The sequence below is a fragment of the Flavobacterium sp. WC2421 genome, assembly GCF_040822115.1.
Classification (GTDB): domain Bacteria; phylum Bacteroidota; class Bacteroidia; order Flavobacteriales; family Flavobacteriaceae; genus Flavobacterium.
In genome coordinates, this window is sequence record NZ_CP162004.1 from 1326442 (window position 1) to 1787814 (window position 461373).

Sequence of the window (461373 nt, forward strand, 5' to 3'; positions counted from 1 at the left end):
TAAGCGCTTGTTTGCTTTTATCACTAGTTTCCTTTGCTCAAGAAGGTACTTCATCGCCTTATTCTTTTTATGGAATTGGAGATGTAAGATTTAGAGGGACGGCAGAAAGTCGTTCTATGGGTGGTGTATCTGTTGAGCAAGACAGTATCCATATTAATTTAGAGAATCCTGCCAGTTTTGCTAATTTAAAGCTGACTACTTTTGCTCTTGGCGGGACTTATGCAACAAATAAATTAAAATCGGATTCAAAATCTGAAAGTGCAAAACGTACTACGTTGGATTATTTAGCCGTTGGATTGCCTTTAGGCAAAGTAGGTGTTGGATTTGGTTTAATTCCTTATTCATCTGTTGGTTATAAAATAGAGTCGCTTTCAGCAGATGTTAATGCTAATAATAGAAGATATAGCGGTACTGGGGGATTAAATAAAGCTTTTTTAGGGGTTGGATATAAAGTGACTTCTGGTTTTAGTTTGGGAGCAGATGTAAATTATAATTTTGGTAAAATTTCTACAAGTAGCTTAGAATTTATCACAGGTGTTCCAGTTGGAACTCGTGAACTGAATACAGCTGATTTGTCTGGAGTGAATTTTAATATTGGTGCGATGTATCAAACTAATTTAACAAAAAAACTTACTTTGTTTACTAGTTTGAATTATTCATTAGAAAGTTCACTGAATTCTAAAAACACGAGAAATATCTCTACGGTAATTTACAATTCAGGATTTGATGTGGCGGTTGTAGATGTTTTAGATCAGCAAAACAGTAAAGTCACAATGAAGTTCCCAAGTAAAATATCTTTAAGTGCAGGAATTGGAGAGTCAAAAAAATGGCTTATTGGAGGTAAAATAGCGTATCAAAAAAATCCAGGAGAGGCTAATGATTATAATGCTTCAAGTAATGTTGGATATGGGAAATATGGAAGTGTAAGTTTAGGTGGGTACTTTATTCCAAACTACAATTCATTTTCTAGTTATCCAAAAAGAATAGTGTATAGAGGAGGTATTAGATACGAAAAAACAGGTCTAGTTGTTAATGGTGAATCTATAAATGATATGGGAGTAACGGCAGGACTTGGTTTTCCAATAACAGGAGTTTTCTCTAATGTAAACCTTGGGGTTGAACTAGGTAAAAAGGGTACTACTACTGCAGGTTTAGTTCAAGAAAATTATTTGAAATTTAGTTTAGGTTTTTCATTGAATGACAAATGGTTTGTTAAGTCTAAATTTAATTAATTACTACAAACACACCTTTTTTATAAACTCAGCTAACTTGTTACGTTTATTAAATGACTTTACTAAAAAAATATAGCATGTTTCCAGTAGTCACAGTTTTAGCTGTGACTCTGTTTTTTGGTTGTGAAAGTAATTTTAAAGAAGTTCAAAAAATAAATTTTACTGAATTCACTCCAAGTAGCGATGCTGACAATGTGAATTTAAAATATACAGATTCAGGTCTTATAAAATTGATTTTAATAAGTCCTAAAATGTTAGATTTTGGAAGTGTTAATTTTCCTTTTACTGAATTTCCAAAAGGGGTGGATGTTACTTTATTTGATAACAAAGCTAAAAAAACCCGGATAACATCTAAGTATGCGGTTTCATATAGTCTCACGGGTATAATTGATTTGCAAGGAAAAGTTAAGATTGCTTCTCAAGAAGGGCAAACGTTAGAGACGGAGCAATTGTACTACGATCAGAAAAACGAGTGGTTTTTTACTGAAAAAAAGTTTAAATTTACAGATGTTAAAGGGTCTTCTAATGGACAAGGAATTGACTTTAGTAAAGATTTTAAAGTTATAAACTCACAAAGAATTACCGGCGAATTCGATTCAGCCGAATAAATTTCAAATTATAATATTATGGGTTACTTAAAATACACGCCTTACATTTATCTTATTTTTGCATTGTACTTTATGTATGAAGGGATTGTAAAGTGGAATGATACTGAAACTGGACCTTGGTTAAGTTTTATGATAGCCGGACTGGCTATTTTTATGTTTTTCTTCAGGAGGAAATTCGCAAAAAAATTGGGAGACCGTAATAATAAATTATAATCCATGGAAATTAGTATTATAATAATATGCTTAATACTATGTGCCTTTTTTTCTGGGATGGAAATAGCATTCATTTCTTCCAATAAGATTTATCTGGAAATAGAAAAAAAGCAAAATAATTTCCTTTCAAAAATCCTTACTAAACTTACTGAAAAACCTTCTAAGTTTATTGCTGCCATGCTTATTGGTAATAATATTGCATTAGTAGTGTATGGTTTTTTCATGGGGGATTTGTTAATGCGTTGGGTAGATTCTTTTAAATTTCATTTTTCAGATTTATCAAATTTATTTTTGCAAACCCTATTATCAACCTTAATTGTTTTGATAACGGCTGAATTTATGCCAAAGGTTTTCTTTCAGATTTATGCTAATGTGCTTATAAAATTCTTTGCAATACCTGCTTATTTTTTTTATCAGTTATTCTATTTCATTTCTACTTTTTTCATTTGGGTTTCTGATTTTATTCTAAAAAAATTCTTTAGAACTGATGGTGATCAAGTGCAGCTTTATTTTAGTAAAGTGGAGTTAGGGAACTACATCACGGAACAAATGAGTACGGTGGAGGATAATGATGAAGTCGATTCAGAGATTCAAATGTTTCAAAATGCATTGGAGTTTTCAGGCGTAAAAGCTAGAGATGTAATGAGTCCTAGAACGGAGATTGTTGCAATAGATTTGTTTGACTCTATAGAAGAACTCAAAGAGTTGTTTATAGAAACAGGTTATTCTAAAATTGTGGTTTATGAGAATTCCCTCGATGAAATTGTGGGTTATGTTCATTCATTTGATTTATTTAAAAAACCTAAAAGTATCAAATCAGTAGTCATTTCAGTCGAATTTGTTCCAGAGACAATATATATAAAGGATGTCATGAATTTGCTTACTAAAAAAAGAAAAAGTGTCGCTGTTGTGCTAGATGAATATGGAGGGACATCAGGTATTATCACGATAGAAGATATTGTGGAAGAACTTTTTGGTGAAATTGAAGATGAGCACGATTCGGATGAGGAATTAATCGAAAAAGAACTTGGAGATGATAGCTACCTTTTTTCAGCACGATTTGATGTAGAGTATTTAAACCAAACTTATAAATTGAACATTCCTGAAAGTGATTCTTATGGAACTTTAGGCGGTTTTATTGTTGATTTCACAAAAGAAATTCCTCTAAAAGGAGAGGTAATTACCATTGGAAACTATCATTTTGTGATAGAAGAAGCTACAAATAAGAAAATTGAATTGGTTAATATGACCGTAAAAGAGTGATTTGTTTTGTAAAAATATTTTTTTTGTAAAATAAAACGCTACTAGTATAATTATTAATTAGATAATTGTATTTTCGCAAACTGAATATAAAATTAACAACAATAAAAATGGCAGTTTTATCAAAAATTAGACAACGTTCCGCTTTAATGATTGCAGTTATCGCATTGGCTTTATTTGCATTTATCATAGGTGATTTATTTAAAAGTGGTAGTTTCAACAGTACATCAAAAGATGTAGGAAGTATCAATGGAAAAGATATTTCATTTGAAGATTTTAGAATTAAAGTAAGTAATGTTGAAAAAAGTGGTCAAGGTATCACTTCTACAGCAGCAGCTAATAAAGTATGGGATCAAGAAGTTTCTGTTGCTTTATTGACATCTGAATTTGATAAATTAGGATTAAGAGTAGGAGAAAAACACTTATTAGAAGTTTTAAAAGCAGATCCAAATATTGGTAAAAACCCAATGTTTTTAAATGCTGCAGGTATGTTTGATTTGGCCAAATTTAAAGAATATTTCAAGTCAAATCCTTCTCAAGCACAATATTTAAAAGACAGAGAGAAAGATGCAGAACTGAATGCGAAGTATCAAATTTATAATACATTGATTAAATCAGCTATCTACACAACTGAAAGTGAAGGGAAATTGAGATATGAAATGGAAGCTAATAAAGTGAATTTTGCTTTTGTAGCTGGTTTATATTCAACTATCAAAGACAGTGATGTTAAAGTTACTGATGCTGATATTGTGGAATACATGAAGAAAAACGAGAAAAAATTTAAGGCTGATGAGTCTCGTGAAGTAGAATATGTTTTAATTGAAGATAAAGCTTCGAAAGAAGATGAGGCTGAAGTTAAGTCTAAAATCAATGCATTATTGTCAGGAAGTGTGGTTTACAATCAAGCTACTGGTAAAAACGATACATTATCAGGATTCAAATCGGCTAAAAACACTATTGAGTTTGTGAATTCAAATTCAGATGTTCCTTATGATTCTACTTATATTGCTAAAAAAGATTTGCCAGCTATTGATGCAGATCAATTGTATAACCTTGCTCCGGGAGAAGTATATGGTCCTTATGTTTTTGGAAAGTACTATTGTATTTCAAAATCAATGGGTAAAAAATTAGGTGTAAATGCAAAAGCGAGTCACATTTTAATTAGCTATGAAGGGACACAAGTTCCTAATCAAAAAGAGAAAAGAACGAAAGAAGAAGCAAAAGCGAAAGCAGAAGCAATCTTAGCACAAGTAAATGCTAATCCAGATAGTTTCTTGATGTTGGCTTTTACAAATTCTGATGATTCATCAGCACAACAAGGTGGTGATTTAGGATATTTTGGTCCAAACCAAATGGTAAAACCATTCAATGACTTTGTTTTCAATAATGGTATTGGTAAAGTAGGTTTGGTTGAAACTCCTTTTGGATTTCATATTATCAAAATTACAGATAAGCAAGACGGAATCCGTTTAGCGACTGTAGCTCAAAAAATTGAAGCGTCAGAAGCTACTTCTGATAAAGTATTTACACAAGCGACCAAATTTGAAATGGATGCTACTGATAAGGGGTTTACAAAAGTTGCTAAAGATATGGCTCTAACAGTTGCAGCTCCTGTTACTGTAAGCGTGATGGATGAAAATTTTGGACCTTTAGGAAATCAAAGAGCTATTGTAAGATGGGCTTTTGAAGATGGTACTAAAGTTGGTGCAGTAAAACGTTTTGAAGTACCTAATTTAGGTCATGTTATTGCAACGGTTAAAAATATTGACAATTCAGGATTAGTTCCAGTTACTCAAGCAAGATCTTATGTTGAGTCTATTCTTAAAAATAAGAAAAAAGCGGAGTTGATAAAAGCGAAGATGACAGGAAGTTCACTTGAAGCTATTGCAAAAGCAGCTGGTTCAACTGTTCAACAAGCTTCTGATGTTACATTGCAAAACCCAGTTTTAACTGGTGGAGTTGGTCAAGAGCCTAAGGTTGTTGGTACTGCATTTGCTTTAGCAGCAAATAAATTATCGGCTCCTATAGAAGGAAATACAGGAGTTTATGTTGTGAAAAATATAAGTACTGTTAAAGCGCCAGTTTTAAAAGATCATGCTACGTATGTTGCACAAATGAAAGCACAATCTGCAGGAGATGTAAACAGAGTTTTACCTGCTTTGAAAGATAATGCTGAAATTAAAGACAATAGAAAGCAATTCAATTACTAATAAATAGTTAGTTATTATTTCATAAAAAAAACTCGATACTAAGTATCGAGTTTTTTTATGCATTGAATTTAAGAGTTTTTATTTTGATATAATTAATAGTTATTTCAATATCATTTCGTCGTAAGTAAGGATCGTATTGAATCCTTTAGAATTAAAATACGTTTTTGGGTTCACCTCTGAAACAACCATTACAAAATCTCCGCCCCAAGCTCCTAGGCTTTTTACTTGTCCGTTGAAATCAGAAAATAAGCTTTCCTTTACAGTACTTGTTTCTAAAACATAACTCATTTCAGCTTCATGTTTTTCTAATGCGTGTCCAAAAGAGGTAACTGCTTTAGCTTGTAAAACTTCAGTTGTTAGTTTATTAATCGTAATTATACTTTTTTCTATATCCTCCGTTTTGTTATTTTGATAATTGGCAATAGCCGTTTTGCTATTTTGTTTTTTATTGAGATAAATAAAATAAATGGTATCCGTAAAATCAGGTCGGAATTTTATATTTTCAACTTTAGGTTTTCCTTTTTGTAGCTGATATGTAATAGGACTGTCATTTTGTGCGCAGGCGATGTCGTAGCCACTACCTCCAAAACTTGTTTTAAGCAGTTCAAAAGCGTCAATTTGTAGCCATTGGGCAATGTTGTTAATAAGAGTAGAAGAGGTTCCTAATCCCCATTTTTTTGGAAAACTCAGTTCAGTAGTAATTTGATACCCTTTAGATGTATTTATAAATGCAGGTTGCATTTTATATGCTTCATTTAGTATGGTAATTAAAGTACTTTTTACAGATGGTGTTGCAGCAATTATAGGATTTATAATTTCCGAAAAAGGAATGGTGTCTTGAAACCAGATTGTTCCATCTTCGTTGTAGCTTTTCCAGGAAAATTCTTGATTTTCTCCTTCTTCAACATTTAGATTCTGGCCAAATTTTGTAGGTAATGCAAATGCTTTTGCACCATCTAAAACAAGGTATTCTCCCGTTATCAATAATTTTCCGTTGCTGTAAAATGTTTTCTTCATTTATGCTGAATTTAGTTCAGTGTTTTTTTATAGCCCCGATAGCAGCGATATCCTTTACTTGATTTTTTTAATCAAGTAAAGATTAAGCGTATAGCGGGAATAGCTCCTGAAAATTATTTTCGTAATGTTTCTATATAATCAACCACTGCGCTGTGTGAAATGGCGTGGTGTTTAAAATGCTTTCTAATAGTGATTCGTTCATTTTCATTAGCATCAAATTGATTTAAAATATTATTTAAATGCATTTTCATATGACCATCTTGTATGCCTGTTGTAGTCAAGGAGCGCAAGGCGGCAAAGTTTTGTGCCAATCCAGCAACGGCTACAAACTGCATTAGTTCTTGTGCTGAAGGGTTTTCCAGCATTTCTAATGATAGTTTGACTAATGGATGAAGTGAAGTTAGTCCGCCTACAGTTCCTAATGCAAGTGGGACTTCTAGCCAAAAAGTAAAAATACCGTTCTCCACTTTAGCATGAGATAAACTGGAATATTGACCAGATTTTGCTGCATAAGCATGTATTCCCGCTTCCACAGCTCTAAAATCGTTTCCTGTTGCCAGTACAACGGCATCAATTCCGTTCATGATTCCTTTATTATGGGTAACAGCACGATAGGGTTCTACTTCGGCAATTTGAACCGCTTGTACAAATCGTTCTGCAAAAGCTTGAGGGTTTTCTATATGTTTTTCTTCTAGATCTTCAATTGGGCATGAAACTTCGGCACGAACGATACAGTTGGGTACATAGTTAGAAAGGATACTCATGATCACCTGAATGTCTTTCTCTGTTTCTGTAAACAATTCGTAGGTTATAGCTTCTTCTTTTAAGGTTTTAGCAAATTGCTCTAAACAAGAATTGATGAAGTTGGCTCCCATACTGTCTTTTGTGTCAAAAGTCGCGTGAAGTTGAAAGTAATTATCAAGTAAATTAGTTTTGTCATTTAGTTGAATGTCAAGAATTCCACCACCTCTTTTTTGCATGTTTTTGGTGATGGTTTCGGTATCTGAGAAAAATTTAGATTTCACTTGCGCAAAAAACAAGGTTAATTTAGATTCGTCTCCTTTATAGATAAAGTGAACTTGTCCATTCTTTTCATTATTAATAATAGTTGCTTTGAAGCCGCCACGAGTGGACCAAAATTTAGCTGATTTTGATGCTGCAGCAACTACCGAACTTTCTTCAATTGCCATTGGGATGGTGCTGTATTTTCCGTTGATTAAGAAATTAGGGGCAACTCCAAGTGGGATATAAAAATTGGTTATGGTGTTTTCTATGAATTCATCATGTAATTTCTGTATTTTTTCATCCGTATTCCAATAATTTTTCAGCAATTCGATTGCTTCTGACGGAGTTGAAAAGTATTCTTTGGCAATCCAGTTTATTTTTTCTTGTTTGGATAATTTAGAAAATCCTGCAACGGCGTTATTCATTCTCAATAGATTATAATATAATTAGCTACAAAGATACGTTTTTAGCCCTTTTGTTACTCATTAAATTATCTGCATTAAAGTTGTGTTTTGGACTTTATTTTTAACATTTAACATATCATATGTGAGATAATTGTAAAATTTTCACTAAAATTGGACTCTTTTTTACATATAAAGCAATAGTATGAAATCTAAACAATTTTCGATCTTATTTTTATTTTTGTGTTTCACTGTTTTTGGACAACAAAAAATAAATGTTACTGAAATTTATAACGGAACTTTTCGTGCCAAAGGAATGGACGAATTGCAATCTATGAAAAATTCAAATCAATATACCGTTTTGAATTTGGATCACGCAAACAGAAGCATGCAAATTGATTTGTATGATTTTGCTAGCTTGAAAAAAACAGCAACTTTAATTGATACTAAAGATCACGCAGATTTGCCAATGATCGACAGTTATACTTTTGATGCTTCGGAAAAAATGATTTTGTTAGCCTGTAACACGAATCAAATTTTTCGTCATTCTTTTACAGCGGATTATTATTTATATAATACGACTAACAAAGAATTGACTAAGTTGTTTGATTTTCAAATTCAAGAGCCATCATTCTCTCCTGATGGTAATAAAATAGCTTATGCAAAAGACAACAATCTTTTTGTCTATGAATTGGCAACAAAGAAAACGACTCAAATTACTACCGATGGTAAGAAAAACGCCATTATAAATGGAATTACGGACTGGGTTTATGAGGAAGAATTTGCTTTTGTAAAAGCATTTGACTGGAGTAAAGACAGTAAAAAACTAGCTTATATCCGTTTTGATGAAAGTGAAGTTCCTGAATTCTCGATGTCCATCTTTGGAAAAGAGTTGTATCCTACTATTGAAACGTTTAAATATCCAAAACCAGGTGAAAAAAATTCAGTAGTGTCGTTACATGTATATGATGCTACTTTAAATGCAACTAAAGAAATCAATCTAGGAAAATACAATGATTTTTATATTGCTCGCATGCAATGGACAAATGATGCTAATGTATTATCGGCTCAGGTTTTAAATCGTCACCAAGATAATTTAGATTTATTATTTGTTGATGGAACAACGGGAACGACTAAAGTGGTTTTGAATGAAAAAGACAAAGCATACGTTGATGTTACTGATAATCTAACTTTCTTGAAAGATAATAGCTTTATTTGGACTAGTGAAAAAGATGGCTTCAACCATATTTATGTTTATGATAAAAATGGAAAGTTGAAAAACCAAGTGACCAAAGGGAATTGGGAAGTGACTTCTTATTATGGTTTTGATGAAAAAACAAGTACTATTTTTTATCAGTCTACAGAGAATGGTTCAATCAATAGAGCAGTGTACAGTATTGCTTTAAATGGGAAAAATAAAAAAGTTTTGTCGAATGAAGTAGGGACAAATGATGCGACATTGAGTCCTAATTTTCAATATTATATCAATACATTCTCTAGTGCAACACAACCTACAAGATATACGTTAAACGACGCCAAGTCTGGTAAACAGTTGCAGGTTATAGAAGATAATAAAGCATTGGCTTCAAGATTGGAAAAATATGATTTGCCTAGCAAAGAGTTTTTTGTTCTTAAAACGGAAAAAGGGAATGAGTTGAATGCTTGGATAATGAAACCAAAAGATTTTGATGCTACAAAGAAGTATCCTGTTTTTATGATTCAATATTCTGGTCCAGGTTCACAACAGGTTGTAAACGGATGGGGAAGCTCTAATGAATATTGGTTTATGATGTTGACTCAACAAGGATATATTGTTGCTTGTGTTGACGGAAGAGGTACTGGCTTCAAAGGTGCCGCTTTCAAAAAAGTAACTCAGTTACAGTTAGGTAAATATGAGGTTGAAGATCAAATTGATGCCGCTAAAGTAATAGGGAATTACAATTATGTAGATAAATCTAGAATTGGAATATTTGGATGGTCTTATGGTGGATTTATGGCTTCTAACTGTCTTTTTAAAGGGAATGATACTTTTAAAATGGCAATTGCAGTTGCACCAGTAACAAACTGGAGATTTTATGATAGTATATACACCGAAAGATATTTGCAAACTCCACAAGAAAATGCAAGTGGATACGATGATAATTCACCAATTAATTATGTGGATAGACTAAAAGGGAAGTTTCTTTTAATTCACGGAAGCGGAGATGATAATGTACACGTTCAAAATTCTATGCAAATGATGGAAGCTTTAATTCAAGCGAACAAACAATTTGATTCACAAATTTATCCAGATAAAAACCACGGGATTTACGGTGGAATGACTAGAATACAGTTATTCAATAAAATGACTAACTTTATCAAAGAAAATCTATAATCTGTAAATGAATACGATAAGTCCAACTTTAGAAGAGATTCAAAACTTTGAAGGCAAGTACCCAAAACAATTGTGGTATTTGTTTATGGTAGAGATGTGGGAACGGTTTTGTTTTTATGGAATGCGGGGAGTTTTGACCTTCTTTATGGTCGATCAACTTTTTTTAAAAGATGATGCTGCCAATTTACAATATGGAGCCATTCAGGCTTTTGTGTATGCATTTACTTTTATTGGTGGTATTTTTGCCGATAAGATTTTAGGATTTAGAAAGTCTTTGTTCTTTGGAGGTATTATTATGATATTAGGCAATTTGCTTATTGCTTATTCTCCTCAAGAGTTATTTTATTATGGGATTGCTTTTTCAATTATTGGGACTGGGTTTTTTAAACCAAATATTTCTTCCATGGTCGGAGAATTATATCATGAGAGTGATCATCGTAGAGATGCTGGTTATGGAATGTTTTATGCAGGAATAAATATAGGAGGACTTTTAGGAGGTGCTTTGTGTATTTATTTAGGTAAATATTATTCTTGGAGACTGTGTTTTTTATCTGCTGCGGTAGTAATGATTCTGGGTCTTTTTACCTTTTTATTTACTAAAAAACATCTTGGTCCCATTGGAAATTCTCCTTTATTCCTTTTGGATGCATCCAAAAGGAAAATGCAAGAAATTGCTGTATATATTGGTTCGTTAGTATGCATACCCTTCATATTTATAATGGTAAAAAACACGGATTATACAGACTACTTTATGTATACCATTGGTGTTATTGCTCTTTTATACTTTGCTTTTGAAGTTATTAATTTAAAGCAAATTACCCTACAAAAAAAGCTTTTAGCTGCTTTCCTATTTGTGTTTTTCTATTTTTTGTTTAATGCAATTTTTGAACAAAGTGGCGGTTCTCTTTCTCTTTTTGCAAAAGATAATCTTAATGACAGCTTGTTATTCTTTAAGATTGACCCAAATGTGGTCAATAATAGTTCGAATTCATTATTTGTAATTATATTTAGCCCTTTAGTAGGGCTGTTGTGGTTGTGGTTAGCCAAAAAGAAAATAGAACCTAATACGGTAATTAAGTTTGGAATCGGTTTTTTGTTTCTAGGATTGTCATTCTATATCTTTTATTACACTCGCTTTTTTGCTGATGTAAACGGGATCACATCATTGAACGTATTTACATTTGCTTACTTAATCACAACATTAGGAGAACTATGCTTAGGACCGATAGGAATGTCAATAATTACAAAACTTTCTCCTAAACGACTTTTTGGAATGATGATGGGATTGTGGTTTTTGGCTAGTGCTTTTGGGCAGTTTGCAGCGGGTAAATTAGGTGCGGAAATGTCTAGAGGAAATAATGGAGCAACTTTAGTAACAAAGCTTCAGTCCTATACCGAAGGATATTATGAATTAGCCATATATTCTATTATAGCGGGAGTCATCTTAATTTTCTCGGCTCCAATTATTAAAAAATTAATGCAAGAAGTTAAATAAAAAAAATAGTAATCTAAAAATAAATTATGTCAAACACCACTACAGTAGATCATTCTAAATCGACCTTATTCGGACATCCAATTGGGTTGTTTATATTGTTTTTCACCGAAATGTGGGAGCGTTTTTCCTATTATGGAATGAGAGCTTTGCTGGTTTTGTATATGACAACAGAAACATTGGGAGATGCAAGAGGACCAGGTTTAGGATGGACTAGTCAAGAAGCGTTGGCTTTATACGGTTGGTACACAATGTTAGTCTATGTGATGTCTATTCCAGGAGGAATGATTGCTGATAAATTATTGGGACAAAAGAAAGCCGTTTTATTAGGTGCAGTAATCCTTTGTATTGGACATGGTGTTTTGGTACTAACAGATACATGGGCTTTTTATACAGGGTTAGGTTTGGTAATCTTAGGAGTTGGGTTGTTAAAACCTAATATATCAACTATGGTAGGTGGGTTATATGCTCAAGGAGACATAAGAAGAGATAAAGGATTTAGTATTTTCTATATTGGGATTAATACAGGTTCACTACTAGCAACTATGGTAATTGGATTTGTTGTTGCTCAATGGGGATGGCATGCTGGTTTTGGATTAGCAGGAATTGCGATGGTATTGGGATTAGTTGTTTACTTATGGGGTCAAAAATACTTAACGCATGTGGGAAATCTTGAGGTTCAAGAGACTGCTGTAGTTGACGAAAGTTCATATGGTTTACTTTTTAAAAATTTATTGAAATCAAAAACACAATTGTTTATTACAGGAATTCTTACTGTAGTTTCTGTTTTTGGATGGTATAGTTTAGGTTGGGGGTTTGGATTGTTGTTTGTTTTTTTAACAGTAATCGCTGCTTTAATGATGATGATTTACAAAGAATTAGATTCGCAAAAAGATAAAGATCGTTTTTTAGTTTTACTTCTTTCCTTTATTATGGTGATTATTTTCTGGGGTGCTTATGAGCAAGCTGGAGGATTAATGAACTTATATGCTGATTCAAAAACAGATAGAATGCTTTTAGGAATGCAGGTTCCTACGGTTATGTTCCAAAGTTTAAATGCAGGGTTTATCATTATATTTGCAGCTATTGTAGCATCTTATTGGGCTAAACGTAAATTAAAAGGAAAAGAAGCTTCTTCAATTTTCAAAATGGCAATTGGTATTGTAATCATGGGATTTGGATTTTTATTCATGGTTTTTGCTACCATGGAATTTGAAAAAGTAGGTTCGTCAAGTATGTTATGGTTGGTTATGGCTTATTTATTTCATACCATCGGGGAATTATGTATTTCTCCAGTGGCTTTATCATTTATAACCAAACTATCGCCTGTTAAATATGCTTCATTAATGATGGGTGTCTATTTTGCAGCGACTGGGCTAGGAAATAAAGTGGCTGGTATCATTGGTGAATCAGCAAGTGAATTAGGAGAATACGCTGTGTTTTTAGGAATCTTAGTTTTTACTATTATAATTGGTGCGTTGTTTTTAATGTTATTAAAACCATTAAAACGATTAACTCATGGGGCAGAGGATAACGAAAAATAATTTATAATTTAAACACCTAAATAAAACGAACACCATGAGTCAAAATACTAAAGATGAGTTTTTCGAAAATAATGTTTTAGGACATCCGGCAGGGCTGTTTGTGTTATTTTTTACTGAAATGTGGGAGCGTTTTTCTTATTATGGAATGCGTGCTTTATTGGTTTTGTTTTTAACTACATCTCTTATTAAAGGAGGATGGGCTTGGAGTGTTGAAGATGCTTTGGGTTTATACGGTACCTATACAATGTCTGTTTATTTTACGCCTGTTATTGGTGGTTTTTTGGCTGATAAATATTTAGGGTATAGATGGGCAGTTATTTTAGGTGCGTTGGCAATGACTTTGGGTCATGCTTCTATGGCAGTCGAGACACCTTTATTTTTATATATTGGTATTGGATGTCTAATTATAGGTAATGGTTTATTTAAACCAAATATGACTTCTATAATCTCAAATGCTTATGATGGGCACGAAGAAAAAAAAGATGGTGCTTTCTCTTTATATTATATGGGAGTTAATGCTGGTGCTTTTTTAGGAATCATGCTTTGTGGTTATATAGGAGAAAAAATATCTTGGAGTTGGGGATTTGGTTTAGCGGGTATATTTATGTTTTTCGGAATGTTGCAATTCTATTTTACCCAAAATATTTTTGGCGATATTGGTTTAAAACCAACAGCTGCTTCTAAACAAGAATCAAAAGATAAAGCAGCGAAAGAGAATACAACACCAAAAGTCATTCGAGACAGAATTATTGCTGTAATCATTTTTTCTATTTTTACTGTTTTCTTTTGGGCAGCATTTGAACAAGCTGGAGGGTCAATGACCATTTTTGCTGAAAAATTTACCCAAAGAGAATTATTTGGAAGCAATGCTTCCATTTTTAAAATTGCGGATACCTTATTGACGATTATACCGTTATTGATTATAACTTATGTATTGATTAAATTGTTTTCTAAAACGTTTAAGAAATACTCTACGGGAAATCTTATACTTTCTTTAAGTTTTGTAATCATTTGGGGAATCGTACTTTGGAAAGTAATGAGAGAATATAATTCGCCAGAAACAGAAGTACCAGCCACTTGGTTCGGAATTTTAAACTCCTTATTTATTGTTGTTTTTGCCCCTATTTTTTCTAAATGGTGGGAAAGTAAATACAATCTTTCTGGACCGATGAAATTTGGTTTAGGACTTACTTTACTAGGGTTGGGATTCGGGTTTTTAGCATATGGAAGTATGGGTATTGATACTGATTCTGTTGTTAGGGTAAGTATGTTTTGGTTGATAGCAGCGTATTTGTTTCATACATTAGGTGAATTATGTATTTCTCCTGTAGGATTGTCTTATGTTAGTAAGTTGGTTCCTGCAAGTTGGATTGGAATTATGTTTGGAGTTTACTACTTGTTTATTGGTATGGGAAATAAATTAGCAGGTTCCATGGGAGGTATGATTGAAACCATTACAGCGCAATATAGCTTAACTACTTTTTTCCTTATTTTTACAATTGTTCCTGTAGGAGCAGGGTTATTGATGGTGCTATTGTCTCCATTAATGAAAAAATTAATGCACGGAGTAAAGTAGGCGACATTTTGTGGTATTATTTTTGCTTAAATTTGTAGAAAATAAATCAGTTATGAAAAATATATATTTAATTGCAGTATTCTTTATAGGAATTGTTGCTACACAAGCACAAGATTTGAAATGGCATACAGATGTTAAAGAAGCTATTGCTATTGGAAATAAAGAACACAAACCTTTACTATTGTTTTTTACGGGTAGTGATTGGTGTGGATGGTGTATCCGTTTGCAAAAAGAAGTTTTGTTAACTCCTGAATTTGCAAAATGGGCCAAAGAAAACGTTGTTTTAGTTGAATTAGATTATCCAAGAAGAACACCTCAGACTCCTGAAATAAAGAAACAAAATAATGATTTACAACAAGCTTTTGCTATTCAAGGATTTCCTACTATTCATTTTGCTAACGGTATTGACAAAGATGGTAAAGTGAACTTTGAAGGTTTAGGAAGTACTGGATATGTTCCTGGAGGCCCTACTGCTTGGCTTGCAGTAGCAGATGGAATCATTAAAAAAAAATAAGTTCAATTTAGTTTAAAAAATCCCTTTTCGGCAGTAGCGTGGAAAGGGATTTTTTGCTTTAAGCAACTTTCTTTCCAGTTATTTTGAATTTTTTTATAGTTTGATCCATCTGCCACTATAATTTTTGGTTTTAGAATGGCTAACATTCGATCTATATTGATTTTTGGTGATTGAATAAGAATAACTATATCAGGTCTTATGTCTTTTGGGTACAATCCTAAACTGTCTAGTATTAGAATTTTATTTCTGTGAAAATAAGCTAGGTTTTTTAGCTTTTCATTGTTTTTTACATCACTAAAGTTACCTACTAAGTAAGACTTAAGTATAGTGTTGTTTTTGGGTTTTATTTTAGTGTCATTTGTAAATAGTGTTGCCTTTTCTCCATGGCGTTCTACAATTATTGTTTTTCTTTTTTGGTTAAAAACAATCCATTCGTTTTGATTTTGAACGTCCCATTTTGTTTTTATATATGAAACTTGAAAAGCAATGATTGAAATTAGTACAAGGATTAATTTGTTGAAATTTGGTTTTTTGAACCAAATAATACTTGCAATTATTAGAAGGTAAGAACTTAATAAGAAATAAAAATTAAGTGGAATGTCATGAATTACAAATTCTTCAAATGAAGCGATGGTGGTGATTATTTTATTTAAATAATAGATACTCCATTCTAATGGTTTTACTAATAATAAAGGAACATAATCAAAAGCAGCCAATATCATGACCAAAACCCCTACTACCATGATGAAACTCAATAAGGGCATAATTATTAGATTTGTTATAAAAAATAAGCCAGGAAATTGATGAAAGTAATAGATGCTCAAAGGCAAGGTTCCAATTTGTGCAGCAAATGAAACGGTAAGTGCTCCCCAAATATATTTATGTAACTTTTGCTTTGGCAACCATAAGGAGGCTAATAGGGGTTGAAACCAGATAATAAAAAACAACGCGACATAACTCAGTTGAAAACCGACATCAAATAAAAAGGAAGGTTGAAAAAGAAGTATCAGTAATATAGAAACTAGTAAAGTATGATAGATATTAACGGATCTTCTTAAATGATATCCAATGGCTACAAAGGAAAACATGGTTACAGATCGTACAATCGATGGGGACAAACCTGCAATTAGGGCAAAAATCCATAAGCATGTTATGATAATTACTAATTTTAATAAAGCACCTTTTTTTGTATTTGGAATTGGTTTAAGGATAAAAGTTAGGAATAGCAAAATAAAACCAACATGAAGTCCTGATACCGACAAAATATGGATTGCGCCTGCATATTGGTATTCTTGTATAATTTGGGGTGAGATGTCTTGTCTCTGCCCCATTATTAAGGCAATAGCTACACTGAGTTCTTTTTTGTGGAAATTATTTTTTTCTAAATTGTGAATTATGCTATTTCTCAATTTGGATATGTAGTACCAAATGTCTTTTTTAAAAACAGAGCCAATAGTTATGGCTTCGGTATCAGCATAAAGTTGGGCATAAATCTGTTTTTGCTCTAAATAGTTACCGTAATCAAACTGATTGGGATTGTCAGGATTTTTGTTTCGAATTAAAACGCCTTTAATTTGAAGGCAAGATCCCGTTTCAAATGTGTGGTTCAAACTGTCTTTAGGTAGGTTTACTATTATTTTACCCGAGTTTTTTTCGGAGCCTATTTGATTTATTATTGCAATGTAACGGTCGTTAAAATTGGTTTTTTTTAATTGCTCTCGGATGATAAGTGTTATCAGTTGTGGCTTTTCAAAAGCAGAAACGTTATGAATATAATTGTTTTTTTGATACGAATCGGTATGGACTGTCTGAGTAATTGTTCCTAAGCATACTACGAATAAGTAAGTGCATATTCCGAAATAAATCGTTCTTTTATGAGTGAAGTAGCTAACAATAAAAAGGGAAAAGGAAAGAAAGAGCAATCCAAGAAGATAATTTATATCTGGTTTGGCATAAAATGCAACTAGTATTCCTAGAATAAATCCAAAAGTAATTCGGGCCAAAGGGAATTGCAGTACTTTCATAGTTCTAAAGTACAGCTTTTTAACAAGAAATAAATTATTTTTTTTTATTCTAAAATTCGATTGATCTGAGCAAATGTTTTTTGGTAGTAAGGTTGTTTTGTTGAAGAGATAATTACTCCTTTGGAAGTAGAGGCATGAACAAATTTCACTTCGTCATCAGTCACTTCTGTAATGATTCCCACATGATTAATTTGGGATCTGTTGTTGGTTCTAAAAAATATTAAATCTCCTTTATGTGCTTTGTCAGTGTTTTTTCCTAAATCGGTTCCTGTTTTAGATTGCTCAAAAGAAGTTCGAGGGAGTGTAATATTATAGTGTTCAAAAGTAGCAAACACTAATCCAGAACAATCAAAACCAGATCTGGTTGTTCCTGCAGTTTTGTATTTCACACCAATATTATCTGTTGCTGATTCTACTATATTGTCAATAAGTTGGTTCGTTTTTCTAGTCGACAAACTGTTGTTGTCTTTGCCTTTCGTTGTTACAATTTTCGAAGAAGTTTTACATGAAGTAAATAAAACAATCAGGAGAAGAAAGCAGAGTACTTGTTTCAAAATTAGTTTTTTAAGGTTAAGTTTATAAAATGGCTTTTAAATCCTTAATGATTAACCCAGCGGTTTTTTCACTAGCTCCAATTCCACCTAATTTTTTTTCTAACGAGTCATATTTTTCCAAAAGTTGTTTTCGGTAATTGGTTTCTAGAATTTTTGTCAATTCTTTTTTAATATTTTTAGTTGTAAAGTTTTCTTGAATCAATTCAGTTACCACTTCTTCATCCATTATTAGGTTGACTAGCGAAATGTATTTTAGTGTAATAATGCGCTTAGCAATCTGGTATGAAGCCCAACTTCCTTTGTAGCATACTACTTCGGGAACTTTAAATAACGCAGTTTCTAGTGTTGCTGTTCCTGAAGTGACTAATGCTGCTGTGGCATTCTTCAATAAATCATAGGTTTTATTCGAGATGAATTTTATGTTTTCATTCTGTATGAATTGCTTGTAAAAAGAATAATCTTGACTGGGTGCGCCTGCAATTACAAATTGGTAATCTGGAAAATCATCAACAATGCTTAACATTCCCGAAAGCATTTTAGTAATTTCTTGTTTACGGCTACCTGGCAGTAATGCTATTATTGGTTTTTCACTCAATTGATTCTCCCTTTTAAAAACTGCAGAGTCTATAGCAGGGTGATTATGAATGGCGTCAATTAATGGATGTCCCACATAAGTGACTTTATAATTGTATTTTTCGTAGAATGGTTTTACAAAAGGCAATACCACATACATATGATCAATTGTTTTTTTTATGGTTTCGACTCTGCCTGGTCTAGATGCCCAAACTTGCGGACTTATATAGTAAAAGGTGTTGTATCCTGCTGGTTTTGCCCACTTTGCAATTCGGAGATTAAATCCTGAATTGTCAATAAATATTAAGGCATCTGGTTTGTAATCTTGAATATCTTCTTTACAAAGCTTAATGAATTCTAAGATAGAAGAGAGGTTTTTTATAATCTCTGCAAAGCCCATAAAAGAACGTTCTTTGTAATGAGAAACTAATTCGGCTCCGGCTTGTTGCATTAAATCACCACCCCAACATCTTATTTGAGCGCTAGTATCTTGTTTGAATAGTTCTTTTATCAAATTCGACCCATGCAAATCTCCTGATGCTTCTCCGGCTAGAATGTAGTATTTCATTTTTATGATTTGAGTTTAATAAAAACTTCAGTATTCAAAATTAGGTATAGAATAGGGATCAATCAAATAAATTGTTTCTTATTTTATAGGAACACGGTAATTATTGTTAAAATAATAACAGACAAAACGACACCTCTAGCCATTACCTCTTTGTTTGATTTTAATAAAATGGCAAATAGGATTAAGTCCAAAATGGAACCGAGTGTAACAAGTTTACCCAAAGAGCCTTGCGATTTCATAATTTGTACACCCGAAATAAAATTATATTGAGTTGCAAAAACAATAAATAAGTAACAACCAAGTAAGGAAGCTAAAAGACCAAGTAGGAACCCAATAAATAAGTCTGTTTTATTCATTCCAATTCCAGGTGTTAAGTTCTTGTGTTGCATGGTGAGCAGTTAAGTCAAATTGTACCGGAACTACTGAGATATATCCGTTTCCTAACGCCCATTCATCAGTATCTTCACCTTTGTCTTGGTTCACAAATTCTCCAGCAAGCCAGTAATAATCTCTTCCTTGCGGTGTTTGTCTTTTGTCGAATTTTTCAACCCAAAGTGCTTTTGCTTGACGGCAAATTTTTATCCCTTTGATGTTTTCTTTTTTTAATTTGGGAAAATTTACATTCAATACAACGTCTTTTGGCAATCCTTTTTCTAAAACCTCTGTTGTTATTTTTTTTACAAATGGTTTAATAGTTTCGAAATCAGCATTCCAATCATAATCTAAGAGTGAGAACCCAATGGCTGGAATGCCTTCAATTCCTGCTTCGACAGCAGCACTCATTGTACCTGAATAAATAACATTAATGGATGAATTTGACCCGTGATTAATTCCAGAAACACACAAATCAGGCTTTCTTTTTAATATTTCATTTACAGCTAACTTCACACAATCCACTGGAGTACCAGAGCAACTATATTCCGTAATTCGATCTGTGTCCTTTGAAATTTTATTTAGATATAATGTATTGTTGATTGTAATAGCATGTCCCATTGCACTTTGTGGCTTGTCAGGTGCGACAATTACAACTTCGCCAATTTCTGACATAACGTCAATTAATGCTCGGATACCTGGTGCCGAAACACCATCGTCATTTGTAATTAAAATTAAGGGTTTAACTTGAGTCATGATTTTATATTTTTAGTCTTCAAAATGGAATGAAAATTGGGGTCTATTTTATCAAACAAAGTAAAACAAAAAATAGTGATTGGCGAAGATATAAAGAGAAAACAAAAATCATTTTTTATATCTTTAACAAAAAATTATGGCGTGTCTATTATTGTTGGCACAGTTTTTACCGTAACTTAGTTTAAAAATTTTGGATGAATACTATTCTTAACTTTATGAAAAGAAATTATAAAATACTCCTTGCAATTGTTTTCCTTTCGGCTACATTATTTGCTTTTAAAATTAAATCTTCTAACGAGAATGATCCTGATAAAGATAAATTACTTTTAGAATTATTAACTTTTGTTATTGAAAAAGGACACTATAACCCTGCGGCAATTGATGATACATTCTCAAAAGGAATCTATAAAGATTATATTCAAGCTTTAGATCCCTCAAAACGATTTTTTCTTCAATCAGACATCGATGAATTTTCAAAGTATGAAACTGAATTAGATGATGAATTGATCAATAAGGATTTAACGTTCTTTAATTTGACGTATGATCGCTTGATGAAGCGAATGGAGGAAAGTAAAAAATTATACAAAGATATTCTTGCAGTGCCATTTGATTATTCAGTTGATGAAAGCTTTAACACGGATTATGTAAAAGCACCTTATGCTAAAAATAATGCTGAATTAAAGGATAGATGGCGCAAACAAATTAAATTATCTACACTATCTTCTTTGACAGACCGTCTTAGAATTCAAGAGAATAAAAGTAAAGGAATTACGGCATCAGCTGATTCTGATAGTTTAGTTGGCTTAAAATCTGGAGATAAAATTGACGATGATTTTTATAAAAAAAACAATACATCTGCTGATACAGGTAAGGTGAAAACGGTTGCTGAATTAGAAAAAGAAACTCGTGAAAGTGCTAAGAAATCACTTGATGAATATTTTGGTTTCATGAATGATTTGGATAGGAATGATTGGTTCTCTGTTTATGTTAATTCAATTACGGCTCGTTTTGATCCACATACTAATTATTTTGCTCCAGAAGAAAAAGAGCGTTTTGATGTTAGTATTAGTGGGAAGTTAGAAGGCATAGGTGCTCGTTTACAAAAGAAAAACGACTTTACAGAGATTTCTGAGTTAATTTCTGGTGGTCCAGCATGGAGAGGCAAACAATTAGAATCAGGAGATTTAGTAATGAAAGTAGCACAGGGAAATGCTGAGCCAGTAGATGTGGTAGGAATGCGTCTTGATGATGTTGTAAAAAAAATAAAAGGGCCAAAGGGAACTGAAGTTCGTCTTACCGTAAAAAAAGTGGATGGAACAATTAAAGTTATTTCTATAATTAGAGATATTGTAGAAATTGAGGAGACATACGCCAAGTCAAGTGTTGTAGAGAAAAACGGATTGAAATATGGTGTAATCTATTTGCCTAAGTTTTATATCGATTTTGAAAATAAAGACGGTAGAGATGCAGGTAAAGATATCGCTCTTGAAGTAGAACGACTTAAAAAAGCAGGAGTGAATGGAATCGTTTTGGATGTACGTGATGATGGTGGTGGATCTTTATCAACTGTTGTTGATATTGCTGGATTATTCATTGAGCAAGGTCCAATTGTACAAATTAAATCTGCTGGAAGAAAAAAAGAGGTTTTATTCGATAGAGATAGTAAAATAGAATGGGACGGTCCTTTAGTGATAATGGTCAATAGTTTTTCAGCTTCAGCTTCAGAAATTTTAGCGGCAGCTATTCAAGACTACAAAAGAGGAATTATTATTGGTAGTAAACAGACCTACGGTAAAGGAACAGTACAAAATGTGATTGATTTAAATCAGTTTGTACGTAATAGTTCAGTAGGAGATTTAGGTGCGTTAAAAACAACTACTCAAAAATTTTATAGAATTAATGGAGGTTCAACTCAGTTGGACGGCGTGAGTAGTGATGTAGTTATGCCAGATCGATATGCTTATTTAAAAATGGGTGAACGCGATGTTGATAATGCAATGCCATGGGATAAAATAGATCCAGCTACTTATACTGTTTGGAATAAAACAGAGAACTTTAATAAGGCTATTTTAAATAGTAAGACAAGAATTGAGAAAAACCCTCAGTTTAAATTAATTGAAGAAAATGCAAAATGGATTGATAGCAGAAGTGAAGATAACACCTATAGTTTGAATATAGATAAGTTTAAAATTGCTCAAAATGATATAGAGGAGAAGTCTAAAAAATACAGACCTATTTCGCAATACAAAAATACATTGCACTTTTCTTCGTTACCTTATGAAGTAGCTCAAATGGATAAAGACAGTATTTTGAAAGAGAAAAGAGATCGTTGGCATGAAGGATTATCTAAAGATATTTATGTAGAAGAAGCTTTGAATGTTTTGGATGATTTGCAATCTAAGCCTATCGTGAAGAAAAATATGTCAGAAAAATTAAAAAAAGAAAAACTGGCTAAATCCTAAAAAAAACTTTCATTTATATAGATCGGGGTCCAACTTTAAACATAAAGTTGGACCCTTTTTTAATATGTTTCAATACTTATTATTTATTCTTATGTTTATAGAAATTATTTAAGAACATGGGAAAACACATTTTTAAAGCAGTACTATTTATTTTAATTGGTGGTTTTGTTTCTTGTAAGATGGATAATAAAGAGGTAGATTCATTTTCTTTAGAACAAGTAAATAGCCCAAAAGAGATGGTTACTACTGCTTCAACGGAAAAGTTAACAAGTAGAACTGTTCTCGATTACTTACCTACATCTACAACTCACCAAGTCATTAAACATTCTTATTTCACACTCTCATATAATGAAGAAGCGGAGCAGGCTGAATGGTTGGCCTATCAGTTAAAGAAGGATTATGTGAAGAATAACAATTTTAAACGACCTTTCTTTATAGTTGATCCAAAAGTTAAAACAGGTTCTGCAGATTGGAGAAACTATAAGAAAAGTGGATATGACAAAGGGCATCTTTGTCCAGCAGGAGATATGGAGTTTGAAGAAAATGCGTATAATGATACTTTTTTCACTTCGAATATTTCTCCTCAAGACCATGAATTCAATGCAGGAATTTGGAATAGATTAGAGCAAAAAGTACGCTATTGGGCATCACGATATGACGGTGTTTATGTGGTTACGGGAGGAATTCTTAATAAAACTAGCAAGACTATTGGAACCCAAAAAGTAGTTGTTCCAGAATATTTTTATAAAATAATTTTAGATGATTCCAATGGTAATTATAAAATGATTGCTTTTTTAATTCCTAATAAAGGTAGTGATAAGCCATTATATACTTATGTAGTTTCAGTTGATAGTATTGAAAAGTTAACGGGCATAGATTTTTTCCCTAAACTAGATGATGAATTAGAATCAAGTCTAGAAAAACGAACTGATTATAAATCGTGGATTTTCAATTAACTCTACACTATATTTTACCATTCATTGACTTTGTTTGCATCCATCTTTAAAAAGATAAAAAGCAAAATAGTGAATCCCCAAAGACCAGAGCCTCCATATGAAAAGAAAGGTAAAGGCACCCCAATTGTTGGGAAAATGCCAATAACCATGGCGATGTTGACAAAGAAATGTATAAATAGAATTCCTGCTACACAATAACCATAAACTCTACTGAATTTCGTTTTTTGTCTTTCAGCAAGATAAATTACTCTTAGAAATAAACTCACGAATAGCGCAATTACTACTAGAGAGCCTGCAAAGCCCCATTCTTCTCCTACAGTGGTAAATATGTAATCAGTATGTTGTTCTGGTACAAAACCACCTTTTGTTTGCGTTCCTTCTAGAAAACCCTTTCCTAACCATCCTCCAGAGCCTATAGCAATTTCTGATTGATTCGTATTATATCCAATTCCCTTTAAGTCGACAGTTTTTCCCAATAAAATGTTGAAACGATCGCGGTGATGCTGTTTGAATACATTTTGAAACACATAATTTACGGATAAAACAAAGCCAGAAATGACTGAAAAAAGAATTGCACTTAAGACTATGTTTCTATCGCCAAGCCTTGATTTAAAATGAACGATTAAAATAACTAATAATGCTAATAGAATAACATATTGAGGTTCTAAGACAAGCGTTAATACAAATAAAAGGATAGTAACAAAACCAGTCCATACGTACCATGATGGAAGTCCTTCACGATATAAAACAATTATAAAAATACTATAAATAAGGGCACTTCCCGGATCGGGCTGTGGTAATATTAGAAGTACTGGAAGAAAAACAATTGCAAGTGCTTGTATTTGCCTGTTTACATCTTTTAGATTAATTTGTGAATCACTTAAATATTTTGCAATCGCTAGTGAAGTAGCTGCTTTCGCAAATTCAGAAGGTTGGATAGTGAAACTTCCGATGGCATACCAGCATCTTTGTCCTGCTATTGTTTTTCCAAAAAGGAAAAGCCCTGCCAAAGTAAGTAAAGCAAATCCAAAAATAATACTGGCATATTTTTCGTAAAACTTTCCGTCGATGGCCAGTATTATGAATATTAAAGGAATCGTTAGTAAGATAAAAACAAGCTGTTTTTGGTAAGTATCTTCAATAGAGGATAGAGATGATGAATAGATGTTTAACCATCCCATTATCACTAATACGCTATAAATGATGACACATGTCCAGTCAAGATTTTTCTTTATACTTTGGTTTTTCATTTGAAACGAATCGCTTATTAATTTTGATTTGTTGAGTCTATCTGAACAGTTGAATTTGTCGTTACCTTTAATTTAGATATTGAATCTTTAGGTGTTGTTTCAATGGCACTAGCTTCTTTCATTCCACCTAGTTTTGCATAGCGGTCTTTTAAGCTTCTTTCTAGTATTCTCTTTTCTAAATCGGTTCTTGTTATTTTTTTTCTTAGGTACTTTTCAATCATTAAACTCGCAATGGGACCTGCAATCGTAGCTCCGTACCCACCATTTTCGACAAGGATCGCAATTGCAATCTTAGGGTTGTCTTTTGGTGCAAAGGCAACAAAAATAGAATGATCTTCTAGTTTTACTCTTTTCCCATCAATTTTGGCATAATTTTCAGCTGTTCCTGTTTTACCACAAATGTCAATACCAGGTACATTAAGTCCTCTTGCAGTTCCTAAATTGTATACGTCAAACAAGCCACTTATCATTGGTTTGAAATATTTTTTGTCAATGGTGGTCTGATGTTTTACTTTGAATTTAGGATCTATATTTGTTCCTTTTATTTTTTTTATAATGTGAGGAGTATAGTAGTATCCTTCGTTTGCTACGGTAGCCATCATATTAGCTAATTGTATTGGTGTCATTAAAACTTCCCCTTGTCCAATAGAGTTTGAAATAATCGTTGTACTTCTCCATCCACCATTAGGGTAAATTTTCTTATATGTTTTAGAATCGGGAACATTTCCTCTTTTTCCAGTAGGTAAGTCGTATCCCATAAAATCACCCAATCCAAAACTTTTCACGTGATCGCTCCATACATCAACTGCATAGGCTGGTTTTACAAATTTGTTTATGGTACGCATATACACATTTGCAAAATAAGTATTACAAGAGTTATAGATTCCATTATGTAAATTATGAGGGCCAAAACCATGACATTTCATAAAACGACCTCGTGCATAACTAAAACCATGATGGCACATAAAAGAAGTTTGTTCATCAATAACACCTTCTTGCAGTCCAATCAATCCAGTCAGGATTTTAAATGGTGATCCTGGAGGATATTCCGCTAGTAATCCTCTATCATATAGCGGTTTTGCTATCGAGTCTCTATATAGTAAGGTGTAATTTTTAGAACGTTGTCTACCAACTAAAATAGAAGGGTCATAAGATGGAGCAGTTACTAGTGCTAATATTTCACCTGTACTAGGTTCAATAGCTACAATTCCACCTCTTTTATTTATCATTAGCTGTTCTCCATATCTTTGAAGTTCAGCGTCTAAAGTTAAATTGATATCCTCTCCTTGAACGGCAATCGTATCGTATTTTCCGTCTTTGTAAGAGCCTATTTCACGATTGTATTTGTCTTTCTGAAAGTATTTCACCCCTTTAATTCCGCGCAAAATGTTTTCATAGCTTTCTTCTACTCCTTGTTTTCCTATTAAGTCACCGCTGTTATAATATGGGTTTTTTGCTATTAATTTGTCATTAACCTGTGTGATAAAACCAAAAACATTTGCTCCAAAATCGACTTCATAGTCGCGTAGAGAACGTTTTTGAAAATAGAAACCTTCAAATTTTCGTATTTTCTCTTGAAAAGCAGCAAATTCACTTTTGTTTAACTGAGGTAAGAAAACAGAAGGCAAGCGTGGGCTGTAAATTTTAGCTTTTGCAATTTTTTTAATATAATCTTCTTTGGTGATATTTAGTAGTTGACAGAACTCTAAAGTATCGATATTCTTTAATTCTCTAGGAATTACCATGATATCGTATGACGCTTGATTTGCCACTAATAGTTTTCCATTTCTGTCGTAGATATAACCTCTTTCAGGGTAATCGTATTTTATCTTAATCGCATTATTATCGGATTTTAATTTGAAAGTATCATTGATAACTTGCAAATAAAAGATTCGAATCACTAGCAATGATGCTGCAACAATAATTAAAGAAGGCAGCAATAATTTTCTCATCGTTTGTTAGGCTTAATAAGGTAAATGATAATAATACAACTAATTATGGTAAAAACCGCACTCAAAAGTGTTCGGATTAATATGTCCAAAAAGAAACTGACTTGAAAAGCTTCTAATAAGAACATTGTTATATGATGAATAATAACAGAAAGGAATATAAACGAAAATCTTTCGGGTGTTAAAACATCATTAATTTTTATGGTCTGGTATTCATAACTCACTCCAAATGAAAATTTAAAAATGGATGGTCTCATGTATGCTAGGACTAAACAAGCAGTTGCGTGAACTCCGCCTGAATTTAGAAAAAGATCCATTGTCAAACCCAATAAAAAGCTAGCAAAAAGTAAGCCAGATTTGTTCCCGTTCACGGGGTATAATATTATAAATAAGATATACGGAAGTGGAATTATAAACCCCAGAAAATTCATATTGTTAAATATAATTATTTGGATGGCTAATAATAAAATAAACCGAGAAACATTGACTAACAAAGTGCTATTCATTTTTCGTTGTTTTTTCTAGGTTATTAAGTTCATCTCTATCTTTGCTTTTTATGATATAAACATGACCTAAATTAGTCATGTCGTTAAAAAGTTTAATATCTAAAGTATAATAATTGGTTTGATTATCAATATAAATTTTGTTAATCGTACCAATATTAATGTTTTCTGGAAAGATTACTGATTGTCCACCAGTAACTATCGTGTCTCCTTTTCTTACAGATGCAAGTCTAGGAACGTCTATCAATTGAACGTAACCTGTACTTTTTCCATTCCAAACTAAAGATCCAAAATGATTTGATTTTTTGATTTTAGCATTGATTTGAGACTTTACATTCAAAATGCTTATAACTGTAGAATAGCTTGGAGAAGTATTATCAATTATCCCTACTATTCCAAGGTTGTTAACGACTCCCATATCTGATTTAACTCCTTGAAGAGAGCCAGAGTTTAAGGTCAGGAAATTTTCATGAACATTATATGAGTTGTGTATTACTTTTGATACAATGATATCTTCAGGCAAGGTTGTTTTTTGATTTTCAAAATTTTTGATGGCAGAAGAGTCTACGGTTTTAAATAATAGACTTTTTAGTCTTGCATTCTCAATTGCTAATGCATCGTTTTGTGTTCTCAAATTGAAGTATTCACTTACATCATTGATTTTCTCATAAACACCCCCGCTTAAAAAATTAGCGGAACTTATTATTTTGCTTTTGTGATAAGAATGAGATTGTATCGTTAACGAAAACGAAAGGCATAATAACAGCAAAAACAGTATTCTATTACTGTTTTTAAATATAAAATTAAATATTTGCTGCATTTCTAAGTTTGTTATTTTGTTTCAAGATGTAATTTCATTAAACTTTAAAAATTATTTTCAGAGTTTAATGAAATTGTGCATCTAAGAAAGGTCTTATTTAATTAAGATACTTTTAAATTTTGTAATGTTTTTAAGTGCCATTCCTGTTCCACGAACTACTGCTCTTAAAGGGTCTTCTGCAATATAAACAGGTAAGTCTGTTTTTTGAGAAATTCTTTTATCTAGACCTCTTAACATTGATCCACCACCAGCAAGGTATATACCTGTGTTGTAAATGTCGGCAGCTAATTCTGGAGGGGTTTGTGATAGAGTTTCCATTACAGCGTCTTCAATTCTTTGAATTGATTTGTCTAATGCTTTTGCTATCTCTCTATAGGAAACTTCTACTTGTTTTGGTTTACCTGTAAGTAAATCTCTTCCTTGAACAGACATGTCTTCTGGAGGAGTTTCTAAATCTTCTATAGCAGCACCAATTTGGATTTTTATTTTCTCAGCAGTACTTTCTCCAACAAAAAGGTTGTGTTGTGTACGCATATAATATACGATGTCATTTGTGAAAACATCACCAGCAATTTTTACTGATTTGTCACACACGATTCCGCCTAACGCAATTACAGCAATTTCAGTAGTTCCACCACCTATATCTACAATCATGTTTCCTTTTGGTTGCATAATGTCGATTCCAATACCGATTGCCGCAGCCATAGGTTCATGGATTAGGTACACTTCTTTACCATTTACTCTTTCACAAGATTCCTTAACGGCTCTCATCTCCACTTCGGTAATTCCTGATGGAATACAAACCACCATCCTAAGCGCAGGAGTAAACATTCTTTTTTTCAATGCTGGTATGCTTTTTATAAACATACTAATCATTTTTTCTGAAGCATCAAAGTCGGCAATTACACCATCTTTCAAAGGCCTTATTGTCTTAATGTTTTCATGTGTTTTACCCTGCATCAAGTTGGCTTCTTTACCAACAGCGATTATTTTACCAGAAATTCTATCTCTGGCAACAATTGATGGGCTGTCTATTACAACTTTATCATTGTGTATGATTAAAGTGTTTGCGGTTCCAAGGTCTATCGCGATATCCTCGGTCATGAAATCAAAAAATCCCATAAGTTTTTCAGGGGTTTAAAAGTTAAAAATTAGGAGCATACAAAGTTAGACAAATTAATGTTTAAAATGACGTGTTCCTGTAAATACCATTGCAACTTTATTTTCATTACAATAGTTGATGCTTAATTCGTCTTTTATCGATCCTCCAGGTTGAATTACGGCTGTTATACCCGCTTTTTTTGCAATTTCCACACAGTCTGGGAATGGAAAAAAAGCATCGCTTGCCATTGAAGCGCCGTGTAAATCAAATCCAAATGTTTTTGCTTTTTCAATTGCTTGTAACAAAGCGTCTACTCTTGAGGTTTGTCCTGTTCCAGAAGAAATAAGTGTTCCGTTTTTAGCAAAAACGATCGTGTTAGATTTAGTATTTTTACAAACTTTAGATGCAAAAATTAAATCCTGAATTTCTTGTTCAGTAGGACTTGTTAGGGTAACGGTTTTTAAATCGTCTTTATTGTCTGTGATATTATTTCTTTCTTGAATAAGCAATCCGTTTAAACAAGTTCTCACTTGTTTTGCTGGTAAAGCGACTTCATTTTGAACTAATATAATTCTGTTTTTCTTTTCTTGTAAAATGCTAATTGCATCTGCATCATATTCAGGTGCGATAACAACTTCGCAAAATAATTTATTAATTTCGGTAGCAGTTGCTACATCAATTTTTGTATTTGCAATTAATACTCCACCAAAAGCGGATGTTGGGTCACAAGCCAGTGCAGCGTTGTACGCTTCGCTAATTGTATTTCTAGATGCTAATCCACAAGCATTATTGTGTTTTAATATTGCAAAAGTAGGACCGTCAGTTTTGAATTCATTAATTAAATTTACTGCAGCATCAACGTCAAGTAAATTATTGTATGATAATTCTTTACCGTGTGTTTTATTGAACATGGCGTCAAAATCACCAAAGAAATATCCTTTTTGATGTGGGTTTTCACCGTATCTTAAAACTTGACCATTAGAAATACTTTCTTTATAAATAGTTTCGTCAGTATTGAAATAATTAAATATTGCAGTATCGTAGTGTGAAGAAACGTGAAATGCTTTTGTTGCTAATAATTTTCTATCGGCAAGAGTAGTTGCTCCATTTTGTTTTGTAATTAAATCCAAGAGAGAACTATATTCATCTACAGAAGCTACAATGACAGTATCCTTAAAGTTTTTTGCAGCAGCACGAATTAAAGAGATTCCACCAATATCGATTTTTTCAATAATGTCAGATTCACTTGCTCCAGAGGCTACTGTTTTTTCAAAAGGGTATAAATCAACAATTACTAAGTCAATTTGCGGAATATTAAATTCTTCCATTTGTTGCACATCACTTGGATTGTCTTGACGATTTAAAATTCCACCAAAAACTTTTGGATGCAATGTTTTTACTCTTCCACCTAGAATTGAAGGGTATGATGTAACATCTTCAACTGGGATAACGGGGATTCCTAAGTTTTTTATAAAATCTTCAGTTCCTCCTGTTGAATAAAGTGTAACATTTTGACTATTTAGTAGTCTTACAATTGGTTCAAGGCCTTCTTTTGAAAAGACTGAAATTAACGCAGATTGAATTGTTTTTGTTGTGTTCATGTGTAGTTATAATTATAAAGTGCAAAAATAGTTTTTTAATGTGAAAATTGGACTATTTGAAAAAGAGATAATTTAGAAATTATACTGTTATTTTTATAAATGATGAAATAATGATGCTGAATTACAATGAATATTTATTTCATTAGGTTTTTGAATTTAATTTATAGAATTTTACTTTAATAGAAAATGTATTTTTATGCTAGTTTATCTACGATTATTGAAAGAGAGTTTTGGTTTTGCAATAAATGCATTAACAAACAATAAGTTAAGAACACTTCTTTCTTTGCTTGGTGTTACTATCGGGATTTTATCCATAATTGCAGTTCTGGCTGCAGTTGATTCTTTAGATAGAAAAATAACAAAGGATTTAAGTAGTTTAGATAAAAACACTATTTATTTAATGCGTTTTTCTTTTGGGCCCTCTGATATACCGCAATGGAAAAGAGAGCAGTTTCCCAATGTTAAATTTGATGAATATACCAATTTGAAAGAGTCGTTAAATAATACGGATCAAGTAGGGTATCAATTATTTGTAAAGCGCGAATCTATAAAATATGAATCGAAACTAGTGAGCGATGTAAATGTTGTTCCTGTATCTAGTGAGTTTATCGATATTCAAGGTCTTGAGTTTGAAGATGGTCGTTTTTATAATGAATCAGAGTCTAATTCTGGGACAGCTGTTATCGTTTTAGGCTATGAAATTGCTCAGGGACTTTTCGAAAATTCTAATGCTATTGGGAAAAATATTCGTTTATATGGGCAAAGGTTTACTGTTATTGGAGTATTGAAGAAACAAGGAGCGGGATTGTTTGGGGATAGTAATGATACATCTGTGTTTTTACCCGTTAATTTTTTAAGACGTTTGTATGGAGATAATAATGATGCAATGACTCCAGTTATTTTGTTGAAGCCTAATAAAGGGGTTGATATGGATGCTTATAAAGCGGAAGTGAGTTATAAATTAAGAAGTATGAGGGGATTGAAAGCAGGTGAAATTGATAATTTTTTCATCAATGTGTTATCTGGTTTTACAGATCTTATTGATGGTATTATTGGGCAGATGAATGTTGTGGGCTGGATAATAAGTGGTTTTTCATTACTTGTTGGTGGTTTTGGAATCGCTAATATTATGTTTGTTTCTGTAAAAGAGCGAACAAATTTAATTGGAATTCAAAAGTCTTTAGGTGCTAAAAATAGATTTATATTGTTTCAATTTTTATTTGAGGCAGTTATATTGTCTGTTATTGGTGGTGTAATTGGTTTGGTTTTAGTGTGGATTATTTCTGTTATTTTGACGAAAGTGTTGGACTTTGAATTTGTTCTAAGTATGGGGAATATTATGTTAGGAACTGGACTGGCTGCCTTAATAGGATTGATTTCCGGAATTCTTCCTGCTATTACAGCGTCAAAATTAGATCCTGTTGAAGCGATTCGAACTGGGATGTAGACTTAGGTTTTTAATAATAATAATAATAAATAAAAACAAAAAAATCCCATCTGTACAGATGGGATTTTTTGTTTTAGAAGTTTTAAAACTATCTTATAGTATTGTTTTGAATTAAATCAATGTACAAGTTAATCTTGTCTTTCAATTCTTTTCTGGCTGTTATAAAGTCTAGGAAACCATGTTCAAGTAGAAATTCAGCCGTTTGAAAACCTTCTGGTAAATCTTTACCAGTTGTGTCTCTTACAACACGTGGTCCTGCAAATCCAATTAAAGCTCCAGGTTCAGAGATGTTAATGTCTCCTAGCATAGCATAAGAAGCGGTTGTCCCTCCTGTAGTTGGGTCCGTACATAATGAGATGTAAGGAAGTTTAGCGTCTGCCAGTTGTGCTAGTTTAACAGAAGTTTTTGCTAATTGCATTAAGGAATAAGCAGCTTCCATCATTCTTGCACCACCCGATTTTGAAATCATAATAAATGGAAGTTTATTTTTGATAGCGTGATCAATCCCTCTTGAAATTTTTTCTCCAACTACTGCACCCATAGATCCGCCAATAAAAGCAAAATCCATACAGCAAATAACAACATCTTTTCCTTTTGATTTACCAACTCCAGTACGCACTGCATCTTTAAGTTTGGTTTTTTCCATAACATCTTTTAATCGATCTGCATATTTTTTTGTATCAACAAAATGCAAAGGATCTTTGGAAGTTAAGTTTTTATCTAATTCAACAAACTCATTGTTGTCAAACAAGATTTCGAAATAGGTAGCACTACCAATTCTAACATGAAAACCATCCTCAGGACTAACAAACAAGTTGCGTTCTAGCTCATCGGCATCAATAATTTTTCCTGTTGGAGATTTGTACCAAAGTCCTTTTGGGACATCCATTTTGTCTTCGGTAGCAGTAGTAATTCCTTTTTCTTTTCTTTTAAACCAAGCCATTTCTTAAGTGTTCAGTGTTCAGTAATCAAGTAATCAGTCAAGTCAATGTTTGTAGTCAGTTTTAGTACTCAGTAACCTATTACTGAATACTAAAAACTGAGTACGGAATACTTTTTATAGCGTATTCACATTGTTTAAGTCAGCAAATGCTTGTTCTAATCTTGCATTGAACGTCATTTCGCTTTCACGCATCCATTTTCTTGGATCGTAGTATTTTTTATTTGGTACATCAGAACCTTCTGGGTTTCCAATTTGGGTTTTTAAATAATCAATATTTTTAACCATATAATCACGAATACCTTCTGTAAATGCAAATTGCAAATCAGTATCGATATTCATTTTTATTACACCGTAGCTAATTCCTTCTCTTATTTCTTCTAAAGTAGAACCTGAACCACCGTGGAAAACGAAGTCAACTGGGTTGTTTCCAGTGTTGAATTTCTTTTGAACGAAATCTTGAGAATTTTTTAAGATTTTCGGAGTCAATTTTACGTTACCTGGTTTGTAAACACCATGTACATTTCCAAAAGCTGCCGCAATTGTAAACTTAGGACTTACTTTTGATAATTCTTCGTAAGCATAAGCAACTTCTTCTGGTTGAGTATAAAGTTTTGAGCTATCAACATCTGAGTTGTCAACACCATCTTCTTCACCACCTGTAATTCCAAGTTCGATTTCTAGTGTCATTCCCATTTTGCTCATTCTCTCTAGGTATCCTTTGCAAATTTCGATGTTTTCTTCGATAGGCTCTTCAGATAAATCGATCATATGAGAACTGAATAAAGGCTTTCCAGTTGTAGCAAAATGTTTTTCAGATGCATCTAATAATCCGTCAATCCAAGGTAATAATTTCTTAGCACAGTGATCCGTATGTAAAATTACTGTTGCTCCATAAGCTTCAGCCAAGGTATGAATGTGTAATGCTCCAGCAATTCCACCAGCGATAGCTGCTTTTTCACCTGCATTTGAAAGTCCTTTTCCAGCATTAAATTGAGCTCCTCCGTTTGAAAACTGGATGATTACTGGAGCATTTAATTTTGCTGCAGTCTCAAGAACGCCATTTATTGTGTTTGAACCAGTAACATTTACTGCAGGTAGAGCAAAGCCTTTTTCTTTTGCATAATTGAAAATTTCTTGAACTTGATCTCCTGTAGCTACGCCCGGTTTGATGTTATGTGCCATTGTAATTTTTTTTAGTTGTTTTTTTAGTTTTTAGTTTAAGACTGCAAAAATAAGAATTAATTAGCATTAGAAGGGGTAATTTATTCCAAAATTTAAAACAGAGTGTCCAAAATTGTACTCACGAAACCATTTTTTGCCAGTTTCATTAGCTGGATTGTAGGTTTTAAAACCGAAATCAAATCGAATTACGAAGAAACTTAAATCATATCTTAATCCAAACCCTGAGCCTAATGCAAGATCTTTCAGACTTTTAAAACCATTAAAAACTGATTTTTCATCAGTCACATTATCGTATATATTCCAAATATTTCCAGCATCAGCAAATAATGCTCCTTTAAAATCGCCTAATATTTTAAATCTAAACTCACTGCTTAAAGCAATTTTCATGTTTGCTTCATTAAAGTCATTAGTGGCTCCACTTCTACCTGGACCCAAACTATAGGGTTGCCATGCTCTATTATCATTTGAACCTCCTGAGAAATAACTTCGTGAAAAAGGGACGTTATCTGAATTTCCAAATGGGATTGCTATACCAAAAAAGGTTCTGACTGCGAAGACTTTTTCTTTGCTCAGATCCCAATGTTTTATGTAGTCAAATTCTGTTTTTATATATTCTGAATATTCTAAATTGAAAAGTTCAAAATTATTATTTTCGTTTTTAGGTTGATTTGCTGCTTTTGAAATAAGTGATAAAAGAGAACCTGCTGATTCGATTTTTGTTTTGAAAAGATAGAAAGTATTGTCTTGTAAGTCTGTTTTAGTCGTTTTACTAAAGGTGAAGCTTGTTGCTAATATAAAATCATTTTCGGTTAGTCTCACTCTTCTTTCTTCAATGCTTTTTACCGATTTAAAGGCATCATCTGACGGTGTTAATACGGTACTCTCATTTAATACATTCTTTATAAATCCAGAAGTTCCCGATTCGATAATTAAATCGCCATTATCAACATAAGATGCTTCTGTATTATAAATTTTACCAATTTCATTTAATGCATTGTAGGAGGAACCATATACATTGAAATAGTTTTCTGGATTTAGATTTCGAACAAACTGTACATTAAATAGATCAAAACGGGCAGTGTTGTTTTTTTTAGGTGTCCAATTATAAGAAAATGAACCTGTGAAATTTTCTTTATCTAATCCAATATTTGTTTGTCTGGCAAATCCTACGGCCATAAGTGTTGAAGGAATCATGCTCTTTGGGATGATTTTTTCAGTAGAGAATGGCATGAAAATTCTTGGAAAATTTAATTTTAAATCTACTCCATATTCTGATACATTAAAGAGTTGATTGTTTGGGTTTGCAAGGTCTTTTGATGATCCTATATTTCCACGACCAGAAATTTCAAGAGTTTCGGCACCATTAAATACATTACGTATTGATAGTGAAGGGCTGAACGAGATACCTATATCTTGAATGTTGGAATGTGTTACATCCACTGATGCGCCAAAACTATATTTTTTTCGAGGAGTCAAATATATTTTAGCTATCAAGGAACTGTATGTTGTGTCTCTTTTATCTACTTCATATTGAATGCTAGGGTAATTGAAAATTTTAAGATTATTTAAATAACGTGTAGTTAAAACCGTTTTGTTGTCAGCAAAAAGAGATCCTTTTGTTATGAAAATTGCATCCGTAATTGCATGTGGTTTGTATCTTAGTTTTTTATGACTGTATAAATTGAAGTTTTTGTAAGTGGTGCTATCCGTGATTTTTTGATTATTATTGTTAGGTGCGTAATCAGTGTATATATTAACATCACTAATGGTATACATTTTAAAAGGCTCCGTTTTTGTTGAGTCGTTTTCTTGATAAGAATAGTTGTTAATAATTAAATTAACGTTAGCCTGGTTTACTTTTTTAATGGTATCTATATCAAAAGTCACATAGGTAGGTTGGAAATAATAAACCCCATTATTTCTAAAGTGTGTTGTAATACGATTTTTTTCATTTTCAAAATCGATTGTTTTATACTGTTTGCCTGATTTTATTATCGTGTTGGATTTAGCAGTTTCGTATAAAGAGTCTAGAGCGGGAGTAGATATAGATGTCTTTAAGGAATCTAATAAGTAGGGTGAGCCCGTAGTAATGTTGTATTCTATTTTTCCTCTTTTTGGCTTTATAGAGTCTAATTTGGATAATGCTTTTACATTAAAAAAACCATTGTTAAAATAATAATATTTTAAACGCAATACTGATTTATCAGTTTTAGATTGATCAATTATGACAGGCGGTTCACCTGTTTTTTTTAAAAAATCATGAATACCATGATACCAGAATGATTTACCAAGTCTGTCCACCTGTTTCGCGGATAGCCATTTAGATTTTCGTTCGTATTTTCCTGGGTTATTTGTAAATTTAGCTTGATATGTTGAATCAGGGTTTAAATTCGCTAAATTGTATAGATTCAATCGCAAACGAAATCCTAATAATGTACTGTTTGGTTTTTGATATAGTTGTGTAAATACATTTTCTTCCTTGATGGATTTCCCGTTTACTATGATTTGATTTTTAGTAAGGAGCTTTTTTCCATCAGGAACTCTTTTTTCAGCATTACAAGCGCATATAAATATTGCAATTAGAATAAATGCTGTTATTTTTGTAGAGATTTTTTTCAAGTGTTCTAAAATATTTAATTCAAAAGTACATATTTTTATGGTTAGTAAAAACCAAATAAAACTTATAACTAGTTTACAGCAAAAAAAGTATAGAATAGTAAATCAATTATTTTTTGCCGAAGGGGTAAAAGTGATTCAGGAATTGTTGCAATCTGATTTTGAACTAGACCATTTGTACACTACTCAAAATGATTTTGAGGATGTTTTGATAAACAAGAAAACGTTAATTCATGAAAATGATTTAAAAAAAATTAGTGCTTTATCAACAGCTAATAGCTGTTTGGCTGTTTTTAAAATGCCTGCAGAAAAAGATATTGTTGAATCAGGTTTGATTATAGCCTTGGATAGTATTCGGGATCCTGGAAACCTGGGAACCATTTTGAGATTGTGTGATTGGTTCGGAATTCATCAAATAGTGTGTTCAAAGGAAACGGTGGATATTTATAATCCCAAAGTAGTGCAAGCTACAATGGGGTCGATAACCAGAGTAAATGTAAGGTATATTGATTTAAATGACTTTCTCTCTCAGACAAAATTGCCTGTTTTTGGTACTTTTATGGATGGAGTTAATATTTATAAAGAATCCTTGCCTCAAGAAGGAATCATCGTAATGGGGAATGAAGCTAACGGTATCTCTGATGAACTTGAAGAAATAATCCAAAACAGACTCTCTATTCCTCGTTTTGGAGATCTTAGAAAAACGGAAAGTTTAAATGTTGCAACAGCGACTGCAATTATTTTAAGCGAATTTAGAAGATAATTAGTTTTTTTGGAATCACTTAATAGTATTTCAATTAATGAAAAGAAAAATTAATTAATACGGCTCTGCTTTTTATGGATTGAATATTTCCTGTCCAAGGACTGTTAGGATCATTATCGCGAATCAACTCGTCATTTATACCAAATGAACCTCGAATGGAAGGAGAGAATATGAAATATTCCGAAAATATATCAATACCAAATCCTATTTCGTAGCTCGTGGTCCAAGGTTTTACTCTAAATCTTTGTTCTTTATTATCGTCTATTGATTTCGAATTACTTGATAAATTCAAAGTGGAAGCTACTCCACCTACTAAATAGGGGCGCACATTTCCAGTTCTCAATGAAGAGAATTTTAATAATAGTGGGAAATGAATGTAAGTGCTGTTTACTTCTCTTAGTGCGTCTAGTTTTGTTGTGAAGCCAGGATAATATAAATCTCTCTTTGTGTAATATAATCCAGGTTCAAATCGTAAGTTTATATACTCCTGTAACTTTAGATCTCCTATTATCCCTACATTAAACCCTGTTGTTCTTTTTACAAGAATGTCAGGGCCTACGGTTTTATAGTCTATTTTGAAGTCAAATGAATTAAACCCTAAATAATATCCATAGTATACTCGTGCTTTTTGAAAATTCTCCAAATTTATTATTGGGTCTTTTCCAAACATGCTTTTTTTAAACTGAGAGTTGCCCTTAATAGATAAAGCAAGTAAAATTAAGAGAGCAATTTTTTTCATATAGATGCTAAATAACAATCAATATTATTTTTTAGAAGCGGAATAAATTGTAGCTACTCCAAAAGTTTGTGGCATAGCTACTACATCTATAAACCCAACTTTTCTTAAAATATTGTTCAAAGCCTCTCCATATGGAAATGCCGCTGCTGATTCAGATAAATAACCATAGGCAACATCATCTTTTGAAAATAACTTTCCAATAAGTGGTAGTATGTTTTTACTATAAAAATTGTAGCCTTGTTTGTAAGGAGTTTTATCTGGAACTGATGTTTCTAAAATAACAAAAACACCATTAGGTTTTAATACTCTTAGGATTTCAACAAGTCCTTTTTCAAGAGTTTCAAAATTTCTAACGCCAAAAGCGACTGTTATTGCATCAAAAAAGTTGTCGTCAAAGGGCATTTTTTCTGAATCTCCTAATACCATTTCAATTGTATTAGAAAGTTTTTTATCGGCTATTTTTTTTACGCCAACTTCTAGCATTCCAGCAGAAATATCTAGTCCTATTATTTTTGTTGCTTTTGTTTGAGCCATTAAAATAGCTAAGTCTCCTGTTCCTGTTGCAATGTCTAAAATTACATTTGGATTTGCCTTAGATACTATATCTAAAACTTTTTTACGCCATTTAACATCTATTCCAAAGGAAATAACACGATTCAAATTATCGTAATTACCAGAGATTGTATCAAACATTTTTGCAACTTGTTCTTTTTTGCCTAGAGAAGAGTCTTTATATGGAGTTATGTTTTTTGACATTTTTTATTTTTTTACAAATATAATACAATCTATTTTGAACTGTAATTGACTATTCTAAAATATATAAAAGTTTTAGGACAGTTTTTTGTTTCGTTTTGCCGCAATCATGAGAATCCATTATTAATAAAAAAAATGAAATATCACTAAAAGTGGGTATTGTGGCGTCCATTAATATTGCCGAATTTTACAAAATAAAAGTATGATATTATTCAATGATTAAAAGGGAATTAATGATCCAAATCAAGTGGTTACTTCTTGCGCTAGTAATTTCACTTGTTCTTGTGAGCTGTTTTGATGGTGCTGTTTTAAAAAACAGTAATGTATTTTTAGCGCAACATACGTTCTTAGGATTAAATTTGTTTTTGGAAATTTTAATTTTCTTTGTCTTTAGTACCTTCGTGGTATTTGGTATTAAAGGCTTTTTTGAGATGTATTCTCAGAAAACAGCAAATGTTATCACCTTCATTTCTGGAGTGTTGTTGACATTTGTGATTTTTTTATTATGTTATCAAATTATGTTTCAAGAGTAAATCATTTTTTCCCAATCATTGAGTTTAATAAAAACACCCCAGTAAAATGGGGTGTTTTTTTTTATTTTCTAATGTAAGTTTGATAAGTAAAATCAAAAAGATGCTTTTCGTCTTTTTGTTGAAACTCAGAATTTATTATCTGCCATTGTTCCTTGTTTATTATTGGGAAAAAGGCATCGGCTTCAAAAGTATGGTGAACCAATGTCAGTTCTATTTTATCTGAAAAGGGAATTCCTAAATCATATATTTCTCCTCCTCCAATTATATATGTGTTCTCCTCTTTTGGGCAAATTTCAATTGCTTTTTCCATGCTGTTAACTACAATACATCCCTCTGGGGCATAGTTTTCTTGACGGGTTATTACAACATGTGTTCTGTTAGGAAGTGGCTTTGGGAAGCTTTCAAATGTTTTTCTTCCCATAATGATATGATGTCCCGAAGTAAGGTTTTTAAATCTTTTGAAATCATTAGGTAAATGCCAAACTAATTCATTGTTTTTTCCAAGGGCATTATTTTCAGCGGCTGCCGCAATCATTATAATCATTTTCTATTGTGCTAGTTTAGAGGGTTCTTCGGTTATTTGTGATTGTAATTCTTCTATTTTTTTTTGCTGTAAAGCAACAAGACGATCTATTTGGTCTCGTTCCCAGTTCTTATTCATAAAGCGATCGGTAATGTATACTTTAATAAAGTGTAAAAGAAATAAGAAAAACCAAATCGTAATTATCCAGATATACCAGTTTGAATTAATTCCAAAATTTAAAATTTTAGTAGAAACGAATAGAAATAAACTAGCTAAAAACAAAACAACAAAATGAAAATACAGCCTTTTTTTTTGTTTTAATCTTTTCCTGGCATATTCATATAATTCATGTTGTTCCCTTTCCATAAGTTGAATTTTAGTTTATAAAGATAAAATTTTAAATTTAAAGTCACTATTCAGCTAAGGTAATATTTATTAAGAAAACGTTTTCTCTTTTTTTTTATGTAATTTAACATTTGAATGATTAGAAAATTGTTTATAATTTAACATTCTTTAGACTATACTCTTAAAAGTTCGTGCCGATTGTTAAAAGTTCAAATGAATTTGTTTTCTTTGTCGCATAATATTAAAAATGAAATAGTTATGTCTGTTAAGAAACAATTTATAAAAACGAAACCAGTTTGTAAAGTTACTTTTTCGGTAGAAGCAAAAGAGGCAAGTAATGCTTCAGTTGTTGGAGATTTTAACAATTGGTGTCCAGAAGAAGGTGCATTAAGTAAGTTGAAAAATGGTACTTTTAAAGGAGTCTTTAATGTGGATAAAGGCGCTTCTTATGAGTTTAAATATGTAATTGACGGTGTTTTCGTTAATGATGATGAAGCTGATTCTTTCAAATGGAATGAATTTGCTGGAGCTGAAAATAGTGTTTTAGAGGTGTAGGCTTCTAAAACATTTTTTTTATACGGCAACACTTCCTTTTATTAGAGCGTGTGGTTCGTAGCCTTCTAATGTAAAATCATCATAACCAAATTGGAAGATGTCTTTTATAGCAGGGTTTAAAATCATTTTTGGTAATTGTTTTGGTTCGCGAGACAATTGTAGTTCTAATTGTTCAAAATGATTGTTGTAAATGTGCGCGTCTCCAAAAGTATGGATAAATTCTCCAGCTTCTAAATCGCAAACTTGAGCAATCATCATGGTAAGCAATGCGTAGGAAGCTATGTTAAAAGGAACTCCTAGAAATATATCTGCACTTCTTTGATACAATTGGCAAGAAAGTTTGCCGTTTGATACATAAAATTGAAAAAATGCATGGCAGGGAGGAAGTGCGGCCTTATTGTTGGCTACATTTTCGTCAAATGTTTTTGATGTATCTGGTAGAACAGATGGATTCCATGCTGAAACGATCATTCTTCGGCTATTTGGATTGGTCTTTAGTTCAGTAATTAGATCTTTTATTTGATCTATTTCTTCACTATTCCAATTGCGCCATTGATGCCCATAAACAGGGCCTAAATCACCATTTTCATCAGCCCAAGCATCCCAAATTTTAACACCGTTTTCTTGTAAATATTTTATATTGGTATCCCCTTTTAAGAACCAAAGTAGTTCATAAATGATTGATTTTAAATGTAGCTTTTTTGTAGTAACCATTGGGAACCCTTCACTTAAATCAAAACGCATTTGGTGACCAAATACACTTTTTGTACCAGTTCCAGTTCGGTCTCCTTTTTGACAACCGTTTTCCATTACGTGTTGTACTAAATCTAAATATTGCTTCATTTTTTTATACTTTGTGCTGAAGTTTATTTGCTTTAAATATATAGCCTATTGCTTATCTTAATTACGATTCTCTTTTTGAAATTTCGTCTCTAATTTTTGCTGCTTTTTCATAATCTTCGTGAGCAACAGCTTGTTCTAGTAGTTCACTTAATTCTTGTAGACTGTGTTTAATATAGGCTCTGTTTGATTGACTGCTTTCTTCTTCTTGTCCAAAAGTTTCAGGATTTGAAAGAATGTCATCAATTTCTTGCGAATCTTTGTCAGCTTCTTGTGGGTTTGCTTTTAAGTATATACCCGCCTTGTCAAGAATATTTTTATAAGTATAAATGGGCGCATTAAAACGCAATGCTAGAGCAATAGCATCGGATGTTCTAGCATCAATTATTTCTTCTATTTTGTCTCTTTCGCAAATAATACTCGAATAAAAAACGCCGTCAACTAGTTTGTGTATGATAACTTGTTTCACCACGATATCAAATCTCTCAGCAAAATTTTTAAACAAATCGTGTGTTAATGGACGTGGTGGTTTGATTTCTTTTTCTAGTGCAATTGCTATTGATTGCGCTTCGAAAGCTCCTATTACGATAGGTAACTTTCTCTCACCATCAACTTCATTCAAAATTAAAGCATATGCTCCATTTTGTGTTTGGCTGTATGAAATTCCTTTGATGGATAATTTTACTAAGCTCATAATTGCTGAAATGAATAGTACAAAGTACTTATTTAGAGATTGGGAATTGTTGTTAAATTCAGTGCAATTTTAATAAAAAAAAAGGACACAAAAAAACTGCCTGTTTACAAAGATACAATTATCTTGTTTCAGGCAGCTTATTTATTTAACAATATAGTATTATTAAGAGTGTTGTAATTTGAATGCTTTTAGTTTTTCTATCAATCTGGGTACGATGTCAAATGCGTCTCCTACAACTCCATAATCAGCAACTTTAAAGAAAGGTGCATCTGGGTCGCTATTGATAACAACTTTTACTTTTGAAGAGCTAATTCCTGCAATATGCTGTATAGCTCCTGAAATTCCAATTGCTATATACAGGTTCGTTGCAACTGGTTTACCTGTTTGCCCTACGTGTTCACTGTGAGGTCTCCAACCTAAATCAGAAACTGGTTTTGAACATGCTGTAGCGGCTCCTAGAACTGATGCTAATTCTTCAATCATTCCCCAATTTTCAGGTCCTTTTAATCCGCGACCTGCAGATACTACAATGTCTGCATCTGCAATAGATACTTTTCCAGATACTTTTTCTACTGATTCTACTTTTACACCAAAATCATTTTCTCCAATTGTTGGGTTGAAATCTTCTTCAGTTAATGTGGAAGCATTTTCAAAAATCCCGTAGGAGTTTTTAGCAAGTCCTAATACTTTTACATCCGTTGTGATTTCTGTTGTGTTGAATGCTTTGTTTGAAAAAGCATTTCTTTTTACTTGAAATGGAGCAGTGCTTACTGGAAGTCCAACTACATTTGAAGCATAACCAGCTTCTAAAGCTACTGCTACAAGTGAAGATAAGTAAATGCTGTCAGTTGTTGAAGATAGTAGAACTACTTTAGCATTTTCTTTTTGTGCTGCTTGTTTAATAACATCAGCGTAAGCTTTGGCTGTAAAACCACTCAACTTATCATTGCTAACTTTTAATACTTTGTCCACTCCGTATTTTGCTAATTCTGAAACGTCTCCTGCGTTAACGGTTACAGCGGTTACAGTTGTTCCTAATGTTTCTGCTACTTTTTTTGCATAAGAAGCCAATTCAAAAGCTACTTTTTTGAATTTTCCTTCTGCTGATTCTGCATATATTAATATTGACATGATTTTTTATTTTAAATGTTGAATTATAAATTTTAAATGTATTTGAGAATGTTAATTCACAATTTAAAATTCATAATTTAAAATTATATTACTTTCGCTTCGTTGTGTAGTAAATCGATTAACTCATCTAAATTATCTGCAGAAACTAATTTTACTGCTGATTTAGCGGCTGGTTTTTCAAACTTTACTGCCTTTGTGTTTATTGGAGCATCAACAGGTTCTACAACTGCTAAAGCTTTTGATCTCGCGGTCATAATTCCTCTCATGTTTGGAATGCGTAAGTCTTTTTCTTCAACTAATCCTTTTTGACCACCAATAATTAATGGTAAACTAGTTGAGACAGTTTCTTTACCTCCATCAATTTCACGAACTGCTTTTACATTTGTACTATCAACTGTAATATCTGTACATGAATTAAGGAAGTTATAGCCTAAAATTCCTGCAATCATTCCAGGAACCATTCCTCCATTATAATCTAGTGATTCTTTTCCTGCTATAACTAAGTCATAACCTCCAGTTTTGATTACTTCGGCTAGTTGTTTAGCAACAAAAAAACCATCAGTTGGATTGGCGTTGATTCGAATTGCTTCGTTTGCACCAATAGCTAACGCTTTTCTTAACGTAGGCTCCGTCTCTGGACCTCCAACATTGACAACAGTTACTGTAGCTCCTTGTTTTTCTTGGAACCAAATAGCTCTAGTTAAACCAAATTCATCATTTGGATTGATTACATATTGTACGCCATTGGTGTCAAATTCTGAGTCGCCATTGACGAAATTAATTTTCGAAGTAGTATCAGGAACATGGCTGATGCAAACTAATATTTTCATGGTTGTATGTTTTATTTTCTTAATTTCTGTTACAAATTTAAAATAATAATTCGAATAATATACTATGCATGCATAATATTTTCAATTAACTATTACGATTTCGGAACTAGAAAATGAAATGAGTATATATTTGGGTTCTTTATTAATCAGGATGATATAACAAATTACTGAAAATAACATATCATTATTTTGTTGTAATTTTGCATTAAATGATTTTAAATATTTATTTTTGCTTTTCGAAAATTACACTGATACAATATCAAATATGAGAACGATACAATTTAGAGAGGCCATTTGCGAAGCAATGAGCGAAGAAATGCGTCATGATGAGTCTATTTACTTAATGGGTGAAGAAGTTGCTGAATATAATGGTGCTTACAAGGCATCTAAAGGAATGTTAGCCGAATTTGGAGAGAAAAGAGTTATTGATACTCCTATTGCAGAGCTTGGTTTTACAGGGATTGCAGTGGGTTCGGCAATGAATGGTTGTAGACCAATTGTAGAATATATGACTTTCAATTTTTGTTTAGTTGGTATAGATCAAATTATTAATAATGCTGCCAAAATGCGTCAAATGACAGGTGGACAATTCAATGTTCCTATCGTTTTTCGTGGTCCTACAGCTTCTGCTGGACAATTAGGAGCAACACACTCGCAAGCTTTAGAAAATTGGTTTGCTAATACTCCTGGTCTTAAAGTAGTAGTTCCATCTACTGTTTATGATGCAAAAGGATTATTAAAAGCGGCGATTCGTGATAATGACCCAGTTATTTTCATGGAGTCAGAGCAAATGTATGGTGACAAAGGCGAGGTTCCTGAAGGAGAGTATACGATTCCACTAGGAGTTGCCGATATTAAACGTGCAGGAACTGATGTAACTATCGTTTCTTTTGGTAAGATTATTAAAGAAGCACATATAGCTGCTGAAGAATTAGCTAAAGAAGGAATTTCTTGTGAAATCGTAGATTTAAGAACGGTTCGTCCGTTAGATTATGAAACGGTTTTAACTTCGGTACGAAAAACAAATAGATTAGTTGTACTTGAAGAAGCTTGGCCTTTTGCAAGTGTTGCTTCTGAGATTACTTATGTAGTTCAAGAACGTGCTTTTGATTTTCTTGATGCACCAATTCAAAGAATTACTACTGCAGATACACCAGCGCCATATTCTCCAGTTTTATTGAAAGAGTGGTTGCCAAATGCTGACGATGTAATTAAAGCAGTTAAAAAAGTAATGTATAAAAAATAATACATTTACAAATAATATAAAGGCTTCATCATGCGTTAGTGTGATGAAGTTTTTTTTTTAAAGTTGAATTATGAAGAAGAATATACTATTGTTTTTGTTGTTATTAACAAATGTCATAATAGGGCAAACTAAAGTTAGTGGGATTGTTGTTGATAAATCAAATCAACCAGTTCCTTTTGCAAATGTAATTTTTAAGGATTCTAATACTGGTGTTTTGTCAAATGAGGACGGGCGTTTCTATATCGAGTCTGCTCAAAACTATACGGCATTAATTGTTACTTCAGTAGGGTATTCGGATAAAGAAATTTCTTTGTCAAAATTAATTAACTATGATTTTAAAGTACAAATAAACGAAGCCGAAAGTTTAAAAGAGGTTGTTATTTTTACGGGAAAGACATCTAAAAAAAACAACCCCGCTCTTGATATTCTTCGAAAAATTTGGGAGAGAAAACGTAAAAATGGTCTTTCTCAATTTGATCAATATCAAATGGAGAAATATGAAAAAGTAGAATTTGACATGAACACAATTGATAGTGCGTTTATGAAGAATAAACTTTTCAAAGGAATGGAGTTTATTTTTAATCACATAGATACTTCAAACGTTACAGGGAAAACGTATCTGCCCATTTTTATAAATGAGTCCTTATATGATGTTTATGGAAATAATAAAATTAATAAGGTTAAAGAGAAAATAAAAGCAAATAAAAACTCTGGATTTAGTAACAACCAACAAATTTTATCATTTGTAAAAGATTTGTATTCTGATTATGATATTTACAATAATCACCTTACTTTTTTTGATAAGAGTTTTACAAGTCCATTATCTAAAACAGGAATAGATACCTATAATTATATCCTAAGAGATAGCGCGTATATTGATAAAAAATGGTGCTATAATATTTTATTTTATCCGAGACGGAAAAACGAATTGACTTTCAAGGGGGACTTTTGGGTTAGTGATACCACATTTGCAATTAAAAAAATTAATATGGCAGTGACAAAAAGTGCCAATATTAACTGGGTGAAAGATATTTATATCGAACAAGAATTTGAAGTGCAAAACGACTCTATTTTTCTCTTAACTCGAGATTATATGATGTCGGATTTTGCCTTGAATAAAAAAGACGAATCAAAGGGGGTCTATGGTAAGCGAACTACATTGTATCAAAATCATAAATTTAATATAGAAAAACCTACTACTTTTTATAAAGATGAGGTAAATTATATTGATAATGAAGTTTACAATAAATCAGATGAATTCTGGGAAGAAAACAGGTTTGAAAATCTGAATAAAGATGAAAAAGGGGTTTATAAAATGCTGGATACCTTGCAAACCGTCAAGAAGTTTAAGCAAATTTATAGTTTAGTTCAGGTACTTGGGAGCGGTTATATACCCATAGGTCATTTTGATTATGGTCCAATTTTTTCTTCTTTTGGTTACAATGAAGTAGAAGGAGTGCGTTTGAGAGCAGGAGGAAGGACTTATTTTGGACCTAATGATGCTTGGAGATTACAAGGGTATACTGCTTATGGTTTTGATGACAATAAATTCAAGTATGGCCTGTCTGGGAAATGGATGGTGGATAAGAAAAAGAGAATCATAATTTCTGGGGGTAATAGAAGGGATATTGAACAAATTGGAGCAAGTTTAACCACAACAAATGATGTTTTGGGTAGAAGTTTTGCTTCGTCATCTGTTTTTTCATCAGGAAGTAATGGTAAATTGACTAATATAAACCTGACAAATGTGGGTGTCGAAATGGAACCCATTAAAAATCTTACGTTCCAAGCTGGTTTTTCATATAGAACATTAGAGTCTGCATCTCCTACTTTTAGTTTGGATTATTTTACAGATGCAACAAATACATCCATTAAAAGTGATGTAAAACAATCCGAAGTTAATTTTCAGGTTGAATATACACCTAATAGGAAAACAATTGGTTATGGAGTAGAACGTTCTAATGTTGATAGTCCATTTAGTCGTTTTTATGTCAATTACAGTCATGGTTTTAAAGGTTTGTTGAATAGTGATTTTAAGTACGAAAAAATTCAATTGTATTATAAGCAACCTATAATTATAGGACCACTAGGTCGTTCAAATGTGATTATGGAAGTGGGTAAAACTTTTGGTACTATTCCACTTGGTTTGATGAGTGTGATTCCAGGAAATCAAACTTATTTTACAATTGAAAATACGTTTAGCAATCTTAATTTTTATGAGTTTGTAACAGATCAATATGCTACATTACAATGGGAACATAACTTTGGAGGACGAATTTTCTCTAGAATTCCATTTATGAGAAAACTCAACTGGAGAGAAATAATAGGGGCAAAAGGTGTTTATGGAACCATTTCAGATGCCAATAGAGCCATTAACGCTTCGGGTTTAAATTATGTAGCTCCAGAAAATGTGTATTGGGAATATAGTGCTGGAATCGGTAATATCTTCAAAGTATTTAGAATCGATTTTGCTTGGAGAGGAAGTTATTTAAATACACCAGATACACAGCGTTTTTCAGTGAAAGGATCTTTTGGTTTCTATTTTTAATTTATGCTGAACTTGTTTCAGTATCTGGAGCTATATCCAGCTATTCGTTTCAATCTTTTCTTTTTTAAAGAAAAAAAGAAAAGGATTTTCACTGCTATCTGGGCTAAAAAAAAAGAGTTCAAAGGCGATGGTAATATTTTTTTTAATTGTAACATTATTATTTAAAGAAAACACTTTTGTCCTTTCTCGTTGATAAATTGTAAAGCTTTTGTCTCATTGTGTTTTAAGATAAATAATTCTTGTAATAAATGTGTTTTTACCTTACTTTTGCTCACGCATAGATATAGAATTTAAGACAATATAATAAAATGACTGCAGATAAAATAACAACTTTCGATGTGTTAATCGAAATTCCAAGAGGAAGTAGAAATAAATACGAGTATGATTTCGAAATAAAAAGAATGCGTTTTGATAGAATGTTATTCTCTTCAATGATGTATCCAGCTGATTATGGTTTCATTCCTGAAACTTTAGCTTTAGATGGAGATCCACTTGATGTATTGGTTTTAGTAAATGAACCCACTTTTCCAGGATGTGTAATGGAAGTAAAGCCAATTGGTGTTTTCCACATGGCAGATGATAAAGGACCAGATGAAAAAGTAATTTGCGTACCAGTTTCAGATCCAATTTGGAATTCATTAAATGACTTGTCTGATATGAATCCACACTTACTAAAAGAAATTGAACATTTCTTTCAAGTATACAAAGATCTTGAAAACAAAACAGTTGATGTTGGTGGCTGGGGAGATGTAGGTGAAGCGTATGACATCATAAAAAAATGTACAGATCGTTTTAATCAAATCGAAAACAAACCAGAGGGATTATTTAGTATTAAATAATTTTATCCTATAAATTTTACAAAAAAAGCAATATTCTATAAAGAGTATTGCTTTTTTTATTTAAATTCGTTTCCTATACTATTGATTATTAACCAAAAACCAAAACGAATTTATGAATACAATTATGATTTACTTGCCAATAGTAATGGCATTTGTTGGACTTCTGTTTATGTGGGTTAAAAGAGCTTGGGTGTTAAAACAAGATCCTGGAGATGGAAAAATGAAAGAGATTTCAGATCACATCTACGAAGGAGCATTAGCATTTCTTAAAGCAGAATATAGGTTATTAACATTTTTCGTAATAGGAGCAAGTATTGCATTGGCAGGGGTTTCTTATTTCGTGCCGACTACAAATATATTAATCGTAGTAGCTTTTGTTTTTGGAGCGTTTTTTTCTGCCCTCGCGGGGAATATGGGAATGAAAATAGCAACTAAAACAAATGTAAGAACAACACAAGCTGCTCGTACCAGTTTGCCACAAGCTTTAAAAGTTTCTTTTGGTGGTGGGACTGTAATGGGATTAGGTGTAGCGGGGTTGGCCGTTTTAGGGTTAACTTCTTTCTTTATTTTCTTTTTTCATTACTTCATGAATGGGGTTTGGACTTCTAATGAAGACATGACAATTGTTCTAGAGACATTGGCAGGGTTCTCACTTGGTGCTGAATCTATCGCTTTGTTTGCTCGTGTAGGAGGTGGTATTTATACTAAAGCAGCCGATGTTGGCGCTGATTTAGTAGGTAAAGTAGAAGCAGGTATTCCTGAAGATGATCCTCGTAATCCAGCAACTATTGCTGATAATGTGGGCGATAATGTGGGTGATGTAGCAGGTATGGGGGCCGATTTATTTGGTTCTTACGTAGCTACCGTTTTAGCGGCTATGGTACTAGGTAATTATGTTATCAAAGATATGGGTGGGAAGATCGAGGATGTCTTTGGAGGAATCGGTCCTATATTATTACCGATGGCTATTGCTGGTTTCGGAATATTGTTTTCCATCATCGGAACGATGCTGGTAAAAATTACTGATGTGAATGCTAAAGAAGCTCAAGTTCAAAAAGCGTTAAACATCGGGAACTGGGTTTCTATTGGTCTTACTACCATTGCTTGTTATTTTTTAGTGCAATATATGTTACCTACAACAATGAAAATGGAATTTTTTGGTGAAGGAATACAGGATATCTCTTCAATGCGCGTATTCTACGCTACTATCGTAGGTTTAGTAGTTGGGGCAACAATTTCATCAGTAACGGAGTATTATACAGGATTGGGGACAAAACCAGTAATGGCAATTGTACAAAAATCAAGTACTGGAGCTGGAACTAATGTTATTGCAGGATTAGCAACAGGAATGATTTCTACTTTTCCAACAGTTTTATTATTCGCAGCCGCCATTTGGACTTCATATGCTTTTGCAGGATTTTACGGTGTGGCTCTAGCAGCTTCGGCAATGATGGCCACTACAGCGATGCAATTAGCAATTGATGCTTTTGGACCAATATCTGATAATGCTGGTGGAATTGCTGAAATGAGCGAATTGCCAAAAGAAGTACGTACTAGAACAGATATTTTAGACTCTGTAGGGAATACTACAGCGGCAACTGGTAAAGGTTTTGCTATAGCTTCTGCAGCATTGACTTCATTGGCTTTATTTGCAGCATATGTAACATTTACGGGGATTGATGGGATTAATATTTTTAAAGCACCTGTTTTGGCCATGTTATTTGTAGGAGGAATGATACCAGTAGTTTTCTCCGCATTAGCGATGAACTCAGTGGGAAAAGCTGCTATGGATATGGTGTATGAAGTGCGTCGTCAGTTTAAAGAAATTCCTGGAATTATGGAAGGAACTGGCAAACCTGAATATGCAAAATGTGTTGATATTTCTACAAAAGCCGCATTACGTGAAATGATGTTGCCGGGAATCTTGACCATTGGTTTTCCGATTGCAATTGTAATACTTGGTAAGTTAGTTTATGGCGATAATAACCAATTGATTGCGGAAATGCTTGGAGGTTATATGGCTGGAGTTACCGTTTCTGGTGTGCTTTGGGCTGTTTTTCAAAATAATGCAGGTGGCGCTTGGGATAACGCTAAGAAGTCTTTTGAGGCAGGTGTTATGATTAATGGAGAAATGACGTATAAAGGATCTGAAGCGCATAAAGCTGCAGTCACTGGAGATACTGTTGGAGATCCATTTAAAGATACATCAGGACCATCTATGAATATTTTAATTAAACTTACTTGTTTGATAGGATTAGTTATGGCACCAATTTTAGGTAATGGTAGTCATACTATTTCTGATTCTAAGGCTAGTTGTTGTATGACAACTGGGTCATGTACTTCGATGTCTAAAGAAGAGTGTATTGCAAAAGGATGTACAAATCCATCTTGTGAACACATGATGTCAGGGAATAAAATGATGCATGAAGAAGTCTCTAAACAAATAATGATTGAAAAAACAAGTGTAAACGGAACTGTTGTAGGAACAGTAACTACAACTGTTAATGGGAAAGTAGATACCCAAGTTTTTGAAGGTACGGATGCTGAGGTTCAGGCAAAAATTGATGCTTTGAAGTAATGCTTTTTACTTATAACGAAAAATGCCTCATGAAAGTGAGGCATTTTTCGTTTTATATTTTAATTGAGTTATGGTTTCTTTTTCCTAGCAATAGAGTCGGGGAAAGAACTAAAACAATCCGTTTATTTCAGTATCTATGCGGTGTATGATGCCTCCTAAATCTTCTGGATTGTCGACAAAATTAATATTATCAACGTCTATAATAAGTAACTTCCCTCTATCATAAGTATGAATCCATGCTTCATAGCGTTCGTTCAAACGGCTTAAATAATCAATAGAAATTGTGGATTCGTATTCGCGGCCACGTTTGTGAATTTGACCAACTAAGTTAGGAATGGAACTTCTTAAATAAATCAATAAATCGGGTGCTTTAACTGTTGATTCCATTAGTTCAAAGAGAGAACTGTAATTCTGGAAATCACGATTTGTCATTAATCCCATCGAATAAAGATTGGGAGCAAAGATATGTGCGTCCTCATAAATGGTTCTGTCCTGAATAATTTTTTTACCACTTTCACGAATTTGCATTACTTGACGGAAACGACTATTCAAGAAATAAATTTGTAAATTAAAGGACCAACGTTCCATTTGATGATAGAAGTCATCCAAATATGGATTGTCAACAACATCTTCAAAATGGGGTTCCCATTTAAAGTGTTTCGCTAATAAACGTGTTAAAGTTGTTTTTCCAGATCCAATGTTTCCTGCTACTGCTATGTGCATTATGGTATTGTGATTTTATAATTTGTAATTCCCTCTGATGTAAAAATAGATAAAATTTGGTCTTTGTAGCTGAAATTTTTAAAGGTTTTTTCTAAAATTTCAATTTCATATTTTTCATTTTTGTCAATATCTTCAATACTAAGGATTGAATTCTTAGAAATGAGGTATTGATTTTCGGTGATGATTTTTATTTGATCAAAATCAATGGTTTTTATCTTTGTAGTTATTTTGCCAAAACGGTCACATGAATACCAATTGTGTTTTTTATCGACCCAATAAAATGTTGTAAGATTGGATTGGTAGTATTTTATACTTTCAGGAAACGAAGTTGAGATAGATTTATATTCGTTTTTTAAATAATCATATAAACCTATTTGCTGATTCAAACTATTGTACACCCACAATTGGTTTTGGGAAGCTATTCCTACTGCATTTGCAACTATTGGAGTTGGGTTTTCTGAAAAGTTTATTTTTTGAATTTCATTCAATTGATTGTCTAAAATGATAACTGAATTGAAGTTTTCGTAGAATAAAATAATTTTCAAAGGATTTTGAATGTCCACTTTTGTGATTTTGCCTAAAGCAATATTTTTATAGTCTAACGATTCACCGTCTTTAGTTTTGGTGAACACATTATTTTTAATGGTGTAATGAAAACCAAATTGGTCATAACCTATAAATTCATCAGCATCGATTGCAATGTAATTTAACTTTGAAGCAAATAGCATTTTGTTCTGTCCAAAAACAGTAGCGATCGAGCTAAAAAAAAATAATACAATCAAGTTTTTCATAATGCAGGCAAATTACAAAAAAAGCATTATACTATTTTTTTTATTTTATAAGAATATAACTGGTGCAAAATGAAAAACCCAGCTTAAGAGCTGGGTTTTTTGTATAACTGAATTTAAATTAATTACAATCCAAAAGCCGTTTTAACTTGGTCAACAAAGTCTAATTTTTCCCATGTGAACAACTCAACTTCAACAGTTTTTGTTAATCCTCCTGGAGCAGAAAAAGTTTTCGTTACCGTTTCAGGTGTACGTCCCATATGTCCGTAAGCAGCTGTTTCACTGTAGATAGGATTTCTTAATTTTAAGCGTTGTTCAATAAAGTAAGGACGCATATCAAAGATAGCTTCTACTTTTTTAGCAATTTCACCGTCAGTCAAGTTCAATTTTGATGTTCCGTAGGTCTCAATAAAGATTCCCATAGGTTTAGCAACACCAATAGCGTACGATACTTGTACTAAAATTTCACTAGCAACACCAGCAGCAACCAAGTTTTTAGCGATATGACGAGTTGCATAAGCAGCACTTCTATCTACTTTACTAGGGTCTTTACCTGAGAATGCACCTCCACCATGAGCACCTTTTCCGCCGTAAGTATCCACAATGATTTTTCTACCAGTCAAACCAGTATCTCCATGAGGTCCACCTATTACAAATTTACCTGTTGGGTTAATGTGGTAGTGAATCGCATCGTTAAATAAATGAGCGCTTTTTGGGTTTTTTGCAATGATTCTAGGAATCAAGATTTCCACAATGTCTTTCTTGATTTTAGCAAGCATAATCGCTTCTTCGTCAAAATCATCATGTTGAGTTGATATAACAATCGCGTCAATACGAGTTGGGATGTTATCATCACTATATTCAAGTGTTACTTGAGATTTAGCGTCAGGACGTAAATAAGTGATTGCTGTATTTTCACGTCTTAATAGGGCTAATTCTTGTAATAATTTATGAGATAAATCAAGTGCCAATGGCATATAATTCTCTGTTTCGTTTGTAGCGTAACCAAACATCATTCCTTGATCACCCGCTCCTTGTTCTTCTGGATTAGAACGGTCAACACCTTGATTAATATCTGCTGATTGTTCGTGAATTGCCGAAAGAATACCACAAGAATTGGCTTCAAACATATATTCGCTTTTGGTGTAACCGATCTTTCTGATTACTTCACGAGCAATGTTTTGTACATCTAAATAGGTATTTGATTTTACCTCACCTGCTAAAATTACTTGACCTGTAGTCACTAAAGTTTCACAAGCTACTTTTGAATCAGCGTCAAATGCTAAAAAGTTATCAATTAATGCGTCTGAAATTTGATCTGCAATTTTGTCTGGATGTCCTTCGCTCACAGATTCTGACGTAAATAAATAAGCCATAATAATTTTTATTTTAAAATTAAGCGAGGAAAAATAATTGCAAATATCGAGCTAAAGGAGAGTTTCTGCTTTAGCATTTTTTCTACTGAAAAATTTTCAGTATTCATAATGAATTCGTTTCATTATGAAGAGGTTGCAATCAGTTCAAATTTTTCCTCTTGTATTTGGGTGCAAATGTATGAAACCATTTTGAATTGCAAATTAAACTTAACTATTTTTTAAATTAAAAATCAAATTAAATAGTACAACTGGTTTGAGGTCGTGATTTTTAAAAAAGTAGCAGGAGTGCCAGTTTAAAACGAAAAAGTAATTGATTTCATAACATTATCAGTGTTATTTGTTAATAGTATCTCTGTTTTTCATTTTAAAGATGAAAATATCGTTAAATAGTTGTGAATTATTTGGAAGATACAGAATTAAATAAGATATTTGTTTCAGTAAAAAATACCAAAGATGAATTTTAATATTTGTAAACAATTTGTAGTCCTATCGAAGAAATTCGGGAGCTAGTTATTGCTTTAAATTATATATAATATAATATAGCAAAAGCCTCCCAAGACAATTGGGAGGCTTTTTTAATTTATACAAATAGTACGATTCATAAAAATAAATAAATGAAAATATTTTCAAATAAAAAGATTCAGATAGTTGTCGCAATGTTTTGCGATAAGGTCTGTTGATTCCAAAAGTATAAGTTTTATATAACTTGAATCCTTTTGGTATTTTGTCCAAAAGGATTTTTTTTATTCTGGTATCTAAATTTTTTTAAAATAATAAAGAGAAAACAAACTAACTTAAATATAATTATCATGAGTACAACTAACAAATTTTCAAGAACATTGGGGTTTCTAAGGAATTTAAGAGGCAAAAAAAATACGGACAACGGACTAGTTGTTGATGAATTAGTGAATCCAAGATTGGGAATGGAAATACCAGACTCAAAAAAATCTAAAAAAGCAGTCAATTCATTACAACTTTTAATGTATTCAAAAGAAAATGATACACTTTTCATTTAATTGGAAGTTGTTCAACATCCCTTTTGTACGCGAGTAATTTCTGAATAGTTATATTCAGCGATGCCTTGCGTTTTTTTGTTAAATATATTTTTAGCTAAAAATCAGAATGTTTAAAATTTGTTTGTTTAAAAAATTAGTAGTTAATTTGCATCATTAAGTTCACTAACGTATTGAAATGTTATAAAGAAAGGACGAGGGATTAGACCCGATGAAGCCTTAGCAACCCTTTGAGAAATCGAAGAAGGTGCTGCATTCTACCACTCCCAAAAGTGGAAAGATAACAACAAGAAATTCTCTAGTAATTCCCTAGTTTTTTCTTTCTAATATTTCCAAATACAAATCAAAATCAATAAAAGATTTGACATTGGAAAATAAACCAACACATATTACTTTACAAAATTTCACCACCCATAATGGTGCATTATACGCTAGCCTCAACTTAAGTTATCAAGTTTTTGGTGCTCCGCTGCATACAGCTCCCATTATTTTAATAAACCATGCCTTGACCGGAAATTCACAAGTTATTGGTGAATCAGGTTGGTGGAATGATATCGTGGGTGTCGATAAAACAATTGATACTAGAAAATATACTATTGTCTCTTTTGATGTACCAGGTAACGGATTCAATTCGGCTACCATAGAGAATTACAGAGATTTTATCGCCAGAGATATTGCTAGGATTTTCATCGAAGGACTTCGGTTTTTGAAAATTGATAGTTTATTTGCTCTCATTGGCGGTTCTGTGGGTGGTGGAATTGCTTGGGAAATTTTAGCTTTGGAACCTAAATTGGCACAAAACTTTATTCCTATTGCTACTGATTGGAAAGCGACAGACTGGTTGATTGCTAATTGTTATTTGCAAGAGCAAATCCTTAATAATTCTAAAAAACCAATTGAAGACGCGCGTATTCACGCCATGTTGTGCTACCGAACACCTGAATCTTTCAAAGAAAAATTTAATAGGGATATCAATGTGCAACTCGAAACATTTCAAGTAGAAAGTTGGTTGAATTACCACGGAGAAAAACTAGAAAAAAGGTTTCAACTATCTGCTTATAAAATGATGAATCAATTGTTGAAAACGATTGATATTACTCGGAATCATGAGTCTTTAGAATCGATTATTTCAAAAGTAGATGCCAATATATACATTGTAGGAATCAATTCGGATTTGTTTTTTACAGCAAAAGAAAATCGAGAAACCTATAATGAAATTAAAAAATTTAAAAATAATGTATTCTATAGTGAGATTGACTCACAACACGGGCACGATGCCTTCTTGATGGAATACGAACAATTAGACAATTTATTAGAAGTTGTTTTTAAAAATAAAAAGCAGATGAAAATAGTAAAATTTGGTGGAAAATCTTTGGCTAACGGCGAAGGAATCAATACAGTTTTGGATATTATTGAAAGTAAAGTAAAGCAAGAAGAAAAAATTGCTGTTGTAGTTTCGGCACGTGGCAAAGCAACAGATGAGCTTGATGATATTTTAACCATCGCTGCCAAAAACGGAAACTATAAGCCTTTACTAGAAAGTTTTAAAACCTATCAAAAAGACGGTTTTGACGCAGTAGATTTCTCGGCTGAATTTGATAAACTAGACAAACTATTTGAAGGGGTAAGTTTAATTGGCGATTATAGCCCTAAAATCAAAGACCAAGTTTTAGCGCAAGGTGAAGTGCTTTCGGCAAAATTACTTGTGTTTTTATTGAATCAAAAAAACATTCCTGCAAAGCTGGCTGATACAAGAGAGTTGATTGTAACCGACTCTAATTTTGGTGATGCACAACCATTAGACGCTCTTTCTAAAAAGAATATTATCCAAGTTTTTAAAGAAAATAAAGATTTCGTTCTAGTACTTACTGGTTTTATTGGTTCTAATGGGAAACAAGAAACAACCACTTTGGGTAGAAACGGAAGTAATTATACTGCTTCATTAATTGCTAATTATATTAATGCCGAGGAATTACAAAATTTCACGCATGTTGATGGGATTTATACTGCTAATCCAGAATTGGTTTTAGACGCAAAGAAGATTGAATCGTTGTCGTATAACGAAGCGAATGAAATGGCTAATTTTGGCGCTAACATTTTACATGCGAAAACAATTATTCCGTTATTAGAAAAAAATATTCCACTTCGAATTCTGAATACGTTTAATCATGAAAATAAAGGAACGTTAATTACTTCTAACTCTAATGCTGCAGGAATTAAAACATTGTCTGTTTTAGAAAATGTGTCTTTGGTAAATTTAGAAGGAAGAGGATTACTAGGAAAAACGGGTGTTGATGCGCGTATTTTTAGAGTGATGGGTGATAATGATATTAGTGTAAGTATTATTTCGCAAGGTTCTTCTGAAAGAGGAATTGGTCTTGTGGTTGCTGCTGATAAAGCGACAAAAGCCATGATCGAATTAGAAAAAGAATTCGAAAATGATTTTTATTCTAAGGATGTCAATAAAATCACGGTGACTGATAATGTATCGGTGATTTCGATTATTGGTCAGGATCTAAGTACGTTTCACAAGCCTTATACGGCTTTGATAAAAAATAAAATTGTTCCTATTTTATTCAACAATACTGTTACAGGTAAGAATGTCAGTTTAGTGGTTAAAAAATCAGAACTAAACAAAGCATTGAACGTAATTCATGGAGAGATTTTTGGAGTGGCCAAGAAAATCAATATTGCCATTTTTGGTCATGGATTAGTAGGGGGAACTTTGATAAATCAAATTTTAGAATCGGCCAAAGTCATCGAAAAAAGAAAAGACGTTAAGCTAAATGTGTTTGCTATTGCTAATTCTAGAAATGTCCTTTTGAATAAAAATGGAGTTTCGGCTAACTGGAAAAATGAAATTCAAACTAACGGTGCTTCATATACGATTGATGATGTAATTGCTTACGCAAATGAGCACCATCTAGAGAATTTGATTGCCGTTGATAATACAGCTAGTGCAACGTTTGTAGAGAACTATATTCCGCTTGCCGAAAATAGTTTTGATTTAATCTCTTCTAATAAAGTGGCCAACACATTGAGTTATGGTTTTTATAAAGAACTGAGAAAAGTATTGGCTGATAATCAAAAGAATTATTTGTATGAAACCAATGTTGGTGCAGGTTTACCGTTAATTGACACGATAAAATTATTGCATCTTTCAGGGGAGAATATAACTAAAATCAAAGGAGTTTTCTCAGGAACATTAAGTTATTTATTCAATAATTTCTCGGCTAAGGATGTTCCTTTTAGCGAAATATTGAAAGAGGCAATTGATAATGGTTTTACTGAACCAGACCCAAGAGAGGATTTGTGTGGGAATGACGTAGGAAGGAAATTGTTGATTTTGGCAAGAGAATTGGACTTACAAAATGAATTTGAAGAAATTGATATTCAGAATTTAATTCCGGAGCATTTACGTGAAGGAAGTGCCGCTGATTTCTTGACTAAACTGAAAGAATTTGATCCTATTTACGATAAAATAAAAACAGACCAAAAGCCAAATCATGTCTTGAGATACATTGGAGAATTATCAGGAGATTTGCAGCATGACAAAGGGATTTTGGAAGTAAAATTAGTTTCCGTACCTTCGGATACCGCTTTAGGAGGATTGAAAGGTTCTGATTCTTTCTTCGAAATTTACACCGAATCCTATGGAGATCGTCCAATCGTGATACAAGGAGCAGGAGCAGGTTCAGCAGTTACTGCCAGAGGAGTTTTTGGAGATATATTAAGACTATCGGATAAAGGGTAATGATTTAAGATTGTAGAGTAACTATTTTTGATTTCAGATTTAAAAAAATAATAAAATCCGCGTTTGCAAATCCGTTTCATCCGCGTTCAAATAAATGCATAACTATGAAAATCACATTAAATAGAGTAAATGATAATTTCCATTTCGAATTAAAAAACGAACGTGGGCATATTGTAAACGTAGATAGCCGTCCAGAATTTGGTGGCGATGATGAAGGACCAAGTCCGATGGAATTAGTATTAATGGGAGTTGCAGGATGTAGCGCCATCGATATGATTTCGATTCTAAAAAAACAAAGACAAGAAATTACTTCTTTCAAAGCTGAGGTTGAGGGAGAGCGCGTGCAAGTAGGAGAAGCAAAACCTTTTAAAGATATTCACTTGGTTTTTTATTTAGAAGGAAACATAAAAGAAGATAAAGCAGCCAAGGCAGCACAATTATCTTTCGATAAATATTGTTCCGTTTCTAAAACATTAGAACCTACAGCAACAATTCACTATAAAGTGGTATTGAATGATATCGAATTAGCTAAAATTTAAAAATACAAATTATTCGTTTATAGATGGAGTGTTGTAATACTAGTTTCCAGCAACTTTAAACTTTAAACTTTAAACAAAAGATAATGAGCGAACAAGAATACGGTTTTGAAACACAAGCCATACGTAACCAATTAGAAAGAACACAATATTTAGAACATTCAGTTCCTTTGTACTTAACATCAAGTTTTGTATTTGAAGATGCCGAAGACATGCGTGCTTCTTTTGCTGAAGAGAAAGATAGAAATATTTATAGCCGTTACAGTAATCCTAATACTAACGAATTCATAAACAAAGTTTGTAAAATGGAGGGTGCTGAAGCTGGATTTGCTTTTGCATCTGGAATGGCAGCGGTTTATTCTACTTTTGCAGCTTTGTTGCAATCAGGAGATCATATTGTGTCTTCTAGTAGTGTTTTTGGAGCAACACATTCTTTGTTTGTAAATTATTTTCCAAAGTGGAATATTGAAACAACGTATTTTGATATCAATAAACCTGAAACAATTGAGAGTTGTATAAAACCCAATACAAAGATTCTTTTTGCTGAATCACCAACCAATCCCGCAGTTGATATTATAGATTTGGAACTGTTAGGGGCTATTGCTAAAAAGCACAATTTGATTTTGATTATTGACAACTGTTTTGCAACTCCATATATTCAGCAATCTATAAAATGGGGAGCGCATTTGGTGGTGCATTCTGCAACTAAATTAATGGATGGACAAGGTAGAGTTTTAGGTGGAGTAACAGTTGGTGATGCGGAATTGATTCAAAAAATCTATTTATTTTCACGACTTACCGGTCCTTCGTTATCACCATTTAATGCTTGGGTATTATCAAAAAGTTTAGAAACATTGGCGATTCGTTTAGATAGACATTGCGAAAACGCATTGAAAGTAGCAGAGTTTTTAGAACAGCATCCTAATATAAATAGAGTAAAATATCCATTTTTAAAATCGCATCCACAATATGAAATTGCTCAAAAACAGATGAAGTTGGGTGGAAACATTGTGGCTTTTGAAATAAAAGGCGGACTAGAAGCAGGACGAGCGTTTTTGGATAAAATAAAACTATGTTCGCTTTCGCCAAATTTAGGAGATACAAGAACAATCGTGACGCATCCGGCATCAACAACGCATACCAAATTATCTGTTGAGGAAAGATTAGCAGTAAGTATTACTGATGGATTAGTGCGTGTTTCAGTAGGATTAGAAACCGTAGCCGATGTTATTGCCGATTTAGAGCAAGCACTTTCGTAACGATTATTGAATGTAGAGTAACGATTTTTGATTTCAGATTTTCTGTAAATCAAAAATCGTTTTTTTTATGTGATTTGTATTAAAAATAACATATTTTTGTTTTTATTCAAGTGTTAACTGATTATTTAAATCAAAAATCGCTATTCTTCACTAAAGAATCAAAACTCTTTAACATGCTTTCAAAGAAAACAAAATACGGAATTAAAGCTTTGACTTTTTTGGCCCGCCAAGAAGATCAAACTCCTGTTGCTATTGCTGATATTGCAAAAAGCGAAAACATTTCGATAAAATTTTTAGAAAGTATTTTGTTGCTTTTGCGTCATTCAGGTTTTTTGGGTGCCAAAAAAGGAAAAGGGGGCGGTTATTATTTAATCAAAGATCCGAAAGAGATCAATATGGCTAAAGTGTACCGTATTCTCGAAGGGCCAATCGCTTTATTGCCTTGTGCTAGTCATAATTTTTATGAAAAATGTGATGACTGTACTGATGAAGCTGCTTGTGCAGTGCGTAAATTAATGACAGAAGTGAGGGATAATACACTGAAGATACTCGAAAACAATTCCTTGGCTGACATTGCTTTTTAAGTAATATACAATCAAAAAAAGACCATTTAATTGTGTTCAAGCAATGAAATGGTCTTTTTTTACTCTTTTATTTTATTAAACTCTCGCTTAATCTAAAAAACTAGTTTGTATCCAACGAAGAATAACATTATTGCTATAGCATTTCTAAGGAATAAATCGGGTACTTTCCCACTCAGCATACTTCCTATATAAATTCCAGGAAGAGAACCTATTAACAATTGACCTAATAATCCAAGATCTAAATTACCCATTGTTGCATGTCCTAAACCTGCTACAAGCGTTAAAGGGACTGCGTGCGCAATCTCGGTACCAACCAATTTAGGTGTTGCTAAAATTGGGTATAGAAAAAATAAAGTGACTGTCCCTAGTGCTCCAGCACCTATTGAAGTCAGCGTTACTGTTGCCCCTAGCAATACACCAATGGCAACGGTTAGTGCATTTTGAGTTTTACTTTCACTGTGAAACTTGTCACCAGAATGTTTTTGAGAAAAAACTAAAAGTTTCTTTTTAAACAAAACGGCTACAGAGGTTAATAGTAATGCCCAACCTAAGCTGTATTTGATTACTGCATTTAGTGCTGTAATGTCTGTTTTTATGCTATGTAGTATCCATAGAGTTAGTAATGCCGCGGGAACACTACCTAGAGAAAGCCAACCTGTAATTGTCCAATTGATATTTTTTTTCTTATGGTGAACATAAACTCCACCCATTTTAGTAAAAGCAGCATATAATAAATCAGTCCCTACAGCTGTTGTTGGAGGGATACCAAACCATAATAAAATGGGCGTCATCAAAGAACCGCCTCCTACACCTGTCAGTCCAACAATGAAACCGACGGTTAAACCTGCAACTACTAATCCTATTTGAAAATCCATAAAAAAAAATATTTTGGACAAAAATAACAACTATTTTATAATTATCCTATAGGCAAGATAGACTAATGAGAAAAATATTTGTACCAAATTAAAATTAAGCACAAAAAACGAAAAAAATATTTTGTTATTTAGAAATAAGTACTACTTTTGCATAGTAATCTACTAAACCGATAGGGTAATAGATTTTTTAATTAAAAAAAGTGAAATGAGTGCATCAATAGTACATACGCTAATAGAAAAAACAAAAGACTTCTCGATTGAGGAAACTTTTAGCTTTTTGGCTAATGAATATAAAGATAAGGTGGTTTTTTCAACTTCTTTTGGGCAAGAAGACCAAGTTATAACCGCTTTAATTGCAAATAGCGATGTAGCTATTAATATCTTTACTTTAGATACTGGGCGTTTGTTTCAAGAAACTTACGATGTTTTTCATAAAACATTAAAGAAATATAAAAAACACATTGAAGTTTATTTTCCTGAAGCGTCAGATGTTCAAAATCTTTTAAATGCAAAAGGACCAAATAGCTTCTACGAGTCGGTTGAAAATAGAAAAGAGTGTTGTTTTATTCGAAAAGTAGCGCCATTAACTAAAGCTTTAAAAGGAAATTCAGTTTGGATAACTGGTTTAAGAGCGGAACAATCTGAAAACAGAAATGATTTGCAATTTTTTGAATATGACGCCAATTTCAATATTATAAAATTTAATCCTTTGTTAAAATGGACTTTAGAAGAAGTTCAAAAATATATAGACGATAATAATGTACCACAAAATGCTTTACATAAAAAAGGATTTGTAAGCATAGGTTGTGCTCCTTGTACTAGAGCAATTGCAGAAGGAGAAGACATAAGAGCCGGAAGATGGTGGTGGGAATCAAGTCATAAAGAGTGTGGTTTGCACCAAGGGTAAATTAAAGAGAATAGAAAAAAGAATAAAGAGAAAAAAAATTATAAATAGTCGATTGGTTTTATTTGGAGGGAGCAACAACCTGAAACTTTAAACCTGAAACTTTTAAACTAAAAGTATGAGTTCAATATTAAAAACAAACGCATTAGAAAGCGAAGCAATATACATTTTCAGAGAAGTTATTTCTCAATTTGATAAGCCGGTATTGCTTTTTTCTGGAGGAAAAGATTCAATCACACTGGTAAGATTAGCACAAAAAGCATTCTTTCCCGCCAAAATTCCTTTTCCACTATTGCACGTAGATACAGGACATAATTTTCCTGAAACTATTGAATTTAGAGATCGATTGGTTAAAGAATTAGGATTGGAATTAATCGTTCGTAATGTGCAAGATGCTATCGATGAAGGAAAAGTAGTAGAAGAAACTGGTAAATATTCGAGTAGAAACAGTCTGCAAACAACAACTTTACTTGATGCAATTGACGAATTCAAGTTTGATGCTTGTATTGGTGGTGCGCGTAGAGATGAAGAAAAAGCAAGAGCTAAAGAACGTATTTTTTCTGTTCGTGATGATTTTGGTCAATGGGATGAAAAAAACCAACGTCCTGAATTGTTTGATTTATTGAATGGTAAAATTGAAAATGGACAAAACGTACGTGTTTTTCCTATTTCAAACTGGACTGAATTGGATGTATGGAGTTATATCGAACAAGAACAAATCGAGATTCCATCGATTTACTTTTCACACAAACGTAAAGTTTTCTTGAGAGACGGAATGATTTGGTCACACTCTCCTTTTGTTTATCAAGAAGAAAACGAAGAAATTGAAGAGCGAATTGTTCGTTTTAGAACAGTTGGAGATATGAGTTGTACTGCAGCAGTTGATTCGTATGCAGCGACAATTTCTGAAGTGGTAGGTGAAATCAGATTGTCTACTATTTCTGAACGAGGAGCTAGAATTGATGATAAACGTTCAGAAGCAGCGATGGAGAAAAGAAAACAACAAGGATACTTTTAGGATTATTTTAAATGTTGAATTTTAAATGTTGAATGAAAAGACACTCATTTTAAAATTCAAGTAACGATTACCATTTAAAATTCAAAATTTATAATTTAAAATAATAGAAACTGATGGAAGTTTTAAAAATAGCAACAGCAGGAAGTGTAGATGACGGAAAGAGTACATTAATCGGGAGGTTATTATATGATACGCAATCCTTAACTACAGATAAATTAGAAGCAATAGAAAAAAGCAGCAAGCAAAAAGGATATGATTATTTAGATTTTTCTTTGGCTACTGATGGTTTAGTTGCTGAGAGAGAACAAGGAATTACAATTGATGTGGCGCATATTTATTTTTCTACGGCTAAAAAAAGTTACATCATTGCAGATACTCCAGGTCACGTAGAATACACGCGTAACATGGTTACTGGAGCTTCAACTTCACAAGTTTCAATCATTTTGATTGATGCTCGTAAAGGAGTGATTGAGCAAACCTACCGTCACTTTTTTATCAATAATTTATTGAGAGTAAAAGAAGTAATTGTTGCTGTTAATAAAATGGACTTAGTAGATTATTCGGAAGAAGTATACAATAAAATTAAAGCCGACTTTCAAGCATTAAATGCTAAAAGTACTTTTAAAGAGCAAAACGTAAGTTATATTCCGTTGAGCGCTTTAACAGGAGATAATGTGGTGGAATCATTAGGCGGAATGCCTTGGTATGAAGGACAAACTATTCTAGAACACCTGGAGGCTTTAGAGCCTGCAGATGTTTATGAAAAAGGAAAAGCACGTTTCCCTGTGCAAACCGTTATCAGACCAAAAACCGAAGAGTACCACGATTTTAGAGGGTATGCTGGTAAGCTTTATGGTAACAATATCAAAGTAGGAGATGCCGTAACAGTATTACCTTCTTTAACAGAATCTAAAGTAACAAACATTCACTTTTTTGATCAACAATTTGACGAAGCTTCAGTTGGTTCTTCAATTACAATCGAATTAGAAAACGATATCAATGTAACTAGAGGAGATATGATTGTAAAATCATCTGAATTGCCTAAAGTAGAAAAAGATATTAATACAACAGTTTGTTGGATGGACAGTAAAAAACTAGTTCCAGGAGCAAAATATTTTATACAACACAATACGAACCGAGTTCTAGCTAAAATTGACAGCGTGAAAAACGTAATTGCAACTGATTTTTCAGGAACCACAGCAGCGTCTCAATTAGCGATTAACGAAATAGGAGAAGTAAACATCAAGTTAAGCAAAGCAATATATTTTGATGCTTACAATGATAACAAATCAAATGGTGCTTTTATCTTAATTGATGCAGCAACAAATACAACTGCGGGAGTTGGATTTATCCGTTAGTTTTTGGCTTTAGCCAATAAAAAAATCCAGATTTAAGAATTACAGTACTTAGCTAATAAGCCAACACAGATGGAAAGTTTTAGAACCGAAATAGAGAATCCGATTGTTCAAAAAGAAATAATCGATTTAGAAAGAAAAATTGCATTATTCAAAGACGGTAAAATTGATGACGAACGTTTTCGCAGTCTTCGTTTAGCACGTGGTGTTTACGGTCAACGTCAAGAAGGGGTGCAAATGATTCGTATCAAATTACCTTATGGTAAAGTGAGCAGCGAACAGTTGGAGCGTATTACAAAGGTTTCAGATGAATATTCTACTGGACGTTTGCATATTACAACCCGTCAAGATATTCAAATTCACTATGTGAGTTTAGATAGAACTCCGGAACTTTGGGCACAATTGGCAATAGACGATATTACACTTCGTGAGGCTTGTGGTAATACAGTGAGAAATATTACGGCTAGTGAATTAGCGGGAGTAGATGTTGACGAACCGTTTGATGTTTCGCCTTATGCACACGCCATGTTTCAGTTTTTCTTGAGAAATCCTGTTTGTCAAGAGATGGGGCGTAAATTCAAAATGTCATTTTCGTCTTCTGATAAAGATACAGCACTAAGTTACCTACATGATTTGGGTTTTATTCCAAAAATTGTTAATGGTGAGCGCGGATTCAAAGTAATGTTAGGTGGAGGACTAGGTTCTCAACCAAGTCATGCGGAGCTATTATCAGAATTTATTCCTGTAAACCAAATTATCCCAACAACAGAAGGGGTTTTAAGAGTTTTTGATCGTTATGGCGAAAGAGCCAAACGTTTAAAAGCACGTATGAAATTCTTAATCAAAGATTTGGGGCGTGACGAATTTTTGAGATTGGTAGACGAAGAGAAAAAAGCATTGTCTTACCAAACAGTTGAAATTGACACCACTGATTTTGATGGTGCTATTCCAGCCACTTTATTAGAAGTGCCAAAAGTTACTATCGAAGATACAGCTGCATTTGAAGCGTGGAAAAAATCTAACGTTATTGCCCAAAAACAATCGGGATATGTAGCTATTGGAATCAAGGTACTTTTAGGAGATTTTTATACGGATAAAGCGAGAATTTTAGCCAATTTAATTAAAAATTACGGAGCTAATGAACTGCGTTTTTCACTAAGACAAAACATTGTTCTTCGAAATATAAAAGAAGAAAACTTAGGGTTCTTCTACCAAGAATTAGCCAAATTAGATTTTGTAGCTTTAGGCTATGACACTATTGGTGATATTACAGCTTGTCCTGGGACTGATACTTGTAATTTAGGTATTGCAAGCAGTACAGGAATTGCCGAAGAATTAGAAAGAGTGTTGAAATTAGAATTCCCTCAATATAAAGACAACAGAGAAATTACTATAAAAATTAGTGGTTGTATGAATGCTTGTGGGCAACACAACATGTCGCAAATTGGTTTTCAAGGAATGTCTATCAACTCTGGTAAACTAGTGGCGCCAGCGTTGCAAGTGTTACTTGGAGGTGGGATTTTAGGTGATGGAAAAGGTCGTTTTTCGGATAAAGTAATTAAGATTCCAAGTCGTAGAGGACCTGATGCATTGCGTTATATCTTAAATGATTTCGAAGCAAATGCGAACGGATTGTCGTTTTTAGATTATTACGATGCAAAAGGGGAAAAATATTTTTATGAGTTCCTTAAACCATTAGCAGATGTTACCAATCTAACAGACGAAGATTTTATCGACTGGGGAAATGCAGATAATTATGTAAAAGCGGTTGGAGTAGGAGAATGTGCTGGAGTTGTAATTGACTTAGTAGCTACTTTAATCTTGGAAGCCAAAGATAAATTGACTTTCGCTCAAGAAGCTTTTGAAGACAAAAAATGGGCTGATGCGATTTACTTGGCATATGCAGGATTTGTAAATGGAGCAAAAGCATTGTTATTGGCTGAAAACCAAAAAACAAATCACCATGCAGGAATCATCAATTTGTTTGATACTGTTTTTGTTGAAACAAACAAAATTATTTTAGATTCTAGTTTTAAAGACTTGGTGTATCAAATCAATCAAAATGAACCATCTGAAGTGTTTGCACAAAAATACATTCAAGAAGCAATTGCTTTTTTTGAAAATATTGAAACATACAGAGCCAAAGATTTAGCAAATGCATAATACCATAAAACCCATAGTAACTTTAGTAGGTGCAGGTCCGGGAGATCCAGATTTGTTGACCATAAAAGGTGCGAAAGCATTGGCTGAAGCTAATGTGGTTTTATACGATGCTTTGGCTAATGAAGAATTATTAAGTTATGCTCCAAAGAGGGCTTTAAAAATATTTGTCGGAAAAAGGAAAGGATGTCACGCTTACACACAAGACCAAATCAACCAACTAATTGTAGATAATGCCTTGACTTATGGTCATGTCGTTCGTCTTAAAGGAGGAGATCCTTTCATTTTCGGCAGAGGAAGTGAAGAAATAGAGTATGTAGAAAGCTTTGGAATTCCTACATTTGTTGTTCCTGGAATTTCATCGGCTATCGCAGTTCCAGCATATCAAGGTATTTCGTTGACAAAAAGAGGAGTTTCGGAGAGTTTTTGGGTAATAACAGGAACGACTTCGGCTCGACAATTATCAACTGATGTGGCCTTGGCAGCTCAATCTTCAGCTACTGTAGTAGTGCTGATGGGAATGAGCAAATTAGAAGAAATTGTTGCTATTTTCCAAAAAGAATCCAAAGGTGAAACACCTGTAGCGATCATTCAAAACGGTACGACTCCAGAGGAAAAAATAGGAATTGGAACAATAAGCACGATTCAAAAAATTGTTGTTGAACAAAAATTAAGTTCTCCAGCCATTATTGTAATAGGTGCGGTAGTAGGTGATAGTAAGAAAAGGAAAGGGTTTTACAAAGAGTTAAAATCCAATCATAACAAACTATTAGTTTATGGAAAGGAATGAATTATATCCCGTATTTTTAAAACTACACAATCTTAGTGTCTTGATTGTTGGTGGAGGAAATGTAGGACTAGAGAAGTTGAGTTTTTTGTTAAAATCAAGTCCAAATGCTAATGTTGAGGTGGTAGCACCACGATTTTTACCTGAATTGGTAACATTGGCAGATAAGCACGAAACGGTTACATTGACCGATAAGAAGTTCAAGAAAAAAATGCTCAAAAAACGGCATATTGTTATTGCTTGTACGGATGATCTTGAAGTGAATAGAAGGATTTACAATTTGTCTAGGGAAAGGTATCTCATTTGTAATATTGCCGATACGCCTGATTTATGTGATTATTATTTGGGAGGAATAGTGACCAAAGGAAATGTGAAAATTGCTATTTCAACCAATGGAAAATCACCAACAACAGCCAAAAGATTACGAGAATTTTTTGAAGAGGTTATTCCAGAAGACATCAATAAAATGGTCGAAAATCTAAACGAATATCGCAAAACCTTAAAAGGAGATTTCGAAGAGAAAGTTCAGAAGATGAATGAAATTACAGAATCGTTAAAGAATAAAGAATAGAACCGAGATAATACAGTCAACATTAAAGAACAAAGAATCCTAATGATATTTATCATTTATTTTTGAGATATTCATTCGTTCCTTTGTGAAAAGAATAATAAGTAAGAACAAGTATAACAAAAGAAACTCTACCCAGTCTCCCCCTCCTTGGGAAGGGGGCTGGGGGGAGGAATAAAAGTATTGAACATGATTGAAACAGATATCCTTATAATAGGAGCCGGTCCAACTGGTTTATTTGCCGTTTTTGAAGCAGGATTATTAAAATTAAAATGCCATATATTAGATGCTTTACCACAACCAGGTGGTCAATTATCAGAATTATATCCTAAAAAACCTATTTATGATATTCCAGGATTTCCTGATGTATTAGCAGGAGATTTAGTAGATAATCTAATGGAGCAAATCAAGCAATTCGAACCTGGGTTTACTCTTGGTGAACGTGCTGAAACAATTGAAAAACAAGAAGACGGAAGTTTTATTGTAACTTCAAATGAAGGAACTGAGTTTCATGCAAAAGTAATTGCAATTGCAGGTGGTTTAGGAAGTTTCGAACCTAGAAAGCCGCTTATTGATGGAATTGATTTCTATGAAAATAAAGGGATTAAATATTTTATAAAAGATCCTGAAGAGTTTAGAAACAAAAGAGTAGTAATTGCTGGTGGAGGAGATTCAGCATTGGACTGGAGTATTTTCCTTACAGATGTAGCTTCAGAGGTGACATTGATTCACCGTCGTAACGAATTTCGTGGTGCATTAGATTCTGTTGAAAAAGTACAAGAATTAAAAGATGCCGGAAAAATTCGTATGATTACCCCTGCTGAGGTCGTAGGAATAAACGGAGCAGAACATATTGAATCAATTGACATTGATGAAAATGGAGCGCATCGTAAAATTGAAACAGATTTCTTTATTCCTCTTTTTGGTCTTACACCAAAATTAGGTCCTATAGGACATTGGGGATTAGAAATTGAAAAAAATGCAATCAAAGTAAACAATGCTTTAGATTATCAAACTAATATTCCGGGTATTTTTGCCATTGGAGATGTGAATACCTATCCAGGTAAATTAAAATTAATTCTTTGTGGTTTCCATGAAGCAACATTAATGTGCCAGGCAGCGTACCAAATTATCAATCCAGGGAAACGATATGTGTTGAAATATACTACAGTTTCTGGTGTTGACGGTTTTGACGGAACTCGTAAAGAGGCGCCAAAAGCAGTGGTAAAAGCTATAGTATAACAATTTATCACATTCAAGTTAAAAAATATAGCGCTAATACTTGCAAGTATTAGCGCTATGTCTTTACTTTGCACCGTTCCTATATTTATTGAAAGTTATCACGAAAGGCGGAGGGAAAGACCCGATGAAACCTTAGCAACCCTTTATCTTTAAAGAAGGTGCTACATTCTACTTTATGCTGAACTTGTTTCAGCATCCAAGATAGATAACACAAGAATACTTTTACAGTATTTCTCAAACCTTTTCTTGACAACATATCGATATTTTTTTAGAGCGAATGATTGGTGCTTTTTTACCATCATCCTTCCTGCTTTCCGTTTCAATCTTTTATCCTGAATTTAGTTCAGGATCCTGAACTAAATTCAGGATAAAAAGGATTTTCACTGCAATCAGGGCTAAAAAGAAACAATAGTGAACTTTTGTAATTAATAATCAAAAGTATAAATCACAACAAATCATTGTGGTTTACAAGAAATAAAAAGTTATGTCAAGTATTCAAGAAGCCATTAAAAAAAACATACTCATCCTCGATGGAGCTATGGGAACCATGTTGCAGCGCTACAATTTCTCCGAAGAAGATTTTCGTGGAGAGCGTTTCAAAGATTTCCCACATTCTCTAAAAGGGAACAACGATTTACTATCACTCACACAACCACAAGCCATAAAAGCGGTGCATGCTGCTTATTTTGAAGCTGGAGCTGATATTGTTGAAACCAATACCTTCTCAGGAACGACTATCGGTATGGCCGATTATCATCTGGAAGATATTGTATATGAGTTGAACTATGAATCGGCAAAAATTGCACGTGAAGTAGCCGATGAATGGACAGCTAAAAATCCAGACAAACCTCGTTTTGTAGCGGGTTCAATAGGACCAACAAACAGAACAGCAAGTATGTCACCAGATGTAAACGATCCAGGATATAGAGCCGTAACTTTTGATGATTTGCGCATTGCGTACAAGCAACAAGTAGAAGCATTAATTGACGGAGGAAGTGATTTATTACTCGTTGAAACTATTTTTGATACACTAAATGCCAAAGCAGCCCTTTTTGCGATCGAAGAAGTAAAAGACGAACGCAATATCGATATTCCCATCATGGTTTCAGGAACGATTACCGATGCTTCAGGAAGAACACTTTCTGGGCAAACAGTAGAAGCTTTCTTAGTTTCGGTTTCGCATATTCCATTATTGAGTGTAGGATTCAATTGTGCCCTTGGAGCTGATTTGTTGAAACCATACTTGCAGACTTTATCACAAAATACTTCTTTCAATGTATCAGCGCATCCTAATGCAGGATTACCAAATGCCTTTGGAGAATACGATGAAACGCCACAAGAGATGCAAGCGCAAATTAAAACCTACTTAGACGATAATTTAGTAAACATTATAGGCGGTTGTTGCGGAACAACACCAGAACACATCAAGTTAATTGCTGATATCGCCAAGGATTATAAACCAAGAGTTTCGACGGCAACAATGTAAACGGGGATAGAGACGCAATTTATCGCGTCTAAAACTGCTACATTATAAGTAAATAGCTTTTCCTGCAAGGTTTTTTTAACCTTGTAGGAATAAATTGAGAAAGTGAATCGAGAAATAAACCTACAAGGTTAAAAAAACCTTGCAGGATTGTAGGACGAGAGAATTCGTTTCTCGTAATGATAGGGGCATTGCCCGCGTGAGGGATAGCAGTGAAAAGCCCACAGACAAATGAAGCGAAAGCGGAATTAGTCGAGGACTTGTAACGAATAGCCCGACCCTTGTGGTCACGCCCAAAATAAGAAGAATTAAAAAGTTAAACCTACATGGTTTTAGAAACCTTGCAGGACAAATAAAAATAAAAAATGGCACAAGAAACTAGAAAAAACCTTGTATTATCGGGATTAGAGCCTTTAATCATTACGCCTGATAGCGTATTTGTGAATATTGGAGAACGTACCAATGTAACAGGTTCTAGAAAATTCCTTCGATTAATCAAAGAAGAAAAATACGAAGAAGCACTAAGTATTGCTAAGGAACAAGTAGAAGGTGGTGCGCAAATCATCGATATTAATATGGATGAAGGAATGCTGGATGGTGAATATGCCATGACAAAATTCCTAAATTTAATTGCTGCCGAACCCGATATTTCTCGTGTGCCTATTATGATTGATAGCTCAAAATGGGATATTATCGAAGCAGGTCTAAAAGTAGTACAAGGAAAAAGTGTGGTAAATTCTATTTCTTTGAAAGAAGGAGAAGAGCAATTTATTCACCATGCAAAACTAATTAAGCGCTATGGTGCTGCAGCAATTATCATGGCTTTTGATGAAACAGGGCAAGCGGATAATTACGAACGCCGAGTTGAAATTTGCCAACGTTCCTATGATATTTTGGTGAATAAAGTGGGTTTTCCGGCTCAGGATATTATTTTTGATTTAAATATATTTCCAGTTGCAACTGGAATGGAAGAACACCGCTTGAATGCGTTGGACTTCTTTAGAGGGACTAAATGGGTTCGCGAAAATTTACCGCATGCACACATTAGTGGAGGGGTAAGTAATGTGTCGTTTTCTTTTAGAGGAAATGATACTGTTCGTGAAGCGATGCACTCCGTTTTCTTGTATCATGCCATTCAAAACGGAATGACGATGGGTATTGTAAATCCAGAAATGCTTTCAATTTATGATGAGATTCCAAAAGATTTATTAGAACATGTTGAAGATGTAATTTTGAATAGACGTGATGATGCTACAGAGCGTTTATTGGATTTTGCCGAGAATGTAAAAGGAGATGTAAAAAGTAATGAAAAGGCTGTTCAAGAATGGCGTTCAGGAACTGTTCAAGAAAGAATTACACACTCACTTGTAAAAGGGGTGGATCAATTTATAGAGGAAGATGTTGAAGAAGCTCGATTAGCAGCTACAAAACCAATTGAAGTTATCGAAATCAATTTGATGGCGGGAATGAATGTGGTAGGAGATTTATTTGGTTCTGGTAAAATGTTTTTACCACAAGTAGTTAAATCAGCTCGTGTGATGAAAAAAGCAGTGGCTTATCTATTGCCTTTTATTGAAGCAGAGAAAGATGGTGTTTCCAGTTTTGCAGGCCGTATTTTAATGGCAACTGTAAAAGGAGACGTACATGATATTGGAAAAAATATTGTTTCAGTGGTGCTTGCTTGTAATAACTATGAAATTATTGATCTTGGTGTAATGGTGGCTCCCGAAAAAATTATCGCGGCGGCTATTGAACACAATGTAGATATTATTGGACTAAGCGGATTGATTACGCCTTCACTTGATGAAATGGTTTATTTGGCTAAAGAATTAGACAAAAGAAATATAAAAATACCAGTAATGATTGGGGGAGCAACAACTTCACGAGCGCATACTGCTGTAAAAATTGCACCTCAATATAGAGAAACAGTAATTCACGTCAATGACGCTTCCAGAGCTGTAACGGTGGCTGGAAATTTATTGAATAGTGAAAAGAAAATATACGCAAGTGATATACGAGCGGAGTACGATGCATTTAGAGAAACGTTTTTGAATCGTTCACGAGACAAAAATTTCTTGACTATTGAGCAAGCCCGTAAAAATAAATTGCAATTGGATTGGGATAATTTTACGCCTGTGAAACCAAATATAATAGGCGAGCAAGTGATCGAAGTTGATTTAGAAATTCTAGTTCCATATATCGACTGGACGCCGTTTTTTAGAACATGGGAATTGTTTGGTAAATATCCAGCGATTTTGACCGACAATGTTGTGGGTGAGCAAGCCACTTCGGTTTTTGCGGATGCACAAGAAATGTTAGCCATTATTTTGAAAAAAAAGAAATTGACTGCTAAAGGAATCTACGGAATTTTCCCTGCAAATCAAATCAACGATGATGATATTGAATTGACAGACGAAAACGGAAAACCATTTCAAACGTTCTTGACGTTGCGCCAACAATCTCAAAAAACAAAAGGAGCACCAAATATCGCTTTAGCTGATTTTATTGCTCCAAAAGACAATGGGAAGGTAGATTATATGGGTGCTTTTTGTGTGACTACCGGTTTTGGTGTTGATGAATGGGCTGCAGAATTTGAAAAAGATTTAGACGATTATAATTCGATTATGGTGAAAGCATTAGCAGACCGTTTTGCAGAAGCTTTTGCCGAATACCTACACGAAAAAATACGTAAAGAAGTTTGGGGATACGCATCAGATGAGAACATGAGTACCGAAGCGATGATTGCCGAAGATTACAAAGGGATTCGTCCTGCACCAGGTTATCCTGCTTGTCCTGACCATTTAGAAAAACCTACGATTTGGAAATTGCTAAATGTAGAAAAAGAAATAGGAGTGACTTTAACAGAGAGTATGGCGATGTGGCCAGCATCTTCCGTTTCAGGATATTATTTTGGAAATCCAGAAAGTAAGTATTTCGGACTTGGAAAAATAAAAGAAGACCAAGTTATTGATTATGCTAAACGTAGAAGTATTTCTACCGATATGGCAATGAAATGGTTGAATCCTAATATCGCAGATTAAAAAACTTGTTTAAAGTTTAATGTTTCAAGTTACTCAAGAGAACTTTAAACATTAAACTTTAAACCTGAAACAAAAAATAAAATGAAAGTAACTGAACATATAGAAAATGCCAAAGGAGAAACATTATTCTCTTTCGAAATCATTCCGCCTCAAAAAGGAAAAGGGATTCAAGAATTATACGATAATATTGATCCGTTAATGGAGTTTAAGCCCCCATTTATAGATGTAACGACTTCTCGTGAAGAGTATATTTATGTGGATAAAGGCAATGGTTTATTAGATAAAAAACTAACGAGAATGCGTCCTGGAACTTTGGGTATTTGTGCTTCGATTAAGCATAAATATACAGTTGATACTGTACCACACGTACTTTGTGGTGGTTTCACCAAAGAGGAAACCGAGTATTTATTGGTGGATTGTCATTATTTAGGAATTAATAATGTAATGGCATTACGTGGCGATGCAATGAAAGACGAACAGTCTTTTGTTCCAAAAGCTGGTGGAAATAATTATGCTGTTGACTTAGTATCTCAAATTCATCAATTGAATGAAGGGAAGTACTTACATGACGTAATGCATGTTGATAACAAAGCTGATTTTTGTATCGGTGTTGCGGGTTATCCAGAGAAGCATTTGGAATCTCCCTCTTTAATTTCTGATTTAAAAAGACTGAAAGAAAAGGTTGATGCAGGTGCTGATTATGTGGTAACACAAATGTTTTTTGACAATTCAAAATATTTTGAATTTGTTGCTAAAGCAAGAGAAATGGGAATCACAGTGCCGATTATTCCAGGAATTAAACCTATTGCAGTGCAAAGACATTTACAAATTTTACCTCAAATTTTCCGTATCGATTTACCCGAAGATTTAATTCATGCAATTGATCAGTGTAAAAATAATACGGAGATTAAACAAGTGGGAATAGAATGGGCAATTCAACAATCATTGGAATTAAAAGCGGCGGGTGTTCCTGTATTGCATTATTATTCTATGGGAAAATCAGAAAATATTAGACAAATAGCCTCTAAGGTTTTTTAATTATAAAATAAAATCGATGTCGTTCTACTAGTCCTGACAGGTTTTATATACCTGTCGGGACTTTTTTTTTAATTTAAATTAACTAAGCAAATGAACCCAATACTCCAACAAGACTTAAATGAAGTTAAAAATATTCTTGAAAAAGTAAAGCAACAAGGAATTGATTTTTTAAACTCAATTGATACCGTACCTACTTCAAATAAAAATAAGATAACAACAGATCGAAATCTTAATGATGTTGGGTTAGGTTCTTTGTCAACTTTGGAAGAATTTAATGAACGGTTAGCACCATTGATGGTTTCACAAACGGGCCCGAGGTATTGGGGATTTGTAACCGGAGGAGCAACTCCAGCTTCTATTGTTGGGGATTGGTTGGCTACCATTTATGATCAAAATACACAAGCTACTAATGCACAAGGAGGTGTTTCTGCGTTGATAGAAATAGAAACAATTAATCTGTTGTTGCAGTTATTAGATTTACCGAAAAATTATCTTGGAGGATTTGTAACCGGCGCGACTATGTCTAATTTCACTTGTTTAGCAGTAGCGAGACAATGGTTTGGTAGTCAATTAGGAAAAGATTTTGCTAAAAACGGAATTTCGGAACCCATTCATGTTCTGTCTGCAACGCCACATTCCTCTTCAGTAAAATGTTTGGCAATGTTAGGAATGGGTAGTCAAAATTTCACAAAGATAAAAACAATTGAAGGAAATCGTGAAGCGATTGATATTGCCGATTTAGAAAAAAATATTGAAAGCTTAAATGGGAAACCTTTTATTTTAATATCTAGTGCAGGAACCGTAAATACAGCTGATTTTGATGATTTCAATGCTATTACTAAACTGAAAAGTAAATACAATTTCTGGTGGCATATCGACGCAGCTTTTGGAGGTTTTGCTGCTTGTTCGCCTAGATACGGTCATTTGGTTAGTGGTTGGGAAAATGCGGATAGCATTACAGTTGATTGTCATAAATGGTTGAATGTACCTTATGAAAGTGCTTTCTATTTGGTAAAGGAAGAACATAAAAATCTTCAAATTGAATCTTTTCAAAATTCTAATGCACCCTATTTAGGGAATCCGCTGGACAATTTTAACTACCTCAATTTTTTACCCGAAAACTCTAGACGTTTAAAAGCGTTGCCAGTTTGGTTTTCATTATTGGCATATGGAAAACAAGGCTATCAAGATATAATAGAAAATAGCGTTGCGATGGCATTGCGGTTTGATGCTTTTATTAGTGAAAACGAAAACTTTGAATTATTAGCACCAACGCGTTTGAATAACGTTTGTTTTACTTTGGCGGGAGACCATAACCAAGAAAAAGTAAATCAATTTTTGACACATCTAAATGAAAAAGGAAAAGTATTTATGACACCAACAGTTTATCAAAACCGAAAAGGGCTTCGGGCTTCTTTTGTAAATTGGAGAACTAATGAAAATGATATCCAAATTGTGATGAACGAAATGAAGGAAAGTCTGTTGTCAATTTAAGAATTAAAGTGGTCAAATGAGAAGTTATTCTGGAGCTTGCTTACGAGTTTTTAAATTCTTATATTTGATTATCAGCTCTTAATGATTTTAGTATGAGATATTTTAATTATTCCCTTCTTGCAGTTGCGATACTAATTATTTCTTGTAAAAATAATGATGTTGCGCAAGAACAAGGTGACCCAAGGTTAGTTGTGCCTTTCACTCAACAAACAAATACGGGGCTTCAAAGCCAGTCAACATCAGTTGCGACCCAAAATCATAACTTGTTTCATGAAAATAATAATGGAATAGCAAGTTCAGTTGCAGCAGGAATTAATCCAGCACATGGACAACCCAATCACCGTTGTGATATTGCTGTTGGAGCACCATTGAATTCGTCAGTAAATGAAAGTATTGCGGTACAACCTACAAATGGACAATCTACTCCAATGGGGCCCACACAAAATAGTCCAGCCAAAACGGTCACTGCAAAAGGGATGAATCCACCACATGGAGAGAAAAATCATCGTTGCGATATTGCTGTTGGTGCTCCGTTAAATTCGTCTTCAACAACCGCAAAAGCAACAAACTCAACTCAATCTTCACAAGAATATACAGTTCAGCAACCAGTGCCCACTTTATTGTCAACTGCTACCGCCGATACGGAAACACCTCCAGGTATAAATCCTGCACACGGAAAAGAGGGACATCGTTGTGATGTAGCGGTTGGAGATCCTTTGCCAAAATCATAAATCATATTTAGTATCTTTAAAAAAGCTCGTTTAAAATAATTTTAAGCGAGCTTTTTTTTATCTGGTAACTTGATTCCTTTTGCTAACTTATTTTGTAATCTCTCTAAAAATAGCTTCTAGATTTTATTCTATTTATAGCACTTAAACTGAATAGTCTTGTTTGTAATTTTTTACTGCAATAATCAGAAAAGTGTGAAAATGGGATTGCGGTTAGTTTAATGATGATTATAAAAGCAATCATTTGATTAGTACAAAATTTAGAGTTTTATAGTTATATTTATAAATCAATAATTTAAAAGTCTAATAGATGAGATTCAATCTTTATTTTCTTTTGTTTTTTGTATTTATTTTTAATGTTGGATTTTCACAACAAAGTGGTTTGACAATTCCTCTTTGGGAAAATGGAGCTCCTGGTTTTGAAAACCGTAAAAACGAACCAGAACAGGCTAAAGACTGGTGGGTAAGAAACATTCATAATCCATCTATAACAGCTTATTTACCTAAGAAACCTAATGGAATGGCTGTTCTTATTTGTCCTGGAGGAGGTCATGAAAATTTAGTATTCAATTCAGAGGGGAAAGATGCTGCTGAGTATTTAAATAGTTTGGGTGTTACTGCTTTTGTTTTAAAATATCGTTTAGCAAGAGAGAAAGATTCACCGTACAAACTAGAAATTCATGTGAAGCAAGATGTGGAAAGAGCCATGAGATTAATAAGAAGTAAGGCTGATGACTTCAAAATTGATTCAAATCGTATTGGTGTCATGGGGTTTTCGGCAGGAGGAGAAGTAGTAGCATTGGTCGCATACACTTCAAATAATGGTATTGAAAATTCCTCTGATTTGATTGACAAACAAGATGCACAACCTAATTTTCAAATATTAATTTATCCTGGCCCTTTGTTTATACCAAAAGAAATAAAACCAGATGCGCCTATCGCTTTTTTATTGGCAGCAAATGATGACCTGTGTTGCTCCTCTCCTATAGTTGACTTACTTAATAAATACCGTCAAGCAAATGTATCCGTAGAAATGCATTTGTATTCAAAAGGATCACATGCTTTCAATATGGGAAAAAGGGCTACGACTAATGCTTTGAAAACATGGCCACAAAGATTAACAGATTGGTTTGAAGAAAATAATTATTTTGCGGAGTATTGATGTTTCTTTCCAGCAAGACCATTAATCAATAATTTTTTGATATGATAAACTTTCCAATCATAATGGGGATTACCTCTGGAGCTGCTTTTCTACTGGGATTTTTACTTATTGCGCGTCCTCAGAAAAGTAATTTAATTGCAAATAAATATTTGGGATTGTTTATTATGACGCTCGGATTAGCAATGCTTGAAATACCTATGTCTTATCAAAAAATCTATCTAAGACATCCTAATGTATTTGAATTAATTGGCTTGGTCAGGTTTCTAACTGCTCCTTTCCTTTATATTAGTATTTTATACTTTACTTCATTACAGAAAAAAATTGACAAGAAAAATGTATGGCATTTTTTACCCTTTTTGATTTTTTTGCTTTTCAGATTCCCGTTTTTTATTACAGGTAAAAATATTGAATTCAGTTATGTTTTTGGCAAAATTATATTTTTTATTCTGCAAACAGCATTACCGCTCCAAGCAATAATTTATTGGTATTTATCTTTTAGCAAATTGCAAAAACACATAAAATACATACGTCAATTTTCATCGTCAACGGAGAAAAGTGATCTTTCTTGGCTCAAATATTTTTTATTGGTTTTGATGCTAATTGTAATTGTTTGGTTCAATCTTATTTTTTTCGACTTAAAAAGTTTAATTAAGCTTACGCCTTTACTCTATTTTGTAGCTGTATTTTTGTTAGCTTATTTTTCTTTACAGCAAAAAGAAGTTTTTGATTTTAATAAAAACGATTTAAATGAACTTTCGACAATTAGAGAGTATAAAAAAGATAATCCTAAAAGAGTTTCAGAAAAACGATTGAATGAATTAAATGAAAAATTGCGGATACTTATGAATTTTGAAAAAGTGTACTTAGAGAATGATTTAAGTTTACCAAAATTAGCCAACAGTATGAATGCTAGTTGTAATGAAACCTCATTTGTGATTAACGAATTATACGGCGATAACTTTTATAATTTTATAAATAAATACCGAATAGAAGAGGCGAAAATTTTGTTGTTGTCTGAAAAATACAAGCTACTAAATGTTTTAGGGATTGCTTATGAATCGGGATTTAATTCCAAAACCACTTTTAATACTACTTTTAAAAAGTATGTGGGGATTTCTCCAACGGCATTTGTGAAAGCAAATTTAGTTTTAGAAAAAAAGTAGTTTAAATAGGTTCGAACGGGTACATCGGAACAGTTGATATTTGATTAATAACCAAATTTGTGGACTATTAATTCAAATATAAAACGATATGTTAGAACAATCAACTTCATTATCAAAAAAAATCAGCACTTCTTTAACCCTTGGTATAGTGTTTTCGGCTTTTGTCTTAATGCTGGGTAACGGCGGGAATATTTCTTGGTTTCCTCCAATAATAGTTTTTTCCTTAGTTGGGATTTCTTTATTGGTTACGCTACTATTTCCGTTTATATGGCATTATTTAGAACAAAAGCAAAAAGTGGAATCGGATAAGATATATGGTTTTACGTATAGTACTATCCGATATTGTCTTGCTTTTAATATTGCCAGTTTTGGGTGGAAAAAATTTTACGGACTTCAATTTATAGTTCCTACTGAAATTGCAAGTTTACCTATCAATAAGCTATCAGGTGAATGGCTGACTTGGTTTTATTTTGGACATTCACAGACTTTTGGAATTATAGTAGCAGTGATCCAAATTGGGAGTGGTTATTTATTATTGTTTCGAAGAACTGTATTGCTTGGATCCATAATTTTATTTGCACTACTAGCTAATTTGACTTTAATTAATGTTTTTTATCAAATGAATGTAGGTGCATTATTGCAATCTGTAGTGTTAACGATTGGAGTTTTGTTCTTGATTTCGTTAGATTATAAGAGTCTAGTTGACTTTTTTCTAAAAACAAAATCCAATTTACCCTCGTTAAGTTTTAATAGTGTTTTTGTAAAAAATATAGTTCGGCTGTCGGCAATTGTGTTATCATTGTTGTTTACAATCTATTTGAAATCATTGATAAATTAAAAAAAAAGCTCGTTTAAAATTATTTTAAACGAGCTTTTTTTATCGGGTAACTTGATTCCTAATACTAACTTATTTTGTAATCTCTCTAAATATAGCTTCTAGATTTTTATTTTTCTGATTCAATTGTAATGTTTTTAAACCATTTGCTGTAGCAAAATCAAAAACTATAGGGCGCATGTCTTTGTCCGTTTTAAAAGTCAGTTCCCAAATCATGTCATGAGTATTTTTATAAGAAGATATGTTTTCGATTTTAGCAATCACTTGTTCTTCGATTTTATAATCAAATTCTACTTCGATTACTTGTTCCTTATCTTCAGAAATTAAGTTGTCCAGTTTTTTGTCGGTTACAATCTTACCATTATTGATGATAATGACACGATCACAAAGTGCTTCCACTTCTTGCATAATATGTGTAGAAAGGAAAACCGTTTTATCTTTCCCTACGTTTTTAATCACATTACGAATTTCGATTAATTGATTCGGATCTAAACCTGTTGTAGGTTCATCAAGAATTAAAACATCAGGATTGTGTAATAAAGCATTGGCAAGGCCAACACGTTGACGGAATCCTTTGGATAACTGTCCTATTTTTTTATGACTTTCAGTGCTTAAACCAGTTAGTTGAATTACTTCTTCGATTCGGGATTTAGCAACTTTATAGACTTCGGCATTAAAGGCAAGATATTCTCTAACATACAAATCCAAGTATAAGGGATTGTGTTCTGGTAAATAACCTATAGAAAGCTGCACTGCTTTTTGATTTGAGTTTACATAGTTCCCATTCACTTGCGCAGTACCTTCATCGGCATTGATATAGGTCGTCAATATTTTCATTAAAGTTGATTTTCCAGCACCATTAGGACCAAGAAAACCTACAATTTCTCCTTTGTTAATAGAAAATGAAACGTTGTCAAGTGCTTTTTGGGCACCATAACTTTTAGAGATATTATTTACTGCTATTGACATGATGAATTATTTGTAGCAAAAGTAAAAAGAAAAAGATTGATTTATTGTTTTTATTAGACAATATCAAAAAGGGATTACTACTTAATCTTTAATTATTGGTATTTGAGAAATAGAATGATATATTTATAAAAAATTATAAAAAGCAAATCTAAAAATGGAAGAAAGTAAGAGTTTGTTTAAAACCTATAGTGGTATTATATGGTTATTATGTGGTATAACTGCAGGAAGTATATTAGGTTTGGTTTTTGGGAAAGATGTAGAAGTGATTAAGCCACTTGGCGATATATTTCTAAATTTACTTTTTACGGCTATTATTCCTTTGATTTTCTTTACGATAGCGTCGTCAATTGCCAGTTTAGAAAAATCAGAAAAATTAGGAAAGTTATTTGTAGTCGTTATTGGAGTATTTTTAAGTACGGTATTGGTATCGGCTATAATTATGATAATAGGTGTTTTGCTTTTTCCAATTCATCAAGATATTATCATTTCCAAAATTCCATTGGAGAGTATGCAAACCACTAGTCCTGGATCACAAATCACTCAATTACTGACTGCCAATGATTTTTATGAATTGCTTTCTAGAAAAAGCATGTTGGCTTTAATCATTTTCTCCTTTTTAATAGGATTTGCCAGTTTACGTTCGGGAGAGAAAGGAGAAAGTTTTAGAGGGTTCCTAAATTCAGGAAACGAGGTAATGAAACAATTACTACACTTGATTATGAAAACGGCACCGGTAGGTTTGGGTGCTTATTTTGCGTATCAAGTAGGTATTTTTGGACCGCAGTTATTTGGAGCCTATGCTAAGCCATTAGGACTTTATTATGCAGTATGTGGATTCTACTTTGTGGTGTTCTTTAGTTTGTATGCTTTCCTTGCAGGAGGAAATAACGGATTGAAAGTGTTTTGGAGTAATAATATTGCACCTTCCTTAACAGCTTTGGGAACTTGCAGTAGTATTGCAACAATTCCAGCAAATCTGGAGGCAACAGAGAAAATGAATGTTCCTTCACATATCCGTAATATTGCAATTCCATTAGGAGCTCCTTTGCATAAAGATGGATCAAGTATGTCATCTATTATAAAAATTGCTGTAATTTTTGCCATGTTCGGTAAAGATTTTACAGATCCCAATACCTTACTTTTAGCATTAGGGATTACGGTTATCGTTTCGGTAGTTGAAGGAGGAATTCCTAATGGTGGATATATTGGGGAGATTCTAGCAATCACTATTTATGGTTTTCCAATGGAACAAGCTTTACCTGCAGCCATGATTGTAGGAACATTAGTTGATCCCATGGCTACTTTGCTAAATGCGAATGGAGATGTAGTCTCGGCGATGTTAATCACGCGTATTTCAGAAGGAAAAGAATGGCTTTCAGTAAAATTAGCTCGCTAAACTGATTTATTAGTCATAAATTTAACCCAAAGCACTTTTCAAATATTTAAAAAGCAATGGATTAAAACCTATTTTTTTAAGTATTTGGTAATCAAAAGTCGCTTTCACAAAGAATTCGTTTTTTGTTAGATAAAATCATATTTTTTTATGTGTTTGTATTGAATATGTTTATACATTTGCATTGATAACATTGAAAAAAAACATCAAAATGTCAACTAATAACCGTTTTTATTTTAGCAACACTTATTTCTTCTTTTATAGGAAGTAAGGATTGTGCTATGGTTATTTGAAATAAAAGAAACAAATAAAAATAATATACAATCCTGATGAAAATCAGGATTTTTTTTTGGAATAAATGGGAACAAAAATTGCAATTCAAGGGATACTAGGTTCTTTTCACCATCAAGTGGCACAAGAATATTTTGAGCAAAATATAGCAGTAGACGAGTGTCTGTCATTTGAAGAATTAGTGGACAGCCTATTGTCAGGAAAATCGGAACAGGCAGTTATGGCCATTGAAAATTCAATCGCGGGGCCTATTATTCCTAATTATGCGTTGATTGATAAGAATAATTTGCACATCATTGGAGAACATTATTTAAGTATTCATCAAAATTTGATGGCGCTTAAGGGACAAAAATTGGAAGATATTGTTGAAGTACATTCTCATCCAATGGCATTATTACAGTGTATGGATTTTTTAAAAAAATATCCTAATATAAAATTAGTTGAAGATAAAGATACAGCCGAAACAGCTCGTAGAATTCAGGAGAAACAATTAAAAGGAATCGCTGCAATTGCCAGTAAAACGGCTTCGATTATGTATGATTTAGAAATTCTGGCACCAGAAATTCAAACGATTAAAAATAACATGACTCGTTTTGTTATAATTAAAAAAGAGAATGCATTTGTAGCAAAGGAAGATATTAACAGAGCGTCTTTGAAATTTGAATTGGATCATAAAAGAGGGAGTTTAGCAGCTGTACTTAATGTAATGAGTGATTGCAAAATGAATTTGACCAAAATTCAATCCTTGCCAAAAATTGAAACTCCTTGGAAATATTCCTTTTTTGTGGATGTAACTTTTGAAAAATATGCAGATTACGAAAAAGCAAAATCGTTATTAGAAATAATGGCAGAGTATTTTAAAGTTTTGGGCGAATATAAAAATACAAAGCCATAATTAGTCAAAAGTTATAAACGCATCAAGGTCAAAAGAATTTAAAAAATAGTAATGATTACAACAGCAAAAAGATTAGATATCATTGAAGAATACTATTTCTCCTCTAAATTGAGAGAAGTAAGACAATTGGCATCCGAAGGGAATCCAATAATAAATATGGGAATTGGAAGTCCGGATTTGCAACCTTCACAAGAAGTTATTGATGCAGTGGTTCTTGCCGTGAAAGAGGAAAATGCTCATGGTTATCAAAGTTATCAAGGATTACCGGAATTGAGAAATGGAATGGTTGATTTTTATAAAAACAACTATAATGTGGATTTGAATCCCAATACTGAAGTTTTGCCTTTGATGGGTTCTAAGGAAGGTATTATGCATATTTCATTGGCTTTCTTAAATGAAGGAGATCAAGTATTAATACCAAATCCAGGATATCCTACTTATACTTCAGTAACTAATTTAGTGGGTGCTGTTCCCGTTTATTATGATTTAAAAGAAAGTACAAATTGGGAACCTGATTTTGACGCTTTAGAAAAATTGGATTTATCTAAAGTTAAAATTATGTGGATTGGTTATCCACATATGCCAACAGGAGCGAGAGGAAGTTTGGAGTTATTTGAAAAGTTAGTGGCTTTCGCCAAAAAACATACTATTTTATTAATCAATGATAATCCATATAGTTTTGTTTTGAATGATAAGCCAATGAGTTTGTTACAAGTGGAAGGCGCGAAGGACGTAGCATTAGAGCTAAATTCTTTAAGTAAAACGTTCAATATGGCAGGATGGAGAGTAGGAATGGTTCTGGGGAATGCAGCTTGTATTGATGCTGTTTTGAAAGTAAAAAGCAACATGGACAGCGGTATGTTTTTTGGAATTCAAAAAGGGGCTATAGCTGCTTTAAAAAGTGATAAAGCGTGGTTTGATTCGATGAATGAAATTTACAAGAAACGTCGTGTTTTGACAGAACAATTAGCGGAGAAATTAAACTGTAAAGTATATAAGGAAGGTGTTGGATTGTTTGTTTGGGCCAAATTGCCAGAAGGAATAACTTCAGCTGAAAAATTTATAGACCAAATCTTACATGAGAAACATCTCTTTATAGCACCAGGAACAATTTTTGGAAGTAACGGAGAAGGATATATTCGTTTTGCATTATGTGTAGGGGAAGAAAAAGTACAGGAAGCAATTGATAGATTTAATTAAATGAAAGTTTATATAATAGGAATAGGATTAATAGGAGGATCGATGGCGTTAGACATTAAAACCATAGATCCATCAGCCACTATTTATGGTATCGATCATAACGAAAGTCATGTGAAACAAGCATTGGATTTAGGGGTTATTGATGAAGCCGCTCAATTGGAAGATCTATCGAATGCTGATTTTGTAATTGTATCGGTTCCAGTAGATGTTGCCTTAACGCTATTGCCTAAGGTATTGGATGCTGTAGGTGAGAATTCTATTGTTTTTGAAGTGGGTTCTACCAAAGCGCCAATTTGTGAAGCAATTGCTAACCATTCAAGAAGAAGAAATTTTATTGCAACTCATCCTATTGCAGGAACCGAGTTTTCAGGGCCATCGGCAGCAATACATGATTTGTTCAATGGGAAGACTAATATAATTTGTGAAGTAGAACGTACTGCTTTTAAATTGCAGGAGAAAGCATTAGCCCTTTTTAAAGCAATGGGAATGAGAATACGTTATATGGATCCAAAATCACATGACAAACATATTGCTTATGTGTCGCATTTGTCTCACATTAGTGCTTTTATGCTTGGAAAAACAGTAATAAACAAAGAAAAAGACGAGCAGGATATATTTGATATGGCGGGTTCTGGTTTTGAAAGTACAGTGCGTTTGGCAAAAAGTTCGCCTGCTATGTGGACCCCAATTTTCAAACAAAATAAGTTGGAAGTGGTGGAAGCTTTAGAAGGATATATAGCCAACTTGACTCAATTTAAAGATTTATTGGTAAAGGATGAATACAATGCCATTTTTGATGAAATGGAAAGTGTAAATAAAATAAAAGAAATATTGAATGGAATGAATGTAAAAAAATAATTTTTGCAAAGATTAAATAAAGAAGAACAACACAAAAAAAAATAATAAAATAAATAATTAGAAAAGATGGAAAACAAGAAAGAAATGAGAAATTGGTTGAATGAATTTAATTTAACTCATCCATTTGTAATTGCAGGACCTTGTAGTGCTGAAACTGAAGATCAAGTATTAAAAATTGCTCATGAATTGAAAGATTCAGATGTAAGTGTTTTTAGAGCAGGTATATGGAAACCAAGAACACGTCCAGGAGGATTTGAAGGTGTGGGAGAAATTGGTTTGAAATGGTTGCAAAAAGCAAAAGCAGAGACAGGTTTATTGATGGGAACTGAAGTAGCAACAGCGGCACACTGTAAATTAGCTTTGGAGCATGATATTGATGTTTTGTGGGTAGGTGCTCGTACAACTGCAAACCCGTTTGCAGTTCAAGAAATTGCTGATACATTGAAAGGAACGGATAAAATTGTATTGATCAAAAACCCAGTGAATCCAGATATGGCTTTGTGGTTAGGTGGTGTAGAGCGTTTATATGCTGCTGGAATTAAAAATCTTGGAGTAATTCACAGAGGATTTTCTACTTACGAAAAAACAAAATACAGAAACATTCCAGAATGGCAAATTGCTATTGAATTGCAAAATAAATTCCCTGATTTACCATTAATCATTGATCCATCTCATATCACTGGTAACCGAGATATGATTCTTGAAGTAACTCAAGAAGCATTGGATTTAAATTATGACGGTATGATCATTGAAACTCATATTGATCCAGACAATGCTTGGAGTGATGCTGCACAACAAGTAACGCCAGACGCTTTGAAACAAATTTTCAAAGATTTGAGAGTAAGAAAAGTAAGTGGAGACACGGATGAGTATGCTAATAAAATGACAAAATTAAGAGCAAACATTGATGTTCTTGATGCTAATTTATTAGAGTTATTAGGAAAAAGAATGAAAGTGGCTGACGAAATTGGTCAAGTGAAAAAAGACTCAAATGTGGCTGTTTTACAAAACACACGTTGGAACGAAATTCTTGGAAAAATGATTCTTGAAGGGGAGAAAAAAGGCCTTTCAGAAGAATTTATTCTTAGAATGTTCAAAGCAATTCACCAAGAAAGTATTGGTCATCAAGACAAAATATTGAATGCATAAATATTATTAGTATTTTATAATAGTAATCTCCACAGCTTTTAAATTAAAGTTGTGGGGATTTTTTATTTGTAGACACTAATAAAAACTTCAAACTTTAAACTTCAAACTTGAAACAAAATTTTACCTTTGCAACATGACAGGACTCGTATATAAATCTACAGGAAGTTGGTATACTGTAAAATCAGAACAAGGTGATTTTATAGAATGCCGTATGAAAGGGAAATTTCGCATAAAAGGAATTAAAAGCACTAATCCAATTGCTGTGGGTGATGTTGTGGATTATGAACTCGAAGAATCATCGGACACAGTTACTGGAACCATTCATAATATTCATGAAAGAAAGAATTATATTGTACGTAAATCAGTCAACTTATCACATCAGATGCATATTATTGCGTCAAATATTGATCGTGTTTTTTTATTAGTTACGGTAAATAATCCTCCAACGACTTTTAATTTTATTGATCGTTTTCTAGTAACTGCAGAAGCATATGGGATTGAAACTATTTTGGTTTTTAATAAGATAGACACACTTGACGAACCAACACTTGACGAACAGTTGTATATGCAACATGTATATCAAGAAGTGGGGTATAAGTGCCTTAGGGTTTCTTCTACCGAAATGAAAGGAATCGATGCCTTGAAAGAAATGATGATTGGTAAAGTGAGTATGTTTTCAGGACATTCGGGTGTTGGGAAATCAACGTTGGTGAATGCTATGGAACCGTCTTTGCACTTAAAAACTAAAACAATTTCAGACGCCAGTAAACAAGGGCAACATACAACTACATTTGCAGAAATGTATGATTTATCTTTTGGCGCAAGCATTATAGACACTCCAGGAATTAAAGGTTTTGGAATGGTAGATATGGAAAAAGCCGAGATTAGTGGTTATTTCCCTGAATTTTTCAAATTAAAAGATCAGTGTAAATTTAATAATTGTTTGCATAAAGACGAACCAAAATGTGCTGTAAAAGAAGCCTTAGAAAAAGATGAAATTGCATGGTCGAGATACAATAGTTACCTTAAAATTTTAGAAGGTGATGACGAGCATTATCGTACCGATATTTATAATGAAGATAGAATGGAAAGCGATGAATCTAGGAAATAATCTTTGCTAAAAGCAGTTTAAAAAAGTAAAATAATTTATAATTCACCATTAATTTGAAAGTAGTCCTTCAAAGAGTTTCTTCCGCCTCTGTTACAGTAGATCATAAAGTAATAGCCGATATCCAAAAAGGGCTGTTGATTTTGGTAGGTATTGAGGATGCCGATGTGCAAGAGGATTTAACTTGGTTAGTAGGTAAGATTGCAAAAATCAGAATTTTTGATGATGAAAACCACGTCATGAATCACTCGATTCAAGATATTAAAGGCGAAGTAATTGTCGTGAGTCAATTTACACTGCATGCCGCAACTAAAAAAGGCAATCGCCCTTCTTATATTAAAGCAGCAAAACCAGAAGTTGCTATTCCGCTATATGAAAGCTTTATTGAAAAATTAGAGTTGGAGCTAGGAAAGAAAATCCAAACCGGAATCTTTGGTGCCGACATGAAAGTGAGTCTTTTAAATGACGGACCAGTTACCATAATCATAGATAGTAAAAATAGAGAGTAGAACTTGTTTATTGTCAGAATTATTCTATTTTTGATAGCCACGAATACTTAAAATTCCCAAAACATAAAGTAAAAGCTCCCTTAGAGGTTTTTGTTACACTATGTAGTCCTTCTTATTTGGTAATTATTCAAACTCTCAAAACCTACTATGAAAATAAAAATGCTATTGGTATCCCTAGTTGTTTTTACAACTTTTACCGTACAATCCCAAAAAAATGATTATTCGGCATTACTTATTGCTGATAGTTTAAAAGAAAATGCCAATGCTGTTGTTCGTTTGAATCAAATAGATATTGTTATCGCTTCCCAACGAGATATGACTATCAATTCAACTAGAGTAATTACGGTTTTAAATGAGAAAGGGCTGTCGGAGATTGATGCTGTAGAGAATTACGATAAAAAAACAACTGTCAAAGATATTCAGGCAACCATTTATGATGCAGCAGGCAAAGAAATAAAAAAAATAAAAAGGAAAGATTTTAAAGATAACAGTGCTGCAGGTGGAAGCACTTTATTCTCTGATAGCCGTTATATTTATTTAGATTATACACCTACACAATACCCCTTTACAGTTGTGTATGAAAGTAAACTGGAAACGTCTACGACGGCCTTTATTCCGCAATGGTACCCTATTTCCAATTTTTTTGTAAGTGTAGAGAAAAGTGTTTTGAATGTGACTTATCCAGATAATCTGGGTTTTAAAAAAATGGAATTTAATTTTGCGAATTTCAACATTCAAAAAACGATAGACACTTCAACTCAATTGTCTTATACAGCCATAAATATTCCAGTGCAAAAGCAAGAAGATTACAGCCCGTCCTATAGTTCTCTTTTTCCAAAAGTCATGATGGGTTTGGAACTTTTTCATTTAGAAGATGTTGATGGAAGAGCCAAGACTTGGAAAGAATTTGGACAATGGTATTATGATGATATTTTATCAGGAACAACTAGTCTACCTGAAGGTACAAAAGAAAAGATGAAAACATTAATAGGAGATGAAACAGATCCAATAAAGAAAGCACAATTGATTTATGATTATGTTCAAAAAAAATCTAGGTATGTTAGTATTCAAGTAGGAATTGGAGGTTGGAAACCAATGTTTGCCAATGATGTTGATCGTTTAGGATATGGAGATTGTAAGGCTTTGACTAATTATACAAAAGCACTTTTAGAAACAGTTGGCGTGCCGTCCTATAATACCGTTTTATATGGAGATAGTCATAAGAAAGATATTGAATCACAATTTGTGTCTATGCAAGGAAATCATATGATTTTAGCCATCCCAAATGGAGATTATTATACTTGGCTCGAATGTACAAGTCAAGATGCCCCTTTTGGGTTTCAAGGAACTTTTACTGACGATAGAGATGTACTTGTTATAAAACCAGATGGAGGGGAAATAGTACATACTCAAAAATACATCGATAAATACAATAGCCAAATCAGTTCAGGAAATTATTCTTTGGCTGCTAATGGTGATTTGGCAGGTAAAATTGAAATAGTATCCAAAGGGTCGCAATACAGTCAAAAAGAACCAATAGAAAATCTTCAGCCAACAGAAAAAGAACAACATTATAAAGAGTATTGGAACACCATTAATAATTTAAAAATCAACAACTTATCTTTTTTAAATGATAAGTCAAGTGTCAGTTTTGCTGAAAAGGTTGAAATAAGTGCAGCAAACTATGGTAATTTATTGTCAGGTAAAATGATGTTTGCCATAAATGCTTATAACCAATACACGACAAGTGTAAAAAGGATAAGAAACAGAAAAAACCCATTTGAAATTCAAAGAGGTTTTGCTGATATTGACCAAATAACCGTTGCTTTACCTAAGGAGTTTGCTATTGAATTCTTGCCTACTAATTTTGAATTGAAAAATAAATTTGGGGAATATAAAACAGAATTTATTAAAAAAGATGACAGTACTATAGTGTATAAACGCAGTTTGTCTATTAAAAAGGGATTTTATTCTAATACAGAATATGATGAATACCGCCTCTTCATAGATCAAGTCTCTAGAAACGACAACGCCAAAATTATATTAACCAAAATCTAACCTAATGAAATCTAACCTATTCACTCTTTTATTATTTATGGCTTCTTTTTCTTCTAGCTTATATGCACAAGAATTCAAGCTAGGTAAAGTTTCTATTGCGGAACTTCAAGAAAAAAATCATCCAAAAGATACTGCTGCAGTTGCTGCAATTTTATACAAAAAAGGAGAAACTAATTTTGAATATACAAATGACGCTGGTTTTACCGTAGTTACTACTGTTGATGTTCGTATTAAAATCTATAAAAAAGAAGGTTATGATTGGGCAAATCAACAGGTAATATTTAGAATGGGAAGCTCTTTTAAAGAAAAAGTCACTTTTTCAGATGCAATTACTTATAATTTGGTTGATGGAAAAATAGAAAAGACAAAACTAAAAAGTGAAGGTGAATTTGAAGAAGTAGTTGATAGATATTGGAGTAAAAAGAAAATTACGATGCCTAATGTAAAAGTAGGTTCAGTAATAGAATACCAATATACTATTAAATCTCCAAACGTAGGTTCCCTTAGAGATTGGTATTTTCAGTCAAGAATACCAGTGAATTATTCTGAATATAAAACTTATATACCAGAATATTATACTTATTCAACCCATTTTAAAGGGTTTGTAACTCCAACAATTACTTCTGACAAAAAGAACAAAGAAATAGTTATGGTTGACAAGGAAATAATTATTGGGCAAGGAACCAAATTTTCGGAAAGAAAGACTTTTTATCAAGAAACGAATACAAACTATGTGGCTAAGAATCTTGCTGCTGTGAATGAAGAGGTTTATGTCAATAATGTCGATAATTATATTAGTAGTGTGTCGTTAGAATTGTCAATGATTAAATCTCCAAACAAACCTGTAGAAATGTTATCTACAGATTGGAAATCGGTTGTAAAGACCATCTATGATTATGAAGATTTTGGCCCTGAATTAAATAAAACAGGCTATTTTGAGGATGATTTAAAGGGTGTTATTGCTGGTTTAACAACTACTGATGAGAAAGTGTCAGCCATTTTTAATTTTTTAAAAACAAAGGTAAAATGGAACGATTATTACGGGTATTCTTGTAATGATGGAGTGAAAAAAGCCTATAAAGATAAAACAGGAAATATAGCTGAAATTAACTTGATGCTTACCGCTATGTTGCGCTATGCGAATTTAACTGCTAACCCAGTTTTAGTAAGTACCCGTTCTAATGGAATTGCTATGTTTCCCAATAGAACTGCTTTCAATTATGTTATAGCTGCTGTTGAAACTCCTACTGGGGTTATATTGCTTGATGCTTCAGATAAATTCTCAACACCAAACGTTTTGCCATTTAGAGCGTTGAACTGGATTGGCAGGTTGGTTAGAAAAGATGGAACATCAGATGAAGTGAATCTAATGCCTAACTCATTGTCTAATACGACAGTGATGATGAATTATTCTATTGATGCTAATGGACTTATAACAGGAAAACTAAGAAAACAACAAACAGATTATAATGCAATGGTTTTTAGGGACAATGTTAATAGCGTTACTGAAGATGCTTATTTAGAAAAATTAGAGAACAATAACAATAGTATTGAGATAAAGGAATATTCTAGAAATAATGAAGCAAATCTTGGATTGCCAATAATGGAAACCTATGCCTTTTCGGGATCTAATTTGAGTGAGCGTATTGGAGGAAAAATTTATGTAAAACCCTTGTTGTTTTTTACTGATCTAAAAAATCCTTTTAAACAAGAAGTAAGAGAATATCCTATTGATTATGGATTTCCTTTTTTAGAAAAATATACAATAAATATTAATATTCCTGAGGGATATAAAGTAGAACAGCTTCCAGCTCCAACTGTGATTACAATGGAAGATAACCTAGGAAGTTTTAAATTTATGACCACTTCATCTGATAATTCAATTCAGTTAGCAATTACGCATCAAATAAATGAAGCAATCGTTTCTTCAGAATATTATTCCATGCTTAAATCCTATTATCAAGGGATGATTGATAAACAAAGTGAAAAAATAATATTAACAAAAATCTAATTACAAATGCATCTAAAAAAAACTTTCTTGCTTGTTTTATTTGTTTTTCTATTTTCTAAAACAAATGCCCAAAATTTCGAATTAGGAAAAGTATCTATTGAAGAACTACAAGAAAAAGCACATCCAAAAGACAATGATGCTGTTGCTGCGGTATTATTTAAAAAAGGAAAAACTAGTTATGATTATTCCAAAAGTAACGGATTTGTAATGACTACTGAGGTGCAAACACGAATTAAGATTTACAAGAAAGAAGGATATGATTGGGCTAATCAAAAAGTAAGATACTATATAGGCAATAGTTCCAAAGAAAATGTCACCTTTTCAGATGCGATTACCTATAATCTTGTCGATGGAAAAATCGAAAAAACAAAACTGAGTAAAGACGGTGAATTTGATGAGGTTGTAAATCGATATTGGGGCCAAAAAAAAATATCTATGCCCAATGTGCAAGAAGGTTCAGTAATTGAATTTGAATATACTATAAAAACGCCTTATGTAGGCAGTCCAAAAGACTGGAGTTTTCAAGCGAGTATTCCAGTCAATTACTCGGAGTATCGTACTTTTATTCCTGAATATTATACTTTTAATGTTAATTATAAAGGATTTATATTTCCAAAAGTAACAGCTGAAAAAAAGGCAAAAGCAGTTCTTTTTTCTACAATGGAAAGAGATGAAGGTGCTGGATTAATGAAAGGACAAGCCAGTAATTACAGTCAAAGTAAATTATCGTACGAAGAAACGAGAACCACTTATTTAGCTGAAAACTTGCCTGCAATGAAAGAGGAAGCGTATGTTAATAATATTGAAAATTATACGTCTAGTTTAATTCAAGAACTTTCTCTTATTAAATATCCAAATCAACCACTGAAATCGTTATCCACCGATTGGAAAGCAGTGGCCAAAACAATTTATGATTATGATGATTTTGGTTTAGAATTGGAAAAAACGGGTTACTTTGAAAATGATGTAAATGCTGTAATCGCAGGTCTAAATACACCAGAAGAAAAAGTGGCAGCCATTTTTAATTTTGTTAAGGCTAACGTAAAATGGAATAATTATTATGGATATTCTTGTAATGACGGAGTTAAAAAAGCCTACAAAGATAAAACGGGGAATATTGCCGAAATTAACCTAATGTTAACCGCTATGTTGCGTTATGCTGGATTAACTGCTAATCCAGTATTGTTGAGTACACGTTCTAACGGAGTTGCGATCTTTCCAAATAGAACTGCTTTTGATTATGTAATAGCAGCAATAGAAACACCTAGTGGATTAGTTTTACTGGATGCTACCGAAAAATTTTCATTGCCAAATGTGCTTCCTCTAAGAGATTTAAACTGGTTTGGTCGCTTAATTAGAAAAGATGGTACATCAACAGAAGTAAGCCTAACTCCAACAACGCTTTCGAGGGAAACGGTGAATATGAATGCTGTTGTAAGTAAAGAGGGTTTTATATCAGGGAAGTTAAGAAAACAATTTACGGATCAAGAAGCATTATCGTTCCGACAAAAAAATGCAGCAACGAAAGAAGATACTTATTTAGAAGAATTAGAGAGTGATAACAATAGTATTGAAGTCAATGAATATACAAGAGAAAATGATTTAGACTTATCAAAACCTATCGTAGAATCGTATGCATTTAAAGACACTAAGGATTTTGAGAGAATCAATGATAAAATTTATATTACTCCGTCCTTATTTTTAGGAGTCAAAGAGAATCCTTTTAAACAAGAATCAAGAGAATACCCTGTTGATTTTGGTTTTCCTGTTCAAAGTAAATACAATATTACGCTTGAAATTCCGGAAGGATATGTGGTAGAAACCATTCCTACAGGCTTGAATATTGCCGGTGTTGACGGAATAGGAACTTTTAAGTATGTTATTGCCAATACAGGAAATAAAGTGCAAATTATTATGACATCTGAGATTAGTAAAGCTATTGTTGCAGCCGATTATTATCAAGCATTAAAAGAGTTTTTTCAAAAAATACTTGACAAACAAAACGAAAAAATTATTTTAAAAAAAGTATAATTAAATGAAGTATTGCAAAGTTGGAATTGTTTTAGTTGTTTTTCTTCTCTTTTCAAAAAGCAGTGCCCAGAATTTAGAATATGGTAAAGTAACAAACCAGGAGTTGCAAGTGAAAGTGCATCCTCTAGATTCAACTGCAGCAGCTGCAATTATTTTTAAAAAAGCGAGGACCTATTTTGTGTATGAACGAGGAAATGGCTTTTATCTATACCATGATTTTAATATTAGATTTAAAGTGTACAAAAAAGAAGGTTTAAAATGGGCCGACTTTAGCGTCATTTATCTCAATAAGAGAGAGGGGTTTGAGGAAGAAATTGTTAAGTTTTCAAATTGTGTTACTTATAATTTAGAAAATGGAGAATTAAAAGAAACACCGCTCAGAACGGAGGGTAATTTGAAAACTAATATTAATAAATATTGGAATCAGACATTAATTACCATGCCAAACGTAAAAGTGGGTTCCATATTTCAAATCAATTATACTGTGAAATCTAGAAATAATGTGCGGTTTCCCGTATTTAATTTCCAGTATGAAATCCCTGTTAATTATGCAGAATATCAAACGGATATTCCAGAAGTATTCATCTATAAAACACTTTTAACGGGGTATAATAAAGTAGAAGCCACTTCAAAGATTGTAAAAGAAACGGAATCATTTTCTCATAAATACAATCAGCAATCTGATTTTCCGTATAAATATCAATTGGCAAGCTATAAAGCAGAGAATATTCCTGCCTTAAAAGAGGAGGCTTATATTGATAATATAAAAAATTACAGATCTTCCATACAGCATGAATTAGAAACTACTCGGTTTCCGTTTGATGGAGTAGTTGACTATTCAATGACTTGGGATGGAGTAGCTAAGAATATTTTTGATTACAATAGTTTCGGGAGAGAACTCAATAAAGACAATTATTTGGATGCATATGTAAAAGCACTCAATTCCAATGTTACTACTGAAATAGATAAGCTGGAAACCATTTTCAAATTTGTTCAAGCTAAAATGAATTTTGATGGAGATTACAGTATTTTGACAGATAAAGGAGTTAAAAAAGCATATAAGGATGGTACTGGAAATACCGCCGAAATAAATCTCATTTTAATTGCAATGCTTAAAAGTGCTGGAATCAAAACTGATCCAGTATTAATAAGTACAATACAGCATGGAGTTCCAGTTTACCCAAATAGGACCGTTTTTAATTCAGTTATTGCAGCAGCAGAAATTGATGGAAAACAAATTTTAATGGATGCTTCCAATAAATATTCTTCAGTTGGTATTTTGCCATTAGAAGATTTAAACTGGACGGGTCGTTTAATAAAGGAAGAGGGAGATTCCCAAGAGATAAATTTAGTACCAGATAAAAATTCCAATGAAAATGTAAATATTGTAGTTGCTTTAGATGCTCAAGGGAAAATGGTTGGACAAACTAGAATTCGCAAAACAGACTATGTAGCTCAAAGGTTTAGAGAGAGTACCGCTTTATTGACTGATGATAAATATCTTGAAAAATTAGAATCTGATTTAGGTGGAATTCTAATTGATGATTATAAACAAGTTAACGATGATACTAACTCATCTACTGTCATAGAAAGTTTTAAATTCACATCAAACAAACATTGCGAAATCATAGCGGGTAAAATATACATAAATCCTTTGTTGTTTTTTAATACTACTCAAAATCCATTTGTGTTGGAAAAAAGACAAATGCCTGTTTATTTTGGATATCCAAAAACGGACAAGTATAATATCAACATTGAAATCCCAAAAGGATATAAAGTAGTTTCTGTTCCGCAGCCCATAAAAATTTCAACAGCTAATTCAGTTGGGTCTTATTCAATAAATATAGCATATGACAATGATAAAATACAAATTGTAATTGTAAAAGAAATAAACTTAGCTGTTGTTCCTCCTGATTTATATGATGCTTTAAAAGATTTCTTTCAAAAAATGATGGAGAAGCAGAATGAAAAAATTGTTTTAACAAAAATCTAATAACAGATGTCTTTAAAAAAAATAGTGTTTATTTTTTTATTTATTTTTTCTTTTTCGAAAAGTGACGCCCAGAATTTTGAATACGGTAAGGCCTCTCAAGAGGAATTGCAACAGAAAGTGCATCCACTAGATTCAACAGCAGCTGCCGCAATTATATTTAAGAAAGGTAGGACGTTTTATACTTATAGAAGAAATAATGGATTTATCTTAAATCATGAATATACTTTTAGAATAAAAATTTATAAGAAAGAGGGTTTAAGCTGGGCTACTTTTCAAGTTCCCTATTATGTAGGGTATGAAAAATACAATGATGATGTAGTTAAATTTTCAAATTGTGCAACTTATAATCTGGAAAATGACATTGTAGTTAAAACAAAGCTTAAAGGAGAAGGGGTTTTTAAGAATGAGATAAATAAGAATTGGGCTGAGGCATCAATTTTGTTGCCAAATGTAAAGGTAGGCTCAGTGATAGAGATCAAATATTTGCTTAAATCAGAAAATTTAGTAAAATTTCCTGTTTATAATTTTCAATATGATATTCCGGTAAATTACGCGGAATACGATACGGAAATTCCAGAATATTTTGTATACAAGCCAATTCTTACAGGATATACATCAATAAAATCAGAGGCTAAATATGCGCAAGGAAGTCAAAATTTTGAAGATGAGCATGGACAATCGGGAGGTTTTCGTTATAGCCAAATAAACAGCAAGTATAGTGTTGAAAATATGCCTGCATTGAAAGAAGAGGCTTTTGTTGACAATATTATAAACTATAAAACAGCGTTGTATCATGAGTTGGAAAGTACTCGTTTTCCTAATGAAAAAGTAAAGGACTATTCGATGACTTGGGAAGGAGTGACAAAAACCATTTTTAAAGATAATGATTTTGGAAAGCAACTGGAGGAGCGAGATTTTTTAATGCAAGACATTAAATTGATTCTTAAAGATGTTGAGGAAAAGAATAAACTAAATGTGATTTTTGAATTTGTAAAAAACAAAATGAATTGGAATAACGAATATGGTTATTTTACTAATAGAGGAGTGAAAAAAGCCTATTTGGAAAAAACGGGTAATTGTGCCGAAATCAATTTCATTTTAATAGACATGCTTAAATTAGCAGGAATAAAAGCAAATCCTGTTTTAATAAGCACGGTAGATCACGGAGTTCCTGTTTATCCGAACCGAACAGTTTATAATTATGTAGTTGCTGCAGTTGAAAGGGAGGGAAAACAAGTTTTATTAGACGCTACTCAAAAATACACCACCCAAAATATTTTGCCTCTAAATGCTTTAAATTGGAACGGGCGACTGATTAGAGCAGACGGTACATCGGAAGAAATTATTTTGGCACCCACTTTTCAATCGAATATCAATTATACCGCTTTAGCAAATATTGATTCCCAAGGAAAAATTTCAGGAAAATTAAGAATTCAAAAAACAAATTATGAGGCATATAGTTTTAGAGAAAAAAACAATGCTATCAACACCGATACCTATCTTGAAAAATTAGAAAATGAATTGGGTGGAGCACGCATTACTGATTACAAAATAGAAAATAGAGAAACAGATTTAATGAATCCTATTACTGAAACATTTACTTTTGTGTCCAACAATCATTATGAAAGAATAGGAGGAAAGTTGTTTATTAATCCGTTATTGTTTTTTGCTTATCAAAAGAATCCTTTTGTTATGGAAAAAAGGCAAATGCCAATCTATTTTGGATTTCCAAAACAAATGCGGTACAATTTGACCTTGGAAATTCCAGAAGGATATGAAGTCGAATCATTACCAACAGCTATAAAATTAACTACTGAGGATAATACGGCCGTTTTTAGTATTCTTTCGGCTAGTTCAGGAGATAAAATTCAAATTTCTATAATTAGGGAAATTAATAAAAGTGTTATTTCTCCAAGTTACTATAACACGATAAAAGATTTTTTTCAAAAAATGATTGTTGCACAAAACGAAAAAATTGTTTTAAAAAAAATATAAAATGGACTTGAAAAATTCGCAATTAGACGTAGACAACTGGATCAAAGAACATGGAGTTCGTTATTTTAATGAACTGACTAATATGGCACAATTAACCGAAGAGGTTGGAGAAGTAGCTCGTATTATTGCCCGTCGTTACGGAGAACAATCAGAAAAAGAAAGCGATAAAAACAAAGACTTAGGGGAAGAATTAGCTGATGTCGTTTTTGTAGTTTTATGTTTGGCAAACCAAACAGGAATTGATTTACAAGCGGCTTTCGATAAGAAAATGGATTTGAAATCGGTTCGTGATAAGGATCGTCATAAAAACAACGATAAACTTAAATAATGTGATTTATAAATTATGAATTATAATTGAGGAGTAGTAAATTGCGCCCGAAAGTTTTTGAGTTCAAAGCTACAGCCACAACTCATAATTCATAACTCATAATTAAAACCATGAATTTACTGTTACAAACTACCCACTCTAATTTACAAGCGCAAATTGCTGTTACCGGATCAAAAAGTGAAACCAATAGACTTTTGTTATTGAAAGCACTTTTTCCTAATATAACATTAGCAAATACATCCAACTCTGACGATAGTGAGGTGATGGAGAAAGCATTGAAAGGAAAGGAAGAAATTGTAGACATTCATCATGCAGGAACAGCAATGCGTTTTCTTACTGCTTTCTTTGCAGTAAACGAAGGACGTGAAGTGGTGTTGACTGGTTCACAACGTATGACAGAGCGTCCTATAAAAGTGTTGGTGGAAGCATTGGAACAATTAGGAGCAAAAATCACTTACGAAAAAGAAGTAGGATATCCACCTATTCGAATCAAAGGACAAAAAATTACCGCTTCAAAAGTAAATATTCCAGCTAACGTAAGTAGCCAATACATTTCGGCTTTAATGTTGGTTGCACCAAAATTAGAAAACGGAATCGAAATAAATTTAGTTGGTGAGATCACATCAGTACCTTATATCAAAATGACTTTGGCTTTGCTAAATGATTTAGACGTAAAAACAAGTTTTGAAGGAAATGTAATTAAAGTTTTTCCAAAAGCAACAGTAGAGCCAAAAGTAATGACAGTAGAATCCGATTGGAGTTCAGCTTCGTACTTTTTCAGTTTGGTGGCCTTGGCCGATAAGGCTTCAATATCATTGAGTAGTTACAAGGAAAATAGTTTACAAGGAGATTCCGCTTTGGTTGAAATCTATAAACAAATGGGTGTTATTTCTCGATTCGAAAATAATACGTTAACATTGACAAAAGACACCAACTTTAAACCGGAGACTTTAAACTTAGAGTTAAACAACACACCCGATATTGCACAAACTATCGTGGTTACTTGTCTAGGACTAGGAATTGGTTGTCATTTAACAGGACTGCATACCTTGAAAATTAAAGAAACAGATAGACTGGAAGCGTTACGCATTGAGTTGACAAAACTAGGTGCTACTATTTCGGTGACGAATGATAGTTTGACATTAATCGCATCTACAAATATCTATCATAATATTAAAATCGCCACTTATAATGACCATAGAATGGCAATGGCATTTGCACCATTAGCATTAAAAGTGCCAATAATAATTGAAAATGCCGAAGTAGTTTCTAAATCCTACCCTGATTTCTGGGAAGATATGAAAAAACTAGATTTTATTATTTCCTAAGTTTTTCAATATTTATCAATGTTTATGGCATCTAACCCTTTATGGTTTTAAACTGTAATGTGGTTTGCTTAAAATAAACAGCAAAACACTTGACAACGCCTATCTCACAGTCGTATATTTGCATCCGCTTAGTTATTTGATTTTCAATTAACTTTTTGTCACCCTATGCTCGGTCCTAGGGTTCAACTTAAACAAAAAAATAAAGATGAAATTATCACATTTTCAATTTGATTTACCAAAAGAACTTCTTGCAGAATTTCCCGCAGAGAATAGAGACGAGGCTCGTCTAATGGTTATTGATCGTAAAAAACAAACAATCGAACATAAAATGTTTAAAGACGTTATCGATTATTTTGATGATGGTGATGTTTTGATTTTGAATAATACTAAAGTTTTTCCAGCACGTTTGTACGGAAATAAAGAAAAAACGGGTGCTAGAATTGAAGTTTTCTTATTAAGAGAACTAAATGCAGAACAACGTTTATGGGATGTTTTAGTAGATCCAGCTCGTAAAATCAGAATCGGAAATAAATTATATTTTGGTGATGATGACTCATTAGTTGCTGAGGTAATTGACAATACTACTTCTCGTGGTAGAACATTGCGTTTTCTTTACGATGGTTCTTACGAAGAATTCAGAAAAAAATTAACGGAACTTGGAGAAACTCCAATCCCAAAATATATTTCTAGAGACGTAACTCCTGAAGATGCGGAACGTTACCAAACTATATACGCTAAAGAAGAAGGAGCTGTTGCAGCACCTACTGCAGGATTGCACTTCTCTAAGCATTTATTGAAAAAATTAGAAATTAAAGGAATTAAATTTGCTGAGGTGACACTTCACGTAGGTTTAGGAACTTTTAATCCAGTTGAGGTAGAAGATTTATCTAAACATAAAATGGATTCTGAGGAATTAAAAATTACTCAAGAAGCGTGTGATATTGTAAATGATGCTAAAGCTAAGAAAAAACGTATTTGTACTGTAGGTACTACTTCTATGCGTGCAGTTGAAAGCTCAGTTTCTTCACATGGAACGCTAAATCCTTTTGATGGTTGGACAAATAAATTCGTTTTTCCTCCTCATGATTTTAGTTTAGCAACGTGTATGATTACTAATTTCCATACACCAAAATCTACTTTATTAATGATGGTTTCTGCATTTTGCGGACACGATTTAATGAAAAAAGCATATGAAGAAGCAATCAAAGAAAAATATAAATTCTATTCTTACGGTGATGCCATGTTGATCATCTAATAAGAAATAAAGGTTAATTCACTAAATCTCGTCAGCAATGGCGAGATTTTTTTTTTGGGCGTGCCCCAAGGGTCGGGCTATTCGCTACAATCTTATTTAGTATTTCGCTATCGCTCCATAATAAATAAGGATTTTCACTTCACACGAGCGATAGCGAACTGGCGAAGCAATCCCTCACGCAACAATGCATTTAGAATGAATTAGTCTACTTGATACACTAGTTTTACAGTAATGGTCGCGGTTTTGTTTTTGGAACTCGTATTAAAGGAGCCGCCATAAGAAAAATCTTCTGATGAATTTTGGCCAATAATTTGAAAAACACCCATATCTGATTTTTTTAAATTTCCAAGACTGGCATCTGCATTTTCGGCAATGCTCTTTGCTCTTGTACTAGCGTCTTTCGTTGCTTCAGCAATCATCTTGATTTTTAATTCTGCAAGTTTTGTATAATAATATTCGGGAGCACTAGAGTAAAATTCAACTCCGGAATTAATTAACTCAGTAGATTGTCTTGATATTTCTTCAATTTTATTCACATCCTTAGATTGGATATTTACACTTTGAGTTAAAGTAAAACCAGTAAAAATCTGTTGTCTGGTCGTGCCATTTTCATTATAAGTAGTTTCAAAATCTTTGTTGAAATTCACTGCCGAAAACACCATTTCAGTAGTTTGGATGCCCTTTCTTGTAAGATATGTTTTTATTTTTTCTCTATCATTATCAAGACTGGCGTAAGCGTCTTTCAACGTACTGCTTTTTTTAGAAAAAGAACCATTCCAAACAATTAAATCAGACACAAAATCTTTTTTACCTAGTCCTGTAACACTAATAATATCATTATTTTTATTTCGATTCTGAAAAGCATTCGAAAATAAATAGGCAGAAATCACCATTGCAATGGATAGAATAAGGACGTTCAAATTATTTTTAAGCATATTTTTATTTTTAGGCGCTATCAAATATAGTTAAATATTGAACTGGTTTATAAATATTTATAGAAGCTTTTGTGTTTTGGTAATTAGTTATAGGAATATATTAAGAGGGTCCATTTTGTAGCAGAATAAATAAAACCTAATTTTACGACACAAATAAGATACATACCATGACTTTCGAAAATACTAAAGAATTTGCACGAAAATTAGATGCGCAAGATGCCTTAAATAAATACAGAGAAGAGTTTATTTTTCCAAAAGTAAACGGAAAAAATGTAATTTATTTCACTGGGAACTCTTTAGGACTACAACCCAAAAGTGCTAAGGCCTATGTTGATGAAGTTATGGATGATTGGGCAAATCTAGCTGTCGAAGGGCATTTTTATGCCGAGAAACCGTGGTGGGATTATCAAGAACGTTTTGCTGAACCATTAAGCAAAATTGTGGGAGCTTTGCCATCTGAAGTAACGGTTATGAATACGTTGACCGTAAATCTTCATTTATTGATGGTTTCTTTTTACCGTCCTACAAAAACCAGATATAAAATCATTTGTGAAGAAAAAGCTTTTCCTTCAGATCAATATATGTTTCAATCTCAAGTTCATTTTCACGGGTATAAACCAGAGGAAGCTATAGTCGAAATTAAACGTCGAGAAGGAGAACACAATATTCGCATTGAAGATGTATTAGCCAAAATTGATGAAGTAGGAGAGGAGCTGGCTTTGGTTTTAATAGGAGGAGTAAATTATTATACGGGGCAAGTTTTTGACATGAAAACAATAACGGCTGCAGGTCACAAAGTAGGTGCAACTGTAGGTTGGGATTTGGCTCATGCAGCTGGGAATATTAAACTGGAATTACATGATTGGAATGTGGACTTTGCTGCTTGGTGCAGTTATAAATATATGAATTCAGGCCCAGGAAATGCATCGGGTTGTTTTGTGCATGAAAAGCACCATAACAATCCAGATTTACCAAGATTTGCAGGTTGGTGGGGACATAATAAGGAAAGACGTTTTAAAATGGAACCTGTTTTTGACCCCGTTCATGGTGCAGATGGTTGGCAAATAAGTAATTTACCAGTCCTTTCTTTGGCTCCTTATTTAGCTTCTGTCGAAATGTTTGATGAAATAGGGATGGACGCTTTAATTGAGAAAAGAGATAGAATAACTTCTTATTTGGAATTTATTCTACATGAAATAGATAAAGAAGTAGATAGTACTTTCGAAATTATTACTCCAATAAACGTATCTGAAAGAGGATGTCAATTGTCAGTTCTTCTTCATGGTGAAGGACGCACATTGTTTGATTATCTAATGAAAAATGGGGTAATTACGGATTGGAGAGAGCCCAATGTAATTCGTCTAGCGCCGGTTCCTTTGTATTGTTCCTTTGAGGACATGTACAATTTTGGGCAAATTTTGAAAGCTGGAATTCTAAGATAGATTTAGAGTTCTGATAATTTTATAAATTTTGCTCGGAATTATATAAGTTATTATAGGTGGTTAAACCGTTTCTTTGTAATGTATTAATAAATAAAATTAAAAATCATGAAAGCTTTATACATACTAGTATTATCAGTTGTGCTATTTTCTTGTAAAAATCAAGTAAAAATGGATGCTCAAGCAACTAAGGAAGAAACAATCGATTCAATGAAAGTAGCAATAGAGAAACAAAAAGTGATTGATTCGATGCAAGTTGAAATGGCTAAAGTAGAATCTCAAAAAGAAGTTGTTGTCGTAAATCAGCCAGCAACATCTAGTTCTACAACTTCCACTACCACGACTACCACTCAGAAGAAAGGGTGGAGTAGTACTGCCAAAGGCGCTGTTATTGGAGCGGGTGTAGGTGCTGCAACTGGAGCTATTATTAGTAAGAAAAAAGTTCAGGGAGCTATAATTGGTGGTATTGCTGGTGCTGGTGTAGGTGCAGGTACTGGAGCAATTATAGATGGAAGTAAAAAATAAATAAAGTTGTTTATAAAAAAAGTGGTTTAGGTCATATGATCTAAACCACTTTTTTGTGCTGTTTTTTTAAATCTATTTTAAAAATGATTGAGTAGGTGTGTCTTTTCTAGCATATTGGAATCGGTCAATTAATTTGGGTAAGCAATATCCATCTAAGCCATTTAGCGCTACAACATTTCCTTTGTCGATTTGTAACCATCCATCATCATGTCTCAAGTTTTCTTCAAAAAATAAATCCTCAATGGATGCAATGACATGTATAGTGTCATTTTCTTTAATATAATATTCATTTACATATTTGCAATACAATTGAATGGGACTTCCTTTTGCAAAGGGTACTTTTATATTATCCTTGTATTCTTCTTCCAAATTAGTCTTTTCAAATTCTGAAACTCCAGTGTCATAATTGGCAGATGTATGATGCGCATCAGCAATCATCGATTCGGTCACGTGATTTACAGTAAAATAGCCAGTCTCTTTAATGTTTTTATAAGTATCTCTTGGAACTGTTGTAGGTCGAACGATGAATCCAATCAAGGCAGGGTCACTGCCTAGATGAGTAACACTACTAAAAATAGCAATATTTGATTTTCCATAGATAGATTTTGTTGCAATTAAATTAGCCGATTTATATCCAGTACACGAATTAATTAAATTCAATCGTTCTACTCGTCCCATTTTGGATAGATCTAATATTGATAATTGTTTCATTTTAAGTTTTTACACAAAGATACTTTTTGTTTATTGTTTTCTATAATAAATTAAACAAATTAATTATGTTTTTGTGTTTGCTTCCTCTTTATTGAGATAAAATTTCATCTCGTTTAATAGCGAAATCGTTTATATTTGTCAGTATAATTTCTGTAAATATGAAAATAGTCAAAAAAACGTTGCTCTTTGTTGTGTCATTAGTAGTTATTCTTTCCACTGCGATACTTGCCTATGGAATCTATCTAAGGCCAAAATATGATGGAAAAATAGAATTAAAAAATATTCAGAAAGAAACGACCGTCTATTTTGATGACTTTGGCGTACCTCATATTTATGCTTCAAATTCTAAGGATGCGATGGTTGCCCTAGGTTATGTGCATGCTCAAGATAGATTATGGCAAATGGAATTAATGCGACGCATAGCTCCTGGACGCTTGTCTGAGATTTTCGGAAAAGTAGCCTTAAAGAATGATAAATTTTTTGCAGGGCTCGGTATAGAAGAAGCTTCGGAAAAGGCGATTGCTAATTTAGATAAAAATAGCCCAAGTTATCAATTGACTATGGCCTACCTTGATGGAATCAATCAATATCTTGAAGAAGGAAAGACCCCAATTGAGTTTCAGTTGGTGGGAGTTAAAAAGGAAAAGTTTACAATAAAAGACGTTTATAATATTTTTGGCTATATGTCTTTTAGTTTTGCGATGGCTCAAAAAACGGATCCTTTGATGACTGATATCAAGAATAAATATGGAATGAATTATTTGAAAGATTTTGGTCTAGACGATTCGTTTAACACCGTAAAAATTAAAAATGCAAAAGAAAAGCCAGAGGAATATACCGCTATTTCTAAATCTATTACAGCATTGTTAGATCAATCTCCTATTCCTCCTTTTATAGGAAGTAACAGTTGGGTTATTGGCGGAAAGAAGACCAAAAGTGGCAAAGTTATTTTTGCAAATGATCCGCATATTGGATTCTCACAGCCAGGAACTTGGTATGAAGCGCATATTGTAACGCCAGAATTTGAATTGTATGGATGTTATCTTGCTGGAACCCCATATCCCTTATTGGGACATAATAGAGATTATACATATGGCTTAACTATGTTTGAAAATGATGATATCGATTTGTATCAAGAAGAAAATAATCCTACCGATGGAAATAAATATAAAACACCAGAAGGGTTTTCGGATTATAAAACTAGAAAAAAAACAATAAAAGTTAAAGACAGCGCAGATGTTGTTTTGAATGTAAAAGTGACTAGACATGGTCCTGTCATGAATGATTTAATTGATGGTCTAGATGTTAAAAAGCCAGTGGCAATGTCGTGGATTTATACACAACAGCCTATTCATATTCTCGATGCCGTATACATGCTTTCTCATGCTAAAAGTAAAGCCGACTTTCAAAAAGGGGTATCGCTAATTGCTGCCCCAGGATTAAATGTAATGTATGGTGATGCAAAAGGGAATGTAGCTTGGTGGGCAACGGGGAAATTATACAAGCACAATCAGGGAGTCGACACTCATTTTATTTTAGATGGTGCTTCAGGTAAAGACGATATAACAGATTATTTAGATTTCTCCAAAAATCCATCAGCAGAAAATCCAGACTGGAATTACGTTTATTCGGCCAATAATCAACCAGAAGCTATAGATGGTTTTTTGTATCCAGGATATTATCTCCCTGAAGATCGAGCCAAAAGAATAACCCATTTATTGGATCCTAAATCCGATTGGGACAAAGAAGCAGTGAGTAAAATGATAACTGATAATACTTCTTCAGTTGCTCCTGAAGTTGTGAGTAACCTAATAGCAAATCTTGACCTAAAATCCCTTTCTAATAATGAGCAAGCTGCGGTTACAGTTTTGAAAACTTGGAAAGGAACGAGTAATTTGAATGATGTTGCACCTACAATTTACAATAAATGGATTTATTTGTATCTAAAAAATACTTTTGAAGACGAACTTGGAGCTACTGGTTTTAAGCAGTTTTTGTCGACACACATAATGAAACAAATGATTGCGAAGCAGCTTCTCAATGCTACTTCACCATGGTGGGATAACATTTCGACTAAAAACAAAATGGAAAGTAGGGAAGAAATCATATCAAATTCTTTTAAAGAAGCTGTTGCTACTTTAGAGAAACAGCTAGGGAATTCAGTTGCTGATTGGACCTGGAATAAAGTACATGTTGTAGAATATGAGCATCCTTTGGGTAAAATAGCCGCTTTAAGAAAAATATTTAATGTAGGTCCATTTGAAGTTTCAGGTTCAAACGAGGTGATCAACAATCAAATGTTTGATTATTCAAATGAAGAAAAATATACAATTAAGGGAGGTCCGTCAACAAGAAGAATTGTCGATTTTTCGGATATAGAAAATAGTTGGAGTATTTTACCTACAGGTCAGTCTGGAAATCCATTAAGCTCTCATTATAGTGACCAAGCCGAGATGTATAATCAAGGAAAATTCAGGAAAATGAAATTAAATAAAGAGGAAATTGTTAAAACTTCAACAAAATTAATTTTTATGCCAAGTAAAAACTGAGTTTTTTAAACTCCTTAAAATAATAAATCAGTAATTTTGCCTAACTTTTTATAAAAAATAATGCAAACTCCAAAAAGAATAGCAGTAGTCGGGTCTGGCTTAGTCGGATCTTTATTAGCTATCTACTTACGCAAAGCAGGTCATATTGTTCATATTTATGATAGAAGTCCTGATATTAGACAAATACAATTTTCTGGACGTTCTATAAATTTAGCGATGTCTAATCGAGGTTGGAAAGCCTTAGATGGAGTTGGTGTCGGTCAAGCAGTACGAGAGATTGCAATCCCAATGGATAAGCGTGCTATTCATTTAGTTGATAAACTTAATTTTCAAAATTACGGACAAGAGGGAGAAGCTATTTATTCTATTTCTAGAGGAATTTTGAATAGAAAGATGATTGATCTTGCTGAAGAGGCTGGCGCAGTGTTTTTCTTTGATCAAAAAATTTGGGATGTAACTTTGAAAGAAGCTACGTTACATATTGGAGAAACGGAAAGAGGAATTTGGGAAGAAAAAAAATACGATATGGTTTTTGGTGCCGATGGTGCTTTTTCAAGAATTCGTCATCGCATGCAACGTCAAAGTATGTTTAATTACTCACAAGAGTTTTTAAATATGGGGTATAAAGAATTAAATATTCCTGCAAATCCCGATGGGACTCATAAATTAGATAAGAATTCATTTCATATTTGGCCTCGTGGGGAGTATATGTTAATTGCTTTGCCTAATCTTGACGGGAGCTTTACGTGTACTTTGTTTATGCCTTTTGAGGGAGAAAACTCTTTTGATTCTTTAAAAGAACAAAAAGATGTGGAATTCTTTTTTGAGAAAAACTTCCCAGATTCAATTGAAGTAATTCCAAAGTTGGCTGAAGATTTTTTCAAGAATCCAACAAGTACGTTGGTAACTATGAAATGTTTTCCTTGGACGTATCAAGATAAAGTGGCTTTGATAGGAGACGCTTGCCATGCAATTGTTCCTTTTTATGGGCAAGGCATGAATGCGGGTTTTGAAGATATTTCAGTATTGTATGAAATGATTCAAAAATATGGAGACGATTGGGAGACTATTTTTTCTGAATACCAAGATTCTCGTAAACCGAATGCAGACGCTATCGCTGAGCTTTCTTACCGCAATTTCATGGAAATGAGTTCTAAAACGGCTGATGATAATTTTCTTTTACAAAAGAAAATAGAAAAGTTGTTTTCAGATAAACACCCTGACAAATGGATTCCTTTATATAGTAGAGTAACTTTTAGTGACCGTCCATACACGGAGGCATTAGCTATTGGGGATTTACAAAATGAAATTATGCAAAAAGTGTTGAAAACCGAGAATATTGAAAAAATCTGGGATAGTAAACTAATTGAAGACAAGATATTAGAATTACTTAAGTAAAGTTTCTAAAACAGAATAGACTGTAAATTAAAATTCCTGCTTATTTTTATAAATATAAGCAGGAATTTTTTTTATTCTTCTCGATGTACTTTAGTAAAGTCAAATGCAGGTTTGCAAATGGCAATGTACTCACATTCTTCCTCAAATGGATTGGAATACTGGACACGGGTGTTTTTTTCTATGTGAATAGATTGACCAACTGCTAGGATTACAGTTTCGTTGTCAATAATAAATTGTTTTTTTCCTCTTATTATATAGGTGTATTCGTCAAATTCAGGAGTTTGAAATGGTTCGCTCCATTTAGGAGGGGCAATCATATGAGCAATGGATAGCTCTTGATTGCTCGTGGAAGCTAGGCCGTGATGTTCTTCAATTAATTTTCCGTCAGTTGTTGGGACTACAAATGGAGCGTTTTGAATGAAATATTTTTTCATCTTGTGTTTTATAAAACAACCCTTTCCAATTTTTAAAATGAGAAAGGGTTATTGATTAATTGTAAAATTTTATTTTATGATCAAATCCAGTTTTATTTCTTCATAATTTTCGAAAGAACGCCAAAAAAACCTCTAATGAAAGTGGCGCTAGTTAGGACTTTTAAAACCGACTTACCTACTACTTCAGTAGTGCTAGGTCCAGATTTAGTTTTTGTTTCTACCGTTTTTTGTTCTTCTTTTTCTTTCTCTTGTTCTACAGCTATTTTTTCTGCTGCTAAAATTTTGTCGTTAAGTATTTCGTAAGCACTTTCGCGATCAATAAGCTCACTATATTTTTTAACTAGTTTTGATTTGCTGTTGATTTCCTGAATTTCACTTTCAGTAAGGACGTCCATTCTACTCATTGGGGCTCTAAGCATTGTTGCTACTAGTGGAGTAGGGATTCCTTTTTCGTTCAATGCAGTTACAAGTGCTTCTCCAATTCCCAAACTAGTTAAAACTTCACTTGTGTTGTAGTAATCGGAACTAGGGTAGTTATCAGCAGTTTGTTTTATGGATTGCCTGTCTTTTGCTGTAAAAGCTCTTAAAGCATGTTGTATTTTTAGACCTAGTTGTGCTAATATACCACTTGGAACATCCATTGGATTTTGAGTTATGAAATAAATTCCAATACCTTTTGAACGAATCAATTTTACAATAGTTTCTATTTGTTCTAACAAGGCCTTACTGGCTTCATTAAAAATTAAATGAGCTTCATCAATGAAAATAACCAACTCTGGTCTGTCAGAATCTCCTTTTTCTGGCATCTGTTGGTATATTTCAGCAAGTAAACTCAACATGAAAGTAGAGAATAATTTAGGTTTGTCTTGAATATCTGTTAACCGAAGGATGTTGACATATCCTTTTCCGTTTTCGTCAATTCGCATAAGATCATCAATTTCAAATGATTTTTCACCAAAAAATAGTTCTGCGCCTTGCTGTTCAAGTTCAATTATTTTTCTAAGAATGATTCCAGTAGTGGAGGTTGAAATCTTTCCGTAGCTTTTTGTAATTTCTTCTTTTCCTTCTTCAGTTATATAGTTAATTACCTTTTTAATGTCTTTAAGGTCTAATAAAGGCATTTTGTTATCATCACAGTATTTAAAAATAACGGATACAACTCCTGACTGCGTGTCATTTAAATCTAGTATTCTTGAAAATAATACAGGTCCAAATTCGGAAACGGTTGCTCTTAGTCGCACCCCATTTTGTTCTGATAGCGTAAGCAGCTCAACTGGGAATTTGGATATCTGGTAAGGAATTCCTATTTTAGCATGACGCTCTGTGATAAATGATTTTTCTTCACCCTCTTTAGCAATTCCGCTAAAGTCTCCTTTAATGTCCATCATTAAGATTGGAACACCAAAAGAAGAAAGCTGTTCGGATAAAACTTGAATAGTTTTAGTTTTTCCTGTTCCTGTAGCTCCAGCGATTAAGCCATGTCTATTCAGAGTTTTTAGTGGTATTTTTACATAAGTATTAGCTAAAGCTTGTCCGTCAAGTATAGCGCCACCAAGAATAATGCTTTCACCTTTAGAGGTATACCCTTCGTTTATATATTTTGTAAAGTTATCTGTATTATTCATAATGTTATCTGAAATTAATTATCTGCAATATATTATTATTATTTGAAATTTAATAATTTAAGTGTTTACTGTAATATTATTACTTTTTTGTTGCTAATAATTAAAAAAAGCATTTTTAATCGATTTCAATATTTTGTTGGGTTTTTCTTTGTTTTTGTCATAAAATAATATGTATTTTTTTTTAAAATACCGATTTCGTGGAATCATATTGATAAAAAGGCAAAGAAAAAAATGGGCTAAGTTAATTTTGTTTAAAATTAATTCGAATAAAATTAAAAAAAGTTTTTTTATTTGAACTAAACATATAAATTTGCGGGACTACAAGTTTATTATAACTAAAAATAAATTATTTAAAACTATTAAAATTAAAAAAAATGGCAAACGTTAAAAAAGAAAGCAGTTCAAACGGAGGAGGAATGGTTTCGGGTATCATTATTGTATTATGTGTTTTTGTTGGTGTTTTGATCTGGAAATTTATCATGGGATCTCCAACAAATTTTGAAGGTGGAAACCCAGAAACTGGTCACCCAATAAATACTTTAGGTCAAGTTTACAAAGGAGGATTTATAGTACCAGTATTGTTAGGAATGTTATTAATGGTTATCGTATTTTCAATTGAAAGATTTTTCGTGATTTCTAAAGCTGCTGGAAAAGGTAACTTAGATGCTTTTATGAAAAAAGTACAAGGAAGTATCAAAGAAGGTCATATTGATGACGCTATTGCTTCTTGTGACAAACAACAAGGTTCTGTTGCAAATGCAATTAAATCTGCTTTGGTAAAATACCAAGATGTTAAAAAAGAAGGATTCAACAGCGAAGAAGCTTCTGAAACTATCCATAAAGAAATCGAAGAGGTTACTTCACTTGAAATGCCAATGTTAGAGAAAAATATGACTATTATTTCATCTTTAGTTTCTTTAGGAACACTTGGTGGATTATTAGGAACTGTATCGGGGATGATTAAAGCGTTTGGTGCATTAGCTTCTGCTGGTACTCCGGATCAAGCTGCTCTTGCAACAGGAATCTCTGAAGCACTTATTAATACTGCAACAGGTATCTCTACTTCTATCTTAGCTATTGTTGCTTACAACTTCTTTACTGCAAAAATTGATGATTTAACTTATTCTATTGATGAGGCAGGTACTACAATTGTAAATACTTACAGAAGATTCAGAGGAAGTTTGAAACAATAATAATTTTTGATATAATTGATATCAGAATAAAAAATAAAAAGAATGGCTAAAATAAAAATGAAAAAAAAGTCAACATCGACTGATATGACTGCCATGTGTGATGTTGCGTTCCTTTTGCTTACGTTCTTTATTTTGACAGCTACTGCTAAAATTCCTGAAGCGTTACCAGTTGATACACCTTCATCTACTGTTCAGACTAAAATACCTGAAACTGATTTGGCTACGTTGACTGTTGGTAAAGGAAAAGTGTTTTTTGACCTAAAAGGAAGAGAAGTTCGTGTTAGAACTTTGGAATTAATGGGTGAAAAATACAATGTTACTTTTACTGATGAAGATAAAAAAATGTTTTCTTTAATGGAAGGTTTTGGTGTGCCAATTACTAACTTGAAGCAAATCATTGAAATGAAGTCAGCAGATAGAAGTAAAGCGGGTCAGCCTGGTGTGCCTATGGATTCTCTTGATAATCAATTGAAAGATTGGATTTACAATGCACGTATAGCAAATATAGAGGTGAATGACAAAGAGTTGCAAATTGCTATAAAAGGCGATGCAAAAGAAGAGTATCCAGCTATTAGAAAAGTAATGGATATTTGTCAAGATCAAAAAATCAATAGCTTTAGTTTAGTTACTGGTTTGAGAACAGAAGATTTTTAATTAAAAAAAAGACACTAAAATGGCTGAATTAAATACCGACGGCGGTGGAGGCGGAAAAGGTGGCAAAGTAAGAAGTAAAAAACAAAACTCAAAAGTAGATTTAACTGCTATGGTGGATTTGGCTTTCTTATTAATCACATTCTTTATGCTTACCACTACGTTGTCTAAACCTCAATCGATGAGTTTGGGGTTGCCAGATAAAGATGAAGATCCTACTAAAAATAAAGATATCAAAGTGGATGAAAATCGTACGATGACTCTTTTGTTAGGAGCAGATAATAAACTTATAAGATATGTGGGTTTATTAGCTACACCTGTTGAAGGTGGAGCTCCTAAAGATTTTTCTTATGGTAAAGATGGTATCCGTAAGGAACTAATTGCTAGAAACAGAATGGTATTAGAATATTCTGCTGCTAAGGGGAAACCTAAAGATGGTATTATTGTAATTATCAAACCAAGTAAAAAATCAACATATAAAAATGTTGTTGATATACTTGATGAAATGGCAATTGTTAAAGTAGGTGATAATGGTTCGTATGCTATTGTTAATGATTTTACGCCTGAAGAAACAAAATTGTTAGAAGGAAAATAAGAGCAATCTTGTTTTCTTAATAACCTAATAATTAAGAAAGATGAAATTAGATATATTAAAAAACCAATGGGTTGATATCGTATTCGAAGGACGTAATAAAACTTACGGTGCTTATGAATTAAGAAAGTCAAATACAAAAACTACTACTAGAGCACTTATCCTTGGTGCGATATTTTTTAGTTTAGCTGTAGCTGCTCCTCTTATCATAGACTTAATCCCTAAAGGTGATGACTCAGAAATGGATAGAGATGTAAAAATCACTACTATAAAGTTACCACCTAAGAAAAAAGAAGAGCCTAAATTGAATGTTCCACCACCTCCACCACCACCACCGAAAGTGGATCAAGTGAAGTTTGTGAAACCAGTTGTTGCAAAAGCAGAAGAAGTGACAGAAGAGCCACCTAAAATTGCTGAAATTAAAGATAAAAAAATTGGTGCTGAAACAGTAAAAGGCGATCCAGATGCAGTTTTAACTGTAGCTCCAGTAGGTCCTGGACCAACTAAGATTGTTGAAGAAGATAACCAAATTTACAACACTGCAGGTATTGAGGTTAAACCGGAATTTCCGGGGGGTATGGATAAATTTTACACTTACGTTGGTAAAAATTATCGTGCACCTGAAGAAGAAGGTCTTAAAGGAAAAGTGTATGTTACTTTTGTAGTAGAAAAAGATGGTTCATTAACTGATATCAAAGTATTAAGAGATATAGGTTACGGAACAGGAAAAGAAGCTATCAGAGTTTTACAAAAATGTCCGAGATGGAATCCAGGTGTTCAAAATGGAAAACCGGTTAGAGTATTATACTCTTTGCCGATTACTATTCAAACAGCGGATTAATGTTGGATAAAATATATAGAAATATTCAGAAGAAATCGCTAAATGAGCGATTTCTTCTCGTTATAGGGATTTTGTTTTTTCTTCTTTATTTCATCTTAGGATTATTTATTATATTTATGAAGAATTTTCCAATTGTGATGCCAATGAATTATAGAATTGCATTTGGAGCTCTTTTAATAGTATATGCCTTTATAAGGTTTGTGCGAATAATTAATGATAATAAAGATTAAAATGAAAAAGACAGCTAAACTTTCAAGTATTTTTGTTTGTTTGTTTGTATTGGTTTTTTTAGGTTGTAAACAATCTGAAAATTCTAACAAGAATAAAGAAACTATTCTAAAAGGTTCTACTTCTATTCTTGTCGATGAGACTTTAAAACCGATCATTGAAGAACAAATTGAAGTATTTCAAAGTGAATATAATGCTAAAATTACCTTGATTGCGAAATCTGAAAATGAGGTTATAAAATCTTTTTTAAAAGATAGTACAAGAATTGTAGTGTTATCTCGAACATTAAATAAAGAAGAAGAGAAATATTTTGAATCTGTAAAAATTAAACCTAAAACAACTATTATTGGTACAGATGCAATTGCATTTGTTTCAAATAAAAGCAATAATGACACTTTAATTGCGTTGCAAGATGTAGTTTCTTTTATGCAAGGTAAATCTCAACAGAAGATCAAAGGGTTGGTTTTTGATAATCTGAACTCTAGTACCCTTCATTATTTGAAAGATGTTGCAGGTTTAACTACAAATCCTTCAAAGGGAATTTATTCTTTTAAAACGAATGAAGAAGTCTTGAAGTACGTTTCTGAAAATGAAGGAATGTTAGGTGTAGTTGGTTTAAACTGGTTGTACCGACCTTCATCAACTGTTACTGAGTATTTACAAAAACTTAATGTTTTAAGTGTAAAAGGGCTCAATGAGAAGACATATGTTTCGCCAACTCAAAATAATTTGGCGGAAGGGACTTATCCTTTGGCACGTGATTTGTATATAATAAATTGTCAGGGATACTCTGGATTAGGAATGGGCTTTGCTTCATTTATGGCGGGAGATATTGGGCAACGTATAATTTTAAAGTCTGGGTTATTACCAATTCGTACTCCTGGAAGAAAAATTATAATTACAACTAAATCAAAATAAAGGAAAAATGAAAATGTATATGAATAAATCAAATAAAGTTAAAATGAACAAATTTAAAATTTTAAGTGTTGCCTTTCTGGCTTCAGTTACGGTAAGTCATGCTCAAGATATTGATCAAGCAAAGAAAGAAATTGATGCCGAAAAATACCAAAACGCGAAAACAACTTTAAAATCTATAATTAAATCGGATCCTTCTGAAGGTGAAGCTTTCTTTCTTTTAGGGAATGTTTATCTTTATCAAAACGTTGCTGACTCTGCTAAGATTACATATCAAAACGGATTAGCGGCTAAAGATCATGCTCATTTAAATAATATTGGTCTTGGTCAGATTGATCTTGATAATGGTAATGTAGTTGCTGCAAAAACTAAATTTGCTGCTGCTATTAACGAAAAAAGGAAAAAAGATTTTGCAGAATATGTTTATGTTGCAAGAGCATACATGAATTCGGAAAAACCAGATTATAAAGCGGCACTTGCTACTTTAGAATTAGCGAAAGAAAAGAGTGGTCAAGAACCACAAGTTCTTTTAGCTTTTGGAGATGCATATTATGGAGATAAAAATCAAAATGCAGCTTATTCAGCGTACCGTAATGCTTTTCAAGCTGACAATAGTTTAATTAGAGCAAAAATGCAACTTGGTGTTTTATTAAAAGGGGCTAAGGCTTATACTGAAGCAGTAGCTGCTTATCAAGCTGTTGTAGGTACTAATCCTAATTATGGTCCAGTTTACAGAGAATTAGCTGAAACATATTATTATTGGGGACTTAATGTTCCTGGAAGACAAGAACAATATTTTAAAGAAGCCCTAGGGTATTATGAAAAATACATGGACCTTACTGACTATTCATTAGCTTCTCGTATGCGTCATGCTGATTTCTTGATTCTGACTAAAGATTATAAAGCTTTAGAAGTTGAAGCTAATAAAATGAAAGAATTGGATAAAGTAAATCCTAGAATCTATCGTTATTTAGGATATTCTGCTTATCAAAACGGAAACTATGATTTGGCTATTAAATCATTGGGAGAATTTACTGCTAGTGCTACTAACAGAGTGATTTCACTTGATTATTTATACTTAGGGTTGGCTAATATTAAGAAAGCAATCAGTGCTGATGGTGTTACTGTTGATCAAGCTCTTTTTGAAAAAGGTATAGCAAGTGTAAAAAAAGGTGTTGAGATGGATAATGCTGTAACTAGTGAACTTGGAGAAGTAGGTAAAGGTCTTTACGAGCAAAAATTGTATAAAGAAGCTGCTGCAGTTTTAGAAATTGCAACTTCAAACCCTGCATCAAATGGTTATTTATATGACAATTACTATTTAGGAAATGCAATTTATTTTGACAATACTAAACCAGGAATTGTTAAAGATACTATCGCATTGAAAAAGGCTGATATTGCTTTTGGAAATGTTATTACTGCATCACCTGATACTCAAGATGTTTATCTTTCTCGTGCAAGAACAAATAGTTTATTAGAGAATGATGAAGCAATGATTATGTATTACCAACAGTATATTGATATTGTAACTAAAAAAGGGGAAACTGAATTGGCAAAACCATCAGTGAAATCTAAATTAATTGAATGTTATAACTCAATGGCAGCAGGATATGCTAACTTTGATAAAGTTAAAGCTAAAGAGTTTTTCGGAAAAACTTTAGCTATTGATCCTGAAAATGCATACGCTACTCAATCTTTGAAATTACTGAAATAATTAATTTTAAATAATAATATTTTAAACCCGATAGTTAACGCTATCGGGTTTTTTATTTTGTGTAACGAGCTCTTTAGTTTTTAGTAATTATACTATTTTACAAAACCATTTTCATATTATAAATTAACTCCTTTTCAAATTAGTTATCTTTGCACTTTAAATTACAAAAATGTTATCAAAAGAAATACAATTAGAAGTAAATAAAGGGGCAATGCTTCCGTTAATGGAGGAGTTTTATACCATTCAAGGAGAAGGTTTTCATACGGGTACCGCGGCGTACTTTGTAAGAATAGGTGGTTGTGATGTGGGATGTCACTGGTGTGACGTGAAAGAGAGTTGGAATGCTGAATTGCATCCTCCAACTGCTGTCGATAGGATAGTTGAAAATGCTAGTAAATATGCAGAAACTGTTGTTGTAACTGGTGGAGAGCCTTTAATGTGGGATATGAGTTTACTAACGGAAAAGTTAAAAGAGAATAATCGAAAAGTTCATATTGAAACTTCGGGTGCATATCCTTTGACAGGAACTTGGGACTGGATTTGTCTTTCACCGAAAAAGAATAAGTTGCCAACTCAAACCGTTTATGATAACGCGCATGAATTGAAAGTTATCATATATAATAAACATGATTTCATTTTTGCAGAAGAACAAGCGGAGTTGGTAAATGGTAACGCAATTTTATTTCTTCAGCCTGAATGGAGTAAAAAAGAAGAAATGACTCCCCTTATTGTTGACTATGTGATGAACAATCCAAAATGGAGAGTTTCATTACAAACACATAAATATTTAAATATTCCTTAATATAAACTAATTATTATGAAAAAAGTACTATTTGCTTTAGCTCTATTTTCTATTTTCCAATTGGGTTTTGCCCAACAAGCTGCTTCGAAAGCAGATGTAATGAAATTAATAAACTTGAGTGGTAGTGATGCTTCCATGAAAGTGGCTAAAGAACAAATTCTAAAAATGATACCTACTGACAAACAAGGTGAGTTTTTAAAAGAATTTGATGCGACATTACCAAGTTTATATGATTCTTTGGCTAATATCTATATTGAAATGTATAGTGAAAAAGACATCAAAGAAATGATTGCATTTTATGAAAGCCCTATTGGGAAAAAGATAAACGGAAACATGGGGGATTTTACAAAGAAAATGATGGGTGCCTCAAAAGAATGGGGAGGAAGTTTACAAGGAATTATGATGAAATATATGAAACAATAGTTAGTCGTTTTATAAAGTTAAAAAGCCAAACAATGATTTTCATTGTTTGGCTTTTTTATTAGTCCCAATTATTTCTTTTCTTTAATTCAGTGATATGTGCTAAGTGGTGATCCCCGTGCCAAGCATAAGTGCCTATTATTTCTCGTAATTGAAAACTAGCGCCATGTTCTGGGTGAATAAATGATTTTTCTAAATCTATATTAGATAAATTCTTCATGATAAAAGCCAGTCTAAAATGCAATCCTTCTAATAGTGATAAGGTAGGTTCAATAGGCATTGTTAAACTGTCATCAAGTGCTGACCATAAATCTTCATGGTAATATTTTATTGTAGGGGTATCTTCTGTCAGTGTCCATTTTATTCGTATATAACAATTCATATGACTTTCGGCACAATGATGAATCACTTGTCTTATAGTCCAACCCTCTTTGCGATAAGGAGTATCAAGTTGTTCTTCTGTTAAATGTTCTACTTCTCTTTTTAGTCTTTCTGGGAATGTTGCTATTTCGGCTATTTTATTTGATATGTATTCACTTGAATATGATTCAGGGGTGACAAATTTTCCAATAGGATACTTTAATTTTTCTAATTCTATTTCTTCCATCAGTTTTTCGTTATAAAATTAATTTATTAAGTAAGTTTTGCTAGATAATCATAATGCTCTCCTTCAAGGATTAATTCGGACTTTAAATTATTGGCGAAAGCGGCATTTTGTAATGTATTATAATCAATATACATCCAGTTAAATGGTTTTTCCTTTTCACCTTTATAAGCAATGTTAAAAATAACTTCTCCATAGTAGTTATTATTCGATGGAATCCATTTTCCTCCATCTTCGTCGTCATCGAACATGTAAATGATATCCGAACTGTCTAATAGAATTTGACCCCCAGGATTCAAAAGGGCTTTGAGTTGTAATAGGAATTTTGGAATATTAGTAAGTTTGCCACACATTCCAGCTCCATTCATTAGTAGTAAAATAGTGTCAAACTTTTCATTTTCTAAGGTCATAACATCCTGCATGCGCGCGTCTTTTATACCACGCAATGAACAAGCTTTAATAGCATTTGGTGAAATGTCAATTGCAGTTACTTCTAAGCCACGTTCGTTTTGTAGGTATAAACTGTGACTTCCTGCTCCACAACCCACGTCAAGAATTTTACCGTTGGCAAGTTGTAGTGCGTGTTGTTCCATTTTTGGCATTTCATTATAGGAACGGAATAAGTAAGCTACACTCATCTCATCTTCTTCGGATATAGTTGTTTCTGTTATTAAATCCTCAGGTGAATTATTTGTTTGATAATCAAGGATGGCTTTGCCAAAAAGGTCTTTCATCTTTTTTGTTTAAAATTTCAGGTTTCAGGTTGCAAGTTTGTTACTTTTGTGTTCCCAACTTTAAAATTTAAACTTGAAACATATTTTAAACAATCTTCCTAAAGAAGCCAAAGATAAGCATATTGAAAACAAAAAGTATTTCGATAAGCTTAAAAAGAAAACGCCTAAAAACTTAGATTATGTAATGCAAGACATTCATGATGCAGAGTTCAAGAAAACGGATTGTTTAAAATGTGCTAATTGTTGCAAAACTACAGGCCCTCTTTTTACTTCGGCAGATATTGAGCGTGTGTCAAAATATCTAAAACAAAAACCACAACAGTTTATTGAGCAATATTTGCGTATTGATGAAGATCAGGATTATGTATTGCAAAGTGTTCCTTGTACTTTTTTAGATACGGATAATACTTGTTTTATCTATGATGTACGTCCTAAAGCTTGCAGAGAATTTCCGCATACAGATAGGAAGAAGTTCCAGCAGATAACGGATTTAACATTAAAGAATGTAACGATTTGTCCTGCGGCATTTAATATTGTGGAAGAAATGAAGAAGAAATTGCCTTTATAAGTTTTGCTTTTTGAAGTCTAATTAGTAAATCAAATATTTTTCTCTCATTTCTTTAAAGTTTAGTAATCCTTCTTTCCAGCTTGCTCTTATTTCTACTTCAGGAATATTATTTTCTATTTGTGCCTGCAGTTTTTTTGTTCCAGCTAATTTGGTGAAAAAGGAATTAAAGAATTTTGATTTATCGTCTGTGTTTTTATAAGCCTTAATTATCCATTTTAATTCTAGTTGGTTTACTTTGGCAATAGCCGATAAATCTTCACCATAACATATTATACCATTGTAAATCGGATTTTGGGCTCCGATATTTGGTTTTGGAATAAAACTAAAATTAGATTTTGGTAGAAATGGGGATCCATAAATTTGGAATTGTTGCACAGTTCCTCTTCCTACGCTTACATTTGTCCCTTCAAAAAGACATAAACTTGCATATAAATTCACCGCTTGATCATTCGGAAGATTTGGAGAAGGTTTTACAGGTAAACTATATGATAAATTGTGATTGTAATTTAAACAAGGAATAACAGTCAATTTGCATTGAACTCTATTTTTCAACCATTTCTCACCATTTATCATTTGGGCATATTCACCAATGGTCATTCCATGCAATAATGGAACAGGGTGCATTCCTACAAAACTGGTGAATTCTTTCTCTAAAATAGGCCCGTCAACTATTCCGCCATTTGGGTTGGGTCTGTCTAGAATAAGAAGTGGAATATTATTTTCTGCACATGCTTCCATAATATAGTGTAAAGAAGAGATGTAAGTGTAAAAACGAGCACCTACATCTTGCAAATCAAAAACCATAATGTCGATACTGGCTAACTGTTCCGTTTTTGGTTTTTTATTATCACCGTAAAGGGAGATAATTGAAAGCCCAGTTTTAGAATCTTTTCCATCCACTATATGTTGACCGGCGTCAGCGGTACCTCGAAATCCATGTTCTGGAGCAAAAATATTTTGCACATCGATATTCTTGGATAGTAAAAAATCTACTAAGTGAATTTTATTAGATAAAATACCTGATTGATTGGTAACGATGCCAACTTTTTTGTTTTTTAACATAGGCAAATAGAGTTCAAAATTATCTGCACCCGTTTTAATGCTTAATAGGTTGTCCGCTTTATTTTGTAATATATTCATTTTTGGATATACTGCAGTTGCAATAGTATCTTGAGTCCAGTCCCAATTTGAAGTTTTCTTTTTATCTATGGCACTAGAGCACGCACATAAAAGAATAAACGGAATGATTGTAAACGATATTTTTTTTAGAAATAAAAGCATATTTACTGAAGTAGAATAAATTAGTGTCAATTAGTGTAATTCGTGTTTTAGCTGTATTTTTGAATCCAAATCAGAAACTCATCAAATTGAATTTAGAATATTTTATTGCCAAAAGACTCATCACTGCTAAAGATTATAAAAGTAGTATATCTGCCCCAATTATAAAAATTGCAATTTCGGCTATCGCAATTGGTATGATTATGATGATTATTTCTGTGGCGACTGGTATTGGATTACAACAAAAAATTCGAGAAAAGATATCAGCCTTCAATGGTCACATTATTATTTCAAATTTTGATAGCAATCAGTCGGAGGTTACTTTAGTCCCCATTTCTAAAAAGCAAGATTTTTATCCAAATTTCACTTCAGTTCCAGGAGTGAGTCATATTCAAGCTATCGCTAGTAAAGCAGGAATTATTAGAACAGAAACCGCTTTTGAAGGAATTGTATTCAAAGGGGTAGGTCCGGATTATAAATGGGACAACATAAAGGAGTACCTCGTTGCGGGTAAACTGCCTGATTTTTCTAAGAACCTGAATGAGGATGTTGTTATTTCTCAATTTCTGGCTAATAGACTTCATTTAAAAGTAGGGGATGCTTTTAATACGTTCTTCATGAAAGAAGGTCAGAATAAACTACCCAATATTCGTCGATTTAAAATTATAGGAATTTTTAACTCTGGTTTTCAGGAATTCGATGCGACCTATATAATAGGTGATATTCGCCACATGCAACGCATTAATAAGTGGACTGCGGATCAAGTGGGTGCATTTGAGGTCTTTGTTTCTGACTTTGATAATATAAAAACAGTAGGAGATCAAGTGTATCAACAAACAGGCTCCACTCTTGACACCAAAACAATAATTGAAAAGTACAGCTATATATTTGAATGGTTGCAATTATTTGATTTCAATATCATCGTTATATTAGTAGTCATGATAATTGTAGCAACTATTAATATGGTTGTAGCACTTTTGGTTCTAATTCTTGAACGCACGCAAATGATCGGAATCTTAAAAGCACTTGGGGCTAATAATTGGTCGGTTCGCAAAATATTCCTATATAATGCTTCTTATCTTATTCTACGTGGATTGTTTTGGGGGAACTTAATTGGAATCGCAATTTTATTGATTCAGAAGTATTTTGGGATAATCAAACTTAATCCAGAGAATTATTATGTAGACCAAGCTCCTGTTTACCTTAATTTTGGGTACATAGCATTACTAAACCTACTCACAATTAGTGTTTGTTTCTTGGTATTATTAATTCCTTCCTATATAATAACCAAAATCTCTCCTGTAAAAGCCATTCGTTTCGATTAAAATATTGGTTTGTCATTAAATAGAGTAATTATTTCAGGAGCTTTTTCCTGCTATTCACTTCAATCTTACCTGGCGAACACCGCCAGATAAGGATTTTCGTTACTATCAGGGCTAGGGATGTTAGATTAAAAGAGTGCTTTTTGTTTATATATTAGTATATAGTATTGGTAGGTTCTATTTAATAATGATGGAAAATGGATCAGTAATTCCATTTCTATTTAAATCTTCTCTAATTTTTAAAAATAATTAAATTTCAAAAACCACATTTTCAACAACTTAAAAACAAAGTTACGAAAAGGTTAAAAAAAAGACATTAAAAGTATTGAATAACGGTATAAAGGTGGTAGTTTTGCACCCGCAACAACGCAGACGTTCTTTAAAATACTGGCAAGCAAATGAAATTAATTAGAAAATTTATTTTCTAAAAAAGTTTCTAAAAAGCTTGTGAGGTTTAAAAGTAATATCTACTTTTGCACCCGCTTCGAGCGACACGTTAAGTGTTGCTACGAGTGGAAAACAAGATAAGACACGTTCCTAGACATATTGAATTGACAGCCGTTTTTGAGAGAGATTTCAAAGACAAAAGAATAAGAGTAATAGAATCGAGAGATTTGAAAAAACCACTAGACCTTCAGTCAAAAATAAATAGAGAATCATTTATGGTTCTCGCATAATATACGATGAAGAGTTTGATCCTGGCTCAGGATGAACGCTAGCGGCAGGCTTAACACATGCAAGTCGAGGGGTATAGTTCTTCGGAATTAGAGACCGGCGCACGGGTGCGTAACGCGTATGCAATCTACCTTTCACAAAGGGATAGCCCAGAGAAATTTGGATTAATACCTCATAGTATAATTGAATGGCATCATTTAATTATTAAAGATTTATCGGTGAAAGATGAGCATGCGTCCCATTAGCTAGTTGGTATGGTAACGGCATACCAAGGCTACGATGGGTAGGGGTCCTGAGAGGGAGATCCCCCACACTGGTACTGAGACACGGACCAGACTCCTACGGGAGGCAGCAGTGAGGAATATTGGACAATGGGCGCAAGCCTGATCCAGCCATGCCGCGTGCAGGATGACGGTCCTATGGATTGTAAACTGCTTTTATACGAGAAGAAACACTCCTTCGTGAAGGAGCTTGACGGTATCGTAAGAATAAGGATCGGCTAACTCCGTGCCAGCAGCCGCGGTAATACGGAGGATCCAAGCGTTATCCGGAATCATTGGGTTTAAAGGGTCCGTAGGCGGTTTAGTAAGTCAGTGGTGAAAGCCCATCGCTCAACGGTGGAACGGCCATTGATACTGCTAGACTTGAATTATTAGGAAGTAACTAGAATATGTAGTGTAGCGGTGAAATGCTTAGAGATTACATGGAATACCAATTGCGAAGGCAGGTTACTACTAATATATTGACGCTGATGGACGAAAGCGTGGGTAGCGAACAGGATTAGATACCCTGGTAGTCCACGCCGTAAACGATGGATACTAGCTGTTGGGAGCAATCTCAGTGGCTAAGCGAAAGTGATAAGTATCCCACCTGGGGAGTACGAACGCAAGTTTGAAACTCAAAGGAATTGACGGGGGCCCGCACAAGCGGTGGAGCATGTGGTTTAATTCGATGATACGCGAGGAACCTTACCAAGGCTTAAATGTAGATTGACCGGTTTGGAAACAGACTTTTCGCAAGACAATTTACAAGGTGCTGCATGGTTGTCGTCAGCTCGTGCCGTGAGGTGTCAGGTTAAGTCCTATAACGAGCGCAACCCCTGTTGTTAGTTGCCAGCGAGTCATGTCGGGAACTCTAACGAGACTGCCAGTGCAAACTGTGAGGAAGGTGGGGATGACGTCAAATCATCACGGCCCTTACGCCTTGGGCTACACACGTGCTACAATGGCCGGTACAGAGAGCAGCCACTGGGCGACCAGGAGCGAATCTACAAAACCGGTCACAGTTCGGATCGGAGTCTGCAACTCGACTCCGTGAAGCTGGAATCGCTAGTAATCGGATATCAGCCATGATCCGGTGAATACGTTCCCGGGCCTTGTACACACCGCCCGTCAAGCCATGGAAGCTGGGGGTGCCTGAAGTCGGTGACCGCAAGGAGCTGCCTAGGGTAAAACTGGTAACTAGGGCTAAGTCGTAACAAGGTAGCCGTACCGGAAGGTGCGGCTGGAACACCTCCTTTCTAGAGCCTTAGTGTTAGCTTATTTATAAGCACGGTAGGGAAAGAGACGAAAAGAGAAAGTGGAAACAAAGATTGAGAATTTATTACTCTTGCTGTTAGTTCAAATAATACAATTTAAGAATAAGAGTGTCTCGTAGCTCAGCTGGTTAGAGTACTACACTGATAATGTAGGGGTCGACAGTTCGAGTCTGTCCGAGACAACTATTAAACTTAAATAGATTCTGAAATAAATTCAGAATAAAAGGAAATTTTAGAAGTATGAGTATGAATTATACATTAATTCAAAATTCACCATTCATAATTTAAAATTTGAAACGGGGGATTAGCTCAGCTGGCTAGAGCGCCTGCCTTGCACGCAGGAGGTCAACGGTTCGACTCCGTTATTCTCCACAAATCAAAAGTTGATACGTTGATTTGTTAAATCGGTTAAACGATTAAACGAAAAAACGATTAAACTAGCGATAAAAGTTCATTGACATATTGAGATAAGAAAAATATAAAAAGTAGAAAGCGTTTTTTACTATTTATAGTAGAAAACAAACAAAAACGGTCTTAATTAATTTTAAGATTGGTACAATAAGCAAAATAAGGGCGTATGGGGGATGCCTTGGCTCTCAGAGGCGATGAAAGGCGTGATAAGCTGCGAAAAGCTACGGGGACGGGCACACACCGATTGATCCGTAGATACCTGAATGGGGCAACCCACTAGATTGAAGATCTAGTACACCGATAGGTGGGCAAACCCGCTGAACTGAAACATCTAAGTAGGCGGAGGAGAAGAAAACAAAAGTGATTCCGTAAGTAGTGGCGAGCGAACGCGGATTAGCCCAAACCAATGTTGTTACGGCAATGTTGGGGTTGTAGGACCACGATATTCAATGTAAAACGAACTAGAATCTACTGGAAAGTAGAACCAAAGAGGGTGATAGTCCTGTATAGGTAAGTGATATAATTGATAGTGGTATCCTGAGTAGGGCGGGACACGAGAAATCCTGTCTGAATTTGGCGGGACCATCCGCTAAGGCTAAATACTCCTGAGAGACCGATAGTGAACCAGTACCGTGAGGGAAAGGTGAAAAGAACCGTGAATAACGGAGTGAAATAGATCCTGAAACCATACGCTTACAAGCGGTCGGAGCCCTTTCGTGGGGTGACGGCGTGCCTTTTGCATAATGAGCCTACGAGTTAACGTTGCTGGCAAGGATAAGTGGTTAAGCCACGGATCCGTAGCGAAAGCGAGTCTGAATAGGGCGCTTTAGTCAGTAGTGTTAGACGCGAAACCGTGTGATCTACCCATGGACAGGTTGAAGCTGTGGTAACACATAGTGGAGGACCGAACCCGTTGACGTTGAAAAGTCTTGGGATGATCTGTGGGTAGGGGTGAAAGGCCAATCAAACTCGGAAATAGCTCGTACTCCCCGAAATGCATTTAGGTGCAGCGTTAGTTATAAAGTTATATAGAGGTAGAGCTACTGATTGGATGCGGGGGCTTCACCGCCTACCAATTCCTGACAAACTCCGAATGCTATATAATGTTCACTAACAGTGAGGGCTTGGGTGCTAAGGTCCAAGTCCGAGAGGGAAAGAACCCAGACCATCAGCTAAGGTCCCCAAATATATACTAAGTTGAAAGAACGAGGTTTGTCTGCATAGACAGCTAGGATGTTGGCTTGGAAGCAGCCATTCATTTAAAGAGTGCGTAACAGCTCACTAGTCGAGCGGACGAGCATGGATAATAATCGGGCATAAGTATATTACCGAAGCTATGGATTTACAATTTATTGTAAGTGGTAGGGGAGCATTCTCACAGGGTAGAAGGTGTATCGTAAGGTATGCTGGACCGGTGAGAAAAGAAAATGTAGGCATAAGTAACGATAATGCGGGCGAGAAACCCGCACACCGAAAGACTAAGGTTTCCACAGCTATGCTAATCAGCTGTGGGTTAGTCGGGACCTAAGGCGAACCCGAAAGGGACAGTCGATGGACAACGGGTTAATATTCCCGTACTACTGTTAACTGTGATGGGGTGACGGAGTGATGAAAGTGCCGCGAACTGACGGAATAGTTCGTTGAAGTACCTACCTATAAGACCCGCAGGCAAATCCACGGGTTTTGGGGAAATACGATAGTACTCGGCGTCTTCGGACAAAGAGATAGTGCACCTAAGGGCTTCCAAGAAAAACCTCTAAACTTCAGGTTAATAGTACCCGTACCGCAAACCGACACAGGTAGTCGAGATGAGAATTCTAAGGTGCTCGAGAGATTCATGGCTAAGGAATTAGGCAAAATAGACCCGTAACTTCGGGAGAAGGGTCGCCAGCAGCAATGCTGGCCGCAGTGAAGAGGTCCAGGCGACTGTTTATCAAAAACACAGGGCTCTGCAAAATCGTAAGATGAAGTATAGGGCCTGACACCTGCCCGGTGCTGGAAGGTTAAGTGGAGATGTTATGGGTAACCAGAAGCATTGAAATGAAGCCCCAGTAAACGGCGGCCGTAACTATAACGGTCCTAAGGTAGCGAAATTCCTTGTCGGGTAAGTTCCGACCTGCACGAATGGTGTAACGATCTGGACACTGTCTCAGCCATGAGCTCGGTGAAATTGTAGTAACGGTGAAGATGCCGTTTACCCGCAGTGGGACGAAAAGACCCTGTGCACCTTTACTATAGCTTAGTATTGACCTTGGATAAATGATGTGTAGGATAGGTTGGAGACTGTGAAGTGGCGTCGCTAGGCGTTGTGGAGTCATTGTTGAAATACAACCCTTTGTTTATCTGAGGCCTAACCCCGTTTTGCGGGGGACATTGCTTGGTGGGTAGTTTGACTGGGGTGGTCGCCTCCAAAAGAGTAACGGAGGCTTCTAAAGGTTCCCTCAGTACGCTTGGTAACCGTGCGTAGAGTGCAATGGCATAAGGGAGCTTGACTGAGAGACATACAGGTCGATCAGGTACGAAAGTAGAGCATAGTGATCCGGTGGTTCCGCATGGAAGGGCCATCGCTCAAAGGATAAAAGGTACGCCGGGGATAACAGGCTGATCTCCCCCAAGAGCTCATATCGACGGGGGGGTTTGGCACCTCGATGTCGGCTCGTCACATCCTGGGGCTGGAGAAGGTCCCAAGGGTTGGGCTGTTCGCCCATTAAAGTGGCACGCGAGCTGGGTTCAGAACGTCGTGAGACAGTTCGGTCTCTATCTACTGTGGGCGCAAGAAATTTGAGTGGATCTGATTCTAGTACGAGAGGACCGAATTGGACAAACCTCTAGTGTATCTGTTGTCACGCCAGTGGCATGGCAGAGTAGCTACGTTTGGAAGGGATAAGCGCTGAAAGCATATAAGCGCGAAACCCACCACAAGATGAGATTTCTTTTAAGGATCGTGGGAGATGACCACGTTGATAGGCTATAGATGTAAAGGCAGTAATGTCATAGTCGAGTAGTACTAATAATCCGTAAGCTTATGTACACCTTTCCAGCCTCGCAAGAGGCTGGGGAAACTTTCTAATTCCTAGATTCGTTCAGGAACTAATATTTTTTTCTTTATCTCAGTATGTTAAGATATTGTTCAATAGATTTTTATCATAAGATAAACAATCATTGAAAAATTGCCCAAAGCAATTATAACTTCTTAAGGTGGTTATTGCGGCGGGGCTCACCTCTTCCCATCCCGAACAGAGTAGTTAAGCCCGCCTGCGCAGATGGTACTGCAGTTATGTGGGAGAGTATGTCGTCGCCTTTCTTTAAAAACCCTATTCATTTATTTGGATAGGGTTTTTTGTTTTATTCTAGTTTTTCTATTAAATATTGGTAGAGTATGAATACTTTTTAGATATTATATTAATAATGTTAATTTTATATTAAATATATTTGTGCATAAACAAAATAAAACAATACATTTATGTTTTATTTTCTTACTCTTTTTTTAAAAATTATAGTATGTTATACTAACAACAAAATTTATTATATGAAAAATAAATTACTTTTATTTTTACTGTTTTTGACATTTTCAGGAAATCAGATTCTTGCAAAAAAGCCCAATGAAAATCTATTTGGGACTAATCTTACTATAGCATTTTATAAAAATCTTAGTTTTACGGATACAATTAAAAAGAGTAAAAAATCTTTAAAATCGGCAAGACTTAATGCTTTCTTAGCACCTCCTTCAGTAATTGCGGGAAGTTCTTGCGGTGATGGTGTAAGTTTTGTCCAAGTTAATGTATACGCAAATGGTTCTAGTACAGATGAACAAATTGAGTGGTATGCAAGTCAAAATGCTACTACTCCTTTATATACTGGCTTTGTTTATAGTCCCAGTATTAAAACTACTAGAACCTTTTATGTACAAAGTAAATCTAAATCGACAAATGATGTAAGTATTAGGGTTCCTGTTGTCGCATCAGTATATTTATCTCCAGCTTCTGTTAGTATTTCTGTTTCTCCTAGTAATAGCCCTACAAACTTATTATGTCCTAACACACCTGTAACTTTTACAGCGAATGGGGGCGGGGATTTGTTTGAATTTTCGGTAGAAGGAGTTATTGTACAAGCTATGTCAGCTAGCAGAACTTATACAACAAGTTCACTTATGAACGGACAAACAGTAAGTGTTCGTTCAAGATATGCAAAGAACATAGATGGGTCAATGACTGAGTCTGCTTGGGGAACTGGTCCAATTGAAGATAATGTATTAACAGCACCTTTATCTGTAAGTGCTACTAAAGCATATGTAAATTCATTGAAAATTAGTCCAGAAGAAAATAACTTAGTAGTTGGTCTTGCAGGTAAAGTGGATAAAAACAGTAGTCTTTTGTTATTTTTAGATTCGAAATCAGGTGGTTTTAATATGTCTAATTATGGTGACGTTCTAACTGGTGCCACTGTTAAGGGTTTTAATTATTTTAATAATAATCCTAGTACATTTGATTCTTACTTTCAAGCTGATTATTGTTTAATTATTTCAACTGATGCAACAGAGTCAAATTATTTTGCTGATATTGTTGAATTAAAATCAGGAGAATCTGTTAGAACATCGCTTGGGAGCGCTACCCCAAGTACACCTGGCTCTTTTTTTGGGGTTAATAAAAATAATACTGGAGCTACTGATTATAATTTAGGTTTCGAGGTAGAAATTTTAAAATCATTAATTGGTTACACTTCTGGTGATATTAAATTTTTTGGTTTTACAATGAAAGATACGGATGAGACAAGTTATAGTGTAACTAACTCTTTTTTAAGTCCTGAAATTTCGAGTAATTTAGATTATGGTAATTTAGGAATAGATTATAATCTAAGAGATCCTAATCCAGTTGTTTTTTCATCAGCAGGATTAATACCATGTTATAGTAATGATTTTTATACAATAAATTTATTTGAACCACCAGTAACTTCAAGTTTAGTGCAGCCTACCTGTTCTAATCCATTGGGAACAATAACTATAGGAAGTCAAAATGGTGCTGAATATAGTATTGACGGAACTACTTATCAAGCTTCTAATACTTTTTCGGGTTTAAACCCAAATAGTTATACATTATATATTAGAAAGGCATCTGACGGTTCTTGCAGTATTAGTTCAATATCTCCTGTTGTAATTAACCCTGCACCTCCTGTCCCTTTAGTTCCTACAGCAGCAAATGTAGTTCAACCAACCTGTGCATCTCCATCTGGGACAATTGTTATAACGGCTCAATTCGGTGCTGAGTATAGTTTAGATGGTATTATTTTTAGAAATACAAATTCATTTTCAGGCTTACCAGAAAATAGCTATACATTGTATGTTCGAAATATGGATGATACAACTTGTATGACAATGTCTGCAACAACAACAATAATAAATGCAGTACCATTGCCACCTGTTGTTCCTACAACTGCCAGTGTTGTTCAGCCTACATGTGGGACACCATCAGGAACTATAACAATAACTTCCCAATCAGGAGTAGAATATAGTTTGGATGGAACTACTTATCAAGCATCTAATTTATTTTCAGGCTTAGCAGCTAATGACTATACATTATATGTTAGGAATTCTGGAGATGCCACTTGTGTAACCATGTCCGCTTCTACAACTACTATTGATGAAGCACCATTACCTCCTGTTACTCCTGCTACGGCTAGTATAACTCAACCAACATGTGCGATACCATCAGGAACTATAACAATAACTGCACAAGCAGGAATCGAATATAGCTTGGATGGAATAAGTTATCAAGGTTCGAATTCTTTCTCAGGTTTAGCGCCAAATGATTATACATTATATGTAAGAAATACGGGAGATACAAGTTGTATTACTCCGTCACCATCAGTAATAACAATAAACGCTATACCAACTCCACCAGTTGAACCTACATTAGCTAGTGTAACTCAACCTACATGTGGAACGCCTTCAGGAACTATTGTAATAACAACACAAACAGGAGTAGAGTATAGTTTAGATGGAAGTACTTATCAAGTATCAAATTCCTTTCCAGGCTTAACACCAAATAATTATACATTGTATGTTAGAAATACAGGTGATACAACTTGTATGACTATGTCTTCTTCTACAACAACAGTGAATGCAGTACCATTGCCGCCAGTTGTTCCTGCAACTGCCAGTGTTGTTCAGCCTACATGTGCCACACCATCAGGAACTATAACAATAACTTCCCAATCAGGAGTAGAATATAGTTTGGACGGAACTACTTATCAAGCATCTAATTCATTTTCAGGTCTAGCACCAAATGATTATACATTATATGTTAGAAATATAGCGGATATTACTTGTGTGACAATGTCAGCAACTAAAACAACAATAAATGTGGCTCCATTACCACCAGTTGTTCCAGTAACAGCGAGTATAACCCAACCAACATGTGCGATACCTTCAGGAACAATTTCAATAACGGCGCAAGGAGGAATTGAATATAGTTTGGATGGAGTGACTTACCAAGGATCAAATTTATTTTCAGGTTTAGCACCAAATAATTATACATTGTTTGTTAGAAATACAGGCGATACGAGTTGTATTACTATGGCTCAATCAGCAATAACTATAAATGCGATACCAACTCCACCAGTAGTGCCTTCTACTTCTAGTGTAGTTCAGCCAACCTGCGGAACTCCTACCGGGACAATTGTTATATCAGCACAAACTGGAGTTGAATATAGTTTAGACGGAAGTACTTATCAAGCATCAAATTCCTTTCCAGGCTTAACACCAAATAATTATACATTGTATGTTAGAAATACAGGTGATACAACTTGTATGACTATGTCTTCTTCTACAACAACAGTAAATGCTGTGCCAATGCCGCCAGTTGTTCCTACAACTGCCAGTGTTGTTCAGCCTACATGTGCCACTCCATCAGGAACTATAACAATAACTTCCCAATCAGGAGTAGAATATAGTTTAGAAGGAACAACTTATCAGTCGTCGAATTCATTCTCTGGACTTGCACCGAATAGTTACACATTATACGTTAGAAATTTATCAGATATTACTTGTGTGACAATGTCAGCGTCTACAACAACAATAAATGCGACTCCATTACCACCAGTTGTACCAGCAACAGCGAGTATAACCCAACCAACATGTGCGATACCTTCAGGAACAATTTCAATAACGGCACAAGCAGGAATTGAATATAGTTTGGATGGAGTGACTTACCAAGGATCAAATACATTTTCAGGTTTAGCACCAAATAATTATACATTGTTTGTTAGAAATACAGGCGATACGAGTTGTATTACTATGTTTCCATCAGCAATAACTATAAATGCGATACCAACTCCGCCAGTAGTACCAACTACTTCTAGTGTAATTCAACCCACATGTGGAACACCTTCAGGTACTATTGCAATAACTACACAAACAGGGGTTGAATACAGTTTAGATGGTATTACTTTTCAAACATCAAATTCATTTTCAAGCTTAGCGCCTAATAATTATACATTATATGTTAGAAATATAGGAGACACAACTTGTATGAATATGTCTTCTTCTACAACAACAGTGAATGCTATACCATTGCCCCCAGTTATTCCTACATCAGCAAGTGTTGTTCAGCCTACATGTTCAACACCATCAGGAACCATAACAATAACTTCGCAATCAGGAGTTGAATATAGCCTAGATGGGGTTATTTATCAAGGATCAAATTCGTTTTCAGGCTTAGCGACAAATAGTTATACACTATATGTTAGGAATATAACTGATATTACTTGTGTAACGCTGTCTTCTACAAATGTAATTATTAACCCAATACAGGTTATTGTCGTTCCAACCACTGCTAGTGTAATTCAACCAACGTGTGCAGTACCTTCTGGGACTATTTCTATTACTACACAAACTGGAGCAGAATATAGTTTAGATGGAATAACATATCAGGTTTCAAATTCCTTTTCGGGATTAATTCCAAACGACTATACATTATATGTAAGAAGTGTATCTGATAATAGTTGTGCAAATGTTTCATCAACACCAACAACAATTAATCCAGTACCTACACCTCCTATAATTCCAACATTGGCAAGTGTAGTTCAGCCAATTTGTGAAGTTCCATCTGGAAGTATTGTAATTGCAACGCAAACAGGTGTAGAATATAGTTTAAATGGGGTGACTTTCCAGGCTTCAAATTCTTTTTCAGGGTTGGTGCCAAATGATTACACCTTATATGTAAGAAATATTGCTGATAACACTTGCTCTGTTCAGAGTATTTTAAAAGTTACGATTGATCCACTTCCTCCTTTACCTTTGGTGCCAACTGTAGAAGGGATTATTCAGCCAACTTGTTTAGTTCCAACGGGAACAATTAGAATTACTGCACAAGATGATGTACAATACAGTATAGGTAATGGTTATCAAGACAGTCCTATATTTGTAAATTTATTACCTGGTACTTATCCAATAAGTGTAAGATTTACAAGTAGTGTTTTTTGCATAAACACAGGAACAGTGCAAACTATTAATCCAGTTCCCCCACAAATTCAATTTGAAGTTATAGGTAATTGCGATGATAAAGATTATGTTTTGACAGCAAGTCCTCTTGCTAGTTCTTATAATCCTAATGAGGTTAATTATCAATGGAAAGACAATACAGGATTAGCAGTGGGAACAAATTCTAATATATTAAATGTTTCGAGTTTAATAGCATCTACTTCAAGTGATGTAGCCTTTCCACTGACTTATACTTTGACAATTACATCAGTTCCTAACGGTTGTGAAACTACTAATAGTGTATTAATTGAAACTATTTATTGTAATATACAAAAAGGAATTTCACCTGATGGAAATGGATCTAATGACAATTTTGATTTGAGATTATTAGGTGTTAAAAAGCTCGAAATATTTGATAGATATGGAATCAAAGTATATAACCAATCTAACTATACTAATCAATGGAAAGGTCAGTCGGATAAAGGGAATGAGCTTCCAAGTGCTACATATTATTACGTTATTGAGTTTAATAATGGTAAGACAAAAACAGGTTGGATTTATCTAATCAGAGAAAAACAATAATTTAATAAATATATTGTTGGTTTTTTTATCAACAAAATGAAAAATAAACAGATATGAATAAAATATTTTTAACTTCTCTTTTGGTTCTTTTTGCCTGTATTGATATATCGGCACAGCAAAATCCACATTATACTCAATATATGTATAATATGAATGTTATTAATCCTGCATATGCAGGTTCGAAAGAAAGTATTTCTTTTGGTGCTTTATATAGAAAGCAATGGGTAAATATAGAGGATGCACCTACTTCTTTTACTTTTTCAGGGCATGCTCCTGCAGGTAATAATGTAGGTTTAGGTCTGTCTTTTATTTCAGATAAAATAGGCCCTGTTACTGAACAAAATGTGTATGGAGATTTCTCTTATACTTTAAAATTAAATGACACTCATAGATTGGCTTTTGGTTTAAAAACAGGTGTTTCTTTTCATAAAGTGGCGCTTAGAGATATTCAATCTTCTCTACCTGACCCATCTGAAGGTATTTTTGGGGAAGACATAAATGACGCTTCATTAAATTTAGGGGCTGGTCTTTTTTACTACACGGATAAATACTACGTTTCCTTTTCAATTCCTAATATGATGAAGTCAGCACATTTAGATTATAATGGGCGTGAGTACGGTTCTGATGTTTCTCATTATTTCTTAACAGCGGGATATGTGTTTGATATTAATTATGATTTGAAATTTAAGCCTTCTTTTATGTTGAAATCAGCATTTGATGTAAAACCTTCATTAGATCTTTCTGCAAATTTTTTATATATGGAGAAAATAGAGTTAGGAGCGAGCTATAGACTAGAAGATAGCTTTGGTGCTATGGTTAATTTTGCTATCACACCTGAGCTAAGAATAGGATATGCTTATGACCATATAATTTCTGATTTAAAGGTGACTGCACCTTCTTCTCATGAATTTATAATTTTATATGATTTATTTACGCCAAAAAAGGTTTCACGTTCACCTAGATTTTTCTAATACAAAATTTTAATTAATGAAAAGATATACAACAATTTTGTTTTTTGTACTAAATAGTATTAGTATTTTCTCACAAAATAATCAAACAAAATCTGCAGATAAATTATTTGACAGATACGAATATGTAAAAGCAGCGGATGCTTATAATATGTTAGTTCAAAACGGAAATTCAGATTCTTATGTTTTTAAGCAACTAGGGGAATGTTATTATAATATGAATAACACTTCTGAATCTGAAAATTGGTATGAAAAAGCTTTACAGACGAAGCAAGATGCGGATACATATTATAAATATGCACAAGTATTGAAATCCAATAGTAAGTATGATTTATCAGATAAACAAATGAAAATATTTGTTGGAATGGAACCCAATGACCCTAGATCTAAGGAGTTTGTTAATAATTCTGATTATTTATCTAAAATTTCTAGCAAAGAAAAATTGTTTGACTTAAAGAAGTTAAATATTAATTCTGAAAAATCTGATTTTGGAGCTATTCAATATAACGATGTATTATATTTTGCCAGTTCTAGAAATGAAAGCAGAAAAATTTATGGATGGAATAACGAGCCTTTCTTAGATCTTTACAGGTCAAATTATAATGAAAAAGAGGCTACTTATTCGGAACCTGTTCCAATTTCAGAATTGAATTCTGTTTACCATGAAGGTCCTTTGACTATGACTCAAGACGGTAAAACTGTTTATTTCTCTAGCGAAAGTTTCAACGAAAAATTGTTTGATAAAAATAAAAGTAAAAGAATTAAGTTTGGTCAAGTAAATTTATATAAAGCCACTGATAGTAATGGAAAATGGTCAAATATAACTCCTTTACCTTTTAACAGTAAAAACTATTCGGTTAGTAATCCATCAATAACAAAAGATGGGGAAACACTTTATTTTGCATCTAACATGCCTGGTACTTTTGGTGGATTGGATATTTGGAAAGTTAAAGTTAAAGCTGATGGAGGTTTTGGAGATCCTGAAAATTTGGGTGCTAATGTAAATACTTCTCAAGATGAAAGTTTTCCTTTTATTACAGATGAAAGTATTCTGTATTTTTCATCAAAAGGACTGTCAGGTCTTGGTGGTTTTGATATTTTTTCAATAGATTTAAATAAAAATGAAGTTGCCAGTAATATTGGTAAACCTGTAAACTCTGAAAAAGATGATTTTGCTTTTACTTTTAATAAAAAAAATAAGATAGGTTATGTTTCAAGTAATCGTAATGGTAAAGACCAAATTTACTCTTCGATACCTGTTGTTGAAAATGGAAAAATACATGCCATTGTTAGTAATTCTGTAACGGGTTCTGTTATAACTAATGCGAGAGTGGTTGTTTCTGATATAGATAAAAAGGTTTTGGATAAACAATTAACAAACGAAAATGGAACTGTGATGTATAGTGCTAAAAATGATAAATCATATTTTGTTGAAATTAGTAAAGATGGTTTTATTTCAAAAACATTTCCTATTGCAGTTAGTAATGGAGGTGAATATAATGTTGATGCTAAATTAGACCCTATTAATGTTGTTGTTACGGATACAGAATTTATCTTTAATCCAATATATTTTAAATTTGATAAAAGTGATATTACAACACTTGGTGCGGATGAACTTGATAAGTTGGTTTATATAATGTCTCAGAATAAGGATTTGGTCATTGTAGCTAAATCACATACTGACTCTAGAGGTAGAGATGATTATAATATGGATCTTTCAGAAAGAAGAGCCAATGCGACTGTTCAATATATAATTTCTAAAGGAATAAGTGCAGATAAAATATCAGGAAAAGGTTACGGGGAATCTGAATTAAAAATAAATTGCGTAAAATGTACCGAAGAGGAACATGCTTTAAACAGACGTTCGGAATTTATCATTGTAAAGAAGTAATTTTACTTCCTGTTAAAATAAAAAAGCGAATCCTAATTTAGAATTCGCTTTTTTATTTTAACCATGTACTGTTTCATTTTTTCCGTAATTTATGATAATGGAAGCTTCAAATTCAATCCATTCTTTCCATCGTTTATCAACATCAACATTGTCAGCATATTTTTTTGCAAAAGCTAAAAATGTGGTGTAGTGTCCAGCTTCACTAATCATTAAATCACGATAAAATGCAGCTAGTTCTTGATCTTTTATGTTTTCAGAAAGTACTTTGAATCTTTCGCAGCTTCTTGCTTCAATCATCGCTGAAAATAGTAAACGCTCACACAGTGCATCATTGCGACTTCCGTCCTTTTTCAAGAATTTAAAAAGCTCATTAACGTAGCTGTCTTTGCGTTCACGACCAAAAGTAAGTCCTCTTTCTTTTATAAGATCGTGGACCATTTTGAAATGTTCTATTTCTTCTTTTGCTATGATCATTAGTTCAGTTACTAATTCTTCTTTTTCCGAGTTTTGGGTTATTAGACTTATCGCATTAGAAGCTGCTTTTTGTTCACACCATGCATGGTCCGTCAATATTTCTTCAATATTTGATTCAACTATATTTACCCAACGGGGATCGGTTGCTAATTTTAATCCTAACATTTATTTGTGTTTTAAAGTTGTAAAATTAGTGTTTTCTTTCTTATTTATTGTCGAAATCATGGTAATGCGGTCTAAATACCATTATTTTGTATTTGTAATGATATAAGTTATGAATGTGATTGAAAAGCTATTAATAATTGGTTTTGTTTGGCCAGAGCCTAATTCTTCTGCTGCTGGTGCTAGAATGATGCAATTGATTTCCTTTTTTAAAGAAGAAGGTTATGAGATTACTTTTGCAAGTCCAGCACTGGATAGTGATTTTATGGTCGATCTTAATTTGTTGGGAGTTGAAAAAAAAGGTATTTCTTTAAATTGTGCTAGTTTTGATATTTTTGTAAAAGAGCTAAATCCTACGATTGTTTTATTTGATCGTTTTATGATGGAGGAACAGTTTGGTTGGCGAGTAGCCGAAAGCTGTCCTAATGCATTACGACTTTTGGATACCGAAGACTTACATTGTTTGCGAGTAGCACGTCAAAAAGCCTTTAAGGAACAACGTTTATTTGAGCTATCGGATTTGTTTTATGAAGATGTTGCCAAGCGTGAAATAGCTAGTATTTTACGTTGTGATCTTTCTTTAATGATTTCTGAATTTGAAATAGATCTATTAAATGCGATTTTTAAAATAGATGGAAGTTTGTTGTATTATTTGCCACTTTTGCTAAATGTAAATGAGATTCCAAACTTACTTGAATTGCCTTCTTTTGAGGAGCGAAAGGATTTTGTTTTTATTGGTAATTTTTATCATGAACCCAATTGGAATGCTGTGCAATATTTGAAAGAATCTATTTGGCCGTCGATTAAAAAGCAATTGCCAGAAGCTGTTTTGAATATTTATGGAGCTTATCCTTCTCAAAAAGTGGTACAATTAAATAATGATAAAGAAGGTTTTTTGATAAAAGGACGTGCTGAGAATGCATGCGATGTAGTTAAAGAGTCACGTGTAGTTTTAGCTCCGTTGCGTTTTGGTGCAGGAATAAAAGGAAAATTATTAGAAGCGATGCAATTTGGAACTCCTAGTGTAACCACGTCTATTGGTGCTGAATCTATGCGAGCTAATTTAGATTGGAATGGTTTTGTAGAGGATAATTCGGAGTTTTTTGCAAATAAAGCAATAGAGTTATACCAAGATAGAAATAAGTGGATTCAAGCTCAAAGAAATGGAATTGAGATTATTAAAAATCGTTATTTAAGAAGCTTATTTGAAGATGATTTCAAAGAATTAATCCAAAGCGTTAAGGCGAATTTAGTTCAACATAGAATGAATAATTTTATGGGTGAGCTGTTGCATCATCATACTTTGAAAAGTACGAAATACATGTCAAAGTGGATAGAGGAGAAGAATAAGTTTTAAATGATGGAATGCATAAGTGATGGAAGCGACATCCTTTTATAGAATGTAATAAAAGATATAGTGTACAGCCCGACCTTGCTGTAACGAAAGTGGAAGCAAGGATATGCTCAAATAAAAAACCCGTCAAGTTTTACACAAGACGGGTTTTTTTATACAGAATCAGTAATTATGCAAGCATGGTTACTGGGTTTTCAATGTATTGTTTTAATGTTTGTAAGAACTGTGCTCCAGTTGCTCCATCGATAGTACGGTGGTCACAAGCAAGAGATAACATCATGGTGTTGCCTACAACAATTTGTCCATTTTTCACCACTGGTTTCTCAACGATTGCTCCTACAGATAAGATAGCTGAGTTTGGTTGGTTGATAATTGAATTAAATTCAGTGATACCAAACATTCCAAGATTAGAAACTGTGAAAGTACTTCCTTCCATTTCTGAAGGTAGTAGTTTTTTGTTTTTTGCTCTTCCAGCAAGATCTCTTACACTTCCACCAATTTGAGACAAACTCATAGCATCAGTGAATTTTAATACAGGAACAACTAATCCGTCTTCAACAGCTACTGCAACACCTATGTTTACATGGTGGTTGATGGTAATTGCATCTTCTTTCCACTGTGAATTAATTTTCAAGTGTTTTTTAAGAGCCATTGCACAAGCTTTAATCACCATGTCATTGAAAGATACTTTAGTATCCGGAACACTATTGATAATTGCTCTTGATTTCATTGCTTCGTCCATAGTTACTTCTATGGTTAAGTTGTAATGTGGTGCAGTGAATAAAGATTCCGCTAGACGTTTTGCAATGATTTTACGCATTTGCGAATTCTTGATTTCCTCAGTAAATACTTCTCCAGCAGGAACAAAAACTTTTGGTGCCGGTGCAGCAGCAGTTTCGGTTTTAGCAGGTGCAGGTGCAGCAGCTTGTGGCGCTGCAGCAGCAGGTGAGTAGTTTTCGATATCGCTTTTCACAATACGCCCGTTTTCACCAGAACCTTTAACTTGTGTCAATTGAATTCCTTTGTCGCTAGCAATTTTCTTTGCTAACGGCGATGCTAAAATACGTTTTCCATCAGTAGAAGCTTCTTGTGCTGTTGGCTCTGCCGGTGTAGCAGATGCTGATGCAACCTCTTCAGTTGTTGCTGGTTTAGCTCCTCCAACTGTGAAGTTTTCTGCAATACCTGTAATATCTGTTCCCGCAGGTCCTATAATAGCTAATAAGCTGTCAATTGGTGCTGCATTTCCCTCTTCAATTCCTATGTATAATAAAGTTCCTTCGTTGAAAGATTCAAATTCCATTGTTGCTTTGTCGGTTTCGATTTCAGCAAGAATATCACCTTCAGCAACTGTATCACCTACTTTTTTCAACCAAGTAGCTACAGTTCCTTCCGTCATCGTATCACTTAAACGAGGCATAGTTACCACTATAACACCTTTAGGTAAAGCAGCCGGAGCAGCTGTTTCTTTTACTTCAGTTTTAGTTTCAGAAGTTGTTTCTTTCTTTGTAGTATCTTCTTTAGGAGTTTCAGATTTTCCTGCCAAAATTGCAGAAATATCTTCCCCTTCATTTCCTATTATTGCTAATAATGAATCTACAGGCGCTGTTTCACCAGCTTGAATTCCTATATGCAAAAGAGTTCCTTCGTTGAAAGACTCAAATTCCATTGTTGCTTTGTCAGTTTCAATTTCTGCAAGGATATCGCCTTCGCTAATTTTGTCACCTACTTTTTTAAGCCAAGTTGCTACCGTTCCTTCCGTCATAGTATCACTCAAACGAGGCATTGTAATTATTGTTGCCATAATTGATTTTATAGTTTATGAGGTATAAATGGATAATCTTCTTGTGCGTATACTACGTCGTATAATTGTTGAATTGGAGGATATTCCGATTCTTCAGCAAAATCAACACATTCTTGAACTAAGTCTTTAACTCTTTGGTCGATTGCGTCAATTTCTTCTTCTGTAGCATATTTTTGATCTTTAATTACATCTAGAACTTGTGTAATTGGATCAATTTTTTTGTATTCTTCTACTTCTTCTTTTGATCTATATAGTTGAGCATCCGACATAGAGTGTCCTCTATAACGATATGTTTTCATTTCTAAGAAAGTTGGTCCATCACCACGACGCGCTCTATCAATAGCTTCTGTCATCGCTTCAGCAACTTTTACTGGATTCATTCCGTCAACTGGTCCACAAGGCATTTCATACCCTAAACCTAGTTTCCAAATATCAGTGTGGTTAGCCGTTCTTTCAACAGAAGTTCCCATTGCATAACCGTTATTTTCTACAATAAAAACTACAGGTAGTTTCCATAACATAGCCATGTTGAAAGCTTCGTGCAAAGATCCTTGACGTGCTGCTCCATCACCAAAATAGGTCATTGTTACACCGCCAGTTTCAAAGTATTTATCTGCAAAAGCCAATCCAGCTCCTACAGGAATTTGTCCACCTACGATTCCATGACCACCATAAAAACGGTGCTCTTTTGAGAAAATATGCATAGAACCACCCATTCCTTTTGATGTTCCCGTAACTTTTCCTAAAAGCTCAGCCATTACTCTTCTTGGATCTACACCCATTCCAATTGGTTGAACGTGATTTCTATATGCAGTAATCATTTTGTCTTTTGTCAAGTCCATTGCATGCAATGCACCTGCTAGTACTGCTTCTTGACCATTATATAAGTGTAGAAAACCTCTAACTTTTTGTTGTATGTATAATGCTGCAAGCTTGTCTTCAAACTTTCTCCAAAGCAGCATGTCTTCGTACCACTTTAAATATACTTCTTTTGTAACTTCTTTCATCTCAATTGTTCTTTTGCTAAAGTTTTATTGTGTTATCAACTAGTACCTATAACGCAAAATAGTTTCCTCCCACAAATTTGCGAATTGCAAAAATAGGACATTCCAACTAAGAACTAAAATTAAAAAGCTAATTTTTAGCAATTTTACAACACGTTTTTGTTAAATAATAACGGGAGCAGGTTTTTTAGTGATTCTGATTTATAGACTTCGCCAGTTTCTCCCATGAAATAAATTTCTATTTGCGACTCTTGACGGATTTCATATTCAGCAATTGATTGTCTACACGCGCCGCAAGGAGGTATTGGTTCTGTTGTTTTATTGGTGTCTGAAGCAGCTGTAATCGCCATTTTTGTGATTTTTGCATTTGGGTATATTGCTCCGGCTTGAAAAATAGCTACTCGCTCTGCGCATAGTCCAGATGGATAAGCAGCATTTTCTTGATTAGAGCCCAATACTATTTTTCCATTATCTAATAATAAAGCCGTACCGACTCTAAATTTTGAATATGGTGCATATGCATTTTTCCGTGTTGAAATGGCTTGCTCCATAAGATTTTGTACTTCAATTGGTAATTCAAGTGTTGAATTATAAACAGAGAAATGGCTTGTAATAGTTATTTCTTTCATATTTTATAGGAAAAAAAGTCCAAAGTTCAGGGGTTGAAATTTGGACTTTTAATTTAAATTTTTATTATAAATTAATATTCATCGTATTTGTCTCCAAAGTTGAATGTAAGAGAGAAACGAAGGGTGTTTTCTAAAGGGTTTTTTACTTTTGAAGCTGAGAATAAATAAGACACATCTACTTTAACTACATTGTATTTAAATCCGGCTCCAAGCGAGAAAAATTTTCTAGCTCCTTTAAGTGGACTTTCATGAAAATAACCTAGTCTCATTGCAAATGAATCTTGGTATAAGTATTCAGCTCCAACTGCATATGTAACTTCTTTAACTTCTTCACTAAATCCGTCTGGTGCATCTCCGAATGATTTAAAAACTCCAGAAACCCAACCAATAGAGCGGTAATTGTCATTATTTTGAGCTCTTTCTTCAGCTGTAATAGTTCCGTCTCCATTTAGATCTGGATTTTGAGGGGTTGGAACCAATAGTTTACTAAATTCAAGATTCAGTGCTACCTTGTTGTAATCGTCAAGTATGAAATCAAATCCAGTTCCTACCTTTAAGTTAGCAGGTAAAAAGTTAGTGCTAATTTCGTCATTGTCATAACTTATTTTTGGTCCTAAGTTTTGAATATTAAAACCTGCTCTCCATCTTCCGTTAAAGTCATTATAGGCAATTTCTTCTGATTGATAAAAACCCGCAACATCAATTGCGAAAGAATTTGCTGCAGAGGCATCACCGTTGTCTGAAACTACTTTTAGATTAGAATGAATGTATCTTCCTGCTACAGCCATAGAAAATTTCTCGCTTAATTTTAAGGAATAAGAACCATCTAGTGCAAACTCATTTGGTGATACAATTCTGGGAACTTCATTTGGGTCTCCAGTTTCTCTTAATTCGATATTACCAAACCCAAAATAACGTAAACTTCCAGCAAAAGCACTTCTTTCGCTTATTTTATTATAATAGGTTAATTGTCCTAATGAAATATCATTGGCTAAATCAGTAAGGTAGGGTGTGTAACTTATAGAAAAGCCTTGTTTATCAATTGCAAAAGCATATTTTGCAGGATTCCATTGTTGTGAAAAAGCATCTGCTGAAGTGGCTACACCAACATCAGCCATACCAGCAGCTCTAGCATCTGCAGATACTAATAAAAAGGGAACTGCAGTTGTTATTACTCTATCTTGTGCTTTTGCAAAAGAAAAAGTGAGTATACTAGTTGTTATAAGTATTATTTTTCTCATTTTGATGTTAAAATTCATTAAACAAATATACTATATTATTAAAGTATCACAAGCTTTTCGATCTTTTCAGCTTTTTTATTTGTTGTGCTAGACTTGACAGTGAGCTTGTAGATATAAACGCCTTTGCCTATTTTATTTCCAAAATCATCTCTTCCGTCCCAAGTGATTTCTTTAGATAAAAAACCTTCTGTTGTTATGATTTGGTTTTTTGTCCAAACTACCTTTCCAGTTATTGTGAAAACTTGAATTTGAACTGTTAGTGGTTCGTAAGGTCTGTTGTGAGTAAACCAAAATTCAGTATAATTGACAAATGGATTTGGATAATTTAAAACATGTGTCAAAGTTATTGTTTCGTCTCCTACTACTAAAAATTGAATTTCGGTAGTTGTTGGATTATTGTAAACATCCCATGCTTTAAATACAATAGTATGCAATCCGACCGAAATGTCATGTAATGGGAATCGTAAACTTCCATTTGTAAAATCATCAATATTTGTTTGGTAATAATCATTTAGTATATATGGGTTGCTTATGTCTCCATCCAAAATAGCTATAATGTCGTGTCCAATTCCGCTTGCAGTATTAATTCCATTTTCATCTTCGAGAAAAGCAAGTAAAAAAGGAGATGAGTTTGTAATGCCTCCTGAAACAAATGTCTCGTCATTCATATATAACTTAACTTTTGGGCTAATATTGTCCTCGGCTGCATTTTCATTTATACCTCCTATTTTAATATTCGTGTCGTAGCCAGTTTCATTCTCTAAAACCTGCTCTTTTTTAGCGTAAAAACTTATTTTTCCATTGTCAAGAGGGATTCTAATGTCTCTTGGGACAACAAAATTAAATTCAAATATTCCGTTTTTAACAGAAGCATTTCCTCTAAATATGGTTTCTCCGAGTGTATTGAAATTTATTGGTGGGCTGTTTCCGTCGTTGTTATACGTTGTTCTTGGGATTGTCTTATCAAAAATAGTAGATGAAATTTCGCCGTTATAATTTGTCAGCGTAACATCATTTTCATCAGTTATTTCGCCAGTTACTTTCATGTGAGCTAATGATTTAAATGCATCCGTGGTTTGAGTTGTTGGGATATCATTTATTTTTGTAAGCTTTACTTTCGGTTTTGGAATAGCTAAAAACAATGCGGGATCTCCAATATAAAAAACGACATTAGTAGATGAATTCGGATTGCTATTTTTTGATATTCGTAAAGCCTCTGCAATTGAGGTGTATTCATTAGAACCAAAAGACAATAAGTTTTGAGATAAAGTGTCGTTGAAATTTTCTGCGCTAAATTGACCAATAGCGCGAATAGTAGTAATCATGGCAATAGCACCGCCTTTCGGGTTCCAATAGGTGTATTCTCCTGCTGTTGGTCTGGTGGGATTGTCAAAACGGGAAAACTCGCAAGTAATAGTAATGAATAATGGATATTTGTATTGATTGTTTAGGTTTTGGCTATCTGATTTTTCCCAAATTCGTTCAGCCGATAATCCATCCTCGCCACCGTGTCCCAAGTAGTTGAAGATTAGTGCTCCTTTTTCGAATGCATTAAAAAAGTCTGTCCTCGCTTTTGGATATCTAAAACCTCCAGCCGATGCTTCTTGGATATAAGAATCTAATATTATTTTATTGATATTAAAAAAAGGTTTTTGTGCCGTGATTCTGTCGGCCAAATTATTTTGTCTGCTTTGTAGGCTGGAATCAGATATTTGATCGGAGTCGTCACAAATCATCACGAAATTGTTTCTCCAGTTTCCGTATGATTTGATGTCATGGTATTCAATTACTTTATTAACCATATCCTCTGCTTGTGAAGGGTTGTTTACAAGCATTCGGCCAACCGCAATGTCAATTCCACCAAAATAGGAAATAATGTTTCCTTCGTTATCATCCATTAAACCATAAAAATCATCTGAGGCAAATGAAGATTCTCCAATAGTGTTGCTGTTTAAAGCATGATAAATAGGGACTATATTTGTATTGTTTATGGTTTTGTTTTTATAATCATAGGAAGCGTCTCCAAAAAGGTTTACATATTTGATCCTTTTTTCATCTGTAGAAGCATTGTCATATATGTATTTTATGCAGTTTCGTATTGCTGCAATATCTTGTTTTCCAGATGAAAATTCTTGATAAATAGACTCTGTAGTAATGACTTTTACATTTAATTTGGAATAATTCCGATGGAAATCAGCGAGTTTTTCTGCTTGATTTTTCAACTCATTTGGAGTTATTATAACGTAGTCAATATCTTGAAAGGCTCCTTGGTTGTTATTGAAAATTGTGCCTTTTATATTTTGGTTAGTTATTTTAGATTTAGTCTCTTTTAAGGGAGTGTAGTAGTCTAAAGCATCGATAGCGACGTATTTCTTGGTTTCTCCTAGATTTCCTTTAAATGAAAATAAATCTTGATTGTTATTTTCTACTTTGGTTATATTACTGGTGTTAGTAATATCCCATATTTGAGAAATTCCATTTGCATTAGCAAAATTGTAATTGACAATGCCTATTTCTCCATTAGAAGAGTTATATTGAAAATTGAATTGCTTGCCATATCCTTGGAGTTTTCTTTTTGCCAAAAGCCCAATGTAATCCAAAAAACCTTTGGATCCAGGAACACCATTGTTGTTGTATGTTAGTTTTATTTTTACATTTTCAGCACTGTTGAAAGTGGCATTGCTGGGTAAGTTGCCAACATAAAATTCAGTGTCAGAATTGGTGTTTATGGCAGGAAAAGTGATTTGTCCGATGGATTGACTGTTAGCGCTAACTTGAAATGATGTTGGGGTATAAGCGGCCGAAGCGGTTACGGCTTTAATTTTTATTGGGGTTGTTAAATCAATATTAGGAAAGTTGAATTCAAATTCTTGTTCTTGATTGATGTCAAATGACTCTCCAAACCATTGTCTTCCAAGGTGGGCAATATTGACTAAATCTGTTTCATGATATTGATAATCGTCAAATGTGTTTAGATTCAATGTACTGTTGCCTAAAGGTTGAGTCATTTGGCCCATTCTTTTACCATTGTCTCCAGAAGAGGTGATGTAATAGTACGACTTTGTATCGTAAAGGTTTATATTAGTTTGACTTTCTTCATTCCAAGTGTCAACTCCTTGAGCATAAAATAAGATATAATCATTAGTGTCAAATGTGCCGTCATCTTCACCAATAATTTGAATAGTATTTTCAATTAAATCATCTGGGTAATCAATATTATTTGATAAAGGAAGCATTTTTCCTCCATTGCCATATATTTTAATTTTTTTAGGATCAATTCCATTAGCTGGAAACCCTAATTCTTGTAAAAAACTTTTTGAAATTTTATAAACACCTGATTTTTCAATATAAAAACGATACCAATCGCCAGAGGACAAAACGGAATTGTAAATAAGTTTCGTGGTTTTGTTAGATTGATTAATTTTTGATGTTGAGTTATTGATGGTGTAAGAAAAAGATTTTATCCTTTTGTATCCATAAGAGTCCTTTATAATGGGAGAGAGGGTCAGGAAAGATTCTAAAACACCTCGGCTTTTGAAATTTTGTATAGTTGGGGCTATTACTTTTGGTGTGTTTTCTAGCTTTAAGTCGCCAAGTTGCTCTGCTGAAACAGATTCGTAATTTATATTTGAGATTAAAACATCATTTTTATCATAAGAATAAGGTGCTTTTAGCTTTAAAGTGTAAAAAAGAATCTTTTTGTCAGTATCATAATGAAATTGATTTCCAGTAAAGATTGGAATGTTGATTTTAGTATTTCCAATTGGCATCTCCGTTTTATCAAGCCATTCGATGGTGATGTTATCTGCGGTTTGGGCATTTAAAATGGAAGAAATTAAGGATAATGTAATCAGAAGTAGCTTTCGCATTATTTATTAAATTGTATTAATAATAAATTAATTGGAATGAGTAAAAATATAGCTTTTAGTGTTAAAATAAATAATAAATAGTATAAATTTGCGTTTGATTTGTATGAAATAGTTTAATATGGTTGAACTGCGCAAAATTTTTTAAAATGGTGTTGCAGGTTAATCGTTAATTATTATATTGCATCACTTAAATTATTACCTTTAAAAGAGTATGAAAGTAAACAAAATTATGGCATTTCGATTGATGTTATCGTTGATAATGATAGTAGGTTTTGCTAGTTGTAGTAAAAAATCTAGTTCAAAAAATGCATCAAGAGCTACCGGTTGGAATGTAGATAGCAAGAAAGCTTCTAGTAGTAAAAAACAAGAAGCGGGACCTGGTTTGGTTTTTGTTGAAGGAGGAACTTTTACAATGGGTAAAGTGGAAGATGATGTTATGCATGATTGGAACAACACACCAACACAACAACATGTTCAATCCTTTTATATGGATGAAACAGAAGTTACAAACTTTATGTACTTGGAGTACTTAGATTGGTTGAAAAATGTTTTTCCTCCAACAGAAGAGAACTATAAATATATATATGAAGGAGCTTCACCAGATACTTTAGTGTGGAGAAATAGATTGGGTTATAATGAAACCATGACTAATAACTACTTGAGACATCCTGCGTATGCAAGTTATCCTGTAGTTGGGGTAAATTGGATTCAAGCTGTTGAATTTAGTAAATGGAGAACCGATCGTGTAAATGAAGCAATTTTAGAAAAGAATGGTTATTTAAAAAAGAATGCAAAATCGCAAGATGTTACAGCTGAAGCTTCTTTTAGTACAGAAACGTATTTAAAAGCTCCAACAATGACATATGGTGGTAATGAGGAAATTGTTTTAAAATCTAAAGCCGGTAGAAAAAGCCCTAAAGCAGGTAAAGACGGTAAGGTTGTTGAAGCTAAAAATGTTTATGCACAACGTTCTTCAGGAATACTTTTACCTGAATATAGACTTCCAACTGAAGCAGAATGGGAATATGCTGCAGCTGCAGATGTAGGTCAAAGAGAATATAATATCTATAAAGGGCAAAAGAAATATCCATGGTCTGGTAGTTATACCCGTTCTGGAAAAAGACAAAGTAAAGGGGATCAATTAGCCAATTTCAAGCAAGGAAATGGAGATTACGGTGGAATTGCAGGATGGTCTGATGATGGTGCTGATATCACTAATGCTGTTAAAAAATATCCAGCTAATGATTTTGGATTGTATGATATGGCAGGAAATGTAGCCGAATGGGTTGCCGATGTTTACAGACCAATTATTGATAATGAGTCAAATGATTTTAACTACTTTAGAGGAAATCGTTACACTAAAAACAAAATTGGAGAAGATGGGAAAGTAGAAATTGTTACTCTAGAGACTATGAAAAAAGATACTCTTAGTAATGGTAAAATTATTGTAAGAAGTTTTCCGGGTCAAATTGCACAAGTGCCAGTTGATGAAAACGAAACGTACTTGAGACAAAATTTTGATAAGAGTAATAATATTAATTATAGAGATGGTGATAAGCAATCTTCAAAATATTATAACTTTGGTGAATCAGAGTCAGATACTGATAAAGCAAAATCGGATAAGAATATGTATAATTCTCCTAAACATAATGTTACTACAGACAGTTTAGGTATGATGGTTAGAAAATACGATAAGTCTAGTAAAAGAACTACTTTGATAAACGATGAAGTACGAGTTTACAAAGGAGGTTCTTGGAGAGATAGAGCGTATTGGTTAGACCCAGCTCAAAGAAGGTATTTTCCACAGGATATGGCAACTGACTATATTGGATTTAGATGTGCTATGTCTAGAGTAGGACCTAAGGCAGAAAAAAGAAAATCAGCTAGAAATTAATTTTTTTATATAATTATAAAAGTAAAAAGCCCTTTGATTAGGGCTTTTGCTTTTTTTAATCCTTTTTATATGGATATCCAATACATTCATAGTTTATTTTTAAAATGTAAATCGGTTTCAATTGACACACGTAAGATTGGTGTTAATTCTTTTTTTGTAGCCATAAAAGGGGAGCGATTTGATGCGAATACTTTTGCTAGCGAAGCTTTAGAAAAAGGAGCTTCTTATGTGCTTATTGATGATAAGTCTTATTATATTGATGAGCGAACAGTACTTGTTGATGATAGTTTAGTGGCTTTACAAGAATTAGCTAAATTTCATAGGGGCTATTTAAAGTTACCTATTATAGCTCTTACTGGTAGCAACGGAAAGACTACTACAAAAGAGTTAATTCAAGTTGTGCTTTCAAAAAGATACAATACAAAAGCCACTGTAGGGAATTTCAACAATCATATTGGAGTGCCTTTAACTTTATTGTCATTTACTTCAGAAACTGAAATTGGAATCGTTGAAATGGGAGCTAATCATAAAAAAGAAATTGAATTTTTATGTGAATTAGCTAAACCTGATTACGGATATATTACTAATTTTGGGAAAGCACATCTGGAAGGATTTGGAGGTGTTGCGGGCGTAATTGAAGGGAAAAGTGAAATGTATCAATACTTAGCAAAAAACGATAAATTAGCTTTTATAAATCTGGAAGATCCAATTCAAGTTGAAAAATCAAAGTTGCTAAAATCCTTTTCTTTTGGTCTAAATAAAGAAAATGCTGATGTATGTATTGCAGAAGTTAAAGCAAATCCTTTTGTGGAAATTGAATTTTCGAACATTATAATTCAGTCTCATTTGATAGGGCTTTACAATGCTAATAATTTGAATGCAGCACTTGCAATAGGAAAGTTCTTTGGAGTCGAAAATATAGCTATAAAACAAGCGCTAGAGAGTTATATTCCTGAAAACAATAGATCTCAACTCTTGTTAAAAGAGACTAACGAAATTATTTTGGATGCATATAATGCAAATCCAAGTAGTATGGCTGTGGCTATTTCTAATTTTTTACAATTGGAAAAGCCAAATAAAATAATGATTTTGGGAGATATGTTTGAACTGGGCAATGAAAGTGCAAAAGAGCATAAGGAATTAGTGGACTCCCTACTAGAAGAAAACTCTATTCAATGTTTTTTTATCGGTTCTGCATTTTACGACACTAGAATAGATAAAAGTAATTTTTATTTTTATGACTCATTTGATACTTTTTCAAATTATTTAAAAACAACCAAAATTATAGACAGCACCCTCCTTATAAAAGGTTCAAGAGGAATGGCATTAGAAAGGACATTGGATTTTATATAGTAAAAAACTATTACTCATCTTTTAAAAAAGGATATTATGTACGTCATAATATCCTTTTTATTTTATATACTCATTAAGAAACCTATTAAATTTTCTTTTTTATTAAGTTCTAATTTTTTCCTTAAACGGTATCTGGCTAATTCAACACCTCCATTAGAAATATTCATGATTTCGGCAATTTCCTTGGTTGACATATTCATCAGTAAATAAGTTGATAAATCTAATTCTCGCGGTGAAATTGTCGGGTATTTTTCTTTTAATCTTTTTAGAAAATCAAAATGTACATTTTTAATGTGTTTCTCTAAATCTTTCCAGCTTTTATCTGCATTTACTTCTTTTGTAATACTTCTGTTCAATTTTGTAAATTGAGATTTTGTCGATTCATCTAATGTATCAATATTTATGTCTTTTAGTTTATGAATTATCCCGTTTAAAATTTTGTTTTTCTTCACAACCTGTAAAGAGTTGTTTACTAGCTCTTTATCTTTTGCTAAGATCTTAATTTGAAGTTTGTCATTTTTTAATTTTTCAATCTCTTTTTCTAGGTCAAATTGTTCTTGACGTATTTTCGTTTCTTTTTCAAGGTATAATCGCCTTTGTTCGATGGTTTCGTAATATTTGTTTTTACGAATTTTCATTTGAACCCTTTTACGAATATAATAGATTGCTATAATAATAAGTAGAAGGTATCCTAAATAGGCTAGATAATGTCTATACCATGGTGGCAAAATAGAAAAATTAATAATGGCTACTTCAGATTGTATTCCAAAACTATTTCTCGACTTTAATTTCATGGTGTAATCACCTTCTCTTAAATTGGTATATTCTTTTATTGAAATAGTCGACCAATTGCTCCATTTGCTGTCAAATCCGGCTAATTGATAGGAATATTCTACGCTTTCAATGTTGTCGTATGTAGGGGATGAAAAAGTAAATCGGACATGGTTAGAAGAGTATGGAATTTCGTAATTCTCTATTGTTTTATTACCATTTCCTAATACCAAAGTATCTCTCGAAAAAGAAAAACTACGTATAAATACGTTTGGTTTGATTTTTAAATTATTAGTAATATTGGGATCGTAGTGCGCTAAACCAGAGGTTAGTCCAATAAAAACATTTGAAGGATCTATTGTTGTAACCGATAGGTAATTATTTACAAGGTTCCCTGTCATATTCGAAAACTCTGCTACTTTATTTTGATAATGCCCTTTTTTATTCAGCTTCAACATACCCAGTGACTCATTAAATACGTACCAAATGTTGCCATATTTATCTTCGGTTATTGAATTGATGTTTGGAATATTTTTGAAAATGGAACTTACAGATTTGTTTTCAGTAAAGGATTTTTGTTGATTTGAGTATTGGTAAAAATGATTATTCGTTTGAAAGAATATGTTATTTTTTAAATGATGAATACTTCCTATTCCTTTTATTTTTTTAGATAGGTTTTCGAATGTTTTTATGTTTTCAAAATTCTTTAAATCTTGAGATAAAGTCATTTTATATAAAACAGCATCCTTTTTTAGCCATAAATTCGTGGCATCTATTTCAAAAGTGTTCGCTGATTTTTCAAAACCTTCGATTTTGTTTCTAAATTGCCATCCACTTGCTGTGTTTTCAAATATGGCAAAACCATTGTATTTTGCTCCTATTATAAAGTTTGTTTTATTTGGAATTACTTTAAAACCAAAATAACCTTTATTGTCTAATGTTTTAATTGCTTTATTTCCGGAAATTAATAATGCACCTCTGTTATGGGCGCATAGTAACTGATCATTAATTATTTGTAAGTTCCAAGCTTGACCAGTTGTGCCTTCTACTAGTTTAAATGAATCTTCTCTAATTGTATTTTCCCAAGATTGATAAAATACACCTTGGTTTGTAGCTACATATAATTTATTTTGGAATAGTGCTGAAGCATAAACAGTACTTAATCCATAACTGAACCCGAGATAAGTAATTGGAGAGCTTTCGTTTATAAAAGTAATTCCATTGTCTAGGCCAAGCCATAAGTTGTTTTTACTGTCAATAAATGAAGTTAGAACAGTGTTGTTTTGTAGGCCTTTAGTATGATTAATATGTTGTATGATCTTCCCGTTTAGGTCACATACTATAATTCCATCTAGTACGGAATTTAGTTGTATATAATTGTCTTTTATTTTTACTCCACCAAGAGAGCTATTTTTTTTAATAAAGGAATTTGCTTGCGTATTCCAAGGGGCCATTTTTCCATTTTGATATATAAAAAGCCCTTTAGTTAAAGTTGTGATTAGTAATTGGTTGTTTGGCAAAGAGAACATTCCCCAAATTTCAGTATTATTGATATCTGTAGTGCCTTTTAAGGGGGTTAAAACACCATTTTTGTATTCTACTATTCCAAGAGAAGATTCTTGAAGGTATAAGTGGTCGTTTACTAGGAATGAAAATTGGAATCTATTAGGAGCTTCAATTATTTTAAGTTGATTGTTCTTATAACTATAGATTCTTCCAAAGGATTGAAAGATAATTGCTTTATTAACGATGTGTATTTTCCAAATGAAATCAATTAACTTGACTTGCTTTTTATTTATCAATTTTGATATAGAAACGTATTCCATTTTTCCTTTTGAATTAGGTTTGAAATAACCAAACTCATTATATCCCCCTACATATACTTTACCAGAGTTATCTATTTTTAAAGATCTGATAGCAGTGGAATTTGGTAAAATGTATTTTCTCCACGATGTTCCATCAAATTGGTAAAGCCCATTGTTATTGGCAAAATATAAATTGCCGTTTTTATCTTGATCAATATTCCAGTTTTGCGTTCCTCCTTTGTAATCGGTTCTTTTATAATTGCGTATATCTGGCAGTCCAATATTTTTTACCTGTGCAAAAATTATCGTTGTGAAAAATAAAAACAAAGCAAAAAAAACGTAGAATTTTGAAGATTTCATAATTATTGTATTGGCTCGTTATAAGTTGTAATGACAGCTGTAAAGTCTTAGTTTTTGTAATGTGAAACGAGATTATTAGCTAAAATACCTCAATTTTAATAATTGTAGGGTTTATTTAATGATTTAACTTTTTGATAACAGCTATTGTTATTTTGTAAACTCTTGTTAATTAAAGTTTTAATTTTTATTTGATGTGTTTTTGTTTAGTTAGTTATTTGGCTTTGATGTGTTTTTGTAGTGATTAATAAATATTAATAAAAAAAAAATAACCCTACTATTGTTTCAAATTACTAAATAATTAACCAAAATTTATAGAAAAATGAAATTAACAAAATTACTTATTTTTTGTTTTTCATCTCTATTATTCTCGATTTACGCACAAGCGCAAGACATTGTGGTAAACGGAATAGTAAATGATGAAAGTGGTATGCCAATTCCTGGGGCATCGATTTTATTAAAGGGATCTTCAAAATCAGCCTCTTCAGATTTTGATGGAAAGTTTCAAATGCAAGTGCCTTCAGATGGTATTTTAGCTATTAGTTATATTGGCTATGGAACTGTTCAAGAATCAATAAAAGGGCGTTCTCAAGTGGTTATAAAATTAACATCACAATCTCAAGATTTGAATGAAGTTGTTGTTGTAGGTTATGGTACTCAAAAGAAGAGTGTTGTAACAGGAGCTATTTCAAGCATTAAAGCTTCTGACTTAGAAGATTTGCCAATTACAAGAGTTGAGCAATCATTACAAGGTAGAGTTTCTGGTTTGACAATAGCCGCAAACTCTGGACAACCTGGTTCTTCTGCAACTATTCGAGTTCGTGGTATTACTACATTCGGAAACAATGAGCCACTTTGGGTTGTTGATGGAGTAGTGGTTGACGCTGGTGGTATAGGTTATTTGAATCAATCTGACATTGCCTCAATAGAGGTGTTGAAAGATGCTGCTTCACAAGCTATTTATGGTGCAAGAGCAGCGACGGGTGTTATTCTTGTGACAACAAAAAAAGGGAAATCTGGAAAAATCAGTGTCAATTATAATGGTTACACTGGAATATCGGCTCCTGCTAGAAAATTAGACTTATTAAATGCTACTCAATATGCCACTTTGATGAATGAGGCTTCAGTAGCAGGTGGTGGAGATATTAAATTTTCAAACCCAGCATCATTTGGTGTAGGTTCCGATTGGCAATCAGCGATTTTTAATAATAATGCAAAACGTGTTGGACATGAATTAAGTTTAAGTGGTGGAAATGAAGTATCAACATTCTATTTGTCTTTTGGTCTTTTGGATCAAGAAGGAATTGTCGCTACTGATATCTCCAACTATATCAGAAAAAATATTAGGTTAAACTCCACACATAAAATCACTAAGAAAATTACTTTTGGTCAAACATTGGGATATTCTAGAGAGAAAAATGTAGGGTTAGGAAATACTAATAGTGAATTTGGAGGACCTTTAAGTTCTGCAATCAATTTAGATCCATTGACACCAATTGTGGAAAGAGATCCAGTTCTTGCAAATCAATCTCCTTACACAAATACAGGTGCAATTAGAGATGCTAATGGTAATCCTTATGGTATTTCCTCTTTTGTGGGTCAAGAAATGTCTAATCCATTGGCGTATATTCAAACAAGATTAGGGAATTATGGTTGGTCTGACAATTTTGTTGGTAATGCTTATTTAGAAGTTGAGCCAATAAGTGGCTTAAAATTTAGAACTACTCTTGGGGGAAAATTAGCTTATTGGGGTAGTGAAAGCTTTACTCCAATATCTTATTTGAATGCTTCAAATATTGTAGCCAAAAATAATATATCAAGAAGTACAAATACTGGCTTTGGTTGGAATATAGAAAATATAGCTTCTTATTCTAAACTTATCAATAGTCATAATTTCAGTATTTTAGTTGGTCAGGGTGCTTATGTTGATAATATTACTAGTGGGAGCGGTGTAACGTATTATAATATTCCTGTTACTAGCTATAAAGATGCTTCATTTAATTATAGTGTTCCAAAAGATCAGATTGACTCTTACGCGTATACTGGATCAGAACATGTTGTAACATCGTTGTTCTCTAGATTAAATTATGATTATAAAGAAAAATATTTGGTAACGGGTATTATTCGTAGAGATGGTTCTTCGCGATTTGGATCAAATAATAGATACGGAACTTTTCCTTCATTCTCATTAGGTTGGGTAGCTTCAAAAGAAGATTTTTGGAAGGAAAACAATGTAGTTAATCAACTGAAATTTAGAGGTGGTTATGGCGTTACAGGTAATGATGCTATTGGTGATTTTAGATATTTAGCTACAATTGGAGGTGGAAGAAATTACACTATTGGGAATTCGGGTTCTGTAACTATAGGTAATAGTCCGAATGCTCCTTCTAACCCTGATTTGAAATGGGAAGAGACAAGTCAAACTAACATAGGATTTGATGCTACATTATTTCAAAATTTTAATCTTTCGTTAGATTTATATGATAAAAAGACAACAGGTATTTTGCAAGATGTTTTGATACCTGGTTATGTGGGTTCTACAGGAAATCCTGTTGGGAATGTAGCTGATATGCAAAATAAAGGTATTGATTTAGAGTTGGGGTTCCGTAAAAAAATTGGTCAAGTAAATATGTCCGTTAATGCGAATGTTTCCTATTTAGATAATAAAGTTACTTATTTAGGGAACGGTATTGATTTCTTATCTGGTGGGCAAACTATTCAGTCAAGTACTTACCCTATTACAAGAGTTCAAGTGGGGCAACCATATAATGCTTTCTATGGTTTTAAAACGGCAGGGATATTCCAAAATCAAACAGAGATTAATGAATATACTAATGCAGATGGTGGATTAATTCAACCTAATGCTGTACCTGGAGATTTCCGTTGGAAAGACGTAAATGGTGATGGAAAGATCACATCAGATGACAGAGAGTTCCTAGGTAGTCCAATTCCTAAATATACTTTTGGTTTTACTATTAATTTAGATTATAAAAATTTCGATTTATTAGTTTTTGCCCAAGGAGCAAGTGGGAACAAAATTTTTCAAGGTTTACGTAGGTTAGATATTGGGAATGCCAATTTTCAAACATCAGCTTTAGGACGTTGGACAGGAGAAGGAACTTCAAATACTTTTCCAAGATTGACTACAAATGACACGAATAAAAACTTTAATAATCCTTCTGATTTTTATCTTGAAGATGGTGATTATTTAAGATTTAAAACAATTCAGTTAGGGTATTCTTTGCCAAGCGACGCTATTAGTAAAGCAGGTTTAAGCAAAACTAGAATTTATTTAACTGCCGAAAATTTATTCACTTTCACAAAATATTCAGGATATGACCCTGAAATTGGTGGAGGAGTAATGGGAATTGATAGAGGATTTTATCCGCAAGCAAGAACATTCATGTTAGGTGTTAATTTACAATTTTAATAAAAGATATTATTATGAAACTTAAAAATATAAAATTTTCACTTATTGCTTCTGTTGTACTTTTTACAGCAACATCATGCAGTGAGGAATTTTTAAATGTGGAACCAAAAGGGACAGCATTAGAAGACAACTATTATACTAACGAAACAGAAGCTTATTCAGGTCTGGTTTCCGTATATGACGTTTTAGGGAAACAGTCAAAAGGATTTGAGAATATGATTTGTATGTTAAATGCAGGATCAGATGACTTTTATGCTGGTGGTGGTGGTGCAACTGATGGTACCGGAATTCAATCTTTTTCAGATTATTCGATAAGCCCAGTTACAATTCCTGCTAGTTTTTGGAATGATTTTTATCAAGGTATTTTTAGAGCAAATATTCTACTTGAAAAATTGCCTAATGTGCCGATGAATGATGCAACTAAAGCAAGATTTACTGCTGAAACTAAGGCTTTGCGCGGTTATTATTATTTTGAATTAGTGCGAACTTTTAAGAATGTCCCATTAATTACTGAACCAATAGCTACTAGTGAAATATATAATGTTTTACAAGCTAGTTCAGATGATGTTTATGCTCAAATTGAAAAAGATTTGACAGAAGCATTACCTAATTTGCCTAATACAATAAGTGATGTAGCAAATGAAGGAGGACGTTTTTCTAAAGGTTCAGTTCAAGCTTTATTAGGAAAAGTATATTTATATGAAGGGAAAAATACTCAAGCAGCTGCTGCATTTGCTTCAGTTAATGGAACACCAGGGGGCACGAGTATGTATGGTTATAAATTGCTAAATAAATTTGCAGATTTGTGGACTATAAATAACAAGTTTAATTCAGAGGCAATTATTGAAATTACCCATACAGATAAAAGTAATGCAGATTGGGGTAATTGGGGATCAGGATCAGATGAAGGAAACAGTGTTAATGTAATGGTTGGGCCAAGGAGTTTTTCTAGACCTTCTAATTCTACGGCTCCGGATTATGCTTCGGGCTGGAGTTTCAATACAGTGACTCAAAATTTGTATGATGCCTTAAAATCAGACCCTCGTTTTGATGCAACCATTGTTGATATGAAAGCATTAAAAGCGGCAGGACAGGCGGATTATTCTCCTGGATATAAAGACACAGGTTACTTTTTGAAAAAATTTATGCCATTAACATCAGATGTTTCTACAGGTGGAGGCGCTTCAGTTTTAAATTATAAGCAAAATGTATATGCAATCCGTTTGGCTGATACGTATTTGATGGAAGCGGAAGCACTTGGTGCAACTGGAGCAAGAGCACAAGCTTTATTAGATGCGGTTAGAGCAAGAGTAGGCTTGGGCTCTGTGCCTGTTTCTATGGATGCTGTTTTAGCCGAGAGAAGATTAGAACTCGCAGGAGAAGGTCATCGTTGGTTTGACCTAGTAAGAACAGGAAAAGCAGCTGCCGCATTAGCGAGTAAAGGATTTACAACTGGTAAAAATGAAATTTGGCCTATTCCTTTGAAAGAATTGGAAAATACTAAAATTGTTCAAAATCCTAATTACAACTAATATTAAAAATGAATAAGATGAAATTAAAAATAGTTTTAAATAGAGGCGTTTACCTAATGTTTGCTTTGGCTACATTATGTTCACTAAATAGTTGTCAACCTGATGCAGTTGGTGTCGGTAATGGTCTTACTGATGCTAATGTGGATGCTTCCTTTACAGTCACGCCTGTAGAAGGAGCTTCAAATAAATTTACGTTAAGTGCTCAGAAAGCAAATGTAATTGCTTCAAAATGGGATATTGGGGAAGGTACTTTTTCAGGCAAAATGATTGAAACCGTATTTTTTCCGGATGCTGGGACCTATACGGTAACACATACTGCAATTGGTAAAGGTGGAGCTATGAATGCAACCACTAAGGATATTGTAGTTGCAACTTCTGACCCAGTCGCGGGGAATATTATTCAAGGCGGAAAATTTCAAAGCGCAACAGATCATGATAAATGGACTATTTTAAAAATTAGTGATTCGGGAACGAGTTGGTCATTTAATGAAGGAAGTGCTACCGTAAAAGGTGGGGGATGGAATCAGCAAGGAATTTATCAAGCAGTCCAAGTACAAGCCAACAAAGATTATAAAATTGACATGAAAGTATTTGGTAGTGGAGCTATAAATACATGGTTTGAAGTATATGTTTCCAAAACACCACCAGTTCAAAACACAGATTATAGTGCAGATGGAAGAAGAATGGGATTGAGTACTTGGGACGGATGCGCAACAGCTGTATTTTCAGGTAAATTATCAACTGTAGGTTGTGTTGGATCTGGAAATACGGTTCGTTTTACTGAAGCGGGAACCGTTTATTTATTAATTAAATGTGGTGGTGAAAACATTGGTACTACTGGAATTTCAATAACTAACGTTGAAATGCGAGGCAGTAATTAAAGGGAAGTTAGGTTAGGTTTGAATTTTAAGTTGGTGAAATAGCCCATTCTCATTTGATTATGGGCTATTTTTTTAAAACTAAAATAAAACATTACGTTTATTTGTAACTTAGAGTCTTTATTTTGAGACTTTTATTATCAAATAATTATTAATTAAAAAATAACAATAAATGAAAAATTATAGCTTGAAAGTCATTGCTTTATTCTGTTCTTTTACTGCTTTTGCACAACAGCATTCGCTTAAAAAAGAACAGCAAGGATTTATCACTAATGGAAAAAAAATAACGGTATATACTACTGCAGATAGTACGGATTTAAGGTTAACTCCCACAGATAATTTAGTTTTTATGCCTGCGGGACAACCTTTTGAAACAGAAATTTCAGTTTTTGTGGAACCATCTAAAACTTTTCAAAAATTCATGGGAATTGGAGGCGCAATAACTGATGCTAGTGCTGAAGTTTATGCTAAATTATCCAAAGATAAACAGCAGGAACTCATGAATGCATATTATGATAAAGACAAAGGAATTGGTTATTCTTTGTTACGAACAACAATTCACAGTTCTGATTTTAGTAGTGGAAGTTATACTTATATCAAGGAAGGGGATACTGCTTTGAAGACTTTCTCTATTGAGCACGACAGACAATTTCGTATTCCCATGCTAAAAGAAGCAATCAAAACGGCTGGAGGGAAATTATTGACCTATGTTTCTCCTTGGAGTCCACCAGCTTTTATGAAAAGCACAAATAATATGCTAAAAGGGGGCATTTTGTTGCCAGAGTTTTATCAAGCATGGGCTAGTTATTATGCTAAATTTATTAAGGCATATGAAAAAGAAGGCATGCCTATTTGGGGGCTTACCATACAAAACGAGCCAATGGCGGTCCAAACGTGGGAGTCTTGTGTATATACAGCTGAAGCTGAGCGCGATTTCTTGAAAAACTTTCTGGGACCAATAATGGCAAAAGAGGGCCTTGGTAATAAAAAAATTGTGGTTTGGGACCACAATCGTGATTTAATGAATCAAAGAGCAAATACTATTTTTTCTGATCCTGAAGCTTCAAAATATGCTTGGGGTATGGGTTTTCATTGGTATGAAACTTGGGCAGGTGGAGCGCAAATGTTTGATAATGTACGCAAAGTACATGAAGCATATCCAGATAAAAAATTACTTTTTACTGAAGGGTGCATTGAAAAATTCGATGCTAAAAAATATCAATTTTGGCCTAATGCAGAGCGTTATGGCATTTCTATGATTAATGATTTTAATAATGGAACTGTAGGATGGACGGACTGGAATATCTTATTGGATCAAAATGGTGGTCCTAATCATGTTGGAAATTTCTGTTTTGCACCGATTCATGCGGATACTAATACAGGAGAATTAATCTATACTCCTTCCTATTATTACATCGGACATTTTTCAAAATTTATTCGTCCTGATGCCAAAAGAGTAAGTACAGCAGTTAGCAGAAGCAGTTTGTTAAGTACTTCTTTTTTGAATACAGATGGTAAAATGGTCACTATTGTAATGAATCAAAGTGACAAAAAAGTCACCTATAATTTATTTGTAGCTTCAGAGAAAACAGTAGTGCAAATCCCAGCTCATGCTATTCAAACATTAGTCTACTAAAAAACAACAATATGAATCAGTATTTAAAAAGAGTACTTAAGATTACCTTTTTTATAACGGCAATAGTTCTGCAAGTAAAATGTTCTTCATCAAGTGATAGTGGTTCAGAGCCAGCACCGCCAACACCAGTACCTCCTGTGACAGTGGTTAATGAAGTTGATTTTTGGTTGACTAAAGGAGATCAAAGCGTAAAACTTCAAAAACAAACAGGTGTCTTGGGGTTTGGAACTTCGGCTAACGGTTATGCTAGTATAGAAGTAAATGAAGCCCAAAAATACCAAACAGTTGATGGCTTTGGTTATACTTTAACTGGGGGTAGTGCAGATGTCATTAATCAACTGACTTCTTCAAAGAAAAATGACCTTTTACAGGAATTATTCGGATCTGGTGAAAGTGCAATTGGGGTCAGTTATATCAGGATAAGTATTGGCGCATCGGATATGAATGCTACTCCATTTACCTATAATGATTTACCAACTGGGGATTCTGATTTGGCTTTAGCAAAATTCAGCTTGGATCCTGACAGAAATGGAGTTATTGCTTTATTGAAAGAAATACTATTGATTAACCCAAAGATTAAGATTGTAGCAACACCGTGGTCAGCGCCTCTTTGGATGAAAGATAAAGACAGTTTTATGGGAGGACACTTGCAAACAAAATATTATGAAGTTTATGCACAATATTTTGTGAAATACATTCAACAAATGAAAGGGGAAGGAATTACAATCGATGCGATTACTCCTCAAAATGAACCTTTGCATGGAGGGAACAATCCAAGTATGGAGATGACAGCAATAGAACAAACTAATTTCATTAAAACAAATTTGGGACCCGCTTTTAAAACAGCAAACATCACTACAAAAATTATTGCTTATGATCATAATTGTGATAATATACAATATGCTAACACCGTATTAAGCGATGTTGATGCAGCTGCTTTTGTAAATGGAACTGCTTTTCATTTATATGCTGGAGATATTAGTGCACTTTCTATGGTTTACGATGCTTTTCCAACTAAAAGCATTTATTTTACGGAACAATTTACGGCTTCTACGGGTGATTTTAAAGGAGATTTAAAATGGCATTTAAAAAATATAATCATTGGTTCTATGCGAAATTGGAGTAGAAATGCATTAGAGTGGAACCTAGCAAATTCAGGTTCTTTTGGCCCACACACCTCTGGGGGTTGTTCGACTTGTAAAGGTGCCATAACCGTTAATTCTAGTGAAAGTTTGGAACGTAATGTTGCTTATTATATTATTGCTCACGCTTCTAAATTTGTTCCGGCTGGTTCTATAAGAATCGGAAGTAATGTTAGTGGTGATTTAAATAATGTGGCTTTTATAACTCCCGAAGGGAAAAAGGTTCTAATTGTTGAGAATGACGGTACTGTTAACACCTTATTTAATATTAAGTTCAATGGAAAATGGATAACAACTTCCCTAGATGCAGGTTCAGTGGGAACCTATGCATGGTAATGAAATTTTAAAACACATTAAACTCAAAATTAGTATATGAAAAAAGGAGCTTTAATAATTACAGTATTGTTCTCAATTGCGTCTTTTAGTCAAGGGTTTTTACATACTAACGGGCAAAATATTGTTGATGGGAATGAGCAGAATCTAATTCTAAGAGGTCTAGGTTTAGGTGGTTGGATGGTTCAAGAAGGCTATATGCTCAAGACCGATCAATTTGCAGGACCACAGTATGTTATAAAACAAAAAATCACTGATTTAATTGGTGAAAAGAGTACCGAAGATTTCTATAAAGCATATAAAGAAAACGGAATTACAAAGAGAGATATTGATTCTCTTGCGACTTGGGGATTTAATTCAGTTCGATTGCCCATGCATTATAACTTGTATACTTTACCTGTTGAAGAAGAAAAAAGTGCAGGAGAGAATACATGGCTTGAGGAAGGTTTTACAATGACTGATCATCTACTAGAATGGTGTGCGGCAAATAAAATGTATTTAATTTTAGATCTTCACGCCGCTCCTGGAGGGCAAGGGAGAGACGCTAATATATCCGATTATGATACGTCTAAGCCGTCTTTGTGGGAAAGCGAAGCCAATCGAAATAAAATGATTGCCTTTTGGAAAAAAGTGGCGGTACGCTATAAAGATAATCCGTGGATTGGTGGGTATGATATTATAAATGAACCCAACTGGAATTTTACGGGAACCAATAATAATGGATGTGATGAAACTTCAAATGGGCCTTTAAGAGCACTTCAAGTTAATATTACGAAGGCAATACGAGAAGTAGATACGAATCACTTAATTATTATTGAAGGCAATTGCTGGGGCAACAATTACAATGGAATTTTTCCGCTTTGGGATGATAACATGGCTATGAGTTTTCATAAATATTGGAACCACAATACACAAGGTGCGATTCAGAAAATGTTGGATTATAGAACGCAATACAATGTTCCAATATGGTTGGGAGAAAGTGGTGAAAATTCTAATGTTTGGTTCAAAGATGCTATTTCTTTAGTAGAATCCAATAATATAGGTTGGGCTTTTTGGCCAATGAAAAAAATAGAAAATATCGCAGGAATTACCTCAGTTAAAAAGAATCCTGATTATGAGATTTTACTTCAATATTGGAAAAATGGCGGAATGAAACCCAGTCCAGATTTTGCTAAAATAGCACTGATGCAGTTAGCGGAAAATTTTAAAATGGAAAATGTGACCGTCAAGCCAGATGTCGTTGATGCGATGTTTAGACAAGTGCAAACGAATGAAACAAAGGCCTATAAAAAACATAATTTACTAGGAAAAATCTTTGCGACCGAATACGATTTGGGTACCAATGGATTTGCTTATTTTGATAAGGATGTAGTAAATTATAAAGTGGATACGGGAACTTTTGAAGAGTGGAATAAAGGAAATTCAATGCGTAATGACGGAGTTGATATTTTACCATGTACGGATGCAATTTCAAATGGATTCCAAGTTTCATTTATAGAAAATGAGGAGTGGTTGCAATTTACATTAGATTCAAAATCAAAAAAAACGTATGATGTTGCAATTCGATACGCAAGTTCAAAAGCAGATGGGAAGCTACATTTTGAAATGGAAAATGGAATGAAATCATCGGGTATAAAACTTCCAAGAACGGGTGGTGATGCGGTATGGAAAACGGTTGTTTTGCATGGATTAGATTTAAATAAAGGAATAAATAAAATCAAAGTAGCTTTTGACAAAGGAGGTTTTAATCTTAATTATTTTGAATTTATAAAAAGTAAAAAATAACTATTTACACTAAGGTCAATCAATAGAAATCAACATCTTTAAAATATTATTTATAATGAAAAAAATTGCTTATAAAATAACATTGTTATCTTTTGTTTTGCTATTCGCATTTCTGTCTTGTAGCGACAATGGAGGAACTTCAAATGAAGTGCCTGTAGTTGTGCCGTCAAATTTATCGGTTAAAGCTACAGTTGTTGGTACATCTACTGCAAATCCTAATGGAGATGGGGGTGGCGTAGTGAATTTTAAAATCACGGCGAATAACGCGGTTTCTTATAAAATATTGGTTGATGGAAAAACGATTGAACAAACCTCTGGAGATTATTCATATACTTTCAAAACGGCAGGAACTAATACATTTACGGTTTATGTGTCAGCATATAATGGAGTAAATTTTATTAGTTCTTCGGTTGTGGTGGTGGTTAATGTAGCTTTAAATTTAATTTGGTCAGATGAGTTTAATGTAGATGGAGCTCCTGATGTCTCTAAATGGAATTTGCAAACTTGGGATCCGGGTTATGTTAATAACGAACTTCAATCTTACACCACCCGTGCAAAGAATATAAAAGTGGAAGACGGCCTTTTGAAAATTACAGCACTTAGAGAAGATTATGGTAAAGGGAAGTTTACTTCTGGAAGAATAGAAAGCAATGGAAAATTTGAATTTACTTATGGTACAATTGTGATAAGAGCAAAAGTACCTACTGGAGTTGGTACATGGCCAGCTGTCTGGATGCTAGGTAGTAATATTGGTAGTGTAGGATGGCCAGCTTGTGGAGAGTTAGATATTTTAGAATCTGTGGGAAAAAATTTAAATCAAAATCACTCTTCGTTGCATTCACCAGGAAGATCAGGAAATACGCCTGATACAGGAATTATAAAAGTTCCTAATAGTAATACAGAATTTCATATTTATAAAGCAAGTTGGACTGCTACCGATATTAAGTTTTATGTTGATGATGTCTTGTATTATACTTTTCAAAATTCGGATAAATTTCCATTCAATAAAAACTTTTATCTAATAGTAAATTTAGCTATGGGAGGCGTTTGGGGAGGTGATGTTGATCCAAATTTCACATCTTCTACTTTTGAAATTGATTATGTTAGGGTTTATAATTAGGGTTTTATTGTTTATTATTGCCCATATTTTGGCTGCTGTTTTGTAATTCGAACAATCTTATCTATAATATAATTTGATAAAATGAAAAATTTAAAAAATATCTTTTTTCTTCTGATTTTTGGTCCAATGTGCACGGTTTTACCAGCGCAATCATTAAAGATTATGACGTACAATATCCGATTGGATGTAAGTAGTGATGGAGAAAATGATTGGACTCATCGTAAAGATTTTTTTACATCACAAATTCAATTCTATGAGCCGGATGTTTTTGGAGTTCAAGAAGCTACCCCCAATCAAGTTGTTGATATCTCAAATGTACTTTTGAAATATAATAATGTAGGCATGGGAAGAGAAGGGGTTGGAAAAGGAGAGTCTTCCAATATTTATTTTAAAAAAGATAAATTCACAATACTGGATTCTAGTACTTTTTGGCTTTCAGATACACCCAATGAAATTTCAATGGGTTGGGATGCGGCTTGTAATAGAGTTTGTACATATGCTCTTTTTAAGGATAACAAAACGAAACAGTTTTTTTGGGTTTTCAACACACATCTGGACCATATTGGTGAAGTGGCTCGAACCAAGGGAATTGAGCTAATTCTTTCTAAAATTGCGGCGCTAAATACTAAGAAATATCCTGTAATTTTCATGGGGGATTTTAATACAGAACCTAATGAGGATCGAATAATCAAGTTGCAAAAAGTAATGGATGATACTAAGGACCTTTCACAGAATAAACCTTTTGGACCTGAAGGAACTTTCAATGGTTTTAAACATAATGAGCCAGTAACTAAAAGAATTGATTACATTTTTATATCAAAAAATAATAATTTAAATGTAATGAAATATGCTGTTTTGAGTGACTCCAAGGATTTGAAATACCCATCAGATCATTTGCCGGTTTTAGTAGAACTTAACTTTAAAAAATAATATGAAAAGAAGATTAAAAACGATACAGCTTTTGTTATTGTTGCCTATAATTGCCCTTCAATACAATTGTAGCCCTTCAAGGAAGACAATGGAAACCACTAATGAAGTTTCTTTTTGGATGACTAAAAGTGATCAATCAGTGCTATTGCAAAAACAAGAAAAAAACTTGGTATTCAATACTATTGCTAATTCGAATCCAACAATTGATGTTGATGACTCTCAAAAATTCCAAACGATTGATGGTTTTGGCTTTAGTTTAACAGGAGGAAGTGTGACGGCTATCAATAAATTAGAAAAATCAAAAAAAGCGGCCCTTTTACAAGAATTATTTGGTACTAAAGAGGATGCAATTGGGATTAGCTATTTGCGAATTAGCATTGGAGCGTCCGATTTGAATGAGGCTGTTTTTTCGTATGATGATATGCCTAAAGGGGAAACCGATTTGAAGTTGGAGCATTTTAATTTTGGTTCAGACGCAAATGATTTGATTCCACTTCTAAAAGAAATTATAGCAATAAATCCATCGATTAAAATTATGGGATCGCCATGGTCTCCACCTGTTTGGATGAAGGACAATGGAAATACAAAAGGAGGCAGTTTACTTCCTCAATATTATGAGGTATATGCGGAGTATTTTGTAAAATACATTCAACGTATGAGTGAAAAAGGAATTACTATTGATGCTATCACACCTCAAAACGAACCCTTGCACCCGGGGAATAATCCAAGTTTGTTAATGACTGCTTTAATGCAAGCTGATTTTATAAAAAATAACTTAGGTCCTGCTTTCAAAAAAGCCAATTTAAAAACAAAAATTGTAATTTATGACCATAATTGTAATAAACCAGAATATCCTTTGACCATTTTGAATGATCCTGAAGCATTGCCATTTGTTACAGGTTCAGCTTTTCATTTGTACGAAGGAGACATCAGTGCGCTGTCAACAGTGCACAACGCTTTTCCTAATAAAGAGGTATATTTCACAGAACAATACACAGGTTCGGGGAGCAGTTTTGAATCGGATTTAAGATGGAGTGAAAAAAACGTGGTGATTGGTTCCATGCGAAATTGGAGTAAAAATGCGCTATCTTGGGGCTTAGCCAATGATGAATTCTATAGACCTTTTACACCAGGTGGTTGTAGCACTTGTAAAGGAGCGTTGATGATTGATAAAAAAGGAGTAATTAAAAGAGAAGTGGGGTACTATATTATTGCTCATGCTTCTAAGTTTATTCCTGATGGTTCAACTCGAATTGCTAGTAATTTAATTGATCATCTGACTAATGTAGCTTTTAGAACTTCTGGAGGAAAAACTGTTTTATTAGTGCTGAATGATGGAGAAAATAATGAAACTTTTAATATTAAATACAATAATAAATGGGTTACTACGACTTTAAATTCTGGAGCGGTAGCAACTTATATTTGGTAATAAATAAAAAAATAATGATGAGATTTAAGATTTTTTGCACACTGTTTTTGAGTTGTTTTATTATCAATAATGCTATATCACAAGAGGTTAAAACGATAACTTATTTCAAAAACGACACCATAAAACTGGATTTGGATTTATATTTGCCTCAAAAGAAAACCAATCAAAAAACACCCTTAATACTCTTTGCTTTTGGGGGTGGATTTTCTGGAGGGGATCGTACTAGCGGAAAAGAGTTTTGTAAACTACTAGCTCAAAATGGGTATGCGGCAGCAAGTATTTCTTATACTTTATATATGAAAGATAAAAACTTTAGTTGTGATGGTATTTTGACCGAAAAAATTAAAGCCATTCAAATTGGAGTGAGTGATATGTGGCAAGCTACTTCGTATTTGATAAAAAATGCGGATAATTATAATATTGATGCTTCTAAAGTATTTATAAGTGGAATAAGTGCAGGTGCCGAAATTGGTTTTCAGGCTAGTTATTGGGATTATAAATTAATGAATTTATATGAAAATAATTTACCAGATAATTTTAAATACGCTGGATTTATGGGAGGTTCAGGTGCCATTATGGATTTGAATTTGATTACAGAAAAAAACTGTATTCCAATGCTTTTGGCTCATGGTAGTGCTGACGGAACAGTTCCCTATGGAACAGCTGCGCACCATACTTGTCCAACTAATTCCTCTGGATGGTTGATGTTGTTTGGTTCATATTCAGTATATAATTATGCATCACAATTTAATAAAGGAATTGAATTAATTACTTTTTGTGGTGGAGGGCATGAGTTTTCAGGCTATTTATTTGAGAAAGAACCGCACTATGTTTTAGAATTTTTAAAAGAGGTTTTAGCAGGAAACAAATTTCAAAACCATATTGTAAAACCTTCATCTAAAGCAGAAAAGTCTAAATATTTGTTTTGTAATTAAGTTTATAACTAAATACTATTATTAAAGTACAATTAAAAAAAAATGAAAAAAAGAACCACTTTAATCTTGTTGATGATTTCTTTTATAGGGATTGCACAACAATCAATTGATCAAAAAGTAAATGCATTGCTAAAGCAAATGACATTGGAGGAAAAAATTGGGCAACTCAATCAATATACTGGTAATAACCAGGCAACCGGACCTATAACGATTAATCTAAATAAGGAAACAGAAATTAAGCAGGGTTTAATAGGTTCGATGTTGAATGTTTTAGGAACTCAATATACGCGACAATATCAAGAATTGGCGATGCAATCCCGTCTTAAAATCCCTTTGTTATTTGGACAGGATGTTATTCATGGATACAAAACTACGTTTCCAATTCCTTTGGCCGAAGCGGCTAGTTGGGACTTAGATGCTATGGAACTTTCGGCAAGAATTGCAGCAACTGAAGCGGCTGCAAGCGGAATCCATTGGACATTTGCTCCAATGGTTGATATTGCTCGTGACCCACGCTGGGGACGTGTAATGGAAGGCGCTGGCGAGGATACGTATCTTGGTTCAAGAATTGCTGCTGCCAGAGTTAAAGGTTTTCAAGGGAAGCTAGGGGATGTGAATTCAGTTATGGCTTGTGTAAAACATTTTGCTGCTTATGGCGCAGCTGTTGGAGGGAGAGATTATAATTCGGTTGATTTGAGTGAGAGAATGTTATGGGAAACCTACTTGCCTCCATTTAAAGCAGCGTTAGATGCTGGTGCAGCAACTTTTATGAATTCATTTAATGATCTTAATGGGATTCCAGCTACTGGTAATAAATATTTACAAAGAGATATTTTAAAAGGAAAATGGAATTTTCAAGGTTTTGTTGTTTCTGACTGGGGTTCTATTGGAGAAATGGTCAATCACGGTTACGTAAAAGATAATAAGGAAGCCGCATTGGCTGCAATTACTGCAGGAAGTGATATGGATATGGAAAGTAATGCTTACCGCTATCATTTAGCTGAATTGGTGAAAGAAAACAAAGTGCCAATTGCTTTGATTAACGATGCAGTAAAAAGAATTTTGCGTAAAAAATTCGAATTGGGTTTATTTGATGATCCATATAAATACTGTAATCCTGAAAGGGAGCAAGCAGCATTAAATAATCCAGAACATAGAAAGGCAGCAAGAGAAGTTGCGGCAAAAAGTATCGTTTTATTAAAAAATGACAATGCTATTTTACCACTTTCAAAATCGATTAAGACGATTGCTTTCATAGGCCCATTAGTTAAAGAACACAAACAGAATATGGGATTTTGGGCTGTTGAATTGCCTGATTTGGATTATGATAAACAAGTAGTTTCTCAATGGGAAGGATTGCAAAATAAAGTTAGTAAAAACACTCAGTTGCTTTACGCCAAAGGATGCGAGACAACTGGAGATACTAAAGAAGGCTTTGCTGAAGCAGTTGCGGTAGCCAATCAAGCGGATGTTGTTGTTTTAAGTGTTGGTGAAAGTTGGAATATGAGCGGAGAAGCTAAAAGCCGTAGTAATATTCATTTGCCAGGAGTTCAAGAAGAACTAATAAAAGTCATTCAGGCAACTGGAAAGCCAGTTGTAGTTTTAATCAATGCTGGAAGACCACTGATTTTTAATGATACTGCTGATACTGTCCCTGCTATTCTTTATACATGGTGGTTAGGTACTGAAGCAGGAAATGCGATTGCTGATGTTTTATTTGGAGACTACAATCCTTCGGGAAAATTACCAATGTCTTTTCCAAGAGAAGAGGGACAAATTCCAATTTACTACAATCATTTTAATACAGGAAGGCCAGCTCCAAATGATACAGCAACAAATTATGTTTCGGCTTATACTGATTTGAAAAATAGTCCTAGATTTCCGTTTGGGTATGGATTGAGTTATACCACTTTTGAGTATTCTGATTTGAAATTATCTCAGAATAAAATAAAAAGCAATGAAACAATTGAAGTTTCGGTAACCATAACTAATTCAGGAAAAATAGCTGGAGAAGAAGTAGTTCAATTGTATTTAAGAGATAAAGTGGGTTCAGTGGTAAGACCAATTATTGAACTGAAAGATTTTCAAAAATTAAAATTAAATGCGGGAGAAAGTAAAACAATCCAGTTTCATATTGACAAAGAGAAATTGTCTTTTTACAATGCAGCATTACATTGGATAACTGAACCTGGTGATTTTGATTTGATGATTGGTTCGTCTTCGGCAGATATCCGTTTGAGAGATAGTTTTGAATTAACGAATTGATTTTAGAATAAAATGAGCAATTTAAAAAATGCATTGTTGTTATTTATAATGCCATTTATGGTTTTTGCACAAACTAAAAAAGATACTATAAGGGTATTTTATTTGGGCGGCCAGTCCAATATGCAGGGTTTTGGTTATGTGAAAGAGCTTCCAGATTCTTTAAATAAATCAAATAAAAATGTTTTTATTTATCAAGGAAACCCTGTTGGGGATAATGATGTAGCTGGAGGTTTGGGAAAATGGGATTTTTTAAAGCCAGGTCATGGAACAGGATTTGCATCAGATGGAAAGAACAATATGCTTTCGGATCGATTTGGTATTGAGCTTTCGTTTGCCAAAAAACTACAAGAATTATATCCATATCAAAAACTTGCAATTATAAAATATGCTAGAAATGGATCTTCTATTGATAGTAGTGGGACTGCTTATTTTGGTTCTTGGGAACCTGATTTTAGAAGCGGAAAAGGAATCAATCAATACGATTATTTTCTCAAAACAGTTAATAACGCTATGGCCATGAAAGATATAAACGGTGATGGAGTCGAAGATATTTTGATTCCAAGCGGTATCATCTGGATGCAAGGAGAAAGTGATGCCGATAAATCGGAACTAATTGCCAATCAATATTATTCGAATTTAAAAAGGTTGATGGAGTTGATGCGAGCCGCTTTTAGAAATAATGATTTGCCTATAGTAATTGGAAAAATATCGGATTCTGGTGATGATGTCGATGGAAAAATTTGGGCTTATGGCGAATTAGTTCAATATGGACAAGAAAAATTTGCAGCAATGGAACCCCATGTAAGCATTGTACGAACTACAAGTACTTATAAATATACAGACAAATACCACTACAAAAGTGATGGATATATTGATTTAGGAAAAGAATTTGCAAAATCAATTTTCCTTTTGAATAAATAAGAAAACATCTAATTGTAAAGGAGCAACTTTAATTTGAAAAATATTTTAAAACAGAAAAGCCGATAGTTTCTAATAGAAAACTATCGGCTTTTTAAGTAAGGCGTATAACTTATTTTAATATTTTGTTTTTTAGCCACAACCTTGTTGGTTCATCATAAAGCTTTAGACAGGCATAAGCAACAATAATACTTGTAACCAAAGTTAATATGCTGTAAGGATACGCTTCGCTAATTTTAATTTTTGTGTCAGCAACCCATCCAGTGTAAATATAAATAAAGGCATAATGCGTGATGTAAATTGGATAGGATATATCACCCAAAAATTTGCAAATACGAGCTGCATTTTTACCTTTTATTTCACCACTAGCTCCTAAATAAACAATTAAGGGAAATAGAATAATGATACTTAAAGAGTCATAAAGGCCATTTTGCCATAAGTTTTCACCACCCCCAATTCGTGGCATTGCTAAAACAAAAACAATTAACAGACTAGACCAGAAGAACGCATTTTTAATAGTTGTAATTTTCACTAGTCGGTGCAGTAAAATCCCACCAAAGAAGGGAAACATTAAGCGGGAGAGTCCTATATGAATTTGTGTAGAATCAATTGCCCAGCCACCAATAACATCACCAGTTTCACTAGTAACTGCAAGGTGAATTAATGCACATCCAGATAGGAATACAAGTATGGAAAGTGCTGTTTTTGAAAATTTCCTTACAAAAAGGGCATAAAGAATATTACCTATATATTCATAAAATAAGGACCAGCCTGGGCCATTAAGAGGATGCATTTCGGTCCAACCTCTTATGTCTAAAGAAGGAGGGACTGGTATTAATGTAAACCCTATAATCATAACTAGAATCATTTTCCAAATAGGCACCTCATGAATTGTTGGCCACAAAATAGAATCTTGAAAATAAAAACAAATGGCCCCGATAATCATTCCCATAATGACCATAGGTTGAAGTCTCACCAGTCTACGTTTGAAAAAATCACCAATAGACATTTTTTCCCAACGATCATCATAAGCATAGCTAATAACAAATCCAGAAAGTAAGAAGAAAAAATCTACAGCAAGGTAGCCATGATTTATTATTTGATCCAGATGGCTTGTAGCGTGTGCTTCAAAAATATGAAATGCAACAACCATAATAGCTGCTACACCTCGTAAACCGTCTAGAATGGGGTAGTGGGGTTTTGAATGTAATGCGTTTGTTTTCATCGGTTTATTAATGTGGTTTTTTTAAAATGGTTAGTTTTGTAGTTGTTGTGTAATTTTGACGCAATGTACACGTTTTTTTTATTTGCATTCCTTTTTTTGATAATTTTTCTGTTTTCAGAATGATGCTTTTAGTTAATTTTGTAAGAATTATATTTATTATAATTTAAAATAATCCCATATTCTTAAATATTTACAGTATTTGAGCTTATTTAATAGATTGTGAACTTTGAAAATAATACTTTCTTCTATTTTCTTAAATAAAAAAAACTAAATTGCGAAGATCGAAGAGATGAAAGTGTAATTATCAGAAAAAGAGTTTAATGTTAAAAAATATTTTAGATAACAAGGAAAGATACCAACCAGGCTTATCAATTGATTGTGTCATTTTTGGGTTTCATGATAACCAGCTTAAAGTGTTGCTAATAAAAACCAAGTATAGTAACAAATGGTCTTTGCCAGGAGGATTTGTCCCTGTAGATCAAGATATTGATCAGGCTGCAGTAACAGTTTTACACGATAGGACTGGATTGGAAGGTATATTTTTGAGGCAGTTTTCAACTTTTGGAAAAGTCAAAAGGAATAATTCGGATTTTAGTCAAGAGGTTTTAAATTTTCATTCTATTCCAATAGAAGAAGGGGAATGGTATTCTAACCGTTTTGTAACTGTAGGCTATTATGCTTTAGTTGATTTTTTTAAAACAATGCCCAATCCAGAAGGGAAAAACGGAATTGTAGAATGGATTGATCATAATGCTGTTCCTGATTTGATTATTGATCATAAAGAAATTTTAGATAAAGCATTAGAAACACTGCGGGTAGAATTGAATTTAATGCCAGTAGGGTATAATTTACTTCCTGAAAAATTCACGATTCCAGAATTGCAAAAATTGTATGAAACTATCCTTGGTAGAACGCTTGATAGAAGGAATTTTCTTCGTAAAATAACTGCGATAGGAATTTTGATAAAATTAGATGAAAAGAAAAGTAATGTTGCTCATAAAGCGCCCAATTTATATAGTTTTGATAAACATAAATATGAAGAAGTGGTTAAAAATGGACTGACTCAAGGCTGGTAATTTTGTAACAATTTAGTTCTAAGGAAAGAATTTACTAACTATTTTATTAGGTCATTTTTCTTTATTTTTGAGACACATCTCTTTTTATTTAATAATAAATATTTATAATTTAAAAATCATGCAACAGGCTGAAAAGTTATCAAAATTGAATTTTTTTTTGAAAGAAGTGAAAATTAATGACACTAATTTTCATCTTAGATTGGGAGCAAATTTTCCAATTATAAATGATTTATTTCAAAAACTATATTCGGATAGCCCCAATAAAGAGGAAGCGTTTCAATTGCTAATGCAGTCTTTAGTTAAAAATTTTGAAAATCGATCTGATTTTCAAAAGAAACGAGATTTGAACCGTGTATCTAATCCCAATTGGTATTCAAGTGAAAAAATCGTTGGAATGATGTTATATGTTGATCTTTTCAATATTGATTTCAATGGGCTAAAAGCAAAAATCCCTTATTTTCTTGATTTGGGTATTAATACGGTGCATTTAATGCCTTTTTTGGATGTTCCAGAATTTGAAAATGACGGTGGATACGCTGTGCGAAATTATCGCGAAGTGAATCCTAAGTTTGGTTCTATGGATGATTTTGAAGCTTTGGTTACTGAGTTTCAAAAAAACGATATGAATCTAGTCATGGATTTAGTGCTGAATCATTGTGCTGATGAACATGAATGGGCTATAGAAGGCCGTAAAGGGAATCCAAAATATAAAGATTTTTTCTATTTCTTTCCAGATAGAACTTTGCCTAACGCTTATGAAAAGTCGATGGTTGAGATTTTTCCAGATACCGCTCCAGGAAACTTTACTTATTTGCCTGAAAATGATAAATGGGTGATGACTTTGTTTTATGGCTACCAATGGGATTTGAATTATAAGAATCCAATGGTTTTGGCTGAAATGATTGATATTATGTTGTTTTGGGCCAATAAAGGTATCGATATTTTTCGTTTTGATGCAGTTGCATTTATGTGGAAGGAAATTGGTAAATTCAACCAAAATTTACCCGAAGGACATTTATTATTGCAACTTTTTAAATTGTGTGGGCAAATTGTTTCCCCAGGTGTAGCTTATATAGCTGAAGCGATTGTAGCTCCAGATGAGATTATAAAATATTTTGGACAAGGATTATCACAAGGGGATGAATGTGATATCGCTTATAACGCTAATTTCATGGCTTTAAGTTGGGAAGCAATGGCTACTCGCAATACAAATTTGCTTAAAAAATCAATGAGAGCGGTTCCTACAAAACCTAGAAATACAACTTGGATCAATTATGCAAGATGTCACGATGATATAGGATTTGGTTTTGATGATAAATTAGTGACTGAATTAGGGCTTAATAGCCTACAGCACCGATTGTATATCTTGAAACATTATTGTGATGGATTTAATGGGAGTTTTGCTTTAGGGCAGCGATTTATGATTGAGCATGAAACGGGTAATGCTCGAATTTCGGGATCCATGGCTGCTTTATGTGGTTTAGAAAAAGCATTAATTGAAAATAATGTGAAAGAAATTCAAATTGCCATAAAGAGAATTAATTTGCAACATGCCGTTATTTTGTCTTTAGGAGGATTACCAATGATTTATAGTGGTGATGAGGTAGGTTTGCCTAATAATTATGATTATTTAAATGATGAAAGTAAAAAGTATGATAATCGCTGGCTCCATCGTTCTAAAATGAATTGGAGTTTGGTCGAAAATATAGAAGATTCTCCATCGGCACAAGCTCAGGTCTACAAACAGTTAAAGCAATTAATTAGAATTAGGAAACAAACTCCAGCTTTCGCAGATAACAATGATTTGCAATATATCGATTATGAAAACAGTCATTTGTTAATATATAAAAAAACAGATTCTCAAGGGAAAGAAGTATATGTTATCTCGAATTTCTCAGACTATGATACTTTTTTTAATAGTAACGTGTTTGAAAATTTAAAAAGCACAAAATTATTTAATTTACTTACTGGAGAGGATTTTGATATTCAAGAAATTAATTTCATCAGTGCGTATGATATTTTGTGGCTGAAAAAATAAGTTAAATTAAACCTGTAAAAAAACTCCATTATTTCTAATGGAGTTTTTTGTGATCGATGATCGGTTACAATCGAACACTTGATAGTAATATTGGCACTTTTCGATATTTATAATAGTAATTATGCTTTGAGGATTTACAGTTATCTTGGTATCGAATAAAAATGGTAAGCATTGGAATGGAAAGCGTAAACTTCAGCCCGCTTACATGGGAGTATCTCAGCATTCACCTTGCTTTTCGAATGAAATATTTTAATAGTGAAATAGTTAATTTGAATTTATTTTTTTGAATTGCAACGGACTAAGACCGACTTCTTTTTTAAAAAGTCTTGAAAAATAAGACATATTATCAAATCCAAGAGAATAAGCAATTTCAGACACTGTTTTGTCGTCAATTATCAGAAGGTTTTTTGCTTCAGATATTAAAAATAAATGAATATGCTCTAAAGCCGTTTTTCCGCTTTCCTGTTTAAGTAAATCGCTTAGATAGCGCGGACTTAAATGCAATAGTTCTGCAAGTTGATTAACCGATGGAAGACCCTTATCGAGTTGTCCGTTATTTACATATTGAGCAAGAATTTCATTAAATTTAGTTACCGTTTTACCGGAAATTTCAAAGCGGTTTATAAATTGACGCTTGTAAAATCGCTGTGCATATTTTAATAATGTACTAATATTAGAAAGTATAATTTCTCGACTATATTCGTCTTGGTTATTATAATATTCGTTTTCTATTTTATGAAAAATATCCCAGGCTATTTTTTCTTCCTGAGGAGAAAGATGTAGCGCTTCGTTAGTTTCATAATCAAAATAATTATAAGTAGAGAGTTCGTTGCGAAGCGGTTTACCATTAATAAAATCTTCATGAAAGAAAATTAGAAATCCATCTTCGTCGAATTCAAGGTTTTTCATTTCTATAACCTGTCTTGGTTTTACAAACATCATAGAACCACGTTCATGATCATATTTTGTACGTCCATACATGACAACTCCGGCTTTTAGTTTTTTGAACCCAATCATATAAAAATCACTTGTAAATTCGCGGTCACCTAAAGAACACTTGTCTTTACAACGATAAATACTTATTAACGGATGTTCTGGTTTTGAAAAACCATTTTCACGATGCAATTCTGCCAGATTTTTATAATGTTTCATCTTTTCAGTATTTAAGACAGTACAATCTACAGAATTTAATCTGATAGATTGTACTAATTTTAATTTTTAATGACCGTGTGCATTTGCAGAAACTTCTTTCCATTCTTCAAATTCAGCAAGACGTTCCGCATAAACCTTTTTAACGGCAGGATAAGCTACTTTTCCTAAAAGGAAATGTAAAGGTGGTTTTTCACTATCTATCAATGCCAAAACTGCTGTGGCTGTTGTTTCGGGATTTCCCCAGCCATCTGGAACTGGTGCTTCAAAGAAAGCTTTTTTAAGTGGAGCATAAGTTTCAGTAGGTTCAGTCTGAAAAGCTGAAGCACCGGACCAATCTGTTGCAAAACCATTTGGTTCTATTAAACTCACTTTAACCCCAAATTCTGTAAGTTCAGTAGCCAATGTTTCAGTCAGACCGTTAACGGCATATTTTGATGCGTTGTAAAGTCCTAAAACCGGTAAAGTTACCAATCCTAAAAAGCTTGAAACCTGAATTACGTGACCACTTTTTTGCTCACGAAAAATAGGCGTTATAGCTTGGGTAACCCAAAGTACACCAAAAAAGTTAGTCTCCATTTGAGCACGCGCTTGTTCTTCTGTTGTTTCTTCAATTGCACCAAACAATCCAAAACCTGCGTTGTTTATAACTACATCTATACGATTAAAATGATCTTTTGCTTTTTGTACTGCTGTAAAGCATGCTGCACGATCATTAACATCGAGTTGAATAGGAAAAATGGCATCGCCAAATTCAGCTACAAGTTCTTTTAGATTTTCTAAATTTCTTGCAGTTGCTGCTACTTTATCGCCACGTTGTAAGAGAGCTTTTGCCCAAATTTTACCAAAACCTCTTGAGGCTCCTGTAATCAAAATTATTTTTGACATGATTAATTATATTAAAATTATATCAACAAAGTTACATAGACTGTGCATGAAGGATTTTCACAAAAGTGGGAATTACTGGTACATTTTAACGGAGTTAAAAGTCTAATTCGATATGCTGCGTGTACTCTTGAATTTGATAAATAAGCAATTTCAAAATCGCTTAAAACTGGTCTTCTCAATATGTTTCCAGATCTGGATTCTGGAATATGGGAGGTTTCTGCCAGAATTTTGTTCGAATGATAATTGGTTTCTTTTTGGATAATTTCCTTAGTCAAATTCAGCATATGGCTGTGCTACTTCTGGAAGAAAGATTCCAGTGTTTCGCATGTTTTCTGAAATCGTAAGAAATAAGTCGTATTAAAAAGCTCAAAAACCAGCTTGGGCTTCGAAAATAGAATCGATTATTAATGATGAAAACTGGGGAAATTTGTATTTGAACAAACTAGCAAATGAGTTAGGCTTGTATCTTGTTTATTTATCAAGAAAATTTCCAGAGTATTTTAATGTGGACTTCGCAGATTATATTCGTGAAAAAAAGCTAGAACAAGGGAAGTTTATTTCATTAAAATAAATCGATTACTAATTCAGCTATTTCACATCAATGCGGATTTTCGGATGAAAGCCATTTTTCGAGATATTTATAGCAAAGTTCAAAATGACGCCAAAGCAATTCCAAAAAACAGTTCAAAAAGATAAGAATATGCCATTAGGTTTGCAATCTGCTATTTTAAGTTTTTTAAATTCTATATTTTTGTTTTCACATAAAACGATATCAGTATGTATAATTTCAAAAATGATTATTCAGAAGGTGCTCATCCTTCTATTTTAAATACGCTTTTAGCAACTAATATGGTGCAACAAATAGGTTATGGAGAAGATGATTATTCAGCTCAAGCAAAAACTATTTTAAGAAATAAAATGAGTAATGCTAATGCAATTATCTATTTTGTGTCTGGAGGGACGCAAACTAATCTTCTTGTTATTACTACCTTGCTACGATCACATGAAGCGGTTATTAGTGCAAAAACTGGGCATATTTATGCTAATGAAACTGGAGCTATAGAGGCAACAGGGCATAGAGTAATTACTGTTGAGACACAAGATGGGAAACTTAGACCATTAGATATTAAAAAAGTGTTGCAAGATCATTTATTAAGACCACACGTTGTAAAACCAAAAATGGTTTATATCTCTAATTCAACCGAAATAGGTACGATTTATAATAAAGAAGAATTGCAAGAGCTATCTGAATGTTGCAGATCAGAAGAGTTGCATCTTTTTTTAGACGGGGCAAGATTAGGACATGCACTAATGGCTGAAAACAATGATTTGACTTTGTCTGATATTTCAGCACTTACCGATGTGTTTTATATTGGGGGAACAAAAAATGGAGCTTTGCTTGGTGAAGCAATTGTGTTTAATACTGTAAAACTAGCAACAGATTTTGATTATTTATTGAAACAAAAAGGGGCGCTATTGGCAAAAGGAAGAGTGCTGGGGATACAGTTTCTGGAGTTATTCAAAGAGGACTTGTATTTTACTTTAGCAAAATATGCTAATGCTATGGCAATGAAAATTGCAGATGCAATTAAAGATAAAGGATATTCTTTTTTAACAAATTCTACTACAAACCAAATATTTCCTATTTTACCCAAAAATATAATTGAAAAATTAAGTCAAAAATATGCGTTTTATGTGTGGAAAGATATTGATGAAAATACATCTGCTATACGTTTAATTACATCATGGGCAACAGACGAGAATAAAGTGAATGAGTTGATTGATGATTTAAAGAAACTATAAATTTAAACTCAATAGTAGGGAATGATTTTGGTGAATTGCTCAAAAAATTTCTAAACATAAAAAAAACCTCTAAAATCAAAAGACTTTAGAGGTTTCAAAGTTATGGTGGGCGATGAGGGGTTCGAACCCCCGACCCCCTCGGTGTAAACGAGGTGCTCTGAACCAGCTGAGCTAATCGCCCTAACACAATTTGTAAATTTTACATTTCCTTATTGCGAGTGCAAATATAGACTAGTTTTTCGCTTACGCAAAACATTTATATGAATATTTTTTTATTTTTTTTATTTGATTTATATCTTGTTGAATTTTAATTTGTTGGGATTTTAAAAACGAAATAAAAAAACTCCATTTGATCAAAGATAAGTGGAGTTTTAAAAATTTCTAGGAATTATTTGGAAAGTGTAGGCTCATTATGGTACAAATAATCGCCATGTATTCCAGTAAAGGCCTTGTTTAATTCAGCAAAGAATGCTTTTCGATCTTCTTCTTTTGGCCATGCGAGTTGAATTAACTCATTTTGTTTGTCGTTAGCTTTTTCTAAATCAGATAAGGAATCGTATAAATAGGCTTCCAAGAAGTCTCTGCTATCAGATCCCCAGGAATGACGATGTGGGTAGTATGCTTTTATATAGGGGTTGTTCAGTGTTATTTTTTCGTTGAATTCTTTTAACCCTTTTCCCTGTCCATTCAATGACATTTGAGATTTTCTAATATATACAATCATGGGTTCTTTGGAAGTAGTTTTAAGGTCTTTGCTTCCAGCAGCTACTGTAGTGTATATTTCATCTGAATGCATTGGGCCATAATAACTAGTGTATTTGTCAAAAAAGGCCTTTCTTGCTTTCTCATCAGGCCATCCTTTTTTAATCAAGTCATTTGATACGTCATTGGCTTTTTCTATATCTTCCCATGTTTTGAATACTGAGACGAGTAAAACTTCGGAGCTATTTTCAGTATAATAATGGTTTAATAGTTCGGAACCTATTATTAAATCATTCTTACTAGTTACTTTGTCAAAGTACTCCTGTTCTGTTTGCTTCCAATCTTTTCGGTCAGTATCTAAGTTTCGATGCAATGTGGTTACCGTAACGAATACTGGTTTTGGGTCTTCTTGAGCATGTAGTTTGATACTCAATAGGAGCGTTAAAATTAACATTCCTAATACTAAATTTCTGCTTTTTTTCATGATAATTTTGTATTAAATGATTAATTACTAAAAACGAGTATTAAATTTAACACATTAACAGTCAGAAACTTATCTTTTTTTAAAATATTTTTTAACACAAAAATAGCTTTGTAATCTATATCCCTTTGTTTAAAGGTAATTCGGCAACTACAAAAGTGCTTCCGCCGATATAAATAAAATCATTTTTTGTAGCATTATTCCTAACGGATGCGTATGCATCTGATACAGAGCGGTATGTATTTCCTGTTAGATTGAATTTTTTAGCTGTAGTTTGTAAGATTTCGGCATCTAATCCACGGGGAATGTTGGGTTTACAAAAGTAGTAAATAGCGTCAATTGGGAATAAAGGTAGAATTTCATTCAAATCCTTGTCATTTACTAAACCAAGGACAATATGTAATTTCTCAAATGTTTCTTTTTCTATTTGATGTAGTACAATAGATAAACCTTCTTTATTGTGAGCGGTATCACAAATGATTTTAGGGGAACTTCCTAATTGTTGCCATCTGCCTTGAAGTCCAGTATTTTTAACAACGTTCAATAATCCGTTTTCAATATTAACTTGGGTAAGACTAAATTCATTTTGCGTATTTAGAATACTGATCGTTTGAAGAACTGTTTTTTTATTGAATTCTTGATAGTCACCAATTAAATCAGATGGGAATGTTTTTGAAATTAAGTCCGAAGCAAAATAAATTTCAGAATTACATTCTGTAGCCTTTTTAATAAAGACTTCTTTTGTTTCAGGAGTATATTCTCCAATAACCACTGGAATTTCAGGTTTGATAATTCCTGCTTTTTCAAAGGCTACTGCTTCTAGCGTATTTCCTAAAAACTGCGTGTGATCTAATCCTATATTGGTAATTACGGATAGTAATGGGGTAATGATATTGGTTGCGTCGAGTCTTCCGCCCATTCCTACTTCGATAATGGCAATATCTACTTTTTCTTTCGAAAAATAATCAAATGCAAGACCAACACTCATTTCAAAAAAGCTGATTTCATTGGACTCAAAAAATGATTTATTTGTATTGATAAATTCGCAGACGAATTCTTCTGAAATATCTATTCCATTAATTTTTATGCGTTCTCTAAAATCTTTTAAGTGCGGGGAGGTGTATAGCCCTACTTTGTAACCAGCCTCTTGTAAGATGGAGGAAAGCATGTGTGAAGTAGATCCTTTTCCATTAGTGCCTGCTACATGAATACATTTTAAATTTTTATGCGGATTAGCAAGATGATTAATCAGGAGGTGTGTGTTTGTTAGATCTTTTTTATAGGCCGATGCACCCTGAAGTTGATACATAGGAAGTTGATTGAACATCCATTCTGTAGTTTCTTGATAATTCATTTTATTGCAAAGTTTAGAAAATTGAGTTCAATTTTCAAATAAATATTATTCTCCTAATTTGAAGTTCACAGTGATGAAACCTATTTGTGTTTCGGGAGCATTTGAGTCAGGTTGCCATTTGTATTTTCTAGCTGTCGCTAATGCGGGTTCTACAAGACAAGGGTTTGTGTTTGTTGTTCCTTTGGTATATTTTGCAGCAACGACATTTCCGTTTCGATTAACAGTTATTTGAACGACAACTGTTCCAAATTCATTACATTTTTGTACTTCTTTACCTCTAGAACTAATACTTCTTCCATTTAAACCCCATCCGCTACCATTTCCTGTTCCTGTTCCAGAACCGTAGTAGCTGTTGGCATAAGGATCTCCGTTTAAGCTTCCTTTGTCGCCTGCTACATTGTCATTTCCTTCTCCTCCTTTGGCTTTTCCATCGGATTTAGGGCCGTTTATTAAACTAGATAGGGCATCTGAAGTACTTTTTGAGGGTTTTGGATTTTCTTTTGGTTTTGGTTTTACCTCTTCGGTTGCAACTTGTTTAGTGGGTTGCGCTTTTTTAACCTGTTTGATAACAACTGCTTCTTCAATATCTTGAGCTAGTATTTCGTCTTCACTAGATGCAGCCTGCTTGGCAGCTGTAGGTTGTGGTGCTGATTGAATGGCTTCGGTAGGTTGAATGTCTCCAGACCCAAACTCTGAGGTTCCAAAATTGATTGCTATTCCATTTTCTGGTGGTGGATCTAAAGAGGTTAGTCCTAAATAAAAAAACAAGATGAACATTAACACAAAAAGAACTGATGTGATAACGAATGACTTTTTTTCTTCTTCTGTTTCTAAATATTTCATGTAGAATAGATCTGTTTTTTTTTTGAAATGCAAATAAAATTATTTTGGCCTAACAGCCAAAACTACTTTGATTTGGTTTCTGTTTGCAATATCCAAAACGTTTACGGCTTTTTCGATTGGCACTCCTTCTTCAGCTCTTAGAATAATAGCTTTGGTTTTATCAGCAGAAAATAATGCTAATAATTTTGATTCTAATTCAGTTTCGGAAACAGGTTCTTTATCAATAAAAAACTCTAATTTTTTATTGATACTTACGGCAATATTTTTATTACTATCCGTTTTTCCTTTTGCTTTTGGTAGTACTAAATCTAAAGCATTAGTGGTTACCATGGTGGATGTTAGCATAAAGAAAATAAGTAATAAGAACACAATATCAGTCATAGATGACATATTGAATTCGGCACTTACTTTATTTCGTCCTCTTAAATTCATAAGTAGATTTTATTTTTTTTATTAAAATGCTTAGTTTTAAGCAGGATCGTTTAATAAATCCAAAAAGTCAACCGCATTTGCCTCCATTTGGTGAACAATTTTATCCGTTTTTACTACTAGGTGGTTGTACCCTACAAAAGCAATAATTCCAACAACTAAACCAACTACAGTTGTTGTCATGGCAGTATAGATACCTTCAGAAAGTGCACCAACTTCAATTTGACCTCCAGCTGTTGCCATTTTATGAAATGCTTGAATCATACCTACAACGGTTCCTAAGAAACCAGTCATTGGACCTGCTCCAGAAATAGTTGCTAGCATACTTACGTTTTTTTCAAGCTTGTAAATTTCTAGTTTTCCGGCGTTTTCTATTGCAGTATTGATGTCATCAAGAGGTTTTCCAATTCTTGAAATTCCTTTTTCAATTAATCGTGCAACAGGAGATTTAGAATGGGCACAAGCTATTTTAGCATTGTCAATGCGACCATTTTTAATATTTTCTTTAACTTGACCCATGAAATTCACATCGATTTTTGATGCTGCATTGATAGCCATTAAGCGTTCGAAATAAAGGTATAGCGCTACAAAAAACATTAGGAATAAAGAGGTCATAATGATCTGACCAGCTAATCCTCCGCTAGTTATTAATTCAATTATAGATAAAGTTTTTTCTACAGGAACCGTTTCGGCTAAACTTTCACGAGCAACAGATAAGGTATCTGCTTGTAACAATATGTTCATAAAATTTTCTTTATTATGGAAACGCTAATATATTATAAAAATTGTTATTTTTTAGGATAAAAATGGTAAACAAATATTAATTGTTTTTGCTGCTTATTTTAGTTTAAATGTAAAAAGTCCGTTTGATAGATTCGGTTTAAAACGGATCTGTCAAACGGACTTAAAATGAATTAATATTGCCTTTTTAATCTATTAAATTACACTAATTGTTTTAAAGCAATTTCAAATGCAGTAGCACTAATGTTTGTTTTAGAATTGTTTAAAGCATGCGCTTTTACAATGGCATTTTTTATAATTTCTGATGTGTCTTGAAAAATAGCTTCATCAGTCATTTGTACTTTCTTTTCCATGAAATATGCAAAAACTCTAGCCATTCCGCAATTTGAAATGAAATCAGGAATCAAACTTACTTTATGGTCTACATCTTCCATAATTGGGCCGAAAAATATTTCTTTATCAGCAAATGGAACGTTAGCACCACAAGAAATCACTTCTAGTCCACTAGCAATTAAACTGTCAATTTGAGATTGAGCAACTAAGCGAGAAGCAGCACATGGTGTGAAAATTTCAGCACCAATTGTCCATATTTTTTGATTTATTTCCTCAAAAGGGATCATGTTTTTAGCTACTAATTTATTCCCGTCTTTATTAAGGAATAATTCTTTTATTTCTTCAAATGAGAATCCTTCTTCATTGATTAACCCACCATCTCTATCGATAATACCAATTACTTTGGCGCCCATTTCGGCCAAATAGAATGCAGCAGCTGAACCTACATTTCCAAAACCTTGAACAATTGCTTTCTTTCCTTTTACATCACCACCATAGGTAGTATAATAATGACGAACGGCTTCGGCAACACCAAAACCAGTAATCATATCCGCAATCGTATATTTTCTTGCCACATCAGGGGAGAATTTCGGGTTTTCAATTACTTTAACGACTCCTTGACGTAGTTGACCTATTCTATTTATTTTATCAGCTTCGGTAGGTTTAAAGTGACCATTAAAAACACCTTCTTGTGGATGCCAAACACCACATTCTTCCGTCATTGGAATAACTTCGTGAATTTCATCAACATTTAAATCACCACCGGTTCCATAATAACTTTTTAATAAAGGAGAAACGGCTTTGTACCAGCGTTGTAAAACGCCTTTTTTTCTTGGGTCATTTGGGTCAAAATTAATACCAGATTTGGCACCACCAATTGCTGGGCCAGAAACTGTAAATTTTACTTCCATCGTTTTTGCTAACGACAAAACTTCATTTATATCCAATCCTTTTCTCATTCTTGTTCCACCACCAGCAGCACCACCACGCAACGAGTTAATCACAGTCCAGCCTTCTGCATCTGTTTCAGTGTCTTTCCAATTGAATACAATTACAGGTTCTTTATTTTCAAATTTCTTCAGTAAATCTTTCATTTTGTTGCGATATGTTTAATTTGTACAAATATAAAAAATAGAATAATGCGAATTATGTATTTGTGTATTTATTTTGCATAGTAATTTTTTCCAGAACTATGGTCCTTTTTTGCTCCCGTTACACTTGATAATACGTTGATTTCATTACGTAATTTCAATACGCCCAAGAAAGCAAAGATCAGTGCTTCTTTAAATTCTAGAATTTTAGCATTGGGAATTATTATTGTTATATCAGGTAAATGATGATGTATGCGCTCTATTAGAAAATCATTATAAGCTCCGCCGCCAGTTATGAAAAGACTTCCTTTTTTAGTTGGTAACGCTAAAGCAATTTGTAGCGCTACATGTTCTGTGAAAGTATGTAATTTGTCTTCTATAGTAATAGTGAAACTTTCAATCAAGGGTAAAACAGTTTCTTTTACAAATTCAAAACCTAAGGATTTAGGATGTTTTTTTTGATAAAAATCCAATTCATTTAGTTGCTTTAAAAGCGCTTCATTGGTATTTCCGGATCTTGATATTTCCCCTTTATCATCGTAATTGAATCCCAATTGATTGGCGTAGTAATTTAATACGGTGTTAACCGGTGAAATATCAAAAGCAATACGTTGATTATTTTCTTCGAATGAAATATTAGAAAATCCACCTAAATTCATACAATAATCGTATTCTGAAAATAAAATACGATCCCCAATAGGAACTAATGGAGCACCTTGACCGCCTAGTTGAACATCTTGGACTCTAAAATCACAAACAACAGTCTGATTAATTAAAGAAGCAATTTCAGGTAAATTTCCTATTTGTAAGGTGAAGCCTTTTTGAGGTTGATGTAAAATAGTGTGTCCATGGGAACAGACAGCATCAAGATTTTCAATTTTATTTATTTTTATAAAATTTGAAATAATAGTAGCGAGAAGGGTAGTGTAATCTTGATTTAATTTTTCTAATTTATTTGTCGAATAATCTACTGCTGATTTTAAAGAATTGATCCAATTTGTGTCATAAGAAATAGTTTCAGATTCTAGGATTTTAAAATTCCATTTGTTATTTTCGACAGTGAAGATTATGTGTGATAAATCGACTCCATCTAGAGAAGTGCCTGACATGACACCTATAATATTATACTTTTCTTTTAACATTGGCTTAATTTACGAAATCGTTTGAAATATGATTTATAATAATTACTTTTGGCAACAAATTTAACAACATTTAATTTACAATAAAAATATGGATTTTAATCTTACCGAAGAGCATTTAATGATTCAACAAGCGGCAAAAGATTTTGCTAATACTGAATTGTTGGGTGGAGTTGTAGAAAGAGACGAGCATTCAAAGTTTCCGACTGAACAAGTGAAAATGATGGCCGATTTAGGTTTTATGGGAATGATGGTAGATCCAAAATATGGAGGATCAGGATTAGATAGTATTTCTTATGTTTTGGCAATTACCGAAATTGCAAAAGTCGATGCTTCAGCTGCGGTTATCATGTCAGTAAATAATTCATTGGTTTGTGCGGGTATTGAAAAATATTGTAATGAAGAACAAAAAATGAAATATTTAGTGCCTTTAGCTAAAGGGGAGGTAATTGGTGCTTTTTGTTTATCGGAGCCAGAAGCAGGTTCTGATGCGACTTCTCAAAAAACAACAGCAATAGATAAAGGAGATTATTATTTACTTAACGGTACAAAAAACTGGATTACTAATGGATCTTCGGCATCAACTTATATTGTAATTGCCCAAACTGATATTGAAAAAGGACACAAAGGGATCAATGCTTTCATTGTTGAAAAAGGATGGGCTGGTTTTGATATTGGTCCAAAGGAAAAGAAAATGGGAATTCGTGGATCTGATACTCATTCATTACTATTTAATGATGTAAAAGTTCCAAAAGAAAATAGAATAGGGGATGATGGATTTGGATTTAATTTTGCCATGTCCGTATTGAATGGTGGTCGAATTGGTATCGCCTCTCAAGCATTAGGAATTGCAACAGGAGCTTATGAATTAGCATTAAAATATTCGCAAGAGCGTAAAGCTTTTGGAAAAGAAATTTTCAAACACCAAGCAATTGCTTTCAAATTAGCAGATATGGCAACTCAAATTATGGCTGCTAAATTGTTAGTTCTTAAAGCGGCATCTGAGAAAGATGAAGGTAAGGATATTTCACAATCTGGAGCTATGGCTAAATTATTTGCTTCACAAACCGCTATGGATACTACAATTGAAGCAGTACAAATTCACGGTGGAAATGGTTACGTATCCGAATATCATGTAGAACGTATGATGCGCGATGCTAAAATTACGCAAATCTATGAAGGGACATCTGAAATACAACGAATTGTAATTTCAAGAACGTTAGTTTCCTAAATTTTATAAAATATTTTTTTTTAACCATTAAGGGGTAAGTAGTTGAGATGTAAATCATCTTAATGGTCTTATTTCTTAGTGGTTTTTTAATTCTAAAAAAGTGTACATTTACCCAAAAGTTTCCTTTTATGTACGATGATTTAAAATATTGGTACTTGCGCGATCATAAATTATTCCGGACTTTAAGTTTTGGACAAATCAAGCAATTGTGTATTATTACGGGGTTTAAAAAGGCTCAAAAAGGAGAGGTTATTTATTTCAGTTCTTCAGATGTGCCTCGAATTTTTCTTTTGAAAAAAGGGAACATAAAAATAGTGGCAGTAGACGAAGAGGGAAATGAAACCATAAAAGACATTATTCAAAAAGGCGATTTGTTTGGGGAACTAACTTTAGAATCCGACAATCAAGCCAATGAGTATGCCAAAGTATTATCTGATGATGTAGCTATTTGCAGTTTTCTACTATCGGATTTTGAAGATCTATTATTGAGCAATCCTAGTTTGGCTTTATCCTATACTAAATTTGTAGGTTTGAAAATGAAGCGAATAAAAAATAGCTACTCAAATTTGATTTCTAAAGATGCCAAAACCAGACTACTATTGTTTTTAAAAGACTGGGGTGAAAGCGAAGGAAAAAGAACGGGTAACCGAATTGTGATTGAAAATTATTTGACTCAAAACGATATTGCACAAATCATTTGTACTTCAAGACAAACCGCTACTCAGTTATTGAATGAAATGGAAACGAACGGTATAATTGCCTACAACAGAAAAGAAATAATTATTACGGATATAAATAATTTGTAGTTATTTTTATTGAATTGCAAACTAGGCGACAATTGCTTCTTAAATTACATAGTAGTTTTGTATTAATAAAATGAAACACTATGAAAAAATTATTTAGCCTTGCTTTATTTGCAATAGTATCGCTTGTAAATGCCCAAAATGAATTGCCTAAAACGGCAACAGATATTTCACCTTTGTTAATTGGTGAGAAAATTCCAGATGTTATCTTGAAATCAGTCGATAATCAAGATGTTAATTTAGCCTCCCTATTTAGTAATAAAAAAACTGTTTTAGTTTTTTATCGTGGTGGATGGTGTCCATATTGTAATCTACATTTATCCGCTTTAGGTGAAGCCGAAGCAGCATTAATAGCTTTAGGATACCAAATAATAGCAATTAGTCCAGATTCTCCAACAAGTTTGAAAGCTACTGTAGAAAAAGATAAAGTAAATTACCTTTTATTATCTGACAGTAATGGAATGCTTGCAAAAACGATGGGAATTGCTTTTGAAGCTCCAGAAAATTACAAATCTATGTTGGCTAAAAGTTCTGATGGTGTAAATAGTAGTTTTTTGCCCGTTCCCTCTGTTTTTATTTTGAATGTAAATAAGGAAATCGAATTTGAATTTATTACTCCAGATTTTAAACATAGAATTACAAATGATCTTTTGATTGCAGCTGCTAAATCTTTAAAAGAATAGAAATGAAAAATTATTTTTTTGTTTTGATACTGGTTACTGTTTCTACTTTTGGCTACGCCCAAGGTTGTAGTGATGCAGGAATATGTTCAATAGGACATGGTTTTCAAAGTGACGAAAAAGAATTAAAAAATAGTGTAGGAATTGCTTCTGTTTTTGGTGCTGGTGAGGCTGATGTAACCTATTTTTCTCCATTTATTTCCTATACTAGAAAAATAAATGAAAACTGGGCGCTGAGTAGTAAGGTGACATTTTCTAGTGCCAATGGTGCATTTGGAACTTCAACTTCATTAGGAGATGCATTTCTGTCAGGGAATTATACCTTTGAAACAAAGAATAATAAACAATGGAGTACATTATTCGGTTTTAAAATTCCTTTCACAAATTCCGATTTTAAAATTGATGGAAAGTCACTGCCATTAGATTATCAATCAAGTCTAGGAACGTATGATTTATTTATTGGAGGGAATTTTAAATATAATAATTGGGATTTTAATTCAGCTATTCAAATCCCAGTAATAAATAATAATAAAAACTCTTATTTTAAAGAGTTTTCAGGCACTAATGATTTTCCGTCTACAAATAGGTTTGAACGTAGGTCAGATGCATTGTTTCGAACAACTTATACGCTAAAAACTGCCAATAAAAAATTTATCTTTAAACCGAATGTTTTATTTATTTATCATCTAGGAGAGGATAGTTATGAGACTATTCAGGGAGATAGAGAAAAAATAAAAGGGTCAGATGGTTTAACTATTAACGGGAATTTATTAACCACATATGTAATAAATAATCATAATAGTATAGAGCTCTCAATGGCAACTCCATTTGTAATTAGGGATATCCGTCCAGATGGTTTGACAAGGGCTTACGTTGTTAGTATTCAGTATAATATAATATTTTAATTGATTTGTAAGATGAAAAATCGTATTTTAATTGCCGCAATATTTTGTTTGATTTCTTTATTATCATTTGCACAAAATGAAAGTAAAAGACTAACACAATTTAATCTAGAAAAGAAAGTAGCTATTCAAGGCTACGATCCTGTTGCTTATTTTAAACAAGGTAAAGCAGTAAAAGGGAAAAAAGAATTGGGATCTATTTATGAAGGAGTGAATTATTATTTCTCATCAGTAGAAAACAAAGATGCTTTTGCAAAAAGCCCAATGACTTACGAACCACAATATGGAGGTTGGTGTGCATTTGCAATGGGAGATTCTGGTGAAAAAGTCGAAATTGACCCCGCAACATTTAAAATTGTTGAAGGTAAATTATACTTGTTTTATAATGCCTATTTTAACAATACATTGAAAAGCTGGAATAAAGATCAATCCAATTTAAAGGCAAAAGCCGATACAAACTGGAAAAAGTTTTTTAAATAAAAATAAAATTATGAAATCACCACTGATAACTTGGTTATTGCGCCTTATTGTTGCAGTAATTCTAATTCAAACTTTGTATTTTAAATTTACTGGTGCCGAAGAAAGTGTTTATATTTTCTCTACTTTAGGGATGGAACCTTATGGAAGAATAGGCTCAGGGATTGCCGAATTGATAGCGTCGATTTTAATTGTGTATCCAAAAACAACTTGGATCGGGGCATTAATAGGTATGGGAGTAATGATAGGTGCTATAGCATCTCATTTATTTGTTTTGGGTATAGAAGTGCAAAATGACGGGGGAACTCTTTTTATTTTGGCTCTAATTACCTTTATTTGTTGTTCTCTTTTGGTTTATCAAAATAAGAATACAATACTCAATTTGTTAAAATTAAAATTGTAATATGCTGATACCTTCTATAAATACGAGCTTGAATGAATTGGTAGATTTGCTTGTTCAACTCCCAGATTCTGAATATGCTAAGCCTTGTGTTTCGCTAAGTGATTCTACTATTGGCGAACATACGAGGCACATAATCGAGATGTTTCAGTGTCTTGAGAATAATTATAATTTGGGGATAGTGAATTATGATAAAAGACCACGGAACAAATTAATTCAAACCGATACTGATTTTGCCATATCTCAAATTAAAATGGTCCAAAATTCATTGGAAAAAGAAAATAAAAAGTTAGAATTACAGCAAATAATTGATAGTGAAGAGCTTCGTATTGAGAGTAATTATTTCAGAGAATTGCTTTATAATTTGGAACATTGTATCCATCATCAGGCTTTAATAAAAGTGGCGATTTTACAAATTGATACTATTGAAGTAGATGTCAATTTTGGAGTGGCACGTTCAACAATTGAATATAGAAATCAATGTGCACAGTAAGTTTTGTAAAAGTGGATAACAAAGTCATCATTACCTCCAATCGCGATGAAAAGGTGATAAGGCCCAGTGCAATTAAGCCCAAAAATTACATAGTAAAAGGCAAAAATGTCATTTATCCAAAAGACCCAAAAGCGGGAGGGACTTGGTACGCAGTGGATGACGATGGGACTATTTTGGTTTTATTGAATGGTGCCAATGAAAAACATATCCCAAAGCTTCCCTATAGAAGAAGCCGTGGTTTAATTGTTTTAGATATCATAAGCGAAGTATCCCCAAAGGATTTCTGGAATGAGATTGATTTAGATAACATTGAACCTTTTACTTTAGTTTTATTTCAAAATGGGGCGCTTTTTCAATTAAGATGGAACGGTTTAAAAAAAGAGGAGGTTGTTTTAAATGCAGATGATAGACACATCTGGTCTTCGGCTACTTTGTATCCCGATGAAATTAGAAAAGAAAGAGCAGATTTGTTTTATACCTTCTTGGAGGAGAATGGGGCAATTTCAGAAAAAGAAATGTACCAGTATCATCGCTATACAGATAAAGACAATCATCAAAATGGGTTGGTTATCAATCGAAATAATGAAATGAAAACGCTAAGTATTACGCAAGCCATAACTGAACAAAATAAGGTCGCTATTCGTCATTATGATTTAATATCCCAAAAAGAATCGTGCACTTCATTTATTATAATTTAAAAATACCCTAAGTGATATTTAACAGAAATTCTAAATTACTACTACACAAGATAACCCATTGGGAATATTGGCCTTTCCAATTGGTCTATATTCCTATTTATTTTCAATGGGCCTTTTACGCTATAAAAGCAAAATCAATTTTTTTCTTTAATGCGTCTAATCCCACGATAAAAAATGGAGGATTTATTATGGAATCTAAAAAAGCGATTTATGATTTAATCCCTCAAAAATATTATCCCAAAACGGAATTAATTAGAGAAGGGACTTCATTAGAATCAATAGAAAATACAATTAAATCCTCGGGGATAAAATATCCTTTGATCGCTAAACCTGATATTGGTTTGCGTGGTTCAGGAGTTAAGAAAATTGAAACTATTACTGATTTAAAGCAATATGCCTCCAAAGCCAATTTTGATTATGTAATCCAAGACTTAATTCCGTTTCAAAATGAAGTGGGGATTTTCTATGTACGATACCCCAATCAAAAATCAGGAAAAATTACAGGAATTGTTTCCAAAGAATTTTTAATTATTACAGGAAACGGTATTGCAACAATCGAAGAGTTAATAAAGGAAAATCCGCGTTATGAATTGCAATTAAAAGTACTACAGCAGGAATACGGTAATCGTTTATTAACCGTTTTAGCTGTTGGGGAAAAAATAAATCTTGTTCCCTACGGCAATCATGCCAGAGGGGCTAAGTTTATTGATGGGAGTGACTGGATAACTCCAAAATTGGAAACCGTTATTAATGAAATGTGTTTGCAAATACCAGGCTTTTATTTTGGGAGATTGGATGTCATGTATAATACGATTGAAGAATTGGAAAACGGAAAAAACTTTTCGATAGTGGAATTAAATGGAGCTGCTAGTGAACCAACTCACATTTATGATCCCAAACATTCTTTGTTTTTTGCTTGGAAAGAATTGTCACGACACATTAGCTATATGTTTGAAATTAGTGTTGCCAACAATAAAAAAGGCGTGCCATATCTGGCTCACAAAGAAGGTATGAAAGAATACAGATTGCATCTAGAACAGAGCAATAAAATTGTCAATTTTTAACAGCAATGAAAATAATAAAGAATATTCTTGTGGGGTTTGTTGTGAGCTTTTTGGGTTCTATTCCACTGGGATATTTGAATTTTATAGGCTTTGAAATTTACACTGAATTTGGAATAAATAATTTACTTTTATATTTATTGGGGGTTATTGTTATTGAATCTCTGGTTATTTATTTCACTTTAATTTTTGCTGCTAAATTAGCCAATAATAAAAAATTAATGAAGGTAATTGACATCTTTGGTGTTTTCTTTTTATTGCTTTTGGCCTATTCCTTCTACTCTCATTCTACTCAATCTGTTTCGAATCAACATTATTTAGAAAAATACATTATCTATTCTCCTGTTGTAATCGGTTTATTTTTAAGTAGCATTAACTTTTTGCAACTTCCCTTTTGGACGGGTTGGAATTTGTATTTGATAAATGGAAAATATATTCATGTGAATGGAAAATGGAAGTTTTTTTACATTCTAGGAACGCTAATAGGAACTTTTTTAGGAATGCTAGCTTTGGTTTTTTTCTTGAATACAATATCTCAAAACGCAGATAGCTTCTCTAAATACTTAATGCCTGTTATAATTCCAATGCTCTTTATCGTTATGGCTTGTTTACAAAGCTATAAAGTTTTTAAAAAATATATTAGATAGTTTATTTGATTGATATTTTATTCCTTCTATAAGATAGCTTTTTTCATGTCGTAAGTCATAATGAAGTAGTCATTACTATTGAATTGAAAATCGCCAATAACAGTCCATTGTAATTTTTCACTATGGGCTTTTAAGGAAGGGATATTCTTTTTATTGATAAATGTCAAAGCCAATGGATATCTTTCCACAATATGGCTTCTCATGAATTCAAAAAGAGGTCTGATTAATCCTTTGCCACGATAGTCCGCATGAATGCATATAGGACCGTATTGAAAACTATTGGTTGTAGTAATGGGATTAAAATCTTGAAAAGTAAGATTTGGAAATAAGGAACTCATGTAGTTAAAAATAGGCCATTGGTTAAAAAAAGCCCAGCTTTCTGCAAAAATATAAGCGATGACTTTTTGATTGTCTTTGGCAATAAATAAACCTTTATTTTCTATGACTTGAGTCAACTGAGCAATTGTAAATGGCGTTGTCACAAAACCAAATTCTTTTTCGGCTTCTGTTAAATTAGAAACTAAATATAATTCTTGTAATGATAAAACACCGTCGATGTCTTGAAGTGACGCAATTTCTAATGGGATGTTTTCGGTCATTTTAAAGGAATTTAGTAGCGTTATTTTTTTTGCAAAAATAAAAATAATTTGAGATTTTTTTATATTTAGATTAAAAATAATCGCTTGTTTTAAATAGTACTTTTTAATGGATTTGTTTATTTTTGCTAAATGAAAAATATTATTGTAACAGGTACAAGTAGAGGAATAGGGTATGAGTTGGCTTTGTTATTTGCAAATGCAGGACATCAAGTATTGGCTCTCTCTAGAAAAACCCCACGTATCCTTATAGAACATAAAAACATAAGCTGTCTATCAGTTGATTTATCAAATGAATCAGATTTAGATAGTGTAAAAGATTTTCTTTCTAGTTCATGGAAAAAAGTAGACGCTATTGTTCATAATGCGGGAAGTTTGTTATTGAAACCTTTTTCAGAAACAACTCAAGATGATTTTGAAGCTGTTTATAAAGTCAATGTTTTTGGGGTTGCAAATTTAACTCGTATTTGTTTGCCATATTTACAAAAAGGGAGTCATGTAGTAACAATAAGTTCTATGGGTGGAATTCAAGGAAGCCTAAAGTTTGCTGGACTAGCGGCATATAGCTCTAGTAAAGGAGCGGTTATAACGCTTTCTGAATTACTTGCTGAGGAATATAAAGAAAGAGGAATTTCGTTTAATGTTTTGGCCTTGGGTTCAGTTCAAACAGAAATGTTGGCTGAAGCTTTTCCAGGATATCAAGCTCCGATATCTGCAAGTGAAATGGCGGACTATATTTTCAATTTTACATTGACTGGAAATAAATATTACAACGGGAAAGTACTAGAAGTTTCTTCTACAAACCCATAAATTAACAACTATTTTGAGCGAAACTCTAGCTAGATATATTCCTGAACATGCTGTAAAACCAGTTTTTGAATTGATTGTTGCGAATCAAGTACATCTTAAGATTGTAAATGAGCGACAAACTCGTCATGGTGATTATAGAAAAGGATTAAATGGTAAACATGAGATTACTGTTAATTCTAGCTTGAATAAATATAAGTTCCTAATTACATTAATACATGAAATAGGACATTTGGTGGCCTTTGAAAAGTTTGGTCGAAATATAAAACCTCATGGTCAAGAATGGAAATATTCGTTTCAACAACTCATGGTTCCTTTTATTCGTCCTGAGATTTTTCCAAGTCATTTATTACCGTTAATAGCTAGACATTTTAAAAATCCAACTGCTAGTAGTGATACAGATGCTAATTTGTCTTTAGCATTAAAGCAATTTGATAAACAAAATGATAAAAATTATATTTTTGAAATTCCATATGGCAGTGTTTTTAGAATTCAAAATGGAAAGATTTTTAAGAAAATTGCAATAAGAACTAAAAGGTTTGAATGTTTAGAAATTAACTCTGGAAAATTGTATCTTTTTAATCCAAATGCTGAGGTAGAGTTATTACCTAGTTAATAATAAAAAACGGACTTTGGTTTTTAAATCAAAGTCCGTTTTTTATTAAAATGGTATTTTTATTTATTCCTTCAAATACGCTTCTCTTACTTTTTTGAATAAATTAGAAGAGTAGACAAAATCAACTACTGCTTGATTATCTGTTCTAAAAATTTCTTCTTTTGTTCCTTCCCAAGCTTTTAATCCATTTTTAAGAAATAAGATGCGTTCTCCGATTTCCATCACTGAATTCATATCATGTGTATTTATAACGGTAGTGATATTGTATTCCTCCGTTATCTCTTTAATCAAATTATCTATTAATATAGCAGTGTTTGGATCCAATCCAGAGTTTGGTTCATCACAAAACAAGTATTTAGGGTTGTTTACAATGGCACGGGCAATAGCCACACGCTTTTGCATTCCTCCAGATATTTCTGATGGGAGTTTCTTATGAGCGTCAGTAAGATTGACTCTTTTTAAAACAAAATCTACACGTTCTTGGATTTTAGTTCCGTTGTCTCTAGTAAACATTTTCAAAGGGAAACCCACATTTTCAGCAACAGTCATGGAATCAAATAAAGCACTGCCTTGGAAAACCATTCCAATTTCGGTTCTTAACTCTCTTTTTTCATCTGCTTCGAGTTCCGAATATATTCTACCATCAAAACAAATTTTCCCAGATTCCGGCTGATGGATACCAAGTAAACTTTTTAACAAAACCGTTTTTCCAGAACCACTTTGACCTATAATTAAATTGGTTTTACCAGTTTCAAAAACAGTTGATATTCCTTTAAGAATTTTGACACCACCAAATGATTTTTCTATGTTTTTTACTTCTATCATTACGTTAAGAGTAATTGTGTTAAAATATAATTCATCAAAATAATGGTTACTGATGTCCAAACAAATGATACTGTACTTGCCTTTCCTACTTCAAGTGCTCCACCTTTCATATAATAACCATGAAAAGAAGGAATAGTTGCCAATAGCAATGCAAAAATAAAGGTCTTTATAAAAGCATAAGCAATATGAAAGGGTATGAATTCTCGTTGTATACCATCTATAAAATCAGCACTACTACCAAAACCACCATAAACACTAGCAATATAACCACCAAGTATTCCTAGAAACATAGCAATCCCAATAAGGAACGGATATAATAATAAAGCCATTAACTTAGGGAAAACTAAATAGTTTAATGAGTTTACGCCCATCACTTCAAGTGCATCTATTTGTTCCGTTACTCTCATGGTCCCAATACTCGATGTGATAAATGATCCCATTTTTCCTGCCATTACCACAGAGATAAACGTGGGTGCAAATTCTAAAATAATAGATTGACGAGTAGCGAACCCTATTAAGTACTTTGGTATTAAAGGGTTGGTCAAGTTTAATGCTGTTTGTATAGCAACAACTCCACCAACAAAAAATGAAATAAAGGCAACAATACCAAGAGAACCAATGATTAAATCATCTATTTCCTTAAATATAAGTTTTTTCATTACAGACCATTTGGTTTGTTTATTGAAAATCTCCCCTAACATTAAGAAATATTTCCCTACTTGTGATAAATATCGAATGAGCATCATAGTTTTAAAATATAGTCAAAAATAGTTATAAGTTATGAGTTATGTGTTATGAGTTCAGGTTTTTTAGAATAGAGCAATTAACCAATTAATTTCTCTTTCATTTTCATTAAACGATACTTTCGAATAAATCGTGCTTGTTCTTTTGTAACCATTAAAGGAGTTTTTGCTGATTTTGCTTTCCAAAAACCGCTTAGATAGTCGATAAATAGGAGGGGCTTCTTTTTCATCATTGCCAGTTTTGCTGATGCAATTGCAGTAATGATAAAACCGTAGCCTAAAGTGTAAAACGCTTCCCCTTGTTTGTAACGAGCCGTTTTACTATAATTAGCGCCAGTAGGTTTTAAATGTTTTACATGTAAAGTAGCATCAGTGACTACTTTCCAATTATAGAATTTACAAAGTAATTCATCAACCGTATCCCAACCCATTTGTGCTTTTAGTCCACCTATTTGTTTGAATGTTTCTTTTCTGTATGCTTTTAACGCACCACGAATATGATCTTTATCTGTTAAATTTTCTAGAATCCATTCTCCATTTTTCTCAATATAACAAAAGCCTCCAGCCATACCAATAGTGGAGTCTGATTGAAAATGCTTGACAATTGTTTCAAAATAATTATTTGGAAAAATTAGATCGGCATCCGCTTTCATCATAATATCATACTGATCATCTAGTGATTCTAAACCAGCGTTGAATGCTTGGATAACTTTGCTTCCTGGTAAATGAATTGCGCTTGACTCTTTGTTGACTAATGTGATAAACGGATGTTCTTTGGCGAAAGCCAAAACAATCTCTGCCGTTTTATCAGTTGAGTTATCATTAACAATCACTACTTTTTTTGGCAATAGTGTTTGAGAAATCAAGGATTCCAATGTTAAAGTAATAAGAGCCTCTTCGTTGTGTGCGGGAATAACTACGTAGTAATTCATTATTTTATCTTTTCGGCATAAACAATATAATACCTATTAGTGAAATAGCGCAATAAAGGGCGGATTCCAAGTTTCTTTACTGGATTAGTCCATTTTTGTCTGTCGATGATTTTCCAGCCTGTTTTTTCTAATAACCAATCGAGTTGCCAATCTTCAAATTCGTGGTAATGTCTGTCCCACATATCCGTTTTACTTTGGTATGCTGGAGAAAACCACAATCGCATTGGGATCGAAATAAAAAGTTTGTCTGATTTTATTTCACTTAAAATGGTAAACGGATTCAATAAATGTTCGAAGATTTCAAATGCAGTAACTACATCTTGTTTTTCTTTTGAAAATATAGATTGATCAAGATCTAAATCTTCACCAGTAGTGTTTCTTACAGTATAGCCATCTTGTTTCATGATTTTTGAAAAAGGATTTTCAACGCCTAAATCTAGAATGCTTTCTGTAGTTGAAATGTGTTTGTTTAAAAATTCTAAAGTATGTTTGAATCTTTTATTAGGAAACGTTTTTTCGTACATTTTTGTTATAGTTTATCCAAAGTGCAAATGTACAAAGATATATTTCTTCTATTGCAGATTTCAACTCAGTTTGTTTCATGTTGAATCATTTATAAATAGAAAGGCCACTATTATATGAGAATAGTGGCCTTTTATAAATATGTTTCGAAATATTAATATCTATAAATAAAGGCATTTACATTCATTCCAGCTCCAACAGAAGCAAAAAGAAGAATATCTCCTTTATTGATTTTTTGATCTTTTATTTCACCTCTAATTAATAAGTCAAATAAAGTAGGCACAGTAGCTACACTACTATTTCCTAATTCATGAATACTCATAGGCATTATGTCTTGGGGTACTGGTCTGTCATGAAGTTTGTAAAAACGTTGTATGATCGCTTCGTCCATTTTTTCATTGGCTTGATGAATAAGAATTTTCTTTACATCATCAATTCCAAGACCACTTTTATCCAAACAGCTTTTCATTGCAGCTGGAACAGTAGTTAGGGCAAATTCATAAATCTTACGACCATGCATTTTTATGTATCGCGTGTCAGGATCTAGTTCCGTATTGTAGGATGGTCCAAAAAATAAATAATTAGCTTCGTCCATAGCATAAGTTCCACTTTCATAAGAAAGTAATCCAGTTTCATCGTCTGAAGCTTCTATTATCGAGGCACCAGCACCATCCGAATAGATCATCGAATCTCTATCATGGTCGTCTACAACTCTAGATAATGTTTCAGACCCGATAACTAAACAACGTTTGGCCATGCCAGATTTAATAAAAGCATTAGCTTGTAATACGCCTTCAATCCATCCAGGACATCCAAAAAGAATATCGTAGGCGACACATTTAGGGTTTTTTATTTGTAATTTATTTTTCACTCGTGTTGCTAAACTAGGTAACATATCCGATTGAGATGTGCCACTTTTTACATCACCAAAATTGTGTGCGAAAATAATATAATCAATCGTTTCTGGGTCTATTCCTGCATTAGTTATCGCTTTTTGAGAAGCAAAGAAGGCAAGATCTGATGAGGTATACTGATCTTCGGCATATCGTCTATGCTCAATTCCTGTAATCCCTTTAAATTTATTAATTATAATTTCATTTGGTTTCCCAAATGGTGTTCCGTCTTCATTTAAAAAAATATGATTACCAAAATCGGTATTGCTTACTTTCTTTTCAGGAATATAACTTCCTATTCCAGTTATTTTTATTTTCATGGTTTTATTTTTCCAAAAATTTAGGCTAATTTAAAGATAAAAAAATAATTACAGCTATATTATTTACTATGCACGCATATAATTATAGGATATTAATTATTTGGCTAATTTACTGATGATTTTTTAATAAATATCCGAAAACGATGTAGTTTTTACAATGCTATTTGTGATTTTCCGATTAGAATTTTTTTTCAGGAGTTTTTTTCTAATTAAATGTTTCTAAAATAAGTAGTTGTAAAAGGAATAAAAAAAATGCCTCGAAATTTGACTGTCTCCAAAAAAGTTAGACATTATTTGGGAATAGGAAACATGAAATATGCTTTTATTTCGCAACAATGCAGCTACAAAAAAAATACAAAATGGATGTTTTTATTGCTATGAAGGAGCAGTTTTATGGCTAAATCTCTTTGGATGGATTGCAGTTGGATTGCTATTTTATTTTTTATAATAGTAAAAGGAGTACTGTGTGTGAGTTTAGATTTTAAAAGATAAAAATGGTTGCCTTTCCATTTTTTGCATGTATCTGCAACATATGTTTTATACCGTGCTTCAAATATTCTATTAATAAAATAGCTTTAAAACTATATTTACAACTAGTTATTTATTAATGTGTTGATAAAAAAATAGGGTGTCTTCTCCTTAATAATTTTAGTTCTTTTTCCTTTAGTATCTAAAATTGAATGTATAATATGGTAGTACATTATTAAAGAGATGGTCTTATTATGATAGCGCTAAACAAGTACTTCGTTGATTAGTCCTTTACCTACGTCGCATCAGGTGTTTTTTTTTGCATTTAATAAACAACATTAAAATCTTAAACTTATATAATTATAAAAATAATGAGGAAACCAACTTACGTAGCGTTATTCTTTTCGCTTACTATTTCATTTTTTGGTCACGCACAATCTAAAAAATATTTAGATAAAAGTAAAACAATAGAAGAACGCATTTCTTTGTTAATAAAAGAAATGACGCTGGAGGAGAAAGTAGGACAAATGAATCAATATAATGGCTCATGGGATTTTACAGGACCAAAACCAGAGGTTGGCTCGGAAGAAGAAAAGTACAACCATTTAAAGAAAGGCTGGGTTGGTTCGATGCTTAGTGTACGTGGAGTGAAAGAAGTTCGCGCAGTACAGAAAATTGCCGTAGAAGAGTCGCGCCTAGGTATTCCGTTGATTTTTGGGTTTGACGTCATTCATGGATACAAAACAATTAGCCCAATTCCGCTTGCTGAAGCTGCTAGTTGGGACTTAGAAGCTATTAAAAAATCAGCTGCTGTCGCCGCAGACGAAGCTTCGGCATCTGGTTTAAATTGGACATTTGGTCCTAATGTCGATGTTTCAAATGAAGCCCGATGGGGTAGAGTAATGGAAGGAGCAGGTGAAGACCCATATTTAGGAAGTAAGATCGCCGAAGCTAGAGTAAAAGGTTTTCAAGGTGAAAAATTAGATGCGCCTAATACCATTGCCGCCTGTGCTAAACATTTTGCAGGATACGGTTTTGTTGAAGCAGGTAAAGAGTATAATGGAGTAGATATGAGCAATTCTAAATTATACAATACGGTTTTACCTCCTTTTGAAGCAGCAGTTAAAGCGGGTGTGCGTACTTTTATGAATTCATTTAATACCTTGAATGGAATTCCTGCAACAGGAAATAGTTTTTTACAAAGAGATATATTAAAGGGAAATTGGAAGTTCAGTGGGTTTGTGGTTTCTGATTGGGCTTCAATAGGCGAAATGATTACTCATGGGTATGCTAAAGATGGTGCCGATGCATCAGCTAAGGCAGCTATTGCAGGATCAGATATGGATATGGAGTCACATCTGTATGTAAAAGAATTAGTAGGATTAGTAAAAAAGGGTACTGTAAAAGAAAGTGTAGTTGATGATGCAGTTCGCCGTATACTTCGAGTAAAATTTGAGTTGGGTCTGTTTGATGATCCCTATAAATATTGTGATGAATTCCGTGAAAAAGCAACAATAGGGAACAAAGCAAACAATGATGCGGTACTAGACATGGCCAAGAAATCGATTGTTTTATTAAAAAATGAAGGAAGTCTATTGCCATTAAAAAAATCTGGATTAAAAATTGCGATAATAGGAGCCTTGGCTAATGATAAAAATAGTCCGTTAGGAAGTTGGAGAATTGCTGCCGATGATGATACTGCTGTTTCTGTTTTAGAGGGAATGCAACAGTACAAAAACAATAAATTAGTGTATGAAAAAGGAACCGATGTGTCGGTCGGAAAACAACTCTTTGTACAGGAAGTGCAAATAAATTCAACTGATTTCTCTGGATTTGAAGCGGCCAAAAAAGCAGCAATAGAGTCAGATGTAGTGGTTATGGTTCTTGGAGAAGTTGGTTTTCAAAGCGGGGAAGGTCGCAGTAGGACTGAGCTGGGTTTGCCAGGGAATCAGCAACAATTACTAGAAGAGATTTACAAAGTAAATAAGAAAGTAGTTTTGGTTTTAAATAATGGGCGTCCTTTAGCATTGCCTTGGGCTTCGGCTACTATTCCTGCTATTGTTGAGGCATGGCAGTTAGGTACACAAACTGGAAATGCGGTAGCTCAAGTGTTGTATGGGGATTATAATCCAAGTGGTAAATTGCCTATGTCGTTTCCTAGAAATGTAGGGCAATGTCCTATTTATTACAATAGTTATTCAACGGGAAGACCTATAGATAAAGATAGTAATGTTTTTTGGTCACATTATATTGATGTCGAAAAAACACCTTTATATCCTTTTGGTTTTGGATTAAGTTATACTAATTTTAAGTATGCCAATCTAAAAATTAGTAACACAACTCCTAAAAAAGGGGAGCAAGTAAAAGTTTCAGTTGAAGTGTCAAATATGGGACAATATGATGGTAAAGAGGTAGTGCAATTGTATGTAAATGATGCCGTGGCAAGTATAGCGCGACCAGTAAAAGAATTAAAAGGGTTTGAATTGATAGTGTTAAATAAGGGGGAAACAAAAACAATTGAGTTTAATTTGACCGATAAAGAATTAGGGTTTTATAATAATGCAGGAGAATTTTTAGTTGAAAGTGGTTTGTTTAATATCATGGTTGGTGGAAATTCGATTGAAGGATTGAGTTCGAGCTTTGAATTGAAGTAGTCTGTTCAAGGAATCGGCTCAAAGCCATTTCTATTTAAGGATTAGATTGTATTATGCAGTGTTTTTTGTGCCATCTGCTGTTGTAATACACTAAGATATCCTTGGATGGAAATGGTTTTTTTGGGTGTTATTTTTTTTAAAAGAAGGTATAATGGGGTAGTGATTTAGTATAAAAAAAGCAGTCATTGCCAGGCAATAGCAGAACAGTGTTTTGAAATTGTTTTTAAATAATGAATAATAAATGAGTTGCGGTAGGCAACATTAAAACTTACAATTTATATTTGAAATATATTAGGATTAATAACTATACTATAATGGCAATACATAAATTACAATGGCAGTTATTCTTTTGGTTAGTGTTTTCGAATGTTTTGTTTGCTCAAAATAAATTCGAAAACTACCAGTTTAGAATAATTAAAGAAGGAACTTCAAAACGTGCAGTGTCTTCAATAGTCCAAGATAATTATGGATTTACGTGGATTGGTACAAATGGAGCAGGTTTGTATCGTTACGACGGAGTGAACTATATAGGCTATGAATACAATCTAAAAAAATCAGGATCTGTAAATAGTAATGTTATTTATGCAACTTATGTTGATGACAAAAATAATCTCTGGATAGGTACAGATGAGGGGTTGTGTTTGTACAATCGGGATAGTGATCAATTTACTAAAATTAAGATTGAAGATGTTGTTGCCAAAGGGTATGCCGAGCCTATAACTGTAAAATGTATCATTCAAGATAATCAAGGTAATTTGATACTGGGAACCTATGGTTACGGTTTAATACTGTTGAACAAAAAAACATTAAAAGCCAAAAAAATAGAATCGAGGCTTATTAATTTGAAGGACTTTCAAATTAAAGATTTTGCTAAAAATAAAAAAGGGGTTGTCTTTTTTGGATCAAATTTCGGAATGTTCTATTTCGATTCAAACTATCAAATTAAGCCAATTTTTAAAGATAAGTTCAAGAAAATACCGGTAACAGAATCGATTGAATCAATGGTAGTTGATAAAAATGATTTCATATGGATAGGAACAACATCGGATGGTTTATTTAAAATAAAAATTGACAATGATACGTATCAATTTCAAAATTTTCCAATCACAAAACACAAGGTACTTTCGATTATAAAAAACAGTCAAAATATTATTGTTTGTGGAACTGAGAATGATGGGTTAATAACTGTAGATAATTCAGGCGCGATTATTAAAAAGTATTTGCATAGTAAATATGATAATTATAGTTTAAAATCAAATTCCGTCTGGTCTTTATATGAGGATAAGGAAAGCCGCATTTGGATAGGGTACTACAATAAAGGAGTGGGCGTATTTGATAAGCCTAACACTAAGTTTAATACGGTTGAGTCGTTATTAAATAATGATAATTCCTTACAAACTAGCTCGGTTACCGCTGTCGCAAAAGATAAATTGGGGAATTTATTAATAAGTACAGAAGGAGGAGGAATTGATGTTTTTGATCCAGAAAAAAAGAGTTTTGTTCATGTAAACAGCATTAATCAAAGTTATTATGCAGGATTAACGGCTAATGATATTCAGACTATTTTTATAGATAGCAAACAAAATATTTGGCTTGGGAGTTGGAATCAGGGGATTTTTTTCCTGAAGTTTGGTACAAAGAAATTTGTAAATTACAGTACATCGAATACAAAAGGATTACTATCGAATCGCATATTTAGCTTTACAGAGGATTCCAAGGGAAGAATCTGGATCGGTTCATTTGTCAAAGGGTTGCACTATTTTGATTCTGTTCAAAATAAATTTTTTCATTGCAATTTTGAAAACGTATTTAAAGACGACGCTAGTCTAGCCTATGTTCGAAAAGTTTTTGTGGATTCTGATGATGTTTTGTGGGTGGGAACTATCCTAGGATTGTATCAAGTAAAAATAAACGATGGAGGTTCGTATACTGTCATTTCGATGAAAAATCAAATGATTAAAAACTTCAAAAAACACAACAGTATTCAAACTATTTTATCGATTTACGAGTCAAACGACAAGACCATTTGGATAGGTACTGATGGAGGTGGCTTGTTTAGCTATGACAAAAAGAAAAGGCAGTTCTTTAATTATAATGATTTTCCTGATTTTAAGGAAAAATCGATTCGCTCCATCGTAACTGATGCTAATGATTGTTTGTGGGTTAGTGGTGGATTAGGTCTCTCAAAACTTGATTTTAAAAATAAAACGAGTGTTAATTTTACTATGGATGATGGGTTATTAGTAAATGAATTCAACAACAATGCTGTATTTAAAGATGGCTACGGCATGTTGTATTTTGGGAGCTATGAGGGACTGATTTATTTCAATCCCAATCAAATAAAGAAAACCCAAAAAGAGCCGTCGTTATATTTTAGCGACTTTAAGTTATTCAATAAATCAGTGGTTCCTGGTGCCGAATCCTCACCATTAAAAAAAGTAATATACCAGACAAAATCCTTAACACTCGATCATTCACAATCAGTATTCACCATCGAATATGTAGGGATAAATTACAATTATCCAGGTAAAAATGAATACGCTTATTATTTAGAAGGTTTTGAAAAAGACTGGAACTATGTGGGCAATAATAGAACAGCAACATATACTAATCTTGAGGCTGGAGAATATACTTTTAAAGTAAAAGCGGCAAATAAAGCGGGCATATGGAGTTCCAAGCCTGTAATGCTGCATATTCGTGTTTTACCACCTTGGTGGAGATCGTATTTGGCCTATTTTTTATACATCGGGCTTCTTGTTTTTGTGTTATTGTATTTAAATGGAATTTATCAGAACAAATTTAAGGCAAAACAAGCTATTGTTTTGGAAAGAGAAAAAGCAATTCAGTTAGAGAAATTAAATAATAAAAAATTACAGTTTTTCACTAATATTTCACATGAATTTAGAACACCACTTACCCTAATAATAAACCCATTAGAAGATATTCTTAAAAATAAAAATGAAGACATATCTAAGGAAGTTTTTGACAAGCTCAAAACAATTCATAAGAGTTCAGATCGACTTTCAAGGTTAATTAATGAGTTAATGGACTTTAATAAGTTACAGTTTAATAAAATCATTTTACAGGTCAAGAAAATCGAAGTAATCAGTTTCACAAAAGAAATCATTAGCTATTTTGATGAAGAAGCACGAAATAGAAAAATCAAAATTATTTTCGAATCGCCATTAGAAAAACTTAATGATTGGCTAGATCCTAAAATGTTAGAGAAAATTATTTTTAATATTATTTCGAATGCCTTTAAATTTACTCCTGACAACGGTCTAATAACTGTTGCCATTGAAAAAGTCGAAAAGGCACTTTTAATTGATGGAAATGTAGTGCCAAGTTTTTCGATAGTTGTTACAGACACTGGAGCAGGTATTGCTAAGAAGGATTTAAAAAGAATTTTTGATCGCTTTTATCAAGTTAATAATTTGAATAAAGTGTACTACGGTAGCACGGGAATAGGACTAGAAGTTGTTAAAGAATTTGTAGAACTCCATCAAGGAATAATAGAGGTGGATAGCAAGCAGGACGAAGGAACAAAATTTACCGTAACGTTCCCAATTGGCAAACATTTTTATGATCAAGCAGAGGTAAGCAACGAAGCATTTCATTTAGATTCCATAAAAAGCAAGAATTTTATAGCGCCCGAAGGTGTTGAATTCCAAACTGCCGAGACACCCGAAGGAGACAAAGCTTTTACTGTTTTAATTGTCGAAGATAATTCAGGGCTTCGTAATTACTTAAAACAAGAATTGAGAAAACAATACAAAGTGATTGTGGCCGAAAACGGAAAAAAAGGATATGATTTAGCTCTACAGAAGTTGCCGGATTTAATTATTACGGATGTGATAATGCCTGTTATGGATGGATTGGAATTGTGTAAAAACATCAAGGGAAACTTGAAAACTAGTCACATACCGTTATTAATGCTTTCTGCAAAAGCGATGGTGAAAGACAGGCTAGAAGGTATCGATTCTGGTGCTGATATTTATTTAAGTAAGCCCTTTGATTTAGATATTTTAAAGTCGAGTTTGGCTCAATTGATCTCTAGTAGACAAATTATGTTTAATAAATTTTATACAGGGATAACGAATCAAGGAAAAGAGCATACAACCACATTGGACAATGAATTTATCCAAAAAACATTAAGTTATATTAATGAAAACATTAGTGACTCGCAATTGAGTGTTGAGCTTCTATCTTCTAAAGTATTTTTAAGTAGGAGTCAATTGTATCGAAAAATTAAAGCATTAACAGGTGTTACTGTAAGTGAGTTTATTCGAAATGTACGACTTGAAAAAGCACGAGTATTGATTGAACAAGGGAATAATAACATGAACGAAATTAGCTTTAAAGTAGGGTTTACGTCCCCGTCCTATTTTGCGAAGTGTTATAAAAATAAGTACGGCCACCTGCCTAGACAAGGAATGGGTAATAAAGACTAAATACTTTATATAAATCAGATTGTTAAGTTTGATTAAAATCGAATGGGTAAAAAGTAATTTTTATCCATTCGATTTTTTGTTTATGATAAAAATATAAATATCGAATATAATGTATAGGGAATTTTTTTTAAACCTTCATTAACTTGATTTATTGTTTTATAAGCAAAATGAGATAAGAAAATTTTTTTACTGAAACAAAAATAATGGTTTTGATTGCTACTCTATTTCGTTTTTAAAGAAGGTTTATATTGAGTCAATTCTCCTGTTTTTACTTAGATTATTTTGCACTATCTATTTTTATAAACGTTATTTTTTAATATAAGATTAAAAAACAGCACTGTTTTTTATCATAAAAACACATTGCAAAGCGTAATCATAGAATCTTAAAATCCATTGTTTGCTGGTTTTAGCGCATTTGTGCATCAAATATCTTATAAGATGCAACATCTGTTTTATGATACCGCTCCCTGTCCCTCTATTTTAGATAAGAAAATTTCAGCATAATCATCTCGCTATAAATTACCATTTGTAATGAAATAGCCAGATAGGTTTTTGATGCAGTTTTTAACTAACCAATTTAAAATATTAATCAATTCCAAACCAACAATTTTTATGAAGAAAAGAACATTAAAAAGGCTATTGTTACTAATTATGTTTATGTCGGGAAGTCATTTCTTTGCACAAACGGTTAAAGGTAAAGTTACATCAGGAGGTCTACCACTCCCAGGTGTTAGTGTCATAGTCGAAGGGACAAAAAAGGGTACAAGTACAGATTTTGAAGGTGCGTTTGTTTTAAATAATGTATCGGCTAAATCAAAGCTAACTTTTAGCTATATCGGTTTTAAAACAACTACTCAAACTGCAGTAAACAATATGCAGATTGTTATGATTGAAGATTCTCAAAATCTTAATGAGGTTGTGGTAGTAGGTTATGGTACTTCAAAAAGGAAAGACATTACTGGAGCAATTTCATCTGTAAAAGCCTCAGAACTGCAAGATAAACCATTTACTTCTATTGATCAAGCCCTTATAGGAAAAGCGGCTGGTGTCAATGTAACTCAAAATTCAGGAACACCTGGAGGAGGGATTTCAGTTCAAATTAGAGGGATAACTTCAATCAATGGAAACGAACCTTTGTATGTGATTGATGGAACTCCGATTTTTGCGGATAAGAATAATGATTCATTTTCATTTAGCGCGTTAGGAGGAGGAAATGGGCAAACGAAAAACTCGGCATTATCAAGTTTGAATATTTCGGATATTGAGTCAATCGATATTCTAAAAGATGCATCGGCAACTGCCATTTATGGTGCAAATGGTGCCAATGGAGTTGTGTTGATTACCACAAAAAGCGGTAAAAAAGGGAAATCAATCGTGAGTTATGAAACCTATGTAGGTATGCAACAAGCAACCAAATTTGTATCTGTTTTGGATTTGCCTCAATACGCAAAATACCAAGCAAAAGTATATCAATTAAATGGAGAAGCTGTTCCGTTTCAATACCAAAGCCCAGATTTATTAGGGAAGGGAACAAACTGGCAGGATGAACTTTTTAGAAATGCTACGATTTACAATCATCAACTTTCAGTTTCTGGTGAAAAGGATGGGACAAGATATTATACTTCTTTGAATTATTTTGATCAAGAAGGGATTGTATTGAATTCTGATTTCAATAGATTATCCTTGCGTTTGAATGTGGATTCCAAAGTGAAATCTTGGTTAAAAATAGGAAATAATATGTCATTAAGTAAATCAACCCAAAGGGTGGTAAGAAATGATGACAGAGGAGGACTGGTAATGAATACTTTGAGACAATCACCAGAGTTACCTGTTCGATATGCTGATGGTTCTTTTGCAGGTCCTACAGGCAATTTAGGGTCATCTGCCAATGAGGCAAGCAACCCAATCGCATTAGCTGAATTTAATAACGCAACCACACAACGCTATAAAATTAACGGAAACTTGTTTTCAGACATTAATCTAGTAAAGGGTTTGGTTTTTAGATCAGAATTGGGTTACGACTTGAATTTTGGTAAAAATAGTTCGTTTGCACCGAGCTATACTTTAGGAAATGTTACGGAACTTTTGAATAGATCCTACAAACAACAAGATCAAAGTTTTTATTGGAATGTAAAAAATTATTTTACCTACAATAAATCGATCAATGAAAAACACAATTTTACAGTATTACTTGGACAAGAATCCCAAGAAAGTAGATACGAATATTTAAGTGGTTTTAGATCGGGTCAATTTTTAACTAGCAATTTTAATAACCTGGATATTGGGGATATTGATACCGCTCTAAATGGGAACGGATCGGGGAGATGGTCTATGAGTTCTTATATTTCTAGATTTAATTATGGGTTTTCGGACAAGTATTCTTTCTCAGCTTCTTTAAGAGCCGATGCTTCTTCCAATTTTGGACCAAATAATAAATGGGGGTATTTTCCTGCGTTTTCTGGAGCATGGACAGTAAGTAATGAAGATTTCTTGGCTAATAATAAATACATCAATTATTTAAAATTGAGAGCTGGTTATGGTGCTGTAGGAAATCAAAATATTCCAGCTAATAGATACCAAACCATTTTGTCTTTAATCGCCTCGCCTTTTGGAGGTACTTCCCCTACGATTGACAATTTGGGAAATCCTGATATTAAATGGGAATCACTTAAGTCATTAAACTTGGGTATTGAGGTTGGGATTTTTAATGATGCAGTAAAACTGGATGTTGATTATTACATCAAAACCTCATCAAACTTCTTGACCAAACAAATCAATGATGAATCGAACCAAAGTGCACAAAATTTTTATTTAAATACAGGTGAGATTAAAACCAAAGGAATCGATATTTCGATCAATACTAGAAATTTTTCTACACCTAATTTTAAATGGGATACTTCTATTATATTTTCAAAGTATAATAATGAGTTGACTCGTTTTCAAGGGGTTGGTAAATCATTGTTGGGAAAAGTACAATTTGACTTATATACCATTAGCAGAACTACAGAAGGACAACCAGTAGGTCAATTTTATGGATATGTCACAGATGGACTTTATAAAAACGCAGCCGAACTAGCAGCAGGGCCAATTCAAGAAACTGGTACAGCGGTAGGTGATATTCGTTTTAAAGATTTGAATCAAGATGGGAAAATTGACTCTAAAGATCAAGCACCTATAGGTAGTGCAATTCCTGATTTTACGTATGCTGTGACCAATAATTTTAAATATAAAAACTTTAATTTATCAATAGTGCTTCAAGGAAGTCAAGGAAACGAAATTTACAATTTTACACGTCATTATACCGATGGAATCTATCCAGGATTTGGAGATAGATATTCTAATGTGAGTACAAGGGTATTAAATGCGTTTGAAGTAGGTGTAAATGAAAACACAAATGAACCAAGAATTACTTTTACTGATCCAAATGGAAATGGTAGAATTTCGGATCGTTTTGTTGAAGATGGATCGTATTTGAGAATTCAAAATATTTCTTTGGGATATGACTTGCCAGTTAAGGTATTAGCCAGTTCGTTCTTCACAAAAGCTAAAGTATATGTAAATGTTCAAAATTTGCACACGTTTACAAAGTACTCAGGATTTGATCCAGCACTAGGTAATTTAGATCAAAATGTAACTTTAAGTGGTATTGATTTAGGAAGATATCCTGTGCCTAGAACTACATCTATAGGGGTGAATTTAGAATTTTAATTTTTAATTAAGGATAGCTATTTCATTTTTAGCTAGCTCAAAAAGAGAGTAAGACACTTAGAACAAATGTTATGAAAAAAATAATAAAACCTTTTTCGATTATGCTGCTAATTGCAGTATTATCCTTGTTTTCCTGTTCAGATGAATTTCTGAACGCACCCTCAGAAAATCAGCTAACGCCAGCTGATTTACCAGCAGGTATAACCCCTTTTGATGGAATCGCCGAGAGTATGTATTTCAAACCTTGGTTTACATTTAATGACAAATTCTTAATCGCGATAGGAGATATGTATGCTGGAAATGCCTTTACTTTTGATGGTGCCTATCAACAATTTAAAGATGCTCAAGTAACCTCCCAAAATCCAATTTTAACCGAAGGATATACGTCTTTATTTTCTGTTGTAGATCAAGCCAATAGTTTAATGCGCTTGGTCGAAGAAAGAAAGAGTGAATTACCTGAGGCTTCTTATAAAAACTCTATAGCCATATCAAGATTTATGAGAGCCAATGCTTATTTTTACCTAGTTAGAACTTTTGGAGCAGTACCTATTGTTGCCAAAGCGGGTTCGGCAGCCCAGCCCAAAAGAAATCTTATAGCCGATGTTTATAAATTCATCAAATTAGACCTGCAATATGCAATTGATAACTTACCTGAAGCATCTGTAAAAAAAGGATACGTTAATAAAACAGTGGCTAAAGGAATTATGGCCAAAGTACATTTGACCTTAAAGGAATACTCAGAATGTGTGGCATTGACCCAAGAAGTGATGAGCAGTCAATATTCGTTAATTCAAGATTACGGTAAATTGTTCAGTAGTCCAGAATCCAATAATAGTGCTGAGAGTATGTTTGCTTTACAATGGAAAGCTATTGCCACGCAATGGGGAACGCAAAACACCAATCAAGCGTACATTGTTCCTGGCGGAACAGGAATAACTGGTGGTGCTGATGGATGGGGTGTTTATTTACCTTCGATTTCTTTGCAAAAAGGGTTTGAAGCAAATGACAAAAGAAAAATACAAACCATTATGACTGATGGCGATTTCTACCCAGAATTGTTAATTAATGCAGGAGGATTTAAATACAAAAAAATCTACTCGGCTACGGGAGCTAACTTTAGAAAGTACATTGTAGGATCAGCTGCCGAAAGAAATGATGTGTTTTTTATGAGAACATCGCAAAACACCATTATCCTTCGTTATTCGGATATTTTATTAATGCATGCCGAAGCTAAGTTAGCTGGTGCATCTTCAACTACAGATGCTTCTGCATTGAGAGCATTTAATGAAGTGAGAACCAGAGCTGGTTTACCTACCAAAACCGTTTTGACGAGAGATGAATTATTTAAAGAAAGAAGAATCGAGTTCGCGCTGGAAGGGCAATATTTCTTTGACCTGAAACGCAGAGGACTTAGTGAGGCTATTTCAGTCATTTCTCAGCAAGAAGTTGGTTTTTATTCTGATGATGCAAGAACGGCTTTGGTGTCAAGTTTGATTACTCCTGGAAGTAATTATTTTGAACTTCCCTTGCCACAGTCTGCAATTGATACCAATCCTTCTTTATTAGAACCAGCTGTACCGTACAATTTTAATTAAATCTTAGACTATGAAAAATAAAATAAAAAATAGCATCCTATTCCTTTTGACCTTGTTTTGCCTTATAGCTTGTCAAAATGAAGATATAGTGCCGATGCAAGTAGATGCAATAGTTGCAGAACCGGGTGATTTATTAAACCAGTCGTTCCCTCTTAAAAAAGTAAGAGTCGAAGGACAATCATTAGCTGGCTTAAAGCAAATTATCCTTGACAATAAAATTGATGTGAGTTTTAATCCGACGTATAATTCGGATAAGTCTTTCATTTTTACTATTCCGTTTGATGTAAAAAAAGGCAGTCGATTTGGTAAGCAAACCATAACTTTTATTACAGCAAGTGGTTCTGTTACAAAAGATTTTGAAATTTTACAACCGCTTCCTACTATTAGTGGTCTTACGCCAGAAACACCTTTAGTTGGGAAAACAGCTGAGGTAACTGGAGATTGGTTTTATGATGTGAGTAGTGTTACTTTTAAAGGTAATCCTATTGGTTTTACGGTAAGTTCACCTACCTCATTGTTTATTAATATTCCTGCTAGTGCAACTTCAGCGGGTGATTTAGTAATTACAACTCCTAGTGGTTCTGTTACTCGTTTTATGGAGGTAAGTTTAGGATTTACTATTGTCAATGTAACGGATTTTGACGGTGGCGGAACGAGACCAGGTTCAGGGTGGTTTTCATATGGTGATGTAGCTTCGTTTAACGCAGCTACAACTGGTGGTCCTACTGGAAATTATGCACAATATTCATGGACTGGTGCTACTACAAACGGGTACAATGGTTGCAGCGGTGGAGAAGGCGCAACCTTTTTTGCAGCAAACCCAAGTTATACTGATGCGACTAAAGCCTATATTGATATCGATGTAAGTGCTAATGTTGCTAATGCACACTTTGCCATTCAATTGAACACTATTGACGGTAAAGATTATGGATATAATTTTAAAGTAGCTACTACAGATTGGGCGACAAAATCAATTTTAATAGCTGACTTTAAAGACAATTACGGTTATGGTGGTAATGCTACTGGAACAGATTTAGATGTTTCTAAAATCAAAGAAATTAAAATTGCAATTGTTCAAGGTGATACTCCCAATCCTACAATTATTAAGTTTGATAATATCAAAATTAAATACAAGATCTAAATCAAGAAACTGTATTGAGAAAGAAAACCAAAAAGGTTGTTATTAATTAACAACCTTTTTATAAAATAATAATTATGAAAAATAAATTTTTACTAATCTGTACTATGATTTTATTCTCTTTGAATTCTTGTTCAAAAGAGAATGGGGGGGATACCGTTGCAATTTCTTTAGGCTCACCATTGGCAAACGCAGCTTCAGATATTACAGATACGAGTTTTAAAGCAAGATGGAATTTTGTTTCGACTGCAAACACCTATCTTTTGGATGTTTCGTTGACAGCTGACTTCTCAAGTTTTTTGCCGGATTATAATGCAAAATCAATAGCCGATTTGAATATAGTGGTCAATGGCTTGAATGGAGGGACAAAATATTACTACCGAGTGAAAGCAAAGAATAACTCTCAAACGTCCGATTATTCAAACGTAGTCACAGTGGTAACAACAGGTACAAGTAATATACCTGAAGACCCTACTTTTCTAAAAGTAAAAGCAAATAAACTACCTAATCCGTTTTTTGTGGGTGTGGCTGTAAAAGCAAACCAATTAACAAATGGAAGTGCGTATGATGTCGTGCTTAAAAATGAATTTAGCAGTATCACTGCCGAATATGAAATGAAAATGAATCCCATTTCGATAGGAAGTGGACAATATAATTGGGCTGCTGCCGATAAAATTGTAGCCTATGGGAATACAAATGGAATTAATGTTCATGGTCATGCGCTAGTGTGGCATAACGCAGTACCAGATTGGTTGAAAAATTATACAGGAACTGATGCCGCTTTTGCATTAGAAGTAAAAAAATACATAACTGATGTAGTTACCCATTATGCAGGCAAAGTAAAATCGTGGGATGTGGTCAACGAAGCTGTGGATGATAGTAATGGCGGAATGAGAAGTACAATTTTCCTTACTCGAATGGGACCAAACTATGTAAATGACTGTTTTAAGTGGGCACGTGAAGCGGCAACAGCAGCAGGAGATAAAAATCTTTTATTATTCTATAATGAATATGCAACACCCGATAATCTTCCGAAGCAAAATAAAATGTATGCTATTGTTGATGATTTGAAAGCTAGTAATCTAATTGATGGATTAGGCTTTCAAATGCACAATACGTATCTTAATCCCACTAAAGCTCAAATAGAGGCCGATATTAATAAAGCGGTTTCCAAAGGGTTGAAAATTCATATTTCTGAATTTGATTTGCAAGTAAACCCAGCTAATGATATTAGCACTTTTACGAATGAAAGAAGATTAATTCAAAAAGACAAATACAAAGAAATAGTCAAAATTTATAATGCGCTTCCTTCAGTAAATAAATATGCTTTTACAGTTTGGGGATTCAAAGACAATGAATCTTGGATACCTTACAGTACCGATTTGAATCATGTTGGGAATGATTGGCCATTGCTTTTTGACTCTAATTTTAAAATTAAAAGTGCCCATACAGGTTTCTTAGAAGGCTTAGACTAGCACACCATAACTAAGTCTGATTTATAAAGTAATAAAATGTAATTGAGATGATGAATAAAAAAACAATGCTATCAATATTCTTATTGGTAGCAATTGTCTCTTGTCAAACACAAAGGCAATTAGCATTTCATAAGGATTCTACTAAATCATTTGAAGAGCGAGCTCAATTTATAGTGTCGCAAATGACTCTAGCCGAAAAAGTATCTCAAATGACTTATGAATCTTCTGCTATCGGACGATTAGGGATTCCTGAGATGAATTGGTGGAATGAATGCCTTCATGGAGTGGCTCGCGCGGGTACGGCAACTGTTTTTCCACAAGGAATAGGGATGAGTGCGATGTGGGATCGCAAACAAATGTTTAAAATTTCTACTGCAATATCAGATGAAGCTAGAGCCAAGCATCAAGAATTTACTTCAAGAAATAAAAGAGGAATTTACCAAGGATTAACGTTCTGGACTCCCAATATCAATATTTTTAGGGACCCACGTTGGGGACGTGGTATGGAAACTTACGGTGAAGATCCTTATTTAACTGGGGAGTTAGCAGTACAGTTTGTAAAAGGGTTGCAAGGTGATGATCCTAAATATTATAAATTGATTGCTACGGCAAAGCATTTTGTAGTACATAGTGGACCAGAAAGTGAGCGACATAGTTTCAATGCGGAGCCAAATGATTTTGATATGATCAATACCTACAGTCCACAATTTGAAAAAGTCGTGAAAGAGGCCAAGGTCTATTCGGTCATGTGTGCTTACAACAGTTACAAAGGATTGCCTTGTTGTGGCAATAAAGCTTTGAGCGATTTGTTGCGCAACGATTGGGGTTTCAAAGGCTATATTGTTTCTGATTGTTGGGCGGTAAAAGATTTCTATGACAAAGGAGCACATGAAGTGGTAGCCACCAGAGAAGAAGCTTCGGCAATGGCAGTAAAAGCAGGAACCGATTTGAATTGTGGGGACTCTTATCCGTCATTAGTAAAAGCGATACAACAAAAATTAATCACCGAAGCAGAGCTAAATATTTCTGTTGAAAGATTGATTGTAGCTCGAATGAAACTGGGTCTTTTTGCTCCAAAAGGAGATGTGAAATTTGAAAAAATTCCGTTTAGTGTAGTAGATTCTGAGGTGCATAGATTATTAGCGCTGGAATCGGCTAGAAAGTCATTGGTGCTTTTGAAAAACGAAAATAACATTTTACCTCTAAACAAAAATCTAAAAAAAATAGCTGTTATTGGTCCAAATGCGAATGAATTAGATGTTTTACTCGGAAATTATAATGGGTTTCCATCAAACGGAATTACACCTTTCAAAGGAATTCAAAATAAATTACCAAATACTCAGGTGCAATTTGCTCAAGGATGTAGTCTTGCGGATGGTTTACCAAACTTAAAAACCGTTCCATCAGCTGTTTTGTTTGCGGATGTAAGTTGTAAAACAGCGGGTCTTAATGCCGAGTATTTTTCGAACTTAGAGTTCTCTGGAACACCTTTGCATAAGCGAATAGATCCAGAAATTGACTTTATTTGGAAAATTACAGCCCCTTTTAAAGACTTGAGTTATGATAAATATGCTGCCAGATGGACAGGATATTTGTCGGTTCCTGAATCTGGGAAATATGCGTTGGGTGGTGAAGCTTTTTCTAGTATGAAATTGTATCTTGATGACAAACTGGTGGTGGAACGAGAGGATGTTCATGAACCAAAAAAAATCTATGAATTCGTCGAATTAGAAGCCAAGAAAGTGTACAAAATTAAACTGGAATACAAACAAAACAATACGGAACATGCTATTATGCGTTTCTTGTGGGATACACCAAACAATGATCTTGAAAAGGAAGCTTTGGCCGTGGCCAAAGAGTCTGATGTGGTTGTTTTATGTATGGGTTTAAGTCCAATGCTGGAAGGCGAAGAAATGAAAGTGCAGGTGCCTGGTTTTTCAGGTGGGGATCGTTTGGATATTAAACTACCCGATACGCAAACGCGATTAATGAAAAAGCTACAGGAATTACGGAAACCAATGGTGTTGGTGATGCTCAACGGAAGCGCAGTGGGAATTAATTGGGAGAATGATAATATTCCTGCTATTATTGAAAGTTGGTATCCTGGACAAGCAGGAGGTACTGCAATTGCCGATGTTATTTTTGGAGATTACAACCCTGCGGGACGTTTGCCATTGACTTTTTATAAAGATATAAAGGATATTCCTGCTTTTAACGATTACAGCATGAAAGGGAAAACATACCGTTATTTTAAAGGTGCTCCTTTGTATGATTTCGGGTTTGGATTGAGTTATTCGACTTTTAAATATACAAATCTGGATATTAAAAATGAAGTGATTACGGGAGAAGCAGTCACGATAAATGTTGATGTGACAAACAGCGGTAAATTAGATGGCGATGAGGTCGTGCAAGTGTATTTTACAAATCCTAAAGCCGATGAAAGAGAAACTATAAGAACTTTGATTGGTTTTGACCGTATTTTTCTAAAAGCTTCAGAAACTAAAAAAGTATCTTTTACCATTCAGCCTAAGCAGTTAGCACAGTTTACAAATGCAGGTTTAAAATTGAATTCTGGCGAAATTCTGTTTTCGGTAGGAGGAATGCAACCCAATGCACAGCGTGAAAAAGAAGGCAAAGTAATGCTAAAAAAAATAAATTTAGTAGGAACTACAGTGGTGTATTAGACCCAAAAGTAGTCGCAAAATAAAACCCCAAATGCTTTATAATAGCATTTGGGGTTTGTTATTTTAATTCCTTTTTTCAAAGGGATCAGTACATATTACATATACGCTTCGATTGGCGCACAACTACAAACTAAATTTCTATCCCCATAGGTTTCATCTACACGACGAACACTTGGCCAAAATTTATTCTCCGCTACATATTCTAAAGGATATGCTGCTTTTTCTCTTGAATAAGGTAATACCCATGTGTCAGCAGTAAGCATTGCTAAAGTATGTGGTGCGTTTTTCAATACATTGTTTGGTTCTTCGACAGAAGATTCTTCAATTTCTTTACGAATGGCTATCATAGCGTCACAAAAACGATCCAATTCTCCTACATCTTCTGATTCTGTTGGTTCAATCATTAACGTTCCAGCCACTGGGAAAGAAACAGTTGGAGCATGAAAACCATAATCCATTAAACGTTTTGCAATATCAGATACTTCGATACCTTTTACTTTGAAACCTCTGCAGTCTAGAATCATTTCGTGAGCTGCTCTTCCTTTTTCACCAGAATATAAGATAGGGTAGTGCTCTTCTAAACGCGCTTTCATGTAGTTAGCGTTCAGGATAGCATATTTAGTTGCATTAGTAATTCCTTCAGCACCTAACATACAAATGTATCCATAAGAGATCAAGCAAACTAAAGCTGATCCATAAGGCGCTCCAGATATAGCAGTAATTCCTTTTTCACCACCTACTTTTACTAATGGGTTTGTTGGTAAAAACGGGACTAATTTTTCGTTTACACAAATAGGTCCTACACCTGGTCCACCACCTCCGTGAGGAATTGCGAATGTTTTATGCAAGTTCAAGTGACAAACGTCAGCGCCAATAGTAGCTGGATTTGTTAAACCTACTTGAGCATTCATATTAGCACCATCCATGTAAACTAGTCCACCGTTATCGTGAATAATTTGAGTGATTTCTCTAATAGCACTTTCAAAAACACCGTGAGTAGATGGATATGTTACCATTAAACAAGACAATTCATCTTTGTATTGAATCGCTTTTTCTCTAACATCTTCTACATCAATATTACCATTTTCCATTGTTTTGGTCACGATAATTTTCATTCCAGCCATTGCTGCCGATGCAGGGTTTGTTCCGTGAGCCGACGCAGGAATCAAACAAATAGTTCTTTTCTCATCGCCTCTTGATTGGTGGTACGCGCGAATAGTCATTAAACCGGCATATTCGCCTTGGGCTCCAGAGTTAGGTTGTAATGTAGTTCCTGCAAAACCAGTAATCACATTTAATTGATGCTCTAATTTTTTAAGCATTTTAGTGTACCCTTCAACTTGATCTAAAGGTGCAAATGGATGGATAGTATTCCAATACGGCATACTTAATGGTAACATTTCAGCAGCTGCATTCAATTTCATAGTACAAGAACCCAAAGCGATCATCGAATGATTTAATGATAAATCTTTACGTTCTAATTTTTTGATATAACGCATCATAATCGTTTCCGAATGGTATTTGTTGAATACCTCATGCGTTAAGAATTCCGATGTTCTGTTTAAAAGCATCGGATAATTGTTCTCTAAAACATATTCCGAAACTTCAAAAGCTTCTTTTCCTACTGCTTCAGCAAAAATGGCAATTACTTGATTAATATCAGATGATAAAATGGTCTCATTTACTGAGATAGAAATCGTTTCATTATCGATATAATAGAAGTTTACCTCATTCTTTTCGGCAATAGTTTTTACTTTTTGAGCATCTGCTTTTACTACTATAGTATCAAAAAAAGCTGTGTTGGTTTGAAAAACACCTAATTGATTTAAAGCCTCAGCTAAAGTTGCAGCAGCAGAATGGACTTTATTAGCAATGTATTTTAATCCTTTTGGACCGTGATATACTGCAAACATTCCAGCCATAACTGATAATAATACTTGAGCAGTACAAATGTTTGAAGTTGCTTTCTCACGCTTAATATGTTGTTCACGTGTTTGCAATGCCATACGTAAAGCGCGGTTCCCATTAGCATCTTGCGAAACTCCAATGATTCTTCCTGGCATAGAACGTTTGTACTCTTCTTTTGTTGCAAAATAAGCAGCATGTGGTCCACCATAACCCATTGGTATTCCAAAACGTTGTGTTGTTCCTACTACTACTGCAGCTCCCATTTCACCTGGAGGCGTTAGCTTTACTAGTGATAAAATATCGGCAGCAACCGCTACTTTTATTTCGTTATCATTTGCTTTTTTGATGAAGTCAGCATAATCATATACTTGACCGTATTTTCCTGGATATTGTAAAATAGCTCCAAAAAACTCTTCTGAGAAATCAAATTCTTGGTGATTTCCTATCACTAATTCTACACCAATGGGAGCAGAACGCGTTTGTAAAACGGATAATGTTTGTGGTAAAATCTCTTCAGAAACGAAGAATTTACATACATTATTTTTCTTTTGATCTCTTAATCGAACATCGTATAACAAAGCCATGGCTTCAGCTGCAGCGGTACTTTCATCAAGTAAAGAGGCGTTTGCAATTTCCATTCCCGTTAATTCAATAACCATGGTTTGAAAATTCAAAATAGCTTCAAGACGACCTTGAGCAATTTCGGCTTGGTATGGTGTGTAAGCGGTATACCATCCTGGGTTTTCAAAAATATTTCTTTGAATTGCTGGAGGGACAATGGTAGGGTGGTACCCTAAACCAATATAGGATGTATACACTTTGTTAGTACGACCTAATAACCGAATGTGATTTGCATATTCATATTCAGTCATAATATGCTCCAATTCCAACGGTTTCTTTAATCGAATGTCAGTAGGAATAGTTTCGAATATTAACTGATCTAAAGTTTCAACACCTATGGTTTCTAACATTTTTGGTAAATCGTTTTCCCTTGGGCCTAAGTGTCTTAAAGCAAATGAGTCTGTTTTCATGTATATATGGTAATGTTGTGTTTTTTTAGTGGTGCAAAAATAAGTATTATAAACAATCTAATTCGGGTTTTAACATTCAATTTTTATCAATTTTTCAACTAAATGTGGTATTTGCTTACAATTGATTAATTTTGTTTAATGATTAGCTTTAAACAACTATTGGATTTTTATATCAGAAGCAGTATTCACGTTGCACTTTCTGTATACGCATTGGTGCGAATGACGCATTTTATGTTCAACATATCGACGGATGATCCCATGGCTTATTTTGCTTTTTTTGGGACAATCGTAGGATATAATTTTGTAAAATATGATGCTTTGGCAAGAGCCAAAAAACACACGATGCGCAAGGAGCTTAAGTTAATTGCGGTTTTGAGTTTTTTTTCTTTGATTGCTGTTGGGTATTTTTTCTTTAAATTACAACTGATTACCCAAATGGTTTCTATTGGTGTCCTTGCTTTAACATTGCTTTATACACTTCCATTTTTCCCCAATAGAAAAAATGCTAGAAACTGGGCAGGAGTAAAAATTTATATTGTGGCTTTGTGTTGGGTAGGAGTGACGCTGGTTTTACCCTTAGTGAATGCACATATTGCACTTGGACTTGACTTTTATCTAAAATGTATTCAACGTTTTATATTGGTTTTTGTGCTGATTCTTATTTTTGAGATATTGGATTTGGCAAATGACGATCCACATCTAAAAACGGTACCACAACAAATAGGTGTGAAGCGAACAAAAATGGTAGGTTTGTTGCTATTGCTTCCTTTTTATTTTTTAGAGTTTTTAAAAAATAATTTTATTGAAGAACAATTGATTGTTAATGGAATTCTAGTTCTCGCTCTTTCATTATTTTTGGCTTTCGCCAATGAAACCCGATCTAAATATTACACTTCTTTTTGGGTGGAAAGCATTCCGATTTTTTGGTGGCTGATGGTGGTTTTCTTTTAAAAACAGTAGTTTTGGTGAATAGAGATCAATAATTTTCCCAGTTTGAAATAAAAAGACCGAAGCTCTCACTTCGGTCTTAATCGGTAATTTATATCAATCCAGCTCTTTTCAATAAAGCATCAGGACTTGGTTCGTGTCCTCTAAAACGTTTGTATAAAATCATTGGGTGTTCGGTGCCACCTTTTGATAGGATATTGTCTTTGAATTTATCAGCCACTTCTTTGTTGAAAATTCCTTTTTCTTGAAAATATTCAAAAGCATCTGCGTCGAGAACTTCGGCCCATTTGTAGCTGTAGTACCCTGATGAGTATCCGCCTTGAAAGATGTGTGAAAAAGAAGTGCTCATGGCATTTTCTGCTACTTCAGGATACAATTGCGTATCGGCAAATTGTTCTGTTTCGAATGCTTTTAAATCAGTAATTGATGTAGGGTCTTGTCCATGCCATCCCATATCTAATAGTCCAAAACTCAATTGTCGCATCGTTGCCATCCCTTCTTGGAAACTGGCACTTTCTTTAATTTTAGTAACATATTCCATCGGAATCATTTCACCAGTTTGATAATGAGTAGCGAATAAAGCTAAAGCTTCCGACTCATAACACCAGTTTTCCATGATTTGACTTGGAAGCTCTACAAAGTCCCAATATACTGATGTTCCAGATAAACTTGGATAAGTAGTATTGGCTAACATTCCATGTAATCCATGGCCAAATTCATGAAACAAAGTGGTCACTTCATTAAAAGTTAATAAAGAAGGTTTTGTTTCAGTAGGTTTTGTGAAATTACAAACATTAGAAATATGTGGTCTTTCGTTTACGCCATCTTTAATAAATTGGGTTTTGAATGAAGTCATCCAAGCACCATTTCGTTTTCCTTTTCGAGGGAAAAAATCAGCGTAGAAAATAGCAACTAACTCCTTATTAGCATCAGTAACTTCATAAGTCACCACTTCGTCATGATATTTATCGATATCAAATATTTCAGTAAAAGTAAGTCCATATAATTTTCCAGCAATGGTAAAAGCACCCTTTAAAACTTTTTCTAGTTGAAAATACGGTTTTAGTTTTTCATCATCCAAATTAAATAATTCTTGTTTTAATTTTTCCGAATAATATGGTCCATCCCATTTTTCTAGTTGTTCAAGTCCGTCTAGTTTTTTGGCGAAAGCAGATAATTCAGCAAATTCTTTTAAAGCGGCAGGTTTGGCTTTTGCCAATAAATCATGAGAGAATGATTTTACTTTTTCAGGACTTTCGGCCATACGCTCTTCCAATACAAAATGAGCATGTGTTGCATACCCTAAAAGTTGTGCTCTGTCAAAACGCAATTTGGCAATTTTAAGTACATTTTCCTGATTGTCAAATTCGTTGTTTTGAAAACCTTTGGCGCCAAAAGCGATTGCCATTTTCTTTCTAAGTTCACGTTTATCTGAATAAGTGACAAACGGAACATAACTTGGGTAATCTAAGGTAAAAATCCATCCATCACTATCTTGGCTCTTGGCTAGTGAACGAGCAGCTTCTATAGTTCCTTCAGGTAAGCCGGATAAGTCGCTTTCATCTATAATATGCAATTGAAACCCTTGTGTTTCTGCTAAAACATTTTCACCAAACTTAAGGCTTGTTTTAGACAGTTCTTTGTCTATTTCTCGAAGCAAGATCTTTTTGTCTTCAGGTAAATTGGCGCCATTTCTAGAGAAACCTTTGTATTTTTTGTCTAGTAATGTAGACTGTTCTGGGTTAAGGTTCAAGTTATCCTTTTGTTCGTAAATAGCTTTTACTTTTGCAAATAAATCAGCATTAAGAGTGATGTCATTGCCAAAATCAGAGAGTAAAGGAGAAACTTCTTGAGCGATTTTTTGCATTTCATCATTGGTTTCCGCCGAATTCAAATTGAAGAAAATACTGGAAAGACGATCTAGCGTATATCCACTAAAATCTAATGCCTCTATAGTATTTTGAAAAGTAGGTGTGTCATTGTTTTGGACAATAGCGTCAATTTCGGCTTTTGCCAATGCGATTCCTTCTAGAAAAGCGGGTAGATAATCTTCATTCTTTATTTTAGAAAAAGGAGCAGTATCGTATTTAGTATTGAATTTTGAAGTTAAGACTTTCATTGTATTATAATTAGTTTTCATTATTTGAAACGAAATATTTTGAACTACAAATGTAGCGATTTATAGAAAAAGGAGCGGTTAAAATTGGATTGATTTGCGCTATACCTCCTTAAAGTATTTGTGTTATAGTTATGTTATTTATTTCGTTAGAAGCGATAAAAAGCTTAAATTGTACAATTAGATTAGATTTTGAATAAGCTAATCATTAACAATTGCAAATAATATACAATAAATGAATTACCAAATTATAATAAAGCGTATCGATACTGTAAATGAAGTGGAAGGGTATTGGTCTGATGAAGATTTTATTCAATTACTAGAAAAATTCAATTTTCCAGATGCGGCTACTGCAGAAAAAAAGAATTTACCAGAATTACTAGAAATGGCCATATCTGATTATGAGCCTAACGAAGCGGCTGAAATAGTGCTTACTTACAAGTTGTCTGAAGAATTAAATGAAGGGCAAATAGAGCAAATTTCTCATAATATGTTAATTGATAAAGTATGTGAAGAGTATCCCGAAATTCATTTGCAAGGGACCTTGTTTCATATCAATCAATTGCTTTTTAAAGCGTATAATGGAAAGTTTCCTAATGCCAAAGCTTCAGTTGTTCATTTTTCAATGACGCTAGTTGATGGAGAAGTGAAAGAATTGACAGCCGAAAATGTACTGAAATTATTGAATAATGGATTGTCTGATCGGAATTTGATAAAAAGATTGTTTGACGATCAAATGTCTAAGAACATTCCTTTCCCAGAAGCGGAAGGTATTATTTGGGAATTGAATACAGAAGATAATGTAAACTACAGTTTAGTAACTTCTGAGAACTGGATTAATAATGAAGATATAACCGCTTCAGAATTTGAAGGTATTCTAGAGGAAATAGAAGAGGAGGTATAAACTCTAACAATTTTTTTAAAACAACAAAGGCTTCCGTAATGGGAAGCCTTTGTTGCTATTAGGAGCTGTTATTTTTTAAGTAAACTTTCGGATGCTATGATTACGGCATCTTTTAATCCTGTTTTATATTGGATTACTTTTTCTAAAATAGCAGCATCATGACTTCCAATAATTTGAGCAGCTAGTATTCCTGCGTTTTTTGCACCGTTAAGTGCAACAGTTGCTACGGGAACGCCACCTGGCATTTGTAAAATAGAAAGAATGCTGTCCCAGCCATCAATAGAATTACTTGATTTTACAGGAACCCCAATTACAGGTAATGGAGACATTGAAGCAACCATTCCAGGTAAATGTGCGGCACCACCAGCACCAGCAATAATTACTGAAATACCACGAGTATGTGCATTTTTACTAAAATCAAAAAGTTTCTCAGGTGTTCTATGTGCCGAAACGATATCGACTTCTGTTTCTATTTCAAATCCTTTTAAGATTTCAATGGCTTCTTGCATTACGGGCATATCTGAGATACTTCCCATGATTATAGCTACTTTCATTTTTTTATTATTTAAAGATTTAAAGATTTAAGTATTTAAAGATTTCTATTGAAGCTTGTTTTCGAGGCAAACCAATTTTTTTAATCTTTTAATTTTTCAATCTTTTAATATATTATGCGATTACTCTTATTGTATTCTTCACGTTTTCAGCAATTCTTCTGGCTTCATTCATGTTTTGGTTTACGATAGTGACATGTCCCATTTTTCTAAAAGGACGGGTTTGTTTTTTACCGTAAATATGTGGGGTAACTCCGTTCCATCCTAAAATAGTGTCAATGTTTTCGTAAACAACATTTCCAGAAAATCCTTCTTCGCCAACTAAGTTAACCATAACTCCAGCTACTTTACTATCTGTATTTCCTAAAGGAAGATTGAGTATGGCACGAATGTGGTTTTCAAACTGAGAAGTAAAACTAGCTTCAATAGAATAGTGTCCAGAATTGTGTGGTCTTGGTGCTACTTCATTCACTAGTATTTCATCGTCTTCTGTTTGGAACATTTCAACTGCTAATAATCCAACATGATTGAATTTTTCAGAAACGTTTAAAGCTATAGTTCTAGCATTAGCAGCCACTTTGTCGTCAATTCGAGCAGGGCAAATTACGTATTCTACCTGATTGGCTTCCGGATGAAATTCCATTTCAACTACAGGATACGTTTTAATTTCACCAGAAGGACTGCGACAAACAATAACAGCTAATTCGTTTTTGAAAGGCACCATTTCTTCGGCAATGCATTCTACATTAGGCAGGTGATCTAAATCAGCTATTTGACGAATGACTTTTACTCCATTTCCATCATAACCAAACTCAGTACATTTCCATACAAATGGCAATTTTATTTTAGAATCTAAAATTTTAACTACTAGGGCTTTTAAATTGTCAAATCGCTTGAACGGGGCGGTTGGGATATTATGCTCAGCATAAAATGCTTTTTGAATTCCTTTGTTTTGAATTAATTGTAGCGTTTTAGGCGAAGGGTATACTTTTAATCCTTCATTCTCTAGTTTTATTAAAGCTTCTAGATTAACAAGTTCAATTTCAAAAGTAAGCACATCTACTTTTTTTCCAAAATTATAAACGGTTTCAAAATCCATTAAATCACCCTGAAAAAAATGATCACAAGCTATTCGGCTTGGCGCTTCTTCACTTGGATCTAAGACATAGGTTTGTATGTCAAATTTACGGGTATCGAATAGCATCATTTTACCCAATTGTCCACCACCTAGAATTCCCAATTTAAAATCAGAAGAAAAATAATTCATTGTATTGTTATTTGTTGCGTGCAAAGATACTTTTAAATGAGTAAAATAAAAAAGATACATTTTAATATTGTTAAATAGTTGTTTGACTATTGGCTTCTATCTTCTAATAATTATTTTTTTTGATAATGAACCCTTATCGGTTTCGATTTTTAAAAAGTAGAATCCAGAGGGGATATTTTGAACATTAATTGAATACTGATTCCCTATTTGTGGATTGTTAAATTTAGCAATTAGTTTTCCGTCTAATGAAAATAAGGATGCTGAATAAATTTCATTCTTGTTATGTAGATTAATAGTGATTAATTCTGAGGCAGGGTTAGGATATACTATTGCCTCAGCTGGTTTTTCAAATACATTTATTGATAAAGTACTATTAGTATAACAAGAAGGGGTAACGACATATTGGGATTTTATCAAATTGGCAATTTTATTATTTGAAAAACCAGTATTATTGGTGTAATTATAAAAGCTTAAATCCAATGTTTGATTGCTTGTTCCAAACCAATCTTGAAGAATAGTACTAAATACTCTTCTATAATCATGTTGCACGGTTTTAATTTGGTATCCGTTGGCTGCAACTGCCTCTGAGAGATTCACATTTGTTCCCGAAATACCTGGGGTTATTGAATTGCCAAAAACAAATACAGGTGCAATTTCTCCATGATCAGTTCCTAAACTTGCGTTTTCACCCGCTTTTCTTCCAAATTCAGAAAAGGTAACCGAAACTACATCATTTCCTAAATTTTGATTATTTAAATCAATAATAAAAGCATTGACTGCTTCTGATAATTGAGTTAAGAGTGCTGCATGTGCTCCTAAATGTGTGGTGTCATTTGCTGCAACCTGTAAGTTATGAGTGTCAAATCCTCCTAGTTTAACTAAATAAACTTTAGTTTGAAGGCCTCCAGAAATAAATCGGGCTACAGTTTTTAGTTGATTTGCCAATGTTGTATTTGGGTAGGGTATTGAATTTGAACCTGTATTAAAGGAGTTGGATATAGTCTGAGCATAAGTATTTGTAGCAGCATCATTATTAATGATGAATTGAATTAAATCACCGTATTCTGATTTTGGAATCGCAGTAGGAGGACTTCCTCCTAATCCATTTACAACTGAATAGAATCCAGATGGAGATTGTCCCGTAATATTTAAGGACATGTTGTGTTCTACTTCACCATAGAAACCTAAAGAATTGTCGCTGTTCCCGAGCTGAATCCCTAAGGGGAAATTTGATGTTAGAAAATTAGAATAGTAATGTTCTAAAAAACGACCAATCCAACCGCTTGTTAAAGAGTTGTTTGCTGTTGTTCCATCACCACCTGTTAGCCATAAGTCAGTTGATTTAAAATGGGATTTATTTTGAAATGGATAGCCAACACCTTGAATGACTCTCATGAATCCACTGTCGTACAAGGATTTGAAGCCAGTCAATGAAGGGTGCAAACCAACTTGATCCGTAAGCGCTAATGTGGAGTCCAAATTAATGATCCCATTTGGAGCGCCAATATTATTGAGTTTGATGTTAGGGCGCAGCGAAGCATAAGTATCATACTGGTTAATGGGTATAATTGTGTTTAAACCATCGTTGGCGCCAGATAATTGAATTAAAACGATTTTTTTAGAGATCACATCAGGACAGGTAGTCATTCCAGCTGATTTGAAAAGGGCGAAAACTTCGGAGGGAAATAATGACAATACACTAGCCGTAGAAGTTATTTGGATAAAATTTCTTCTTCTCATGTTTTTAGTTTTTAGGTTTTTTTAATTCAGAAAAAAGGCTAAAACATTTGAGATTCGGGAGCTCTTAATATTTTAATTACTAATAGTTTTAATCGGGATTCTACTACAGTATTGTTATTTGTGCTTATGTAATTATTCCAAGAGTCAGTCCAGTAATAGGAAGCAAGACCCTGCAATAAAAATGAATTCATAAAATAAGAAGTACGTTCTGTATTTGCTTCTTGAGCAAAAAGGGCATTGGATAATTCGGAAGTTAATATATAAGCGTCAGAAGGATTTGAGATAATTCCACTATTTTTTATGACTTCAGAAATAGAGATTTTAGCAGCGATTGTACTGTTGTTGCCTATTCTATTTAATCCATCAAGTAGTGATTCTCCTAATCTGTATTTTGCAATTAGGGTAGATCCAGAAATCCATTTTTTGTCATATTCGGGTGACTGATAATAAGCAAGATGTCCCGCAACTGTATCGGGTTCAAATAACTTCATATTAGAGTTTAGTGAAAAGGTACCGTTTACAAAGTTCCAAAACACTTGGAAATAATCAAATGGCTCTGCTGTAGGGTTTGGTATTGTTGCCTGAAGATACGTACAGGTTTCTGACAATTGTTGAATTGGAGATTTGATCATTGCCCCAATAGTTTCGTCTGTTGGATCGGTATCATCTAAATCATAAAAATGTAGGCTAATGAGTAATTTTCGTATTATTGGAACAATTTCATATCCGTTATTGTAAAGCTCTTGTGATAAAGGAATTATAATATCATTTTCTGTTTCGATACTAATATTGCTTTTTACAAAATAAGTATAGAGTTTTCTACAAATATTTTTAGCTGTTTCTTGTTGATTAAAGATCATTTCAACAAAGCTATTTAATTCGTTATCCATTGACATGCTGTCTGTTGCAGATGTTATTGTGGTGTTGTTAAATGCACTACTAAAAATTTTGGCACTGGTATTATGGTCGGAAAACACATTGTATCCTTTAGGGATATTTGTTTCGGAATCTATAACGGATCTATTCGACTGTCTTTTAAAACCCGTTAGAACTCTTGCGGCTTGAACGATGTCGGATTCAGTGTAATTGGTATAATTACCTACTGCTATTTGAGGGCCTCTTCCTATTGTAAATAATTCCAAAAACTCTCGGGCGTAGTTTTCATTTGGAGAAGATTTGACATTATAAGTATTGCTCAAAAAGTAAAGCATAGAATTATTAAGTGTCATCTTTTTGGCTAATGTTTTATAATTACCATAGGAATAGAATAATAACAATCGGAGATAGTCATAAAACTCCGTAGCAGACCCAAAAACTTCTGGATGTTTTATTACTGTAAAACGGGTCGATAAGAAATGGCAAAGTTTGAATTTTAAAGTTGGACTTTTAATAGAGTTAAACCACCACCAGCCAGATAAAATAGGAGATTGTCTATATTGATCGCTGGGGTTGTAAATTAAATTAATATTTTCTGTCCAGTACCCTACAGGTGCAGAGGTTGGTAATGGGTCATAAGGTAATGGTAATGTAAGAGGAGAGTCGATTAATAACAAGTCTAACGCTTGATTAGGAGTTAATGTGGCATATTGATCAATTAAGGTTTTTGTATATACAAATGTGGCTCTTCGCAACAAATGTTTTGCGTTTTTTATACCTAAAATAGCTGTATTTGGATTTAATGAAGCCATAGTTTTATGATTTTAAACATCCTCTATTAAAGATAAGAATAAATAAAATTTGTTAAATTTTTTTTCGTTTATCTGTTTATTTTTAACGTTTAAATGCTTGTTTTTCAAATGATTGTGTTTTTTTAACAGGTATTTTTTTTGTTATTTTATGTATTTAGGTCTATTTGTTATTTGTCGGTTTTAGATTCGTATCACAAATTAATCTTCATTTTCCTATTGTCAATTTCGAATTCTGTATCTTTGCAAATTATTTAAAACATATAAATAATGATTCAACTTCACGATAAACAATTTGTTCCATTTATTTCTGCCAAAGAAATTGAGTTTGCAATTGCAAAAATGGTAGCACAAATAGAAGATGATTTTGCAGATGAAATTCCTGTCTTTATAGGAGTTCTAAATGGCTCTTTTATGGTAGTTTCTGATTTTATGAAAAGCTATAAAAAACCATGCGAACTAAGCTTTATTAAAATGGCTTCTTACGAGGGAACTACATCAACGGATGAGGTAAAACAGTTAATAGGATTAAATCAGGACTTGTCAGGGCGTTCAGTTGTTATAATAGAAGATATTGTTGATACTGGAAATACTATAGTAGAGCTGAAAGAATTATTCAAAAAGCAAAACGTAAAGCATTTCAAAATCGCAACTTTATTTTTCAAACCTGAAGCGTATAAAAAAGATATCAAAGTTGACTATGTTGGAATTAGAATTCCAAATAAATTTATAGTTGGTTTTGGTTTAGATTATGATGGACTAGGAAGAAACTTACCAGAAGTATATAAATTAAAAGAATAACCACTCAATACACACTATGATTAATATCGTTTTATTTGGGAAACCAGGAGCAGGAAAAGGAACTCAAGCCGAGTTTTTAAAAGAAAAATACAAGTTAACTCATATTTCCACTGGAGATGTATTTCGTTTCAATTTGAAAAATGATACAGAACTAGGAAAACAAGCAAGAGTCTACATGGATGCTGGAGATCTAGTGCCAGATGAATTGACAACAAAAATGCTAATTGATGAGGTAAATAAACATCCGGATACTAATGGAATTTTATTTGACGGATATCCTAGAACAATATCTCAAGCCGAAGCATTAGATGCTTTTCTTACGACAATTAACTCTAGTGTTGCTGCCACAATTGCTCTTGAAGCCGATGATGAAATCCTGATTCAACGTTTATTAGAAAGAGGAAAAACAAGTGGTAGAATTGACGATCAAGACGAAGACAAAATCAGAAATCGGTACCAAGAATACAATGAGAAAACTGCGCCATTAATGGGGTATTACGATAAACAAGGAAAATTTTATGCCGTAAACGGTATTGGGACAATCCAAGAAATTACAGAGCGTTTAAGTACGGTTATAGATAATTTATAGGAGCAATTCCAGCTGTACGTTGCAAGTGCTTGCTTATAAAACAATTTTTCTAAAATAAAAAAGGAGCTTCCTTTGGTCGCTCTTTTATATCAAGAAAAATAAAGTTTTACAAGCGGCGCACTTTTCACTACCATCTGGGCTAGAAAAAACATGGAAATACTAATAATATTTTTTTTAATACTATTAAATGGAGTTTTCTCCATGTCTGAAATTGCATTGATTTCAGCAAGAAAAAATAGATTAGAATCTGCTGCCAAAAAAGGGAACAAAAGTGCTAAGATAGCATTAGAGTTGGCCAATTCACCTAATAAGTTTTTATCCACTGTTCAAATAGGGATTACGTTAATAGGTATCTTAACAGGTATTTATAGTGGGGATAAAATCACTTTGAATGTCGAGACTTTTGTTAATGGTTTTGAAATTTTAAAACCGTATTCCCATACCATTGCGGTAGGAATAGTTGTAGTGGTTTTGACCTTTTTCTCATTAGTTTTGGGAGAATTATTGCCAAAAAGAATTGGTATGAATCATCCTGTATCCATTGCTAAAGCAGTCGCAATGCCTATGAAAATGGTTTCAATTGTAACGGCACCATTTATTTGGTTATTAACACATGCCACTGAGTTTTTACTGAAGGTTTTGCAAATAAAACCCAATGCTGATGGTAAAGTAACCGAAGAAGAGATAAAAGCTTTTATAAAAGAAGGTACCGAAGGCGGAGAAGTGCAAGAAATTGAACAAGATATTGTTGAGCGTGTTTTTCATATTGGAGATAGAAAGATAAACTCATTGATGACGCATAGAAAATCAGTGGTTTTCTTGCAACAAGATGCAAATAAGAGTCAGATTAAGGAATACATAATAAAAGATTTGCATTCTATTTATCCAGTTTATGGTGCCGATTATGATGATATTGTAGGGGTTGTAAATTTGAAAAGCATTTTTGCGCGGATAGATAATGAAACGATTCATCTTTCTGAAATAATGACTGATGCGCCATTCATGATGGAGCATACTACAGCTTATAAAGCATTAGAGAAATTTAAAAAATCAGGAATTCATTATTCTTTTGTGGCTGATGAATATGGTGTTTTTCAAGGAGTCATTACGTTAAATGATATTTTGGAAGCATTAGTGGGTGATGCGTCTGATTTTTACAAAGAAGATTTTCAATTGATAGAAAGAGAAGATGGTTCGTGGTTAGTGGATGGCCATTATTCACTGCATGATTTTCTTACCTATTTTGAATTGGACGATTTGATAAATGATTATGATGTGACAACCGTTAGCGGATTAATTATGACAGAGCTTTCACATATACCAAAACAAGGTGAAAAACTAGTTTGGCATCGATTTGAGTTGGAAGTTATTGATATGGATGGTATAAAGATTGATAAAGTAATGGTGAAATCATTATGAAAATAAAATAGATTGCCCTATTTTAAAGCATAAGATATGTGCTGAATAGGGTAACTCAACATTGAATACTAAAAAAAAATGACAGAGGATTTGAAATTAAAAGGAGGACAGCCGATGGCTGTCAGGTATTTTAGATCAATGTCGAAGTAAAAGAAAAGAGTTATGACTGAAGGGAACTTCGTAGATTACGTAAAAATATTTGTTTCTTCCGGTAAAGGAGGAAAGGGGTCTACGCACTTGCATAGAGAGAAATTTATTGAAAAAGGAGGACCTGATGGAGGTGATGGTGGACGTGGTGGACACGTGTTTTTAGTTGGGAACAAAGGACTTTGGACTTTGTTTCATCTTAAATTTGCAAGACATATCAAAGCCGGTAACGGTGGAGATGGTAGTGGTGATAGAAGTACTGGAGCTGATGGAGATGATAAATTTATCGAAGTGCCATTAGGAACTGTTGTAAAAGACAAAGAAACAGGTGAGATCTTATTTGAAATTACTGAGGATGGAGAGAAACAAGTGTTGTCTAGAGGAGGTAAAGGAGGTTTAGGAAACTGGCATTTTAGAAGTTCTACAAATCAAACACCAAGATATTCTCAACCTGGATTACCTGGTGTTGAAATGGATGTTATTCTAGAACTTAAAGTTTTGGCCGATGTAGGTTTGGTAGGTTTTCCTAATGCAGGAAAATCAACATTATTGTCTGTATTGACATCTGCAAAACCTAAGATTGCTGATTATCCTTTTACCACTTTAAAACCAAATCTTGGAATTGTGGCTTACAGAGATTTTCAATCTTTTGTAATTGCTGATATTCCTGGAATTATTGAAGGTGCTGCTGAAGGAAAAGGATTAGGACATTATTTCTTACGTCATATTGAACGTAACTCTACTTTGTTGTTCTTAGTTCCTGTGGATACCCCAGACATTAAAGGAGAGTACGATATTCTTGTAAACGAATTGACAAAATACAATCCTGAAATGCTAGATAAAGAGCGTTTGTTAGTAATATCAAAATGTGATATGCTGGATGACGAATTAAAAGCAGAGCTTAAAACTGAGTTGGATGTCGCATTTAAAGATGTTCCTTATATGTTCATTTCGTCTGTTGCGCAACAAGGATTGACGGAGTTGAAAGATAAGCTATGGAAAATGTTGAATGACTAATTAGTCCATTTTTATAAATAAAAAACCACTATGAAGTTATTGCTTTATAGTGGTTTTTTTTATTTTAATCTTTTTTAATTCATCTTAAAAACGGAATCTATAACCCAAGCTGGGCCAATAAGTAAAAACTGTAAATCCTTGATGAAAGATGGTTTTTTGCCTTCTATTTTGTGTCCGTAAAATTGTCCTATCCAGCCAATAGTGAATACGGCAATAGAAAACCATAATAAAGGAAATGTTTGTGAAATAATATAATTACCAACTAAACAAAGAGCTGTAAATAGTAACATTTTTAATCCCATTGCCATTGATAATCTAAAATAGAAAAGCAATACAAAGATTAAAACAACAAAAGCCCAATTGGCAAAAACGGGATGTAATGAACCTAGAGGTTCGAGGATTTGATTTGGTATACTCATAAACAGTCCAACTACTGAAAAAAAGATTAAAGGCACACAGAGGTAATGAATTTTTTTATTAGTCACGTTTTTATGACTTACACTGTACTCTTCAAACCATTGATCTAATGTTTTCATGTTTTGTTTTTTACTATTGGTAGCTAATGTAATAAAAAAACATAAAATTGCTGCTATTGGCTCATTTTATTAAAAAGGAAGTAATTAGTTGACAGTATTGTGATTACGACAACATTTTTTTGGATGAGGGATAGTAGCGAAAATCCTTTATTGAGGTTTTTTTACCTCAATAAAGATTGTAGCATATAGCCCGACCCGCTTTTTTTTTTGCGGGACAGCCCATAATAATAATAATAATAATAATAATAATAATAATAATAATAATAATAATTTAGTCTTTGTAAGTGTCAAATAAGTATTCGAGGGTTTCGGGGATATTATTGGCCTGCATTTTTGGATAGATAAGATCTAAATCAATCCAGTTTTCTATAATCGTATTAAAATCATCCCCCACTTCATAGACAACGGGAACCCCCAGTTTTTTTAAAGCAGCAGCATTGCACTCTTGTTCGTAATGATTACGAATAGGTATGGAAAGTACTTTTTTACCAAGATACAAAGCTTCGGAAGGAGTTTCAAATCCGCCACCAGTAATGATTCCCTCACAAGTAATAAGGCTTTTATTGAATTTTTTTTGATTTACAGGGAAATAGGTAATGTTGCCTATTTTGTGTATTTGTTCCACTGTATTAAGGAACCAGTGAAATTGAATCCCAGGAATGCTATTAAAGGCTTTTTCTAAGCAATCTTTATCAAAGGAAGGTAAATACACTGTAATGTGCTTTAAATTGGTTGGTTCTGATGCTATGATTTCATCTTTAATGATTGGTGGAAGGATGAAAGAATCATATTTTTCAAAATGCAAGCCAATGTTTTTTCGAGATGGAGCGTAGTGTTTTAAGATCATTTCTCCCATTAGGCTCTTTTTTTCTGGTCTTGGAGTATGTGTCGAAATGAAGCTAGCTTGATGTCCTAATTGTACCGAGTTAACATTTTGCATTTTACAGGCCAAAGAGGTTATAGAATCAAAATCATTTATAATTATATCATAGTCTTTTAAAGGCAGTGATTCAGCATCTTTGTAAATTTGTCTGGGTTTAATATTTTTTACAATATCCCAATAATTTAATCCACCACATTTGCTGTAATGTAAACTACAGCCTTTGCTTTTGTATTTTACAGGTAGCTTAATATCGAGGCTGGCATTGTTTCCGCTTAAAAAGAAATCTATAGTTCCGTATTTTTGTAAATAAGGATAAAGTTGCATTGCTCTACTGATGTGTCCATTACCAGTAGCTTGTATTGCATAAAATATTTTCATAAATCCTAATTTATATAAAGAGACAAGAATGATTTTGTTTTTAGTTTTTCTATTTTAAATTGTTAAAACAAAAGTAATTGGACTATGTTATGATAAGGTTTTTTAAACTTTTCTAATACATTATGATTTTAATCACATTCTCTATGTTTTTACTTTTTTATCTAAGTTAAAAATATTTTTATTCCTTTAAAATTTCCTTATTTTTGAAAAATGAAATACATTTTAAACTTCATTTTATTTTTCCCACTCGTAGTATTGTCTCAATCTAATTTTGATAAAGGACAAAGTTTATTTGAGGCAGGGAAATTGGATCAGGCCGAAATTGTTTTTGAAAGTATTTTAAAAACGGATCCAACAAATTTAAAAACAATTGAATATTTAGGAGATATAGCAGGTCAGAATAAATCCTGGGATAAAGCTATAGAACTGTATGAAAAATTAAAGGGGTTAAAGCCATCTGAAGCCAATTTTCAATATAAATACGGCGGTGCTTTAGCTATGAAAGCTTTGAGCGTTAATAAATTTAGGGCTTTAGGGATGGTAGATGAAATCAAAGAATCTTTTGAAAAAGCGATAGCACTTAATCCGAGGCATATTGAATCCAGATGGGCATTAATTGAATTGTACATTCAGTTGCCTGGAATTGTAGGGGGAAGTGAAACAAAAGCAATACAATATTCAAATGAATTATATAAACTTTCAGCTGTTGATGGACTTTTGTCTAAAGGGCATATAGATGAGTATTTTAAGAGATACGTTAAGGCAGAGCAGCAATATAAAAAAGCAATTGCAGTTGGGAATTCTGTAAAAAGTTACCAAATGCTGGCTAATTTGTACAAAAACAAAATGAAAGAACCTGCAAAGGCAGAGGCAGTTTTGTTAATTATAAAAAATTTAAATTCAACACCTAAGAAAAATATATGAGAACTCATTTTATCGCTATCGGTGGTAGCGCCATGCACAATTTGGCTTTAGCATTACATAATAAAGGATACCAAGTGTCGGGTAGTGATGATGCTATTTTTGAACCATCAAAATCACGTTTAGATAAAAAAGGAATTTTACCAGCTGAATTGGGTTGGTTTCCTGAAAAAGTCACTCCAGATGTCGAAGCAGTAATTCTAGGAATGCATGCTAAGGCAGACAATCCTGAATTATTAAAAGCGCAAGAATTAGGATTGAAAATTTATTCATATCCAGAGTTTTTATACGAACAGTCTAAAAATAAAACCCGAGTTGTAATTGGCGGTTCTCATGGTAAAACGACCATTACTTCGATGATTCTTCATGTAATGCATTATCATGATATTGCTGTAGATTATATGGTGGGAGCACAATTAGAAGGGTTTGATACCATGGTTCATCTTACGGAAGAGAATGATTTTATTGTTCTTGAAGGAGATGAATACTTGTCGTCACCAATTGACAGACGACCAAAATTTCATTTGTATCAACCTAATATCGCTTTGATTTCTGGAATAGCTTGGGACCACATTAATGTTTTTCCAACCTATGAAAATTATGTAGAACAGTTCGAAATTTTTATTGGTAAAATTACAAATGGGGGGATTCTAGTGTACAATGAAGAAGATCCTGAAGTAAAAAGGGTAGCGGAAGAAGCTACCAATCCAATCCGTAAACTGCCATATACTACTCCAAATTATAAAGTTGAAAATGGAATTACATTATTAGAAACTCCAGAAGGAGATATGCCTATCGAAGTTTTTGGTGGACATAATTTAAATAATTTGGCTGGTGCCAAATGGATTTGTCAAAACATGGGTGTTGATGAAGCTGATTTTTATGAAGCAATTGCCAGTTTTAAAGGAGCTTCAAAACGATTGGAAAAAATTGCCGAAAGTATAACGAGTGTTGCTTATAAAGATTTTGCGCATTCTCCAAGTAAGGTAGCTGCAACTACCAAAGCGGTAAAAGAGCAATATCCAGACAGAACTTTGGTGGCTTGTTTAGAATTGCACACCTATAGCAGCTTAAACGCTGAGTTTTTGAAAGAATATGAAGGGGCTCTTGAACATGCTGATGTAGCGGTGGTGTTTTATTCGCCTGATGCAGTTAAAATTAAGCAATTAGAGGAAGTTACATATGAGCAAATTGCAAATGCTTTTAATAGAAAAGACTTAATTATATATACGAATCCTATTGAGTTTAAAGAGTATTTGTTTGGCTTAAATTTTGATAATTCTGCTTTGCTGTTGATGAGTTCTGGTAATTATGGCGGATTGAATTTTGATGAAGTCAAAAAAATAATAGAATAATCATTTGAATGGAAGATCAAATTAAAATCATAAAAACGACTAGTGAAAATAAAGATTTTATTTCATTGGTAGGAGATTTAGACAAGAGTTTGTGGGAAACCTATCCAGAGTTGAAATCCAATTATTGGGGCAATAACATTATTGAATTAAATCGGAATGTAGTAATCGTTTATAATGATGATGTGGCAGTTGCCTGTTCTTGCTTCAAGAAATATGATAAAAATACAATCGAAATAAAACGTATGTTTGTTTCTCCTGAAATACGTGGGAAAAGATTGGCACAAAGAATGTTACAGGAATTAGAATCTTGGGCAAAGGAGTTGGGTTTTTCTTTTTCGGTTTTGGAAACCTTGTATAAACAAGAAGCGGCTATTGGTATGTATCAAAAAGCAGGTTATTTTATTATAGATAATTACCCACCTTATGAAGGTTTGGGGAATAGTATTTGTATGAAAAAAAGCATTTAAATTCCACTGTAAATGTGGATTTAAAAGGGAATTCATAAGTATTTGTATCAATTTAAATCTTTAAATGTGGAGCAAAATAATTTTCCGATTACCCATTGGTCCGAAGACGACAAACCTCGTGAAAAGTTGATGCTGAAAGGCAAAAGCGTATTAAGCGATGCAGAGTTGATTGCTATTTTAATTGGTTCTGGTAGTAGAAACGAATCGGCGGTGGAGTTAAGCAAGCGTATTTTAAAGAGTGTAAATAACAACTTGAATGCGTTAGGGAAATTGTCTATTTCACAATTGATAACATTTAAAGGAATTGGAGAGGCAAAGGCCATTTCTATTATTGCAGCTCTTGAATTAGGGCGACGAAGAAGAACTGAAGATGCGTTAGAGTTAGTAAAAATAACTTCTAGTAAAGCGATTTTTGAATTAATGCAGCCTATAATAGGAGAATTGCCACATGAGGAATTTTGGATTGTTTATTTAAATAATTCGAATAAAGTGATTTCAAAAGCACAATTGAGTAAAGGTGGGATAACTGGAACTTTGGTGGATGTGAGGCTGGTTTTTAAAAACGCATTGGAACTAGGAGCAACTGGTTTAATTTTATGTCACAATCATCCTTCGGGAACGTTAATTCCTAGTGATGCTGACAAGCAAATAACCAAGAAATTGAAGTTAGCGGGTGTTAGTCTTGAGATTATAGTTTTAGATCATTTAATTGTTACTGAAACAAGTTATTTTAGTTTTGTAGACGAAGGAATATTTTAAAAAATAAAAGAATAAAATGAAAATAGATAATATAAAAGATGTGTTTTTTGATTTAGATCATACGCTTTGGGATTTTGATAAGAATTCTGAAATTACTTTTGAGAACATATTTAATAGAAATCACCCAACTGTTGCCATAAAATCGTTTATTGAGAAATATGTACCTATTAATCAGGCTTGTTGGAAACTCTATCAATATGATAAAATAACGCATCAGGAATTGCGTTACAATAGATTAAAGCAATCTTTTGATGCATTGAACTATACTATTTCAGATAGAGAAATTGATATTATAGCTGATGAATATATTGAATATTTACCGGATAATAATCACCTTTTTGATGGAACATTTGAAATTTTGGATTATTTAAATGAAAAGTACAACCTTCATATTATTACGAATGGTTTTGCAGATGTTCAGTATAGAAAAATCAGTAATTCAAAATTAACGAATTACTTTGATACGGTTACTAATTCTGAAATGGCAGGAGTGAAGAAACCAAATCCCATTATTTTTGAATATGCATTAGATTTGGCCAAAGCCAAAAAAGAACATAGTATTATGATTGGGGATTCCTTAGATGCTGATGTTCAAGGAGCGTTAGATAGTGGATTAGATGCTATTTTTTTTAGTGAAGCTGTTTTTCCAGTTGAAAAGCATATAAAACAAATTAATCATTTATTAGAAATTAAAAATTATTTATAAATTATGAAAAAAGTATTGCTTTTACTGGTTATGTTAGTTTCTTTTTTGGGATTTTCTCAGTCGATTACAAATTATAAATATGTAATCATCCCTTTAAAATTTGATTTTTTGAAAAGTGAAAACCAATATCGTTTAGCGACATTATCAAAGTTTAACCTTAATAAAGCTGGCTTTGAAGCTTTCTATGATAATGAACCTTTACCTAGCGATAATATTCAACGATGTGACTTAATGTCATTTGACGTTATTAAAGAAAAGTCATTTCTGACTACAAAAATGCATGTGGTTTTTAAAGATTGTTATGGTAAAATTATTTACCAATCAGAGACAGGAGTGAGTAAAGAAAAAGATTATCAACTAGCCTATACTGAAGCCTTAAACAAGGCATTTGTGTCAGTTTACGCATTGAATTATAAGTATGTTGGTTCTAATAAAATAGTAGAAAGTAAAGTAAATACTATTAGTGCTAATTCGGATATAGTAACTGTGAAAGAAGTTATAAAGGTGGAGGAGAAATTAGTTCCTGTTCCTAAAAAAGAATTAATTGAAGATGCAGGGTTTTTATATGCACAACCTGTTGTTAATGGGTTTCAATTAGTCGATACCACTCCAAAAGTGGTAATGAAAGTTTATAAAACCTCTAATGCTAGTTGTTTTATTGCTGAAAAAGATTCCAACAATGGCGTGTTAGTTTCTAAAGACGGGCAATGGTATTTTGAATATTATAAAAACGACAAATTATTTTCAGAAAAAATAGCAGTTAAGTTTTAGTCGTAACTGTTTGAATAAAAAAAGCAGATTATTCTCTTGGGATAATCTGCTTTTTTATTTAATAACCGTATTTGTTTTTCCATCGGTTTTTTAAGAATTCCCGAGTAGTATTTTCTCTTGAATTGTTTCCAGGAACATAGATTGCTTTGTTGCTTAGCTCTTGGGGTAGAAACTCTTGCTCTGCAAAATTATTGGCGTAATCATGAGAATATTTGTAATCGTCTCCATAACCTAGCTCTTTCATTAATTTTGTAGGAGCATTTCGCAAATGTATAGGAACTGATAAATCACCAGTCTGCTTCACTAATTGTTGTGCAGTTCCAATAGCTAAATAAGAAGCATTGCTTTTGGGTGAAGTTGCTAAATAAATGGCACATTGACTTAAAATAATTCTACTCTCAGGATAGCCTATAGTCGCTACAGCCTGGAAAGTATTATTAGCCATAATAAAAGCAGTTGGATTTGCATTTCCTATATCTTCACTAGAAAGAATTAACATTCTTCGCGCTATAAATTTCACATCTTCACCACCTTCAATCATTCTAGCTAGCCAATAAACAGCTCCGTTTGGATCGCTTCCTCTTATCGATTTTATAAAAGCAGAAACTATATCGTAATGTTGTTCGCCGCTTTTGTCATACAAAACGGTGTTTTGTTGCACAAGTTCGAATACCCTTTCGTTAGTGATTATAATTTTGTCTTCAGCGGATGCATTTACGACAAGTTCAAAAATATTCAATAGCTTACGTCCATCGCCTCCAGAAAGACGCAATAAAGCCTCTGTTTCTTTTAAAGTGATGTCTTTTGTAGCTAAAAATGAATCCGTCTTTAAGGCACGTTGTAGTAATGCTTCTAAATCGCCCTTTGTAAAAGCATTCAAAATGTATACTTGGCAGCGTGATAATAGTGCGGGAATTACTTCAAAACTTGGATTTTCTGTTGTTGCACCTATAAGGGTAATCCATCCTTTTTCAACTGCAGCTAATAAAGAGTCTTGTTGTGATTTGCTAAACCGATGGATTTCATCAATGAACAGAATTGGATTTTTAGCGGTAAAAAGTCCGCCACTTTGCTTCGCTTTTTCTATTACATCTCGTATGTCCTTTACACCAGAGTTGATTGCACTTAAGATGTAAAAGGGGCGTTTGGATTCTTGTGCTATGATTTGCGCTAATGTGGTTTTACCCGTTCCTGGAGGTCCCCAAAGTAGGAGTGAAGGGATAATTCCTTTTGCTATTTGTTGCGTTAAGGAGCCACTTGGCCCTACTAGGTGAGACTGACTAATATAGTCTTCTAATTTTTGTGGACGAATTCGTTCTGCTAATGGTGCTTCCATTTTGTAAAATTACTATTTTTATTTGAAGCTTTTTCCAGCTATCCACTATATCTTTTATTCCGTTTGCTCGTGCCTCGCTACTACATAAAAGGATGCCGTTTCTATCTGGGCTAAAATCATTTGGTTTTCAAAATGAATTTATTTTCTAAACTATGACAAAATAGCATTTGTATAATTTTGGATGTATTTTTGTGATATACTTTATAATAAAATTTTATAAATGGAAAAAGATTTTAAATATTCAAATTCAGTTATAGCGCTACCCCTTTTTTTTGTGCTTTTCCTTTGGTTTATTTATTGGTTGGAGATTCGATATGATTTTGATTTTGTTGAAAACGGCATTTATCCAAGGACATTTTCTGGATTACAAGGAATTTTATTTAGTCCGTTCATTCATTCCAATATAGATCATCTTTATAGTAATTCAATTCCGTTATTAATTTTGTTGGCTGCACTTCAGTTTTTTTATTCCAAGCAATCACTTTATGTTATTGTGTTGGGCATACTTTTCTCAGGATTAATAACTTGGATTATTGGTAGAGAAAATTATCATATCGGAGCAAGTGGGCTTATTTATGTTTTAGTTAGTTTTATCTTCTTAAAAGGGATTTTGACAAAATACTATAGGTTAGTTTCACTGTCTCTTTCGGTCATTATGTTTTACGGAGGAATGATTTGGTATGTATTCCCTAAAGTAGATGAAACTATTTCTTGGGAAGGTCATTTAGGAGGTTTGATCACGGGTTTCTTATTGGCTATTTTTCTAAAAACGCCAGAGTATGAAAAAGTAATAAAATACGATTGGGAAAAACCGGATTTTGATGCTAGCCAAGATAAGTTTATGCAACGGTTTGATGAAAATGGGATTTTTGTGAATTTACCAGTACCAGAAATAGAAGGAGAAATAGAAGATGAAATTCAATCGTATTATTCCTCAAATCTTTCTGTTAATTACGATATCGTTGAAAACGAAAAAAATGAATCAAAACTAGAGTCTTGATTCATTTTTATTTATTCTTTTATTTTGATTGATGTGAGAACAAGGATAAGGGATTTAACTTCTTTGTCTAACGGCTTCATATAAAAAAGCACCACAAGCTACTGATACATTTAAGGAGCCTATACTCCCAAACATAGGAAGTTTTGCTTTTTCATCTACTATCTTTAAAACAGATGGGTTTACACCACGGTCTTCAGATCCCATTATAATTGCTACAGGTTCATTTAATGAAATATCATAAATGTTTTGATCTGTTTTTTCAGTTGCCGCAACTGTTTTTATTCCACTCGCTTGCAAAAGAAAAATGGCATCTTTAATATGTTCTACTTTACAAATCGGAATGTTAAATACTGCACCCGCGGATGTTTTAACAGTATCTCCATTGACAGGAGCTGATCCTGCTTTTTGAACAATAATTCCATTAACTCCAGTACATTCTGCAGTCCTAATTATTGCACCAAAATTACGTGCGTCAGATATTTGATCTAGGATTAAGAATAATGGGGTTTTTCCATTTTCTACAACCGTATTAATTAATGTTTCTAAATCAAAAAAGGAGATAGGGGAGATTGTAGCTACTGCACCTTGATGATTGTTAGGTGTTAGTCTATTTAGTTTTTCTACTGGAACGTAGGAGAAGTTTATGTTGCCACGCTTCATCACTTTCATTAAGTCCTTCATTAGTTCGCTACTCGCTTCTTTCTGAATATATACTTTGTCTACGGTAGCGCCTGCTTGAATTGCTTCAATTATTGCTCTAATTCCAAAAATTTGATGTTCTTTTTCCATGGTGCAAATATATAAAAAAAAACCACCAGCTTTCGCTGATGGTTTTAATATTATTCAAGTGATGAAATAATTAGAATTTATCCCAAAATACTTTAGTAGTTAATAAATCACCACCACTAATAAGAGCTGAAGCAGCACTTACGTTTGTTTGATTTACCGTTTGTTCTGCAGCAGGATATTTATATCTTGTTGGTACAGATTTAAGGTCATTGTATGCAGCAGCTGGTGCTAATAAAACTGGGAAATCTAATCTTCTGTAAGAGATCCAAGATTCAAATCCTCTGTTGTATAAACCTATCCATGCTTGTTCTCCAATACTTTTTTTCCAGTTTGCAGCATTATATACTACTGATGGTTGAGCTAGGTAAGTAGCAACATCAGCAGTTGCAACACCCCAGCTTTGCATTGAAGCTGTAATTGCAGTTGTGTAATGTGTTGCTGCTGTACCTCCAACTGCTACTCCTCTTGCAGCTGATTCAGCTAGTAAGAATTCAGTTTCAGTATAATCAAATATTGTTCCTGCAAAAGTAGGATCTAAAATATCATCATTAATATGTGAAAAGTTAGTGTAGCTGTTAGATGTACCATAGATACCACCTTTATAAATTGCTGTACCAGGTGCTACAGTAAAGTATTTAGCTCTTCTTGGGTCAGAAAGCGCATTTAATTTGTCAGCAAATGTATCTGCAATTACAAAATCTTTTCTTCCACTTGCAACGATATCCACATATAATGGATTTGCATTAGGTTCTGCTCCTAAATAAACTAGATCAGCATTGTCAGAGTTACTTGTCATTACTCCTGCGTTTACTGCAGCAGTAATTTGAGCACTAGCATAAGCAGCATCAACATCATGCATGTTAACAGCAAGTCTTAATCTAAGAGAGTTTGCAAATTTTTTCCATTTAGCAGCATCTCCACCGTAAATTAAATCAGCAGATCCAAAACTAGATTCGGAAGAACTTAATGAAGCTACATCCGCAGTAAGTCTACTGATGATGTCTTTGTATATTGTTTGAGCATCATCATACTTAGGTAGAGGATGTCCTTCAATATCTAAAGCTTCTGTGTAAGGTACATCTCCAAATGTGTCCACTAAAACACTAAAAGTATATGCTGACATGATGTCAACAATTGCTTTTTTGTTTGCTAAAATAGCTGCTTCAGTTGGTCCTGCAGTTACTTGTTTACCCAATAAAGTTTGTGACTCTTTCAAATCTCTTAATACATCTCTATAAAGAATTGTAAAATGAGTATCAGGAATTGGTCTAGTTGTCAAGTTATATTGACTTTCATCTGGATAAGTCGTTTCTGCCCAATATTGTGTAAACAATCTGAAAACATTTCTGTTAACTGATGCATTAACCATCTGGTCAACTAAACCTTTCTGAGCATTTGTGAATAAAAACTCTGGTTTTGTTGTAGTTGGGTTCTTTGTATCTGCATTTAATCCTGTAATATCATCAGTACATGATACCGTTAAGGCTATAAATGAGATTAATAAAAATATCTTTTTCATAATTTAAAATTTAAATGTTACGTTACAACCAATATTTCTAGTTGATGGCAATGAACCAATTGAATATCCTGCAGAGTTTGAGTTTGCACTTAATCCACTTTCTGGGTCAGCATAAGGAAGGTTTTTGCTTATTATCCATAAGTTTGAACCTACAATGCTAAATTTCATTTCTTGAAGATTCATTCTCTTAACAATAGTAGTAGGTAAGCTATAAGTAATGTTAACTTCTCTTAATTTAACAAATGATGCATCGTAAACAAACGCTTTGTTAGGAGCTCTTCTATATCCTGATACGTTTCCATATTGGTCAGGAGAAATAGTTCTTACAGTGTTTGGAGTTCCGTCAGCTTGTACACCTGGTAAAATTACACCACCACCATTTGCGATAGTATTTCTAATAGGATTTCCTAGTTCATTGTTACCTGCTGTTACGTCATATAGACCAGTAGCTAAGCCATAAGCTTGATCAAGAGAGAAGATATCTCCACCTTGTTTCATGTCTATTAAGAATCCAAGAGATAAGTTTTTGTAAGTAAATTTATTACGAACCCCACCAATCCAATCAGGATTAACATCTCCGATTACATTGTTAGCTGATGCATTTACAACGTATCTACCGTTAGCACCTACAACTTTTTCGCCATTTAAATAAGTAAAGTCTGTACCTCTAAGGACACCATAAGCTTCACCTACAGCAGCATTAAGAGTTACACCTTGACCAAATGAACTTAATCTAAGGTTTTCAATTCCGTCAACTAACTTAGTAACTTTATTTTCGTTTTTAGACCAGTTTACAAATACATCCCATTGGAAGTTTTTTGATTTAAATGGTGTAACGTTAAATTGAACCTCAATACCTTTATTCTCTACAGTTGCTGCATTGATATATCTAGCACTGTTTCCAGTAGATGTAGAATAAGGAACTGAAATTGCTTCTCCATCATTTACGTTTTTGTATGCACTTACTTCAAAACCAATTCTTCTGTTTAAAAATTGCATTTCCAAACCAATTTCTTGAGTGTTTGTTTTTACAGCTTTTAAGTTAGGGTTGTTTTTTGTAGAAGCAACTGAATATTGTTGATTTGTTCCAAATGGGTCATTTTTGATATAAGTATCTACTAATGATTGATTTGGTGTACCAAGTGGAGATTCAGAATATCCAGCTCTAATTTTACCAAAACTTAACCATGGTTGGTTAACGTGATTTGTGAAAACATATGATCCAGATGCTGAATACGTATTAATTGCATTTTCGTTTTGTGGTAAAGTAGAGAAAGCATCTCTTCTTACGGTTGCATCTAAAAATGCAAAGTCTTTATATCCAAAAGATGTTGATGCGTAGTAACTATTGATTCCTTGGTTTACTTCTGATTCTACTGGAAATGGAACACCAGCAACAGAATTAGATAAACTGAAAAGATCTGGAACAATAAGTCCACCTTGAGTTGAGTTCAATGTAGAAACAACTCTAGTTTTTCTTGATGTACCTCCGGCAACTCCGTTGAAGCTAATGTCTTCTGAGATGTCTTTTTTGAAAGTCAAGATAAAGTCATAATTTTGTTCAGAGAAGTTTCTCATGTATTTTTGGTACCCAGAAGTTTCTGCTAATCTGTTAATACCAAAATCACCTGCAATAGATCCGAAAGCTCTTCTTTCTTCACGTAATTCACTGTATGAATCGGTAGAGATTTTACCTGTAGCAGTTAACCAGTCTGTTAGTTTATAGTCTAATTTACCGTAACCTAAGAATCTGTTTCTTTCATCTGATTGGAAGTTTTTATTTCTAATGAAATATGGATTATCCCAATAGATTTGTGTTAAATCTGAAGGATCAGAATAGTTCCAGTTGATGTTTTGTCCACCAGATCTTTCGTAAACTTGTTTCAATTCTTGAACATCAACGTTAGTTTGCCACCATTGACGGAAGTTAGACATAATGTTTTCATTATATCCTGTTGAGTTTCTACCTACAGTTGATTGAGTGTTGTAGTTAGCAAATGCACTTACAGATAATTTATCTGAAAATATGTGGTTTACTTTAACGCTCATACTATTTTTTTTCATATCACTATTTGGTAAAATACCAGTTTGTTTTGAATTAGTAAAGTTCAAAACAAAATTTGTAGTGTCATTTCCGTCTTCTAACGATACAGAGTTGTTAAAAGAAGTTGCTGTTTGAAAAAATGTTGTAGGATCATTTTTTGCAGCTACCCAAGGAGTAGCTTTTTGATAGCTATCAGACCATGGAGTAAATGCATTCCAATTGTATACTAGTAAGTTAGGGTTGAAAGCCGCTCCGTAAGAAGCATCTTCAGAAGTTGGTACAACTAAGTCTTCAACACCGTCACCATCAATATCTCTTGATAAGAAATATCCAGAAGCATCTTCATAATAAGGTCCGTAACCAGCACCGTATTTGTCTTGGTATTTAACAAATGTTGATTTGTCAATAGTTCCAGCAACAAATTCAGATGATACTGTAACACCTAATCCTTTTTTTGTTCTACCTTTTTTGGTAGTAATCATTACTACTCCATTTCCTCCTAAGTAACCATATAAAGCAGAAGCTGCTGCTCCTTTTAATATGTTTACGCTTTCAATGTCTTCAGGATTGATATCCATAGCAGCATTACCATAGTCATAAGTGTTACCAGCTCCAGTAGTTTGACTTGCAGTATTTGAGTTAATGTTTGAGTTGTTAATAGGCATTCCGTCTATTACAATTAACATTTCATTATTACCAGTTAAACTCTTAACCCCTCTAGATACAATACTTGAAGACCCTCCAAAGTTGTTGTTTCTTTTGATGTTTACACCAGCTACTTTACCTGAAAGTTCATTAATGAAGTTTCCACTTCCAGCTCCTGCTGTTAAATCTTCAGCTTTAATCTCTTGTGTTGCATAACCTAAAGATTTTTTTTCTCTTTTGATTCCTAATGCAGTTACAACAACGCCTTCAAGCTCCATAGCAGTGCTTTCTAACTTGACATTAACAGTTGATGATGTAGCTTTTAATTCTTGGGTTTTCATCCCAATGTAGCTAAATATCAAGATTTGACTTGATGATGCTTTGATAGTATATTTACCATCAAAATCAGTTTGTGCTCCGTTTTTAGTTCCTTTAACTAATACACTTACACCTGGTAAAGGCATACCTGTATTGTCAGAAACAACACCCGTCACAGCTCTCTCTTGCGCAAAAGTTAGTTGCGCCATAAGTACTACTAGTAGTACTAAGATTCCATTGAACTTTAGTTTCATTTTTAAATATTTTGAATTAGTGTGACAAAACTCTTAATAAATTGTTAACTTTCCTAATAATTGAAAACCTTTTTTATGCGCGCATTCAAAATTTAACATTATAACTTATATGAATGATTGTGTTATAAAATTTGAATTCTTCGTTTTTTCTACTGCCGTTTGCAATTGATAATTTTATGAACCCGCCTTTTGTTAGAGCTCCAATTCCTAAACCTGTTCCTAGTATTTTTGTTGTTTTGTTATTTTTTTCAGTGTTAAAAGGGTCTTTTAAAATGCTGTAGTCTAGTATGCTATGTATGTATAGCTGTGGTGTAATTAAATAGCGATACTCTGTTAGTAAAGCTGACATTATATTTGCTTGAAGGCTGTTTTCTTTAAATCCACGTATTGAATTTATTCCTCCATATCGATATAGTTCATTGATATTGTAAGAAGCGCTTTTTAAGTAATAACTTTCATTTTTAATGTTGATAAAATTTTTTTTATTAATGCTAAATAGATGTTGAATGTTTATATTTATGAACGCTTGTTTATTTGTTGGGGTGTTTTTGTCTTTGAAATTTGTTTCGCGTTCTCCTGTCCCTAGTTTTAATATTAATATGGTTTTTGATGGAAATAGTGTGTTGTTGTAATTGTAATGACTGTATTCCATGTTTGTTGTGATAAAAGAGTTCTTATAATCACTTATGAAATTGGTATTTGTATTTTGGATGTCGCTTGAAGTGGTCGATTGGTATCCTAGGTAGAAACGAGTTTTGTAATTTGAATAATATCCAATGTCGATTGCTGTTTTTGTATTTTGATATATACTGTCTTGTTTGAAAATATCTAATTGCGCCCTTAGTCCTATTGGGCTATTTAATATATAAGGAATCTCTAGGCTAGTTTTGAAAGTTTTTTGTTTTTTTTCATCGCTTTTCCAATATAATGTAAATTGTTCTCCGGTTAATAAGAGGTTTTCTAGTTTTAAATCAAGGTATCCGTTAAGTACTATTTTATTTTGGGCGTTATTGTTAAAACCTATAAATCCGTCAAAATTGTTTGTCTTTCGTTTGTTGAGATAAATGTAGATTTTGGTACTGTCTTTTGTGAACAGTATTTCTGGATATTTTATTTGGGTTGCGAACCCTAAGTTTTCAAAATCGTTATTAATTAAGGTTACTGTTTTTTGATTGTATGTTTTGTCCTTGTATTTGCGATTTATTTGGGTAAGGTATCCTTTTGGAAAATAATCGTCAATGTTGTCGTTTGCTTGTTTAATGACGATTTTATCTATTTTTCTCTGATTTTCTGTTTCAAAGTCTAATTCTGCAAAAAGGATGTCGTTTTTTTTTGTAATATTTCTTAGTTTTAATTTCGTGAATGCGTAACCTCTTAGTTCTAATTTATGTAGGGTTTCATTTAAAAAATATTCTATTTCTGAATAGGGCATTATTAAGCTGTCCTTCTTTTGGTCGAATAAATTGAGTTTTTTGTATTTTGAATTTATACCTATATATATATGTATGTATTTTATTTTGTCTCCTATTTTTAAATTCGCAACATAGGAGGTGTCGTTAGTCTTCGTTAATTTAATTAATCTACTTTCGGTGTATCCTTTTTTTGAAAGTTTCTCCAAAACAAGGTTTGTCTCGTTTTCTATTGATTTTGTATTGATATGTATGGTCGAATAGGTAAGGGAGTCAATTTTTTTTGTTTCTAATGAAGAGTTTCCTGATATTTTTAATTGAAATTTCTGAGCTTGACAATTTAAGCTTAGGAGTATTAGTAATAGATAGGTTTGTAGGTGTTTCAATTGAAAATTAATTTTGATAAAAGTAATATAAATATCTAAAGTTTAAAATGTAATTCAATAAGGAAAATAATCTTATTGAAAATTAATGGATTAACGTTTGTAGAGTAAAAAATAATTTATACATTTGCAACCCCGTAAAAAGCGGGAATTAAATATACATAATAAATTTTTAGTATTAATTATGCCAACAATTCAACAATTAGTAAGAACAGGAAGAACTCAGATAACTAAGAAGAGTAAATCGGTTGCTTTAGATTCTTGTCCTCAAAGAAGAGGGGTTTGTACGCGTGTTTACACTACAACACCAAAAAAACCAAACTCTGCAATGCGTAAAGTAGCGCGTGTACGTTTGACAAATGGTAATGAAGTAAATGCCTACATCCCTGGTGAAGGACACAATTTACAAGAGCACTCGATAGTATTAGTTAGGGGTGGAAGGGTAAAAGATTTACCAGGAGTTAGATATCACATCGTTCGTGGTGCACTTGATACGTCAGGAGTAGCAGGAAGAACGCAAAGAAGATCTAAGTACGGAGCTAAACGCCCAAAAGAAGCAAAAAAGTAATTTAAAACGTAATTTTTATTGAGGCGCGATCTATCGCGGCTGGATGATTATGAAATTTTATTAAAAAAAAGACATGAGAAAAAGAGCGGCAAAGAAAAGACCACTTTTACCAGATCCAAGGTTTAACGACCAATTGGTAACGCGTTTTGTGAACAACTTAATGTGGGACGGTAAGAAATCAACAGCTTTTAAAGTTTTTTATGATGCAATTGACATTATAGAATCAAAAAAGCAAGATGCAGAAAAACCATCATTAGAAATATGGAAAGATGCTTTAACTAATGTTATGCCTCACGTAGAAGTACGTAGTCGTAGAGTAGGTGGAGCTACGTTTCAGATTCCAATGCAAATTAGACCGGATAGAAAAATCTCTATGGCAATGAAGTGGTTAATACTTTATTCTAGAAGAAGAAATGAAAAATCTATGGCTCAAAGATTGGCATCAGAATGTTTAGCTGCGGCTAAAGAAGAAGGTGCTGCTGTTAAGAAAAGAATGGATACTCACAAAATGGCAGAGGCTAACAAAGCGTTCTCTCACTTTAGATTTTAATTCATAAGAAATGGCTAGAGATTTAAAATATACAAGAAATATTGGAATTGCTGCTCATATTGATGCTGGTAAAACAACAACAACAGAGCGTATTCTTTTTTATACTGGGAAATCACACAAAATTGGTGAAGTACATGATGGTGCTGCTACAATGGACTGGATGGCTCAGGAGCAAGAAAGAGGTATTACAATTACTTCTGCAGCGACAACTTGTGAGTGGAATTTTCCAACTACACAAGGTAAGCCGTTACCAGAAACATTGCCGTATCACTTTAATATTATCGATACCCCGGGACACGTTGACTTTACAGTTGAAGTAAACCGATCTTTACGTGTTCTTGATGGTTTAGTTTTCTTATTTAGTGCTGTTGATGGTGTAGAGCCTCAATCGGAAACTAACTGGAGATTAGCTGATCAATATAGAGTACCACGTATTGGGTTTGTTAATAAAATGGACAGACAAGGATCTAACTTTTTGATGGTATGTCAACAAGTAAGAGATATGTTAAAATCTAATGCAGTTGCAATCACTTTGCCAATTGGTGAAGAAAATGATTTCAAAGGTGTTGTGGATTTAGTGAAAAACCAAGCTATTGTTTGGCATGAAGAAGGTTTAGGAGCAACGTACGATATTGTGCCTATTCCTGAAGATATGCTTGAAGAAGTGAAAGAATACAGATCAATTCTTATTGAAGCAGTAGCTGATTATGATGAGAATTTGCTTGAGAAATTCATGGAAGATGAAAACTCTATTACTGAGGAAGAAATCAACATTGCATTAAGAGCAGCTGTAATGGACATGGCTATCATTCCAATGATTGCTGGTTCTTCTTTCAAAAACAAAGGTGTTCAATTTATGTTGGATGCTGTTTGTAAATATTTACCTTCTCCAATGGATAAAGACGGTATCGAAGGGATTCATCCTGACGACGCTGAATTGTTAGAAGAAGATCAAACTAAAATTTTGCGTAAGCCAGATGTTAAAGAGCCGTTTGCTGCTTTAGCTTTTAAAATTGCTACTGACCCATTCGTAGGTCGTTTGGCTTTTTTCCGTGCTTATTCAGGACGTTTAGATGCAGGTTCTTATGTTTTGAACACACGTTCAGGAAATAAAGAAAGAATCTCGCGTATATATCAAATGCATGCTAACAAGCAAAATCCAATCGATTATATCGAAGCGGGTGATATTGGAGCGGCAGTAGGATTTAAAGATATTAAAACTGGAGATACATTGTGTGATGAAAAAAACCCAATTATTCTTGAGTCAATGAAATTCCCTGCGCCAGTAATTGGTATTGCAATTGAACCTAAAACTAAAGCTGACGTTGATAAAATGGGTATGGCTTTAGCTAAATTAGCTGAGGAAGATCCAACATTTACTGTTAGAACTGATGAAGCTTCAGGACAAACTATTATCTCGGGTATGGGTGAGCTTCACTTAGATATCCTTGTTGATAGAATGCGTCGTGAATTCAAAGTTGAAGTAAACCAAGGTGAGCCTCAAGTTGAGTATAAAGAAGCTTTTACAAGAGAAGCTCAACACAGAGAGACATATAAGAAACAATCTGGAGGTCGTGGTAAATTCGGTGATATCGTATTTAGATTAGAGCCTGCTGATGAAGTGGATGGTAAAACTCCTGTTGGTTTGCAGTTTATTAATGCTGTAAAAGGTGGTAACGTTCCTAAAGAATATATACCATCTGTTGAAAAAGGTTTCAGGGAAGCTATGAAAACTGGTCCTTTAGCAGGATACCAAGTAGATAGTTTGAAAGTAACTCTTTTGGATGGATCTTTTCACCCTGTGGATTCTGATGCGCTTTCTTTTGAGTTAGCTGCCAGAATGGGATACAGAGAAGTGGCTAAGGCTGCTGGTGCTGTAATTCTTGAGCCTATCATGAAAATGGAAGTTATTACACCAGAAGAAAACATGGGGGATATCGTAGGTGATATCAACCGTCGTAGAGGACAGGTTAATGACATGGGTGATAGAGCAGGTGCGAAAACAATTAAAGCGGATGTACCTTTATCTGAGATGTTTGGATATGTTACTACATTAAGAACTTTATCTTCAGGTCGTGCAACTTCAACAATGGAATTTTCACACTACGCAGAAACGCCTTCAAATATATCTGAAGCGGTTATCAAAAAAGCAAAAGGAAACGCTTAATCTTTAAGAAAATGAGTCAAAAAATCAGAATAAAATTAAAATCTTACGATCACATGTTGGTAGACAAGTCTGCTGAGAAGATTGTAAAAACAGTAAAAAGTACTGGTGCAGTAGTTACGGGACCAATTCCATTACCAACTCACAAAAAACTTTTCACAGTGCTACGTTCTCCACACGTTAATAAAAAAGCGAGAGAACAATTTGAAGTAATGTCATATAAGAGATTAATTGATATTTATTCATCTTCATCTAAAACTATCGATGCTTTAATGAAATTAGAATTGCCTAGTGGAGTTGAAGTAGAAATCAAAGTTTAAGTATCTTCTAAGGAAAATTAAGGGCACTTTGTTTAAGTGAAAACTTTTTTTGGATTGTGTGTAAATAAGTTATACTTTTGCACCACTTTAAAAATAAGGGTTCACTTAAATGATGTGTTCTATTTTTATATTTAATAATTAATAATTAATATTTATGTCTGGGTTAATTGGTAAAAAAATCGGCATGACTAGCATCTTTGATGAGAACGGGAAGAATATTCCTTGTACGGTAATTCAAGCTGGTCCATGTGTTGTTACCCAAGTCAGAACCAAAGGTGTTGACGGGTACGAAGCGTTGCAACTTGGTTTCGATGACAAAAACGAGAAACATTCCACAAAAGCGGCTTTAGGTCACTTTAAAAAAGCGGGAACTGTAGCTAAGAAAAAAGTCGTTGAATTCCAAAATTTTGCAACAGAACAAAAACTAGGGGATCTTATTGATGTCTCTATGTTTGTTGAAGGAGAATTTGTAGATGTACAAGGTGTATCTAAAGGTAAAGGTTTTCAAGGGGTTGTAAAACGTCACGGTTTTGGTGGTGTTGGTCAAGCAACTCATGGTCAACATAACCGTTTAAGAGCGCCAGGTTCTGTAGGGGCTTCTTCTTATCCATCTAGAGTATTCAAAGGAATGCGTATGGCTGGACGTATGGGAGGAGAAAATGTAAACGTTCAAAACCTTAGAGTTTTAAAAGTAGTTACTGAGAAGAATCTACTTGTTATTAAAGGATGTGTTCCTGGTCATAACAACTCTTATGTAATCATTCACAAGTAATGGAAGTAAAAGTATTAGATTTCAACGGAAAAGATACTGGCAGAAAAGTTCAACTTTCTGATTCAGTATTCGCAATTGAACCAAATAATCACGCTGTATACCTTGATGTTAAGCAATATTTAGCTAATCAAAGACAAGGAACGCACAAGGCTAAAGAAAGAGCTGAAGTTGCGGGAAGTACACGTAAGATTAAAAAACAAAAAGGAACTGGTACTGCTCGTGCGGGTAGTGCAAAGAATCCATTGTTTAAAGGTGGAGGAACGGTTTTTGGACCAAGACCAAGAAGTTATTCATTTAAATTGAATAAAAGCTTGAAGCGTTTGGCAAGAAAATCAGCTTTCTCTATTAAAGCAAAAGAGTCAAATATTATCGTTCTTGAAGACTTTAGTTTTGAAACTCCAAACACTAAAAATTTCATTAATGTTTTGAAAGCTTTAGAGTTAGATAATAAAAAATCTCTATTTGTGTTGGGCGATACGAATAAAAATGTATATTTGTCCTCACGCAATTTAAAGGCCTCTAGCGTAGTAAGTAGCTTAGAATTAAGCACTTACGCTATTTTAAATGCAAATAACTTAGTTCTTTTAGAGAGTTCTTTGGAGATAATTGAAGAAAATTTAAGTAAATAATAGGATATGAGCATCATAATTAAACCTATAGTAACAGAAAAAGTAACCAAAGAAAGTGAAGTTTTAAACCGCTTCGGATTCGTTGTTAATAAAAAAGCAAATAAAGTTGAGATTAAGAAAGCTGTTGAAGCTGCTTATGGGGTAACTATTTTGAGTGTTAACACGATGAACGTAAGGCCGGATAGAACTACAAAATACACTAAAAGTGGTTTAATTACTGGAAAAACAAATGCAATTAAGAAAGCAATTGTTCAAGTAAAAGAAGGAGAAACAATTGATTTTTACAACAATATCTAAGATAGAAAAATGTCAGTAAGAAAATTAAAACCTATTACCCCAGGTCAGCGATTTAGAGTTGTGAATGGTTATGACGCCATTACAACTGATAAGCCGGAACGCTCTTTGATAGCGCCGATAAAAAACTCTGGAGGTAGAAATAGTCAAGGAAAGATGACCATGCGTTATACGGGTGGTGGTCACAAGCAGAGATATCGTATTATTGATTTTAAACGTACTAAAGAAGGAATTCCTGCTACGGTTAAATCAATCGAATATGATCCAAATCGTACTGCGTTTATCGCTTTATTAGCTTACGCTGATGGTGAGAAAACATATGTAATTGCTCAAAACGGATTGAAAGTTGGTCAGAAATTAGTTTCTGGTCCGGAATCTCAACCTGAAATTGGAAATACATTACCTTTAAGTAGAGTTCCACTAGGAACTGTAATTTCTTGTATCGAATTGAGACCAGGACAAGGGGCTGTAATTGCTCGTTCTGCTGGAACATTTGCTCAATTGATGGCAAGAGATGGAAAATATGCTACAATTAAAATGCCTTCAGGTGAAACAAGATTAATCTTGTTGACTTGTTCTGCTACAATTGGAGCTGTTTCTAATTCAGACCACCAATTAGTTGTATCTGGTAAAGCAGGTAGAACAAGATGGTTAGGTAGAAGACCTAGAACAAGACCTGTAGCAATGAACCCTGTCGATCACCCAATGGGTGGTGGTGAAGGACGTTCTTCTGGTGGACATCCACGTTCAAGAAATGGAATACCAGCAAAAGGTTATAGAACTCGTTCTAAGAAAAACCCGAGTAACAAGTATATCGTAGAACGTAGAAAGAAATAATAAGATATGGCACGTTCATTAAAAAAAGGACCTTTCGTTCATTATAAGTTAGACAAGAAAGTTCAAGAAAACATCGCTGGTGGGAATAAAGGAGTAGTAAAGACTTGGTCTAGAGCTTCTATGATTACTCCAGACTTCGTTGGGCAAACTATCGCAGTTCATAACGGTCGTCAATTTGTACCAGTTTACGTAACAGAAAACATGGTAGGTCACAAATTAGGAGAATTTTCACCAACTAGATCTTTTAGAGGTCATGCTGGAGCAAAAAATAAAGGTAAAAAATAAGAAGCAATGGGAGTTCGTAAAAGAGAAACAGCAGATGCGAGAAAAGAGGCTAATAAGTCTATTGCTTTCGCGAAATTGAATAACTGCCCTACTTCACCTAGAAAAATGCGCTTAGTAGCGGACTTGGTAAGAGGTCAGAAGGTAGAAAGAGCACTAAACATCTTAAGATTTAGTTCTAAAGAAGCTTCAAGAAAATTAGAAAAATTGGTTTTATCTGTAATTGCCAACTGGCAAGCAAAAAACCCTGACGCTAATATGGAAGAAGCAGGTTTATTTGTTAAAACGATTACAGTAGATGGTGGAATGATGTTGAAAAGACTTCGTCCAGCTCCACAGGGTCGTGCACACAGAATTAGAAAACGTTCTAATCACGTAACAATCGTGCTTGGATCTATTAATAACACACAAGCAATTTAATACAAGATGGGACAAAAGACAAATCCAATTGGAAATAGACTTGGTATCATCAGAGGATGGGACTCAAACTGGTATGGTGGAAATGATTATGGTGATAAACTTGCCGAAGATCACAAAATCAGAAAGTATATCCATGCTCGTTTATCAAAAGCTAGTGTATCAAAAGTAATCATCGAGAGAACTTTGAAACTTGTAACCGTTACTATCACTACTGCTAGACCTGGTATCATTATCGGAAAAGGTGGACAAGAGGTAGACAAGTTAAAAGAAGAACTTAAGAAAATTACTGACAAAGAGGTTCAAATCAACATCTTTGAAATTAAAAGACCTGAACTTGACGCGTATCTAGTTGCTACAAGCATCTGTCGTCAAATCGAAAGCCGTATTTCTTACAGACGTGCAATCAAAATGGCTATTGCTGCTTCTATGCGTATGAACGCTGAAGGTATCAAAGTTTTGATTTCTGGTCGTTTGAATGGTGCTGAGATGGCACGTTCAGAAGGTTTCAAAGAAGGAAGAGTTCCTTTATCAACTTTCAGAGCCGATATTGATTATGCATTAGCTGAAGCGCATACTACTTATGGTAGAATGGGTATCAAAGTGTGGATCATGAAAGGTGAAGTTTACGGAAAGAGAGATCTTTCTCCGCTTGCTGGAATGGACAAGAAACAATCTGGCGGAAAAGGTGGAGATTCTCCTCGTGGGAAATCTAACTTTAATAAAGGTGGAAAGCCAGACGCTCGTAAAAGAAAGTAATTTTTAAATTAAAGAAAAATGTTACAGCCTAAAAGAACAAAATACCGTAAGGTACAAAAAGGTAAAATGAAAGGGAACTCTGGAAGAGGGCATGAACTTTCTAATGGAATGTTTGGTATTAAATCTGTACATGAAGATGGAATGTTTTTAACTTCTCGTCAAATTGAAGCAGCTCGTATTGCTGCTACACGTTTCATGAAAAGAGAGGGACAATTATGGATCAAAATATTTCCAGACAAACCAATTACTAAGAAGCCTCTTGAGGTACGTATGGGTAAAGGTAAAGGAGCAGTTGAGTATTGGGCTGCCGTTGTTAAACCCGGAAGAATTATGTTTGAAATTGGAGGAGTACCTTTGTCAGTTGCAAAAGAGGCGTTACGTCTTGCAGCTCAAAAGCTTCCAGTAAAAACTAAATTCGTTATTGCTAGAGATTTCGAAGCATAATCTATATTATATTATGAAACAATCAGAAATAAAAGATCTTTCTGCAGCGGAGTTGCAAGAAAAACTTAGTCAAACTAAGAAGGCATATGCCGACCTAAAAATGGCTCACGCTATTTCTCCAATTGAGAATCCACTTCAAATTAGAAGTGTGAGAAGAACAGTTGCAAGATTAGCTACTGAACTTACAAAAAGAGAGTTACAATAATTGTAATCTGCTGAAAGATGGAAGAAAAAAGAAATTTAAGAAAAGAAAGAGTTGGTGTTGTAACTTCGGACAAAATGGATAAATCTATTGTTGTTGCAGAAGTGCGTAAAGTAAAACACCCATTATACGGTAAGTTCGTGTTGAAAACAAAGAAATACGTTGCACACGACGAAACAAACGACTGTAACATTGGAGATACTGTAAGAATTAGCGAAACGCGTCCTTTAAGTAAATCAAAATGTTGGAGATTAGTTGAAATCCTAGAAAGAGCTAAATAATTATGGTACAACAAGAATCAAGACTAAAAGTAGCAGATAACACTGGAGCAAAGGAAGTTTTAACTATCCGTGTTTTAGGAGGTACCAAAAGAAGGTATGCCTCTGTTGGTGACAAGATTGTAGTTTCTATCAAAGATACAACTCCAAACGGAAGCGTTAAAAAAGGAGCTGTTTCAACTGCAGTTGTTGTACGTACCAGAAAAGAAGTGAGAAGAGCCGATGGTTCTTATATCCGTTTCGATGACAATGCATGTGTTCTTTTGAACGCTGCAGGGGAAATGAGAGGAACTCGTGTTTTTGGACCGGTAGCAAGAGAACTTCGTGAAAAACAATTCATGAAAATTGTATCATTAGCACCAGAAGTGCTTTAATTCGTTTTAAGATGATAAAGCTAAAAATAAAAACAGGTGACATCGTAAGAGTAATTGCTGGAGATCACAAAGGATCAGAAGGTAAAGTATTACGTGTTGACCGTGAGAAAAACAAAGCAATCGTTGAAGGTGTAAACATGGTTTCAAAACACACGAAACCAAGTGCAAAAAGCCCTCAAGGTGGTATTGTGAAAAAAGAAGCTTCTATTCAAATTTCTAACATCTCTCTAATTGATCCTAAAACTAAGGAAGCAACTAGAACTGGAGTTAGAGTTGAAGGAGATAAGAAAGTAAGATTTTCAAAAAAATCTAATCAAGTACTATAGTAATGGCATATACACCTAGACTAAAAGAAGAATATAAGAGTAGAGTTATCTCTGCTCTTACAGAAGAGTACGGATATGTAAACGTAATGCAAGTTCCTAAATTGGAGAAAATCGTTTTAAGCCGTGGAGTTGGAGCAGCAGTTTCTGATAAAAAATTAATCGACTATGCGGTTGATGAATTGACAAAGATAACTGGACAAAAAGCAATATCTACTATTTCAAAGAAAGACGTTGCGTCTTTTAAATTGAGAAAGGGAATGCCAATTGGAGCAAAAGTTACTTTGCGTGGAGAAAGAATGTATGAGTTTTTAGATAGACTTATTACTTCAGCTTTACCACGTGTTAGAGATTTCAGTGGTATTAAAGCTACTGGTTTCGACGGAAGAGGAAACTATAACCTTGGTGTTTTAGAGCAAATCATTTTCCCAGAAATTGATATTGATAAAGTAAACAAAATATCTGGAATGGATATCACTTTTGTTACTTCTGCTCAAACTGATAAGGAAGCAAAGTCATTATTGGCTGAATTAGGATTACCTTTTAAAAAGAATTAAGATATGGCTAAAGAATCAATGAAAGCCCGTGAGGTTAAGAGAGAAAAAACGGTAGCTAAATATGCTGAGAAAAGAAAAGCTTTGTTAGAAGCTGGAGATTTCGTAGGTTTGCAGAAATTACCGAAAAATGCTTCGCCAGTTCGTTTGCATAATAGATGTAAATTAACAGGTAGACCAAGAGGGTATATGCGTCAGTTCGGTGTTTCACGTGTTACATTTCGTGAAATGGCTAATAATGGATTGATACCAGGTGTTAAAAAAGCTAGTTGGTAAAAAATTGAATTTTAATTGGTTAAAGGTTCGAAAGAAAGTCTGGAGAAAACCATAATCGCAAATTAATACATATGTATACAGATCCTATTGCAGATTATTTAACAAGGGTTAGAAACGCTGTGGCTGCAAACCACAAAGTTGTCGAAATCCCTGCATCTAATCTAAAAAAAGAAATAACTAAGATCTTATTTGATCAAGGTTATATCTTAAGTTACAAATTTGAAGACAACGCTGTTCAGGGTTCGATCAAAATTGCTTTGAAGTATGATAAAGATACTAAAGAGTCAGTAATTAAAGATATCCAAAGAATTAGTAAACCAGGTTTACGTAAATATTCAAGTTCAGCTTCTATTCCTAGAATCCTTAATGGATTAGGAATTGCTATTGTTTCTACATCAAAAGGTTTGATGACTGGAAAGAAAGCCAAACAACTTAATGTTGGTGGAGAAGTAATTTGTTACGTATACTAATAAAAAGACTATAAGATGTCAAGAATAGGTAAAAATCCAATTGTAATCCCTGCTGGTGTAACTGTAGAAGTTAAAGACGGTATTATTACAGTTAAAGGAAAAAATGGTCAACTTACACAGGAGTTTTCGGACGTTACTGTAACGGTTGAAGACGGTCAAGTTCAAGTGGATAGATCGTCTGATCACAAAGACCAAAGAGCAAAACACGGATTGTACAGATCTTTAATCAATAACATGATTATCGGTGTAACTGACGGTTTTACAAAATCATTAGAATTGGTAGGAGTTGGTTATAGAGCTTCTAATCAAGGACAAAAATTAGATTTAGCTCTTGGATATTCTCACAATATTGTTTTAGAAATTGCTCCAGAAGTAAGTTTAGAAACTATATCTGAAAAAGGTAAAAACCCAATTGTTAAACTAACATCGTTTGACAAACAACTTTTAGGTCAAGTTGCGGCAAAAATTAGAGCTTTCCGTAAGCCTGAGCCGTACAAAGGAAAAGGTGTTAAATTTGTAGGTGAAGTATTAAGAAGAAAAGCAGGTAAATCAGCTTAAAAAATAAGATTATGTCATTAACGAAACCTGAAAGAAGACAAAGAATTAGATTCAGAATTAGAAAAACGATTAGTGGTACTGCTACTAATCCAAGACTTTCTGTATTTAGAAGTAACAAAGAAATTTATGCTCAACTTATTGATGACGTAAACGGAGTTACTTTATTGGCTGCTTCTTCAAGAGAAAAAGAAATAGGTAAAGGTACGAACATTGAAGTGGCAACTGCAGTTGGAAAACTAGTTGCTGAGAAAGCTATTAAAGCTGGAATAGATGTAGTAACGTTCGATAGAGGAGGTTATTTATATCATGGTCGTATTAAATCATTAGCGGAAGGCGCGAGAGCGGCTGGACTTAAATTCTAATATAGTATGTCTAATAGTAAATACAAGAATGTAGAGTTAGTAAAGCCTAGTGGTCTTGAATTAAAAGATCGTTTGGTAAGTGTAAATCGTGTTACTAAGGTTACAAAGGGTGGTAGAGCTTTTGGTTTTTCTGCTATTGTAGTTGTAGGTGATGAAAATGGTGTTGTAGGACATGGATTAGGAAAATCTAAAGATGTTTCTGAAGCAATTGCGAAAGCAGTAGAAGATGCTAAGAAAAATTTAGTAAAAATTCCTTTGAATGGTCAATCAGTACCACACGAACAAAAAGGTAAATTTGGTGGTGCACGTGTATTTTTAATTCCTGCCTCTCATGGTACAGGAGTTATTGCTGGTGGAGCTGTTCGTTCAGTTCTTGAGTCAGTAGGTATTCACGATGTATTATCTAAATCTCAAGGATCATCAAATCCTCACAACGTAGTAAAAGCAACTTTTGATGCTTTATTACAAATGAGAAGTGCTTATACTGTTGCAAAACAGAGAGGGCTTTCTTTAGAAAAAGTTTTTAAAGGTTAATTCAAGGAAATTATGGCTAAATTATTAGTAAAACAAGTTAGAAGTAAAATCAACTGTCCACTTGATCAAAAAAGAGGATTAGAAGCTTTAGGTCTACGTAAAATGGGTCAAGTTGTAGAACATGACTCAAACCCTGCAATCCTTGGGATGATAAACAAAGTTAAACACTTAGTTTCTGTAGAGGAAACTAAATAACAAATACTGTTATGAATTTAAGTAACTTACAACCAGCTGAAGGGGCAACGCACAATCAAAATAAGAGATTAGGTAGAGGAGAAGGTTCTGGAAAAGGTGGTACTTCTGCAAGAGGTCACAAAGGAGCAAAATCTCGTTCTGGATATTCTAAAAAGATTGGTTTTGAAGGAGGGCAAATGCCACTTCAAAGACGTGTGCCTAAGTTTGGTTTTACAAACATCAATCGTAAAGATTACGAAGGTGTGAATCTAGATACGCTTCAATTATTAGTTGATAATGGTATAATTACAGATGCTGTCGATATGACAACTTATGTAGCTAACCGTTTGGCAACTAAAAATGAAATCGTTAAGATTTTAGGAAGAGGAGAATTGAAAGCAAAATTAAAAGTAACTGCTCACAAATTTACTGCTACTGCAAAAGCTGCTATTGAAGCTGCTGGAGGAGAAGCTGTAACAATATAATTTTTCAATTTATGAAGAAATTTATTGAGTCAATAAGTAATGTTTGGAAAATCGAAGAACTAAAAAACAGAATCCTAATCACATTAGGTCTGCTTTTAGTTTATCGTTTTGGAGCACACGTTACGCTTCCGGGAATCGATGCAACACAATTAAATAGTTTAGCTGGCCAAACCAAAAGTGGTATTGGATCTATCTTAGACATGTTTACGGGTGGAGCTTTCTCTAAAGCGTCAGTTTTTGCTTTAGGAATTATGCCTTACATTTCTGCATCTATTGTTGTTCAACTTATGGGAATTGCTATTCCTTATTTGCAAAAACTTCAAAATGATGGAGAGAGTGGTAGAAAAAAGATTAATCAGATTACACGTTGGTTGACTATAGTTATTACTTTAGTACAAGGACCAACATATATCTATAATCTATATAGAACTTTACCTAGTAGTGCATTTTTATTAGGGTTTAATTCTTTTGAATTCTTATTTTCTTCAGTAATTATCTTAGTTACAGGTACAATTTTTGCCATGTGGTTAGGAGAAAAAATAACTGATAAAGGAATTGGAAATGGTATTTCGCTTTTAATTATGGTTGGTATACTTGCTAGATTTCCTCAGGCATTTATACAAGAATTTACAACTAGGGTTACTAATAACAACGGAGGACCAATGTTATTGGTTATCGAAATTATTATTTGGTTATTGGTTATTGTTGCTTGTGTTTTATTGACTATGGCAATTAGAAAAATACCAGTTCAGTACGCTCGTCGTACTACTTCAGGAGATTATGAACAAGATTTAATGGGTGGTAATAGACAATGGATTCCTTTGAAGCTTAATGCTTCAGGAGTGATGCCTATTATCTTTGCTCAAGCAATTATGTTTATTCCTGCTGCTGTTGCTGGGTTATCAAAATCTGATGCATCACAGTCTATTGTTGGTGCTTTTAGTAACATGTTCGGTTTTTGGTATAATTTTGTATTCGCAACATTAATTGTTGTATTTACTTACTTTTATACTGCGATTACTGTTCCTACTAATAAGATGTCTGATGATTTGAAAAGAAGTGGTGGTTTTATTCCAGGTGTTAGACCAGGAGTTGAAACTTCTGATTTTCTTGACAAGGTGATGTCTTTGATAACTTTCCCAGGATCTTTATTTCTTGCTCTAATAGCTGTGTTCCCAGCGATTGTTGTAAGTCTTATGGATGTTCAACAATCTTGGGCAATGTTTTTTGGGGGTACCTCATTAATCATTATGGTTGGTGTTGCAATAGATACAATTCAACAAATCAATTCATACTTGTTAAACAAACATTATGATGGTTTAATGAAAAGTGGAAAAAATAGAAAAGCAGTAGCTTAATTTTATGGCAAAACAATCAGCAATAGAACAAGACGGATCAATCATTGAAGCATTATCAAATGCGATGTTCCGTGTAGAATTAGAGAATGGACATATCGTTATTGCTCACATTTCTGGAAAAATGCGTATGCATTACATCAAATTATTACCTGGTGATAAAGTGAAACTAGAAATGAGTCCTTACGATTTGTCAAAGGCAAGAATTACTTATAGATATTAAAGGATATTCACAATGAAAGTTAGAGCATCAGTAAAAAAGAGAAGTCCCGAGTGCAAAATTGTGCGTAGAAAAGGGAGATTGTACGTTATAAACAAAAAGAATCCTAGATTTAAACAAAGACAAGGATAGTTATGGCAAGAATAGCAGGGGTAGATATCCCGAAAAACAAGAGAGGTGTTATAGCACTTACCTACATCTTCGGATTAGGAAATAGTAGAGCTATTGAGATTTTAGAAAAAGCTCAAGTAAGCCAAGATAAAAAAGTTCAAGACTGGAATGATGACGAGATCGGAGCAATTCGTGAAGCTGTATCAGCATTCAAAATTGAAGGAGAATTACGTTCTGAAGTTTCTTTAAACATCAAACGTTTAATGGATATTGGTTGTTACAGAGGTATCCGTCATAGAACTGGTCTTCCTTTAAGAGGACAAAGAACTAAGAATAACTCTAGAACAAGAAAAGGTAAAAGAAAAACTGTTGCTAACAAGAAAAAAGCAACTAAATAATAAGTAATATGGCTAAAGCAACTGCAAAAAAACGTAAAGTTATCGTTGAATCAACGGGAGAAGCTCATATTTCTGCTACCTTCAATAACATCATCATTTCTTTGACAAACAAAAAAGGTGAAGTTATTTCTTGGTCTTCAGCTGGTAAAATGGGTTTTAGAGGTTCTAAAAAGAATACTCCATACGCAGCCCAAATGGCAGCAGAAGATTGTAGTAAAGTAGCTCTTGAAGCAGGACTTAAAAAAGTGAAAGTGTATGTTAAAGGACCAGGAAACGGACGTGAGTCTGCTATCCGTTCTTTGCATAACGGTGGAATTGAAGTTACAGAGATTATCGATGTTACTCCAATGCCTCACAACGGATGTCGTCCTCCAAAAAGACGTAGAGTTTAATAATATATTTAAGTATAACTAGGTAGAATATACGATTATCGAAGGATATGACCTGAATTCATAATCTCTACCTTAATTTAATTTTTAGAAATGGCAAGATATACTGGTCCAAAAACTAGAATTGCTCGTAAATTTGGCGAAGCAATATTCGGAGATGACAAATCTTTCGAAAAAAGAAATTACCCACCTGGACAACACGGGATGGCTAAAAAAAGAGGAAAAAAATCTGAATATGCAATCCAGTTAATGGAAAAGCAAAAAGCTAAATATTCTTACGGAATTTTAGAAAAACAATTCAGAGGTTTATTCAAAAAAGCATCAGCTACTAAAGGTGTTACTGGTGAAGTTCTTTTACAATTATGTGAGGCAAGATTAGATAACGTTGTGTTTAGAATGGGTATTGCTCCTTCTAGAAGAGGCGCTAGACAATTAGTTTCTCACAGACATATCACTGTAAATGGTGATGTAGTAAATATTGCTTCTTACCACCTTAAACCTGGTGATAAAGTTGCTGTTCGTGAAAAATCTAAATCATTAGAAGCTATCGAACGTTCTTTATCTAATTCAAGTCATGTTTATGAATGGATTACTTGGAATAATGATGTTAAAGAAGGTACTTTTGTAACTGTACCAGCTAGACTTCAAATTCCAGAAAACATTAAAGAACAATTAATCGTAGAGTTGTACAACAAATAATAATTGACTTAGTCGAAATTTATGGCAATATTTAATTTTCAGAAGCCCGATAAAGTTATCATGATCGATTCAACCGATTTTGAAGGTAAGTTTGAATTCAGACCTTTAGAACCAGGATACGGATTGACCGTTGGTAATGCACTTAGAAGAGTTTTGCTTTCAGCATTAGAAGGTTATGCAATTACATCTGTCCGCATAGAAGGTGTAGATCATGAGTTTTCTACTATCTCAGGAGTTGTTGAAGATGTTACCGAAATTATTCTTAATCTTAAACAAGTACGTTTTAAGCGTCAAATTGAAGATATAGATAATGAAGCAGTTACTATTTCTGTTTCTGGTAAAGATCAATTAACAGCAGGTGATTTTCAAAAATTTATCTCAGGTTTCCAAGTTCTAAACCCAGAACTAGTTATTTGTAATTTAGATAGTAAAATCAAACTGAACTTCGATTTAACAATCGAAAAAGGTAGAGGATATGTTCCTGCTGAAGAGAACAAAAAACAGAATGCTGCAATTGGAACCATTTTTACAGACTCCATTTTTACTCCGGTAAAAAATGTAAAATATGCAATTGAAAACTTCCGTGTAGAGCAAAAAACAGATTATGAAAAATTAGTTTTTGAAATAAAAACTGATGGTTCTATTAATCCAAAAGATGCACTTACTGAAGCTGCCAAAGTTCTAATTCACCATTTCATGTTGTTCTCTGACGAAAGAATTACACTTGAGGCTGATGAGATCGCACAAACAGAATCATATGATGAAGAATCATTACACATGAGACAATTGCTTAAAACTAAGCTTGTTGATATGGATTTATCTGTTAGAGCATTAAATTGTTTGAAAGCGGCTGAAGTTGATACACTTGGTGATTTAGTATCGTTCAATAAAAATGACCTAATGAAATTCCGTAATTTCGGTAAAAAATCTTTAACAGAGCTTGATGAACTTGTGGCTGTGAAGAATTTGAACTTCGGTATGGATTTAGCAAAATACAAACTAGATAAAGAATAAATTACTTCATATTTTGATCTCCAAAGCGGATAGTATCAAGATGAAAGTATAAAAATACACGTCATGAGACACGGAAAAAAATTCAATCACTTAAGCAGACAGACTGCACATAGAAAATCTATGTTAGCTAATATGGCTTGTTCTCTTATTGAGCACAAACGTATTAACACAACTGTAGCTAAAGCAAAAGCGCTTAAACAATTTGTTGAGCCTTTAATAACAAAATCTAAAACTGATACGACTCACAATCGTCGTATTTGTTTTGCTTATTTACGTAGCAAATATGCCGTAACTGATTTATTCAGAGACGTAGCTGCTAAAGTAGGAGACCGTCCAGGTGGATACACGCGTATCATTAAAGTTGGAAATCGTTTAGGAGATAATGCTGATATGGCAATGATCGAATTAGTAGATTTCAATGAACTTTACAATGGTGGTAAAAAAGAAGTTAAAAAAGCTAAAAGCCGTCGTGGTGGAAAAGCTAAAAAAGCAGATGAAGCTACGGAAGCTCCCGCTGCTGAAACTGAAACAACTACAGACGCAGCTGAATAGTTATGAAAATAATCATTCAATAAAATTTAAGGATAAGCTATTTATAGTTTATCCTTTTTTTTTGTTTTTTTTGGAGCAAATAAACAATAGTTTTTTGCACTTATTTCCTGCTGTTCATTCTATCTTTTACTTTATAAAGAATAAAGTAAAAGGATGTCATTACCATCAGGGCTATTTTATAACTTTTTTATTTTATAATAAAATTTAAAAGTTTGCATCCATTGTATTAATGAATTAAATTTGCAAAATATTTAACTACGTATGGAATGAGTTTTAATTCCATGAGATTATTAAAATATAAAATCTACTAATGAAATATACAACACGACAAAGTGCCATACTTTTACTAAGTGATGGTACAATTTTTCACGGAAAATCTATTGGAATCAGCGGAACTACTTTTGGGGAAGTTTGTTTTAATACTGGAATGACTGGATATCAGGAGATTTTTACTGACCCATCTTATTTTGGACAAATCATGGTAGCGACTAATGCTCATATTGGAAATTATGGCGTAAATGAAAAAGAAATAGAATCTGATAGTATTAAAATTTCTGGATTGGTTTGTAAAAACTTTAGTTTTAATTATTCTCGTGAAGATGCTACTCAAAGTTTAGAGGATTATTTTATTAAAGAAAACCTAATTTGTATCTCAGATGTTGATACGCGCGCATTAGTAAGTTACATTAGAGATAATGGAGCAATGAACGCTGTAATTTGTACGGATGGCTCTTCTGTTGAAGAATTGAAAGTTGCCTTAGCTAATGTTCCAGATATGAAAGGTTTGGAATTAGCTTCTAAAGTTTCTACTAAATTGCCTTATTTTTATGGAGAAGAAAATGCTACTTATAAAATATCAGCTTTAGACTTAGGAATTAAAACAAATATTCTACGTAATCTTGCAAAAAGAGATTGTTACATTAAAGTTTTTCCTTTTGACTCCTCGTATGAGGATATGGCTTCTTTTAATCCTAACGGTTATTTCTTGTCTAATGGGCCTGGAGATCCTGAACCGCTTTCTAGTGCAATACAAGTTGCTAAAGATATTTTGGCAAATGATAAACCTTTATTTGGAATCTGTTTAGGGCATCAAGTAATCGGTTTAGCTAATGGAATTTCAACTTATAAAATGTTTAATGGACATAGAGGGATTAACCATCCAGTAAAAAACTTGATTTCTGGTAAAGGGGAGATTACATCTCAAAATCACGGTTTTGCTGTAAATAAAGAGGAACTAGAACGCAATCCAGATTTAGAAATTACGCACGTACATCTTAATGATGGAACTGTTGCTGGAATGCAAATGGTAAATAAAAATTGTTTTTCTGTACAATACCATCCTGAAGCAAGTCCTGGTCCGCATGATTCTTCTTATTTATTTGATCAGTTTATTGCAAATATTAATAAATAATAATTTTAGTATACAAGTATAAAAGGTCTAACTTATATGTTGGGCCTTTTTTTTATATACCAAAAGGATAAGTTTCGGGAAATAGTTTTTTATCAACCTGTGTATGTATAGGATGTAAGGCTGTTGTTTTATCAATATAAATAAAAGCATCATATCGTTTTGGTAAAATGGTAGGGACGTAATTTCCAAATCGTTCGTGTTCGGGATTGTATACTACTCCTATGGCTCTATGTCCAATGTAGTCTTCCATGCATTTCTCTTCTCTTACCTTGTTCATTAGTAATAATCTATTTTGACCTTCAGAAGCTTTATGAAAGAGGTATTCCCAGCTGCCTTCTTCTGCTTTAGGAACTTCTATTTTTCTCATAGCATCGCCCCAATTTCGTCCTGCTATGACACTTCCTACATAGGAGCCAAATCCTACTGATATTACACCCTCAGTTTGGTATTGTTCTTTTAATAATTGACCTACATTTACCATTCCTTCGGATGCCATGTCAGTTGCACGCGCGTCCCCTATATGGGTGTTGTGTTCCCAAACTATAATTTTTGAATTTGTACCATGGTATTTAAGCAGTCGTTCTATAGTAGCTACCATATGTTCATCTCTTATATTCCATGAAGCAGAACCACGTTTTATCATTGCAAGGTAATATTTTTCAGCATTTCTAGCTATATAGGCATTTTGTTCTGTACTCATTACATTTTCGGCATCTGAGTTATAATTTGGTACGTTTTTTCTGATTTCAATAAGTAGATCCAGAATTTCTTTTTCGCATAAAATGGGTACAAACGCCGAGGCTCTTGCATACGACTGGCCTTCGTCTTTGGAATAAGGTTCGTAGCATTCAATCGCTTTTTTTGCAATGGCCAATGCTTTTGTGTCGTGTTTTTCTAAATATTGGATTATAGAAGCCATGGAGTCTCTAAAACTATATACATCTAGTCCGTAGAAGCCTATTTTTTTATTCTCTGATAAGTCTCTATTGTAGGATTTAAGCCAATCAATAAATGCGGCTATTTCCCAATTTGCCCACATCCAAGTTGGCCAGCGCTTAAACTCATTCATAACATTATAGATGTCTTTACCAGAATCGATGTAGCCTTTAGAGTACCGATTTAGTCGGTAGCAATCTGGCCAATCTCCTTCTACTCCTATAAAGGAAAAACCTTTTTCTTGTATTAAACGTTGCGTGATTTTGGCTCTCCATGTATAATATTCATGGGTTCCGTGTGATGCTTCACCAAGTAAGACATATTTTGCGTCACCAATAAAATCAATTAATGGGTCTAAATCTTCTAGTTTTTCTAAAGGAGAGGAAGTGGTTTTTAATAGATCTTCAATTGCATTATTGCATTTTTTTCTTTTTAAATCATTTAAAGTTCTCATTATCTTTATTTTATTTGAATTAAGTATGTTTTTATGAACTTAAAAAAAATGTAAAATGTATAAATATCTTATATAAAGTTATATTAATATACTGGTAATCAATAATTTAAACATATAAATATATGTTAACTTGTGTCTTATAGTTAGCGAAAGTGTAATTGTCGATTTATAATTAATTGAGCTATTTTTTTTAGATATAAAAAAAATAGTCATAAATTATCATTATAATTTTTATAAAACAGTAGGAATCACATATTTTAAAAAATAATTATAACGTTTTCGTTAATAACATTCATTATTTTCATTAAATCATTACAAAAGATAGAATATATTTGTATTTTAAATTTTAAAATAAAGTAGTATGAGTATTATTATCAAAATTCACGCAAGACAAATTTTCGATTCAAGAGGAAATCCTACAATAGAAGTAGATGTAATTACAGAAAATGGTGTTTTAGGACGGGCAGCAGTTCCTTCTGGAGCTTCAACTGGTGAACATGAAGCAGTAGAATTACGTGATGGTGGAAAAGCTTTTCTAGGAAAAGGAGTTTTAAATGCGGTGAAAAATGTTAATACCGTTATTGCCGAAGAATTGATCGGTACTTCAGTTTTTGAACAAAACTTGATTGACCAAACAATGATTGATTTAGATGGGACTGCAAACAAATCAAACTTAGGAGCTAATGCAATTTTAGGAGTTTCTCTTGCTGTTGCAAAAGCAGCGGCAAATGAATTAGGTTTGCCTTTATATAGATATGTAGGAGGTGTTTCTGCAAACACTTTACCTGTTCCTATGATGAATATCATCAACGGAGGTTCACATTCTGACGCACCTATTGCATTTCAAGAATTTATGATTTTTCCAGTAAAAGCAACTTCTTTTACACATGCTATGCAAATGGGAACTGAAATTTTTCATAGTCTTAAAAAAGTGCTTCATGATAGAGGTTTGAGTACTGCAGTTGGAGATGAAGGTGGTTTTGCTCCAAATTTACCTGGAGGAACTGAAGATGCATTAGATACAATCAAAAAAGCAGTTGAAAATGCGGGTTATACTTTTGGAGACGAAATTATGATCGCTTTAGATTGTGCTGCTGCTGAATTTTATGTAAACGGAAAATACGATTATTCTAAATTTGAAGGGGAAACTGGAAAAATTAGATCTTCTGCTGAACAAGTAGATTATTTAGCTGAATTAGCTGCTAAATACCCTATTATCTCTATTGAAGATGGAATGGACGAAAATGACTGGGATGGATGGAAATTATTAACTGAAAAAATAGGTGATAAAGTACAATTAGTTGGTGATGATTTATTTGTTACAAATGTAGAACGTTTGTCAACAGGGATTCAAAAAGGAATTGCTAATTCTATACTTATTAAAGTAAACCAAATTGGTACATTAACTGAAACTATTGCTGCAGTTAACATGGCGAAAAATGCTGGATATACTTCAGTAATGTCACATCGCTCAGGAGAAACAGAAGATAATACAATTGCTGATTTAGCAGTTGCATTAAATTGTGGGCAAATAAAAACAGGATCTGCTTCAAGATCTGACCGTATGGCTAAATACAATCAATTATTAAGAATTGAAGAAGAGCTAGGAAATACTGCGTATTTCCCAGGTCTAAATACTTTTAAAATAAAATAAATTTTTTATTTACTATTATAGAGAGCCATTCGTTTTATACGAATGGCTTTTTTTATTAAATTTAACAATATCATTATAGTTTTATCTTTTTATTTAATGTTATTATCCTTAGATTTGATAAATTATTAAATATTAAGATTTATTTGCAAAATATTATGTCAAAAACAGCTATATTAGAAATTGATGGTAAAAAATACGACTTTCCTATAATTGAAGGGAGCGAAAATGAAGAAGCTATCGATATTAACAAATTACGTGATTTAACAGGGATTATTACTTTAGATCCAGGGTATAAAAACTCAGGTTCTTGTACAAGTAAAATTACTTTCTTAGATGGTGAATTAGGGATTTTACGTTATAGAGGGTATTCAATAGAAGACTTAGCTGATAAAGCTGATTTTTTAGAAGTTTCATTTCTTTTAATATTTGGAGAATTACCTACAGCTGCTCAATTAGAGCAGTTTGAAGTTGATATTAGAAAGCATACTTTGGTTAACGAAGAGATGAAAAACATCATTGACGGTTTTCCAAGAACAGCTCATCCAATGGGTGTTTTGGCAGCTTTAACAAGTGCTTTAACTGCATTTAATCCTAAGTCGGTAAATGTTGACAATGAAAAGGAAATGTACCACGCTGTTTGTAAAACAATGGGTAAATTTTTAGTTATTGCAACTTGGACTTATAGAAAAAGCATGGGGTATCCTTTAAATTATTATGATAATACTAAAGGGTATGTAGAAAACTTTATGCGTTTAATGTTTGAATTGCCAACTGAGCCTTACAAGGCAAATCCTGTAGTGATTGATGCATTAGATAAATTGTTTATTTTACATGCTGATCACGAACAAAACTGTTCTACTTCAACTGTAAGAATGGTTGGGTCTTCTCATGCAGGTTTATTTGCTTCTATTTCTGCAGGAGTTTCTGCACTTTGGGGACCTCTTCATGGAGGTGCTAATCAAGCCGTTCTTGAAATGTTAGAAGAAATACATAAAAACGGAGGTGATACTGATGCTTATATGGCTAAAGCCAAAGATAAAAATGACCCTTTTAGATTAATGGGTTTTGGACATCGTGTTTATAAGAATTTTGACCCTCGTGCTAAAATTATTAAAAAGGCAGCTAATGAAGTTTTAGAAATATTAGGAGTTGACGATCCTATTCTTGAAATTGCTAAAAAATTAGAAGCGGCTGCTTTAGAAGACGAATATTTCAAGTCAAGAAATTTGTATCCTAATGTAGATTTCTATTCAGGAATTATCTATAGAGCTTTAGGAATTCCTACTGATATGTTTACTGTAATGTTTGCTATTGGAAGGTTACCGGGCTGGATCGCTCAATGGAAAGAAATGCGTGAAAATAAAGAGCCTATTGGTAGGCCAAGACAAATATATACTGGTGCAGCCTTAAGAGATTTTAAGAAACCAGAATAAATAAAACCAGAATCAAAAGCTTCACTACTAGTGAGGCTTTTTTTTTATCTTTGTCTAAAATATTATAAAAACATATGCTAGAATTAAAAGTAAATAATGAGACTTCAAAGTTGAGAGCTGTTGTGTTAGGGACTGCAGTTAGTAACGGACCAACTCCTTCAATTGATGAGGCATATGATCCTAAATCATTGGAGCATATTTTAGCGGGAACTTACCCAGTAGAGGAAGACATGGTTGCTGAAATGGAGGCTTTTCATGCTGTGCTGAAAAAATACCAGGTAACAGTTTTTAGACCTGAGTTAATTGATAATTGTAATCAGATATTTACTAGAGATATTGGATTTGTTATTGATGACACTTTTATTAAATCCAATATTTTACCTGATCGTGAAATGGAATTGGATGCAATCCAGTATATAATTGATCAAATTAATCCAATCAAAGTGGTACGCCCTCCTGAAAATGTACATATAGAAGGTGGTGATGTTATGTTGTGGAATAATTATATTTTTGTTGGTACTTACAAGGGAAGTGACTATGCGGATTATATAACAGCAAGGACAAATAAAGAAGGAGTCCAATTTATTAAAGATTTGTTCCCTAATAAGATTGTCAAAGAATTTGATTTGGTTAAATCTAAAACGCAAGCAAGAGATAATGCTTTACATCTAGATTGTTGTTTTCAATCAGTTGGTCTAAATAAAGGAATAATTTATAAAGGCGGATTTAGATCTGAAGCAGATTATATGTATTTAGTAGATTTATTCGGAGAAGACAATTTATTTCATATTACAAGAGAGGAAATGTATCATATGAATTCGAATATATTTTCAATAGATACAAATGTGGTAGTCTCGGAAAGAAATTTTACAAGACTAAATGACTGGTTAAGATCGAATGGATTTATTGTGGAAGAAATTCCATATGCAGAAATTTCTAAACAAGAAGGTTTGTTGAGATGTTCGACTTTGCCATTAATTAGAGAATAATTTACAGTAGAGATGCATGGTAGTGCGTCTCAATAATTTAAAATAATCAAAATGAAACAAACAACTAATTCTATTTTAATGATTCGCCCGGTGGCGTTTCGTATGAATGAACAAACGGCTGTAAATAATTATTATCAAAAAGTGCTGGATGGACTTTTACCAGCAACAGTAAATGCTAAAGCACAACAAGAATTTGACACTTTTGTTGAAAAACTGAGAGCTGTTGGTGTTGATGTTACGGTTGTGGATGATACTTTAAATCCAGATACACCAGATAGTATTTTTCCAAATAACTGGGTTTCTTTTCATGAAAATGGAGATGTGGCTCTTTACCCTATGTTTGCCGAAAATCGTCGTGTGGAACGTCGTGAGGAAATTTTGGATGATTTAGAAGAAAAAGGATTTAAAATCGAAAATATTGTTGATTATACTTCTGCTGAAGAAGATGGTTTTTTCTTGGAAGGAACAGGAAGTCTACTTCTTGATAGAGCCAATGAAAAAGCATATTGTGCATTATCTCCTAGAGCCGATGAAGAGTTGTTTATAGAATTCTGTGAAGACTTTGATTATGCACCTGTTTTATTCGAAGCTTTTCAAACGGTCAATGGGGAGAGAAAACTTATCTATCACACTAATGTAATGATGTGTTTGGGTGAAACTTTTGCAGTTATTTGTGCAGATTGTATAGATGACAAGAAAGAACGCAAAATGGTTTTAGAAAACCTAAAAAAGGATGGTAAAGAAATCATTTTAATCACAGAAGCTCAAGTAAATAATTTTGCAGGAAATATGCTTGAAGTTCGTGGAGCGGATGATAAGAGATACCTTGTAATGAGTGCTGCAGCGCATCAAAGCTTGAAACCAAAACAAATTGAACAATTAGAAAAACATGCTACAATTCTAAGTTCAAGTTTAGACACAATAGAGGCTTGCGGTGGTGGAAGTGCCAGATGCATGATGGCAGAAATATTTTTGCCTAGAGTTTAACTCATAAAAGATCTTAATTTAGAATGCCCCAAGAAGTAGAATTACTTTTTGGGGCATTTTTATTTTTTATCTTCTTTATTTACTTCATAAAATTGGTTTCGACAATTGTTATGATTGAGCTAATAATGTATTGAACCCCAATTGCAATAACAATAAAACCTACTATTCTTGAAATAGCTACAATTCCTGAAGCTCCCAGTATTTTTGCTAAATAATGAGCGCTTTTTAATGTGATGAAAATAGCAATGGCAACGGCTAAAATAGCTAAAACAGAAATAATAATATCCGATATGTTTTGGTGTTCGTGATAAAAAGCAATCAGTAATGAGATAGAACCAGGGCCAGCTAGCATTGGAATAGCAAGAGGTGTTAAAGCAATGTCGTTTCTTTTTTGCGCATCATTCTCTACCTTTTTATTTACCCCTCTTTTCTTGTTGAAATTCCCTGTTAGTAATGAAAATCCTGATGTGGCGATAATAATACCGCCAGCGATACGTAATGCTTCAATACTTATTCCAAAGAAAGACAAAACGTATTCACCAAAGAAAAACGAGATAATTAAAATGATAAAAACATTGATAGCGGTCCATAATGAAATTCTGGAACGTTCTTTTTTGTCATCGTCCATGGTGAGTCCTACAAAAATAGGAACAGTTCCAATTGGGTTTAAAACGGAGAAAAGCGCAGCAAATAAATAAATAAAAAGTTCCATGTTTTTTTGCGAAATTAGTGTGTTTGATTCAAGAAAAGAGTCTCCTTTAGTTTAAGAAAAGGTTATAATAAAAAGAAAAAGAAAATGATTTTTACTTTAGAAAAAATGAAAGATATTAATTTAATTGAAAACAAGCTATAGTATTTCACTACTTTTGCAAAAAATAAATAATTGCAATACAATGAAAAATAAAAAAACTTTAGTTCTTGGTGCTTCAACAAAACCAGAAAGATATGCTTTTAAAGCAATTACAATGCTTGTTGATAAAGGGCACTCTGTTTTGGCAATTGGGCAAAACAATGGTGAAGTAGCCGGAATTAAAATTAAGACTAAAGCGATTCCTTTGTCAAATATTGATACAATAAGTTTGTATTTAAACCCTGCTCGTCAACGTGATTATTACAATTATATAGTAGAGGCAAAGCCAAAACGTGTGATTTTTAATCCTGGAACAGAGAATCCTGAGTTGTATCAACTTTTAGAATTAAACAATATAAAGTCGGAGGTAGCGTGTACGTTAGTGCTATTGACGACTAATAGATATTAATTTTTATAGGAGCTAATTCCTGCTATCCGTTGCAATCTTTTCCTTTTTTAAAGGAAAAAAGGAAAAGGATTTCCACTGCTATCAGGGCTAAAAATCTAGAACGTTATTTTTTCTGTGGATGATTTGCTTATTAAAAGTAACCCAGAAAAAGTAATCAGACCGTTAATGATGATTAATTCGTTGTCAAAAACGTATCCAAAAAACAATGCTTTTGAATTCTCACTTATTAAAAAAGTAATTGCTGGAGATAAGACGCAAACTATTGGTACTAATTTATCTATTACTGTTTTTGATTTCATAAATAGCCCAAAACAATAAAGCCCTAATAATGGTCCGTAAGTATAAGAAGCAACTCTAAATATCATTCCTACCACTGAGCTATCGTTTACTGCATTAAAGAATACAATTACTAGAAACATTAAAAACGAAAAGCCTACGTGAACAAAATGTCTTGTTCGCACTACATTAGGTTTGTTTAAATTTTCGGTTTTATCCATATTTAAAAAATCGACACAAAAAGAAGTCGTAAGTGCTGTTAGTGCTGAATCTGTAGTAGCAAATGTCGCTGCTGTCAGTCCCAATAGAAATATAATGGACGGAATAAGACTCAAGTGATGAAATGCAATTTCAGGAAAAAGTAAATCAGTCCTTGGTTTGCCCGTAACTAAATCCGTAGGAACTTCAATTCCATTTTTAGCGGCGTAAATATACAATAGTGCCCCAACGCTCAAGAAGAATATATTAATTAGAACAAAAATTCCAGTAAATGTAAACATGTTTTTTTGAGCCTCGCCTATAGTGGCGCAACTCAAGTTTTTTTGCATTAAATCCTGGTCTAACCCAACCATGGCTATAGTAACAAATATACCCCCCAGGATTTGTTTAACAAAGTGAAATTTACTCGTCAAGAAATTTTCAAAGAAAAATATTTTAGAATAATTACTGTTTTTTACTTCTTCAAAAGCATCTATAAAGCTCAGGTTTAAACTTTGGCAAATAAAATAAATAGTTAGGAATACGGAGGTAACGAGGAAAAGAGTTTGTAAAGTATCTGTGATGATAATTGTTTTTAATCCCCCTCGATAGGTATAGGCAAAAATTAATGCCAATGAAATCAATACTGTAGCAGCAAAAGGGATTCCATAAAAATCAAATACAAAGCGTTGTAAGACGATAACAACAAGATATAATCGAAATGCAGATCCAATAGTTCTACTGATAAGAAAAATAGTAGCGGCAGTTTTGTATGAGTAAGTCCCAAGTCTTCTTTCGATATAGCCATAAATAGAAGTCAAATTCATTCGGTAGTATAGTGGCAGTAGGATTTTTGCAATAATTATAAAACCTATGGCATTTCCTAAAACAAATTGAAAATACTTGAATTGCTCACCACTAGGCGCGCCCACTTCACCAGGTACGGAGATGAAAGTCACGCCAGAAAGAGCTGTTCCTATCATTCCAAAAGCAACTAGATACCATTTTGAGTTTTTATTGGCTTTAAAAAAAGCTTCATTTCCACTGTTGTTTTTACTCGTAATATGAGAAATCGTAAATAAGATTCCGAAGTAAATAAGGATAAGTGATAGAATTACGAATGGTGTCATCTTTTGTATTTTGAAGAGCCAAAATACAATTTTTTGTTTAATGGGAAATTTGTTAGTTTGTTTATTTAAAAAAGTGCGGTTTTACAAGATGGATTCAAGAAATAACGCAATAATTAAATAAACAATTTGTTACATTTGTAGTTATGGAATTTTCTTCAAAATTAATAGAGAAAGCAGTAAACGAAATAGCTCAATTACCTGGTATAGGTAAAAGATCTGCTTTGCGTTTGGCACTGCATTTATTGAAACAACCCAAAGAGCAAACTGGTTTTTTAGCTCAAGCATTAATAAATATGCGAGAGGATATCAAATATTGTGAGAATTGCCATAATATTTCGGACAGTGTTACTTGTGAAATTTGTGCCAATAAAAATAGAAACCATCAAATTGTGTGTGTAGTTGAAGACATTCGCGATGTAATGGCTATTGAAAACACAGGACAGTTTAGGGGAATATATCATGTGTTGGGAGGGAAAATTTCGCCTATTGATGGGGTGGGTCCTAGTCAGTTAAAAATTAGTACTCTTGTTGAAAAGGTAAAATTGGGAAATGTAAGCGAGGTAATCTTTGCGTTAAGCTCCACAATGGAAGGGGACACAACAAATTTTTATATTTTCAAACAAATTGCCCATTCTGATGTTGTAGTATCAACAATTGCTCGAGGAATTGCTGTTGGTGATGAACTTGAATATGCGGATGAAGTTACTTTGGGGAGAAGTATATTGCAAAGAGTTCCATTTGAAAAGTCATTCAAAAATAATTAATTTATATTAAAAATAACTAAACTTTTAATATAGTGAATGAAAAGCTATATTTGTTACCTAAAATAAAATAATGAACAAGAATATATTCTATTTATTGCTAAGTATTAGTGTGTTATTAACTTCGTGTATTTCAACTCATGATTTAATTTATTTGCAAAATAAAGACGGTGTAACTACCGAAAATTCTATTTCTGCAGTTATGTCAAAGCCGTATCGATTGCAAACAAATGATGTTTTAAGTATCAATATAAAAGCAATTGATCCAAAATTAGTGGCAATTTTTAGCACAACTGAAAGTGCTGAAGCTGGAAAGTCTGAATCAGAACTGTATTTTAGTGGTTTTACTGTTGATGATCATGGGAATATAAGAATGCCAATTTTGGGAGAACTAAATGTTATTGGATATACTCTTGATGAAATAAGAATTAGAATCGAGAAACAATTGCTGGAAGAATATTTTAAAAAGGAAGCGAATATATTTGTAACCGTTAGATTGGCTGGATTCAAATACACAATAAATGGTGAAGTTGGTAGTACGGGTACTAAAATTTTGTTTCAAGATCATGTAAATATAATGGAAGCAATTGCTAATTCGGGTGATATTACGATTACCGGAAATAGAAAAGCGGTTACCATAATAAGACAATCTCCCACTGGAAGTGAGATGCATGATATCGATTTGACGGATATCAATGTAATGAATTCTCCTTATTTTTATTTGCAACCTAATGATTATATATATGTTAAGCCACTCAAGCAAAAAACTTGGGGAACAGGAAAAACGGGTATAGAATCTTTAGGGACGATTATAACTTTATTATCATTGGCTACAACTACTTTTTTATTATTAAAAAATTAAAATACATTTCAAAGAATGTTAGATATAAAAGATTTTTCGATTTTTGAAAACCAAGTAAGTTTTGACTTTAAGGGTTTTTTGATAAAAATCGGAAGCTACTGGAAATGGTTTCTTATCAGCTTACTGATTACATTTACGATTGCTTACCAAGTAAATATTCGTAAGGAAAAGGTGTTTAGTATGGAGACGGTTATTTCTGTAAAAGAAGAAAGTAATCCTCTTTTTACCTCCAATACTAGTTTAGTTTTTAATTGGGGAGGAACGTCTGATCAGGTTCAGACTATTTCTACTACACTTCAATCGCGTTCCCATAATGAGTTGGTCGTCGATAAACTGCAGTATTACATTGATTATCTGACTCAAGGGAAATACAATATGGTGGATGCCTATGGGGCTGTACCTTTTTATGTAAGTATTGATAAAGCAAAAGGACAAATTGCAGGTAATCTAATTAGTATTAAATTTCTTAGTGATACCGAGTATGAAATCAAAATCCCTTTTGAGAATAATGCTGTTTCAATAATCAACTATACGGATAACTCCTATAGTAGCACGGCTGTGGCTGTGGGTGAATTTGTAAAAAAATATAAAGTAGGAGAACAGGTTTCCTTGCCTTTCTTAAATTGGAAATTACTAATAAAAGGCAACCCAGGTTTTTATAAAGGGAATGAATATTTTGTGCGTTTTAATGATTTTGACGGAACTGTTTCTCGTTATAAAGGTATAAATGTTCGTTCAGATGATAAAGGGGCATCTATAATTACCTTGGGAATGCAGGGAGGAAATAAGGCAAGAATGGTTGAGTATTTGAATTCGACTGTAAAGATGCTTATTAAAAGACAATTAGATGATAAAAATCGATTTGCTACAAATACAATAGGTTTTATAGATAGTACGCTAGTTGCAATGGAATCCCAGTTAAAAGAAACAGGGAATGAGTTAAAAACATTTAGGAAGGGTAAAAATATATACGATATTGAAGAAGGTGGTGGTAAGTTTTCGGATCAAATGTTAGAATTTGATGTAAAGAAAGATGAGATTACTCGTAAAATGGCCTATTATAATTCTTTAAAGTCTTATTTGAAGAATAGTGTTGATTATTCTAGACTACCGGCTCCATCAGTGGCAGGAATTGAAGATCCAAATATTGCCGTTAACATATCTAAGTTGATTGCGTTATCTACTCAAAGATCTGAAATGGCCTATGCAGTAAAAAGCGAAAAAATATTCAAGGATTTTGATAATCAAATGGAGGCCGTTAAAAATGTTTTGCTAGTGAACATAGCATCGGCTAAATCTTCTTTAGAGTTTGATTTAGCAATGGTTAACAGTAAAATTAATCAAGCAGAAAGTACCATTAAAGCACTTCCTGATGATCAGCAAGAGTTGATTAAAATTAAGCGAAAGTATGATCTAAGTGATAATATCTATAGCACTTTTTTGCAAAAAAGAAGTGAGGCAGATATTGTTAAAGCAGCCAATTTATCAGATATTCATTTTATTGATCCTGCAAAAGATATTGGTGGTGGATTAATTGGTCCTAAAACATCGGTGAATTATGTTTTAGCTCTGTTTCTTGGGATTCTATTTCCTTTGCTTTTTGTGTTTATTATTTTTTTTATTAATAATTCGATTCAGAATACAGAAGACATTAGTAAGTTAACAAAAAGTCCTATAATTGGGGTAGTTGGATTAAATAAAGAAATTACAGATTTGGCCGTTTATGACAGGCCAAAATCAGCCTTGTCAGAATCTTTTAGGGCCATTCGATCATCACTTCAATTTTTATATAAACAGCAAAATGTTGAGGGTGCAAAAACACTTATGATAACATCTTCGGTCAGTGCTGAAGGGAAAACATTTTGTTCTATAAATATTGCTACTGTATTTGCATTAAGTGAAAAAAAGACGGTAATTATAGGATTGGATTTAAGAAAACCTAAGTTATTTGATGAATTTAATTTAGCGAATGATGTGGGAATTGTAAATTATTTAATTAAACAAAAAAGTGTTGATGAAATAATAAATCATACACAGATTCCCTATCTTGATGTTATTCTTTCAGGGCCTGTTCCTCCTAATCCTTCAGAGCTACTTATGGGAGATGGTATGGGGAAATTAATGGAAGAATTAAAGGAGAAATACGATTATATTATTTTGGACACACCACCAGTTGGACTTGTGTCTGACGCATTAGAGTTGTCTCAATATTCGGATGTTACTTTATATATAGTTAGGCAAAATTTCTCAAAGAAAGAAATGATTACTTTGTTAAACAATAGAATTAAACGAGGAGAACTGGATAATGCAAGTATCATTTTTAATGGCTTTGAGAATAAGGCAAAATATGGTGCGGGTTATGGATACGGTTATGGCTATGGCTACGGATATGGACCTTATTCAAATGGATATCATGATGATGACAAGCCAAAATCGATTATTCAAAAAGTTATTAGTACATTCCGTAAAGTATAAAACTTGATTTAAAGTATTTGGAGATGAAACAAGAAACAAAAAGTACACTTTTAATTACTGGTGGAGCTGGATTTATAGGCTCTAATCTGTGCGAATATTTTTTGGAAAAAGAATACAAAGTTATTTGTTTGGATAATTTTGCAACGGGGCATAGGTACAATTTGAAGGGTTTTATAAATCATCCTAATTTTAAATTAATAGAAGGAGATATTCGTAATGTAATTGATTGTGCGAATGCGGTGAAAGGCGTTGACTATGTTTTGCATCAAGCAGCCCTTGGCTCTGTTCCACGATCTATTAATGATCCAATTACGACAAATGATGTTAATGTTTCTGGTTTTTTGAATATGTTGGTTGCTTCAAGAGAGGCAAAAGTGAAGCGATTTATTTATGCTGCAAGTTCCTCTACTTATGGAGACTCAGTTGGTTTACCAAAGGTTGAAGAAGTGATAGGGAAGCCATTATCTCCTTATGCTATAACAAAATATGTTAACGAATTGTATGCGGAAACCTTTAGTAAAACCTATGGATTAGAAACAATTGGGTTGCGATATTTTAATGTGTTTGGTAGAAAACAAGATCCAAAAGGGGCGTATGCCGCCGTGATACCAAAATTTGTGATGCAGTTAATGCAGCATGAAAGTCCAAAAATTAACGGGGATGGGAATTTTTCACGTGATTTCACTTATATAGATAATGTAATCCAAATGAATGAATTGGCTATGACAACTCAGAATCCTTTAGCAATTAATACCGTTTATAATACTGCTTATGGAGATCGAAATACATTGAATAATTTAGTAAGTTATTTAAAAGAGTATTTATCAAAATACGATTCTAAAATTGCAAATATAGAAGTAGAGTATGGTCCCGACAGAGAAGGGGATATTCCTCATTCTTTGGCTAGTATTGATAAAGCAAAAGGATTGTTAGGTTATGATCCTAAATATTCTTTGCAAGAAGGGTTAAAAGAAGCAGTAGATTGGTATTGGAAAAATTTGAAGTAAAAAATTAAAAATAAATAAGGTTACAAATTTAAAAGTTAAAAAATGAGTATTACAAAAATTTGTTGCATAGGAGCTGGTTATGTTGGAGGTCCTACAATGGCAGTTATTGCACAAAAATGTCCGCATATTCAGGTTACAGTTGTTGACTTAAATGAAGAAAGAATTGCGGCATGGAATGATGAGAATGTGGATAATATTCCAATCTATGAACCAGGACTTTCTGATATTGTTGCTGAGGCTAGAGGAAGAAATTTGTTTTTCTCTACTAATGTAGAAAAAGCAATTGATGAGGCTCAGATTATTTTTATATCAGTAAATACGCCTACTAAAACCTATGGAAAAGGGAAAGGAATGGCTGCTGATTTAAAGTACATTGAGTTGTGTGCGAGACAAATTGCTCGTATAGCAAAAGACAATAAAATAGTGGTGGAGAAATCAACCTTGCCAGTTAGAACCGCTGAAGCGATTAAAAGTATTTTAGACAATACAGGAAATGGTGTTCAATTTCAGATTCTTTCTAATCCTGAGTTTTTGGCAGAAGGAACTGCAGTTACTGACTTATTGAATCCTGACCGAATATTAATAGGTGGAGACACATCAGTAGAGGGGCAAAAAGCCATACAGTCACTAGTTGATGTTTATGCAAATTGGGTTCCTGCAGATAAGATATTAACTACAAACGTTTGGTCATCTGAATTGTCTAAACTGACAGCTAATGCTTTTCTAGCACAACGAATCTCATCAGTTAATGCCATGTCTGAACTTTGTGAAAAAACGGGTGCTGATGTGAACGAAGTAGCAAGAGCTATTGGAATGGATAGTAGAATTGGTCCTAAGTTTCTAAAAGCATCTGTTGGTTTTGGAGGTTCTTGTTTTCAAAAAGACATCTTAAATTTAGTATACATTGCTAAATCCTATGGATTGAATGAAGTGGCTGATTATTGGGAGCAAGTTATTATAATGAATGACCACCAAAAAAGGCGTTTTTCTAATAAAATGGTTCAAACGCTTTATAATACGGTTGCCGATAAAAAAATAGCATTTTTAGGTTGGGCCTTTAAAAAAGACACCAACGATACAAGAGAATCTGCGGCTATTTATATTGCGGATGATTTAATAAATGAACAAGCTCAAATTGCAGTATATGACCCTAAGGTATCTTCTAAAAAAGTACTAGCAGATTTGGATTATCTTGAAACGAGAACTTCTGAGAAAAATAGTGCCAATGTAACTTCGTTTTCGAGTCCTTATGAAGCTTGTGCGTCTGCACATGCTATAGCCGTTTTGACGGAATGGGATGAGTTTATAGCATATGACTGGCAAAAAATTTATGATGGGATGCAAAAGCCTGCTTTTGTCTTTGATGGAAGAAATATATTAAATCGTGTAGCATTAGAATCTATTGGGTTTATTTACCAAGGAATAGGATCGTAAAGGTGTTTAGGGACAAAAGTTACAAAGCTGAAAAGTAGTTATTTATTACTGCGTTATGTGTTTTAAACGTTATGTCAATTACTTAAACTAAAAACTAATTTTATTAGAATACTATATAAATGATGAATTGGTATGTTGTTTATACAAAACCGAAATGGGAGAAAAAAGTAGCTGAACAGTTAACGAATGCTGGTGTAGAATGTTATTGTCCATTGATTATAAAAATACATCAATGGTCAGATAGAAAGAAAAAAGTAGAAGTACCACTTTTTAATTCATATGTTTTTGTTCATTTAGCTGATGAAGACCGGAATTTAGTATTCCAATCACCAGGTGCTGTAAGGTATTTATTTTGGTTGGGTAAACCTGCTATTGTAAGAGACGATGAAATTAGCACCATAAAATCTTGGCTTGACAAGCCTAATAAAGTTGATATTGCAATTACTACACTTCAGGTTGGAGATAAAATCACCTTGGAGTCTGGTCCTTTCACAGCTCAAGAGGCCGTGATTCAGGAAGTAAAAAACACGCATTACGTTCTTGTATTAGAATCATTAGGTTGTGTACTGAAAATGAGTATAAAGTAAGTAGTTGTGAGAAGTGCGTTTTTTTTGAAGGAATCTTTTCTTTTGCCTTGATGCAAAAGAAACAAAAAATATTCATGGGTTGTTATTGTTTTTTTGGTATTCATGAATCTTCGATTTCAAGCCTGCAAATTAAAAGCTTAAAAACTACCTCAAAGTACCGTTCCGCAGCCCGAGCCGTTCGTCCTTCGTCCTCCACTCGCGGACTGCTGCCACTTCACTTTTTCGTTGTTTTTCTATGCTTTTTATTTGAGGGCGGGGAGAGGAGTGGTGCGAAGGAGTATTCAGTGTTCAGGAAGCAGTGTTCAGTTATAGTGAGTTTTGAGAAGTAAGTTGTTTTTTTTGAAAGAGTTCTTTTCTTTTTTGCTTGATCAAAAAAGAAAAAAAAATATTCATGGGTTGTTATTGTTTTTTTGGTATTCATGAATCTTCGATTTCAAGCCTGCAAATCAAAGGCTTAAAAACTACCTCAAAGTATGGTTCCGCAGCCCGAGCCGTTCGTCCATCAAAAAGCGGACAACGAATATCGATTCATGGTTAACCGTTTTCCGTCCATCAAAAAGTGAACATCGAACAACGAATATCGATTCATCGGTCAACGGTAATCGAACAATGAACATCGGTCATCGAGTTGTAATTGAATGTTTATTTGAGGGTGGGGAGAAGATTAGTTCTGAGTTTGGTGTTGAAAATGAGTTTAAAGTAGGATTATAGCTGTAAAATAAGTATTCGAAAAATGTTTGAATACTCAAGAAACACACCTTTTTATCTATATTAAGATATCACTAAATTTAGTGATATTTTTTTGTTTAAAAAGGAGTGTATTCGTTTTATGTTGTTGATAATAAGATTGTTGTGTTTTTTCGTTTGGTTTTTGGGGTTTTTCGAATCCTTTTCAAATGAAAAAGATAGAAAAAGACCGATATAAAGTAGCTATATTTGCAAACTTAAAATTATTTCACTTTCCGTCTCCTTTTTTGGGAGTATGGATCGCGAAGCGTTGTATTAATAGTACTAAAAGCTAATATCTATTAGTTGAATTATGGAATCAAATTTGAAAATAGCAGTTATCGGTTTGGGTTATGTTGGTTTGCCTCTAGCACGATTATTTGCTACTAAACATCCTGTAATTGGGTTTGATATAAATGAATCCAGAGTAAAAGAATTAAAAGCAGGTTATGATGCCACCCTTGAAATTGATGCTACAACATTAACTAAGGTACTTTTAAATGATACTACTAACGCCATTGGACTATACTGCACATCTATTTTAAAAGAGGTGACTAATTGTAATTATTATATTGTAACCGTTCCTACACCCGTTGATAAAAATAACAGGCCAGATTTGACTCCTTTATATAAATCCAGTGAAACAGTAGGTAAACTACTAAAAAGTGGAGATACTGTCATTTATGAATCTACGGTTTATCCTGGAGTAACAGAAGAAGAATGTGTACCTGTTTTAGAAAGAATTTCAGGTTTACAATTTAATGTTGATTTCTTTGTGGGGTATTCTCCTGAAAGAATTAATCCTGGAGATAAAGAGCATACTGTTGATAAAATACTAAAAGTAACTTCGGGTTCTACTCCTGAAACCGCACAAAAAGTAAATCGTTTGTATCAGTCTGTGATTACAGCTGGAACCCATTTGGCTCCATCTATAAAAGTTGCAGAGGCAGCGAAAGTAATTGAAAATTCACAACGGGATATTAATATTGCTTTTGTAAATGAATTGGCTAAAATTTTTAATTTATTAAATATTGATACCCAGGCTGTTTTAGAAGCCGCAGGAACCAAATGGAATTTTCTTCCTTTTAAACCGGGTTTGGTTGGAGGACATTGCATCGGTGTTGATCCTTACTATTTGGCTCAAAAAGCACAAGAAATGGGGTACCATCCTGAAATTATTTTAGCGGGTAGGCGTTTGAATGACAGTATGGGAGAATATGTAGCCTCTCAAATAGTAAAATTAATGATCAAGAAAGGGGTTTCAGTCAATGGAGCAACGCTCTTGATGCTTGGAATTACTTTCAAAGAGAATTGTCCAGATGTTCGCAATACAAAGATTGTAGATGTGATTGCTGCTTTAACGGATTATGGTATTACGGTTACGATATATGATCCATTAGCCGATCCGGAAGCGGTTAAAAAAGAATATAAATTAGCAACGGTAAATACCGTACCCAATACAACCTTTGATGCCATTGTTTTGGGAGTAGCCCATACTGACTTTTTAAGTTTGGATTTTTCAAGATTGCAAAAGTCCAATAGTATTTTGTATGATGTAAAAGGAGTTTTGGGTGATCGTGTTGATGGAAGATTGTAAAAATCTTCCGCCGTCAAAAGAGCAACTGTCATGCCAAAACGAATATCGAACAACAAATAAAGAATAAAACATGGAAAACAAAAAATCAATTACGCACGTAATTCTTACTGGAGGAGTAGGTAGCCGATTATGGCCTTTATCACGTAAAAGTCAGCCTAAGCAATACTTGGATATTTTTGACGGTAAGTCTTTATTTGAGATGACTGTGGACCGCAACCGAAATATTGCTGATAAGGTGATGGTGGTAGGTAATATTGATAATTGTCATTTGAGTAGGAATGTTTTAGAAAAATCGAATACTGCATATGTAGATATAATTGAATCTACTCCACGAAATACAGCAGCAGCTATTGCTTTTGCAGCCTTTGCATCTGAACCAGATGATATATTGATTGTAACACCATCAGATCATATCATTGATGAGATGGAAATGTATGAAGATGCTATTAATGAAGCTGTTGATAAGGCATTAAATGGGTATATTGTTACTTTTGGAATTGTACCAACAAAACCAGAAATTGGATATGGGTATATAGAGCGCAAAGGAGATGATGTCATTTCTTTTAGAGAAAAACCAAACCAAGTTACCGCTGCCGCCTTTATTTCTAAAGGGAACTTTTTGTGGAATAGTGGAATGTTTTGTTTTAAAGCCAGTGTATTATTAGAAGAACTAAAATCTTTCCACCCTGAAGTATATGAAAAGTCGAAAATTGCTTGGGAAAATAATAAAGCAGGGAATTTAGATTTGGATTTATCCATGGATATTCCTTCTATTAGTATTGATTATGCAGTAATGGAGAGAAGTAAAAAAATTAAAGTAGTTGGATCCCAATTTGCGTGGTCTGATTTGGGCTCATTTGAATCGGTTTACGATTATTTATTGACTATTGGGCATAAAGTAGATGAAAACGGAAATATGGTGATTGGTACTAACAACTATACTGCTTTCATTGGAGTTAAAGATACCATATTTGTTTATACGCCAACAGCTAATTTAATTTTGAAAAAAGAATTTTCTCAAGATGTTAAGAGTGTTTATAGTGCACTCGAAAGAGCTAACTCTGATTTATTGAATTAAAAAATTATGAATAAAGACACTAAAATATACATTGCCGGACATAACGGGATGGTAGGGAGCGCTATTTGGCGGACTCTTATTGAAAAAGGGTATACCCATCTTATTGGATCTTCCAGTAAGGAGTTGGATCTAAGAAACCAACAAGAAGTGGCTGCTTTTATGGCTAAAGAAAAACCTGAAGTGATTATTGATGCTGCTGCAAAAGTAGGAGGGATATTGGCCAACAATGATTTTCCGTATCAGTTCCTTATGGAAAACATGCAAATCCAGAATAATCTAATCGACTCAGCAATGAAGTCTGATGTAGAGAAATTTATCTTTTTGGGAAGTTCTTGTATCTATCCTAAACTAGCTCCACAACCTTTAAAAGAAGAATATTTATTGACGGATACTTTAGAACCCACCAATGAATGGTACGCGATTGCAAAAATAACTGGGGTAAAAGCCTGTCAGGCCATCCGAAAACAATTCAATAAAGATTATGTAAGCCTAATGCCTACTAATTTGTATGGGACTTACGATAATTTTGATTTAACTTCTTCGCATGTTTTACCTGCGATGATGCGTAAATTTCATGAAGCAAAAATGAATAATAATGCGCCAGTTACTCTTTGGGGTAGCGGAACACCTATGCGCGAATTCCTTTTTGTAGATGATATGGCACAGTCAGTTGTTTTTGCATTAGAAAACAAACTACCTGATTATTTATACAATGTAGGAACGGGGGAGGATTTAACGATCAAGCAATTGGCAGAAACCATTCAAAAAATAATTGGACATCAAGGAGAAATTATTTGGGATCGTACTAAACCAGATGGTACACCAAGAAAATTAATGGATATTTCTAAAATGCATGCTTTGGGATGGAAACATCAAGTGCAATTAGAAGAAGGGATACAGAAGACGTATACTTGGTTTTTAGAGAATATCGATAAATTTAAGGAAGTGAAGATGTAGGGAAGGATTAACTGGTTAATCGTTTAATCGGTTAGGAAAAAGGTTAAGCGGTTAGTAAAGGTTTAATCGTTTAGGAAAAGTTTAATTGGTTAGGAAAAGTTTAAATATTTACATTCGATTAACCAAATAACCAGTTCACCAAATAAACAAATAATCAGTTCACCAATTAAACTTTTGTTCGATTCAGCAATTAACCATTAGTTCGATTAAACAAATAACCAATTAAACAAATAACCGATTTGAGCTACCACATCTATTCTTTCGAAAAATTAGAAGTATATCAAATGGCTAGAAAGTTCAAAATTGATATAAAGTTGATGAGTCAAGGGTTTCCAAAAGAAGAAAGATTTGATTTAATCAGTCAAATTAATAGGTCATCAGCGAGTATCTCTGCTAATTTAGCAGAGGGTTCTGGAAGATCTTCTAATTTTGACCAGGCCCATTTTACTAATATGTCCTATTCAACGGGGTTAGAAACAATAGATCATTTGAACACCGCCTTGGATATGAAGTATATTAATGAAGAAAAATATACAGAACTTAGAATAAAACTGGATGCTATTTTAAATAAATTAAATTCACTTTATAAATATCAAATCAATAATAAAGAGACGTTGAAGAAGAAAGTTTAAAAAGTTTAATTGTTTAAAAAGGTTAATCGGTTAGGAAAAGTTTAATCGGTTAGGAAAGGTTTAAATATTTCCACACGATTAAACGATTAACCAAATAACCAGTTCACCAAATAAACGATTAACCAATTAACCAATTAAACAATTAACCAATTAAACAATTAACCAAATAAACGATTCACCATCGTATAACAAAATTTCAATCACAACACACGATTAAACAATTAACCAAATAAACGATTCACCATCGTATAAAAAATACACGAACAACAAGCAATAAAATCATGGATAGTACACCACAAAAAGTAGCATTAGTTACAGGAATCACGGGTCAAGATGGATCTTATTTAGCAGAATTATTATTGGAAAAAGGATATATGGTTCATGGTGTGAAACGCCGCGCGTCTTCTTTTAATACCCAGCGTATTGATCATATCTATCAAGATCAACATGAAGCCCATGTTAATTTTAAATTGCATTATGGAGATTTGACGGACTCAACTAATATTATACGAATCATACAGGAAGTACAACCCGATGAAATCTATAACTTAGGAGCGATGTCTCATGTAAAGGTATCTTTTGATTCACCTGAATATGTTGCCAATGTAGATGGATTGGGAACCTTGAGGATTTTGGAGGCAGTTCGAATTTTAGGTTTAGGAAAAAAAACGAGAGTGTACCAAGCTTCTACTTCTGAATTGTATGGCGGATTGGCAGAGAATAAAAACGCAGCAGGATTTTATGACGAAAGCTCTCCTTTCTATCCGCGTTCGCCTTATGGAGCGGCTAAGATTTATGGTTTTTGGATTACTAAAAACTACCGTGAAGCCTATAATATGTTTGCTTGTAATGGGATTCTGTTCAATCATGAATCGCCAAGACGTGGGGAAACTTTTGTAACCCGTAAAATCACCATGGCTGTCGCTGCGATTGCCAAAGGAAAGCAAGATTGTTTGTACTTAGGAAACTTGAATTCGCAAAGAGACTGGGGACATGCCAAAGATTATGTAGAAGCGATGTGGCGTATTTTACAACAAGACGTGCCTGAAGATTATGTAATTGCCACCGGTGTGACTACGTATATTAGGGATTTCGTGATTATGGCTTTTGCTGAGGTAGGTGTTACCCTAACTTTTGAAGGAGAACAAGAAAATGAAACGGCTACTGTCGCTTCTTGTGCTAATCCTTTGTATCAAATAGCGATAGGTACCGTTGTGCTTAGAGTAGATCCAGAGTATTACCGCCCGACTGAAGTGGATTTATTAATAGGCGATCCTACGAAGTCAAAAACACAATTGGGATGGAAACCACAGTACGATTTAGCCGCTATGGTGAAAGAAATGGTAGCGAGTGATTTGAAATTGTATTAGTGTGAAAGTAGTATTTAAAGGACGGTGGTTATACTACTTTGAATTATTTTGAGTAGTATACATGAAGTTTTTTATAGAAATTAAATTACTAGAAGTCTCATGATGAGATGTGAAAAAGATTAAATCTACTTCTTTTTTTGATAGTGATTGAAGATGTAGATTTATTTATAAGTTTTAAATATATATAATAATTGAAGAATATAGTCCGAAAAATTTACAATAAAGTTGGGATTAAAAGTGACCGTACTAAGAACATAACTAAGCATGTTCTGGTGTCCTTCATCTATAAAGGAGGAAGTATAATAACCTCTTTTTTAATGATTCCCTTAACTATTAATTACCTCGATACTGAAAATTATGGTATTTGGTTAACGTTAAGTTCATTTATTGCTTGGTTTTCTTTTTTTGATATTGGTTTAGGAAATGGATTAAGAAATAAGTTTGCTGAGGCTAAGGCTAAAGGGGATTTAACACTCGCACAGGCCTACGTGAGTTCAGCATATTTTACAATTGGAAGTGTTAGTTTACTGATTATATTAATTTTCTTTGGACTTAATTTTTTTATAGACTGGACTCGTGTATTTAATACAAATGTTATAATACAAAAAGAACTAGGATTGCTTATGCCTATTGTTTTTTCTTTTTTTTGTTTGCAATTAGTAGTAAAATTAATAACGACAATATATACGGCAGATCAACACCATTCGATGCAGGGAAAAATTAATTTTCTTACATCTGTGATATCTATATTGGCAATTTGGTTGATGACTAAAACAACAGAAAGTTCTTTGTTAATCTTTGGGGCTATCTTTTCGGCCTTACCAGTATTAATATTAGTTGTGTTGAATTTATTCGCTTTTTCAAATACATATAAAGAATATAGGCCTGTCTTTTCTTTATGGAAGAAAGAATATTTAAAAGATATTTTTGGTTTAGGAATAAGTTTTTTTTTTATTCAGATGGCCTGGGTAATAATAACCACTACTGATAACATGATTATTTCACAGTTATTTTCACCAAAAGAAGTAGTTCCCTATAATTTAGCATTTAAGCTATTCAGTATATCATCAATGATTTTTACGATTATTGTTGCTCCTTATTGGTCAACTTTTACTGAAGCTTATTTCAAGCAGGATTACGATTGGATAAAAATGTCTATGAAAAATTTGAGGAGATTTGTAATTATTTTTTGTTTTTTCTCTTTTTTTCTTCTTGGGTTTTCTAATTTTATTTATCGAATTTGGTTGGGGGAAAAAGTTGAAATTTCATTTAATTTAAGCTTCTTTATGTGTGTGTATACATGCTTAATAATATATTTGACACCGTTAAATTATTTTATTAATGGTGTAGGTAAAATTAAAATACAATTGTATCAAACTATTCTAATGGGAGTTCTAAACATTCCAGTTTCAATATTTTTTGCTACATATTTGGGTTTAGGTACTGTAGGAGTAATAATTGGAACTATTTTATGTGTAATTCCGGGTGTTTTTCTCTCTACAATACAATTTAATAAAATTATAAATCAAAGAGCTTTTGGTCTTTGGAATAAATAACTGAAATGCAATTTTTGTTTGTCTTATTAACTAAAGTTTTACGACGATTCAAGTATTATTTATTAAAACCTATCGATTGGTTTTTTTGTTATTATTTATTGTATTCTAATGGTGTTGTTTTTTGCAACTTTAAAAGCCATAGAGAATCTAATTTTTTTTTAGCTTAGGGGGGATGTTTCATTGAGCCAAATTTAAAATCAATAATCGAGAATCGTCTAATTCGATAGATTCAAAATCAATTTTAAAGTAAAGATTGGGAAATTTACTTCGATTCTGTCAAATCTAAATGCAGGTATTAATGAATTATAGATTATATTTTATGTTCAGGCTTTGATATGTTAATTAGTCTATTCTTTTTAATTATAAATCAATAAGTTATATCATATATGCATAATAATTCAAAACTTAAAATTTTTAAAATTATCACACAATTTAATGGTTAAAATAATTCAAAATATTTTATTGATTCTAGTGTTTTTAACACCGCTATTTGGTGTAGTGGAAGGATTTGGTGCAATTGATTTTGCAGTTCCTTTTACTTTAGTTTTTATTAAGTCACTAAAATTATTTATTATATTTGTAGTTGTATTTTTGACGGTATGCAGGTTGCTTTTTACAGATTTTTTTCATCTGAAATCAGTTTTACTTTTATTTTTATTGTTTATATTTACTTTAATGGTTTTTTTATTGTCTTCAAATATTTACATAGCTTTAGCTGGTTTAACTTGGAGTTTACCTTTTTTTTTGATTTTTCTTCTTGTTGGAGTTATTGATGTTAATTTTTTGTATAAGCTTACTAAAGTATTGGTTTTTGTTTTAATATCAAATACATTACTTCAACTAGCACAAATGTTTTATATGCCAGCTTATCGTGGTTTTAATTTTTTTGGTTTATCAGGGAGGCTAGCCGGTTTTTTTTCAAGTGCTAGTTCAGCTGGTATTTTAAGTTCTTTTGTTTTTTTTTCAATAAAATATTTTTCGAATTTCAATTTGAGATGGAAAAACATATTTTTAGCAGTTTCAGTTTTAAGTGTATTCTTGTCGATGTCGTCAACAGGAGTTGGATTACTTGTTATTATTATTTTGTACCCTTTTTATTTAAAAAGTAAAAATAAAATTATTGGAATTTTATTTTTTGTTCCACTTATTTTTACAGCTATTTCGAATTTAGATGTTCTTACTGGTAGGGATTCTGGAAGTTCCGAAAGTTCTTTTACAACAAGATTATCTATTCTTTTTCAGCAAATTGAAAATTCAGAAATTATTTCTACTAATTTTGGTAAAGCTACAAATATGGGGGTAAGTATAGAACGTAACTTAAATATTTATGTTGATGGTGTTTTTATTACTGATATGATGTATACTTCATTATTAGTTAATTATGGGTGGCTTATCACTTTGATTTTGTTAGGCTTATTATTGATTACATTAATTCATATTAAAAGATTAAATTCGACTTCCCTTAACTTGTTTATAGTAATGTGCTTATTAGGTTCCTCTGCTTTAATTATTACAGAGATTTTCCCTATCAATATGCTTATAGCAATTTATTCAGCATATTATATTTTTAATGTGCGTAGTAAATATTATCAACAATGAATTTTAAAAAAATTATAAGAATTCCATTTTATATTTATCGTTTTTCTAGAGATATTATATTTTGTACCATAAAGTTAGGTTGTTGGGAATCATCATGGAGGTTTCATGGTCTACCTATAATTCAAAAACATAGAAATTCTATTATAAAAATCGGATCTAATTTTGTAGGTTGTAGTAATCCTAAAAATAATACGATTGGAGTATTTCAAAAGGTAATAATTAAAACATGTGCACCATATGCCAGTATTAAAATAGGAAGTCATGTGGGTGTTTCAGGTGCAACTATTTCTAGTATTTCATCAATTACAATTGGTGATAATGTTTTAATAGGGAGTGGTGTATTAATAACGGATAATGACGCACATTCAATAAGTCCTGAATTTAGAAATGATAAGAATAAGATATTATCAAAGCCTATTATTATTGAGAATGATGTTTTTATAGGAGCTAGATCTATTATTTTAAAAGGAGTTACAATAGGAAGAGGAGCATTAATTGGTGCTGGTTCCGTGGTGTCTAAGAACGTTGATGCTTTTGCGATAGTTGGGGGTAATCCTGCAAAAAAAATAGGTGATGTTAGAGATGAAAAGTACCAATAATAATTTATTTATTCTATGAATCAAATTGCAGTTTTACTAACCTGTTTCAATAGAAAGGAAAAAACATTAAATTGTTTACACCATCTTTTTAAATTAAAAAATGATTTAGATATTTATTTGGTTGATGATGGTTCTACAGATGGGACTAGTGAGGCAATTGCGAAAGACTTTCCACAAGTAAATTTGATTAAAGAATCAGGTGATTTATTCTGGAATAAAGGAATGAATTTAGCTTGGGAACATGCATCCCAAATTGACTATGATTATTATTTGTGGTTAAATGATGATGTTGTTATTTATCAAAATTGTTTTGATGAACTTTATTCATGTATAGATTTGACTGAAAGTAAAGCCATCATTTCAGGAATTATTGAATCGGCAGATAAAAATGAGACACTTTACGGAGGGTTTGATGCAAATAGGAAGTTAATAAAAGCAAATGGAAAATTAAATTCTATCAGGAATTTAAATGGTAATGTAGTAGTCATACCTAAGAAAGTGTATAAAGTTCTAGGGAATCTGGATTTGCATTATCATCACGATTTGGGAGATGTTGATTATGGATTGCGAGCACAAAGAAATAATATAAAGGTATATACTACTAGAATCGCTATTGCCAGTGGGGATAAAAATGATATCTGTCGCGTGAGAAAAAATAAGACAACTATTATAAATAGATTTAAAAAATTGTATTCTCCCTTAGGAGCGAATCCTAAGATTATATTCTATTTTAGAAATAAACATTTTGGATTTATAAATGCTATAACTTATTTCTTTTTTTTACACTTCATAAACTTTATTCCTGATTGGTTAAATAATTTAGTTTTTGGTAATCGTTATGTTTAGTTTTAATAAAATCAATTAATAGAATGAAAATATTACGTGTTATTTCGTCTATGCATCCTAGTAAGGGAGGCCCTTGTCAAGGGATTAGAAATATAATTCCTTATTTTCAAAAAGAAGGAGTTATAACTGAAGTGGTTTGTATGGATGATGCTACTAGTAATTATCCTATTGTTGATGATTTTACTATTTATAAGGTAGGGATAGGAAAGACTTCCTACCAATATCAATCTGAATTATCCAATTGGTTGAAAGAAAATATTTTGAATTATGATGCTGTGGTAGTTCATGGATTATGGCAATATCATAATTTAGCAGTTTACAATGTCATAAAAAAACTTAAGAAAAGAGGGCAAAAAGTCCCCAAAGTTGTAGTACTGCCACATGGTATGTTAGATCCTTATTTTCAGAAAGCTCCAGACAGAAAAATGAAAGCGATTCGAAATGAAATAATCTGGCATCTTACAGAAAAAAAATGTATAAATACTGCTGATGCTATTTTTTTTACTTGTCAGGAAGAAATGCGTTTGGCCGCAACTACCTTTAAAGGATATAATCCCAACAAAACAATAAATGTGGGTTACGGAATTCAAGCACCTCCTTTAAAGAATGTGGAATTTAAACACGCTTTTGAAGAAATATGTTCTGCTGTTGTAGGTAAAAAATATTGGCTATTTTTAAGTCGAATTCATGAAAAAAAAGGGGTTGATTTGTTAATACAAGCCTATGATAAACTGTCAAGGCTAAACCCTAGTTTACCGGAATTGGTTATCGCTGGTCCAACTACATCAGATTATGCGCAACAAATGATTAAACTGGCATCTAACAATACGAAAATTCATTTTCCTGGAATGTTACAAGGAGCGGAGAAGTGGGGTGCTTTTTATGGTTGTCAAGCGTACTTTTTGCCAAGTTATCAAGAAAATTTTGGTATTGCAATAGTAGAAGCAATGGCTTGTGAAAAACCTGTAATGGTTTCTAAGAATGTTAATATTTGGAAAGAAATTAAGGCAGGTAATGGTGGATGGATTCTAGATGATTTATCAGACAAAGGAATTTATAGTGCACTCTTAGAAATCAGTGAAATTTCTGAAGAGAATATTGCTATCAAAGGCAATCAATCGTATACAACTTTTCAAAATAATTTTAATGTTCAAGATCGTGCAGCTGTTTTTTTGAGCGCCTTAAATCAGTTATAAATGGATACTCCTATTCCAAAATACATAGATACCATTCCGAAATCTGATAAGTTGTATCGCTTCCTTTGGAGGATAGTATCACTTTTTTTATTTAGACCTTTTTCTTTGCCTTTTTTTAATGGATGGCGTATATTTTTATTGAAATGTTTTGGAGCTAGATTAGGAAATAATTGTACCATTTATGCCTCTGCTTACATACCATCTCCTAAGAATTTGATTATGGGTACACATTCTACATTGGGGCCCGAAGTAAAATTGCATTTTGGCAAAACTATTATAGGAAACAAAGTTACAATTTCTCAGCGTACGTATTTGTGTAGCGCGACTCATGAAACAAATTCTATAAATGTTCCATTTGTAGCAGGAGAAATAATAATAAAGGACTTTGTTTGGATAGCGGCTGAAGCTTTTGTTATGACTAATGTCGTAATTGGAGAGGGAGCTATTGTAGGTGCAAGAGCGGCTGTTTTTAAAGATGTTGCTGCATGGGCAGTTGTAGGAGGAAATCCTGCGAAATTTATTAAAAAGAGAGATATTAAATAAAATGAAAAATTCTGTTACGGCTATAATACTTACTTATAATGAAGAACAACACATTGCCCGTTGTATTAACTCTCTTAAAGATAAAGTAGATGAAATTTGTATTGTTGATTCTTTTAGTACTGACACTACTTGTAAAATTGCTCGAGAATTAGGGGCAAAAGTGTATCAAAATCCTTGGATTAATTATGCAACCCAATTTAATTGGGCGTTAGAAAATTGTGAAGTAACATCGTATTGGGTATGGCGTATTGATGCGGATGAATACATAGAGGCTATTCCGTTTTCTTTGAAAGATAAGTTAGCAAGCTTATCTAATGATGTTTCTGGTATTTATGTCAAAAGGAAAATTATTTTTATGGGTAAACCCTTACTTCACGGAGGATGGTATCCAGTTTGGCATTTAAAAATATGGAAATTTGGTAAAGGGTTTTGTGAGAATCGCTGGATGGACGAACATATTAAATTAACAGAAGGGACAACCATAAAGATTGATTGCGTACAAGTTGATGAAAATTTAAACGATTTGAGTTGGTGGATCAATAAACACAATAGTTATGCTACTAGAGAAATGGTAGATTTATTAGATACAGAATATGAAATTTTTTCAAAAAGTGAAGTTAACCCTAAATTTTTTGGTTCAGGCGAACAACGAAAAAGATTTTTAAAGGTATTGTATTTAAAATTTCCTTTATTTGTAAGGCCATTTTTTTATTTCACCTATCGTTATGTATTTAAATTAGGTTTTTTAGACGGGAAATCTGGGTTTGTTTGGCATGTACTTCAAGGTTTTTGGTATCGTTTTTTAGTTGATGCTAAAATTTATGAATTAAAAAGAGAGTTTAATAAAAATGAGGATGCAATTGTTAAACATATCAAAGAAACGTATAAAACTTCATAAAAAAATAAATCTTGTCTAGTCTCTATTTCTGAAGATAGGACTAGAATTTAACAGAGTAAAAAAAACACAACTCCATTTATGACAATGAAAGTCTCTATAATCACCATTTGTTACAATCGCAGCGCCACTATTGCCAAAGCTATAGAAAGTGTTTTGAATCAGGATTATCCCAATATTGAATACATTGTCATTGACGGAAACTCTACTGATGGAACTCAAGCGGTTATTGCAAAGTATTCCAGTCGTATCGCTCAATATATTTCAGAACCGGATCAAGGGATGTACGATGCACTCAACAAAGGACTGCAACTGGCAACAGGTGATGTGGTGGGTTTGATGCATTCGGATGATGAATTTTATGACACTGGCGTAGTCTCAAAAATTGTTGCTGCTTTTATGAATACTCCAGATACTGATGGGGTTTATGGAGATGGGGTGTACATTAGTAATGATACCGCAGCAAAAGTGGTGCGCAATAGAATAGGCGGAGCCTTTAGTTTGGACAAAATTAAAAAAGGTTGGCTGCCCTTGCATCCCACTGTGTATTTGAAAAAGTCTCTAATTGATAAATATGGGGCATATAATTTAGATTTTAAGATTGCTTCGGATACCGAATTTTTATTGCGTTATTTGTTCAAATATAAAATAAAGATGTTCTATCTCCAGCAATACATCGTTAAAATGAGAATGGGAGGCTTAAGTACTAGTTATGCTAGGGCTTTTGAAGTATTAAAAGAAGATTACGCCATTTATAAGTTCCATAATGTCAACCCTATTCGTGCTGTTTTTCAAAAGAAACTACAAGCGCTAACTCAATATTTAAAAAAATGATATTTCATTATTATATGCTAGTACCAATTTATAATTTTTGAACCGTATATGTCCATCTTAAAAACCCTAGCCTCTTTACGTATTTCCCGTTACTTTAAAATTTGTTTTGTTTTATGGGATTTGTTATTATTGAATGTAGCTATTACTTTTTCTTTTTGGTTGCGGTATGGTTCACTAGTTCGGATTGATCTAAAAGAGGTGCAAACCATTTCGCTTTTATCCAATTTGTTTTGGGTCTTTATACTATTGAATAGAGACGCCTACAGAATTATACGTGTGGAACGAATTGAGACGATACTAATTAGAATGTTTAAACATCTCCTTATTCATACTGCTTTGATTGCTATTTTTGTAACCGTTTTAAAATTTCATGAAATTTCTCGGGTACGCTTGTTTTATTTTTATGTTGTTTTTTTTACTATGCTTTTTATTTCAAGAGTTTCCTTTATGAAAATATTGAAATACATTCGGTCGAAAGGGTATAATTTTAAGAATGTCATAATCATTGGTGCTAATGATGCAGGTGAAAATATAAACAGGATATTATCTAAGGACTTAACGTTTGGCTATCGAATACTAGGTTTCTTCGATAAAATAGTAGATCCTTTTGCCTTTATATCGGGGCCCATTTTGGGCGATTTTGATGCAATTGAAGAATATATTATTCGAGAAAATGTTGATGAGATGTATGTAGCGTTACATATCGACAATATTGATATCATCAATACATTAACAGCACTTTGTGAGCGCTACATGGTCCGAATTAAATTCATACCTGATTTTCAACAATACACTCGGTCGCGTAAGGTAGAAATTACTTTCTACGAGAACACACCAGTGCTAATGTTGCGGAAAGAACCTTTGGAAGGTACCATTAATCTGTTGTTAAAAAAAGTTTTTGATTTAATTTTTTCTTTTTTGGTTATTGTATTAATCTTTCCATGGCTATTTCCGATCATCATTGTTTTGATGAAAATGGATTCCCCTGGTCCCATCTTTTTTAAGCAAGAGCGTTCCGGACGTGAAAATGAATCTTTTCTTTGTTGGAAATTTAGAACGATGAAGGTAAATGCTAGTTCAGATTACCAACAAGCGACCAAGAACGATGCAAGAATAACCAAAATAGGGGCATTCATGCGCAAAACCAATATTGATGAACTGCCTCAGTTTTTCAATGTTTTTTTTGGTAATATGTCTGTGGTAGGCCCCCGTCCACACATGTTGCGACATACCGAAAAGTATTCTGAATTAATCAATAATTATTTGGTGCGTCATTATGCCAAACCCGGAATTACGGGTTGGGCTCAAGTTAATGGGTATAGAGGAGAAACGAAAGAGTTGATCGAAATGAAAGACCGAGTGGATTATGACATTTGGTATATAGAGAACTGGAGTTTGCTATTAGACCTGAAAATTATTTACCTGACTATTTATAATGTGTTTAAAGGAGAGGAGAAGGCTTATTAGTATTTAGTGAGCAGTTTTTAGTGATTAGTGTTCAGTGTTCAGTTTTTTAGTGATCAGTAGTTAGTGATCAGTGGTCAGTGTTCAGTAATCAGTGTTCAGTATTCAGTGATCAGTATTCAGTGATCAGTATTCAGTGATCAGTAAGCTGTGATCAGGGATTATGGTGAAGAGTGAAGGGTGTTCAGTAGCTTGAGAGCGGAGCGTGGTGTTTCTGTAATTAACATCTAGAGTTTGTAGATTGTTAGTCTCTCTATTTGCAAATTTTGTAGGAACGGCTAGTTTACAATACTTTTTGAAGTCCATTTTGCCAAGTAGATAGAATGAGTACAGGCTTGGTTTTTTTTAATCTTTAATGAAAAAATAATACCTATATTTGTGGCTTTTAAAAATTAATTACTTATGAAATATCTTTCTTTATTAAAGAAAATAACCCCATTTTTATTTTTAATAATAGTGTTCTCCTGTGCTTCTCGTAAGGACTTGGTGTATTATCAAGGAATTGATGGGGCAACTACTCAAGCAAATACTACTACGTATGAAATCAAAATCCAGCCGGATGATTTATTGATGATTATTGTTTCAGCTGAAGATCCGGAGATTGCTGCGCCTTTTAATTTGAAATCGATATCAGTTCAGAATCCTAGTAAATTAGAATCAGCAACTGGACAACAGACGATGCAGTTGTATTTGGTGGATGCTAACGGGTATATTGAATTTCCTATTTTAGGTAAATTAAAAGTGGGAGGATTGAGTCGTACTGAAGTTTTACAAATGCTACAGCAAAAAATAGCGGTATATATTAAAAACCCGATTATTAACTTCCGCATCATGAATTTCAAAGTTTCGGTACAAGGGGAGGTCAATTTACCAGGTACTTATACTATTACATCAGAAAGAGTCACGCTAATTGAGGCATTGACTATGGCAAAAGATTTGACGATTTATGGCAAAAGAAATAACATATTAATTATAAGAGAAGTGGATGGGGTGAAATCGTATAATCGAGTAGATCTTACCAAAGCGGATTTTATGAACTCTCCTTTTTATTATTTGGCTCAAAATGATGTAGTGTACGTAGAGCCCAATAAAAGTAAAATTAATGGTTCAGCCGTAGGAGCTAACACCGGTGTTATTGTTTCTATTACTTCGATATTGATTACATTAATCACCCTAATTACAAGAATAAAATAATTTTTTTACATGGATAATAACAATTTTGAGGATGATTTTGAAAATGATTTTGATTTAAAATTATTTCTTAATAAATATTTGGTTCATTGGCAATGGTTTGCTTTGGCAATTTGTTTGGGTTTACTGGGCTCTTTTTTATATTTAAGATATACCGTGCCTCAATATCAGACCACTACAACAATTTTAGTAAAAGATGAGAAAAAAGGCGGAATGCTTTCGGAATTGTCTGCTTTTGCTGATTTGGGAGTGGGTGGAGGTATGAAAAGTAATCTGGACAATGAAATTGAAATTTTAAAATCAAGAACCTTAGTCGAAATCACGGTAAAAAAACTGGATTTACATACGAGTTTGATCGTCAATGGAAAAATATCGGATCGTGAAATTTATCAGGATGTGCCCATCTCGATTCGTTTTTTAGATAAAAAAAATAAATTTTATGAAAGTAGTTTTGACTTAGATTTTAAGGAATTAAGTGCGTCAACTTTTGAATTGAGAGATCAAATGAAAAATGATTCTTCCTCAGTTGTACTGGGTAATGCAAGTCAATTTCAATATGATAAGCCTATTAAGACTCAATTTGGTGATTTGGTTATTAGTAAATTAATAAATGAGACACATCCTGCAAGTAAAATTGAGAAAACAATTAGAATACATGTTAGTCCTCTAGAAAATATAGTTCAAAGTTTTCAAAACCGACTTAAAGTAGAACCAGTTAGTAAAACGAGTAGTGTGGTGGCTATTTCTATAACCGATCCAGTAATCAAAAAAGCAGAAGCGTTTTTAAATAATTTAACTCAGATTTATAATGAAAATGCTGCAGCAGATAAAAATTTTATATCGGAGAATACTTCTATTTTTATCGCTAATAGACTGAAATTAATTACCCAAGAATTAGACGGTGTGGAACAAGATGTGCAAACGTTTAAAAAGTCTAATAACCTAACGGATGTCGAATCGGAAGCCAAGTTGTTTATTGAAGGGTCTAATGAATACAATAAAAAGGGGATAGAGACCGAAATTCAGCTGAATGTAGTATCTTCCCTATTGAGTTTTATTAAAAAAAGTACCAATTCTGATTTATTGCCAACCAATATTATTGCAGGTGAAGGAGATGCTTCAGGCTTAATTAGTTCGTATAATCAATTGGTTTTGGATCGCAATCGCATTTTAAAATCGGCCACTCTTGAAAATCCATCGGTTGTTAAAATGGATCAGGAAATTGCCTCCTTAAAAAATAATGTGCAAACTAGTTTGATGCGTATGCAATCCAGTTTAAATATTCAAAAAAGAGATTTAAATAGAGAAGAAGGTTTGTTGAATTCTAAAATTGGTAAAATACCCGTACAAGAACGTCAGTTTAGGGTAATCGCAAGGCAACAAAAGGTAAAAGAAGAGTTGTATTTGTATTTATTACAAAAAAGGGAAGAAACAGCTATTTCATTGGCTGCGACAGAGCCTAATGCACGTGTAATTGATGTGGCTAAAGCCAATAAGGTTCCTGTTTCTCCAAAGAAAACTATTGTATATTTAGCGGGTCTATTATTAGGTTTTTTGATTCCTTTTGGGATTATTTATACAGATGATTTATTAGATACCAAGATAAAAAGTCGTTTTGACCTTGAGGGAAAAACTATAATTCCGTTTATAGGTGATGTGCCTACATCTGATTCTCCAACTGAAATTATAGAATCTGGAAGTAGAACGAGTTCAGCTGAAGCATTGCGTATTATCCGGACCAATATGGAGTTTATGTTGACCAAAGTGCCGGAAGGTATTGCTAAAACAATATTTCTAACTTCTACATTTCCAAAAGAAGGAAAAACATTTGTTTCAGTCAATTTAGCCGCTACTTTTGCTTTATCAGGAAAAAAAGTATTGTTAATAGGTATGGATATTAGGAATCCAAGGTTAGATGAATATTTAACATTGCCAGAAAGAGGGGTGACTAATTACTTATCTTCTAAAGATTTAAAACTGGAAGATTTGATTGTTAAATATGCTGGATTTGAAAATTTTCATATACTACCTGCGGGTATTATACCTCCTAATCCTGCTGAATTGTTGATGGGTAAAAATGTAGATGTATTTTTTAAAGAATTAAAAACGCAATACGACTATATTATAGTGGATACCGCACCAGTTAGTTTAGTTACAGACACTTTATTGATTGCTAAATATGCGGATTCCTTTATCTATGTTGTACGTGCTAACTTTTTGGAAAAAAGGATGTTAAATATATCGAATACTTTGTACAAAGAGAAAAAATTGCCTAATATGTGTATGCTACTTAATGATACTGATTCTACTAAAGGCTATGGTTATGGCTATGGTTATGGAGTAAATGTAGTAAAAGACCCTTGGTATAAAAAAATATTTAAAAAAGGATAATTTTTTAAAATAGCTTATAAAAAAGTTCACGGGATAATTTATTTCGTGAACTTTTTTTGTTTTATCTAGTAATAAATAGTAAAGGTGGGGTACATGTTTTTGAAGATGAGGCTTTTAATTTTTTTTATAAATATTTGAATCTTAACTTTATAAAATGGTAATGATTTCTGCCCTTGAACAACTGTTTTTTTTGTTTCTTTATTTCCCTTCATAATCATAGTTATTCCTATTTTTTTACTATAAATTTGTTAAAATTTAAGAAATGTATTTTACTAAATGTGATTTACAAGGGCGAAGCCTTGTACGGTTTTTAGTAATTTTAAATAAATTGTAATATAATAACAAAACGATAATCTAATCGATCATATTTGAAATTGACCAACACTAATTTTAATTAAACATGAAAAAAATATTTATTGCAATTGTATTGCTATTGGCTCTTTTTGAATCATCAACAGTAGTAGCACAAGATTTGTTGAAAAGCACTGATTTGAGCACAATCAAAGTGGATTATTTATCAGATAGTGATATCAGTAAAATAAAAGTTCAATTGCAATCAAATAACGTCTCTATTCAGCAAGCAGAGCCAATGGCTTTATCTAAGGGTATGCCTGCAAGTGAGTTTGCTAAATTAAAAACAAGAATTGAAGCATTAACCCCTTTAAATAAAGAGGAGGTTAAAACGGAGAAATTAAGTAAAGATGAAAATATCAGAAAGCAAGAAAAAATTGTAAATACTAAAGTTAAGGACAGCCTTAATTCACTTGTTTTTGGTTCAGAATTATTTGATAATCCTACGCTTAATTTTGAACCTAATTTAAAATTAGCGACCCCCATGAATTATATTTTGGGGCCTGGTGATGAATTGCAAGTAAGCGTATATGGAGTACAGGAATATAATGCTAGTATTCCCGTATCAGTAGAGGGGAAAGTTGCGATTCAATATGTAGGAGAACTATCAGTTTCAGGATTGACTATTGAAGCGGCTACCCAAAAAATTAAAGGCGCTATGGCCAAGGTCTATACTACTATTGGCTCAGGACAGTCTCAGGTAGGAATAAGTTTGGGTCGTATTAGAACCATTCGAGTAACTATAATTGGTAGTAAGCAGCCTGGGAATTATTCTATTTCCTCTTTAGCAACTGTTTATAATGCATTGTTTTTGGGAGGTGGACCTGGAAAGAACGGAAGCTATAGAAACATTGAATTATTGAGAGATAATAAAGTTTATAGAACAGTTGATATTTATCAGTTTTTAGTAGGTGGAGACCAATCGGATAATGTAGGTTTAAAAGATAATGATGTCATTCGGATTCCAGCTTATAATCAGCGAGTAACGGTAGAAGGGCAGGTAAAACGTCCTGGTATTTTTGAGATGAAAAAAGGAGAACATTTCTCCGACTTATTGACTTTTGCTTCTGGATTTAATGAGTTTGCCTATACAGCATCTGTTAATGTACTTCAAAAAACGGGAAAAGAATTTAAAGTAAAAGATATTAATGCTTCTGAATTTACTACTTACAGCCCTTCCTCTGGCGATGTTTTTAGAGTAACAAAAATTTTAAACCGATTTGAAAACCGTATTAAAATTGAAGGCGCCGTCTTTAGACCAGACACCTATTCTTTTTATGAAGGCATGCGAATTTCTGACTTGGTTCTAAAAGCCGATGGGCTTAAAGATGACGCCTATAGTAAAAGAGCTAGGATTATTCGATTGCAATCCGATTTAACTACTGAGATTGTAAATGTAGATTTAGAACAAGCTTTAAAAGGAAATTTAGAAGCAGACATCACTTTAAAAAAGGAAGATGTGGTAACAGTTTATTCTATCTTGGATTTTGTAGATGAATATAAAATAACTATCGATGGTGAAATAAAAAAACCAGGAGTTTATGATTATTATGAAGGATTGACCTTGAATGACTTATTGGTACAAGCTGGCGGATTGACCGGCTCCGCTTCAAAGCGAGTGGAAGTGGCAAGAATGATTGTCTCCGAGGAGATTGATAATTCGAATCCTAATAAAGCCGAATTGTTTAATATTGAAATTACACCTGAGAACAACGAGCAAGCCAAAAATTTTGCTTTGTCCCCTTTTGATGTAGTGAATATACGTAGAATGGCAGTGTATGATAAACCAGAAATGGTTACTATAAGTGGTGCTGTCAATTATGCTGGGAAATATGTATTGGCCAATAAAAAAACCAAAGTCTATGATATTGTTGAACGAGCAGGAGGTTTAACCACTATAGCTAATAGTGATGGTGTAAAAATAAAAAGACCCATAAAAGCGAAACAAATTGAAGAAGTGGAAAGTATCAATTTGAATTTGGGAAAGAAAGACAGTATTCAAAATAAATTAGAGAAAAAATTAAAAGAAGATTTGAAGTTTGCTATCATCCCTGTAGATTGGAAATCGATCGTTAAAAATAAAAACAGCAATACTAATGTTACGCTGTTTCCAGGTGATGAAATTGAGGTTGCCACTTTTAACGAAGGCGTGAAAGTGACTGGGAATGTATTGTTGACTTCGGAGATTCCTTATGACAAAGGTAAGGGTTTTGGTTATTATTTAAATTCTGTAGGAGGGGTGGATGCTAAAGGTTGGAAGAAAAAAGCGTATATTATTTATCCTAATGGAAAAGCAGCTGTTACGAAGTCTTTCTTTTTTGTGAAATCCTATCCTAAAGTAACTCCAGGTTCTCAAATCATTGTTCCTGAACAACCAGATGTCAAAAAGATGAGTACTGGAGAATGGGTGAGTATCGGTAGTGTTATTACGAGTCTTGCTTTATTAATTGTTACCGCTTTTAAATAATAACTGGATATGCATATGGATAATAAGAAAACAGCCAGCGAGGAAATTTCTTTGAAAGAATTATTTGAAAAAGCCAAAGAATGGTTTGATTATTTACTTTCACAATGGAGAATAATTGTAGTAGCTGGAATTATAGGAGCTACTTTGGGATTAACCTATTCTTTTATAAAAAAGCCGATTTATACTGCTACATTGTCTTTTGCATTGGAAGATGAAAATTCTGGGGGTGGGCTGGGTGGCGCCCTTGGTTTGGCAAGTTCTTTTGGACTTGATTTAGGTGGTAGCGGGGGAAGTATTTTTACTGGAACTAACTTGACTGAATTGTTTAAGTCAAGATCTATGGTGGAGCAGACATTATTAAGCCCAATTACTGTAAACGGGAAGATTATTTCTTTGGCTGAAATGTATATTCAGAATAACGAATGGAGAGATAAGTGGAATGATAATTCCAAATTTAAGGATATTCATTTTTTGCCGGATGCAAAAAGGAACTATTTTACTCGAGTGCACGATAGTATTTTAGGGGTAATTTATACTGATTTGTCCAAGACTGCTTTATCTGTTGGTCAAAGAGATAAAAAAGTGGCTATAATTAATATAGATGTCGCTTCTACAAGCGAACTGTTTTCTAAATATTTTTGTGAAGCCTTGGCTAAAAATGTTTCTGATTTTTATATAGAAACAAAAAGTAAGAAATCCCGTGATAATATGCTTATTTTAGAACGACAAACGGATTCCATTCGTCGTGAATTGAATGGTGCTATTGCTGGAGTTGCAGTTGCTAATGATAATACTTTTGGATTGAATCCAGCTATGAATGTACGTCGTGTTCCTTCTGCCCGAAGACAGGTAGATGTTCAAGCCAATACAGCGATTTTGACAGAGTTAGTAAAACAATCAGAATTAGCAAAAGTCACTTTGCGTAAAGAAACGCCTTTGATTCAGATTATAGATAAGCCTATTTTACCTTTGCCAAAAGAACGTTTTGGTAAAGCTAAAGGTATAGTTTTCGGAGGATTTTTGGCGAGTATTTTAGTTGTTATTTTTTTGCTATTGAAGAGGGTTTTTAAAACACTATTAATTAGTTAAAAATATTTGGTTTTATTTATTTAATTTCTTGTAATGAAGGGTTTTATGCAATTAAAAATTGGTGTTTTAGTTAATAAATTTACTAGTTATTTTACTCATGGGCATGAAAGAACTTTGCTTGCTAAAAAAAACATACTATTTTCTCTTTTTTTGAAAGGAATATCCATTGTGATCTCATTAATTCAAATACCATTGACTATTTCATATATAAATCCTAAGGAATATGGTATATGGCTTACTTTAAGTTCAGTAGTTGGATTATTTAATTTCTTTGATATAGGTTTAAGTAATGGTTTGAAAAATAAGTTGGCGGAGGCAAATGCCAATGGATATAATAAATTATCTAGCATTTATATAAGTACTACTTATGCAATAATTGGTCTTATATCTGTTGCATTATTGGTGGTTTTTTTTATATGCAATTTTTTTTTAAATTGGAATTTTATTTTGAATGTTGAAAAAGATATTGATATCAACTTAAATCTCGTAGCACTTATTGTTTTTGGGTCATTTTGTATTCAATTAGTTTTGCAAATATTAAATAGTGTATTAACCGCTTTTCATGCTCTTGCAAAGGTAGCGTTGATTTCTTGTATAGGCCAAGTGTGCACCTTAGTAGCTATTTTAATTTTAAAAAATACAATAAGCTCTTCATTTCTTTATTTAGTAATAATTCTTACAGTTACTCCAATACTGATTCAATTCTTAGCCTCAATTTATTATTATACTAGTTCTTATAAATCTTTTGTTCCAAAATTTAAAATGGTTGATTTTAGTTTTGCAAAAAATCTACTAAAAATTGGAGGGTTATTCTTTTTTATTCAGTTAGGGTCCCTTTTATTATTTCAAACGGATAATATTGTAATAACTCAATTGTTTGGTCCTGAAGAAGTAACGGTATTTAACCTTTGTTACAAATTATTTTCAGTTATTGTAATGATTTTTACTATTGTTATGAATCCATTTTGGTCTGCTTTTACGGATGCGTATGTTAAAGGTGATATTATTTGGATTAAAAATATATTTAGAAAACTTTATAAATATTGGGTGTTATTAATTATTCTATGTCTACTTCTTTTTGTTTTATCCCCTTATATTTTTAAATTTTGGATTGGTGATAAGGTCCATATTTCATTATCGTTATCATTTGCAATGTTTGTTTATACTATTTCAATTTGTTGGATGATGATTCATAATATTTTTATCAATGGAGTAGGAAAATTGAAACTGCAATTTTATTTGTACATAATTGCGACAGTAATCAATATTCCTTTGTGTATTACTTTAGGAAGGTATTTTGGACTTATTGGAGTAACAGTATCTAATATTATTGTTGTACTATTTATGGGAAGTGTTTTGTGTTTTCAAGCAAAATTGATAGTCAATGGTGAAGCAAAAGGTATTTGGAATAAGTAATAAAAATTTTAAAAAAGAATTGACTTTTTACCTCAAATTACAGTAATACAGATTTATTGGGTTAATAAAAGATAAATTAGAAACATAACCTCTATCGCTAGAGTTTGAAAATTAAAAGATTAAATAATTTGTAATGATAAGATTTATTTATAGAATGTATGAAAGAATATATAAAAAAATATTTTTTCATCTTTCACATCATTTGACTGCTTTTTATTTTAGAAATAATGGAATAATCTGGAAAAATTTCACTTCTATCGGTGTTCCTTTATTGGATATAAAAAAATCAAGTGTTGTTCAATTTGGTGTTGATTTAGTACTGGTAAATAAGGATAAATTTGCTACTCTAGGAAAAAACAATCGATGTAAGTTTGTAGTTGCTGAAAATGCACAATTGATAGTAGGTGATAAAGTGGCTATGAGCAATGCAACAATTGTTGCAACAAAAGCGATAACCCTAGGTAATAATATTATGATTGGTGGGGGAGTAACAATTGTAGATTCGGATTTTCATTCTTTAAATCCTGAACATTGGCACAGTAGTAAAGATGAAGCGAATATGAAGAGTGAGACTGTTACGATCCACGATAATGTTTTTATTGGAATGGATTCTATAATTTTAAAAGGAGTAACGATTGGCTCAAATTCAGTAATCGCTGCTGGATCTGTCGTTTCTAGAGATATTCCTTTTAACCAAATTTGGGGTGGTAATCCTGCAAAGTTTATTAGACAAAATAATTTGATTTAGAATATGGATGTAGTTGTTGTATTTAATGGGATTGGCAATCAAATGTCACAATATGCATTCTATTTGCAGAAGAAGAAAATTAATTCCTCGACTTATTTAATTTCTTCTTGTCATGAACATAATGGATTGGAAATTAATTCTGTTTTTAATATTTCTTGGAATGAACGTTTTATCAATAAGGGTTTAAAAATCTTGTTTAGGTTATTGATGACACGACGATTAAAAATCATTACTAATCCGCTTAAATACTTGCTAAAATTAGGTGGGGTTAAAGTAATCGAGGAAAATTTTAATTATGATTTTAATCCCCAATATCTTAAACCTTCCAAAGGGATCACTTTTTATATCGGTGGATGGCATAATGAGAAATATTTTGTAAATATTAAAAACGATGTATTGAAGAGTTTTAGTTTTAGTAAAGAAATTGATGCGCTAAGTTTAGCTTTGGCTAAAGAGATGTCAGAGAATGAGTCTGTAGCTATACATGTTCGTAGAGGAGACTATTTAAATGAGGAAAATATTAATATATTTGGTCGAGTATGTACTAAATCTTATTTTGAAAAAGCAATTAATATAATGAATGACCAAATTGATTTGCCTCATTATTATATTTTTTCTAATGATATAGCTTGGGTAAAGGAAAATTTAAATCTTGAACGAGTGACTTATATTACCCATAACAGTGGTAAAAATTCATGGAGAGATATTTTTTTAATGGCGAATTGTAAACATAATATTATAGCTAATAGTAGCTTTAGTTGGTGGGGAGCTTGGCTTAACAAAAATGAGATTAATAAAGTAGTTTCTCCAGCTAAATTTTTAAATAGCGATAAAACTAGTGATATTTATCCAAATCGGTGGATTAAAATTTATGATAATTAAAATGAAAAATGCAGCATTTACTATTTGTGCAAAAAATTATCTGGCACAGGCTTTTACTTTAAAAAAGTCATTTCAAAAATTAAATCCAAATTGTGATTTTTTTATTTTTTTATCAGATGATCCTGATGAATTAGGAGATGACCTAAAACATTTTACATTACTGAATGATAGTTGGTTGCCGGGTTGGAAAAAAATGGCATTTAAGTATAATGTGATTGAGTTTTCCACTTCGATAAAACCATTTTGTTTTGAAAAAATGTTTGATGAAGGTTTCGAAAAGGTTCTTTATTTAGATCCAGATATTTACGTTACAAATCCATTAGATGAAATTTATGAATATTTAGATGAAAAATCTATAGTATTAACACCTCATTATTGTAATATTCAAACGGAGTATACAGGATCTATTACTGAAGAGGAAATATTATTTGTTGGGATTTATAATTTAGGTTTTACAGCAATAAGAAATAATTCAACTGGTAGTAAAATTGTGAAGTGGTGGATGAATCGATTAGCAAATAAATGTTATGCAGATAAATTTGACGCTTTACATGTTGATCAGAAATGGATGGATTTTATACCTGCTTTTTTTCCCAATGATGTATTAATTACACATCATATGGGAATTAATCCAGCTATATGGAACCTTCATGAAAGAGAATTAGTTATTGATAAAAATGGAGAGTATCAGATAAAAAATATAGAAACACAAGAATTGTTTGCATTATTGTTTTTTCATTTTTCCGGATTTGATCCATTTAAACCCAAATTGATTAATCGTAGACATCCTAAATATAATACTGATGTTTATCCTTCCTATATCCCTCTTTTTAAAAGTTATATTGATGATGTTTATGAAAATGGATATGATACTTACTCAAAAATGTCGTATTCATTTAATTCATTTAAAAATGGAGAGAATATTATTCCTTTATATAGAAGACTTTTTAGAGCTTTAGAATCTGATTTTCCTGTAGAAAATCCATTTGAAGAAGGGAATAATTTTTTTAAAGCCCTAGATGAAAATAGACTTTTGACTGGTGTTAAATCTAATGCATTTTCTACATTTAAGGAGACTGAAAAATTACGAAGAGGAACGTTAGGCAATCTAGTTATTAAGGCATTTAAATTTGTTAAATTTTTGATTGGTATCCGCTATTATTCTTCTTTATTAACATTTGTTAATGATATCACACGACTGGATAAACAAATTTTCCTAATGAAAAAAAATGATTAAATTTAATAAAAATGTTGTTATAGCAGCTCTAGCTAGAGATTGTGAGGATTCATTAATCAATAATATTCCACTTATTGATCACTTAAGAAGTAAATTTTCATGGTCTCAGGTCGTGGTAGTAGAAAATGATAGTAAAGATAATACTAAAGAAATTTTATTTAATTGGGAAAAGAAAAGTGAGGGTGTCAAAATCATTTCCCAAGATTTTGGGATTAAGACTATTCCTGATCAAACTGTAGCAATGGCCTCACCAACTACAAGTTTTTATAGAATTGAAAAAATGTCATTTTATAGAAATATGTATTTAGATTATATCGATACATTAGGTCATGATATTGATTATTTGATAGTTATAGATATTGATGTTAAAACATTTTCTGTTGATGCACTTGTCAATTCGATAGATCAGGCAAATAATAATTGGGGGGGGATATTTTCTAATGGAGTAACAATAAGTAGCTATTTAGGATTTAAATCTAAAATATATTACGATGTTTTTGCTGTTTATGAATATCCGCAAAAAGATTTTTTTTCATATACCGATGAGTCATTGGAAAGAACATTTAGAACAATTAATAAAAACACTAAGAAATACAAATACCATACTGTTATTTCTGCATTTGGAGGAATTGGTATTTATAAATATTCTGCTATTCAATCACTCCGGTATAAAGCGATAAAAAATATGTTTAATGATAATGAAGGAATTTGTGAACATATTCCATTTAATATGGGTATTATTGATGCAGGATATAAAAATTATATTTCCAGAGATTTCTTTCTTGAATATGGGACACACAAGTTTGGTCTAATTTTAAAACTTTTTCTTCACCCCAAATTTTTCAACTTTATTTATAGTTTGCGCGGTAAAAAAAATAGATAGAATTATTTTTTAAAGTTCAGTTTATGTTTTTTTATTTAAAATGGTGTTTTTTAGAATTTTATTATGACAAATAAATTACAAGGTAAAAATGCCTTTTATATTGATACCTATGCTCAAGGATCATACCATGAAATGTTCAATTCGTCATTAATTTTAATGTGTTCTTTGATTTTTGATAAAGTTGAGTGTAGGTTGAGTAAAAGTTCCTTTGAAGCATTTAAAAATTTGATAGGCGAAGCTGTTCCGCATAATATAAATTACCAAGATGTTTTTGTAATTAAGGGGCAGGGACGTTATGATTTACTTTTTCGATATTTGTTTAGCACTTTTCAAAATATGCGCTATTTAATAGCAGTACCTAAAGATTCTGTCTTAATTTTCCCCTATAATAATCTTTTTAGTCTTAGAGTTTTAAATTTTTTCAATAAGATTTTCAAAAAAAAGATATTAATTTTTTGTCATGGAGAAATGGAAGGAATTGTTACTGACTTAAAGGTGGGAGGGTTTCTTCATCGAATGTTAATTAGGTTGAGTCAGGATTTCTTTCTTAATCCTAATGTTACCATTTCGGATGGAATTCATTTTTCAATTATGGGTGAGCGCATACATAAAAATTTAGCTGAAATACTTTCGAGAGATAAAATTTCAAAATTTGTGAGTATTGATCATTCTTATATATTTAAAAGTACTGAAGAGGTAAACCTTAAAGAAAAAGATAAATTATTACGTATTGGTACTGTAGGTCTTCTAAATGAAACTAAAGGTATGATGGGTTTTATTGAGTTTGTAAATAAAATAAATCCATTATATAAACAAAAACTTAATATTTCCGTAACGGGTAAGATTGAGAAGAATGCGCAATTGTTATCCTCACTAGGGATTGACATCGCGCCACAAGATCAAATTATTTCAAGGAATGAATATAATAAGAGAATCGAAGATTTAGATATTTTACTTTTCTTTTATCCAAAAGATAGTTATAAAATTACAGCTAGTGGAGCAATCATGGATGCTATATTTCAAAGAAAAACAATATTAGCTTTACATAATGATTATTTTGAATATGTTTTTGATAAATTCGGAAAATTCGGGTATCTGGTAAATAGTATAGCTGAAATGGAAAATCTTTTGTATCAATTAATAGATACAAAAGAAAATATTAATGTAGAATTTGATACTCTTCAGGAAAAGTTCTCTCCTCAGGTAATAAGTTTGCAATTATTAAGTGAATTGCGACGTATTGGCTACTTAAATTCCTGATAATGATATTTTACTTTTTAATATTTGGCGTATTGGCCTTGTTTTCGTTTCTGGAAATTTTTGGATTAAAAAAGCTGGAGGGTATCGTTTTATTTAGTTTGATGTCTTTTTTTTTATTTTCTCTTTCGTTCCTTAGATGGGAGACAGGTACCGATTGGGATGCTTATCTTGATTTTTTTAATGGCAGCTCTGAATGGTTTACTATTGGTGAATTTGAATGGGGATATTCCAGAATTAACGAGTTTGTAAAGATTTTTTTTAATAATTATACCTTTTTATTATTTGTTTTAGCGGTTATTCTTTTTAGTTTTCAAAGTAAAGCTATTTTAAATTTTAGCCCTTATCCTATAACCTCTCTTCTAATTCTTTGGAGTACAACTTTTGCGAATGTGTTTTTTGTTCGACAAACAGTTGCGACAGCCATACTTTTTTTTTCAATAAAATATATTCAAGAAAAGAAATTCTGGATTTTTTTGTCAATGATTGGCTTAGCTATGTTGTTTCATAGGACATCTATTATTTTTATTTTTGCATGGTGGATTTATAAATTAAAATTAAGGCCATTAACCCTAATTCTTTATGTGGCGGCAAGTTTTTGTCTTTCGATAGTGTTGGGTAAACTATTTGAAAGTTTGGGGGAACTTGCAGGGGGTATAGTTCAGCAAAAAATTGATTATTATTTGAGTGATAGTGATAATACGTTTGGTGGAAAAACACCAGTTGCAGAAATAATTATGAAAGGATTTGCAAACAAGATTTTTATTTTTGCAATAGTCACAAGCATGTTAAAAAAAATAACGGAAAATGAACCCGAGTTTCAAGGTTATTTTAACTTGTATTGGGCGGGAGTTGTTTTATATTTTAGCACAGTTTCTTTATCAATAGCATTAGTCCGCTTATCTCTTGTGTACGACATGGTTTTAATCATACTAATCCCATTTGTCTTAAAATATACTAAGAATACTTACGGAAGATTTTTATTGTATAGCACTTTTGTTTTTTATTTGTTAGCTCGATTTTATACGGCGCTAACAGGAAATTATATTGAATTATTTGTGCCATTTAAAACAATATTTGGCTAGTCATACTAATTATCTTGTGTTTTTAAGTTTTTTAAATTAAAAGCCAATAACTTATTTTAAAATAAATGAATCGAATTTTATTTATCACAGCTTTTCCTCCAAATAAACTTACCGCAGGTCAAAATTACTCTAAAGAACTCCTTAGTTTATTGTCAGAAGATTATAATGTAGATTTAATTTTTTTTTCATATCCTAACCACGAAATTGAAGTTAATTCAAAAGTTAATGTTTTAAAAAAAGTTAATGTTTCAACAGTTTCAAAAATTTATAGTTGGATTCATTTTCCCTTCTTACATCCTTTCTTTTTATTACGATTTAGATTTAGATTGTTGTTTTTTTTAATCAAGAATGCCAAAAATTACAAGTTTTTATATTTTGATTTTTCTCAAGTATTTATTTATTCTCCTTTTTTGACGAAATCAGTTAAGATTTTAATGTGTCATGATGTGATTTATCAAAAATTTAAAAGAAACCGTTTTTTTTATTTTAACCCATTCAACTCCTTGTTATTATTTACAGAGAGATATATTTTAAAGTCTGCTGATCTTCTCCTTACTTTCAGTAAAAAAGATCAACTCTTACTCAAGGATAATTATGGTTTAAATTCAAGTACAATTAATTTTTTTATCAGTGATAAAATTAAATTTATTGATTATAGTACAATTACGTTAAGTTTTAAGTTTTGCTTTTTTGGAGCTTGGAACAGACCTGAAAATGCTAAAGGATTAAATTGGTTTGTAGACCATGTATTGCCGCATCTTAAACATGAGCTTAAATTTGAAATAATTGGGCCAGGTTTAGATGGAGCGCTTATTTCTAAAATTAAGGATAACAAAAACATTAAGTATTTAGGTTTTTTAGAAGATCCTTATGTAAAAATTGCTGAAAGTCAAGCGTTAATTGCGCCAATTTTTCAGGGAGCTGGCGTAAAAGTTAAAGTTATTGAATCGCTTGCTGTCGGGACACCAGTACTAGGAACAGAGGTAGCTTTTGAAGGAATAGATAATTTTTACGAGGGGTCATTTTTATTATGTAATGAAGCAAAAGATTTTATATCAGTACTAAATAAATTAGAACCAATTTCAATAGATACTAAAAGAGATATCCAAAAAACTTTTGAAAAATCTTATCAAGAAAATAAAATTAAAGATTTACTTGTTTCTTTGACTAAATAATATATCAATGAAAATTTCTGAATTCCTAAACAAAGATAATAATAATCTAGATTTGGCTCGCATCCTATTGGCTTGCTTAGTTATAGTTGGACATAGTGAAGCAATTAACGGATCAGGTATTTATTGGATTGATCCTTTTCATCATTTTTTAAAATTTACTTATGCAGGAGCATTTGCAGTAAAAGTGTTTTTATTTATTAGTGGACTAGTCGTCACAAATAGTTATTTGTCTAAAAAGAGTGTCGTTTATTTTGTAATATCTAGATTATTTAGAATTTTACCGGGTTTGTTATTTGTACTTTTAGTTACTGTTTTCATCTTTGGTCCGATAGTAACTAATTTAGAGTTTAAAGAATATTTATCGCAGTTAAATTATTTTGCCTACATAAGACATAATATTGTGTTTTATTCGGATTATTTACTTCCGGGTGTTTTTGTAGAAAACCTTTATCCTAATATAGTAAATGGATCTTTATGGACTTTGAGATATGAGATTGGATGTTATATTATATTACCTATTTTGTTTTTATTTTTGGGTAATAGAAATAAAAAATATTTTATATTTCCTATTTTATTAGTTTTTATTGATACTTTGTTGCCTAATAGGTTTTTTTTAGGTTTTATAGACAATAATCCTGAAAAATATTTATTACCCATGGCATTTGCCTATGGCGTTTTTTTTGCTATTTTTTCTACTAAGATTTTTATTAATATTTACGTGGTATTAGTTTCATTTTTAGTCTTTTTTTTCTTGAAAAGCACGATTTATGCTGAGATCTTATTTACGTTAGCGTCTTGTAATCTTGTACTATTTTTATCTTCTCTGAAATATATTTTAAAAATGAAGCCCAAATATGATATATCTTATGGCGTTTATTTATGGGGGTTCTTAATTCAACAGACTTTATTTAGTTTATTTGGCCATATTAATATAATTATTCATTGTTTATTAGCGATCCTCTTTTCAGTGGTGCTAGCTGTAATCACATTTATATTTATAGAAAAACCTTTTATGAATTTTGGGAAAGCTTTCTTGAATTTTATTAATGAAAAATATCTTAACTCAGTTAAAGTGATCTGATTTTTATGAAAAGAAAAAATATCTTTTAAATAAATTAAAATAAAATGAAAAATAAAGTAACGTCATGTATTGTTTTATATCGTAATGATTTCCAAATGTTAGAAAGAGCAATCCAATCGTTATTGAACTCAAATGCTATAGACAAACTGTTTTTAGTTGATAATTCACCAACAGATGATTTGAAAGTTCTAGCAGTTGATAGTAGAATTGATTATTTCTACAATCCTTCCAACCCAGGTTTTGGTGCAGCACATAATATTGCGATTATTAAATCAATAGAAGCAGGTTCAAAATATCATTTCGTAATAAATCCCGATGCTTATTTTGAAGAAGACATTATTATTACTATGGTTGACTTTATGAATCAAAATAAAGATATTGGTATGATGATGCCTAAAGTTTTAAATGAAGACGGATCTATTCAACATTTACCAAAATTACTTCCTTCTCCTTACAGCATTTTAATGCGAAAATTAAAAAAACCCTCTGGTATATATAATAAGTTTATTAATCAATATGAATTGAGGTCGATTGATCAAGACGTTATTTATAATGTTCCTGTGCTTTCAGGATGCTTTACTTTATTGAATTTAGAAGCAATCAAAGAAGTGGGTATGTATGACGATAACTATTTTATGTATTTTGAAGATTGGGATTTGTCAAGAAGGATGAATACAAGATATAAAACCATTTATTTTCCGAAAGTTTCTATTTATCATGGATATGATTCTGGAGCGAATAAAAGCAGTAAATTGTTTAAGATATTTATCAATTCAGCTATTACTTATTTTAATAAATGGGGATGGTTTTTTGATAGCGAACGAAAAAGACTAAATAAAAAGGCATTGTCCCAATTTAATTAAATGAAAATCACCATCACTGGGACCTCAGGTTTTGTAGGAACCAATCTTAAAGACTATTTGAAAATATCACACCATGTGTGTCCTATCAGCGTTCGTTATGTCCCTAATCAGCACTTTGATTTAAGAGGGGATGCCATCATTCATTTAGCAGGGAAAGCCCACAATTTAAAAAAAGTTTCCAATCCTTCGGATTATTATGAAGCCAATTTTGAATTAACCAAGCAACTGTTTGATGCTTTCTTAGTTTCTGAAGCTTCTGTTTTTATTTTTATGAGTACCGTAAAAGCGGCAGCCGATGAGGTAAACGGAATATTGACTGAAGAAACTTTTCCGAATCCCAAAACGCATTATGGAATTGCGAAATTTCAAGCAGAGCAGTATATTTTATCTCATAAATTACCTCAAGGAAAAAAAGTTTATATTTTAAGGCCTTGCATGATTCATGGCCCAGGAAATAAAGGGAATTTGAATTTGTTATATCAATTGGTAGCTAAGGGATTGCCTTGGCCACTAGGAGATTTTAAAAATGAACGTTCTTTTTTGAGTGTCGAAAATCTTTGTTTTGTAATCAAAGAAATTTTAGAAAATAAAAATATTGCATCGGGTGTTTATCAAATTGCGGATAATGAGTCTTTATCAACCAATGAGTTGATTGAGTTGTTAGGGATAAGTTTAGGAAAAAAAAACAGGGTTTTAAATATACCATCCTCTTGGATTAAAAAAATTGCTCAAATTGGTGATTATTTGCATTTACCACTCAATTCAGAAAGGCTGCAAAAATTAACGGAGAATTATGTTGTTAGTAATTCTAAAATAGTAATAGCTATGAATAAAACTTTGCCAATTGAATCAAAAGAGGGTATGTTAAAAACATTTCAATCATTTAAAAAATAATTACAATATGACCATCGAAAAAACATTTATACAAGATTTAGTAATCGTAAATCCAACCGTTTTTGAAGATTCCCGTGGGTATTTCTTTGAAGCCTATAATCAAGCTAAATTTCACGAAAATGGAATTATGTATGATTTTATTCAAGATAATCAATCTTTTTCTAAAAGAGGTGTAATACGTGGCTTGCATTTACAAATTAACCCATTTGCACAAGCAAAACTGGTACGTGTGTTAGAAGGGGAAATTTTAGATGTAGCGGTAGACTTACGTAAAAACTCACTTACATATGGAAAACATTTCAGTGTTGTTTTAAGTGCCGAAAATAAAAAGCAATTGATGGTACCTCATGGATTTGCACATGGTTTTTCGGTTTTAAGCGAAACGGCTTCTGTCATGTATAAAGTAGATCGGTTGTACCATAAAGAAAGTGAAAGAGGGATTCGTTATGATGATCCCACTTTGGCTATTGATTGGCAGGTAAGTACTGATGAAGTAATCGTTTCAGAAAAGGATGTAATTTTACCCTCTTTTGATCAAATCGATTGGACATTTGAATAATATGCAAAAAATTTTAGTAACAGGAGCCACTGGACAGTTGGGCTCAGAGTTGAAAGTGTTGTCAGAAAACTATTGGCAATATGAATGGGTTTTCGCGGATAGAACTCAAATTTCATTGGATCATTTGTCTAAGTTGAAAATTCAATTGGAGTTAATTCGTCCAAATTTCATATTAAATTGCGGCGCTTATACTGCAGTGGATAAAGCAGAAACGGAACAAAATCTAGCAGATATTGTTAATCATCAATCAGTTAAAGTACTTGCGCAATATGCGAATGAGAATAAAGTAAAACTAATTCATATTTCGACGGATTATGTTTTTGATGGGTCTTCTGCTATTGCATTAACAGAAGAAGCTTTAACGCAGCCTATTAATGTATATGGTGCCACCAAAAGAGCTGGGGAATTAGCGGCGATCGCAGTTAATCCGGATGTTATTATTATTAGAACTTCTTGGGTTTACAGTAGGTTTGGGAATAATTTTGTAAAAACCATGCAACGTTTGTTGCAAGAACGAGATAGTATTAGTGTGGTAAATGATCAAGTAGGTTCACCAACTTATGCGGCCGATTTAGCGCAGGCTATGATGACAATTGTTGAAGCTCCTGAATGGATTCCAGGTATTTATAATTACTCAAATGAAGGCGAAATCAGTTGGTACGAATTTGTATTAGCTATTCAAGAAATTGGGGGTTATGAATGTGATGTGAAGGGAATACCATCATCATCTTATCCTACCCCTGCAAAACGTCCTGCCTTTTCTTTATTAGATAAAACAAAAATTAAAAGGGTTTATAATGTTGTAGTTCCTGATTATAAGGATAGTTTGAAGAAATGTTTAGAAATTAAAGTTTAAAGTTGTTCAATTAGTAAATTGGACAAATATCAAAATATAAAATAGTATGAAAAATATATTAATTACAGGTGGAGCGGGATTTATTGGATCCCACGTAGTACGTCTTTTTGTGAAAAAATACCCGCAATACCAAATATTCAATTTGGATGCCTTGACTTATGCCGGAAATTTGGAGAATATAGTTGATATTGAAAAGGAGCCCAATTATACGTTTATAAAAGGAGATATTGTAGACGCACCATTTATTGATGCTTTATTTGCGGAACATCAATTTGATGGAGTTTTGCATTTGGCTGCCGAATCACATGTAGATCGTTCTATTACCGATCCGTTATCCTTTGTGAAAACAAATGTTATAGGAACAATGAATTTGTTAAATGCTGCCAAAACGATTTGGAATGGTAACTATGTAGGAAAACGTTTTTACCACATTAGTACTGATGAGGTTTATGGTAGTTTAGGTTCCGAAGGGTTGTTTACGGAAACTACTGCTTATGATCCTAACTCTCCTTATTCAGCTTCTAAAGCCAGTTCGGATCATTTTGTTCGTGCTTATGGAGAAACCTATGGTTTGCCCTATGTGTTGACCAATTGTTCGAATAATTATGGGCCTTTTCATTTTCCAGAAAAATTGATTCCTTTGTTTATCAATAATATTATTCAAAACAAGCCTTTGCCGGTCTATGGCGATGGGAAATACACTCGTGATTGGTTGTTTGTAGAAGATCATGCGGTTGCAATTGATTTGGTTTTTCATGAAGGTGTAAATCATGATACGTATAATATAGGTGGATTTAATGAATGGCAAAATATCGATTTGGTGAAATTGCTCTGCAAAATTATGGACGAGAAATTAGGAAGAATTGCTGGAACATCAGAGCAATCGATTTCCTATGTAAAAGACCGTCCGGGTCATGATTTGCGTTACGCGATTGATGCCAGTAAAATCAATAAAGAGTTAGGATGGAAACCTTCAGTAACTTTTGAGCAAGGGTTGGAAAGAACTGTAAATTGGTATTTAGAAAACCAGACTTGGTTGAATAATATTACTTCGGGAGAATATGCAACTTATTATGAAAACCAGTACAAGTAATTCGTTAATCGTGATCCGTAATTCGAAGCTCCAAATAGACAGTATTAGTGCAAATGAAAGATCATAAAGACTTAGATGTATGGAAACAGTCGATGGTGCTTGCAGAAGATATTTATGCGTTAACAAAAAATTTCCCAGCAGATGAAAAATACGGATTGTCAAGCCAAATTAAGAGAGCAGTAGTTTCTATTCCCAGTACTATTGCTGAAGGTGCTGGTAGAAAAGGAGACAAAGAATTTATACAGTTCTTATATATCGCTATGGGTTCATTATCTGAACTAGAAACGCAATTAATTTTAGCCAATCGATTACAGTTTATAAATTCGATTGAAATTTATCTAAGTCAAATTGAAAAGATTAAAAAAATGCTTTTTGGTCTTATCAGATATGTAAATAATAAATAAGAATGTAATTCGAATTACGCTTTTCGAATCACTAATAACAAAAAAAAATATGAAAGGAATTATATTAGCAGGGGGTTCTGGAACGCGTTTGCATCCACTTACATTAGCAATGAGTAAACAAATGATGCCAGTGTATGATAAACCGATGATTTATTATCCATTATCTACTTTGATGACTGCTGGAATAAATGAGATTTTAATTATTTCAACACCGTATGACTTACCTAATTTCAAAAAACTTTTGGGTGATGGTTCGGCTATTGGTTGTCAATTTAGTTATGCTGAACAAGCAATTCCCAATGGATTGGCACAAGCTTTTGTAATAGGGGAAGAATTCATTGGGAACGATAGTGTCGCACTAGTATTAGGAGATAATATTTTCTTTGGTTCTAATATGGATGAGTTATTGCAATCCAATACGAATCCTGAAGGAGGCGTTGTTTTTGCCTATCATGTTTCGGATCCAGAGCGATATGGAGTAGTGGAATTTGATAAAAATTTAAATGCACTTTCTATTGAAGAAAAACCATTAGTTCCAAAATCAAATTATGCAGTTCCAGGGTTGTATTTTTATGATAATTCAGTAGTTGAAATTGCCAAAAACATTAAACCAAGTGCTCGTGGGGAATACGAAATTACGGATGTAAATAAAGTATATCTTGAAAAAGGAGCGTTGAAAGTGGGTATCCTAAGTAGAGGTACGGCTTGGCTAGATACGGGAACATTTAATAGTTTGATGCAAGCAGGACAATTTGTTCAAGTAATTGAAGAACGTCAGGGGTTGAAAGTGGGTTGTATTGAGGAAATTGCTTGGAGACAAGGTTTTATTTCAGAAGAACAATTAAAAGAACTTGCTGAACCTTTGAAGAAATCTGGTTATGGCGCGTATCTGTTAGAATTATTAAAACATAAATTGTAAGGAATCCCTGTTTAGGTTTTGATTACCTATATTTTAAAATATGATATATATTGCATTACTAGTTGTATTGGTTGGGATTGAGCTTCTTTATTTCAAAATTGCCGATAAATATAATATTATTGATAAACCCAATTCCAGATCTTCCCATACTACTATAACTTTACGAGGAGGTGGGATTATTTTTCCAATTGCTATTTGTATTGCATTTATTCTAGGCTATGTGTCTTGGGAAATAGCATTGGCAGTTGTAATTGTTGCAGTCGTTAGTTTTATAGATGATATTAAACCGTTATCTCAATTACCTCGTTTTGCGTCACATGTTATTGCTGTGGCATTGGTGTTTTATGATTTAAATTTATTTACGGAATCTTTATGGATACTCCCCATTGTATTTGTATTGCTAATAGGTTGGGTTAATGCCTTTAATTTTATGGATGGAATTAATGGAATTACTGTTTTGTATGCGCTTACTGCCATTATTAGTTTTTCGGTTTTACCTACACAAGTTTCCAGTTTGCCTTTGTTGATCACCATGGGATTGTCTTGTTTTGTTTTTGGAATATTTAATGTTAGAAAAAAAGCCAAAACCTTTGCAGGAGATGTAGGAAGCATAAGTATGGCTTTGTTCTTAGGGTATTTCATGATTAAAACCATTATAGTTACCAACCAATTCGGATATATACTTTTTTTCTCGGTATATGGTATCGATGCTGTTGTAACGATTTTGAACCGAATTAAAAAAAGAGAAAATATTTTTGAACCCCATCGTTCTCATTTGTATCAATATTTAGCAAATGAGATGGGTTTTTCCCATGTTTTAGTTGCTGTTATTTATGCTGGATTACAATTGGGTATTAATGGTTTGATTATTTATATGGATAATCAAGGCAATTTATCAGGGCTTTTCATTCTAGAGTTACTACTTACGTTGACTCTTGCTTATTTATTATTGAGAGCTTTAATTGTTAGAAAAATGAATAAAATAGACCTGTAAAAACTTTATTCGAATGGCAAAGCGTGTTTTTGATATTGTTTTCGCTCTGTTTTTATTGGCTTTCTTATTTTGGTTAATTATCATTTCTGTTATAATTGCCACTATAGATACTCATACAAATGGAATATTTATTCAAGAACGAATAGGTCAATTTGGAAATAAATTTAACATTTATAAAATCCGAACTATTAGAGAATCATCGGCTATTGGTGCTATTTCTATTTCAAAAACAGGACAATTCTTTCGAAAGTATAAAATTGATGAGTTGCCTCAATTATTAAATGTTTTAAAAGGGGATATGAGTATTGTTGGCCCTAGACCAGATGTTTCAGGATATTATGATGTATTAGAAGGAGAGCGTCGGAAACTATTGGAATTGAAACCAGGATTAACCAGTATTGCAGCTATAAAATATTCGAATGAAGATGCTATTTTAAATAAACAAGAGAACTCTTTGCTTTTTAATGACACTTTTATTTTTCCTGATAAAGTAAAGTTGAATCTTGACTATTATTATAACCACAGTATTTGGGGAGATATTAGAATAATTTTTGAAACTATTAGGGTTACTTTATTTTAAGAGGAATTACTATAGTTTTTGTGTGAATCTTATTAATCATAAAATGATTAAAAACAAAATTTGGCTTTCTCCACCACATATGGGAGGAAGCGAACAAAAATACATTCAGGAAGCTTTCGCTACGAATTGGATCGCTCCTATGGGTGCTAATATTGATGTTTTCGAAGCTAATTTGGAAAATTATTTAGGCTCAGGATATGTGACCACATTAACTTCAGGAACTGCGGCTATTCATTTGGGATTAATTTTATTAGGAGTTAAAGCGGGAGATGAAGTCCTTTGTCAAAGTTTTACATTTACAGCTTCAGCAAATCCTATTTTATACCAAGGAGCAATACCTGTTTTTATCGATAGTGAGGAGGATACTTGGAATTTATGCCCGATTGCTCTGGAAGAAGCTATTATTGACCGAATCGCTAAAGGGAAAACTCCTAAAGCAATTATAGCCGTTACACTTTATGGTGTACCTTATAAAACAGATGAAATTAGAGCAGTAGCAACTAAGTACGGAATACCTATTCTTGAAGATAGTGCGGAAGCTTTAGGAAGCAGTTATAAAGGAAAACGTTGTGGCACTTTTGGAGATGTAAGTGTATTGTCATTTAACGGGAGTAAAATTATTACCACTTCTGGAGGTGGTGCAGTGGTTACAAAAACAAAAGAACTTAAAGATAGAGCCCTTTTTTTGGCTACTCAAGCCAAAGAGAATACGCCATATTATCAACATTGCGAAGTAGGATATAATTATAGAATGAGTAATGTTCTGGCAGGAATTGGCAGGGGACAAATGGAAGTACTGGAAAGCCATTTAGAGTCGCGAAGAAAAATGCATGAATTTTATGTAGCTCTATTCAAGAATATAAAAGGTGTTACCGTTTATACAGTTCCAAATACGGATTATTATTCTAATTATTGGTTGAGTACAATACTAGTTGATTCCGAAAAAACCAATGGAATCACCAATGAAAATATTAGAGTAAGTCTTGAAGAAGAAAATATAGAATCCCGACTTTTGTGGAAACCGATGCATTTACAACCTGTTTTTTCTAACTTTTCATATTATGGAAAAAACGTTTCCGAAACACTTTTTTATAATGGACTTTGCCTGCCTTCTGGCAGCGCACTTTCTGAAGAGGATCGTTCTAGGATTAAATCAGTACTAATTAATTTATTTAATCGGTAAGTTAGTAAAATGAAAGGTTGAATTATTTATTATAATTCACTTTTGGTCATTTATATATACGTAATTATAATGAATTGTATCATTTTTTTTTCGATTCATTATGTCTTATTTTTGATATATTATATAGCATTAGTCTAAAAAAAAATATTTTTATTTTGAGTAATAATACAAAATCAGGTTCAACATCATTTATATCTCATTTTTTCTCTCGAGAAAATCTGCGATTTAATATTCATAATTTAAGTTATTTGCCAAGGTGGATCATTGTAATGATGGATTTTGTAGTTCTTATGATCTCTTTTTTCTTTACCTATTTGATTTTTAGAGGAACAGGATTAGATTACATCATAACGCCTCATAGTGTTGTTTTTATATCATCTTTATTTGGGGTTAATATTTTCTTTTTTTGGTTGTTTAGAACCTATTCGGGAATAATTAGGCATTCTTCTTATATTGATGCTGTAAAATTGCTGTTTTCACAAATGGCCGTGCTGATCGTGTTTCTTGTTTTGAATTTTGCTTTTGAGGTACTATTTGGACAAAAAGCTTTTTTAAATACGGCGCTCTTTATCAATATGGTACTTTCTTTTTGTGGACTATTTTTATATCGTGTTATTGTAAAACAAACTTTTGAGCGTTATTTTTCGGAGACTAGTGATGTTAACTTATCAAGAACTATTATTTACGGTACAGATGCTAATGCGATATCAGTAGCCAAAGCATTAAAATTAGAAACGCCAGCCCGTTTTAAAATAGTCGGATTTGTAGATAAGAATAATCAGAATTCATCCAAAAGAATGCTGGATTTGCCTATTTTCATTCAAAAGAAAAAGTTGCCTATTTTAATGCGTTCCATTGGCGCCGAAGGAGTAGTAATAGCAGATAAAAGCTTGTCAAAAGAAGAGCGATTGGTAATTGTAGATCAGTGCCTGGAATTTAATTATAGGGTATATATGGTACCATTAATTACCGATTGGGAGAATCAAAAAGAAATTTCTCAAAAAGTAAAGAATTTACAAATTGAAGATTTATTGGAAAGAAAACCTATTGTCTTAGATAGTAAATCCATATCCAAGCAACTCAAAGATAAGACCATATTAATTACTGGAGCAGCAGGATCCATTGGTAGTGAAATTGTTAGGCAAGTATTACTCTTTAATCCAAGAACAGTACTCGTTTTAGATCAAGCAGAAACACCTTTACATCATTTGTTTCTAGAGATGAATGAAAATGTATTTAAGTCTAAAATAATTACCATAGTAGCTGACGTTAGAAATAAAGAATCTATGAACAATGTTTTTAAGCAGTATGGACCTCAAGTCGTCTTTCATGCTGCAGCTTATAAACATGTTCCATTGATGGAAGAAAATCCATCTCAAGCTATTCTCACTAATATAGTTGGTACAAAAATCTTGGCCGATTTATCTTGTGAATATCAAGTCAAAAAATTCGTTATGGTGTCTACTGATAAAGCAGTAAACCCAAGTAATGTAATGGGAGCTAGTAAAAGAATTGCTGAAAAATACGTGCAATCCCTTCAGTTAAAAAGTCAAAAAGAAAAGACAGTAAAGGCTACTAAATTTATCACTACTCGTTTTGGAAATGTTTTAGGTTCGAATGGGTCAGTAGTTCCTTTGTTTACTAAGCAAATTGCGAGTGGTGGTCCTGTAACGATAACGCATCCTGATATTATTCGATATTTTATGACTATTCCTGAGGCATGTCAACTTGTACTTGAAGCGGGGGCTATGGGGAATGGAGGGGAAATTTATATTTTTGATATGGGGAAACCCGTCAAGATTATTGATTTGGCAAAAAAAATGATCAAGTTGGCAGGTTTTATTCCTGACAAAGACATCATGATAAAAGTAGTAGGGCTACGACCTGGAGAAAAATTATATGAGGAATTATTAAACGATACTTCAAAAACGATTCCTACTTACCATAATAAAATTATGATTGCAGAAGAGATTCAAGATGAATATGAAACGTTGCATACTGATATTGAAGAACTAATTCAAATTGCCAATTTTTTTGACAATGAGGCGATGGTTTCAAAAATGAAAGAAATTGTACCCGAGTTTAAGAGCATGAATTCTAGTTATGAAGTCTTAGATGTGCATTAGAACGTGGACAATACTGTTTATTGTATTTTAAAAAACTGATTGTTGGCTATTATTTCTTTTAGCGGAGTGGTATCTTTTATTTTTACTTTAAAGTCAAAAGAAGCAATGTGATTGTTATGATGTACATCAGAACCCACATAGGAATACATTCCTTTTTGGAGTAATTGATCACTGATTTTAGCGATTTCGTTACCATAATATCCTACTGTCGATAATAAATTGAGCTGAAACAAACAGCCTGCTCTTTTTAGTTTTAGGTATTCGTTGAAATTATTATGATAAAATAAATAGCGTTCAGGATGTGCTAGTACAGGAATGTATCCCGCCACCTGTAAATCAAAAAGGATCGCGTACAATTGGATGGGTGCATTAATGTAGGACATCTCTACTAATACATAATTATCTTTCAATGTCAATAGTTCATGGGATTGAAAAAGACGCACAAACTGGTCGTCCATTAAATATTCTGCTGCCGCTTTAAAAGGCAAATGAATATTATTTTTTTTCAGTTCGGCCACCGTCTCCTTTTTATTTGCAATAATCTGGTCATGGGTATTGTCCCAAACATGTTGGATGATATGTGGTGTAGTTATGAACTCTGTAACGCCAAATCCTTGAAGTGCTTTCGTTAATCGTAAGCTGTCCTCAAATGTTCGAGCCCCGTCATCAATACCAGGTAAAAGATGGGAGTGGATATCGACATGATTGTCCGGAATTAAGTCCTTAAGTGCGGGTTTTGATTTGAAAATTGTAAGCATTCTGCAAATGTAGAAAAAATTAATCAGTGTTCAAGGGGGCAGTGATCAGTATTCAGTTTTCAGTTTTCAGTGTTCAGTAAATAGTGATCAGTATTCAGTGTTCAGTGATCAGTAAACAGTGATTAGTAAACAGTGATCAGTAAACAGTGATCAGTAATTAGTATTCAGTTAGCAGTACACTCTGTTCCTTGCGTAATGAGTTGTAGCCCAATTGTCATCAGGCTGTGGGATTATAGTGTGCTATTATTGTGGAGGTGTTGTTTTTTCGGTGCAGCATTTTGTGTTTTTTTCGTTCTATTTTCGAAAATCCGATGAATAGAAACGTTAGGTGTACATCATTTCCTTTTGGTTTATTAGTTGATATTATTATGTTTTGTTTTACGGATTCTTTATCCAGAATCCATTCTTCGCTGTAACAGGTGTCGTGTGTGTCGTTCTCAAAATTCCAATTGGCTGTAGCCATAGTCAAATGTGCATGTGTAGCCTCTTCAGGCCAGTCTAAATGTTTCTTCGCCTTAAATTTAGACAGCGTAATTGTTTGATTGCTTAGATCCCATTGTTCTTTTGTTTTTAGGACTTTCTGCAGTGGTCTCAGACTGTTGCTTTCAAAAAGTAATAAAAAATCCTTTCCATTTGTTGTTTTTAATCCTTCCGCCAGCGTTCTTTTTCCCTGTGGTTGGGTCGTGTCTTCTTGTAGAATTTCGAACAGTAGTTTGTTTGCCCTACCAGCAAAGCTTCCCTATTTTGCCCGTTCATAGAAACAGGATGCCCGTTGACAAAATACAACTGATTTTTTTGCACAGCCTCCAAACTCTTGCCCCTGATTTCGTATCCTGTCGAAAATGGGGTTGTTTTTAAATTCTTTGGCTGTTATGCCTGTTTTTCCCTTCGCCCTTGCATAGTTATTTCCGTTTACTGTGCTGACAAAATTAATGTGTAGTTTTTATTTACAGATAAAGAAATATAACAGTAGTAAATCTTTTAGATTTTTAAATTTTCGTTTTGCCCAAGCCCTAAAAGTGAGTCGAAAATTTGGATTTTTCCTTTCGTATAAAACCATTAAAAATAGTCGTTCTCTGAATTGTTAAGGTGTCCGTAAAATATAATGTAATTGTTGTTTTATGTAATCATTATAACGGGTTTTTAGAGACCAGCTACAGAGATGAAAGATCAGGTTGAAAAAAGGGAAAAATCATTTCTGATTTATGAAAGTTTTCTTTAATTTGTTAATTATTGCTATTATTTATAAAGGAATAGTATATTCGTAAAAAAACCACTCTTACTGCTAAATGAGCCTTGACTCATACTGTCAGTTAGAGCCGCGGAGCGCGTCTGGAAGTTTCGTTTTTTGCATTTATTATAATTTTTCACAGTCATTTTGATGCAAATGTTATTCGGAAATAAATAAGATAAGATGCTGTTTTTAAGGATATACCAATTAGATATTATTTATATTTGTTCCATCTCTCGACCGCGTTTGATAAGACAAAACCCAAAACTACGATTTAGTATACACTAATGAATCATCCAGAAAATACAAATACCACTTGGCTGTTTGAAATAACACCAAAAAACAAGTTCTTCACGCTCAATCTTAAGGAAGTATGGCAGTACCGCGATTTGCTGCTGCTTTTTGTAAAAAGAGATGTGGTTACGGTGTACAAGCAAACCGTTTTAGGGCCACTTTGGTATTTAATACAACCGTTGTTTACTTCGATTACGTTTACCATTATTTTTAACAATTTGGCGGGGATTGATACGGGTACCGTACCTCCTTTTCTGTTCAATTTAGCAGGTATTACGGTTTGGAATTATTTTACCGCTTGTCTTACAGGGACTTCGAACACTTTTGGTGCTAATGCAGGAATTTTTGGGAAAGTGTATTTCCCTCGAATCATTGTTCCCATGTCCATTGTAATCTCTAATTTGTTGAAATTTGGAATTCAATTTTTAATATTTATCGCTTTTTATATATACTATTATTTCCAAGGAGCGGCTATAAGCTTAAATGGGTTAAGTCTTTTGTTTCCAATATTAATTATAGTAATGGGTATTTTGGGTTTAGGATTAGGTATGTTTATTTCCTCTTTAGTAACTAAATACAGAGATTTTAGCTACTTAATTGGTTTTGGGGTACAATTACTGATGTATGTATCAGCGGTAGTTTATCCTATGGAATTGGTTGTAGCAAAAATGCCAGCGTATGCTTGGCTCGTTCAATATAATCCACTGGCTTATATAATTGAAACTACCCGTTATATGTTATTGAATGTAGGACATATTTCCATTTGGGGATTGGGTTATACGTTTGTGGTAACTGTAGTTGTTTTTTTAGTAGGAGTTTTGATATTTAATAAGACGGAGAAGAGTTTTATTGATACGGTTTAGATAGTGAGGAGTGAGGAGTGAGGAGTGAGGAGTGAGAAGTGAGGAGTGAGAAGTGAGGAGTGAGAAGTGAATAGTGAGAAGTGAATAGTGAGGAGTGAATAGTGGAGGAGTGAAAAGATTTGTTTCTTTTGTCAACCAATCTACTCACAATTCACGATCACCACTCAAAAAAAAATAAAGATATGGATCATAAAGATTTGGATGTTTGGAAGAGGAGTATGGATTTGGTAGTTAAAGTCTATCAAATTACAAAGCTGTTTCCTGACACTGAAAAGTATGGTTTAACGAGTCAAATGAGAAGGGCTTCGGTATCGATTCCATCAAATATTGCCGAAGGAGCAGCGCGAAAAGGCGATAAGGAGTTCATACAGTTTCTGTATATTTCCATTGGGTCACTTTCAGAGTTAGAAACTCAATATTTAATTGCGATTCGATTAGAATTTATTACAAAAGAGGATACTTTTGAATTGCAACTTATGGAGGTTAAGAAACTTTTGATTGGATTTAAGAATTATTTAAATAAAAAATTATGAGAAGTAAGGAGTGAGAAGTGAATAGATTTAAGTGAAAGGTGAATAGTAGGAGTTAGCTATACTAACAACCCATTTTTACGATTCACCATTCACTACTTACGATTCACTATTCACGATTCACTTCTCACTAAAAAAAATGAAAGATATTATATTAAAAGCCGAGAATATATCTAAGCAATATCGCTTAGGTCAAGTGGGTACTGGTACTATGGCTCACGATTTAAATAGATGGTGGCATCAGGTACGCGGTAAAGAAAACCCTTATTTAAAAATTGGTGATACTAATGATCGTTCTACTAAAGGGGAGAGCGATTATGTTTGGGCTTTGCAGAATATTAATTTTGAAGTAGAGCGTGGTGAAATTTTAGGTATTATTGGGAAAAATGGGGCAGGGAAATCAACCTTATTAAAGATATTGTCCAGGGTTACTGCTCCTACCACGGGAAGTATTAAGTTTGGGGGTCGTGTGGCTTCTTTACTAGAAGTGGGAACCGGATTTAACGGTGAAATGACGGGTCGTGAAAATATATTTCTGAACGGTGCCATTCTAGGAATGACAAAAAAAGAAATTACTGCTAAGATTGATGAAATAATCGATTTCTCAGGATGTGAGCGGTATATTGACACCCCCGTTAAGCGTTACAGTAGCGGTATGTATGTACGTTTGGCTTTTGCTGTGGCTGCATTTCTTGAGCCTGATATTTTGATTATTGATGAGGTTTTGGCCGTAGGAGATGCGGAGTTCCAAAAAAAAGCGATTGGTAAAATGCAGGATATTTCCAGAGAAGGAGGAAGGACTGTTTTGTTTGTGAGTCATAATATGGCGGCGGTCAAAAGTTTGTGCACAAGGGGAATTGTGTTGGAGAATGGCAACGTAAAATTTGATGGTAAAATAGAAAATGCTGTAAGTTTCTATCTAAGCGGTGATTCAGAATCTCAAAACAAAAAGACATTTTCATCAGAATACGATAAAAAAGAGTTTAGGCTGCATGAAATTAGTTTGAATCCGATTGGCAAATCTTCGGATGATGTATTAGATGAATACCAAAAAATTGAAATTAATACGGTATTCACTTTGAAAGATATTGATAGCAAATTACATGTGACATTTGTTTTGAATAACGAAATGGGGGATTCATTATTTACTTTTTCGCATGTCAACAACAAACTAAAATTAAATCAGGGTTTAAATAAAATTAAATGTACATTGCCTGAAGGTTTCTTAAATATAGGTTCTTATTATTTATCACTTTATATAATTGAAAATTCCCAAACAACCCTATTTGTCGAAAAAGATATTATGTCGTTTAATGTTCAAGAAGGAGAAAGGGAAATAGGATCGTGGATGGGAAAAGAACCAGGTTTTATTAAACCAAAATTTGATTGGTTGATAGATTAATAAATAAATATGAAAAAGGCGTTAAAAAGAATATTTAATAAACTGGGATACACTGTAAGTAAAGTGAAAACTCATAATCCTGTTTTGAACACTAATAGCAAGGATTATTTATTGTTTAATTTTTATGATACATTAAAAAAATTCAATTTTTACCCAAAACATATTGTTGATATTGGCGCGAATCATGGAACCTGGACCAGGGAAACCTTGCAGCATTTTCCGGATGCCTATTATACTTTATTGGAACCCCAACATTGGCTTAAAAAGTCTTTTCAGGATATTTTGGAAACCAATCCTAAAGTACAGTTTCATCCTGTGGGTGCCGGAGAACAAGAAGGATCTTTTCAATTTACGATTGTTGATAGAGATGACAGTTGTTCTTTTAGATACACTTCAGAAGAAGCCAAAGCGGCAGGATTTGAACAAATAGAAATCCCAGTAGTTACGCTGAATGGATTATTATCAAGTAGCGAATTGCCGATACCAGATATAATCAAGATTGATGCCGAAGGATTGGATATCGAAGTTTTGAAAGGAGCCAGTAATTTTTTTGGGAAAACCGAGATATTTATGGTTGAAGCAGGAGTGGTAAATAAATTATTTGATAATAGTTTTCTTAAACTAATTAATTTTATGGATGAAAAGAATTACCGGTTATTTGATATCACGGATATAAACAGACCCTTGCAACCACAGGTTTTGTGGCTAGTTGAATTAGTGTTTGTAAAAAAGGAAGGATTTATTGATTCCCAAGCAATAATATAATGATAAACGTAACCAAAACTTTTTTGCCACCCATAGCAGAATACAACAAGCAGGTACAACGCGCTTGGGACAATCAATGGTTGACCAATCGGGGCGGATTGGTTTTGGAACTGGAAGAGAAACTCAAAAAGCATTTAGCGGTATCTAATATAATAGTAACTAATAATGGAACAGTACCTTTACAAATTGCCTTGAAATTATTGGGGAAACAAGGCGAAATCATCACCACACCTTTTTCTTATGTAGCCACGACTGCAGCGATAGTTTGGCAAAATTGCACTCCTGTTTTTGTGGATATTCATCCAGAGTATTTAACAATCGACGAAACCAAAATAGAGGCGGCGATAACTGATAAAACAACAGCAATTTTAGCTACGCATGTTTTTGGAAATCCTTGTCATGTGGAAGTGATTGAAGCGATTGCAAGAAAGCATAGCCTTAAGGTAATTTACGATGCCGCACATTGTTTTGGAGTAACTTACAAAGAGAAGTCATTGTTCGATTATGGTGATGTAAGTACTTGTAGCTTTCATGCTACTAAATTATTTCATACTGGTGAAGGTGGTGCTATGTTTACTAATGATGAGGTGTTAAAGGACAAATTGTTTTATAGTCATACTTTTGGACATTTAGGTCCTTTAGATTATTATGGCGTGGGAATAAATGGTAAAATTTCAGAATTACAAGCCGCAATGGGATTGGCAGTTTTACCTTATATGGAAACCATACTGGCAGAAAGAAAAATAGTCGTCGATTATTACAAGCAACATATTGATTTTTCAAAACTACAAGGCTTAAAAATAAGAGAAAATACCCATTGGAATTATAGCTATTATCCAGTAATTTTTGAAAGTGAAGAAAAATTATTAAAAACTCAAAAAGAGTTAAATGATAACCAAATTTTTCCCAGGCGTTATTTTTATCCATCATTGAATACAATTGAATATACTAAAGGGCAATCGATGCCAATTTCAGAAAGTATTGCCAGTAGAATTTTATGTTTACCCTTGTATGTGGGACTATCAAATGTTGAATTGAAAACTATAGTTGGTATTTTAAATAGTGTCATTCAATGAAAGTAGCCATAATGCAACCTTATTTTTTGCCTTATATTGGGTATTTTCAGTTAATCAATGCCGTAGATGTATTTGTCATTTATGATAATATTGAATTTACAAAAAAGGGCTGGATCAATAGAAATAGAATTTTAGTGAACGGGAAAGATAACTATTTTACGTTACCATTAAAAAAAAACTCCGATTTTTTACATGTCAATCAAAGAAAAATAGCAGATTCATACTCAAAAGATAAAACTAAAATAATCTCAAAAATTACTGAATTATATAAAAAAGCACCACAATATGACGAGGTGTTTCCTTTAATTAAAACTATTTTCAACACTAATGAAGAGAATCTTTTTGATTTTGTTTTTCATTCTTTAAAAATAATTACTGAATATTTAGAGATAAAAACCGAATTTATTGTCTCATCTTCAATTAAAATTGATCATTCCTTAAAATCACAAGACAAAGTTATTGCTATTTGTAAAGAACTGTCTGCAACTGATTATATAAATCCAATTGGTGGAACTGAACTTTATTCAAAAGATACTTTTAATAAAAATGATGTACAACTGAATTTCATTAAATCTAACAATATAGATTATCAACAGTTTGACAATGATTTCATACCTTGGCTTTCTATAATTGATGTTTTGTTTTTTAATTCAAGGGAAAAAGTACAGGGATATTTAAATCAATACACACTTTTATAATTTCACAGAAACAAATATAAATAGAATGTTTAAATGGAATAAGTTGGGAAAAGTTTTTGACCCAAGCCAAATTATTACACCAGAGTGGATGAGTCAGTTTGCTCAAGCTCCGTCTGTAATTTTATTTGAGAACTATGTAAGGGTCTACTTTTCATGTCGACCAAAACCAGATAAAAATGGACAATATGTTAGTTATTCTGCCTATGTAGATTTAAATCGAAACAATCTTTTTGAAATTATAGGCATGAGCGAAGAGCCTATTCTAAAATTAGGGGAACTTGGTTCTTTTGATGAATTTGGAACCTATCCCGCATCTGTTATTGAAGATGAAGGAATGTACAAAGTTTATTATGGAGGATGGACACGGTGTGAATCAGTCCCTTTCAATGTTGCTATTGGATTGGGAATTAGTGATGATAATGGGAAAACATTTAAAAAACTAGGAGAAGGTCCTATTCTGTCCTATTCACCTGAAGAACCATTTATTTTAAGTGGACCAAAAATCAGAAAGTTTAATAATTGTTGGTATCTGTTTTATATTGCCGGTAGAAAGTGGATTCTTGATAATGGAAAACCCGAACCTGTATATAAAATCAGAATGGCAACTTCAATAGATGGAATTTATTGGGATAAATTAAATAAGGATTTGATTCCTGATAAAATTGAAGAAAATGAAGCTCAAGCTAGCCCGGATGTTATTTTCTTAAATGGAAAATATCATATGTTTTTTTGTTATCGATATGGAACTAATTATAGAGGGAAAGAAAATGGTTATCGAATAGGATATGCTTTTTCAGATGATTTAGTTAATTGGGAAAGAGATGATTCAAAAGTAGGAATTGATGTTTCCAAAGAAGGCTGGGATTCTGAAATGATAAGTTATCCACATGTTTTTGAATTAGGTGGCGAAATTTATATGTTTTATTTAGGAAACGGAGTTGGTAAATATGGTTTTGGGGTTGCGAAATTAGAAGTAGAGTAGTTTATGAAAATGAAGTGGATTAAAAATGGAAAACTGTTTGACCCTACGCTATATAATTTAGCCAATGGTTGTAAAGAATTTGCGCAATCACCACAAACAGTCGTGTTTGAAAACTTTGTTCGAATTTATTTTTCAACTCGAAGAGAAGATGAAGCAACTGGAAAATATTTAAGCTTTATTTCATTTATTGACATCGATAAAAGCTTTAAAAGTATCCTTAGCTCCTCGTCACAAGAAATAATTGCCTTAGGTGAACTAGGAACTTTCGATGAACACGGAATTTTTCCTATAAATCTGCTAAAAGAAGAAAATAGAATTCTTGCTTACACTTGTGGTTGGAATCGTAGAGTGAGTGTTTCAGTAGAAACTTCCATTGGATTGGCAATTAGCGAAGACGATGGGGTCACTTTCAAGAAATACGGTAATGGACCTTTAGTGAGTTCTTCTTTAAAAGAACCCATTTTAGTAGGTGATGCGTTTGTTCAAAAATACGATGAGGTCTACCATATGTGGTATATTTTTGGGGTAAAATGGATGGTAGCCACAGAAATGGAACCAGAGGCTAGAGTATACAAAATTGCTCATGCTACTTCCAAAGATGGAATGCAATGGAGTAAAGAAGAAGGGATTCAAATAGTTTCAGATAAATTAAACGCGAATGAATGTCAAGCGTTGCCTACCGTTATAAAAATAGGTACTCGTTATCATATGTATTTTTGTTATCGGGAAGCAACAGATTTTAGAAAAAATCCAAAAAGAAGTTATAAACTTGGCTATGCTTATTCTGATGATTTGAAACATTGGATCCGTGATGATGATAATTCTGGGATAACTACAACAGCCGATGATTGGGATTCGGATATGATGTGCTATCCGCATCTCTTTGAGTGCAATTCTAAAGTTTATTTATTATACAATGGAAATGAATTTGGAAAATATGGGTTTGGAATTGCAGAATTAGAGTAACAACTTTATAGAAGAAATGATTGTGATCGATTACAAAATTAAAAACGCATCTCAAAAAGATTTACATTTACATTTAGAAAAGTGTAATTATTTGTTTTTACCGCCATTAAGTGATAAAGTTAATCTTCAAGAATATTCTCAAAAAATTCATGAAAAATCGCAAACATTTGAAGCTTGGCATGAAAAAAAATTAGTTGGTTTTATTGCAGTTTATTTTAATGATAGTCAAGCTAAAAAAGGGTATATAACTAATGTGAGTGTACTAGAAAACTATAATAATAAAGGTATTGCAAGTCAATTGATTAAAATGACAAAAGAATATGCTCAAAATAATGATTTCACAAAGATTATATTAGAAGTGCATTCTAAAAATAATAATGTTATCGCATTATATAAAAAACACGATTTCGAAATAGAGCATGAAGAGAAAGAAGCTCTTTTTATGGAATTTAGAATTAAAAACAATAGTATGAATATTCAAAGAGATTATAACCAAGAACTAAAAGATACTGCAAACCATAAATATGCCTATAATTTTGATTTTGATGTCATGCATCCTTTTATGCTAAAATCCTTTATTCCTTTTTTTAAAGAAGGAAATCTTTTAGAATTGGGGAGTTTTAAAGGAGATTTTACCAGGAAATTTTTGCCTTATTTTGACGATATCACCTGTGTAGAAGCCTCTGATGATGCTGTAGCAATCGCTAAGGCTGAATTTGGAGATAAAGTTAAGGTAGTAAATTCGCTTTTTGAAACGGTAATGCTTCCAACAAAATATGATAATATAGTGCTAACCCATGTTTTAGAACATATTAATGATCCAATTGCCGTTTTAAAACGGATTAATGACGAATGGTTATCAGATAATGGACGTTTTTTTCTAGTTTGCCCAAATGCAAACGCTCCATCTCGTCAAATTGCTGTAAAAATGGGGTTAATCACTCACAATGCAGCTATAACGTCAGCGGAAGCAGAACATGGACATCATATTACTTATACTTTAGACACCTTGGAACGTGATGCTAAAGCTGCTGGTCTCAAAGTAGTATATCGATCAGGAATTTTCTTTAAAGCACTGGCTAATTTTCAATGGGACAGATTATTGCAAACAGATATTATTTCTAATGAATATCTTGAAGGTTGTTACCAATTGGGACAACACTATCCTGATTTATGCTCCAGTATTTTCTTAATGTGCGAAAAAGGGGAGTAATTTATGAAAACGCCACTACTTTCGGTATGTTTAATTACCTATAATCATGAAAATTACATTCGTCAGGCTATTGAAGGTGTCTTGATGCAGAAGGTAGACTTTGAATGGGAATTGATTATTGCTGAAGATTGTTCAACAGATACAACAAGAGCAATCGTATTAGAATATAAGGAAAAACATCCCCGTTTTATCAAGTTAATTTTGCAGGAAAAAAATGTTGGTCCCGCTAAAAATTTTTTAGATTTAATAGCGACTCCAAAATCAAAATACATTGCTTATTTTGAAGGAGATGATTATTGGATAGATCCCTTGAAACTTCAAAAACAAGTTGATATTCTCGAAGCAAATAAAAATATTGGTTTGGTTTATACTAACGTACAACATTTCGATCAAACTACTGGAGATTTTATTGAAATTGCTCCTAGATTTGCAAAAGAACCATTGGAAGTTATTCCTTTAATGTTAAAAAGTAAATTTATTGATCTCTCAGCCTCAGTATTTAGAACTGAGGTTTTATTTAATGTTATTGATGTTATTAGAGTTGAACTTGAAACCAAAGTAATTGGAGACACCAGAATTTTACTAGAATCGGTCTATCGATCTGAGATCTATTTTTTGAATGAAGTGACTACAGTGTATCGAATTGTAGAAGGTAGTGCAAGCCATCCAAAAGGAGTAGATAAATATATTTTGGCAATAAACGATTCTTATTTGTGTAGAAAAGAGTTTGTTAATAGAAATAATTTAAATACAAAGTGGCTGTCCCATACAATTTGTAATACGAATAGAGGTTTGATTAATCAAGCTTTTGTTGCTAAAAAATATTCAGATACCATTAAATTACTAAAAAATATTTTAATATTAGATACTTTTAAATATTGCAGTTTCACTGTTTTTGTTGAAAAAATAAAATTAAATATTTGGATAAAACTTATATTATCAATACTTGGTATTGGTTTTTTAAGACAAAAATTTAAATAACATCAAAATTAAAATAAGTCTTTGTGCGAATTTTTTTTGAGAAATAAATCCTTAATCGATATTTTAAAGTACCAAAGATTATTTTCTAAACACAGATAAAAGTGATTTTCAAAATTATGTAAATTGTGTTTTCGTATTAAATGACAAAGTAAATTATGAATACACCATTGCTTTCAGTATGTTTAATTACATATAATCATGAAAATTATATTCTTCAAGCTATAGAGGGAGTGTTGATGCAAGAAGTAGATTTTGAATGGGAATTAATTATTGCTGATGATTGTTCAACAGATAGAACAAGAGAGATTGTTTTAGAGTATAAGAGTAAATATCCCGATTTTATAAAATTAATTTTGCAAGAAAAAAATGTGGGACCTGCAAAAAATTGGATGGACTTGCTGGCAACACCACAATCAAAATATATTGCCTATTTTGAAGGAGATGACTATTGGACAGACCCACTAAAACTTCAAAAACAAGTTGATTTTTTGGATAATAATAATGAATATGTACTGTGCTTTCATCCAGTTGATATTTTAAAGACAAGTGGTATTGTAACAGAAGATTTTATAACGGAAGTTCCAAAAAATCATGAGGCGATTGAGGATCTTGCGCTTTTGGGTAATTATATTCATACTCCCTCAGTAGTTTTTAGAAATATAATTAAGCAGTTTCCCGTTGAGTTTATGTTGTCTCCTATTGGTGACTTTTTTTTATATATGTTACTTGCAGAAAGTGGTAGGTTTAAATATTTAGAAGAAAAAATGAGCGTCTATAGGGAAGGAGTTGGGATTTGGAGTAGTCGATCAGCTTATCTTAAAGATTTTAATACTGCCTATACCCATGCTTTGTTAGTTAGTACGTCTAAATTTTCTGATATGATTACAAATATATTACTAAGTAGAATTGCTTTATTTTTAGAAGCTTATGGTAATCAAATTGATTTTGAAAAATTATGTTTGCTAAATACTTGTCCTAAAGTAAATACTCTTATTTATACTTCTTTGTTGAAAGAAAGAGAAAATATTCGTTTAGAAACAATTAATATGAAAACTTCTAAACAACTCTTAACTGAATTATTAAAAAGAGGAAAAAAAAGGTTATGGTAGAAAAATTACCACTAGTTTCTATAATTGTTCCTAACTATAACCATGATAAATATTTGCAACAACGTTTAGATAGTGTTTTCAACCAAACCTATCTTAATTTTGAAGTTGTTTTATTAGATGATTGTAGTACCGATTCAAGTCAACAAATACTGTTAGAATATGCTAAAGATAATAAAGTTAGCCACTGTATTTTTAATGAAACCAATTCAGGAAATACATTTATACAATGGAATAAAGGAATTTCTTTAGCAAAAGGAGATTTTATTTGGATTGCTGAATCAGATGATTTATGTGAATTAAATTTTTTGGAAGAATTAATTCGACCATTAATTCAAGATGCTGAAATAGTATTGTCTTACTGTCAATCAAAGAGAATTGATGAGTTTAATGCTATTACTGGAGATTGGTTAAATCACACAGATAGTCTGGATAAAAATTTGTTTTTGAGTGATTTTACAATGGATGGCAACGATTTTGTAGAGCGGTTCTTGATATATAGAAATGTAATTCCTAATGCTAGTGGCGTTTTATTTAGAAAATCTGCAGCTTTTTCCATGGAGGTTTTGGAAACAGAAAACTTCTTAAAATATTGTGGTGATTGGTTATTTTATATGAAATTAATCACTAATAAAAAGGTCGCATTTTATAGTACTGCATTTAATTACTACCGGTACCATTCTCAAAGCGTTATCGCAATTGCACATAAGACGGGGAAGTTTTTAGCATATAATGGAGTCGATATCAATGTAAGAAAGAAAATGAAAGAATTTTTAGTATCTGAAAAACCTAGTAATTTAAAAGGTATTTTAAATATAAATAAGCAGATTTCTAATGACTTAAAATATGAAAGAGCATTTTATTTAATCAGAAATCAAGAAAAAATTAAAGGATTCCTTCTCTTAATTTCAATTTTGAAGGTATTTATTAGGGAATACAAATTCAGGAAAAATCTAGAATTGAGGTTGAATAAAATATTATCTAAAAATTAAATATAAGTTTGATAAATTGAAAAAAATACTATTTATATCAAATAATGCCACCAGAACAGGGGCACCTTATGTATTATTATTGTTCTTAAAATGGTTGAAAAAAGAAAACAAAAATATTGAGATTCACATTGTTTTCTTGGAAGGGGGGGATTTAAAGGATGATTTTAAGGAAGTAGCTACCGTTTGTTATAACTATAGTGATATATTGATTAAGAAGTCATTCTTCAATAGAGTATTTTCTTATTTGTTACAGAAAACAAATAAAAGGAAAACTAGGAAAAATAGGTATTTAAAAAACATTGCCAATCAGCAATATGATATCATTTATGCCAATACCATTGCCTCTGTTTCATTTGCTACATTTTTAAAAAAGCAGTGCACCAATAACCCAAAATTGATTGTGCACATTCATGAATTAAATACGGCAATTAAGGCATATTTACCTAATTTTAAAGAACACATTCCTCATATAGATTCCTTTATATCGGTATCTAAATTGGTTATGGAACATTTAAACACTGATTGGAAGGTAAATCCATTAAAAAATCATCTTGTTTATGCTTTTTCTGATAAGGAGGTTTTTAAGAAAGAAGACAATAGTAAGGTTTTCGAAGTAGGTGCATCGGGATTGGTTAATCCTAGAAAAGGAGACGATTTGTTTGTGCAAGTTGCTAATTATATAAAAACACGATACCCAAAAATAAAAATCAAATTTACCTGGGTAGGGCAAGTTTATAATGGACAAAGAATCAGTATAGAAGCCGATTTAGAAAAAGCAAATTTGACAGACACTGTTTTTTTTGTTGGAGAACAAAGTGCACCCGAAAATTATTATAAAAACTTTGATGTTTTTTTGATGACATCAAGAGAAGATCCTTTTCCGTTAGTTTGTATCGAAGTTGGGAAAATGGGAGTTCCTATTATTTGTTTTGAAAAAGCGACAGGAACAGCAGAAATTTTATTCGAGGGCGGTGGTTTTATCGTGCCTTACCTTGATGTTGTAACAATGGCTGAGAAACTGATTTTATATTATAATGACAGTATCTTGAGAAATAAGGATGGTGGTCTAAATAAGATTAATTTTTCAGAATTTACTTCTGATAATATGGCAAAAAAAATATTTAATTGTATAGAAAATGTTTAATGCTCTGTTGTGCAGAAAATAATGATTATAGATTATTTCATTGCTGTAAAATAGGATCAATAAAATTTTTAAAACCAATTAGTATCTAAATTTAATAAAAAATGTTGGCCATTGTAATTCCGTACTATAAACTTACTTTTTTTGAAGCTACTCTCGCCTCACTTGCTGATCAAACAGATAAACGGTTTCAAGTTTATATTGGCAATGATTCGAGTCCTGAAGATCCATTGCCTTTACTCTACCAATACAAAGAAAAAATAGATTTTAGGTATCTTAAATTTGAAAACAATTTGGGTGGCAAATCTCTTGTCAAGCAATGGGATCGTTGCTTAGCTATGACGGAAAAAGAGGAATGGATTATGCTACTCTGCGATGATGATACGCTGAGTGCTAATTGCATTGCTGATTTTTACAAATACTTACCTAAAATTGATGGTGCTGATTGTAATGTAATTCGTTTTGCAACAATAGTAAAACAAATGGAGCTGCAAAAAAAATCTGGTTTGTATGCCCATCCTGTACTTGAAAAATCAACGGATTTTATGTATAGACGAATGACTAATGCTACACGTAGCTCTTTGTCTGAATATGTTTTTAGAAAAAGTATGTATCTTCGCTATGGTTTTTTTGATTATAATTTGGCGTGGCATTCTGATGATAGAGCTTGGCTTGAGTTTTCGGAATTTAAATATATCTATTCCATAAATTCGGCTCACGTATGTTTTAGACTAAGTGATGAAAATATTTCAAGAAGTAACTTTAGGATTAAAGAAAAAAATCAATCTACTTTAGCCTTTTATAACTTTATTATATTTAAACATATTCTAAAATTTAAGCGGTTTCAACGAAAAGAACTCTTGCTGGTTTATGAACAATTTATTTATAAAATCAATAAAGTGAATTTTTATTTTTTTATTCGAGTTTTTACACTGTTGTTTATTAATTTATATTTTATTCAATCCATTAAATTTGTAAGACGACTTTTAATCCATTTAAATAAAAATGCTCACAGTACCTAAAATTGCTATTATTATCCCAGTATATAATAGGGAACATTTGCTATCCTATACTTTAGATAGTATCATTGAGCAATCTTTTACGGATTGGGAATGTATTCTTGTAGATGATCATAGCTCCGACGACTCTTTTGAAGTCATGGAATTATATAAAAAAAAAGACTCTCGTTTTAAAATCTACAAAAGGCCAAATGAATTAAGAAAAGGAGCTAATACGTGCCGTAATTTTGGATTTACAAAATCCATAGCCCCAATTGTAAAATGGTTTGATAGTGATGACATCATGCTCCCAGATCATTTAAACATTGCATATCAAACATTAATTGAAAATGATTTGGATTTTGTAGTTACAGATACTATAAATTTTGATCATCATTCTCATGAGCTTTTGGGGAAACCCTATACTTTTGATCGATCTAAAGAGAGTATCACTGCTGAAAACCTTGCGCATATAAGAATTGGCTGGATAACGGATGATTTTTTGGGTAGACGAAAAATTGTTGATTCTGTGAAGTTCAATGAAAATATTACTGATGGAGATGAGTATAATTTTTTTATAAAAGTATTGCAGAATGAGGTCAAAGGAGTATTTGTAAATCAAATTTTAACGCATAGAAGAATGCATATTGATTCCATTTCTTTCAAAAACAAACAAAATAATATCAATTACATGTCAATATTAGCTACTTTAAAATATCAAACAGCAAGTGATTTAATAGTCTATGATAATAAAGCACTCATCCGTTGGTTTTTATCAGGCTATATGCGTATTTCTTTTGATTTAGCTCTGACACGAACAACACTGCCCTACAAAAAGGAGGCTTTTAAACTAATTTGTAAATATCAATCTGTTAAAAAAGGGTGCTCTTTTTTAGTTGCACTATTTTTAGGCAGCCATTTTAAAAAAGGATACAATATTATGAAATATGCTAGAAAATAAATTAAAGAACGCTCCCCTTGTTTCAATTATCCTCCCTGTTTACAATGGGGAAAAATTCTTGGAAGAATCTATCGAAAGCTGCTTAAATCAATCGTATCAAAATATCGAATTAATTATAGTTTATGATATCTCAACGGATAATAGTTTAGAAATTATTAGAAACTATGCATCCAGAGATAGCAGAATCACAATTATCACTAATTTCAAAAAAAAAAACTTGCCAGAAGGTTTAAACATTGGTCATAACAAAGCTAAAGGAGAATTTTTAACCTGGACTAGCGATGATAATATATATGAAGTTAATGCTATTGAATTATTACTAAAAACTCTTTTAGAAGAGAACGTTGATATTGCATATGGAGACATGGAGATAATTGATCACAACGGACAAAAAGTTAGGGATTTCGTTTTTTTAGATTTTGAAAATATAATCTTTCGAAATTACATTGGGAACTGTTTTCTATACAAAAAAGATGTTTTTGAAAGAAATAAAGGGTACAATGAAAATTGTTTTTTGGTTGAAGATTATGATTTTTGGCTGAGGGCTATTTCACATAGTCGTTTTTATCAACTTAGAAAAAAATTGTATCAGTATAGAAAACATGATAGCAGTTTAACACATCAAATCGCTTTTAATGATGAAAAGAAAGAAATTTGGAATGAAAGTGTGATTAAAATGTATGATAGCTTTTCAAATGCATTTATGGAAAAGGATCATTTGATTATTAGGGAATTCTTATCCAAATCCTTAAACTATCAAAAAATGCCATTTGAATGGATTGTAAAAAATGAAAGGGTTATTAATTTATTCAAAAAAAACCTTTCTATGAATGGAAATTTTCAAAACAAAAATGCAATTGAAAAAATATTTTTAGATAAAATAATTTATATAATGACACTAGATCAGGGATTGCAAACCAATCTCTCTAAGTCTTTTTATATTGTAAAAAAACACGGTCTCTTTTTGGATAAAAAAGCAATCAAAACTTTAATTAAATATTCATTTTTTAAGAAATAATGTATCCAAAAGTATCCATAATAATGGCGACCTATAACAGGTCAGAATATATATTAGAATCGATACAATCGATCCAAGCACAAACCTATCAAGATTGGGAATGTCTTATTATTGATGATGGTGGGACTGATAATACTGCAGAAGTGTTAGCGCCTACCTTAAACGAAGATCCAAGGTTTCAATATCTTTTTAGGACTTCAAAGTATCAAAAAGGATTACCAGGAAGCAGAAATTATGGTTTAGATCTTGCAAAAGGAGATTATATCATTTTTTTTGATGATGATGATATTGCCCATCCACAAAACTTAGAGTTGTGTGTTCATGAATTATCAACTAAAGACATCACTTTTTGCAGATATATTAGGGTTGGTTTTACTGGCGATTTTGTTTATAATTATGATTACTCAAAAGAATATACTTCCTTTTATATCGATAGTAGTGATATCAATAAAATATTAAAAAACGAACTGCAATTTAACTCTTGTGCTGTGATGTGGACAAAGGAATGTTACGAAAATCATAGGTATACAGAGCACTTAAAGTACGCAGAAGAATGGGAAGTTTATGCACGCATCATAACTTTGGTAAAAAGAGGAATATCTATTAATAAAATTCTTTATTATGGAAGAAAACATAATGTTTCTGTTACCGGAGATTTTGGAAATAGAAATTTAAGCAGTTTAGCATCTTATACTGATGCTATTGAGTTGGTAATTGCCAATTTAAAAAACAAGAAAATGTTGTCCGCGGAGATAATCCGATATTTTATTCAAGTGTCTTTGCAATACAAAGAGTATAACTTGTTTGAAAGAATTATAAATACCTTAGCATTACCTAAATTAGAAGAATTGAAATGGAGAATATTTTATCTTCATTTACCATTGCGATTGTACTTTTATGGAATTTGGAAGAAAGTTAAAAAATAATATTTACAATGAACTTTTTAGTAATTGCACAAGATTTAAGAGTTTCAGGGACAAGCGAAGGGATTGTTTCGCGTTCCTTTATAGGGAAACTAAAAAAGGCATATCCTGATGCAGCGATAGACTTGCATTATTTTATGTCTTATTCCCATGAGTATAATCAAGAATTATTACCAGTAAATAGTATTTCTGAATATTTGATTAATAGAAAACCATCTTTAGTACTAAAAATTAGTAATGCGATTTATCGAAGGGTTTTTATAAAGTCTTTATATAAGTCTTTTGTAATTAATCAGTATAAAAAATATATTTCCAAGATAAAATATGAAGACTACGATTTGATTTTTGTTAGAAGTTCAGGCTTAGAATATGAAACTATTTTGGGATTGAAAAATCTACCTATTCTTTCCAAATCAATTATTAATTTTCATGATCCATATCCGTTTTTTTTTGATACGAGTTGTCCAAAGCCCTTAACAAAAAAACATCTTATAGATTTTTATGAAATGTATGGTATTGTAATAAAAACCTTCGCCTGCCTAACACCATCAAAACTACTTTCAAAAGATTTACAGCTTATTTATGGGAACCAAAAAAAGTTTTACACCGTACCACATCAATATGATAATTCGGTATTTGACTTGACTGATATGTCCCATGTTCGTAAAAAACAAAAGCCAATTTCGATTTCTTATCATGGAGGGTTGCATTATGGACGTAATATTGATATTTTAATTGATGCCTATGTTGACTTGATTTCCGCTAATAGTGATTTGTTTGAGCAAACAGAACTGGTGCTTCGTTTGAAAAGCTCGGATAACAAAAGAATAAAAGAAAAATATAAAAATTTTGATTCAGTACACGTTTTAGATGGATTGGACTTTTCCAATTCAGCTAATGAACAAATTTATGAAGCAGATATTGTGGTACTTTTAGAAAGTACTTTTGATTACAGTAATATATTACTAGGGAAGGCTCCTTTTGTAGCTTCTCTTGAAAAACCAGTATTAGCACTATTACCCGATTTTTGTGAATTGCGCAATATTATTAAAAATGAAAATTATATCGCCAAAAGTTACGATAAGGAAGATGTTACAAGTAAATTAGAAGCGCTTATTGTCAAAGCATTGGATACTAATGAGACTGTATTTCCTTTTGGAGATTACTTTAAGGACGATTTTTTTAAAAATAAATTAAAAGAAGTGTTGTTTTAATAAATACTAAGTTTAAAATAAAAAATCAATAGAGTTTTAAAGCTAAATGTTATGCTCTTAAATCCGATCACCTCCAACAAAACAGGATATGCAATTTAAAAATAAGATTATACAATTAATCCAAATCATAACATCTAAATTATTCAAAAGTGATAATTTTATAATTTCAATCGGAATTTTATCAATTTCACCATTTTTAGTCCTTTCATTTTTTGCAAATCCTACAGCTGACGATTTTGGTTATAATTGCAAAAGCCGAGACCTAGGGTTTTGGGATGCACAATTATTTTGGTACCATGAGTGGTCTGGCAGGTATTTTGCTACTGCAATTTTGAGTATTAAACCATTAGTTTCTGACTCTTTTTTACTGTATAAATTAGTTCCTATTTTATTATTAATATTACTAGTTCTAGCACTTTATTATCTAAGCTCATTATTATTAGTAAATCTAAAAAAGAGAGATTTCACTGTTTTTACTTTTTTTATATTGGTAATGTATTTAATGCAAATGCCATCAGTATCTGAAGGACTATATTGGTTGTCGGGTTCGGTTACTTATTTTTTTTCTAGTATTTTAACTTTGTTTTTTCTTAGTTTTTTAATAAAATTATTAGAAATCAACCAAAGAAAATATTTAATACTTTCAATAATAACTGTTTTTTTAATCATTGGCTTAAATGAAGCTTCAATGCTTTTAATTAACTACCTAATCGGAGTGGTTTTTGTTTTTAAATTAATTCAACAAAAAAAAATTAATTTCTCAATATTATTTTTATTAATATTTGCAGCTGTTTTTACCATTTTAGTAATTAAATCCCCGGGCAATGCAATAAGAGCTTCCGTTTTTCCAAATAAGAATCTTTTTTCTTATGCTGTTTATAAATCGATTTTAGCAGGCATAAGTTATGTAGGGATATGGTTGCCTTTTATAATTGTGCTCACTTTTATATTCTTTGACTATTTCGGTGAAAAAACTGAAATCAAAATTTCTAAAATTTTTAATGTAAATCCTATTATTGTGTTTCTTTTCGTTTTTAATATTCCTGTTATTGGTTTTTTTACAGGTTATTGGGGTACTGGACTAAACCCGCCTTCCAGAACTATTAACGTAATATATTTCTATTTTCTAATTGGATTGATTTACTTCATTTTGGGGGTGTTTTTTAAGTTAAAAGAAAGCAAGAAAAACTTTATAACTTATTCAAGAGGGGTTAAGTATTTACTGTTTATTATCATTTTTATTCAGTTCTGTCAAGAAAACAATATTAGAACTGCTTATTCAGATTTGTTTAGTGGAAAGGCATATAATTACAATAAGGAGTTGAAAAGTCGATATAAAATGATACAGAATAGTTCGATAGATACTTTAATTGTGCCAGTATTGATTTGTAAACCTAGAACTATCTATTTTGGAGATATAACAAATGATTCACAAGATTGGAGAAATCAAGTTTATAACTCTTACAATAAGTCAAAAACAATTATTTTAAAAGATTAAATAACAATTAATTATTATAAGAGATAAGTTATGGAATATATTTGCTGATATTCAAATAGTTGAAGCTAATGATTACATAGGTGTATCAAAAGGAATTAACTATTTTCCAAGCTGTGGTACAAATTGGGATCATAAGCTAAGGAGTGGAAACAAAGGGTAGGTAATTGTTGAAACTAAGACACAGTTGTTTTTTGAAAATGTAGGTAATTGTTCTAAAAAATTAAACGTACAAAAGTGAAAAAGAATAGTATTTATTAAAGTTTGGAATGAATGGGCAGAAGGGAATTATTTGTATCCTGATCAGAAAATTGAATTTGCGAATTTGATCAGATTAATAGTTTCAAAAATAATAATTTAATATATGCGAGTAGGTAATAATCCTCATAAAGACAAAACACAAGAACAAACGACCTTCCTTCATCAGGTAATTATTCCAGTTTATATACCTAATCAGGAAGGATATTTTAAAGACAGTTTAAAAATCCTTAAATTGTGCTTGCAATCGCTTTTGAAAACGATTCATAATAAAACTTACATTACGGTTATCAATAATGGGAGTGGTAAAATGGTTATTGAATATCTTGACAGCCTTTACAACAATGGAAAAATCCATGAATTGATTCATACAGAAAATATAGGAAAATTAAATGCTATTCTTAAAGGACTAGCAGGGAATAATATAGAACTGGTGACTATATCGGATGCTGATGTATTGTTTTTAGATAATTGGCAATTGGAAACTACAAAAGTTTTTAGGGCATTACCCAAAGCAGGGGTTGTGGGTATTGTTCCTCAATTTAATATGTTTAAAAATAAGTGCGGTACCGTTATTTTTGATAATTTGTTTAATAAAAAATTACAATTTATCCCAATAAAATCAACAGAAGGGTTAATTCGTTTTTATGATAGTATTGGTTGGGATAGAAGTTATAATGCTGATTATTTGAAATACAGTTTAGGCTTAGAAAAGAATAATACTACTGTTTTTGTAGGTTCGGGGCATTTTGTAGCGACTTATAAAAAGCAAATGTTTCAGGAAATAAAATCCTATTTGCATTTTAAATTAGGAGGGAATTCCGAAGAGTATCTCGACACCATGCCTTTGAAATATGATTATTGGAGGGTAACTACCTATGATAACTATGCCTTTCATATGGGGAATGTTTTTGAAGATTGGATGTCTGAAATCTCACATGATAGTAACAACAAGATTGCAATAGATTCCAATTTTGAACAAAATAAAATCGCTAACAGTTTAATTGTTGCTGTAAAGAATAAGGTGTTTTTTAAATTTTTAGGTAGTGCATTTATTTCTAGGCTATTTTATAGATGGAAAAAATTACCTACAACAATGATTAAAAATTATTCTACAATCGCGTTATCTCAGTATAAAAATTAAATATTTTTCTTAAATAAATATAGAATTTATAAAAAGTAAGAGTTGAAAAATTGGCTATTAAAAATAGTTTAATCTGTATTAATGAAAGAAAAAATATTTTCCATACTTATAAGTACCAAAAACAGATGTGAGGATCTCAGATTAACACTTGATAAATTAGAGTATTTGTTGATTCGGGAAGATGTGGAGTGCAGGGTCTATGATGATGGTTCGAATGACGGAACATTTGAATATGTTCAAAATAATTATCCCAATATCTTTTTGACAAGGAATGAGGTTACAAAAGGGTATTTGTATTGTAGGAACCAGTTGCTCAATCAAACAAAAACAATGTATGCCATTTCTCTTGATGATGATGCTCATTTTTTAACAAAAAATCCTTTAGAAAAAATACAAGATTATTTTGAATCCAATCCGGATTGCGGTTTGATTGCTTTCCGGATTTTTTGGGGGCTTACGGAGCCAATAAACACAGCTTCAATTGAGATTTCTCAGCGAGTTCAAAGTTTTGTGGGCTGTGCCCATGTTTGGAAAATGAAAGCATGGAACACTATACCCAATTACCCAGAATGGTTCGTTTTTTATGGAGAAGAAGATTTTGCTTCTTATCAGTTGTTTAAGAAAGATTGGGAAGTACACTATTTACCCGCAATAATAGTCAATCATAGAGTAGATTTGAAATCACGAAAAAATAATACGGATTATCATCTACGTTTGCGAAGTTCTTTACGTTCTGGATGGTTTTTGTGTTTTTTGTTTTACCCCAAACATCTAATTCCTCGAAAAGTGATGTATTCGATATGGATGCAAATACAACTGAAGGTTTTTAAAGGCGATTTCAAAGTGGTGAAGGTTATTATTTTAGCATTATCTGATTTGTTTTTTTCTATTCCACAAATATTAAAAAACAGCAATAGATTATCAGAGGATGAATATATTGCTTATCAAAAACTGGAAGCTGCCAAAATTTATTGGCAAGAAGAAGGCTAATTTTAATTAGACATAAAATAAAATTTAAAGTAGAATCTTAGTCTATATGAAAAGGAAATTCGATTATTTGTTTACTTTTACTTTAAATACCAAAAGCTTTCACATTAATGGATTTTATTTTAATAATTGGGTTGGGTTCCATTGGAGAAAGGCACTTAGAGAATCTCATTTATTTGGGTTATTCCAATATTATTATTGTTAGTAAATCTGGAAATATTCCTTCAAAATTTAGCAAATTTGTTGTTTATCAAGATTGCCAAAAAGCAATTACTGAGAATTCAATTTCGCATGGGTTTATTTGTACTCCTACATCCAATCACTTAGAAGATTTGACTATTTTATTGGAAAATAATGTTTCTAAGATCTACGTGGAAAAACCCATTAGTCATACTCTTTCTTATTTAGACGATATAGGTAGTTTGGCAGGAAAATGCAAAAGGCTTGTAGTTGGTTATGATTTACATTTTGACCCGGGTCTATTAAAAATCAAAGAGTTGCTAAATAAAAATCAATTAGGGAAGGTTTTTTCTATCAATGCCACTGTAGGGCAGTTTTTGCCAGACTGGAGACCTAATCAGGATTATTTGAAAGGGATGAGCGCTAAAATAGATAAAGGGGGTGGAGTACTATTGGATTTAGTTCACGAATTTGATTATTTACGTTGGCTAGTTGGAAAACCTAAGAACATTGCTTGTATTTTTCAAAACAACCCTAGTTTAGCAATAGAAACAGAAGATGTGGCTGATGTTTTGATCCATTTTGAAGGTAATGCATCAGGAACGATTCACTTAGACTATCATCAAAAAAAGTTAGTGCGAAACTGTATGCTTACCTGTGAAAAAGGAACTATTTTTTGGGATTTAACCAAGTCTGAAGTGAAAATTATTCGATACGATCAAGAAGACGAACTGTTTTCTTATGTTGGTTTCGAGAGAAATCAAAGGTATATTGATAGTGTTAGGGCATTTTTAGACGACTCAAAATATGATAATAGATTAACTAGTTTTGATGAAGCACTAGTTAGTTTAAAAATGGTTGTGGCTGCCAAAGAATCTTCAATTTCAAAACAATTCATCGCATTAAATTAAATATATGATATTAGGAACTATATGTTGTAGAGGAGGATCAAAAGGAGTTTTAGGGAAAAACACCCGACTTTTAAATGGTGTACCATTGATTACCTATACGATTAATGTGGCTCAACAAAGTAAGCTTCTAAATGATTTAATTGTTTCATCAGATAACCAAGAAATATTAGAAATTGCCTTAGATAATAATGTAACTAACACTGTGGTTAGACCAGATAATCTGTCAACAGATACCGCTAGTAAGTGGCCCGTATTTAGACATGCAGTAGAAAACTATGAAAAATTGACAGGAAACATAGTTAGTTATATCGTCGATATGGATGTAACAGTGCCGCTAAAAACCACTAAAGATATTGATGATGCTATTAGCCTAGCAATGCAATCTCCAGATATTGATGTGGTTATTACAGGTTACGAGCCAGAACGGAATCCTTATTTTAATATGATGGAAATAAATGATTCTGGATATGCTGAAATGGTAAAAAAAACAAAGACTCCAATCGTTAGAAGACAAGACGCTCCAAAAGTTTTTAGTTTAACCCCTGCGGCTTATGTAATTAAGAAGGAAGCATTGTATCAATATCAACATTGGAGTGAGGCAAAATGCATGATAAGTGAAATGCCTCGAGAAAGAGCCATAGATATTGATACAGAACTTGATTTTAAACTTATAGAATTTTTATTGAATGAAAAATAATTTATTTGATTTAACAGGCAAAGTTGCTTTCATTACCGGAGGTGCAGGTCTACTTGCAACCGAGCATGCCTTAGCACTAAATGAGTATGGTGCGAAAGTTATTTTGGCCGATATCAATTTAGATAAAGCCAAAGAAATAACTCGTAATTTACAGGAGCAGGAATGTGAGGTTGATTTTATTAAATGTGATGTTACTTCCAAAGAAAGTTGGGAGAACGCATTGCAATATATACTAGATAAATACCAAAAAATAGATATTTTAATAAATAATGCGGGTTTTACCAATCAAAGTAAATCTAAAAATTTTGATGCTTCTTTTGAGGATTTTCCTCTGGAAGACTGGAATGCAATTATGAATGTTAATTTAACAGGTGCTTTTTTGGGATGTCAGGTAATGGGTAGTCAAATGCTCAAGCAGCAATCTGGTGCTATAATTAATATTGCGTCCTTGTATGGGGTGGTTAGTCCCAATCATAAAATGTATCCTGGAACTGGAATTTCTCAACCTGTAGGTTATAGCGTAAGTAAGCACGGTGTAGTTGCATTAACAAAATACCTGGCGACATTGTGGGCAGAAAAGGGGATTAGAGTAAACAGTTTGACTCCTGGAGGCATTTGGAATGGCCATGACGGACTGTTTTTAGAACGATTTAAAAACTTAAATCCCATAGGAAAAATGAGTGACAAATCAGAGTTAAGAGGTGGTATCGTTTTTCTTGCTAGTGAAGCGAGTAGTCATGTTGTGGGACACAATCTAATTATAGATGGTGGGTGGACCGCATGGTAAAATTTTAAAAGTATATAATGAATCCATTTATAGAAATTGCAGGTAGAAAAATAGGTGTGGATTACCCACCTTTGGTCATTGCGGAAATCGGTATTAATCATGAAGGTTCTTTACAGGTAGCTAAAGAAATGGTCGATGCTGCCCAAAGAGCAGGTGTTGAGTTGGTTAAGCATCAAACACATATTGTAGAAGACGAAATGAGTGCGGCCGCTAAGAAAGTAATTCCAGGGAATGCAGATGTTAGTATCTATGAAATTATGGAGCGTTGTTCTTTGAGCGAAGCCGATGAATTAGAATTAAAAAATTACGTGGAAAGTAAAGGAATGATTTTTATTTCAACTCCTTTCTCGCGTGTTGCTGCGAATCGATTGCAAAAGTTTAATATTCCAGCATATAAAATAGGTTCTGGGGAGTGTAATAATTATCCCTTACTGGAGCATATCGCTTCTTTTGGGAAACCAGTTATTATGAGTACAGGAATGAACACTATTCAAAGCATTCAAAAAGCGGTGGCCATTTTTGATAAATATAAAATACCAGTAGCTCTATTACATACGACTAATTTGTACCCCACACCTATCCCTTTAGTTCGATTAGGAGCAATGACTGCGATGCATGAATTTTTTGCGGATAAAGTATTTGGATTGTCTGATCATACCTTAAATAATAATGCTTGTTTAGGAGCAGTGGCTTTAGGAGCTAGCATATTAGAAAGGCATTTTACCGATTCTATGCTAAGAACTGGACCAGATATTATTTGCAGTATGGATGAACATGCAACGAAAGAATTAATAATAAGTTCCAATGAAATTTGGCAGATGCGCGGTGGGACTAAAGAACCTGCACAAGAGGAGCAGGTTACCATTGATTTTGCCTTTGCAACAGTATGTTCAATTGTTCCAATCAGAGAAGGAGAAGTGTTTACCAAAGATAACATATGGGTTAAACGTCCTGGTACTGGTGAAATATTGGCAGCGCATTTTAATGATATTTTAGGGAAAATTGCAACTAGAGATATTCAAAATGATGATCAATTAAAGTGGGAAGATATAGATTAATTGTGTTTCTTTCTGAAATTTTAATTTGGATTAAATCGATTAAGAGAGAGCCAATAATAATTTTTAAAATTAAAAAGTGTATGATGAGTTAAATCTAATAAAAGTATAAACTCATTATTATAAAGATGGAAATGAATATAAAAAAAATCTTATTTTTAACTGGAACGCGTGCTGATTTTGGTAAAATAAAATCATTGATTTCTATTCTGGATACACATCAAGCTTTTGAAGTTTTTGTTTTTGTAACCGGTATGCATTTGCAAAGAGAATATGGTTATACGCTAATTGAAATTGAAAGATGCAATTTCAAAAACGTACATACTTTTGAAAATCATACCCATGAGACAACAATGGATTTAACACTAGCAAAAACAATTGAAGGATTATCAAGTTTTTGTAAAAAAGTGAACCCTGATTTAATTGTAATCCACGGTGACCGAGTTGAAACACTTGCCGGGGCAATTGTAGGTTCTCTAAATAATATTTTAGTGGCTCATATTGAAGGTGGTGAATTATCAGGAACTGTTGATGAATTAATTAGACATAGCGTAAGTAAACTAAGCCATATACATTTTGTCTCAAATGATGATGCCGCTAAGCGATTGCTTCAAATGGGAGAGATGGAAACTTCCATTTTTAATATAGGCTCACCTGATATTGACATTATGTTTTCAGATTCGCTTCCTAGTTTAGAGAAAGTGAAGTCCTATTATGATATTAATTTTAAGAAATTTGCCATTGTAATGTTTCATCCCGTGACAACTGAAGTTACTGAAATGGAACAATATGCTAAGAATTTTGTAAATTGTATTTTAAATGACACGCATGATTATATTGTAATATATCCTAATAATGATTTAGGAAGTCAATGTATCATAAAGGAGTATGAAAGGTTGAAAAATAATCCAAAGTTTAGGGTTTTTCCTTCTCTACGGTTTGAGTATTTTTTAACCTTACTTAAAAATTCTCAATTCATAATAGGAAACAGTAGTGCAGGAATTAGGGAAGCTCCCTATTACGGAATTCCAATTATTAATATAGGTACGCGTCAACAAAACAGGGTAATTCATGCGGATATTATTAATGTCAATTATAAAAATGAAAACATCAATAAAGCATTAAAAAATATCGATTCATACCAAGTTCAAGAAGCAAAATCTAATTTTGGACAAGGAAATAGTACCACTTTATTTCTAAACTCCATTCTAAATAGCGATATTTGGAAAATAAATCATCAAAAACAGTTTAGAGATAATTAATGTCAAACAAAAAGATTTTTATTTTAGTGCCGGATGGTATAGGACTCCGTAATTTTGCCTTTACAGATTTTTATTCAAAAGGTAAAGCTACCGGAATGAATATGATTTTTTGGAATAATACTCCATTTGAATTATCGAAAATGGGTTATGAAGAAATTAGACTCAAACAAAATCGATTAAGTCTTTTTTTGGAAGTTTTAAAAAATGCCCGAAAAGAAATTGAACTTAACTGCAATATAAGAAAATCTAAAGATACCGTTTATGATTCGTATCGATTTCCATTTTCCTATGCTAGCTTTAAGTCCATAATAAAAAGTTATATCATCCATTTTTTAATTCAATTATTTGATTCTGAAAAAGGACTGAAAAAGCTAAGAAATCTCATCAAAAAAACAGAAAGGAAAACCAATTTTTATTCTGAATCGTATACCCTTTTAAAGATGCAAAAACCGGCTCTCGTTTTTTGTACCAATCAAAGAATTAGCTTAGCGATAGCTCCATTATTAGCTGCTCAGGATTTAAAAATACCTACAGGTACTTTTATTTTCTCTTGGGATAATTTGCCAAAAGGTACTATGGTAGTAGAAACAGATTTTTATTTTGTTTGGAGTTCCCATATGAAAAAAGAACTTTTATATTATTACCCATATATAAACGAAAACCAAATCATAGTAACTGGAACACCACAGTTTGAAAATCATTTTCAGAAAGACAATATAATTGATAAAGAAATATTTTTTAAGCAAAATGGTTTAGATAGTAGCAAGAAATATATATGTTATTCTGGAGATGATATAACAACCTCACCTTATGATCCAAATTACCTTTTAGATGTAATTAAAGCAGTAAGAGTTTTAAATAAAAAAGGAATTCAATTGGGGGTTATTTTTAGGAGGTGTCCTGTGGATTTTTCAGATAGATTTGATTCTATTTTAGAAGAAAACAAAGATATAGTTACAGCAATTATACCTAATTGGGTTAAAGTTGGTGAAGAATGGAATACTATTCTGCCTACAAAAGACGATTTCATTTTGCAGTTAAATATAATCGCACATACTGAGCTAGTGGTTAATTTAGGTTCTTCTATGGTTTTTGATTACGCCGCTCATAAAAAACCGTGTGCTTATATGAATTATAATCCGGTCACAAGTGATAGTTTGTCTGCAGTTGATAAAATATACAATTATATTCATTTTCGTTCTATGCCTGACGATGCAGTAGTTTGGTTGAATTCTCCATATGAAATTGCGGATAAAATTGAACTGATGTTGGGTGATAAATGTGAAAATGTAGTAGAAAAGGCGCAAGAATGGTTTGAAAAAATTAATCAGCATCCAGCCGAAGAGGCTTCTGAACGTATTTGGGAGGCTATAGATAAAATTTGTAGAAAGGAAATATGTTAAAAGAGACCATTTTATCTGATTATAAAAGATGTGGAATTAAGAAAGTAACCTTTTGGATACTCTTAAAGACCTTCATAATTATGCCAAATCCTGGTCTGAAATTCATGACTATTTTTCGTTTGGCACAGCATTTTAGAAGAATTAATAGACCTTTGTTTTTTCTTTTTTTTCTTTGGCTCCGTAACTTAAAGGTGAAGTATGGATTTGATATATCGTATAGAACAAAAATCGGGAAAGGATTCTATATTGGTCATTTTGGTAATGTAGTGATACATGGAGATACCATAATAGGTGATAACTGCAACATTTCTCAAGGAATAACTTTTGGAGTAAGTAATTCAGGTAATAGTATTGGAGTACCTACAATTGGCAATAATGTTTTTATAGGGCCAGGAGCCTGTGTTTTTGGGAATATATGTATAGGAAATAATGTAACTATAGGAGCCAATGCCGTTGTGACAAATGATGTTCCAGATTCTCATACCGTTTTGAGCCCTTCAATTTCAGTTATCAATAAAGATTTGTCTTCTTTTTACATTCACAACAGCGATACTTAATATGTTTTTTAATTCGTTATCTTTTGCCCTATTTCTCCCTATTGTTTTTGTGTTTTATTGGTTTGTTTTTAATAAAAATAAAAGTACTCAGAATAGCCTATTAATTGTAGCGAGCTACTATTTTTATTCCTGTTGGGATTGGCGTTTTTTGTTTTTATTGGTTTTTTCCACATTTTTGGATTACTATACGGGAATTCAAATTGAAAAATCAAAGTCAGACACTAATCGAAAATTTTGGTTTTGGTTGAGTATTTCAATCAATTTAGGGTTCTTGGGAATCTTTAAATATTATAATTTTTTTGCTAGTTCCTTCTCTGAGTTATTAAATGGGTTTGGGTTGCATTCCAGTCCTTTATTACTTAATGTGGTTTTACCTGTCGGAATTTCTTTTTATACTTTTCATGGATTATCGTACGTTATCGATATCTATTTAAAAAGGATAAAAGCCGAATATAATTTTGTTGATTATTCTTTATTTGTTAGTTATTTTCCACTTCTGGTGGCTGGTCCTATTGAAAGAGCCACCCATTTATTACCGCAAGTAAAATTAAAACGCAGCTTTGATTATGAAAAAGCCAAAGAAGGTGTCTTTCAGTTTATTTGGGGTTTGGTCAAAAAAGTAGTCATTGCAGATACCTGTGCCACTTATGCCAATGCTATTTTTGATCATTATACTTCCATGAATTCGCTATCATTAATTTTAGGGGCTATTTATTTTGCTTTTCAAATTTATGGTGACTTCTCTGGTTATTCTGATATGGCGTTAGGAATGTCTAAACTCTTCGGCATTGATTTACTAAAGAATTTTAATTATCCCTATTTCTCAAGAGACATAGCTGAGTTTTGGCGTCGCTGGCATATATCCTTGTCCTCCTGGTTTAGAGATTATGTATATATTCCACTAGGAGGAAGCAAAGGAAGCAAACTAAAACAAGTACGAAATGTTTTTGTTATTTTCTTATTGAGTGGCTTTTGGCATGGGGCTAATTGGACCTTTATAGCATGGGGATTAATCAATGCATTGTATTTTTTACCCTTATTATTATTAAATAAAAACCGTTCTAATATAGAAACGGTTAACTTAGAATGGAATTTAAGTTCCATAAAAGTAGTTTGGAATATTTTAGTTACTTTCGGGTTAAGTTGTTTGGCTTGGATATTTTTTAGAGCAAATTCGATTGAAATTGCTTTCGATTACATTGCTCGGATTTTTACTAATCGTACTTTTATACCACAATATTTAGAAAACGAAAGATACAGTTATGAAATACTAGGGATGATATTACTTTTTGTTCTGGTTGAATGGAATTCCAAAACTAAAATTGAACCGATTTCGGGCGGCTATAGTTGGGTGAAAGTTGTACTCTGCTTAGTTGCTTTGTTGGTATTAGGGACCTATTCTGATTACAAAGAATTTATTTATTTTCAATTTTAATGAAGTTTTTTTCTACTCTTGTTCTTGGACTTTTATTAGCACTAGTTTTGTTAAGTGTGGGTTTGGATGTAATTTATACAAAAGTATATTTACAATCGTCCAATCGTGAAAAAATCGGGTATGTTTATAACTCAAAGGCTAGATCTTACGATGTAGTAATTTTAGGGTCTTCTAGAGCTAATAATCATTTTGTAGCTTCAATGTTTGAAAAAAAAGGGTTAAAGACTTTTAATTATGGAATGAGTGGCGGACATTTATTTGAGACTTCTTTACTCCTGAAATTAATGATAGAAAGGAAATATGAAATTAAAAATGTGATACTGGAAGCCGATTTAAATTTGTCGAATGAGCAGGAGTCTGAGAGTGTTGCACCTAAATTTATGCCTTATATTCACAATTCTAAAGTAATTGAAAGCCATTTTGCCCAGCAGCCTGATTTTTGGGCATTATATTACATCCCATTTTATAGGTATATTGTTTTTGCACCCCAAATTGGTTTTAAGGAAATGTTTGATGTCGCTCGACAAAAACCCACAAAAATCTTGAATCACTTAGGATACAATCCGCTGAGTAAAAACCCAAATGCAAATATGAAGAATGACCTAACCAATCTAAAACCATTGCATAATAAATACTACGAGGAAATAAAGCATCTTTGCAAAGCGAATCACATTAACCTGATCGCTGTTATGACCCCCATGTGTACTAATACCAAAGGATTGGATTATTTTCAAAAAGTAAACAAAGTCTATCCCGAAATTCACAATTATGAAAATGTGGTTGAAGGAGATCAGTATTTCTCTTCCTGTGGTCATATGAATGATATGGGGGCGCGATTGTTTACCTCTAAAATTTTAAACCATTTTTTTAATAAATAAAAGATGAAAATAGCCTTTTTAACTCCAGAATACCCACATCCTAGGACAGGTAATTCGGGAGGCATAGGTACAAGTATAAAAAACTTGGCTACAGGACTTTTAGCGCAAGGTTGTTCTGTTCGGGTTTTGGTTTATGGTCAGAAAGCAGAAGAGGTTTTTGATGATAATGGAGTTTGTATACAGCAAATACAAAATGTAAAATTAAAAGGAATTTCCTGGTACCTCACTCGTAAAAAACTTCAAAAAATAATTGATGGTTTGTATGAGAACAAAGAAATTGATTTGGTTGAAGCGCCTGATTGGACAGGGATTACTTCTTTTATAAACCCTGAAAAATGTCCTGTTGTCATTCGATTAAACGGTTCTGACACTTATTTTTGTAATTTAGATGGACGTCATGTAAAAATAAATAATAAGTTTCATGAAAAGCGAGCAATACAAAAAGCGGATGGATTACTTGCTGTAAGTCAATTTACAGCTGATAAAACAAATGAAGTTTTTGGAATAGCTGAACATTTTACAATTATACCCAATTCAATTGATGTCGCTACATTTAAAAAGGAGGAAGCCATAAAAGAGTTGCCTAACACGGTTTTGTATTTTGGAAGTTTAATTCGAAAAAAAGGATTATTAGAACTTCCATTCATTTTTAATGAGTTGATTAAAGAAAATCCAATTGCGAAGTTAATTTTAGTAGGTAAAGATGTACCTGATATTATCTCGGGATCAGGCTCCACTTGGGGGATGATGCAAAAGTTGTTTACCAAAGATGCCTTATTAAATGTAGATTATTTAGGAAGTGTACCTTATTCGGAAATACAAAAGCATATTAATCGGGCTACTGTTTGTGTTTTTCCCTCATTTGCCGAAGCTTTACCCGTTTCATGGATAGAAGCAATGGCTATGCAAAAATCAATAGTGGCATCAAATATTGGTTGGGCATCGGATGTGATAGATAACGGATTAAATGGTTTTTTAGTTAGTCCAAAAGAGCATGCCGTTTATGCTGAAAAAATTAATATATTGCTTAAAAATGTTCAATTGCAACAAGAAATTGGTTTGGCTGCCAGAGAAAAAGCCATTCGAAAATTTAGCATTGATATAGTCGCTAAAGAAAGTGTTTTGTTTTATCAATCTTTAATAGAGTAAATTTTGATTATTGTATATCATATAAATGCCAAAATAACGGAGGTAGTTTCTTTAGATAATCATAAAGTTGAATTTGATTGTAAAGGTTCTATTCCATTTGGTTTGCATAAGATAGCAGAACATTTTCCTGACAGAAAAATAGTTTGGTGCCATTTAGATTATAAAGAACAGCTAGATATAGAAGCGATAAAGTTATTATTTCATCATGATAAAATGCTGTTGTCTTTTTCTACTCCACAACAAGATTTTTTTGATTGTAAAATTGGATATGTTGAAGAGTCTTTATTTATTAATGTAAATAAAAACGTATCTTACCCCACTTGGCGAATGAGCAGTTTAGTTGGTGTTATTCATGCCTCTGTTCTAAATGCCTTAAAGTATAAAATAGTTTGTGATAGCAATTTCGATTATTTTTTGAACTCGATTGCAAAAACGGGGATGCCATTAGGTTTGCTTTGCTATTCTGAACCAAGACTCTTAAAGTTAGGAAAGTTTAAAAACACAAACTTGTCCAAAGCAAATATTTACACACTTTTTCGCTTTGTTAAGCAACACTATAAGACACGATGGGTATTTTTGTTGTTATTGAATTTAGGCGTGTATAAAAGGAATTTTCCAATTTTGCCTTTCTTATTTTCGTTTTTTTACAAGTCCAGATGCAATACTAATATAAATCTAGATCATATAAAAGTTCAATCCTCTTTGAACGTAATTGATAAAGAAACTGTTGATGTCGTTATTCCAACAATTGGAAGAAAAGACTATTTGTATGAAGTTTTAAAAGACTTCTCTAAACAAACATGTCTTCCCAATAAAATTATTATTATAGAACAAAATCCAGAAAAATTAAGCAATAGCCAGCTAAACTATATATTAGATGATAAATGGCCATTTAAAATTGAACACTTTTTTATACATCAAGCTGGTGCCTGTAATGCAAGGAATATTGCTTTGAAACACGTTACAAGTGAATGGGTTTTTTTTGCAGATGATGATGTTAGAATTAAGTCTGATTTTATTTATCTAACGTTTTTAAACATTAAAAAATTTGGTACTAAGGCAGTTTCAATTAGTTGTTTGCAAAACGAGGAAAAACAAAATTTTAAAAACATTATCCAATGGGGAAGTTTTGGTTCTGGATGTAGTTTTGTTGCTTCATCTACTTTAAAAGGGTGTTCTTTTACTATGGGATATGAATTTGGCTTTGGTGAAGATGCTGATTTTGGAAAACAATTACGAAATCAAGGTCATGATGTGTTGTACTTACCGCAACCAAAAATGTTGCATCTGAAAGCCCCAATTGGAGGCTTTAGAACAAAACCAAAGTTATTGTGGCAACAGGAAAGTATTCAGCCTAAGCCATCTCCAACGGTTATGTTGTATCTTATTTTGCATAATACTAAAGAACAGCTCTTGGGGTATAAAACTATTTTGTTTTTTAAATACTATAAGTATCAGAAAATTAAAAACCCGTATGTTTATTTTAAAACGTTTCAAAAACAATGGAATCAAAGTACATATTGGGCTAATCAATTAAAAAGTAAATCATGAAGTTTGCTCTAATTATCTGTACGTACATGCGTCCGAAACCTATTTTACAATTGTTACAATCGGTTAAAGCGCAAACTGTTTATCCAGATGAAATTATAATCGTGGACGGTTCTTTAAATCAAGATACTGTAACGATTTTAAATCAAAATTATTTTAAAGATCTGCACTATCATGTAGTAACCTCTGAAAACAGAGGGCTTACTAAACAGCGCAATTTTGGTGTAGGAAAAGTAAATGATGCTATCGAAGTTATTTGTTTTTTAGATGATGATACGGTATTAGAAACAACGTATTTTGAGCAAATTTTAAAAACGTATTCGGATTACCCACAAGCTTTAGGAGTGGGAGGTTACATTTGCAATGAAACTAAATTTAAATTTGTGGGATATGATTATCAACCCACTAATAAAGAATTTTATTTTGACGGATGGAAACAAAATGACGGGAGTCGTTTTGTATTGCGAAAAAAATTAGGGTTGGACAGTGATTGTCCCCCAGGATATTCATCCTTATATTCCCATGGACGCAGTGTTGGTTTTTTACCGCCAAACGGTAAAACATATGAAGTAGAAATGCTAATGGGAGGAGTTTCTTCTTTTAGAAAAAAAGTATTTGAAACGTTGCGATTCTCCACTTATTTTGAGGGATATGGACTGTATGAAGATGCTGATTTTACTTTGAAGGTTTCTAAAATAGGGAAGTTATACTTGAATACTGCCGCAAAATTGAATCATTATCATGATGCTTCTGGACGACCTAATCAATTTCAATATGGAAAAATGGTAGTGCGCAATGGATGGTATGTTTGGCGTACTAAAAATCCTAAACCACTATTTAATCATCAATTAAAATGGCATGGAATTACTTTACTTTTAATAGTGATACGATATAGTAATGTTCTTACTACAAATAGTAAAAAAGAAGCTTTTACTGAGGCTATAGGCCGTACTATAGGTTGGTTGAGTTTATGGTTTAATAAGCCGAAGTGATTTTTTTGAATAAAACTATAAACAAAAACATTTTCTATTTCCATTGGTAATGAATTTATTATGAAGACAATACAATTAATGAATATTCCTAATTATTATTCTTCCTACTATTTGTTAGGACTGAATCAAGCGTACAAGGTTAAATTCAAAATGGATAAGAATTTTATTAAGTTCAATAACAAACCAATACTGATATTTAAGGTTAATGATACTATCGCAGTAATCGATAATGATGACCCTACTGGGATAAAGCAAGAATTATATGACATAGCCAGTGTTTATTTTGTGACGAACAAACTTATCGATCATGATTCTTATAAACAGCCAAAGGTTAAGCCTCTTTATCCTCATTATCCTGTAAATATTGTGCTACTATACTGTCGTATTTTTGGTTTAGGGTTATTTCGTTATTTGAAATTTAAAGATATGGCACAACAAATTTATATTCTTTTAAGAAGGCCCCTATATATTCAATATAAAAAAAGTTTTAAAAAAGATAATTTCATTTTTTTCTCTTCTAATATTTGGAAAAAGGAGCCAGAAACTAATCAAATTCGAGCTGAGTTTATTCGTTTTTGTAAAACAGATACTAGAATAACATTTAAAGGGGGGTTTATCCCTCGCTCTGATGGGGATAATTATGGGTTTGGTAAAGAACTTAATAATGAAAAATATTCTCCTAAAATGTTTTCAAAGTTGAGTGCTAAATCTAAAGTAGCGTTAAATAACCCAGCAGTTTGCGGAGCGGTAAGTTGGAGACTTGCTGAATATTTGAATCAAGGTTTATTTGTATTGTCTTTTCCTTTTAAAATTGAATTGCCTCATAAATTAGAGCAAGGTTCCGTAGTCTATTTTATAGAAGAAACAGTAGAGTTTAAAAAAGTTATAGATACAATTGTAGATAATCCTAATGAACATGAATTAATTGCTGAGAAAGGGAAATCTTATTTTGACACCTATTGCACACCAATGGCGCAAGCAAAATATATTTATAATTCAGTATTGGTTAAATAATAATTTTAAAAGCTAAGATTTATAAAATGAAATTCACCATATTTACTCATGTTCCACACTCAAAAGAGGATAATCTGTATTATGCTTATGCTCCCTATGTTCGGGAAATGAATGTTTGGGGGGATAATGTGGATGAATTAGTGGTTGTTGCTCCTTTTTTTTTAGGGGATAAAACGGCAATAGACTGTTCATACACCCATGAAAATATAGAATTTATATCCGTACCCAATTTTGATGTTTTATCTGTTAAATCTATTTTGAATACTATTTTGAAGTTTCCAGTTTTAATTTCGATTCTTTTTAAGGCTATGAAAGCAACGGATCACATTCATTTGCGCTGTCCAGGTAATATTGGTTTATTGGCCTGTTTCGTGCAAATTTTATTTCCAAAAAAAACAAAAACGGCTAAATATGCAGGTAATTGGGATTCGCAATCTAAGCAACCTTGGAGCTATCAATTACAACAATGGGTATTGAGTAACACTTTTTTGACTCGAAATATGCAGGTTTTGGTCTATGGTGAGTGGGAAGGAATGACGAAAAATATAAAACCATTTTTTACAGCTACTTACAAAGAAGAAGACAAGCGGCCAATCGTCCCAAAAGGTTTAAATAATAAAATCAATTTTATTTTTGTGGGTACACTAGTAAAGGGAAAGAATCCTTTGTATGCAATTCAATTGGTAGAAAACTTATATAAAAAAGGGATTGCTGTTTCTTTACAGATGTATGGAGAAGGAATTGAACGAAGGGAATTGGAACGTTATGTGCTAGATAAGAATCTAGAGTCTATAATTAGTTTGGAAGGAAATCAAACTAAAGCTATTGTTCAAAATGGGTATCAGGGAAGCTGTTTTGTACTATTAGCATCAGAAAGTGAAGGTTGGCCTAAGGCGATTGCCGAGGGGATGTTTTGGGGATGTGTTCCTATTGCCACTTCAGTGTCTTGTGTTCCTTTTATGTTGGATTATGGAAATAGGGGGGTGTTATTGACTATGATTTTAGAAAAAGATGTAAAACAATTGATGCGTCTAATAAAAAATGAAAAGGATTATAAAGATAAACAAAGCAAAGCAGTAGCATGGTCTAGAAACTATACACTTGATGTTTTTGAAAGGGAAATAAAAAAACTACTTAATAATACCGATTACTATTAATAATCGTAAACTAAAAATGATATAGGAGCGTATTTTTTGGCTCGTTTTTATAAAGAAAAGTCATTTTATCAATTTACGGATTGTTATATTTGGCCATAATTTTATAACAAGAGTTATAAAAGATATTTTTGAAAATACAAACAATAAATACATGCGTATACTGCAAGTAATAGATTCGTTAGCCGTAGGTGGTGCTGAACGTATGGCAGTTAATTATGCGAATGCCTTAGCCAAAAAAGTGCCATTCTCAGGTATAGTAGCCACTAGACAGGAAGGGTCGCTTTTACAGCAACTTAATGGGAATGTGACCTATCTTTTTTTGGATAAAAAAGGAAGTTTCGATTTGAAAGCATTGTTTCGATTGAAAGCCTTTGTTAAACAGCATAAAATTACCATTATACAGGCGCATAGTACCTCTTTTTTTACTAGTTTCCTTTTAAAGTTGATTTGTCCTTCTGTTCAATTAATATGGCACGATCACTATGGGGATAGTGAGTTTTTACACAAAAGACCCGTTACGATATTAAAAGTAGTGCTTCCTTTTTTTTCTGGAATTATAGCAGTAAACCACAAATTAAAGGATTGGGCCAAAGAGCAAATGCATTTTAGTAACACAATCTATTTGCCTAATTTTACATCTGATGAAAATACAACTCAAGTCAATACTGTTTTAAAAGGAATAGAAGGGAAGCGGATTGTATGTTTGGCTAATTTGAGGGAACAAAAAAATCATTTTTTATTGATAGAGGTAGCTAATAAGTTAAAAATATCTCATCCTGATTGGACCTTTCATTTGGTAGGAAAAGATAGTGGTGATGGGTATGCTACTGCATTAAAAAGCAGTATTTTTGAATTGGAGTTAGAGGATGCCGTTTTTATATATGGCGCAAAATCAGATATAATTACAGTATTGCAACAAAGTACAATAGGAATTTTGACTTCTCAATCAGAAGGCTTGCCAGTGGCGCTATTGGAATATGGTTTGCATAAAATGCCAGTAGTTGTTACTGCTGTTGGTGAAATCAATTCAGTCATTCAAAATGAGTTTAATGGATTTGTAGTGCCAAGCCAAGAATCAGAATTGTTTTACATTGCCTTGGTTCAACTCATCGAAAATAAAGAATTAAGAATGAAATTGGGTGAATCTCTTTATCGAACTATTTTAGAAACCTATTCTGAACGAGCCGTCATTACGCCCTATTTAAATTGGATGCAAAAAACTATTTTGAAATGAAAAAAGAAGAATCCTCTTATCTCAACTTAATCCTATTGCATGTTTTTATTGGGTTTATTGTTTATTTAGTACCCTTTACAGCCAAAATATACGGTTATCTCATTTTTATATTAGGGGTTTATTATGTAATCAAAACCCAAAATAAAAATCATGAGGCTTTGATGGTAGCTGCCTATGTGGTAGGCGCTGAGGTACTGTTGCGGATGACAGGAGGCAATATCACTTACGAGTTTTCTAAATACGGAGTGATGATTTTTATTTTCTTGGGAATGTATTATACTGGATTTTCAAGAGGAGCTTTACCCTATTGGGTTTTTATATTGTTATTGATTCCTAGCATAGTGCTTTCGACCTTCGTTATCAACTTTGATACCAATCTTAGGAATACCATTGCATTTAATATCTCAGGTCCCATTTGTTTAGCAATAGCTTCTTTATATACCTATAGACGTAAGATGCTTTTAGAACAGGTAAATATTATTCTTCTTTGTATTGGTCTTCCTATTATTTCCTGTACGGTATATTTGATTTTTTACACTCCTAATATTGAGGATGTAATTACTGGAACTCAGTCCAATTTTGAAACTTCAGGTGGTTTTGGTCCTAATCAGGTGGCTACTTTTTTAGGTTTGGGTATGTTTATTTTCTTTTCTAGGATTATTTTGGAATCAAGGACTAAATTTATGGTGTTATTAAATCTTATTATTGTTTTTAATATTAGTTATAGAGGAATGGTTACTTTTTCACGAGGAGGAATGATTACTGGTTTTTTGATGATTGTATTATTGTTGTTATTTCTATATTATAAATCCAATTACAGAGGAAAGGTAAAGCTTAATTATATTGTAGTCATTATTGGAATAGCTATGATAGGTATTTGGGGCTATACCTCTTTCCAAACGGGAGGGTTAATTAATAAACGCTATGCTAATCAGGATGCAGCTGGAAGGGTAAAGGCGAGTCAATTTACAGGTAGGGAGGATGTAGCTCAAACAGAAATTAATATGTTTTTTAATAACCCTATTTTTGGTGTAGGGGTTGGGAAAGGAGTTGAAGTACGGAAAGCAGAAACAGGTGTTTTTGTACTGTCTCATGATGAAATTACCCGAATGCTTGCGGAGCATGGTTCTTTAGGAATATTAGGGTTATTAATTCTAATTTTTACCCCATTGGTATTATATCTGGAAAATAAATTCAATATGTTTTTATTGTGCTTTGTCGCTTTTTGGTTTTTGACTATTAATCATGCCGCTATGCGAACGGCTGTGCCTGCCTTTGTCTACTCCTTGTCTTTGTTGAATGTGCAAATTGGTGGAGCTAAAAAAGAAAATGAAATTTAGTATTAGTATTATTATTATTTATTCTTTGTAAATGATTAAAATTAAGTATTTTAATACCCTTTTTTTGTTTTGAAAAATGATTAATTAAGTTTAATAGATTGGCACTGATTAATAGGTTGCTAATTGAAAATTTTTAGCCTTTCCCTCTTTGTGTGCTCCAAACTAAATCTATGGGTCTCATACCCGCACTAGTTAAGCTAATTGCATATATATATATCATATCATTTTTAAACATCATGTTGTTGATAGATTTAATTGTATTTGTAACTATTTTTGAACAAAATAACTAAATTGCAACAAAAAGCACAATATATACAATGCACAAAAACAAAATACATTTTGAAATCTCAGAAAGGAAAACTATACTGTATCTGTTTGATATTGTTTTTGTATTAACTGTTTTATATTTTGTTGGAAATCTATTCGACTTAGAGTATTTGAAATATTCGGTTGGAAATTTGTATTGGGCTTTGTTCCTAGTCATCTACCTTAATGTTTTTGGAACTATTTTTGAGATGTATAACTTACAGGTATCTAGTAATGAATATCAAATATTAAAAAGCACCTTGCTAACCGTTTCTACCACTGTTCTCGTTTATCTCCTTACTCCCTTTTTTTCACCTGTTTTACCTTCTAATCGATTGCAGATTTTAGTTTTTTATGCCGTTATTTTTATTACTTTAATTCTTTGGAGGTTGTTTTATGTTAAGTATTTGGCATCGAATCGATTTCTACAAAATGCTGTGCTCATATGTGATAAAGATGAAGTAGAGGAGTTAATTTTAGGATTAGAAAACATTGATCCCCATTACAAAATCGTGGCTTATGTTAGTGCTGATACCTTAGTCAATGACGACTTTGAGCAACATCATTATGTGCAACATATTAAAAGAGATGACTTGGCATTATTTGTTAAGTTAAATGGGATATCGGAAATTGTAATTGCATCTAAAAATACACAAGGAATTACATCTGAATTATACCTTCAATTGCTATCACTTCTGGAGTCCGGTAAAATTATTAGAGAATATACACAAGTATATGAGAGTAAAACATATCGGATTCCTGTGCAATATATGGCAAGAGATTTTTATCGTTTTTTTCCATTTAGTAGGAGTAATCATAATAAATTATACCTTTCCGTTGTAAGAGTATTTGAAATTGTTATTTCTTTAATTGGGTTAACCATTGGTGTTGTTCTTTTTCCATTTATACTCTTAGGGAATACTTTGGCCAATCAAGGGAAATTATTTTATAGTCAAGAACGAATAGGGAAAGATAGTCAGGTGTTTAAGATATTAAAATTCCGAACAATGGTAAAAAATGCAGAATCCAATGGAGCTGTTTTTGCTACTACAAATGATGTTCGAGTTACTCGTTTTGGAAAATTTTTAAGAAAAACTAGAATAGATGAGCTTCCTCAGTTTATCAATATCTTAAAAGGAGAGATGGCTGTAATTGGTCCACGGCCTGAACGTCCTCATTTTGTCAAGGAAATTGCAGCAATCATGCCTTTTTATGAAACTAGACATGTCATAAAGCCTGGTCTTACGGGTTGGGCTCAGGTGAATTATGCTTATGGTGAAACGATTGACGATAGTTTGATTAAGCTACAATATGATCTTTACTATATAAAACACCGTAGCTTTTATTTGGATTTAAATATTACGCTTAAAACAATAACTACTGTTTTATTTTATAGGGGACAATAATGTTGTTCGTTGACCGATGTTCGATGGACGATAGACGAAAAACGGTTAACGGTTGACGACAATCGACATATGTTTGTTTTGTATTACCAACTTTATTACAAGTACTCCCGTAGTTACTATCAAAGGCATAACAATCATCAGGTGCGCTTTGTTTATTAGTATAAGGAGGTAAATCGCTAAAGAAAATAGGTTGAAAAAAGCCAAGTTTAAAATCCCTTTTCGGTTATTTTTAAAATAAAAATAGGCAAGAACTAATAAGGCGGGGTTGAATAAGAGTACATTATAGTTGTATCCTAATTCATGATGAGAGGAGTAAAACCCTATAAAAATAAAGAATAATCCCAATATTCCCATCGTTAAAAAATAGAATTGATTTATTCCTTTTTTATTGATTAAAATAATAAATCCAAGAAGTAGTAAGTACGTATATATATTATTCCACCATGAGTTTTCCTGTACTTCATTTGATTCCAAAAGAATTTTGCTTTCATTAGCGAGAAGGTGATTTTGAAAACGAATTGTTTTTAAGCTTTTGAGTAGTTCAAAAGGTAAAAAGATACGTGTACCCAACTCATCCACTTTTTTTCCAAAAATGATGCTCGTTCCTAGTTTCTCATAAAAGTGATATTCAAAATAGGGGTAAAGAATTGTTCTGTATGTAATATCAGTATCTGTGTTTTTTACAACTGCAGTAGTGTCTAGTGTTTTATTAATCACGTCCACCACCATCGAGGTACAGTTTTTGTCGATAAATTTATAAGTATAATGACTTTCGCCAGATGCTAATGAAGTATTTAAATTATCAAACAATTTTTGCTTTAATGGTAAAGGGATATCTAATTCCTGCTCATAAACAGATCTTTTTTCATACCTGTATTCATTCATGAAATCATTGAAAGAATGGGTGACTGCAAAATACTGTAAGTCTCCTTTGACAAATTTGGGTACGAAATTAGGGGTGTTAAAATCAAAAGCGCCATAATTATATACCAGATCAATAAAATTGGGAGCATCTGTAATTCGGATAGCAGTATGTCCAAAAAGGGAGTAGGATTCATTACCCGTCCCACAGGTCAAAACACTGACTTTTGCATTTTCGGATAAAATAGCAGTTTGACTAAAAGTAGCGTTTATTGTGCTTAGAAAAGTGAAGGTTAAAATTATTTTTTTTAAAAGAGAGGTCTTCATTTTTGAAAATTGTAAAGAGTTGAAAATTAGTTTCTAAAAAGAGATAAATCCACTTTTAGTGAAAAAATATTGGAATATAAAGCGGCACTTTGATTTCCTAAATCGGTTAAGGCATAATCTACTTGAATTCCCTTATACTTAAATCCGAGTCCTATATTGGGTTGAAATCCTACTTTTTTAGTATTATCCAATTGTTGGATGTTTTGAAAATTACTTACGCCAGCACGCAAAAAAACCAAGTCTAAGTAGCCAAATTCGAAACCTAAGGCAGGATCAATACTAACAAAATCATTCGAAAATATATCGTTTGTCTTTGAAAAGCGCATATTTAAATTGGCTGCAGCCAAAAGACTATAGTCATACCGAATGATAAATTTTTTTGAAAGACCCAATTGTGCTTTTGGGGCCGTAATCTCTGTACTTTCAGGAAGGTCTTGATTTTGACCAGGAATGGCGTCTGCAATTTTTTGGTATTCTTTCTCGTCAATATTCCATACGTTATAGGTTGTTGTAATGTCACGAACCATTATTCCCAATTTCCAGTCGTTTTTTTCGTATTGCAATCCAATATCAAACCCAAATCCCCAAGAATCAGCAAATTTACCAATGATGCGTCGAATAACTTTTGCATTTACTCCATATTGAAATCCTTGAACAGGTAGTTTGCGAGCGTAAGAAAAAGTAAATCCATAATCGGCTGTCGAAAAAAGACTAATTCTATTGTAGTCAATATTACCTTGGCTGTCAATTAATTCAGTTGTATTTAAAATATCATCCACCCCAAAACGGATTAAGGAAATACCCCAAGCGCTTCGGTCGTCTATAGGACTTGCGTAAGCGATATAGTCATATTGGGCAATATTAGCAAAATAATTGGCATGCATTAATCCAATTTGTGAGTCTTCAAGCTGCATTAATCCTGCAGGATTCCAATATACAGCATTAACATCATGTGTTGATGCTACAGCTGTATTGGCCATACCTAAAGCAGCGGCATCTACGCCGATATTCATAAACTCATTGGAATATTTTCTAACAGTTTGTCCGTAATTTACGGAACAAACTAAAAGAAGAAGAATAAATTGATGTATTTTCAATCTTTTTGTTTTTAACAAAACGGTTGTTTGTTTAAATTTTATCAAAAATATAATTTTTTCCCGAGCTTATTTCTCCATAGCTTAAATAAATGGTAAAGGCTGTTAACAATCTCTTTTAAAAACTACTGCTGCATTCACTTATTATAGTAAATTTGTCCCCTTAGATTATAAAATACAATTACAATGAATATTAAGAAACACATTCCAAACAGTATTACTTTGCTAAACCTATTCTGTGGCTGTATTGCTATTGTCTTAGTGTCTGAAAAGGATTTTGAAATGGCTTTTTATATGGTTTGCCTTGGAATCTTTTTTGATTTTTTTGATGGTTTTTTTGCTCGATTATTTAAAGTGTCCGGTCCTTTGGGTTTGCAATTGGATTCATTAGCGGATATGGTAACTAGTGGCGTTGTGCCAGGGTATATTATGTATTTTTTACTGACTAATAGCCAACATGAAATTTCATCTAATCCATGGATGCCTTTCTTGGGGTTTATTATCACCTTGGGATCCTGTTATCGATTGGCGGTATTTAATTTAGATACCCGTCAGACGAATTCTTTTATTGGTCTACCAACTCCTGCAAATGCCTTATTTATTTTGAGTTTGCCTCTAGTATTAAAATATTCAGATTCTCTACTTGTACTTGAGTTTTTGACTAATCAATGGGTTTTATTGGCCATTACACTTTTTAGTGCTTCTATTTTGAATGCTGAGATTCCTTTATTTTCTTTAAAAATTAAAAAATTCAATCTTAAAGATAATGCACTTCAAATTGTCTTTTTGTTTCTTTCTTTTTTGTTGTTGATCTTCTTTCAATTTTCAGGAATTCCTTTGATTATCATAGGGTATGTTCTATTATCTGTAGTGAGTAACATCTTTAAATTAGATGAGAAAAAAAATCGTTAGACAAAGAAAAACAACTGTAATTCGTAAGTCCAAGAAGCGTTCCTCCGTTTTTTCTGGACGCCTTTTACGATTTTCTATAGGGCTATTTGTTATTCTTTTTGTTTTTACAATTGCCTATCATTATCGAGATGGTTTGGCCTATTATTTTAGCTTTAAATCGAATCATACGTCACAATTGGAAGCAGAGGAGAAGCGAATTTCTGATGTTCGAAATTTTCAAGTTTTAGAGAAAAGTGAGGGTAAGGTTGTAGGGTTGGATGTTTCTGAATATCAGGGTAATATCAATTGGAAAAAGATGGATTCTTTAGAAAATAAATATCCAATTCATTTTGTTTTTATTAGAGCAACTGTCGGTAGCGATAGACTGGATAAAGGTTTTGAAGAGAATTGGCTTGGCGCCAAAAAAAATAAGTTCATCCGTGGTGCTTACCATTATTATCGTCCAAACGAAAATTCACTTGAACAAGCCGATCTTTTTATAAAAACGGTTTCTTTAAAAAAAGGAGACTTACCTCCAGTTTTGGATATTGAAAAATTGCCTAAAAATCAATCACTGAGCCGACTTAAAATAGGTTTGAAACGTTGGTTGAAAAGAGTTGAGCAACATTATAAAGTGAAACCAATTATTTATACTGGAGAGAAATATTATGAAGATTTTTTAAAAGAAGAGTTTGGTGATTATCTATTTTGGATAGCCAATTATAATTTTTACAGAGAGGAAATTGATTCCGATTGGTTATTTTGGCAATTTACAGAGAAAGCTTCAATAGCTGGCATAAAAGGAAATATTGATGTCAATATATATAATGGTGATTTACAGCAGCTGCGGTTTATTACTGTTGAGTAATTTTGAATTAAAGTTGTTATTTTGATGAAAATAAAGCCAGACTGATTATAATAATAATTGTAATTACAAAAAGAGCTACAGAAATGCTATTAGCAAAATTAACTGTCCATCCTGCCCAAGCCATTCTTTTTGGTGGTAAAATTCTTTTGTCTTCCTTATTATAATAAAACACACCTAACTTCCAGTTTTTAGGATCTTTGTGCCATTTATTAAGCGTTTCTTTAGTTGGTTTATCTTCTGGATTCATATTATTTAAGAATTAAAACTCAATTTTCTTTTTACGTAATTCAAAATTCTGCCCTAGATATACTCTACGTACCATTTCGTCTTCCACTAATTCTTCTGGAATACCCGCTTTTAAGATGCCACCTTCAAACATCAAATAGGTTTTATCAGTAATAGCTAATGTTTCTTGAACATTGTGATCGGTAATTAAAATTCCGATATTTTTATTTTTTAACTGGGCTACAATTCTCTGAATATCTTCTACGGCAACGGGGTCAACTCCAGCAAAAGGTTCATCGAGTAAAATGAATTTTGGGTCGGTTGCTAAACAACGCGCAATTTCAGTACGGCGACGTTCTCCTCCCGACAGTAAATCTCCCCGATTGGTGCGAATGTGCTCTAAGCTAAATTCAGAAATTAAGCTTTCCATTTTGGCTTCCTGTTCTTCTTTTGAAAGCGTAGTCAGTTGTAAAACACTTAAGATATTGTCTTCGATACTTAGTTTTCTAAAAACAGATGCTTCTTGAGCCAAATAGCCAATTCCTTGTTGTGCTCTCTTGTACATGGGATAATCCGTGATGTTCAAGTCATCCAAATAAATATTACCTGAATTGGGTTTAACCAAGCCAACAATCATGTAAAAAGAGGTTGTTTTTCCAGCTCCATTAGGACCTAGTAAACCTACGATTTCTCCTTGATTTACTTCAACCGAAATGCCTTTTACAACACTTCTTCCTTTGTACGTTTTTATTAAATTTTCGGCTCTTAAAATCATATTGATTTGTTTATTTGTTTAATCGGTGATTTGTTTAATCGTACAAATAAACGAATAAACGAATCAATATATAAATCTGTTAACAGTTATTTAGATTCTTCTTCCAATGCCTCCCAAAATTCATAGGCTCTACGCAAATGTGGAACAACAATGGTTCCGCCAACTAAAGTGGCAATTCCCATTGCTTCCATCATTTCTTCTTTGGTCACACCTTCTTTATAACTGGTTTCTAAATGGTATTTTACACAATCGTCACAACGTAAAACAGCCGAAGCAACAAGACCTAAAAGTTCTTTGGTTTTTACATCAAGCGCACCAGCAGCATAAGCATTGGTATCTAAGTTGAATATTCGCTTTACAATTTTATTATTGTCAGCCAGTAATTTTTCGTTCATTTTAGAACGGTATTCATTGAATTCTTCTATTATAGCAGCCATTTTAGTCTTTTTTATTTTTAACAACAAATACTGAAATCCAGATACTTGCTTCGTAGATTAATAACATCGGGATAGCTACAATAGTTTGACTCACCACATCAGGAGGAGTAACAATTGCAGCAATGATTAGTACCAATACAATTGCATATTTTCTATATGTTCTTAAAAAAGTAGGAGTTACAAGTCCTAATTTAGTCAAGAAATAGATGATTATAGGTAATTCAAAAAACAATCCACTTGCTAAAACGGATGTTTTAACCATTCCAATATAAGAATCTAGTGTAAATTGATTTTTTACCACATCACTCACGGTAAAGGTTGCAACGAAATTCACGGACATAGGGATCACAACAAAATATCCAAATAGCACTCCTAAAAAGAAAAGTAAAGAAGAGAAGAAGATGAATATTTTAGCATTTTTCTTTTCATTTGTATAAAGTGCTGGACTGATAAATTTCCATATTTCCCATAGTATATAGGGGAAACTTAAAATAAATCCCGCAAGTATACAAATCCATATGAACACATTAACTTGCCCTTCCATTTCTGTGTTCTGAATGATAAATGGCATTTCGGTGATGCAAATACTATCTGCAAAACCTATAGAATGCGATAATTCACAGAAAAAAGTATAGGTAAAAAAAGAAGGTCTTGTTGGTCCAAATATTACTACATCAAACAAATAATCACTTATGAAATAGGTGAAAAATGCCATGATGATAATTGCGACTGTACTTCTTACTAATAACCATCTTAAATCTTCAAGATGATCTAAAAACGACATTTCGTTTTGGTTTTTCTTTGCCATTATATTATTCCTTCTTTTAAAATGTCGTGTAAATGTAAAACGCCCTTGTATTCTTGTTGATCAACAACAACCAATTGTGTTATTGAGAAGTCTTCTAAAATATTGAATGCGTCTACCACCATATCATTGGATTGTATTAATTTTGGGTTTTTTGTCATAATATCTTTTGCAGTCAAATCAGCAAATGTATCTCTTTCATTCAACATTCTGCGTATGTCACCGTCAGTGATTATTCCAATTACTTTGTCATTCTCTACTACGGCAGTTACTCCAAGTCGCTTCTCTGAAATTTCAAAAATAACTTTTTTTATTGGAGTATCAGGACTAACCATCGGTTTTAGTGTATGTTCCAGCATGTCTTTTACTTTAAGTAATAATTTTTTACCTAATGCACCACCAGGATGGTATTTAGCAAAATCTTCTGCTTTAAAGTCACGTATTTCCATGAGGCATACTGCCATAGCATCTCCCATCACTAATTGTGCAGTTGTACTACTAGTAGGAGCCAAGTTGATAGGACAAGCTTCAGATTCTACTGTTGTATTTAGAATAAAGTCAGATCCTTTGGCAAGAAATGAGGTTGTATTACCAGTAATAGCGATTAAGGTATTGCCAAAACGTTTTAATAAAGGAACAAGTACTTTTATTTCGGGACTATTTCCACTTTTGGAGATACAAATAATGATATCATCATTTTGTACCATTCCTAAGTCGCCATGTATTGCTTCTGCAGCATGAAGGAACATAGATGGGGTACCAGTTGAATTGAAAGTAGCTACCATTTTTTGAGCTATGATGGCACTTTTTCCTATTCCTGTTACGATCAATCTTCCTTTAGAATTGTAGATTGCTTGTGTAGCGTCTGAAAAATTTTCATCTAAATAATCAGTTAATTTTGTAATTGCTTTACTCTCAGCTAATATGGTTTTTTTGGCGGTTGCCAATATATTTTCTTTAGATATCAAAACAGAATGTTTAAAATTTGTAAGTGTAAAAGAAATTAGTATCTTTATGTAATGCAAATTTATACAAAATACCACATAATACCATACAATAAAGAATGAATTCAAACGAAATTGACATCCATAAAGAATTAAAGAAATATTTTGGCTTCAGCCAATTTAAGGGACTACAAGAACAGGTGATAAAAAGTTTGCTTAGCAAACAAAATACATTTGTTATAATGCCAACAGGTGGCGGAAAATCACTCTGTTATCAACTGCCCGCTTTAACACAAGAAGGAACAGCAATTGTTGTTTCGCCTTTGATCGCTTTAATGAAAAACCAAGTGGATGCCATTAGAAGTTTGTCTTCGGAAGCTGGTATTGCCCATGTTTTAAATTCTTCCCTTACGAAAACAGAGATAGCACAAGTTAAAAAAGATATTACATCTGGACTGACTAAATTATTATATGTAGCTCCAGAATCCTTGACCAAAGAAGAAAATGTAAATTTTCTTAAAAGTGTAACTGTTTCATTCGTTGCTATTGATGAAGCCCATTGTATCTCAGAGTGGGGACATGACTTTAGACCAGAATATAGAAATCTAAAAAATATTATAAAGCAGTTGGGTGATATTCCTGTGATAGGACTTACCGCTACTGCTACTCCAAAAGTCCAAGAAGACATTCTTAAAAACTTGGACATGTGCGATGCTAAAACTTTTAAAGCTTCTTTCAACAGACCTAATTTATACTACGAAGTACGCACAAAAACAAAAAATATTGAATCTGATATTATTCGGTTTATAAAACAACATAAAGGAAAATCGGGAATTATTTATTGCTTAAGCCGTAAAAAAGTAGAAGCTATTGCCGAAGTTTTGCAAGTAAACGGTATAAGTGCTGTTCCTTATCATGCTGGATTGGATGCGAAAACCCGTGCGAAACACCAAGATATGTTCCTTATGGAAGATGTTGATGTAGTGGTTGCAACAATCGCTTTTGGAATGGGAATTGATAAACCCGATGTTCGATTTGTCATTCATCACGATATTCCTAAGTCACTGGAGAGTTATTATCAAGAAACGGGACGTGCTGGTCGTGATGGAGGTGAAGGTCATTGTCTAGCTTACTATTCTTATAAGGATGTAGAAAAACTCGAAAAATTCATGTCGGGTAAGCCGGTTGCTGAACAAGAAATTGGATTCGCTTTATTGCAAGAAGTAGTGGCTTATGCTGAAACTTCCATGTCAAGAAGGAAATTTTTACTTCATTATTTTGGTGAAGAGTTCGATAGTGAAACAGGAGAAGGAGCCGATATGGATGACAATGTCAGAAATCCGAAGGTGAAAATTGAAGCCCAGAATCAAGTAGTGAAACTACTGGAAATAGTAAGAGATACTAAACATCTATACAAGTCCAAAGAGATTGTTTTTACTTTAATAGGGAGAGTTAATGCTGTGATTAAGGCCCATAGAACTGATGTTCAACCTTTTTTTGGAACTGGAATTGCTTTTGATGAAAAATATTGGATGGCTTTATTGAGGCAAGTTCTTGTTGCCGGATATTTGACTAAAGATATTGAGACGTATGGTATTGTAAAAATAACCGACAAAGGTTTGGGTTTTATAAAAAAACCAAGCTCTTTCATGATGTCTGAAGATCATGAATATAATGAAACCTCTGATGAAGCCATTGTGACAGCTTCAAAATCAACTGGTGCTGTTGATGAAGTTTTAATGGGAATGTTGAAAGACTTAAGAAAAAAAGTAGCTAAGAAAATTGGGGTTCCTCCATTTGTAGTTTTTCAAGATCCCTCGCTAGAAGATATGGCTTTGAAATATCCAATTTCTCTAAATGAATTGATTAATATTCATGGAGTTGGTGAAGGTAAAGCTAAGAAATACGGTGCTGATTTTGTCGAACTAATCAATCGATATGTGGCTGATAATGAAATTATTCGCCCTGATGATTTAGTTGTTAAATCTACAGGAGTAAATTCAGCTAATAAATTGTATATCATTCAAAATATTGATAGAAAATTATCGCTAGATGATATTGCTAAGGCTAAAGGATTAACAATGGACCTGCTTATAAAGGAGATGGAACAAATTGTCTATTCAGGAACGAAGCTAAATATTAAATATTGGGTTGATGATATGCTTGATGAAGAGCAGCAAGAAGAAATTCATGATTATTTTATGGAATCAGAATCTGACAATATAGAAGGTGCCTTGAAAGAATTTGAAGGGGACTATGATATTGATGAATTGCGCTTGATGCGCATCAAATTTATTAGCGAAGTAGCTAATTAGTAGTAATGTTTCAAAGTCATAAGGTCTTAAAGTTTGAATTTTATCTTTAGGACCTAAGACCTAATACTTTAACTTTCGACGTAAATCTCAGCGCGATGCGGTTTTAAACCATCACGAACTTGTGTCATATGTTCATCCGTTACTACCATAAAAGCAATGGCGTGCATTTCATTACGGATTTCGAAGCCAGTTATATTCAAAGGTAATTTTTCAATTGCAATATATTCTTTAAGATGTATTTCATGATGTTCCGCCGTTTTTGAAGCGGCAGGCCCACGAAAATCCCATATCATTTTTATTTTTCTAGACATTATTTTTAAGGTTCAAAGTTTCAAAGTAGCAAAGGTACAGCTCTATTTTGAAAATGGACTTTATAATAATCAACTAATTCCACTTCAAAATACTATTTTTGCAAATGTTTTTGTTTTTCGAAAAAATGAAACAGTAATGCAATGATTAAAAAAGATAAAATGCCTCAAGAACTCCTTTTACAAGTAACTCCAGAAATTGCTGCGAATGAATCGTTGCTAAAAGACCATTTATCGAAACAAATTAAAGTTTCTGTTAATGAAATTCAGCATGTTGTTATTTTAAAACGTTCTATCGATGCACGTCAAAAAGCAATAAAGATTAACTTGAAAGTGGCTGTTTATTTGAAAGGGGAACCTTTTCAGGAATTAAAATTGGAACTTCCTTATTATCCAAATGTTGCCAGCGCACAAGAAGTATTAGTGGTGGGAGCAGGTCCTGCAGGTCTTTTTGCGGCTTTGCAATTAATAGAATTGGGCTTGAAGCCAATCGTAATCGAACGTGGAAAAGAGGTTCGTGGACGTCGTCGTGATTTGAAAGCGATTAATGTAGACCACATTGTAAATGAAGATTCTAATTATTGTTTTGGAGAAGGCGGAGCTGGGACTTATTCAGATGGGAAATTATATACCCGTTCTAAAAAACGTGGTGATGTAACCCGAATTTTAGAATTGTTAGTCGCTTATGGTGCTACACCAGATATTTTAGTAGAGGCACATCCACATATTGGAACAAATAAATTGCCACAAATTATTCAAGATATTCGAGAGAAAATTATTGAATGTGGTGGTCAGGTTTTATTTGAAACCAGAGTTACTGATATTTTGGTTAAGAATAATGAAGTGGAAGGAATAGTAACTCAAAATGGAGATACAATTTTGGCTAATAAATTAATTTTGGCCACGGGGCATTCCGCTCGTGATATTTATGAACTATTAGATAGAAAAAAAATATTTATTGAGGCAAAACCTTTTGCCTTGGGCGTAAGAGCGGAACATCCACAATCTTTAATTGATAGCATTCAATACAGTTGTGATTATCGTGGGGTACTTTTACCGCCTGCATCGTATAGTATTGTAAAGCAGGTAGGAGGTAGAGGAATGTATTCTTTTTGTATGTGTCCGGGAGGTGTAATTGCACCTTGTGCTACTAGTCCTGGTGAGGTGGTGACCAATGGTTGGTCTCCATCAAAAAGAGATCAAGCAACTGCCAATTCAGGGATTGTCATCGAATTGAAATTAGAAGATTTCAAACCTTTTGCTCAATTTGGCGCTTTGGCTGGAATGGAATTTCAAAAAAGTATCGAACAAAAGGCTTGGCATCTTGCAGGTGAAACCCAAAAAGTACCGGCACAACGCATGATTGATTTTACACAAAATAAAGTATCATCTGATATTCCAAAAACATCTTACGTACCAGGAACGACATCGGTAGAAATGGGGCAGGTTTTCCCAGGCTTCTTAACTCAAATATTAAGAGAAGGTTTTTCTGAATTTGGGAAATCCATGCGTGGGTATTTAACAAATGAAGCTATTTTACATGCTCCTGAATCAAGAACATCATCTCCAGTTCGTATTCCTAGAGATCCTATTTCCTATGAACACCTTCAAATAAAAGGATTGTATCCTTGCGGAGAAGGAGCAGGTTATGCGGGCGGAATAATATCAGCTGCCATTGACGGGGAGAAATGTGCTTTGATGATTGGGGAAAGTCTGCATAAAAAAACCTCGAATTAGTAATAAGTCGAGGTTTGTTCCAAAATTAGTAGTATTCTGTTTTTAAGGAACAAGAATTATTTTTCCAGTACTTTTTCTGCTTTCTAAATAATCGTGTGCTTTTTTTCCTTCAGAAAGTTTAAAAACGGTTGGTTTGGCAATTGTAATTTGGTTCATACTAATCCAGTTAAACAATTGATGCGCTCTCTTAATTCGTTCTTCTTTTGAGGTTAAATAACTCCATAAGTCACCACCTGTAAGTGTTTTGGAGGTATCCATTAGCATTCTTGGATTGATAAAATCAGGATCTCCACCCGCCATTCCAAAGAAAACAACTTGTCCACAATTTTTAGTTACTTCAAAACTATCGCTTAACGTACTGCCTACACTGTCATAAACCACATCGACTCCGTTTGGATAAAAGGACAGCACCTGCTCTTTCCAGTCTTCGGAATACAAGAATGCTTTGTCTGCTCCATTTTTTAAGGAAACAGTCGCTTTTTCACTTGATGAGGTTAACCCAATAACTGTTGCACCCAAAAGTTTGCTTATTTGAGTTAAAAATTGTCCCACTCCTCCCGCAGAAGCATGAATTAATACTGTTTCGTCTTTTTGAGTTTTATGGCTGTCTGTTGCTAAGTAATGCGCTGTTAGGCCTTGTAAAAGTACAGTTGCAGCGGTTTCAAAAGAAATAGATTCTGGTAAAGGAATGACGTGGTCAAGAGGTACGGCTACTAATTCGGCATTCGCATACGGTACGTCAGCAAATGCGATTCGGTCTCCAATTTTGAAATGAGCACTTCCGTTTGCGTCTACTACAACTCCTGCTCCTTCATATCCTGCTATAAACGGAGGGTTTCCTACAAGATGATAATTGCCTTTTCGTCGGTAAACATCTGCGAAGTTTACTCCTATAGCACGCATTTCCACAAGAATCTCCTCTTCTTTTAATGTAGGGCTAGGGATATCTATATATTCAAGAACATCTGAAGTGCCAAATGTTGAAAAAGTTAATGCTTTCATTTTTTATTTTTTTGTACTGCAAAGAACGGAAATAGAATTCTAGAATTCTATTTCCGTTCTTAAAAGGTTTTTATAAAAATAAAAGGATACTATTTTTTGTAATTAGCTTTGATTGAAGATGTGTTTGTTGATTTTATTGAATAATACTATTTCGTCAATAGGTTTAGAAATATAATCATTCATGCCCACTGCTTTGCATTTTTCGACATCAGCAGTAGTGACATCAGCAGTTAAGGCAATAATTGGTATTTTTGATTTTAGTATTTCTCTAATATGAGTTGTAGCTTCAAATCCGTTCATTTCTGGCATTTGTAAATCCATCAAAACAATATCGTACGTATTGTTTTGAAGTTTTTCAACTGCGATTTTGCCATTATCTGCGACTTCAATTTCATATCCGAAATCCAATAGTATTATTTTTAGTAAAAGTTGATTCAAGATCATGTCTTCTACCACTAAGACTTTTATTTTATTAGTTATCGCCTCTTCAAATTTAATAACTGGGATTGGAATAATTTCTTCTATTAGTTCTTCTTTGATTTCAATAGATTTTTCAAAGTTCATAATAAACCCAAAAGTTGAACCTTTACCTTCTTCACTATGGGCGATAATTGATCCTCCTTGTAACTCTACCAGTTGTTTCACAATAGCAAGACCTAAACCTGTTCCTCCATAGGAAGTACTAGTGCCTTTAGTTGCTTGTTCAAAATTATTAAAAATATGTGCTAGTCTATCTTGTGGTACTCCAATTCCAGTATCTGTTATTAAGAATTCAAGAGTAACTTTTTCGGTACCTTCATCTACTAGTTTGATACTTACAGTTATTTTTCCTTTTGAAGTAAATTTTATCGCATTACTCATTAGATTTAAAATAACCTGACGTAAACGCATGGGATCACCAATCAAAACTTTAGGAATTGCAGAGTCGCATTTATAGATCAATTCTAAATTTTTTTCCTTCATTTTTTGTTCAAAAAGAAGAAGAATAGTTGAAGTAGACTTGGATAATTTAAAAGGAATATGGTCAAAGATCATCTTGCCTGCATCTACTTTAGCAATGTCTAAGATGTCATTAATTAAAACAAGTAGAGCATCACCAGATTCTTTAATGGCATTGATGTATTCTTTTTGGGATTTATCTAAAGGGGTCTTTAGTACTACATTAGTAAACCCGATAATAGCATTCATGGGTGTTCTTATCTCATGACTCATATTTGACAAAAATTGCTGTTTTGATTTTACCGCTTCTTCTGCAATTTTTGTTTTTAAATCTGCATTAATTTTTGATTCAATTAGTTCGTTTTTTGCTAAAACTTGAGTAGTCACATCATATGCAATTATTGTAACACCTGATATTGTTTCGTCGGCTTCATAATAAGGTTGGTAAACAAAATTAAAATAGGCGTCTTTTATAATTCCATTATGCGTTATAGGAGCAAGAAGTTCGTTTCCGTAAAAAGGATTACCTGTTTTAAAAACGTTTTCGAGCAATAGAGGAAAGGCCTTGTCTATAAGTTCAGGTAAAATATCATTGAATCTTTTGCCTTCTACATTTTGTCCTTTTCCCCACATTTCTTTGATACTGTCGTTGGCCAAGGTGACTACCATATCTTTCCCTTTTAATATTGCTATTGCAAATGGGGATTGGAGCACCATCATATTAAATCGTTTATTACTGTCTTCAATCTCCTTAGATGCCTGCTTTTGTACCTCAAGTAATTTTTCGAATTCTTTTTTTTCTTTAGCTTGAAGTTTAATGGAGAGTCGTCTTACTTCAGAAACATCTTGTATGGCTAATAGAATTATTTTTTCATCATGAATTTTTTGAAAAATATAATTCGCACTAAGTATAATTGTTTTTTCTCCAAGAGAGGAAAAATCATGCGTTATTTCTACATTATGAAAGTCTTTACCGCTGGCAAGCATAGTAGTTAGAAGATTCCGAAATTCTGGAAAATCCCATTGTTTGTTATTTACTTCAAACAATGAAACTCCTTCGGTTTTTTCTTTATCGATAGTGTATTTTTGGCAAAATGATTTACTGGCAGATTTAATTTTAAAATCTTGCGTAAGAACTAGCATCGGTTCCATAATAGTCCCGATGATTTCTTCGGAAAACTCATACGATTCAGCAAGTAGATTTAAGCTTTTTTTTAATTTTTTATTGTTTGAAACGAGTTTCTTTTTTTTAGTTACATCTTCAACAATAATCATTATAAGCGTAACATTGTTGTTGGAATCAAGAATTGGGGAGTTTATTGTTTTCCAGTAGCGTTCTTCAAAATGACTGCCTTCTTCAGTAGGTATTTGGATGTCATATTTTATAAAGTCGACTGTGTCAGCTATTTTTTTCTGTAATACGCTATTTAAGGATGTTCTTAAATGGGTAATGGACTCAGGATTTTCTTCATTTGGGTTTTCAGGAAATATATCAAAAATATTTTGATCTATAATTTTCTCCCTTTCGGTCATAGTAGATTTTAGAAAACTATCCGTCACAGTTACTATATTGAAATTAAGATCCAGTACAATAGATAGAGATGGTAATTGCCTATATAGATCTATGTAATCATTACTATTCATATATTAAAGAATTTAATTTTTGTGTTTTATACTTTAAAAAAGGTATCGCTATTAAAATTTAATTATTAATTCTTTAGGTATACGAATTACAGTTCAAATATACATAAAAAAGCGTTTCATAAAATTTTGATTTTGACCTTGCAAATTTCATTCCAAAAAAATAATGTTTTGTTGTAATTGTTGGAATAGAATAAAAACAAATTCTTTAATTGAAGTTATAATGATGCCTTTTTTAAAGCATAAAAAAAACCGAAAATCTCTTTTCGGTTTTGATAATTAATGTTGTTTATTTTTCAGTTTATCTTTAAATAACTTCTCAAATTTTTCAATTTTGGGCTGAATCACCATTCGACAATAGGGCTGGTTTTTATTATTGGCGTAATAATCTTGATGGTAATCTTCGGCTTTATAAAAAGTGGTAAGCGGTTCTACAGCAGTAACAATTGGACTGTTATAAATTTTTGCATTGCTCAGTTCGTTAATGATATTTTGAGCTGCAAGTCGTTGTTCTTCATTTTTATAGAAAATGACTGAACGGTATTGAGTACCTACATCAGCCCCTTGACGGTTCAGCGTAGTGGGGTCATGAACAGTAAAGAAAACTTGAAATATTTCATTCAAATTTGTTACTGTTTTGTCATAAGTGATTTGTACCACTTCAACATAACCTGTTCTTCCTGTTGAAACATCTTCGTAACTAGGATTGGCATTTTTCCCACCTGAAAATCCAGATACTGCCGATTTTACTCCGTTTAGATTTTCGTAAACAGCTTCCACACACCAATAACAGCCACCACCAAGTGTAATAGTTTCAAGGTTGTTTTTATTAGATGGTTTTTCCTCTATTATTTTTGTTTCTTTTTTTTGTCCACAGGCACTTAGTGTGGCCAAAACGCAAATTAAAAATATTTTTTTCATGTTATTTAGTATCAGGGATAAAGTCAAGAGCGATAGAATTCATACAGTATCTTTTGTGAGTAGGAGCAGGTCCATCATCAAATAGGTGTCCAAGGTGTCCACCACATCGACCGCATAGTGCTTCAATTCGTTCCATGCCTAAAGAGTTATCTGTTTTATAGATTACACTTTTTTTATTGTCTTGTTCAAAGAAACTTGGCCATCCGCAACTACTTGCAAATTTGGCACTAGAACGGAATAATTTATTACCGCAAGCGGCACAATAATAGGTTCCTTTTTCGTCGGAGTTCCAATATTTTCCTGTAAATGGTCTTTCAGTGTCAGCATGTCTAGTTACAGCATATACATCATCCGAAAGTACTTTTTTCCATTCAGCATCCGTTAGATCTAATTTTGTTGTGTCAGTATTGGAATAATAAGGGTTTTCTGGCTTACTGATTTTATTTTCCATAGTTGTTGATTTTTCTATTTTGTTTTGTTTTTTTCCTGTTTGTCCACAAGCCGTGATTACAAACAATGGAAGAAAGAATAAAAGGCTAAAAAAAGATTTTGTTTTCATAGGTAAATAATATTAAATATTTATAGTACAAATTTAAGCAGCTGTTTTAAGAAGTAATGTCGTGTACTTTACAATTTAACAGCTAATTGTATAAGTTTTAACTAATGATAGTTACGTATTTAAAGTGTTTTTGGTTTTTAATAGAAAATATTTACAAGCCAAGTCTCATGTTTATTAAATGTTTTTTGAAGCCCACTTTTTCATAGGCTTTAATGGCTGAAGGGTTGTCATTGTAAACATCTAAGCGAAGCTCAACAATATCCTGAGTACGACACCATACTTTTAATGATTCAATAATTTTAGCATTGACTCCTTTTCCCCTATAGTCAGCATGGGTAAACATAAATCCTAAATAGGCATAATCTATATGATTCAAATACGGTTTTGCAGTTTCTATTCGTGCGTAACCTGAACCTACAATTATGGAGTCAATCGTAGCAACTAAAACTTCAACTTCGGGTGCTGCAATCATTTTTTCTATATCGTAATAATGAATTTTTTCCTTTTTTAATGTTGGATCGTACGGACGTTCCGCTTCAATAATTCCTTGTTCGAATTCAAGAAGTGTTGTAAGGTCGCTTAAAAGGGCTTTTCGTATGTGTATAGAATTCATTGTAATGTAGGGTTAAGATTATCAAAAGTACTAAAGTTTATTGACGTGGACGGTATCAATAGAGTAGTGAAATACGCTATTTTATTTGCTCATGAACAAAATGAAAGAGAACGTTAAAGCCTGTTTTTTTCTGTATCTTTTTTGTATTTTTGTGATGCTAAAAATAAATATGATAGAAGAAAACGTAATATTAGTTAATACTGACGATGTACAAATTGGATTGATGCCAAAATTAGAGGCGCATGAAAAGGCTTTGTTGCATCGTGCCTTTTCTGTTTTTGTTTTAAACAGTAAAAATGAATTAATGCTGCAACAGCGGGCACACCATAAATACCATTCTCCTTTGTTATGGACTAATACTTGTTGTAGTCATCAAAGGGAAGGGGAGACTAATGTCCAAGCTGGAAGTCGCAGGTTATTTGAAGAAATGGGTTTTAAAACAGAGCTTAAAGAATTATTTCACTTTATCTATAAAGCTCCTTTTGATAACGGATTGACGGAACATGAATTGGATCATGTGATGATCGGCTATTATAATGAAAGTCCAGAAATAAATACCGAAGAAGTTGAATCTTGGAAATGGATGAGTATCGATGCTGTTCAAGAGGATATGCAGTTGCATCCAGAGATCTATACCGTTTGGTTTAAAATTATTTTTGACGAGTTTTATCATTTTCTAGAAGATCATAAAGTATAGAAGGTAAGTTTTGAGCCTTTGAATTTAAAAAAAAAATACACGATAATAATATGAAAGTTACTATAAGTAGAAAAGCGCATTTTAATGCAGCTCATAGGTTGTATCGGAAGGATTGGACATTTGAAAAAAATGATGCGGTTTTCGGAAAATGTAATAATCCCAACTTTCATGGACATAATTATGATTTGACTGTAAGTGTTACTGGTGCAATTGATCAAGAGACCGGTTTTGTAATGGATGTGAAAATTTTGGCTGACATTATTCATGAAGAAGTCGAAAGTCAATTTGATCATAAAAACCTGAATTTAGATGTTCCTGAATTTGAAAATTTAAATCCCACTGCTGAAAATATTGTGGTTGTTATTTGGAATAAAATCCGAAAAAGAATTAAACAAGAGTTTGATTTAGAAGTAGTGCTTTATGAAACGGCTCGAAATTTTGTAACCTATAAAGGAGAATAATGGCATTGCGTGTGGGGGATAAAATCCCAAATTTTAAGGGGAAAGACGCTAATGGTAATGATTTTAACATCGAAAGCATTATAGGTAAAAAACCAATTGTTATTTATTTTTATCCTAAAGACAATACTTCTATTTGTACTGCGCAGGCTTGCAGTTTTAGAGATCAATATGAGGAATTTACTGATCTAGGTGCTGAGGTAATTGGTGTCAGCAGTGATAGTGTTGCTTCGCATAAAGATTTTGCAAAAGAACATCAGTTGCCTTTTATTTTATTATCCGACAGTGATAAAAAAATCAGAACTCTTTTTGGTGTTCCTTCTGCTTTATTTGGGTTGCTCCCTGGAAGAGTTACTTATGTAGTTGATAAAAAAGGGGTTGTTCAGCTGATTTTTAACAGTATAAAAGGGCAAAATCATATCGTAAAAGCATTAGAGTCTATAAAAAAATTAGTATCATAAAAGAACAAAATAGTATTAGATATAATTTACTTAAAGAGTGAATTTTGTCGTTTAAAAACGGAAGAAAAATGAATAAAATGGTATACCCTTTGCAATTTGACCCTATATTGAAAGATAGAATATGGGGAGGTGAAAAATTAAAAACGATACTTAATAAGCCTATTGAGTCAAAAATCACGGGGGAGAGTTGGGAATTATCCACAGTGGAAGGTGATGTTAGTGTAATTGCTAATGGAGAATTTAAGGGAAAATCTTTAACAGAAGTAATTGAAGAGTTACCAAATGAAATACTAGGAACTGAAGTTCATAAACGTTTTGGAAAACAATTTCCATTACTTTTTAAATATTTAGATGCACGTGAAGATTTGTCTATTCAGGTGCACCCTAATGATGAGTTAGCAAAAAAACGTCACAATTCTTTTGGAAAAACGGAGATGTGGTACATCATGCAAGCGGATCCAGATTCAAGAATAATTGTTGGTTTTAAAGAAAAGTCAAATGCAAATGAGTATTTAGAACATCTTAAAAATAAAACATTGTTGTCCATTCTTGATGATGTTGAAGTAAAAGAGGGAGATGTATTTTTTCTTGAGACAGGAACGGTTCACGCTATTGGAGCAGGATTAGTAGTTGCGGAGATTCAGCAAACCTCAGATATTACGTATCGTATTTACGATTTTGACCGAGTAGATGCTCAAGGGAATACTAGAGAATTGCATATTGATTTGGCTTTAGAAGCTATTAACTATGATAAAGTGGAAGCATATAGATCCTACAAAAAGGATGAGAATGTATCAAACACGATAGTTAATTGTCCTTATTTTACAACTAATTTTATTCCGTTAGAAGATACTGTAAATGTTTCTAAAACAGGAAATAGTTTTACAGTATATATGTGTGTAGATGGAGAATTTGAGTTAGAATATGATATGAATATTTACACGTATAAAAAAGGAGATACTGTTTTGATTCCAGCTGCAATGGATTATTATGTTATCACCGGAAAAGCTTCTATTTTAGAAATTTACATTTCATAGTAAGTTATAGAAAGATTATGTGTACTTTTGCAGACGCAAATTAAAATTAAAGAAAAATGGCAAACGTTAAAAATTTAAAAAAAGACATCAACTACGTTTTAGGAGATATAATTGAAGCAGTTTATTTGTTTGAGATTTCAACTACTGGAAAACCAACAACAGAAACTAATGATTTAATTGATGAAGCTATCGCTGCTTTTGACGTTTTAATCACTAAAGTGAACGCTAAAAAAGTGGAAAATAAAAAAGCACACTTCAAACAAATCAATGTTGAATTGGAACAAACTGCAAATCAATTGATTGCTAAAATCAACGAATTGTAGTCGAAAAAAACGATAAAAAAGTGCAGATTTATTTTGGAGAAATCGAATTCATCTGTATATTTGCACCCGTAATGAGACGCCAGCGTAGCTCAGTTGGCTAGAGCAGCTGATTTGTAATCAGCAGGTCGTGGGTTCGAGTCCCTCCGCCGGCTCATTGTAAAACCATCTAACTTTGTTAGGTGGTTTTTTTATGATTTCTAATTAAAACCGTCTATTTTGGTCGCTATAAAATAATTTATATTTTATTGTTATTTTGTTTGGAGATTTGGAATTCATCATTATATTTGCACCCGAGAAATGAGACGCCAGCGTAGCTCAGTTGGCTAGAGCAGCTGATTTGTAATCAGCAGGTCGTGGGTTCGAGTCCCTCCGCCGGCTCATCGTAAAACCATCTAACTTTTGTTAGGTGGTTTTTTTATTTTAAAATGAAACTCATATTATTATTTTTATCAAATAAAATTATGGTGTCTTAGTTGAAAATGCAATAAACAAAAAACGCCTCGTTTTAGCGAGGCGTTTTTTTTTGTATTCAACTGAAAATTCAATTCCTTTATTTCTGAGCTTTAATTGAAGTAACATATTCCGTTAGTTTCTTTCCATAAAGCGATTGTGCCACTTTAGGAGTCATAGATTTCTGGATTGTATCTAGATATTTAATATTGATGTCATAGATCTCTGATAAGGCAATATAAGGAGCTACTTCATGGTCTTTGTTGTTTATGGCAAAATTAGTAGCGTACAAGTACTTTCTTTTGATGTTTGAATCTTGTTTCGCACTTAGGCTATCGATTGCAATTGCATTTTTACTTTTTATTGCATTGAATTTTTGTTCAATCAAAGTAAGGTTTTCATCTTTAAATCTAGAATTGATCTTTTTGTATTCATCCAATAATTCTTGATTTTTAGATCCAGTAATTTTGGCGTCAGAAATATAAGAGTCAAGAGTAGTTTCAATATTTATATTCCCTGGTTCAGCAAAAAATAATATATTATTGTCCAATGAATTCGTTACTCCTCTGTCTAGAAATAAATAAAGCATTTCTGGTGATTTTAAATCGATATCACTTGTAAATGTAGAGCTACCATTAATTGTTATGGTGTCTATAGCAACAAGGGAAGAGTCAACGACTCTCTGAATGTATAAAGTTCCACTTTTAAGGCCTTTAATGTTTCCTGTGATGTGTACGTTTTCTTTGGATTCGTTTTTATTGCATGACACTAAAAGAACTAGTGAAAAGAATGCAAGAATTGTTTTTTTCATTGGTTATCTATTTTGGTGCAAAATAAAGAAAATTGTTGGAAAGTGGAAGAATTAACTTCTTGTAATTTTATAAAAAAAAATCCCAATCTATTTCTAAATTGGGATTTGTCAAAGTTTTATTTAATTAGCCTTTCAACCAAGCTTCTTTTAGGATACTTTTTGTTGAATCAGTCGCCTTCACAACCTCTTTTTCTTCATAAGGAAGTTTAACAATGCCTTTAATTGTTTGTTCTGAACCATTTCTTTTTATTTTCACTGTAATAGGATCATTCTCTTTCCATTTTTCACTTTCAGCTATCATTTCATAGATGTTGTCAAGTGTGTAAGACTGGTTGTTAATGGCTACTAAAACATCGCCTCCTTTAAGGTCTAGAGAAGTATAAAAAGCATTTAATTCAATTTCGGGAATAACGACAATTTCTTTGGTTTGAGGACTCACAGTAATGTAAGGTGTTTGTCCTTTTAGAAATATGTTTCCTGGTGTTTTTTCAGATGTTAGTGTTAGTCCCACTTTTGCAAAATAAGTGGCGTAAGGAATTGGGGTTGTTCCTGCAACATAAGTTTTTAAAAATTCACCCACTTCTGGGTAGGTCAGTTCCGTGATTTTGGCAAAAAGCTCATTGTCATTAAATGGTTTAGAAACGCCATACTCTTTGGACAATTTTTGCATTAAATCAAGAATTCCTCTTTGTCCGTTGCTTTTTTCTCTAATTATAATGTCCAAACACATCCCTATTAAAGATCCTTTTTGGTACACATTTATGTATTGATCTTTGTAAGGCTCTTTTAATACATTAGCACTCATTGTTGTAAATGACATCGTATCATTCATAGCATTGGCGCGCTCTATTTGGTCAGAAAGGCGACTGTAAAAGTCTTCTTCAGTAATTAAGCCTTGATTTATTTGAAATAAATTGGCAAAATATTCTGTAACTCCTTCATACATCCATAAATGCTCTGACATTTTTGGATCATTATAATCAAAAAATTGAATTTCTTTTGAATGAATACTTAAAGGAGTAACGATATGAAAGAATTCGTGAGATACCACATCCATCATCGATTTTACTAACTCTTCTTTTGGCATCACTTCAGGTAGGACAACAGTAGTTGCAGTAGGATGTTCTAATGCTCCAAATCCTTTAGCATCTGTATCGGTCATCGTCGATAAGTACAACAAAACACTGTATTTTTTAGTGGTGTTTATTTTTCCTAAAAAGTGTTTTTGCGCCGTCATCATTGTTTTCATTTCTGGAGTAATACTTTCGGCAGTTACTTTTCCAGTGGGAGAATAGACAGCAATATTAATTTCCATTCCGTCAACTGTAAAAGAAGTATGATCGGGTTTTGAATACATGATTGGGTTTTCTACTAACTCTGCGTAACGGGATGTGATAAATACATCATTAGTGTTACTATCATCAATGTCAGTCATTGAAGTAGCTCCCCATATTTCACCTGGATGTGAAATGGTAACTTTGTATGGATTAGACATATAATTTGTAAAATACCCTACAAAACAATGGGTGTTTAACAGGATGTTTTTTCCCGAATCAATGTTTGAACCTGCTGGTGAGAAAACATCATCTTTACCAAATTCAGTTCCTTTTTCAGTGTCAAAGGAATCATTAACCCAATAGGTGATTTTGCTCAAAGTCTTCGCTTTTGCAATTGACCAAGAATTAACATCTAGTTTTTTTACATCTAATGCGTTTCCTTTTTTGTCATATGCTTTTAAATCAGTAATAAAGCGGCCATAATTGTCCTCAGAATAAGTACCTGGAACTGTTTTAGGGATATGGAAAGTAATTTCATCAGTGGTGATTGCAGGTGTATTTACTGTCACCATTACCTTATCATCCTTGATGTCATTTAAATTAATTGCTACTTCAATGTTTTCTTTAATTGAAGATGAGGTTACGGAGCTTGCTGTTTTACATCCTACTAATACGGAAGCTAGGGTAAAGGCAAAAAGTATCTTTTTCATTTTAAATTTGATTTTGACTATTAGACTTATTTGTACTCATCTTGTTACAAGCTTTTTTAATATTTTTTATATGGTTTTTATTTTTGAATAAAAAAAAACACTCTAATTAAGAGTGTTTTTTTAATTGGTTAGTCCAATTTATTTTTTATGTAATATTTGCCATCCAAATCTTCATCAAAATCATCAATTTTCAGCGGTTTTGGTTTTGGTTTATTTGCGGTAGCTTTCTTTTTCCACATCTCAAATTTTTCTGCAGGCATCTTCTTCTTCATTATTTCCAGAACTTCTTTTTCGACCAGACCAAATTCTTTTTTGATAATCTCAAAAGGATTTTTTTCTTCTAAGGCCAATGTAACAAGTTTTTCTGTTTGCTCCCAGGTCAGTTCTTTTCGGTTACTCTTTTTCATCACGTGAAAATTAATTCAAATTGGTTTTAATGATTAAAATAATTGATTCTAAATTAGATACCAATATTAATAAAAAAAATAATTACTTTACGTCAAAAGAGTATTTTTTTTTTAATGTATTTAAATATTCTATTCTAGTTTTTGCTTTTGGCAAGGAATTTTTATTGAATTTTTCAATTTATTGCGTACTTCAATTTCCATAGGTCGAATAGTTAACGAATATGAAAATCATTTAATGTTTTTGAGATTCTTCAATTTTGAAGGTATCTATGTACTATAAATATAGTTTTTTAAGTGTATAAATAGGCCCAATATATCAAAACGAATTGAAATGGAATGCGTAGTAATAATACCCATTTAGGAAGCCCCATTTGTGCTTTGTGATTTTGATACATGAAAAAATGAGTTGGTAAAACGGCAATTAATAATGCAATTACGCCCCAGGCTGCATAATGTGTTAAGGCAGGAATGAGTAAGGATATACCAAGAATTATCTCAGCAATCCCGCTTAAATAATTTAAAAGACTTGGATTGGGTAAATAGGGGGGGATTATTTTTTTGTACAGTTTTGGACTTCTAAAATGATTCATACCAGCAATAGTATAGATGAATGCCATAAAGAATAAGTGCCAGTTTGAATTCATGATAAATCAGAATTAGGGTATTTGTTTTGCGAATTTAAGAATTTATTTACGATATATTAATAATCTGAAATGTTAAAAAGAAGAATTGTTTTTTATAGGTTTAAATTTTAGGTTCATTATGACAATGGCTACAATAATTAAACAGATTCCTATCCATTGCATCAGGATTACTTTTTCATTTAAAAGGAAAAAAGCCATAAGTACTGAAACAGGAAGTTCGAGAGCCGATACAATACTTCCTAATCCAATTCCTGTAAGTGGAAACCCAGCATTCATTAAAAGTGGAGGGATTATTGTCCCAAAAAGAGATAAAACGATTCCCCATTTTAGAAATATTTCGAAGTTAAATGGAGTGGTTTGTGTTGCAATTGAAAACGAAAACACAATTATAGCACCACCAAGAAGCATATATAAACTGCGCTGTGCTGATGAAATGCTTGTAGCTACTCGATTTGCTGTAAACATGGTTGTAGTGAATGAGGCTGCTGCCAAAACACCCCACATAATTCCATGCCAATCTAATTGTACCTCGTTATTGATTAAATTAGTAGCTAAAACCGTTCCTGTTAATACAATAACTACCGATATGATTTTTTGAGTTGAAGGGATTTTTTTTTCCAAAATCATTTCTAGTAAAACACCCATCCACACTGTTTGCATCAATAAAACAATACCTATGGAAACGGGAATGTATTTTACGGCCAAATAATAAAAAACACTAGTCATACCTAATGAAGTGCCTGCCAGCATTAAATGAAAAATGTTTTTTTTAGAAGCTTTACGTACTTTTTCTTTGTTTTTATTTTTTTGGAACATATTGATGAGTAGGATTCCAATAATTCCCAATATGAATTGCGAGCTCGTTACCTCGGCAGTAGTGTATCCTTCCATGTATGCCATTTTTACAAATGTGGCTAGCATGCCGTAACTCGTCGCACCGAATCCTACTAATAAAACTCCTTTTAATACTTTATTTTCAATCATTTTTTTAATTTAAAAAGCGGGCAAAGATAGTTTTTTAGTTGAGAAGACTTTACTTTTATTCTTTTTTCCCTACTTCCTTTAAGTCGCTTAAATGCAAACGCAAGGCATTCACTGAAATGCTAATTTCCCAAAAAGATAATCCTAATGATATAAGTAAGCTTAATAAACTCAGCCCAAAAAGATAGAGACTGATCAATTGATTATCTAAAAACAAAAGTAGCATAGCAAAAACAGAAAGAAATAAACAACATACACCAAAAAGCTGCATGTACTTAATTAACGATAATCGCAAATTGAGGTTTTTGATTTCTAGTAATATGGTTTTATTCTCTTTTTCCTCGTAGGTCTTTTTTAAACCTCGAACAATGGTGGCTATAGTCAAGAAACGATTAGTATAGGCCAAAAGGATCAATGAAGTGGCTGAGAATAATAAAGCGGGAGTTTCTATGTGTAAGGTCATTATTGTTTTTTATAGTTGCTTCAAAGTACGTAATTCTTTAGTTAAGTTTTTAATTTTTAATACAAAAGACTAAAAAGTGATACTTTTAGGTTTTTAAAATTACAAGTAATACAACATCTATTTCCCTTTCAATAAACTTTCTTTTATTTTGTTTGACGGTGTTTTTTAGTGTGATAGCTTTGTTCCTCGCTATGACTTTTATAGAGGAATAGTGTTTTTTGCTCCTTTTGTTATGCAAGGTCAAGTGGCTTTGCTTAGAGGATTGTATAGAAAATGATTGTTGGGTTTTCTATTGGTTGTTTTTGTTCTATTTTTGATCAAAATCTATCATCCATTCAATGCCATATTTATCTCTAAACATACCAAAGTAGGAACCCCAAGGGCTGTCTTCAATAGGCATTTCGATTTGTCCACCTGATGAAAGTCCGTTAAATAATTTATCGGCTTCTTCTTTGCTTTCTGCGCTAATAGATATCTTGGACCTGTTTTCATTTTCATTTACGCGTCCCATACTTTCTGGAACGTCATTGGCAAATAAAAAATTCTTGCCAATAGGTAAGGAGATATGCATTATTTTATTTGCTTCTTTTTCTGAAACTGGAAATTCAGGGCTTGACATTTCTTTGAAACGGGTTATTTGTGCAAACTCTCCACCAAATACGGATTTGTAAAAATGGAATGCTTCTTCGGCATTTCCATTAAAGTTAATGTGCGGATTGATCAGTGCCATAATTCAAATTTTTAAGTTGCTTGTTTATTCTTTTAATAGATTATTGAGATTGTCAAAAAACATTTTCCAACCATCCACAATTCCCGAATGGAGAACAGTATCTTTTTGTTGCTCAGTCGCAAAACTTGAATATAGTTTCAGTACCGTTTTTTCTCCTTGTGGTTCAAAAATTAGTTCAACAACAGTGGGTTCGTTCTGCTTTCTGTCATCATCCCAAGAATCTTTATATACAATTCGATTTGGTTTGTCCAGTAAAAGGTATTGTCCTTTTGTTGGATAAATTTCTCCTTCTGGGGACTTCATGTGTATTCTGAAATAGCCGCCCACATTGGAGACCATTTCTGCTAGAGCGACTGAAAATCCCGTTGGATAAAACCACTTTTGAAGTAGATTTATATCGGTCCACGCATTGTAAACTGTATTGCAGTTTGCGTTTATTTCGTACTCGAGTAACAACATTGGCTCAAGGTAGTTGGCTGTTTTATAAAGTGCTGTCATATTTCTTTTTTTAGAAGTACGTTTGCGTTGCTATAACCGTTTTAGCTTTTGAAAACGACTGTATTGGCTAAACGAAAATACGAATAAAAAATAGAATTCTACTAAAATTACAATGACTCGAAAAGGTGTTTTTTTTAGTAATTGCAAACGCTACGAGTTGTGTTCTAATTTAAGTAGGTACTTTTCTAAGACAAGCGCTAGAGAATGTGGACAAACGAGAGCTAGTGGAATAGTACTGTTTGTAAATTTTTTGGTATTAAATCATTCGGTGTTGTTTATCGACAGTCATTGCGAAGAATGAAGCAATCTCATCCAGTATTTCCGTTTCAATATGCTTATTTATTTTGTTTGTGGATGTGTTTTAGTATGATAGCTTCGTTCCTCGCTATGACTTTTATTGTGGAATGGTATTGTTTGTAAATTTTTTGGTATTACATCATTAGGTGTTGTTTATCGACGGTCATTGCGAAGAATGAAGCAATCTCATCCAGTATTTCCGTTTCAATATGCTTATTTATTTTGTTTGTGGATGTGTTTTAGTATGATAGCTTCGTTCCTCGCTATGACTTTTATAGTGGAATGGTATTGTTTGTAAATTTTTTTGGTATTACATCATTAGGTATTGTTTATCGACGGTCATTGCGAAGAATGAAGCAATCTCATCCAGTATTTCCGTTTCAATATGCTTATTTATTTTGTTTGTGGATGTGTTTTAGTATGATAGCTTCGTTCCTCGCTATGACTTTTATAGTGGAATAGTACTGTTTGTAATTTTTTTGGTATTACATCATTCGGTCTTGTTTATCGACAGTCATTGCGAAGAATGAAGCAATCTCATCCAGTATTTCCGTTTCAATATGCTTATTTATTTTGTTTGTGGATGTGTTTTAGTATGATAGCTTCGTTCCTCGCTATGACTTTTATAGTGGAATGGTATTGTTTGTAATTTTTTTTGGTATTAAATCATTCGGTCTTGTTTATCGACAGTCATTGCGAAGAATGAAGCAATCTCATCCAGTATTTCCGTTTCAATATGCTTATTTATTTTGTTTGTGGATGTGTTTTAGTATGATAGCTTCGTTCCTCGCTATGACTTTTATAGTGGAATAATATGGTTTCCAACTTTTCCAACAAGTCATTGGAGCGGAATTTTATACTCGAAAAATAACCAACATATAACCCTCTTAAAAGTTGTTGATAACTTAATGATCCTTTACATAGGAACAGCTGTTAGCCGTCAAACTGTCTAAAAAACCCCTACTCCCTTATTTTAATATTTGTATTAAAAATCCTTCAAAATATTTTGATAACTCATTGGTTTTATCTATCTTTAAGTATGTTTTTATACCGCTAAAAAAGATAGCTTATGAGTAAATTCATCACTGGGACCAATAGAAACCAACTCCCGCTTTTTGCCTCATCCATCGATGATGCCATTGCACAAGACAATCAAGTCAGGCTAATCGATCTTTTTGTCGATAGTCTTAAGTTAGCCGATTTTGGATTTGATTTCCAATTTGTCGAAAACGGAAGACCCGCCTATCATCCTTCAGATTTATTAAAACTCTTTATCTACGGTTACCTCAATCGCATGCGTTCCTCCAGAACTCTAGAGAAAGAATCCGGTCGTAACATTGAACTGATGTGGCTCATGAAAGGATTAGCTCCAGATCATAATACTATTGCCAATTTCAGAAAAGACAATCCAAAAGCCATTGCTCGCGTTTTTCGCGCAACGGTTAAACTGGCAGCCCATTTTGAACTCATTGGCGGAAGTCTTGTGGCGGGAGACAGCACCAAACTCAGGGCCCAAAACTCCAAGAAAAACAACTTCAATCCAGGTAAAATAGAACGTCATATCGCTTACATCGATGCCCGATTGGAAGAGTACAATGCGGCTCTAGCCAAAGAAGATGGCGATGAAGGAGAGAAAGAAACCATTGCAAAGAAGGTTAAAAAACATACTGTTCAAAAACAAAAATATATCGAATATCAAAAGACTATTGATACCACTGGCGTAACTCAAATCTCGACTTCGGATCCTGATAGTCGTCAGATTATGACTCGTAACAACATCTCTGAAGTCGCATATACCGTACAAACCACAGTAGATGCGTTGCACAACATTCCGATTGATTTTAAGGTGACCAATGAAAACGATTCTAAAGCTATGGGAGGCATGTTACGCCGTAGCAAGACTATTTTAGGACACAACGATTTTACTGCTATTTACGACAAAGGCTATCACACTGGAAGCGAATTTGATTATGCAAACAGACTTGGAGTTGATGTCTTGGTGGCCATTCCAGGAGTGTCGGCACATGCGCCTGATCTGGCTTTTGATGTAGAACACTTTAAATACAACAAAGAAACCGACACTTATATTTGTCCAGCAAATGAAATTCTGAGCTCAAACGGAAATTGGTACAATAAGACAAACGGAAAATCAATCACTAAAATGAAGCATTACAAAACCAATGCTTGCCTGAGTTGTAACCTTTTTACTAAATGCACCAAAAACAAAAAAGGGAGACTCATAGAACGCTCCCAATATGCCGATTTGATTTATGAAAACAAAGTGAGAATCGAGAATAATTACCAAATCTACCGCAGACGACAAGCCATTGTGGAACATCCTTACGGAGTAATCAAACGCCAATGGGATTTCTATTATATTATGACCAAGAAAACCATTAAACATGCCTCCGCTGATGTAGGACTCATCTTCACAGCCTACAACCTCAAGAGAATATTCAACTTAATTGACCAAAATGAATTAAAACAGTACCTAAAAACTGTGGCTTTATTTTTTGTTGTAATAAAGCCACTTTTTAAAGCTTTTTACGGTTCTTTTATAGTATTACCAATCCAATTCCTTTTTTACAAAAAGAAGCTAATTGTAATCTAAATCGTCTATATTTACTTTATAATTAATACAAAACAACGTTGTTTGCAGGTTATTAGACGAACTGACGTTCGTTGTTATTCCGTTAAATGTTGTCAGGATATTTTTCATAAAGTTTCGGAAACATATTTTTTAAATCATCACTTTCTTCTTCCCATTCTTCTCCAGTTGTTTCAAAATTTTCTTTAAATGGATATGGCATATCTTCTCCTGTAATATCTTTAAAAACACTTGCTGGAACATATCCTAAACCTTCCCAATCAATATCTTCAATTTTTTCAGTCTTAACTTCTACTAATGTTTCAGGATTCTCAATAGTTTTGAAATAAAATTCTTTTCCTTGCCCGATTACCCATTCTCTAAAATCATTAAAACTATCATCTCCACAACCTCCGTGAATTAAATAAATTGCTCCCCAAAGTTCCCAAGAATATGCTTTTCCCCTAAAATATCTAAATCTATTTCCGAATAAAATAATTTCATCAGGCATCAATTTTCGTAGTTCTTTTTCTAATTCTAATTGTTGTTTTTGATAATCATTATTTGCTTTTAGTTTTGAATTCAAAATAATTCCCCAAAACTTATCTTCTTCCATTAATTCTTCAGAAACTTTAAAGTCTTTAATTTTAGAAGTTTGATTTTCGCTTTTATTTTTTCCAAATAATTTACTAAATAAGCTCATCTTTTATATTTTGTAGTTTTCGATTTTCGTTTTTTTTTTTTTCACGCACAATGACGGCTAACTAATATATAGGCGAAACAAACCTTCGTATATACACCCAAATTCGGGTAGATTGGCGAAGGTTTGTTTCGTATTTTACTCTTTCAAATATATTACTTTATTTCTTGTAAATGATTGTGAGATCTTTTTAAGGGTTAAAGCCTTCCCATTTTCATAAAGGCGTGGTATTTTACTTACCATTCATTATTATGAAAAACTAAACGGTCTCCATAGCCCTGATGGCAATGAAAATCCCGCGCCTTTTTTGGTGCGGATTGTAATGAACAGCAGAACGAGGGCTTGTTATGGAAATCAGTCGTTTTGCTCCAAAAAAAAACCTGCCAGTTTTCACTAGCAGGTCTTGATTTCCCCTTATTTGGAATGGTTAGTTGGGAATTATTTGATCATCTCGAAACTACGTTTTACAAAAGCGGTTAATGCTTCTCCTTTTAGTAAGTTTTGAGACAATTTAGCTAAGTCCAGCGCTTGTTTTACTAAGTGCTCTTGGCTTGATTTGTCTTCGGTATTTAGAATGGCAGTTGCTAATGGCGAATTAGTATTTACCACTAGATTGTACATCTCTGGCATATTCCCCATCCCAAACATTCCACCACCACCTGACTGGCTCATTTCTTTCATTCTACGCATGAATTCGGGTTGCGTGATGATGAAAGGAGCTGCTTGGCTGTCCATAGATTCTAGTTGAACCGTGTACGTTTGTTTTGGAACAATCGCTTCTAAAACAGTTTTTAAACCTTCTTTTTCCTCATCGGATAATTTAGAAATGGTGTTTTCCTCCTTCTTGATTAAATTATCAATATGATCTGAATCCACACGTACAAAAGTGATTTCTCTATTGTCTCCTTCAATTTTTTGGATCAAGTGAGAAATAATTGGAGAATCTAAAAGTAATACTTCGTATCCTTTTTCTTGTGCAATTTCGATATACGAGTGTTGCGCTTCTTTATTTCCTGCATAAAGAACAACCAGTTTCCCGTCTTTGTCCGTTTGTTTGTCTTTTAGGTTTTCTTTTAATTCCTCCAGTGTATAGAACTTGTTGTCTACTGTAGGGTATAAAACGAATGCACCTGCTTTTTCGTAGAATTTATCTTCAGATAACATTCCGTATTCTAGAACGATTTTGATATCATTCCATTTGGCTTCAAAATCTTCACGGTTTTCTGTGAATAATGATTTCAATTTATCCGCTACTTTACGAGTAATGTAGTTTGAGATTTTTTTCACAGCACCATCAGCCTGTAATCCGGAACGAGAAACGTTCAAAGGAATATCTGGCGAATCGACTACTCCGCGAAGCATCATCAAGAATTCAGGTACAATTCCTTCTACGTTATCTGTAACGTACACTTGGTTTTGGTACAACTGAATTTTATCTTTTTGGATTTGTAAGTCACCACCTAATTTAGGGAAATACAAAATACCTGTTAAGTTAAACGGGTAATCTACATTTAAATGAATGTGGAATAAAGGTTCTTCAAATTGCATAGGATACAATTCATGGTAGAACGTTTTATAGTCTTCATCTGCTAATTCAGTAGGTTGTTTTGTCCAAGCTGGATTAGGGTTATTGATAAAATTATCTACTTCTACCGTTTCAGCTTTATAATCTTCAGGAGCATCTTCTGGTTTAGGAAGTGTTTCTGTTTTTGTTCCAAATTTAATTGGAATAGGCATGAACTTATTGTACTTGTTAAGAAGTTCTTTGATTTTAGACTCTTCTAAGAAATCCAATGAATCTTCGGCAATATGTAAGATAATCTCAGTACCTCTTTCTGTTTTGTCAGCTGGTTCCAAAGTGAATTCAGGACTTCCGTCGCAGGTCCAGTGTGCTGCTGGTTCATCCTTGTATGATTTAGTAATCAATTCCACCTTAGAAGCCACCATAAAAGCAGAGTAGAAACCAAGACCAAAATGACCAATAATTCCTGAATCCTTAGCGGTGTCTTTGTATTTTTCTAGAAATTCTTCGGCTCCAGAAAAAGCGAGTTGGTTGATGTATTTCTCTACTTCCTCTGCAGTCATACCAATACCTTGGTCAATGATATGCAGTTTTTTACCTTCCTTATCTACTTTTACTTCGATAATTGGGTTGCCATATTCTACTTTGGCTTCGCCAATATTCGTAAGGTGTTTTAATTTTAACGTTGCATCTGTCCCATTGGATATCAATTCACGTAAAAAAATCTCGTGATCACTGTATAGGAACTTCTTGATTAAAGGGAAGATGTTTTCTACCGAAACATTAATTTTTCCAGTTGTCATATATAATTTTTTTATAGGGTTTTACAATCTGTGGATATTCTTTCAAATAGAATACCAATTGCTTTTAAAGTGACAAATTGTCGTAACTGTTAATTTTGAAACAAAATAATTTAATTTTGAAACACAAATCAAGGGTTAAGCAATTATCTTTGTATCAGTTTAATTATAAAACGAAATAACAATGAAAAAAATATTTTTTTTAACAGCTTTAGCATTAGTGCTATTCTCATGTAAGACGAGTTCAGTAACAGGTAAAAAATTGGATAAAACTACTCAGGTAGCCATTAAAGGCGAATGGGTATTGACCTCAGTAACGTATCCAGGATCACAATATATCAAAGTGAATTCTTTTGATATTGCCGATTCTAAATGTTTTGTAGGAAGTACATGGAAATTTGTTTCGAATAATAATAAAGGAAATATGGCTTTAACAAGTGCTGATTGTACTGGTTTTAGTTCTCCAATCACTTGGTTTGTTAACACAGATCAAGAATTCATATTGAAAGTTTTGGATGCTGGTGAAAAAGCAAAAAGAGTAAGAGCAGGTTACAAACTGTTTGTTGAAAACCTAGGAGATAATTCGTTCCAATTGGTTGATAAAGGAAATGTTGTTGGTGGAAAAGCTATTGATGTAGTGTACCAATTTCAAAGAGCAAACTAAAAATTAATTAAAAAAATAAAACAGATCATTATGAAAAACTTTTCTATACTAACATTGGCATTAGTAATGTCAATAGGAACACTTTTTACAAGTTGCGAGGCTATTAAAAACACAAATAATACACAAAGAGGTGCTGGTATTGGTGCAGCAAGTGGTGCCGTTATAGGTGCAATTCTTGGTAACAATCTTGGTAAAGGTGGTAAAGGAGCAATGGGTGCTGTTCTTGGTGGTGTTGTAGGTGGAGTTGCCGGTGGAGTCATTGGTAATAAAATGGATAAACAAGCAAGACAAATTGATGAGGTGCTTCCAGGTGCTGAAGTGAAACGTGTGGGTGAAGGAATCCAATTGGTTTTAAATGAAAATGCAGTTCGTTTTGATACTAATAAATCAACTTTAACAGCTACTGCAAAAGCTAATTTAGATAAATTAATTCCTGTATTTACAGAGTATCCTGATACTGATATCACTATTTTTGGATATACTGATAACACTGGTCCAGCAGACTATAATTTAAAATTATCTGGTGAAAGAGCAGCTTCAGTTAGAAACTATTTAGTTAGTAAAGGTGTTGCTTCCTCTCGATTTAATGTTACTGGTTTAGGAATTGCTGATCCAATTGCTACAAATGATACTCCAGAAGGTAGAAGTCAAAACCGTCGTGTTGAGTTTGCTATTACTGCAAATGATAAAATGCAACAAGACGCTAAGATTGAAGCTGGGAACTAAAAGAAAATATTTTTTAATTCTAAAAAAGGTCGTTTCGTAATTATTACGAGACGACTTTTTTTTATTTATATTATCGTTTCCATAAAATAATTTTGACAAAGAAATCTATCTTTGTACTCTTAAATTTCATTATCATAAAAATGCTTCAAGTTCAAAACATCACATTCGGATATACCGAAAAACAAGTGCTAACCAATGCTAGTTTTACAATTACAAAAGGACAAAATATTGCTATAATCGGCGAAAGTGGTTGTGGTAAAAGCACGCTTTTAAAATTAATTTATGGATTGTATGATTTAGATGAAGGACACATTTTATGGAATGAGGAAGAAGTGTTAGGTCCAAAATACAACTTGGTTCCAGGAATGCCATTCATGAAGTATTTGTCACAAGATTTTGATTTGATGCCTTATATCACTGTTGCGGAGAATGTGGGTAAATATTTATCGAATGTTTTTCAAGATAAAAAACAAGAGCGAATCCATGAATTACTGGAGATTGTTGAAATGACAGAATTCGCCCATGTGAAAGCAAAATATTTAAGTGGAGGACAACAGCAACGCGTGGCGCTGGCTAGAGTTCTGGCCTTGGAACCTGAAATATTATTATTAGATGAGCCTTTTAGTCATATTGATAATTTTAGAAAAAATGCATTGCGTCGCAATTTGTTTGCGTATTTAAAAGGGCAAGGAGTTACTTGTCTTGTAGCAACTCACGATAGTACCGATGCGCTTTCATTTGCGGATGAAACGATTGTTTTGCAAAACGGAAGAATTGTTGATAAGGCAGCTTCTTTTGATTTGTATATGAATCCTATCAACAAATATGTAGCATCCTTATTTGGCGAAGTAAATGAGCTGAAATTATCTCAATTAGTTCCTGTCGATGGGGAAGATGAGATCGTGTTACTTTATCCACATCAATTGAAAGTAGTAGATAATGGCTTAATGCATGTAGTGGTAAAACAATCGTATTTTAAAGGAGGCCATTATTTAATAAAAGCAGTATTTGATAGAAAAGTAATCTTTTTTGAGCATGACAGTCCGTTAGAACTCAATCAAGAAGTGACGTTGATGATTTCATAATTTTTATTTGTCACGCGATTCGTTTTAGCCCTGATAGCAGCGGCATCTCCCGATTTAGAAAAACAAGGCTTTTTTTGCCGTAGTTTTTAGTATCGGGAATATAGCGGATAGCAGGAAATAGCTCCAGAAAAATATAAGTTGCTATTTGATAAAAAATCAGTAATTTGTGAGCCAATATTTTAACGTATTTATAAATTTGCAACCTTATTTTAATAAAACAATAATATGTACCATTCAAAAATAGCAGGATTAGGATATTATGTTCCTTCCAATGTTGTCACTAATGATGATTTGGCAAAAATCATAGACACAAACGACGAATGGATTCAAGAAAGAACTGGAATTCAAGAAAGAAGACACATTATAAGAGGGGAAGATACGACAACTTCAATGGGTGTGAAAGCAGCTGAAATTGCTATTGAACGAGCAGGAGTTGCTAAAGAGGATATCGATTTTGTGGTTTTTGCCACTTTAAGTCCAGATTATTATTTTCCTGGTCCAGGAGTTTTAGTTCAGCGTGATTTAGGTTTACGAACTGTGGGAGCACTTGATGTAAGAAATCAATGTTCAGGATTTTTGTATGCTTTATCAGTTGCGGATCAATACATCAAAACAGGAATGTATAAGAATGTTTTGGTTATAGGATCTGAGGTGCATTCTACAGGTTTAGATATGACATCGCGTGGACGTGGTGTTTCGGTTATTTTTGGGGATGGAGCAGGAGCCGCAGTTTTAAGCAGAGAAGAAGATTTAACCAAAGGGATTCTTTCTACCCATCTACATTCAGAAGGGCAACATGCTGAAGAACTTATTGTAAAAGCACCCGGAATGGGTGGGCGTTGGGTTACAGACATCTTAGCAGATAATGATCCAGACGATGAAAGTTATTTCCCTTATATGAATGGACAATTTGTATTTAAAAATGCAGTAGTTCGTTTTAGTGAAGTAATCAATGAAGGGCTGGAAGCGAATAACCTTCAAGTATCAGATATTGATATGCTAATACCACATCAAGCTAATTTGAGAATTTCTCAGTTTATCCAAAAGAAATTTGGATTGAATGATGATCAAGTTTTTAATAATATTCAAAAATATGGTAATACAACCGCTGCTTCTATTCCAATTGCGCTCACAGAAGCTTGGGAATTAGGGAAAATTAAATCTGGTGACACGGTAGTTTTGGCTGCTTTTGGTAGTGGATTTACTTGGGCTAGTGCTATTATAAAATGGTAAGAAATTTATAGTTGCTATTGTTTTTAAATCAAAAAACCCAGAGTTGGCAAACTCTGGGTTTTTCTTTTGGAACCTAACTATTAAAACTAATCTTATAAAAGGCCACCACCACCTTGGGTTTCATTGTTGTCCCTTTGTTTTCTTTGAATGGCTTTGTTTTTACCGCTTCCAAATCTATAATTGAATCCTAAATAAACCGATTGGCTTTCCCAGTTGAATTGCCCGTTAGATTTATAAGGGCGGTCACCTGCAAAAGCAAAATGCATGGAGTTAAAAACATCGCTGAATCGTGCACTGATTGTTCCACTTCCTTTTAAGATATTGTAACTACTTCCAACATCCATTTTCCACATGGCTTCTCTATTAAACTGTAAGCTCAAATCGCGTCCTCTGTACATTCCAAATAATTGGAAACGCAGGTCTTTAGTAGCTTTAAAAGTATTGTTGATGCGCGCATTAAATGTACTTGCATTGACTTCAACAAATTCATAAACACCAGGAGTACTCTCAATAGTTCCTTTTACTTTTTTCTGATACGCATCAACACTTACATTAGCGCTCCACCATTTTTTAAAATCTAAATTACCCGAAACTTCAACTCCATACGCATTGTTGTTGTTGAAATTATCATAAGATAAGATTTGCTTGTTTGGGTTATCCGGATTAGTATAGATAACTCTTGTGATTTCATCTTCAATTCTTCTATAGAAAACACCTGAAGTAATAGATCCTATTTTAGTTTTTCTAGTATAATTTATTTCATACGAGTTCGTAAACTGCGGAATAAGATTTGGATTTCCTTGAGAATCTAATGTTGCAGTACTCCATTCTCTAATAGGGTTGACTTGTCCGATGCTTGGACGATCCACTCTTCTTGAAAAACTAAGGTTAAATGAGTTGTTATCACTTGGCGTATAAGTCAAGAATGTAGAAGGATAAACGTTTAATAAGTCATCTTTAAAGGCACCATCTGCTTTAGATACTTCTTTAAATAGGGCATCAACATTGTATTTTTCTACACGCGCTCCAGCTTGAAAACTCCATTTTTTCCATTGTTTACCTAAAGTGGCATAGGCCGAAGATATTTTTCTGTCGTAACTAAAATTTGAATTTGGATTACTGTCTCTAAGCAAACTATTATCGGTTGTTTCGTTTCTATGCTCTAAACCCAATTCTAATTTTATAGTCTCCGTAAGAGGGTTTACATAATCAAGATTGATAATAGTATTTTTGCCAATAGTTTCTACATCATTTGTGTAAGAACTAGTCAACGCTCGCGTGTCTCTGTTGTAATTAGAATAAACGGCATTTTCTGGCTCATTATTTTTATTGTAATTCATCTCTAATTCTAAACTGTGTCCTTCCTTTTTAAATTTTACTTTATAATCGAAATTGTAAGTTTGAGAACGTTCCTTATTTTTATTATCGAAAAGTTGAATTACATCTACATTTGTCGCATTGTTTGTATAATCTACATCTGTGCTTGCGTTACCACTTCCTTTAAAGAAACTTTGATTGGTGTAGAATGACAACGTGTTTTTATCATTAATATTGAAATCAAAACCCACTTTTGCTAAATGAGAAGTGTTATTGTTTATGAATGTAAAAAGCTGATCGTTTTCTTTATTAACTTCTTTGCTTTTTATAAATCCATGATTGGATCGTTTTCCTGTGTTTAAACCATAATTTCCATAAAAATTAAATTTTCCACTTCTATAATTTAAATCGATTGATGAATTTAGTTTGGGCGTTTTTCCAAAAGTAACTCCATTATTAATGCTACCATTAAAACCAATTTTACTGTTTTTATTTAAAACAATATTAATAATTCCGCTCATTCCTTCTGGATTGTATTTTGCAGATGGATTAGTGATTAATTCAATTTGCTTAATCGATGAGGAAGGGATTTGTTGCAATAATTGTGAAGCCTCTATATTAGATGGTTTTCCATCAATTAAAACACGAACATTAGAGTTTCCTCTTAAACTAATCGCATTGGTTTGTGGGTCAACACTAACCGATGGAATATTATTCATTATTTCCCCCGCTGTTGCTCCAGCAGAGATTAAATCTTTCCCAACATTAATGATTTTTCGATCTATTTTTTGTTCAATAGTAGATTTCTCACTAACAATATCAACTCCTTTTAATTCTATTGCATCTTCTTCTATTGCAATTGTATTTAGATTTATGTTTTTATTTTCGGAAGATAATTCAATTGATTTTACAACCGTTTTATATCCAATAAACTGAAATTCGACAGTGTATTTTTTTAAATCTAGATTTTTGATAATGAAAATACCTTTGTCTGAAGTGATTCCTCCAGTTACGAATTTGTCAGCTTCTTTAACAATAACATTTACATAGGGTAATGGTTCATTGGTTTTCTTGTCAATAACTTTTCCGGTTACACTTCCTGTGTTTTCGAGAAGATTGGGTTTGACTGAGTTTTGTGCTTGCATCGAAACGATAGTTCCGAATAGGCAGACTAAAATTAATTGTACTGTTTTCATGATTGATTATTTTGATTGATGATGCAAAGGTAATTATTTTTTATATAATATGTATTACATAGTACTATTTTATGCAAAAATATATTTATTAAAAATTGATGATTTACATAGTAGACTATGAAGCATTCACTTTGTTACAAAAAATCAATATTTTGTTTAAAAAAAAATGACTTTCAAAATTAGAAAGTCATTTTTATACTATGAAGTGTATTTACCTTTTTAAAGAAAAATGGGATTTGTATTCTTTTGTGGTATTGTTTTCTGTGTAGAATATAGTAAACCAGTAATCATCTGCAGGAAGGGAATACCCATTATAGTTTCCGTCCCAACCCGTTCCATTAGGAGAAAGTTCTTTGAGTAGTTTGCCGTACCTATCGAAAATATATAGTTTGATATTTTCTTGATTTGGCATTTCGGTTACATTCCAAGTGTCATTATATCCATCTCCATTTGGTGTGAAAAACTTAGGAGCATTTATCATTTTTAGACTAATCGGATTAGTAGATCCACAACCATTTGCATCGCTGACACTAATTTCATGAATTCCAGAACTAACATTTGTAAAAGTATTGCTACTTTGTGGAGTATTTCCATCTAAAGAATAAAGAAAATTAGCTCCATTTCCTATACTTGTCACTGCATTTACTGTAATGGTCTGGTTATCTGTAAACCAGCCATCAGTAGTAAACGTGATGGAACTTGGTGGAGCTGATTCGATAACAGCAAATGGAATTATATCTGAGGTGCAACCAAATATGGACAAATCAGTTACAGTTAGTGTGTAGTTTCCAGGCTGACTTGTTGAAAAATCAGAGGCGGTACCTACTAAAATGCCATTTTCTTCTTTCCATTCAAATGAATATCGAGGGGCAGTATATCCACTAGTGATATAAGCATTGGTTAACGTTCCTGTGGCAAAGTCATGGCAAATTGCTGGAACGCTAAGTATTGGGTTTGGTTTATCAGTGATTGTGATCTCCATTGGTTTTTCATCAGAGCAAATTACAGTTGACGAATTTCCTACTTCAGCATAGGCATATATTGTAGATGAAGTTGTTATTACATCACCAGGGTATTTTTCTGTATTAGTAGTATTAGCAGGGCCACCAGATTGTGTGAAGTATTTACTAATGGGAGCAATAAAGTTGGGTAATGTATACGATTCACATCTTGTTACCGCTGCAATAGGTGCAATTATGGGGCTGTTGTAAATGGTTATTGTAAAATCATCTTGATCAGAACAGGCAACTCGAGTATTGTCTTCTGCATAGACATATAGTTTTGTAGTTGTAGTAATAGGTGAATAGGGAGGACTTAGTTTTGTTCCAGCTCCTTGTGGACCATTTGCATCGGTATAATAATCGCCAAGACCTACAATTGCTGGTAAAATATAATTATTACAGGCATATTGATCTGAAATTTTATTTACTAAGGTGATTAATGCTGAAATACTATATTCAGCAGTACAAGTGTTAGGTGCAGTAGCAGCTGCATAAACATATATAGTTTTGGATGAGCTAAGTATATATCCAGGAGGTAATATTGGATTTGTAGGAGAAGGACCTCCAGGGAATTCATAATATTCTCCATTAGCTAAATCATCAAGGACATAGTTTTGCCCACATTTTATAACCTCAATTGGTCTAGCATCTATTAAGGGAGATGGGTTCACAGTAATTAAGAATTTTTCTTCAACATAGCACGAGCCAGATGCAGCTTTATCATAAAAATACATAGTTTGTGTTTTGGTTACCGGAAATCCAACGGGGCGCATATTTCCAGTACCTAGAGGTTTAGTAAAATAATTTCCCGAATGTGCCACTGGAGGTAAATAATACACATCACATTGTGGGGTAGTGTCACTAAATATTGGCAGCGGTGCTATGCTTACATTTACCGTGAACTGTAAATTGTCAGTGCAGCTTTCTCCAGTTACATAATACCAAAGTGTAGTTGTTGTATTTATTGAAGTACCGGCCGGAACAACTGATCCTCCGCCTCCAGCCGCAGTTCTATATTCACCAACAATTAATGGAGGCAAAATATAAGCCGAACAAGAATTTACATCAGATGGAGGATTAATATCTGAAATACCGATATATACAGTAAATGTTTTTTCGGAAGTACAGTTAGTTGGTGCCGTTCCTGTTTCTTTGTAAACATAAATAGGAGTAGTTGCAATTATAATTGTTCCAGCTGGAATAATAGGCAGTCCTTTATTAGGTCCTGAATAATAAATACCACCATTAACATCAGCAGGCATGATGTAGGAACTACAGCCAAATTGATTTTCATAATCTGGTAAAGCAGTAAACGGAATTATTGTTATTGAGAAAGGTTTTTCTTGATTGCAGGCGGGTGACACGGTAGTATCTTGAAACCAAACATAAATGGTATTTAAGCCTGCTGCATTTATTATTGTTCCCGATGCTAACTCAGTGTTCCCTGGAGTTGTAGTACCTCCACTTTGAGTATAGTATTTTCCGTAAGCTAAATTGGGAAGTTTGTATGCGGTACAATAGGTTGATGAAGCGGGTGTTATTGTTCCCAAGTTTGCTATAGTAACTTTAAAAGAATCTTGATTTGTACAGATTCCAGATTGATTGAATACATATAAAGTAGTTGTGGTAGAAATTTTGTCTCCTGCAAAAAGCTGCGTTCCTGTCCCATTTAATCCTGTCCAATATTGTGCTCCTGTTTCTGTTAACGTAGGTAAAGTATAGGAAGTACATACAAATACATCTTTTAAAACGTCTACTTGAGGTAGGGGAGTAACAGTAAGTTGAAAGCTTGTTACAACAAAGCAATTGTTACTAGAAATATTTTGTAATCGGACCCACAATGTAGTACTAGAATACAATAATATGTTGCTTGAATTTGGAATTATAGTATTAGAATTATTGGTAGCTCCTGCTAAAGAAGAGTGAAATGTTAGGATGGTATATAAAGGGTTTTGAGCACCCATTATTGCTGCTTTTGCTGCTGATAAGTTAAAGCTTGCTTTCGGCGTAGCATCCGTATTATTTCTTGCGCATAGTGCTATATCACTGGGTGTAGATGAAATGATTGGACTTGCCACAATCATTAATTGAAAAGATCGTATTTCGTAACATAAAGTAGATGGATTTTGAATTCGAACATAAATTGTTTTTCCGTTTTCAGAATTTAAAATGGTATAAGGGCTTGAAATTGGAGAATTATTTGAAATGGCATCGGCATTAGTTAGGTGATATGAAATAACAGTTCCTGCAGGTAAATCATCTACAATTCCTGCTGCATTAGTGGCTTGATCATTACCGGCTAATATAATTGTAGTATTTTTTGTTAAATCAAAGTCATAAGAAGACGCTCCAGTATTGCAATTGTAAATATTAGGAACTGTATTTATTACTCCAATTGCAGGGTAAATTTCGACACTTATTTCATCAGTGACTTCAGTACATCCAGGTTCCGTATAGGAGACGCTATAATTATGAATTCCAGAACTTATTAATGGGAGAATAGTATTCAGGTCTAAAGTCGTACCCGTTTGTGGAGGAGAAAAGTCAACTCCTTCTTTTTTCCATACAATTGTAGTTCCGGGACTTAAACCTGATGCGGATAAGGTGGGTAATGTATTTCCAGGACAAATTGCTCTATTGTTTGCTGCCGTATAATCAAGCCCCAAAACATTTTGTCCAATATTAAAACTATTGGCTTTTAAAAATATTGCCGAATCATAACCTGTATTATTCCCTCCATCAGCAATAACTAGTTTGATATGATAAACATGATTGGTGTTTAGCCCTGTTGCTGATGCAACCATGGGTATTGTTTGTCCGTTGAAATTAATTGCAGGACCAAAACCACTACCGTTAAAAGTGCCAAAATAACTAGGATTAGCTGATGGGCAATTAGAATTGTAAGTAGCATCTCGAATTGTAGCAACTGAAACTGGAATACTAGTACCAGGAATTACGGCTAAATTCACATTGGGTCCACCAGCAGTAACATCTTTTAATAGAAAAGCAAAGGCGTCCGAAAAACTACATTGTGAAGTTCCATATTCTTCAGAAGCAAATAGAAAGGAGAAATCAAAATTTGGTGTTTTGGGTTGAAAATCAAATTCAATATAACTAGCATTAATCGAGTTAATTGTTATTCCTGATTGTGATAGTAAATTCGCTTCTAAATCACTATCGCCAGTCCATGCCATAGTACCATCGCTTAAAATAGTAGTATTGGGACTCGGAGTTTGTGTTACATCGCCAGTCGTTAAAACCACACCGTTGGTAAAAGGGAAATTTGGATTGCTATTTTCAAAGTAGCCAATACTATTTGTAGCACCGTAAAAGGAGCCCGACTTATAATTTATATTTGTTGCAGACACACAAGGGGAATTAATTAATACTTGGTTGATCAATTGATCCGTGGTGTACGTGGTTGTATTAATTGTAACTGATTGTGAAAAACAAACTGCCTGAAATAATAATAAAAATAGCAGTTGAGTTTTTTTCATAATACTAATTATTAATTGAATTTTTTAAATCTACAATAAACCGTTACAATACAAATAAATGCGACGTAATGATATTGTTAAATATTTATATAGTAGTATTCTTACTATTATTACTATTTTTTAATAAATAAGTCCTTGTTTAGAATATAAAGTTAAGGAATTCTATAATGGGTTTCAATATTAATTTTCTAAATGATTTTTCTAATTAAATACTATCTTTGCAAGTTCATAACAAACATATAAAATGACATTATCACAAATTCTTACGCCTTCTATAGAAAAAGCAATTCTCGCTTTATTTGACATTACAATTGACAAAGTTGAATTTCAAACTACTCGGAAGGAATTTGAAGGAGATATTACCATGGTTATTTTTCCATTATTAAAAGTGGTAAAAAGCAATCCTGTAGAATTAGGAAATAAAATTGGTAACTATTTAGTTGAAAACGTAAGTGATGTAAGTCGTTTTAATGTAGTCTCAGGATTTTTAAATATTGTTATTTCGGATGAATATTACCTGAATTTCTTTAATGAAATTAAAGACAATGAAAAATTTGGTTTCGTCACTCCAAATCCAGATGAAAAAGCGGTAATGGTAGAATATTCTTCTCCAAACACTAATAAGCCTTTGCATTTAGGTCATGTTCGTAATAATTTATTAGGATATTCTGTTGCTGAAATTATTAAAGCCTCAGGTAAAAAAGTTTATAAAACTCAAATTATCAACGATAGAGGAATTCATATTTGTAAATCGATGCTGGCTTGGCAGAAATTTGGAAATGGAGAAACTCCTGAATCTACAGGCCAAAAAGGAGATAAACTAGTTGGTAATTATTATGTAGCTTTTGATAAAGCATACAAAGTAGAAATAGCTCAATTAATGAGCGAGGGAAAAACAGAAGACGAAGCCAAGAAGCAGTCGCCAATTATTCTAGAAGCACAAGAAATGCTTTTAAAATGGGAAGCGGGTGACGAAGCAGTGATTTCACTTTGGAAAAAAATGAATCAATGGGTTTATGATGGTTTTGCTATTACTTATAAAAATCTAGGAGTCGATTTTGATTGTTTTTATTATGAAAGCAATACCTATTTATTAGGGAAAGATGTCGTACAAATTGGATTAGAGAAAGGCGTATTCGAAAAAGATCCCGATGGTTCTGTTTGGATTGATTTGACTGATGAAGGTTTAGACCGTAAAATTGTTCTTCGTTCAGATGGAACAGCAGTATATATGACGCAAGATATTGGTACTGCGATTCAACGTGTAAAGGACTACCCAGATGTAGGTGGGATGGTCTATACTGTAGGGAATGAACAAGATTATCATTTCAAAGTGTTGTTTCTTATCTTGAAAAAACTAGGTTTTGACTGGTCAAAAAATCTTTTCCACTTGTCTTACGGAATGGTTGATTTGCCTTCTGGTAAAATGAAAAGCCGCGAAGGAACTGTAGTTGATGCTGATGATTTGATGAATGAAATGACCACTACAGCTCAAAAAATCGCCGAAGACCTTGGGAAATTAGACAGCTATTCACCTGAAGAAAAAACCAATTTATACAATACAATTGGTCTTGGTGCATTGAAATATTATATTTTAAAAGTAGATCCTAAAAAACGAATCCTTTTTAATCCTGAAGAATCAGTTGATTTTGCAGGTAATACAGGTCCGTTTATTCAATATACGTACGCTAGAATTCAATCAATAATTCGCAAAGCAAATTTTGATTTTTCTAATAAATCCGAAGCAGTTTCCCTTCACGAAAAAGAAAAGGAATTGTTGAAACAACTGGAATTGTTTCCAGAGGTAATTCAAAATGCGGCTCATAATCACAGTCCAGCTTTATTGGCAAATTATACTTATGATTTGGTGCGTGAATACAATTCATTCTATCAAGCAGTTCCTATTTTAGGTGAAGAAGAATTGAGTAAAAAAACATTCCGAGTACAATTGTCTAAAAAAGTAGCCGATACCATTGCTGCTTCTTTTAGATTGTTAGGAATTAATGTTCCTGAGAGAATGTAACTATATTGGGGCGTTACCCTGAAGAAGAAAAATCTTCAGGGTCGGGCTATCCGTTATAATCTCCCGCAAAAAATCGGGAGGATTTTCACTTCTATCCCTAACGCAAAACCAAAAACTGCAAAGAAAAAATCAGTATTTCAAAAGAACTATTTTCCTTTGTTCCTTTGTGTCTCAGAACCTTTGTACCTTTCTAACTTTATATTATATTTGCAATTCCTAAAACAACAATGACATGTTCGATAATTTAAGCGATAAACTAGATAAAGCCTTTCATATATTAAAAGGGCACGGAAAAATCACCGAAGTAAACGTAGCCGAAACTTTAAAAGAAGTGCGTCGTGCTTTACTTGATGCCGATGTGAATTTTAAAATTGCCAAAGATTTTACTACAAGAGTAAAAGAAAAAGCACTTGGACAAGACGTTTTAACGACTTTACAGCCAGGACAGTTATTGGTAAAATTAGTTAAGGACGAGTTAACTGAATTAATGGGTGGAGATGTTGCTGGAATTAATCTTTCAGGAACACCTACAGTAATTTTAATGTCAGGTTTGCAAGGTTCTGGTAAAACTACTTTTTCTGGAAAACTAGCTAATTATTTATTGACAAAAAAGAATAAAAAACCACTTTTGGTTGCTTGTGATATTTACCGTCCTGCGGCGATCCAGCAATTATATGTAGTGGGAGATTCTATAGGTGTTGAGGTATACTCAGAGCCAGAAAATAAAAACCCAGTTGAAATTGCTCAAAATGCAATCAAGCATGCAAAAGCAAATGGTTTCAATGTAGTAATTGTCGATACAGCAGGTCGTCTTGCTGTTGACAAAGAGATGATGGACGAGATTGCTCGTGTTCATAAAGCAATTCAGCCACAGGAAACTTTATTTGTTGTGGATGCCATGACTGGTCAAGATGCTGTGAATACTGCAAAAGCATTCAACGATATCTTAAATTTTGATGGTGTAATCTTGACTAAATTAGATGGAGATACACGTGGTGGAGCTGCACTTTCTATTAAAACTGTTGTCAATAAACCAATCAAGTTTGTAGGAACAGGAGAAAAAATGGATGCTATTGATGTATTCTATCCAGTTCGTATGGCGGAGCGTATCTTAGGGATGGGAGATGTTGTGTCTTTGGTGGAGAGAGCGCAAGAACAATTTGACGAAGAAGAAGCTAGAAAAATCCAAAAGAAAATTGCTAAAAATGAATTTGGTTTTGATGATTTCTTATCTCAAATTCAGCAAGTAAAGAAAATGGGTAATATGAAGGATTTGGTAGGAATGATACCAGGTGCTTCAAAAGCGATGAAAGATGTAGAAATTGAAGATGATGCATTCAAGCATATTGAAGCAATTATTCATTCAATGACTCCTGCTGAAAGAAGCAAACCAGCTCTTATAGACGTGAAAAGGAAAGCTAGAATATCCAAAGGTTCAGGGACAAAAATTGAGCAAGTAAATCAATTGATGAAACAATTTGAGCAAATGAGCAAGATGATGAAAATGATGCAAGGTCCAGGAGGAAAAAATCTTATGAAAATGATGGGTGGGATGAAAGGCGGAATGCCTGGCGGAATGCAAAGATAAATTAAGACTTAGGTTTGAAATTTCAAGGTATTGAAGTTTTAAACCTTTTTTAATAGTGTAAACAAGCAGTAAAACAAAACTATTTTTTAAGGTTTTAAATTAAAGGCGATCCGAGAAACTTTAAATTGTAAACTTTAAACTTTTTAAACTAAATTAAAATGCAACTACTAGACGGAAAGAAAACAGCAGAAGATATTAAAAGCGAAATCGCTGCCGAAGTACAAAAGATAAAAAACAATGGAGGCAAAGTACCGCATCTAGCAGCAGTTATAGTTGGTAATGATGGGGCTAGTTTAACTTATGTTGGTAGTAAAGTGCGTTCATGTCAGCAAATTGGTTTTGACTCTACTTTAGTAAGTTTGCCAGAAACTACTACAGAGGCTGAATTGTTAGAAAAAATAAAAGAATTGAATGCCGATGACGATTTAGACGGATACATCGTTCAATTGCCTTTGCCTAAACATATTGATGAGCAAAAGATTTTGATGGCAATAGATCCTAATAAAGATGTGGATGGTTTTCATCCTGCTAATTTTGGAAAAATGGCTTTGGAAATGGAAACGTTTTTACCGGCTACTCCATTCGGAATCATGCAATTATTAGAGCGTTATAAAGTAGAAACATCGGGGAAACATACTGTAGTTATTGGGCGTAGCCATATTGTGGGACGACCAATGAGTATTTTGATGAGTCGTAAAGGATATCCTGGTGATTCAACAGTAACATTGACTCACAGTAGAACTAAAAATATTGAAGAATTTACAAAAAACGCTGATATTATCATTACGGCATTAGGAGTTCCTAATTACTTAAAAGCGGATATGGTAAAAGAAGGTGTTGTAGTTATTGATGTTGGAATTACTAGAGTTGCAGATGCTTCACACCCTAAAGGATATGTAATCACGGGTGATGTCGATTTTGATGAGGTAAGTAAAAAATCTTCTTTCATCACTCCGGTTCCGGGAGGAGTAGGACCAATGACTATTGCCATGTTATTGAAAAATACGCTATTGGCAAGGGAAATGAAAATAGCTAGAAACAGTTAAAAAAACATACAGTCTATTCGCCGCGACGGATAGGCTTTTTTATTATGGGAAACCCACAAGGAATACAGTTTGGTTCTATTGATGAATTTCTAGATCAGCTACCAGAAGAGGAAATAGAAATTGTCCTTTTTCTACGTAAAATTATTTTAGAATGTATGCCAGATTTAAAAGAGAAATTGGCTTACAATGTCCCTTTTTATTATCGTCATTCTAGAATTTGTTATATATGGCCCGCTTCCGTTCCATGGGGAAAAGTAACTACTGGTGTTGCAATAGGTTTTTGTAAAGGTGATAATTTCTTAGATGAGACTTTTGCTACAGCAAAATTTGCTTCAAAATTGATTTTTACTTCTACTAAAGAAATTGATGTTGAATCATTGAAACAACAAATCTATGAGGCCGTTTTAATTGATGATAAAATCGTTAAAGCAAGAAGGAGGAGAATTCAGTAAAACAATTTCGAAAATAAATTAAAAACAAATTTCACTAATTTACACAAAACAATTCGTGTAAATTAGTGAAATTTGTGTTTTTTCTTTAAGTGTATATTTTTTTTAAAACTAATAATCCCCTCTTTTCTTAAATCTAGGATCGTCTCTTTTGATAAATTCTGTTCGTCTTTTAGCAGGTTCTGCTTTTGGTAAACTTGCTTCTTCTGTTTTACTAGAAGGCTCAATAAGCTCATTTAATTCTTTTATTTCGGCATCGGTTAAATCGCGGTATCTTCCTACTTGTACATCTAGGGAAATATTAATAATTCGGATGCGTTTTAATGCTGTTACATCATACCCTAAATATTCGGTCATTCTACGGATTTGACGATTTAATCCTTGGGTAAGTATAATTTTAAAAATGTATTTACTGATTTGCTCTACTTTACATTTTCGGGTAACTGTGTCTAAAATGGGTACTCCATTTCCCATTCTTTCAATAAATCGATCGGTGATAGGTTTGTTTACGGTTACCGTATATTCTTTTTCGTGATTGTTTCTAGCGCGAAGTATTTTGTTTACAATATCACCATCATTAGTCATGAAAATCAATCCTTCACTGGCTTTATCTAGTCGGCCAATAGGGAAAATACGTTTAGGATAATTGATGTAATCCACAATATTATTGCGAACGTCTAGGTTTGTAGTACATTCAATTCCTACAGGTTTATAGAAAGCAAGATAAACCGGTTTTTCATTTCTTTCACGGATGAGTTTGCCGTCTATACGCACTTCGTCATCGGGGGAAACTTTTGTTCCTAGCTCAGGGACAACTCCATTGATGGTTACACGACCTTCTTCAATTATTTTGTCTGCCTCACGACGGGAGCAATAACCGGTTTCTCCGATGAATTTGTTGAGGCGTTTTAGATTTTCTTCCATAGTGCAAAAGTAACACTAAATTGTGTAATCGTTTATCTGGTAGTTTGTTTATTTGCTTAAGTTGATAAAAAGAGTCGGAAAGGGATCGTGTGGGACTATTTAGATTCGAATAAAAATTCCGAAACTTTTTTGTATAATTCATCACCATGTAAGCTATGCCCCAAACCATTTGTTTCAATAAAAATGGAATCTTTCCAAGTACTGGCAATTTTTTTTCCTTCTTCAAATAAAACAACCGTATCCTCAGTATCGTGAGCAATGAGTCCTTTGGTCTTTATTTTAGATGCAAATATTTTTCCAGAGAAATGTTCTAGCTGAAGTTTGAAATGGTCTAAATAATGTGTTTCTAGACCTTTAGAAATGGTAGAGTTCAAGCTAAGCATCTTGATATAGTTATTGAGAATAATTTTAAAATCGCTAGGCGCTCCTAAAATCACCATTTTTTCAATACTGTCATTTTGATATTTAGACTGATAATACAAACAAGTTTTTCCACCTAGAGAATGCCCAATAAGATACTGTGGTTTGAATTCTTGGACTACAATATCTATAAATGTGGCGTATTGAGGGATGTTGAATTCTTTTCCGCTAGACAATCCGTGGGCTGGACCATCTATTGCAATTATAGTACTTCCTGATTCTTTTAAATAAGGGAGCATTTTTTTCCAGCGTGAAGCATTACTTTCCCATCCATGTACTAGTAATATAATAGTGTCATTTCCCTTCCAAGTATAAGTTTGGAAATATTCATCGTTATGTTTAAACGTTCTGCTTTCGGTTTCGCGAAGGATTTTGGGAAGTTTTGATTTGGTTAACCTGCCTTCTCTGGGTTCACTAAAAAGAGAGTAGGCTAATTGTGTGGCTTTATCAGGAGATACAAAACTTAAAAAATTAATGTATAATCCGATAGACTTTGTAAAAAGGAAGTAGAGTGTTTTTTTCATAATAAAAAAGTCCCGATGTGAATCGGGACTTAAATATAATTAAAATTTAGAAAATAACTTTTCCATTTTCTCTTTTTCTTCGTCGGCTAATAAACTGTCGACTAATATTCTTCCTGAATGCTCATCAGTGATGATTTTTTTTCTTGAAGCTATCTCCACTTGAGTTTGTGGTGGGATAGTAAAGAATGAACCTGCCGAAGCTCCTCTTTCGATAGATACAACTGCTAAACCATTACGAACGCTAGTTCTAATTCTAGTGTAAGCTGCTAATAATCTTTCTTCGATAAGGTTTTGGTATTCACCAGATTTCTCTGTTAAAAATGCTTCTTCCTTAGCAGTTTCTGCCATGATAGCATCTAACTCAGATTTTTTATGTTTCAAATGATTAGATTTTACTTCTAATCTTTCTTTTGACTGAGAGATTACTTCTTTCTTATGTTCGATCGAAGCTTTCATTTCTTTAATATGCTTTTCAGCTAATTGAATTTCAAGTTCTTGAAACTCAACTTCTTTTGTTAAAGAGTTAAATTCTCTGTTGTTACGAACAGTTTCTTGTTGTTTTGTGTACTTTTTAATGCTCTCTTTGTGCTCGTCAATTGCATTCTTTTTTGATTTGATAAGGTCCTCGATTACTTCAAGTTCGCTTTTCAATTTTTCAGAACGGGTGCTTAAACCAGCAACTTCATCTTCTAGATCTTCCACTTCAAGAGGAAGTTCACCTCTTACATTTCTAATTTCGTCAATTCTAGAGTCAATCAATTGTAAATCGTAAATTGCTCTTAACTTGTCCTCAACACTTAATTCTTTCGTATTCGCCATATTCTTATAAGTACTTAACTGGATTTGTATTTTCTTCAGATAAAATGATTGCAAAATTAAGGATTTTTTTCCGAAGAAAATCAACAATATAATTTTTTGTATAGCGTTCGCTCTCAAAATGTCCAATATCTGCCAAAAGTAGTCGATTTTCGGCTTCATAAAACTGATGATACTTCAAATCGGCCGTCAAAAATGCATCAGCTCCAGCTGAAATTGCATTTTTTATGGCATAACTGCCAGATCCTCCCAGTACAGCCACTTTTTTTATTGGCTTTCCTGTAAATGTAGAATGTCGAATTCCATCGGATAGCATTTTTTCTTTTACTAAATTTAAAAAATCTTTTTCATCCATGGGAACTTCAAATTCGGCAATCATTCCTAATCCGATGTTTTGATGTTTATTTTGAAGTTCATACACTTCATAAGCCACTTCTTCATATGCATGACTTTTAAAAAGGGCTTTTAAGATTTTTGATTCTAAATATTTTTCAAAAGTAACTTCAATTTTGATTTCCTCTCCTTCTACAAATTCAAAGCGTTCTCCTAATTGTGGATTGCTATGTTCATTGCCCATATAAGTACCAATCCCCTTAGAGTTGAAACTGCAATCTTCATAATTCCCTATTTGTCCTGCACCAGCATCAAAAAGTGCATTTCTCACTTTTTCGGCATTTTCTGGAATAGTGTAGGTGACTAGTTTACGAATGAAATTTTGTTTTGGAATTAAGATTTTGGAATTTTTCAACCCAAGGGCATCACAAAATATTTTATTTACGCCATCGGGATGGTTGTCTAAAGCAGTATGCACAGCATAAATGGCAATATCATTTTTTATCGCTTTGATCACAGTTCGTTCTACGTAATTTTTTCCAGTGATTTTTTTTAAACCGGAGAAAAGTATGGGATGAAAACAAACAACCAAATTGCATTTTTCAGCAATGGCTTCCTCAATTACATTTTCTAATGCGTCATGACAAACTAGAATTCCAGTAGCTTCGGTTTCTTGATTACCAACTAACAAACCCACATTGTCAAAATCTTCAGCATAGGCGAGTGGAGCCATTTCTTCCAGTACTAAAAGGATTTCTTTTATTTTCATGGTATTTGAGTTTAGCGTTTTCAGTTTGAATTTTGATGATTGACTCTCTTTAAACTTTAAACAAAAGAGACAAAATATTTATTTCAAAGATAATTTATTATACTTTCGTAAAATGAATTTACTGAGAAAAATACTCTTTCCTTTTGCCATTATATATGGTTTGATCACGAGTATTCGGAATTTTCTGTATGATAAAGGAGTTTTGAAATCCTACTCTTTTGATTTGCCCACTATTGTTGTAGGGAATCTAAGTGTTGGGGGAACCGGGAAAACACCACAGATAGAATATTTAATTCGGTTGCTTTCAGACTCTTATAAAGTAGCTACATTGAGTAGAGGCTATAAAAGAAAATCAGAAGGCTTTATTTTGGCCGACGCTTCTTCTAATGCGGAGATTTTAGGCGACGAACCTTTTCAATATTATCAAAAATTTAAAAATATTTTTGTTGCTGTTGATGCCAATCGTAAAAACGGAATAGAGCAATTACTTTTGCAAAAGCAAAAACCAGAAGTGATTTTATTAGATGATGCGTACCAACATCGTAAAGTAAAAGCAGGTTTTTATATTTTGCTAACCACTTATGGAGAATTATATTCGGATGATTTTATGCTTCCTACAGGAAATTTAAGAGAGAGTAGGAGTGGAGCTAAAAGGGCTAATATTGTTATTGTAACTAAGTGTTCAGTAGATCTTTCGCTTGACGAAAAACAAAGCATAAGAACTAATTTAAAACTGGAACCCAATCAAGAACTGTATTTTACAGGAGTTGAATATGATACTTTTGTGTATTCTAAAAATAAAAAAATAGTAGTAAGCGAAATTAAAGGTATTGACACTGTGCTATTGGCAGGAATTGCTAAGCCAAAACCATTTTTTAATTATTTGAAAGAGGAAAATACAGTATGTTTAACTTTTCCAGATCATCATCATTTTGCACCAAAAGATATTTTAGAAATTAAAAACTTATCTTTAAATAAAATCATTATTACTACCGAAAAGGATTATGTTAGATTAAAAGAAAGTATTCCTGAAGATAAGCTTTTCTATTTACCAATTAAAAGTAAGTTTCTAGGGGAAAGTGAAGCGTTTAAAAAAACAATACTAAATTATGTGGGAACAAGTTCAAGAAACAGTTAGTTATATAAATAATATTAATCATTTCAATCCAGAGTATGGAGTGATTTTGGGTTCAGGATTAGGGAGTTTTACAGACGATATTGTGGTTGAATTTACGCTACCTTATAATGAGATTCCAAATTTCCCTGTGTCCACAGTTCAAGGTCATAAAGGAGCATTGGTTTTTGGAACTATTGGAGACAAAAAAGTGGTCGCTATGCAAGGGCGTTTTCATTTTTATGAAGGCTACTCTATGAAAGAAGTCACTTTTCCAATTCGTGTTTTGAAGTTTTTGGGAATAAAAAAATTGATTGTTTCCAATGCTTCTGGTGGAGTAAATCCTAATTATAGAATTGGAGAAATTGTAATTATAAAAGACCATATAAATTTCACACCCGAACATCCTTTGCGCGGAGCAAATGACGAACGTTTTGGACCTCGATTTGTGAACATGAGTGAACCTTATTCTAGGAAAATGGTTGCTAAAGCCAAAGAGTTGGCTTTAAATTTAAATATTGAAGTGAAAGACGGAATTTATTTAGGACTACAAGGTCCTAGTTTTGAGACTTTGGCTGAATATAGAATGGTGAAAATTTTAGGTGCTGATTGTGTCGGAATGTCTACTGTTCCTGAAGTTATTGTAGCGCGTCACATGGATTTAGAAACCTTTGGGATATCAGTAATAACTGACATTGGTGATGAAGATAACATCGATAGTATATCACATGATGAAGTTTTAGAAGCGGCGCAAAATGCAGAACCTAATGTAAGAAAGTTAATTAGAGAATTGATTATGAAATACTAGACTTTGAAAGGTTGTTTGCTATTGAAGCATAGAACTCTTCAGGTACAAAAGGTTTTGTGATTACATCATTCATTCCATAAGATAAAAGCATTTCTCTGTTTTCATCTAGTGAAATTGCAGTTAAAGCTATTATAGGAAGTCTTTTGTTGAATTCTCTGATTTTTTGGGTTGCAATAGTTCCATTTATCCCAGGCAAATGGACATCCATTAAAACTAAATCATATTGATTGTTTTTTACGGATTCAATTGCATCCTCTCCATTGTCAATAATTTTACAAATAACGCCTTTGTATTCTAACATTTTTTGAGTGATCATTTGGTTGATTTTATTATCTTCAACTAATAATATGTTTTTATCTTTAAAAATAATGTCTTCGTACATTTTTTGCTTTTCAACAACTGGTAATTGTTGGTCATCTACTTTAAAGCTTAAGTCAAATGAAAATTTAGAACCTTTACCAAGTTCACTTTCTAGCTTTATTTGGCCACCTAAAATTTTTATTAATTTTTTTACAATGGTTAACCCTAAACCAGTACCACCATATTTACGATTTATCTCTACAGACCCTTGAGAGAAGCTTTCAAATACTGTTTTTTGCTTGTCTTTTGGTATTCCTATGCCCGTGTCAGTTATTTCAAATAATAAAGCAGCATTTTTGTTTTTCAATGCTGTCATTTTTGCATTTACATTTACCTTTCCATCTTTTGTGAATTTAAGTGCGTTATTGATTAAATTCATAAATATCTGTGATAATTTTGTTGGATCTCCAATCAAATTATCGGGAATGTTTGAATCAATTTCTAAGGTAAAGTCAATATTGTTGCTTTTAGCTAATCCTTTCAAAGAGTTTTTTATGTCTTCTAGTAAATTTTTAATATTGAAGTTGATATATTCAATTTCAACTTTGTTCGAATCAATTTTATTAATCTCTAATATTTCATTAATGAAGGTGGCTAGGTAATTCCCTGAAAATTTTAAAGAAGATAAATAATGCAATTGCGATTTTTTTGGGTTCTCTTCTAATAGTAAATGGGTAATTCCATTTATGGCATTCAAAGGAGTACGCAGTTCATGACTCACAGTAGATAAAAATTCAGATCTTGCTTTAGATGCTTTTTCTGTTTTCTCTTTTTCTATTAATAACTCATTATTTTTTTCCTTTAGTAATAAATTGGATTTATTACGGATAATATTGTTCTTATAAAGAGACAGGCTCAACAGGGATAAAATTGAGATTAATGAAATGGATAAAATATTTATCAGTTTAGAGAATTTATTGGTTTTAGCTTTCTCTAAATTTTGTTTGTTTATTTTTTCAATTTTCTTTAGTCGCTGCGTTTCTTTGAAATTTTCGTAATCGTCTATTCCAAGTTTTTCATTATTTAAAATTGCAATACTTTCTTTTAAATTTAAATGCTGTTTTAAATAGGCATAGGCATCACTCTTGTCCAACATTTTTTCGTAGACAGAACTTAAAGCTAGAAGTATATTCGATTTTTGTTCAAGATTATCTTGTTTTGAATTTAATTCTAATGCCTTATTGTAGTAAGTTAAGGCTAAATTGTTGCGATTATTTTCCTCTTCAATGAGTCCTATTTGATAAGAGGCTTCGGCTTTTGTATTTAAAAATGCAGGGTTGTCTGGTTTTGCAATTATGGTATTAAAAATTGAAGAGGCCATTTTTTTATTGCCTTTATTTTTAAAAATAATTCCTTTTTGAAGGTTTATAAGGTCGTCATAGCCGTTAATTTTTAATGCGTTATAAATAGATTGGGCTTTATTAAAACAAATTTCGGCTGCGCTATAATTTGATTTTCCAATATGAGAAAGTCCAAGATAATAATAAGTATTTGCGTAACTCAGGGTTGGTTTTGTAGTTTCAAATAAAGCGATGCTTTCTGAAAAAATCTCGATCGCATCATTGTACTTTTTTAAAGTATAGTAAATCTCCCCTAATTTAAATGTTTGATTTGCTTGGTCGATTATGCTACCACTCGTTTCGCTGAAATTTATTGCTTTTTGAGTATAAAAAAGGGCGTTTTTATATTTGTTGTTTTTTATATTTTCATGCGCTAAGTTTGTGTAAAACTCAATACTATCCTTACTCTCATTAGTTTGAGAGTATAGAAATGAATTAAAAAAAACGAGATAAACCAAAAAGTATTTCATTTAAAGCTTTTTTTCGAATTAGTTTTTAGTGTATAATATTAAATCAATTATTCGAGATGAATATCCAATTTCATTATCATACCAACCTACTACTTTTACCATTTTATCAATTACAGAGGTTAACTGCGCATCAAAAAGGCATGAGTTTTTATTTCCAATTATATCAACTGAAACAATTGGGTCTTCAGTATAATCCATGATCCCTTTAAAGTCACCTTGAGCGGCCAATTTAAAAGCTTCATTGATTTCGCTTATTGTTACGGCACGTTTTACATTAAATGTGATGTCGGTCAATGAGCCATCCGGTACAGGGACACGAATACCACACCCTCCAATTTTACCTTCTAATAAAGGAAAAATTTTCGTTAATGCCTTTGCCGCTCCAGTTGTTGTAGGTACAATGGATTGACTTGCGCCACGAGCTCTGCGTAGATCTTTATGGGGCTGATCGTGCAAACTCTGGTCTGTTGTATAGGAATGAATTGTGGTGATGTAAGCTTGTTCAATACCACAAAGTTCATTTATTATTTTAATCATTGGTGCTGCATTATTTGTTGTGCAACTTGCATTCGAAATAATGGTTTCAGTTCCATCAAGAATATTTTCATTTACTCCTAGAACTACTGTTTTGATAGTATCTACTTCTGACGGAGCGGATAGAATCACCTTTTTTGCACCAGCAATAATATGTCTGTTCAGCTCTTCGTGCGTTTTATATTTACCCGTAGATTCTATAACATAATCAATGCCTATATTTTTCCAATCTAAATTTGAAATGTTTTTCTCATGAAAAAATAAAAAATGCTTAGTGTCAACTGTAATTCCTTTTTCATCAGCACTTACAATGTTAGGCAAAACTCCGTGAATACTATCATATTTTAATAAATGCGCCATTGTTTTTGTATCTGCAATATCATTTATTGCTACAACTTCAATAGAGGGGTGGTTTAAAAGCAAGCGAAATAAATTTCGCCCAATTCTTCCAAAACCATTGATGGCAATTCTTGTTTTCAAATGTATTCGTTTAATCGTTTATTTGGTTAACCGATTAACCGATTAAACAAATCAACTACTTATAAAATATGTTTCTGTGCTTTATATGATGAACGTACAAGTGGTCCACTTTCAACATGTCGGAAACCTAATTCCAAACCAAATTTTTCATAAATAGCAAATTGATCCGGAGTTATGAATTCTTTAACTGGCAAGTGTTTTTTACTCGGTTGTAAGTATTGACCTATTGTTACTACATCAACATTTGCAGCGCGAAGGTCTCTCATGGTTTGAAAAACTTCCTCTTCTTGCTCTCCAAGTCCTAACATAATTCCCGACTTCGTTCTATTTATTCCTTTTTCTTTTAAGTATCTCAATACTTCTAAGCTTCTGTCGTATTTTGCTTGAATACGCACTTCACGAGTCAATCTGCGTACCGTTTCTACGTTGTGAGAAACCACTTCAGGATTGGCCTCGACAATACGGTCAATATTTCTTTCGATACCTTGAAAATCAGGAATTAAAGTTTCTAAAGTCGTATTAGGGTTCATTCTACGAATGGCCTTTACTGTTTCTATCCAAATGATAGATCCACCATCTTTTAAATCGTCTCGATCAACACTTGTAATTACAGCATGCTTGATGTTCATGATTTTTATAGAACGAGCTACTTTCTCTGGTTCATCCCAGTCCACCGTTTCAGGTCTTCCAGTTTTCACACCGCAAAATCCGCAAGAACGCGTACAAGTATTTCCTAAAATCATAAATGTAGCAGTCCCTTCACCCCAGCATTCACCCATATTTGGGCAGCTTCCTGATGTGCAAATGGTGTTTAAACTATATTTATCAACTAAGCCTCGAAGCTCAGTATATTTTTTTCCTATTGGTAACTTTACCTTCAGCCATTTTGGTTTAGCAGTCGGTAAAGAATTATCTAAAACAGTTTCCATAAATCAATTTTCAAAGTACAAAGATAAGGAATGTTGTTTTAAAATAGACTGTTTAAACTGTGAAGCTTACCGAAAGTTTTTTTTAAAAGGTTTTGTTTTTTAGGAGCTATTTCCAGCTATCCGCTAAATCTTTTATAAAGGGCACTATTAAAAAACAGTACCCTTTATAAAAGGATAACGCTTCTATCTGGGCTAGGGATGTAGTTGCTTGACTATTATTTATATAATAAAAAAAGCAGAACGTACTAGTTCTGCTTTCTAAATGTATTTAATGCATTTGCACGGTAATGGGTAGATTGTAAGAGGTTCTAACGGCTTTTGAATTGATCATGCCTGGAGACCATTTGGTTCTCATTGATTTTAAAACGCGTATTGCTTCTCTACCTAATCCATAACCTGGCTCGTTTTTTACTTGAATATTAGACATACTACCATCTTTTTCAACTACGAATGAAACATAAATCCGAATGCTACTTTCTCCATTTACCTCTGGACTTTCAAAATTCTTACCAATATAATTGTAGAATTTATTTATTCCGCCTGGAAATTCAGGCATTTTATCTAGAATTGCAGTTGTTACTACAGTGTCACCATACTCTACTGGTGCACTGATTACGGTGCCATTTCCTTGAGAAGGAGTTGTGCTAGTACCAATAGTTCCAGTTCCATCAGTTGTGTTTTTAATTATTGTAGTGCTTTCAACAGTTGTAGCAAGATCTGGAGTAGCCAGTGGCCCTTTTACTATAACAGGATTTGTGAGTTGTTTTTTGTCAATGGATTCTAATGGCTTTTGGGTAAGAGTTTTAGGTAGAATCTTTTCTTCCTGTTTTTTTACTTGTGGCTGCACCGTTGTTAGTTGAATGATCTCGTCGATGGGTTCAATAATTGTTGCTGTCGCAGTAGTAATTAGATTAAAAAAACTTAAAACTCGGGGTATGCTGATAAGTGAAGCGCAAAGTAGTACTCCCATAAAAAGCGCCAATATAGAAGTTTTGGCATTTTCCTTACGCAGTTGATACGCACCATATTCTTTGTTTCTGTTTTCGAAAACTAGATTAATCCAGTTGGCTTCGTAAAGGCTTTGTTTTGACATAATTTATGGATTTAATGGTTAGGTAGCATTTAAATCATAAGCATATGGTGTTTATTAACAGAACGAAAACGGTAGGAAATTTATTGTTTAAAAAAGTTAATATTTAAAAAAATAAACAATGATAATCTTAAGTAATTTTTATTTGTTTATTTTTTTAACTAAAAATAGAAAATTAATTATCTTTTGTCCCTGATAATCTCGGCCAATAATTTTTTGGCGCGAAGCAATTTTACTTTTACATTACTTAATGGCTCGTCAATTGCATTGGCAATTTCTTGATAACTCATTTCTTGAAAATAACGCAACTGAATTACCTCTTGATAGTGAGGTTTTAATTCTTTGATGAATTGCAATAAGCGAGAAAGATTTTGCTCTGTAATCAATTCATCTTCAGCAGATGGGGTCGTATCTGCTATATTGTATGCCTTTTGATCTTCTTTGTCAGTGATCTCTACAAAAAGACTAGATTTTTTTTTGCGTAATAAATCAATATGTACATTTTTAGCAATGCTAATTAACCAGGTGTTAAACTGAAATTCTGGATTGTAAGACGCTATTTTGTCAAATGCTTTAGAGAAGGTTTCAATAGTAATATCCTCAGCATTGGTTTCATTTTCGGTGCGCTTAAGCATGAAACCATATACTTCATTCCAATAGTGATTCAAAAGAAAGGTAAAGGCAGCTTGATCTCCTTTTTTGGCTTTCTCTATTTGATTTGTTATTTCCAATTTACTGGTTTTGATACAATATTAGATATAAAAATATTAATCTGCGTGAATATAAGTAGTATTTCAACGACTGGGAACCAATATTTTAAATCTTTTTCTTTTAATTTTCCTGCCGAAAATCCCACAACGATCCAAGCACATAGATATCTTATGAATAATAATGCTAATACTAATATCCACTGGAACTGGAAACTCAACAATATAATTGGTAAAATGATAAATAATAATTGGGAACAATAAAATGCACCTAGCTGCAACTGGTCTATCTTTTTATAATGACTGGCTGTGGCGATGTGTCGTCTTTTTTGGATTAACCAATCTTTATAGGACGTTTTTGGTTTAGAATAAGTGAAACTTTCTGGTGTGTAAGCAATTGTTGTGTTTTTAGAGGTGGCCGCTTCATTAATAAATAAATCGTCATCTCCAGAACGCACTTGAATGTGATTGATAAAGCCATTTACATTAAAAAACTCCTCCTTTTTATACGCAAGGTTTCTACCAACGCCCATATAGGGATGTCCAATTTTTGCCCAGGAAAAGTATTGAATAGCAGTAAGCAGCGTTTCAAAACGGATTATTTTATTAAGTAATGAATTAGTGATTTTTTCATATCCGCCATACCCTAAAACAATTGTTTTTTGCATAGTGAACTGAGAACTCATTGCGGTTATCCATTCTTTCGATGTTGGATAACAATCGGCATCCGTAAAAAGCAAATAGTCTTTTTTGGCCGCTTTTATACCCAGTGTTAGGGCGTATTTTTTATTACCCCAGAAAGCTTCGTTGTTTTCTACTTTTACCAAGCGAATATTAGAATATTCTTTCTCAAAAGCTTCAAAGAGCTCCAAAGTACCATCACAAGAGGCATCATCTATTAAGACGATCTCAAAATCAGGATAGTTTTGTTCTGCTAGTAACGGAATAAATTTCGCTACATGTTCTTCTTCATTTTTGGCACAAACAATTACCGAAATCGGAATTCTTTTAGGTGTTATTTTTTGCGCTTTTGCAAAAGCAAATTTCCCGAAAACACCCAAATAATACGAAAGTTGAATAGCGACAATAACAATAAAAAAGTAAAGAATCAGTATAAGCATCAGAGTTTAATGAGTTATTTAAATCGTGTGCAAAGGTATGAATAGAATTATGAATTCTTAATTTTAAATTATTGAATTTTAAAAGAATTTATCTAGGGCATTTCTTCATTTCATTTGCTATTGAAATAGAATCTCTATTTTGTGTTTTTTCTAACTCTGTAATGATGTTTTCGTAGTTTTTTTCATCACGGTTTTGAGATAGTTTTTTGGTAGCTTCAATTGCTGTAACTTCTATCTCAAAAGCTACAATCCCGCGGACTTGCCTCATTGTTTTTGAAGATAAGTCCTCTACTCTAATGGGGTTTTCTGAGTTTTTCTCGTATTTGTCAACTAGTTTTTTTAAAGATTTTATAGCTTCTTCTCCTTCAACTATCTTAATTTTCCCATATACATGTACGGCTAGATAGTTCCAGGTAGGAACGTTTTCATGGTCATACCACGATGAGGAAATGTAACTGTGTGGTCCCGAAAAAACAGCTAAAACACTATCGTTTTCTTCAAATCCTTTCCATTGCGGGTTCTCTTTGGCAATGTGCCCGTGCAAAATTTGTTTTCCGTCTTTATTGATATCGAGCTCTAGAGGAATATGAGTAGCACATAGTTTCCCGTTTGTTTGATTGATTAGAATACCAAAACTATTTTCTTGAAGAAATTGCTTGATTTCTTCTTGATTCTCATTTTTATAAATATCAGGAGTGTACATTTTGTAACTAGTATTAATGCTTAATAAAAACTAAATAACGTTTACTTCGGCTTCAATATGAATACCAAAAGTCTTAAAAATAGTATCTTGAATGGTCTTTGATACTGCTAGAATTTCTTGTCCAGTGGCATTGCCATAATTGACTAATACCAGTGCTTGGTTCTTATGAATTCCGGCATCACCAAAACGTTTCCCTTTAAAGCCAGCTTGTTCAATAAGCCATCCTGCAGGTACTTTAACTTCCGTTTCAGAGACTTCGTAATATTTCATTTCGGGAAATTGTTGATGTATTTTCTCGAAATCTGTTTTTAAAAGAATTGGATTTTTAAAAAAACTTCCGCTATTTCCTAGTTCTTTTGGATCCGGTAATTTACTTTGTCGAATTGCAATTACCGCATTACTAACGTCTTTTAATGAGGGGTTAGTGATGTTGTTTTTTTCTAGTTCTCCCAAAATGTCACCATAAGAAGTGTTGATTTTATGATTGCGTTTGGTCAGTTTAAATACTACAGATGTAATGATGTATTGATCTTTGGCGACATTTTTAAAAATGCTTTCACGGTATCCAAAATGACATTCCTCTTTTATAAAATTTTTTATTTCTTGATTTTCAATCGTAATCGCTTTACAAGAAACAAAGGTGTCCTTGATTTCGGTTCCATAGGCACCAATGTTTTGGATAGGTGTTGTTCCTACATTACCGGGAATTAAGGACATGTTTTCAAGTCCGCCAAAATTTTGTGCAATAGTCCATAATACAAATTCATGCCAGTTCTCTCCAGCTTGACTTTCCACCCAAACAAAATCATCGTTTTCCTGGATTATTCTTTTTCCTTTTAAATCAATGTGAAGTACTAGTGCATTGATGTTTTGTGTTAACAACATGTTGCTTCCGCCACCAAGTATGAATTTTTTTGCGGTTTTATTTTGTTTTAAAATAGATGTAAGGTCAGTAACATTTTGTACGTTGACAAATTGTTTTGCACTGGCTTCTATACCAAATGTATTGTAGTTTTTTAGGGAGAAATTATGTAGTATTTCCATAAAAGAAATTTCTTTTTTAATGTTGTAATTTGAGACCAAAAGTAAGGATTAAAATTTAGTTGTATAACTTTTCATCCACATGTGCATCATAAATAAGGGCATTATGTAGGAAACCATTCTTGTGTCTCCTTGCTTTAAATTCTTAATAAGTTTGGCACTATTTATATTTTCTAAATAAGGCATTTTAAAAATTTCACTTTTAGAAAACGATTCTAATTCATCTTTAAAAGCGGGACTTTTTACTAAATAATCTCCCCAAGGTGCGCTAAGGCCTACTTTTTTAAATTTTAAAATAGCTTCAGGTAATCGATTTTCCATGGCCGTTTTTAAAATGAATTTTCCTTTTTTACCTGTAAATAGCCATTTATCATCCAATGAACCTAAACCTGCAATCAATCTTTGATCTAGAAAAGGTTCTCTACATTCAATGGAAGCGCCCATAGTGGCGCGATCGTTTCTATATAATAAAGAACGCAAATAGGTTTGTTGGTCAAAATAAAGCGCTTGTCGTCTTAAATTGTCGGGATATAATTCTTTTGCTTCTTTGTACGTTTTACGTCTGAATTCGTTTTTGGGCTCGTTGTGAATACCATACACTTTCGAAATATCTTCAGGATAGATATTGCAACTATTATACATAATCAGATCTTGTTTTTTGCTGATTTTTGCATATCGAATAAGTTTTTCGTACCGTGGTTTTTTTTCAAAACCGCCTAGACTTCCTATGCTTGAAATTGAACTTAGTATGCTTGGAAATTGTAATGCTTTGTAACGTACATAACCTCCCATTAATTCGTCGGCTCCTTCACCAGAGAGCAATACTTTTACCTTTGGTTTTGCTAATTCAGAAATGGCCAAAAGATGCGGTTCGTTTAGGTGCATTATGGGTTCGTCTTGAAAATAAGTAGCTTTAACTAGGTTTTCATATAAGTCTTGATCTTCCAGTTTTAAGGTGTTAAAACGGTAATCGAACTTTTCAGTTAACATTTTGGCTAAATGAGATTCGTTGTGCTCTTCCTCTTTAAATCCGATGTTAAAAGTTTGTATGTTTTTATATTTTTGTTCGTGTAATGACGCAAGTATAGAGGATGAATCAAGTCCTCCGCTAAGTAAAATTCCAACAGGAACATCACTTACCATCCTTAATTTTACAGAATCATCAAAAGTTTCTCTAAACCATTCAATAGGATTTTCAATTCTAGGATGGTTTTGAATCTCAGTTTTTAAATCCCACCATTTTTCGTTGACTACTTTTCCACCTTCGTGGATAGTCATTATATGCCCTGGTAAAACCTTTTTTATATTTTCATATAAGGTATTGTCACCAGCTACAAAGCGGTTAAAAATATATTCTTCAAGTCCATCTTGCGCTACTTTTAGAGGCAGTCCAGCAGTGAAAAGTGCTTTTTGTTCGGATGCAAAATAAAAACTCTCATTGTAAAAAGAACAGTATAATGGCTTAACACCCATTCGATCTCGTACAACTGTTAATTGCTTTTTTAATTTATCCCAAATAGCAAATGCAAACATCCCGTTTAAGCGATGAAGCATTTTTGAACCATGCAATTGGAATAGTTTTAACAGAACTTCTGTGTCTGATCCTGTTTTTATATCAAAACCGTTGCTCTTTAACTCAGGATAAAATTCTTTAAAATTGTAAATTTCACCATTGTACACCATGACAAATCGTTCGTCATCGGATAAAAAGGGTTGATGTCCGGCAGCAGAAACATCTAATATTGATAAGCGTCGATGTCCTAGTCCGATATTATTTTCAATAAATATACCTTTGTCATCTGGGCCACGATGTTCTAATGCGTCGCGCATTTTTGTAAGAATGCGACTGTCTATTTTCCTTTGGGATTGTAAATGAAAGATCCCGTTGATTCCACACATAGCTAATTATTTTTTTGCGGTATTTATTAATTCATGGTATTTGCTAGCTATGATAGCCATATTGGTATTGTAATCAGCATGTTCTTCGATAAATTTCCGATTGCTTACTATGGCTTTATTTCGATGTTCCTCGTTTTTAAAAGACCATATTAATTCTTCGGCAAGCATTTTGTAATCATCAACAGTTATAAGTTGGCCATTTTTACGATGTTGTATCCAGCTTTGGTTACCCGCAATATCTGTTACAATAGGGTAGCAAAGTGTTGCCATTGCTTCAAATAATGAGGCCGATACTCCTTCGGTTGTAGGCATGCTTATGTAAACATTAGAATCTTGTAATAATTTTGGTAATTCGGTATTTGGAATTCTTCCCATAAATCGAACTTTGTTTTCGATATTTAATTTTTTTGCTAATTTTTTCAATCCATGAAGTTCAGTTCCATCTCCAACTATAGTAAGTACGAAGTTGATTCCTTTTTGGTTTAAAATGGCAAAAGCTTTTAAAATAATATCATGACGGTATTCAGGTAGTAATGAACGCGTAACGATGGCGCATATAGTGTCACTTTTCGCAGTGTTTCTATTTCCGAATTTCTTTAAATCAATTCCTTTTGGTAGCACCATTACTTTATCCATGTCTACATTGGCTTCGACCATGGAAACCGTCATCACAGGTCCCCAAGCATGAATAAGAGTAGCTTTTTTAAAGGCATAGTTTTGTATTGCTTTTTTGAAAGGATATAAAGGGGAGTTTTCAGGCCATAAATCAGTGCGCCCTTGTTGTGCGATGACTACTGGTTGTACTCCGCATAAGGCTGCTAGAAATCCATAGCTTGTGGTTCTTTCGGCAATAACCATGTCTGGTTGTTCGACCTTAATAATTTTTTTTATTTTAAATATAGAAAATTGAAATTCGAAAATACGCAGGATTCGGTTCATGAAAGTCCCACAAGGTGTTTTTAGTTCCCAGCTGATAATTTCAAAATCTCCAAAATCTTTTAGGCCATTTGTCCAAGTAATGGCATCGGCTCTATAGGTTTCTCCAAGAAAAAGTATTTTCCTTTTTTTCATCTAGATACTTAAAATTCATCTGTAGATAAAGCTCTACCTATGAATTCGTTTAATGGTTTTAGTAGGATCAATTTTTTACTCGCTTTAGAAATAAAATCTTTTTTTGTAATATCCTCGTAGTTAATTTTATGAGAAGCTTCAAAACTTTTTAGTTTTAATAATTCAATTGCAGGATGTTCTTTTTCATAGCCTCGAGGAGGGTTTTTTAAAGTGCTTCTTTCGTTTCTGTCAAAATCTACAAAGGTTTTTTTGAATTCACTTTCATTAAGAACTTCTTCTAAATCCTCATAAAAGAATGCAATTTCTTTGCGTATTTTTTTTAGTTCCTCTGCTTCAGGTGAATACAGTCCGCCAGCAATAAATGCTACTTCTTTTTCTAAGTGTACGTAGTAGCCGGGTCTATTTTGTCCTTTTATTCTGCCACAAGGTAACCAAATACCAAGGTGTGTTTTATAAGGCGTTTTGTCCTTAGAAAATCGAATGTCTCTATTGATTCTAAAGGTACAATTTTTTACTTCAAGTATCTCTAGTGCTGGATCTAAAGGTTTCATAACGTCAAGAAAATCAGAAACGAATTGCTGATAGTCTTTTTTGACTGCTTCGTATCTTTTTTTGTTTTCCAAGAACCAATCTCTATTGTTATTGGCTTTCAAGTCTTCTAGGAATTGTAAGGTATCTTTTGATAGCATTTTGGGGCTATTATAATTGTTTTTTTAAATCATCTTCGCTTATGAAACCGGCATGTTTCCATTTTAGTTCTTTATTTTCATAAAGCAGTAAGGTAGGAAGTTCCTCAATTTTCATTTCATGCATTAGCGTTTTGTTTTCGTCCGCATTCAATCGAATAATAACTACTTTATCACTCATTTCGGTTTGCATTTTAGAAAGGTAAGGAGCCATCTTTTTGCAAGGAGCACACCATTCTGCATAGAAATCGATCAAGACTTTTTTATCCGTATTTAATAATTTATTGTATTCTTGACTGCTCATTCCTACGATTTTATCTGTTGGTTTCGATAGCCCTGCAGCATCCCATTTTAAAAAACCTCCTTCGAGTTCGTATATATTGGTAAAGCCTAATTCTTGAAGTTTTTCAGTTGCTTTTGCACTTCTTCCACCACTTTTACAATACACAAAAACGGGTTTTGTTTTGTCAAGATTTTCTGCATCTTTGACGAAACTATTTCCAAGCCAATTGATGTTTTTAGCATTTTCTATATGTTCTGATGCAAATTCCTCTGAGGTACGTACATCTAAAATTTGTGGGTTTTCTGTTGTTTTTATTTTTTCTGCAAAAGCTGGAGCATCAATTTTTTTAATATTTTTTGATGTTTGTCCATTACAAGATAAAATGATAGAAGAGACGAGTACAGTAAAAATTTGAAAAAATTTCATTACAAATAGTATTTAAAAAATTGAAATGCTAAATTAAGTAAATTATAAGTATTCGAAGGTCATAAAATGCAAATCATAAGTTAAATATTTTATAGGACTGATGCGTTGATTTTACAATAGCTTCGGTGCGTTCAGGATGGGTGTCGGAAATAAATAATTGTCCGAAGGTTTCACTGTTGACCATTTCAATAATTTTAGCAACTCGACTTTCGTCTAATTTGTCAAAGATATCATCAAATAGTAAAATAGGTTTTACCCCACTTTGTTTTTTTAAAAATTCAAATTGAGCTAGTTTTAAAGCAATAAGAAAAGACTTTTGTTGGCCTTGAGATCCAAATTTCTTGATGGGATGACCATCTATTTCAAAGGATAAATCATCTTTATGTGTCCCAACACTTGTGTAATGTAAAGCTCTGTCTTTATTAATGTTTTCTTGTAAAAGAGTCAATAAGTTTTTTTCGAATAAATGACTTTCATATACAAGTTGTACTGTTTCTTGAGAACCTGTTATCGCATGATGGTGTGCATTGAAAATAGGGATGAATTCAGCTATAAACTCTTTTCTCTTTTTAAAAATATAATCACCATATCCATTGAGTTGTTCATTATATATAGAGAGAGTGTCATTTTCAAAAACATGATTCAGTGCAAAATATTTTAATAGTGCATTGCGTTGACTCATTACTTTTTGATACTGGATTAACTGCTGTAAGTAATGTGGATCCAATTGTGAGATGACACTGTCCATGAATTTTCTTCTGGTTTCACTTCCTTCTACAATCAAATCTCTGTCGGCGGGTGATATTATAACAAGAGGAATGAATCCAATATGATCTGAAAATTTATCGTAAGCCTTGCCATTGCGTTTTAATACTTTTTTCTGTCCTTTCTTTAAACTACATACTACCTGCTCTGACCGTTCATTTTTTATAAACTCAGCATCAATCACGAAAAATTCTTCGCCATGTTTGATGTTTTGGACAGCCAAAGGATTGAAATAACTCTTTCCGTACGATAAATGATAGATAGCATCCAATACATTGGTTTTACCAATACCGTTTTTACCTACAAAACAAATTATTTTACCGTCAAACTCGAAGTTGGCTTCTGAAAAATTTTTGTAATTGAATAAGGATATTTTTTTTAAATACATCTTTTAAAGCTTGCTGGTATGGAAGAGTTTGTTGTTTTTTAAAATGACTTTTAAAGTGGGCGCAAATTATTGAAAAATATCGATATAAAGGGTATTTAGGGCTTTTCTGTTTTAAATGTTTTTGCTTTTTACCGAAGCAGTACTTGTATAAAAGCTTATTTTTTTTATTATAAATATAAAATTCCTTTTTTTTTGCGTCGGTTTGAATAAAAATTTTATTTTTGCGGTTCACTAAATTAAATTTAAATGGCTACTTACAGTAAAAGAGGATATAAAGCACCAAAAGAGAAAGAAGTAAAAGATGGAGTTGAAGAAGTAATTGTTGATGAAAAAGACAGTGTTACAGCAGGTGTATTTTCTACATTAGATGAAACTGCTTCAAAAACAGAAGATTTTGTTGCCAAAAACCAAAAATTCATCATTGGAATTGTAGGAGCTGTCGCTTTGGTAACCATTGGTTATTTAGTTTATCAAAAATTTATTGCTGAACCAAAACAAACGGAAGCTGCTGAGGAAATGTTTGTTGCACAACAAAATTTCCAACAAGCTACAGATGGTGTTGCAAGTGATTCACTTTATAAGTTGTCATTGAATGGATCTGAAGGTAAATTTGGATTTTTAAAAATTGCTGATGAATATTCAGGAACTGATGCGGGAAATTTAGCTAATTACTATGCGGGTATGGCGTACTTAAATACAGGTAAATATACAGAAGCGATTGATTATTTGAGTAAATTCAAATCAGAAGATATTGTATTGGGAGCTTTGGCAAAAGGAGCAATTGGTGATGCTTATTCTCAAAAGAACCAGCCAAAAGAAGCTTTGGAAAACTATATTAAAGCAATAGAAGCAAATAAAAATGATTTTACTACTCCACGTTTCTTATTGAAAGCTGGAAAAACAGCTTTGGCTCTAGGTAAAAAAGAAGATGCATTGAAATATTTTACTGATATTAAAGATAATTTTGATTCATCTCCAGAAGCGGCTTCTGTTGATGGTTTAATTGGATTGGCTCAATAGTAAAAAGTTTTAAGATTACTTGTTGTAGATTTTAGATTGTTGATTCAACAAGCTATCTTTAACATCTGAAATCAAAAAAATAATATTAAAATTGACAATCAAATGGCAACAGTAAATAAAAATTTATCCGTTTATGACAAAAATGCAGTTCCTAATGCGAAAGATTTTCGTTTTGGAGTTGTTGTTGCTGAATGGAATGAAGTAATAACTGAAGGGCTTTATAATGGAGCTCATGAAGCTTTTTTAGACAATGAAGTTCCTGCGAATCATATCATCAGATGGAATGTTCCAGGCAGCTTTGAACTTATTTATGGATGCAAGAAGATGTTGCAAACCCAAAATGTAGATGCTGTAATCGCTATTGGATGTGTAATTCAGGGACAAACCAAACATTTTGATTTTGTTTGTGAGGGCGTAACTCAAGGAATTAAAGATTTGAATGTTCAAACGGATATTCCAGTTATTTTTTGTGTCCTTACTGATAATACGATGCAACAGTCAATAGATAGAAGTGGTGGTATTCACGGAAACAAAGGTACTGAAGCGGCAATTGCGGCTATTAAAATGGCCTACATTCGTCAACAAGCCTCTTTGGCGCATGAGTATAAGAAACAAACATTACTGTCTTCTGGTCAATTACAAATCGAAGATTTGCCGTTGAAACTAGAAGAATAAAAAAGTAAATATTTAATTATGAAACCTATACTGTTCTAAAAATAGTATAGGTTTTTTTTGTTTTATTTATGATGGAACGGACTATTAAACCGAGTAGAAATTCATTAAATTTGTGCTTACGGTTTTAAATAATGGAAACCTTAAACTTTAAAACTTATATTTATTAATGTCGAGTATAATCCAATTACTTCCTGATCACGTTGCGAACCAAATTGCTGCTGGAGAAGTGGTGCAAAGACCGGCTTCAGTAGTCAAAGAATTACTCGAAAACGCGGTTGATGCTAGAGCTACAGATATTAAGTTAATCATAAAAGATGCTGGTAAAGCTTTGGTTCAAGTTATTGACAACGGTTTAGGGATGAATGTAACTGATGCTCGATTGTGTTTTGAGCGTCATGCTACATCAAAAATCCGTCAAGCCGAAGATTTATTTTCATTACACACAAAGGGTTTTCGCGGTGAAGCATTAGCTTCTATTGCTGCTATTGCGCATGTTGAAATGAAAACCAAGCAAGATCAACAGGAATTAGGAACTCAAATTGTGGTGGAAGGCAGTAAATTTATGTCACAAGAAGTGGCTGTTCTACCTAAAGGAACTTCATTTGCGGTTAAAAATTTATTTTTTAATATTCCGGCTCGTCGTAATTTTTTAAAATCAGATACCGTAGAATACCGTCATATTATTGATGAGTTTCAACGTGTCGCATTGGCACATCCCAATATTTATTTTACTTTTTATCATAATGGGAGTGAGATGTTCAATTTACCTTCCGCTAGTTTAAGACAAAGAATTGTCACTATTTTTTCGGGTAAAACCAATGAAAAATTAGTTCCTGTTCAAGAAGAAACTGAAATCGTAACTATTCAAGGGTTTGTAAGTAAACCTGAATTTGCTAAAAAGAATAGGGGAGAACAGTTTTTCTTTGTTAATGACCGATTTATAAAAAGTGGCTATCTGCATCATGCCGTTATGGCTGCCTACGATGGTATTTTAAAAGATGGAGCACAACCGAGTTATTTTTTATACTTAACGGTTCCGCCTAATACGATAGATATCAATATTCATCCTACAAAAACCGAGATTAAGTTTGACGATGAACATGCTTTATATGCCATTTTACGAGCATCCATTAAACACAGTTTAGGGCAGTTTAATGTGGCGCCAGTTTTGGATTTTGATCGTGATGCGAACTTGGATACGCCTTACAGTTATAAAGATGCTAAAGGAGAAACTCCTACAATTCAGGTTGATAGCACTTTTAATCCATTTTCGGATGACAAAGTAAATAAACATTATTCTAGTTATAAAAAACCAGAATCTACGGCCAATTGGGAAAGTTTGTATGTGGGTTTAAAACAAGATTCTGATGTTTTTACAAGTAATACTGATTTTTCATTTGAAAGTGATGAAGTCACAGGGTCTTTGTTTAATGACGAAGAGGTAGAGCAAGCAGTTCATAATTCGTACCAAATTCATAAAAAATATATTGTTTCGCCTATAAAATCAGGAATGGTTATTGTAGATCAACAGCGTGCACATCAACGTGTTTTGTATGAGCAGTTTTTGACAAATATGACAGTTCATCAAGCATCAAGCCAGCAATTATTATTTCCATTGGATTTGTTTTTTTCGTCCACTGAGATGGATCTAATTGAAGAATTAAAACTTTCTCTGGTTAATACCGGTTTTGTTTTTGAAGAAACAAATTCAGATCATGTGGTTATTTCTGGAATTCCAGTCAATGTGACTGAAAGTGAGGTTTCGATGGTGTTAGAACAATTATTAAGTGATTTACAGGATGGAATTCCTGAAAGTAGCTTTAGCCAGAATGATACAATAGCAAAATCAATGGCCAAAAGTTTGGCTGTGAAAACAGGGACTACTTTAACAATAAAAGAACAAGAAAACTTGGTTAACGGTCTTTTTGCCTGTAAAGATCCCAATGTTTCCCCTTTTCAAAAACCGACTTTCATCACGATGCGTGTGGAAGATTTAGATAAAAAATTTGCACTATGAGAAATGTAACCGAAACGGTAAAACAATTAATTATAATTAATATCCTATTTTTTATAGGAACACAAATTGTTGGAGACGCTGCTTACCAAATGTTGGCGATGTATTTCCCGGAAAACACTAATTTTCAATTTTGGCAACCTATCACGCATATGTTTATGCATGGAGGATTTATGCATATTTTCTTCAACATGTTTGCATTATATTCTTTTGGTTCGGCTTTAGAGCATTATTGGGGAGGTAAGAAGTTTCTATTCTTTTATTTCTCTTGCGGCTTAGGAGCGGCACTTTTGCATACGGGAATAAACTATTATTATTTTCAAGAGGGAATGAATACATTAGTTGACCAAGGTTTTTCAAAAGCAGAAGTTTTAGCTGTTTTGAATGGGAAAGGGAGCAATGAAATTGTGCCAATTTTGAATAGTCCAGGTTTTCAAAATTTTATTAGCGCCTATATGGGTACTGTAGTTGGGGCTTCTGGAGCTATTTACGGTGTTATTGTCGCTTTTGCATTTATGTTTCCTAATGCAGAGTTGGCTTTGATGTTTATTCCTATACCAATTAAAGCAAAGTATTTTGTTCCAGGATTAGTTTTAGTAGATTTGTATTTAGGGGTTTCTGGACAATCTATTTTTGGAAGTGGTGGGCCAGGAATCGCCCATTTTGCGCATGTTGGTGGTGCTTTATTTGGGTTTTTGATTTCATGGTATTGGAAAAAAAATCAGTTTGATGGCAATCGTTGGAATTAATAGGGGTTATTTGTAAATTCTAAATATAAAAAATGAATATTCTAGACGACTTAAAAATTCAATACAAATTAGGAGGTATAGCTAATAGATTAATCTATTGGAATGTAGGTTGTTTTTTAGTTTCATTACTTTTTTTTTATGAATTTAAAGGAGGGGTATTTAATTTTCCAACTTGGATCGCTTTGTCTACAGACTCTTCTAACTTTTTATTCAAACCGTGGACATTCCTAACCTATGCTTTTTTTCATGATGGTTTCTGGCATTTGGTTTTTAATATGATGGTGTTGAATTTTTCAAGTACTTTATTTTTAACTTTTTTTACCCAAAAACAATATTTAGGAGTTTATATTTTAAGCGCCATATTTGCAGGGTTTTCCTTTGTCTTAGGCTATTATTTACTTGGAATTAGTGCCTCAATTGTAGGTGCATCAGCTGCTATTATGGGTATTTTGGTTGCTGTGACAACCTATCAGCCTTTAATGAATGTGCGTTTGCTTTTGATTGGAAATGTAAAATTGTGGCACATTACTGCTGTTATTCTTATACTTGATCTCATGCAATTTCGTTTAGATAATACCGGTGGTCATATCTCGCATTTAGCTGGGGCACTGTTCGGTTTTGTCTTTATAAAACTACTTCAAAACGGAACTGATTTGAGTACGATTGTAAGTAGAGTGATTGATTTTTTTACTAATTTATTTAAGGTGTCACCCAAAACACCTTTCAAAAAAGTACATAAAAACTATACTAAGCCTGTTGGTACGACTGCTTCTAGAATTATAACAAAAGATAAAGCGCAACAACAAATTGATGAAATTTTGGATAAAATCAGTCAGTCTGGATATGATAGTTTAACAAAAGAAGAAAAAGAATTTCTGTTCAAAGCAGGGAAGTAGTACTTTTATAGTATTTTTCGTAAATAAAAGAAGCAATTTTGCGTTATTAATTTAGCAAAGTAATTAACTGAATAAATACTAATATGAAAAACCTTTCATGGTTCAATAAAGGAATGTTTTTTTTAAATATTGTTCTGACAATAGTCACCTTTGTGGCCTATGTTTTGCCTTTTTTAGCGCCAAAGCTGTTTCCGATTTTGTCTGTTTTGACACTTTTCATGCCAATGTTTTTTATATTGAATGGATTATTTTTTATGTATTGGGGGCTCCAATTCAAAAAAAGAATGATTTTGTCTGGATTAGTACTTTTGATGGGGATCACGTTTATTAATAAATTTTATAAATTTTCTTCTAAAGTGTATCCTGAAGATGACAAAGACTTTAAAGTAATGAGCTATAATGTTCGTTTATTTAATTTATTCAAGTGGATAGATAAAGAAGATGTTCCTGGTGATATTTTGACTTTTATCAATGAAAAAAACCCAGATATTCTGTGTATTCAAGAATTTTCTTCTTCGGCAAATATTGACTTGAAAGTGTACCGCTATAAATATATTTTTATGGAGGGCAATAAAATTAAAACGGGGCAGGCGATTTTTTCTAAATTTCCCATTATTAATCAAGGGGATATTGTATTTCCTAATTCGAATAATAATGTAATTTATGCTGACATAAAAAAGGGTAAGGATATTATTCGAGTCTATAACATGCATCTTCAATCTATAAAAATTACGCCAGATGTTAACGAAATTTCTGAAAATATAAATGTGATAAATCAGGATAAGTCTCAAATGTTATTGATAAGAATCAGTAAGGCGTTTAAACAGCAACAGCAACAAGCAGAGATTTTAAAAGAGCATAAGAAACAATGTGAGTATCCTATAATTATCTGTGGAGATATGAATAACAGTGCTTTTTCTTATGTGTATAGAAACATTAAAGGAACGCTTAAAGATAGTTTTGAGGAAGCAGGTACTGGTTTTGGGCAAACGTATAAATTCAGGTATTATCCTGCGAGAATTGATTATATTTTTGCCGATGAAAAAATGACAGTTAAGAAATTTGAAAGCTTCTCTGATTTTGATAATTCAGATCATTATCCTATTATGGTCAAACTATCTTTGTAATAGTTCTTTTATTGGAGTATAATAGTTTGGGCTTTTAAATAGTCAGTAGTGAATTTACCCTCATTGAATAACAAGTCAAGAACACTTAGGTTATTGATAAAGTCATATTTGTCATCAAAAACCTGCGGATACTTTTCAAAAGAAGAAACGTCTTTTTTCCCTTCTACCAAAAATCTAAAGTCTTTTATAATGCTGGTATCTACTTCATGAAAGTATTCAGTAGTAGTATCAAATTCTAATTTCATTCGCAAACATTTCGAAACAACAGCTATGGTTTCAAAATTTAAATCTATTAAGTATTTGTATTTTTTTTCGAAAATAACACGAATATCATCTTCAAAAAATTCAAAGAAAGGGGAACTTCTATAAGCTGCTTCTAGTGATTTGAAGTGTTGTTTTTGCCAATCAAACTCAGGTTCAATTTGAATGTCTTTCGTTTTCTGGCGGATTAATTTGGAGTGCTTAACGGGAATGTTTAAGAGTTGAATTCCGTTTGGGCTGTAGATATAAGTTCGGTTGCGATTGGTTTGCTTTTGGAAATTATCTTCAATTTCAAACGTGATTTTCTCTGCCTGAAGCATCGCTGCAAAATGGCTAATTGAAGGAAAATAGGTTGGGTACAGTAAAGTGTTCATATTTGTCTAAAGTTATAAAGTAATAAAGTCGGAAGTCATAAAGTTGCTCTTAAAAGAGTATTTTATGACTTCCGACTTTGAAACTTTTGACTAATTTTTATTCTCTTTTCTTTTTTTCCAAAAATATTCACCAGCGAAGAAAGCAGCTAGTGCAATTAAGAAATATTTAAAATACGACTGTGGTTGTCCTTCCCCGTTTACGGTTGTAAAGACTCTATCCCAACGAACTTTGTTCAATCCTTTTCCATTGGTATCCCAACTCATCCAGATGAATATAGGTTTACCTACAATGTGATTTTCTGGAACAAATCCCCAATAGCGGCTATCTTCAGAGTTGTGGCGGTTGTCTCCCATCATCCAGTAATAGTTTTGTTTGAAAGTATAGTCTTTTACAACTTCGCCATTCAATCGAATTTCATTTCCTGTTACCTTAAGGTCATTTTTTTCACCATTATCATTCTTCAATTCATAGTCCGTAATGATTCTTTTGTAAAAAGGCAATGACTCCACTGTAAGTGCAACTGTTTTTCCTTTTTGTGGAATATAAATTGGACCAAAATTATCTTGATTCCATTTGGTGTTTTGAGGGAATATAGCAGCTTCTGGAGTTCTAGAAATTTCCCTGATTACTGAAGTTATTCCAGGAACATTTTTTAATCTTTCCGCTCCTGCAGCAGTAAGTGCTCTGAAAAGTAGTGTATCTTTTGTTTCGTTATTTTTAAAATAAACAGCATCCGTAATATCAAGATCCTTAAGTAAATATTCAAAATCAATGGGTGTTTTTCCATCTAATGCTACAGTATATGAAAATTGAGGTTTAGCACGTTCAGGTAATTGCAAGATTTTACCATCGATGTAGACAATTCCATCTTTGATAGATAAACTATCGCCAGGTACTCCCACACATCGTTTTACATAATTTGATTTTTTATCAATTGGTTTGATAACTCCAGGTTTTCCTTTAGCTTCAAAGAAATAATGAACCGTATCTACTGGCCAGTTAAAAACCACGATATCCGTACGATTGATCTTCTCTATACCGGGTAATCTTAAATAAGGCAATTGTGGCCAATTAAGGTATGATTTGGTTTTAATAAAAGGTATGGAATCATGAACCATTGGTAATGCTACGGTAGTCATAGGGATCCGTGCCCCGTAATTTACTTTACTTACAAATAGAAAATCACCTACTAATAACGATTTTTCTAAGGAAGAAGTTGGGATAGTATAAGGTTGAACAAAATAAGTATGTACTAAAGTCGCTACTATAATGGCAAAAAGTAAAGAACTTAATGTATCAGTTGTTTTGTTTTCAGAAGTTGTGCTTTTGTCAGATACATAATTTAATTTTTGGGTGTAATTAATATAGTAAATGTATAATCCAAAAGTTATTATTCCTAAAAAAGAATCTAGAGTAGAGCATTTTCCAAAACTTCTTAATGTTTCAACCCAAATAATTGGAAACATGATTAAGTTAATAATGGGTATGAAAAGTAATATAGTCCACCAAGTTGGGCGGCCAATGATTTTCATCAAAACGATAGCATTGTAAACTGGTATTCCAGCTTCCCAACGTTTTCTTCCTGCAGCCTCATATAACTTCCATGTACCTAAAAAGTGGACAACTTGGATGAATAAGAAAAATACAAACCAATGATATAGTGTCATAATTTTTTATTTAAAGTTTAATTTTTAAGGTAGTTTTTCTCGAAATAGCTAACCTCTAAAAATAGATATAATACGTTTATTTTAAATCCAGAACATCTTTCATCGAGAAGATTCCTTTTTTACCAAAAATCCATTCAGCAGCGATAACAGCTCCAAGAGCAAAGCCTTCACGGCTATGTGCGGTATGTTTTATTTCTACGCTGTCAACAACGGAATTGTAAGTCACGGTATGTGTGCCCGGAACAGTTCCAATTCGTTTCGCTTCAATATGAATTTCGTTAGCTTCAGGAGTTTCTAATGTCCAGTTGGTGTAATTACTGTTTTCAATAACGCCTTTGGCTAAAGAAATTGCAGTTCCACTTGGGGCATCTAGTTTTTGAGTATGGTGAATTTCCTCCATCTCAATGCTGTAGCTGTCTAATTTCGCCATCATTTTGGCCAGATATTCATTGAGTTCAAAGAAAATATTTACACCCAGACTAAAGTTTGAACTAGATAGAAAGGCTCCGTTTTTTTCATTACATAAGGTAACCATTTCTTCATAATGCTCTAACCATCCAGTTGTTCCTGAGATTACTGGTACATTGTTTTCAAAACAATTTGAAATATTGCTTACAGCTGCAGTTGGGATGCTGAAATCAATGGCAACATCAGCATTTGATAGCCCTTCATAAGTATTATGCTCGTCTTTTTTCAAAACGATTTCATGCCCTCTTATCAGCGCGATTCTTTCAATTACTTGACCCATTTTACCATATCCTAAAAGCGCAATTTTCATTTGTTTTGTATTTTATAAATTAAAAAAATTATAGAGAAACCAATAGTTTTAGTTGTGCTCTAAAAATTATAATTAAGAGTTAGACCCACATTTGTTTTGAATGTTACATCATTGGGGTAAATAATTGGACGTATTGATAAGTTTTCATCAACATTAAACTGTATTAGGGCTGCATCAACATTAGCATCTATTATGTTTAAAGCATAAAATGCTACAACGAATAAAGCGGATAAATCGCGGTTGCGTTGATAGAATTTTTGACCAGAAATTAATCTAGAGTTATCTAAATAAGTAAAATTATCGTCACTATATCCTTCTAATCTTCGTTTGTATGCATCTCTATATTGATGGTATTTTTTATTACTATCTAGATAAAAATAAAGACTAGTACCAATAGCACCATATACCAGTGGGATTTTCCAATATTTTTTATTGTATGCTTGACCTAAACCAGGTAAAATAGCGGAGTAAAAAGCCGCCTTTGCTGGGGTTAAAGGATCGATATCATTTGATTTTAAAGTGTCTTTTGCGACTAGAACAGCCTCTTTTTTTGCTTGAGCAAAAACAGTAGCATTTCCTAAAATAAAGAAAAGTATTCCTATGGAAATAAGTTTGTTCACTATCCCTTTATTAATTCGATGATTCTTTTTAAATCTTCTTCGGATTGAAAAGGAATTGTAATTTTTCCTTTACCATTTCCTGCTACTTTTACATCTACTTTGTTTCCAAAATAAGTAGAGAACACTTTCTTTTGTGACTCTTCAATTTCAAAAGAAGCTGCTTTTGCTTTTGTAGCTGGTTTTGGTTTCAAGCTGTCTTGATAGTTTTTTACCAATGCTTCTGTATCACGAACGGAAAGATTCTGACTTACAATTTTTTGATAGATATCAGTTTGAATGTCAAGATCTTCAATGTTTATTATAGCACGACCATGTCCCATACTGATAAAGCCATCACGAATACCTGTTTGAATAATTGGATCTAATTTTAAAAGGCGCAAGTAATTAGCGATAGTAGACCGTTTTTTCCCAACACGTTCACTCATTTGCTCTTGAGTCAATTGAATTTCATCAATCAATCGTTGGTATGAAAGTGCGATTTCAATAGGATCTAAATCATGACGTTGAATATTTTCAACTAAAGCCATCACCAATGATTCATTGTCGTTTGCAATACGAATATATGCTGGAACTGTTGTAAGTCCAACTAAAGTAGAAGCACGTAAACGACGTTCCCCTGAAATTAATTGGTATTTATTAAAGTCTAATTTTCGTACGGTAATAGGTTGAATAACGCCTAATTCCTTGATGGAAGTAGCGAGTTCTCGCAATGATTCTTCATTGAAATTACTTCTTGGTTGAAATGGATTTATTTCAATCGCATCAATTTCAAGCTCAATAATATTTCCTACAACTTTATCAGCATTTTTATCATCTACGGATTTTATATCATTTTCCGGATCTTTTAATAATGCAGATAATCCTCTTCCTAAGGCTTGTTTTTTTATTGCTTTTGCCATAAAACTATTTACTGTTTTTCTTTATAACTTCTTGAGCTAAGTGTAAGTAGTTAGTCGCTCCCTTACTTGTTGCATCATAGTTTATAATGCTTTCACCAAAACTTGGTGCTTCACTCAGTTTTACATTTCGTTGGATAATGGTATCAAAAACCATATCGTTGAAATGTTTTTGAACTTCTTCTACAACTTGGTTCGATAAACGCAAACGAGAGTCAAACATTGTTAATAACAAACCTTCAATGTCTAAATCTGGATTGTGAATTTTTTGAATACTTTTTATAGTATTTAATAATTTACCTAAACCTTCGAGTGCAAAATATTCACATTGTATTGGAATAATAACAGAGTCTGCCGCTGTTAATGCATTTAAAGTAAGCAATCCTAATGATGGTGCGCAATCTATAATGATGTAGTCATATTCGTCTTTTATATCTTCCAATGCTTTTTTAAGCATGTATTCTCTATTTTCTTTGTCTACCAATTCAATTTCGATGGCAACAAGGTCAATATGAGATGGAATTACATCCACATTTGGCGCAGAACATTTTACTATAGCTTCTCTGGGAGTGTTGCTGTGTTCCAGAATTTGATAGGTTCCAATTTCTACACTTTCCACATCAATACCTAACCCTGAACTAGCATTAGCTTGAGGGTCAGCGTCAATAAGTAGTACTTTTTTTTCTAAAACCCCTAAGGATGCAGCAAGATTTACTGATGTCGTTGTCTTTCCAACTCCTCCTTTTTGATTAGCAATCGCAATGATTTTGCCCATTTATTTTTCTAAATTTTGAACCGTAAAAATACAATTAATTATGGTTTCTAAAAATCTATTTTGTTAACATTTGTTAAAGCTTGATTAGTTGTCAATTGAACTATTTCATTTTAAAAAAAAGGAGCGTTAATTTTAAGGAGCTATTCCAGCTGTTTGTTTCAAGTTCTTGTACTTCAGTGTTTTTTCTAATGCTATAAAAGGAGCTTCTTTTAGTCGCTCTTTTATAGCAAGAAAAAATAACAGGAAGTACTGCGAGTCTTTTCACTACCATCTGGGCTAGGCGTTTATTATATATAATTTAGAGAGATTTTTAAAGTATTATTTTTATTCTAAATTAATTATTTCTTATTTCTGAAATAGTTTTGCAAAAGCAAAAAATAATTCTATATTTGCACCCGCTTTCGGGGTGTAGCGTAGCTCGGTTATCGCGCCTGCTTTGGGAGCAGGAGGCCGCAGGTTCGAATCCTGCCACCCCGACAAAAAAACCTTTCTGTTCCTACAGAAGGGTTTTTTTTATTGTAGAATAACAAAAACTAATTGCGCAAGTTCAATATTCCAGCAATTAAAACTTATTTTTGTGCTTTTAAAATTATAATATATCCTTATTATGTCAGATACAATCGAAAAAATTAAATGTCTTATTATAGGTTCTGGACCGGCAGGTTATACTGCGGCAATATATGCAGCCAGAGCAAACATGAATCCTGTTTTATACCAAGGAATACAACCAGGCGGACAATTAACTACTACTAATGAAGTAGAGAATTTCCCAGGTTATGTAGATGGAGTTACTGGACCAGAGATGATGGTTCAATTGCAAGCACAAGCACAACGTTTTGGTACTGATGTACGTGATGGATGGGCTACTAAAGTAGACTTTTCTGGAGATGTACATAAAGTATGGATTAATGATACTAAAGAATTGCACTGTGAAACGGTGATTATTTCTACCGGTGCTTCGGCAAAATATTTAGGACTGCCATCTGAACAACACTATTTAAAAATGGGTGGAGGAGTTTCTGCCTGTGCTGTTTGTGACGGATTTTTCTATAGAAATCAAGAAGTAGTAATTGTAGGAGCTGGAGATTCGGCTTGTGAGGAAGCACATTATTTATCTAAACTTTGTAAAAAAGTAACAATGTTAGTACGTAGTGAAAAATTCCGTGCTTCAAAAATCATGGAAGAACGCGTTCGCAAAACAGAGAATATTACTATTTTAATGAACCATGATACTGTTGAAGTTTTAGGTGATGAACAAGTGGTAACTGCTGTAAAAGCGTTGAATAAATCTACAAATGAGACTTTTGACATTGAAGCAACAGGTTTCTTCGTGGCAATTGGTCATAAGCCCAATACAGATATTTTTAAAGACTTTCTTACATTAGACGAAACTGGATATATTATAAATACTCCTGGTACTTCTAAAACGAATGTAGCTGGTGTTTTTGTAGCTGGTGATGCTGCAGATCATGTGTATCGTCAAGCAATTACTGCTGCTGGCACAGGATGTATGGCCGCTCTAGATGCAGAGCGATATTTAGCTTCCAAAGATTAATCAAGAGAATTAAATTTCTTTATAAAAAAAGGTCCCGATTTTTACAAATCGGGACCTTTTTTTAATTTAATAATTCGAGTATAATCAAATAAGGATTCTATTTTACTTTTTTAAGTAACTTGGCTTCATCCGTAAATTTTTTCATTTCTATTTTTGGATCACCATATAAGTCAACTTCTGATTTGTCTGAAGCGGCAATAACGATATTTGTTTCTGCATTAACGGAGCATTCAGCATAGCCTTCAGCTGTTAAATCAATATTTTTTACAGTTAACTTATTGGCAGTTAATTTTGAATTGCTGTCGATTCTGATAAGGGCGTTCATTGCGCTTCCTTCTATTTTAGCTTCTGATTTTTGATATAAATCGCTAATCAAGTTTTGTGTTGCGATTAATGATTTTAATGAGGCACTTTGGCTCAATACAATTTTCGAATTTTCAGATTTCAGATTTAGTTCCACTTTAGATTTGTCATTAGACTCTAAAAGAAAATCTTTGGAATTAACATTTAAAAAAAGCTGTGAATTATCAAATGATTTAAATGTAATGGTATCAATCTGTACTTCTTGAATTGCATTTATAGCCACATCGTTTTTTGAAGTTACAAAATTCAAGTCTTTAGTATAGGTAATCTTTACAATTAACTTCTTGTATCGAATGGCTTCTTTTCTTGTGTAAACGCGTAATGTATTACCTCTTAAATCTATTGAAATAATATCATGAAGATTGTCATCTGCTTCAATTTTTATTTCAGGTTTCTCTCCCATTTCTAAGTATACTTCAAGATTGTCTTCGACTTCAAGAGTATTAAAAGGGCCTATTTCTCTTTGCTCAGTAGTTACTTTTTTAGATCCTTTTATTTTTTCTTTACTTTGCGCCAATGTTATAGTTGTAGATATAAGAAGTAGAAGTACAGCGATGTAATTTTTCATTATGACATTAAATTATGGTTTTTACAAATATAAAAAAATCATCCATTTTTAATGAATGATTTTGGTAATAATTCTATATTAGATAAGCTAATCTCTATCAATACTTGCTCCAGAGCTTGAATTTTTTTCAAGTGAATGTGGCGTATTATTATAAGTAATAGAGCTACCACTAGAAGCTTTTGCTTTCAAACTTACTATGGGATGAACATGTATTGATGATCCGCTAGATGATTTTGCGCTCACTTCATTGGCTAATAATTCTTTGGCATTGATTGTGCTTCCGCTAGAAGCTATTGCTTCTAAGTTAAGAGCCATACCATTCATTGAAATAGTGCTACCACTACTTGATTTGCTAGATATATTATCGGATTCAATTTTCACATCAATAGTTGCGGCACTAGAAGCTCTAAGACTAATTTTTTCTCCTTTCAACGTATTGATGCTTCGTATTGAGGAGGCGCTTGACGCTTGTAGTTCTTCAATAATTGGCATTTTAACAGTGACTTTTTTCGACTCAATATTAATAAATGAATTGTAATCACATGCAACAATAAGTACTCCATTTTCAACTTTTGTAGTAATGCTATTTTGCAAGTTATCATCCGCCTCAACACTAATTTCCTTATTATCACCTTGCTCAATAACAAGATCAATAGCATTGCTTACTTCTATACTTTTAAAGTCTCCTTCTACAGTCCTTTTTTCAGTGGTAACGTTTCCACTACCTCTTATCGATTTTGAATTTACAGAATAGTTGCAGGATGCAAACAATAATGCAGTTAGCGCAACCAGTATAAATTTTGTGATGATTGTGATGATTTTTAGCATGATTATTTAGTTTTAATGATGATACCGTCTTTGTTTATTTTCAACTCTTTGATATTATTGTTTTCTTTAATTATAGTATCATTCGTAATTGAAACCCCGTTTTTATTAATTGTTACTGTAGCGTGGTCGTCTTCATTATTATCAACATCCACATCATTATACTCATCTTCATCAGCTGGACAATCCAAACATTTTACTTTTGTGTCCATTACTTGGTAAAGATATTTATCTGAACTGTAGTGTAAGTTAAAAAACTCATCATTAGATCTATCATAGTTTTGCACACTTGAATCTGCTTTAAATAAAGTTCCTTCGGGTAAGTATAATGTGACTTCAATTTCTTGATCTCTGTATTTATTTTTTAAATCACTCAATAGATAGTTATCAAGTATTAATTGATTTCCAATTATTTTGTAGTTGTATTTAATTTCTTTTGCTCTTTTTTTAGCTTCAGATAAAGATTTTCCTTTTGCCTCTTTTTCTATTTGAATATAGGGTATTTTCTCGTCTGTTTTTTCGATTTTAAAACTAACTTCATTTGAATAAATAACATCATTGTCAGTGGAGTCTTGGGTAATTTTGAAATCATTTCTATCATTCACATTTTTTGCATAATAGTCATTGTGTTTGAATTTAATAAACAAAGTGTCAGTAGGTTGCATAACTATATTCTCTTTATGTACTACTCTACCATCAATTGCAAATGCAGTTGCTTGTCTTATTCCAATAGAGATTGCTAATGCTACTGCAATTATCCAAAGTGCTAATAATGTATATTTAGCAATGTTTCCTATTGACTTCATGTTTGGAGCCAATAATTTAAAACCCAATAGCGTTAGAAAAAAGAAAGGGATACCCACTGCAAAGAACATTAATAGTCCAAATGACCAAATAGGGTAGTCCGTAAAGTTTCCTGCTTCAACAAAACTTTGCCATGGGAAATCAATAAAAGTGGAAGAGCCTAATGTGAATACGCCTATCAGTAAAAAGATTAATGTTGTTAATCCTGTGATGATTAATAGGATACCGAGAAATTTAGCAAATACTTTGAAAAC

At 33.0% G+C, this 461373-nt stretch carries 399 protein-coding genes, 6 tRNA genes, 3 rRNA genes and 2 riboswitches (2 of these 410 cut by a window edge); of the genes, 279 read left to right on the forward strand and 129 right to left on the reverse strand.

Going from position 1 to position 461373, the window contains the following annotated elements:
* From AB3G33_RS05610 to AB3G33_RS05630, 5 genes are all read left to right on the forward strand, one after another.
* A protein-coding gene (locus AB3G33_RS05610; RefSeq protein ID WP_367756826.1) for a hypothetical protein crosses the window boundary here: on the forward strand, positions 1–1232 show its 3' portion. 19 nt of this gene lie to the left of the window's left edge; the window shows 1232 of its 1251 coding nt (coding positions 20–1251); its start codon lies off the left edge, out of view; the stop codon is at positions 1230–1232.
* A 53-nt stretch (positions 1233–1285) separates the two neighbouring features.
* Complete coding sequence (gene lptC / locus AB3G33_RS05615; RefSeq protein WP_367773262.1) at positions 1286–1840, forward strand: LPS export ABC transporter periplasmic protein LptC; 555 nt, start codon at positions 1286–1288, stop codon at positions 1838–1840.
* Between the two features lie 18 nt (positions 1841–1858).
* Complete coding sequence (locus AB3G33_RS05620; protein ID WP_367756830.1) at positions 1859–2053, forward strand: hypothetical protein; 195 nt, start codon at positions 1859–1861, stop codon at positions 2051–2053.
* A gap of 3 nt (positions 2054–2056) precedes the next feature.
* Positions 2057–3316 carry a hemolysin family protein gene (locus AB3G33_RS05625; RefSeq protein ID WP_367756832.1) on the forward strand — a complete coding sequence of 420 codons (1260 nt, stop codon included), beginning with the start codon at positions 2057–2059 and terminating at the stop codon, positions 3314–3316.
* Positions 3317–3423: 107 nt separating this feature from the next.
* Positions 3424–5523 carry a peptidylprolyl isomerase gene (locus AB3G33_RS05630; RefSeq protein WP_367773264.1) on the forward strand — a complete coding sequence of 700 codons (2100 nt, stop codon included), beginning with the start codon at positions 3424–3426 and terminating at the stop codon, positions 5521–5523.
* 99 nt (positions 5524–5622) lie between these two features.
* Here the strand turns inward: AB3G33_RS05630 and AB3G33_RS05635 are convergent, their stop codons facing one another.
* Complete coding sequence (locus AB3G33_RS05635; protein ID WP_367773266.1) at positions 5623–6540, reverse strand: GYDIA family GHMP kinase; 918 nt, start codon at positions 6538–6540, stop codon at positions 5623–5625.
* A 113-nt stretch (positions 6541–6653) separates the two neighbouring features.
* Positions 6654–7970, reverse strand: coding sequence for a hydroxymethylglutaryl-CoA reductase, degradative (locus tag AB3G33_RS05640; RefSeq protein ID WP_367773268.1), 1317 nt, complete (start codon positions 7968–7970; stop codon positions 6654–6656).
* Between the two features lie 181 nt (positions 7971–8151).
* Between AB3G33_RS05640 and AB3G33_RS05645 the strand changes: the two genes are divergently transcribed.
* Genes AB3G33_RS05645 through AB3G33_RS05665 form a run of 5 tightly spaced genes read left to right on the forward strand, consistent with a single transcriptional unit; the run spans position 8152 to position 15446 of the window.
* A complete protein-coding gene (locus tag AB3G33_RS05645) occupies positions 8152–10320 on the forward strand; it encodes a S9 family peptidase (protein WP_367773270.1) in 2169 nt (722 codons plus the stop codon).
* A 7-nt stretch (positions 10321–10327) separates the two neighbouring features.
* Positions 10328–11815: a peptide MFS transporter gene (locus AB3G33_RS05650; RefSeq protein WP_367773272.1), complete on the forward strand. Its 1488-nt coding sequence runs from the start codon at positions 10328–10330 to the stop codon at positions 11813–11815.
* Between the two features lie 26 nt (positions 11816–11841).
* Positions 11842–13356: a peptide MFS transporter gene (locus tag AB3G33_RS05655; RefSeq protein ID WP_367756844.1), complete on the forward strand. Its 1515-nt coding sequence runs from the start codon at positions 11842–11844 to the stop codon at positions 13354–13356.
* Positions 13357–13390: 34 nt separating this feature from the next.
* A complete protein-coding gene (locus tag AB3G33_RS05660) occupies positions 13391–14932 on the forward strand; it encodes a peptide MFS transporter (RefSeq protein WP_367773274.1) in 1542 nt (513 codons plus the stop codon).
* 52 nt (positions 14933–14984) lie between these two features.
* Positions 14985–15446 carry a thioredoxin family protein gene (locus AB3G33_RS05665; protein WP_367773276.1) on the forward strand — a complete coding sequence of 154 codons (462 nt, stop codon included), beginning with the start codon at positions 14985–14987 and terminating at the stop codon, positions 15444–15446.
* A gap of 2 nt (positions 15447–15448) precedes the next feature.
* On the opposite strand, the gene AB3G33_RS05670 is transcribed toward AB3G33_RS05665, so the two are convergent.
* From AB3G33_RS05670 to surE, 5 genes are all read right to left on the reverse strand, one after another.
* A complete protein-coding gene (locus AB3G33_RS05670) occupies positions 15449–17470 on the reverse strand; it encodes a ComEC/Rec2 family competence protein (protein ID WP_367773279.1) in 2022 nt (673 codons plus the stop codon).
* Positions 17471–17514: 44 nt separating this feature from the next.
* Positions 17515–18024 (reverse strand): C40 family peptidase, encoded by a 510-nt coding sequence (locus tag AB3G33_RS05675; RefSeq protein WP_367773282.1) that lies wholly within the window; start codon positions 18022–18024, stop codon positions 17515–17517.
* Between the two features lie 22 nt (positions 18025–18046).
* Positions 18047–19165 carry a lipid-A-disaccharide synthase gene (lpxB, locus tag AB3G33_RS05680; protein ID WP_367773284.1) on the reverse strand — a complete coding sequence of 373 codons (1119 nt, stop codon included), beginning with the start codon at positions 19163–19165 and terminating at the stop codon, positions 18047–18049.
* Between the two features lie 83 nt (positions 19166–19248).
* On the reverse strand, positions 19249–19554 hold the full coding sequence (locus AB3G33_RS05685; RefSeq protein ID WP_367773286.1) for a hypothetical protein: 306 nt from the start codon (positions 19552–19554) through the stop codon (positions 19249–19251).
* Entirely contained in the window at positions 19514–20293 is a 780-nt protein-coding gene (gene surE / locus AB3G33_RS05690; RefSeq protein ID WP_367756858.1) for a 5'/3'-nucleotidase SurE, read from the reverse strand. The genes AB3G33_RS05685 and surE overlap by 41 nt, the downstream gene beginning before the upstream one ends.
* 194 nt (positions 20294–20487) lie before the next feature.
* Here surE and AB3G33_RS05695 point away from each other — a divergent pair, with 194 nt between their 5' ends.
* Positions 20488–22755, forward strand: coding sequence for a carboxy terminal-processing peptidase (locus AB3G33_RS05695; protein WP_367773288.1), 2268 nt, complete (start codon positions 20488–20490; stop codon positions 22753–22755).
* 236 nt (positions 22756–22991) lie between these two features.
* Positions 22992–23711, forward strand: coding sequence for a DNA/RNA non-specific endonuclease (locus AB3G33_RS05700; protein WP_367774098.1), 720 nt, complete (start codon positions 22992–22994; stop codon positions 23709–23711).
* Positions 23712–23725: 14 nt separating this feature from the next.
* Here the strand turns inward: AB3G33_RS05700 and rodA are convergent, their stop codons facing one another.
* From rodA to purH, 6 genes are all read right to left on the reverse strand, one after another.
* Positions 23726–24961: a rod shape-determining protein RodA gene (gene rodA / locus AB3G33_RS05705; protein ID WP_367756862.1), complete on the reverse strand. Its 1236-nt coding sequence runs from the start codon at positions 24959–24961 to the stop codon at positions 23726–23728.
* Between the two features lie 17 nt (positions 24962–24978).
* Entirely contained in the window at positions 24979–26913 is a 1935-nt protein-coding gene (mrdA, locus tag AB3G33_RS05710) for a penicillin-binding protein 2 (protein WP_367756864.1), read from the reverse strand.
* Positions 26910–27416 (reverse strand): rod shape-determining protein MreD, encoded by a 507-nt coding sequence (locus AB3G33_RS05715; protein ID WP_367773290.1) that lies wholly within the window; start codon positions 27414–27416, stop codon positions 26910–26912. The genes mrdA and AB3G33_RS05715 overlap by 4 nt, the downstream gene beginning before the upstream one ends.
* Complete coding sequence (gene mreC, locus AB3G33_RS05720) at positions 27409–28233, reverse strand: rod shape-determining protein MreC (protein ID WP_367773292.1); 825 nt, start codon at positions 28231–28233, stop codon at positions 27409–27411. Before mreC ends, AB3G33_RS05715 begins: the two co-directional genes overlap by 8 nt.
* Before the next feature lie 93 nt (positions 28234–28326).
* Positions 28327–29355 carry a rod shape-determining protein gene (locus tag AB3G33_RS05725; protein WP_367756870.1) on the reverse strand — a complete coding sequence of 343 codons (1029 nt, stop codon included), beginning with the start codon at positions 29353–29355 and terminating at the stop codon, positions 28327–28329.
* A 54-nt stretch (positions 29356–29409) separates the two neighbouring features.
* A complete protein-coding gene (gene purH, locus AB3G33_RS05730) occupies positions 29410–30936 on the reverse strand; it encodes a bifunctional phosphoribosylaminoimidazolecarboxamide formyltransferase/IMP cyclohydrolase (protein WP_367773294.1) in 1527 nt (508 codons plus the stop codon).
* A gap of 196 nt (positions 30937–31132) precedes the next feature.
* Here purH and AB3G33_RS05735 point away from each other — a divergent pair, with 196 nt between their 5' ends.
* On the forward strand, positions 31133–32383 hold the full coding sequence (locus AB3G33_RS05735; protein ID WP_367773296.1) for an ABC transporter permease: 1251 nt from the start codon (positions 31133–31135) through the stop codon (positions 32381–32383).
* Positions 32384–32471: 88 nt separating this feature from the next.
* On the opposite strand, the gene accD is transcribed toward AB3G33_RS05735, so the two are convergent.
* The 3 genes from accD to AB3G33_RS05750 form a co-directional block, all read right to left on the reverse strand.
* Positions 32472–33326: an acetyl-CoA carboxylase, carboxyltransferase subunit beta gene (gene accD, locus AB3G33_RS05740; RefSeq protein WP_367756876.1), complete on the reverse strand. Its 855-nt coding sequence runs from the start codon at positions 33324–33326 to the stop codon at positions 32472–32474.
* Positions 33327–33440: 114 nt separating this feature from the next.
* Positions 33441–34508, reverse strand: a complete 1068-nt coding sequence (gene fbaA, locus AB3G33_RS05745; protein ID WP_367756878.1) for a class II fructose-bisphosphate aldolase — start codon at positions 34506–34508, stop codon at positions 33441–33443.
* A gap of 66 nt (positions 34509–34574) precedes the next feature.
* Entirely contained in the window at positions 34575–37127 is a 2553-nt protein-coding gene (locus AB3G33_RS05750; RefSeq protein ID WP_367773299.1) for a BamA/TamA family outer membrane protein, read from the reverse strand.
* A gap of 37 nt (positions 37128–37164) precedes the next feature.
* Between AB3G33_RS05750 and AB3G33_RS05755 the strand changes: the two genes are divergently transcribed.
* Positions 37165–37887, forward strand: a complete 723-nt coding sequence (locus AB3G33_RS05755; protein ID WP_367773301.1) for a TrmH family RNA methyltransferase — start codon at positions 37165–37167, stop codon at positions 37885–37887.
* 34 nt (positions 37888–37921) lie between these two features.
* Here AB3G33_RS05755 and AB3G33_RS05760 read toward each other — a convergent pair whose 3' ends face one another.
* Positions 37922–38626, reverse strand: a complete 705-nt coding sequence (locus AB3G33_RS05760) for a porin family protein (protein ID WP_367756884.1) — start codon at positions 38624–38626, stop codon at positions 37922–37924.
* A gap of 24 nt (positions 38627–38650) precedes the next feature.
* Positions 38651–39382, reverse strand: a complete 732-nt coding sequence (ubiE, locus tag AB3G33_RS05765) for a bifunctional demethylmenaquinone methyltransferase/2-methoxy-6-polyprenyl-1,4-benzoquinol methylase UbiE (protein ID WP_367756886.1) — start codon at positions 39380–39382, stop codon at positions 38651–38653.
* Positions 39383–39612: 230 nt separating this feature from the next.
* On the opposite strand from ubiE, the gene AB3G33_RS05770 reads away from it, so the two are divergent.
* Positions 39613–39912 carry a hypothetical protein gene (locus AB3G33_RS05770; RefSeq protein ID WP_367756888.1) on the forward strand — a complete coding sequence of 100 codons (300 nt, stop codon included), beginning with the start codon at positions 39613–39615 and terminating at the stop codon, positions 39910–39912.
* Between the two features lie 61 nt (positions 39913–39973).
* Here the strand turns inward: AB3G33_RS05770 and AB3G33_RS05775 are convergent, their stop codons facing one another.
* Complete coding sequence (locus AB3G33_RS05775; RefSeq protein ID WP_367773302.1) at positions 39974–40456, reverse strand: dihydrofolate reductase; 483 nt, start codon at positions 40454–40456, stop codon at positions 39974–39976.
* A 3-nt stretch (positions 40457–40459) separates the two neighbouring features.
* Positions 40460–40801 (reverse strand): 2TM domain-containing protein, encoded by a 342-nt coding sequence (locus tag AB3G33_RS05780; protein ID WP_367773304.1) that lies wholly within the window; start codon positions 40799–40801, stop codon positions 40460–40462.
* A gap of 237 nt (positions 40802–41038) precedes the next feature.
* Between AB3G33_RS05780 and AB3G33_RS05785 the strand changes: the two genes are divergently transcribed.
* A complete protein-coding gene (locus AB3G33_RS05785; protein WP_367756892.1) occupies positions 41039–41335 on the forward strand; it encodes an isoamylase early set domain-containing protein in 297 nt (98 codons plus the stop codon).
* A gap of 18 nt (positions 41336–41353) precedes the next feature.
* Here AB3G33_RS05785 and AB3G33_RS05790 read toward each other — a convergent pair whose 3' ends face one another.
* The 4 genes from AB3G33_RS05790 to AB3G33_RS05805 form a co-directional block, all read right to left on the reverse strand.
* Positions 41354–42178: a thymidylate synthase gene (locus AB3G33_RS05790; protein ID WP_367773305.1), complete on the reverse strand. Its 825-nt coding sequence runs from the start codon at positions 42176–42178 to the stop codon at positions 41354–41356.
* A gap of 61 nt (positions 42179–42239) precedes the next feature.
* The gene (locus AB3G33_RS05795; RefSeq protein WP_367756896.1) at positions 42240–42869 is read right to left on the reverse strand and encodes a bifunctional nuclease domain-containing protein; all 630 of its coding nucleotides are present in this window, start codon (positions 42867–42869) and stop codon (positions 42240–42242) included.
* Between the two features lie 162 nt (positions 42870–43031).
* Positions 43032–44000, reverse strand: a complete 969-nt coding sequence (locus AB3G33_RS05800) for an electron transfer flavoprotein subunit alpha/FixB family protein (RefSeq protein ID WP_367773308.1) — start codon at positions 43998–44000, stop codon at positions 43032–43034.
* Positions 44001–44083: 83 nt separating this feature from the next.
* Entirely contained in the window at positions 44084–44830 is a 747-nt protein-coding gene (locus AB3G33_RS05805; RefSeq protein WP_367773310.1) for an electron transfer flavoprotein beta subunit/FixA family protein, read from the reverse strand.
* A gap of 265 nt (positions 44831–45095) precedes the next feature.
* Here AB3G33_RS05805 and AB3G33_RS05810 point away from each other — a divergent pair, with 265 nt between their 5' ends.
* From AB3G33_RS05810 to AB3G33_RS05825, 4 genes are all read left to right on the forward strand, one after another.
* Positions 45096–46076, forward strand: a complete 981-nt coding sequence (locus AB3G33_RS05810) for a pyruvate dehydrogenase complex E1 component subunit beta (RefSeq protein WP_367756902.1) — start codon at positions 45096–45098, stop codon at positions 46074–46076.
* A gap of 70 nt (positions 46077–46146) precedes the next feature.
* Positions 46147–48624, forward strand: a complete 2478-nt coding sequence (locus tag AB3G33_RS05815) for a DUF5686 family protein (protein WP_367773312.1) — start codon at positions 46147–46149, stop codon at positions 48622–48624.
* A 308-nt stretch (positions 48625–48932) separates the two neighbouring features.
* Positions 48933–49463: an inorganic diphosphatase gene (locus tag AB3G33_RS05820; protein WP_367756906.1), complete on the forward strand. Its 531-nt coding sequence runs from the start codon at positions 48933–48935 to the stop codon at positions 49461–49463.
* Between the two features lie 112 nt (positions 49464–49575).
* Positions 49576–52041 carry a sodium-translocating pyrophosphatase gene (locus tag AB3G33_RS05825; protein ID WP_367773314.1) on the forward strand — a complete coding sequence of 822 codons (2466 nt, stop codon included), beginning with the start codon at positions 49576–49578 and terminating at the stop codon, positions 52039–52041.
* A 108-nt stretch (positions 52042–52149) separates the two neighbouring features.
* Here AB3G33_RS05825 and AB3G33_RS05830 read toward each other — a convergent pair whose 3' ends face one another.
* The 3 genes from AB3G33_RS05830 to metK all read right to left on the reverse strand — a co-directional run bounded on the left by AB3G33_RS05830 (position 52150) and on the right by metK (position 54928).
* Positions 52150–52764 (reverse strand): deoxynucleoside kinase, encoded by a 615-nt coding sequence (locus AB3G33_RS05830; protein ID WP_367756910.1) that lies wholly within the window; start codon positions 52762–52764, stop codon positions 52150–52152.
* Positions 52764–53555 (reverse strand): hypothetical protein, encoded by a 792-nt coding sequence (locus AB3G33_RS05835; protein WP_367773316.1) that lies wholly within the window; start codon positions 53553–53555, stop codon positions 52764–52766. Before AB3G33_RS05835 ends, AB3G33_RS05830 begins: the two co-directional genes overlap by 1 nt.
* 122 nt (positions 53556–53677) lie before the next feature.
* Positions 53678–54928, reverse strand: a complete 1251-nt coding sequence (gene metK / locus AB3G33_RS05840; RefSeq protein WP_367773318.1) for a methionine adenosyltransferase — start codon at positions 54926–54928, stop codon at positions 53678–53680.
* Between the two features lie 809 nt (positions 54929–55737).
* Between metK and AB3G33_RS05845 the strand changes: the two genes are divergently transcribed.
* The 5 genes from AB3G33_RS05845 (at position 55738) to AB3G33_RS05865 (ending at position 62074) form a co-directional block, all read left to right on the forward strand.
* On the forward strand, positions 55738–55944 hold the full coding sequence (locus AB3G33_RS05845; RefSeq protein ID WP_367773321.1) for a hypothetical protein: 207 nt from the start codon (positions 55738–55740) through the stop codon (positions 55942–55944).
* Positions 55945–56119: 175 nt separating this feature from the next.
* A riboswitch (SAM riboswitch) is annotated at positions 56120–56228 on the forward strand.
* Positions 56229–56308: 80 nt separating this feature from the next.
* Positions 56309–59695, forward strand: coding sequence for a bifunctional aspartate kinase/homoserine dehydrogenase I (gene thrA, locus AB3G33_RS05850; RefSeq protein WP_367773323.1), 3387 nt, complete (start codon positions 56309–56311; stop codon positions 59693–59695).
* A 104-nt stretch (positions 59696–59799) separates the two neighbouring features.
* A complete protein-coding gene (locus AB3G33_RS05855; protein ID WP_367773325.1) occupies positions 59800–60234 on the forward strand; it encodes an OsmC family protein in 435 nt (144 codons plus the stop codon).
* Between the two features lie 83 nt (positions 60235–60317).
* The gene (locus AB3G33_RS05860; protein WP_367773327.1) at positions 60318–61490 is read left to right on the forward strand and encodes a PLP-dependent aspartate aminotransferase family protein; all 1173 of its coding nucleotides are present in this window, start codon (positions 60318–60320) and stop codon (positions 61488–61490) included.
* 173 nt (positions 61491–61663) lie between these two features.
* Positions 61664–62074 carry an Rrf2 family transcriptional regulator gene (locus AB3G33_RS05865; RefSeq protein ID WP_367756925.1) on the forward strand — a complete coding sequence of 137 codons (411 nt, stop codon included), beginning with the start codon at positions 61664–61666 and terminating at the stop codon, positions 62072–62074.
* Between the two features lie 92 nt (positions 62075–62166).
* On the opposite strand, the gene AB3G33_RS05870 is transcribed toward AB3G33_RS05865, so the two are convergent.
* Positions 62167–62949 carry a sulfite exporter TauE/SafE family protein gene (locus tag AB3G33_RS05870; RefSeq protein ID WP_367773329.1) on the reverse strand — a complete coding sequence of 261 codons (783 nt, stop codon included), beginning with the start codon at positions 62947–62949 and terminating at the stop codon, positions 62167–62169.
* A 205-nt stretch (positions 62950–63154) separates the two neighbouring features.
* On the opposite strand from AB3G33_RS05870, the gene AB3G33_RS05875 reads away from it, so the two are divergent.
* From AB3G33_RS05875 to AB3G33_RS05945, 15 genes are all read left to right on the forward strand, one after another.
* The gene (locus AB3G33_RS05875; protein ID WP_367773331.1) at positions 63155–63856 is read left to right on the forward strand and encodes a phosphoadenylyl-sulfate reductase; all 702 of its coding nucleotides are present in this window, start codon (positions 63155–63157) and stop codon (positions 63854–63856) included.
* 115 nt (positions 63857–63971) lie between these two features.
* A complete protein-coding gene (gene cysD / locus AB3G33_RS05880) occupies positions 63972–64871 on the forward strand; it encodes a sulfate adenylyltransferase subunit CysD (RefSeq protein ID WP_367756931.1) in 900 nt (299 codons plus the stop codon).
* Between the two features lie 113 nt (positions 64872–64984).
* On the forward strand, positions 64985–66229 hold the full coding sequence (locus AB3G33_RS05885) for a sulfate adenylyltransferase subunit 1 (protein WP_367773333.1): 1245 nt from the start codon (positions 64985–64987) through the stop codon (positions 66227–66229).
* A 69-nt stretch (positions 66230–66298) separates the two neighbouring features.
* Positions 66299–68389 carry a nitrite reductase gene (locus tag AB3G33_RS05890; RefSeq protein ID WP_367773335.1) on the forward strand — a complete coding sequence of 697 codons (2091 nt, stop codon included), beginning with the start codon at positions 66299–66301 and terminating at the stop codon, positions 68387–68389.
* Entirely contained in the window at positions 68382–69176 is a 795-nt protein-coding gene (cobA, locus tag AB3G33_RS05895; protein WP_367773337.1) for a uroporphyrinogen-III C-methyltransferase, read from the forward strand. Before AB3G33_RS05890 ends, cobA begins: the two co-directional genes overlap by 8 nt.
* A complete protein-coding gene (locus AB3G33_RS05900; RefSeq protein ID WP_367773339.1) occupies positions 69163–69744 on the forward strand; it encodes a bifunctional precorrin-2 dehydrogenase/sirohydrochlorin ferrochelatase in 582 nt (193 codons plus the stop codon). Before cobA ends, AB3G33_RS05900 begins: the two co-directional genes overlap by 14 nt.
* A 186-nt stretch (positions 69745–69930) precedes the next feature.
* On the forward strand, positions 69931–70983 hold the full coding sequence (locus AB3G33_RS05905) for an NAD(P)/FAD-dependent oxidoreductase (protein WP_367773341.1): 1053 nt from the start codon (positions 69931–69933) through the stop codon (positions 70981–70983).
* Positions 70984–71075: 92 nt separating this feature from the next.
* A riboswitch (SAM riboswitch) is annotated at positions 71076–71195 on the forward strand.
* A gap of 272 nt (positions 71196–71467) precedes the next feature.
* The gene (locus AB3G33_RS05910; protein WP_367773343.1) at positions 71468–72469 is read left to right on the forward strand and encodes a homocysteine S-methyltransferase family protein; all 1002 of its coding nucleotides are present in this window, start codon (positions 71468–71470) and stop codon (positions 72467–72469) included.
* Between the two features lie 362 nt (positions 72470–72831).
* Positions 72832–75507, forward strand: coding sequence for a methionine synthase (gene metH, locus AB3G33_RS05915; protein ID WP_367773345.1), 2676 nt, complete (start codon positions 72832–72834; stop codon positions 75505–75507).
* Positions 75508–75588: 81 nt separating this feature from the next.
* Positions 75589–76545: a methylenetetrahydrofolate reductase [NAD(P)H] gene (gene metF / locus AB3G33_RS05920; RefSeq protein ID WP_367773347.1), complete on the forward strand. Its 957-nt coding sequence runs from the start codon at positions 75589–75591 to the stop codon at positions 76543–76545.
* Positions 76546–76635: 90 nt separating this feature from the next.
* Positions 76636–78039, forward strand: a complete 1404-nt coding sequence (locus tag AB3G33_RS05925) for an aspartate aminotransferase family protein (RefSeq protein WP_367773349.1) — start codon at positions 76636–76638, stop codon at positions 78037–78039.
* Positions 78040–78131: 92 nt separating this feature from the next.
* Positions 78132–78770, forward strand: a complete 639-nt coding sequence (locus AB3G33_RS05930) for a hypothetical protein (RefSeq protein ID WP_367773351.1) — start codon at positions 78132–78134, stop codon at positions 78768–78770.
* Between the two features lie 307 nt (positions 78771–79077).
* Positions 79078–79929, forward strand: coding sequence for an alpha/beta hydrolase (locus tag AB3G33_RS05935; RefSeq protein ID WP_367773353.1), 852 nt, complete (start codon positions 79078–79080; stop codon positions 79927–79929).
* A 41-nt stretch (positions 79930–79970) separates the two neighbouring features.
* A complete protein-coding gene (locus AB3G33_RS05940; protein WP_367773355.1) occupies positions 79971–81092 on the forward strand; it encodes a helix-turn-helix domain-containing protein in 1122 nt (373 codons plus the stop codon).
* An 88-nt stretch (positions 81093–81180) separates the two neighbouring features.
* Complete coding sequence (locus AB3G33_RS05945; protein ID WP_367773357.1) at positions 81181–81930, forward strand: hypothetical protein; 750 nt, start codon at positions 81181–81183, stop codon at positions 81928–81930.
* A gap of 69 nt (positions 81931–81999) precedes the next feature.
* Here the strand turns inward: AB3G33_RS05945 and gldA are convergent, their stop codons facing one another.
* On the reverse strand, positions 82000–82896 hold the full coding sequence (gene gldA / locus AB3G33_RS05950; protein ID WP_367773359.1) for a gliding motility-associated ABC transporter ATP-binding subunit GldA: 897 nt from the start codon (positions 82894–82896) through the stop codon (positions 82000–82002).
* 154 nt (positions 82897–83050) lie between these two features.
* On the opposite strand from gldA, the gene AB3G33_RS05955 reads away from it, so the two are divergent.
* The 15 genes from AB3G33_RS05955 to queA all read left to right on the forward strand — a co-directional run bounded on the left by AB3G33_RS05955 (position 83051) and on the right by queA (position 103298).
* The gene (locus AB3G33_RS05955; protein WP_367773361.1) at positions 83051–84292 is read left to right on the forward strand and encodes a dicarboxylate/amino acid:cation symporter; all 1242 of its coding nucleotides are present in this window, start codon (positions 83051–83053) and stop codon (positions 84290–84292) included.
* A 355-nt stretch (positions 84293–84647) separates the two neighbouring features.
* Entirely contained in the window at positions 84648–85475 is an 828-nt protein-coding gene (locus tag AB3G33_RS05960; RefSeq protein ID WP_367773363.1) for a prephenate dehydratase, read from the forward strand.
* A 51-nt stretch (positions 85476–85526) separates the two neighbouring features.
* Positions 85527–86675 carry a pyridoxal phosphate-dependent aminotransferase gene (locus AB3G33_RS05965; protein ID WP_367756957.1) on the forward strand — a complete coding sequence of 383 codons (1149 nt, stop codon included), beginning with the start codon at positions 85527–85529 and terminating at the stop codon, positions 86673–86675.
* Positions 86676–87533, forward strand: a complete 858-nt coding sequence (locus AB3G33_RS05970; RefSeq protein ID WP_367773365.1) for a prephenate dehydrogenase — start codon at positions 86676–86678, stop codon at positions 87531–87533.
* A gap of 66 nt (positions 87534–87599) precedes the next feature.
* A complete protein-coding gene (locus AB3G33_RS05975; RefSeq protein ID WP_367773366.1) occupies positions 87600–88682 on the forward strand; it encodes a chorismate mutase in 1083 nt (360 codons plus the stop codon).
* A gap of 133 nt (positions 88683–88815) precedes the next feature.
* On the forward strand, positions 88816–89793 hold the full coding sequence (gene rsgA, locus AB3G33_RS05980) for a ribosome small subunit-dependent GTPase A (protein WP_367756963.1): 978 nt from the start codon (positions 88816–88818) through the stop codon (positions 89791–89793).
* A gap of 53 nt (positions 89794–89846) precedes the next feature.
* On the forward strand, positions 89847–90299 hold the full coding sequence (gene dtd / locus AB3G33_RS05985; protein ID WP_367773368.1) for a D-aminoacyl-tRNA deacylase: 453 nt from the start codon (positions 89847–89849) through the stop codon (positions 90297–90299).
* A 147-nt stretch (positions 90300–90446) separates the two neighbouring features.
* Positions 90447–92357, forward strand: coding sequence for a DUF3857 domain-containing protein (locus AB3G33_RS05990; protein ID WP_367773370.1), 1911 nt, complete (start codon positions 90447–90449; stop codon positions 92355–92357).
* A 4-nt stretch (positions 92358–92361) separates the two neighbouring features.
* Positions 92362–94368 carry a DUF3857 domain-containing protein gene (locus tag AB3G33_RS05995; RefSeq protein WP_367773373.1) on the forward strand — a complete coding sequence of 669 codons (2007 nt, stop codon included), beginning with the start codon at positions 92362–92364 and terminating at the stop codon, positions 94366–94368.
* Positions 94369–94374: 6 nt separating this feature from the next.
* Positions 94375–96399 (forward strand): DUF3857 domain-containing protein, encoded by a 2025-nt coding sequence (locus tag AB3G33_RS06000; protein WP_367773375.1) that lies wholly within the window; start codon positions 94375–94377, stop codon positions 96397–96399.
* A 4-nt stretch (positions 96400–96403) separates the two neighbouring features.
* Entirely contained in the window at positions 96404–98392 is a 1989-nt protein-coding gene (locus tag AB3G33_RS06005) for a DUF3858 domain-containing protein (RefSeq protein ID WP_367773377.1), read from the forward strand.
* A 6-nt stretch (positions 98393–98398) separates the two neighbouring features.
* A complete protein-coding gene (locus AB3G33_RS06010) occupies positions 98399–100387 on the forward strand; it encodes a hypothetical protein (protein WP_367773379.1) in 1989 nt (662 codons plus the stop codon).
* Between the two features lies 1 nt (position 100388).
* Positions 100389–100715 (forward strand): nucleotide pyrophosphohydrolase, encoded by a 327-nt coding sequence (locus AB3G33_RS06015; protein WP_367756977.1) that lies wholly within the window; start codon positions 100389–100391, stop codon positions 100713–100715.
* Between the two features lie 110 nt (positions 100716–100825).
* Positions 100826–102043 carry a 3-phosphoshikimate 1-carboxyvinyltransferase gene (aroA, locus tag AB3G33_RS06020; protein WP_367773381.1) on the forward strand — a complete coding sequence of 406 codons (1218 nt, stop codon included), beginning with the start codon at positions 100826–100828 and terminating at the stop codon, positions 102041–102043.
* Between the two features lie 205 nt (positions 102044–102248).
* A complete protein-coding gene (gene queA, locus AB3G33_RS06025; RefSeq protein WP_367756981.1) occupies positions 102249–103298 on the forward strand; it encodes a tRNA preQ1(34) S-adenosylmethionine ribosyltransferase-isomerase QueA in 1050 nt (349 codons plus the stop codon).
* Between the two features lie 200 nt (positions 103299–103498).
* Here queA and AB3G33_RS06030 read toward each other — a convergent pair whose 3' ends face one another.
* Positions 103499–104233: an SIMPL domain-containing protein gene (locus AB3G33_RS06030; protein ID WP_367773383.1), complete on the reverse strand. Its 735-nt coding sequence runs from the start codon at positions 104231–104233 to the stop codon at positions 103499–103501.
* 167 nt (positions 104234–104400) lie between these two features.
* On the opposite strand from AB3G33_RS06030, the gene kynU reads away from it, so the two are divergent.
* Complete coding sequence (gene kynU, locus AB3G33_RS06035; protein WP_367773385.1) at positions 104401–105675, forward strand: kynureninase; 1275 nt, start codon at positions 104401–104403, stop codon at positions 105673–105675.
* 105 nt (positions 105676–105780) lie between these two features.
* Positions 105781–106197: a YMGG-like glycine zipper-containing protein gene (locus AB3G33_RS06040; protein WP_367773388.1), complete on the forward strand. Its 417-nt coding sequence runs from the start codon at positions 105781–105783 to the stop codon at positions 106195–106197.
* A 72-nt stretch (positions 106198–106269) separates the two neighbouring features.
* Here AB3G33_RS06040 and AB3G33_RS06045 read toward each other — a convergent pair whose 3' ends face one another.
* Positions 106270–106908, reverse strand: a complete 639-nt coding sequence (locus AB3G33_RS06045; protein WP_367773390.1) for a flavin reductase family protein — start codon at positions 106906–106908, stop codon at positions 106270–106272.
* Positions 106909–107066: 158 nt separating this feature from the next.
* Between AB3G33_RS06045 and AB3G33_RS06050 the strand changes: the two genes are divergently transcribed.
* Together AB3G33_RS06050 and AB3G33_RS06055 are read left to right on the forward strand one after the other, a co-directional pair.
* Positions 107067–109457 carry a penicillin acylase family protein gene (locus AB3G33_RS06050; protein ID WP_367773392.1) on the forward strand — a complete coding sequence of 797 codons (2391 nt, stop codon included), beginning with the start codon at positions 107067–107069 and terminating at the stop codon, positions 109455–109457.
* A gap of 60 nt (positions 109458–109517) precedes the next feature.
* Positions 109518–110855 (forward strand): FAD-dependent oxidoreductase, encoded by a 1338-nt coding sequence (locus AB3G33_RS06055; RefSeq protein WP_367773394.1) that lies wholly within the window; start codon positions 109518–109520, stop codon positions 110853–110855.
* Positions 110856–110926: 71 nt separating this feature from the next.
* On the opposite strand, the gene AB3G33_RS06060 is transcribed toward AB3G33_RS06055, so the two are convergent.
* Together AB3G33_RS06060 and AB3G33_RS06065 are read right to left on the reverse strand one after the other, a co-directional pair.
* Complete coding sequence (locus tag AB3G33_RS06060) at positions 110927–111289, reverse strand: cupin domain-containing protein (RefSeq protein WP_367773396.1); 363 nt, start codon at positions 111287–111289, stop codon at positions 110927–110929.
* Between the two features lie 92 nt (positions 111290–111381).
* On the reverse strand, positions 111382–112914 hold the full coding sequence (locus tag AB3G33_RS06065) for a helicase HerA-like domain-containing protein (RefSeq protein WP_367773398.1): 1533 nt from the start codon (positions 112912–112914) through the stop codon (positions 111382–111384).
* Between the two features lie 374 nt (positions 112915–113288).
* On the opposite strand from AB3G33_RS06065, the gene AB3G33_RS06070 reads away from it, so the two are divergent.
* The 8 genes from AB3G33_RS06070 (at position 113289) to AB3G33_RS06105 (ending at position 120273) form a co-directional block, all read left to right on the forward strand.
* The gene (locus AB3G33_RS06070) at positions 113289–114107 is read left to right on the forward strand and encodes a MotA/TolQ/ExbB proton channel family protein (RefSeq protein WP_367756999.1); all 819 of its coding nucleotides are present in this window, start codon (positions 113289–113291) and stop codon (positions 114105–114107) included.
* 42 nt (positions 114108–114149) lie between these two features.
* Positions 114150–114761: an ExbD/TolR family protein gene (locus AB3G33_RS06075; protein ID WP_367757001.1), complete on the forward strand. Its 612-nt coding sequence runs from the start codon at positions 114150–114152 to the stop codon at positions 114759–114761.
* Between the two features lie 19 nt (positions 114762–114780).
* Positions 114781–115353: an ExbD/TolR family protein gene (locus AB3G33_RS06080; protein WP_367773400.1), complete on the forward strand. Its 573-nt coding sequence runs from the start codon at positions 114781–114783 to the stop codon at positions 115351–115353.
* A gap of 40 nt (positions 115354–115393) precedes the next feature.
* Entirely contained in the window at positions 115394–116191 is a 798-nt protein-coding gene (locus tag AB3G33_RS06085) for an energy transducer TonB (RefSeq protein ID WP_367757005.1), read from the forward strand.
* Positions 116192–116422: 231 nt separating this feature from the next.
* Entirely contained in the window at positions 116423–117337 is a 915-nt protein-coding gene (locus AB3G33_RS06090) for a PstS family phosphate ABC transporter substrate-binding protein (RefSeq protein WP_367773402.1), read from the forward strand.
* 43 nt (positions 117338–117380) lie between these two features.
* Complete coding sequence (locus tag AB3G33_RS06095) at positions 117381–119048, forward strand: tetratricopeptide repeat protein (RefSeq protein ID WP_367757009.1); 1668 nt, start codon at positions 117381–117383, stop codon at positions 119046–119048.
* A gap of 169 nt (positions 119049–119217) precedes the next feature.
* Entirely contained in the window at positions 119218–119850 is a 633-nt protein-coding gene (locus AB3G33_RS06100; protein WP_367773404.1) for a 7-carboxy-7-deazaguanine synthase QueE, read from the forward strand.
* A 15-nt stretch (positions 119851–119865) separates the two neighbouring features.
* Positions 119866–120273, forward strand: a complete 408-nt coding sequence (locus tag AB3G33_RS06105) for a DUF2059 domain-containing protein (protein WP_367757013.1) — start codon at positions 119866–119868, stop codon at positions 120271–120273.
* Positions 120274–120331: 58 nt separating this feature from the next.
* Here the strand turns inward: AB3G33_RS06105 and AB3G33_RS06110 are convergent, their stop codons facing one another.
* Positions 120332–120877: a YfiT family bacillithiol transferase gene (locus AB3G33_RS06110; protein WP_367773406.1), complete on the reverse strand. Its 546-nt coding sequence runs from the start codon at positions 120875–120877 to the stop codon at positions 120332–120334.
* A 26-nt stretch (positions 120878–120903) separates the two neighbouring features.
* Complete coding sequence (locus AB3G33_RS06115) at positions 120904–121608, reverse strand: class I SAM-dependent methyltransferase (protein WP_367773408.1); 705 nt, start codon at positions 121606–121608, stop codon at positions 120904–120906.
* Between the two features lie 73 nt (positions 121609–121681).
* Between AB3G33_RS06115 and AB3G33_RS06120 the strand changes: the two genes are divergently transcribed.
* On the forward strand, positions 121682–122176 hold the full coding sequence (locus AB3G33_RS06120) for a YkgJ family cysteine cluster protein (protein WP_367773410.1): 495 nt from the start codon (positions 121682–121684) through the stop codon (positions 122174–122176).
* A 21-nt stretch (positions 122177–122197) separates the two neighbouring features.
* Here the strand turns inward: AB3G33_RS06120 and AB3G33_RS06125 are convergent, their stop codons facing one another.
* Positions 122198–123316: an exo-beta-N-acetylmuramidase NamZ domain-containing protein gene (locus AB3G33_RS06125; RefSeq protein ID WP_367774100.1), complete on the reverse strand. Its 1119-nt coding sequence runs from the start codon at positions 123314–123316 to the stop codon at positions 122198–122200.
* 227 nt (positions 123317–123543) lie between these two features.
* Here AB3G33_RS06125 and AB3G33_RS06130 point away from each other — a divergent pair, with 227 nt between their 5' ends.
* The 10 genes from AB3G33_RS06130 to AB3G33_RS06175 all read left to right on the forward strand — a co-directional run bounded on the left by AB3G33_RS06130 (position 123544) and on the right by AB3G33_RS06175 (position 139316).
* Positions 123544–124779, forward strand: a complete 1236-nt coding sequence (locus tag AB3G33_RS06130) for an ABC transporter permease (RefSeq protein ID WP_367773412.1) — start codon at positions 123544–123546, stop codon at positions 124777–124779.
* A 509-nt stretch (positions 124780–125288) separates the two neighbouring features.
* Positions 125289–125453, forward strand: a complete 165-nt coding sequence (locus tag AB3G33_RS06135) for a hypothetical protein (RefSeq protein WP_367768211.1) — start codon at positions 125289–125291, stop codon at positions 125451–125453.
* Positions 125454–125456: 3 nt separating this feature from the next.
* A 16S ribosomal RNA gene (locus tag AB3G33_RS06140) occupies positions 125457–126970 on the forward strand.
* A gap of 127 nt (positions 126971–127097) precedes the next feature.
* A tRNA-Ile gene (locus AB3G33_RS06145) sits at positions 127098–127171 on the forward strand.
* Positions 127172–127286: 115 nt separating this feature from the next.
* Positions 127287–127360, forward strand: a tRNA-Ala gene (locus tag AB3G33_RS06150).
* 184 nt (positions 127361–127544) lie between these two features.
* A 23S ribosomal RNA gene (locus AB3G33_RS06155) occupies positions 127545–130430 on the forward strand.
* 163 nt (positions 130431–130593) lie between these two features.
* Positions 130594–130703, forward strand: a 5S ribosomal RNA gene (gene rrf, locus AB3G33_RS06160).
* The 16S, 23S and 5S rRNA genes sit together here with 2 tRNA genes alongside, the layout of an rRNA operon.
* 225 nt (positions 130704–130928) lie before the next feature.
* Entirely contained in the window at positions 130929–136457 is a 5529-nt protein-coding gene (locus AB3G33_RS06165; RefSeq protein ID WP_367773414.1) for a gliding motility-associated C-terminal domain-containing protein, read from the forward strand.
* A gap of 53 nt (positions 136458–136510) precedes the next feature.
* Positions 136511–137428: a type IX secretion system membrane protein PorP/SprF gene (locus tag AB3G33_RS06170; protein ID WP_367757027.1), complete on the forward strand. Its 918-nt coding sequence runs from the start codon at positions 136511–136513 to the stop codon at positions 137426–137428.
* A 16-nt stretch (positions 137429–137444) separates the two neighbouring features.
* Positions 137445–139316 (forward strand): OmpA family protein, encoded by a 1872-nt coding sequence (locus tag AB3G33_RS06175; protein ID WP_367773416.1) that lies wholly within the window; start codon positions 137445–137447, stop codon positions 139314–139316.
* Positions 139317–139373: 57 nt separating this feature from the next.
* Here AB3G33_RS06175 and AB3G33_RS06180 read toward each other — a convergent pair whose 3' ends face one another.
* A complete protein-coding gene (locus AB3G33_RS06180; RefSeq protein ID WP_367773418.1) occupies positions 139374–139955 on the reverse strand; it encodes a tRNA-(ms[2]io[6]A)-hydroxylase in 582 nt (193 codons plus the stop codon).
* Positions 139956–140064: 109 nt separating this feature from the next.
* Here AB3G33_RS06180 and AB3G33_RS06185 point away from each other — a divergent pair, with 109 nt between their 5' ends.
* Complete coding sequence (locus tag AB3G33_RS06185) at positions 140065–141309, forward strand: glycosyltransferase (protein WP_367773421.1); 1245 nt, start codon at positions 140065–140067, stop codon at positions 141307–141309.
* Positions 141310–141475: 166 nt separating this feature from the next.
* Here AB3G33_RS06185 and AB3G33_RS06190 read toward each other — a convergent pair whose 3' ends face one another.
* The 5 genes from AB3G33_RS06190 to porU form a co-directional block, all read right to left on the reverse strand.
* On the reverse strand, positions 141476–143107 hold the full coding sequence (locus AB3G33_RS06190; protein WP_367773423.1) for a 2-oxo acid dehydrogenase subunit E2: 1632 nt from the start codon (positions 143105–143107) through the stop codon (positions 141476–141478).
* A gap of 8 nt (positions 143108–143115) precedes the next feature.
* Positions 143116–144114 (reverse strand): pyruvate dehydrogenase (acetyl-transferring) E1 component subunit alpha, encoded by a 999-nt coding sequence (gene pdhA, locus AB3G33_RS06195; RefSeq protein ID WP_367757036.1) that lies wholly within the window; start codon positions 144112–144114, stop codon positions 143116–143118.
* A gap of 143 nt (positions 144115–144257) precedes the next feature.
* Positions 144258–144740 carry a cytidine deaminase gene (cdd, locus tag AB3G33_RS06200; RefSeq protein WP_367773425.1) on the reverse strand — a complete coding sequence of 161 codons (483 nt, stop codon included), beginning with the start codon at positions 144738–144740 and terminating at the stop codon, positions 144258–144260.
* 71 nt (positions 144741–144811) lie between these two features.
* A complete protein-coding gene (porV, locus tag AB3G33_RS06205; RefSeq protein WP_367773427.1) occupies positions 144812–145981 on the reverse strand; it encodes a type IX secretion system outer membrane channel protein PorV in 1170 nt (389 codons plus the stop codon).
* A 38-nt stretch (positions 145982–146019) separates the two neighbouring features.
* Positions 146020–149850 (reverse strand): type IX secretion system sortase PorU, encoded by a 3831-nt coding sequence (porU, locus tag AB3G33_RS06210; RefSeq protein WP_367773429.1) that lies wholly within the window; start codon positions 149848–149850, stop codon positions 146020–146022.
* A gap of 211 nt (positions 149851–150061) precedes the next feature.
* On the opposite strand from porU, the gene gldJ reads away from it, so the two are divergent.
* Positions 150062–151744 (forward strand): gliding motility lipoprotein GldJ, encoded by a 1683-nt coding sequence (gldJ, locus tag AB3G33_RS06215; RefSeq protein ID WP_367773431.1) that lies wholly within the window; start codon positions 150062–150064, stop codon positions 151742–151744.
* A 69-nt stretch (positions 151745–151813) separates the two neighbouring features.
* The gene (murF, locus tag AB3G33_RS06220) at positions 151814–153097 is read left to right on the forward strand and encodes a UDP-N-acetylmuramoyl-tripeptide--D-alanyl-D-alanine ligase (RefSeq protein WP_367773433.1); all 1284 of its coding nucleotides are present in this window, start codon (positions 151814–151816) and stop codon (positions 153095–153097) included.
* A gap of 62 nt (positions 153098–153159) precedes the next feature.
* Here murF and AB3G33_RS06225 read toward each other — a convergent pair whose 3' ends face one another.
* Positions 153160–156033, reverse strand: a complete 2874-nt coding sequence (locus AB3G33_RS06225; protein WP_367773435.1) for a triple tyrosine motif-containing protein — start codon at positions 156031–156033, stop codon at positions 153160–153162.
* A gap of 319 nt (positions 156034–156352) precedes the next feature.
* On the opposite strand from AB3G33_RS06225, the gene AB3G33_RS06230 reads away from it, so the two are divergent.
* The 12 genes from AB3G33_RS06230 to AB3G33_RS06285 all read left to right on the forward strand — a co-directional run bounded on the left by AB3G33_RS06230 (position 156353) and on the right by AB3G33_RS06285 (position 174366).
* Positions 156353–159460, forward strand: coding sequence for a SusC/RagA family TonB-linked outer membrane protein (locus AB3G33_RS06230; protein ID WP_367773437.1), 3108 nt, complete (start codon positions 156353–156355; stop codon positions 159458–159460).
* A gap of 14 nt (positions 159461–159474) precedes the next feature.
* Entirely contained in the window at positions 159475–160992 is a 1518-nt protein-coding gene (locus AB3G33_RS06235; protein ID WP_367773439.1) for a RagB/SusD family nutrient uptake outer membrane protein, read from the forward strand.
* A 17-nt stretch (positions 160993–161009) separates the two neighbouring features.
* Complete coding sequence (locus tag AB3G33_RS06240; protein ID WP_367773441.1) at positions 161010–161873, forward strand: PKD domain-containing protein; 864 nt, start codon at positions 161010–161012, stop codon at positions 161871–161873.
* A gap of 169 nt (positions 161874–162042) precedes the next feature.
* A complete protein-coding gene (locus tag AB3G33_RS06245) occupies positions 162043–163506 on the forward strand; it encodes a glycoside hydrolase family 30 beta sandwich domain-containing protein (RefSeq protein WP_367773442.1) in 1464 nt (487 codons plus the stop codon).
* Positions 163507–163517: 11 nt separating this feature from the next.
* Complete coding sequence (locus AB3G33_RS06250) at positions 163518–164984, forward strand: glycoside hydrolase family 30 beta sandwich domain-containing protein (RefSeq protein WP_367773444.1); 1467 nt, start codon at positions 163518–163520, stop codon at positions 164982–164984.
* Between the two features lie 36 nt (positions 164985–165020).
* The gene (locus tag AB3G33_RS06255; protein ID WP_367773447.1) at positions 165021–166766 is read left to right on the forward strand and encodes a cellulase family glycosylhydrolase; all 1746 of its coding nucleotides are present in this window, start codon (positions 165021–165023) and stop codon (positions 166764–166766) included.
* 55 nt (positions 166767–166821) lie between these two features.
* Entirely contained in the window at positions 166822–167886 is a 1065-nt protein-coding gene (locus tag AB3G33_RS06260) for a glycoside hydrolase family 16 protein (RefSeq protein ID WP_367773449.1), read from the forward strand.
* Positions 167887–167967: 81 nt separating this feature from the next.
* Positions 167968–168816: an endonuclease/exonuclease/phosphatase family protein gene (locus AB3G33_RS06265; RefSeq protein WP_367773451.1), complete on the forward strand. Its 849-nt coding sequence runs from the start codon at positions 167968–167970 to the stop codon at positions 168814–168816.
* A gap of 1 nt (position 168817) precedes the next feature.
* Positions 168818–170245: a glycoside hydrolase family 30 beta sandwich domain-containing protein gene (locus tag AB3G33_RS06270; RefSeq protein WP_367773453.1), complete on the forward strand. Its 1428-nt coding sequence runs from the start codon at positions 168818–168820 to the stop codon at positions 170243–170245.
* Between the two features lie 14 nt (positions 170246–170259).
* Entirely contained in the window at positions 170260–171180 is a 921-nt protein-coding gene (locus AB3G33_RS06275) for an alpha/beta hydrolase (protein ID WP_367773455.1), read from the forward strand.
* 42 nt (positions 171181–171222) lie between these two features.
* Positions 171223–173445, forward strand: coding sequence for a beta-glucosidase BglX (gene bglX / locus AB3G33_RS06280; protein WP_367773457.1), 2223 nt, complete (start codon positions 171223–171225; stop codon positions 173443–173445).
* A gap of 12 nt (positions 173446–173457) precedes the next feature.
* Positions 173458–174366 carry a sialate O-acetylesterase gene (locus AB3G33_RS06285; RefSeq protein ID WP_367773459.1) on the forward strand — a complete coding sequence of 303 codons (909 nt, stop codon included), beginning with the start codon at positions 173458–173460 and terminating at the stop codon, positions 174364–174366.
* Between the two features lie 109 nt (positions 174367–174475).
* Here the strand turns inward: AB3G33_RS06285 and AB3G33_RS06290 are convergent, their stop codons facing one another.
* Positions 174476–175588, reverse strand: a complete 1113-nt coding sequence (locus tag AB3G33_RS06290; protein WP_367773461.1) for an acyltransferase family protein — start codon at positions 175586–175588, stop codon at positions 174476–174478.
* Between the two features lie 320 nt (positions 175589–175908).
* Between AB3G33_RS06290 and AB3G33_RS06295 the strand changes: the two genes are divergently transcribed.
* Positions 175909–176664: an NUDIX domain-containing protein gene (locus AB3G33_RS06295; protein WP_367773463.1), complete on the forward strand. Its 756-nt coding sequence runs from the start codon at positions 175909–175911 to the stop codon at positions 176662–176664.
* Positions 176665–176830: 166 nt separating this feature from the next.
* Positions 176831–178702, forward strand: coding sequence for an alpha-amylase family protein (locus tag AB3G33_RS06300; protein ID WP_367774103.1), 1872 nt, complete (start codon positions 176831–176833; stop codon positions 178700–178702).
* Between the two features lie 264 nt (positions 178703–178966).
* Here AB3G33_RS06300 and AB3G33_RS06305 read toward each other — a convergent pair whose 3' ends face one another.
* On the reverse strand, positions 178967–179854 hold the full coding sequence (locus tag AB3G33_RS06305; RefSeq protein ID WP_367773466.1) for a helix-turn-helix domain-containing protein: 888 nt from the start codon (positions 179852–179854) through the stop codon (positions 178967–178969).
* A 66-nt stretch (positions 179855–179920) separates the two neighbouring features.
* The gene (locus tag AB3G33_RS06310; protein ID WP_367773468.1) at positions 179921–180739 is read right to left on the reverse strand and encodes an SDR family NAD(P)-dependent oxidoreductase; all 819 of its coding nucleotides are present in this window, start codon (positions 180737–180739) and stop codon (positions 179921–179923) included.
* Between the two features lie 777 nt (positions 180740–181516).
* On the opposite strand from AB3G33_RS06310, the gene AB3G33_RS06315 reads away from it, so the two are divergent.
* Positions 181517–182542: a low specificity L-threonine aldolase gene (locus AB3G33_RS06315; protein ID WP_367773470.1), complete on the forward strand. Its 1026-nt coding sequence runs from the start codon at positions 181517–181519 to the stop codon at positions 182540–182542.
* A 103-nt stretch (positions 182543–182645) separates the two neighbouring features.
* Here the strand turns inward: AB3G33_RS06315 and AB3G33_RS06320 are convergent.
* From AB3G33_RS06320 to AB3G33_RS06355, 8 genes are all read right to left on the reverse strand, one after another.
* A tRNA-Val gene (locus AB3G33_RS06320) sits at positions 182646–182723 on the reverse strand.
* A 207-nt stretch (positions 182724–182930) separates the two neighbouring features.
* A complete protein-coding gene (locus tag AB3G33_RS06325) occupies positions 182931–183728 on the reverse strand; it encodes a hypothetical protein (RefSeq protein ID WP_367773472.1) in 798 nt (265 codons plus the stop codon).
* A gap of 115 nt (positions 183729–183843) precedes the next feature.
* Complete coding sequence (locus AB3G33_RS06330; RefSeq protein ID WP_367773474.1) at positions 183844–185079, reverse strand: folylpolyglutamate synthase/dihydrofolate synthase family protein; 1236 nt, start codon at positions 185077–185079, stop codon at positions 183844–183846.
* A 45-nt stretch (positions 185080–185124) separates the two neighbouring features.
* Positions 185125–185922 (reverse strand): energy transducer TonB, encoded by a 798-nt coding sequence (locus AB3G33_RS06335; protein WP_367773476.1) that lies wholly within the window; start codon positions 185920–185922, stop codon positions 185125–185127.
* 39 nt (positions 185923–185961) lie between these two features.
* Positions 185962–186354 carry an ExbD/TolR family protein gene (locus AB3G33_RS06340; RefSeq protein ID WP_367757099.1) on the reverse strand — a complete coding sequence of 131 codons (393 nt, stop codon included), beginning with the start codon at positions 186352–186354 and terminating at the stop codon, positions 185962–185964.
* Positions 186355–186390: 36 nt separating this feature from the next.
* A complete protein-coding gene (locus AB3G33_RS06345; protein WP_367757101.1) occupies positions 186391–187095 on the reverse strand; it encodes a MotA/TolQ/ExbB proton channel family protein in 705 nt (234 codons plus the stop codon).
* Positions 187096–187292: 197 nt separating this feature from the next.
* Entirely contained in the window at positions 187293–188519 is a 1227-nt protein-coding gene (locus AB3G33_RS06350) for a Glu/Leu/Phe/Val dehydrogenase dimerization domain-containing protein (RefSeq protein ID WP_367773478.1), read from the reverse strand.
* 68 nt (positions 188520–188587) lie between these two features.
* Entirely contained in the window at positions 188588–189658 is a 1071-nt protein-coding gene (locus AB3G33_RS06355) for an anhydro-N-acetylmuramic acid kinase (protein WP_367773480.1), read from the reverse strand.
* A gap of 88 nt (positions 189659–189746) precedes the next feature.
* On the opposite strand from AB3G33_RS06355, the gene AB3G33_RS06360 reads away from it, so the two are divergent.
* The 10 genes from AB3G33_RS06360 (at position 189747) to AB3G33_RS06405 (ending at position 197047) form a co-directional block, all read left to right on the forward strand.
* On the forward strand, positions 189747–190886 hold the full coding sequence (locus AB3G33_RS06360; RefSeq protein ID WP_367773482.1) for an acyl-CoA dehydrogenase family protein: 1140 nt from the start codon (positions 189747–189749) through the stop codon (positions 190884–190886).
* A gap of 128 nt (positions 190887–191014) precedes the next feature.
* On the forward strand, positions 191015–191692 hold the full coding sequence (locus AB3G33_RS06365) for a Crp/Fnr family transcriptional regulator (RefSeq protein ID WP_367757109.1): 678 nt from the start codon (positions 191015–191017) through the stop codon (positions 191690–191692).
* Positions 191693–191772: 80 nt separating this feature from the next.
* Positions 191773–192372: a peroxiredoxin-like family protein gene (locus AB3G33_RS06370; protein ID WP_367773484.1), complete on the forward strand. Its 600-nt coding sequence runs from the start codon at positions 191773–191775 to the stop codon at positions 192370–192372.
* A 2-nt stretch (positions 192373–192374) separates the two neighbouring features.
* On the forward strand, positions 192375–193274 hold the full coding sequence (locus AB3G33_RS06375; RefSeq protein ID WP_367773486.1) for a hypothetical protein: 900 nt from the start codon (positions 192375–192377) through the stop codon (positions 193272–193274).
* Positions 193275–193286: 12 nt separating this feature from the next.
* Positions 193287–193751, forward strand: a complete 465-nt coding sequence (locus tag AB3G33_RS06380; RefSeq protein ID WP_367757115.1) for a YHS domain-containing (seleno)protein — start codon at positions 193287–193289, stop codon at positions 193749–193751.
* Positions 193752–193761: 10 nt separating this feature from the next.
* Positions 193762–194151, forward strand: coding sequence for a DoxX family protein (locus AB3G33_RS06385; protein WP_367757117.1), 390 nt, complete (start codon positions 193762–193764; stop codon positions 194149–194151).
* 1 nt (position 194152) lies between these two features.
* Positions 194153–194641 (forward strand): DinB family protein, encoded by a 489-nt coding sequence (locus AB3G33_RS06390; RefSeq protein WP_367757119.1) that lies wholly within the window; start codon positions 194153–194155, stop codon positions 194639–194641.
* Positions 194629–195339 carry an NRDE family protein gene (locus AB3G33_RS06395; RefSeq protein ID WP_367773488.1) on the forward strand — a complete coding sequence of 237 codons (711 nt, stop codon included), beginning with the start codon at positions 194629–194631 and terminating at the stop codon, positions 195337–195339. The genes AB3G33_RS06390 and AB3G33_RS06395 overlap by 13 nt, the downstream gene beginning before the upstream one ends.
* 11 nt (positions 195340–195350) lie before the next feature.
* Positions 195351–196403 carry a D-alanine--D-alanine ligase gene (locus AB3G33_RS06400; RefSeq protein WP_367773490.1) on the forward strand — a complete coding sequence of 351 codons (1053 nt, stop codon included), beginning with the start codon at positions 195351–195353 and terminating at the stop codon, positions 196401–196403.
* Positions 196404–196408: 5 nt separating this feature from the next.
* Complete coding sequence (locus tag AB3G33_RS06405) at positions 196409–197047, forward strand: hypothetical protein (protein ID WP_367773492.1); 639 nt, start codon at positions 196409–196411, stop codon at positions 197045–197047.
* A gap of 26 nt (positions 197048–197073) precedes the next feature.
* Here the strand turns inward: AB3G33_RS06405 and AB3G33_RS06410 are convergent, their stop codons facing one another.
* Entirely contained in the window at positions 197074–197646 is a 573-nt protein-coding gene (locus AB3G33_RS06410) for a GNAT family acetyltransferase (RefSeq protein WP_367773494.1), read from the reverse strand.
* A gap of 129 nt (positions 197647–197775) precedes the next feature.
* Here AB3G33_RS06410 and AB3G33_RS06415 point away from each other — a divergent pair, with 129 nt between their 5' ends.
* Together AB3G33_RS06415 and AB3G33_RS06420 are read left to right on the forward strand one after the other, a co-directional pair.
* Positions 197776–198453: an SDR family NAD(P)-dependent oxidoreductase gene (locus AB3G33_RS06415; protein ID WP_367757128.1), complete on the forward strand. Its 678-nt coding sequence runs from the start codon at positions 197776–197778 to the stop codon at positions 198451–198453.
* A 13-nt stretch (positions 198454–198466) separates the two neighbouring features.
* Complete coding sequence (locus AB3G33_RS06420; RefSeq protein ID WP_367773496.1) at positions 198467–199066, forward strand: SprT-like domain-containing protein; 600 nt, start codon at positions 198467–198469, stop codon at positions 199064–199066.
* A 63-nt stretch (positions 199067–199129) separates the two neighbouring features.
* On the opposite strand, the gene AB3G33_RS06425 is transcribed toward AB3G33_RS06420, so the two are convergent.
* From AB3G33_RS06425 to AB3G33_RS06445, 5 genes are all read right to left on the reverse strand, one after another.
* Entirely contained in the window at positions 199130–199891 is a 762-nt protein-coding gene (locus AB3G33_RS06425; RefSeq protein ID WP_367757132.1) for an ABC transporter ATP-binding protein, read from the reverse strand.
* Positions 199891–200637 carry an MlaE family ABC transporter permease gene (locus tag AB3G33_RS06430; RefSeq protein ID WP_367757134.1) on the reverse strand — a complete coding sequence of 249 codons (747 nt, stop codon included), beginning with the start codon at positions 200635–200637 and terminating at the stop codon, positions 199891–199893. Before AB3G33_RS06430 ends, AB3G33_RS06425 begins: the two co-directional genes overlap by 1 nt.
* Before the next feature lie 77 nt (positions 200638–200714).
* Entirely contained in the window at positions 200715–201566 is an 852-nt protein-coding gene (locus AB3G33_RS06435; protein WP_367757136.1) for a glycosyltransferase family 2 protein, read from the reverse strand.
* Positions 201566–202090, reverse strand: a complete 525-nt coding sequence (locus AB3G33_RS06440) for a methyltransferase (RefSeq protein ID WP_367773498.1) — start codon at positions 202088–202090, stop codon at positions 201566–201568. Before AB3G33_RS06440 ends, AB3G33_RS06435 begins: the two co-directional genes overlap by 1 nt.
* A gap of 152 nt (positions 202091–202242) precedes the next feature.
* Positions 202243–203301 (reverse strand): 3-oxoacyl-ACP synthase III family protein, encoded by a 1059-nt coding sequence (locus AB3G33_RS06445; RefSeq protein ID WP_367773500.1) that lies wholly within the window; start codon positions 203299–203301, stop codon positions 202243–202245.
* 839 nt (positions 203302–204140) lie between these two features.
* Between AB3G33_RS06445 and bglX (AB3G33_RS06450) the strand changes: the two genes are divergently transcribed.
* The 7 genes from bglX (AB3G33_RS06450) (at position 204141) to AB3G33_RS06480 (ending at position 221474) form a co-directional block, all read left to right on the forward strand.
* Positions 204141–206423, forward strand: a complete 2283-nt coding sequence (gene bglX, locus AB3G33_RS06450) for a beta-glucosidase BglX (protein WP_367773502.1) — start codon at positions 204141–204143, stop codon at positions 206421–206423.
* Between the two features lie 314 nt (positions 206424–206737).
* Entirely contained in the window at positions 206738–210874 is a 4137-nt protein-coding gene (locus tag AB3G33_RS06455) for a two-component regulator propeller domain-containing protein (protein ID WP_367773503.1), read from the forward strand.
* Positions 210875–211486: 612 nt separating this feature from the next.
* Positions 211487–214582, forward strand: a complete 3096-nt coding sequence (locus AB3G33_RS06460) for a SusC/RagA family TonB-linked outer membrane protein (protein WP_367773505.1) — start codon at positions 211487–211489, stop codon at positions 214580–214582.
* A gap of 71 nt (positions 214583–214653) precedes the next feature.
* Positions 214654–216177: a RagB/SusD family nutrient uptake outer membrane protein gene (locus tag AB3G33_RS06465; RefSeq protein ID WP_367773507.1), complete on the forward strand. Its 1524-nt coding sequence runs from the start codon at positions 214654–214656 to the stop codon at positions 216175–216177.
* Between the two features lie 10 nt (positions 216178–216187).
* Positions 216188–217318 carry a hypothetical protein gene (locus AB3G33_RS06470; RefSeq protein ID WP_367773509.1) on the forward strand — a complete coding sequence of 377 codons (1131 nt, stop codon included), beginning with the start codon at positions 216188–216190 and terminating at the stop codon, positions 217316–217318.
* Positions 217319–217392: 74 nt separating this feature from the next.
* Positions 217393–218790 (forward strand): endo-1,4-beta-xylanase, encoded by a 1398-nt coding sequence (locus AB3G33_RS06475; RefSeq protein WP_367773511.1) that lies wholly within the window; start codon positions 217393–217395, stop codon positions 218788–218790.
* A 47-nt stretch (positions 218791–218837) separates the two neighbouring features.
* Positions 218838–221474 carry a glycoside hydrolase family 3 C-terminal domain-containing protein gene (locus tag AB3G33_RS06480; protein ID WP_367773513.1) on the forward strand — a complete coding sequence of 879 codons (2637 nt, stop codon included), beginning with the start codon at positions 218838–218840 and terminating at the stop codon, positions 221472–221474.
* A 95-nt stretch (positions 221475–221569) separates the two neighbouring features.
* Here AB3G33_RS06480 and gcvP read toward each other — a convergent pair whose 3' ends face one another.
* Complete coding sequence (gene gcvP / locus AB3G33_RS06485) at positions 221570–224413, reverse strand: aminomethyl-transferring glycine dehydrogenase (protein WP_367773515.1); 2844 nt, start codon at positions 224411–224413, stop codon at positions 221570–221572.
* Between the two features lie 138 nt (positions 224414–224551).
* Here gcvP and AB3G33_RS06490 point away from each other — a divergent pair, with 138 nt between their 5' ends.
* Positions 224552–225364 (forward strand): hypothetical protein, encoded by an 813-nt coding sequence (locus AB3G33_RS06490; protein ID WP_367773517.1) that lies wholly within the window; start codon positions 224552–224554, stop codon positions 225362–225364.
* 88 nt (positions 225365–225452) lie between these two features.
* Here the strand turns inward: AB3G33_RS06490 and AB3G33_RS06495 are convergent, their stop codons facing one another.
* The gene (locus AB3G33_RS06495; RefSeq protein ID WP_367774105.1) at positions 225453–227480 is read right to left on the reverse strand and encodes a M3 family metallopeptidase; all 2028 of its coding nucleotides are present in this window, start codon (positions 227478–227480) and stop codon (positions 225453–225455) included.
* A 232-nt stretch (positions 227481–227712) separates the two neighbouring features.
* Between AB3G33_RS06495 and AB3G33_RS06500 the strand changes: the two genes are divergently transcribed.
* On the forward strand, positions 227713–228381 hold the full coding sequence (locus AB3G33_RS06500) for a hypothetical protein (protein WP_367773519.1): 669 nt from the start codon (positions 227713–227715) through the stop codon (positions 228379–228381).
* A gap of 68 nt (positions 228382–228449) precedes the next feature.
* Here the strand turns inward: AB3G33_RS06500 and purE are convergent, their stop codons facing one another.
* From purE to AB3G33_RS06520, 4 genes are all read right to left on the reverse strand, one after another.
* Positions 228450–228935: a 5-(carboxyamino)imidazole ribonucleotide mutase gene (gene purE / locus AB3G33_RS06505; RefSeq protein WP_367757146.1), complete on the reverse strand. Its 486-nt coding sequence runs from the start codon at positions 228933–228935 to the stop codon at positions 228450–228452.
* Between the two features lie 112 nt (positions 228936–229047).
* On the reverse strand, positions 229048–230199 hold the full coding sequence (locus AB3G33_RS06510; RefSeq protein WP_367773521.1) for a 5-(carboxyamino)imidazole ribonucleotide synthase: 1152 nt from the start codon (positions 230197–230199) through the stop codon (positions 229048–229050).
* Positions 230200–230295: 96 nt separating this feature from the next.
* Positions 230296–231939 carry a DUF1501 domain-containing protein gene (locus AB3G33_RS06515; RefSeq protein WP_367773523.1) on the reverse strand — a complete coding sequence of 548 codons (1644 nt, stop codon included), beginning with the start codon at positions 231937–231939 and terminating at the stop codon, positions 230296–230298.
* 38 nt (positions 231940–231977) lie between these two features.
* Positions 231978–233627, reverse strand: a complete 1650-nt coding sequence (locus tag AB3G33_RS06520) for a DUF1800 family protein (RefSeq protein ID WP_367773525.1) — start codon at positions 233625–233627, stop codon at positions 231978–231980.
* Between the two features lie 267 nt (positions 233628–233894).
* On the opposite strand from AB3G33_RS06520, the gene hpt reads away from it, so the two are divergent.
* The 4 genes from hpt to obgE all read left to right on the forward strand — a co-directional run bounded on the left by hpt (position 233895) and on the right by obgE (position 237597).
* Positions 233895–234425 (forward strand): hypoxanthine phosphoribosyltransferase, encoded by a 531-nt coding sequence (hpt, locus tag AB3G33_RS06525; RefSeq protein ID WP_367773527.1) that lies wholly within the window; start codon positions 233895–233897, stop codon positions 234423–234425.
* Between the two features lie 16 nt (positions 234426–234441).
* Positions 234442–235014, forward strand: coding sequence for an adenylate kinase (locus tag AB3G33_RS06530; protein WP_367773530.1), 573 nt, complete (start codon positions 234442–234444; stop codon positions 235012–235014).
* 201 nt (positions 235015–235215) lie between these two features.
* The gene (locus AB3G33_RS06535) at positions 235216–236433 is read left to right on the forward strand and encodes a hemolysin family protein (RefSeq protein WP_367774107.1); all 1218 of its coding nucleotides are present in this window, start codon (positions 235216–235218) and stop codon (positions 236431–236433) included.
* Positions 236434–236595: 162 nt separating this feature from the next.
* A complete protein-coding gene (gene obgE / locus AB3G33_RS06540; RefSeq protein ID WP_367757160.1) occupies positions 236596–237597 on the forward strand; it encodes a GTPase ObgE in 1002 nt (333 codons plus the stop codon).
* 74 nt (positions 237598–237671) lie between these two features.
* On the opposite strand, the gene AB3G33_RS06545 is transcribed toward obgE, so the two are convergent.
* Positions 237672–238133, reverse strand: coding sequence for a DUF962 domain-containing protein (locus AB3G33_RS06545; protein ID WP_367773532.1), 462 nt, complete (start codon positions 238131–238133; stop codon positions 237672–237674).
* Positions 238134–238404: 271 nt separating this feature from the next.
* Positions 238405–239394 carry a glycosyltransferase family protein gene (locus AB3G33_RS06550; RefSeq protein ID WP_367773533.1) on the reverse strand — a complete coding sequence of 330 codons (990 nt, stop codon included), beginning with the start codon at positions 239392–239394 and terminating at the stop codon, positions 238405–238407.
* A 210-nt stretch (positions 239395–239604) separates the two neighbouring features.
* Between AB3G33_RS06550 and AB3G33_RS06555 the strand changes: the two genes are divergently transcribed.
* From AB3G33_RS06555 to AB3G33_RS06580, 6 genes are all read left to right on the forward strand, one after another.
* Positions 239605–240318 (forward strand): tetratricopeptide repeat protein, encoded by a 714-nt coding sequence (locus AB3G33_RS06555; RefSeq protein ID WP_367773535.1) that lies wholly within the window; start codon positions 239605–239607, stop codon positions 240316–240318.
* Complete coding sequence (gene murC, locus AB3G33_RS06560; RefSeq protein ID WP_367773537.1) at positions 240315–241670, forward strand: UDP-N-acetylmuramate--L-alanine ligase; 1356 nt, start codon at positions 240315–240317, stop codon at positions 241668–241670. Before AB3G33_RS06555 ends, murC begins: the two co-directional genes overlap by 4 nt.
* Before the next feature lie 8 nt (positions 241671–241678).
* On the forward strand, positions 241679–242137 hold the full coding sequence (locus AB3G33_RS06565) for a GNAT family N-acetyltransferase (RefSeq protein WP_367773539.1): 459 nt from the start codon (positions 241679–241681) through the stop codon (positions 242135–242137).
* Between the two features lie 66 nt (positions 242138–242203).
* A complete protein-coding gene (gene radC / locus AB3G33_RS06570) occupies positions 242204–242896 on the forward strand; it encodes a DNA repair protein RadC (protein ID WP_367773541.1) in 693 nt (230 codons plus the stop codon).
* Between the two features lie 16 nt (positions 242897–242912).
* Complete coding sequence (locus AB3G33_RS06575; RefSeq protein ID WP_367773543.1) at positions 242913–243602, forward strand: YjjG family noncanonical pyrimidine nucleotidase; 690 nt, start codon at positions 242913–242915, stop codon at positions 243600–243602.
* A 3-nt stretch (positions 243603–243605) separates the two neighbouring features.
* Positions 243606–244373 (forward strand): hypothetical protein, encoded by a 768-nt coding sequence (locus AB3G33_RS06580; protein ID WP_367773545.1) that lies wholly within the window; start codon positions 243606–243608, stop codon positions 244371–244373.
* 58 nt (positions 244374–244431) lie between these two features.
* Here the strand turns inward: AB3G33_RS06580 and AB3G33_RS06585 are convergent, their stop codons facing one another.
* Complete coding sequence (locus AB3G33_RS06585; protein ID WP_367773547.1) at positions 244432–245709, reverse strand: replication-associated recombination protein A; 1278 nt, start codon at positions 245707–245709, stop codon at positions 244432–244434.
* Positions 245710–245929: 220 nt separating this feature from the next.
* Between AB3G33_RS06585 and AB3G33_RS06590 the strand changes: the two genes are divergently transcribed.
* Positions 245930–246709: a rhomboid family intramembrane serine protease gene (locus tag AB3G33_RS06590; RefSeq protein ID WP_367773549.1), complete on the forward strand. Its 780-nt coding sequence runs from the start codon at positions 245930–245932 to the stop codon at positions 246707–246709.
* Between the two features lie 54 nt (positions 246710–246763).
* Here the strand turns inward: AB3G33_RS06590 and rlmB are convergent, their stop codons facing one another.
* The 4 genes from rlmB to AB3G33_RS06610 all read right to left on the reverse strand — a co-directional run bounded on the left by rlmB (position 246764) and on the right by AB3G33_RS06610 (position 254073).
* Complete coding sequence (gene rlmB, locus AB3G33_RS06595) at positions 246764–247498, reverse strand: 23S rRNA (guanosine(2251)-2'-O)-methyltransferase RlmB (RefSeq protein WP_367773551.1); 735 nt, start codon at positions 247496–247498, stop codon at positions 246764–246766.
* Positions 247499–247568: 70 nt separating this feature from the next.
* Positions 247569–249017, reverse strand: a complete 1449-nt coding sequence (locus tag AB3G33_RS06600; protein WP_367773553.1) for a SusD/RagB family nutrient-binding outer membrane lipoprotein — start codon at positions 249015–249017, stop codon at positions 247569–247571.
* A 3-nt stretch (positions 249018–249020) separates the two neighbouring features.
* A complete protein-coding gene (locus tag AB3G33_RS06605) occupies positions 249021–252278 on the reverse strand; it encodes a SusC/RagA family TonB-linked outer membrane protein (RefSeq protein ID WP_367773556.1) in 3258 nt (1085 codons plus the stop codon).
* 85 nt (positions 252279–252363) lie between these two features.
* A complete protein-coding gene (locus AB3G33_RS06610) occupies positions 252364–254073 on the reverse strand; it encodes a hypothetical protein (protein ID WP_367773557.1) in 1710 nt (569 codons plus the stop codon).
* Between the two features lie 181 nt (positions 254074–254254).
* On the opposite strand from AB3G33_RS06610, the gene rpsL reads away from it, so the two are divergent.
* From rpsL to carA, 33 genes are all read left to right on the forward strand, one after another.
* A complete protein-coding gene (gene rpsL / locus AB3G33_RS06615; RefSeq protein WP_007136570.1) occupies positions 254255–254638 on the forward strand; it encodes a 30S ribosomal protein S12 in 384 nt (127 codons plus the stop codon).
* A 73-nt stretch (positions 254639–254711) separates the two neighbouring features.
* Positions 254712–255188, forward strand: coding sequence for a 30S ribosomal protein S7 (rpsG, locus tag AB3G33_RS06620; RefSeq protein WP_035668130.1), 477 nt, complete (start codon positions 254712–254714; stop codon positions 255186–255188).
* 10 nt (positions 255189–255198) lie between these two features.
* On the forward strand, positions 255199–257355 hold the full coding sequence (gene fusA, locus AB3G33_RS06625; RefSeq protein ID WP_367757192.1) for an elongation factor G: 2157 nt from the start codon (positions 255199–255201) through the stop codon (positions 257353–257355).
* Between the two features lie 11 nt (positions 257356–257366).
* Positions 257367–257672, forward strand: a complete 306-nt coding sequence (rpsJ, locus tag AB3G33_RS06630) for a 30S ribosomal protein S10 (protein WP_011963470.1) — start codon at positions 257367–257369, stop codon at positions 257670–257672.
* 154 nt (positions 257673–257826) lie between these two features.
* Entirely contained in the window at positions 257827–258444 is a 618-nt protein-coding gene (gene rplC, locus AB3G33_RS06635) for a 50S ribosomal protein L3 (protein WP_367757197.1), read from the forward strand.
* Complete coding sequence (gene rplD / locus AB3G33_RS06640) at positions 258444–259073, forward strand: 50S ribosomal protein L4 (RefSeq protein ID WP_367773559.1); 630 nt, start codon at positions 258444–258446, stop codon at positions 259071–259073. Before rplC ends, rplD begins: the two co-directional genes overlap by 1 nt.
* A gap of 6 nt (positions 259074–259079) precedes the next feature.
* Complete coding sequence (rplW, locus tag AB3G33_RS06645) at positions 259080–259370, forward strand: 50S ribosomal protein L23 (protein ID WP_026707015.1); 291 nt, start codon at positions 259080–259082, stop codon at positions 259368–259370.
* Positions 259371–259379: 9 nt separating this feature from the next.
* Entirely contained in the window at positions 259380–260204 is an 825-nt protein-coding gene (gene rplB, locus AB3G33_RS06650) for a 50S ribosomal protein L2 (RefSeq protein WP_035668122.1), read from the forward strand.
* 6 nt (positions 260205–260210) lie between these two features.
* Positions 260211–260489 carry a 30S ribosomal protein S19 gene (gene rpsS / locus AB3G33_RS06655; protein ID WP_007136562.1) on the forward strand — a complete coding sequence of 93 codons (279 nt, stop codon included), beginning with the start codon at positions 260211–260213 and terminating at the stop codon, positions 260487–260489.
* 6 nt (positions 260490–260495) lie between these two features.
* A complete protein-coding gene (rplV, locus tag AB3G33_RS06660) occupies positions 260496–260906 on the forward strand; it encodes a 50S ribosomal protein L22 (RefSeq protein WP_007136561.1) in 411 nt (136 codons plus the stop codon).
* A 6-nt stretch (positions 260907–260912) separates the two neighbouring features.
* Positions 260913–261662 (forward strand): 30S ribosomal protein S3, encoded by a 750-nt coding sequence (rpsC, locus tag AB3G33_RS06665; RefSeq protein WP_026707012.1) that lies wholly within the window; start codon positions 260913–260915, stop codon positions 261660–261662.
* 18 nt (positions 261663–261680) lie between these two features.
* Complete coding sequence (rplP, locus tag AB3G33_RS06670) at positions 261681–262106, forward strand: 50S ribosomal protein L16 (RefSeq protein WP_367757203.1); 426 nt, start codon at positions 261681–261683, stop codon at positions 262104–262106.
* A 13-nt stretch (positions 262107–262119) separates the two neighbouring features.
* The gene (gene rpmC, locus AB3G33_RS06675; RefSeq protein ID WP_035668115.1) at positions 262120–262311 is read left to right on the forward strand and encodes a 50S ribosomal protein L29; all 192 of its coding nucleotides are present in this window, start codon (positions 262120–262122) and stop codon (positions 262309–262311) included.
* A 17-nt stretch (positions 262312–262328) separates the two neighbouring features.
* Positions 262329–262589 carry a 30S ribosomal protein S17 gene (gene rpsQ / locus AB3G33_RS06680; RefSeq protein ID WP_016989323.1) on the forward strand — a complete coding sequence of 87 codons (261 nt, stop codon included), beginning with the start codon at positions 262329–262331 and terminating at the stop codon, positions 262587–262589.
* A gap of 2 nt (positions 262590–262591) precedes the next feature.
* A complete protein-coding gene (gene rplN / locus AB3G33_RS06685) occupies positions 262592–262960 on the forward strand; it encodes a 50S ribosomal protein L14 (RefSeq protein WP_007136556.1) in 369 nt (122 codons plus the stop codon).
* Positions 262961–262971: 11 nt separating this feature from the next.
* On the forward strand, positions 262972–263286 hold the full coding sequence (rplX, locus tag AB3G33_RS06690; RefSeq protein ID WP_026707009.1) for a 50S ribosomal protein L24: 315 nt from the start codon (positions 262972–262974) through the stop codon (positions 263284–263286).
* A 2-nt stretch (positions 263287–263288) separates the two neighbouring features.
* The gene (gene rplE / locus AB3G33_RS06695; RefSeq protein ID WP_367757206.1) at positions 263289–263840 is read left to right on the forward strand and encodes a 50S ribosomal protein L5; all 552 of its coding nucleotides are present in this window, start codon (positions 263289–263291) and stop codon (positions 263838–263840) included.
* Positions 263841–263843: 3 nt separating this feature from the next.
* Positions 263844–264113 carry a 30S ribosomal protein S14 gene (gene rpsN, locus AB3G33_RS06700; RefSeq protein WP_126745308.1) on the forward strand — a complete coding sequence of 90 codons (270 nt, stop codon included), beginning with the start codon at positions 263844–263846 and terminating at the stop codon, positions 264111–264113.
* 71 nt (positions 264114–264184) lie between these two features.
* The gene (gene rpsH / locus AB3G33_RS06705; RefSeq protein ID WP_072945389.1) at positions 264185–264583 is read left to right on the forward strand and encodes a 30S ribosomal protein S8; all 399 of its coding nucleotides are present in this window, start codon (positions 264185–264187) and stop codon (positions 264581–264583) included.
* A gap of 15 nt (positions 264584–264598) precedes the next feature.
* Positions 264599–265141, forward strand: coding sequence for a 50S ribosomal protein L6 (rplF, locus tag AB3G33_RS06710; protein ID WP_367757209.1), 543 nt, complete (start codon positions 264599–264601; stop codon positions 265139–265141).
* Positions 265142–265152: 11 nt separating this feature from the next.
* A complete protein-coding gene (gene rplR / locus AB3G33_RS06715; RefSeq protein WP_367757211.1) occupies positions 265153–265503 on the forward strand; it encodes a 50S ribosomal protein L18 in 351 nt (116 codons plus the stop codon).
* Between the two features lie 6 nt (positions 265504–265509).
* A complete protein-coding gene (gene rpsE / locus AB3G33_RS06720) occupies positions 265510–266037 on the forward strand; it encodes a 30S ribosomal protein S5 (RefSeq protein WP_187017211.1) in 528 nt (175 codons plus the stop codon).
* A 12-nt stretch (positions 266038–266049) separates the two neighbouring features.
* Entirely contained in the window at positions 266050–266232 is a 183-nt protein-coding gene (gene rpmD / locus AB3G33_RS06725; RefSeq protein ID WP_187010092.1) for a 50S ribosomal protein L30, read from the forward strand.
* Positions 266233–266243: 11 nt separating this feature from the next.
* Positions 266244–266696, forward strand: coding sequence for a 50S ribosomal protein L15 (gene rplO, locus AB3G33_RS06730; protein WP_367757213.1), 453 nt, complete (start codon positions 266244–266246; stop codon positions 266694–266696).
* An 11-nt stretch (positions 266697–266707) separates the two neighbouring features.
* Positions 266708–268054 carry a preprotein translocase subunit SecY gene (gene secY, locus AB3G33_RS06735; protein ID WP_367773562.1) on the forward strand — a complete coding sequence of 449 codons (1347 nt, stop codon included), beginning with the start codon at positions 266708–266710 and terminating at the stop codon, positions 268052–268054.
* A 4-nt stretch (positions 268055–268058) separates the two neighbouring features.
* Positions 268059–268274 (forward strand): translation initiation factor IF-1, encoded by a 216-nt coding sequence (gene infA / locus AB3G33_RS06740; protein ID WP_007136545.1) that lies wholly within the window; start codon positions 268059–268061, stop codon positions 268272–268274.
* A gap of 12 nt (positions 268275–268286) precedes the next feature.
* Positions 268287–268403: a type B 50S ribosomal protein L36 gene (ykgO, locus tag AB3G33_RS06745; protein WP_008992256.1), complete on the forward strand. Its 117-nt coding sequence runs from the start codon at positions 268287–268289 to the stop codon at positions 268401–268403.
* 2 nt (positions 268404–268405) lie between these two features.
* A complete protein-coding gene (gene rpsM, locus AB3G33_RS06750; protein WP_073210387.1) occupies positions 268406–268780 on the forward strand; it encodes a 30S ribosomal protein S13 in 375 nt (124 codons plus the stop codon).
* An 8-nt stretch (positions 268781–268788) separates the two neighbouring features.
* A complete protein-coding gene (gene rpsK / locus AB3G33_RS06755; RefSeq protein WP_024981527.1) occupies positions 268789–269172 on the forward strand; it encodes a 30S ribosomal protein S11 in 384 nt (127 codons plus the stop codon).
* Between the two features lie 90 nt (positions 269173–269262).
* Positions 269263–269868, forward strand: coding sequence for a 30S ribosomal protein S4 (gene rpsD / locus AB3G33_RS06760; RefSeq protein ID WP_187017215.1), 606 nt, complete (start codon positions 269263–269265; stop codon positions 269866–269868).
* A 21-nt stretch (positions 269869–269889) separates the two neighbouring features.
* The gene (locus AB3G33_RS06765) at positions 269890–270882 is read left to right on the forward strand and encodes a DNA-directed RNA polymerase subunit alpha (RefSeq protein WP_066080995.1); all 993 of its coding nucleotides are present in this window, start codon (positions 269890–269892) and stop codon (positions 270880–270882) included.
* Between the two features lie 63 nt (positions 270883–270945).
* Positions 270946–271434: a 50S ribosomal protein L17 gene (rplQ, locus tag AB3G33_RS06770; protein ID WP_040473600.1), complete on the forward strand. Its 489-nt coding sequence runs from the start codon at positions 270946–270948 to the stop codon at positions 271432–271434.
* 310 nt (positions 271435–271744) lie between these two features.
* Positions 271745–272845: a glutamine-hydrolyzing carbamoyl-phosphate synthase small subunit gene (carA, locus tag AB3G33_RS06775; protein WP_367773565.1), complete on the forward strand. Its 1101-nt coding sequence runs from the start codon at positions 271745–271747 to the stop codon at positions 272843–272845.
* Between the two features lie 52 nt (positions 272846–272897).
* On the opposite strand, the gene AB3G33_RS06780 is transcribed toward carA, so the two are convergent.
* Positions 272898–274235, reverse strand: coding sequence for an erythromycin esterase family protein (locus tag AB3G33_RS06780; RefSeq protein ID WP_367773567.1), 1338 nt, complete (start codon positions 274233–274235; stop codon positions 272898–272900).
* Positions 274236–274596: 361 nt separating this feature from the next.
* Here AB3G33_RS06780 and eno point away from each other — a divergent pair, with 361 nt between their 5' ends.
* The 4 genes from eno (at position 274597) to ctlX (ending at position 279298) form a co-directional block, all read left to right on the forward strand.
* Positions 274597–275889: a phosphopyruvate hydratase gene (eno, locus tag AB3G33_RS06785; protein ID WP_367773569.1), complete on the forward strand. Its 1293-nt coding sequence runs from the start codon at positions 274597–274599 to the stop codon at positions 275887–275889.
* A gap of 155 nt (positions 275890–276044) precedes the next feature.
* A complete protein-coding gene (locus tag AB3G33_RS06790) occupies positions 276045–277322 on the forward strand; it encodes a citrate synthase (RefSeq protein ID WP_367773571.1) in 1278 nt (425 codons plus the stop codon).
* A gap of 74 nt (positions 277323–277396) precedes the next feature.
* Positions 277397–278311, forward strand: coding sequence for a dimethylarginine dimethylaminohydrolase family protein (locus AB3G33_RS06795; protein ID WP_367773573.1), 915 nt, complete (start codon positions 277397–277399; stop codon positions 278309–278311).
* Between the two features lie 51 nt (positions 278312–278362).
* Positions 278363–279298 carry a citrulline utilization hydrolase CtlX gene (ctlX, locus tag AB3G33_RS06800; protein ID WP_367773575.1) on the forward strand — a complete coding sequence of 312 codons (936 nt, stop codon included), beginning with the start codon at positions 278363–278365 and terminating at the stop codon, positions 279296–279298.
* A gap of 79 nt (positions 279299–279377) precedes the next feature.
* Here ctlX and AB3G33_RS06805 read toward each other — a convergent pair whose 3' ends face one another.
* Positions 279378–280010: a MarC family NAAT transporter gene (locus AB3G33_RS06805; protein ID WP_367757235.1), complete on the reverse strand. Its 633-nt coding sequence runs from the start codon at positions 280008–280010 to the stop codon at positions 279378–279380.
* Positions 280011–280191: 181 nt separating this feature from the next.
* On the opposite strand from AB3G33_RS06805, the gene AB3G33_RS06810 reads away from it, so the two are divergent.
* A complete protein-coding gene (locus AB3G33_RS06810) occupies positions 280192–280557 on the forward strand; it encodes a CoA-binding protein (RefSeq protein WP_367773577.1) in 366 nt (121 codons plus the stop codon).
* 95 nt (positions 280558–280652) lie between these two features.
* On the opposite strand, the gene AB3G33_RS06815 is transcribed toward AB3G33_RS06810, so the two are convergent.
* Positions 280653–282161 (reverse strand): sodium:solute symporter, encoded by a 1509-nt coding sequence (locus AB3G33_RS06815; protein WP_367773580.1) that lies wholly within the window; start codon positions 282159–282161, stop codon positions 280653–280655.
* 143 nt (positions 282162–282304) lie between these two features.
* On the opposite strand from AB3G33_RS06815, the gene recR reads away from it, so the two are divergent.
* The 44 genes from recR to AB3G33_RS07035 all read left to right on the forward strand — a co-directional run bounded on the left by recR (position 282305) and on the right by AB3G33_RS07035 (position 332903).
* Positions 282305–282925: a recombination mediator RecR gene (recR, locus tag AB3G33_RS06820; protein WP_367773582.1), complete on the forward strand. Its 621-nt coding sequence runs from the start codon at positions 282305–282307 to the stop codon at positions 282923–282925.
* A 70-nt stretch (positions 282926–282995) separates the two neighbouring features.
* Positions 282996–283784 carry a polysaccharide biosynthesis/export family protein gene (locus tag AB3G33_RS06825; protein WP_367773584.1) on the forward strand — a complete coding sequence of 263 codons (789 nt, stop codon included), beginning with the start codon at positions 282996–282998 and terminating at the stop codon, positions 283782–283784.
* A 15-nt stretch (positions 283785–283799) separates the two neighbouring features.
* A complete protein-coding gene (locus AB3G33_RS06830) occupies positions 283800–286259 on the forward strand; it encodes a polysaccharide biosynthesis tyrosine autokinase (protein WP_367773586.1) in 2460 nt (819 codons plus the stop codon).
* 23 nt (positions 286260–286282) lie between these two features.
* Positions 286283–287266 (forward strand): SDR family oxidoreductase, encoded by a 984-nt coding sequence (locus AB3G33_RS06835; protein ID WP_367773588.1) that lies wholly within the window; start codon positions 286283–286285, stop codon positions 287264–287266.
* 42 nt (positions 287267–287308) lie between these two features.
* Entirely contained in the window at positions 287309–288700 is a 1392-nt protein-coding gene (locus AB3G33_RS06840; RefSeq protein WP_367773590.1) for a UDP-glucose 6-dehydrogenase, read from the forward strand.
* Positions 288701–288819: 119 nt separating this feature from the next.
* On the forward strand, positions 288820–289287 hold the full coding sequence (locus tag AB3G33_RS06845; protein WP_367773592.1) for a UpxY family transcription antiterminator: 468 nt from the start codon (positions 288820–288822) through the stop codon (positions 289285–289287).
* Positions 289288–290326: 1039 nt separating this feature from the next.
* On the forward strand, positions 290327–291610 hold the full coding sequence (locus AB3G33_RS06850; RefSeq protein ID WP_367773594.1) for a nucleotide sugar dehydrogenase: 1284 nt from the start codon (positions 290327–290329) through the stop codon (positions 291608–291610).
* A 70-nt stretch (positions 291611–291680) separates the two neighbouring features.
* Positions 291681–292688 carry a mannose-1-phosphate guanylyltransferase gene (locus tag AB3G33_RS06855; RefSeq protein WP_367773596.1) on the forward strand — a complete coding sequence of 336 codons (1008 nt, stop codon included), beginning with the start codon at positions 291681–291683 and terminating at the stop codon, positions 292686–292688.
* Positions 292689–292694: 6 nt separating this feature from the next.
* Entirely contained in the window at positions 292695–293645 is a 951-nt protein-coding gene (locus AB3G33_RS06860; protein WP_367773597.1) for a GDP-L-fucose synthase family protein, read from the forward strand.
* Between the two features lie 239 nt (positions 293646–293884).
* Positions 293885–294277, forward strand: coding sequence for a four helix bundle protein (locus AB3G33_RS06865; RefSeq protein ID WP_367773599.1), 393 nt, complete (start codon positions 293885–293887; stop codon positions 294275–294277).
* 281 nt (positions 294278–294558) lie between these two features.
* Positions 294559–295647, forward strand: coding sequence for a GDP-mannose 4,6-dehydratase (gmd, locus tag AB3G33_RS06870; RefSeq protein WP_367773601.1), 1089 nt, complete (start codon positions 294559–294561; stop codon positions 295645–295647).
* A 317-nt stretch (positions 295648–295964) separates the two neighbouring features.
* Positions 295965–297203: a lipopolysaccharide biosynthesis protein gene (locus AB3G33_RS06875; protein WP_367773603.1), complete on the forward strand. Its 1239-nt coding sequence runs from the start codon at positions 295965–295967 to the stop codon at positions 297201–297203.
* Positions 297204–297638: 435 nt separating this feature from the next.
* Positions 297639–298802 carry a hypothetical protein gene (locus AB3G33_RS06880; protein WP_367773605.1) on the forward strand — a complete coding sequence of 388 codons (1164 nt, stop codon included), beginning with the start codon at positions 297639–297641 and terminating at the stop codon, positions 298800–298802.
* The gene (locus AB3G33_RS06885; RefSeq protein ID WP_367773606.1) at positions 298799–299401 is read left to right on the forward strand and encodes an acyltransferase; all 603 of its coding nucleotides are present in this window, start codon (positions 298799–298801) and stop codon (positions 299399–299401) included. The genes AB3G33_RS06880 and AB3G33_RS06885 overlap by 4 nt, the downstream gene beginning before the upstream one ends.
* A gap of 15 nt (positions 299402–299416) precedes the next feature.
* A complete protein-coding gene (locus tag AB3G33_RS06890) occupies positions 299417–300247 on the forward strand; it encodes a glycosyltransferase family 2 protein (RefSeq protein WP_367773608.1) in 831 nt (276 codons plus the stop codon).
* Positions 300248–300270: 23 nt separating this feature from the next.
* A complete protein-coding gene (locus AB3G33_RS06895) occupies positions 300271–301443 on the forward strand; it encodes a glycosyltransferase (RefSeq protein ID WP_367773610.1) in 1173 nt (390 codons plus the stop codon).
* Positions 301444–301986 (forward strand): putative colanic acid biosynthesis acetyltransferase, encoded by a 543-nt coding sequence (locus AB3G33_RS06900; RefSeq protein ID WP_367773612.1) that lies wholly within the window; start codon positions 301444–301446, stop codon positions 301984–301986.
* Position 301987: 1 nt separating this feature from the next.
* Positions 301988–302884: a glycosyltransferase family 2 protein gene (locus tag AB3G33_RS06905; RefSeq protein WP_367773614.1), complete on the forward strand. Its 897-nt coding sequence runs from the start codon at positions 301988–301990 to the stop codon at positions 302882–302884.
* A gap of 78 nt (positions 302885–302962) precedes the next feature.
* Positions 302963–303715, forward strand: coding sequence for a glycosyltransferase family 2 protein (locus AB3G33_RS06910; protein ID WP_367773617.1), 753 nt, complete (start codon positions 302963–302965; stop codon positions 303713–303715).
* A 48-nt stretch (positions 303716–303763) separates the two neighbouring features.
* Positions 303764–305182, forward strand: coding sequence for an undecaprenyl-phosphate glucose phosphotransferase (locus AB3G33_RS06915; RefSeq protein ID WP_367773618.1), 1419 nt, complete (start codon positions 303764–303766; stop codon positions 305180–305182).
* 399 nt (positions 305183–305581) lie between these two features.
* On the forward strand, positions 305582–306373 hold the full coding sequence (locus AB3G33_RS06920) for a polysaccharide biosynthesis/export family protein (protein ID WP_367773620.1): 792 nt from the start codon (positions 305582–305584) through the stop codon (positions 306371–306373).
* 9 nt (positions 306374–306382) lie between these two features.
* Positions 306383–308761 (forward strand): GumC family protein, encoded by a 2379-nt coding sequence (locus AB3G33_RS06925; protein ID WP_367773622.1) that lies wholly within the window; start codon positions 306383–306385, stop codon positions 308759–308761.
* Positions 308762–309161: 400 nt separating this feature from the next.
* Complete coding sequence (locus AB3G33_RS06930; RefSeq protein WP_367773623.1) at positions 309162–311579, forward strand: SLBB domain-containing protein; 2418 nt, start codon at positions 309162–309164, stop codon at positions 311577–311579.
* A gap of 15 nt (positions 311580–311594) precedes the next feature.
* On the forward strand, positions 311595–312668 hold the full coding sequence (locus AB3G33_RS06935; protein WP_367773625.1) for a Wzz/FepE/Etk N-terminal domain-containing protein: 1074 nt from the start codon (positions 311595–311597) through the stop codon (positions 312666–312668).
* 45 nt (positions 312669–312713) lie between these two features.
* A complete protein-coding gene (locus AB3G33_RS06940; RefSeq protein ID WP_367773627.1) occupies positions 312714–314084 on the forward strand; it encodes a lipopolysaccharide biosynthesis protein in 1371 nt (456 codons plus the stop codon).
* A 133-nt stretch (positions 314085–314217) separates the two neighbouring features.
* The gene (locus AB3G33_RS06945; protein ID WP_367773628.1) at positions 314218–314832 is read left to right on the forward strand and encodes a DapH/DapD/GlmU-related protein; all 615 of its coding nucleotides are present in this window, start codon (positions 314218–314220) and stop codon (positions 314830–314832) included.
* Between the two features lie 3 nt (positions 314833–314835).
* A complete protein-coding gene (locus AB3G33_RS06950) occupies positions 314836–315714 on the forward strand; it encodes an alpha-1,2-fucosyltransferase (RefSeq protein ID WP_367773630.1) in 879 nt (292 codons plus the stop codon).
* Between the two features lies 1 nt (position 315715).
* Positions 315716–316951: a hypothetical protein gene (locus AB3G33_RS06955; protein ID WP_367773632.1), complete on the forward strand. Its 1236-nt coding sequence runs from the start codon at positions 315716–315718 to the stop codon at positions 316949–316951.
* Entirely contained in the window at positions 316944–317834 is an 891-nt protein-coding gene (locus AB3G33_RS06960; protein ID WP_367773634.1) for a hypothetical protein, read from the forward strand. The genes AB3G33_RS06955 and AB3G33_RS06960 overlap by 8 nt, the downstream gene beginning before the upstream one ends.
* 63 nt (positions 317835–317897) lie before the next feature.
* Positions 317898–319094 (forward strand): hypothetical protein, encoded by a 1197-nt coding sequence (locus AB3G33_RS06965; RefSeq protein WP_367773635.1) that lies wholly within the window; start codon positions 317898–317900, stop codon positions 319092–319094.
* A gap of 2 nt (positions 319095–319096) precedes the next feature.
* On the forward strand, positions 319097–320176 hold the full coding sequence (locus AB3G33_RS06970; protein WP_367773636.1) for an EpsG family protein: 1080 nt from the start codon (positions 319097–319099) through the stop codon (positions 320174–320176).
* A gap of 65 nt (positions 320177–320241) precedes the next feature.
* Positions 320242–321351 (forward strand): glycosyltransferase, encoded by a 1110-nt coding sequence (locus tag AB3G33_RS06975; RefSeq protein WP_367773637.1) that lies wholly within the window; start codon positions 320242–320244, stop codon positions 321349–321351.
* Positions 321352–321358: 7 nt separating this feature from the next.
* A complete protein-coding gene (locus AB3G33_RS06980) occupies positions 321359–322432 on the forward strand; it encodes an acyltransferase family protein (RefSeq protein ID WP_367773638.1) in 1074 nt (357 codons plus the stop codon).
* 44 nt (positions 322433–322476) lie between these two features.
* Positions 322477–323295 (forward strand): glycosyltransferase, encoded by an 819-nt coding sequence (locus tag AB3G33_RS06985; RefSeq protein ID WP_367773639.1) that lies wholly within the window; start codon positions 322477–322479, stop codon positions 323293–323295.
* Positions 323296–324189: an NAD-dependent epimerase/dehydratase family protein gene (locus AB3G33_RS06990; protein ID WP_367773642.1), complete on the forward strand. Its 894-nt coding sequence runs from the start codon at positions 323296–323298 to the stop codon at positions 324187–324189. It abuts the gene before it with no gap.
* Positions 324190–324196: 7 nt separating this feature from the next.
* The gene (gene rfbC, locus AB3G33_RS06995) at positions 324197–324748 is read left to right on the forward strand and encodes a dTDP-4-dehydrorhamnose 3,5-epimerase (RefSeq protein WP_367773644.1); all 552 of its coding nucleotides are present in this window, start codon (positions 324197–324199) and stop codon (positions 324746–324748) included.
* A 1-nt stretch (position 324749) separates the two neighbouring features.
* Entirely contained in the window at positions 324750–325604 is an 855-nt protein-coding gene (rfbD, locus tag AB3G33_RS07000) for a dTDP-4-dehydrorhamnose reductase (protein WP_367773647.1), read from the forward strand.
* Between the two features lie 46 nt (positions 325605–325650).
* The gene (gene rfbB, locus AB3G33_RS07005; RefSeq protein ID WP_367773649.1) at positions 325651–326697 is read left to right on the forward strand and encodes a dTDP-glucose 4,6-dehydratase; all 1047 of its coding nucleotides are present in this window, start codon (positions 325651–325653) and stop codon (positions 326695–326697) included.
* A gap of 53 nt (positions 326698–326750) precedes the next feature.
* Complete coding sequence (locus AB3G33_RS07010) at positions 326751–327101, forward strand: four helix bundle protein (RefSeq protein ID WP_367757316.1); 351 nt, start codon at positions 326751–326753, stop codon at positions 327099–327101.
* A 49-nt stretch (positions 327102–327150) separates the two neighbouring features.
* Positions 327151–328020: a glucose-1-phosphate thymidylyltransferase RfbA gene (rfbA, locus tag AB3G33_RS07015; RefSeq protein WP_367773651.1), complete on the forward strand. Its 870-nt coding sequence runs from the start codon at positions 327151–327153 to the stop codon at positions 328018–328020.
* Positions 328021–328060: 40 nt separating this feature from the next.
* Positions 328061–329014 (forward strand): glycosyltransferase family 4 protein, encoded by a 954-nt coding sequence (locus tag AB3G33_RS07020; RefSeq protein ID WP_367773653.1) that lies wholly within the window; start codon positions 328061–328063, stop codon positions 329012–329014.
* A gap of 13 nt (positions 329015–329027) precedes the next feature.
* Entirely contained in the window at positions 329028–329594 is a 567-nt protein-coding gene (locus AB3G33_RS07025; protein WP_367773655.1) for a sugar transferase, read from the forward strand.
* A gap of 43 nt (positions 329595–329637) precedes the next feature.
* A complete protein-coding gene (locus tag AB3G33_RS07030; RefSeq protein ID WP_367773657.1) occupies positions 329638–330777 on the forward strand; it encodes a DegT/DnrJ/EryC1/StrS family aminotransferase in 1140 nt (379 codons plus the stop codon).
* 155 nt (positions 330778–330932) lie between these two features.
* A complete protein-coding gene (locus AB3G33_RS07035; protein WP_367773658.1) occupies positions 330933–332903 on the forward strand; it encodes a polysaccharide biosynthesis protein in 1971 nt (656 codons plus the stop codon).
* A gap of 17 nt (positions 332904–332920) precedes the next feature.
* Here AB3G33_RS07035 and AB3G33_RS07040 read toward each other — a convergent pair whose 3' ends face one another.
* The gene (locus AB3G33_RS07040; protein ID WP_367773659.1) at positions 332921–333661 is read right to left on the reverse strand and encodes a tyrosine-protein phosphatase; all 741 of its coding nucleotides are present in this window, start codon (positions 333659–333661) and stop codon (positions 332921–332923) included.
* A 217-nt stretch (positions 333662–333878) separates the two neighbouring features.
* On the reverse strand, positions 333879–334124 hold the full coding sequence (locus tag AB3G33_RS07045; RefSeq protein ID WP_367773660.1) for a hypothetical protein: 246 nt from the start codon (positions 334122–334124) through the stop codon (positions 333879–333881).
* A gap of 1055 nt (positions 334125–335179) precedes the next feature.
* Between AB3G33_RS07045 and AB3G33_RS07050 the strand changes: the two genes are divergently transcribed.
* From AB3G33_RS07050 to AB3G33_RS07240, 39 genes are all read left to right on the forward strand, one after another.
* Entirely contained in the window at positions 335180–336049 is an 870-nt protein-coding gene (locus AB3G33_RS07050; protein ID WP_367773661.1) for an ABC transporter permease, read from the forward strand.
* A gap of 182 nt (positions 336050–336231) precedes the next feature.
* The gene (locus tag AB3G33_RS07055) at positions 336232–336582 is read left to right on the forward strand and encodes a four helix bundle protein (RefSeq protein WP_367773664.1); all 351 of its coding nucleotides are present in this window, start codon (positions 336232–336234) and stop codon (positions 336580–336582) included.
* Between the two features lie 136 nt (positions 336583–336718).
* On the forward strand, positions 336719–337981 hold the full coding sequence (locus AB3G33_RS07060; protein WP_367773666.1) for a polysaccharide ABC transporter ATP-binding protein: 1263 nt from the start codon (positions 336719–336721) through the stop codon (positions 337979–337981).
* A 9-nt stretch (positions 337982–337990) separates the two neighbouring features.
* Entirely contained in the window at positions 337991–338746 is a 756-nt protein-coding gene (locus tag AB3G33_RS07065; RefSeq protein ID WP_367773668.1) for an FkbM family methyltransferase, read from the forward strand.
* Entirely contained in the window at positions 338746–339822 is a 1077-nt protein-coding gene (locus AB3G33_RS07070) for a DegT/DnrJ/EryC1/StrS family aminotransferase (protein WP_367773670.1), read from the forward strand. The genes AB3G33_RS07065 and AB3G33_RS07070 overlap by 1 nt, the downstream gene beginning before the upstream one ends.
* A complete protein-coding gene (locus AB3G33_RS07075; protein ID WP_367773672.1) occupies positions 339819–340520 on the forward strand; it encodes a WbqC family protein in 702 nt (233 codons plus the stop codon). The genes AB3G33_RS07070 and AB3G33_RS07075 overlap by 4 nt, the downstream gene beginning before the upstream one ends.
* Before the next feature lie 25 nt (positions 340521–340545).
* Positions 340546–341502 carry a hypothetical protein gene (locus AB3G33_RS07080; RefSeq protein WP_367773675.1) on the forward strand — a complete coding sequence of 319 codons (957 nt, stop codon included), beginning with the start codon at positions 340546–340548 and terminating at the stop codon, positions 341500–341502.
* A 9-nt stretch (positions 341503–341511) separates the two neighbouring features.
* Positions 341512–342468, forward strand: coding sequence for a hypothetical protein (locus AB3G33_RS07085; protein WP_367773677.1), 957 nt, complete (start codon positions 341512–341514; stop codon positions 342466–342468).
* Between the two features lie 16 nt (positions 342469–342484).
* A complete protein-coding gene (locus AB3G33_RS07090) occupies positions 342485–343681 on the forward strand; it encodes a GNAT family N-acetyltransferase (RefSeq protein ID WP_367773678.1) in 1197 nt (398 codons plus the stop codon).
* Between the two features lie 3 nt (positions 343682–343684).
* Positions 343685–344662 carry a glycosyltransferase gene (locus AB3G33_RS07095; protein WP_367773681.1) on the forward strand — a complete coding sequence of 326 codons (978 nt, stop codon included), beginning with the start codon at positions 343685–343687 and terminating at the stop codon, positions 344660–344662.
* A gap of 155 nt (positions 344663–344817) precedes the next feature.
* Entirely contained in the window at positions 344818–345771 is a 954-nt protein-coding gene (locus AB3G33_RS07100) for a glycosyltransferase family 2 protein (RefSeq protein ID WP_367773683.1), read from the forward strand.
* On the forward strand, positions 345765–346760 hold the full coding sequence (locus AB3G33_RS07105; RefSeq protein ID WP_367773685.1) for a glycosyltransferase family 2 protein: 996 nt from the start codon (positions 345765–345767) through the stop codon (positions 346758–346760). The genes AB3G33_RS07100 and AB3G33_RS07105 overlap by 7 nt, the downstream gene beginning before the upstream one ends.
* A gap of 16 nt (positions 346761–346776) precedes the next feature.
* On the forward strand, positions 346777–347904 hold the full coding sequence (locus AB3G33_RS07110) for a glycosyltransferase family 4 protein (protein ID WP_367773687.1): 1128 nt from the start codon (positions 346777–346779) through the stop codon (positions 347902–347904).
* Positions 347905–348005: 101 nt separating this feature from the next.
* The gene (locus AB3G33_RS07115; protein WP_367773689.1) at positions 348006–348923 is read left to right on the forward strand and encodes a glycosyltransferase family A protein; all 918 of its coding nucleotides are present in this window, start codon (positions 348006–348008) and stop codon (positions 348921–348923) included.
* The gene (locus AB3G33_RS07120; protein ID WP_367773692.1) at positions 348907–349860 is read left to right on the forward strand and encodes a glycosyltransferase family 2 protein; all 954 of its coding nucleotides are present in this window, start codon (positions 348907–348909) and stop codon (positions 349858–349860) included. Before AB3G33_RS07115 ends, AB3G33_RS07120 begins: the two co-directional genes overlap by 17 nt.
* Positions 349847–350878 (forward strand): glycosyltransferase family 2 protein, encoded by a 1032-nt coding sequence (locus AB3G33_RS07125; RefSeq protein WP_367773695.1) that lies wholly within the window; start codon positions 349847–349849, stop codon positions 350876–350878. The genes AB3G33_RS07120 and AB3G33_RS07125 overlap by 14 nt, the downstream gene beginning before the upstream one ends.
* Positions 350879–350901: 23 nt before the next feature.
* Complete coding sequence (locus tag AB3G33_RS07130; RefSeq protein WP_367773698.1) at positions 350902–351804, forward strand: glycosyltransferase family 2 protein; 903 nt, start codon at positions 350902–350904, stop codon at positions 351802–351804.
* Positions 351805–351812: 8 nt separating this feature from the next.
* Positions 351813–353015 (forward strand): hypothetical protein, encoded by a 1203-nt coding sequence (locus AB3G33_RS07135; RefSeq protein WP_367773699.1) that lies wholly within the window; start codon positions 351813–351815, stop codon positions 353013–353015.
* 88 nt (positions 353016–353103) lie between these two features.
* A complete protein-coding gene (locus AB3G33_RS07140) occupies positions 353104–354513 on the forward strand; it encodes a DUF6056 family protein (protein WP_367773702.1) in 1410 nt (469 codons plus the stop codon).
* A gap of 253 nt (positions 354514–354766) precedes the next feature.
* Positions 354767–354871 (forward strand): glycoside hydrolase family 99-like domain-containing protein, encoded by a 105-nt coding sequence (locus AB3G33_RS07145; RefSeq protein WP_367774109.1) that lies wholly within the window; start codon positions 354767–354769, stop codon positions 354869–354871.
* A 3-nt stretch (positions 354872–354874) separates the two neighbouring features.
* On the forward strand, positions 354875–355912 hold the full coding sequence (locus AB3G33_RS07150) for a glycosyltransferase family A protein (protein ID WP_367773704.1): 1038 nt from the start codon (positions 354875–354877) through the stop codon (positions 355910–355912).
* An 81-nt stretch (positions 355913–355993) separates the two neighbouring features.
* Complete coding sequence (locus AB3G33_RS07155) at positions 355994–356902, forward strand: glycosyltransferase family 2 protein (protein WP_367773706.1); 909 nt, start codon at positions 355994–355996, stop codon at positions 356900–356902.
* 107 nt (positions 356903–357009) lie between these two features.
* Positions 357010–357990: a Gfo/Idh/MocA family protein gene (locus tag AB3G33_RS07160; RefSeq protein WP_367773708.1), complete on the forward strand. Its 981-nt coding sequence runs from the start codon at positions 357010–357012 to the stop codon at positions 357988–357990.
* A gap of 4 nt (positions 357991–357994) precedes the next feature.
* On the forward strand, positions 357995–358687 hold the full coding sequence (locus tag AB3G33_RS07165; RefSeq protein ID WP_367773711.1) for a hypothetical protein: 693 nt from the start codon (positions 357995–357997) through the stop codon (positions 358685–358687).
* The gene (locus tag AB3G33_RS07170) at positions 358677–359474 is read left to right on the forward strand and encodes an SDR family oxidoreductase (protein ID WP_367773713.1); all 798 of its coding nucleotides are present in this window, start codon (positions 358677–358679) and stop codon (positions 359472–359474) included. The genes AB3G33_RS07165 and AB3G33_RS07170 overlap by 11 nt, the downstream gene beginning before the upstream one ends.
* A gap of 17 nt (positions 359475–359491) precedes the next feature.
* Positions 359492–360532 carry an N-acetylneuraminate synthase family protein gene (locus AB3G33_RS07175; protein WP_367773716.1) on the forward strand — a complete coding sequence of 347 codons (1041 nt, stop codon included), beginning with the start codon at positions 359492–359494 and terminating at the stop codon, positions 360530–360532.
* A gap of 131 nt (positions 360533–360663) precedes the next feature.
* Positions 360664–361791 (forward strand): UDP-N-acetylglucosamine 2-epimerase, encoded by a 1128-nt coding sequence (gene neuC / locus AB3G33_RS07180; RefSeq protein ID WP_367773718.1) that lies wholly within the window; start codon positions 360664–360666, stop codon positions 361789–361791.
* Between the two features lie 140 nt (positions 361792–361931).
* Entirely contained in the window at positions 361932–363194 is a 1263-nt protein-coding gene (locus AB3G33_RS07185; protein WP_367773721.1) for a UDP-glycosyltransferase, read from the forward strand.
* 80 nt (positions 363195–363274) lie between these two features.
* On the forward strand, positions 363275–363751 hold the full coding sequence (locus AB3G33_RS07190) for a serine O-acetyltransferase (protein WP_367773723.1): 477 nt from the start codon (positions 363275–363277) through the stop codon (positions 363749–363751).
* 1 nt (position 363752) lies between these two features.
* Positions 363753–365186, forward strand: a complete 1434-nt coding sequence (locus AB3G33_RS07195) for an MBOAT family protein (protein WP_367773724.1) — start codon at positions 363753–363755, stop codon at positions 365184–365186.
* The gene (locus AB3G33_RS07200) at positions 365186–366064 is read left to right on the forward strand and encodes a hypothetical protein (protein ID WP_367773727.1); all 879 of its coding nucleotides are present in this window, start codon (positions 365186–365188) and stop codon (positions 366062–366064) included. Before AB3G33_RS07195 ends, AB3G33_RS07200 begins: the two co-directional genes overlap by 1 nt.
* 3 nt (positions 366065–366067) lie before the next feature.
* On the forward strand, positions 366068–367213 hold the full coding sequence (locus AB3G33_RS07205) for a glycosyltransferase family 4 protein (protein ID WP_367773729.1): 1146 nt from the start codon (positions 366068–366070) through the stop codon (positions 367211–367213).
* A gap of 3 nt (positions 367214–367216) precedes the next feature.
* Positions 367217–368764: a glycosyltransferase family 2 protein gene (locus AB3G33_RS07210; RefSeq protein ID WP_367773731.1), complete on the forward strand. Its 1548-nt coding sequence runs from the start codon at positions 367217–367219 to the stop codon at positions 368762–368764.
* Positions 368761–369753 (forward strand): glycosyltransferase family 2 protein, encoded by a 993-nt coding sequence (locus tag AB3G33_RS07215; RefSeq protein ID WP_367773734.1) that lies wholly within the window; start codon positions 368761–368763, stop codon positions 369751–369753. The genes AB3G33_RS07210 and AB3G33_RS07215 overlap by 4 nt, the downstream gene beginning before the upstream one ends.
* 150 nt (positions 369754–369903) lie before the next feature.
* Complete coding sequence (locus tag AB3G33_RS07220) at positions 369904–370767, forward strand: glycosyltransferase (RefSeq protein ID WP_367773736.1); 864 nt, start codon at positions 369904–369906, stop codon at positions 370765–370767.
* Between the two features lie 26 nt (positions 370768–370793).
* A complete protein-coding gene (locus AB3G33_RS07225) occupies positions 370794–371924 on the forward strand; it encodes a glycosyltransferase (RefSeq protein ID WP_367773738.1) in 1131 nt (376 codons plus the stop codon).
* 151 nt (positions 371925–372075) lie between these two features.
* The gene (locus AB3G33_RS07230) at positions 372076–373158 is read left to right on the forward strand and encodes a glycosyltransferase (RefSeq protein ID WP_367773740.1); all 1083 of its coding nucleotides are present in this window, start codon (positions 372076–372078) and stop codon (positions 373156–373158) included.
* Positions 373155–374498: an O-antigen ligase family protein gene (locus tag AB3G33_RS07235; RefSeq protein ID WP_367773742.1), complete on the forward strand. Its 1344-nt coding sequence runs from the start codon at positions 373155–373157 to the stop codon at positions 374496–374498. Before AB3G33_RS07230 ends, AB3G33_RS07235 begins: the two co-directional genes overlap by 4 nt.
* 317 nt (positions 374499–374815) lie before the next feature.
* Complete coding sequence (locus tag AB3G33_RS07240) at positions 374816–376210, forward strand: exopolysaccharide biosynthesis polyprenyl glycosylphosphotransferase (RefSeq protein ID WP_367773744.1); 1395 nt, start codon at positions 374816–374818, stop codon at positions 376208–376210.
* 45 nt (positions 376211–376255) lie between these two features.
* On the opposite strand, the gene AB3G33_RS07245 is transcribed toward AB3G33_RS07240, so the two are convergent.
* Positions 376256–377398 carry a DUF4105 domain-containing protein gene (locus AB3G33_RS07245; RefSeq protein ID WP_367773746.1) on the reverse strand — a complete coding sequence of 381 codons (1143 nt, stop codon included), beginning with the start codon at positions 377396–377398 and terminating at the stop codon, positions 376256–376258.
* Positions 377399–377424: 26 nt separating this feature from the next.
* Positions 377425–378411 (reverse strand): PorV/PorQ family protein, encoded by a 987-nt coding sequence (locus AB3G33_RS07250; protein ID WP_367774112.1) that lies wholly within the window; start codon positions 378409–378411, stop codon positions 377425–377427.
* A 267-nt stretch (positions 378412–378678) separates the two neighbouring features.
* Here AB3G33_RS07250 and AB3G33_RS07255 point away from each other — a divergent pair, with 267 nt between their 5' ends.
* On the forward strand, positions 378679–379404 hold the full coding sequence (locus AB3G33_RS07255) for a phosphatidylcholine/phosphatidylserine synthase (RefSeq protein WP_367773747.1): 726 nt from the start codon (positions 378679–378681) through the stop codon (positions 379402–379404).
* On the forward strand, positions 379385–380251 hold the full coding sequence (locus AB3G33_RS07260) for a glycoside hydrolase family 25 protein (RefSeq protein ID WP_367773749.1): 867 nt from the start codon (positions 379385–379387) through the stop codon (positions 380249–380251). Before AB3G33_RS07255 ends, AB3G33_RS07260 begins: the two co-directional genes overlap by 20 nt.
* 16 nt (positions 380252–380267) lie before the next feature.
* Here the strand turns inward: AB3G33_RS07260 and AB3G33_RS07265 are convergent, their stop codons facing one another.
* The 5 genes from AB3G33_RS07265 to AB3G33_RS07285 form a co-directional block, all read right to left on the reverse strand.
* A complete protein-coding gene (locus AB3G33_RS07265) occupies positions 380268–380498 on the reverse strand; it encodes a DUF5808 domain-containing protein (protein ID WP_367773751.1) in 231 nt (76 codons plus the stop codon).
* Between the two features lie 12 nt (positions 380499–380510).
* Positions 380511–381251: an LPS export ABC transporter ATP-binding protein gene (lptB, locus tag AB3G33_RS07270; protein WP_367773752.1), complete on the reverse strand. Its 741-nt coding sequence runs from the start codon at positions 381249–381251 to the stop codon at positions 380511–380513.
* Between the two features lie 86 nt (positions 381252–381337).
* Positions 381338–381688, reverse strand: a complete 351-nt coding sequence (locus AB3G33_RS07275; protein ID WP_367773754.1) for a carboxymuconolactone decarboxylase family protein — start codon at positions 381686–381688, stop codon at positions 381338–381340.
* Between the two features lies 1 nt (position 381689).
* Positions 381690–382496 (reverse strand): twin-arginine translocase subunit TatC, encoded by an 807-nt coding sequence (gene tatC / locus AB3G33_RS07280; RefSeq protein WP_367773757.1) that lies wholly within the window; start codon positions 382494–382496, stop codon positions 381690–381692.
* On the reverse strand, positions 382496–383461 hold the full coding sequence (locus AB3G33_RS07285) for an SIS domain-containing protein (protein WP_367773759.1): 966 nt from the start codon (positions 383459–383461) through the stop codon (positions 382496–382498). The genes tatC and AB3G33_RS07285 overlap by 1 nt, the downstream gene beginning before the upstream one ends.
* 95 nt (positions 383462–383556) lie before the next feature.
* On the opposite strand from AB3G33_RS07285, the gene AB3G33_RS07290 reads away from it, so the two are divergent.
* Positions 383557–385752: a RecQ family ATP-dependent DNA helicase gene (locus AB3G33_RS07290; RefSeq protein ID WP_367773761.1), complete on the forward strand. Its 2196-nt coding sequence runs from the start codon at positions 383557–383559 to the stop codon at positions 385750–385752.
* A 68-nt stretch (positions 385753–385820) separates the two neighbouring features.
* Here the strand turns inward: AB3G33_RS07290 and AB3G33_RS07295 are convergent, their stop codons facing one another.
* Positions 385821–386063 (reverse strand): hypothetical protein, encoded by a 243-nt coding sequence (locus AB3G33_RS07295; RefSeq protein ID WP_367773764.1) that lies wholly within the window; start codon positions 386061–386063, stop codon positions 385821–385823.
* A gap of 159 nt (positions 386064–386222) precedes the next feature.
* Here AB3G33_RS07295 and AB3G33_RS07300 point away from each other — a divergent pair, with 159 nt between their 5' ends.
* Positions 386223–387797: an NAD(P)/FAD-dependent oxidoreductase gene (locus tag AB3G33_RS07300; protein WP_367774115.1), complete on the forward strand. Its 1575-nt coding sequence runs from the start codon at positions 386223–386225 to the stop codon at positions 387795–387797.
* Positions 387798–387839: 42 nt separating this feature from the next.
* On the opposite strand, the gene AB3G33_RS07305 is transcribed toward AB3G33_RS07300, so the two are convergent.
* The 5 genes from AB3G33_RS07305 to AB3G33_RS07325 all read right to left on the reverse strand — a co-directional run bounded on the left by AB3G33_RS07305 (position 387840) and on the right by AB3G33_RS07325 (position 393472).
* Positions 387840–388799 (reverse strand): quinone oxidoreductase, encoded by a 960-nt coding sequence (locus AB3G33_RS07305; protein WP_367773766.1) that lies wholly within the window; start codon positions 388797–388799, stop codon positions 387840–387842.
* A 102-nt stretch (positions 388800–388901) separates the two neighbouring features.
* Complete coding sequence (locus AB3G33_RS07310; protein WP_367773767.1) at positions 388902–391382, reverse strand: ATP-binding protein; 2481 nt, start codon at positions 391380–391382, stop codon at positions 388902–388904.
* A 276-nt stretch (positions 391383–391658) separates the two neighbouring features.
* Positions 391659–392300 carry a peptide-methionine (S)-S-oxide reductase MsrA gene (gene msrA / locus AB3G33_RS07315; RefSeq protein ID WP_367773769.1) on the reverse strand — a complete coding sequence of 214 codons (642 nt, stop codon included), beginning with the start codon at positions 392298–392300 and terminating at the stop codon, positions 391659–391661.
* A gap of 1 nt (position 392301) precedes the next feature.
* Positions 392302–392859 (reverse strand): peptide-methionine (R)-S-oxide reductase MsrB, encoded by a 558-nt coding sequence (gene msrB, locus AB3G33_RS07320; protein ID WP_367757449.1) that lies wholly within the window; start codon positions 392857–392859, stop codon positions 392302–392304.
* Positions 392860–393010: 151 nt separating this feature from the next.
* Positions 393011–393472 carry a GNAT family N-acetyltransferase gene (locus AB3G33_RS07325; protein WP_367773770.1) on the reverse strand — a complete coding sequence of 154 codons (462 nt, stop codon included), beginning with the start codon at positions 393470–393472 and terminating at the stop codon, positions 393011–393013.
* A gap of 169 nt (positions 393473–393641) precedes the next feature.
* Here AB3G33_RS07325 and idi point away from each other — a divergent pair, with 169 nt between their 5' ends.
* The 7 genes from idi (at position 393642) to AB3G33_RS07360 (ending at position 396826) form a co-directional block, all read left to right on the forward strand.
* Complete coding sequence (gene idi, locus AB3G33_RS07330; RefSeq protein WP_367757453.1) at positions 393642–394169, forward strand: isopentenyl-diphosphate Delta-isomerase; 528 nt, start codon at positions 393642–393644, stop codon at positions 394167–394169.
* Between the two features lie 50 nt (positions 394170–394219).
* The gene (locus AB3G33_RS07335; protein WP_367757455.1) at positions 394220–394630 is read left to right on the forward strand and encodes a 6-pyruvoyl tetrahydropterin synthase family protein; all 411 of its coding nucleotides are present in this window, start codon (positions 394220–394222) and stop codon (positions 394628–394630) included.
* Positions 394630–395088: a peroxiredoxin gene (locus tag AB3G33_RS07340; RefSeq protein ID WP_367773773.1), complete on the forward strand. Its 459-nt coding sequence runs from the start codon at positions 394630–394632 to the stop codon at positions 395086–395088. Before AB3G33_RS07335 ends, AB3G33_RS07340 begins: the two co-directional genes overlap by 1 nt.
* 68 nt (positions 395089–395156) lie before the next feature.
* Positions 395157–396125: a type I phosphomannose isomerase catalytic subunit gene (locus tag AB3G33_RS07345; protein WP_367773776.1), complete on the forward strand. Its 969-nt coding sequence runs from the start codon at positions 395157–395159 to the stop codon at positions 396123–396125.
* A gap of 56 nt (positions 396126–396181) precedes the next feature.
* Positions 396182–396448, forward strand: coding sequence for a hypothetical protein (locus AB3G33_RS07350; protein WP_187017304.1), 267 nt, complete (start codon positions 396182–396184; stop codon positions 396446–396448).
* Positions 396449–396526: 78 nt separating this feature from the next.
* A tRNA-Thr gene (locus AB3G33_RS07355) sits at positions 396527–396600 on the forward strand.
* A gap of 152 nt (positions 396601–396752) precedes the next feature.
* A tRNA-Thr gene (locus AB3G33_RS07360) sits at positions 396753–396826 on the forward strand.
* Positions 396827–396998: 172 nt separating this feature from the next.
* Here AB3G33_RS07360 and AB3G33_RS07365 read toward each other — a convergent pair.
* The 8 genes from AB3G33_RS07365 to AB3G33_RS07400 form a co-directional block, all read right to left on the reverse strand.
* A complete protein-coding gene (locus AB3G33_RS07365; protein ID WP_367757460.1) occupies positions 396999–397709 on the reverse strand; it encodes a DUF4369 domain-containing protein in 711 nt (236 codons plus the stop codon).
* A gap of 124 nt (positions 397710–397833) precedes the next feature.
* Positions 397834–399696 (reverse strand): peptidase M61, encoded by a 1863-nt coding sequence (locus tag AB3G33_RS07370; RefSeq protein WP_367773778.1) that lies wholly within the window; start codon positions 399694–399696, stop codon positions 397834–397836.
* Positions 399697–399824: 128 nt separating this feature from the next.
* Positions 399825–400103 carry a DUF2805 domain-containing protein gene (locus tag AB3G33_RS07375; RefSeq protein WP_367757464.1) on the reverse strand — a complete coding sequence of 93 codons (279 nt, stop codon included), beginning with the start codon at positions 400101–400103 and terminating at the stop codon, positions 399825–399827.
* Between the two features lie 290 nt (positions 400104–400393).
* Positions 400394–400747, reverse strand: a complete 354-nt coding sequence (locus AB3G33_RS07380; protein ID WP_367773781.1) for a DoxX family membrane protein — start codon at positions 400745–400747, stop codon at positions 400394–400396.
* Positions 400748–400819: 72 nt separating this feature from the next.
* The gene (locus AB3G33_RS07385; protein ID WP_367773783.1) at positions 400820–401731 is read right to left on the reverse strand and encodes a DMT family transporter; all 912 of its coding nucleotides are present in this window, start codon (positions 401729–401731) and stop codon (positions 400820–400822) included.
* 55 nt (positions 401732–401786) lie between these two features.
* A complete protein-coding gene (locus AB3G33_RS07390) occupies positions 401787–402191 on the reverse strand; it encodes a DUF2721 domain-containing protein (protein WP_367773785.1) in 405 nt (134 codons plus the stop codon).
* A gap of 307 nt (positions 402192–402498) precedes the next feature.
* Positions 402499–402921: a VOC family protein gene (locus AB3G33_RS07395; protein ID WP_367773787.1), complete on the reverse strand. Its 423-nt coding sequence runs from the start codon at positions 402919–402921 to the stop codon at positions 402499–402501.
* Positions 402922–402945: 24 nt separating this feature from the next.
* Positions 402946–403419 (reverse strand): SRPBCC domain-containing protein, encoded by a 474-nt coding sequence (locus AB3G33_RS07400; RefSeq protein ID WP_367773789.1) that lies wholly within the window; start codon positions 403417–403419, stop codon positions 402946–402948.
* Positions 403420–404785: 1366 nt separating this feature from the next.
* On the opposite strand from AB3G33_RS07400, the gene AB3G33_RS07405 reads away from it, so the two are divergent.
* On the forward strand, positions 404786–406327 hold the full coding sequence (locus AB3G33_RS07405) for an IS1182 family transposase (protein WP_367768776.1): 1542 nt from the start codon (positions 404786–404788) through the stop codon (positions 406325–406327).
* Between the two features lie 82 nt (positions 406328–406409).
* Here AB3G33_RS07405 and AB3G33_RS07410 read toward each other — a convergent pair whose 3' ends face one another.
* Positions 406410–407006 carry a DUF4240 domain-containing protein gene (locus AB3G33_RS07410; RefSeq protein WP_367773791.1) on the reverse strand — a complete coding sequence of 199 codons (597 nt, stop codon included), beginning with the start codon at positions 407004–407006 and terminating at the stop codon, positions 406410–406412.
* 435 nt (positions 407007–407441) lie between these two features.
* Positions 407442–409328 carry a molecular chaperone HtpG gene (htpG, locus tag AB3G33_RS07415; protein WP_367773793.1) on the reverse strand — a complete coding sequence of 629 codons (1887 nt, stop codon included), beginning with the start codon at positions 409326–409328 and terminating at the stop codon, positions 407442–407444.
* A gap of 181 nt (positions 409329–409509) precedes the next feature.
* Here htpG and AB3G33_RS07420 point away from each other — a divergent pair, with 181 nt between their 5' ends.
* From AB3G33_RS07420 to AB3G33_RS07435, 4 genes are all read left to right on the forward strand, one after another.
* A complete protein-coding gene (locus AB3G33_RS07420; protein ID WP_367757480.1) occupies positions 409510–409989 on the forward strand; it encodes a lipocalin family protein in 480 nt (159 codons plus the stop codon).
* A 30-nt stretch (positions 409990–410019) separates the two neighbouring features.
* Positions 410020–410715 (forward strand): OmpA family protein, encoded by a 696-nt coding sequence (locus AB3G33_RS07425; protein ID WP_367757482.1) that lies wholly within the window; start codon positions 410020–410022, stop codon positions 410713–410715.
* A gap of 140 nt (positions 410716–410855) precedes the next feature.
* The gene (locus AB3G33_RS07430; protein ID WP_367773794.1) at positions 410856–411800 is read left to right on the forward strand and encodes an ABC transporter ATP-binding protein; all 945 of its coding nucleotides are present in this window, start codon (positions 410856–410858) and stop codon (positions 411798–411800) included.
* A 225-nt stretch (positions 411801–412025) separates the two neighbouring features.
* Entirely contained in the window at positions 412026–413033 is a 1008-nt protein-coding gene (locus AB3G33_RS07435) for a 3-oxoacyl-ACP synthase III family protein (protein ID WP_367773796.1), read from the forward strand.
* A gap of 92 nt (positions 413034–413125) precedes the next feature.
* Here AB3G33_RS07435 and AB3G33_RS07440 read toward each other — a convergent pair whose 3' ends face one another.
* Together AB3G33_RS07440 and AB3G33_RS07445 are read right to left on the reverse strand one after the other, a co-directional pair.
* Positions 413126–415546 carry a TonB-dependent receptor gene (locus AB3G33_RS07440; RefSeq protein WP_367773798.1) on the reverse strand — a complete coding sequence of 807 codons (2421 nt, stop codon included), beginning with the start codon at positions 415544–415546 and terminating at the stop codon, positions 413126–413128.
* 211 nt (positions 415547–415757) lie between these two features.
* Complete coding sequence (locus AB3G33_RS07445; protein ID WP_367773801.1) at positions 415758–420044, reverse strand: choice-of-anchor L domain-containing protein; 4287 nt, start codon at positions 420042–420044, stop codon at positions 415758–415760.
* Positions 420045–420288: 244 nt separating this feature from the next.
* Between AB3G33_RS07445 and argS the strand changes: the two genes are divergently transcribed.
* The 4 genes from argS to AB3G33_RS07465 all read left to right on the forward strand — a co-directional run bounded on the left by argS (position 420289) and on the right by AB3G33_RS07465 (position 425153).
* On the forward strand, positions 420289–422067 hold the full coding sequence (argS, locus tag AB3G33_RS07450; protein ID WP_367773804.1) for an arginine--tRNA ligase: 1779 nt from the start codon (positions 420289–420291) through the stop codon (positions 422065–422067).
* Between the two features lie 232 nt (positions 422068–422299).
* Positions 422300–423655, forward strand: a complete 1356-nt coding sequence (ffh, locus tag AB3G33_RS07455) for a signal recognition particle protein (protein ID WP_367773806.1) — start codon at positions 422300–422302, stop codon at positions 423653–423655.
* Between the two features lie 158 nt (positions 423656–423813).
* Positions 423814–424701, forward strand: a complete 888-nt coding sequence (locus AB3G33_RS07460) for a bifunctional 5,10-methylenetetrahydrofolate dehydrogenase/5,10-methenyltetrahydrofolate cyclohydrolase (protein WP_367757496.1) — start codon at positions 423814–423816, stop codon at positions 424699–424701.
* A gap of 44 nt (positions 424702–424745) precedes the next feature.
* On the forward strand, positions 424746–425153 hold the full coding sequence (locus tag AB3G33_RS07465) for a DUF1801 domain-containing protein (RefSeq protein WP_367773808.1): 408 nt from the start codon (positions 424746–424748) through the stop codon (positions 425151–425153).
* Positions 425154–425261: 108 nt separating this feature from the next.
* Here AB3G33_RS07465 and rluF read toward each other — a convergent pair whose 3' ends face one another.
* From rluF to AB3G33_RS07485, 4 genes are all read right to left on the reverse strand, one after another.
* Entirely contained in the window at positions 425262–426074 is an 813-nt protein-coding gene (gene rluF / locus AB3G33_RS07470) for a 23S rRNA pseudouridine(2604) synthase RluF (RefSeq protein ID WP_367757500.1), read from the reverse strand.
* A gap of 95 nt (positions 426075–426169) precedes the next feature.
* Entirely contained in the window at positions 426170–427018 is an 849-nt protein-coding gene (locus AB3G33_RS07475; protein WP_367773811.1) for an alpha/beta fold hydrolase, read from the reverse strand.
* 39 nt (positions 427019–427057) lie between these two features.
* Positions 427058–427837, reverse strand: coding sequence for a zinc ribbon domain-containing protein (locus AB3G33_RS07480; protein WP_367757503.1), 780 nt, complete (start codon positions 427835–427837; stop codon positions 427058–427060).
* Positions 427838–427841: 4 nt separating this feature from the next.
* A complete protein-coding gene (locus tag AB3G33_RS07485) occupies positions 427842–428936 on the reverse strand; it encodes a Nif3-like dinuclear metal center hexameric protein (protein ID WP_367773813.1) in 1095 nt (364 codons plus the stop codon).
* Between the two features lie 112 nt (positions 428937–429048).
* Here AB3G33_RS07485 and lpxK point away from each other — a divergent pair, with 112 nt between their 5' ends.
* Both lpxK and AB3G33_RS07495 read left to right on the forward strand, forming a co-directional pair.
* Positions 429049–430074, forward strand: a complete 1026-nt coding sequence (gene lpxK / locus AB3G33_RS07490; RefSeq protein ID WP_367773815.1) for a tetraacyldisaccharide 4'-kinase — start codon at positions 429049–429051, stop codon at positions 430072–430074.
* Positions 430046–430858, forward strand: a complete 813-nt coding sequence (locus AB3G33_RS07495; protein ID WP_367773817.1) for a purine-nucleoside phosphorylase — start codon at positions 430046–430048, stop codon at positions 430856–430858. The genes lpxK and AB3G33_RS07495 overlap by 29 nt, the downstream gene beginning before the upstream one ends.
* Here AB3G33_RS07495 and AB3G33_RS07500 read toward each other — a convergent pair.
* From AB3G33_RS07500 to AB3G33_RS07560, 13 genes are all read right to left on the reverse strand, one after another.
* A complete protein-coding gene (locus AB3G33_RS07500; RefSeq protein ID WP_367773819.1) occupies positions 430845–433028 on the reverse strand; it encodes an ATP-binding protein in 2184 nt (727 codons plus the stop codon). The genes AB3G33_RS07495 and AB3G33_RS07500 overlap by 14 nt on opposite strands.
* Before the next feature lie 18 nt (positions 433029–433046).
* Positions 433047–434042 carry a type I glyceraldehyde-3-phosphate dehydrogenase gene (gene gap / locus AB3G33_RS07505; RefSeq protein WP_367773821.1) on the reverse strand — a complete coding sequence of 332 codons (996 nt, stop codon included), beginning with the start codon at positions 434040–434042 and terminating at the stop codon, positions 433047–433049.
* Positions 434043–434101: 59 nt separating this feature from the next.
* Positions 434102–434971 carry a lipoyl synthase gene (gene lipA, locus AB3G33_RS07510; protein ID WP_367773823.1) on the reverse strand — a complete coding sequence of 290 codons (870 nt, stop codon included), beginning with the start codon at positions 434969–434971 and terminating at the stop codon, positions 434102–434104.
* Positions 434972–435239: 268 nt separating this feature from the next.
* Positions 435240–436064 (reverse strand): energy transducer TonB, encoded by an 825-nt coding sequence (locus tag AB3G33_RS07515; protein WP_367773825.1) that lies wholly within the window; start codon positions 436062–436064, stop codon positions 435240–435242.
* Between the two features lie 176 nt (positions 436065–436240).
* Positions 436241–436792, reverse strand: coding sequence for an RNA polymerase sigma factor (locus AB3G33_RS07520; protein ID WP_367757518.1), 552 nt, complete (start codon positions 436790–436792; stop codon positions 436241–436243).
* The gene (locus tag AB3G33_RS07525; protein WP_367773827.1) at positions 436783–437889 is read right to left on the reverse strand and encodes a glycosyltransferase; all 1107 of its coding nucleotides are present in this window, start codon (positions 437887–437889) and stop codon (positions 436783–436785) included. The genes AB3G33_RS07520 and AB3G33_RS07525 overlap by 10 nt, the downstream gene beginning before the upstream one ends.
* Positions 437890–437977: 88 nt before the next feature.
* The gene (locus AB3G33_RS07530) at positions 437978–438592 is read right to left on the reverse strand and encodes an FMN-binding negative transcriptional regulator (protein WP_367773829.1); all 615 of its coding nucleotides are present in this window, start codon (positions 438590–438592) and stop codon (positions 437978–437980) included.
* Positions 438593–438622: 30 nt separating this feature from the next.
* Positions 438623–439636, reverse strand: a complete 1014-nt coding sequence (gene murB, locus AB3G33_RS07535) for a UDP-N-acetylmuramate dehydrogenase (RefSeq protein WP_367773830.1) — start codon at positions 439634–439636, stop codon at positions 438623–438625.
* A 48-nt stretch (positions 439637–439684) separates the two neighbouring features.
* A complete protein-coding gene (gene asnB / locus AB3G33_RS07540; protein WP_367773832.1) occupies positions 439685–441532 on the reverse strand; it encodes an asparagine synthase (glutamine-hydrolyzing) in 1848 nt (615 codons plus the stop codon).
* Positions 441533–441538: 6 nt separating this feature from the next.
* Positions 441539–442603 carry a glycosyltransferase gene (locus AB3G33_RS07545; RefSeq protein ID WP_367773834.1) on the reverse strand — a complete coding sequence of 355 codons (1065 nt, stop codon included), beginning with the start codon at positions 442601–442603 and terminating at the stop codon, positions 441539–441541.
* A gap of 8 nt (positions 442604–442611) precedes the next feature.
* The gene (locus AB3G33_RS07550) at positions 442612–443292 is read right to left on the reverse strand and encodes a DUF2461 domain-containing protein (RefSeq protein WP_367773836.1); all 681 of its coding nucleotides are present in this window, start codon (positions 443290–443292) and stop codon (positions 442612–442614) included.
* A gap of 10 nt (positions 443293–443302) precedes the next feature.
* On the reverse strand, positions 443303–443998 hold the full coding sequence (locus AB3G33_RS07555; protein WP_367773839.1) for a thioredoxin domain-containing protein: 696 nt from the start codon (positions 443996–443998) through the stop codon (positions 443303–443305).
* Between the two features lie 73 nt (positions 443999–444071).
* Positions 444072–445151, reverse strand: a complete 1080-nt coding sequence (locus AB3G33_RS07560) for a DNA replication/repair protein RecF (RefSeq protein WP_367773842.1) — start codon at positions 445149–445151, stop codon at positions 444072–444074.
* Between the two features lie 246 nt (positions 445152–445397).
* Between AB3G33_RS07560 and AB3G33_RS07565 the strand changes: the two genes are divergently transcribed.
* The 6 genes from AB3G33_RS07565 to AB3G33_RS07590 all read left to right on the forward strand — a co-directional run bounded on the left by AB3G33_RS07565 (position 445398) and on the right by AB3G33_RS07590 (position 451632).
* Positions 445398–446171, forward strand: a complete 774-nt coding sequence (locus tag AB3G33_RS07565; RefSeq protein ID WP_367773844.1) for a tol-pal system YbgF family protein — start codon at positions 445398–445400, stop codon at positions 446169–446171.
* 102 nt (positions 446172–446273) lie between these two features.
* On the forward strand, positions 446274–446846 hold the full coding sequence (ribH, locus tag AB3G33_RS07570) for a 6,7-dimethyl-8-ribityllumazine synthase (protein WP_367757536.1): 573 nt from the start codon (positions 446274–446276) through the stop codon (positions 446844–446846).
* Between the two features lie 166 nt (positions 446847–447012).
* Positions 447013–448863: a DNA mismatch repair endonuclease MutL gene (gene mutL / locus AB3G33_RS07575; RefSeq protein WP_367757538.1), complete on the forward strand. Its 1851-nt coding sequence runs from the start codon at positions 447013–447015 to the stop codon at positions 448861–448863.
* Positions 448860–449609 carry a rhomboid family intramembrane serine protease gene (locus AB3G33_RS07580; protein WP_367773845.1) on the forward strand — a complete coding sequence of 250 codons (750 nt, stop codon included), beginning with the start codon at positions 448860–448862 and terminating at the stop codon, positions 449607–449609. The genes mutL and AB3G33_RS07580 overlap by 4 nt, the downstream gene beginning before the upstream one ends.
* A gap of 32 nt (positions 449610–449641) precedes the next feature.
* On the forward strand, positions 449642–450505 hold the full coding sequence (locus tag AB3G33_RS07585) for a rhomboid family intramembrane serine protease (protein WP_367773847.1): 864 nt from the start codon (positions 449642–449644) through the stop codon (positions 450503–450505).
* An 83-nt stretch (positions 450506–450588) separates the two neighbouring features.
* Positions 450589–451632: an endonuclease/exonuclease/phosphatase family protein gene (locus AB3G33_RS07590; RefSeq protein WP_367773849.1), complete on the forward strand. Its 1044-nt coding sequence runs from the start codon at positions 450589–450591 to the stop codon at positions 451630–451632.
* Positions 451633–451640: 8 nt separating this feature from the next.
* Here AB3G33_RS07590 and AB3G33_RS07595 read toward each other — a convergent pair whose 3' ends face one another.
* From AB3G33_RS07595 to AB3G33_RS07620, 6 genes are all read right to left on the reverse strand, one after another.
* Entirely contained in the window at positions 451641–452267 is a 627-nt protein-coding gene (locus AB3G33_RS07595; RefSeq protein WP_367773850.1) for a WbqC family protein, read from the reverse strand.
* A 90-nt stretch (positions 452268–452357) separates the two neighbouring features.
* Positions 452358–453935 carry a signal peptidase I gene (gene lepB, locus AB3G33_RS07600; protein WP_367773852.1) on the reverse strand — a complete coding sequence of 526 codons (1578 nt, stop codon included), beginning with the start codon at positions 453933–453935 and terminating at the stop codon, positions 452358–452360.
* A 76-nt stretch (positions 453936–454011) separates the two neighbouring features.
* Positions 454012–454713, reverse strand: coding sequence for a 4-hydroxy-tetrahydrodipicolinate reductase (gene dapB / locus AB3G33_RS07605; RefSeq protein WP_367773855.1), 702 nt, complete (start codon positions 454711–454713; stop codon positions 454012–454014).
* A gap of 59 nt (positions 454714–454772) precedes the next feature.
* Positions 454773–455333, reverse strand: coding sequence for a DUF5683 domain-containing protein (locus AB3G33_RS07610; RefSeq protein WP_367773858.1), 561 nt, complete (start codon positions 455331–455333; stop codon positions 454773–454775).
* The gene (locus tag AB3G33_RS07615; protein ID WP_367757554.1) at positions 455333–456232 is read right to left on the reverse strand and encodes a ParB/RepB/Spo0J family partition protein; all 900 of its coding nucleotides are present in this window, start codon (positions 456230–456232) and stop codon (positions 455333–455335) included. Before AB3G33_RS07615 ends, AB3G33_RS07610 begins: the two co-directional genes overlap by 1 nt.
* 4 nt (positions 456233–456236) lie before the next feature.
* The gene (locus AB3G33_RS07620) at positions 456237–457004 is read right to left on the reverse strand and encodes a ParA family protein (protein ID WP_367757556.1); all 768 of its coding nucleotides are present in this window, start codon (positions 457002–457004) and stop codon (positions 456237–456239) included.
* A gap of 402 nt (positions 457005–457406) precedes the next feature.
* Between AB3G33_RS07620 and AB3G33_RS07625 the strand changes: the two genes are divergently transcribed.
* Together AB3G33_RS07625 and trxB are read left to right on the forward strand one after the other, a co-directional pair.
* Positions 457407–457481: transfer RNA gene (locus AB3G33_RS07625), tRNA-Pro, on the forward strand.
* A gap of 130 nt (positions 457482–457611) precedes the next feature.
* On the forward strand, positions 457612–458559 hold the full coding sequence (trxB, locus tag AB3G33_RS07630) for a thioredoxin-disulfide reductase (RefSeq protein ID WP_367773861.1): 948 nt from the start codon (positions 457612–457614) through the stop codon (positions 458557–458559).
* Positions 458560–458656: 97 nt separating this feature from the next.
* Here trxB and AB3G33_RS07635 read toward each other — a convergent pair whose 3' ends face one another.
* From AB3G33_RS07635 to AB3G33_RS07645, 3 genes are all read right to left on the reverse strand, one after another.
* A complete protein-coding gene (locus AB3G33_RS07635; protein WP_367773863.1) occupies positions 458657–459490 on the reverse strand; it encodes a DUF2807 domain-containing protein in 834 nt (277 codons plus the stop codon).
* 87 nt (positions 459491–459577) lie between these two features.
* Positions 459578–460318, reverse strand: a complete 741-nt coding sequence (locus AB3G33_RS07640; RefSeq protein WP_367773865.1) for a head GIN domain-containing protein — start codon at positions 460316–460318, stop codon at positions 459578–459580.
* A 2-nt stretch (positions 460319–460320) separates the two neighbouring features.
* A protein-coding gene (locus AB3G33_RS07645; RefSeq protein WP_367773868.1) for a PspC domain-containing protein crosses the window boundary here: on the reverse strand, positions 460321–461373 show its 3' portion. Its footprint extends 678 nt past the window's final position; only the last 1053 of its 1731 coding nucleotides appear in the window; its start codon lies beyond the right edge, outside the window; its stop codon occupies positions 460321–460323.

Excerpts from the sequence above, each read along its gene's own strand:
- lptC (WP_367773262.1), top strand. The coding sequence starts at position 1,286 with ATGACTTTACTAAAAAAATATAGCATGTTTCCAGTAGTCACAGTTTTA.
- AB3G33_RS05620 (WP_367756830.1), top strand. The coding sequence starts at position 1,859 with ATGGGTTACTTAAAATACACGCCTTACATTTATCTTATTTTTGCATTG.
- AB3G33_RS05625 (WP_367756832.1), top strand. The coding sequence starts at position 2,057 with ATGGAAATTAGTATTATAATAATATGCTTAATACTATGTGCCTTTTTT.
- AB3G33_RS05630 (WP_367773264.1), top strand. The coding sequence starts at position 3,424 with ATGGCAGTTTTATCAAAAATTAGACAACGTTCCGCTTTAATGATTGCA.
- AB3G33_RS05635 (WP_367773266.1), bottom strand. The coding sequence starts at position 6,540 with ATGAAGAAAACATTTTACAGCAACGGAAAATTATTGATAACGGGAGAA.
- AB3G33_RS05640 (WP_367773268.1), bottom strand. The coding sequence starts at position 7,970 with ATGAATAACGCCGTTGCAGGATTTTCTAAATTATCCAAACAAGAAAAA.
- AB3G33_RS05645 (WP_367773270.1), top strand. The coding sequence starts at position 8,152 with ATGAAATCTAAACAATTTTCGATCTTATTTTTATTTTTGTGTTTCACT.
- AB3G33_RS05650 (WP_367773272.1), top strand. The coding sequence starts at position 10,328 with ATGAATACGATAAGTCCAACTTTAGAAGAGATTCAAAACTTTGAAGGC.
- AB3G33_RS05655 (WP_367756844.1), top strand. The coding sequence starts at position 11,842 with ATGTCAAACACCACTACAGTAGATCATTCTAAATCGACCTTATTCGGA.
- AB3G33_RS05660 (WP_367773274.1), top strand. The coding sequence starts at position 13,391 with ATGAGTCAAAATACTAAAGATGAGTTTTTCGAAAATAATGTTTTAGGA.
- AB3G33_RS05665 (WP_367773276.1), top strand. The coding sequence starts at position 14,985 with ATGAAAAATATATATTTAATTGCAGTATTCTTTATAGGAATTGTTGCT.
- AB3G33_RS05670 (WP_367773279.1), bottom strand. The coding sequence starts at position 17,470 with ATGAAAGTACTGCAATTCCCTTTGGCCCGAATTACTTTTGGATTTATT.
- lpxB (WP_367773284.1), bottom strand. The coding sequence starts at position 19,165 with ATGAAATACTACATTCTAGCCGGAGAAGCATCAGGAGATTTGCATGGG.
- AB3G33_RS05685 (WP_367773286.1), bottom strand. The coding sequence starts at position 19,554 with ATGCAACACAAGAACTTAACACCTGGAATTGGAATGAATAAAACAGAC.
- surE (WP_367756858.1), bottom strand. The coding sequence starts at position 20,293 with ATGACTCAAGTTAAACCCTTAATTTTAATTACAAATGACGATGGTGTT.
- AB3G33_RS05695 (WP_367773288.1), top strand. The coding sequence starts at position 20,488 with ATGAATACTATTCTTAACTTTATGAAAAGAAATTATAAAATACTCCTT.
- AB3G33_RS05700 (WP_367774098.1), top strand. The coding sequence starts at position 22,992 with ATGGTTACTACTGCTTCAACGGAAAAGTTAACAAGTAGAACTGTTCTC.
- rodA (WP_367756862.1), bottom strand. The coding sequence starts at position 24,961 with ATGAAAAACCAAAGTATAAAGAAAAATCTTGACTGGACATGTGTCATC.
- mrdA (WP_367756864.1), bottom strand. The coding sequence starts at position 26,913 with ATGAGAAAATTATTGCTGCCTTCTTTAATTATTGTTGCAGCATCATTG.
- AB3G33_RS05715 (WP_367773290.1), bottom strand. The coding sequence starts at position 27,416 with ATGAATAGCACTTTGTTAGTCAATGTTTCTCGGTTTATTTTATTATTA.
- mreC (WP_367773292.1), bottom strand. The coding sequence starts at position 28,233 with ATGCAGCAAATATTTAATTTTATATTTAAAAACAGTAATAGAATACTG.
- AB3G33_RS05725 (WP_367756870.1), bottom strand. The coding sequence starts at position 29,355 with ATGGGATTTTTTGATTTCATGACCGAGGATATCGCGATAGACCTTGGA.
- purH (WP_367773294.1), bottom strand. The coding sequence starts at position 30,936 with ATGAACACAACAAAAACAATTCAATCTGCGTTAATTTCAGTCTTTTCA.
- AB3G33_RS05735 (WP_367773296.1), top strand. The coding sequence starts at position 31,133 with ATGCTAGTTTATCTACGATTATTGAAAGAGAGTTTTGGTTTTGCAATA.
- accD (WP_367756876.1), bottom strand. The coding sequence starts at position 33,326 with ATGGCTTGGTTTAAAAGAAAAGAAAAAGGAATTACTACTGCTACCGAA.
- fbaA (WP_367756878.1), bottom strand. The coding sequence starts at position 34,508 with ATGGCACATAACATCAAACCGGGCGTAGCTACAGGAGATCAAGTTCAA.
- AB3G33_RS05755 (WP_367773301.1), top strand. The coding sequence starts at position 37,165 with ATGGTTAGTAAAAACCAAATAAAACTTATAACTAGTTTACAGCAAAAA.
- AB3G33_RS05760 (WP_367756884.1), bottom strand. The coding sequence starts at position 38,626 with ATGAAAAAAATTGCTCTCTTAATTTTACTTGCTTTATCTATTAAGGGC.
- ubiE (WP_367756886.1), bottom strand. The coding sequence starts at position 39,382 with ATGTCAAAAAACATAACTCCATATAAAGACTCTTCTCTAGGCAAAAAA.
- AB3G33_RS05770 (WP_367756888.1), top strand. The coding sequence starts at position 39,613 with ATGATCCAAATCAAGTGGTTACTTCTTGCGCTAGTAATTTCACTTGTT.
- AB3G33_RS05775 (WP_367773302.1), bottom strand. The coding sequence starts at position 40,456 with ATGATTATAATGATTGCGGCAGCCGCTGAAAATAATGCCCTTGGAAAA.
- AB3G33_RS05780 (WP_367773304.1), bottom strand. The coding sequence starts at position 40,801 with ATGGAAAGGGAACAACATGAATTATATGAATATGCCAGGAAAAGATTA.
- AB3G33_RS05785 (WP_367756892.1), top strand. The coding sequence starts at position 41,039 with ATGTCTGTTAAGAAACAATTTATAAAAACGAAACCAGTTTGTAAAGTT.
- AB3G33_RS05790 (WP_367773305.1), bottom strand. The coding sequence starts at position 42,178 with ATGAAGCAATATTTAGATTTAGTACAACACGTAATGGAAAACGGTTGT.
- AB3G33_RS05795 (WP_367756896.1), bottom strand. The coding sequence starts at position 42,869 with ATGAGCTTAGTAAAATTATCCATCAAAGGAATTTCATACAGCCAAACA.
- AB3G33_RS05800 (WP_367773308.1), bottom strand. The coding sequence starts at position 44,000 with ATGTCAATATTAATATATGCAGAATCAGCAGAAGGAAAATTCAAAAAA.
- AB3G33_RS05805 (WP_367773310.1), bottom strand. The coding sequence starts at position 44,830 with ATGAAAATATTAGTTTGCATCAGCCATGTTCCTGATACTACTTCGAAA.
- AB3G33_RS05810 (WP_367756902.1), top strand. The coding sequence starts at position 45,096 with ATGAGAACGATACAATTTAGAGAGGCCATTTGCGAAGCAATGAGCGAA.
- AB3G33_RS05815 (WP_367773312.1), top strand. The coding sequence starts at position 46,147 with ATGAAGAAGAATATACTATTGTTTTTGTTGTTATTAACAAATGTCATA.
- AB3G33_RS05820 (WP_367756906.1), top strand. The coding sequence starts at position 48,933 with ATGACTGCAGATAAAATAACAACTTTCGATGTGTTAATCGAAATTCCA.
- AB3G33_RS05825 (WP_367773314.1), top strand. The coding sequence starts at position 49,576 with ATGAATACAATTATGATTTACTTGCCAATAGTAATGGCATTTGTTGGA.
- AB3G33_RS05830 (WP_367756910.1), bottom strand. The coding sequence starts at position 52,764 with ATGCACATAGCAGTAGCAGGAAACATTGGATCTGGAAAAACAACTTTA.
- AB3G33_RS05835 (WP_367773316.1), bottom strand. The coding sequence starts at position 53,555 with ATGAAAAACTTGATTGTATTATTTTTTTTTAGCTCGATCGCTACTGTT.
- metK (WP_367773318.1), bottom strand. The coding sequence starts at position 54,928 with ATGGCTTATTTATTTACGTCAGAATCTGTGAGCGAAGGACATCCAGAC.
- AB3G33_RS05845 (WP_367773321.1), top strand. The coding sequence starts at position 55,738 with ATGAGTACAACTAACAAATTTTCAAGAACATTGGGGTTTCTAAGGAAT.
- AB3G33_RS05855 (WP_367773325.1), top strand. The coding sequence starts at position 59,800 with ATGAAAATCACATTAAATAGAGTAAATGATAATTTCCATTTCGAATTA.
- AB3G33_RS05860 (WP_367773327.1), top strand. The coding sequence starts at position 60,318 with ATGAGCGAACAAGAATACGGTTTTGAAACACAAGCCATACGTAACCAA.
- AB3G33_RS05865 (WP_367756925.1), top strand. The coding sequence starts at position 61,664 with ATGCTTTCAAAGAAAACAAAATACGGAATTAAAGCTTTGACTTTTTTG.
- AB3G33_RS05870 (WP_367773329.1), bottom strand. The coding sequence starts at position 62,949 with ATGGATTTTCAAATAGGATTAGTAGTTGCAGGTTTAACCGTCGGTTTC.
- AB3G33_RS05875 (WP_367773331.1), top strand. The coding sequence starts at position 63,155 with ATGAGTGCATCAATAGTACATACGCTAATAGAAAAAACAAAAGACTTC.
- cysD (WP_367756931.1), top strand. The coding sequence starts at position 63,972 with ATGAGTTCAATATTAAAAACAAACGCATTAGAAAGCGAAGCAATATAC.
- AB3G33_RS05885 (WP_367773333.1), top strand. The coding sequence starts at position 64,985 with ATGGAAGTTTTAAAAATAGCAACAGCAGGAAGTGTAGATGACGGAAAG.
- AB3G33_RS05890 (WP_367773335.1), top strand. The coding sequence starts at position 66,299 with ATGGAAAGTTTTAGAACCGAAATAGAGAATCCGATTGTTCAAAAAGAA.
- cobA (WP_367773337.1), top strand. The coding sequence starts at position 68,382 with ATGCATAATACCATAAAACCCATAGTAACTTTAGTAGGTGCAGGTCCG.
- AB3G33_RS05900 (WP_367773339.1), top strand. The coding sequence starts at position 69,163 with ATGGAAAGGAATGAATTATATCCCGTATTTTTAAAACTACACAATCTT.
- AB3G33_RS05905 (WP_367773341.1), top strand. The coding sequence starts at position 69,931 with ATGATTGAAACAGATATCCTTATAATAGGAGCCGGTCCAACTGGTTTA.
- AB3G33_RS05910 (WP_367773343.1), top strand. The coding sequence starts at position 71,468 with ATGTCAAGTATTCAAGAAGCCATTAAAAAAAACATACTCATCCTCGAT.
- metH (WP_367773345.1), top strand. The coding sequence starts at position 72,832 with ATGGCACAAGAAACTAGAAAAAACCTTGTATTATCGGGATTAGAGCCT.
- metF (WP_367773347.1), top strand. The coding sequence starts at position 75,589 with ATGAAAGTAACTGAACATATAGAAAATGCCAAAGGAGAAACATTATTC.
- AB3G33_RS05925 (WP_367773349.1), top strand. The coding sequence starts at position 76,636 with ATGAACCCAATACTCCAACAAGACTTAAATGAAGTTAAAAATATTCTT.
- AB3G33_RS05930 (WP_367773351.1), top strand. The coding sequence starts at position 78,132 with ATGAGATATTTTAATTATTCCCTTCTTGCAGTTGCGATACTAATTATT.
- AB3G33_RS05935 (WP_367773353.1), top strand. The coding sequence starts at position 79,078 with ATGAGATTCAATCTTTATTTTCTTTTGTTTTTTGTATTTATTTTTAAT.
- AB3G33_RS05940 (WP_367773355.1), top strand. The coding sequence starts at position 79,971 with ATGATAAACTTTCCAATCATAATGGGGATTACCTCTGGAGCTGCTTTT.
- AB3G33_RS05945 (WP_367773357.1), top strand. The coding sequence starts at position 81,181 with ATGTTAGAACAATCAACTTCATTATCAAAAAAAATCAGCACTTCTTTA.
- gldA (WP_367773359.1), bottom strand. The coding sequence starts at position 82,896 with ATGTCAATAGCAGTAAATAATATCTCTAAAAGTTATGGTGCCCAAAAA.
- AB3G33_RS05955 (WP_367773361.1), top strand. The coding sequence starts at position 83,051 with ATGGAAGAAAGTAAGAGTTTGTTTAAAACCTATAGTGGTATTATATGG.
- AB3G33_RS05960 (WP_367773363.1), top strand. The coding sequence starts at position 84,648 with ATGGGAACAAAAATTGCAATTCAAGGGATACTAGGTTCTTTTCACCAT.
- AB3G33_RS05965 (WP_367756957.1), top strand. The coding sequence starts at position 85,527 with ATGATTACAACAGCAAAAAGATTAGATATCATTGAAGAATACTATTTC.
- AB3G33_RS05970 (WP_367773365.1), top strand. The coding sequence starts at position 86,676 with ATGAAAGTTTATATAATAGGAATAGGATTAATAGGAGGATCGATGGCG.
- AB3G33_RS05975 (WP_367773366.1), top strand. The coding sequence starts at position 87,600 with ATGGAAAACAAGAAAGAAATGAGAAATTGGTTGAATGAATTTAATTTA.
- rsgA (WP_367756963.1), top strand. The coding sequence starts at position 88,816 with ATGACAGGACTCGTATATAAATCTACAGGAAGTTGGTATACTGTAAAA.
- AB3G33_RS05990 (WP_367773370.1), top strand. The coding sequence starts at position 90,447 with ATGAAAATAAAAATGCTATTGGTATCCCTAGTTGTTTTTACAACTTTT.
- AB3G33_RS05995 (WP_367773373.1), top strand. The coding sequence starts at position 92,362 with ATGAAATCTAACCTATTCACTCTTTTATTATTTATGGCTTCTTTTTCT.
- AB3G33_RS06000 (WP_367773375.1), top strand. The coding sequence starts at position 94,375 with ATGCATCTAAAAAAAACTTTCTTGCTTGTTTTATTTGTTTTTCTATTT.
- AB3G33_RS06005 (WP_367773377.1), top strand. The coding sequence starts at position 96,404 with ATGAAGTATTGCAAAGTTGGAATTGTTTTAGTTGTTTTTCTTCTCTTT.
- AB3G33_RS06010 (WP_367773379.1), top strand. The coding sequence starts at position 98,399 with ATGTCTTTAAAAAAAATAGTGTTTATTTTTTTATTTATTTTTTCTTTT.
- AB3G33_RS06015 (WP_367756977.1), top strand. The coding sequence starts at position 100,389 with ATGGACTTGAAAAATTCGCAATTAGACGTAGACAACTGGATCAAAGAA.
- aroA (WP_367773381.1), top strand. The coding sequence starts at position 100,826 with ATGAATTTACTGTTACAAACTACCCACTCTAATTTACAAGCGCAAATT.
- queA (WP_367756981.1), top strand. The coding sequence starts at position 102,249 with ATGAAATTATCACATTTTCAATTTGATTTACCAAAAGAACTTCTTGCA.
- AB3G33_RS06030 (WP_367773383.1), bottom strand. The coding sequence starts at position 104,233 with ATGCTTAAAAATAATTTGAACGTCCTTATTCTATCCATTGCAATGGTG.
- kynU (WP_367773385.1), top strand. The coding sequence starts at position 104,401 with ATGACTTTCGAAAATACTAAAGAATTTGCACGAAAATTAGATGCGCAA.
- AB3G33_RS06040 (WP_367773388.1), top strand. The coding sequence starts at position 105,781 with ATGAAAGCTTTATACATACTAGTATTATCAGTTGTGCTATTTTCTTGT.
- AB3G33_RS06045 (WP_367773390.1), bottom strand. The coding sequence starts at position 106,908 with ATGAAACAATTATCAATATTAGATCTATCCAAAATGGGACGAGTAGAA.
- AB3G33_RS06050 (WP_367773392.1), top strand. The coding sequence starts at position 107,067 with ATGAAAATAGTCAAAAAAACGTTGCTCTTTGTTGTGTCATTAGTAGTT.
- AB3G33_RS06055 (WP_367773394.1), top strand. The coding sequence starts at position 109,518 with ATGCAAACTCCAAAAAGAATAGCAGTAGTCGGGTCTGGCTTAGTCGGA.
- AB3G33_RS06060 (WP_367773396.1), bottom strand. The coding sequence starts at position 111,289 with ATGAAAAAATATTTCATTCAAAACGCTCCATTTGTAGTCCCAACAACT.
- AB3G33_RS06065 (WP_367773398.1), bottom strand. The coding sequence starts at position 112,914 with ATGAATAATACAGATAACTTTACAAAATATATAAACGAAGGGTATACC.
- AB3G33_RS06070 (WP_367756999.1), top strand. The coding sequence starts at position 113,289 with ATGGCAAACGTTAAAAAAGAAAGCAGTTCAAACGGAGGAGGAATGGTT.
- AB3G33_RS06075 (WP_367757001.1), top strand. The coding sequence starts at position 114,150 with ATGGCTAAAATAAAAATGAAAAAAAAGTCAACATCGACTGATATGACT.
- AB3G33_RS06080 (WP_367773400.1), top strand. The coding sequence starts at position 114,781 with ATGGCTGAATTAAATACCGACGGCGGTGGAGGCGGAAAAGGTGGCAAA.
- AB3G33_RS06085 (WP_367757005.1), top strand. The coding sequence starts at position 115,394 with ATGAAATTAGATATATTAAAAAACCAATGGGTTGATATCGTATTCGAA.
- AB3G33_RS06090 (WP_367773402.1), top strand. The coding sequence starts at position 116,423 with ATGAAAAAGACAGCTAAACTTTCAAGTATTTTTGTTTGTTTGTTTGTA.
- AB3G33_RS06095 (WP_367757009.1), top strand. The coding sequence starts at position 117,381 with ATGAACAAATTTAAAATTTTAAGTGTTGCCTTTCTGGCTTCAGTTACG.
- AB3G33_RS06100 (WP_367773404.1), top strand. The coding sequence starts at position 119,218 with ATGTTATCAAAAGAAATACAATTAGAAGTAAATAAAGGGGCAATGCTT.
- AB3G33_RS06105 (WP_367757013.1), top strand. The coding sequence starts at position 119,866 with ATGAAAAAAGTACTATTTGCTTTAGCTCTATTTTCTATTTTCCAATTG.
- AB3G33_RS06110 (WP_367773406.1), bottom strand. The coding sequence starts at position 120,877 with ATGGAAGAAATAGAATTAGAAAAATTAAAGTATCCTATTGGAAAATTT.
- AB3G33_RS06115 (WP_367773408.1), bottom strand. The coding sequence starts at position 121,608 with ATGAAAGACCTTTTTGGCAAAGCCATCCTTGATTATCAAACAAATAAT.
- AB3G33_RS06125 (WP_367774100.1), bottom strand. The coding sequence starts at position 123,316 with ATGAATATATTACAAAATAAAGCGGACAACCTATTAAGCATTAAAACG.
- AB3G33_RS06165 (WP_367773414.1), top strand. The coding sequence starts at position 130,929 with ATGAAAAATAAATTACTTTTATTTTTACTGTTTTTGACATTTTCAGGA.
- AB3G33_RS06170 (WP_367757027.1), top strand. The coding sequence starts at position 136,511 with ATGAATAAAATATTTTTAACTTCTCTTTTGGTTCTTTTTGCCTGTATT.
- AB3G33_RS06175 (WP_367773416.1), top strand. The coding sequence starts at position 137,445 with ATGAAAAGATATACAACAATTTTGTTTTTTGTACTAAATAGTATTAGT.
- AB3G33_RS06180 (WP_367773418.1), bottom strand. The coding sequence starts at position 139,955 with ATGTTAGGATTAAAATTAGCAACCGATCCCCGTTGGGTAAATATAGTT.
- AB3G33_RS06185 (WP_367773421.1), top strand. The coding sequence starts at position 140,065 with ATGAATGTGATTGAAAAGCTATTAATAATTGGTTTTGTTTGGCCAGAG.
- AB3G33_RS06190 (WP_367773423.1), bottom strand. The coding sequence starts at position 143,107 with ATGGCAACAATAATTACAATGCCTCGTTTGAGTGATACTATGACGGAA.
- pdhA (WP_367757036.1), bottom strand. The coding sequence starts at position 144,114 with ATGAAAGAAGTTACAAAAGAAGTATATTTAAAGTGGTACGAAGACATG.
- cdd (WP_367773425.1), bottom strand. The coding sequence starts at position 144,740 with ATGAAAGAAATAACTATTACAAGCCATTTCTCTGTTTATAATTCAACA.
- porV (WP_367773427.1), bottom strand. The coding sequence starts at position 145,981 with ATGAGAAAAATAATACTTATAACAACTAGTATACTCACTTTTTCTTTT.
- porU (WP_367773429.1), bottom strand. The coding sequence starts at position 149,850 with ATGCGAAAGCTACTTCTGATTACATTATCCTTAATTTCTTCCATTTTA.
- gldJ (WP_367773431.1), top strand. The coding sequence starts at position 150,062 with ATGAAAGTAAACAAAATTATGGCATTTCGATTGATGTTATCGTTGATA.
- murF (WP_367773433.1), top strand. The coding sequence starts at position 151,814 with ATGGATATCCAATACATTCATAGTTTATTTTTAAAATGTAAATCGGTT.
- AB3G33_RS06225 (WP_367773435.1), bottom strand. The coding sequence starts at position 156,033 with ATGAAATCTTCAAAATTCTACGTTTTTTTTGCTTTGTTTTTATTTTTC.
- AB3G33_RS06230 (WP_367773437.1), top strand. The coding sequence starts at position 156,353 with ATGAAATTAACAAAATTACTTATTTTTTGTTTTTCATCTCTATTATTC.
- AB3G33_RS06235 (WP_367773439.1), top strand. The coding sequence starts at position 159,475 with ATGAAACTTAAAAATATAAAATTTTCACTTATTGCTTCTGTTGTACTT.
- AB3G33_RS06240 (WP_367773441.1), top strand. The coding sequence starts at position 161,010 with ATGAAATTAAAAATAGTTTTAAATAGAGGCGTTTACCTAATGTTTGCT.
- AB3G33_RS06245 (WP_367773442.1), top strand. The coding sequence starts at position 162,043 with ATGAAAAATTATAGCTTGAAAGTCATTGCTTTATTCTGTTCTTTTACT.
- AB3G33_RS06250 (WP_367773444.1), top strand. The coding sequence starts at position 163,518 with ATGAATCAGTATTTAAAAAGAGTACTTAAGATTACCTTTTTTATAACG.
- AB3G33_RS06255 (WP_367773447.1), top strand. The coding sequence starts at position 165,021 with ATGAAAAAAGGAGCTTTAATAATTACAGTATTGTTCTCAATTGCGTCT.
- AB3G33_RS06260 (WP_367773449.1), top strand. The coding sequence starts at position 166,822 with ATGAAAAAAATTGCTTATAAAATAACATTGTTATCTTTTGTTTTGCTA.
- AB3G33_RS06265 (WP_367773451.1), top strand. The coding sequence starts at position 167,968 with ATGAAAAATTTAAAAAATATCTTTTTTCTTCTGATTTTTGGTCCAATG.
- AB3G33_RS06270 (WP_367773453.1), top strand. The coding sequence starts at position 168,818 with ATGAAAAGAAGATTAAAAACGATACAGCTTTTGTTATTGTTGCCTATA.
- AB3G33_RS06275 (WP_367773455.1), top strand. The coding sequence starts at position 170,260 with ATGATGAGATTTAAGATTTTTTGCACACTGTTTTTGAGTTGTTTTATT.
- bglX (WP_367773457.1), top strand. The coding sequence starts at position 171,223 with ATGAAAAAAAGAACCACTTTAATCTTGTTGATGATTTCTTTTATAGGG.
- AB3G33_RS06285 (WP_367773459.1), top strand. The coding sequence starts at position 173,458 with ATGAGCAATTTAAAAAATGCATTGTTGTTATTTATAATGCCATTTATG.
- AB3G33_RS06290 (WP_367773461.1), bottom strand. The coding sequence starts at position 175,588 with ATGAAAACAAACGCATTACATTCAAAACCCCACTACCCCATTCTAGAC.
- AB3G33_RS06295 (WP_367773463.1), top strand. The coding sequence starts at position 175,909 with ATGTTAAAAAATATTTTAGATAACAAGGAAAGATACCAACCAGGCTTA.
- AB3G33_RS06305 (WP_367773466.1), bottom strand. The coding sequence starts at position 179,854 with ATGAAACATTATAAAAATCTGGCAGAATTGCATCGTGAAAATGGTTTT.
- AB3G33_RS06310 (WP_367773468.1), bottom strand. The coding sequence starts at position 180,739 with ATGTCAAAAATAATTTTGATTACAGGAGCCTCAAGAGGTTTTGGTAAA.
- AB3G33_RS06315 (WP_367773470.1), top strand. The coding sequence starts at position 181,517 with ATGTATAATTTCAAAAATGATTATTCAGAAGGTGCTCATCCTTCTATT.
- AB3G33_RS06325 (WP_367773472.1), bottom strand. The coding sequence starts at position 183,728 with ATGAAAAAAAGCAGAAATTTAGTATTAGGAATGTTAATTTTAACGCTC.
- AB3G33_RS06330 (WP_367773474.1), bottom strand. The coding sequence starts at position 185,079 with ATGAATTATCAAGAAACTACAGAATGGATGTTCAATCAACTTCCTATG.
- AB3G33_RS06335 (WP_367773476.1), bottom strand. The coding sequence starts at position 185,922 with ATGAAATATTTAGAAACAGAAGAAGAAAAAAAGTCATTCGTTATCACA.
- AB3G33_RS06340 (WP_367757099.1), bottom strand. The coding sequence starts at position 186,354 with ATGAATTTAAGAGGACGAAATAAAGTAAGTGCCGAATTCAATATGTCA.
- AB3G33_RS06345 (WP_367757101.1), bottom strand. The coding sequence starts at position 187,095 with ATGAACATATTGTTACAAGCAGATACCTTATCTGTTGCTCGTGAAAGT.
- AB3G33_RS06350 (WP_367773478.1), bottom strand. The coding sequence starts at position 188,519 with ATGAAAGATTTACTGAAGAAATTTGAAAATAAAGAACCTGTAATTGTA.
- AB3G33_RS06355 (WP_367773480.1), bottom strand. The coding sequence starts at position 189,658 with ATGTTAAAAGAAAAGTATAATATTATAGGTGTCATGTCAGGCACTTCT.
- AB3G33_RS06360 (WP_367773482.1), top strand. The coding sequence starts at position 189,747 with ATGGATTTTAATCTTACCGAAGAGCATTTAATGATTCAACAAGCGGCA.
- AB3G33_RS06365 (WP_367757109.1), top strand. The coding sequence starts at position 191,015 with ATGTACGATGATTTAAAATATTGGTACTTGCGCGATCATAAATTATTC.
- AB3G33_RS06370 (WP_367773484.1), top strand. The coding sequence starts at position 191,773 with ATGAAAAAATTATTTAGCCTTGCTTTATTTGCAATAGTATCGCTTGTA.
- AB3G33_RS06375 (WP_367773486.1), top strand. The coding sequence starts at position 192,375 with ATGAAAAATTATTTTTTTGTTTTGATACTGGTTACTGTTTCTACTTTT.
- AB3G33_RS06380 (WP_367757115.1), top strand. The coding sequence starts at position 193,287 with ATGAAAAATCGTATTTTAATTGCCGCAATATTTTGTTTGATTTCTTTA.
- AB3G33_RS06385 (WP_367757117.1), top strand. The coding sequence starts at position 193,762 with ATGAAATCACCACTGATAACTTGGTTATTGCGCCTTATTGTTGCAGTA.
- AB3G33_RS06390 (WP_367757119.1), top strand. The coding sequence starts at position 194,153 with ATGCTGATACCTTCTATAAATACGAGCTTGAATGAATTGGTAGATTTG.
- AB3G33_RS06395 (WP_367773488.1), top strand. The coding sequence starts at position 194,629 with ATGTGCACAGTAAGTTTTGTAAAAGTGGATAACAAAGTCATCATTACC.
- AB3G33_RS06405 (WP_367773492.1), top strand. The coding sequence starts at position 196,409 with ATGAAAATAATAAAGAATATTCTTGTGGGGTTTGTTGTGAGCTTTTTG.
- AB3G33_RS06410 (WP_367773494.1), bottom strand. The coding sequence starts at position 197,646 with ATGACCGAAAACATCCCATTAGAAATTGCGTCACTTCAAGACATCGAC.
- AB3G33_RS06415 (WP_367757128.1), top strand. The coding sequence starts at position 197,776 with ATGAAAAATATTATTGTAACAGGTACAAGTAGAGGAATAGGGTATGAG.
- AB3G33_RS06425 (WP_367757132.1), bottom strand. The coding sequence starts at position 199,891 with ATGATAGAAGTAAAAAACATAGAAAAATCATTTGGTGGTGTCAAAATT.
- AB3G33_RS06430 (WP_367757134.1), bottom strand. The coding sequence starts at position 200,637 with ATGATGCTCATTCGATATTTATCACAAGTAGGGAAATATTTCTTAATG.
- AB3G33_RS06435 (WP_367757136.1), bottom strand. The coding sequence starts at position 201,566 with ATGAATTACTACGTAGTTATTCCCGCACACAACGAAGAGGCTCTTATT.
- AB3G33_RS06440 (WP_367773498.1), bottom strand. The coding sequence starts at position 202,090 with ATGTACGAAAAAACGTTTCCTAATAAAAGATTCAAACATACTTTAGAA.
- AB3G33_RS06445 (WP_367773500.1), bottom strand. The coding sequence starts at position 203,301 with ATGAAAATAAAAATAACTGGAATAGGAAGTTATATTCCTGAAAAGAAA.
- bglX (WP_367773502.1), top strand. The coding sequence starts at position 204,141 with ATGAGGAAACCAACTTACGTAGCGTTATTCTTTTCGCTTACTATTTCA.
- AB3G33_RS06455 (WP_367773503.1), top strand. The coding sequence starts at position 206,738 with ATGGCAATACATAAATTACAATGGCAGTTATTCTTTTGGTTAGTGTTT.
- AB3G33_RS06460 (WP_367773505.1), top strand. The coding sequence starts at position 211,487 with ATGAAGAAAAGAACATTAAAAAGGCTATTGTTACTAATTATGTTTATG.
- AB3G33_RS06465 (WP_367773507.1), top strand. The coding sequence starts at position 214,654 with ATGAAAAAAATAATAAAACCTTTTTCGATTATGCTGCTAATTGCAGTA.
- AB3G33_RS06470 (WP_367773509.1), top strand. The coding sequence starts at position 216,188 with ATGAAAAATAAAATAAAAAATAGCATCCTATTCCTTTTGACCTTGTTT.
- AB3G33_RS06475 (WP_367773511.1), top strand. The coding sequence starts at position 217,393 with ATGAAAAATAAATTTTTACTAATCTGTACTATGATTTTATTCTCTTTG.
- AB3G33_RS06480 (WP_367773513.1), top strand. The coding sequence starts at position 218,838 with ATGATGAATAAAAAAACAATGCTATCAATATTCTTATTGGTAGCAATT.
- gcvP (WP_367773515.1), bottom strand. The coding sequence starts at position 224,413 with ATGAAAACAGACTCATTTGCTTTAAGACACTTAGGCCCAAGGGAAAAC.
- AB3G33_RS06490 (WP_367773517.1), top strand. The coding sequence starts at position 224,552 with ATGATTAGCTTTAAACAACTATTGGATTTTTATATCAGAAGCAGTATT.
- AB3G33_RS06495 (WP_367774105.1), bottom strand. The coding sequence starts at position 227,480 with ATGAAAGTCTTAACTTCAAAATTCAATACTAAATACGATACTGCTCCT.
- AB3G33_RS06500 (WP_367773519.1), top strand. The coding sequence starts at position 227,713 with ATGAATTACCAAATTATAATAAAGCGTATCGATACTGTAAATGAAGTG.
- purE (WP_367757146.1), bottom strand. The coding sequence starts at position 228,935 with ATGAAAGTAGCTATAATCATGGGAAGTATCTCAGATATGCCCGTAATG.
- AB3G33_RS06510 (WP_367773521.1), bottom strand. The coding sequence starts at position 230,199 with ATGAATTATTTTTCTTCTGATTTTAAATTGGGAATTCTAGGTGGTGGA.
- AB3G33_RS06515 (WP_367773523.1), bottom strand. The coding sequence starts at position 231,939 with ATGAGAAGAAGAAATTTTATCCAAATAACTTCTACGGCTAGTGTATTG.
- AB3G33_RS06520 (WP_367773525.1), bottom strand. The coding sequence starts at position 233,627 with ATGGCTTCATTAAATCCAAATACAGCTATTTTAGGTATAAAAAACGCA.
- hpt (WP_367773527.1), top strand. The coding sequence starts at position 233,895 with ATGATTCAACTTCACGATAAACAATTTGTTCCATTTATTTCTGCCAAA.
- AB3G33_RS06530 (WP_367773530.1), top strand. The coding sequence starts at position 234,442 with ATGATTAATATCGTTTTATTTGGGAAACCAGGAGCAGGAAAAGGAACT.
- AB3G33_RS06535 (WP_367774107.1), top strand. The coding sequence starts at position 235,216 with ATGTCTGAAATTGCATTGATTTCAGCAAGAAAAAATAGATTAGAATCT.
- obgE (WP_367757160.1), top strand. The coding sequence starts at position 236,596 with ATGACTGAAGGGAACTTCGTAGATTACGTAAAAATATTTGTTTCTTCC.
- AB3G33_RS06545 (WP_367773532.1), bottom strand. The coding sequence starts at position 238,133 with ATGAAAACATTAGATCAATGGTTTGAAGAGTACAGTGTAAGTCATAAA.
- AB3G33_RS06550 (WP_367773533.1), bottom strand. The coding sequence starts at position 239,394 with ATGAAAATATTTTATGCAATACAAGCTACTGGTAATGGACACATCAGT.
- AB3G33_RS06555 (WP_367773535.1), top strand. The coding sequence starts at position 239,605 with ATGAAATACATTTTAAACTTCATTTTATTTTTCCCACTCGTAGTATTG.
- murC (WP_367773537.1), top strand. The coding sequence starts at position 240,315 with ATGAGAACTCATTTTATCGCTATCGGTGGTAGCGCCATGCACAATTTG.
- AB3G33_RS06565 (WP_367773539.1), top strand. The coding sequence starts at position 241,679 with ATGGAAGATCAAATTAAAATCATAAAAACGACTAGTGAAAATAAAGAT.
- AB3G33_RS06575 (WP_367773543.1), top strand. The coding sequence starts at position 242,913 with ATGAAAATAGATAATATAAAAGATGTGTTTTTTGATTTAGATCATACG.
- AB3G33_RS06580 (WP_367773545.1), top strand. The coding sequence starts at position 243,606 with ATGAAAAAAGTATTGCTTTTACTGGTTATGTTAGTTTCTTTTTTGGGA.
- AB3G33_RS06585 (WP_367773547.1), bottom strand. The coding sequence starts at position 245,709 with ATGGAAGCACCATTAGCAGAACGAATTCGTCCACAAAAATTAGAAGAC.
- AB3G33_RS06590 (WP_367773549.1), top strand. The coding sequence starts at position 245,930 with ATGGAAAAAGATTTTAAATATTCAAATTCAGTTATAGCGCTACCCCTT.
- rlmB (WP_367773551.1), bottom strand. The coding sequence starts at position 247,498 with ATGGAAAAAGAACATCAAATTTTTGGAATTAGAGCAATAATTGAAGCA.
- AB3G33_RS06600 (WP_367773553.1), bottom strand. The coding sequence starts at position 249,017 with ATGAAAAAGATATTTTTATTAATCTCATTTATAGCCTTAACGGTATCA.
- AB3G33_RS06605 (WP_367773556.1), bottom strand. The coding sequence starts at position 252,278 with ATGAAACTAAAGTTCAATGGAATCTTAGTACTACTAGTAGTACTTATG.
- rpsL (WP_007136570.1), top strand. The coding sequence starts at position 254,255 with ATGCCAACAATTCAACAATTAGTAAGAACAGGAAGAACTCAGATAACT.
- rpsG (WP_035668130.1), top strand. The coding sequence starts at position 254,712 with ATGAGAAAAAGAGCGGCAAAGAAAAGACCACTTTTACCAGATCCAAGG.
- fusA (WP_367757192.1), top strand. The coding sequence starts at position 255,199 with ATGGCTAGAGATTTAAAATATACAAGAAATATTGGAATTGCTGCTCAT.
- rpsJ (WP_011963470.1), top strand. The coding sequence starts at position 257,367 with ATGAGTCAAAAAATCAGAATAAAATTAAAATCTTACGATCACATGTTG.
- rplC (WP_367757197.1), top strand. The coding sequence starts at position 257,827 with ATGTCTGGGTTAATTGGTAAAAAAATCGGCATGACTAGCATCTTTGAT.
- rplD (WP_367773559.1), top strand. The coding sequence starts at position 258,444 with ATGGAAGTAAAAGTATTAGATTTCAACGGAAAAGATACTGGCAGAAAA.
- rplW (WP_026707015.1), top strand. The coding sequence starts at position 259,080 with ATGAGCATCATAATTAAACCTATAGTAACAGAAAAAGTAACCAAAGAA.
- rplB (WP_035668122.1), top strand. The coding sequence starts at position 259,380 with ATGTCAGTAAGAAAATTAAAACCTATTACCCCAGGTCAGCGATTTAGA.
- rpsS (WP_007136562.1), top strand. The coding sequence starts at position 260,211 with ATGGCACGTTCATTAAAAAAAGGACCTTTCGTTCATTATAAGTTAGAC.
- rplV (WP_007136561.1), top strand. The coding sequence starts at position 260,496 with ATGGGAGTTCGTAAAAGAGAAACAGCAGATGCGAGAAAAGAGGCTAAT.
- rpsC (WP_026707012.1), top strand. The coding sequence starts at position 260,913 with ATGGGACAAAAGACAAATCCAATTGGAAATAGACTTGGTATCATCAGA.
- rplP (WP_367757203.1), top strand. The coding sequence starts at position 261,681 with ATGTTACAGCCTAAAAGAACAAAATACCGTAAGGTACAAAAAGGTAAA.
- rpmC (WP_035668115.1), top strand. The coding sequence starts at position 262,120 with ATGAAACAATCAGAAATAAAAGATCTTTCTGCAGCGGAGTTGCAAGAA.
- rpsQ (WP_016989323.1), top strand. The coding sequence starts at position 262,329 with ATGGAAGAAAAAAGAAATTTAAGAAAAGAAAGAGTTGGTGTTGTAACT.
- rplN (WP_007136556.1), top strand. The coding sequence starts at position 262,592 with ATGGTACAACAAGAATCAAGACTAAAAGTAGCAGATAACACTGGAGCA.
- rplX (WP_026707009.1), top strand. The coding sequence starts at position 262,972 with ATGATAAAGCTAAAAATAAAAACAGGTGACATCGTAAGAGTAATTGCT.
- rplE (WP_367757206.1), top strand. The coding sequence starts at position 263,289 with ATGGCATATACACCTAGACTAAAAGAAGAATATAAGAGTAGAGTTATC.
- rpsN (WP_126745308.1), top strand. The coding sequence starts at position 263,844 with ATGGCTAAAGAATCAATGAAAGCCCGTGAGGTTAAGAGAGAAAAAACG.
- rpsH (WP_072945389.1), top strand. The coding sequence starts at position 264,185 with ATGTATACAGATCCTATTGCAGATTATTTAACAAGGGTTAGAAACGCT.
- rplF (WP_367757209.1), top strand. The coding sequence starts at position 264,599 with ATGTCAAGAATAGGTAAAAATCCAATTGTAATCCCTGCTGGTGTAACT.
- rplR (WP_367757211.1), top strand. The coding sequence starts at position 265,153 with ATGTCATTAACGAAACCTGAAAGAAGACAAAGAATTAGATTCAGAATT.
- rpsE (WP_187017211.1), top strand. The coding sequence starts at position 265,510 with ATGTCTAATAGTAAATACAAGAATGTAGAGTTAGTAAAGCCTAGTGGT.
- rpmD (WP_187010092.1), top strand. The coding sequence starts at position 266,050 with ATGGCTAAATTATTAGTAAAACAAGTTAGAAGTAAAATCAACTGTCCA.
- rplO (WP_367757213.1), top strand. The coding sequence starts at position 266,244 with ATGAATTTAAGTAACTTACAACCAGCTGAAGGGGCAACGCACAATCAA.
- secY (WP_367773562.1), top strand. The coding sequence starts at position 266,708 with ATGAAGAAATTTATTGAGTCAATAAGTAATGTTTGGAAAATCGAAGAA.
- infA (WP_007136545.1), top strand. The coding sequence starts at position 268,059 with ATGGCAAAACAATCAGCAATAGAACAAGACGGATCAATCATTGAAGCA.
- ykgO (WP_008992256.1), top strand. The coding sequence starts at position 268,287 with ATGAAAGTTAGAGCATCAGTAAAAAAGAGAAGTCCCGAGTGCAAAATT.
- rpsM (WP_073210387.1), top strand. The coding sequence starts at position 268,406 with ATGGCAAGAATAGCAGGGGTAGATATCCCGAAAAACAAGAGAGGTGTT.
- rpsK (WP_024981527.1), top strand. The coding sequence starts at position 268,789 with ATGGCTAAAGCAACTGCAAAAAAACGTAAAGTTATCGTTGAATCAACG.
- rpsD (WP_187017215.1), top strand. The coding sequence starts at position 269,263 with ATGGCAAGATATACTGGTCCAAAAACTAGAATTGCTCGTAAATTTGGC.
- AB3G33_RS06765 (WP_066080995.1), top strand. The coding sequence starts at position 269,890 with ATGGCAATATTTAATTTTCAGAAGCCCGATAAAGTTATCATGATCGAT.
- rplQ (WP_040473600.1), top strand. The coding sequence starts at position 270,946 with ATGAGACACGGAAAAAAATTCAATCACTTAAGCAGACAGACTGCACAT.
- carA (WP_367773565.1), top strand. The coding sequence starts at position 271,745 with ATGAAATATACAACACGACAAAGTGCCATACTTTTACTAAGTGATGGT.
- AB3G33_RS06780 (WP_367773567.1), bottom strand. The coding sequence starts at position 274,235 with ATGAGAACTTTAAATGATTTAAAAAGAAAAAAATGCAATAATGCAATT.
- eno (WP_367773569.1), top strand. The coding sequence starts at position 274,597 with ATGAGTATTATTATCAAAATTCACGCAAGACAAATTTTCGATTCAAGA.
- AB3G33_RS06790 (WP_367773571.1), top strand. The coding sequence starts at position 276,045 with ATGTCAAAAACAGCTATATTAGAAATTGATGGTAAAAAATACGACTTT.
- AB3G33_RS06795 (WP_367773573.1), top strand. The coding sequence starts at position 277,397 with ATGCTAGAATTAAAAGTAAATAATGAGACTTCAAAGTTGAGAGCTGTT.
- ctlX (WP_367773575.1), top strand. The coding sequence starts at position 278,363 with ATGAAACAAACAACTAATTCTATTTTAATGATTCGCCCGGTGGCGTTT.
- AB3G33_RS06805 (WP_367757235.1), bottom strand. The coding sequence starts at position 280,010 with ATGGAACTTTTTATTTATTTATTTGCTGCGCTTTTCTCCGTTTTAAAC.
- AB3G33_RS06810 (WP_367773577.1), top strand. The coding sequence starts at position 280,192 with ATGAAAAATAAAAAAACTTTAGTTCTTGGTGCTTCAACAAAACCAGAA.
- AB3G33_RS06815 (WP_367773580.1), bottom strand. The coding sequence starts at position 282,161 with ATGACACCATTCGTAATTCTATCACTTATCCTTATTTACTTCGGAATC.
- recR (WP_367773582.1), top strand. The coding sequence starts at position 282,305 with ATGGAATTTTCTTCAAAATTAATAGAGAAAGCAGTAAACGAAATAGCT.
- AB3G33_RS06825 (WP_367773584.1), top strand. The coding sequence starts at position 282,996 with ATGAACAAGAATATATTCTATTTATTGCTAAGTATTAGTGTGTTATTA.
- AB3G33_RS06830 (WP_367773586.1), top strand. The coding sequence starts at position 283,800 with ATGTTAGATATAAAAGATTTTTCGATTTTTGAAAACCAAGTAAGTTTT.
- AB3G33_RS06835 (WP_367773588.1), top strand. The coding sequence starts at position 286,283 with ATGAAACAAGAAACAAAAAGTACACTTTTAATTACTGGTGGAGCTGGA.
- AB3G33_RS06840 (WP_367773590.1), top strand. The coding sequence starts at position 287,309 with ATGAGTATTACAAAAATTTGTTGCATAGGAGCTGGTTATGTTGGAGGT.
- AB3G33_RS06845 (WP_367773592.1), top strand. The coding sequence starts at position 288,820 with ATGATGAATTGGTATGTTGTTTATACAAAACCGAAATGGGAGAAAAAA.
- AB3G33_RS06850 (WP_367773594.1), top strand. The coding sequence starts at position 290,327 with ATGGAATCAAATTTGAAAATAGCAGTTATCGGTTTGGGTTATGTTGGT.
- AB3G33_RS06855 (WP_367773596.1), top strand. The coding sequence starts at position 291,681 with ATGGAAAACAAAAAATCAATTACGCACGTAATTCTTACTGGAGGAGTA.
- AB3G33_RS06860 (WP_367773597.1), top strand. The coding sequence starts at position 292,695 with ATGAATAAAGACACTAAAATATACATTGCCGGACATAACGGGATGGTA.
- gmd (WP_367773601.1), top strand. The coding sequence starts at position 294,559 with ATGGATAGTACACCACAAAAAGTAGCATTAGTTACAGGAATCACGGGT.
- AB3G33_RS06875 (WP_367773603.1), top strand. The coding sequence starts at position 295,965 with ATGATTCCCTTAACTATTAATTACCTCGATACTGAAAATTATGGTATT.
- AB3G33_RS06880 (WP_367773605.1), top strand. The coding sequence starts at position 297,639 with ATGGTTAAAATAATTCAAAATATTTTATTGATTCTAGTGTTTTTAACA.
- AB3G33_RS06885 (WP_367773606.1), top strand. The coding sequence starts at position 298,799 with ATGAATTTTAAAAAAATTATAAGAATTCCATTTTATATTTATCGTTTT.
- AB3G33_RS06890 (WP_367773608.1), top strand. The coding sequence starts at position 299,417 with ATGAATCAAATTGCAGTTTTACTAACCTGTTTCAATAGAAAGGAAAAA.
- AB3G33_RS06895 (WP_367773610.1), top strand. The coding sequence starts at position 300,271 with ATGAAAATATTACGTGTTATTTCGTCTATGCATCCTAGTAAGGGAGGC.
- AB3G33_RS06900 (WP_367773612.1), top strand. The coding sequence starts at position 301,444 with ATGGATACTCCTATTCCAAAATACATAGATACCATTCCGAAATCTGAT.
- AB3G33_RS06905 (WP_367773614.1), top strand. The coding sequence starts at position 301,988 with ATGAAAAATTCTGTTACGGCTATAATACTTACTTATAATGAAGAACAA.
- AB3G33_RS06910 (WP_367773617.1), top strand. The coding sequence starts at position 302,963 with ATGACAATGAAAGTCTCTATAATCACCATTTGTTACAATCGCAGCGCC.
- AB3G33_RS06915 (WP_367773618.1), top strand. The coding sequence starts at position 303,764 with ATGTCCATCTTAAAAACCCTAGCCTCTTTACGTATTTCCCGTTACTTT.
- AB3G33_RS06920 (WP_367773620.1), top strand. The coding sequence starts at position 305,582 with ATGAAATATCTTTCTTTATTAAAGAAAATAACCCCATTTTTATTTTTA.
- AB3G33_RS06925 (WP_367773622.1), top strand. The coding sequence starts at position 306,383 with ATGGATAATAACAATTTTGAGGATGATTTTGAAAATGATTTTGATTTA.
- AB3G33_RS06930 (WP_367773623.1), top strand. The coding sequence starts at position 309,162 with ATGAAAAAAATATTTATTGCAATTGTATTGCTATTGGCTCTTTTTGAA.
- AB3G33_RS06935 (WP_367773625.1), top strand. The coding sequence starts at position 311,595 with ATGGATAATAAGAAAACAGCCAGCGAGGAAATTTCTTTGAAAGAATTA.
- AB3G33_RS06940 (WP_367773627.1), top strand. The coding sequence starts at position 312,714 with ATGCAATTAAAAATTGGTGTTTTAGTTAATAAATTTACTAGTTATTTT.
- AB3G33_RS06945 (WP_367773628.1), top strand. The coding sequence starts at position 314,218 with ATGATAAGATTTATTTATAGAATGTATGAAAGAATATATAAAAAAATA.
- AB3G33_RS06950 (WP_367773630.1), top strand. The coding sequence starts at position 314,836 with ATGGATGTAGTTGTTGTATTTAATGGGATTGGCAATCAAATGTCACAA.
- AB3G33_RS06955 (WP_367773632.1), top strand. The coding sequence starts at position 315,716 with ATGAAAAATGCAGCATTTACTATTTGTGCAAAAAATTATCTGGCACAG.
- AB3G33_RS06960 (WP_367773634.1), top strand. The coding sequence starts at position 316,944 with ATGATTAAATTTAATAAAAATGTTGTTATAGCAGCTCTAGCTAGAGAT.
- AB3G33_RS06965 (WP_367773635.1), top strand. The coding sequence starts at position 317,898 with ATGACAAATAAATTACAAGGTAAAAATGCCTTTTATATTGATACCTAT.
- AB3G33_RS06970 (WP_367773636.1), top strand. The coding sequence starts at position 319,097 with ATGATATTTTACTTTTTAATATTTGGCGTATTGGCCTTGTTTTCGTTT.
- AB3G33_RS06975 (WP_367773637.1), top strand. The coding sequence starts at position 320,242 with ATGAATCGAATTTTATTTATCACAGCTTTTCCTCCAAATAAACTTACC.
- AB3G33_RS06980 (WP_367773638.1), top strand. The coding sequence starts at position 321,359 with ATGAAAATTTCTGAATTCCTAAACAAAGATAATAATAATCTAGATTTG.
- AB3G33_RS06985 (WP_367773639.1), top strand. The coding sequence starts at position 322,477 with ATGAAAAATAAAGTAACGTCATGTATTGTTTTATATCGTAATGATTTC.
- AB3G33_RS06990 (WP_367773642.1), top strand. The coding sequence starts at position 323,296 with ATGAAAATCACCATCACTGGGACCTCAGGTTTTGTAGGAACCAATCTT.
- rfbC (WP_367773644.1), top strand. The coding sequence starts at position 324,197 with ATGACCATCGAAAAAACATTTATACAAGATTTAGTAATCGTAAATCCA.
- rfbD (WP_367773647.1), top strand. The coding sequence starts at position 324,750 with ATGCAAAAAATTTTAGTAACAGGAGCCACTGGACAGTTGGGCTCAGAG.
- rfbB (WP_367773649.1), top strand. The coding sequence starts at position 325,651 with ATGAAAAATATATTAATTACAGGTGGAGCGGGATTTATTGGATCCCAC.
- AB3G33_RS07010 (WP_367757316.1), top strand. The coding sequence starts at position 326,751 with ATGAAAGATCATAAAGACTTAGATGTATGGAAACAGTCGATGGTGCTT.
- rfbA (WP_367773651.1), top strand. The coding sequence starts at position 327,151 with ATGAAAGGAATTATATTAGCAGGGGGTTCTGGAACGCGTTTGCATCCA.
- AB3G33_RS07020 (WP_367773653.1), top strand. The coding sequence starts at position 328,061 with ATGATATATATTGCATTACTAGTTGTATTGGTTGGGATTGAGCTTCTT.
- AB3G33_RS07025 (WP_367773655.1), top strand. The coding sequence starts at position 329,028 with ATGGCAAAGCGTGTTTTTGATATTGTTTTCGCTCTGTTTTTATTGGCT.
- AB3G33_RS07030 (WP_367773657.1), top strand. The coding sequence starts at position 329,638 with ATGATTAAAAACAAAATTTGGCTTTCTCCACCACATATGGGAGGAAGC.
- AB3G33_RS07040 (WP_367773659.1), bottom strand. The coding sequence starts at position 333,661 with ATGCTTACAATTTTCAAATCAAAACCCGCACTTAAGGACTTAATTCCG.
- AB3G33_RS07045 (WP_367773660.1), bottom strand. The coding sequence starts at position 334,124 with ATGGCTACAGCCAATTGGAATTTTGAGAACGACACACACGACACCTGT.
- AB3G33_RS07050 (WP_367773661.1), top strand. The coding sequence starts at position 335,180 with ATGAATCATCCAGAAAATACAAATACCACTTGGCTGTTTGAAATAACA.
- AB3G33_RS07055 (WP_367773664.1), top strand. The coding sequence starts at position 336,232 with ATGGATCATAAAGATTTGGATGTTTGGAAGAGGAGTATGGATTTGGTA.
- AB3G33_RS07060 (WP_367773666.1), top strand. The coding sequence starts at position 336,719 with ATGAAAGATATTATATTAAAAGCCGAGAATATATCTAAGCAATATCGC.
- AB3G33_RS07065 (WP_367773668.1), top strand. The coding sequence starts at position 337,991 with ATGAAAAAGGCGTTAAAAAGAATATTTAATAAACTGGGATACACTGTA.
- AB3G33_RS07070 (WP_367773670.1), top strand. The coding sequence starts at position 338,746 with ATGATAAACGTAACCAAAACTTTTTTGCCACCCATAGCAGAATACAAC.
- AB3G33_RS07075 (WP_367773672.1), top strand. The coding sequence starts at position 339,819 with ATGAAAGTAGCCATAATGCAACCTTATTTTTTGCCTTATATTGGGTAT.
- AB3G33_RS07080 (WP_367773675.1), top strand. The coding sequence starts at position 340,546 with ATGTTTAAATGGAATAAGTTGGGAAAAGTTTTTGACCCAAGCCAAATT.
- AB3G33_RS07085 (WP_367773677.1), top strand. The coding sequence starts at position 341,512 with ATGAAGTGGATTAAAAATGGAAAACTGTTTGACCCTACGCTATATAAT.
- AB3G33_RS07090 (WP_367773678.1), top strand. The coding sequence starts at position 342,485 with ATGATTGTGATCGATTACAAAATTAAAAACGCATCTCAAAAAGATTTA.
- AB3G33_RS07095 (WP_367773681.1), top strand. The coding sequence starts at position 343,685 with ATGAAAACGCCACTACTTTCGGTATGTTTAATTACCTATAATCATGAA.
- AB3G33_RS07100 (WP_367773683.1), top strand. The coding sequence starts at position 344,818 with ATGAATACACCATTGCTTTCAGTATGTTTAATTACATATAATCATGAA.
- AB3G33_RS07105 (WP_367773685.1), top strand. The coding sequence starts at position 345,765 with ATGGTAGAAAAATTACCACTAGTTTCTATAATTGTTCCTAACTATAAC.
- AB3G33_RS07115 (WP_367773689.1), top strand. The coding sequence starts at position 348,006 with ATGTTGGCCATTGTAATTCCGTACTATAAACTTACTTTTTTTGAAGCT.
- AB3G33_RS07120 (WP_367773692.1), top strand. The coding sequence starts at position 348,907 with ATGCTCACAGTACCTAAAATTGCTATTATTATCCCAGTATATAATAGG.
- AB3G33_RS07125 (WP_367773695.1), top strand. The coding sequence starts at position 349,847 with ATGCTAGAAAATAAATTAAAGAACGCTCCCCTTGTTTCAATTATCCTC.
- AB3G33_RS07130 (WP_367773698.1), top strand. The coding sequence starts at position 350,902 with ATGGCGACCTATAACAGGTCAGAATATATATTAGAATCGATACAATCG.
- AB3G33_RS07135 (WP_367773699.1), top strand. The coding sequence starts at position 351,813 with ATGAACTTTTTAGTAATTGCACAAGATTTAAGAGTTTCAGGGACAAGC.
- AB3G33_RS07140 (WP_367773702.1), top strand. The coding sequence starts at position 353,104 with ATGCAATTTAAAAATAAGATTATACAATTAATCCAAATCATAACATCT.
- AB3G33_RS07150 (WP_367773704.1), top strand. The coding sequence starts at position 354,875 with ATGCGAGTAGGTAATAATCCTCATAAAGACAAAACACAAGAACAAACG.
- AB3G33_RS07155 (WP_367773706.1), top strand. The coding sequence starts at position 355,994 with ATGAAAGAAAAAATATTTTCCATACTTATAAGTACCAAAAACAGATGT.
- AB3G33_RS07160 (WP_367773708.1), top strand. The coding sequence starts at position 357,010 with ATGGATTTTATTTTAATAATTGGGTTGGGTTCCATTGGAGAAAGGCAC.
- AB3G33_RS07165 (WP_367773711.1), top strand. The coding sequence starts at position 357,995 with ATGATATTAGGAACTATATGTTGTAGAGGAGGATCAAAAGGAGTTTTA.
- AB3G33_RS07170 (WP_367773713.1), top strand. The coding sequence starts at position 358,677 with ATGAAAAATAATTTATTTGATTTAACAGGCAAAGTTGCTTTCATTACC.
- AB3G33_RS07175 (WP_367773716.1), top strand. The coding sequence starts at position 359,492 with ATGAATCCATTTATAGAAATTGCAGGTAGAAAAATAGGTGTGGATTAC.
- neuC (WP_367773718.1), top strand. The coding sequence starts at position 360,664 with ATGAATATAAAAAAAATCTTATTTTTAACTGGAACGCGTGCTGATTTT.
- AB3G33_RS07185 (WP_367773721.1), top strand. The coding sequence starts at position 361,932 with ATGGGTTATGAAGAAATTAGACTCAAACAAAATCGATTAAGTCTTTTT.
- AB3G33_RS07190 (WP_367773723.1), top strand. The coding sequence starts at position 363,275 with ATGCCAAATCCTGGTCTGAAATTCATGACTATTTTTCGTTTGGCACAG.
- AB3G33_RS07195 (WP_367773724.1), top strand. The coding sequence starts at position 363,753 with ATGTTTTTTAATTCGTTATCTTTTGCCCTATTTCTCCCTATTGTTTTT.
- AB3G33_RS07200 (WP_367773727.1), top strand. The coding sequence starts at position 365,186 with ATGAAGTTTTTTTCTACTCTTGTTCTTGGACTTTTATTAGCACTAGTT.
- AB3G33_RS07205 (WP_367773729.1), top strand. The coding sequence starts at position 366,068 with ATGAAAATAGCCTTTTTAACTCCAGAATACCCACATCCTAGGACAGGT.
- AB3G33_RS07215 (WP_367773734.1), top strand. The coding sequence starts at position 368,761 with ATGAAGTTTGCTCTAATTATCTGTACGTACATGCGTCCGAAACCTATT.
- AB3G33_RS07220 (WP_367773736.1), top strand. The coding sequence starts at position 369,904 with ATGGATAAGAATTTTATTAAGTTCAATAACAAACCAATACTGATATTT.
- AB3G33_RS07225 (WP_367773738.1), top strand. The coding sequence starts at position 370,794 with ATGAAATTCACCATATTTACTCATGTTCCACACTCAAAAGAGGATAAT.
- AB3G33_RS07230 (WP_367773740.1), top strand. The coding sequence starts at position 372,076 with ATGCGTATACTGCAAGTAATAGATTCGTTAGCCGTAGGTGGTGCTGAA.
- AB3G33_RS07235 (WP_367773742.1), top strand. The coding sequence starts at position 373,155 with ATGAAAAAAGAAGAATCCTCTTATCTCAACTTAATCCTATTGCATGTT.
- AB3G33_RS07240 (WP_367773744.1), top strand. The coding sequence starts at position 374,816 with ATGCACAAAAACAAAATACATTTTGAAATCTCAGAAAGGAAAACTATA.
- AB3G33_RS07245 (WP_367773746.1), bottom strand. The coding sequence starts at position 377,398 with ATGAAGACCTCTCTTTTAAAAAAAATAATTTTAACCTTCACTTTTCTA.
- AB3G33_RS07250 (WP_367774112.1), bottom strand. The coding sequence starts at position 378,411 with ATGAATATCGGCGTAGATGCCGCTGCTTTAGGTATGGCCAATACAGCT.
- AB3G33_RS07255 (WP_367773747.1), top strand. The coding sequence starts at position 378,679 with ATGAATATTAAGAAACACATTCCAAACAGTATTACTTTGCTAAACCTA.
- AB3G33_RS07260 (WP_367773749.1), top strand. The coding sequence starts at position 379,385 with ATGAGAAAAAAAATCGTTAGACAAAGAAAAACAACTGTAATTCGTAAG.
- AB3G33_RS07265 (WP_367773751.1), bottom strand. The coding sequence starts at position 380,498 with ATGAATCCAGAAGATAAACCAACTAAAGAAACGCTTAATAAATGGCAC.
- lptB (WP_367773752.1), bottom strand. The coding sequence starts at position 381,251 with ATGATTTTAAGAGCCGAAAATTTAATAAAAACGTACAAAGGAAGAAGT.
- AB3G33_RS07275 (WP_367773754.1), bottom strand. The coding sequence starts at position 381,688 with ATGGCTGCTATAATAGAAGAATTCAATGAATACCGTTCTAAAATGAAC.
- tatC (WP_367773757.1), bottom strand. The coding sequence starts at position 382,496 with ATGGCAAAGAAAAACCAAAACGAAATGTCGTTTTTAGATCATCTTGAA.
- AB3G33_RS07290 (WP_367773761.1), top strand. The coding sequence starts at position 383,557 with ATGAATTCAAACGAAATTGACATCCATAAAGAATTAAAGAAATATTTT.
- AB3G33_RS07295 (WP_367773764.1), bottom strand. The coding sequence starts at position 386,063 with ATGTCTAGAAAAATAAAAATGATATGGGATTTTCGTGGGCCTGCCGCT.
- AB3G33_RS07300 (WP_367774115.1), top strand. The coding sequence starts at position 386,223 with ATGCCTCAAGAACTCCTTTTACAAGTAACTCCAGAAATTGCTGCGAAT.
- AB3G33_RS07305 (WP_367773766.1), bottom strand. The coding sequence starts at position 388,799 with ATGAAAGCATTAACTTTTTCAACATTTGGCACTTCAGATGTTCTTGAA.
- AB3G33_RS07310 (WP_367773767.1), bottom strand. The coding sequence starts at position 391,382 with ATGAATAGTAATGATTACATAGATCTATATAGGCAATTACCATCTCTA.
- msrA (WP_367773769.1), bottom strand. The coding sequence starts at position 392,300 with ATGAAAAAAATATTTTTAATTTGCGTTTTGGCCACACTAAGTGCCTGT.
- msrB (WP_367757449.1), bottom strand. The coding sequence starts at position 392,859 with ATGAAAACAAAATCTTTTTTTAGCCTTTTATTCTTTCTTCCATTGTTT.
- AB3G33_RS07325 (WP_367773770.1), bottom strand. The coding sequence starts at position 393,472 with ATGAATTCTATACACATACGAAAAGCCCTTTTAAGCGACCTTACAACA.
- idi (WP_367757453.1), top strand. The coding sequence starts at position 393,642 with ATGATAGAAGAAAACGTAATATTAGTTAATACTGACGATGTACAAATT.
- AB3G33_RS07335 (WP_367757455.1), top strand. The coding sequence starts at position 394,220 with ATGAAAGTTACTATAAGTAGAAAAGCGCATTTTAATGCAGCTCATAGG.
- AB3G33_RS07340 (WP_367773773.1), top strand. The coding sequence starts at position 394,630 with ATGGCATTGCGTGTGGGGGATAAAATCCCAAATTTTAAGGGGAAAGAC.
- AB3G33_RS07345 (WP_367773776.1), top strand. The coding sequence starts at position 395,157 with ATGAATAAAATGGTATACCCTTTGCAATTTGACCCTATATTGAAAGAT.
- AB3G33_RS07350 (WP_187017304.1), top strand. The coding sequence starts at position 396,182 with ATGGCAAACGTTAAAAATTTAAAAAAAGACATCAACTACGTTTTAGGA.
- AB3G33_RS07365 (WP_367757460.1), bottom strand. The coding sequence starts at position 397,709 with ATGAAAAAAACAATTCTTGCATTCTTTTCACTAGTTCTTTTAGTGTCA.
- AB3G33_RS07370 (WP_367773778.1), bottom strand. The coding sequence starts at position 399,696 with ATGAAAAAGATACTTTTTGCCTTTACCCTAGCTTCCGTATTAGTAGGA.
- AB3G33_RS07375 (WP_367757464.1), bottom strand. The coding sequence starts at position 400,103 with ATGAAAAAGAGTAACCGAAAAGAACTGACCTGGGAGCAAACAGAAAAA.
- AB3G33_RS07380 (WP_367773781.1), bottom strand. The coding sequence starts at position 400,747 with ATGAATTCAAACTGGCACTTATTCTTTATGGCATTCATCTATACTATT.
- AB3G33_RS07385 (WP_367773783.1), bottom strand. The coding sequence starts at position 401,731 with ATGATTGAAAATAAAGTATTAAAAGGAGTTTTATTAGTAGGATTCGGT.
- AB3G33_RS07390 (WP_367773785.1), bottom strand. The coding sequence starts at position 402,191 with ATGACCTTACACATAGAAACTCCCGCTTTATTATTCTCAGCCACTTCA.
- AB3G33_RS07395 (WP_367773787.1), bottom strand. The coding sequence starts at position 402,921 with ATGGCACTGATCAATCCGCACATTAACTTTAATGGAAATGCCGAAGAA.
- AB3G33_RS07400 (WP_367773789.1), bottom strand. The coding sequence starts at position 403,419 with ATGACAGCACTTTATAAAACAGCCAACTACCTTGAGCCAATGTTGTTA.
- AB3G33_RS07405 (WP_367768776.1), top strand. The coding sequence starts at position 404,786 with ATGAGTAAATTCATCACTGGGACCAATAGAAACCAACTCCCGCTTTTT.
- AB3G33_RS07410 (WP_367773791.1), bottom strand. The coding sequence starts at position 407,006 with ATGAGCTTATTTAGTAAATTATTTGGAAAAAATAAAAGCGAAAATCAA.
- htpG (WP_367773793.1), bottom strand. The coding sequence starts at position 409,328 with ATGACAACTGGAAAAATTAATGTTTCGGTAGAAAACATCTTCCCTTTA.
- AB3G33_RS07420 (WP_367757480.1), top strand. The coding sequence starts at position 409,510 with ATGAAAAAAATATTTTTTTTAACAGCTTTAGCATTAGTGCTATTCTCA.
- AB3G33_RS07425 (WP_367757482.1), top strand. The coding sequence starts at position 410,020 with ATGAAAAACTTTTCTATACTAACATTGGCATTAGTAATGTCAATAGGA.
- AB3G33_RS07430 (WP_367773794.1), top strand. The coding sequence starts at position 410,856 with ATGCTTCAAGTTCAAAACATCACATTCGGATATACCGAAAAACAAGTG.
- AB3G33_RS07435 (WP_367773796.1), top strand. The coding sequence starts at position 412,026 with ATGTACCATTCAAAAATAGCAGGATTAGGATATTATGTTCCTTCCAAT.
- AB3G33_RS07440 (WP_367773798.1), bottom strand. The coding sequence starts at position 415,546 with ATGAAAACAGTACAATTAATTTTAGTCTGCCTATTCGGAACTATCGTT.
- AB3G33_RS07445 (WP_367773801.1), bottom strand. The coding sequence starts at position 420,044 with ATGAAAAAAACTCAACTGCTATTTTTATTATTATTTCAGGCAGTTTGT.
- argS (WP_367773804.1), top strand. The coding sequence starts at position 420,289 with ATGACATTATCACAAATTCTTACGCCTTCTATAGAAAAAGCAATTCTC.
- ffh (WP_367773806.1), top strand. The coding sequence starts at position 422,300 with ATGTTCGATAATTTAAGCGATAAACTAGATAAAGCCTTTCATATATTA.
- AB3G33_RS07460 (WP_367757496.1), top strand. The coding sequence starts at position 423,814 with ATGCAACTACTAGACGGAAAGAAAACAGCAGAAGATATTAAAAGCGAA.
- AB3G33_RS07465 (WP_367773808.1), top strand. The coding sequence starts at position 424,746 with ATGGGAAACCCACAAGGAATACAGTTTGGTTCTATTGATGAATTTCTA.
- rluF (WP_367757500.1), bottom strand. The coding sequence starts at position 426,074 with ATGGAAGAAAATCTAAAACGCCTCAACAAATTCATCGGAGAAACCGGT.
- AB3G33_RS07475 (WP_367773811.1), bottom strand. The coding sequence starts at position 427,018 with ATGAAAAAAACACTCTACTTCCTTTTTACAAAGTCTATCGGATTATAC.
- AB3G33_RS07480 (WP_367757503.1), bottom strand. The coding sequence starts at position 427,837 with ATGGCGAATACGAAAGAATTAAGTGTTGAGGACAAGTTAAGAGCAATT.
- AB3G33_RS07485 (WP_367773813.1), bottom strand. The coding sequence starts at position 428,936 with ATGAAAATAAAAGAAATCCTTTTAGTACTGGAAGAAATGGCTCCACTC.
- lpxK (WP_367773815.1), top strand. The coding sequence starts at position 429,049 with ATGAATTTACTGAGAAAAATACTCTTTCCTTTTGCCATTATATATGGT.
- AB3G33_RS07495 (WP_367773817.1), top strand. The coding sequence starts at position 430,046 with ATGTGGGAACAAGTTCAAGAAACAGTTAGTTATATAAATAATATTAAT.
- AB3G33_RS07500 (WP_367773819.1), bottom strand. The coding sequence starts at position 433,028 with ATGAAATACTTTTTGGTTTATCTCGTTTTTTTTAATTCATTTCTATAC.
- lipA (WP_367773823.1), bottom strand. The coding sequence starts at position 434,971 with ATGGAAACTGTTTTAGATAATTCTTTACCGACTGCTAAACCAAAATGG.
- AB3G33_RS07515 (WP_367773825.1), bottom strand. The coding sequence starts at position 436,064 with ATGTCAAAACAAAGCCTTTACGAAGCCAACTGGATTAATCTAGTTTTC.
- AB3G33_RS07525 (WP_367773827.1), bottom strand. The coding sequence starts at position 437,889 with ATGCTTATACTGATTCTTTACTTTTTTATTGTTATTGTCGCTATTCAA.
- AB3G33_RS07530 (WP_367773829.1), bottom strand. The coding sequence starts at position 438,592 with ATGTACACTCCTGATATTTATAAAAATGAGAATCAAGAAGAAATCAAG.
- murB (WP_367773830.1), bottom strand. The coding sequence starts at position 439,636 with ATGGAAATACTACATAATTTCTCCCTAAAAAACTACAATACATTTGGT.
- asnB (WP_367773832.1), bottom strand. The coding sequence starts at position 441,532 with ATGTGTGGAATCAACGGGATCTTTCATTTACAATCCCAAAGGAAAATA.
- AB3G33_RS07545 (WP_367773834.1), bottom strand. The coding sequence starts at position 442,603 with ATGAAAAAAAGGAAAATACTTTTTCTTGGAGAAACCTATAGAGCCGAT.
- AB3G33_RS07550 (WP_367773836.1), bottom strand. The coding sequence starts at position 443,292 with ATGCTATCAAAAGATACCTTACAATTCCTAGAAGACTTGAAAGCCAAT.
- AB3G33_RS07555 (WP_367773839.1), bottom strand. The coding sequence starts at position 443,998 with ATGAAATTTTTTCAAATTTTTACTGTACTCGTCTCTTCTATCATTTTA.
- AB3G33_RS07560 (WP_367773842.1), bottom strand. The coding sequence starts at position 445,151 with ATGTATTTAAAAAAAATATCCTTATTCAATTACAAAAATTTTTCAGAA.
- AB3G33_RS07565 (WP_367773844.1), top strand. The coding sequence starts at position 445,398 with ATGGCTACTTACAGTAAAAGAGGATATAAAGCACCAAAAGAGAAAGAA.
- ribH (WP_367757536.1), top strand. The coding sequence starts at position 446,274 with ATGGCAACAGTAAATAAAAATTTATCCGTTTATGACAAAAATGCAGTT.
- mutL (WP_367757538.1), top strand. The coding sequence starts at position 447,013 with ATGTCGAGTATAATCCAATTACTTCCTGATCACGTTGCGAACCAAATT.
- AB3G33_RS07580 (WP_367773845.1), top strand. The coding sequence starts at position 448,860 with ATGAGAAATGTAACCGAAACGGTAAAACAATTAATTATAATTAATATC.
- AB3G33_RS07585 (WP_367773847.1), top strand. The coding sequence starts at position 449,642 with ATGAATATTCTAGACGACTTAAAAATTCAATACAAATTAGGAGGTATA.
- AB3G33_RS07590 (WP_367773849.1), top strand. The coding sequence starts at position 450,589 with ATGAAAAACCTTTCATGGTTCAATAAAGGAATGTTTTTTTTAAATATT.
- AB3G33_RS07595 (WP_367773850.1), bottom strand. The coding sequence starts at position 452,267 with ATGAACACTTTACTGTACCCAACCTATTTTCCTTCAATTAGCCATTTT.
- lepB (WP_367773852.1), bottom strand. The coding sequence starts at position 453,935 with ATGACACTATATCATTGGTTTGTATTTTTCTTATTCATCCAAGTTGTC.
- dapB (WP_367773855.1), bottom strand. The coding sequence starts at position 454,713 with ATGAAAATTGCGCTTTTAGGATATGGTAAAATGGGTCAAGTAATTGAA.
- AB3G33_RS07615 (WP_367757554.1), bottom strand. The coding sequence starts at position 456,232 with ATGGCAAAAGCAATAAAAAAACAAGCCTTAGGAAGAGGATTATCTGCA.
- AB3G33_RS07620 (WP_367757556.1), bottom strand. The coding sequence starts at position 457,004 with ATGGGCAAAATCATTGCGATTGCTAATCAAAAAGGAGGAGTTGGAAAG.
- trxB (WP_367773861.1), top strand. The coding sequence starts at position 457,612 with ATGTCAGATACAATCGAAAAAATTAAATGTCTTATTATAGGTTCTGGA.
- AB3G33_RS07635 (WP_367773863.1), bottom strand. The coding sequence starts at position 459,490 with ATGAAAAATTACATCGCTGTACTTCTACTTCTTATATCTACAACTATA.
- AB3G33_RS07640 (WP_367773865.1), bottom strand. The coding sequence starts at position 460,318 with ATGCTAAAAATCATCACAATCATCACAAAATTTATACTGGTTGCGCTA.